372 protein-coding genes and 45 pseudogenes (2 of these 417 only partly in view) are annotated in these 461373 nt (G+C 60.6%); 200 read left to right on the top strand and 217 right to left on the bottom strand.

Annotated features, from left to right (window positions below):
* Both B0G74_RS33355 and B0G74_RS33350 read left to right on the top strand, forming a co-directional pair.
* Positions 1–152: the end of a glycosyltransferase family 4 protein gene (locus B0G74_RS33355; protein WP_132380360.1), read on the top strand. The gene continues 805 nt to the left of window position 1, outside the view; 152 of the gene's 957 nt are visible here — the last part of the coding sequence; its start codon lies off the left edge, out of view; its stop codon occupies positions 150–152.
* Positions 153–190: 38 nt separating this feature from the next.
* Entirely contained in the window at positions 191–1246 is a 1056-nt protein-coding gene (locus B0G74_RS33350) for a UDP-glucuronic acid decarboxylase family protein (protein ID WP_243658433.1), read from the top strand.
* A gap of 635 nt (positions 1247–1881) precedes the next feature.
* Here the strand turns inward: B0G74_RS33350 and B0G74_RS33345 are convergent.
* Positions 1882–2016: pseudogene (locus tag B0G74_RS33345) on the bottom strand (Hsp20 family protein); the annotation flags it as partial.
* 12 nt (positions 2017–2028) lie between these two features.
* Positions 2029–2241 (bottom strand): annotated as a pseudogene (locus B0G74_RS33340) (alcohol dehydrogenase catalytic domain-containing protein); the annotation flags it as partial.
* 313 nt (positions 2242–2554) lie between these two features.
* On the opposite strand from B0G74_RS33340, the gene B0G74_RS33335 reads away from it, so the two are divergent.
* The 6 genes and pseudogenes from B0G74_RS33335 to B0G74_RS46985 form a co-directional block, all read left to right on the top strand.
* On the top strand, positions 2555–3085 hold the full coding sequence (locus B0G74_RS33335; RefSeq protein WP_132380358.1) for a CinA family protein: 531 nt from the start codon (positions 2555–2557) through the stop codon (positions 3083–3085).
* Entirely contained in the window at positions 3082–3936 is an 855-nt protein-coding gene (gene nadE / locus B0G74_RS33330; RefSeq protein ID WP_132380356.1) for an ammonia-dependent NAD(+) synthetase, read from the top strand. Before B0G74_RS33335 ends, nadE begins: the two co-directional genes overlap by 4 nt.
* Positions 3937–4614: 678 nt before the next feature.
* Positions 4615–4783, top strand: a pseudogene (locus tag B0G74_RS46990) (hemerythrin domain-containing protein); the annotation flags it as partial.
* Between the two features lie 791 nt (positions 4784–5574).
* Positions 5575–6078, top strand: coding sequence for a flavin reductase family protein (locus B0G74_RS33320; RefSeq protein WP_132380354.1), 504 nt, complete (start codon positions 5575–5577; stop codon positions 6076–6078).
* A 210-nt stretch (positions 6079–6288) separates the two neighbouring features.
* Positions 6289–6555 (top strand): hypothetical protein, encoded by a 267-nt coding sequence (locus B0G74_RS33315; RefSeq protein WP_132380352.1) that lies wholly within the window; start codon positions 6289–6291, stop codon positions 6553–6555.
* Positions 6556–6618: 63 nt separating this feature from the next.
* A pseudogene (locus B0G74_RS46985) lies at positions 6619–6786 on the top strand (NAD(+) synthase); the annotation flags it as partial.
* Between the two features lie 185 nt (positions 6787–6971).
* Here B0G74_RS46985 and B0G74_RS33305 read toward each other — a convergent pair.
* Complete coding sequence (locus B0G74_RS33305; RefSeq protein WP_132380350.1) at positions 6972–7691, bottom strand: hypothetical protein; 720 nt, start codon at positions 7689–7691, stop codon at positions 6972–6974.
* A 346-nt stretch (positions 7692–8037) separates the two neighbouring features.
* Here B0G74_RS33305 and B0G74_RS33300 point away from each other — a divergent pair, with 346 nt between their 5' ends.
* Positions 8038–8532 carry a ferritin-like domain-containing protein gene (locus B0G74_RS33300; RefSeq protein ID WP_132380348.1) on the top strand — a complete coding sequence of 165 codons (495 nt, stop codon included), beginning with the start codon at positions 8038–8040 and terminating at the stop codon, positions 8530–8532.
* A 947-nt stretch (positions 8533–9479) separates the two neighbouring features.
* The gene (locus B0G74_RS33295) at positions 9480–10409 is read left to right on the top strand and encodes a glycosyltransferase (RefSeq protein WP_132381281.1); all 930 of its coding nucleotides are present in this window, start codon (positions 9480–9482) and stop codon (positions 10407–10409) included.
* A gap of 246 nt (positions 10410–10655) precedes the next feature.
* Here the strand turns inward: B0G74_RS33295 and B0G74_RS33290 are convergent, their stop codons facing one another.
* The gene (locus B0G74_RS33290) at positions 10656–10967 is read right to left on the bottom strand and encodes a helix-turn-helix domain-containing protein (protein WP_243658432.1); all 312 of its coding nucleotides are present in this window, start codon (positions 10965–10967) and stop codon (positions 10656–10658) included.
* Between the two features lie 172 nt (positions 10968–11139).
* Between B0G74_RS33290 and B0G74_RS33285 the strand changes: the two genes are divergently transcribed.
* Positions 11140–11718, top strand: a complete 579-nt coding sequence (locus B0G74_RS33285; protein WP_132380346.1) for a winged helix-turn-helix domain-containing protein — start codon at positions 11140–11142, stop codon at positions 11716–11718.
* 408 nt (positions 11719–12126) lie between these two features.
* Here B0G74_RS33285 and B0G74_RS33280 read toward each other — a convergent pair whose 3' ends face one another.
* Entirely contained in the window at positions 12127–12324 is a 198-nt protein-coding gene (locus tag B0G74_RS33280) for a hypothetical protein (protein ID WP_132380344.1), read from the bottom strand.
* 806 nt (positions 12325–13130) lie between these two features.
* Here B0G74_RS33280 and B0G74_RS33275 point away from each other — a divergent pair.
* From B0G74_RS33275 to B0G74_RS33235, 8 genes and pseudogenes are all read left to right on the top strand, one after another.
* Positions 13131–14300, top strand: coding sequence for a hypothetical protein (locus B0G74_RS33275; RefSeq protein ID WP_132380342.1), 1170 nt, complete (start codon positions 13131–13133; stop codon positions 14298–14300).
* Between the two features lie 427 nt (positions 14301–14727).
* Positions 14728–15813: a cytochrome c oxidase subunit II gene (locus B0G74_RS33270; RefSeq protein ID WP_132380340.1), complete on the top strand. Its 1086-nt coding sequence runs from the start codon at positions 14728–14730 to the stop codon at positions 15811–15813.
* Positions 15810–17756 (top strand): cytochrome c oxidase subunit I, encoded by a 1947-nt coding sequence (ctaD, locus tag B0G74_RS33265; protein WP_132380338.1) that lies wholly within the window; start codon positions 15810–15812, stop codon positions 17754–17756. The genes B0G74_RS33270 and ctaD overlap by 4 nt, the downstream gene beginning before the upstream one ends.
* Complete coding sequence (locus tag B0G74_RS33260; protein ID WP_132381279.1) at positions 17753–18403, top strand: cytochrome c oxidase subunit 3; 651 nt, start codon at positions 17753–17755, stop codon at positions 18401–18403. Before ctaD ends, B0G74_RS33260 begins: the two co-directional genes overlap by 4 nt.
* Positions 18404–18414: 11 nt before the next feature.
* A complete protein-coding gene (locus B0G74_RS33255) occupies positions 18415–18747 on the top strand; it encodes a hypothetical protein (RefSeq protein ID WP_132380335.1) in 333 nt (110 codons plus the stop codon).
* Positions 18720–19697, top strand: coding sequence for a cytochrome c oxidase assembly protein (locus B0G74_RS33250; protein ID WP_132380333.1), 978 nt, complete (start codon positions 18720–18722; stop codon positions 19695–19697). The genes B0G74_RS33255 and B0G74_RS33250 overlap by 28 nt, the downstream gene beginning before the upstream one ends.
* Positions 19697–20992, top strand: a complete 1296-nt coding sequence (locus B0G74_RS33245; protein ID WP_132380331.1) for a cytochrome c — start codon at positions 19697–19699, stop codon at positions 20990–20992. The genes B0G74_RS33250 and B0G74_RS33245 overlap by 1 nt, the downstream gene beginning before the upstream one ends.
* Positions 20993–22095: 1103 nt before the next feature.
* Positions 22096–22691: pseudogene (locus B0G74_RS33235) on the top strand (hemerythrin domain-containing protein).
* A gap of 40 nt (positions 22692–22731) precedes the next feature.
* Here B0G74_RS33235 and B0G74_RS33230 read toward each other — a convergent pair.
* Positions 22732–25038: an FdhF/YdeP family oxidoreductase gene (locus tag B0G74_RS33230; RefSeq protein WP_132380329.1), complete on the bottom strand. Its 2307-nt coding sequence runs from the start codon at positions 25036–25038 to the stop codon at positions 22732–22734.
* A gap of 597 nt (positions 25039–25635) precedes the next feature.
* Between B0G74_RS33230 and B0G74_RS33225 the strand changes: the two genes are divergently transcribed.
* The 4 genes and pseudogenes from B0G74_RS33225 to B0G74_RS45930 all read left to right on the top strand — a co-directional run bounded on the left by B0G74_RS33225 (position 25636) and on the right by B0G74_RS45930 (position 28621).
* Positions 25636–26805 (top strand): zinc-dependent alcohol dehydrogenase, encoded by a 1170-nt coding sequence (locus tag B0G74_RS33225; protein ID WP_132380327.1) that lies wholly within the window; start codon positions 25636–25638, stop codon positions 26803–26805.
* A gap of 646 nt (positions 26806–27451) precedes the next feature.
* Positions 27452–27964, top strand: a complete 513-nt coding sequence (locus B0G74_RS33220) for a nicotinamide-nucleotide amidohydrolase family protein (protein ID WP_132380325.1) — start codon at positions 27452–27454, stop codon at positions 27962–27964.
* 15 nt (positions 27965–27979) lie between these two features.
* Positions 27980–28111: pseudogene (locus tag B0G74_RS47540) on the top strand (NAD(+) synthase); the annotation flags it as partial.
* A gap of 372 nt (positions 28112–28483) precedes the next feature.
* A complete protein-coding gene (locus B0G74_RS45930) occupies positions 28484–28621 on the top strand; it encodes a hypothetical protein (RefSeq protein WP_165923971.1) in 138 nt (45 codons plus the stop codon).
* A 281-nt stretch (positions 28622–28902) separates the two neighbouring features.
* On the opposite strand, the gene B0G74_RS33210 is transcribed toward B0G74_RS45930, so the two are convergent.
* From B0G74_RS33210 to B0G74_RS33200, 4 genes and pseudogenes are all read right to left on the bottom strand, one after another.
* The gene (locus B0G74_RS33210; RefSeq protein ID WP_132380323.1) at positions 28903–29904 is read right to left on the bottom strand and encodes a glycosyltransferase family 2 protein; all 1002 of its coding nucleotides are present in this window, start codon (positions 29902–29904) and stop codon (positions 28903–28905) included.
* A gap of 10 nt (positions 29905–29914) precedes the next feature.
* Positions 29915–30193 (bottom strand): hypothetical protein, encoded by a 279-nt coding sequence (locus B0G74_RS46980; protein WP_243658431.1) that lies wholly within the window; start codon positions 30191–30193, stop codon positions 29915–29917.
* Positions 30194–30335: 142 nt separating this feature from the next.
* On the bottom strand, positions 30336–31184 hold the full coding sequence (locus tag B0G74_RS46975; RefSeq protein ID WP_243658430.1) for a hypothetical protein: 849 nt from the start codon (positions 31182–31184) through the stop codon (positions 30336–30338).
* A gap of 505 nt (positions 31185–31689) precedes the next feature.
* Positions 31690–31944 (bottom strand): annotated as a pseudogene (locus B0G74_RS33200) (glucose-1-phosphate thymidylyltransferase); the annotation flags it as partial.
* 1456 nt (positions 31945–33400) lie between these two features.
* Here B0G74_RS33200 and B0G74_RS33195 point away from each other — a divergent pair.
* The 3 genes from B0G74_RS33195 to B0G74_RS33185 all read left to right on the top strand — a co-directional run bounded on the left by B0G74_RS33195 (position 33401) and on the right by B0G74_RS33185 (position 34483).
* A complete protein-coding gene (locus tag B0G74_RS33195) occupies positions 33401–33697 on the top strand; it encodes a CsbD family protein (RefSeq protein WP_132380321.1) in 297 nt (98 codons plus the stop codon).
* 106 nt (positions 33698–33803) lie between these two features.
* On the top strand, positions 33804–34178 hold the full coding sequence (locus tag B0G74_RS33190) for a phage holin family protein (RefSeq protein ID WP_132380319.1): 375 nt from the start codon (positions 33804–33806) through the stop codon (positions 34176–34178).
* The gene (locus tag B0G74_RS33185; RefSeq protein WP_243658429.1) at positions 34175–34483 is read left to right on the top strand and encodes a hypothetical protein; all 309 of its coding nucleotides are present in this window, start codon (positions 34175–34177) and stop codon (positions 34481–34483) included. Before B0G74_RS33190 ends, B0G74_RS33185 begins: the two co-directional genes overlap by 4 nt.
* A gap of 401 nt (positions 34484–34884) precedes the next feature.
* Here the strand turns inward: B0G74_RS33185 and B0G74_RS46970 are convergent, their stop codons facing one another.
* The 4 genes and pseudogenes from B0G74_RS46970 to B0G74_RS33165 all read right to left on the bottom strand — a co-directional run.
* On the bottom strand, positions 34885–35028 hold the full coding sequence (locus B0G74_RS46970; RefSeq protein ID WP_243658428.1) for a hypothetical protein: 144 nt from the start codon (positions 35026–35028) through the stop codon (positions 34885–34887).
* A gap of 217 nt (positions 35029–35245) precedes the next feature.
* On the bottom strand, positions 35246–35710 hold the full coding sequence (locus B0G74_RS33175) for a PRC-barrel domain-containing protein (protein ID WP_132380315.1): 465 nt from the start codon (positions 35708–35710) through the stop codon (positions 35246–35248).
* 672 nt (positions 35711–36382) lie between these two features.
* On the bottom strand, positions 36383–36661 hold the full coding sequence (locus B0G74_RS33170) for a response regulator (protein ID WP_243658427.1): 279 nt from the start codon (positions 36659–36661) through the stop codon (positions 36383–36385).
* A 47-nt stretch (positions 36662–36708) separates the two neighbouring features.
* Positions 36709–36858: pseudogene (locus tag B0G74_RS33165) on the bottom strand (IS6 family transposase); the annotation flags it as partial.
* A 264-nt stretch (positions 36859–37122) separates the two neighbouring features.
* Between B0G74_RS33165 and B0G74_RS33160 the strand changes: the two are divergent.
* The 3 genes and pseudogenes from B0G74_RS33160 to B0G74_RS33150 all read left to right on the top strand — a co-directional run bounded on the left by B0G74_RS33160 (position 37123) and on the right by B0G74_RS33150 (position 39320).
* On the top strand, positions 37123–38703 hold the full coding sequence (locus tag B0G74_RS33160; RefSeq protein WP_279388630.1) for a methyl-accepting chemotaxis protein: 1581 nt from the start codon (positions 37123–37125) through the stop codon (positions 38701–38703).
* 6 nt (positions 38704–38709) lie between these two features.
* Positions 38710–38925: pseudogene (locus B0G74_RS33155) on the top strand (hypothetical protein); the annotation flags it as partial.
* Positions 38926–38939: 14 nt separating this feature from the next.
* Positions 38940–39320: pseudogene (locus B0G74_RS33150) on the top strand (copper resistance protein CopC).
* Positions 39321–39702: 382 nt separating this feature from the next.
* Here the strand turns inward: B0G74_RS33150 and B0G74_RS33145 are convergent.
* The 5 genes from B0G74_RS33145 to B0G74_RS33125 form a co-directional block, all read right to left on the bottom strand.
* A complete protein-coding gene (locus tag B0G74_RS33145) occupies positions 39703–41175 on the bottom strand; it encodes a cyclic diguanylate phosphodiesterase (protein ID WP_243658426.1) in 1473 nt (490 codons plus the stop codon).
* A 269-nt stretch (positions 41176–41444) separates the two neighbouring features.
* Positions 41445–42440, bottom strand: coding sequence for a flagellar motor switch protein FliG (fliG, locus tag B0G74_RS33140; protein ID WP_132380311.1), 996 nt, complete (start codon positions 42438–42440; stop codon positions 41445–41447).
* 100 nt (positions 42441–42540) lie between these two features.
* Positions 42541–42924: a hypothetical protein gene (locus B0G74_RS33135; RefSeq protein WP_132380309.1), complete on the bottom strand. Its 384-nt coding sequence runs from the start codon at positions 42922–42924 to the stop codon at positions 42541–42543.
* A 159-nt stretch (positions 42925–43083) separates the two neighbouring features.
* Positions 43084–43341, bottom strand: coding sequence for a hypothetical protein (locus B0G74_RS33130; RefSeq protein ID WP_132380307.1), 258 nt, complete (start codon positions 43339–43341; stop codon positions 43084–43086).
* A gap of 168 nt (positions 43342–43509) precedes the next feature.
* The gene (locus B0G74_RS33125; RefSeq protein WP_279388629.1) at positions 43510–45219 is read right to left on the bottom strand and encodes a methyl-accepting chemotaxis protein; all 1710 of its coding nucleotides are present in this window, start codon (positions 45217–45219) and stop codon (positions 43510–43512) included.
* A 162-nt stretch (positions 45220–45381) separates the two neighbouring features.
* Here B0G74_RS33125 and B0G74_RS33120 point away from each other — a divergent pair.
* The 3 pseudogenes from B0G74_RS33120 to B0G74_RS46265 all read left to right on the top strand — a co-directional run.
* Positions 45382–45756 (top strand): annotated as a pseudogene (locus B0G74_RS33120) (error-prone DNA polymerase); the annotation flags it as partial.
* A gap of 41 nt (positions 45757–45797) precedes the next feature.
* Positions 45798–46236, top strand: a pseudogene (locus B0G74_RS46965) (DDE-type integrase/transposase/recombinase); the annotation flags it as partial.
* Between the two features lie 32 nt (positions 46237–46268).
* Positions 46269–46418, top strand: a pseudogene (locus B0G74_RS46265) (IS6 family transposase); the annotation flags it as partial.
* A 262-nt stretch (positions 46419–46680) separates the two neighbouring features.
* Here B0G74_RS46265 and B0G74_RS33105 read toward each other — a convergent pair.
* A complete protein-coding gene (locus B0G74_RS33105) occupies positions 46681–47316 on the bottom strand; it encodes an NAD(P)H-binding protein (protein ID WP_132380305.1) in 636 nt (211 codons plus the stop codon).
* 194 nt (positions 47317–47510) lie between these two features.
* Between B0G74_RS33105 and B0G74_RS33100 the strand changes: the two are divergent.
* Positions 47511–47708 (top strand): annotated as a pseudogene (locus B0G74_RS33100) (PRC-barrel domain containing protein); the annotation flags it as partial.
* Positions 47709–48190: 482 nt separating this feature from the next.
* On the opposite strand, the pseudogene B0G74_RS46960 reads toward B0G74_RS33100, so the two are convergent.
* Together B0G74_RS46960 and B0G74_RS45925 are read right to left on the bottom strand one after the other, a co-directional pair.
* Positions 48191–48473 (bottom strand): annotated as a pseudogene (locus tag B0G74_RS46960) (iron-containing alcohol dehydrogenase); the annotation flags it as partial.
* Positions 48474–48535: 62 nt separating this feature from the next.
* Positions 48536–48700, bottom strand: coding sequence for a hypothetical protein (locus tag B0G74_RS45925; RefSeq protein WP_165923970.1), 165 nt, complete (start codon positions 48698–48700; stop codon positions 48536–48538).
* Positions 48701–48808: 108 nt separating this feature from the next.
* Between B0G74_RS45925 and B0G74_RS33090 the strand changes: the two genes are divergently transcribed.
* A complete protein-coding gene (locus B0G74_RS33090) occupies positions 48809–49636 on the top strand; it encodes an AraC family transcriptional regulator (protein WP_132380303.1) in 828 nt (275 codons plus the stop codon).
* Between the two features lie 172 nt (positions 49637–49808).
* On the opposite strand, the gene B0G74_RS33085 is transcribed toward B0G74_RS33090, so the two are convergent.
* Positions 49809–50171 (bottom strand): BON domain-containing protein, encoded by a 363-nt coding sequence (locus tag B0G74_RS33085; RefSeq protein ID WP_243658425.1) that lies wholly within the window; start codon positions 50169–50171, stop codon positions 49809–49811.
* Between the two features lie 377 nt (positions 50172–50548).
* Here B0G74_RS33085 and B0G74_RS33080 point away from each other — a divergent pair, with 377 nt between their 5' ends.
* Positions 50549–51079 carry a DUF1269 domain-containing protein gene (locus B0G74_RS33080; RefSeq protein ID WP_132380301.1) on the top strand — a complete coding sequence of 177 codons (531 nt, stop codon included), beginning with the start codon at positions 50549–50551 and terminating at the stop codon, positions 51077–51079.
* A 623-nt stretch (positions 51080–51702) separates the two neighbouring features.
* On the opposite strand, the gene B0G74_RS33070 is transcribed toward B0G74_RS33080, so the two are convergent.
* Positions 51703–52020, bottom strand: coding sequence for a hypothetical protein (locus B0G74_RS33070; protein ID WP_132380299.1), 318 nt, complete (start codon positions 52018–52020; stop codon positions 51703–51705).
* A gap of 55 nt (positions 52021–52075) precedes the next feature.
* Here B0G74_RS33070 and B0G74_RS45920 point away from each other — a divergent pair, with 55 nt between their 5' ends.
* The 4 genes and pseudogenes from B0G74_RS45920 to B0G74_RS33055 all read left to right on the top strand — a co-directional run bounded on the left by B0G74_RS45920 (position 52076) and on the right by B0G74_RS33055 (position 54669).
* Complete coding sequence (locus B0G74_RS45920) at positions 52076–52237, top strand: hypothetical protein (protein ID WP_165923969.1); 162 nt, start codon at positions 52076–52078, stop codon at positions 52235–52237.
* A gap of 328 nt (positions 52238–52565) precedes the next feature.
* Positions 52566–52790, top strand: a pseudogene (locus tag B0G74_RS33065) (Lrp/AsnC family transcriptional regulator); the annotation flags it as partial.
* Between the two features lie 217 nt (positions 52791–53007).
* Positions 53008–54223: pseudogene (locus B0G74_RS33060) on the top strand (alkene reductase).
* 89 nt (positions 54224–54312) lie between these two features.
* On the top strand, positions 54313–54669 hold the full coding sequence (locus tag B0G74_RS33055; protein ID WP_132380295.1) for a host attachment protein: 357 nt from the start codon (positions 54313–54315) through the stop codon (positions 54667–54669).
* Positions 54670–55723: 1054 nt separating this feature from the next.
* Here B0G74_RS33055 and B0G74_RS33045 read toward each other — a convergent pair.
* Positions 55724–56269: a glycosyltransferase gene (locus tag B0G74_RS33045; protein ID WP_347814525.1), complete on the bottom strand. Its 546-nt coding sequence runs from the start codon at positions 56267–56269 to the stop codon at positions 55724–55726.
* Positions 56270–56351: 82 nt separating this feature from the next.
* Here B0G74_RS33045 and B0G74_RS33040 point away from each other — a divergent pair, with 82 nt between their 5' ends.
* The 5 genes from B0G74_RS33040 to B0G74_RS33020 all read left to right on the top strand — a co-directional run bounded on the left by B0G74_RS33040 (position 56352) and on the right by B0G74_RS33020 (position 60222).
* Positions 56352–57374: an IS110 family transposase gene (locus B0G74_RS33040; RefSeq protein ID WP_132380291.1), complete on the top strand. Its 1023-nt coding sequence runs from the start codon at positions 56352–56354 to the stop codon at positions 57372–57374.
* 324 nt (positions 57375–57698) lie between these two features.
* Entirely contained in the window at positions 57699–57857 is a 159-nt protein-coding gene (locus tag B0G74_RS45915) for a hypothetical protein (protein WP_165923955.1), read from the top strand.
* A gap of 478 nt (positions 57858–58335) precedes the next feature.
* Positions 58336–58578 carry a hypothetical protein gene (locus tag B0G74_RS33030; protein ID WP_132380289.1) on the top strand — a complete coding sequence of 81 codons (243 nt, stop codon included), beginning with the start codon at positions 58336–58338 and terminating at the stop codon, positions 58576–58578.
* A 47-nt stretch (positions 58579–58625) separates the two neighbouring features.
* Positions 58626–59876 carry an FAD-dependent oxidoreductase gene (locus B0G74_RS33025; protein ID WP_207915745.1) on the top strand — a complete coding sequence of 417 codons (1251 nt, stop codon included), beginning with the start codon at positions 58626–58628 and terminating at the stop codon, positions 59874–59876.
* 73 nt (positions 59877–59949) lie between these two features.
* Complete coding sequence (locus B0G74_RS33020) at positions 59950–60222, top strand: UBP-type zinc finger domain-containing protein (protein ID WP_132380287.1); 273 nt, start codon at positions 59950–59952, stop codon at positions 60220–60222.
* Positions 60223–60276: 54 nt separating this feature from the next.
* Here the strand turns inward: B0G74_RS33020 and B0G74_RS33015 are convergent, their stop codons facing one another.
* Positions 60277–63105 (bottom strand): ATP-dependent Clp protease ATP-binding subunit, encoded by a 2829-nt coding sequence (locus tag B0G74_RS33015; protein WP_132380285.1) that lies wholly within the window; start codon positions 63103–63105, stop codon positions 60277–60279.
* 98 nt (positions 63106–63203) lie between these two features.
* Positions 63204–63530 carry a DUF308 domain-containing protein gene (locus tag B0G74_RS33010; RefSeq protein WP_132380283.1) on the bottom strand — a complete coding sequence of 109 codons (327 nt, stop codon included), beginning with the start codon at positions 63528–63530 and terminating at the stop codon, positions 63204–63206.
* A 466-nt stretch (positions 63531–63996) separates the two neighbouring features.
* Here B0G74_RS33010 and B0G74_RS33005 point away from each other — a divergent pair, with 466 nt between their 5' ends.
* Positions 63997–64563 carry a phosphate-starvation-inducible PsiE family protein gene (locus tag B0G74_RS33005; RefSeq protein ID WP_132380281.1) on the top strand — a complete coding sequence of 189 codons (567 nt, stop codon included), beginning with the start codon at positions 63997–63999 and terminating at the stop codon, positions 64561–64563.
* 117 nt (positions 64564–64680) lie between these two features.
* Here B0G74_RS33005 and B0G74_RS33000 read toward each other — a convergent pair whose 3' ends face one another.
* Entirely contained in the window at positions 64681–65508 is an 828-nt protein-coding gene (locus tag B0G74_RS33000; protein ID WP_132380279.1) for an AraC family transcriptional regulator, read from the bottom strand.
* Positions 65509–65832: 324 nt separating this feature from the next.
* On the opposite strand from B0G74_RS33000, the gene B0G74_RS32995 reads away from it, so the two are divergent.
* Positions 65833–66327, top strand: a complete 495-nt coding sequence (locus tag B0G74_RS32995; RefSeq protein ID WP_132381267.1) for an MgtC/SapB family protein — start codon at positions 65833–65835, stop codon at positions 66325–66327.
* A gap of 91 nt (positions 66328–66418) precedes the next feature.
* On the opposite strand, the gene B0G74_RS32990 is transcribed toward B0G74_RS32995, so the two are convergent.
* Positions 66419–66853 carry a PRC-barrel domain-containing protein gene (locus tag B0G74_RS32990; RefSeq protein ID WP_132381265.1) on the bottom strand — a complete coding sequence of 145 codons (435 nt, stop codon included), beginning with the start codon at positions 66851–66853 and terminating at the stop codon, positions 66419–66421.
* A 282-nt stretch (positions 66854–67135) separates the two neighbouring features.
* On the opposite strand from B0G74_RS32990, the gene B0G74_RS32985 reads away from it, so the two are divergent.
* Positions 67136–67711, top strand: a complete 576-nt coding sequence (locus tag B0G74_RS32985) for a DUF308 domain-containing protein (RefSeq protein WP_132380277.1) — start codon at positions 67136–67138, stop codon at positions 67709–67711.
* Between the two features lie 192 nt (positions 67712–67903).
* A complete protein-coding gene (locus B0G74_RS32980; RefSeq protein ID WP_132380275.1) occupies positions 67904–68536 on the top strand; it encodes an Hsp20/alpha crystallin family protein in 633 nt (210 codons plus the stop codon).
* Between the two features lie 108 nt (positions 68537–68644).
* On the opposite strand, the gene B0G74_RS46260 is transcribed toward B0G74_RS32980, so the two are convergent.
* The 5 genes from B0G74_RS46260 to B0G74_RS32955 form a co-directional block, all read right to left on the bottom strand.
* Entirely contained in the window at positions 68645–69451 is an 807-nt protein-coding gene (locus B0G74_RS46260) for a methyl-accepting chemotaxis protein (RefSeq protein ID WP_132380274.1), read from the bottom strand.
* The gene (locus B0G74_RS46255; protein WP_132380273.1) at positions 69402–70076 is read right to left on the bottom strand and encodes a Tar ligand binding domain-containing protein; all 675 of its coding nucleotides are present in this window, start codon (positions 70074–70076) and stop codon (positions 69402–69404) included. The genes B0G74_RS46260 and B0G74_RS46255 overlap by 50 nt, the downstream gene beginning before the upstream one ends.
* Positions 70077–70081: 5 nt before the next feature.
* Complete coding sequence (locus B0G74_RS32965; RefSeq protein WP_243658424.1) at positions 70082–70321, bottom strand: Ldh family oxidoreductase; 240 nt, start codon at positions 70319–70321, stop codon at positions 70082–70084.
* Positions 70322–70406: 85 nt separating this feature from the next.
* Positions 70407–71792, bottom strand: coding sequence for an MFS transporter (locus tag B0G74_RS32960; RefSeq protein ID WP_132380272.1), 1386 nt, complete (start codon positions 71790–71792; stop codon positions 70407–70409).
* 89 nt (positions 71793–71881) lie between these two features.
* Entirely contained in the window at positions 71882–73048 is a 1167-nt protein-coding gene (locus B0G74_RS32955) for a Xaa-Pro peptidase family protein (protein ID WP_132380271.1), read from the bottom strand.
* A gap of 186 nt (positions 73049–73234) precedes the next feature.
* Between B0G74_RS32955 and B0G74_RS32950 the strand changes: the two genes are divergently transcribed.
* Positions 73235–74230, top strand: a complete 996-nt coding sequence (locus B0G74_RS32950; RefSeq protein ID WP_132380270.1) for a LysR substrate-binding domain-containing protein — start codon at positions 73235–73237, stop codon at positions 74228–74230.
* Between the two features lie 16 nt (positions 74231–74246).
* Here the strand turns inward: B0G74_RS32950 and iolB are convergent, their stop codons facing one another.
* From iolB to B0G74_RS32900, 9 genes are all read right to left on the bottom strand, one after another.
* Positions 74247–75077, bottom strand: coding sequence for a 5-deoxy-glucuronate isomerase (gene iolB, locus B0G74_RS32945; RefSeq protein ID WP_132380269.1), 831 nt, complete (start codon positions 75075–75077; stop codon positions 74247–74249).
* 69 nt (positions 75078–75146) lie between these two features.
* Positions 75147–76625 carry a mannitol dehydrogenase family protein gene (locus tag B0G74_RS32940; protein WP_132380267.1) on the bottom strand — a complete coding sequence of 493 codons (1479 nt, stop codon included), beginning with the start codon at positions 76623–76625 and terminating at the stop codon, positions 75147–75149.
* On the bottom strand, positions 76612–77664 hold the full coding sequence (uxuA, locus tag B0G74_RS32935; RefSeq protein WP_132381263.1) for a mannonate dehydratase: 1053 nt from the start codon (positions 77662–77664) through the stop codon (positions 76612–76614). The genes B0G74_RS32940 and uxuA overlap by 14 nt, the downstream gene beginning before the upstream one ends.
* A 626-nt stretch (positions 77665–78290) precedes the next feature.
* A complete protein-coding gene (locus tag B0G74_RS32930) occupies positions 78291–79997 on the bottom strand; it encodes an EAL domain-containing protein (protein ID WP_243658423.1) in 1707 nt (568 codons plus the stop codon).
* Positions 79998–80088: 91 nt separating this feature from the next.
* Positions 80089–81063: a 4-hydroxythreonine-4-phosphate dehydrogenase PdxA gene (locus tag B0G74_RS32925; RefSeq protein ID WP_132380264.1), complete on the bottom strand. Its 975-nt coding sequence runs from the start codon at positions 81061–81063 to the stop codon at positions 80089–80091.
* A gap of 163 nt (positions 81064–81226) precedes the next feature.
* A complete protein-coding gene (locus B0G74_RS32915) occupies positions 81227–81949 on the bottom strand; it encodes an OmpA family protein (protein ID WP_132380261.1) in 723 nt (240 codons plus the stop codon).
* An 80-nt stretch (positions 81950–82029) separates the two neighbouring features.
* Positions 82030–88464: an ESPR-type extended signal peptide-containing protein gene (locus B0G74_RS32910; RefSeq protein ID WP_132380258.1), complete on the bottom strand. Its 6435-nt coding sequence runs from the start codon at positions 88462–88464 to the stop codon at positions 82030–82032.
* 870 nt (positions 88465–89334) lie between these two features.
* Entirely contained in the window at positions 89335–89541 is a 207-nt protein-coding gene (locus B0G74_RS46950) for a hypothetical protein (protein WP_243658422.1), read from the bottom strand.
* Between the two features lie 602 nt (positions 89542–90143).
* Positions 90144–91241, bottom strand: coding sequence for a sialidase family protein (locus B0G74_RS32900; RefSeq protein WP_165923968.1), 1098 nt, complete (start codon positions 91239–91241; stop codon positions 90144–90146).
* A 261-nt stretch (positions 91242–91502) separates the two neighbouring features.
* On the opposite strand from B0G74_RS32900, the gene B0G74_RS32895 reads away from it, so the two are divergent.
* The 5 genes and pseudogenes from B0G74_RS32895 to B0G74_RS32875 all read left to right on the top strand — a co-directional run bounded on the left by B0G74_RS32895 (position 91503) and on the right by B0G74_RS32875 (position 94518).
* Complete coding sequence (locus tag B0G74_RS32895) at positions 91503–91877, top strand: hypothetical protein (RefSeq protein WP_132380252.1); 375 nt, start codon at positions 91503–91505, stop codon at positions 91875–91877.
* Positions 91878–92176: 299 nt separating this feature from the next.
* On the top strand, positions 92177–92476 hold the full coding sequence (locus tag B0G74_RS32890; RefSeq protein ID WP_132380249.1) for a CsbD family protein: 300 nt from the start codon (positions 92177–92179) through the stop codon (positions 92474–92476).
* 13 nt (positions 92477–92489) lie between these two features.
* Positions 92490–92798, top strand: a complete 309-nt coding sequence (locus B0G74_RS32885) for a hypothetical protein (protein ID WP_243658421.1) — start codon at positions 92490–92492, stop codon at positions 92796–92798.
* A gap of 98 nt (positions 92799–92896) precedes the next feature.
* Positions 92897–93262, top strand: a pseudogene (locus B0G74_RS32880) (phosphohydrolase); the annotation flags it as partial.
* A gap of 485 nt (positions 93263–93747) precedes the next feature.
* A complete protein-coding gene (locus B0G74_RS32875) occupies positions 93748–94518 on the top strand; it encodes an MOSC domain-containing protein (RefSeq protein ID WP_132380247.1) in 771 nt (256 codons plus the stop codon).
* A gap of 95 nt (positions 94519–94613) precedes the next feature.
* Here the strand turns inward: B0G74_RS32875 and B0G74_RS32870 are convergent, their stop codons facing one another.
* The 9 genes from B0G74_RS32870 to B0G74_RS32830 all read right to left on the bottom strand — a co-directional run bounded on the left by B0G74_RS32870 (position 94614) and on the right by B0G74_RS32830 (position 102042).
* Positions 94614–94934 carry a non-heme iron oxygenase ferredoxin subunit gene (locus B0G74_RS32870; RefSeq protein WP_132380244.1) on the bottom strand — a complete coding sequence of 107 codons (321 nt, stop codon included), beginning with the start codon at positions 94932–94934 and terminating at the stop codon, positions 94614–94616.
* A gap of 1 nt (position 94935) precedes the next feature.
* Positions 94936–95304 carry an SUF system Fe-S cluster assembly protein gene (locus B0G74_RS32865; RefSeq protein WP_132380241.1) on the bottom strand — a complete coding sequence of 123 codons (369 nt, stop codon included), beginning with the start codon at positions 95302–95304 and terminating at the stop codon, positions 94936–94938.
* 8 nt (positions 95305–95312) lie between these two features.
* Positions 95313–95768: a Fe-S cluster assembly sulfur transfer protein SufU gene (gene sufU, locus B0G74_RS32860; RefSeq protein WP_132380238.1), complete on the bottom strand. Its 456-nt coding sequence runs from the start codon at positions 95766–95768 to the stop codon at positions 95313–95315.
* A complete protein-coding gene (locus B0G74_RS32855; RefSeq protein WP_132380235.1) occupies positions 95765–97018 on the bottom strand; it encodes a cysteine desulfurase in 1254 nt (417 codons plus the stop codon). Before B0G74_RS32855 ends, sufU begins: the two co-directional genes overlap by 4 nt.
* On the bottom strand, positions 97015–98349 hold the full coding sequence (sufD, locus tag B0G74_RS32850) for a Fe-S cluster assembly protein SufD (RefSeq protein ID WP_132380232.1): 1335 nt from the start codon (positions 98347–98349) through the stop codon (positions 97015–97017). The genes B0G74_RS32855 and sufD overlap by 4 nt, the downstream gene beginning before the upstream one ends.
* Complete coding sequence (gene sufC / locus B0G74_RS32845) at positions 98346–99128, bottom strand: Fe-S cluster assembly ATPase SufC (protein ID WP_132380229.1); 783 nt, start codon at positions 99126–99128, stop codon at positions 98346–98348. The genes sufD and sufC overlap by 4 nt, the downstream gene beginning before the upstream one ends.
* A gap of 43 nt (positions 99129–99171) precedes the next feature.
* On the bottom strand, positions 99172–100620 hold the full coding sequence (gene sufB / locus B0G74_RS32840; protein ID WP_132380226.1) for a Fe-S cluster assembly protein SufB: 1449 nt from the start codon (positions 100618–100620) through the stop codon (positions 99172–99174).
* Positions 100617–101123, bottom strand: coding sequence for an SUF system Fe-S cluster assembly regulator (locus B0G74_RS32835; RefSeq protein WP_132380223.1), 507 nt, complete (start codon positions 101121–101123; stop codon positions 100617–100619). The genes sufB and B0G74_RS32835 overlap by 4 nt, the downstream gene beginning before the upstream one ends.
* A 265-nt stretch (positions 101124–101388) precedes the next feature.
* On the bottom strand, positions 101389–102042 hold the full coding sequence (locus B0G74_RS32830) for a protein-L-isoaspartate(D-aspartate) O-methyltransferase (protein WP_132380220.1): 654 nt from the start codon (positions 102040–102042) through the stop codon (positions 101389–101391).
* A gap of 296 nt (positions 102043–102338) precedes the next feature.
* On the opposite strand from B0G74_RS32830, the pseudogene B0G74_RS32825 reads away from it, so the two are divergent.
* From B0G74_RS32825 to B0G74_RS32775, 10 genes and pseudogenes are all read left to right on the top strand, one after another.
* Positions 102339–102922, top strand: a pseudogene (locus B0G74_RS32825) (HoxN/HupN/NixA family nickel/cobalt transporter); the annotation flags it as partial.
* A 507-nt stretch (positions 102923–103429) separates the two neighbouring features.
* Positions 103430–104227: an alpha/beta fold hydrolase gene (locus B0G74_RS32820; protein WP_132380218.1), complete on the top strand. Its 798-nt coding sequence runs from the start codon at positions 103430–103432 to the stop codon at positions 104225–104227.
* Positions 104228–104230: 3 nt separating this feature from the next.
* Positions 104231–104572, top strand: coding sequence for a hypothetical protein (locus B0G74_RS32815; protein ID WP_132380215.1), 342 nt, complete (start codon positions 104231–104233; stop codon positions 104570–104572).
* A 638-nt stretch (positions 104573–105210) separates the two neighbouring features.
* Entirely contained in the window at positions 105211–105675 is a 465-nt protein-coding gene (locus B0G74_RS32810) for a hypothetical protein (RefSeq protein WP_132380212.1), read from the top strand.
* Positions 105676–105787: 112 nt separating this feature from the next.
* Positions 105788–106171 (top strand): VOC family protein, encoded by a 384-nt coding sequence (locus tag B0G74_RS32805; RefSeq protein WP_132380210.1) that lies wholly within the window; start codon positions 105788–105790, stop codon positions 106169–106171.
* A gap of 576 nt (positions 106172–106747) precedes the next feature.
* Positions 106748–107479: a protein-L-isoaspartate(D-aspartate) O-methyltransferase gene (locus tag B0G74_RS32800; protein ID WP_132380207.1), complete on the top strand. Its 732-nt coding sequence runs from the start codon at positions 106748–106750 to the stop codon at positions 107477–107479.
* Positions 107480–107587: 108 nt separating this feature from the next.
* On the top strand, positions 107588–110089 hold the full coding sequence (locus tag B0G74_RS32795; RefSeq protein WP_132381257.1) for an SAM-dependent methyltransferase: 2502 nt from the start codon (positions 107588–107590) through the stop codon (positions 110087–110089).
* A gap of 972 nt (positions 110090–111061) precedes the next feature.
* A complete protein-coding gene (htpX, locus tag B0G74_RS32785) occupies positions 111062–111931 on the top strand; it encodes a protease HtpX (protein WP_132380204.1) in 870 nt (289 codons plus the stop codon).
* Positions 111932–112096: 165 nt separating this feature from the next.
* Positions 112097–113173 (top strand): AI-2E family transporter, encoded by a 1077-nt coding sequence (locus B0G74_RS32780; RefSeq protein WP_132380202.1) that lies wholly within the window; start codon positions 112097–112099, stop codon positions 113171–113173.
* 350 nt (positions 113174–113523) lie between these two features.
* Entirely contained in the window at positions 113524–113904 is a 381-nt protein-coding gene (locus B0G74_RS32775) for a YkvA family protein (protein WP_132380199.1), read from the top strand.
* Positions 113905–114299: 395 nt separating this feature from the next.
* On the opposite strand, the gene B0G74_RS32770 is transcribed toward B0G74_RS32775, so the two are convergent.
* Entirely contained in the window at positions 114300–116642 is a 2343-nt protein-coding gene (locus B0G74_RS32770) for a S53 family peptidase (RefSeq protein WP_132380196.1), read from the bottom strand.
* A complete protein-coding gene (locus B0G74_RS32765) occupies positions 116639–117049 on the bottom strand; it encodes a hypothetical protein (protein ID WP_243658419.1) in 411 nt (136 codons plus the stop codon). The genes B0G74_RS32770 and B0G74_RS32765 overlap by 4 nt, the downstream gene beginning before the upstream one ends.
* Before the next feature lie 856 nt (positions 117050–117905).
* On the opposite strand from B0G74_RS32765, the gene B0G74_RS32760 reads away from it, so the two are divergent.
* Together B0G74_RS32760 and B0G74_RS32755 are read left to right on the top strand one after the other, a co-directional pair.
* Positions 117906–118928 (top strand): IS110 family transposase, encoded by a 1023-nt coding sequence (locus tag B0G74_RS32760; protein WP_132380194.1) that lies wholly within the window; start codon positions 117906–117908, stop codon positions 118926–118928.
* A gap of 749 nt (positions 118929–119677) precedes the next feature.
* Positions 119678–119917 (top strand): hypothetical protein, encoded by a 240-nt coding sequence (locus tag B0G74_RS32755; RefSeq protein ID WP_132380191.1) that lies wholly within the window; start codon positions 119678–119680, stop codon positions 119915–119917.
* Between the two features lie 378 nt (positions 119918–120295).
* Here B0G74_RS32755 and B0G74_RS32750 read toward each other — a convergent pair.
* A protein-coding gene (locus B0G74_RS32750) for an IS3 family transposase (protein WP_132373085.1) occupies positions 120296–121470 on the bottom strand; the annotation gives its coding sequence in 2 pieces (ribosomal slippage) (positions 120296–121200 and positions 121200–121470; 1176 coding nt in all).
* A gap of 241 nt (positions 121471–121711) precedes the next feature.
* Between B0G74_RS32750 and B0G74_RS32745 the strand changes: the two genes are divergently transcribed.
* Positions 121712–123082 carry an O-antigen ligase family protein gene (locus B0G74_RS32745; protein ID WP_132380188.1) on the top strand — a complete coding sequence of 457 codons (1371 nt, stop codon included), beginning with the start codon at positions 121712–121714 and terminating at the stop codon, positions 123080–123082.
* A gap of 8 nt (positions 123083–123090) precedes the next feature.
* Here the strand turns inward: B0G74_RS32745 and B0G74_RS32740 are convergent, their stop codons facing one another.
* A complete protein-coding gene (locus tag B0G74_RS32740) occupies positions 123091–123669 on the bottom strand; it encodes a hypothetical protein (protein ID WP_165923954.1) in 579 nt (192 codons plus the stop codon).
* A gap of 536 nt (positions 123670–124205) precedes the next feature.
* On the opposite strand from B0G74_RS32740, the gene B0G74_RS32735 reads away from it, so the two are divergent.
* Genes B0G74_RS32735 through B0G74_RS32725 form a run of 3 tightly spaced genes read left to right on the top strand, consistent with a single transcriptional unit; the run spans position 124206 to position 127886 of the window.
* Positions 124206–125495 carry an LssY C-terminal domain-containing protein gene (locus B0G74_RS32735; protein WP_132380183.1) on the top strand — a complete coding sequence of 430 codons (1290 nt, stop codon included), beginning with the start codon at positions 124206–124208 and terminating at the stop codon, positions 125493–125495.
* A complete protein-coding gene (locus B0G74_RS32730) occupies positions 125492–126745 on the top strand; it encodes an LssY C-terminal domain-containing protein (RefSeq protein WP_132380180.1) in 1254 nt (417 codons plus the stop codon). Before B0G74_RS32735 ends, B0G74_RS32730 begins: the two co-directional genes overlap by 4 nt.
* Positions 126732–127886, top strand: a complete 1155-nt coding sequence (locus B0G74_RS32725) for a hypothetical protein (protein ID WP_243658418.1) — start codon at positions 126732–126734, stop codon at positions 127884–127886. Before B0G74_RS32730 ends, B0G74_RS32725 begins: the two co-directional genes overlap by 14 nt.
* Positions 127887–127929: 43 nt before the next feature.
* Here B0G74_RS32725 and B0G74_RS32720 read toward each other — a convergent pair whose 3' ends face one another.
* Positions 127930–128277 carry a hypothetical protein gene (locus B0G74_RS32720; RefSeq protein WP_132381251.1) on the bottom strand — a complete coding sequence of 116 codons (348 nt, stop codon included), beginning with the start codon at positions 128275–128277 and terminating at the stop codon, positions 127930–127932.
* A 981-nt stretch (positions 128278–129258) separates the two neighbouring features.
* Between B0G74_RS32720 and B0G74_RS32715 the strand changes: the two genes are divergently transcribed.
* On the top strand, positions 129259–129780 hold the full coding sequence (locus B0G74_RS32715; RefSeq protein ID WP_132380177.1) for a zinc ribbon domain-containing protein: 522 nt from the start codon (positions 129259–129261) through the stop codon (positions 129778–129780).
* Positions 129781–130181: 401 nt separating this feature from the next.
* On the opposite strand, the gene B0G74_RS32710 is transcribed toward B0G74_RS32715, so the two are convergent.
* Positions 130182–131030: an SDR family NAD(P)-dependent oxidoreductase gene (locus B0G74_RS32710; RefSeq protein WP_132380174.1), complete on the bottom strand. Its 849-nt coding sequence runs from the start codon at positions 131028–131030 to the stop codon at positions 130182–130184.
* Positions 131031–131156: 126 nt separating this feature from the next.
* Between B0G74_RS32710 and B0G74_RS32705 the strand changes: the two genes are divergently transcribed.
* A complete protein-coding gene (locus B0G74_RS32705; protein WP_132380172.1) occupies positions 131157–132050 on the top strand; it encodes a LysR family transcriptional regulator in 894 nt (297 codons plus the stop codon).
* Between the two features lie 153 nt (positions 132051–132203).
* Here the strand turns inward: B0G74_RS32705 and B0G74_RS32700 are convergent, their stop codons facing one another.
* The 6 genes from B0G74_RS32700 to B0G74_RS32675 form a co-directional block, all read right to left on the bottom strand.
* A complete protein-coding gene (locus B0G74_RS32700) occupies positions 132204–133190 on the bottom strand; it encodes an ABC transporter permease (RefSeq protein WP_132380169.1) in 987 nt (328 codons plus the stop codon).
* Positions 133187–134167 (bottom strand): ABC transporter permease, encoded by a 981-nt coding sequence (locus tag B0G74_RS32695; RefSeq protein ID WP_132380166.1) that lies wholly within the window; start codon positions 134165–134167, stop codon positions 133187–133189. The genes B0G74_RS32700 and B0G74_RS32695 overlap by 4 nt, the downstream gene beginning before the upstream one ends.
* Entirely contained in the window at positions 134164–135750 is a 1587-nt protein-coding gene (locus B0G74_RS32690) for a sugar ABC transporter ATP-binding protein (protein ID WP_132380164.1), read from the bottom strand. Before B0G74_RS32690 ends, B0G74_RS32695 begins: the two co-directional genes overlap by 4 nt.
* A gap of 36 nt (positions 135751–135786) precedes the next feature.
* Entirely contained in the window at positions 135787–136914 is a 1128-nt protein-coding gene (locus tag B0G74_RS32685; RefSeq protein WP_132380161.1) for a sugar ABC transporter substrate-binding protein, read from the bottom strand.
* Between the two features lie 1667 nt (positions 136915–138581).
* A complete protein-coding gene (locus tag B0G74_RS32680; RefSeq protein WP_132380158.1) occupies positions 138582–138980 on the bottom strand; it encodes a hypothetical protein in 399 nt (132 codons plus the stop codon).
* Between the two features lie 413 nt (positions 138981–139393).
* Entirely contained in the window at positions 139394–139915 is a 522-nt protein-coding gene (locus B0G74_RS32675; protein WP_132380156.1) for a hypothetical protein, read from the bottom strand.
* 952 nt (positions 139916–140867) lie between these two features.
* On the opposite strand from B0G74_RS32675, the gene B0G74_RS32670 reads away from it, so the two are divergent.
* A complete protein-coding gene (locus B0G74_RS32670) occupies positions 140868–142667 on the top strand; it encodes a GGDEF domain-containing protein (RefSeq protein ID WP_165923967.1) in 1800 nt (599 codons plus the stop codon).
* On the opposite strand, the gene B0G74_RS32665 is transcribed toward B0G74_RS32670, so the two are convergent.
* Positions 142561–143094, bottom strand: a complete 534-nt coding sequence (locus B0G74_RS32665) for a dienelactone hydrolase family protein (protein ID WP_243658417.1) — start codon at positions 143092–143094, stop codon at positions 142561–142563. The two genes, B0G74_RS32670 and B0G74_RS32665, sit on opposite strands and share 107 nt — an antisense overlap.
* 434 nt (positions 143095–143528) lie before the next feature.
* On the opposite strand from B0G74_RS32665, the gene B0G74_RS32660 reads away from it, so the two are divergent.
* On the top strand, positions 143529–144293 hold the full coding sequence (locus tag B0G74_RS32660; RefSeq protein WP_132380151.1) for an ABC transporter ATP-binding protein: 765 nt from the start codon (positions 143529–143531) through the stop codon (positions 144291–144293).
* A gap of 100 nt (positions 144294–144393) precedes the next feature.
* On the opposite strand, the gene B0G74_RS32655 is transcribed toward B0G74_RS32660, so the two are convergent.
* The 3 genes and pseudogenes from B0G74_RS32655 to B0G74_RS46940 all read right to left on the bottom strand — a co-directional run.
* Positions 144394–144642, bottom strand: a complete 249-nt coding sequence (locus B0G74_RS32655; RefSeq protein WP_132380148.1) for a hypothetical protein — start codon at positions 144640–144642, stop codon at positions 144394–144396.
* Between the two features lie 70 nt (positions 144643–144712).
* Positions 144713–145297, bottom strand: coding sequence for a YSC84-related protein (locus tag B0G74_RS32650; protein WP_132380146.1), 585 nt, complete (start codon positions 145295–145297; stop codon positions 144713–144715).
* A gap of 237 nt (positions 145298–145534) precedes the next feature.
* Positions 145535–145750: pseudogene (locus B0G74_RS46940) on the bottom strand (transposase); the annotation flags it as partial.
* Between the two features lie 364 nt (positions 145751–146114).
* On the opposite strand from B0G74_RS46940, the gene B0G74_RS32640 reads away from it, so the two are divergent.
* Entirely contained in the window at positions 146115–147251 is a 1137-nt protein-coding gene (locus B0G74_RS32640; protein WP_132380142.1) for a porin, read from the top strand.
* 180 nt (positions 147252–147431) lie between these two features.
* The gene (locus B0G74_RS32635) at positions 147432–148736 is read left to right on the top strand and encodes a LysR family transcriptional regulator (RefSeq protein WP_132380140.1); all 1305 of its coding nucleotides are present in this window, start codon (positions 147432–147434) and stop codon (positions 148734–148736) included.
* A 230-nt stretch (positions 148737–148966) separates the two neighbouring features.
* On the opposite strand, the gene B0G74_RS32630 is transcribed toward B0G74_RS32635, so the two are convergent.
* The 7 genes and pseudogenes from B0G74_RS32630 to manD form a co-directional block, all read right to left on the bottom strand.
* Complete coding sequence (locus B0G74_RS32630) at positions 148967–150157, bottom strand: porin (RefSeq protein WP_132380137.1); 1191 nt, start codon at positions 150155–150157, stop codon at positions 148967–148969.
* A 1360-nt stretch (positions 150158–151517) separates the two neighbouring features.
* Complete coding sequence (locus tag B0G74_RS32625) at positions 151518–151841, bottom strand: DUF4148 domain-containing protein (RefSeq protein ID WP_132380135.1); 324 nt, start codon at positions 151839–151841, stop codon at positions 151518–151520.
* 121 nt (positions 151842–151962) lie between these two features.
* Positions 151963–152172, bottom strand: a pseudogene (locus B0G74_RS46935) (hypothetical protein).
* 319 nt (positions 152173–152491) lie between these two features.
* On the bottom strand, positions 152492–153337 hold the full coding sequence (locus B0G74_RS32615) for a GntR family transcriptional regulator (protein WP_132380132.1): 846 nt from the start codon (positions 153335–153337) through the stop codon (positions 152492–152494).
* 33 nt (positions 153338–153370) lie between these two features.
* Complete coding sequence (locus B0G74_RS32610) at positions 153371–154669, bottom strand: MFS transporter (protein WP_132380130.1); 1299 nt, start codon at positions 154667–154669, stop codon at positions 153371–153373.
* Between the two features lie 51 nt (positions 154670–154720).
* Positions 154721–155758 carry an L-idonate 5-dehydrogenase gene (locus tag B0G74_RS32605; protein ID WP_132380127.1) on the bottom strand — a complete coding sequence of 346 codons (1038 nt, stop codon included), beginning with the start codon at positions 155756–155758 and terminating at the stop codon, positions 154721–154723.
* A 54-nt stretch (positions 155759–155812) separates the two neighbouring features.
* On the bottom strand, positions 155813–157021 hold the full coding sequence (gene manD, locus B0G74_RS32600) for a D-mannonate dehydratase ManD (RefSeq protein ID WP_132380124.1): 1209 nt from the start codon (positions 157019–157021) through the stop codon (positions 155813–155815).
* A 93-nt stretch (positions 157022–157114) separates the two neighbouring features.
* On the opposite strand from manD, the gene B0G74_RS32595 reads away from it, so the two are divergent.
* Positions 157115–158584 (top strand): mannitol dehydrogenase family protein, encoded by a 1470-nt coding sequence (locus tag B0G74_RS32595; RefSeq protein WP_132380122.1) that lies wholly within the window; start codon positions 157115–157117, stop codon positions 158582–158584.
* 36 nt (positions 158585–158620) lie between these two features.
* Here B0G74_RS32595 and B0G74_RS32590 read toward each other — a convergent pair whose 3' ends face one another.
* The gene (locus B0G74_RS32590; protein ID WP_165923966.1) at positions 158621–159742 is read right to left on the bottom strand and encodes a lactonase family protein; all 1122 of its coding nucleotides are present in this window, start codon (positions 159740–159742) and stop codon (positions 158621–158623) included.
* 167 nt (positions 159743–159909) lie between these two features.
* Between B0G74_RS32590 and B0G74_RS32585 the strand changes: the two genes are divergently transcribed.
* From B0G74_RS32585 to B0G74_RS32570, 4 genes are read left to right on the top strand one after another with little or no spacing between them, the layout of a single operon-like run.
* Positions 159910–160947, top strand: coding sequence for an ABC transporter substrate-binding protein (locus tag B0G74_RS32585; protein WP_132380117.1), 1038 nt, complete (start codon positions 159910–159912; stop codon positions 160945–160947).
* Between the two features lie 60 nt (positions 160948–161007).
* On the top strand, positions 161008–162504 hold the full coding sequence (locus tag B0G74_RS32580; protein ID WP_132380114.1) for a sugar ABC transporter ATP-binding protein: 1497 nt from the start codon (positions 161008–161010) through the stop codon (positions 162502–162504).
* Positions 162501–163451 carry an ABC transporter permease gene (locus B0G74_RS32575; protein ID WP_132380112.1) on the top strand — a complete coding sequence of 317 codons (951 nt, stop codon included), beginning with the start codon at positions 162501–162503 and terminating at the stop codon, positions 163449–163451. Before B0G74_RS32580 ends, B0G74_RS32575 begins: the two co-directional genes overlap by 4 nt.
* Positions 163448–164395: an ABC transporter permease gene (locus tag B0G74_RS32570; RefSeq protein WP_132380109.1), complete on the top strand. Its 948-nt coding sequence runs from the start codon at positions 163448–163450 to the stop codon at positions 164393–164395. The genes B0G74_RS32575 and B0G74_RS32570 overlap by 4 nt, the downstream gene beginning before the upstream one ends.
* A gap of 565 nt (positions 164396–164960) precedes the next feature.
* Here B0G74_RS32570 and B0G74_RS32565 read toward each other — a convergent pair.
* Together B0G74_RS32565 and B0G74_RS32560 are read right to left on the bottom strand one after the other, a co-directional pair.
* A complete protein-coding gene (locus B0G74_RS32565) occupies positions 164961–166181 on the bottom strand; it encodes a hypothetical protein (RefSeq protein ID WP_132380107.1) in 1221 nt (406 codons plus the stop codon).
* Between the two features lie 377 nt (positions 166182–166558).
* The gene (locus tag B0G74_RS32560; protein WP_132380105.1) at positions 166559–167404 is read right to left on the bottom strand and encodes a transglutaminase family protein; all 846 of its coding nucleotides are present in this window, start codon (positions 167402–167404) and stop codon (positions 166559–166561) included.
* Between the two features lie 380 nt (positions 167405–167784).
* On the opposite strand from B0G74_RS32560, the gene B0G74_RS32555 reads away from it, so the two are divergent.
* The 3 genes and pseudogenes from B0G74_RS32555 to B0G74_RS32545 all read left to right on the top strand — a co-directional run bounded on the left by B0G74_RS32555 (position 167785) and on the right by B0G74_RS32545 (position 170016).
* Entirely contained in the window at positions 167785–168717 is a 933-nt protein-coding gene (locus tag B0G74_RS32555) for an MBL fold metallo-hydrolase (RefSeq protein WP_132380103.1), read from the top strand.
* A gap of 125 nt (positions 168718–168842) precedes the next feature.
* A pseudogene (locus tag B0G74_RS47695) lies at positions 168843–169060 on the top strand (hypothetical protein); the annotation flags it as partial.
* A 356-nt stretch (positions 169061–169416) separates the two neighbouring features.
* Positions 169417–170016, top strand: a complete 600-nt coding sequence (locus tag B0G74_RS32545) for an intradiol ring-cleavage dioxygenase (RefSeq protein WP_243658416.1) — start codon at positions 169417–169419, stop codon at positions 170014–170016.
* 374 nt (positions 170017–170390) lie between these two features.
* Here B0G74_RS32545 and B0G74_RS32540 read toward each other — a convergent pair whose 3' ends face one another.
* The gene (locus B0G74_RS32540; protein ID WP_132380101.1) at positions 170391–171338 is read right to left on the bottom strand and encodes a LysR substrate-binding domain-containing protein; all 948 of its coding nucleotides are present in this window, start codon (positions 171336–171338) and stop codon (positions 170391–170393) included.
* Between the two features lie 146 nt (positions 171339–171484).
* On the opposite strand from B0G74_RS32540, the gene B0G74_RS32535 reads away from it, so the two are divergent.
* From B0G74_RS32535 to B0G74_RS32500, 8 genes and pseudogenes are all read left to right on the top strand, one after another.
* Positions 171485–172993, top strand: coding sequence for an amidohydrolase family protein (locus B0G74_RS32535; RefSeq protein ID WP_165923965.1), 1509 nt, complete (start codon positions 171485–171487; stop codon positions 172991–172993).
* Positions 172990–173355: a Rieske 2Fe-2S domain-containing protein gene (locus tag B0G74_RS32530; RefSeq protein ID WP_132380096.1), complete on the top strand. Its 366-nt coding sequence runs from the start codon at positions 172990–172992 to the stop codon at positions 173353–173355. Before B0G74_RS32535 ends, B0G74_RS32530 begins: the two co-directional genes overlap by 4 nt.
* An 83-nt stretch (positions 173356–173438) precedes the next feature.
* A pseudogene (locus B0G74_RS32525) lies at positions 173439–173584 on the top strand (IS5/IS1182 family transposase); the annotation flags it as partial.
* A 31-nt stretch (positions 173585–173615) separates the two neighbouring features.
* Entirely contained in the window at positions 173616–174569 is a 954-nt protein-coding gene (locus B0G74_RS32520) for a PDR/VanB family oxidoreductase (protein WP_132380093.1), read from the top strand.
* A 304-nt stretch (positions 174570–174873) separates the two neighbouring features.
* Positions 174874–175971, top strand: a complete 1098-nt coding sequence (locus tag B0G74_RS32515) for a porin (protein ID WP_132380091.1) — start codon at positions 174874–174876, stop codon at positions 175969–175971.
* A 286-nt stretch (positions 175972–176257) separates the two neighbouring features.
* Entirely contained in the window at positions 176258–177352 is a 1095-nt protein-coding gene (locus B0G74_RS32510; protein WP_132380089.1) for a BMP family ABC transporter substrate-binding protein, read from the top strand.
* A 515-nt stretch (positions 177353–177867) separates the two neighbouring features.
* Positions 177868–178452: a DUF308 domain-containing protein gene (locus B0G74_RS32505; protein WP_132380087.1), complete on the top strand. Its 585-nt coding sequence runs from the start codon at positions 177868–177870 to the stop codon at positions 178450–178452.
* Positions 178453–178665: 213 nt separating this feature from the next.
* Positions 178666–180111 (top strand): DEAD/DEAH box helicase, encoded by a 1446-nt coding sequence (locus B0G74_RS32500; protein ID WP_132380084.1) that lies wholly within the window; start codon positions 178666–178668, stop codon positions 180109–180111.
* Positions 180112–180608: 497 nt separating this feature from the next.
* Here B0G74_RS32500 and B0G74_RS32495 read toward each other — a convergent pair whose 3' ends face one another.
* Entirely contained in the window at positions 180609–181682 is a 1074-nt protein-coding gene (locus tag B0G74_RS32495) for a type II asparaginase (RefSeq protein WP_132380082.1), read from the bottom strand.
* Between the two features lie 764 nt (positions 181683–182446).
* On the opposite strand from B0G74_RS32495, the gene B0G74_RS45905 reads away from it, so the two are divergent.
* Together B0G74_RS45905 and B0G74_RS32490 are read left to right on the top strand one after the other, a co-directional pair.
* On the top strand, positions 182447–182611 hold the full coding sequence (locus B0G74_RS45905) for a hypothetical protein (RefSeq protein WP_165923964.1): 165 nt from the start codon (positions 182447–182449) through the stop codon (positions 182609–182611).
* 34 nt (positions 182612–182645) lie between these two features.
* Positions 182646–182855, top strand: coding sequence for a hypothetical protein (locus B0G74_RS32490; protein ID WP_132380080.1), 210 nt, complete (start codon positions 182646–182648; stop codon positions 182853–182855).
* A 316-nt stretch (positions 182856–183171) separates the two neighbouring features.
* Here B0G74_RS32490 and B0G74_RS32480 read toward each other — a convergent pair whose 3' ends face one another.
* Positions 183172–184203, bottom strand: a complete 1032-nt coding sequence (locus B0G74_RS32480) for a histone deacetylase family protein (protein ID WP_132380077.1) — start codon at positions 184201–184203, stop codon at positions 183172–183174.
* 116 nt (positions 184204–184319) lie between these two features.
* Between B0G74_RS32480 and B0G74_RS32475 the strand changes: the two genes are divergently transcribed.
* Positions 184320–184808 carry an Lrp/AsnC family transcriptional regulator gene (locus B0G74_RS32475; protein WP_132380074.1) on the top strand — a complete coding sequence of 163 codons (489 nt, stop codon included), beginning with the start codon at positions 184320–184322 and terminating at the stop codon, positions 184806–184808.
* A 227-nt stretch (positions 184809–185035) separates the two neighbouring features.
* Here the strand turns inward: B0G74_RS32475 and B0G74_RS32470 are convergent, their stop codons facing one another.
* Positions 185036–185524 carry an NUDIX hydrolase gene (locus tag B0G74_RS32470; RefSeq protein ID WP_132380071.1) on the bottom strand — a complete coding sequence of 163 codons (489 nt, stop codon included), beginning with the start codon at positions 185522–185524 and terminating at the stop codon, positions 185036–185038.
* 64 nt (positions 185525–185588) lie between these two features.
* Between B0G74_RS32470 and B0G74_RS32465 the strand changes: the two genes are divergently transcribed.
* A complete protein-coding gene (locus B0G74_RS32465; protein ID WP_132380069.1) occupies positions 185589–186953 on the top strand; it encodes a hypothetical protein in 1365 nt (454 codons plus the stop codon).
* Positions 186954–187317: 364 nt separating this feature from the next.
* Here the strand turns inward: B0G74_RS32465 and B0G74_RS32460 are convergent, their stop codons facing one another.
* The 20 genes and pseudogenes from B0G74_RS32460 to B0G74_RS32365 form a co-directional block, all read right to left on the bottom strand.
* Positions 187318–187773: a DUF3788 domain-containing protein gene (locus tag B0G74_RS32460; protein WP_132380067.1), complete on the bottom strand. Its 456-nt coding sequence runs from the start codon at positions 187771–187773 to the stop codon at positions 187318–187320.
* A gap of 318 nt (positions 187774–188091) precedes the next feature.
* On the bottom strand, positions 188092–188550 hold the full coding sequence (locus B0G74_RS32455) for a Rid family hydrolase (protein ID WP_132380064.1): 459 nt from the start codon (positions 188548–188550) through the stop codon (positions 188092–188094).
* Between the two features lie 52 nt (positions 188551–188602).
* Positions 188603–189110 (bottom strand): annotated as a pseudogene (locus B0G74_RS32450) (DUF417 family protein).
* 383 nt (positions 189111–189493) lie between these two features.
* Positions 189494–189772 (bottom strand): annotated as a pseudogene (locus B0G74_RS32445) (helix-turn-helix transcriptional regulator); the annotation flags it as partial.
* Between the two features lie 43 nt (positions 189773–189815).
* Positions 189816–190265, bottom strand: a complete 450-nt coding sequence (locus B0G74_RS32440; RefSeq protein WP_132380059.1) for a GNAT family N-acetyltransferase — start codon at positions 190263–190265, stop codon at positions 189816–189818.
* Positions 190266–190539: 274 nt separating this feature from the next.
* Entirely contained in the window at positions 190540–191010 is a 471-nt protein-coding gene (locus B0G74_RS32435) for a pyridoxamine 5'-phosphate oxidase family protein (RefSeq protein ID WP_132380057.1), read from the bottom strand.
* 89 nt (positions 191011–191099) lie between these two features.
* A pseudogene (locus B0G74_RS46930) lies at positions 191100–191335 on the bottom strand (hypothetical protein).
* Positions 191336–191442: 107 nt separating this feature from the next.
* Positions 191443–192138, bottom strand: coding sequence for a glutathione S-transferase N-terminal domain-containing protein (locus tag B0G74_RS32425; protein ID WP_132380055.1), 696 nt, complete (start codon positions 192136–192138; stop codon positions 191443–191445).
* Positions 192139–192280: 142 nt separating this feature from the next.
* Complete coding sequence (locus B0G74_RS32420; RefSeq protein WP_132380053.1) at positions 192281–193198, bottom strand: NADP-dependent oxidoreductase; 918 nt, start codon at positions 193196–193198, stop codon at positions 192281–192283.
* Positions 193199–193263: 65 nt separating this feature from the next.
* Positions 193264–193809: a peroxidase-related enzyme gene (locus B0G74_RS32415; protein WP_132380051.1), complete on the bottom strand. Its 546-nt coding sequence runs from the start codon at positions 193807–193809 to the stop codon at positions 193264–193266.
* Positions 193810–193997: 188 nt separating this feature from the next.
* Entirely contained in the window at positions 193998–194633 is a 636-nt protein-coding gene (locus tag B0G74_RS32410) for a nitroreductase family protein (protein ID WP_132380049.1), read from the bottom strand.
* 51 nt (positions 194634–194684) lie between these two features.
* The gene (locus tag B0G74_RS32405) at positions 194685–195476 is read right to left on the bottom strand and encodes an alpha/beta fold hydrolase (RefSeq protein ID WP_243658415.1); all 792 of its coding nucleotides are present in this window, start codon (positions 195474–195476) and stop codon (positions 194685–194687) included.
* Between the two features lie 92 nt (positions 195477–195568).
* Entirely contained in the window at positions 195569–196108 is a 540-nt protein-coding gene (locus B0G74_RS32400) for a carboxymuconolactone decarboxylase family protein (RefSeq protein WP_132380047.1), read from the bottom strand.
* 295 nt (positions 196109–196403) lie between these two features.
* Positions 196404–197360: an AraC family transcriptional regulator gene (locus tag B0G74_RS32395; RefSeq protein WP_132380045.1), complete on the bottom strand. Its 957-nt coding sequence runs from the start codon at positions 197358–197360 to the stop codon at positions 196404–196406.
* A 127-nt stretch (positions 197361–197487) separates the two neighbouring features.
* Positions 197488–198198: an SDR family oxidoreductase gene (locus B0G74_RS32390; RefSeq protein WP_132380044.1), complete on the bottom strand. Its 711-nt coding sequence runs from the start codon at positions 198196–198198 to the stop codon at positions 197488–197490.
* A 13-nt stretch (positions 198199–198211) separates the two neighbouring features.
* Entirely contained in the window at positions 198212–198496 is a 285-nt protein-coding gene (locus tag B0G74_RS32385) for a DUF3331 domain-containing protein (protein WP_132380043.1), read from the bottom strand.
* Positions 198497–198642: 146 nt separating this feature from the next.
* The gene (locus B0G74_RS32380) at positions 198643–199188 is read right to left on the bottom strand and encodes a peroxidase-related enzyme (protein ID WP_132380042.1); all 546 of its coding nucleotides are present in this window, start codon (positions 199186–199188) and stop codon (positions 198643–198645) included.
* A 37-nt stretch (positions 199189–199225) separates the two neighbouring features.
* Positions 199226–199858 (bottom strand): NAD(P)H-dependent oxidoreductase, encoded by a 633-nt coding sequence (locus B0G74_RS32375; protein WP_132380040.1) that lies wholly within the window; start codon positions 199856–199858, stop codon positions 199226–199228.
* A 112-nt stretch (positions 199859–199970) separates the two neighbouring features.
* A complete protein-coding gene (locus tag B0G74_RS32370) occupies positions 199971–200588 on the bottom strand; it encodes a nitroreductase family protein (RefSeq protein WP_132380038.1) in 618 nt (205 codons plus the stop codon).
* A gap of 46 nt (positions 200589–200634) precedes the next feature.
* Positions 200635–200886 (bottom strand): annotated as a pseudogene (locus tag B0G74_RS32365) (cupin domain-containing protein); the annotation flags it as partial.
* 187 nt (positions 200887–201073) lie between these two features.
* Between B0G74_RS32365 and B0G74_RS32360 the strand changes: the two are divergent.
* Positions 201074–202483 (top strand): PLP-dependent aminotransferase family protein, encoded by a 1410-nt coding sequence (locus tag B0G74_RS32360; protein ID WP_132380036.1) that lies wholly within the window; start codon positions 201074–201076, stop codon positions 202481–202483.
* 355 nt (positions 202484–202838) lie between these two features.
* The gene (locus tag B0G74_RS32355) at positions 202839–203756 is read left to right on the top strand and encodes a sterol desaturase family protein (protein WP_132380034.1); all 918 of its coding nucleotides are present in this window, start codon (positions 202839–202841) and stop codon (positions 203754–203756) included.
* Between the two features lie 190 nt (positions 203757–203946).
* Here B0G74_RS32355 and B0G74_RS32350 read toward each other — a convergent pair whose 3' ends face one another.
* The 4 genes from B0G74_RS32350 to B0G74_RS32335 all read right to left on the bottom strand — a co-directional run bounded on the left by B0G74_RS32350 (position 203947) and on the right by B0G74_RS32335 (position 207986).
* Complete coding sequence (locus B0G74_RS32350; protein ID WP_132380031.1) at positions 203947–205389, bottom strand: aldehyde dehydrogenase family protein; 1443 nt, start codon at positions 205387–205389, stop codon at positions 203947–203949.
* Between the two features lie 95 nt (positions 205390–205484).
* Positions 205485–206363 carry a PhzF family phenazine biosynthesis protein gene (locus B0G74_RS32345; RefSeq protein ID WP_132380029.1) on the bottom strand — a complete coding sequence of 293 codons (879 nt, stop codon included), beginning with the start codon at positions 206361–206363 and terminating at the stop codon, positions 205485–205487.
* Positions 206364–206398: 35 nt separating this feature from the next.
* Positions 206399–207115, bottom strand: coding sequence for a transporter substrate-binding domain-containing protein (locus B0G74_RS32340; RefSeq protein WP_132380027.1), 717 nt, complete (start codon positions 207113–207115; stop codon positions 206399–206401).
* A 34-nt stretch (positions 207116–207149) separates the two neighbouring features.
* A complete protein-coding gene (locus B0G74_RS32335) occupies positions 207150–207986 on the bottom strand; it encodes a pyridoxal phosphate-dependent aminotransferase (RefSeq protein ID WP_243658413.1) in 837 nt (278 codons plus the stop codon).
* A gap of 224 nt (positions 207987–208210) precedes the next feature.
* Between B0G74_RS32335 and B0G74_RS32330 the strand changes: the two genes are divergently transcribed.
* The 6 genes from B0G74_RS32330 (at position 208211) to B0G74_RS32305 (ending at position 215855) form a co-directional block, all read left to right on the top strand.
* Entirely contained in the window at positions 208211–210085 is a 1875-nt protein-coding gene (locus tag B0G74_RS32330) for a PLP-dependent aminotransferase family protein (RefSeq protein WP_243658412.1), read from the top strand.
* 533 nt (positions 210086–210618) lie between these two features.
* On the top strand, positions 210619–211599 hold the full coding sequence (locus B0G74_RS32325; RefSeq protein ID WP_132380025.1) for a chromate resistance protein ChrB domain-containing protein: 981 nt from the start codon (positions 210619–210621) through the stop codon (positions 211597–211599).
* A complete protein-coding gene (locus B0G74_RS32320) occupies positions 211596–212768 on the top strand; it encodes a chromate transporter (protein ID WP_132380023.1) in 1173 nt (390 codons plus the stop codon). Before B0G74_RS32325 ends, B0G74_RS32320 begins: the two co-directional genes overlap by 4 nt.
* 104 nt (positions 212769–212872) lie before the next feature.
* Positions 212873–213553 carry a superoxide dismutase gene (locus B0G74_RS32315; RefSeq protein ID WP_132380021.1) on the top strand — a complete coding sequence of 227 codons (681 nt, stop codon included), beginning with the start codon at positions 212873–212875 and terminating at the stop codon, positions 213551–213553.
* A 211-nt stretch (positions 213554–213764) separates the two neighbouring features.
* A complete protein-coding gene (locus B0G74_RS32310; RefSeq protein ID WP_243658481.1) occupies positions 213765–214691 on the top strand; it encodes a hypothetical protein in 927 nt (308 codons plus the stop codon).
* A 105-nt stretch (positions 214692–214796) separates the two neighbouring features.
* The gene (locus tag B0G74_RS32305) at positions 214797–215855 is read left to right on the top strand and encodes a Cj0069 family protein (protein WP_132380019.1); all 1059 of its coding nucleotides are present in this window, start codon (positions 214797–214799) and stop codon (positions 215853–215855) included.
* A gap of 264 nt (positions 215856–216119) precedes the next feature.
* Here B0G74_RS32305 and B0G74_RS32300 read toward each other — a convergent pair whose 3' ends face one another.
* From B0G74_RS32300 to B0G74_RS32290, 3 genes are all read right to left on the bottom strand, one after another.
* Positions 216120–216743 carry an ABC transporter substrate-binding protein gene (locus B0G74_RS32300; RefSeq protein ID WP_132380017.1) on the bottom strand — a complete coding sequence of 208 codons (624 nt, stop codon included), beginning with the start codon at positions 216741–216743 and terminating at the stop codon, positions 216120–216122.
* Positions 216744–217003: 260 nt separating this feature from the next.
* Complete coding sequence (locus tag B0G74_RS32295; RefSeq protein ID WP_132380015.1) at positions 217004–217603, bottom strand: NADPH-dependent F420 reductase; 600 nt, start codon at positions 217601–217603, stop codon at positions 217004–217006.
* A 104-nt stretch (positions 217604–217707) separates the two neighbouring features.
* Entirely contained in the window at positions 217708–218442 is a 735-nt protein-coding gene (locus tag B0G74_RS32290; RefSeq protein WP_132381243.1) for an SDR family oxidoreductase, read from the bottom strand.
* Between the two features lie 129 nt (positions 218443–218571).
* Here B0G74_RS32290 and B0G74_RS32285 point away from each other — a divergent pair, with 129 nt between their 5' ends.
* Positions 218572–219147 carry a TetR/AcrR family transcriptional regulator gene (locus B0G74_RS32285; RefSeq protein ID WP_132380013.1) on the top strand — a complete coding sequence of 192 codons (576 nt, stop codon included), beginning with the start codon at positions 218572–218574 and terminating at the stop codon, positions 219145–219147.
* A gap of 197 nt (positions 219148–219344) precedes the next feature.
* Here B0G74_RS32285 and B0G74_RS32280 read toward each other — a convergent pair.
* Both B0G74_RS32280 and B0G74_RS32270 read right to left on the bottom strand, forming a co-directional pair.
* Positions 219345–219452: pseudogene (locus B0G74_RS32280) on the bottom strand (thiamine pyrophosphate-binding protein); the annotation flags it as partial.
* Between the two features lie 790 nt (positions 219453–220242).
* Positions 220243–222417, bottom strand: a complete 2175-nt coding sequence (locus tag B0G74_RS32270; RefSeq protein WP_243658411.1) for an alpha-galactosidase — start codon at positions 222415–222417, stop codon at positions 220243–220245.
* Positions 222418–222835: 418 nt separating this feature from the next.
* Between B0G74_RS32270 and B0G74_RS32265 the strand changes: the two genes are divergently transcribed.
* On the top strand, positions 222836–224017 hold the full coding sequence (locus tag B0G74_RS32265; RefSeq protein ID WP_207915744.1) for an MFS transporter: 1182 nt from the start codon (positions 222836–222838) through the stop codon (positions 224015–224017).
* 684 nt (positions 224018–224701) lie between these two features.
* On the opposite strand, the gene B0G74_RS32260 is transcribed toward B0G74_RS32265, so the two are convergent.
* Positions 224702–226459, bottom strand: a complete 1758-nt coding sequence (locus B0G74_RS32260) for an arabinofuranosidase catalytic domain-containing protein (protein WP_243658410.1) — start codon at positions 226457–226459, stop codon at positions 224702–224704.
* Between the two features lie 1457 nt (positions 226460–227916).
* Between B0G74_RS32260 and B0G74_RS32255 the strand changes: the two genes are divergently transcribed.
* The 8 genes from B0G74_RS32255 to B0G74_RS32220 all read left to right on the top strand — a co-directional run bounded on the left by B0G74_RS32255 (position 227917) and on the right by B0G74_RS32220 (position 239043).
* Positions 227917–230706 carry a bifunctional YncE family protein/alkaline phosphatase family protein gene (locus tag B0G74_RS32255; RefSeq protein WP_243658409.1) on the top strand — a complete coding sequence of 930 codons (2790 nt, stop codon included), beginning with the start codon at positions 227917–227919 and terminating at the stop codon, positions 230704–230706.
* Between the two features lie 217 nt (positions 230707–230923).
* Positions 230924–233113 carry a TonB-dependent receptor gene (locus B0G74_RS32250; RefSeq protein WP_243658408.1) on the top strand — a complete coding sequence of 730 codons (2190 nt, stop codon included), beginning with the start codon at positions 230924–230926 and terminating at the stop codon, positions 233111–233113.
* Positions 233114–233125: 12 nt separating this feature from the next.
* Positions 233126–233824, top strand: a complete 699-nt coding sequence (locus tag B0G74_RS32245) for a MotA/TolQ/ExbB proton channel family protein (RefSeq protein WP_132380007.1) — start codon at positions 233126–233128, stop codon at positions 233822–233824.
* 1 nt (position 233825) lies between these two features.
* Positions 233826–234227, top strand: a complete 402-nt coding sequence (locus tag B0G74_RS32240) for a biopolymer transporter ExbD (protein ID WP_132380005.1) — start codon at positions 233826–233828, stop codon at positions 234225–234227.
* 1 nt (position 234228) lies between these two features.
* Positions 234229–234975 (top strand): TonB family protein, encoded by a 747-nt coding sequence (locus B0G74_RS32235; RefSeq protein ID WP_132380003.1) that lies wholly within the window; start codon positions 234229–234231, stop codon positions 234973–234975.
* An 850-nt stretch (positions 234976–235825) separates the two neighbouring features.
* A complete protein-coding gene (locus tag B0G74_RS32230; protein WP_132380001.1) occupies positions 235826–236194 on the top strand; it encodes a BON domain-containing protein in 369 nt (122 codons plus the stop codon).
* Positions 236195–236429: 235 nt separating this feature from the next.
* Positions 236430–237842, top strand: a complete 1413-nt coding sequence (locus B0G74_RS32225; protein ID WP_207915743.1) for a DUF2252 domain-containing protein — start codon at positions 236430–236432, stop codon at positions 237840–237842.
* Between the two features lie 760 nt (positions 237843–238602).
* Positions 238603–239043 (top strand): hypothetical protein, encoded by a 441-nt coding sequence (locus B0G74_RS32220; protein ID WP_132379999.1) that lies wholly within the window; start codon positions 238603–238605, stop codon positions 239041–239043.
* 453 nt (positions 239044–239496) lie between these two features.
* Here B0G74_RS32220 and B0G74_RS32215 read toward each other — a convergent pair whose 3' ends face one another.
* The 3 genes and pseudogenes from B0G74_RS32215 to B0G74_RS45895 form a co-directional block, all read right to left on the bottom strand.
* Entirely contained in the window at positions 239497–240027 is a 531-nt protein-coding gene (locus tag B0G74_RS32215; RefSeq protein WP_132379997.1) for a hypothetical protein, read from the bottom strand.
* Positions 240028–240192: 165 nt separating this feature from the next.
* Positions 240193–240390 (bottom strand): annotated as a pseudogene (locus B0G74_RS32210) (site-specific integrase); the annotation flags it as partial.
* A gap of 411 nt (positions 240391–240801) precedes the next feature.
* Positions 240802–240948, bottom strand: coding sequence for a hypothetical protein (locus B0G74_RS45895; RefSeq protein WP_165923963.1), 147 nt, complete (start codon positions 240946–240948; stop codon positions 240802–240804).
* Positions 240949–241284: 336 nt separating this feature from the next.
* Between B0G74_RS45895 and B0G74_RS47535 the strand changes: the two genes are divergently transcribed.
* The 3 genes and pseudogenes from B0G74_RS47535 (at position 241285) to B0G74_RS32190 (ending at position 245478) form a co-directional block, all read left to right on the top strand.
* Entirely contained in the window at positions 241285–243012 is a 1728-nt protein-coding gene (locus tag B0G74_RS47535) for a methyl-accepting chemotaxis protein (RefSeq protein ID WP_132379995.1), read from the top strand.
* Positions 243013–243514: 502 nt separating this feature from the next.
* Positions 243515–244105: pseudogene (locus B0G74_RS46915) on the top strand (hypothetical protein); the annotation flags it as partial.
* A 557-nt stretch (positions 244106–244662) separates the two neighbouring features.
* Complete coding sequence (locus B0G74_RS32190; protein WP_132379991.1) at positions 244663–245478, top strand: alpha/beta fold hydrolase; 816 nt, start codon at positions 244663–244665, stop codon at positions 245476–245478.
* 554 nt (positions 245479–246032) lie between these two features.
* Here the strand turns inward: B0G74_RS32190 and B0G74_RS32185 are convergent.
* Together B0G74_RS32185 and B0G74_RS32180 are read right to left on the bottom strand one after the other, a co-directional pair.
* Positions 246033–247355: a TIGR00366 family protein gene (locus B0G74_RS32185; RefSeq protein WP_132379989.1), complete on the bottom strand. Its 1323-nt coding sequence runs from the start codon at positions 247353–247355 to the stop codon at positions 246033–246035.
* A 577-nt stretch (positions 247356–247932) separates the two neighbouring features.
* A pseudogene (locus B0G74_RS32180) lies at positions 247933–248554 on the bottom strand (alginate export family protein); the annotation flags it as partial.
* 195 nt (positions 248555–248749) lie between these two features.
* On the opposite strand from B0G74_RS32180, the gene B0G74_RS32175 reads away from it, so the two are divergent.
* From B0G74_RS32175 to B0G74_RS32165, 3 genes are all read left to right on the top strand, one after another.
* Positions 248750–249466, top strand: a complete 717-nt coding sequence (locus B0G74_RS32175) for a transposase (protein WP_132379987.1) — start codon at positions 248750–248752, stop codon at positions 249464–249466.
* A gap of 444 nt (positions 249467–249910) precedes the next feature.
* Entirely contained in the window at positions 249911–251479 is a 1569-nt protein-coding gene (locus tag B0G74_RS32170) for an FAD-dependent oxidoreductase (protein ID WP_243658407.1), read from the top strand.
* Positions 251472–251891, top strand: coding sequence for a cytochrome c (locus B0G74_RS32165; RefSeq protein ID WP_132379983.1), 420 nt, complete (start codon positions 251472–251474; stop codon positions 251889–251891). Before B0G74_RS32170 ends, B0G74_RS32165 begins: the two co-directional genes overlap by 8 nt.
* A 134-nt stretch (positions 251892–252025) precedes the next feature.
* Here the strand turns inward: B0G74_RS32165 and B0G74_RS32160 are convergent, their stop codons facing one another.
* The 4 genes from B0G74_RS32160 to B0G74_RS32145 form a co-directional block, all read right to left on the bottom strand.
* Positions 252026–253231: a hypothetical protein gene (locus B0G74_RS32160; protein WP_132379981.1), complete on the bottom strand. Its 1206-nt coding sequence runs from the start codon at positions 253229–253231 to the stop codon at positions 252026–252028.
* A 22-nt stretch (positions 253232–253253) separates the two neighbouring features.
* On the bottom strand, positions 253254–255383 hold the full coding sequence (locus tag B0G74_RS32155) for an alpha-galactosidase (protein ID WP_207915742.1): 2130 nt from the start codon (positions 255381–255383) through the stop codon (positions 253254–253256).
* Between the two features lie 88 nt (positions 255384–255471).
* Positions 255472–257892: a glycoside hydrolase family 95 protein gene (locus tag B0G74_RS32150; protein ID WP_165923962.1), complete on the bottom strand. Its 2421-nt coding sequence runs from the start codon at positions 257890–257892 to the stop codon at positions 255472–255474.
* 789 nt (positions 257893–258681) lie between these two features.
* Entirely contained in the window at positions 258682–259434 is a 753-nt protein-coding gene (locus B0G74_RS32145) for a hypothetical protein (RefSeq protein ID WP_132379977.1), read from the bottom strand.
* Between the two features lie 764 nt (positions 259435–260198).
* Between B0G74_RS32145 and B0G74_RS32140 the strand changes: the two are divergent.
* The 3 genes and pseudogenes from B0G74_RS32140 to B0G74_RS32130 all read left to right on the top strand — a co-directional run bounded on the left by B0G74_RS32140 (position 260199) and on the right by B0G74_RS32130 (position 263329).
* Positions 260199–260979, top strand: a pseudogene (locus tag B0G74_RS32140) (alpha/beta hydrolase).
* Between the two features lie 276 nt (positions 260980–261255).
* A complete protein-coding gene (locus B0G74_RS32135; RefSeq protein ID WP_132379975.1) occupies positions 261256–261879 on the top strand; it encodes an NAD(P)H-dependent oxidoreductase in 624 nt (207 codons plus the stop codon).
* Positions 261880–262288: 409 nt separating this feature from the next.
* A complete protein-coding gene (locus tag B0G74_RS32130) occupies positions 262289–263329 on the top strand; it encodes a LysR family transcriptional regulator (protein WP_132379973.1) in 1041 nt (346 codons plus the stop codon).
* A 220-nt stretch (positions 263330–263549) separates the two neighbouring features.
* On the opposite strand, the gene B0G74_RS32125 is transcribed toward B0G74_RS32130, so the two are convergent.
* Positions 263550–264053 (bottom strand): MarR family transcriptional regulator, encoded by a 504-nt coding sequence (locus tag B0G74_RS32125; protein WP_243658479.1) that lies wholly within the window; start codon positions 264051–264053, stop codon positions 263550–263552.
* Between the two features lie 366 nt (positions 264054–264419).
* On the opposite strand from B0G74_RS32125, the gene B0G74_RS32120 reads away from it, so the two are divergent.
* The 6 genes and pseudogenes from B0G74_RS32120 (at position 264420) to B0G74_RS32095 (ending at position 271396) form a co-directional block, all read left to right on the top strand.
* Complete coding sequence (locus B0G74_RS32120) at positions 264420–265682, top strand: amidohydrolase/deacetylase family metallohydrolase (RefSeq protein WP_132379969.1); 1263 nt, start codon at positions 264420–264422, stop codon at positions 265680–265682.
* A gap of 31 nt (positions 265683–265713) precedes the next feature.
* A pseudogene (locus tag B0G74_RS32115) lies at positions 265714–268145 on the top strand (xanthine dehydrogenase family protein molybdopterin-binding subunit).
* Positions 268142–268969 (top strand): FAD binding domain-containing protein, encoded by an 828-nt coding sequence (locus B0G74_RS32110; protein WP_132379967.1) that lies wholly within the window; start codon positions 268142–268144, stop codon positions 268967–268969. Before B0G74_RS32115 ends, B0G74_RS32110 begins: the two are co-directional and overlap by 4 nt.
* The gene (locus B0G74_RS32105) at positions 268966–269484 is read left to right on the top strand and encodes a (2Fe-2S)-binding protein (RefSeq protein WP_132379965.1); all 519 of its coding nucleotides are present in this window, start codon (positions 268966–268968) and stop codon (positions 269482–269484) included. Before B0G74_RS32110 ends, B0G74_RS32105 begins: the two co-directional genes overlap by 4 nt.
* 29 nt (positions 269485–269513) lie before the next feature.
* Positions 269514–270218, top strand: a complete 705-nt coding sequence (locus tag B0G74_RS32100) for an SRPBCC family protein (protein WP_132379963.1) — start codon at positions 269514–269516, stop codon at positions 270216–270218.
* Positions 270215–271396, top strand: a complete 1182-nt coding sequence (locus tag B0G74_RS32095; RefSeq protein ID WP_132379961.1) for a DUF1116 domain-containing protein — start codon at positions 270215–270217, stop codon at positions 271394–271396. The genes B0G74_RS32100 and B0G74_RS32095 overlap by 4 nt, the downstream gene beginning before the upstream one ends.
* A 146-nt stretch (positions 271397–271542) precedes the next feature.
* Here B0G74_RS32095 and B0G74_RS32090 read toward each other — a convergent pair whose 3' ends face one another.
* Together B0G74_RS32090 and B0G74_RS32085 are read right to left on the bottom strand one after the other, a co-directional pair.
* Positions 271543–272088, bottom strand: a complete 546-nt coding sequence (locus B0G74_RS32090) for a MarR family transcriptional regulator (protein ID WP_132379959.1) — start codon at positions 272086–272088, stop codon at positions 271543–271545.
* Positions 272089–272096: 8 nt separating this feature from the next.
* The gene (locus tag B0G74_RS32085) at positions 272097–272750 is read right to left on the bottom strand and encodes a DUF1989 domain-containing protein (RefSeq protein WP_132379957.1); all 654 of its coding nucleotides are present in this window, start codon (positions 272748–272750) and stop codon (positions 272097–272099) included.
* Between the two features lie 443 nt (positions 272751–273193).
* On the opposite strand from B0G74_RS32085, the gene B0G74_RS32080 reads away from it, so the two are divergent.
* Genes B0G74_RS32080 through B0G74_RS32065 form a run of 4 tightly spaced genes read left to right on the top strand, consistent with a single transcriptional unit; the run spans position 273194 to position 276239 of the window.
* Entirely contained in the window at positions 273194–274075 is an 882-nt protein-coding gene (locus B0G74_RS32080) for a transporter substrate-binding domain-containing protein (RefSeq protein ID WP_132379955.1), read from the top strand.
* 21 nt (positions 274076–274096) lie between these two features.
* Positions 274097–274741, top strand: coding sequence for an amino acid ABC transporter permease (locus B0G74_RS32075; RefSeq protein WP_132379953.1), 645 nt, complete (start codon positions 274097–274099; stop codon positions 274739–274741).
* Positions 274738–275397: an amino acid ABC transporter permease gene (locus B0G74_RS32070; protein ID WP_132379951.1), complete on the top strand. Its 660-nt coding sequence runs from the start codon at positions 274738–274740 to the stop codon at positions 275395–275397. The genes B0G74_RS32075 and B0G74_RS32070 overlap by 4 nt, the downstream gene beginning before the upstream one ends.
* A 20-nt stretch (positions 275398–275417) precedes the next feature.
* Complete coding sequence (locus B0G74_RS32065) at positions 275418–276239, top strand: amino acid ABC transporter ATP-binding protein (RefSeq protein ID WP_132381229.1); 822 nt, start codon at positions 275418–275420, stop codon at positions 276237–276239.
* Positions 276240–276805: 566 nt separating this feature from the next.
* On the opposite strand, the gene B0G74_RS32060 is transcribed toward B0G74_RS32065, so the two are convergent.
* Entirely contained in the window at positions 276806–277771 is a 966-nt protein-coding gene (locus tag B0G74_RS32060; protein ID WP_132379950.1) for a homocysteine S-methyltransferase family protein, read from the bottom strand.
* 229 nt (positions 277772–278000) lie between these two features.
* Between B0G74_RS32060 and B0G74_RS32055 the strand changes: the two genes are divergently transcribed.
* Complete coding sequence (locus tag B0G74_RS32055) at positions 278001–279041, top strand: helix-turn-helix domain-containing protein (protein WP_132379948.1); 1041 nt, start codon at positions 278001–278003, stop codon at positions 279039–279041.
* A gap of 103 nt (positions 279042–279144) precedes the next feature.
* Here B0G74_RS32055 and B0G74_RS32050 read toward each other — a convergent pair whose 3' ends face one another.
* From B0G74_RS32050 to leuB, 10 genes are all read right to left on the bottom strand, one after another.
* Positions 279145–280626, bottom strand: coding sequence for an NAD-dependent succinate-semialdehyde dehydrogenase (locus B0G74_RS32050; protein ID WP_132379946.1), 1482 nt, complete (start codon positions 280624–280626; stop codon positions 279145–279147).
* 90 nt (positions 280627–280716) lie between these two features.
* Complete coding sequence (locus B0G74_RS32045; RefSeq protein WP_132379944.1) at positions 280717–281769, bottom strand: ABC transporter substrate-binding protein; 1053 nt, start codon at positions 281767–281769, stop codon at positions 280717–280719.
* Complete coding sequence (locus B0G74_RS32040; RefSeq protein ID WP_132379942.1) at positions 281766–282848, bottom strand: amidohydrolase family protein; 1083 nt, start codon at positions 282846–282848, stop codon at positions 281766–281768. Before B0G74_RS32040 ends, B0G74_RS32045 begins: the two co-directional genes overlap by 4 nt.
* Before the next feature lie 14 nt (positions 282849–282862).
* Positions 282863–283636: an aldolase/citrate lyase family protein gene (locus B0G74_RS32035; protein WP_132379940.1), complete on the bottom strand. Its 774-nt coding sequence runs from the start codon at positions 283634–283636 to the stop codon at positions 282863–282865.
* 20 nt (positions 283637–283656) lie between these two features.
* Entirely contained in the window at positions 283657–284688 is a 1032-nt protein-coding gene (locus B0G74_RS32030) for an ABC transporter substrate-binding protein (protein ID WP_132379938.1), read from the bottom strand.
* 50 nt (positions 284689–284738) lie between these two features.
* On the bottom strand, positions 284739–285332 hold the full coding sequence (gene leuD, locus B0G74_RS32025; protein ID WP_132379936.1) for a 3-isopropylmalate dehydratase small subunit: 594 nt from the start codon (positions 285330–285332) through the stop codon (positions 284739–284741).
* 10 nt (positions 285333–285342) lie between these two features.
* On the bottom strand, positions 285343–286746 hold the full coding sequence (gene leuC / locus B0G74_RS32020) for a 3-isopropylmalate dehydratase large subunit (RefSeq protein WP_132381227.1): 1404 nt from the start codon (positions 286744–286746) through the stop codon (positions 285343–285345).
* A 21-nt stretch (positions 286747–286767) separates the two neighbouring features.
* A complete protein-coding gene (locus tag B0G74_RS32015; protein ID WP_132381225.1) occupies positions 286768–287583 on the bottom strand; it encodes an ABC transporter permease in 816 nt (271 codons plus the stop codon).
* 22 nt (positions 287584–287605) lie between these two features.
* Positions 287606–288508 (bottom strand): ABC transporter ATP-binding protein, encoded by a 903-nt coding sequence (locus tag B0G74_RS32010; protein ID WP_132379934.1) that lies wholly within the window; start codon positions 288506–288508, stop codon positions 287606–287608.
* Between the two features lie 5 nt (positions 288509–288513).
* Positions 288514–289584 (bottom strand): 3-isopropylmalate dehydrogenase, encoded by a 1071-nt coding sequence (gene leuB / locus B0G74_RS32005; RefSeq protein WP_132379932.1) that lies wholly within the window; start codon positions 289582–289584, stop codon positions 288514–288516.
* Positions 289585–289969: 385 nt separating this feature from the next.
* Here leuB and B0G74_RS32000 point away from each other — a divergent pair, with 385 nt between their 5' ends.
* The 4 genes from B0G74_RS32000 (at position 289970) to B0G74_RS31980 (ending at position 293759) form a co-directional block, all read left to right on the top strand.
* Complete coding sequence (locus tag B0G74_RS32000; RefSeq protein WP_132379930.1) at positions 289970–290860, top strand: LysR family transcriptional regulator; 891 nt, start codon at positions 289970–289972, stop codon at positions 290858–290860.
* Positions 290861–291240: 380 nt separating this feature from the next.
* Positions 291241–291990 (top strand): M91 family zinc metallopeptidase, encoded by a 750-nt coding sequence (locus tag B0G74_RS31990; RefSeq protein WP_132379928.1) that lies wholly within the window; start codon positions 291241–291243, stop codon positions 291988–291990.
* Between the two features lie 77 nt (positions 291991–292067).
* Positions 292068–292691 carry a TetR/AcrR family transcriptional regulator gene (locus B0G74_RS31985; RefSeq protein ID WP_132379926.1) on the top strand — a complete coding sequence of 208 codons (624 nt, stop codon included), beginning with the start codon at positions 292068–292070 and terminating at the stop codon, positions 292689–292691.
* A 129-nt stretch (positions 292692–292820) separates the two neighbouring features.
* Complete coding sequence (locus B0G74_RS31980; RefSeq protein WP_132379924.1) at positions 292821–293759, top strand: alpha/beta fold hydrolase; 939 nt, start codon at positions 292821–292823, stop codon at positions 293757–293759.
* Between the two features lie 83 nt (positions 293760–293842).
* On the opposite strand, the pseudogene B0G74_RS46910 reads toward B0G74_RS31980, so the two are convergent.
* Positions 293843–294079, bottom strand: a pseudogene (locus B0G74_RS46910) (IS6 family transposase); the annotation flags it as partial.
* Between the two features lie 327 nt (positions 294080–294406).
* Positions 294407–294657, bottom strand: a pseudogene (locus B0G74_RS31970) (NmrA family NAD(P)-binding protein); the annotation flags it as partial.
* Between the two features lie 102 nt (positions 294658–294759).
* Between B0G74_RS31970 and B0G74_RS31965 the strand changes: the two are divergent.
* The 4 genes from B0G74_RS31965 to B0G74_RS31950 all read left to right on the top strand — a co-directional run bounded on the left by B0G74_RS31965 (position 294760) and on the right by B0G74_RS31950 (position 299161).
* On the top strand, positions 294760–295713 hold the full coding sequence (locus B0G74_RS31965) for a LysR family transcriptional regulator (RefSeq protein WP_132379922.1): 954 nt from the start codon (positions 294760–294762) through the stop codon (positions 295711–295713).
* A 483-nt stretch (positions 295714–296196) separates the two neighbouring features.
* Positions 296197–296520: a DUF4148 domain-containing protein gene (locus B0G74_RS31960; RefSeq protein WP_132379920.1), complete on the top strand. Its 324-nt coding sequence runs from the start codon at positions 296197–296199 to the stop codon at positions 296518–296520.
* Positions 296521–296907: 387 nt separating this feature from the next.
* Positions 296908–297765, top strand: coding sequence for an NmrA family NAD(P)-binding protein (locus tag B0G74_RS31955; RefSeq protein ID WP_132379918.1), 858 nt, complete (start codon positions 296908–296910; stop codon positions 297763–297765).
* 208 nt (positions 297766–297973) lie between these two features.
* Positions 297974–299161: an MFS transporter gene (locus B0G74_RS31950; protein ID WP_207915741.1), complete on the top strand. Its 1188-nt coding sequence runs from the start codon at positions 297974–297976 to the stop codon at positions 299159–299161.
* A gap of 84 nt (positions 299162–299245) precedes the next feature.
* Here the strand turns inward: B0G74_RS31950 and B0G74_RS31945 are convergent, their stop codons facing one another.
* Genes B0G74_RS31945 through B0G74_RS31930 form a run of 4 tightly spaced genes read right to left on the bottom strand, consistent with a single transcriptional unit; the run spans position 299246 to position 303346 of the window.
* The gene (locus B0G74_RS31945) at positions 299246–300535 is read right to left on the bottom strand and encodes an amidase (protein WP_132381221.1); all 1290 of its coding nucleotides are present in this window, start codon (positions 300533–300535) and stop codon (positions 299246–299248) included.
* A gap of 42 nt (positions 300536–300577) precedes the next feature.
* Positions 300578–301504: a polysaccharide deacetylase family protein gene (locus tag B0G74_RS31940; RefSeq protein WP_132379916.1), complete on the bottom strand. Its 927-nt coding sequence runs from the start codon at positions 301502–301504 to the stop codon at positions 300578–300580.
* A 14-nt stretch (positions 301505–301518) separates the two neighbouring features.
* Positions 301519–302013 carry an ureidoglycolate lyase gene (locus B0G74_RS31935; protein ID WP_132379914.1) on the bottom strand — a complete coding sequence of 165 codons (495 nt, stop codon included), beginning with the start codon at positions 302011–302013 and terminating at the stop codon, positions 301519–301521.
* Between the two features lies 1 nt (position 302014).
* The gene (locus B0G74_RS31930; protein ID WP_165923961.1) at positions 302015–303346 is read right to left on the bottom strand and encodes an MFS transporter; all 1332 of its coding nucleotides are present in this window, start codon (positions 303344–303346) and stop codon (positions 302015–302017) included.
* Positions 303347–303484: 138 nt separating this feature from the next.
* Between B0G74_RS31930 and B0G74_RS31925 the strand changes: the two genes are divergently transcribed.
* On the top strand, positions 303485–304384 hold the full coding sequence (locus B0G74_RS31925; protein ID WP_132379910.1) for a LysR family transcriptional regulator: 900 nt from the start codon (positions 303485–303487) through the stop codon (positions 304382–304384).
* Between the two features lie 125 nt (positions 304385–304509).
* Here the strand turns inward: B0G74_RS31925 and B0G74_RS31920 are convergent, their stop codons facing one another.
* From B0G74_RS31920 to B0G74_RS31900, 5 genes are all read right to left on the bottom strand, one after another.
* The gene (locus B0G74_RS31920; RefSeq protein ID WP_132379908.1) at positions 304510–305826 is read right to left on the bottom strand and encodes an amidase; all 1317 of its coding nucleotides are present in this window, start codon (positions 305824–305826) and stop codon (positions 304510–304512) included.
* 267 nt (positions 305827–306093) lie between these two features.
* A complete protein-coding gene (locus B0G74_RS31915) occupies positions 306094–306507 on the bottom strand; it encodes a RidA family protein (protein ID WP_132379906.1) in 414 nt (137 codons plus the stop codon).
* A gap of 125 nt (positions 306508–306632) precedes the next feature.
* Positions 306633–307883 carry an acetamidase/formamidase family protein gene (locus B0G74_RS31910; protein ID WP_132379904.1) on the bottom strand — a complete coding sequence of 417 codons (1251 nt, stop codon included), beginning with the start codon at positions 307881–307883 and terminating at the stop codon, positions 306633–306635.
* A 64-nt stretch (positions 307884–307947) separates the two neighbouring features.
* Positions 307948–309582, bottom strand: coding sequence for an amino acid ABC transporter permease/ATP-binding protein (locus B0G74_RS47530; protein ID WP_132379902.1), 1635 nt, complete (start codon positions 309580–309582; stop codon positions 307948–307950).
* Entirely contained in the window at positions 309582–310508 is a 927-nt protein-coding gene (locus B0G74_RS31900; RefSeq protein ID WP_132379900.1) for an ABC transporter substrate-binding protein, read from the bottom strand. The genes B0G74_RS47530 and B0G74_RS31900 overlap by 1 nt, the downstream gene beginning before the upstream one ends.
* A gap of 342 nt (positions 310509–310850) precedes the next feature.
* On the opposite strand from B0G74_RS31900, the gene B0G74_RS31895 reads away from it, so the two are divergent.
* Entirely contained in the window at positions 310851–310970 is a 120-nt protein-coding gene (locus B0G74_RS31895; RefSeq protein WP_243658477.1) for a hypothetical protein, read from the top strand.
* 151 nt (positions 310971–311121) lie between these two features.
* Here the strand turns inward: B0G74_RS31895 and B0G74_RS31890 are convergent.
* The 4 genes and pseudogenes from B0G74_RS31890 to B0G74_RS46895 all read right to left on the bottom strand — a co-directional run.
* Positions 311122–311247, bottom strand: a pseudogene (locus B0G74_RS31890) (IS6 family transposase); the annotation flags it as partial.
* A gap of 137 nt (positions 311248–311384) precedes the next feature.
* Entirely contained in the window at positions 311385–312137 is a 753-nt protein-coding gene (locus B0G74_RS31885) for an SDR family oxidoreductase (protein ID WP_132379896.1), read from the bottom strand.
* 21 nt (positions 312138–312158) lie between these two features.
* Positions 312159–312902, bottom strand: a complete 744-nt coding sequence (locus B0G74_RS31880) for an SDR family oxidoreductase (RefSeq protein ID WP_132379894.1) — start codon at positions 312900–312902, stop codon at positions 312159–312161.
* 363 nt (positions 312903–313265) lie between these two features.
* A pseudogene (locus B0G74_RS46895) lies at positions 313266–313370 on the bottom strand (IS6 family transposase); the annotation flags it as partial.
* A gap of 171 nt (positions 313371–313541) precedes the next feature.
* Between B0G74_RS46895 and B0G74_RS31870 the strand changes: the two are divergent.
* The 3 genes and pseudogenes from B0G74_RS31870 to B0G74_RS31860 form a co-directional block, all read left to right on the top strand.
* Positions 313542–314187 (top strand): annotated as a pseudogene (locus B0G74_RS31870) (transposase); the annotation flags it as partial.
* A gap of 1140 nt (positions 314188–315327) precedes the next feature.
* Positions 315328–316665 carry an oxalate/formate MFS antiporter gene (gene oxlT, locus B0G74_RS31865; RefSeq protein ID WP_132379892.1) on the top strand — a complete coding sequence of 446 codons (1338 nt, stop codon included), beginning with the start codon at positions 315328–315330 and terminating at the stop codon, positions 316663–316665.
* A 111-nt stretch (positions 316666–316776) separates the two neighbouring features.
* A pseudogene (locus B0G74_RS31860) lies at positions 316777–316992 on the top strand (IS5/IS1182 family transposase); the annotation flags it as partial.
* Here the strand turns inward: B0G74_RS31860 and B0G74_RS31855 are convergent.
* Together B0G74_RS31855 and B0G74_RS31850 are read right to left on the bottom strand one after the other, a co-directional pair.
* Positions 316992–317594: an ABC transporter substrate-binding protein gene (locus tag B0G74_RS31855; protein WP_243658406.1), complete on the bottom strand. Its 603-nt coding sequence runs from the start codon at positions 317592–317594 to the stop codon at positions 316992–316994. The pseudogene B0G74_RS31860 and the gene B0G74_RS31855 overlap by 1 nt on opposite strands.
* A gap of 44 nt (positions 317595–317638) precedes the next feature.
* Positions 317639–318571, bottom strand: a complete 933-nt coding sequence (locus B0G74_RS31850; protein ID WP_132379890.1) for a TauD/TfdA family dioxygenase — start codon at positions 318569–318571, stop codon at positions 317639–317641.
* Between the two features lie 539 nt (positions 318572–319110).
* On the opposite strand from B0G74_RS31850, the gene B0G74_RS31845 reads away from it, so the two are divergent.
* Genes B0G74_RS31845 through B0G74_RS31830 form a run of 4 tightly spaced genes read left to right on the top strand, consistent with a single transcriptional unit; the run spans position 319111 to position 322990 of the window.
* On the top strand, positions 319111–319950 hold the full coding sequence (locus B0G74_RS31845; protein ID WP_132379888.1) for an ABC transporter permease subunit: 840 nt from the start codon (positions 319111–319113) through the stop codon (positions 319948–319950).
* Positions 319947–320693 (top strand): ABC transporter ATP-binding protein, encoded by a 747-nt coding sequence (locus B0G74_RS31840; RefSeq protein WP_132379886.1) that lies wholly within the window; start codon positions 319947–319949, stop codon positions 320691–320693. Before B0G74_RS31845 ends, B0G74_RS31840 begins: the two co-directional genes overlap by 4 nt.
* A gap of 35 nt (positions 320694–320728) precedes the next feature.
* A complete protein-coding gene (locus B0G74_RS31835; protein ID WP_132379884.1) occupies positions 320729–321733 on the top strand; it encodes an NrtA/SsuA/CpmA family ABC transporter substrate-binding protein in 1005 nt (334 codons plus the stop codon).
* A 9-nt stretch (positions 321734–321742) separates the two neighbouring features.
* Positions 321743–322990, top strand: a complete 1248-nt coding sequence (locus B0G74_RS31830; protein WP_132379882.1) for an acyl-CoA dehydrogenase family protein — start codon at positions 321743–321745, stop codon at positions 322988–322990.
* Positions 322991–323056: 66 nt separating this feature from the next.
* On the opposite strand, the gene B0G74_RS31825 is transcribed toward B0G74_RS31830, so the two are convergent.
* The gene (locus tag B0G74_RS31825) at positions 323057–324118 is read right to left on the bottom strand and encodes an LLM class flavin-dependent oxidoreductase (protein ID WP_132379880.1); all 1062 of its coding nucleotides are present in this window, start codon (positions 324116–324118) and stop codon (positions 323057–323059) included.
* Positions 324119–324411: 293 nt separating this feature from the next.
* Between B0G74_RS31825 and B0G74_RS31820 the strand changes: the two genes are divergently transcribed.
* Both B0G74_RS31820 and B0G74_RS31815 read left to right on the top strand, forming a co-directional pair.
* Positions 324412–324864, top strand: coding sequence for a helix-turn-helix transcriptional regulator (locus B0G74_RS31820; RefSeq protein WP_132379878.1), 453 nt, complete (start codon positions 324412–324414; stop codon positions 324862–324864).
* Between the two features lie 2 nt (positions 324865–324866).
* Positions 324867–326198: a type II toxin-antitoxin system HipA family toxin gene (locus tag B0G74_RS31815; RefSeq protein WP_132379876.1), complete on the top strand. Its 1332-nt coding sequence runs from the start codon at positions 324867–324869 to the stop codon at positions 326196–326198.
* Positions 326199–326408: 210 nt separating this feature from the next.
* On the opposite strand, the gene B0G74_RS31810 is transcribed toward B0G74_RS31815, so the two are convergent.
* Positions 326409–326981: a cupin domain-containing protein gene (locus tag B0G74_RS31810; protein WP_132379874.1), complete on the bottom strand. Its 573-nt coding sequence runs from the start codon at positions 326979–326981 to the stop codon at positions 326409–326411.
* A gap of 611 nt (positions 326982–327592) precedes the next feature.
* On the opposite strand from B0G74_RS31810, the gene B0G74_RS31805 reads away from it, so the two are divergent.
* Positions 327593–328543: an oxidoreductase gene (locus B0G74_RS31805; RefSeq protein ID WP_132379872.1), complete on the top strand. Its 951-nt coding sequence runs from the start codon at positions 327593–327595 to the stop codon at positions 328541–328543.
* Positions 328544–328853: 310 nt separating this feature from the next.
* Positions 328854–329276, top strand: coding sequence for a hypothetical protein (locus B0G74_RS31800; protein ID WP_132379870.1), 423 nt, complete (start codon positions 328854–328856; stop codon positions 329274–329276).
* A gap of 197 nt (positions 329277–329473) precedes the next feature.
* On the opposite strand, the gene B0G74_RS31795 is transcribed toward B0G74_RS31800, so the two are convergent.
* The 3 genes from B0G74_RS31795 to B0G74_RS31785 all read right to left on the bottom strand — a co-directional run bounded on the left by B0G74_RS31795 (position 329474) and on the right by B0G74_RS31785 (position 332372).
* Positions 329474–330409 (bottom strand): SMP-30/gluconolactonase/LRE family protein, encoded by a 936-nt coding sequence (locus B0G74_RS31795; protein WP_132379868.1) that lies wholly within the window; start codon positions 330407–330409, stop codon positions 329474–329476.
* A 16-nt stretch (positions 330410–330425) separates the two neighbouring features.
* Positions 330426–331280, bottom strand: coding sequence for an SDR family NAD(P)-dependent oxidoreductase (locus B0G74_RS31790; RefSeq protein WP_132379866.1), 855 nt, complete (start codon positions 331278–331280; stop codon positions 330426–330428).
* Between the two features lie 177 nt (positions 331281–331457).
* Positions 331458–332372, bottom strand: coding sequence for a LysR family transcriptional regulator (locus tag B0G74_RS31785; protein ID WP_132379864.1), 915 nt, complete (start codon positions 332370–332372; stop codon positions 331458–331460).
* Between the two features lie 202 nt (positions 332373–332574).
* On the opposite strand from B0G74_RS31785, the gene B0G74_RS31780 reads away from it, so the two are divergent.
* Positions 332575–333630: an aldo/keto reductase gene (locus B0G74_RS31780; RefSeq protein WP_132379862.1), complete on the top strand. Its 1056-nt coding sequence runs from the start codon at positions 332575–332577 to the stop codon at positions 333628–333630.
* A 22-nt stretch (positions 333631–333652) separates the two neighbouring features.
* The gene (locus B0G74_RS31775; protein ID WP_132379860.1) at positions 333653–333955 is read left to right on the top strand and encodes a hypothetical protein; all 303 of its coding nucleotides are present in this window, start codon (positions 333653–333655) and stop codon (positions 333953–333955) included.
* A gap of 80 nt (positions 333956–334035) precedes the next feature.
* Here the strand turns inward: B0G74_RS31775 and B0G74_RS31770 are convergent, their stop codons facing one another.
* From B0G74_RS31770 to B0G74_RS31760, 3 genes are all read right to left on the bottom strand, one after another.
* Positions 334036–335577 carry an altronate dehydratase family protein gene (locus tag B0G74_RS31770; RefSeq protein WP_132379858.1) on the bottom strand — a complete coding sequence of 514 codons (1542 nt, stop codon included), beginning with the start codon at positions 335575–335577 and terminating at the stop codon, positions 334036–334038.
* 194 nt (positions 335578–335771) lie between these two features.
* Positions 335772–337109 carry an MFS transporter gene (locus B0G74_RS31765; protein WP_132379856.1) on the bottom strand — a complete coding sequence of 446 codons (1338 nt, stop codon included), beginning with the start codon at positions 337107–337109 and terminating at the stop codon, positions 335772–335774.
* Positions 337110–337179: 70 nt separating this feature from the next.
* Positions 337180–338400, bottom strand: coding sequence for a fumarylacetoacetate hydrolase family protein (locus B0G74_RS31760; RefSeq protein ID WP_132379854.1), 1221 nt, complete (start codon positions 338398–338400; stop codon positions 337180–337182).
* A 171-nt stretch (positions 338401–338571) separates the two neighbouring features.
* Between B0G74_RS31760 and B0G74_RS31755 the strand changes: the two are divergent.
* Positions 338572–339523: pseudogene (locus tag B0G74_RS31755) on the top strand (LysR family transcriptional regulator).
* A 75-nt stretch (positions 339524–339598) separates the two neighbouring features.
* On the opposite strand, the gene bamA reads toward B0G74_RS31755, so the two are convergent.
* On the bottom strand, positions 339599–341839 hold the full coding sequence (gene bamA, locus B0G74_RS31750; protein ID WP_132379852.1) for an outer membrane protein assembly factor BamA: 2241 nt from the start codon (positions 341837–341839) through the stop codon (positions 339599–339601).
* Between the two features lie 168 nt (positions 341840–342007).
* The gene (locus B0G74_RS31745) at positions 342008–342412 is read right to left on the bottom strand and encodes a hypothetical protein (protein ID WP_132379850.1); all 405 of its coding nucleotides are present in this window, start codon (positions 342410–342412) and stop codon (positions 342008–342010) included.
* Positions 342413–343345: 933 nt separating this feature from the next.
* On the opposite strand from B0G74_RS31745, the gene B0G74_RS31740 reads away from it, so the two are divergent.
* Genes B0G74_RS31740 through B0G74_RS31730 form a run of 3 tightly spaced genes read left to right on the top strand, consistent with a single transcriptional unit; the run spans position 343346 to position 349194 of the window.
* A complete protein-coding gene (locus B0G74_RS31740) occupies positions 343346–346537 on the top strand; it encodes an efflux RND transporter permease subunit (protein ID WP_132379848.1) in 3192 nt (1063 codons plus the stop codon).
* Positions 346527–347714, top strand: a complete 1188-nt coding sequence (locus tag B0G74_RS31735) for an efflux RND transporter periplasmic adaptor subunit (RefSeq protein WP_132379846.1) — start codon at positions 346527–346529, stop codon at positions 347712–347714. Before B0G74_RS31740 ends, B0G74_RS31735 begins: the two co-directional genes overlap by 11 nt.
* Positions 347707–349194, top strand: a complete 1488-nt coding sequence (locus B0G74_RS31730; RefSeq protein ID WP_132379844.1) for an efflux transporter outer membrane subunit — start codon at positions 347707–347709, stop codon at positions 349192–349194. The genes B0G74_RS31735 and B0G74_RS31730 overlap by 8 nt, the downstream gene beginning before the upstream one ends.
* A 70-nt stretch (positions 349195–349264) precedes the next feature.
* Here the strand turns inward: B0G74_RS31730 and B0G74_RS31725 are convergent, their stop codons facing one another.
* From B0G74_RS31725 to B0G74_RS31690, 7 genes are all read right to left on the bottom strand, one after another.
* Positions 349265–349726, bottom strand: coding sequence for a hypothetical protein (locus tag B0G74_RS31725; protein WP_132379842.1), 462 nt, complete (start codon positions 349724–349726; stop codon positions 349265–349267).
* A gap of 709 nt (positions 349727–350435) precedes the next feature.
* Positions 350436–351338 (bottom strand): NAD(P)-dependent oxidoreductase, encoded by a 903-nt coding sequence (locus B0G74_RS31715; protein ID WP_132379840.1) that lies wholly within the window; start codon positions 351336–351338, stop codon positions 350436–350438.
* A gap of 41 nt (positions 351339–351379) precedes the next feature.
* Positions 351380–352534 carry an alcohol dehydrogenase gene (gene yqhD / locus B0G74_RS31710; protein WP_132379838.1) on the bottom strand — a complete coding sequence of 385 codons (1155 nt, stop codon included), beginning with the start codon at positions 352532–352534 and terminating at the stop codon, positions 351380–351382.
* A 99-nt stretch (positions 352535–352633) separates the two neighbouring features.
* The gene (locus B0G74_RS31705; protein ID WP_132379836.1) at positions 352634–353236 is read right to left on the bottom strand and encodes a TetR/AcrR family transcriptional regulator; all 603 of its coding nucleotides are present in this window, start codon (positions 353234–353236) and stop codon (positions 352634–352636) included.
* An 85-nt stretch (positions 353237–353321) separates the two neighbouring features.
* Positions 353322–354323, bottom strand: a complete 1002-nt coding sequence (gene pdxA, locus B0G74_RS31700; RefSeq protein ID WP_132379834.1) for a 4-hydroxythreonine-4-phosphate dehydrogenase PdxA — start codon at positions 354321–354323, stop codon at positions 353322–353324.
* Positions 354320–355663: a four-carbon acid sugar kinase family protein gene (locus B0G74_RS31695; RefSeq protein WP_243658405.1), complete on the bottom strand. Its 1344-nt coding sequence runs from the start codon at positions 355661–355663 to the stop codon at positions 354320–354322. Before B0G74_RS31695 ends, pdxA begins: the two co-directional genes overlap by 4 nt.
* Positions 355660–356655, bottom strand: coding sequence for a 2-keto-3-deoxygluconate permease (locus tag B0G74_RS31690; protein ID WP_132379830.1), 996 nt, complete (start codon positions 356653–356655; stop codon positions 355660–355662). Before B0G74_RS31690 ends, B0G74_RS31695 begins: the two co-directional genes overlap by 4 nt.
* A gap of 344 nt (positions 356656–356999) precedes the next feature.
* Between B0G74_RS31690 and B0G74_RS31685 the strand changes: the two genes are divergently transcribed.
* Positions 357000–357800: a DeoR/GlpR family DNA-binding transcription regulator gene (locus tag B0G74_RS31685; RefSeq protein WP_132379828.1), complete on the top strand. Its 801-nt coding sequence runs from the start codon at positions 357000–357002 to the stop codon at positions 357798–357800.
* A gap of 330 nt (positions 357801–358130) precedes the next feature.
* Here B0G74_RS31685 and B0G74_RS31675 read toward each other — a convergent pair whose 3' ends face one another.
* On the bottom strand, positions 358131–360437 hold the full coding sequence (locus tag B0G74_RS31675; protein ID WP_132379826.1) for an NADP-dependent malic enzyme: 2307 nt from the start codon (positions 360435–360437) through the stop codon (positions 358131–358133).
* A 559-nt stretch (positions 360438–360996) separates the two neighbouring features.
* Here B0G74_RS31675 and B0G74_RS31670 point away from each other — a divergent pair.
* The 7 genes from B0G74_RS31670 to B0G74_RS31640 all read left to right on the top strand — a co-directional run bounded on the left by B0G74_RS31670 (position 360997) and on the right by B0G74_RS31640 (position 366508).
* On the top strand, positions 360997–361986 hold the full coding sequence (locus B0G74_RS31670) for a GTP-binding protein (protein WP_132379824.1): 990 nt from the start codon (positions 360997–360999) through the stop codon (positions 361984–361986).
* Between the two features lie 24 nt (positions 361987–362010).
* A complete protein-coding gene (locus tag B0G74_RS31665) occupies positions 362011–362514 on the top strand; it encodes a DUF1097 domain-containing protein (protein WP_132379822.1) in 504 nt (167 codons plus the stop codon).
* Between the two features lie 25 nt (positions 362515–362539).
* Positions 362540–363283, top strand: coding sequence for a nitrile hydratase subunit beta (gene nthB, locus B0G74_RS31660; RefSeq protein ID WP_132379820.1), 744 nt, complete (start codon positions 362540–362542; stop codon positions 363281–363283).
* A 33-nt stretch (positions 363284–363316) separates the two neighbouring features.
* On the top strand, positions 363317–363958 hold the full coding sequence (gene nthA, locus B0G74_RS31655; RefSeq protein WP_132379818.1) for a nitrile hydratase subunit alpha: 642 nt from the start codon (positions 363317–363319) through the stop codon (positions 363956–363958).
* A gap of 68 nt (positions 363959–364026) precedes the next feature.
* Positions 364027–364308, top strand: coding sequence for a nitrile hydratase accessory protein (locus B0G74_RS31650; RefSeq protein ID WP_243658404.1), 282 nt, complete (start codon positions 364027–364029; stop codon positions 364306–364308).
* Between the two features lie 84 nt (positions 364309–364392).
* Positions 364393–365448: a HoxN/HupN/NixA family nickel/cobalt transporter gene (locus tag B0G74_RS31645; protein WP_132379814.1), complete on the top strand. Its 1056-nt coding sequence runs from the start codon at positions 364393–364395 to the stop codon at positions 365446–365448.
* 55 nt (positions 365449–365503) lie between these two features.
* Positions 365504–366508 carry a GlxA family transcriptional regulator gene (locus tag B0G74_RS31640; RefSeq protein WP_132379813.1) on the top strand — a complete coding sequence of 335 codons (1005 nt, stop codon included), beginning with the start codon at positions 365504–365506 and terminating at the stop codon, positions 366506–366508.
* 113 nt (positions 366509–366621) lie between these two features.
* On the opposite strand, the gene B0G74_RS31635 is transcribed toward B0G74_RS31640, so the two are convergent.
* Both B0G74_RS31635 and B0G74_RS31630 read right to left on the bottom strand, forming a co-directional pair.
* Positions 366622–366888 (bottom strand): DUF3331 domain-containing protein, encoded by a 267-nt coding sequence (locus tag B0G74_RS31635; protein WP_243658403.1) that lies wholly within the window; start codon positions 366886–366888, stop codon positions 366622–366624.
* Between the two features lie 670 nt (positions 366889–367558).
* The gene (locus B0G74_RS31630) at positions 367559–368239 is read right to left on the bottom strand and encodes a response regulator (RefSeq protein ID WP_132381217.1); all 681 of its coding nucleotides are present in this window, start codon (positions 368237–368239) and stop codon (positions 367559–367561) included.
* Between the two features lie 270 nt (positions 368240–368509).
* Here B0G74_RS31630 and B0G74_RS31625 point away from each other — a divergent pair, with 270 nt between their 5' ends.
* The 3 genes from B0G74_RS31625 (at position 368510) to B0G74_RS46890 (ending at position 375470) form a co-directional block, all read left to right on the top strand.
* Complete coding sequence (locus tag B0G74_RS31625) at positions 368510–374065, top strand: trifunctional serine/threonine-protein kinase/ATP-binding protein/sensor histidine kinase (protein ID WP_207915740.1); 5556 nt, start codon at positions 368510–368512, stop codon at positions 374063–374065.
* Positions 374066–374273: 208 nt separating this feature from the next.
* On the top strand, positions 374274–374642 hold the full coding sequence (locus B0G74_RS31620) for a response regulator (protein ID WP_132379811.1): 369 nt from the start codon (positions 374274–374276) through the stop codon (positions 374640–374642).
* A 252-nt stretch (positions 374643–374894) separates the two neighbouring features.
* Positions 374895–375470, top strand: coding sequence for a hypothetical protein (locus B0G74_RS46890; RefSeq protein WP_243658402.1), 576 nt, complete (start codon positions 374895–374897; stop codon positions 375468–375470).
* 150 nt (positions 375471–375620) lie between these two features.
* Here the strand turns inward: B0G74_RS46890 and B0G74_RS31610 are convergent, their stop codons facing one another.
* From B0G74_RS31610 to B0G74_RS31585, 6 genes are all read right to left on the bottom strand, one after another.
* Positions 375621–377258 (bottom strand): gamma-glutamyltransferase family protein, encoded by a 1638-nt coding sequence (locus B0G74_RS31610; protein WP_132379809.1) that lies wholly within the window; start codon positions 377256–377258, stop codon positions 375621–375623.
* A 63-nt stretch (positions 377259–377321) separates the two neighbouring features.
* Complete coding sequence (locus B0G74_RS31605) at positions 377322–378218, bottom strand: ABC transporter permease (protein WP_132379807.1); 897 nt, start codon at positions 378216–378218, stop codon at positions 377322–377324.
* On the bottom strand, positions 378218–379162 hold the full coding sequence (locus B0G74_RS31600; RefSeq protein WP_132379805.1) for an ABC transporter permease: 945 nt from the start codon (positions 379160–379162) through the stop codon (positions 378218–378220). The genes B0G74_RS31605 and B0G74_RS31600 overlap by 1 nt, the downstream gene beginning before the upstream one ends.
* A 6-nt stretch (positions 379163–379168) precedes the next feature.
* On the bottom strand, positions 379169–380671 hold the full coding sequence (locus B0G74_RS31595; protein ID WP_132379803.1) for an ABC transporter substrate-binding protein: 1503 nt from the start codon (positions 380669–380671) through the stop codon (positions 379169–379171).
* Positions 380672–380772: 101 nt separating this feature from the next.
* Positions 380773–381906 carry an oligopeptide/dipeptide ABC transporter ATP-binding protein gene (locus B0G74_RS31590; protein ID WP_132379801.1) on the bottom strand — a complete coding sequence of 378 codons (1134 nt, stop codon included), beginning with the start codon at positions 381904–381906 and terminating at the stop codon, positions 380773–380775.
* Positions 381903–382925: an ABC transporter ATP-binding protein gene (locus B0G74_RS31585; protein ID WP_132379799.1), complete on the bottom strand. Its 1023-nt coding sequence runs from the start codon at positions 382923–382925 to the stop codon at positions 381903–381905. Before B0G74_RS31585 ends, B0G74_RS31590 begins: the two co-directional genes overlap by 4 nt.
* 128 nt (positions 382926–383053) lie before the next feature.
* Between B0G74_RS31585 and B0G74_RS31580 the strand changes: the two genes are divergently transcribed.
* The 3 genes from B0G74_RS31580 (at position 383054) to B0G74_RS31570 (ending at position 385762) form a co-directional block, all read left to right on the top strand.
* The gene (locus B0G74_RS31580) at positions 383054–383920 is read left to right on the top strand and encodes a LysR substrate-binding domain-containing protein (protein WP_132379797.1); all 867 of its coding nucleotides are present in this window, start codon (positions 383054–383056) and stop codon (positions 383918–383920) included.
* 130 nt (positions 383921–384050) lie between these two features.
* Positions 384051–384971 carry a helix-turn-helix domain-containing protein gene (locus B0G74_RS31575; RefSeq protein WP_132379795.1) on the top strand — a complete coding sequence of 307 codons (921 nt, stop codon included), beginning with the start codon at positions 384051–384053 and terminating at the stop codon, positions 384969–384971.
* 89 nt (positions 384972–385060) lie between these two features.
* A complete protein-coding gene (locus B0G74_RS31570; protein ID WP_132379793.1) occupies positions 385061–385762 on the top strand; it encodes a fumarylacetoacetate hydrolase family protein in 702 nt (233 codons plus the stop codon).
* A 203-nt stretch (positions 385763–385965) separates the two neighbouring features.
* Here B0G74_RS31570 and B0G74_RS31565 read toward each other — a convergent pair whose 3' ends face one another.
* Genes B0G74_RS31565 through B0G74_RS31555 form a run of 3 tightly spaced genes read right to left on the bottom strand, consistent with a single transcriptional unit; the run spans position 385966 to position 389343 of the window.
* Positions 385966–386772 (bottom strand): NAD(P)-dependent oxidoreductase, encoded by an 807-nt coding sequence (locus B0G74_RS31565; RefSeq protein WP_132379791.1) that lies wholly within the window; start codon positions 386770–386772, stop codon positions 385966–385968.
* A gap of 34 nt (positions 386773–386806) precedes the next feature.
* Positions 386807–387550: a GntR family transcriptional regulator gene (locus tag B0G74_RS31560; protein ID WP_132379789.1), complete on the bottom strand. Its 744-nt coding sequence runs from the start codon at positions 387548–387550 to the stop codon at positions 386807–386809.
* A 53-nt stretch (positions 387551–387603) separates the two neighbouring features.
* Entirely contained in the window at positions 387604–389343 is a 1740-nt protein-coding gene (locus B0G74_RS31555) for an IlvD/Edd family dehydratase (protein WP_132379787.1), read from the bottom strand.
* A 142-nt stretch (positions 389344–389485) separates the two neighbouring features.
* Here B0G74_RS31555 and B0G74_RS31550 point away from each other — a divergent pair, with 142 nt between their 5' ends.
* Both B0G74_RS31550 and B0G74_RS31545 read left to right on the top strand, forming a co-directional pair.
* On the top strand, positions 389486–390484 hold the full coding sequence (locus tag B0G74_RS31550) for a D-glycerate dehydrogenase (RefSeq protein ID WP_132379785.1): 999 nt from the start codon (positions 389486–389488) through the stop codon (positions 390482–390484).
* A 41-nt stretch (positions 390485–390525) separates the two neighbouring features.
* The gene (locus B0G74_RS31545) at positions 390526–391455 is read left to right on the top strand and encodes a dihydrodipicolinate synthase family protein (protein ID WP_132379783.1); all 930 of its coding nucleotides are present in this window, start codon (positions 390526–390528) and stop codon (positions 391453–391455) included.
* 70 nt (positions 391456–391525) lie between these two features.
* Here B0G74_RS31545 and B0G74_RS31540 read toward each other — a convergent pair whose 3' ends face one another.
* The 4 genes and pseudogenes from B0G74_RS31540 to B0G74_RS31525 all read right to left on the bottom strand — a co-directional run bounded on the left by B0G74_RS31540 (position 391526) and on the right by B0G74_RS31525 (position 397124).
* Positions 391526–392692, bottom strand: a complete 1167-nt coding sequence (locus tag B0G74_RS31540; protein ID WP_132379781.1) for a mandelate racemase/muconate lactonizing enzyme family protein — start codon at positions 392690–392692, stop codon at positions 391526–391528.
* 110 nt (positions 392693–392802) lie between these two features.
* Entirely contained in the window at positions 392803–394095 is a 1293-nt protein-coding gene (locus B0G74_RS31535) for an MFS transporter (RefSeq protein ID WP_132379779.1), read from the bottom strand.
* 73 nt (positions 394096–394168) lie between these two features.
* Positions 394169–395396 (bottom strand): annotated as a pseudogene (locus B0G74_RS31530) (MFS transporter).
* A 180-nt stretch (positions 395397–395576) separates the two neighbouring features.
* Complete coding sequence (locus B0G74_RS31525; RefSeq protein ID WP_132379777.1) at positions 395577–397124, bottom strand: altronate dehydratase family protein; 1548 nt, start codon at positions 397122–397124, stop codon at positions 395577–395579.
* Between the two features lie 236 nt (positions 397125–397360).
* Between B0G74_RS31525 and B0G74_RS31520 the strand changes: the two genes are divergently transcribed.
* From B0G74_RS31520 to B0G74_RS31510, 3 genes and pseudogenes are all read left to right on the top strand, one after another.
* Positions 397361–398299, top strand: a complete 939-nt coding sequence (locus B0G74_RS31520) for an SMP-30/gluconolactonase/LRE family protein (protein ID WP_132379775.1) — start codon at positions 397361–397363, stop codon at positions 398297–398299.
* An 86-nt stretch (positions 398300–398385) separates the two neighbouring features.
* Positions 398386–398791, top strand: a pseudogene (locus tag B0G74_RS31515) (heme-binding protein).
* Positions 398792–398823: 32 nt separating this feature from the next.
* Entirely contained in the window at positions 398824–400992 is a 2169-nt protein-coding gene (locus tag B0G74_RS31510; RefSeq protein ID WP_132379773.1) for a malate synthase G, read from the top strand.
* 357 nt (positions 400993–401349) lie between these two features.
* Here B0G74_RS31510 and B0G74_RS31505 read toward each other — a convergent pair whose 3' ends face one another.
* Entirely contained in the window at positions 401350–401628 is a 279-nt protein-coding gene (locus tag B0G74_RS31505; RefSeq protein WP_132379771.1) for an HU family DNA-binding protein, read from the bottom strand.
* A 2897-nt stretch (positions 401629–404525) separates the two neighbouring features.
* On the opposite strand from B0G74_RS31505, the gene B0G74_RS45890 reads away from it, so the two are divergent.
* Positions 404526–404666, top strand: coding sequence for a hypothetical protein (locus B0G74_RS45890; protein ID WP_165923958.1), 141 nt, complete (start codon positions 404526–404528; stop codon positions 404664–404666).
* Positions 404667–405702: 1036 nt separating this feature from the next.
* On the opposite strand, the gene B0G74_RS31500 is transcribed toward B0G74_RS45890, so the two are convergent.
* Positions 405703–406677, bottom strand: a complete 975-nt coding sequence (locus tag B0G74_RS31500; RefSeq protein WP_132379769.1) for a ParB/RepB/Spo0J family partition protein — start codon at positions 406675–406677, stop codon at positions 405703–405705.
* Entirely contained in the window at positions 406674–407891 is a 1218-nt protein-coding gene (locus B0G74_RS31495; protein ID WP_132381211.1) for an AAA family ATPase, read from the bottom strand. The genes B0G74_RS31500 and B0G74_RS31495 overlap by 4 nt, the downstream gene beginning before the upstream one ends.
* Before the next feature lie 1239 nt (positions 407892–409130).
* Between B0G74_RS31495 and B0G74_RS31490 the strand changes: the two genes are divergently transcribed.
* Both B0G74_RS31490 and B0G74_RS31485 read left to right on the top strand, forming a co-directional pair.
* Positions 409131–410627: a replication initiation protein gene (locus B0G74_RS31490; protein ID WP_132379767.1), complete on the top strand. Its 1497-nt coding sequence runs from the start codon at positions 409131–409133 to the stop codon at positions 410625–410627.
* Between the two features lie 150 nt (positions 410628–410777).
* The gene (locus tag B0G74_RS31485; protein ID WP_132379765.1) at positions 410778–411086 is read left to right on the top strand and encodes a putative quinol monooxygenase; all 309 of its coding nucleotides are present in this window, start codon (positions 410778–410780) and stop codon (positions 411084–411086) included.
* Between the two features lie 608 nt (positions 411087–411694).
* Here the strand turns inward: B0G74_RS31485 and B0G74_RS46885 are convergent.
* Positions 411695–412462 (bottom strand): annotated as a pseudogene (locus B0G74_RS46885) (N-acyl homoserine lactonase family protein).
* 986 nt (positions 412463–413448) lie between these two features.
* Between B0G74_RS46885 and B0G74_RS31470 the strand changes: the two are divergent.
* Positions 413449–414495 (top strand): LacI family DNA-binding transcriptional regulator, encoded by a 1047-nt coding sequence (locus B0G74_RS31470; RefSeq protein ID WP_132379761.1) that lies wholly within the window; start codon positions 413449–413451, stop codon positions 414493–414495.
* Positions 414496–414892: 397 nt separating this feature from the next.
* On the opposite strand, the gene B0G74_RS31465 is transcribed toward B0G74_RS31470, so the two are convergent.
* Positions 414893–415792 (bottom strand): LysR family transcriptional regulator, encoded by a 900-nt coding sequence (locus B0G74_RS31465; RefSeq protein WP_132379760.1) that lies wholly within the window; start codon positions 415790–415792, stop codon positions 414893–414895.
* Between the two features lie 374 nt (positions 415793–416166).
* On the opposite strand from B0G74_RS31465, the gene B0G74_RS31460 reads away from it, so the two are divergent.
* The 3 genes from B0G74_RS31460 to B0G74_RS31450 are packed head-to-tail and all read left to right on the top strand — an operon-like array spanning position 416167 to position 419277.
* The gene (locus B0G74_RS31460; RefSeq protein ID WP_132379758.1) at positions 416167–417462 is read left to right on the top strand and encodes an MFS transporter; all 1296 of its coding nucleotides are present in this window, start codon (positions 416167–416169) and stop codon (positions 417460–417462) included.
* A 56-nt stretch (positions 417463–417518) separates the two neighbouring features.
* Entirely contained in the window at positions 417519–418427 is a 909-nt protein-coding gene (locus tag B0G74_RS31455) for a polysaccharide deacetylase (protein ID WP_132379756.1), read from the top strand.
* Positions 418411–419277 carry an amidohydrolase family protein gene (locus tag B0G74_RS31450; protein ID WP_132379754.1) on the top strand — a complete coding sequence of 289 codons (867 nt, stop codon included), beginning with the start codon at positions 418411–418413 and terminating at the stop codon, positions 419275–419277. Before B0G74_RS31455 ends, B0G74_RS31450 begins: the two co-directional genes overlap by 17 nt.
* Positions 419278–419306: 29 nt before the next feature.
* On the opposite strand, the gene B0G74_RS31445 is transcribed toward B0G74_RS31450, so the two are convergent.
* The 11 genes from B0G74_RS31445 to leuC (B0G74_RS31395) all read right to left on the bottom strand — a co-directional run bounded on the left by B0G74_RS31445 (position 419307) and on the right by leuC (B0G74_RS31395) (position 432899).
* Complete coding sequence (locus tag B0G74_RS31445) at positions 419307–419705, bottom strand: RidA family protein (RefSeq protein ID WP_132379752.1); 399 nt, start codon at positions 419703–419705, stop codon at positions 419307–419309.
* A gap of 106 nt (positions 419706–419811) precedes the next feature.
* Positions 419812–420912, bottom strand: a complete 1101-nt coding sequence (locus B0G74_RS31440; protein WP_132379750.1) for an alanine racemase — start codon at positions 420910–420912, stop codon at positions 419812–419814.
* Positions 420913–420947: 35 nt separating this feature from the next.
* On the bottom strand, positions 420948–421889 hold the full coding sequence (locus B0G74_RS31435; protein ID WP_132379748.1) for a glutamate cyclase domain-containing protein: 942 nt from the start codon (positions 421887–421889) through the stop codon (positions 420948–420950).
* A gap of 47 nt (positions 421890–421936) precedes the next feature.
* A complete protein-coding gene (locus tag B0G74_RS31430; protein ID WP_132379746.1) occupies positions 421937–423238 on the bottom strand; it encodes an MFS transporter in 1302 nt (433 codons plus the stop codon).
* 637 nt (positions 423239–423875) lie between these two features.
* A complete protein-coding gene (oxlT, locus tag B0G74_RS31425; RefSeq protein ID WP_243658476.1) occupies positions 423876–425138 on the bottom strand; it encodes an oxalate/formate MFS antiporter in 1263 nt (420 codons plus the stop codon).
* Positions 425139–425295: 157 nt separating this feature from the next.
* The gene (locus B0G74_RS31420; protein WP_243658400.1) at positions 425296–426915 is read right to left on the bottom strand and encodes a gamma-glutamyltransferase family protein; all 1620 of its coding nucleotides are present in this window, start codon (positions 426913–426915) and stop codon (positions 425296–425298) included.
* A gap of 63 nt (positions 426916–426978) precedes the next feature.
* Positions 426979–428343 carry an amidase gene (locus tag B0G74_RS31415; protein ID WP_132379742.1) on the bottom strand — a complete coding sequence of 455 codons (1365 nt, stop codon included), beginning with the start codon at positions 428341–428343 and terminating at the stop codon, positions 426979–426981.
* Positions 428340–428501: a hypothetical protein gene (locus B0G74_RS31410; RefSeq protein ID WP_243658399.1), complete on the bottom strand. Its 162-nt coding sequence runs from the start codon at positions 428499–428501 to the stop codon at positions 428340–428342. The genes B0G74_RS31415 and B0G74_RS31410 overlap by 4 nt, the downstream gene beginning before the upstream one ends.
* 912 nt (positions 428502–429413) lie before the next feature.
* Positions 429414–430745 carry an MFS transporter gene (locus tag B0G74_RS31405; protein WP_132379740.1) on the bottom strand — a complete coding sequence of 444 codons (1332 nt, stop codon included), beginning with the start codon at positions 430743–430745 and terminating at the stop codon, positions 429414–429416.
* A 104-nt stretch (positions 430746–430849) separates the two neighbouring features.
* Positions 430850–431491 (bottom strand): 3-isopropylmalate dehydratase small subunit, encoded by a 642-nt coding sequence (gene leuD / locus B0G74_RS31400; RefSeq protein WP_132379738.1) that lies wholly within the window; start codon positions 431489–431491, stop codon positions 430850–430852.
* Positions 431484–432899 carry a 3-isopropylmalate dehydratase large subunit gene (gene leuC / locus B0G74_RS31395; RefSeq protein WP_132379736.1) on the bottom strand — a complete coding sequence of 472 codons (1416 nt, stop codon included), beginning with the start codon at positions 432897–432899 and terminating at the stop codon, positions 431484–431486. Before leuC (B0G74_RS31395) ends, leuD (B0G74_RS31400) begins: the two co-directional genes overlap by 8 nt.
* 129 nt (positions 432900–433028) lie before the next feature.
* Between leuC (B0G74_RS31395) and B0G74_RS31390 the strand changes: the two genes are divergently transcribed.
* Together B0G74_RS31390 and B0G74_RS31385 are read left to right on the top strand one after the other, a co-directional pair.
* Positions 433029–433931: a LysR family transcriptional regulator gene (locus B0G74_RS31390; protein ID WP_132379734.1), complete on the top strand. Its 903-nt coding sequence runs from the start codon at positions 433029–433031 to the stop codon at positions 433929–433931.
* A 344-nt stretch (positions 433932–434275) separates the two neighbouring features.
* Positions 434276–434761: a MarR family transcriptional regulator gene (locus B0G74_RS31385; protein WP_132379732.1), complete on the top strand. Its 486-nt coding sequence runs from the start codon at positions 434276–434278 to the stop codon at positions 434759–434761.
* Between the two features lie 979 nt (positions 434762–435740).
* On the opposite strand, the gene B0G74_RS31380 is transcribed toward B0G74_RS31385, so the two are convergent.
* A complete protein-coding gene (locus B0G74_RS31380; RefSeq protein WP_132379730.1) occupies positions 435741–436988 on the bottom strand; it encodes an ABC transporter substrate-binding protein in 1248 nt (415 codons plus the stop codon).
* A 73-nt stretch (positions 436989–437061) separates the two neighbouring features.
* The gene (locus B0G74_RS31375) at positions 437062–438306 is read right to left on the bottom strand and encodes a DUF1479 domain-containing protein (protein ID WP_132379728.1); all 1245 of its coding nucleotides are present in this window, start codon (positions 438304–438306) and stop codon (positions 437062–437064) included.
* Between the two features lie 95 nt (positions 438307–438401).
* Between B0G74_RS31375 and B0G74_RS31370 the strand changes: the two genes are divergently transcribed.
* Complete coding sequence (locus B0G74_RS31370) at positions 438402–439358, top strand: AraC family transcriptional regulator (RefSeq protein WP_132379726.1); 957 nt, start codon at positions 438402–438404, stop codon at positions 439356–439358.
* On the opposite strand, the pseudogene B0G74_RS46880 reads toward B0G74_RS31370, so the two are convergent.
* From B0G74_RS46880 to B0G74_RS31355, 3 genes and pseudogenes are all read right to left on the bottom strand, one after another.
* Positions 439244–439562 (bottom strand): annotated as a pseudogene (locus B0G74_RS46880) (3-methyl-2-oxobutanoate hydroxymethyltransferase); the annotation flags it as partial. The gene B0G74_RS31370 and the pseudogene B0G74_RS46880 sit on opposite strands and share 115 nt — an antisense overlap.
* Positions 439563–439725: 163 nt before the next feature.
* Positions 439726–441036: a tryptophan leader peptide gene (locus B0G74_RS31360; protein WP_132379724.1), complete on the bottom strand. Its 1311-nt coding sequence runs from the start codon at positions 441034–441036 to the stop codon at positions 439726–439728.
* Positions 441037–441482: 446 nt separating this feature from the next.
* Positions 441483–441704, bottom strand: a complete 222-nt coding sequence (locus B0G74_RS31355) for a hypothetical protein (protein ID WP_243658398.1) — start codon at positions 441702–441704, stop codon at positions 441483–441485.
* Between the two features lie 379 nt (positions 441705–442083).
* Here B0G74_RS31355 and B0G74_RS31350 point away from each other — a divergent pair, with 379 nt between their 5' ends.
* From B0G74_RS31350 to B0G74_RS31335, 4 genes are all read left to right on the top strand, one after another.
* Entirely contained in the window at positions 442084–442677 is a 594-nt protein-coding gene (locus tag B0G74_RS31350; RefSeq protein ID WP_243658397.1) for a cytochrome b/b6 domain-containing protein, read from the top strand.
* A gap of 2 nt (positions 442678–442679) precedes the next feature.
* On the top strand, positions 442680–443471 hold the full coding sequence (locus B0G74_RS31345) for a molybdopterin-dependent oxidoreductase (RefSeq protein WP_132379720.1): 792 nt from the start codon (positions 442680–442682) through the stop codon (positions 443469–443471).
* 48 nt (positions 443472–443519) lie between these two features.
* Entirely contained in the window at positions 443520–444134 is a 615-nt protein-coding gene (locus B0G74_RS31340; protein WP_132379718.1) for a hypothetical protein, read from the top strand.
* Between the two features lie 122 nt (positions 444135–444256).
* Positions 444257–444718 (top strand): CHRD domain-containing protein, encoded by a 462-nt coding sequence (locus B0G74_RS31335; protein WP_132379716.1) that lies wholly within the window; start codon positions 444257–444259, stop codon positions 444716–444718.
* A gap of 31 nt (positions 444719–444749) precedes the next feature.
* Here B0G74_RS31335 and B0G74_RS31330 read toward each other — a convergent pair whose 3' ends face one another.
* From B0G74_RS31330 to B0G74_RS31315, 4 genes and pseudogenes are all read right to left on the bottom strand, one after another.
* Positions 444750–445442 (bottom strand): cytochrome b/b6 domain-containing protein, encoded by a 693-nt coding sequence (locus B0G74_RS31330; RefSeq protein ID WP_132379714.1) that lies wholly within the window; start codon positions 445440–445442, stop codon positions 444750–444752.
* A 28-nt stretch (positions 445443–445470) separates the two neighbouring features.
* Positions 445471–445677: pseudogene (locus B0G74_RS47525) on the bottom strand (TIGR00366 family protein); the annotation flags it as partial.
* 503 nt (positions 445678–446180) lie between these two features.
* Positions 446181–448568 carry a phospholipase C, phosphocholine-specific gene (locus B0G74_RS31320; RefSeq protein WP_132381208.1) on the bottom strand — a complete coding sequence of 796 codons (2388 nt, stop codon included), beginning with the start codon at positions 448566–448568 and terminating at the stop codon, positions 446181–446183.
* A 616-nt stretch (positions 448569–449184) separates the two neighbouring features.
* A complete protein-coding gene (locus B0G74_RS31315; protein ID WP_132379712.1) occupies positions 449185–449790 on the bottom strand; it encodes a TetR/AcrR family transcriptional regulator in 606 nt (201 codons plus the stop codon).
* A gap of 130 nt (positions 449791–449920) precedes the next feature.
* Between B0G74_RS31315 and B0G74_RS31310 the strand changes: the two genes are divergently transcribed.
* Positions 449921–450844 (top strand): NAD-dependent epimerase/dehydratase family protein, encoded by a 924-nt coding sequence (locus B0G74_RS31310; protein WP_132379710.1) that lies wholly within the window; start codon positions 449921–449923, stop codon positions 450842–450844.
* A 2-nt stretch (positions 450845–450846) separates the two neighbouring features.
* Complete coding sequence (locus tag B0G74_RS31305; protein WP_132379708.1) at positions 450847–451191, top strand: DoxX family protein; 345 nt, start codon at positions 450847–450849, stop codon at positions 451189–451191.
* 327 nt (positions 451192–451518) lie between these two features.
* Here the strand turns inward: B0G74_RS31305 and B0G74_RS31300 are convergent, their stop codons facing one another.
* Complete coding sequence (locus B0G74_RS31300) at positions 451519–452475, bottom strand: GlxA family transcriptional regulator (RefSeq protein ID WP_132379706.1); 957 nt, start codon at positions 452473–452475, stop codon at positions 451519–451521.
* A gap of 218 nt (positions 452476–452693) precedes the next feature.
* Here B0G74_RS31300 and B0G74_RS31295 point away from each other — a divergent pair, with 218 nt between their 5' ends.
* Positions 452694–453680: a nitrilase-related carbon-nitrogen hydrolase gene (locus B0G74_RS31295; protein WP_132379704.1), complete on the top strand. Its 987-nt coding sequence runs from the start codon at positions 452694–452696 to the stop codon at positions 453678–453680.
* A gap of 794 nt (positions 453681–454474) precedes the next feature.
* On the top strand, positions 454475–454660 hold the full coding sequence (locus B0G74_RS31285; protein ID WP_132379702.1) for a hypothetical protein: 186 nt from the start codon (positions 454475–454477) through the stop codon (positions 454658–454660).
* A 180-nt stretch (positions 454661–454840) separates the two neighbouring features.
* Here B0G74_RS31285 and B0G74_RS31280 read toward each other — a convergent pair whose 3' ends face one another.
* The 3 genes from B0G74_RS31280 to B0G74_RS31270 all read right to left on the bottom strand — a co-directional run bounded on the left by B0G74_RS31280 (position 454841) and on the right by B0G74_RS31270 (position 457936).
* Positions 454841–455140: a DUF4148 domain-containing protein gene (locus B0G74_RS31280; protein ID WP_132379700.1), complete on the bottom strand. Its 300-nt coding sequence runs from the start codon at positions 455138–455140 to the stop codon at positions 454841–454843.
* 321 nt (positions 455141–455461) lie between these two features.
* The gene (locus tag B0G74_RS31275; protein ID WP_132379698.1) at positions 455462–456649 is read right to left on the bottom strand and encodes an MFS transporter; all 1188 of its coding nucleotides are present in this window, start codon (positions 456647–456649) and stop codon (positions 455462–455464) included.
* A gap of 132 nt (positions 456650–456781) precedes the next feature.
* Positions 456782–457936, bottom strand: a complete 1155-nt coding sequence (locus tag B0G74_RS31270; RefSeq protein WP_132379696.1) for an alkene reductase — start codon at positions 457934–457936, stop codon at positions 456782–456784.
* 84 nt (positions 457937–458020) lie between these two features.
* On the opposite strand from B0G74_RS31270, the gene B0G74_RS31265 reads away from it, so the two are divergent.
* Positions 458021–458398, top strand: coding sequence for a helix-turn-helix domain-containing protein (locus B0G74_RS31265; protein ID WP_132379694.1), 378 nt, complete (start codon positions 458021–458023; stop codon positions 458396–458398).
* 167 nt (positions 458399–458565) lie between these two features.
* A complete protein-coding gene (locus tag B0G74_RS31260; protein WP_207915739.1) occupies positions 458566–458862 on the top strand; it encodes a methyltransferase in 297 nt (98 codons plus the stop codon).
* A 133-nt stretch (positions 458863–458995) separates the two neighbouring features.
* Here the strand turns inward: B0G74_RS31260 and B0G74_RS31255 are convergent, their stop codons facing one another.
* The 3 genes from B0G74_RS31255 to fahA all read right to left on the bottom strand — a co-directional run.
* Positions 458996–459817 (bottom strand): TetR/AcrR family transcriptional regulator, encoded by an 822-nt coding sequence (locus tag B0G74_RS31255; RefSeq protein WP_132379690.1) that lies wholly within the window; start codon positions 459815–459817, stop codon positions 458996–458998.
* 134 nt (positions 459818–459951) lie between these two features.
* Positions 459952–461316: an MFS transporter gene (locus B0G74_RS31250; protein ID WP_132379688.1), complete on the bottom strand. Its 1365-nt coding sequence runs from the start codon at positions 461314–461316 to the stop codon at positions 459952–459954.
* Positions 461317–461370: 54 nt separating this feature from the next.
* On the bottom strand, positions 461371–461373 hold the final stretch of the coding sequence (fahA, locus tag B0G74_RS31245; RefSeq protein ID WP_132379686.1) for a fumarylacetoacetase. 1305 nt of this gene lie beyond the right edge of the window; only the last 3 of its 1308 coding nucleotides appear in the window; the start codon falls outside the window, past its right edge; it ends in the stop codon at positions 461371–461373.

Genomic DNA, 461373 nt, shown 5'->3' with positions numbered 1-461373 from the left:
ACGCGCTGGTGGACGCAATGAGCGTACTGCTGCGCGATCCCGCTGAAGCGCGACGCCTCGGCGCGGGCGCACGGTGCACCGCGCTGAAGCGCTTCAATATCGACCGGTTTACGCGGGACTGGCACGAGACGTTACTGCATGTCACCGCATGAATCCAATCTGAGCCGCCACGATCCAAGGACGACGCATCATGAAAGAACTCACCCGCAAACGGATTCTGGTCACGGGCGGCGCAGGCTTCCTCGGCTCGCACCTGTGCGAACGCCTCGTCATGCAAGGGCACGACGTGCTGTGCGTCGACAACTTCTACACCGGTACCAAGGACAACATCGCACCGCTGCTGGACTGCGCGAACTTCGAATTGATGCGTCACGATGTGACCTTTCCGTTATACGTGGAAGTCGACGAAATCTATAACCTCGCGTGCCCCGCTTCGCCGATTCACTATCAGCACGATCCGGTGCAGACCACCAAGACCAGCGTGCACGGCGCGATCAACATGCTCGGGCTCGCCAAGCGCGTGAAGGCGAAAATCTTCCAGGCGTCGACGAGTGAAGTGTATGGCGACGCGCTGGTACATCCACAGACTGAAGACTACTGGGGTCATGTGAATCCCATCGGCCCGCGTTCCTGCTATGACGAAGGCAAGCGCTGCGCTGAGACTCTGTTCATGGATTACCGGCGTCAACACGGCCTGTCAATCCGGATTGCGCGCATTTTTAACACGTATGGCCCCCGCATGCATCCCGCGGACGGCCGCGTAGTGTCGAACTTCATGGTGCAGGCGCTGCGCGGCGAGCCGCTAACGCTCTATGGCGACGGTTCGCAAACCCGCTCATTCTGCTATGTGGACGATATGATCGACGCAGTTATCCGTTTGATGAATGTCGACGACGATCCGGGCGGCCCGGTCAATCTCGGCAATCCTCATGAGGTCACGATGGGCGAGATCGCGCGGCGCATCGTCACGATGACAGGCTCAGCGTCGCCGATTGAATTGCATCCGCTGCCGACTGACGATCCGTGGCATCGCCAGCCGGATATCTCCCGGGCGCGCGAGTTGCTCGACTGGCAGCCGCGAACTTCGCTCGGCGACGGCTTGCTCGAGACTGCACATTATTTTCGCGCACGGATGGAGGACTTGTTGTCAGGCGAGACACACCGCGAGGCTTTCAATGAAGATGAACGCTTATCACCGGGGCCGGTCACTCGCGCGTCGCATCTCGGTTGTGGTCCTCACGCGTAACCGCGCAACGGAAGTGCTGCACAGCCTGCCGCGCCTCCGTTGTGGCCGGAGCAGCCCGGCGTGATAGTTGCCGACAATGCATCCAGCGACGATACCGTCGCGCTGATCGAGGCGGGGTTGCCGGGAGTACGCGTCGTGCAATGCCAGTCGAATTTAGGCGCCGCAGGGCCGCAATCAGGCTGTCGCCTGCATATCGACGGACTATGCGGCCTTCCGCGACGACGATACGTGGTGGGAGGCCGGCTCCCGGGCGCTCGCGGTTCGTCTGCTCGGCGCCTCGCCGCGCGTCGCGGTGCTGAGCGCCCGGGTGCTGGTCGGCGAGTCGCTGGAACTGGATGAACAGGTGTTCGTATGCGCAACAGCCCGCTGGCGAGCCGTGATCTAGCTGGCCCACCGCTGACGGGCTACATCGCGGGCGCGTGCGTTTTCCGCACTGATGTGTTCCGCGCCGTCGGCGGATACGAGCCGCGCCTTTTCACGGGTAGAGAAGAAGAACTGGCCGCGCTCGACCTCCTCGCTGCCGGCCGTCTATATGCTCAACCAACTGAGCTAACGACCCGGGCTACTCCCATTCATTGGCGACCTCGCAGCCGCCACCGGTTTTTCTCCTGTCATCGTTGCCGGTCTTTGCGGGCTCAGTTCGTCTGCACCTCGATCCGTCGCGGCCGTGCTTCGTCGCGACGCGGAATCGTCAGCTTCAGCACGCCGTCCTGCAGATTCGCATCGATCTTCGATGTGTCGAAATCCGGGCTCAGCGAGAACGCGCGCGCAGACGCCTGTTATCTGCCGACCTCCATCACTTCGCCCATGAACTCATGTCCCAGGATGTCGCCCGATTTCATACCCGGCATGAATCCGTCAAACAGGTGCAGATCCGACCCACAGATCGCACAGCTCGATACCGTGAGGATGGCATCTCGCGGATGCTCGATAGTTGGGTCCGGGACATGATCGACGCGGACGTCCTTCTTGCCGTGCCAGCAAAGAGCTCTCATTTCGTGCTCCAAATGTGAGCCGACCCGTCGAACGGGCAAACGGGAATGACGGTCTCAAAGCGTCTGCGCCGGTACACCTGGGTGGCGCGCAAGGATCGGAAGTGCTGACACGGCGTGTTGCTAACCCGGTGACAGCGGTCGATATGGAGCAACGTGTGTGCCGCGGGCCAGCCCACTACGTAGGCAACCGGCCGCCGCACTTTCCCGGTGTTCCCAACGGAGGCGCAGCAGTGCAAACCGCAGCGTGCTGCTGTGCGGCGCACGCGGATCGGTCCTTGCTAATCCCATTACGTGTCACTGCTGGAGACAAGCCATGAATATTCCCATGCAAGCCGTGTCTTTCCTGACATCTCGAGGCCTGAAACTGGCGGCAGCCGAATCCTGCACGGGTGGCCAGATCGCCTCCAGCCTCGCGAGCGCTCCGGGCAGCGGCGCATGCCTCGATGTCGGCTTCGTGAGCTACTCGCCCTCGGGCAAAGCAGGCTTCCTCGGCGTCAGGAGAAAGACGATGGAACGGTCCGGCGTGACGAGCGAAGAAATCGCCCGCGAGATGGCGGAAGGCGCGCTTCGCCAGGAAGGCTGCTGTGCCGATGTGGCCGTGTCCAACACGGGTCTCGCGGACGCCGCGCCTGAGGGCGGTCCGCCGGCGGGTACGCAGTGCTTCGCATGGTCGTTCCGGACCCGCAACGGCGAGCTGCTCACGTTCACTGAAACACGGCTGTTTCCGGGCAACAGAAACGACGTGCGTTCGGCGGCCGCACTGTATGCGCTTTCACGCATCGAGTGTTACTTCGATCAACTCCCGCGCGCGCAACGGGAACAATCTCAGAGGACTTCGCCATGACCCTGCCACCTTCTACCGAGAGAAATGCCTGGCAACAGGCCGTCATTCGCGAACTCGGCGTTGCGCACGATTTCGACGTCGACATGGAGCGGGAACAGCGCATCACTTTCCTTTGCGACTATCTTATTTCGCAGGGGCTTCGCACGTACGTTCTCGGCATCAGCGGCGGCGTGGATTCGTCCACCGCGGGCCGTCTCGCGCAGCTTGCGGTCGAGCGCCTTCGCGCACGCGGCTATGAGGCGAAGTTCGCGGCTGTCCGCCTTCCCTACGGCAGCCAGCGCGACGAGGAAGACGCCGCGCTTGCGCTCGAGTTCGTCCGTCCGGACGAAACGTTCACGGTCAATATCAGGGATCCGTCGGATGCAATGCTAATCTCCCTCAAGCGCGGCAATGTTCAATACGTCGACGACTTTCAGGAAGACTTCGTGCTCGGCAACATCAAGGCCCGGCAACGAATGGTCGCGCAATACGCGATCGCCGGGGCGCGGGTGGGCGTCGTGATCGGCACCGATCATGCGGCAGAGTCGCTGATGGGCTTCTTCACGAAATACGGCGACGGCGGTGCGGACATCCTGCCTCTCGCCGGTCTCACAAAGCGGCGGGTGCGGGCATTAGCACAGGCACTGGGCGCCGCAACCCGCCTCGCCTATAAGGTGCCGACGGCAGACCTCGAATCTCTGACGCCGCAAAAGCCGGACGAGGACAGCTATGGCATCAGCTACGAAAACATCGACGACTTCCTCGAAGGGAAACCGGTGAGCGACGAAGTTTTCACCACGATTCATCGCTTTTACACGGCGACCCGTCACAAGCGCGCCCTTCCGGTCTCATTGATTTCCACAAGGCCGTGATCGATGGACCGGCGTGCCGACACCGCTCGCCGCCGGTGCCGCCCCGTTGAGCACGGTCGGGCGCGGCGCGGGCACCGTTGTGGGGACGCTTTGCCGGAGTCAGGCGCATCCGCAACAGCGCCGATGACATACGGCACCGCATTGATTCGCCTCGGCACTTATACAGATGACCCGGCGGGAGTTAGAGTTTCATAGCTCGAACGGCCCTCGCTCTCTCTCCGCGCCTGAAGGTCACGCGGCACTGCCCGTCTTATGGCAGGACGGAGGTTATTGTGCAGAGGTCGTCCCGGCGTTCCTAGTCCGCGGTGGTATTGCATTGCGCGGCTGGAGCTCTATCTCGAAGTCCCGCCGGCACCGACTGGCGGGTATCCGGCTTGCTGGGCTAACAACCTCCCCTCAGGCGAGGCGATTGCCCACGCAAGACTCTGGAAAATGACGATCGCTACGAGAGCTTGCGCCGGCGGCAAGCTTCCATTCTGCGATCGGACACGAAGCGTGGCATAGCCCGATAGGCTGCGCCACGACGAGTACATTGCGCGCTTTTCGCTGTACGCGCCATCACCAACGGGGCGTCACCTCGACTAGTGGCCCAGGTATTCGGCACAAGGCGCCTTTCCGCGTCCGCCTGCGGACTGATCTTTCGGTGTCTTCATTACACCGGCACTCTGGAGAACTCTAATCCCCGATACCGCTTCCTCGATGTCTCCGACATCGCCACGATATCCGGCTGGATCAAGTGCATGTGCTCGCGGCGTTCCATCGCTATCACGCCGACGGCCCTTGGTGGCGCAAGCGGGCAATCGTTCATTCGACCTGTGCCGCTCTCGAAATCCACGCGCAACTTGAGGCCGCAAGAAAGAACGTCGTGCCGAGCGAGCGGCCGTCGGCGAGCATTAAAGCCGCTCATCAGCTCGGTGGTGACAAGCATCGCTGGACCGCAGAGGCGCAGAGGCGACATCCACAGTCGGTCTCGCTCGGACACTCGCAGATGAATGCGGATCGCGAACAGCGATACGACGGGTCCGATCACCACGCCGACGACGAGATAGATCATCGCGCCGCTCCGCGCATGACCCAAAGCTGCCGCTGGAAAAATGACAACGATTGCCATAAACTTTGTCGCATCGTACACGGTCCCATAGTCGACCCCACAACGGAGTCGGCTCACCGCCTCTCCGGCGCTGTTTTCCCTACATCGGGATGCGAGGGCGTAAGCGAGAGATAGCATTCTCCGTACCGGCGCCGTCATTGCTAAGGCTTCGTCGCGATTACACTGGTCGATGTTGCACCCACGTTGGTCGCACGACCTGATGTTCGGCAGCGAGGAATAAGGCCATCGCAGCGATGTCATCGACCGCGAGCCGTGGGGAGGCGATATCTTCTTCAGGTGCTAGTCGCATATGGGGCCGCGCGGCACGGTAACTGCGCACTTCGCGGATGACCGGCACCACACATTGGCCCCGGTCCAAAAGCGGCGAGATGATAGGACGTCGTCGGCCATCCTGCCGGCGATCTCAGGCGAACAGCGAGATCGTCACCCGACCGCCGGTACGCCTCGATGCCGGCATTCCATCTTTCGTGGCAGCGGACTGACCGTTCGCGCCGCTCGCTTCGAACAACGAGAGAAGAGGACTCACCATGAGTGACGGCATTGCAAAGCTTTTCCGGCATTTGACAGCAGGCGTGTATGTCATCGGCGTGGCGGACAGTGATCGCCGAAATGCGTTTACTGCGAGTTCGATTATGCAGGTTTCGTTTTCGCCGTTGCTTCTCGCTATTAGCATCAATCCGGAGCACGAGTCCTATCGGCTCCTTTGCAGAGGCCGGGTATTCGCCATCAGCGTGCTGCGCGCGCAACAACGGGCGGTTGCCGTGCACTTCGGCACACAATCGGGGCGCACGGTCGACAAGCTCGCGTCGATACCGTGGCGGCCAGGCAAGACGGGCGCACCGCTGTTGGTCGACGCGCTGGCTTACTTCGACTGCGAGGTGGTCAGAGACATCGTGGCGGGAGACCATCGGCTGGTGATAGGCCGCGTGATCGATGGGGCAATAGTCAGCCCGGCCGGGGACCCGCTGCTATACGCTCAGACCGGTGACCTGGACATGAGCGCGGGTCTGTATCCGCAGGAGTTTTGCTAACCACGCTGCCGTTTATTCTTTCCGTGCGTTGCGGCAACCTCCTATAGTCGAACACGCGAGATGCGCGTCTACATTCGCGGCCGACCTCCCGGCTCAGGCCTTTGACATACTCGAACGCGCCGAACGGCGTGGAAGCACCCAAAGACATTCGGACGTCGAGGTACTTTACTCCACGAGACCTCTCAAAAGCACCAATTTCGACAAGACTGCATGGCGGAGGCCGGAATTGATGGACAGAAGCAGGCAATCGTCGCGTTCGATAAGAAAGCCTCCGAGGGAGTCGGCTCGCTATTGACCGCCTTGATGGGTGTCACGAGCCTCTTTCCAATAGTGGATTTTTCTCATAGGGGCCTGTGCGGCGGACAAGAAAAAGGTACGGTGGCCCGGATACGCTGCTCTATCGTTTCTGCACGCATCACTGTCTCCTTCGGCGCCAATCGCCGATCGCAAAAAGCTGAACCCCTCGCCGTCGAGTGAGGCATTCACTTCGCGCGACGCGCGACGCCAGGAGGTAGTGGCCGCCTACCGATTATCTGTAAACGCCACAAACCCGGTGAGGACAGTTACGGCATCAGCTACAAAAAGATCGACGATTTCCTGTGCGCCAGACCAGTCAGCGACGACGTGCTGACGACGATCCGTCGTTTTCACATGGCTACCCGGCATAAACGCGCCCTCCCCGTTTCACTGCCGCCCGCGCGCGCCTAAGCGCCGGACCGCTTGCGCGCACGCGGGGCACGTCATCAGCAGGAGCAAAGTGAGCCGCGCGCTTGCCACGAGTGCCGCGCGCGCCGCCCAACAATGCCAGGTCGACGGGGGCGCCGGACGGTCGACCGGCGACGCCCAACAGGAAGCATGTTCCTCGCGCAAACCCGAACGCCAGCCGTCAGGCGTCAACGGGCAGGACTGTTGGTACGTGTACCTCCACTTCCGCGTGCGGCGCGTACTGCGGCGTCGCTGGACGAGCCGCCTCCTTCCTCGTAAAGGGGTTGATGGCGAAAGCCGAGACTGCCGGACCCCAGAGCGATGATTGCGCCCACGACAAGCGCGGCGAACGAAAACCACGTCGCGCGAGCGACGGCACGGGCAGCGGTATCCGCCGCCTGGCGTGCGTTCTGCTCGGCTTGCGGGCTCGAAGCTACCGATGCTGCGGACGCGACCACGCTCTGAACCTGTTGTCTGACCGAGTCGACCACCGGGTTGCCGCCGGGCGCCTGGCCCTGCGCGGCCCCTACAGTCGCGCCCGCCGTGGCGACGTTGCCGGCAACGCTGACAGCACCCCCGACGAGGGACGCCATGCCGTACACGACGAAAAGAATCATGACTGCCCACGCGAGCACGCCGTGCAGCCATCCGAGGACAGGTGCGCATCGACCAGCGAGATACGAACCGGTGAAGACCGCAACGACCGTCGTGACAATCATCCAGACGCCTGAGCCAAAACCGAATGCGCGCATCGGGTCAGGCTGCGATAGCGGAGACAGGAGTGTTGCGCCAATCGCTGTCCCGAGCACGCTGAGGACGAGATAGACAATGAGTGACAGGATTACGCCGGCAAAAACGGCACCCCATGACACACGAGGCAGGCCGGTTTGAGTGGCAAGAATCTGCATGATGGCGTCTCCCAGGTTGAAGGCTGTTCAAACGCGGTCTCAACAACTAAGAAATCCGAAGCTTCGACCGCGCAATAGCGACGCAACAGGCGTTCCCGGGAGACGCGGATAGGCGCAAACGGCGACAGGTTCAAGCTCCGCGCAAACGGACAGAAGCAGAAGTAATTCTCCAAGCGTACTGAAGCTCGCGGCTACTGCTCCGTTACACAGAATTGCCGCCAAAGGATGCGGCGAATCGAGTGAGCGACGTATTGAGCGGCAAACACGGGCACGTAGTTTGCGGCCGGGACCATCACACCGCACTCGCCGGCAGGTGAGTCTCCCAAACTGACTCGAAGGAGTAGCCATGACTACGAAGACGCTGAAGGATTTGTTCATTCACTCGCTGTCCGATATTTACAGTGCCGAAAAACAGATGACGAAGTCGCTGCCCAAGATGGCGCGCGCGTCGACCAATCCGGGTCTCAGGTCAGCGTTCGAGATGCATCTGGAGGAAACGCGAGGTCAGATTGAGAGGATTGACCGTGTCGTCGAGGCTACCGGCATCAAGCTCAAGCGCATCAAGTGCGTTGCCATGGAGGGTCTCAACGAGGAAGGCCAGGAGCAGATTGACGAGATTGAAAAGGGCCCGCTGCTGGACACTGCGCTTATCGCAGCGGCGCAGAAGGTGGAACACTACGAAATTGCGGCATACGGCTCGCTGATTGCGCTGGCAAAACAGTTGGGCGAAACAGAGTCCGTCAAACTTCTGGCCGACACGTTGGAAGAAGAGAAAGCCACCGACCAGAAGCTGTCCCTGATTGCCGAGGAGAAATTGGCAGCAGAATCTCTCCGGCAGTAGTCCCGCTCTGCTTCCGCCAGCGGCGCACCGGCGCCGCGGCTACCTGTCAGGCTGAGATTACCTTCTGATCGCATAATGGGGCGGCACGGTCTTGCACCGGCGAGCCGGATGAGTGCGGGATCTCATTGGCGGGCTCTGGCTTGTCATCGTCGTGTGCTACGGCGCGCGTGTGTCACGATTCTGCTCGCCGGGCCTGCCGCCCCCGTTGGGACTGGACATTGATCGGCCGGCGTTGTCACCCCCGGCGCCTGGAAGTTCGATGCCTTGGAACGTGCAACGCGCATGCCACGCGAGACCCGTTCGACATGCCCATATGAGACTGGCTGACTTGCCACGCACGCGCCGATGCTAGCGCCCGATCAAGTCAGGTCGCTCTGAGCCCGCCTGGAGTCGCATCCGGCGGCATGCAAAGCAAGCCCGACAGCGATTTCGCGCGCTCGGTACGCCGCGATGTCCAGCGCATCTCCTTTCGCGACGTGACCGCAGTAGCCCCTTCTTTCGAACACGAGACGCTGGTCCGGGCTCCGCTCCGTAACGCGGGACGACCCATAGAAATTCGCCATCGCAATCTGCTACTACGTCCGACCTGACACACACGTCCGCCATCTCGATGATATGTACGCGCATGGCCCCCTCCCCTCGTTACCGCCGCGTCGTCCCCGCAATGCGCATCCGGCATGCCCGGGACGCGCATCCGCGCGGTCGCAGGCGAACGGACCGAAGAGCATAGATGGCTGTAGCCGGAATAAATTGGCCAGACCGTCTATCTGGCCGCGGTGGATCGCCGCATATCAGATCCTCGCGAGAAGGCTGCAAAGAAAACGGGCTGTCCGCGTTACAGGTCATCGACTGGACTGAACGGGTTCGGCCGGAACCTCGGATCGAAGCGCAATGGCATCGACGGGCGCGTCACTTGCTATCTGGGGGGGCAAGCCAGAGGTTTTGCAATGAGAATTGACGCTCATCATCCAGACCGGTCAGTCGCGCATCGCATCTCGGTAGTCGTGCTGACGCATAACCGCGCGCAGGAAGTCATGCGCACCCTCTCGCGCCTGCTTGCGTTGCCGGAGCAGCCACAGGTGATCGTCGCGGACAATGCATCCAGCGACGACACCGTGGGGCTGATCAAAGCCATTCTGCCGGATGTACGCATCGTGCAGTGCCCGTCAAATCTGGGCGCCGCGGGCCGCAATCAGGCCGTCGCCTGCGTATCGACTGACTATGTCGCCTTCTGCGACGACGACATGTGGTGGGAGGCCGGCTCCCTGGCACAGGCGGTTCGCGTGCTCGACGCCTCGCCGGGCGCTGCGGTGCTGAGCGCGCGCGTGCTGGTGGGCGAGTCGCTGGAACTGGACGAGACGTGCGTCCGAATGCGCAACAGCCCGCTGGAGAGCCGTGATCTGCCCGGCCCGCCCCTGACGGGATACATCGCGGGTGCCTGCGTTTTCCGCACTGATGTGTTCCGCGCGGTCGGCGGATACGAGCCGCGCCTTTTTTTGGGTGGAGAAGAAGAACTGGTCGCGCTCGACCTCCTCGCTTCCGGCCACGCCATCGTCTATATGGACTCACTGGTGGTGCATCATCATCCGTCGCGGGCGCGCGACAGCCGCTTGAGGCGCCGGCTGCTGGCACGCAACGCAGCGTGGATTTCCTGGCTGCGTCTCCCGTTGCAAGATGCCTGTTCCGCGACCGGGCGAGCCTTTGCGCTTCTGTGGCGTGAAGGCACTTTCGCGCGTGATGCGTTCATGATGATGGGAGCGCTCCCGTGGGCATTGGCTCGCCGCCGGGTGGTCCCGCCTTCGGTACGTGCAATGCGTCGGCACGTCGATGCTGCCGAACAACGTCAAAAGAAAGTCGCCAGGCGCGCGGCGAACTGATGACTGGAATTCTGGCCGTACTGACGGTCTCATCGGCGTTGACTCTCGTGCAAAGGTCTCGCCCTGCCCTGCTGGAAATCCACGTGGATCCTGCGGAGGCGATCTCGACGCCGAACCAGTTAAGAGTCTGATGTGACGTGAGCCTATTGAGCCCGTCTGCGAATCCAGCCGATTGGCGTCGCAGCGTTGCGTATACCCCTGCTTCCACGCGCAGCCACGGCAGGTCGTGGGTTGATGAAAACAGATCTATGCAAACAAAGGCCTTGATCGGCGCGACTCGCAGCCTAAACAGAATGTGAAAGGTCTGCGTGGTGCGACCAGCCCCGTGGCGCTGCACTTTACGGCGGCGGAGTCGGCCCAGCGCATGGCGATGTCGAGCAGTGAGTACGTCGATTCATGAAGCAGCTTCTGCGCGGTCTTCAGCCGTAGCTCGAGATAGAACTGCGACGGACTGACATTAAAATGCTTCAGCCACATCCGTTCGAACTGGCGCGGCGAAATGCCGACAAGCGAGGCGACCGTCTTCGTCGGAACCGGCCGCTTGATGTTCTGTTCCATCAGCGTAATGGCATTGACGATGCGCCGGTCTTCGACACCATATCGCCTATCCACAGTCACGGGATAACGTTCTTAAGCTTTCCTTCAGGATCCTGCGATAGATTGGTCGCACACTATCAAGCATCGCTGATTGCAATTCGGCCGAACGCTAAGCCCGGCAGTAGTTGTGCGCGTGCATAAAAAATCGCGCGAGCTGACGCGACTAAACGAATACGGCTCCAGGTCGCAGTTGAATGAAGAAGCCCTGAGCTGGCTCGTCAGCGCTGTCAAACATTCCCCAAAGCTGCATGGTATGGCAGCGAAGGCGTGGACTGTCGAGCAGGTGCGTAGCCTTATTTTGCAACGATTCGGAGTGAGCTATTCCGCATCGCACGTCGCCCATATAGTTCGGGAACGCGGACTCGCCAATCGCCTCACCTATCCGGTGGCCGACGCACACACCCAGCGACGACAAAGGCCCGTTAGCGACAGAGATGCGGCCCGAAGAAGAACCGCAGCAGAGATGCTCCTGACAGGCCAGAGCGCAGAGCAGGTCTCGGAAGCCATGAATGTTAGCCTGCGAACGGTCAAGGCGTATGGATCGATGGTGGCCGTGAAGGGGCTTGAGCCACTGGATCAGTCGACTGCCCGCGGCCATCGTTCGACGCTTGATCCGAAAGCGCTTAGATGGTTGAAAGCTGCGCTGGAAAAAGGACCGCGCACCTACGGTTTCGAATCGAACTGTGGCGAAATTGCGATGTGCAAGCGCTAATCAAACGCAGGTTTGACGTCGACCATTCGAACGGATACGTTCGACAGCTGGTTGTGAAGCTGGGACTTGCCGATCGCATGCGTCCGCCGAAACGGCTTCAACAGCGCCTGGGTGTGGAATACTCACGAGGCTATATCCGGGAGATTGCCCGACCGGCCGGGGTCGCCCATTTCGGTCTTCAATCTTCCGCGAGACGGTTATGCAACGCTCGGCCTCTTCGGCCATCTGGTGTCCGACGGCAGGCCAGGCCGCGCATTAACTTTATTCTTCAGTTGGTGAAATGCGTCGAACGGGACCAGGCCGGCAGCGGCCAAAAAACATAAGGGCCGGTAACCCAGCCCCTATGGCTGACTGTTATCCGGACTCGTGTCCTTGCTTTCTACGCCGCAGCCTGTCAACCGTCGACAATTATCCAGGCAACTTCATCGACACGTGGGCGGGGGCTGGGTCTGGTGTATTCAATAGACCGTCTATCCCGTTGATAACACGGTAGGCTTCAACGAGTGCTTTTTCCTTGTCTACATCGTGCCCGCCAACGACACGGGCCATATCGGTAGAGGAGAGATCCTTCTCCTGATGCAGGTCAGCGATAGTCACTGTGTTCATTTCGATTCACCTATTAAAAGTAGTTTGGCAACGAGAGCTGGTCTTAACTGAGCGACTGTGTTCTGCGCTCACCAAGTTACCAGTCACGATCTATGCCCAGCTCGCCTTCGGCACACAGTGAGGCGTAACTTCTTGTTTAAAAATAGTTTTTAACCCCGCCGCTTTTCCGAACCAGCGATTCGAGGCATCTCCATGTGGGCGCAATTCCAACACATGACAATCCTCTGTCGGCTATTTGTATACACAGGCAGGCGGCCCGTCCCCCGGCGGCATTTTCGACGGCGGTGGCAACGGCACTGCGTTGCCCGGAAAACGTCAGGAATGCTGAGTCGCAGACTCAGCCAGCATCATTGCCCCATAGTCGAACATGACAGTCACTTAATGGCGGCGACAATGACTACAGCGTGCGGGAAAGCGCATGCGGGAATTCCTGTGCTCATTTCATTTGACTGATCCGAAAGGACTCGCGGACGGGTTTGTCGGTGGTGCGGCGACAAAGCACGCGTCGTTGGCGTTTTCCGGCACAACCGCAATCTCAGAGAGATCCACACGAACGGCGGTGCTTGCAAGTACATAAAATCCTGCCTGCCGAAGGAGAATGCCAACGTTGTCGTGCTGCCTAACGATAAGTGGCAGGGGCTTATTTGGGCGTGGCCGCATCTTGCTGGCCGCCCACGGTTGGGGGCGCGCATGCGAGCCAAAACCACGAAAGCCAGCGACTTCGTCGCAGCCCTCGGGCACGCGTGTTGCGACGACTACCATCATGGCGGAGGGAATACCGAACTACGATTGCGGAGGACACAATCATGAGACAAACCGTATTAGGCGTGTTCGATAAATATGCCGACGCGCGCTCGGCACAACGGACACTGGGCGAGGCTGGCGTTGCTCAAGCCGATATTGCTATCTACGCGATGTCAAATGACACACCCGTTGAAAAGGGGCCGCGTGTTTATGCGCCGGGCAGCAGCGACGTACTCCATCACAACCCGGTCTTCGATCAACTCGAAAAATTGTTTGCACGACTCTTCAAAAGTGGCCAGTATCCAGCGGAAACGGAGGATTACAGAGAATTGATACGTCGCGGTGGAGCGATCGTCAGCGCAGACGTTTCCGAAATGCAAGTTGACCTTGCTCGCGATTTGATGCGCCGTGCCGGCGCAGCCGACATCGAGGAGCGCGCCAAAGTATGGCGAAATAATTCCGGGCTCTCGGAACAGGCGCTACGTGGGGATAGCTCAACGACCCGCGATTACTCCTGCCCCTACGAGCCGACTTCTGCGCAGCAACGCGAGACGATCACACACGGTGGACACGCGGCGGACACGGCGCCTTCGTCAACAACGGAATATCTCGCCAGTGCGCACGACGCGTCGGTCCTTCCAGTCGCACCGAGGTCACCCACGAGCGAAGAGCCGGCGGCAGGCCGGACAGTAATACAGGGCACTCCCACCGCTTCGGTAGGGGCGAAGATGGTTGTCGGTGGGATGCAGCAGGTCGCGACACGCACGGAGGGACTCGGATCAACTTCGTCCGTGGAAAACGGGGAGGAGTTATCGGGGGAACCCCGCGTCGGACACACGCGGACGCCCGAGGGCGCGCGCGCGAGTGGCAAATCAGCTGCGGCAGCATACTCATCAGATGACAGCACCGGTACAACAACAGAGCGCAAATCTGGGACAGGTCTTGTGGGCGAGCCCGACCCGGCTACTCCGCTGGACGACACCCCCTATGACGCTGAATTTCGCGCGGACTATGACGCCCACTACGCGAACACCGGTGCGTCATACGACGAATACCAGCGAGCCTACGCGCACGGAGCCACGCTCGGAAACGACGAGCGGTATCGCGGACATGACTGGCAACGGGTAGAAGCGAACGCTCGCGAGAATTGGGAGTCGCGCTACTTGGAAAGTGGATGGGAACGATTCAAGGCGGCCGTGCGGCACGGTTGGGACCGAGTTACAGGCGGCTAATATTTTTTATGCGACACCCCGGCGATGGTGGGATCGGTGCAGGCGTCGGGCGTCGGCGACACATCGGCTATGGGCGCAGTCGTTTCCTGCTGAATCTTGCATGGTGAACTGCCCGATAGTCGGTGCCGCTGCCGTATTGAGAGCAAATCCCATGTGACGATGGGAGGATTTTGCCACCGCCGCAGGCGGTGAGTGCCGGCTCCACATTCACTGCACCATCGATGTGGGATGTCGTCTCGCCGCCACGTTTAGAGGCTGCTACGCAGTCTGGGCTATTTCAAAAGGTGAGCGCGGCAGGGGTTCGCCATCCACGAATGCAGTGGCACCGTGAAAGCGAACGTTTTTTGGCGGGCGTTGTGCCGCGCTTTGGGTATGGCGATTGCTGCGGCAGCGCTGACCCCTGTCAGACTTCTACGTCGCCGAAGTGATGGAAAATCGCCCAGCCGATCAGGTACGGCCCGAAAAACTGGCTAGGACGGCAATCCTTCGTCCGGCTCAGTTCCGGCTTGCCATCGTCTTTTCCGGCAGCCTCGCGTTTCGCGCGAATGCCGAGCCTGCCCAAACCGCACTGCGCCCGGCGGGAGTGCAGGCCTCGCACATCCTCGCTCTGTGGAACGTCACGCTGACGGTGTGCTCGCTGGTCTTCGCGGCCGTTCTAATCGCGCTGCTGATCGCAGTGAGCCGCGCCCCGCGCTCCAGCCGCGATACTCGCCCTGACCTCGAGTCGCTCGAACGTCCGGAAAAACGGCTGCGTCGCGTGGTCAGCGGCGCGTCAATTGCGTCCGTGGCCGTGCTGTTTTGCCTGCTGCTCGCCGACGTACTGACCGACCGGGCGTTGTCGCGCCTGCCGGTGGCGGACGCCGTTCATCTCGAAATGACCGGGCATCAATGGTGGTGGGAAGCGCGCTACGACGACGATACGCCAGGCGGCAGCTTCGCGGTCGCAAACGAGCTGCACGTGCCAGTGGGACGGCCTGTCATCGTATCGCTCAAGGCAGACGATGTGATCCACACCTTCTGGGTGCCGAACCTGCATGGTAAGAAGGACATGATTCCGGGCCGCACGTCGACGATCGAATTTCGGGCCGACCAACCGGGTACCTATCGCGGACAATGCGCCGAATTCTGCGGCCTGGAGCACGCATTGATGGCTCTCGACGTCGTCGCCGAGTCGCCTGCCCGATACGACGCGTGGGTCGGGCATCAGCGGGCGGTCGCGCCGCAGCCTGTCAACGGCCTTCAGGCGCAAGGTGAGCGCCTCTTTACCGCCGGCGCCTGCGCCGGTTGTCATACGGTGCGAGGCACGTCCGCCCGCGGCGTCCTCGGGCCCGATCTCACGCACGTCATGAGCCGGCCGATGCTGGCGGCCGGAACATTTGAGAACACCCCTGCGAACATGGAGTCCTGGATCAAGGCACCGGGCAGCATGAAGCCCGGCACGACGATGCCCGCGAGCCAGTTTTCGGCGCAGGAACTTAAAGCCCTCGTCGCATGGCTCGGAACCCTCCAATGAGCGACCGTCATTCCTCGGACCGGCGTCCACAACATCTGGTGGACGGCCCCGCCGCCGGGGCGCGGGTCGTCGAAGCCCTGGCGCGCACATGGAGCGATCCGCCCGGTTGGTTCGGCTGGCTCTGCGCGATCAACCACAAGACCATCGCCCGAAGATTCGTGATCACGACATTCGTCTTTTTTCTGCTGGGCGGCACGCTAGCACTGGCGATGCGGTTGCAACTCGCGCAGCCCGGCAATCGCCTGGTCGGCCCGGAACTGTACAACCAGCTCTTCACAATTCATGGCACGACGATGATGTTCCTGTTCGCCGTGCCGATCATGCAGGCCGTTGCCACATGGCTCGTGCCGCTGATGATTGGCGCGCGCAGCGTCGCGTTTCCACGGATGAACGCGTACGCATACTGGGTTTTCGTGTTCGGCGGACTGACGCTGTATGTTGCGTTTTTGCTGGGCGCGGGTCCCGACGCGGGCTGGTTCAGCTATGTGCCACTGGCAGGCCCCGACTATTCGACCGGCAAGGGCGTCGACATCTGGGCGCAGATGATCACCTTCACCGAGCTCTCGGCCCTGCTTGAAGCGGTCGTGCTTATTACGACAATCTTCAAGCTGCGCGCACCGGGCATGTCGCTCAATCGGATGCCGCTATTCGTGTGGGCCACGCTTGTCACGCAATTCATGGTGCTGTTCGCGATGCCGGCGGTGATGCTCGGCAGCACCGCGCTGATTCTCGACAGGCTGGTCGGCACGCATTTCTACAACGCGGCGCGCGGCGGCGATGTGCTGTTGTGGCAGCACCTGTTCTGGTTCTTCGGCCATCCCGAGGTGTACCTGATTTTTATTCCACCGCTTGGAATTCTTTCGTCGATCATTCCTGTCTTTGCCCGCCGCCCCATTTTCGGCTACCCCGCGATGGTGCTCGCACTGATCATGACGGCGTTCCTCGCCTTCGGGCTATGGGTGCATCACATGTTCGCGACGAGCATTCCGGCACTCGGCAAGAGCTTCTTTACCGCCGCAAGTCTAATGATCGCGATCCCCTCAGGCGTGCAGATCTTCTGCTGGCTCGCGACCCTCTGGACCGGCCGCCTCAATCTGAAGACGCCGCTATGGTTCACGCTGGGGTTCTTCTTCATCCTCGTGCTCGGCGGCATGACCGGTGTGATGCTGAGTTCTGTCTCGCTCGATCTGCAGGTTCACGATACGTACTTCGTGGTTGCGCATCTGCATTATGTGCTGCTGGGCGGCGCAGTTTTTCCGCTATTCGGTGCGTTCTACTACTGGTTTCCCAAAGCGACCGGCCGCTTGATGAGTGAAATGCTGGGACGCATACAATTCTGGCTGTTCTTCATCGGCTTCAATGTCACTTTCTTTCCGATGCATCTGCTGGGTCTGCACGGCATGCCGCGCCGTGTATGGACTTACCCGCACGGTATGGGCTGGGACAGCATGAATATGACGGCCACCATCGGCGCATGGACGCTCGGCTTAAGCGTGCTGATTTTCGTCGTCAATGTGATACGCAGCTACCGGCATGGTGAGCTTGCGGGCTCCGATCCCTGGGGGGCGGGCACACTCGAGTGGAGCACGACAAGTCCACCGCCGCCACACAATTTCGATGCTCTCCCCGTCGTCCACGGGCGCGATCCGCTTTGGGAACCAGGGGCGCAACCGGCCTATGTCAGCGGGCTTGCAGCCGAGTCGCGGGAAGTGCTGTCGACGACCGCGCTCGATGCGCTGCCCGATCTGCGTTTGCTCTTTCCGTCACCATCCATCTGGCCGTTCATCAGTGCGGTGGCAACCACCGTATTATTCATCGGCTCGATCTTTTCGCCGTGGGCGGTCGTGTGGGGATCGGTGCCGGTCGCGGTCGCGTTGATCGGCTGGTTCTGGCCGACCCGCGCCCAGAACCGGCGAGCGGTCCAACTGGAGCAACGGCCGTGACGGAGCTTCGCAGAGTTCCTCAGCAAGCGGCATCCGACGGCAATGACGCGTCCCCCGCGTTGATGCTCGATGTGCGCCACTTGCCGAGCTTCGGCTTCGGACATCGCAGCCTGATGTGGTGGAGCACCGTGTGCCTGATGCTGATCGAGGGCACGGTGTTCGCCATCGCCGCAATGACGTATTTCTACCTACGCAGCCTGACCGTGCACTGGCCGCTCAACGCCGCGCCGCCGGCGCTCCTGTGGGGAAGCGCGAACACCGCGGTGCTGATGCTGAGCATGTGGCCAAATCAGCTTGCCAAACGCGCAGCCGACCGCCAGGATCGCGTCCGCTCGCGGCTATGGTTATCGGTGTGCCTGTTATTCGCCGTGGTGTTTCTGGTGCTGCGGGGCTTCGAATTCGCCGCACTGAACGTGACCTGGTACGCCAACGCGTACGGCTCTGTCGTATGGTTGCTGCTCGGCCTGCATACGACCCACCTCATCACGGACACGGTGGATACCGCCGTGCTCGCGGTATTGTTATTTACCGGACCCTTTGAAGGAAAACGGTTTGTCGATGTGAGCGAGAACGCGCTGTACTGGTATTTCGTCGTGCTCAGCTGGTTACCGATCTACGCAGTGCTTTATGTCGCCCCACGGTTGTGATGGAGGTCGCTATGCGAACCTGGCTCGCGCTGCTTGGTGCGCCCTCGGCTGTACTGGCTGCGCTGAGCGCCGACTATGCACTGGTCACGCCGGCGTGTGGATGGCGCACGCTCCTGCCACTCGGCAGCGTGACCGGCACCGCCCTGTTGTTTTCGGTGGTTGCAACACTGCTTGCCTGGCAGCGCTGGCGCGAAGCCGGCGTGACCGCACCGGCGAGCGCGCCCGCCTTGCCGGCACGGCCCGCGATGCTGGCGTGCGCGGCAACGTGGGTCGGCATGATCTCGACTCTTTCACTCGTGGCAATGTGGATTCCGCAATGGCTGCTCTCCCCCTGCGTGCAGTGAGCATCCCGACGAACTGTCAGCGAGCGTTCGCGCTCCTGCTCGCCGCGACCTTCGCTCCGATTTGCGTGCAAGCGCACGTGCTGAGCGCCACCGAAGGGAGCGCGCCCGCCGTGCTGCGCTGGACGTTCGAGCCGTGGATCGTCGCACTACTGGCCGTGAGTCTCGCCCTGTATGTAGCCGGCTACCTGCGTCTGCGCACACGCAGCAAACGTAGCCGCGGTATTCGCGCCCGTCAGCTTGCCGCCTTCGTACTCGGATGGCTCACGCTGGTAGCCGCGCTCGATTCGCCGCTCGATGCGCTGAGCGCCGCGCTCTTCTCGGCGCATATGATCCAGCACGAATTGATGATGCTCGTCGCCGCACCGCTTCTGGTACTCGGTCGGCCGCTCCCCGTCTGGCTCTGGGCATTTCCGCCGCCAGCACGGCGTGCGATAGCCGCCGCGGTATGCGCGCAACCGTTGCGCGGCCTCTGGAAGATGCTGCGCTTACCCGTCGTAGCGTGGCTGCTGCATGCGACCGCGCTGTGGGCGTGGCATATGCCGCGGCTCTTCGATGCGGCGCTGACCTCGCCGGGCATTCACACCCTTCAGCACGCCAGCTTTCTGCTGAGTGCGCTGCTGTTCTGGTGGGTCGTCTTTGGCGAAGGCGCCCGCCGCCATCAAAGCGGCTACGCGATGTTGTCACTGTTCACGACCATGGTGCACACCGGCGCCCTTGGCGCGTTGCTGACGCTCGCGCCCGGGCTATGGTATCCCGCGTATATGGAACCCACATCGGCGCTCGGTTTCGATCCGCTGCAAGATCAGCAACTTGGCGGCCTCGTCATGTGGGTGCCGGGCGGTCTCGCGTATCTGATTGCGGCGCTCGCAACCGGCGCTCGCTGGCTGCTGCATCGTGCGCCTGTCACACTCATGCCGGACGCACTCGCCGCGCCCCGGGACGGTACTTGATGATGCGGCGCTCCAAACTAACAACGATGGCGAGCGCGGCGGCCCGCTTCGTGGTGCTTGCGCCATGCGTTTGGTGTCAGCCGTCGGGCGCGGTGGATGCCGCGCTCGTCGCGCGCGGCGAATACCTCGCGAAAGCCGCCGATTGCGCGGGATGCCACACAGCCGTCGGCGGTCCTGCGTATGGAGGCGGCCTCGGCCTCACTTCACCGTTCGGCACCATCATGAGCAGCAACATCACGCCGGATCGCCACTATGGGATCGGCGCATACAGCTATCAGGATTTTGAGCGGGCCGTGCGCGAGGGTATATCACCTGGTAACAAGCGGCTCTACCCGGCCATGCCGTATGCTTCGTTTTCGAAAATGTCCGCCGATGACATGCGCGCGCTTTACGCATACTTCATGCACGGCGTGAAACCCGTCTCACACCCCGCGCCACCCACCAAGATTCCTTTTCCGTTCAATCAGCGCTGGGTGCTCTATTTCTGGCAACTCGCGTTCGCACCGAAAGAGCCCTACCAGCCGAAGCCAGGACGCGACGCCCACTGGAACCGTGGTGCCCTCCTCGTTCAAGGTCCCGGCCATTGCGGCGCATGCCATACGCCTCGCGGCCTCGGTTTCCAGGAGCGGGGCTACGACGAATCGTCGCCTACGTATCTGACTGGCGGCGTTAACGACAACTGGTTTGCGCCAAACCTTACGGGCGACCCGGGCTCGGGGCTCGGACGCATCGGCGAAAGCGATCTCGCTGCTTTTCTGAAGACGGGCCACGGCGCGGGGCTGGTGGCATTTGGCTCAATGGTCGAGCAGGTCGAAGACAGCACACAATATCTGACCGATGAAGATGCGCTGGCTATGGCGCATTATCTGAAGTCGTTGCCGGCGCAAAAACTGTCGGGACGCTACGATCCGGTCGCACAACCGGACTTACCTACGCGCAATGGCAATCGCGTCGACGCGCCGCAATCTGTTGGTGCGCGGGTCTATAGCTCGTTCTGCGCCCAGTGCCACGGCGTGGAAGGCGCGGGCGTGCCCAACGTGTTTCCGCGGCTCGCGGGCAATCCGGCAGTGATCACGGAGGACACGACCTCGCTGATCCGCCTGTTGGTGGAAGGCGGCAACAGCCCGGCGACCATCAGTGGACCTCCGCGCCAGTCGATGCCCGGCTTTTCTCAAACGCTAACGAACGCGCAGATGGCGTCTGCACTCTCGTGGATTCGTGCTTCATGGGGCAACGACGCCCGGCCAGTTACCGCAAATGACATCCAGTCGCTGCGTGAGAAACTGCACAAATGACGCGGCGGATGAAGGCGGTACGGGAAGTGCGCCAACCGGCGGGACCGACTTGCGTCAGGCGTCACGAATACTAGCCCTGCGCTGATACCTCGGGGACCGGCCATCGAGAGGTTTCTTGAAACAGTACGAATCCGTCTTTTTCAGCTACGGTCCATAGGCGGAATTTGACGGGACCCATGCTTCCCGTACAGTTCGACGGTGCGGCGACTGTTCACGTGTCTGCCGAGCCACAGCGCCAACCCAGGCTGTCCTGCGTGATTTTCCAGGTTGCGCGAGAATCGCGCTGCCCACGCCATCGACACCATCGGCGCCAGGCCAGCACAACAACACCTCAAGGCAATACCCTCGCCTCGCGGACCGAATGCGCCACATCCGAGCGGCATCCCGCAACCCGTTCTCACCGCGAGAAGGCGCGCGCTCCAGTGCCACGTTCAGAACTGAAGAGCGGCTCTGTCCGCCACTTCCGGTGAAAAATCCAAGCGTGGCGCTCAATCGGTCCAGCAGCGTCCGCGCGTCGGTCGAGCACGGGTCCTCGCGGTTGATAAGGATTGTCGAAAACATCATGGGGCCTCGCCTACTTTTCCATCGCATGCGAAGGAGAGTCAGCAAGCAGTTTCTTGCCACGCACTGGTGCCGCTGGCGACGCGGCGAAAAAAAAGGCTCGCCGACTGGCGAGCCAAACGAACAACAACCATGGCCTCCCCGGAGGCACAGCCATATCAGCATTCCCCGTGCCGGCGCACCCGCGAAAGCGCGGAAAGGAGCGCGTTTCCTCCAACGCAGTGGCGCTACTGCACTCGAGCCGCAGCGACAGCTACGACGCCCAGGCACCGGCCGCGATGCAAGAGCACCGTGCGGTCGCGAAATCATGCGGGCGGGCCAGGTTTAACGTGCCGCGCGGCAATTGCACGGCGAGCCACACCATGCACTATTTTCGCCAACTTCGCAGATCGCCTCTGCGCGCAGGCCGGTCCGGCGCTCATGCGTTAACGAGGCGATGGTCACGGACCGAGTCCGACGCGCAGGTATGGGAAATGCGCCATCTAGCGCAACCGCGCCTGCCGGCCGTCAGGCTCGCCGGCGCGTCATTCTGGAGAACTGTCATGCCCGATACAAATTCATCGATGTCGCCCACCATCACTTCGATGATCCGTCTGGACCATATGCATGTGCTCGCTGCGTTCCATCGTTATCACGCTGGCAGCCCCTGGTGGCGCAAACGCGCCATTGTCAATTCCGCCTGTGCCGCGCTGGAGATTCACGCGCAGCTGGAGGAAGAGGTCTTCTACCCAGCACTGGCCGGCGTACTCAATGAAGACGAAACGCTCGGTAAAAGCCGCCCTGAACATGACGAAATGCGCGCCACCATTAACAAACTGCGCGCGACGGGCCCTGAGGATGCTGCCTACGACGCCCTGTTTCACGAACTGATGCGCGAGGTCATGCATCACATAGCCGACGAAGAAACGGTTCTACTGCCCGCAGCCGAGCGCGCGTTGAAGAGCCAGTTGCGCCCCTGGGCGCGCGCATGACACGGCGCCGACTTCAACTTCTGGGCGAGCGTCCGCGCGAGATTGCCGTGAACACAGCTGGTACATTCCCGATCGCCACGCTTCTGCTCGGGTCATTGCTGGTGCTAGGCGTCACGCATTGCCTGCCGAAATCGAGAAAAACGCGCTACGGGAGTAAAAGCATTTGATAAGGCGAATTGGCCGGCCTATTCGGCCAGCCAATTTCTCTCAGACAGCCGGCTGCTTGCCTGGCTTGTCGACGATTTTCACTGGAATGGACTTCGCGGCGGGCACCTTGCTCTCCTCTGCGCAATGCCACAGCGGCAGTAAGGGGTTGCATTCCGGGTAATAGGCGGCAATGCATCCTCGGGGGATGTCGTAGGCCATCACAGTCAGGCCGCTGACGCGCCGGTCAACGCCATCATTCGCGATGGTCTCCAAGCCGATCATGTCGCCCTCCGAAAGACTGCTCGCGGCGATATCGTCTTTATTCATCAGCACGACCATCCGGTTTCCTTTCACGCCGCGAAAGCGATCGTCGAGGCTGTAAATAGTGGTATTGAACTGACTGTCCGAGCGCAATGTCATGAGCCGCAGCGCGTCTGTTCCCCGCTCGGGCATATCGGGATCCTCGCCGAGCTCTTTCGGCACAAGGAATTCGGCCCTGCCGCTCTTTGTTTGCCATTGTCGCTCGCGTGCGGGAAGAGGCTTTGGAAATCCGCCAGGCGTCCACATGCGCCGACTGAAATCATGAAATATCTCTGGGTACGTTTTTGCAATTTCATCGCGCACGACAGAGTAGTCGTCTCGCCAGGCGTTCCAATCGACCGCGAAGCGGTCTTCCAGCGTCGCCTTCGCAATGCCCGCGAGGATGAAGGGTTCGGAGCGGATATTCTCGCTGGGCGGCTCCGCCACGCCGTGAGAGCCGTGCACGCACGCCGTGCTGTCTTCCATTGAAACCGCCTGATCACCGCTTGCCTGCCGGTCGATCTCGATGCGGCTCAGGCACGGCAGGATGTAAGAGATCTCACCGTGTATGAGATGGCTGCGATTGAGCTTTGTCGCCACGTTCACGTTCAATCGCAGACTCCGCCATGCCGGCTCGATACGATTCCGGTCAGGCGCGGAACGTACGAGATTGCCTCCCAGATTGAAAACGGCCTTGACCTCTCCTTTGATCATCGCTTCGAACGCCTCGACGGTATTAAGGCCTTTTGTGCGCGGCGGCTCAAAGGAGAACTGACTGGCCAGCTTATCGAGAGGTGCCAGTTCGGGTTTCTCTGTAATGCCAACGGTACGCTGCCCCTGCACGTTGGAGTGCCCACGCACAGGCGAAGGCCCGGCACCCGGCTTGCCGATATTGCCTCGCAGAAAGAGCAGGTTGCACACCATACGGACATTCTGCACGCCGAGCCTGTGCTGGGTCAGTCCCATACCGTAATGGATCATGACTGCATCCGCCTTCATGTACTCGTCGGCCGCGGCTTCTATCGCCCCGCGCGTCAACCCACTGACTTTTTCGATGTCCGTCCACGACGCCTCGCGCGCGCAGTTCGCAAATGCATCGTAGCCGGCTGTGTGATCGCGGATGAAAGCAATGTCAATCGTGCGCGGCCGGCCTTGCTCGGCGGCCAGATCGTCGGCTGCAATCACGGCCTTGCAGATGCCGAGAATCGCCGCAGTGTCGCCGCCCGTCTTCACCTGGTGATATTGCGTGCTGATCTGCGTGTTCGCCGGCGTGAGCATCTGCGTGGGTGACTGCGGATTGGCGAATCGTATGAGTCCCGGCTCGCGAAGGGGATTGAACGTGATAATCGGCACGCCGCGTTTGCGCGCGTCCTGCAACTGGTGAAGCATGCGCGGACTATTGGTGCCGACGTTCTGGCCGAAAAAGAACATCAGATCCGTCTTTTCGAAGTCATCGAGCGTAATGGTTCCTACGCCCACCCCGATAGCTTCCTTCAGCCCGACGCTGGTGCTTTCGTGGCACATATTCGAACTGTCGGGGAGATTGTTCGTGCCGTACATGCGCGCGAACAGCTGATACATGTACGACGTTTCGAGCGACGCGCGGCCAGAAGCATAGAACACCACACTGTTGGGGGCCAGGCCATTCAATTCGCGGCCGATTTCATCGAACGCCTGCTGCCAGTCGACTTCGACGTATTTGTCGGTGATGTGATCGTAGCGCAACGGAGCAGTGAGCCGCCCCGCTTCTTCCAGGTCGTGGTCATGCCAGGACAATAGTTCCTTCACGGTATGCAGGCGGAAGAACTCCGGAGTCGTCCGCTTCGACGTCAGGTCCCACGCCGTTGCCTTGGCTCCGCTTTCGCAAAATTCGAAAACATGCGGGTCCGCTGGCTTGGCCCACGAACAGCTTACGCACATGAATCCGTCGGGCTTATTCTGCCTTGCGAGCACCGCGCTGCCTTTCGCGCCGACGTGCTCCCGCGCCAGAATCGTCGTCACCGCCTTCAGCGATCCCCACCCTCCGGATGCGTAAGGATAGGATCGTGTTGCGTCCTTTTCTTTCATCACTGTCTCCCAGCGAATACCGATGGAAGAGATCCGCACAAAGCATACCTGCGGGCAGAGCGCATCGTCGCCTGAGCTTAGAGAGCGAAAGACCTCGGTGTGCGAATTTGCCGGCTGTCGCGGCACCGCCTGTCCCTAACAGGTGCGTTTTTTCGAACAGGATGCACGTGGGCGTCGCCAACTCGGTCCGCAAATCTGAGCATCGGGCGCGGCCGGACGCGATGAGACCGCTCCGCGAACCAATGCAGACGTCGGGCGACCGCCGACCTCCGGTCTCCAGGCACGCGGTCAAAGATCAGCGAGCCGGACGCGAGGGGTAGCGGACGCACCATGGAGCCTCACAAATCCCGCCGATCCGGGGGCCAGCTCGTCAAACCCGTCTTCTGACTACTCACGAGGTCATTCGCGAAACGGCCGCGTATCCCCGTTCTTCCTGGCGCGGCCGGCGCCTGTTTTAATTGCTGATGGGACTGCGAATGGCCGAGGCCGCTGCTTCCGCCCGCTCGCGGAACGGACGTTGCTGATGGAGCAGACGGAACCCGATATCCGGCCGCACGCTTCGTACGCAAGTCGGCCACTACCCCTCTGGAGAGTCACATGAGAGCACTTCGCTGGCACGGCAAGCACGACATTCGCTGCGACACGGTTGCCGATCCTGTAATCGAGGAAGGACGCGACGCTATTGTCAAGGTGTCGACCTGCGCGATCTGCGGGTCGGACCTGCACCTGTTCGACGGTTTCATGCCGACCATGGAAAGCGGCGACATCATGGGACACGAATTCATGGGCGAGGTTGTCGAAGTCGGCAAGGACAACACGAAGCTCAAGGTTGGCGATCGTGTCGTCGTACCCTTCACCATCTTTTGCGGCGAATGCGAACAGTGCAAGCGAGGCAATTTTTCCGTTTGCGAGCGCAGCAATCGCAACAAGGAGAAGGCCGACAAGGTATTTGGCCATACGACCGCCGGCCTATTTGGATACTCGCATCTGACCGGCGGCTATCCGGGCGGCCAGGCGGAATACGTGCGCGTTCCGATGGCGGACACCACGCACGTAAAGATTCCGGACGGCCTGACCGACGAGCAGGTTCTCTTTCTCGGCGACATCTTTCCGACCGGGTGGCAAGCCGCTGTGAACTGCGACATCCAGCCCGAAGACACGGTCGCGATCTGGGGTGCAGGTCCGGTCGGTCAGATGGCAATTCGTAGCGCCATCCTGCTGGGCGCGAGGCTGGTTGTCGTGATCGACCGCGTGCCGGAACGACTCGCCATGGCGCGAGCCGGCGGCGCAATCACCGTCAATTTCGACGAGGAGAGTGTGCTCGAGCGCCTCAAGGATCTGACTAACGGCAAGGGCCCGGAAAAGTGCATCGATGCCGTGGGCATGGAGTCGCATGCAACCCGGTCGTTCGATGCCGTGTACGACCGCGTCAAGCAGGCGGTGATGCTTGAGACCGACCGTCCTCATGTGCTGCGCGAAATGATCTACGTTTGCCGCCCTGCGGGAACGCTTTCTGTGCCGGGTGTCTATGGCGGTCTGATCGACAAGATCCCGTTCGGCGCGTCGATGAATAAGGGCCTCACCTGGAAAATGGGTCAAACCCATGTCAATCGATGGACCGACGATTTGCTCAAGCGGATTCAGGAAGGCCAGATTGACCCCTCCTTTGTCATCACGCATACCGTATCGCTGGAAGACGGACCGGGCATGTACAAGACATTCCGCGACAAGGAAGACGGCTGCATCAAGGTCGTGCTGAAACCTTGATGACGCCCTCACGCCGCCGCAATGAGATCAGCGCCTCAGGCGGCGATGCGCAGCTTGCCAGACAAACGGGTGACCCCACATGAAGCTAGACTTAAATCAATCAATGGCGGCTGAGCTGTCGCCATAGCGGCCGCACCGCATGCATCAGTTCTTCGAGGCTCGACCCTTGCAGCGAGGCTGCCCCGGGCAGGCCCGGCTTCCACTTTTTTGCCAACTCTGGAGGGGTCATCGGGAGCTTTTTTTGGGAACCATCTGTCGGCACGCAACCGAACTGCACTCGGCGCGGCCCGCCATCGCCGCGAACTATGCTCATCTACCGGCCACCGGATTGCCGCGCGTCAGCGTGGAAAGTTGGCCTTCCCGCCATCGATCCGAACTATTTCCCATCATCGCGTGTCAAGTTTTGGCTGTTGGTGAGCGGGAGAAAGGCCTAACGACAGCGCGGCGCGTCGACTAACAGCGATTAACAATGGCTGATCCGGTTTAATCCGACGTCCGGATCGCCCCGCCGGGGTCGACCTGCCCGCCAGAAACAAGCACGGGCCCCGACTGGAAGGTGTAGCACCATGGTTTCGCCGGAGCCCGGACCGCGCCTTGCTACTCCGTAAGCAGCGCGAGATCTCTTTCGCTAAACCCGGGGATACCCATGAATGTTCCAATGCAGGTCGTGTCATTCCTGTCATCGCGTGGGCTGAAACTCGCCACTGCCGAGTCCTGTACCGCGGGTCAGATTGCATCGTATCTTGCCAGCGTACCGGGAAGCGGCGCGTGCCTCGATGTCGGCTTTGTGAGCTACTCCCCTTCTGGAAAGGTGGGCTTTCTAGGTGTGAAGCAATCGACAATGGAACAGTTCGGGCTCACCAGTGAAGAAGTCGCGCGTGAAATGGCTGAAGGCGCTCTTCGACAGGAAGGCTGCTGCGCGGACGTTGTTGTCTCTAATACCGGCCTGGCGGACGCCGGTCCGTCAGGAGGACCCCCGCCGGGCACCCAGTGCTTTGCATGGGCGTTCCGCACCCGGCAGGGCGAGATACTTACTTTCACCGAGACACGGCGGTTCGCGGGCCGCAGAAACGACATCCGCTCAGGGGCCGCACTTTACGCTCTTGCCCGCATCGAGCATTACTTCAACGAAGTCGCCGTCGCAGGGCGACGCATTTAGACGAGGTCCGCAACAGCCCGTCAACGCATGGTCGCCCAATATGCAATCGCCGGCGCCCGGGTCGGCGTGGTGATTGGCACTGGACACGCCGCCGAGTGCAGGGCCTTGGCGCTCACATTGGGTGCCGTAGATTATCTTGCTCACAAGAGCCTGACCGACATTCAATCGGGCGATCCCTCCGCTCGCGCGCCTTGTAGCGCTCGCTGGCCACATTCGCGGGGACAATGGACTCAAAACTCGGCATATCAGTTGCTGTTAAGCAGAGGTTACGATGTCTTCGGGCGAAGAGTTAGGGTTCGCTTTCCGCGGAACCAGTTTGAGCGGCGGACCGCGCCGCACGCGGCAGCTTTGCCAGAAAGACGTGATGCCGCTTCGAGAAGCCTTAGCGCGTGCCCACTCGCCCGAAGCCGCGCGGTTGGCCTTGCCGGGCGGCAGAATCTGATTTGTGGAATCTCTGACGACATACTGATTGTGGCATGATCCGGCTCGGGCTCCGGGCTCACCCAACGGTACGATTAAGTGCGTCGCTGGAATGCTCACATCGAGGCCGAACAGGGCGGTGCCGATCCCGAGCGTCGTGCCGACCAGGCAGCTGCACAAATGGCAACAGAGCGGCTGGAATCGAACGTGACGCAACTCTCGCGCGCCAAGGCGTGATCCGGAGGCACCTCCCCTGAATAGGACGAAGGACGTTCGCCGCCAACGACCGTACGTGCGACTGAGAATCCGCCGGCGCAGGATACGGCGGTCGGTGGTCTCCGCTTTTGCATGTCCAGCGACGAGCGGTTCGTGACCCGGCAAGCAATGGCAGACGACACATCCCATCGAAGTCGTTTCTCACTGTCCGGGACGCGTTTGCTCAGCAATTTTTCGGTTCATACGATTTGACGTTCTGCTCGAGACTCGGCTTCCGATCGTGAGCCGCAGCGGCGCAATGGTCATACGTTGATCCGCTGTCGTCCGGCGATCTGCTTGAGCCGTGTATAGACAGTGCGCAACGTCCGAGGCCAGCGGCGCAAGGCGTACAAAGCGAGCTGTTTCGAACCAATTCGCGCCGCACGCCAGCTCGACTCGATGCAGTCCTCGAAGGCATCGCCGTGCTCATGCTCCAGATAGAAGATGGCCGACGTCAGATAGAACTTTGCGCGCCCACGGTTGACTGCGTCGCTCGCCATGCCGAGATCGGCCGCGATCTGGCAGGTCTGGATCATGTCGGCCATGTATTCCCTATGACGCTCGGGATTGTTGATTCGTGTCGAGGTCATGCCGGTCCGGTTGACACGGTAAAGGCCCCACTCTTCGTCCAGGTAGCAGCCTTGCCAGCCGAACACCACCTGGAGCAGGTGGGCCACATCACAGACTGATTTCAGACCTACGTCAACGGGGCTGCGATGACGCAGATGGGCCCGATACATCTCCGAGCTATGAAAAAAGTACGGTCCGTTCATGACGAGAAATTCAGCGTCGAACGTTGCGGGCTTATTTCGGGGTAGTGGATACGGCACAGGCTCCAACGTATCCTGGTCCACCGTGCGCATCCTATGGACCACGAGACCGCATTCAGGATGTTCTCTTAAGAAATCGAGTTGGCGCTGCAGCTTGCCAGGAAGCATGACATCGTCGCCGTCGATGTTCGCGATGTATTCGCCCTTCGCCATCGCGACGGTATCGGCGAAGTTCGCCGCGAAGCCGACGTTGGCGTCGTGCGAAATGACCTTGATCACATCCGGATAGCGCGATCGAAACGACTCGATGACGTCGAGGGAGTTGTCTGGCGAATTATCATCGCCCACGATCACCTCGAATGGCACATCGAGCTTCTGGTCGAGTACGCTTTGGAGGCACGGACCGACATACTCGCCTTGCCGGTAGCAGAGCACGATGACCGACAGTACGGGCGTGGCTTGCTCCTGGACTGGAGGTTGAAGGTTAGTATCCATGCTGTTTCTCTCAGTTGAGGACCAGCCGCCCGGCCAGGTGGCGAGCCCTTCGTTGAATAATCGGCGAGACTGCGATGGTCAATGCGGCCATAGCGAGCCACGCTCCTGATAGAACAAAGAACAGACCAATACGCGAACAGCTTGTGAGATCCGCGAAACTCAACAACAGTCCGACGGGGGTGAGCGCAGCGATACGCGCAGCGAGGCCGCGATACCAACTGGCGTTGATACCGGGGATAAACTTTCGATGTACGATCGCAACCCAGCCGAACAGGAGCAGAAAGTTCATTCCCGCCCACGCATAGGCAGCGCCGACCGCACCGAGATGAATGCCGCCAAATAGGACCGCGGGCGCTAAGAGAATGAAAAAAAGCCCATATTGCCCTTCCAGTGCAGTAACAAATCCCCTTTTGCGTCCTGCACGAAGAACGCTAGCGAGGCAAGGGCGAACACACATTTCCGTCCGCGCCGGTAGTCAGCCGTGGGATGAACGCCTGTTGAATTGGATTGGCCAGCAACAAGATTCCGCTCGCCAACAGAGTCGCCAGGCTGAACACCGCAAAATCCGCCAGCGGCAACATCTTCGCAGGGGCGATCTTGTCGATCTGTGCGGTGCAGGTCCAGATCATCGTCGCCAATGCAATCGACAGTGACAGCTTCGCGCGCGATGACAGTACCCTCCATGAAAAACGTGCCGACACAAACGGTATGTCGAAGGTACGGCCGAGCAGTGTCCGCATCGCGGCTGCTTCTACGACAATCGCCAAAAGTTGCCAAACGAAAAAGAACTCGATACGCGGCCATATCATGATGATCGGCATAATGAGCACAACGCGTAGCACGGCAAAGGTGATGACAATTCCGGCGAGTGCAACCTGTCGATCGATGCCGACCACACCCCCACGGTATATCGCACCGAGCCACCGCGCTGTGGCAGTCAGCATCATCAGCACAAATGCCGGTCGAATCTCACTCGGAAGCAGCGTGGACGCATTCAACCATCGTTCGGCGAAATAAGGCGCGATGAAGATCGACAAGACGAACAGGATGGCGCTGGTAGCGAGAATCATCTTTTCCAACAGCAGTCCCACTTCTGCTTTCGAGCCGGTACCGGCGCGCGGGCTGCCTAGCTCGCGGCATAACGTTCGTGAAAGTCCGAAGTGAAGAACGAGGACCCATCCGAGAAGCACGGCGTTGATGGCAATCAGCCCATATGCTTCTACGCCGAGATGAAGCACGTATATCGACACCATGACGATACCCAGCGATACGGTCACCATCTGGCCAGCGAAATTCGTAGGAAGCCTTCGTCTCAACATCTCGATCTGCCAGTAAATAGAGTAAAGACTGCGGGTGCCGGCTCAGGCGCCACGAGCCTCAAACTGAATTTCTCGCTGGTGTCAATTCGTCCCGAACTTGTCTTACGGCGAGCGCGTGACCTGTCAAGCGACCGAACGATTCCACTATGATTCCGGCCGGCCGTTATCGGAATGACGATTAAGGTTGGCCACATACGTATCGGCGATTCGAAAAATCACCTTTTTGAAACACGACGTATTGCCGGGGTACTTGATGCGGTCTATATCGCGAGTATCGGAAAACGTTCCCTAACCCGGTGTACAGACCGCGCGGATGAACACTTGAACACGACTGGCAAGCCATAGCCCCCGTCGCGATCCATGCGTTGAAGCGTACCTGTCCAGCTTCACATGAAATGTGCGGCGGCGCACGTTCTGCAAGTTATGTGTCAGGTATCCATGGAAACCGCAAGCAACTTCATTTCGTTCAAACGCGAGCGGCCAACGGGTTAGCCATGCCATCATTCAGCACGTTGAGCAGATGCTGGCCATACGCGTTCCTGGCAAGCGGTTTCGCCGGTTGAAGCACCTCCTTGCCGATGAAATGTCGGCCGAACGCATCTCCTCCGGGCACGCCACCACCAAACCCTGACGCTTTTGCAGCCTTTCGTTGAAAGTAGCTGCCTTGGTCAGCGACGCGTGTGCCTGTGTCAAGCCAGGCGTAACCGCGGCCCATGATTTCAGCTTCGAACTGCGAGTGCTTGAGCAGCGCGGGCGCGCGGACCACCTTGGATTTGTGTTTCATACTTAATTCGACCTTCCAATGTCCGCCCTTAATGGAATCCGTCCTGGAGCGCAATGCCCGCAATCTCCGTTGAGGAAATGATGAACTGCGAACGATCGAGAAATCGATACTCTGGCGGATCAGGGCGAACGGGGCAGCCGCGGCATTGCCTTAGCTGTGTTCGCAGGTCAAAGGCTTCAGCTGCGTTTCCCTTCGCCTCCTGTCCATTTTCCTGAAAGGGCTGTGGTCCGTTGCTTCCTGTCGGGAAGCGTTCGACCTCAAGCCGCCCTCAGATGGATAACGGCCTATCGTCCAGCAGACGGGGTGCCCTCCAACGGCAAGCACGCGCGCATAGTTCGCGGCCGCCGACTGACCCGTGTCTGATCGGCTCCTGAACTGTTCGTCAATCGCCTCACGATCGGAGCCCAGACGTGTTCCTGAACACACTGGCGAGTCAATCGGGCTTCTTCAGGCCGCTCGGATTCTCAGGTCCGCCCCGCGTCACCCCCTGATCAGTCGGCGCGCTCGCCCCGCGGTTATCGGGCGCCGTCTCGCGTCGTCCGGAGGCCGCCGACCCAGAATGGGGCGCGCGAATTGCGCCAGGCACGCGCGGTCGATCGTCACCCTGAGGCGCCTCCCCGACGCTAGCGCCTCGCATCGCCGCCCCCGAGCGGGCCGCCCCTCCACCGCTCGCTCCCGCCTCGCGGGCCGCACCTGTATTCTGCGCAGTTCCAGTCGCCGCAAAGATCGACATCAGCGCTGCAGCTGCGAAGCTTTTAAAGAGGACTTCCATTTTCGTCTCCATCGCCAGGTGCACGCATCCGTCGGTGCGCGCGCGTTAACTCGACAAACCGCTGCTGACACGTCGAAGGCTTCTTCCGGGAAGGCGGACGGGGTCCGCCGAATCCTCACCGCTCTGATTTGATGATCGCCGCGACAGGGCTAAAGGGCAGGCATCATGATCAGAGCGAACGCCACCCCGTGTCTTACGCCCGTCGAGGGCTCGACGAAATCTGAAGTGCGGCACGCGGCCCCTGGGGCGTCACAAAGACACTCACTTGAGCACGTCTTCACCGGAAGGTCGCCTCCATCTAGAAGTTGCACCCTGATGCGGCCTGCACGAGGCAGGCCCTGCTACGCGCTTTGCAGTGGGGTGCTTTCATGTTAGGTCCGTTGAACGACGGGACCAGCATTTTCGTTACTTGCGACGAAATTGCAATGGCAGGTGACTTCGGAGAGCGCTGGCCGTCCCAATGGGTGCGTCAGCGAATTATCAGGTTGGGCCCGACTTTTTGCGCAGCATCTGGCACGCCGTCGCGCTGCCGAACCAGCGCTATACATAGAGGCGTGTTCTCGACTTTGATGCCGGCGCATTACCCGTGCGGCCTGATCGCACTCACTTGAGAGCAGACAAATGGAGACGACGAAAGCAGAAGGAACGCTACGGGAGGTTGCTGGCGACGTTCGGCAGACCGCCGGAGACCTGCTGGGCAGTGCCGGCGCACAGGTTAGCGGAACAGCGAAAGAGTTGAGCGGCAAAGCTCAGCAACTGTATGCCGATTTTGTGGATGTCGTACGCGAGTCTACGGTGGAGCGGCCGTTCGCGGCGCTGGCAATTGCCGCTGGCGTAGGCTTCATTCTTGGAGCGTTGCGCGCAGCGAATCGCTCAAGGCCCGATAACGGCCGAAGCGACTCGATAGACCGGGAGTAAGGCTACTCGCGTCTTGCCCTCGACGCGGCCTGAAAGGTGTAGAGGGCAAACACCTGGCGGGCCGCCCCGGCGTTTCCGCAACAAGCCAGTCCCGAGGAGTCCCGCAATGTCCATGCGTTCGAAAATCACGAAGTGGCGAAACGTCGGCAGATTCTGCGTCGAGCGAGCCACGGATTATGGTGAGCTCCTCGGCGTCGAACTTGAGGAGACCAGGAAATGTCTGGTCCGCGAGTTGAGCGCACTTGTTGCCCTGGCCGTCGCCGGCCTGTTCACACTTTCGTTTGTGTGCATTGCGATCATCGCGACGGCGTGGCGGACGCCTTACTTCCTTCCGGTGGTCTGGGGCGTTGCCGTGATGTGGCTGGTTGTTTCCGTTGTCTCTCTGCTCTTCGTCCGCGCCCAGAAACCCGGACGTTCGCTTCATCTTCTGCAGGGGGAGCTCCGGAGCGACCTCGACACGCTGAAGGAGGCGCTAAAATGAACCGCGTAGCGACCAAAAGTGAAGCCGAGACCGCCATCCTGCTGCGCATGGCGGAATCACGCACAGCGTTGCTGGCGACGAATAGCACTCCATCATCGGTCCCGGCCGTACACGGACAGACGCGGCCTCCTGCGGTCGGCCTGATCGCTTCGCTGGCCGACGCACCGCGCGTCACGCTGCTACTGGCGTTGTGCGTCGGCACCATCGTCCTCGGACCTCGCCGGACGATCGTTATAGCCAGCCGTTCGGGGATCACCGCGTGGCTGGGTGGCACCGTCCGGAAAGTCATTCTCAGATCTGTGTGAGTTGTACATGCAGGGGACCGCGCGGCCGGGACAGTCCAGATAGGTCAGACATTCGAACCGCTGCGACTCCTACCACGACCCCGGCGTTTTGTTGGCCCGTTCAGAACCCGTCGCGCTGCAAATTCGCCCGCGATCCGCCGTGGCGGTCACGACAGGACTGCTGCTGCACGTCCTTCGAACACGGGGTGTGTTTTGAAGTCCGCGCGCAACTGTTTATCGCGGATGAGTCGAGGCGCAGGCGCTCGCCCGATTTCTCGCTGGCCGCCGACGCGTCGCGCTGGCTGCTGCCAGAACGGCGCGCCGGGCGACCCCGGAAGATCACGACCCAGTCGCCGTCAAGTCTCCCGGATCCGGCCCGGCAGATTGCTCCGAAGGTTTCCGCACCCAGCGCTGCGTACAGTTCATTGCGCGCCTGATGCAGCCGTATCCGACGCGCCTTTGGCGTGCGGGTCACTCTGCGGCATGCGGGTGGGCGATTTCTTCGTGTTCGAACCTTTCGACGTGGAGGTCGTGCCGGTCGTCCCGCCGGTATCAGGAGTACTCATGCCAGTGCCGCCTTGTCCGGCAGTGCCGCCTCCCCCTCCACCGGCTCCGCCGCCTCCAGCCCCTCCTGCCCCCTGTGCGAACGCGGCACCGGCGGACGCGAACAGAATTGCCGAACAAACTACCGCTTTCCTTGCTGCTTTCATGATTGCCTCCGTCATTGCTTTAACACCAGTGCAGCATTAACGTGCCGCTCTGGCAGCGCTCCGGGCCCAGTTTCTAGATATCGCTCTGCCGTGGCTCGTCGACATCGCGCGCAGCCGACCAATAGGGATCCCGGTTGTAATACTGATGGACCGTAGTACCCCACGCGCCATCCGCCATTGACGGCCAGTGGTCCTTGTCAAAGCCCGGATCTTCCTTGATTCGCTGGGCAACGACGCTCACCCGAAAGCATTTCTCATCAGTATCGAGCGCCAGAGCGCTCCAGGGTATAGCGTGCAGGTTCGTACCCATCCCGAGAAAGCCTCCTTCAGACAGCACGGCATATGCGACTCTGCCGCCGCGTACGTCAAGCATGATGTCGGAAATCTTGCCGACGTCTTCGCCGTCCGACGAAATCACCTTCGTGCCCTTGAGCGTCGACGCGGCCATCACATCCGGGCCGGGCCCGTCACCCACGCCGCCACCGACAATCTGTGCGCCGCTGCCGGACGCGCCACCCTGCGGATCCAATGTGCTCATGATGTACTCCGAAATATCAGGTTGAGAATCTCTACGCGCAACGACTATGCCCGCCCGTTACTCTCGCAGGGCCAAGCTCCCAGCCGCTCCTTCGCAAGGTGTGTTTTCGAAACTACCGATGTACGCTTGGGGTCGGGCACAGTCCTGCTTTCGTCGTTTCACACTCTCCCGTCGTACGCGTGAGCGTGGAAAGTCAGGCTCGCACGTGCTCGAGCGGGAAGCACAGTGGCCGTCAGCAAGGATTCGGGTTTGTTTGCCATGGAGGACTGCCGTAGCAGTGCGCCTTCATAGGCTCTGCGATCCCGGTAGATCGATGACCTGGTTGTGGTCGTTGCACATAGTTGAATGCTCATTTTCGACGCTCACCGGCTCCCGGGTCCGGGTTAGGAGTCGTGCCTGCTGCAGGCGAATCGACGTCGCGTGGGACCTTTTTGCTCACGTCAATTGCCACATGCCAGCAAGAGAGCACACCGTGCCGCCTTCACATAGCTCAACAGTGCATGGATGAAACACGCCACACTGTAGACCATTCCAGGCGCCCCTCGGCTGGCCCCGCATTCCTCGGACGGACTTTCGCAATAGCGCTGTCACCCCAGGCCATCGCACACCTGAGGAGACCTTCCGACGGCACTACCGGTCAGCAGTGTGTGCGTCAGACGGTGCCCGCTCCGTTCAGTGCGGCCTCGACAACACGGCCGAGACAAGCGCCAGCAAGTGCTCAATGGCTATGGGTTTGCGAAGGTACGCATCATATAGCTGCGAACGGCGGTCGTTCGGCGGCTCGTCGGCTGAAAGCAGGATCACCGGCAGGCCAGACGACAGCTGGTTGTGGCGCAGCAGACGGCATAGCCCCAAGCCGTCGACGCGCGGCATCTTCCAGTCGGTGATGACGACGTCGGGCGCTTTGCCCGACACGAGTTCAAATGCTTCCCATCCATCGAGAGCTGTCATCGTGTGGTGCCCTTGCGATTCGAGGGTAATCCGCAGCGCCTCAATGGCATTTCTTCGAGGTTGCGCAGGCTCAGCGAGTACGCGACATACCAGCGCACGCACGGAACGATGACATCCAGCGGATAATGAAGCCGCTTGAGCACCTTGGCAATGCCAGCAGGCAGCGTCTTGCGCGGCGCATCATTCGTCTTGGGCATCTTGTTTGTCACTGATGATCGAATGCAAAGTCTAACCTAGGGCCTTAGCGCGACAAAACCTGCCAACCTGCTAGCCAACTGCATCTTCCCCAACAGGACCGGTACCGAGACGCGCCGAACCATGGATTGTCCGGCCGAACCGACGTAGCGGCTCACATCGACAGCTCCGATAGCCCTTCAGTTCCGGCTCAGGCGGCCGTAATACAGAGGTGGTGAATGAAGGCCCGGGGACTCGGGCCATTTAAACTGTTTGGAGACGCAGGCATGTATAAAGATACAACTCATACGCCCCAGTCGATGCTCACGATCAAGGCCAGGCTCGGCTTGGCCATGGCGTTCATGGCCCTTCTCATGATCATCATTGGAGCGCTCGGTCAGGTCGGCATGAATACGAGTAACGAGGCGGATCATCAGACGTACGCGGACCAGTTGCCCGGCGCGATCGCGGTGGGCAACATGGAAATCTTCGTGGCGCGCGAACGTATGGCGCTCGATCGTGCAGCGCTGTCGTCCGATGACCCCAGTTCAGCACAGACGATTGTCCGCGCGCAGGGTTTTCGTGCCGCTTCGAACGAGTGGTGGAATAAATACCTTGCGCTGCCGCGCGACGCCACCGAAGACCGTCTAGCGCAGGATACGGGGAAAAGGCGTCTTGAGATGCAACGAGCGGTCGATGATTTCATTGCCGCGATTAAGAGTGACGACCACGTCGCGATCGTCAATGCCGCCAATCGCCTAACACCAGCCTATGCCTTGATGACTACAAGCGACGACGCCTTGAAGAAGTACCAGGGCGAGCTGGCCGAGAGCGGCTACCAGCATGCACAGCGGATGTTTGCGACATTCAGGATTACATCCATCGTAATGATGCTATTAGGTCTACTCATGGCGGCCATGAGCTGGCTATCCCTGCGCCGTGCGATCGGTGAGCCGATCACCGACGCTCTCGCTCATTTCAAGCGAATCGCTGACGGTGACCTGAGAGCGAAGGTAGTCGTGAAGTCGCGCGACGAAATGGGCCTTTTGCTCGCGGGACTCTCGCGCATGCGCGAAAGCTTGATCGAAACGGTGATTGCAGTGCGAACCGGAACCGAATCGATCGGTGCGGCAACCCGGCAGATTGCAACGGGCAACGCCGACCTGTCCAGCAGAACCGAAGAGCAGGCGGCCTCGCTTGAAGAAACCGCAGCGAGCATGGAGGAGCTGACAGGCACCGTGCGGCAAAACGCGGACAACGCCCGACAGGCCAGCGGGCTTGCGGCCAACGCGTCGGAAATCGCCAATCGTGGGAATGACGTGGTGGGACGCGTCGTCGGCACGATGGGCGAGATCAACAACAGCTCGACCAAGATAGCGGACATCATCGGCATTATCGAAGGCATTGCCTTTCAGACCAACATCCTGGCGCTGAACGCCGCAGTAGAAGCGGCTCGAGCGGGCGAACAGGGACGCGGCTTTGCCGTGGTGGCGTCAGAGGTGCGCAGCCTGGCGCAACGGTCGTCGAGCGCGGCGAAGGAAATCAAGGAACTGATTTTGACTTCGGTAGAGCGTGTTAAAAGCGGCTCATTGCTCGCGCAGGAAGCTGGTCAGACCATGAACGAGATCATTGTCGCAGTCCGGCGGGTGACGGACATCATGGGCGAAATCTCCGCCGCCTCCGAGGAACAGAGCGGGGGCATCGACCAGGTGGCACGGGCGGTCACACAGATGGACCAAGTTACGCAGCAGAACGCCGGGCTGGTCGAGCAGGCCGCAGCTGCGGCCGCATCGCTGGAGAGTCAGGCGCATGCCCTCCGTGCCGCAGTGGCAATATTCAAGTTCGAGCCGGCCGGGTACGAGGCCTGACCGCATCCCATAGTCGAGGTTCCGTTGTCGAGAAGCCAGGGGCAGACAACTGGTACGGTCAACCCTGGCTTCATCTGGATCAACCGCTACGGGCAATTCGGCGTCGAAGCGCAGATCCCGGTGAACCGCGCGAGCGGCTCGCACGTGGGCATTCCCGTGCAGGCCCATAGTTTCTTCGATGACGGCGCGCCCACGACGCTCGGCAAACCGCTGGTCCAGTGACGAAGGAGTCCACCATGAACCAGAATCGACGCACTCTGAAACGGGCCATCGCGAGACTGGCCGGGCTCTTCGCCGGACTTGCTTTTGCCACATCGCGTTCGCACACGTATCTCCGCAGAAGCACGAACCAGCAGCGGGCGCGCGCGTTGCTGCTCCGTCTCAGGTGAAAATCACCTTCGACGGGCCGTTGGAGCCAGCATTTTCGTCACTCACGATCACCAATGCTGTCGCAAGGCAGGTCAACGCCGAGAAGTCCCTGGTCGACGCGCATCAGCCGGACGTGATGACCGTTGCGCTACCTCCCTTGCAGGCACGGGAGCTATACCGTGCACTGGGTGGCAGTCGCATCAGGCGGGCATCGCACCCATGGCGATTACGCGTTCGAAGTAAGGTAAGCGTCGGTGGCATCGCGGCATGACAAATTCTTCGTCGTACAGGCTGACAGGCCAAAGCTCAACGACTAAATCAAGCCAGCCAAATTTTGCGGCACACCTGAAGTCACAAAACGCTACCGGTTCCGGTACGACAGCGATCGGCTCAGTCATCAATATCAGCGCCTAACAGGCAGCCGCAAACGGATCGGGAAACGACGAGCCTCTATTTCTTTCGCTCAGGTTTTCCGAATAAACGGCCCGTCTGATCGCCGGGTCCAACCCGGCGCCAATCCGATTCGTACGTGTTCTTCGACGGCGCAGCGTAAAACCCTAGTCGCCGATGCTGCGAACGTATGCAACGGTGCTTCCGTTGCTGACTTCCAAGCTAAATCGCAGCAGCAGTTCACGGATTTACCACAGTCGCTATTGAAACCAACTCGCCAGCCCGTACGGGTCGCTGATAGAGGAACCCTTGGGCGAAGGGCACGCCACCTGAGAGTAACGCCTGATGTTGCGCCTCTGTCTCGACGCCTTCGGCGATGACCTGCAACCCAAAGTGCCTGGCGACTGAAACGATACCTTTGATCAGGTCGGCTCCGCCCGTATCGACCTGGTTCACGAATTGCCGGTCGATTTTCACGTAGTCAAACGGAAACCGATTGAGTACGTCCAGGTTACTGTGCTGCGTGCCGAAATCGTCGATCGCGAACTTGATGCCCTTCGCCTTGAGCGCCCGGAAAACGGCTGCGGTGCGCGCGCTTTCGCTCAGCAAAAAGCGTTCGGTCAATTCGAGAACGAGGCTGCTACCGGCTGGCAGCTTCTCATTCAAAGCCTCGACCTCGGCAACGAACCCCTTCCGTTCAAGGTCCCTGGGCGCGACGTTGACAGCTATGCGCAGCGGAGTGGCCGGCGGGCGAAGGCTCATTTCTGCGACTGAGGTGCGCAGCACGAACTGCGTTACCGCTGCCAGCATCTCGCTGGATTCCACTTCAGCCATAAAAACGGCGGGACTAATCGGCCCCCACCTGGGGTGATGCCAGCGTAATAGCGCCTCTACTCCAATGACGCTGCGGCTTGCGATCGCAACAATCGGTTGATATACGACATGAAACTCTCCGCGTCGCAGCCCGCGTTGAACTGCGCCCAGCAGAAGTCGGCGGGGTGCGAACGCGAGCAGGTACGCGGCTGCGATAAGCGCGGCAAGCAACAGTCCAACAGCACCATAGGCTAGCCGGTACTTCCAGCGCGTAGCAGAAACGAAGCCGTCAGACGAGGAAACCAGAATGGCGAACGGCCATGCGTGGGATGCCACGCGCGCTGCGTGAGCCGCCTGAGATGAAGAAGCGGACAGGAACTCGCCCTGATCATTCAGAATCCCAACCCCGGCCATTGATAGTGCTGCGGTTTCGGCGCCTAATCTGACGCCGTGCGCCAGTGCATCTGCCAGATAGTCACCTTCAACAAGGTACAACACGCCAGTACTGTTGCCGGTCGGACTATAGATGGTCAGTACCGGTACCCCTGGCTGGAACGGGGTCTGCGCGAGAAGTCCTATCCTGTCCTTATTAGCAGACGACGTGAGATAGGCCGACAGCGGGCGGTCGATCCGCCCCAGCGCGGACGAACAATAAAGGCGTCCGTTTGAGACAAGTGCCACTGCACGGACATAGCGAAGACGGGTTTCCAGTTCGGCCAGAGGACGCTCGACTTTCTCACACGGCTGGCCGGGAAGAGCAGCAAGCTCGGCTCGACGTCGGGAAATGACGCTCTCCAGAATGCGGTCAATCGATGCAACGAGATCATCGCCGATCAACTGCTCATGTCGCTTCACTGCCCAGCCTGCATGCCGTTCGCCAAGGAGGATGGCGACCACCATGACAAGTATGATGCAACCGGCCGCGAGGGCCAGCGACAACCGCGGTGCTATCCCGCGGAAAGTTCGCCCCGTGGGCGCGGCTTCAATTGGTCGGGGCTTGTTAGCGCCCCTGATCGAGTCGGACATGGCGCAACGCAGACAGAAAGACACAGCTTCGCACCTGCTCTAAACGAGGGCAAAGCGGTTTGTGTGTGATTATCGTATGTCGAATGTATTCGGCAGCACAATTGCCGGGCAACTGTCCAAGGCAATAAGCAGTAGTGGGGTTCTCAAACATAGGCATCGCCGGGCTTGTCTCCCAGCGCGATTTCACCGCTATCGGCAAGCCTGCGCGCGATCTGCAAAATCGTGCGCTGTTGCAGTTCAACCTCCGAGAGGCGCACCGGACCGCGTGCTTCCATGTCCTCAACAAACAGTTCCGCTGCACGCTGCGACATGTTAGCCGTGAACTTCTCCCGCAGTTCGGGCGGCCCGACCTTCAGTGCGACTATGAGCGTCTGCGCGTCAATCTCCTTGAGCAACAGGCGGATCGAACGGTCATCAAGTGCAACCAGCTTCTCAAAGTTGAACATCTCGTCGACAATTTTTTGCGCGAGGTCGTCGTTGTAGTCCCGGACATTGCCGATCACCGACTCTTCATGCTGGTTCGAAAGGTTATTGATGATTTCGGCGGCCGCGCGCGGCCCGCCCATCGCGCGGCGTTTCATATTGGCGCCGCCGGAAAGCAGTTCTGTCAGCGAGTCATCGAGGTCGCGCAATGCCGCCGGCTGGATGCCGTCAAGCGTCGCGATCCGCAAGAGCACGTCGTTGCGCGCGCGTTCGGCGAAGCATGCGAGTACAGCCGACGCCTGCTCGGGTTCGAGATGCACCAGCACGGTCGCGATAATCTGGGGATGTTCGTTCTTGATGAGTTCGGCAACAACCGGCGCATCCAGCCACTTCAGACCTTCAACACCGCTTATATCGCCGCCGACGAGAATGCGGTCAACAACGGCACCTGCCTTGTCTTCGCCCAGAGCCCGGTTCAGCACCGATCGTATGTACTGGTCCGTCTCAAGCGACAGCGTTGTATGCGTTTGTGCCTGCTCGATAAAGCCGCGCACCGCATCATCGACGGCGCTGCGCTCAACGTTTCTGAGCGCAGCCATTGCTGCGCTGAGTTTCTGCACTTCCCTCGGGCTGAGATGACGGAACGCCTCGGCCGCTGCTTCCTCGCCGAGCGCGGCCAGCAGCAACGCCGCCCTGGCGACACCCTCGGCGCTCACCGGATACACCTTCGCCCACAGAGGCACGTATGTATTTTCCGATCACCCGAACCGTGCGCCCTCATGCAGCGCCGGACCGGTCTCATTACCGGCGGAGCATTCATAAGTCTGGTCCCCGTTTCCCGTTGACACCCGGATCGATGTAAGCATAGGCATCGCGCCCCAGCTTGCCTGCCTCCCGCCAGACTGCGGGCGGGCACTTCCGTCCTGCGATGTAAAGCTCGATGATGTACTCGCAAATTGCCAAAAGGCGACGAAGTGCCGCGACGGCGTCCGTGTCGCGCACGGGCTCACGATGAAGGGCAGTCCTGGCCTTTTCGGTGCGCTCAGCCACTGCACGCCACTGCAGCTCAGAGACCTCAAACCCATAGCCGCCGAGCTGCGCAGCGGCGCTCGAAAGAATGTACAGCTCTCGAAACGCCCCTACGATTTCGGGCGCTGGCCGCACATATGTTCGTTCGCCGCCCGGGCGCACGGGGGTCATGCACATTCCTCGGGTAGGTATGAAAGGGGCGCAATCATCCCCGGCGTGGCTGCCCCGGAACATGTAGACGCCATCGACAATGCAAGTGAGAGCGACGCAGCGACGACGTGCGCGTGCAGTGCCTCCTCTTCATGAGCAAGTGTGTTCGAAGGATGTCGACTATTTGGAAGCATGGCAATCTCCGTTCCCGGACTCGTTTGGCTCAGCCGAAGCCTGGACCGAGCGCTCATTCGCGACCGTCGCGAGTAAATCCAGAAGCGCCCATAAGCGCTGCCGATCCCTTGCCGGGATGCCCGGACGTCCAAGCACATCTTCAATTTCGGACACCCAGTATTCGCGGCGGATAAGGCGCGGACGGCGGATCAGCGTATTCACCGTCTTTTCGAGTTGCCCGATCTCGTTCTCCACGATACCCATCTGCTTCTCCTACTAACTTCCGCAATTTCGAATGAGCGCTTGAATCACCTCGCCTGCATCAGGGCGGTTGGCGCTAAAGCTACACGGCAGGGTCCACCAATGCGTCACGACAATCCATATGAACAGGAAGAACCGGCTAGCACGGCGAGCCATCCCACCACCGGGCGTTCAGGCGACGCTGACATCAGCTGTCTTCGTCGACGCTACGGGCTCAACATCGATTTCCGAGCCATGATCTGCGTCTGGCAAACGGAAGGTCGCGACAACCCGCGCCAGTCCGTTGGCCTGCTCGCTGAGCGATTGCGCCGCGGCGGCTGCCTGCTCGACGAGCGCCGCGTTCTGCTGGGTGACCGCGTCCATCTGTGAAATCGCCTTGCCGACCTCCTGGATGCCGGTGCTTTGTTCACTGGATGCTGCGGCGATCTCATGGATGATCGAGTCAACGCGCTTCACAGCACCGACCATCTCGCGAATGGCCGCGCCAGCCTCGGACACCAGCGCGGAGCCCCCACTCACCCGGCTAACCGAATCCTGAACCAGCAGCTTCACGTCTTTGGCAGCTGCCGCTGCGCGCAGCGCGAGGCTGCGCACCTCGCTCGCGACGACGGCAAAGCCCCTGCCCTGTTCGCCCGCGCGAGCCGCTTCTACGGCGGCATTTAGCGCAAGGATGTTCGTCTGGAACGCGATGCCCTCGATGACGCCGACGATCTCGGCGATCTTCGCCGACGAGTCTGAGATATCCTGCATCGTTTCGACCACCTTCCCGACCACTTCGCCACCCCGATCGGCGATCTCCGATGCGGTGCCCGCCAGCTCGTTGGCGCGCAATGCGTTGTCCGCATTGCTGGTCACCATTGAAGTTATCTGCTCCATGCTTGAAGTCGTCTCCTGTAGGGATGCGGCCTGCTCCTCGGTGCGTTGCGAAAGATCACCATTGCCCACGGCGATCTCCTGGGAGGCGGACCTGATCGACTCTGTCGAGTTTCTTATAGCGCCCACCACATGTGCGAGCTGGTGGCGCATTTCTTCGATGGCGTACAACACACTGCGCTCGCCGGCGCCGCGCGTGTCCACCAGCATGCTCAGATCGCCGCCCGCGATGCGACGTGCTGCCTCAGCCGTCACGTCCGGGTCGCCGCCGAGCGAGCGTCGCAGCGCCCGATTGAGCAGAACGACAACTATCGAGAGCACCAGCGCGGCGATGACCAGGATGCAACCAGAGCGCAAGAGCGAACGGTAAAAGGCACGATCGATGTCGTCGATATACACGCCGTTAAGAAAAATCCAGCCCCACGGTTTGAACGTCGCGACGCGGGTGAGCTTTGCCGCCGGTTGCTCTTCGCCCGGGCGTGGCCACACGTACCGGATAAATCCACTGCCATTCGCCTTGGCAACATTGACCGCATCGCGGTACAACGCAGTGCCGTTAGCATCCCTGAAGTCGCCGAGTACCTTGCCGATCAGTTCGGGCTTGAACGGGTGCATCAGCATCCTGGGTTGGTCAGTCATGACGGTGTAGTAACCGTCATTGCCGAACCGCATGCCCTTGATGCGCTCCATTGCCTCGTTCTGCGCGGCGTCACGCGTGAGCACTCCGCGTCGCTCGAGTTCCGCATACTGTGTCACCAGGCTGACCACGTTGTCGGCGTTGTTCGCCAGGTCGTTTTTGCGCTCTTCAATGCGCACACCGTGCAGTGTCCACGCGTCGAAACCGGTGACCGCGATCAGGCAGGCGAGACTGACGTAAAGCGGCAGCCAGAGTTTCTGCGCAAACGTTAGCTTTTTCATGGCTTCTGCACCGTCCGAGATTAAAAAAAGGTCATCGGGGGTTACGGCAATATTTCGTAATAATTTATGGAGGGGTAAACCCCTAAGCATTTACTTCACGCGCCAGCTGCCAGAAATTCGTTGTTGTTTGGTTGCCGTAGCAGACGCCTAGAAGCCGGGCAGAACCATGGCCCGCCGGGACACCTCTCCGGCGCCCCGCGGCGGTCAAGCCTTCCGCAAGGGTAGGCAATTAATCTTATGAAAACCTTAAGGGTGGCGATCGTGCGTCCGGCCCCCGTGCAGGGCGGCATGGTGCATCCCTACCTGCGCCGGCGGCAGGGACTGGAGCCGTTCACCTATCCGAGTCCGCAAATGGAGCAGGCGCTCTCGCGCACGCTCGGTGTGCCGATCTTTCAGGAGCAGGTGATGCAGGTCGCAATGCTCGCGGCCGGATTCACCGCCGGCGAGGCCGACCAGCTGCGTCGCGCGATGGCTGCGAAGCGCCGCAAGGGCGTACTCGAAGCCTACTACGACCGCATCGTGAACCGGATGCTCGAGCGTGGCTTCGACCACGAGTTTGCCGAGGCCATCTTTGCGCAGATCCAGGGGTTCGGTGAATATGGTTTTCCGGAGAGTCACGCGGCGGCTCTGATGCAAATAAAGTCCGAGAATCGGTTAGATACCTGCAGGTTGATCGTGGCGTGTCGATGAACTTCATGCTCAGGGCGAGGCGCGACGTGGCCGCCGCCAAAGCCTTCTTCAGAAAGGTCCTCAGGCATCAGGGTCGGTCGCCAGAGACCATCACGCAAGATGGTTATGCTGCCTCACACCGCGCGGTGCCCGAGATGAAGACCGATGGTCTGCTGCCTGACGACACGAAAGGTCCGATCGTCAAAATATCTGAACAATGTGATCGAGCAGGACCATCGCTACATCAAATCCTGAACGAGCGTGATGCTAGGATTCAAACGGTTCAGGAGTGCCGCGACCACGATTTCAGGCGTCGAGTTGACGCATCGCATTCGCAAGGGGCCAATTCGATCTCGCGAAGCTCAGTCCTCGAGAATGCCGCTGCGCCTGCCGTATGGACTGCGGCGTTGTTCAATCGATAAGGTATCCTCCATATAAGAAACTTCTGGACCTGCTTTCCTATTTGCACCAGAACCCCGATGCTCGGCTTCAAGACCTTTCGGTGTGGCCGCATTTCAGTTGGCGGAACCGAACTCATGCACATGACTGCGAAAGGGCAGATGAAAGACAGCGGTAGCGGCCAAGCTTGTGCCGAGCAGTTCAATTCGTTGACGATATAAGCATTCCTCATCATGCCGGTCCCGTTTTCACTCTCATCCCTTATCGACAAAACCAGCATTTCTGGCTACCAACGAAGTTAGTCCGTTCCGCATGCTCAAATTGTTGACCGACGGACCGCTGGCTGCGCACTTCACTCTGGCCGTGGTCGAAGTAGCCGTGGCTTCGACAGGCAGACTCATCCGCAGACTTCGCCTGAAGAACGCTAAGGCACACGGTAGGCGTTCGAGAAAGCGGATTTGATGCCGTGATCAGGTCGCAGGGCTACACGCGGGCTAACGCATCTCCAATAGGCACGTCTCCTCCTACAAAACCAATTACCTTGTTCACGAGTCGCGCCTTGAGCGCATCGAGAACGACCTCGGCCACATCTTCCCGCGCCACCGTGTCGCGCGGAGAGTTGGCATCCGACACGATCTGGATGGTTCCAACTCCCGGCTCCATTGTCAGCGTGCCGGGGCGCAGCACAAGGTAATCGAGCCCGCTAGCAATCACGTAGTCGTCCGATTCGCGTTTCATTTGTGCGTAGTGTTGCAGTGCTTGTTGCGAGCGTTCCGGCGCGTACGCAAGCAATGTACTGATAACGACAAAAAGGTCCACGCTGCTTTGCTTTGCGTAATCGACCGACTTGATGATCGAGTCGCGGTCGATCAGGCGTTCCTGCTCCGAGCCCTCGGTTTCTGCCGAGCCGGCGGCATAAATGACAGTATGTATGCCGCTGAATACATGCGAGAAATCGCCAGACAGGTCGGCAATGAGCGGTCGGACGCCGAACCGCTCGAAAGCATCGCTTTTTGTCGCGTTGCGTATCAACGGGCAGAACGGGATGGCGGAGGCATGCAATTTTCCGGCCACTAGCCAACCCGTTCTCCCGCTTGCGCCAATTAACAGAATGCTCATGACTTTTCTCCTGGAAAGATGTGCTGCGCCGTAGCGTGTTTTCACAGTCTAGTATCAGAACGCGAAAGTTTTCTGCATGCATCGGGCTGGGGTAAATCGCAACGGCGGGCCCAACCGCTATTCCTCGTCACCGAGTTTCTCTGCGACCGTGAGCGCAGTCTTCCGTACAGTGTCAAACTTTGGAACCATGTCGTGCAATCGTCGCCGCAAACCAGTTTCTGGGGGTGTCGCATCACGATGTGGCCATTCCGATCGAGCAGCTCGATTTCGTCAATGGCAAACTGGTGCTTGCCGGTGCGACGAAAGATGCGATCAAGGCGCTGCCAGAGTTTCAATACGCAAAGGTACGCGCGGCACCTAAGGCGAGGTCCGACTACAGCGAGCATCATTGACATTTGTCTCGCACCGATCCCAATCGATGCATTTGACGCGCGGCACATTCGATCCATGGGCAGCGCGCCGATCAGTGCACCTCCGCGTGACTATTCGTCGTGCCGCATGATCGCCGCCTGCTCTTTCGGGGTTTCCTGGTAACGTCGTGCTCGGCGAGCACCTGGCTGCTTACCACAGTCTAGCGTCGAGGGGAGCAAGCTGCTTGAGCGTCAAATGTCGCTCAGGAGACCCGTTAGCCTGAAAACCGCAGCTATCCTCTTGCGATCGCAGCAATCGGTTGCCGTTGCAGCGGCGCAGACGCGGTGCCGCGCGCGCAGATTAGCGCAGCAACTCGCGCCGGCGCTCGAGCTTCGGGAACTGCTCCGCGAAACGTGCGACGTTGATACCGTGATGTGGCTTGATAGTAAGCCGATGCAGAAGCAATCGCTGGTCGCTAACAGGCTTCGAACTCGTTCTCGATGCCGCGCAGTGTGGTCGCCGACGCACGTATTCCGTCTTCGGCCATCAGCGGCATGACTGGATTGCCGTCATGGCGTACAACCCCTCCGCCGCATGCGCAATGGCATTGAGGCCGCTCATGAACGACAGGCCGGGCGGCAATTCACGTGACAGCCCGGGTCGTGGATAAGCGTCTTCGGCAACACACGCAGGTCGCGTCCCATACCTTTCCGGCCGTCCTCGGTCAGTCCATAGATCGGTGTCATCTTTGAGCCTGCATACCTGGTCGGGATCGCGATGATCTGCAGGCTCCATTCGAGCGCAACGCCTTACCCAGGCCAAGTCCGATCGATGTTCCCAGTTCGCGGACGCGCGTGCGGTGCGCATGTCATGCCGCTTCGCGAACCTGACCGCTTTCGAACACTCCGTAAGAACCGGCGTAAGCGTTAGCTGAGAAAGCCTTCAGGAACGATGGGTTGCTTTGAATCCCGGCTAATAGCGTGTCGAGCGTCGTTCCGAGGTGCCCAGCAATATAGCTCAGCAGCATGTCCATCAACGAAGTCGGGTTGCTTGCGCCCATATTACGAATCTGCCTTAAGCGGCCTTGAATTCGACCTAACCTTAGATGTGTAACCAGTCAAGGAGGAGACTTCTGCTTATCATGAAGCAAGAAATAGGGTCGACCTCGGATCGCGGGTTACGCTGCCAACCCATGAACGTCGCTTTCACCAATGGCGGGCTGAATTCAGTGCTGGGTCTTCGGCTCGTTATGCCGACAGGTACCACTGTTGTACAGGCCGCGGGCTGCGACGACCTCGGAGTGAATCACGCCATCCTGATAAGTGATCCATTTGTCGCAGTCATTCCGGCGGGCGCGCAGTTGGCCACGATCGCTGACAACGATCCCAAGGGATGGGTTATCGTACTTAAACCGGGCGTACTTGGGCAAGTCTCGCAAGAAGCGTTTGATGCGGTCCCGAAATGGTCTAAGTCTTGGGATCCGTTCCTGCGAGAGGCCGCGGACACATTGGGCGCTCTGCATCATGCGGAGATCATCGACCCTGTCTGCGCCGACGCTTTTGCCGATGTCATCTCGGTGCACATCGCGCTGCGCCACGGGCACTGTGCTGGTGCGGCGGAGCCGGATATACCTCTTACGCATCAAATGCTGACTCGCATTCAAGCCTTCGTTCATGAGCACATAGCCGAACCAATTTTGGTCGAGCAACTCGCATTGCTGGTGCACATGGGTGCATCAAACTTTGCGCGTGCTTTCAAAAGGGTAACAGGCAGGCCGCCCCATCGGTACGTGACACTCGAACGAGTGAAATTTGCGAGGACGATGTTGTGCGAGGAGACCATTCCCTTGGTTGACGTTGGCGCGCGCGCGGGGTTTCAGACTCAGCAGCATTTCACCGAAGTGTTTCATCGATACACCGGTGTGACGCCGCGCGCATACCGGCTTGCTCACCGTAACGTCGGTAGTTGATTCATTTGACGAAGTTGCGAGCAAAACGACGACCCCGACTCCCCCGCCGGCGATTAAACCAGAGCGACAAGAGTTTCTCGAACTGGATGCTGCCCTGGGTCACCATCTCGATCTCGTTCGTCAGGCCGGTTACGCCGCTCACCCGCAGCGCCGTGTCGGCCGCGCGGCGGCGCTAGTAGTCCCATTCGACTTCGCCCTTCAGCGTCACCTGTCCGTCCCTGACGATCGCCTTGATGGTGTCCGCCGCATAAGGCACCTCGGCCTTCAGTTGGGCAATGATCTCGCGCACGATCTCCGGATCGGGCCGCTTGTTGATCAGAGGCAACCGCACCTCCATATCGTTTGCGCCCCCCTTCACGCCGCGCACACGCGTCGCGTCCTCCTCGGCCTTTTGCCTTTGCCGGAAGCTGCGTGCGAAACCAGACAATGTGACCGCGCCGTCCTTGACCGCAACCCCGATATCTGATGGATCGATGTCCGGATCCCACTTCAGTTCGTACTTCAAATCTCGTTTGATGTCGTCGTCGGTTCTCATCGCTGCTCCTAGTCGGTTTGTTAATGGACTAACGCGCGCGGGGCAGATTTTCTTCCCTTCGCCTGCGCAGTTTTTGCTGAATGCTGCCGTACGTTCACGTCTGGAAGCCGCGCCGCTGGAACGCAGAGATCCGACACGTCTTTGCAGGAATGAGGAAGAAGTGCAACCGGCAAGAGCCTAGTCTTGATGTCATCATCATCGGGTCAATGGCCACGTCAACGTCCGAAGGTACACGCCGGACGGGACATGCAAGGCTGGCTGGCACCACCGCTGCTTCGCGGCGCGGTCCACCGGCTTGCGACCTGATCTGAGCATGGATTCAACCGTCTTGCCGCGGAAGGGTCTCGTTTTATTTCCCAGAGAAATGGAGCAAATCGATGAGCGATCTAGTCGTTGTAAGCTTCAAAGGCGAAGAGACGGCCGACCAGGTATTGACCAAACTCCAGCAGATGCAAAAGGAGCACCTGATCGACCTTGAGGATGCCTGCATCGTGGTCCGCAGCGCGAAGGGCAAGGTACACCTCAAGCAAGCCGTCGATCTAGTCAAGATCGGCGCGCTCAGCGGCGCGGCCTGGGGTGGTCTGTTTGGTGCGCTGGTTGGGCTGATGTTGCTCAATCCGCTCGTCGGACTGGCAACGGGCATGGCCATCGGTGCTGGCACGGGCGCGTTGTCGGGGGCGCTCTCGGACTATGGGATCGATGACGATTTCATGCGTTCGACGGGCCAGAACATTGAGCCGGGTTCGTCCGCGCTCTTCATCCTCGTGCGTCGCGTGAACTTCGACAAGGTCCTGCCGGAACTGAAACCTTTCGGCGGAAAGGTATTGAAGACGTCTCTGACGAACGACCAGGAGGAACGCCTGAGGAAGGCGCTAGAGAGCCTGAACAGCAGCGGCACGACAGCATGACCACCCCTGCGTTGCATCAGGGTTGTGATCTTGAATTCTGTTGAAGTTCGCATTTGGGTCGGATCGACACCCCGACAATTATGCGGACCATACGGTGAGGACGTCGATCAAATCGACGCGCAGTTCGACATTGGAGAGTACTCACGCTTAAACTTCCGAAGACTGATACGACCGCATCTGAAGGCCGGAGAATCGAAATTCAGCAGTTGCGCGAACTGAGCGTCGGCCGACCGTGCTGTAGCGGACGCTTCGTCACGGATGTGCTTCCCGCGGCAACAAGGTCGTTGAGAACACATGTTCACGTGGGACACGCGGCGGGCAAGGTGTTTTTCGGGTCGTGAGCTCCGAAGGTAGAGCAACGGACTTCTAGTCCGTTGGTCACCGGTTCGAATCCCGTACGGCGCGTCCGGTGGAGGACGGTATGCAAGCAGGAAGCAACACCATAGCGGCGCTCGCAGCGGTCGTCCTGTCAGGGCTCGTCTATATGAATTGCCCACATCGCTATGCGCCGAACGCAAGAGACTCGACCTAGCCATCTGTGCTGCGTCTAAGGTTCAGGTCGCTTGTAATACGGAAGCGCGCCGGAAGTACAGAATGTGTGTGAAATAAACGACATGTTACCTTTAGGTAATGCCGCCGTTAGCGTTCGGGTTCCACGGCGAGCACAAAAAGCGCCGCCAAATCGAGAAACCTGGAGAGTATCTGTATTCCAGATCGTGCGACGTCAGAAACGCGAGCCTTTCAGGCTTGTCCAACTCAGAGCCGCTCTTCGCGAGCAGCTCGTTAGGCGCGGTGCCCGGGTAGAGCATCTCCTGCTTCACGCACGCGGCGATCTCTCGCGCCACCCGGCAGATCGGTGACGTCGATTTGGATGTCGTCGATGCCACGATTTTCGATCTGCCGAAGGTGGCGATCTCCGCCTCCAATAACCGTGATTGCATGCACGCACCGCCGCTGCAATAGCGAAATTCCGCTGGTTCCCTTATGGAGCGCAACATGACAAAGGAAAGTCGCGTCGACATCCGGAAGTCGAATGTCGAGGCACAGGAAGCGCCGATGACCCTGGACGAGCAACTCGACGAAGCGCTCAAAGAAACCTTTCCTGCGAGCGATCCAATTGCCGTTCATCCGGAGCCCGAGCAACGCGCGAAGAACTAAACTCAATCGTCGTCGGTACTGGAAAGCAACTGAGCGAGCTTGTCGACGCGCAGCAAACAGCGTTTCCTATGTGTAGATTTTGTTTGAGGCGCCCCGAAAAGTTGGAAGGTCTTACGGTAGATGTGGGTGCGACACGTGTCGCCGTCAGCCGCGCGTTATGCAGCATGCTGTAGATGGTAAAGCTCTTATTTCCTTATCACAGAGCGTAAAAGCGGTACCGGTCTCTGCCCTCGTTTTCGCGTGCAACACCGCCTGCAGCTCGCCGAGGGACCTCCGGTGTTGCGTACGCTTTCCTTTTGTACATGCTGTCGCCGACACGTGCGCGGTCTATATCTGTGCCGAACCGTCGGTGACCCAGCGCTATCGTATGTCGCCTGGCCCCGACTTTGCCGTTATTGCAGATCTGCCTGACATGGCGGCCTGCAATGAATTTGCGAGTCGGCTTCTTGAGAGTTCGTCGAACGTCTGTAATGTGCGGATGCTCTTTTCGACGCATCGGGTGAAGTTCGAGGCGAACGCCCCGGTCGTGAATCTTTCGAAAGCGGCAGTGTAACTGGGAGCACGGCAGGGCCGCATCCGATCCCCGGTGGAGCGATCGAGCGGGCGACAGCAGGATCGCGACACATCCGAGCAGGAGTTGGAAAGAAACGCACGCCGGCCATGGCTAGACTCGGCGAAGAGCGGGACCCTGCGATGTGGTTGACGCCGACGCTTCGAAGCGTCTATGGCAGCGCTTTTCGGGCCAAGTCCAAAACGCAAGGAGCGAATTTATGTCTGATACGGAAATCGCGCCCAGGGAAGCCGGGCAGCACGACGAACAAGTCCAACTGCGCAAGCTCTTCGAACCCATAAGGGTGGGGCCGCACGACCTGCGTCATCGTGTCGTGATGGCGCCGCTGACGCGTTCGCGCGCGAGCCGACCAGGCAACATACCGTCGCAGCTCAACGCCTGCTATTACGCGCAGCGCGCAGCGGCCGCGCTCATCATCAGCGAGGCGACGCAGGTGTCGATGCAAGGACAGGGCTATGCATGGACGCCTGGGATCCATAGTCGCGAGCAGGTCGAAGGCTGGCGGCTCGTGGCGGACGCCGTGCACGAGGCGGGCGGGTTGATGTTCATGCAGCTCTGGCACGTCGGACGCATATCGCACCCCTCGTTGCAGCCCGATGAAATGCTGCCCGTTGCGCCCTCTGCGGTCCAGCCGAAAGCGGAGGCGTTCATCGAGAACGAGCGTGGCGAAGGTGTCGTCGCGCCCTGCGTCACGCCTCGCGCGCTGCAGGTCGAAGAGATGCCGTATCTCGTGCGCCAATACTTCAGGGGTGCGCGCAATGCAAAGGCTGCCGGTATGGACGGCGTCGAAGTGCACGGAGCGAACGGGTATCTGCTCGACCAGTTTCTGTTGTCCGGCACGAACCGCCGCACGGACGAATACGGTGGATCGAGCGAACGCCGGGCCAGGCTGCTGTTCGAGGTGATCGAAACGGTTTGCGAAGTGTGGGGGCCGGAAAAGGTTGGCGTACGGCTCTCTCCTCTCGGCACCTTCAACGACATGCATGACGACGATCCCGAGGCGACCTTTTCTTACGTCATCGATAAGCTCAATCGATACGGGCTGGCTTACTTGCACATCGTCAATCCCGCGCTGGCGGCGACCGGTGAGGATGTCGCTTTGACGGAGCGCGCGAAACGCATGAGCGAGATGATACGCCGCACATATCGTGGTGTGCTGATGGTCGCGGGCGGGTTCGACGGCGGCAGCGCAGAAAGATGGCTCGAGGACGGCAACGCGGACCTGATCGCGTTCGGACGATTGTTCATCGCCAATCCCGACCTGCCGGAACGCTTCCGGTCGCACGCTCGGCTCAATTCGCCGGATCCGTCCACGTTCTACGGAGGCGGCGAGCGCGGGTTATACCGACTATCCGTCGCTCGCGCAGGAGCGCGGGGAGGCCCCACGGTCCGTCATCGATGGGCGTTGGAGATAGACTGTCGTTGACCGGCGAGTTCGCTGGCGTCACGCGACGATTTACGATGGCCGCCGAGCTGGCGACCGATCACGCTGGGAGGGCGCACCATGGCTGTCACTACCTGGGTTGTCGTTGCCGACGGTAGTCGTGCTCGAATCTTCGAGACACCGGGACTTAAGCTGGACTTGCGGGAAATCGAAGACCTCGTCAATGTCGTCCCTGGTGGACCGGCGCTGAGCGAGAAGGATCGCGAAAAATTCGCGAAGACCGTGGCCGACTGCGTCGAACAGGGACGGCTTCATCACCGGTATCAGCGATTACGATTTGCCGCGGAGCCGAAGTTTCTCGGAATGCTGCGCGAGCGTCTGAGCGAGGAGACGCGTCAGATGATTTTCGAAGAGATCAACGAAGATCTCTCGGCCCTCGAAGCGCGCGATATCCAAGCGCACCTGCGAAGACATTGACGGCGACCTGCCGTAAGCCGCATTAAATGTATCATCCGTCGAAAGCCCAAGGTCAAGAGATAGATACTTCTCTCCCAAACTTTACCCTGCTCAGCTGAAACATTTCAGCCACCCCACATCGGTGCGCATGAGCATGCGTTCGATTATTCGCTCACCTAGTTGCAGCGCTGGTCTGCGCCAGTCATCCATCGGAATCAAGACGAGGGCAGGTGTTCTGGCTTCCGCCGTGGCTCATAGCGAGCCCCAGAAAACCATCGGTGCCAGACCGGTGTGCATGAGAGCATTCACCAATGATCGGCATGCTGCGTCAGTGCCAGGCTGGTTTCGGCTCACGGTCTGGGCATCCCAGAGCTCGCTAATAGGGGACGTCGGGAGCGCGTAGCCCAATCACTAGACTGGGTCTACGCCAACACATTTACCCCGCTTATGGCCCCGCCGAAAAACTAACCGCAGCATTTGGTGACCTCAAGAGAGATTTCTCATCTCGCAGCATGTAGACCGGGGCCCCGCGCGAGCTTGTGCGCAAGCGCCTCCGTGGCGACCACGGGCATGCGCCGGGCTTTCTTGCGCTCATAGAAGCGCCTCCCCTACAGACAACAGCGCATTGCAACGGCGGGATCCTCGATGAGGCCCACGCCCAGGAGAGATACTTGTCGCCATTCCTTGCGTTGCCTTCTCCTGGATAAGCAGACACTGCTTGAAACAGCTCGGTCAACGGCGCGGATGAAGACGTTGCGGCTGCGCTCGAGGCGCCCCCCCGATGGCGAATATGCGAGTCCGGCGGAAGTGTTGAAAAGCGTGGGTAACGAAGAATAACGCTTTCAGGCGCGTTGATCCCCGACGATCACCCGCCCCTTCCCGTGTGCTGCCAGCGCTGAACCATTCGCCCCGGATACGTAGGCCGCATGCGTCGGCAGACATCGAGCAGGTCGAGGCCTCGCCAACCAAGCAGAGCCGCCCTAGGTTACCTGGCGTTGGCCGTTTGTCATCACCGCTCCTGGCCAAAGCCAAAAAATGAGTACCGATTCTCGCCCGGACCCGACGTTGTTTTTGTTCATCTACGGTGGTCTGCCAGCACTTTCTCATAAGTCTCCAGATATGCGTGCGCCATCCGGGCGGCGGTGAAACGCTCTTCAAAGACCTGGCGGCAGCGCCGGCGGTTCAACTGGCCAGTGTGGCCAACGGCGACGACGGCCTCTTCGATGGTGTCCACGATGAAGCCGGTGACTCCGTCGTCGATGATTTCGGGAACCGATCCGTTCCGAAAGGCGATTACGGGTGTGCCACAGGCGAGGGCCTCGACCAATACCAGCCCGAATGGCTCAGGCCAGTCTATGGGAAAAAGCAGCGCGCGTGCATTGCCGAGAAACTCATCCTTCCTTAAGTCGGTGACCTCACCACAGAAACTAACCAGTGGATCGCGGAACAAGTCTTCTATGGAATGCTCGAAATATGATCGATCAGCATTGTCGACCTTGGCTGCAATGACGAGTGGCACGTCCGCGCGGCGCGCGATCTCGACAGCCGGATCCGGTCGTTTCTCCGGCGCAATCCGGCCGAGATGGAATGGACACCGCCCTCCCTCCGGGGAATTGGGCACGATTGAGGGCCCCCAGGACCGAACGGCATCAATGTGCCAGAGTGGAGTTGCGACACAACCACTTATGGAACGGAGGCCCCAGATGAATGCTACGACATACGGACTCGACATTGCAAAGCGGGTGTTCCAGATGTACTGGGTCGACGCCCAAACTGGCGAGATCGCGAATCGGAAGTTCGGACGTGACGATCTAATTGCATTTCTGGCGCAGCGCCCCGCCGGTCGCGTCGCCCTCGAGGCTTGCGGAAGTGCTCACTGGTGGGCGCGTAAGATCCGCGCGCTCGGACACGAGGTGGTGCTGTTACACGCTCAATTCATTCGACCTTTCGTGCAAACGAACAAGACCGACGCGGCGGACGCGCGGGCAATCTGGACTGCAGTGCAGCAACCCGGCATGCGCACGGTTGCCGCCAAGACAGAGGATCAGCAAGTGATGCTAAGCCTTCATCGTATGCGCTCGTTGCTCGTCAAGTTTCGAACGATGCAGATAAATCAGCTGCGTGGGTTGCTGTATGAGTTCGGCGTTACGTTTCGTGCAGGACGCGTAGCAGGACTCGACGAGATCAGAAAGCGCATGGCAGAACTCGAAGACACGCTGCCACGATCGATACTTCTTAACCTTCTCGAACAGTTGCGTCGCATCAACCTGTTTGAGGAGGACATCGATCAACTCGAGAAGCGGATTGGCGCCTGGCAGAAACAGGAAGCTGCATGTCGTGCGATCTCCGAAGTGCCGGGTATCGGTCGCCTAACTGCAACGGCCCTGGTAGCAACAATTGGAGATGCGAAGACATTCAGGTCGGGGCGCGAGTTCGCCGCGTTTCTGGGACTTGTTCCTCGTCAGAATGGTACCGGCGGAAAGATACGGCTGGGCTCGATCTCCAGACGTGGCGACCCATACCTGCGTACGTTGCTGATACATGGGGCGCGCTCTGTTCTGTGTCACGCCAAAGTACCAACCGGATGGCAAAAGGCAATACAGGAGCGACGTCCAGCAAATGTAGCAACAGTGGCCATGGCGAACAAAATGGCGAGAATCGCCTGGGCGATCCTCGCTCACGGAACTCCGTACGAAGCGCATCATGTGAGCAACAGACCTGCATAGCAGGATGAGCACTTTGAAGCGTTGAGAAACTGGTAGGTTGCTAGGGTTGATTTCAATGTGATGGCAAGACAGGTCGGACCGCAGGAACGCAAACCTGAGCACACTCTTGTGCCTCAAGCACGTGGCCGAGATGAGGACGTTCCTGGCGAATTCCATCAGGGCCCGCAGCTTCGGCTTGCAAAAGGCCGCATATAAGACCGCAGCCGATACCTTGTTCACGCATCACACAAGATCAACCTGGCAAACCGGGCGGTGTCCATATAAGGGTGTGTGAAAACGCATTGATCGCCTAAACTGAATCAACGCATTGAGACCGGGTGACTCATGAAGCGATTCGTTGAAGGCGTTGACCGCAAGCAGGTCGCACTGCTTCCCGAATACGTCGATGACTACATCGGACAGGACAATCCAGTCAGGGTCATCGATGCTTTTGTCGACGAACTGGATCTGAAGGGACCCAAGTTCGCGACGCAGTTTGCGTAGAAGCCGGTTGTAGTCCCCGTGCTCAAGATAGTCGGCAATTGCACATTGCACGGGCACAGACGCCGGGGTCATCGTCAGCCAACGCGCGTGCTCAATTCTCGCGGCGTACCGTCCGGCGCGGCAATTCGTTGAGGCAGGCCTGGCTGGCCCGGTTATCTCGCAAGGCTGTTGCAAGTTTGGACGCGATCGCAGAAATCCGACATGTCCTGGCAGGAACATGGAAGAAGCGTGGTCAGCGGAAGCCTAATCTTGATGATGAATATGCCCCCGGCAATAGCCCAACGGAATGCCCGCACCACGCGATTTTTCTGCACCAAGCGGCCCTTGTGGGCAGTACCGACCAACGGATGCTCATCGTATTGCTCCTTCCCTAGCCGGACAGGTACTAGACTTCAATCATCTGTAGCGTGATCTCCGCACGAGACTTTCGCGCGACGTGACTCCATGTCGACGTGCGCCACTCATGGAGGGCAAGCCCATGTCGAAGTCCATTCAAACGGCCGAACAGATTCGCGCCGAAACACAACGGCGCGTCGAGCAGCTTGCCGCCGACGTCCCCCACCATTTGCGAGTCCGCGTGCCGCTGCCGGAGCGGCATCCGCCCGACGCCTCCGGCCGGAACTGGGACATGCTCGCGCTCAACGAGAGCGGCACCGACTATCTTCGACAGGTCAGGCGTGTCATCGAGGACATGCGTACTGAGTTCGTTCTGCCGGATTGAGACGAACGTACGTGACGATTGACCACACACATGACCCGAACACAGACATGGGCGAGGCACACATGGTCAAGATCTATGGACGCATGCGGTCGGCGGAAGGCTATGCGATCCGCGATTTCCTGCATCGTTGCGACATTCCCTTCGAGTGGATCGAACTCAATAACGATGAAGAGGCGGTGAAGCTGGCACAGGTGCAGCACCTTCGCGACTCGCGCCTGCCGGTATGCGAGTTTCACGACGGCACGCGACTCGAATGTCCGACTGTCCGGCAGATCACCGAAAAGCTCGGCTGGTTTCGCAGCCCGTCACGTTCGGAATACGATCTCGCGATCTATGGCGCCGGGCCGGCCGGTCTGAGCGCCGCGGTCTACGGTGCATCCGAGGGATTGCGCACGGTGCTGGTGGAGCGCTGGGCCGTCGGTGGGCAGGCTGGCAGCACGTCGAAGATCGAGAACTACCTGGGGTTTCCGGACGGTGTCAGCGGAACGGAGCTCGCCGAACGGGCTCGCGATCAGGCAGTCCGCTTCGGGGCGGAAATCCTGCTGGCCCGTGCCGGCGTGCGCGCGGATTTCTCCACGGGCAACGGTATCGTCTATCTCGAAGACGGTACGCGAATCACGGCACGCACGTCGGTGTGCGCGACAGGTGTCGCGTACCGGCGGCTCGAATTGCCAGACGAAGCGCGCTTCAGCGGCGCGGGTGTTTACTACGGCGCGGGTGCGAGCGAGGCATCGCTGATCCGCGGCGAAGACGTGTACATCGTGGGCGGCGGCAATTCGGCGGGGCAGGCCGCGATGCATTTCTCCCAGTACTGCAATCAGGTCACGATGGTGGTGCGCGACACGTCGCTGAAAAGCACACTGTCGCAGTACCTGATCGACCGTATTTCCTCCGCGTCAAACATCGAGGTGCTGACCTGCACGACCGTTACCGCATTGCATGGCGACGACGTGCTGCGCGAAATCACGCTGACCGATCGCCGCGGCGGAGAAGCGCGACGCGTGAAGACAAACTGGCTCTTCATTTGCATTGGCGGCCTGCCGCAGACCGATTGGGCCAAAGAAGTCGGCGTGGCGCGCGATGAAGCCGGCTATCTCGTGACGGGCACCGACCTGCACGACACGGACCAGAAGCTGCAGTGGCCGCTGGATCGCGAGCCGCTGTATCTGGAAACCAGCATGCCGGGCGTGTTCGCCGCTGGCGATGTCCGCCACGGCTCGATCAAACGCGTAGCGGCCGCCGTCGGCGAAGGAGCCACGGCGGTAGCGCTCGTGCACCGCTATCTGAGCGGCGCATGATGTGCTTCATGTGCCTCACATGAGTGAGCACCGTCCGCTTTCCCTGTCGCAATCTGATCACCAGGAGCTGACCATGACTCCCACCTGCACGCATCTGGATGGAATCCGCGTATTGCAGACCACGAAGCACTATTGCGAAGACTGCGTGAAACTCGGCCACTCCTGGGTGCATCTGCGGCTCTGCATGTCGTGCGGTCATGTCGCTTGTTGCGACTCGTCGCCCGATCGCCATGCGAGCGCGCATTATCACGCGACCGGCCACCCGCTGGTGCGTTCCATTGAACCGGGCGAATCGTGGATCTGGTGCTATCGCGACGAGATGATCGCGGGAGAAGTGGCACTGTAAGCGGGTACAGCTGGCGGCGTTGACTCCGCCGGCCGTACCCGTCGTTTCCGAGCATCAGGCCGGGGCTTCGGCGGCTTTCCTGGCTTCTTCGCCGGTCGATTCCGGCGCTTCGAGCTTCTTCACACGTACAGCCTTTTCGCTGGCGTCCCAGTCGATTTCGACAGCATCGCCGCTGCGCACATCGCCTCGTAACAGCGAGTCGGCGAGTTCCGATTCCACTTCCATACGGATCTTGCGCTTCAACATCCGCGCGCCGAACTCCGGATCGTATCCAACCCTGGCCAGATGATCACGCAGTGCATCGTCGAACGACAGCTCGATATTCTGCGCGGCAGCCGTGCGCTGCACGCGCTGAAGCTGCAGGTCGACGATCCGGCGGATCTGCTCCCTGCCGAGCGCATGGAACACAACCACTTCATCGACCCGGTTCAGGAACTCCGGCTTGAAGTGATGCCGCAGGACTTCCATCAGCCGGTCGCGCAGCGCGGGATAGTCCAGCTGTTTCGAATCGGTCTTCATGTTGTCCTGAATCATCTGCGAGCCGATGTTGCTAGTGGCGATGATCACGGTGTTGGTGAAATCCACGAGCCGTCCCTTGCCGTCCGTCAGACGTCCTTCGTCGAACAGTTGCAGCAGGATGTTGTGCACTTCGGAATGCGCCTTTTCGATCTCGTCGAGCAGCACGACACTGTATGGGTGGCGCCGCACGCGCTCGGTCAGCTGGCCGCCTTCTTCGTAGCCGACATAGCCGGGAGGCGCGCCGACGAGACGGGCCACCGTATGGCGTTCCGAGTATTCGCTCATATCGATGCGCACGAGCGCGTTCTCGTCGCCGAATACCGCGGCGGCGAGCGCCTTCGCGAGTTCGGTCTTGCCAACGCCGGTCGGTCCGAGAAAGAGGAAGCTGGCGATCGGCTTGCCAGCTTCCGTCAACCCCGCGCGTGAAAGTCGCACGGCCTTTGATACGGCCGTGACGGCTTCGTCCTGGCCGACGACGCGTTCCCTCAAACGGTCTTCCAGACGCAGCAGCTTTTCGCGATCCTCGGCCGTGAGTTCGGACACCGGCACGCCGGTCAGCGAGGATACGATCTGCGCGATGTCTTCCGCCCCGACTTCCTGCGAACTGGTGCCGCGTTCCTTCTTCCAGGCCTCGGTCGACTCATTCAGACGCGCCTGCTCGCCCTTGATTTTCTCCTGCAGTTCCTTCGCCTTGTCGAACTGTTTGGCCGCGCTCGCCGAGTCCTGCTCCTGACGCAGACGACGGACAGTGGCCTCGATTCCCTGCAGCGCCTGCGGTCGCGAGTTCGACGAAATGCGCACGCGAGCCGCGGCCTGGTCGAGCAGGTCGATGGCCTTGTCGGGCAGGAAGCGGGCGGCGATATAGCGATCCGACAGCTTCGCCGCGGCCGTGATCGCTTCTTCGGTGATCTTCACCTTGTGATGTGCCTCAAGCCGGTCGCGCAGGCCGCGCAGGATATCAATCGTGTCCTCGACGCTCGGCTCGGGCACCATCACTGGTTGGAAGCGACGTTCGAGTGCCGAATCCTTTTCGATGTACTTCTGGTATTCATTGAGCGTGGTTGCGCCGATCAGATGCAGCTCGCCGCGCGCAAGCGCCGGCTTGAATACGTTGCCGATATCGAGCCCGCCTTCGCCGCCGCCCTGGCCCGCGCCGACGATCGTATGAAGCTCGTCGATGAAAATGATCAGCCGGTCCTGGTTCGCGACGATTTCGTCGAGCACCTGCTTGACGCGCTCTTCGAATTCGCCCCGATACTTCGCGCCTGCCACCACGCTATTGATATTCAGCTCGACCACGCGCTTGCCGCGTAGCACTTCAGGGATCTCGTCCTGCGCGATGCGTTGCGCCAGACCTTCGACGATCGCCGTCTTGCCGACGCCCGGCTCGCCGATCAGAACCGGGTTGTTCTTGCGGCGGCGCGCGAGCACTTCGATGGTGGTTTCGATCTCCTTGTCGCGGCCGATCACCGGATCGAGCTTGCCGAGCTTTGCCAGCTCGCTTAGATCGCGCGCGTATTTATCGAGCGTCGGGGTGGAGGAGCGGCCTTCGACGCTGCCGTCTTCCGCGCCCTGGCCCACCACCTTCACTGCTTTCTGACGCAGCGATTGCGAGGTCAACCCGAGTTTGCGCAGCAGCTCGCCGGCGAAGCCGTCTCCTTCCTCGACGAGACCGATCAGTATGTGTTCCGGGCCGACATAGCTATGGTCGAGCTCGCGCGACGCTACGAGTGCATTTTCAAGCGCGCTCTTTGCGCGCGGCGAAACGCCGATGCGTGCCTCCTCGCCATCGGCTTTGGCCGTACCGCGCGGCGCGTCCTGTTCGATGGTGCGCTTGATATCGTCGGCATCGAGCTTGAACTCGCGCAGGATTTCGTTGACGACGTTGTTATCGGCTAGCGCGAGCAGCAGATGTTCCGTGTCGACCTCTTTCTTGCCGAACTCGACAGCTTTCTGCGCGGCCGCCTGCAGCCGCTCGAGCCCGCTTTCGCTTAGAAAGCTTTGCAGGTCGACGCCCTCACGTGCACGCCTGCGTCGGCGAGGGCGGGCACCGCTGCTGTCCGGTCCGCCCGCTGCTTGAGACGGACCGGATGACCCGGCCGAACCCGACGCGCGGTCAGGCGCGGGACGCCCTGCCCGCTCCCAGTCCGTGCCGCCGTTTTCGAATGGCGACCATCCCTCGTCGAACAGGCGCTCGAACAGCCCACCGTGGAAAAGCGACTCGAGCGGCGACAGGCTGCGCTGATGGCGTGCCATGAACTGCATGTGATGTTCGTCGCAAAGCATCAACTGGCGGCGCTGGCCGTTCTCGGTGATCGTGATCTGTGTAGTCGCCGGTTTACCGCAAACACTGCACTTGGCCATGATGTTCCTCTTCAGGTTCTGCCCACGCGCTGTGCGTTGCGACGTGGACGGCTGGGCTGTCCATATCCTGGATATTTCTGCCTCGCCGACGCACTGCTCTACATCCCTCGTGGCGAGGCCTTGCGGGATTCGCGGGTCACCTGATCTCGATCTGCTTTGTCTCGCCCGCCTTGGGCACGCGTCGCCGTCGTCGACTGCGTCGAATGCGCGGCTGAAACCAGATGCGATTCAAATCGCCGAACCACAGTTCCGGCGGCCCAGGCCGCCGAACGGGTCCGGATCAGACCGGTGAGCATCTGTAGCAAAGCACCGCTGAAAATAGCGTGCGCACTGATCATCCAAACAAGTGCAAGCACGCCAGCGCCGGGCCACGCGATCACGAGCACGCCGAATACCAGCGAAATAGTGCCGGTTGCGTACAGCAACCGGGCGCGGCGCAAGCGGCCACGCGACCGGGTGACGGCAGATTCGACACTACGCGCCGACAGAAGCGACTTCTTTCTTATTCCTGCGAAGACTTGTCGGGATCCTGCGATCCTGGCGCGCGTCTCCCAATGCCCGCAATTCGCTTCGCGCGGCACTCGGCTAGAACACATCCATTGGTGGGCGTCAGGCGCTTCGTCGAACGAAGGCGATGCACGGTGCACTAACAATGACGCGGTTACATTTGCCGGTTACGTCAAGGCTGCTTCCTTCTACGGCTGTCCTGTCAGCCGTTGACAATGAGGTCCGCCGGTTGCGTTCAAGCAGCTATCTGTAAAAAAACAGCACGAACCCGAAAGACCGTGGCGCATGAACTGCCACATCGTCTGCTGACCTTCGCACGACGCACGTGCAATCCGCCCCCGCTGTGCGCGCACGGCGTATCCACGCCCGCCCGGAAGCCAGATCATGGACAGAAAGAAAAGCAGGCTGCGCCGGGATTTCGATGCACTGCGTCTGCAGTGGGACGTACTCACGTTTTATGAACGCTTCGAACAGCTTGTCGCGCATGTGCTGAGCCTGGTGATCTCCGTCATCATTCTCGTGTCGCTTTGGCAATTGATCCGCGCGGTGACTGCATTGCTAGTTTCGGACGCACTAAACCCGCTCGATCACGCAGTGTTCCAAACGGTCTTCGGCATGATCATGACGTTGTTGATCGCAATGGAATTCAAACATTCGATTACGCGCGTGATGGCGCGGCGCGATCATATCGTTCAGGTCAAGACGGTAGTTCTCGTTGCGCTGCTTGCCATCGCCCGCAAATTCATTATTCTCGATCCGGCCAGCGCACCCTCGCAGATCGCGGCGCTTGCGTTTGCGCTGGTGGCGCTGGGGATCGTCTACTGGCTGATGCGGCAACGCGACGACCCTATCGACGCGACCTCGGCACCGGACGCCGAAGTCGACCGGACCCTGTATGCACAGCGGCAGCAGGAAACACGATCCGGCGAAGGTGCGCGGCGGGGCGAGTGACTCGGGCTGCCGCACGACGAGAACAAAAGCGCCGGTTAGCGCACGTCGTCGACTACCAGACCCGGATCCCGCTTCCAGTTCGACCTTCGTCGCGATGCCCGCAACTTCGACAATGAATCAGCTACTGACGTTACGGCGGGCAAGCCGGTATGCGCGTGGCGTTACGCCGGTGTATCGATGAAACACTTCGGTGAAATGCTGTTGAGTCTGAAACCCCGCGAGCGCGCCAACGTCAACCAGAGAAGGGGTTTGTTGGCTCAACATCGTCCTGGCAAATTTCACTCGTTCGAGTGTCACGTACTGATGGGGCGGCCTGCCTGTCACCCTTTTGAAAGCGCGTGCAAAGTTTGATGTGCCCATGTGCACCAGCATCGCGAGTTGCCCGACCAAAATGGTTTCAGCTATATGCTCATGAACGAAGGCTTCAACGCGACTCAGCATTTGAAGCGTAAGAGGCGTATCTGGCGCTGCCGCACCAGCACAGTGCCCGTAGTAAAGAGCGATGTGCACCGAGATAACATCGGCGAATGCGTCGGCGCAAGCAGCGTCGATGAGCTCCGCACGATGCAAAGCACTCAACGTGCCCGCCACCTCACGCAGGAACGGATCCCAAGACTTAGACCATTTTGGGACCGCCGCAAACGCTTCTTGCGAGGCTTGTCCAAGTACGCTCCTTTCGAGTGCGATGACCCATCCCTTTGGATCGTTGTCAGCGATCGTGGCCAACTGCGCACCCGCCGGAATGACTGCGACAAATGGCGCACTTATCAACATGGAGTGATTCACCCCAAGGTCGTCACAGCCCGCAGCCTGCACAACAGTGGTACCTGTCGGCATAACGAGCCGAAGTCCCTGCACTGTATTCAACCCGCCATTGGTGAAAGCGACGGTCATCGGTTGGCAGCGTAACCTGTGATCCGGGGTCAATCCTGTCGTTTGTTTCATCGCAAGCAGAAGTCTCCTCGTTGCCTCGTCGCATACCTAAGCTTACGTCGAATTCAAGGCTTCCTAAGGCGGATTTGTTATATGGGCAGATGCGGCTGGCCGAATAATCGTGGCTAACCATCGCGGCAATCCGGAGCGGCTGTGTGCTGGGGCATGTGGGGCTGGATCTGCATCACAAGCTTTGTAATGCTCCTGACGAAAGCTTCAACCCTTCCGCGTGTGCGGCGTTTAACGCTCAAGCAGTTTGCTCCCTTCGCTAGACTGTAGTGAGCAGCCAGGTGCTCGCCGAACGCGACGTTACCTGGAAACCTTAGCGGGATGCCAATGATTTCACACCTGCAGTTGCTTCAGGCGATCTTGCGCATGGTCGCGGCAGTGCTGGTGGGCTGCATCGTCGGGCTCGATCGAAACCTGCACGGCAAACCAACCGGTGTGAAGACGCTAGGCCTCGTTGCGCTCGGCTCCTGTCTCGTCACAATGGCCGGCATGTCCTTCGAACTGCACGGTTTCAGCGACAGCAGTGACGCCGGCCGCGCGATCCAGGGCGTCATTACGGGCATCGGTTTTCTCGGCGCCGGGGTGATCCTGCAAGACCGCGCCACCGGCAGGATCAGCGGCTTGACGACGGCGGCTTCGATCTGGGTCACCGCCGCGCTCGGAGTTGTATGCGGCATCGGCGCCTGGCAGATTGCGGGTATTGCCACCGCCCTGCTCCTGCTGCTGCTCTCGGTGGGCGGCAGCATTGAACGTGCGTTGCACCGGCGCTGGTTAAGAAAGTCGCCCGAAGAGCAGGCGGCGGTCATGCGGCACGACGAATAGTCACGCGGCGGTGCACTAATCGGCGCACTGGCCATGGAATGGATGTGCAGTACGTCCAAATGCATCGATCGCTGACGATGCGCGACATATGTCAGTGATGCTCGCTGTAGTCGGACCTCGCCTTAGGTGTCGCGCGTACCTTTGCGTATTGAAACGCGGGCAGCGCCTTGATCGCATCTTTCGTCGCACCGGCAAGCACCAGTTTGCCATTGACAAAATCGAGCTGCTCAACCGGAATGGCCACGTCGTGATGCGACACCCCCAGAAACTGGTTTGCGGCGACGATTGCAAACGATACCGACCGGTCCGGTGCCACGATAATGTCATGAATGACACCGACACGCTCACCCTTCTCGTTGAAGACCGGCTTGTCCATGATCGACTTTCTCACGCTCCAGCCTGCCACGATCGCGGCCGACTCTTCCACGGTGACACCAAGCGGCTGGGCGCCGGCCACTTGGGCGTTCGCGTCTGGAGCGAGTCCTAGCGACGACGCGAGCAGCAATACAAGCAGATTCGTTTTCATGAGATTCCCTTCGTTCTGGGGTTGACGGTGCAACACCGGGTCAGCAATGAAAAGGTAAACGCCAGACCGTGCGCGGCGTAAGTTCATGTTAGAAGGTCGCACGGCAAGCCGCTATAAAAAAGCGGTGATGGATCGAGCTATTTTCGTACATGCGGATGCCATTCCGCACGCCTCATGAGCGAATGCAGAATTGCGAAACGCATGGCAGAAACGCGAAAGAATCGCAGCAGCGAGGAGCCTAGACTGCAGTTCATCGCATGACGGTAGAGCCTGAAGTTCCACATGGATGAACTGCTTGGACGCGCCTGGTGGATGCTCATTTTGCGTGGCACGGTAGCGCTACTGTTTGGCAGTCTGGCGCTGTTCTGGCCCGCTCTCACTCTGCTACTGCTGATTACTCTCTTCAGCGCCTACGCGATCGCCGGCGGCATTGTCGCGATTGTCGGGGCCATCCGCTACCGCGCGACGCACGCCGGCTGGTGGGTGCCCTTGCTGCTCGGCATCTGTAGCATCGGCGCCGGTTTGATAGCCGCGTTAGTGCCGGGCATTACCACGCTCGTGCTGGTCGCCATCATCGGCGCAAACGCGATTATCAGCGGCGTATTCGATCTGATCGCAGCAAGGCGGCTGCACAGGCGACTGCGCAATGCGTGGATGCTGGTGCTGACCGGCGTGCTGTCCTTGCTGTTCGGCATCTTCGTGCTGTTCTTTCCGGGTGCCGGCGCACTAGCGCTCGTCTGGCTGATCGGCGTGTATGCGTTGTTCACGGGCTCGCTGCTGTTCGTACTCGGCATCACTGCGCGTGCCTGGCAGCAGGATAGCCTGACTGGCGAGCCACACGCGCCATTGCATCCGTAAACGCACCGTTCAAGGGCAGTCGCGGGTCACAAGGTCAAACCCGCGGCCAACCCCGTACCGGACTCGTTGCGCTCTCGCGGACGATGCCGCGCCGGCCGGCCCCGCGCATTCGGAGGGCGAATGGACCGCCCGTCATCTCCAGTGGTCCAGCGTCGGGTCTGGCACTGGCTTATCTCACGTAAGGAGAATCACATGCCTCTTGATCTCGACAAATGGAATCCGTTCCGGTTTTTACGCTCACACTCCGCGCAAAAAAGCGCATCGGACCGCGCCGGTGCGCCGCGGACCAGTCCGCAAAGCGCCCGGCAAAACGGGCAACAGACGGGCGGCACGCAAACGGGTAACGCGGTTCCGATGGCAGCGGCTGCTGCGCCGGCACTCGCGCCTGCCAGCTGGCCGCTGCCTGATCCGATTCATCTGTTCGCCGAATTGATCCGCGATCCGTTCGGCGGCCGTGGACCGCTCGGAAGCTGGTTCGGCGACTTCAGCGCAAGCGAGTTTCAACCGCGGATCGACGTCACCGACGATGGCGACGCTCTGCGTATCGTCGCCGAATTGCCGGGCATGACCCGCGACGACGTCGAACTCGAAGTGATTGAAGACATGCTGATCATCAGCGGCGACAAGCGCTTCGAATCGACGAGCGAGGAACAGGGATGCTATCGGGTCGAGCGGTCGTTTGGACACTTTCAGCGCGCGGTCCCGCTGCCCGCGGGCATCGATCTCGATCGGGCAGAGGCCAGATTTGAAAACGGCGTGCTGACGCTGCGCGTGCCGAAGGCGACCGGAGAACCGGCAGCCAGGCGGCGCATCGAGATCAAATAACGCAATCCGCACTCCGCTGTCAGGCCTGTCGCGACACGTTTTGGTCATGCCGCGAGTCGCAATACGACGGAAGCACGCTGCGCGTCAGGAAGTGATTCCCGCTCTAGCCTAAATCCTGAACACCGCCACCGTCTCTTTCAACATTCGCGCCTGTTCCTCGAGCGACTGGGCCGCTGCTGCCGCCTCTTCGACCAACGCGGCGTTGTGCTGCGTGACCGAGTCCATTTCCGCGACGGCGCGAGTAACCTGTTCGATACCCGTGCTTTGCTCTGACGAAGCCGCCGATATCTCGTCCATAATGTCCGCCACGCGCCGCACGCCGGTGAGGATCGCCTGCATGCGGCCGCCCGCCTCGGTGACCAGCGTGCCCCCCGCCTGTACTTTTCCGCTCGACGTCTCGATCAGTTCTTTGATCTCTTTCGCGGCAGCCGACGAGCGCTGCGCCAGCATGCGCACCTCGGCCGCCACTACCGCGAAACCGCGTCCCTGTTCTCCGGCGCGCGCAGCTTCGACCGCTGCGTTGAGCGCCAGAATATTGGTCTGAAACGCGATGGCATCGATAATCGCGATGATGTCGCCGATACGGCCCGAGCTCTGATCGATTTCTTTCATCGTCGTCACCACCTCGCCCACCACGGAGTTGCCGTGATCGGCCATGTTGGCCGCATTAGCAGCGAGAGCCTGCGCCTGACGTGCATTCTCGGCGTTATGCCTCACCGTGCCGGTCAGCTCTTCCATGCTGGCAGCAGTTTCCTGTAACGACGCAGCCTGTTGTTCCGTACGGGCGGACAGATGGAGATTGCCTGAGGTGATCTGCTGGGCCGTGGCGATGGCCTCGCTTGCGTGACGCACTGTTGTGACGGTGCTAACGAGGCCGTCGCGCATTTGCGAAAGACCGTGCAGCAGCATGCCCATCGTGCGAACGCGTTTCGATCCGCTGCGACAGATCGCCCGTCGCGATTCGGTGGAAGTGTTCCAGCGCCTCAGCGAGCGGACGGCCGATCGCGCGGCGCAGCGACACGAAGGTGAAGACACCGGCGAGCAGCCCAAATACGATGGAGGCGGTTGTCATTGCACGAAAGCGTTGGAAACTCGCTTCCGAGTCATCGTACTGTGCTTTTGCCTGATCGCGTTGAAACTGCTTGAGATCTGCGCTCACCGTGACATAGTCCGTATTGGCCAGCGCGATTTTCTTCAACGCGACCTTGACTGCCGCGTCGTCCATGCCCTTGACCGAATCCGCAAAAGCATCCAGCTGGTTTTGTACCTGGCTTCGCTTGGCACTGACCGCGGCGGCAAGAAGGTTTTCATCCGACGTGGTAGGCAAGGCGTGATACTTCGTCCACGCATCCATACCCTGCCCTTTGAGCATGCGATAAGTGGCAATATCTTTCTCGACCGTCGGGGCGGCCGGGTCGAAAGCGATCCGGTCGACGGTCGTGCGCTCCCGGCTGATCGCGAGTTCCGCATCGCCGATCAGACGCGTGCTCGCGAGCCGGTTCGTGTAGGTCTCGCGGTTGGCGTCGTTGCTGCGCGCCATACCCGTTACGCCATCACGGCAAGGAAGAAATGGCCGATGTTGTCCGGCTCATCGCTTTTTTGCGTGCGGTTGCGCACGGGCGAGAACGAACCGCCGCCCAGCGTGCTCCCGAGAATCTGCGCGAACAAACCGAGACCGTAGCCTTTGTGACCGCCGAGAGTCTTGCCGTCGCCGCCCAACGGCGCGAGGCCGCCACCGAGGCGGGCACCCCTGCGACTGACCTGGCCGACGAGGCGCCCATTCAAACCCGCGTTAGCGACTCGACGGCCGCCGCTCCGGCGCCGCAATCGGCCAGGTCATACACGGCATGGTAACCGGATCGATTTGCGCTCAGCGCGTCAAAGGATGCGGCGAGTGCGCGGACGCACGCGCGCACAGCGCAGCGGCCGCCTCATCCTCCGGCTCTGCCGACAGATCCCGCCTGAAAGTCTCCGCGAGGAAAAACGCGCACACCAGGCTCAGCAACCCCGTCGCCGCGATATAGATCGAAATGGGCAGCGTCTGGCCATACGTAGCGAACAGATAGGTGGCGATCAATGGCGTCGGTCCTGACGTGATGATGCCGGCGACCTGATACGGCAGCGACGCCCCCGTATAGCGCACCCGCGTACCGAACAGTTCCGCAAACCACGTCGATTGCACGCCGTACACCGACGCCTGGCTCAACGCGATACCGCAGACGTACGCCACGAAAATCAAGGTCGGATTGCGTGTCTCGAGCAACGGAAAAAACGCGAATCCATAGATCGCGACGAACACCGCGCCGAGCATGAACACGGTCCGGCGTCCGATCACGTCCGACAGTTTGCCGAACAGCGGCAGCGTGATCAGCGCAAACGCGCAGCCCACAATGATGGCGTTCAGCGGTAGCCCACGCGACAAGCCGAGCCGCGTCGTTCCGTAGACCAGCACGAACACGTTGATCACGTTGAAGGTAATGTCGACCGCGAAGCGCGTGCCGATCGTCAGCACGAGGTCTTTCGGATGCCGGCGCAGCAATTCGACTAGCGGCGCCTTCACGACCTGCTTGCTCGCCTTGATCTGTTCGAATACCGGCGACTCCATGACGCGCAGGCGGATGAACAGGCCGATCGCGATCAGCGCGACGCTCAGCAGGAACGGCAGGCGCCATCCCCATGAATAGAACGCGTCCGACGGCATACTCGACACGGCTTTAAACACCGCGGTCGAGAGCATCAGCCCGAGCGGCACGCCCAATTGCGGGAACGCGCCGAAAAAGCCTCGCTTCCTGGCCGGCGCCGTTTCGACCACCATCAGCACCGCGCCGCCCCATTCGCCGCCGACGCCGAGGCCTTGCATGAAGCGCATCGCCACCAGCAGGATCGGCGCCCAGACGCCGATCGACGCATAAGTCGGCAGCAGGCCGATCACGAAGGTGCTCACGCCCATGATGGTCAGCGTCGCGACGAGCGTTGCCTTACGTCCGATGCGATCGCCAAAGTGCCCGAAAAACACGGCGCCGAAAGGCCGTGCGAGATAGCCGACCGCAAAACTGCCGAACGCCGCGATGGTGCCAACCACCGGATCGAACGAGGGGAAGAACAGCTTGGCGAAGACCAGCGCCGAAGCGGTGGCATAGAGAAAAAAGTCGTACCACTCGATGGCGGTCCCGACCACCGAAGCGACCAGCACACGGTTGACGGCCGACCGGCTGATAACCGGCGCGTTGCCGGATGAAACAGGCGATGTATTCATGTCTCCTCCCTTCTCTGGGAATCTATGTCTTGAACTGCTGCGTGCCGGCGGCGCGGATTCGCCGGCACGTTACGTTAAATTCGCTGCACTCACCAGTGCAGTTCCATCGGGAACTGGTCGAGCGTTTCGACGCCGCCCGAGGTCAACCGCACGATACGTTCCGTGCGCAAACCGCCGACGTTCGGCACCGTGATCGTCGCCTTCAAGGTGAAGACCATGTTTTCCTGCAGCACGGTCTTGTTGCCCGGCCCGATCCATGGCGCTTCTTCTTCCGGATCCATACCGGTGCCGTGACCGGTGCCATGGCCGCGCGCTTCGCTCGAGTATTGCTCGTAGTTCGACTTCACCAGCGCCTGCTGGATCACCGCGTTCAGTTCCATGGCCGCCATGCCGGGACGCGCGGCGGCCAGCCCCGCTTCGACCGCGCGCGCCGCTGCCGCGACGATCGCCATCTTCTCGGGATTCGCCGGACCGTAGGTGAAACCGCGTCCGCCATCGGCGACGTACCCACGATAACGCGCACCGATGTCCGTCATGATCAGGTCGCCCGGTTGCAGGATGCGGTCGGTGGGACGCGCCAGGTTATACGCCGAGCGCGGACCGGATTGCACCATCGAATCGAACGCGGTCCGGTCTGCTCCTCCCGCGAGCATCGCACGGTCAGCGATTAGAGCGAGTTCACGCTCGATGTAGGGACGGCCGTCGGCGAGCGCGTCGCGAATCGCGGCCATCGCCGAATCGGTCAAGGCGGCAGCTTTGCGCATCAGCGCCACTTCGGCGTCGCTCTTGATCGCCTTGATTTCGGCCAGCACCATCGTCGGTTCGAGCTTCAGTTCGCCGAGACCAGCGTTCAGGCGCTGCAGCAGGTCCGCGGGGATATAGGCGGCGCCGGCAAGGCCGACCGTGCCGCTGCGGTGCCGCGCCGAAAACGCCTGCACCTGTTGCGTGACTTCTCGCAGGCTGCGCACCTCGAAGGCGGTCACGCTCGTCGCGTAGTCGAAGCATTGATCCGACACGAACAGCACGGGGTCGCCGTCTACTGGCAGCAGCAGGATCGCGTTGGCAATGTCCGATACGCCGTCGAGCGGACGGAACTCGGTGAAGTAGCCGATGTTCGCGCCACGCCAGCAATCGCCGAAAGCGAGCAGGCCGACCAGGCCCGCCTCGTCGAGAGCGCTGCGGACCTTGGCGACGCGGCCGAGGAACTCGTCGGTAGTGATGCCTTCCGGCGGGATATCTGCGGTACGGATGTTCATTGCTTCTTCGTCTCCTGTGCGGCTGCATGCGCGGATGCTGGATGCAGCCGTTCTCGATGCCCATGATGGGAAACCGCCCGCCTTGGAATGCAGGGCGTCTGATGCATAGTAGAATCGATCGATATGCTTTTATAATGAAAAATAACGCAAAATCTATATCAATACGGAATACATGGAGACGACATCGTGACCTCGGCAATTCATCCGGACGGCGGCGCGGGGACGATCGCGACGGGCCGCTTCGACCCCACACGTCTGAAGACGCGCCAATTGGCCCTGATCGTTCAGCTCGACATCCATCGCTCGGTATTGCGCGCGGCGGACGCCGCGCACATGACGCAGCCCGGGGCGACCAAGTTGCTGCGAGAACTGGAAGAGACGATGGGTGTGCCATTGTTCGAACGGCATCCGCGCGGTGTCGAGCCCACCTGGTACGGCGAGGTGCTGATCCGCCATGCGCGCAGCGTGCTGGCGGAGTTGCGGCACGCGTACGACGAAGTGTCCGCGCTCAAAGCCGGCCTGACCGGGCAGGCGATGATCGGCACCGAGGTCACGGCGGCCACCAATCTCGTGCCGCAAGCCGTGGCGCTACTCAAGAAACGCTTTCCGCAGATTCGCATCAACATCGAGATGGAGTTCAGCGAGGTGCTGGTGCAGCGTCTGCAGGAAGGCAAGCTGGATATGATCGTGGCGCGAATCCGCAATCCGGACGATCTGGCGGAACTGCACTACGCCCCGCTCGCAGAAGCACAGCACGCGCTGTTCGCACGCGCTGGCCATCCGCTCGTCAAGCGCAAGGCTCTGAGCTGGGACGAACTGGCGCCGCAAACGTGGATCTTGCCGCCGAAAGGCAACGTGATGCGCAATCAGTTCACGCAACTTTTTCTCGAACTGCAGCTCGCGTTGCCGACGGATGTGGTCGAGAGTTCGTCGCTACCTGTCATCACGAGTCTGCTGCAAATGAGCGATATGATCGCGCCGCTTGCGCGCGAGCCGGTGCGGCCGTATTGCATTGCCGGCGCGCTCGAACCGCTACCGTTCGAACTCGATCTGAAGCTCGGACCGGCGGGCATCGTCACGCGGCGCGGCGACAGGCTCTCACCGGGTGCGCGGGCGATGCTGCAAGCGCTGCGCGAGGCCGCCGGATTCGATACCCAAGGCCCCGACGCCGAAAGCGACTGACTTACCGCGACGGGACTCAGCGCACGCCGTCCGCCGCGACCCCTGCGCCGGACTGTAGTAACCATTCATGCGCCGGCTCGTTGTGCACGTGCCAGGTGCGACGTGGACCGGCCATCACATTCAGGTAGTAGAGGTCGTAGCCGTGCGCGGCCGCAACCGGATGATAGCCGCGCGGCACCAGCACGACATGCTTGTCGTACGCCGCGAGCGTTTCGTCGAGACTGCGGTCGTCGGTATAGACGCGCTGAATCGCGAAGCCCTGCGGCGGCGAGACGCGGTGGTAATAGGTTTCCTCGAGATAGGTCTGCTGCTCGCCATCGTCGGTATCGTGGCGATGCGGCGGGTAGCTCGACCAGTTGCCCGCGGGCGTCACCGATTCCACCACCAGCAAGCTCTCCGCCGGCTCGGTTTCCGGAAGGATGTGCCGCACGTGACGCAGGTTGGCGCCAGCGCCGCGGGTTTCCTGCTTGACCTCGCGAGGTGCAATGAAGCGCGGCGGCAGACCGCCCTTCGCGGGCGCGGAGCAGATTCCGAGTTCGACGTCGTCCGTCGCCAGGATCGTGTAGCGCGTATGCGGCGGCACATACATGGACCACGGCGCGCCATCGAACGGTGACATCCGTGCGCCGATCTCGCGGCTCGCGAGTCCTTCGCAACCGACTATTGCGTGCCCCTTGACGAGCACGACCACGACTTCGCGATCGCCCGTCTCCCGAGTCACCGTCGCGCCGGGCATCAGGTCGAAAACATCGAAGCCGACGTATTGCCAGCCGGCGCTCGCCGGCGTGATATGGATGATCTGGCCGTCTTCGGCATGCTTTGACGGTTTGACGAGCAGGTCGCTCATGTGTTCCTCCAATTATTTAGGGCTACTAGCCGGCAGAACGCGGCGGTTGCTGCGGCCACGTGCATGGCCTCAAGCGGTAAAAGCGCCCATCGCTTTGACGACGCCTTGTGCACGAATCGCCGCCAGATGGCGTGCGACTTGCGCGACGAAACGCGGGTGCGCGCGCAGATCGCCTCCGAAAATCGACTCGATTTCGAACAGTGTTCGTACCGTATCGACGGCATCCGCGTGCAAGGTCGCGCGGACCGCTTCGGTCAGTGTGTCGGCGAGGGGATCCGCGATCGCGTAAGTGCGCCCTGTCTCGTCCTGACCGCTGAGGTACGCGATCCAGCCGGCCAGCACAAAGGCAAGACGTTCGGTCGGCGCGCCGCTTTTCAAGTTGGCGCGCACGCTTTCCAGCCAGCGCTGCGGCAGTTTCTGCGAGCCGTCGGTCGCGATCTGTTGCAAGCGGTGATCTAGCGCGGTGTTGCGAAAACGCGCGAACAGTTCAGCGCGATAGGTGGCCAAAGCGGGTCGCGACAGCGTCGGCTCTACCTCGTCGCGCAACATGCTTTCGACAAAGTTCAGCACCGCCGGTGCGCCGATCGCCTGATCGACGGTGTCATAGCCAACCAGCGACCCGAGGTACGCGAGCGCCGAATGCGCGCCGTTCAACATCCGCAATTTGGCCTGCTCGTAGGGGCGCGCGTCATCCACGAGTGTCGCGCCTGCGCGTTCCCACGCCGGCCGCGGTCCCACGAAGTGGTCCTCGATCACCCACTGCGAAAACGGCTCGGTCATCACCGGCCACGCATCGTCGGCACCGAGTTGCTTCGCTACGCGCATACGGTCGGCGTTGGTGGTGAGCGGCACGATCCGATCCACCATCGTGTTGGGAAATGCGCCCTCTTGCTCGATCCAGTCGGCCAGCACAGGATCCGTTTCGCGCGCGAACGCCAGCGTCAACGCGCGCATCGTATCGCCGTTGGACGGCAGGTTGTCGCACGACAGCACGGTGAACGGGCCCAGACCGGCCGCGCGGCGCAGCGCCAGCGCGCGCACGACGAAGCCGATCGCGCTTCGGGGCGCGGCGGCCTCGCGCAGATCATGGGCAATGTCGGGATGATCGAACTGCAATGCACCGCTGGCCGGATTGCGGCAATAGCCCTTCTCGGTGATCGTCAGGCTGACGATATGACAGCGCGGATCGGTCATCGCGTCGAGCACGGCGGCGGGAGACTGCGGCGCGACCAGCGAAGCAATCAGCGCACCGATGACCTGGAACGAATCCGCGGTGCCGTCGCCCACATCCACCGCATACAGATGATCTTGCGGAGCGAGCGCCTCCGACGTGTCTGCACGCCGCAACGACACGCCGACGATACCCCAGCGGTGATCGCCAGCACACAACGTGTGCTCGGTGTAGACCGCCTGGTGCGCACGATGAAACGCCCCGAGGCCCAGATGGACAATGCCCGGTGCAAGGCTCGCGCGATCGTAGGCGGGAACGACGACTTCGCCAGCAGCGCGCGCCGCGAGCGAAGCCAGGGCGGCATTACTCAGCCGCATGATCGGCCGGATGTTTGGCGAGACCTTCCCAGATGCCGTTCAGGTAGACCGCACCCAGCGCTCTGTCGAATAGCCCGTAGCCGGCGCGGCCCGTTTCGCCCCAGATCATTCGCCCATGGTCCGGCCTTGCATAGCCGTCAAAGCCGGTTTCGAAATAGGCTTTGACGATTTCCGCCATGTCGAGTGAGCCATCGGCCGAGCGATGCGAAGTCTCATGAAAGTCGCCCGCGGCATTGGTTTGCACGTTGCGCAGGTGGGCAAAATGAATCCGGCCACGTGCGCCGAACTCGCGCACCAGTGCCGGAATATCGTTCTGCAGGTCCGCGCCCAGCGACCCCGAACACAGCGTCAGGCCATTGGCGGGATCGTCGACGATAGCCAGCACGCGCTGCAGGTCAGCGCGATTCTTCACGATGCGCGGCAGGCCGAAAATCGGCCGCGGCGGATCGTCGGGGTGGATCGCCATCTTGATGCCGGCTTCTTTGGCCACCGGAATAATCGCGCGCAGAAAGTAGTCGAGATTGGCCCAGAGACCGGCTTCGTCAAGCGCTTCGTACTCGCACAGCAGGGCTTTCAATTGCTCGGGCCGATAGCTCGCGTCCCAGCCGGGCAACTGGATACCTTGGCTGACGTCGAGCTCGCGGATCGCTTGCGTGTCGAACGCGAGCGTCGTCGATCCGTCGGGCAGGCGCATTTCCAGCGAGGTGCGGGTCCAGTCGAAAACCGGCATGAAGTTGTAGCAGACCACCTTCACACCGCAGGCGCCGAGGTTACGCAGCGACTGGCCGTAGTTGGAAATGAGCGTGTCGCGCGTCGGTTTGCCGAGCTTGATGTCCTCGTGCACCGGCACGCTTTCTATCACTTCCAGTGTCAGACCGTGAGCCTCGATCTTCTCTTTCAGCGACAGGATCCTGTCGATCGGCCACACCTCGCCCACAGGCACGTCGTAGACCGCCGAGACGACCCCGACCATGCCCGGGATCTGGCGGATATACGCGAGCGGCACGGGGTCCGTGTCGCCATACCAGCGAAAGGTCATTTTCACGTTCGAGTCTCCTCCTCACACGCTCGCTGCGCCTTCAACGACGCTGCGTATCAGTGAATGGTTGGTTCGGCCTTTCCGCGTTGGTCCAGCGCGGCGAGGCGTCGGATCGACGCCGTGCGCCTGTTGGTTTCACGCAGGGGCACAGCAGGGACTTTGCATACTAGCGGCGATCGACATGCATTTATAATGAACATTAATACATTATCTATACGATTATGGAATACATGGAGATGCAAGCTTGCCGCCCGTCTGCTGTCAGATACAGCACGCGCGACTCGTTCAGTTCCCAGTCTTCCTCTCGCTCAGCCAACGGCTGCAGTGCTACATAAGTCGATGGCGCGCTCCTCGACATAAAACACGTTGCGCGACGCGGGCGAATCGATATCGCTAATTCGGACAGCAGCGATCGAAAAGTTCTTACAGTCGAGCTGGCTTGCCCGATAGATGATCGCGTCAGCCTTCGTGACGCGCGTGCGGGGATTGCTGAATTTGCGCCGATCACTGCGTAGTGCGTGTCCAGTAGGACAGCGATATTGACGTGGTTGACGAGGCCGGGCGGCCAATTCACTTGGTTGACGCTCACCGCGCCAGCAGCGCGCGAACATCAATTCCGTTTGGCGCTATCCCAAACGCAGCATGAATTCCACCAGGGCCTTCGAGTCAAGCGGGCGGCTGACCAGATAACCCTGAATGGAATCGCATCCGGCGTCCTTCAACTCTGCGACCTGATGTGGGTACTCCACGCCTTCCGCGACAGTTTTCATTCCCAGTGAACGAGCGAGACCGATAATGCCTCGGATGACCGCAGACGCTTTCTCTGAATCGACCAGCGCTCGAACAAACGACTTGTCGATCTTCAGCGTGTCGATAGGCAGCCGGAGCAGATAGCCGAGACTGGAGTATCCAGATCCGAAGTCGTCCAGCGATGTGGATATGCCGGCTTGCTTCAGCGCGGCAAGAACGGACGTTGCCTTTTCGATATCGCTCACTAGAGAGTCCTCCGTGACTTCAATATCGAGCATTGCGGGGGAGACGTCGTGTGCCCTCGCGATATGGAGAATCCTATCTGTAAGTCCCGCACCGAGAAGTTGCCGAGCCGACAGATTGAGACTGATCCGCGGTACGGATACACCCAGCCGTCTCCATGCACCGATATGCTGGCAAACTGCATTGAGCAGCCATTCGACGAGGGCGCCTTCATATGGGGACTCAAGTAACACATCCAGGAATGCGTACGGCGTGAGCAGGCCTCGTTCAGGATGACGCCAGCGAAGGAGCGCCTCGACGCCGATTGGGGAAGCGTCCGCGAGTGCTATCTGAGGCTGGAAATGAAGCTCGAACTGGTTCGCCGCAAATGCCTCACGAAGATCGATGCGCAAAGCAAGGCGGTCACGCATGCCCTGGTCGAGGGTCCCATCGTACGCGCATACCTGAAACCGGCCAGATGACTTCGCTGCGTACATGGCGGTATCGGCATGACTCAGCAACGCCTCGGCTGATTCCGGTGCATCTCTCAGTAGCGCGATGCCAATGCTGGCCGACAGGGAGACAGCCCTTCCACATGCTTCAAATGGCATTGCGAGCTCGCTGAGCACCGCGTGCGCGAACGCTTCTGCCGCGCTTTCAGTAGTATTGCGTAACAAGAGAACGAACTCGTCACCCCCGACGCGCGCGGCGAAAAAATCAGGGTCAAGAATTGCCAGAAGCCTTTTCGCAAAGCCGCGCAACAGATCATCGCCGACAGCATGACCGAACGCGTCGTTGACTTCCTTGAAATGGTCCAGGTCAACAAACAGCACCGCCAGGGAAGCACCATGCGTAAAGCCCGTTGAAGCAGCCTCAGCGACCGCGCGCGATAGCACCTCCATGCACTTGCGCCGGTTGGCCAGACCAGTCAGATAGTCGTAACTAGCTTCAAATTCCAGCTGCGCCGCGTGCTCGTGTTCGCGCGTGACGTCGCGGAAAAGCACCGTGATGCCATCGTCGTGGGCAAATGAACGAGCCTCAAACCACGCGCCGAGCGGTGCGTAATAGTCAGTGTGCCGGCCCGGCAGTCCCGTTGCCGCCGTCTGCTGATAGGCGCGATAGTAGCCAGAATCTACCAGGTCCGGGTAACACTGCCATATGTCACGTCCGAGCAGATTTTGCCGGTCCCGCTGCAAGTATCGTTCAGCGGTATGGTTCATGTAGCTGAAGCGCCACGATCTGTCTATCGACATGAATCCGTCGCTCAGGCTATCAAGCATGTCGGCCAGGTGGGGCGGTGCAGGCTGTCGGGCGTCGGCATCTGTCGGGCGGGGAGGACGAGAGTCAGTCTGTCGTTCCATTTTTTTGTGCCTTCTGTTCGCGTCGGAGCCAAAGGCATCGCTTGTGCGGATACCGTGGGCTCATCGCATTCTAACCGCCTTTGCCGCCACCTCAAACATCTGGACACCCTCGCAGCCTGCCCGCGATGTCGAAGCCGCTGCCGTGGCCGACGCTCGAGAACATCACGCCCGCGCCGATCGACAGCGCCGCGCTATGGCGGCCCGCGCGCAGCTTGACGGGAATGTGCCCCTGGTCGTGATACATCGCGACGAACACGTCGACATCGGGATTCGTCAGCAACAGATCCGCGCCGTCCGGTCCGATCACGGCAATGCCCTCGTCGCGCAACTGCCGCGCGGCGGGTTCGGTGATGTCGATGTCCTCGCGGCCAAACAGCCCGCCTTCGCCCGCGTGCGGATTGATGCCCATCAGGCCGACCACCGGGCGCTCGATGCCCATCAATTGCAGCGTTTGCGCGGCGGCTCGCGCGGCGCGTACGATGTGGCGCTGATCGAGCCGCGCGAGCGCCGAACCAATGCCTTCGTGCAAGGTCGCATGAACGATGCGCAGGCCGCCGCCGATCAGCAGCAGATACACGTCGTCAGCCGGCACGCCCATCTGCTGCGCGACGAAGCCCGGATAGCCGGCGAAACGCACGCCGCTCGCATTGATCGCCGTCTCCGAATGCGGACACGCGATCACGACGTCGACATTGCCCGCCCGCGCGGCAGCGAGTGCGACGCTGACATACGCGAGCGTCGCGGTTCCGGCCGCGGCCGCGACTTCACCCGGCACGAATGCTTCGGCAGCCAGCGACGCGACGTCGACCACGTCGATCGCGCCGGGTTCGGCCGCGGGCAAATCGTCGGCCCGCACTTGCCGAAGCGTCATCCCGGGACAGCAGCGCTGGACATACCAGCGAATGACGAACGCATCGCCGAACAGAACCAGACGCCGCGTCGGACCGGCATCGGCCATGTCGCGCGCGCTCTGCGCGGCGGCCTTCACGGCAATCTCGGGACCGATGCCGTTCGGGTCGCCGATCGCCAGCGCGATGGTTAGGGAGTGGCTCGTCGGCTGTTTCATAGCGGCAGTGCCAGCAGCGTGTCGATACGCGAGCTGTCGCACACGACGATCCGTTCGCGCAGCATCCAGCCTGCGCGGCTCGCCCGGCGCGCCGAAGGACATCCCGGCGCTCGGGGCCGAACGTTGGCTCGTTCATCTCGAACCGGTTCGGCACTGAGCCATCTCACTCCCCCCGAACTTCAATGGAGACCCGCCTGTCCGGTTGCAGGCAAGCGATGAGCGACTTGCTCCCGCCGTCCGGACATTGCGTTGTTGAATCGCCGGAGCCCACGCCCGTCGCATGAATCACCTCACCGTTCAGTCCATGATTGATCATGTACTCCCTCACCGTCTGTGCACGCGCCAGGGACAACGGCTGGTTGACCGTTTCAGGCCCAAGACGGTCGGTATGGCCTACGACCGAAATGGACTGAACGCCACTGCGCTGCCTGATACGCCTAATGACCTGATCGAGACTTGCCACCCCGCCCGGCAGCATTGAAGCGCGGCTTGATTTGCCGAAGGCAAACAACGCATCGCTTTGGATCACGAACTGATCAACCGTTTGCGCCGCAGGTGCGACCGGCTGCGAGGACACTGCAGCCGGCGTGACCGGCGCGTCGCCGCAGGCGAAGGTAAGCCGCCGCGTGACATCGGCCTGGTCATTGTCCGGCAGCAGGCGCCCGACTTTCTGCACCGGGCGAACCGGTTCTCCGTGACATATCTGCTGAGCCACCTTCATACAGGTAGCAGGTCCCTCGAAGATCCCATGACATTCGACCTGATGAAGCGTGGAACCGTCGGCGGCCGTAATCGTATAAGCGTTAAACGTCGGCCCGGAGGCACTCGAACATCCTGCAAGCAACACCAGGCTCAGCGACAAACCCCATCCAGAAAGCTGCTTCATTGTGTTCTCCATACTGTTTTGCGTACGTCAGGTTCTGAGCACGATCATGTTGTCCGCACTTGAGCGAAGGCGTCTGCGCCCTACCATTGCATGGCCGCACCCATGCCGAAGGTTGTGCCGCCGGGGCTCATGCCGACGCCTGCCTTCATCTTGATGTTTTCGGTGACACGAGCGGTCCCCCCCAGCGCGACGGCCTGATAGCCACGAAAGCCCGCCGTGCCGATGCCAAATGACAAGGTCTTGTCCTTGTCGACCTCCGGAATCATCGTCAATGCGGTCGCTGCGGCGATGCCGGAATAGGCATTGCGCGCGACGGAGTTGATGCCCGATTGCAGCTGATCCACCCGTTGATCGGTATAGGCATTGGCCTGCGCGAGCCCGGCATTGAGCTGGTCCACGTTGACTGCGTCCGTCCCCTGGGTTCCCGCAGCCACATTCGCCACCTGCCGCGTGTCGGCAAGCGAACCGACGGATACCACGTTGCTGCGGCCTCCGTCCGTGCTACCTGCCCCAAGCGCCACCGAGTTATTCCCGCTCGCGGCCGCGCCGACCCCCACTGCGGTCGCGCCCGTCGCGCTCGCTTGCGAACTGTTGCCGACCGCCGTGCTATTCGACCCGGATGCCGATGCGCCTTGCCCGCCCGCCGACGAATTCGATCCCGTGGACGCCGGTGGCGTCGGCGTGCCGGGCGAGGACGAGAAGCTGCCGCCGCTGTTCGTGGTCCGTTGGTTGATCAGCGTGGTCAACTGGGTTGACACCGCGTCCAGTTGCGAGACGTTCACCGCGTCGGTTCCGGCCTTGCCGGCTGCCACGCCGGTGATCTGCCGATTACCGATATTGACCTCACCTGCGGACGATTGCGGACTGCTCAACCCGTATGCGATGTAGTTGCTCAACGCGCCAACCGTGGTCACCGAACCCGCGCCTAGCGCAACGCTGTTTGCCATCGACGCGCTCGCGCCTGAGCCCATCGCGACCGCATCGATGGCGCTGCTTTGCGCCCCCGAACCGATAGCAATGCCGCCTGCATTCGCAGCCTTTGCGTTCGCCCCTTGTGCGATCGACTGGGCGCCGCTTGCGATGGCGCCGCTGCCGAGCGCAATCGCGTCGGCCTGTGCCGCATTCGAGCTTTCACCGATCGCGACGCCGCCTGGTGCCGTCGAATCGACGATGGCGCCGTTGCCGATCCCCACGCCGTTATCACCGTTGACCACTGTCGTCGGTCCGACCGCAATCGACTGCGCGCCGACCGCGAGCGAATCCGCCGCCGTCGAATTCGCGTGAAAATACATCTGTCCGGTAACGGCGAACGACGATAGCGCGCCCGCAAGCTGCCTGATGGTGACCGCATCCTGTGCCTGAGTGCCGTCCGCGACGTTGGTCAACTGGCGATAGGTGTTGCCGGCCGCGCTGCCGAAAGACACTGCGCCGAGCAACGTTTGATCCGACGTGTTGAAAGGAATCGCATGGGTGCCATTCGCAATTGAACCGATCCCGGACAGGACCGCGCGATTGGACACGGATCCCGAGCCGATCGCGACTCCGCCGGCCACCGTTGCGCTCGACAGGGCACCCAGCGCAAGCGCGTTGTCCGCCTGCGCGGCAGCGCCGTTGCCGCCGGCAAAGCTGCTCACGCCGGCGGCCGTTGCCCCCACGCCCGCCGCCAGCGCATTGACGCCGGTGGCGCCGTCGTTGTTGTAGTTGCCGCCCTGTGTGCCGCCATCGTTCACGCTGTAGTAGTGCGTCTTGCTGGCGGTCACTACGCTGGCGAGGCTGTCCACCGCCTGATCCGTCGCGTACAGCTGCGAACCGTTCACCGCGTCGGTGCTTGTCGCGCTGACCCGGCCTGCCGCCACGTTGGTCACCGTGCGCTCGTTACCCGCGCTGCCCACGCTGACCGTGCTCGTCGGGGCGGCACCGGCGTAGGTGTAGGCCGTGCCGTTGATCGTGTCGCCGGTCGTTGCCACTGCCGCAGCCGTGGTCGACCCGCTGCCCAGCGCAACGGCATCGGCGTTATTGGCCACCGCGCCCTGACCCAGGGCCGTGCTGTTGGCGCCGGCCGCGGTGGCGGCCACACCCGCCGCAAGCGCGTTGGTGCCGGTGGCGCCATCGTCGGCGTAGTTGGCACTCTGAGTACCGCCGTCGTTGACGCTGTAGTAGTGCGTCTTGTTGGCGGTTACCGTCGTGGACAGACTGCTGACTGCCTGATCGGTTGCATACAGCTGCGAGCCATTCACTGCGTCGGTGCTGGTCGCGCTCACCCGGCCTGCCGCCACGTTGGTCACCGTGCGCTCGTTGCCTGCGCTGCCCACGCTCACCGTGCTCGTCGGGGCAGTCCCGGCGTACGTGTAGGCTGTGCCGTTGATCGTGACACCCGGCGTCGCCACCGCCGCGGCGGTTGTCGATGCGCTGCCCAGTGCCACGCTATTGGCGAACGTCGAGCTGGCCCCGGCGCCGAGCGCTACGGCGTCCGTGGCGCTACTCTGCGCGCCTGAGCCCACAGCCACGCCGCCCTGGTTAGCGGCATTCGCGTTGGCGCCCTGCGCAATCGACTGCGCACCGCTCGCGACCGCGCCGCTGCCGAGCGCCATTGCGTCGGCCGCGGCCGAATGCGATTGCTGACCGATCGCGACACCGCCGGGCGCCGTTGCATCGACCACCGCCCCGTTGCCGACACCGACGCCGCTGTCGCCGTTGACAACGGTCGTCGGTCCGACCGCGATTGACTCCGCGCCCACGGCCAGCGAATCGGCCGCCGTCGAATTCGCGTGGAAATAGTTCGTGCCCGTCACCGAAAACGACGACAATGCGCCCGCCAGTTGCCTGACGGTGACTGCGTCTTGCGCCTGCGTGCCGTCGGCCACATTGGTCAACTGACGGTAGGCCGTGCTACTGCCGACGGATACCGCACCCAGCAAGGTCTCATCGGACGTATTGAACGGAATCGCGTGGGAGCCGTTGGCGATCGATCCCGCCGCGGGCAGAACCGTGCGATCTGAAACCGATCCCGACCCGATCGCCACGCCGCCGACGATCGAGGCACTCGCCTGCAGTCCGAATGCCAGTGCACTGTTCGCCAGCGCCTGGGCACCGTTGCCCAGCGCCATGCTGCTCACCCCCGAAGCCTGGGCGCCGACACCCGCAGCCAGCGCGTTCACACCGGTCGCGCCGTCGTCGGCGTAGTTGGCACCCTGTGTGCCGCCGTCGTTGACGCTGTAGTAGTGCGTCTTGTTGGCGGTTACCGTCGTGGACAGCGCGTCGACGGCCTGATCGGTCGCGTACAACTGCGAGCCGTTCACGGCGTCGGTACTGGTCGAGCTCAACCGGCCCGCGGCAACATTCGTCACGGTGCGTTCTGCGCCCACTTTGCCGACGCTGACCGTGCTCGCCGGCGTGGTGCCGGCAAACGCGTACGCGGTCCCATTGATCGTCGCGCCTGGCGTGCCCACCGCGGCGGCAGTCGTGCTTCCCGCACCCAAGGCCACCGCGCCGGCGTTGGTGACCGTGGCGCCGGAGCCGATCGCAACGCCTTGCGTCGCCGCGGCCGACACCGTTGCAGCGTCGCCGAACGCGACCGAACCGGCATTGTTCGCTTGCGATGCGTTGCCCAGCGCGACGGCGCCCTGGCCGGTCGCTGCATTCGCATTGCCGAGCGCCACCGCGCCCTGGCCGTTGGACGTATTGTTCGCGCCCATGGTTATCGCACCGGTCCCGATCGCTGAGTTCGGATCGCCGATGGCGACCGCGCCGTTACCGCTGGCCGTATTGCCCACGCCGATCGACACGGCCTTGCCGCCGGTGGCGGTTGCCGTCTGACCGATCGCTATGGCGCCGGCCGTGTTCGCGGTTGCTCCGGTACCCTGGGCGATCGAATCGCCACCCGTGGCTTGAGCCCCGTTGCCCAATGCAATGTCGTTGGCCGTCGTCGGTGCGCCGTTCACGCCGGCCACCGCATTCAGACCCTGGGCGATCGAATCGTTACCGAACGCGTTGGCGGCCGGTCCCACCGCGATCGCGTCGGTGCCGGTGGGCACACTGTCCGGCAGCACCGAATTGGTGTGAAAATATTTGATCCCGCCGCCATTGTTGATGTTGGAAATCGCTGTGGTATTGGTCGACACCTGCTGGTTGGTGGCGAACAGCTGGGACCCGTTCACCGCGTCCGTGCTCGTCGCGTTCAATGCGGCCGGCGCCATGTTGGTGATGGTCACCGGAGACCCGGCCCCCGCCCCGCCGGTCGCACCGAGCGTGATCCTGGTACCGCCCGCCGCGTCGTACTTGACCGCAATGTTGGCGGTGTTGTCGATATTCGTATTCAGCGCGGTCAAGGCACCGGCAACCGTCGTCTGCGCGGTGGGTCCGCTTACCGCCCCGGTAGTGCTAACGGTGTTGACCGGCTGGCTAAAGCCGGTGAGATTGCCGGTCGCCGCGCTATAGCTGGCGCCGCCGCCCAGGGTGCCCGCTGTCGACGCGCCGAGATTATTGATACCGGCGACAACCGTATTCAGCTGCGAGCCGTTGATGGCGTCGGTGCTGGCGGCCGAAATCACGCCGGCTGCCACGTTCTGCAGTTGCCGCTCCTTCCCAGCGGAGCCCACCGACACCACGCCATTGGCCGCGCTCGCGATGCCGGCCGCCGTGCCGCCGTATAGTGCAGTGGTGCCCGTATGTGGCGCTGCGGTTGTGCTGCCCGCACCCAGCGCGACATCATTCGCGTTGCTGGCGGACGCGCCGGCACCCAGCGCGATCGCATGGGTCTGGTTGGCCACCGCCGAATCGCCGAATGCCAGCGCGCTCGCGCCGTTCGCATTGCTCGCGTTGCCCAGTGCGACCGCGCCCTGGCCATTGGCGGTATTGCCGTTGCCCTGCGCTACCGCGCCATCGCCCGTGGCGGTGTTGTTCGCGCCCACGGCGACCGCACCATTGCCAGTCGCGGTATTGGGATCGCCAATCGCGACCGCGCCGTTGCCGCTGGCGGTCTGCGCTTGACCGAGCGCTACTGCGCCCGTCCCGCCGAGTACCTGGGAGTTATGGCCGCCGGCGAACGAACCCGCGCCGGCTGCTGCGGCGACGGTGCTGCCGTCGCCGATCGCAACCGTGGACGCAGCGAGCGCACTTGCGGCATTGCCGATGGCAGAAGCATTGGTCGCGTTTGCCGTCGCGGAGGTACCCATGGCGAGGGCATCGGTGTTGGCGCCCGTCAGAGCTGAATCGCCGATCGCGATGGACGAGGAGCCAGCCGAACTCGCGCCGGAGCCGATCGCAATCGCGCGAATGCCCGACGCCGCGGCGCCCGCCACCGTCGCCGGGGCAGACGCGCCGCCTTCCGCGACGGAATCGGACGAACCCAACGCTATTGCATTAGCACCGCTCGCTTTCGAGCCATTCATCATGCCGAGCGCGTTGAGCCCTGTAGCGGCGGCGCCTGCCCCCAAAGCCACGGCATTCTGTGCCGTGGCTTTAGACACTGTGCCGGCGGCCAGTGAAGAGGGACCGGACGCAGTCACGTCCGTGCCAACGCCAATCGCACCCGCCGCCGTTGCGCCCGTGCCTGCGACAGAACGCGGCCCAAGATAAACGGCGTTGAGGCCGCTTGCGATGGACTGAAAGCCGACGGCGACGGCATGCGTCCCGGAGGCTGCAGCGGTATAGCCCACTCCGACGGCTGCGGGTCCGCTTGCCACGGCCTGGAAGCCAATCGCTGCGGCATAATCGGCGTTAGAGGTAACGTCAGTGCCGATGGCGATGGAGGCCGTTCCGGTCGAACCGGTGCCCGCCGCGGTGCGCGCGCCCAGATAAAGGGCGTTCGCACCAGTGGCGCTGGCTCCCGAGCCAACGGCTACACCATTGGTCTGGGAGCCTGTGGCTCCGCTGCCCAATGCGACCACGCCCGACGCGGCAGCGTTGGCGCTCGAACCCAGTGCAACGCTGTTGTCTCCGGTTGCTTTCGCCGAGGGGCCGACGGCAGTCGATAGGTTGCCGCTCGAAACAGCGTCAACGCCAATCCCGATGGCCGCGGACCCGCTGGCGGCGACATCCGTACCGATGCCGATTGCCGACTCCGCGGTCGCGCCGGTACCCGGAGCCGTGCGCGCGCCCACGTAAATGGCGTTGATACCATTGGCAATGGCCTGAAAGCCGAAGGACAGGGCATTAATGCCGGTACTGCTGGCGAGAGAACCTACCGCAGTGGCTCCGCCTCCAGACGCGGTCGACTGAAAGCCCACGCAGGTGGTGCTGCCACTATAGAAGTTGAAGGGCGCCGCCGAGCAGCTCACCTGCGCCTGCGCCTGCGCGGCCCATCCCCCCAGACCCATTAACAGCAGTACGGTGACGACACGCGGGCTGGAACCGTGCAGCACCGAAGCACCGTGTTCACCAGGCTCGCCGCAGCGCCCGTCGCATACGGAGGCAGCCGCTCCTGACTTTCCCTTGCCGCGCGACGCGTCCAGCTCCGACGCGGCAACGAAGGCGCCTAGCGCCTTGTTCCAGATGGTCCGATATGCTTTGTTCATGTCGTTGCCTCACCAGGTAATTGAAATGCGAAGTTCATATGCACGGGCGTGTGCATTCATCCCATTTATTCAGGATACCTATCTATGGTGTTTAAAACGTCTCACTGCGACGCGCGTTGCTTTAGCGTTGGAACTGCGGCAAGTTGCTTCCGCCCTCGGTGAATCACGAATTCTGCGCGCGAGCGAATACCCATGCTCACGATCCGATTCGCATGCTAATTAAATAATGAGGGTCAGTCAGATAACCAGTTTTTGGGGCGCTGGCCGCTGAGACGTTTGACGAATGTCTGGGTTATGAAGGTCCAAAGGGCGGACGCACAGAAAAGGCGATCGCGTGGCGGAGCGCCACTTGCCGGCCAGACTGGTGCGTCTTCGCCGCGCCAGTGCGCGGCTCTGTCCCGACTGGGATACTCATCGTTACTGCCCCTCAGTAGCCTGTTGCAACGTTCTCTCGGCTCATGGCATGACAAATAGTCTTTCGCCAGCCGGCACGCGCCGTTTTTCTTTCTCGCAACACCTTGAGCAATGTGAGACGCAGGCCGCCGGGTTATTCGCATCGAATGCCGCTTCTCCCATTAGCAGATCCTGTAATGGAAAGAAAGTTAAGTGCTCGCGGGGAACTTTCTCATAGGTCTTTTAATTTGTCTACAAAAAATCTTTACGATATCTGGACATTGCAGAATTTAACAATTAGGTTCTGTTCATGCGTTTCCCACTCAAAAAAATGGTCGGGATTTCCTTACATATCTTTAAGGAAATCTGTACCTTTTTCTCCATTTTCAGTCAATTGTCGTATAGCAACGCGCATAAAAAAATGGCAGGCCAGCTAGTGAACAGAAACCGCTTCGTTGATCGTGTCGACGGACACTTCTATTTCTGCCACTGCGAAGCAATCGGGAAAAGCTGCGTGCCGTTCACTGCGTCCGTGCTGGTGGCGCTGATCTGACCGGCGGCGACATTTTGCAACTCATGTTCCTGACTGACCGCGCCGATACTCTCGACAACGTCGGCGTCGCGCCTTCTGTTGAAGTTCGTAAATTCCGCTAATGATGTCCTTGGCGCGCTAATCGTGTCCACCAACGCTGCTAGCGCGGCTTTTCTACAGCATCACGAACTCACTGCCCGACACGACTGACCAAGCGCAGGACGACGCCGCGCAGACCAACATCCACACAAGGGGATGCTGAAGGCCGCAGCAGTGACGCACAAAGCGCCATACTGCACAACCGCAGTAGCCCAATTAGCGGACACAACGAACGCGTTAGCAAAATCAACGGACATCCGAGCGTACGTGCTTTGCTGAAACGCAACCCATTGCGTCTGCAGATACGCCTCGAGTTGCTCGCGGCTCCCCCCACCGGCGGCACTTCACGCGTGGCCAGATTCAGCGCCGGATGACGCCGTCCGGCGAGAACGAGATCAGATCGCCGTGCGTCCAGACACCCGGATTGCTGGCGATGTAAGCGGCGTGAAAAGCCGTCCGGTCGATGTCGCCAAAGAAGCCGCGAGGACGCGACGGAAACGGATTGACGCAAACGAGCTGGCCGACGATCGATTCCGTGCGAAATCAAACACTTTCCCGACCTGTGATAGCAAATGCGAGGCAACGTTATTCTCGCAACGGTGTTGGCAGTAATGTAGAAACAACCCGACGACAGTTTGGTGATCGGGATTCACGATTAGTGACCGGTCGTAACTTGTACTGCGCGATGGGACATGCGAAGCCTTTTAGGATCAAGCACGACATGCTTTATGTGGGTCTTTTTCCACGTATACGTGACATGAATCATGCCGTCTGGTGACTGGATAATCGCGGGGTATGAGAACTCCTGATTCACGGTATTCTCAAGGTCCAATACGTTGCGATAGGTCTGATGGTCGACCGAAACAAAAATAGACAGCCTATGTCGGTCCCAACCGCCTTCGACGTAAGGTAGCGGATTCGTGACAACCAGGTCGCGTCCGTCAGACAGGGTCAACGCGTCCAGGCCGGAATTTGGATTCGGAATACTGATCGGTGAGAGAGCGCTCCATGTCTTCCCCCAATCGCTCGATCTGGTGCTGAATATAAAACCGCTTTTTGTCCGAACGAGCGCCTGCAACCGTCCGTGGCCGTGATCAAGGATTGCAGGCTGGATCGCCTGGACAGGCCGCGGCCCGACCGCCGGGGCCACAACTTCCCACGAATTGCCTCCATCATTGGAAAGCTCGAAGTGAACTTTCCAACCATCATTCTCGGTGCTGCTGCCAGATATCACGATTCCATTTGACAGTTCGACGGGCTTGTTTTTCGCCGGGCCTGATACGCCTAAGCCCAGTGCGACCGGCTTTGACCATGTCCTACCGCCGTCAAGTGAAGTCATGCGCAGAGGATGCCAATCTGCCGGCAATTTCCCCCGGCTGTAGAACAACATCATAGGGCCTTTTTGGGGAGAAAATAGCACCGGATTAATTGTCGTCAGCGCTCCACCGTCACGCGAGCGGTCACCCGCGACGCGAACAGGATCTGCCCAGTGATTGCCGGAGAAGATCGCTACCCAGACGCCAACATCGTTCGCTGCCTCTTTGCTGCCTGCTAGCCATGCGGCTACCAGATTTCCGTCTCTGTAGGCAATCGTCGAAGCATGGCAAAACGATACGTTTTGCGTAGGATTGACGATTTCGGTCGACAGAATCGCGCTGAATCCGCTTTCGCTTTTCGCAGGTATTTGCACCGAGTACAAATAAAGGATTACGAAAGATATATGCCGGAAGGCCGAGGAAGTTTGTCGCATCATACCGATTGATTCCGATGGCATTCGTTATGAGTGAGCGTCAGCGACGCTCAGTATTTTCTCTCGATGCAGAGCAAACGTACCCAAAGTTCCTGAAGGAAAACTTAAGAGCACATTCGGGCGCAAGCACATCCGGCCGACCGATTTTGAACTGATCACTTTGTGGGGGAAAGAAACCTGCGACTCCAATTGGCACACACGGACCTGGCAAAAGGTTCGTGGCCCGATTCATGCTGCGCTCATTGGAACCGGCGGAAGGCCATCATGAAAACCCGCATTTTCACTTATGTCGAATGCCCATGCGGACATCGCGGAGCCCTCATCGAAAGCCTGGACATCGGCGATTTTTCCGACCACCGGTACCGGACGTGGCTGCGTAACCTGACCCATGCCGGGACGTACGACGGAGGTGACGGACTCGTCGCAAAAATGAAGCCCGGCTGCCCGGCGTGCGGTCGAAGTCTGGGCCCGGACGATATCGTCGGCTACAGTGAGTTGCAGGGGTCGGGCGAAGTGCAGCGGCCAAGAGACGATTCAGGATCAGCGGAGACAACGCTCAGCATCGGTTCAGACAGGCCGGGCCGCGCGTCCGGTTGGTGGCTTCCGGCGGTGCCGTGTGACAGCCCGCTGTTGCGCTGAAACACAACTGGTAAAACCTTTCTACGGCATCATCGCCCTATCGACGCTAGTCGGTCTTGTGATCGGCTTTACCAGCATTTGTGTTACTTCCGACGAAATTGTAATGGCAGGTGACTTCGGAGAGCGCTGGCCGTCCCAATGGGTGCGTCAGCGAATTATCAGGTTGGGCCCGACTTTTTGCGCAGCATCTGGCACGCCGTCGCGCTGCCGAACCAGCGCTATACATAGAGGCGTGTTCTCGACTTTGATGCCGGCGCATTACCCGTGCGGCCTGATCGCACTCACTTGAGAGCAGACAAATGGAGACGACGAAAGCAGAAGGAACGCTACGGGAGGTTGCTGGCGACGTTCGGCAGACCGCCGGAGACCTGCTGGGCAGTGCCGGCGCACAGGTTAGCGGAACAGCGAAAGAGTTGAGCGGCAAAGCTCAGCAACTGTATGCCGATTTTGTGGATGTCGTACGCGAGTCTACGGTGGAGCGGCCGTTCGCGGCGCTGGCAATTGCCGCTGGCGTAGGCTTCTCTTCGTCCGCGCCCAGAAACCCGGACGTTCGCTTCATCTTCTGCAGGGGGAGCTCCGGAGCGATCTCGACACGCTGAAGGAGGCGCTAAAATGAACCGCGTAGCGACCAATAGTGAAGCCGAGACCGCGATCCTGCTGCGCATGGCGGAATCACGCACAGCACTGCTGGCGGCGAATAGCACTCCACCATTGGTCGCGACCGAAGGCGGGCTTACGTGGCCGCGCACGGCGAGCACGATCGCTTCGCTCGCAGACGCACCGCGCGTCACGCTGCTACTGGCGTTGTGCGTCGGCACCATCGTCCTCGGACCTCGCCGGACAGTCGGAATTGCCGGCCGCTCGGGGATCGCCGCGTGGCTGGGTGGCACCGTGCGGAAAGTCATTCTCAGATCTGTGTGAGTTGTACATGCAGGGGACCGCGCGGCCGGGACAGTCCAGATAGGTCAGACATTCGAACCGCTGCGACTCCTACCACGACCCCGGCTATTCGTTGGCCCGTGGTTTGCGCGCTGCTGCACGACATTGGCGATACGCTGGGAAGTTACAACCATGCCGACGTTGCAGCCGTGCTGCTGGAGCCGTTTGTCAGCGCGGAGAATCAGTGGATGGTCAAGCACCATGCGATCTTCCAAGGGTATTACTTCTTCCATCACATGGGCATGGACCGCAATCTGCGCGATCAGTACGGCGACGTGCCGGAATTGTTCAAACGTACTGCACATTTCTGCGAGAAATATGACGCGGCGGCGTTCGATCCGGATGCGGAAACACTGCCGTTAGAGTTCTTCGAACCGACGGTGCGGCGCGTGTTTGCTGAGCCGAAGCGAACCCTGTACAAAGCCGCTTTCGAAAAAATCGGCTGAGTGTCTGGTTCCGGGCGACCATCCGGGGAAACGGTTGTGGAGGATTGACGCGTGAGTGGTCCTAGAGTTGCACATCGAGTTGCACCGATCACAACGATACAGGCCCACGCATAACGTGGGTCAATCCGATGAGAAGCAGTAGGCGCCGCGGCGCCTACTGCCGCTCCTGCCTCACCTGGCATGTGCCGCATCTGTCACGTTGCCGAAATCGTGGATTTCGGTCCGAAACGGCCTGTTACGGCCGAAATACCCGCCTGATTTATGATTTGCCCGATAAGATGAGATTGCCGCAATCCATGACTGAGGATTTTCCCTAAGCTTTGGCCGCCTCGGCCGTGAGGCGGCACATCTGCCTACCCTTGCGGTCCGCCGCCCGCTCCGGCGTCCAACAACGCCCCTTCGCGCGGACACAGCCGCCAGCCAACGCGCTCAACGATTTACTTGTGCGCCGATGCGTACCCAAACCCACTGAGCCCGAGCCCGCCATGTTCGTAGATTGTCTAAAACGCTACCCAGTCAAAGGACTATCCCCAGAGTCTCTGCAATCTGTTCTTTTGCAAGAGGCACAAGGGTTTCCACTTGACCGCGCATATGCCATTACTGACGGTTCATTTGCGTTCGACCCGGGCAACCCCACCCCCGAGCCGAAGACGAAATTTTTGATGCTGGCAAAATACGAACGGCTGGCTCAGTTGAAAACCCGCCTGATTGCAGAGACCAGCGAACTCGAAGTCGAGCACCATGGGTCAACCGCCCGTTTTGATCTCGCCACCGACGCCGGGAAGGAGACGGCTGCGTCTTTTGTGAGTGATTTTCTTGGGGTGCCGCTTCCCGGAACTCCGAAGGTCGTTCACGCGCCTGGGCACCAGTTCACTGACGTCAGCGTTCACTCTGTTGCCTTGATGCGCAGCATCTCCTTCATCAATGTTGCGACCGTCCGCGATTTGGCTGAGCGAGTCGGTATGGAACTTGATCCCGTGCGTTTTCGCGCAAACGTCTATTTCGACGGGCTTCCTGCGTGGGCCGAGATGGAGTGGCTCGACCGCCACTTCTGCATCGGTGACGCACGTCTCAAAGTGGTGAGACGCACCAAGCGTTGCGCAGCAACGAGTGTGAACCCCGCGACTGGCGAGCGCGATATCAACCTTCCGCTCCAGATCAAGGACTACGTCAACCACGGAGATCTCGGAATCTACGCAGAGGTGTTGACAGGTGGGACCATCAAGCCGGGCGACAAAATAGTCCTGGAAAATTAGTGATGAAAAGCCAATCGAAACAGTCATCGGTTCTGTTGCAGTAAGGCGGTCCGCTAAGATGTGTGGAACGACATGAACGGCTGCAACAGCGCACCTCAATCCCACCGCACGTCACGCACCTGAACGATGCCCGCCTCGATCCGCACCGGAAACACAACCACATCCTCATAAGCCGGCGGCGCCAACACCTTCCCCGTCCTGATGCAAAACCGCGCGCCGTGGCGCGGACAGATAACCACGTCGCCTTCCACCACACCACCTGTCAGGATGCCGCCGTCGTGCGGGCAGATATCCTCGATTGCATAACAGGTGCCGTCGACATTGAACACGGCAACCTGCGCGCCATCGACCTCGACGCTGCGAACACCGCCGACCGGGAAATCCTCAACCGCGGCGACATCGACCCAGTCAGACATATCAAAGCATCCCCAATTGCAAGCGTGCCGCGTCCGACATTCGCTCTCTCGACCAAGGCGGATCCCACACCAGCTCGACGTGCACGTCGTTCACGCCGTTCACGGAAAACACCGCATCCTCAACCGTCGCCGGGAAGGTCTGCGCGACCGGACAGCCAGGTGCGGTCAACGTCATGCGGATTTCGACGCGGCCTTCAGCTTCGTCCACGTCAAGACCATAGACAAGCCCCAGGTCGTAGATGTTGACAGGAATCTCCGGGTCGAACACGGTGCGCAGCGCGTCCATCACGCGTTCTTCGAGACGTTCTGTTGTTGCGCCACTGCCAGGTTGTACGGCCTCGGCGCGCTTCAGCCAATCGAATGTACTCATCGTCTGCCTCACTCTGTCGAAACGGGGCGGTCCTCGTCGTGCAGCGCGGCATGTAGCGTATGCCACGCAAGCGTCGCACACTTTACGCGCTCGGGAAATTCGCGCACGCCGGACAGCACCGTCAGCTTGCCCAATGCCGACGCAGCTGGCGCCTGTCCTGCAGCGGGTGTTGTCACCATGTCGTGAAAACGTCCGAACAGCGCTTCGGCCTCCGCTTCCGTTTTGCCCTTCAGCGCCTCGGTCATCAGCGACGCGGACGCCGTCGCAATCGCACAGCCCGCGCCTTCGAAACTCGCCTCCCTGACGACGCCATCCTCGATTCGCAGATACAGCGTGATCCGGTCGCCGCACAACGGGTTGTAGCCCTCGGCCTTGTGATTGGCATCGGCCAGCCCATGACAGTTACGCGGCCGCCGGTAGTGGTCGAAGATGACTTCCTGATACAGATCGCGCAGATCGCTCATGAACCGAATATCTCCCTGACCCTGCCAAGCCCTTCGATCAGGGCGTCGATATCTTCGCGCGTGTTGTACAGGGCAAGCGACGCGCGCACTGTCGCCGGTACGCCGAACCGCTGCATCACCGGCATCGCGCAGTGGTGACCCGCACGCACCGCGACGCCGTGATGATCGAGAATTGTGCCGACATCATGCGCATGCACGTCGTCGAGCACGAATGACAGGATGCTCGCCTTGTCGCGTGCGGTACCGATGAGACGCAAGCCCGGTATCGCCTGCAGTGCGTCCGTTGCATAAGCGAGCAGGCCGGCCTCGTGCGCGGCGATCACTTCCATGCCGATGCTGTCAACATAGTCAAGCGCCGTGCCCAGCGCAATCGCGCCGGCAATGTTCGGCGTGCCCGCCTCGAACTTCCACGGAATCGCGTTGTATTCCGTTTTCTCGAACGTCACCGAACGGATCATGTCGCCGCCGCCCTGCCACGGCGGCATCGCTTCAAGCAGCGCGGCCTTGGCATACAGCACGCCGATGCCTGTCGGCCCGTACACCTTATGCCCAGAAAACGCGTAGCAATCACAATCGAACGCGCGGACGTCGACCGGCAGATGCGAGATCGCCTGTGCGCCATCCAGCAGCACCGGTACGCCCTTCGCGTGCGCCGCTGCAACAATGCGCTCCACCGGATTGATGCTGCCGAGCGCGTTAGCCAGATGCGTCATCGCGACCAGCCGCGTGCGGTCGTTCAACAAGCGCTCGTACGCGTCGGCGTCGAGTGCGCCCGTATCGTCAATCGGCACGACTTTCAGCACCGCCCCAGTTTGCTCGCAGACCATCTGCCACGGCACGATATTCGAATGGTGCTCCATCGCACTGATCAGGATTTCGTCGCCAGGCTTGAGCTGCGGGCGCGCAAAGCTCTGGGCGACGAGATTGATCGCTTCGGTCGTGCCACGTACAAACACGATCTCGTCCGGACGCTGCGCGTTGATGAAGCGTGCGATCTTCGCGCGTGCTGCTTCGAACGCTTCGGTCGCGCGCTGCGACAGCAGATGCACGCCGCGGTGCACGTTGGCGTTGCTATGCCGGTAGTAAGCGTTTTCCGCGTAGATGACCGAGGCCGGCTTTTGCGTAGTCGCGCCATTGTCGAGATAGACCAATGGCCGGCCATGTACACGCTCACCCAGAATCGGAAAATCGGCCCGCCAGTGCTCGACATTGCGCGGATCTGGCGCCTGCATCTGTCCAATCGGCTTCATAGCAACTCCCTGATGCGCTCGCCTTCCGGAGTGCGCGCGAGCAGCAGATTTTCAAGCCGACCGCGGAGCGATTCGATGCGCACACGTTCGACAATGTCGCGTGCAAATGCGTAGGTCAGGAGCGCTCGCGCCGTGCGTTCCTCGACGCCGCGCGCACGCAGATAGAACAACTGGTTCTCGTCCAGTTGACCGACCGTCGCGCCGTGTGTGCATTTCACATCGTCGGCGTAGATCTCGAGTTGTGGCTTCGTGTCGATTTCCGCGTCGCGCGACAGCAGCAGGTTGTAATTCGCCTGATGCGTGTCCGTTTGCTGCGCATCGCGATGCACGATGACGCGCCCGTTGAACACGCCGCGCGCGGCGCCGTCGAGCACGCCACGGTAGTATTCGCGACTCGAGCCATGTGGCCCTCCGTGATCGATGCGCGTGTGGTGATCGACGTGTTGCCGGCCACCAACGAAATAGAGACCGGTCAATGTGGCTTGCGCGTTCGCGGCGTTCAGGCCCGTGTCAATGCCCGTGCGCGACAACGCGCCGCCGAACGCGAACGCATGCGAGGTAAAACAGCTGGCGCGTTGCTGCGCAGCAGCGACCGACGCAATATGAAACGCCTTCGTGCCTTCCTGCTGCAACCGGTAGTGCTGCACCTCTGCCTGTTCGCCTGCGACGACGCGGGTAACCGCATTGGTCCAGTACTCGTCATCGCCAAACCCTACAAAGTGCTCGACGATCACGCAGCCTGAGCGTGCTCCCGCAAGCACGACATTGAACGGCTGCACCGCAAGTCCCGCTTCGTCGGTCAGGAACAGCATGTACAGCGGTTGATCGATGACCTCGCCAGGCGGTAGCACGACGGCAAATCCATCCCTCAGAAACGCCGTGTTGAGCGCGGTAAAGCCGTCGGCATACGTCTGCGAAGCGATCGCAGCCTGCAGTCGTTGCGGTATTTCTCTCAACGCCCGCGTGAGCGAGCCGACAAACACATCATGCGGCAAACCAATCAGTTTCGACAGCCGCGGCACATGGTGACCGTTAACGAATACCAGTCGATGGCCAGCCGGGTCCAGCACGAGTCCATCGACGATGCGTCGCACGTCGCTATCATCGGTGCGGCCGGTGCGTTGCGGCGCGAAATGCCAAGGACGCTTGCCAATCGCCGACACGTTCGTGTACTTCCAGTCCTCGTGCCGCGTGGTCGGAAGGCCCAGCGTGTCGAACTGTTCGAAGGCGCTTCGGCGCGCGGCACGCAGCCACGGCAGCTCAGCGCCGGGCAACGTCTTCGCGAGTTGTTCAAAAGCCTGGTGGAAGTGGTCGAGCGACTCGTTTTTCATGGATGCCCTGCACTTGCTGAACCGGCTGATTGCACGGCCTCATCCTCGATCCAGCCATAGCCCTTGCGTTCCAGCTCCAGGGCCAGTTCACGCGGCCCTGACTTCACGATCCGGCCGTTCGCCAGCACATGTACGCGATCCGGCACGACGTAATCCAGCAAGCGCTGATAGTGCGTGACCAGCACAATCGCCCGTTCGGGGCTGCGCATGCTGTTGACGCCCTGCGCGACGATCTGCAGCGCATCGATATCGAGTCCGGAATCCGTTTCGTCGAGAATGGCGAGCCGGGGCTCCAGCACCGCCATCTGCAGGATCTCGTTGCGCTTCTTTTCTCCGCCGGAAAAGCCTTCGTTGACTGCGCGGTACAACAGGGTCTCGTCCATCTGCATCAACGCCATTTTGTCCTTGACCAGTTGCAGAAATTCCATCGCGTCGAGTTCCGGCTCGCCACGATGCCTGCGCCGCGCGTTCAGCGCCGCCTTCAGGAGATAAACGTTGCTCACACCGGGTATCTCAACGGGATACTGAAACGCGAGAAACAGCCCTGCGTGCGCGCGCTCTTCGGGCGCGAGCACCAGCAGATCGCGGCCGAGATACGAGACCGCGCCGCCGGTGACGACAACGTCCTCACGCCCAGCCAGTACGTGGGCGAGCGTGCTCTTTCCCGAACCGTTCGGGCCCATGATCGCGTGCACCTCGCCGGCCTTCACCCTCAGATCGATGCCACGCAGAATTTTCTTGCCGTCGACTTCGGCTTGCAGATTGCTGATTTCAAGCATGGTTCGAATCCCTCGCGAATCGCCGTGGGCCAGGTGCTAACGGTTAGCCCACACTGCCTTCCAGGCTGATGCCGAGCAGCTTCTGCGCCTCGACGGCGAACTCCATCGGCAGCTCCTTGAAGACTTCCTTGCAGAAGCCGTTCACAATCATCGACACCGCATCCTCCGCAGACAGCCCGCGCTGCCGGCAATAGAACAACTGGTCTTCACCAATGCGTGATGTCGACGCTTCGTGTTCGACCTTCGCGGTCGGGTTCTTGACCTCGATATAGGGGAACGTGTGTGCGCTGCAACGGTCGCCGAGTAACAGCGAATCGCACTGCGTGTAATTGCGCGCACCTTCGGCCGCACGGCCGACCTTCACGAGGCCGCGATACGCATTCTTTCCTCCGCCCGCTGAAATGCCTTTCGACAGAATCGTGCTACGCGTATTGCGGCCGAGGTGAACCATCTTCGTCCCGGTATCGGCCTGTTGACAGTGGTTGGTCAGCGCCACCGAATAGAATTCACCGACCGAGTTATCGCCCTGCAGGATCACGCTCGGGTACTTCCACGTGATCGCCGAACCGGTTTCCACCTGAGTCCACGAAATCTTCGAATTCGCCTCGCGGCAATCGCCACGCTTGGTCACGAAGTTGTAGATGCCGCCCTTGCCTGACGCATCGCCCGGATACCAGTTCTGCACCGTCGAATAGCGGATCTGGGCCCCTTCCAGTGCAATCAGCTCGACCACCGCGGCATGCAGTTGATTTTCGTCGCGCATCGGTGCGGTGCAGCCTTCCAGATAGCTCACATACGCGCCTCTGTCCGCGACGATCAGCGTACGCTCGAACTGCCCGGTGTTCTGCGCGTTGATGCGGAAGTACGTCGATAGCTCCATCGGGCATCGCACGCCCGGCGGGATATAGCAGAACGAGCCGTCGCTGAACACGGCGGAATTCAGCGCGGCGAAGAAATTGTCGGTGTGCGGCACCACGGAGCCGAGATACTTCTGCACCAGTTCGGCATGTTGCTGCACGGCGTCCGAGAACGAACAGAACACAATGCCGAGTTCCGCGAGCTTTTCGCGGAACGTCGTGGCTACCGAGACGCTGTCGAACACCGCATCCACCGCAACGCCTGCCAGGAGTTCGCGTTCTTCCAACGGTACACCCAGCTTTTCATAAGTACGCAACAGTTCCGGATCGACTTCATCGAGACTCTTCGGACGATTTCTCTGTGCCGTCGGCGCGGAATAATAGACGATGCCCTGGTAGTCGATTGGCGGATGCCGGATTGTCGCCCAACGTGGCTCGGTCATCGTGAGCCAGTGCCGATAGGCCACGAGACGCCATTCGAGCATGAATGCCGGCTCGTCTTTCTTTGCGGAAATGAGCCGGATCACGTCCTCGCTTAACCCGCTCGGCAACGCGTCGGCCGCCAGGTCGGTCACGAAACCATGCGGGTACTCGCGACTGATCAGTTCGTCGAAACCGGTTGTAGATGCGCTCATGCATGGCCTCCGTCGGTCGTTTTGCGCGACAGTTGCGTCGCACCCGCGCGGCCGCTGGGAATGCTGCGCGCGCGGATCGCGCTGATATCAACCGCGCGCAAGGTCGGACCTGCCATGTCCGCCAGCGTGACCTGCTGTAACGCCTCGCAGATCACGCGATTGACCTTTTGCCAGTTGGCCCGCACCGCGCACGCCGCCTCCTGGACGCACAAGCCAGGCAACGTGCTGCATTCGGTCACCCCGATCGGCCCGTCGACCGCGGCGATCACCTCCGCCAGCGTGATCCGCTCGGGCGGCCGCGGCAGCAGGTAACCACCATTCGTGCCGCGCAGCGACTCCACCATACCGCCCCGCGTCAGGATTTTCAGCACCTTTGACACCGTAGGTATCGCGACTCCGGTCGCCGCCGCAATGCTGCTTGCGCTGTGGACTGCATCCGGATCGCGCGCCATCGCGGTCATGATCACTGTGCCGTAGTCGGCAAGTTTGCTCATGCGCAACATCCGAATATCTCCCGTTTTAATCAGGACCTGTTTAGTCCTGATTAGACCCAAATGGAATCGGCTCGGTTGCAGTGAAACCATCCTGCGTGGGGCCTGGCCGCGTCGCCAACCGCTTCCCGTGTGCCGGGAAACATTTCGATACACGACACGTACCTTGATTTCATTCTAGACCTGTCTGCAACACATTGTCAGGGCTATCGTCATCCGATGCCGGTAAGTGCTCGGGCCGGGCCCAGCACCAGATTGGAACCGGGCGGCCGAATACTTAATGATCAGGCCAGCCGTCTTCGCCGACTAGCGGTACGAAGCTCACTTCGCCGAGCGAGCGCTCGTGATAATCGTGTTCGCTGTAGCGGACCAGTTTGATCAATCGCTGATGGTAAGGCTCGCGTCCCACCGGCATGACGATCCGGCCACCGACCGAGAGTTGCAAACGCCACGCCCGCGGGATACGCGGACCGCCGGCTCCCGCGATAATTGCATCGTACGGCGCATAGGCGCCCAAGCCGACAGTGCCGTCTCCGAGATGAACGGTCACGTTTGAAATGCCCAACCGCGCCAGCGTCTTGCGAGCGGTGCTGGCGAGCACCGGATCGCGTTCAACGGAATCAACATGCGCCACGATTGCGGCCGCAATTGCGGCGGCGTACCCCGAGCCCGTGCCAATGTCGAGAACCCGGTCGCGGGGACCCAGTTCGGCCGCCTCGATCATCTGCGCGACGATGCTGGGCTGCGAGATCGTTTGGTGACTCGCGATGGGCAACGGACTATCGTCGTACGCGCTTTCACGGAGGTGCTCCGCTACGAATTCCTCGCGCGGCACATGACGCATCGCGGATAGCACGTTGGAATCGCAGATGCCGCGGGCCGCGATTTGCCATACAACCATCCATTCCCTGGCTTCACTGAAATCGATCATTGCTGCTCTCCTCTGATGGTCGTGCAGGTTTTACGGCAGGCTCCGCATACCTTCACCGAGAGAGCCAGACGGGGCGCGCCGGCGGCCGCACGCACGGCGTCGCGACATCCTGCATTCGGCAACGCACATACCGCACACGGGATTCTCACGCCGCCGACCGCGGCGGTCGCCGATGCAGGCAGCCGCAGCGCCGCTTCTTCGCAAAACGATACTCATACGGAGATACTCATACGGAAATTGTGCACTCCTGGCGCACTAACTTCACTACGTATCGGTGACCGGATCGTACAGCGACGCTTCGGCGTGGCGAACGTCTCGTCGAGGAAGACCTCGATATGCTGCTCAACAAGCGCGGTTTCCTGTCGCGCATTTTCCGTCCGCTATTCCACCTGGTTTCGCGCAACTGGCACATGTACCTGATCGGCTTTCTGTTCGGCCTGGGCTTCGATACGGCGCCGGAAGTGGTGCTGTTCGGTATTTCCGCCCCTCAGGCCGCTGATGACATGTCTCTCGCGACCATCCTGATCTTCCCCGCGCTGTTCACGGCTGGCATGTGCCTCGTCGATACCGCCAACGGCGTGCTGATGCTCGGCGCTTACGCGGGGCGTTCATGAAGCCGGTCCGCATGGTGTACTAAAACATCACGATCACGTTCGCTTCCCTGGTGGTGGCGGTGCTGATCGGCGGCATCGAGGCGCTGGCGCTCATCGCGGACAAGCTCGACCTCAAGGGCGGTTTCTGGGGTCTGATCGGCGCGGCGTCGGACAATTTCGGCCTGCTCGGCTGCGCGGTGATCGGCCTTTTTGTCGTCAGTTGGCTAGTGTCCTTGCTGTTCTACAAGCTCAAGCGTTACGACGACATGCCCGTCAACCTGGGGTGATCGGAGATCGGCTCAACTGTCCGGGCGCGCAATGGGTTCGGCTCAGACACGCGGATGATCGCGTGCCGATCGGACGCGTCGCCATGATGATGTCGCGCGTTCGATCGACACGGGAATTATGTGCGGAGAATACGCCGTGCCGGAGACATCGCACTCGTCCGTTTCATTATCAGCCGCCCAAAGCGGCCGCAATGGCGCCAAGATCGGTCATTCGGTAGCCCCAGATGATCGTCGCTTCATGGCCGGGTCCGGTCCAATATTGAAACGACAAGGCCGCTCGCCGTCGATGCTTTCGGTGGTGTGATCCACTGAAGTATGCAGCACAAGACTGGTCCACGGTCCGCTGTGCAAGCGGGGGCGTCGTTGCCATCTGCCCGTTGCCCTGGAGCCGTCCCTCCCGGCGCCGTCAGCGCGTGGCTCGCGACGACACGCAGGGATATAAGCGGTGGTCAATGCGCGCTAAACTGGGTTCGTTACTGAAACGATCGGTGGATCGGGCTCAAGGCGATGAAATTCACCGGGTTGATGTTGCGTCTCACCGTTGCGTTCCTGATTGTGTTCGCTGGAGTAGCCATCTTGCAGGATCGCTTTATCTACTTCCCTGAGAAGGCTGCAACCGGGGACGTCGTTTCCAGCGTACTTCGCGCCTGGCCGACACCTGAGGCGTTCCGGGGCCTCGTGGCCGAGCCCGTCGGATCCGTGCGCGCCACCGTCATCGTCTTTCATGGCAATGCCGGGCACGCCGGACACCGTTCGTTCTACGCCGCAGCGCTCACGCGGCTCGGGCTGCGCGTGATCCTCGCCGAATATCCAGGCTACGGGCCGCGCGACGGCACGCCGGGCGAAGAGAGTCTGGTCGGTGATGCCCAACAGACCATCGCGCTGGCGCATCGGCTCTATGGCGCGCCGCTGCTGCTCATCGGCGAATCGCTCGGGGCCGGCGTGGCGGCCGCCGCCGGCTCGCGTGAACGCGACAAGACCGCTGGCTTGCTGCTCATCACGCCATGGGATCGGCTTGAGCACGTCGCCGCTTATCACTATCCGTGGCTGCCCGTGAAATGGCTGCTGCGCGACCGATACGACAGCGTGACCCATATGGCGTCGTTCGGGCGCCCTGTTCTCGTCGTGGTTGCGGAGCGCGACAGCATCGTCCCCCCGCGCTTCGGCGAAGCGCTCTACAACTCGCTGGCCGAACCGAGACAACTGATAGTGGTGAAGGCGGCTGAACATAACGACTGGATCGGCCGCGTCGACGAAACCTGGTGGCGGGAGGTGATCGGCTTCCTGCTCACGCCTTCGCATTGAAATATGAAATCACGCTCCGTCCCGTCCGGCAGGGAACGCTTCTATGTCCTCGATGCGAAGAACAGACCTGTCGAGGTGTTCGACCGCGGCGAGTGGTCGCGCTGGATGACAGAGAACGAACTGATCTTCCGCCGCACGCTGCTGGACGAATCCGGTGTGACGGTCACCACCCGCTTCCGCGGTGTGTCCGAACCGAAAACCGGGGAGGGTTCGCTGTTCGTGGCGCGCGTCGCCGGAATGGAAGCGCGAGACAACAGGAGCTACGGAGCACGTACGCTCGATGAGGCGCTGGAGCAGCATGAGCTCATCGTGCAGAAAATCGCCCGCATGCTGACCAGGCGGTGATCGCCACAGCACAACGATTCTCCTCGACCATAACCATCCCCCCGCGCGGACGACATTGTCTGCCCGGGCGGCCCCCGAAGGTCGCCACGCCCAAAGTGACTATCTATCTGACTGACGGCCTGCAGCCTTTCGACCGTGAAATCGGATTTGACAATGGCGCGCCACTCTCGTCCGCACGGCTGCAGCCCGAATAACCATCCATGCGCAGGACGGGCGATTGAAGGAGATCGGCGGCGACCGGGTGCAATTGACCGTAGTCGGACCCTTTTCGGACGGCCGCCATCTGGGCATGTATGGTTGGATTAAGCCTTGAACCGGACATTCAGCACCACCTGGGCGAAGAGCTTTTTGGGGGTACGGGTAGCTCTAGCGCTTTTTCCACAGCCCCAATCAACGCGACGCCCGATGCAATATCCGCGGCACCATTCCACGTCGGCGCTCACCACTGCATGGTTTCCTGACGCGTCCCACTTCAGTTCATATTGCCGCCGTGTCGAGGGCCCGGAACATCGCAGCGGTCTGGACCACCGGCACGTGAAGTTGTATCGTTTAAAGAGGGGAGCGGAAACGTCTGCTGAAATTCCGCGCTGGAACGGCACGAGTTGTTTTCATTACATTTTGCGGGGCCAGGGGATTTGATGGCACGCACACTGACAGTCGGACGGCGGATTCTTTGGGTGCTCGTGCTCTGCATTGCCGCGACATGCCTGGCAACCGGTGCAGCGCTGCTGTTCGAGTTGTCGGTCGTCAGCCGCGCGGTGAGCGAATTCAGTCAGGACGAGACACGGGAACGGGCGCGCATCGCCCATGGTGGGCAGATTACGCTCGATGAGCGCCTTAATCCGGCCTACCTGAAACGCTACGATCTGGACCCGGGCCAGTACGTCGACAGTCAGGGCCATTTTTCACCAACGGGCGCCGACTGGCAGCGATGGAGGCTTCGAACCAAAGCGGCCGCGACGGTAATGTGGCTTGGCCACGATCCGCCAGGCACATGGTGGACGCTACTGCAGATCAAATGTGTCGATCGGTTTCCCGAAGCCCACGCCGATAGCGAGCCGATCGTCGACGTCGCCGATGCATGCCTCGGTCAGCCGCACTGATCGGCGCAACGTTCAGCGGTTGCGCGAGGGACGGCGTGGGCGCTGGGCGATGATGCTGGCCGGCACCGTGAACAGGCACTGTCACACAAGCGGCGAAAGGAGAGCAGCGAACATGAGCATCACGCTTAATCACACGATCGTGTACGCGCGGAACAGGAATGCATCGGCGGCATTTCTCGCAGAAATACTCGGACTTCCCGAGCCGAAGCCATTCGGGCCGTTCCTTGCCGTGCAACTGGATAACGGCGTCACGCTGGACTTCTCCAGCGATGATCATCAAACGCGGCCGGAACACTATGCGTTTCTGGTGAGCGAGACCGAGTTCGATTGCATTCTTGCGCGAATACAGAGCCGCGGATTTCCCTACTGGGCGGATCCCTCTCACCGCCGGCAGGGTGAGATCAATACGAACGATGGCGGTCGAGGCACGTATTTCGAAGATCCGAGCGGCCACAATCTCGAGATCATCACGCAGCCGTACGGCAGCGGCGCATAACGAATCCAGTCGGCGTCCAATCCGGACCGGGCAAGCGTGTTCGGCAGGATTGGCCTGCGGAGAAGTCGAGGGATTTCTCGGCATTCGCGCGCTGATCGCCGATCGCACGTGATCGAGCCCTGGTGTTCTCGCGACAGTCAGCACGCGAGACCCACTCCGGCCGGTCGCGCGAGACACCAATCGGCCGCTATTGGACCGACACACGACGTTTGCGACAAACGCATTGGTTATCCGCTGTTCGGCCCTTATAGCGGCCATTGGTCAAGGTGCACCCATGCTGCCCTGCAAAAGATGCAAGGCTCAAAGCGGAAGACCCGGATATTTTCCGCCGGATCCCGATCTGGTGTCGAGCTCAGTACTGCCGGCTGGGCAACGCGGGATGAGTTACACAGGACGTGCGGCTGCGCCATGGTACTTCAATCACTGAGCGCGGAGGATGCGGACGTTTGCTAGTTCGGAAATGGCGAGAGGCCGGCCTGATGCATGACAGGCCGCCGGAAGTGTTCGACGCGAAGCCAGCCCGCGCATGAGCGTAGAATTACAGTAGGTCAGGCGACAGGGACCATTGTGAAACCGATGACGCGCTGGCTGCACATCCTGATTCCAGCAATTGCATTGGTGTGGCTGTATTCCGGTGTTCACGCCGCCGACGATTTTGCGCTACGCCGGGCGAGAATGGTCAAGGAGATCGCAGCACTGACTGCTGACACCGGCACCGAAACCGGCAGGCATGCCATCGATGCGCGCGTCATGGCGGCCATGGAACAGGTGCCTCGCCACAAATTTGTTCCGCCCGAGCAGGAGCACAACGCATACGAGAACAGGCCGCTTCCCATCGGCTATGGCCAGACAATCTCGCAGCCTTACATTGTTGCCCTGATGACCGACCTGATGGTGATTAAGCCTACCGATATCGTGCTCGAGGTCGGCACCGGCTCCGGCTACCAGGCGGCGATCCTGGCAGGTCTGGCACGAGCGGTATATTCGATCGAGATCGTCGAACCCTTGGGCATGCAGGCGCAGGAGCGCCTGCAACGGCTCGCCTACAAGCAAGTGGAAACCAAGGTGGGCGACGGCTATTACGGGTGGGAAGCCCACGCGCCCTACGACGCCATCATCGTCACCGCCGCTGCCAGCCATGTCCCTCCCCCCCTCGTGCGGCAATTGAAGCCGGGCGGCAGAATGGTTATTCCGGTGGGCGCGCAGTTTCTGACCCAGTACCTGCTGCTGATCGAAAAATCGGACGACGGAACGATTTCCACCAAACAGATCTTGCCCGTCAGATTCGTGCCATTGGCCGGGCACTGATTCAGGGATGAGGTGTGAGAGAGCAAATGGACATGGCGATCCCCTGCACCTGCCTTGTCTCTGGTCGAGCGCATCCTTCATGCCGCATCCATTCCCATTCACGCGATCATGCCCACTGCGCCTTTGCTCGCCCTCTCCCTGCTCTCGGCCGCAGCGCTCGGCTACGAGATCCTGTTGATGCGCCTGTTTTCCATCATCCTTTGGCACCACTTCGCCTATATGATGATCAGTGTCGCCCTGCTGGGATACGGTGCAGCCGGTGCGATGGTGGCGTTAGCGCAGCGCTGGCTAGCGCCCAGGTTTACGGCCGTGTTCGCTGGCGGCGCCATTCTGTTCGGCGTTTCCGCGGTCGCCTCTTTCGCGCTTGCCCAGCGCGTCGCGTTCAACCCCCTGGAGATTCTGTGGGATCCGCAGCAGCCGCTGCGCCTGCTGCTGATTTATCTGCTCCTGTTCGTCCCTTTCTTCTGCGCCGCGACCAGTGTCTGTCTCACCTTCACACGGTTCAATGATCAGATTCCCCGCATTTACAGTTTTGATATTGTGGGAGCCGGATTAGGCAGCCTCGCCATCATCGTTGCGCTATTTGTCCTTGCTCCGCTGGATGCGCTTCGCCTCCTGGGCGGTGTGGGTCTGGCGGCAGCCGCGCTGGCATGCATCGAGTGTCGCTGGCATCGAAACTGGTTGCCGGTGCTGTTGGTGGGAGCCGCGGCCATTTCGCTGACCATCCTGCCACGCGACTGGGTCGCTCTACGGCCGTCCGACTACAAGGAATTGAGCCAGACACTGCGCATCAAAGACGCACACGTGATCGCTGAAAGCTCGAGCCCGCTGGGTCTCATCACGGTAGTGGAAAGCCCTTTGATTCCTTTCCGCCACGCACCGGGGCTCAGCCTCAACGCGACCATGGAGCCGCCGCCACAGTTGGGCGTGTTTACTGATGGTGACGGGCTCTCCGCGCTCAATCGCTATGACGGACAGCGCGAGTCACTCAGTTATCTGGACTACCTCACCTCCGCGCTTCCCTACCACTTGCTGGAGCGCCCCAGAGTCTTGGTACTTGGCAGCGGCGCCGGGGCCGATGTGTTGCAGGCGCTTTACCACCAGGCGAGCGCAATCGACGCGGTGGAACTGAATCCGCAGGTGATCGACGCGGTGGAAGGCCGCTTTGCCGACTTCTCCGGCAAGCCTTACAGCGCACCCAACGTTCACGTCTTTACCGGCGAAGCGCGAAGCTTCATCGCTGGGCACGGCGAGCGCTATGATCTCATCCAGGTCGCGCTGCTGGATTCGTTCAACGCCACGTCGGCCGGTCTTTACGCGCTTTCCGAGAGCTATTTGTACACGGTGCAGGCGTTCCAGGATTATCTTCGCCATCTCAACCCAGGCGGCATGCTGGCGATTACGCGCTGGGTCACGCTGCCGCCACGCGACATCCTGAAATTGTTTGCAACGGGGATGCTGGCCATGGAGGGCGTCGGCGTGGCGCAACCCTCCCGCCGGCTCGTGCTGATCCGCGGCTGGAAGACTACGACGCTGCTGGTCAAGAACGGAGAGTTCAGTGGCATGGAAATCGTCGCACTGCGGGGCTTCTGCCGTGCGCGCTCATTCGACGTCGGATACTACCCCGGGATGCACGCCGCGGAAGCGAATCGCTACAACGTGCTTGAAACGCCATACTTCTTCGAAGCCGCGCAAGCCTTGCTGAGCCCCGATCGCGACAAGTTCTGGGCACGCTACAAGTTCGATGTTCGACCCGCCACGGATGACAAACCGTACTTCTTTCACTTCTTCAAATGGCGTTCGCTGCCCGAACTCCTCGCCTTGAAGGAGCAAGGCGGGTTGCCTTTGCTGGAATGGGGCTACCCGGTGCTGATTGCGACCCTGCTTCAGGCCACATTGGCAGCTTTGATATTGATCCTCTTTCCCCTCTGGATGATAAGGCGCCGCCAACGCCTGGCTCACAGCTCGCCATCGTCAACGACAACCCTTGTCGACAACGCCACTGCATCAGCGGCCTTATCCGGGCGGCGAGTTGCTATCTATTTCCTCGCGATTGGTTTCGCCTTCATGTTCGTCGAAATCGCGTTTATCCAGAAGTTCATCCTGTTCTTGAGTCACCCGCTCTATGCTGTTGCGGTGGTGCTATGCGCGTTCCTCTCGTTTGCCGGACTGGGAAGCCGATATTCGCAGCGCCTGCAAGGGGGCGGAGCGCACTTACCCAGCACCGCGCCACGGTCGCACTGGAATAGAGGTCGCCCGTCCCTGCTGACAAGGGCCGTCTTCGCGATCTCCCTTATCTCCCTGCTCTACCTGGCCATCCTCCCCACCCTGTTCCGACTGCCGATTTCCCTGCCCGATCCAGCCAGGATCGCTATCTCCGCGCTGCTCGTCGCACCGCTCGCGTTTGCGATGGGAATACCCTTCCCACTGGGACTCGGGCGCGTTGGCGCGAGCGCCGAAGCGCTGGTGCCCTGGGCGTGGGGCATCAACGCCTGTGCTTCCGTGGTGGCTGCAGTTCTGGCAACGGTGCTGGCGATCCATCTTGGATTTACCGCAGTGGTAGTGATAGCGCTCTTGCTCTATGTCGCGGCGGCGGCCGTTTGTCCCTAATTCCGCTCTGAACGGGCCGCTGCCAAAGCCGCGCATGCGACCAAACTCCACAGCCGTCGGCGTAGCCAACGCCGGTCCGTCCCTGGCCAAAATTCAATCGACCCTCTGGGCCGCGCATCACGCGTCAGACCGTAGCCGACCGAGATGGAATGGACACCGCCCTACCTTGGAGGACGTGGGGTTCAGCTGGAACGCGGAGGCCCTCCAGAACCGAACGGCATCAATGTGCCAGAGTGGAGTTTCGACACGTCCACTTTAGAAACGGAGGTGGGCACTGCAAGGATCGCGCCCCCCCGGCCGGCCAGTCGCTTGGTTTTGCACGCGGAACGACGCTCTCGGCAACATCGCCGTCCTGCTGGCTGCTGTGGGGGTATTCGGAGCCGGGGCGGCCTGGCCCGATCTGATCGTCGCCGCATTGCTGGCGACGCTGGCCATGACGCGGCCGTCCACGTACTTCGTCAGGCACGCACGAAACTCGGAAAGATTGGTCCGAAGCGCAAGAGCATACCGACAGTGCCTGAAAATTGAACGTCGTCGTGGGTGAGCCCCGAGACCCGGCAAAAAACATCGCGGTTGCACGCTTCCGACAGGCCGAAGTTTTCCTTCCCACGTCTCCTTCCCCCTTAAACGCTACTTCCTGGGACTGGCTACCTCGTCTGTCGTCCGCAGCGCTGCGTTGGCTGTAACCAGCAACCTCGCATTGGGATCGCACAGTAATGCATCTACATCGCCGAAAGCTTTTTTAGCTTCGAACCTCCGACATCGTCGGAGGACGATTTCTTGCTCATCAGAATTCTCCCAAGTGGGCCCACCTGCACGGAGCAGGATTAAGCGTCTCGCGAAGAAAGATAGCAATCGTCTAATGTTGAAATAGCAATATTACATAAACCTTTCGGTTATCCGGTGTCAAAGGAGAGTTGAGGGTTCTCTGTCATCGCAGTCATTCAGCCGGTTTCCACAGGAGACTTGCCAGTGAAACGAATTTTGCTGTTCCTCGCCACCAACCTCGCGGTGATGTTGGTGCTTTCGATCGTATTGAACGTGTTGGGCGTCGGTGGCTTCTTGACCGGGAGCGGGCTTAACGTCAATGCGCTGCTCGTGTTCTCGCTGGTGATTGGCTTCGCCGGCTCGATCATTTCGCTTTTCATCTCCAAGCCGATGGCGAAATGGACAACCCGGGCGCGCGTCATCGACTCGCCGCGCGATGCGACTGAGCAATGGCTGGTCGACACTGTGCGGGAACTCGCGCAGCGTGCTCGCATTGGCATGCCGGAAGTCGCAATTTTTGAAGGCGCACCAAACGCGTTCGCCACAGGGGCTTTCAAGAATTCCGCGTTGGTGGCTGTCTCCACCGGTTTGCTGCAATCGATGAACCAGGAGGAAGTGGAGGCGGTTCTTGGCCATGAGATTTCGCACGTCAGCAACGGCGACATGGTGACCTTGACGCTCATTCAAGGCGTGGTGAATACCTTTGTGGTTTTCTTCGCCCGTGTGGTCGGGTACTTTGTGGACAAGACCTTGTTTCGTACCGAACGCGGTGTCGGTCCCGGGTTTTACATAACCGTTATTGTTTGCGAGATCGTTTTCGGCATTCTCGCTTCGGTGATCGTCGCGTACTTCTCGCGCCTGCGCGAGTTCCGCGCTGATGCGGGCTCTGCACAACTGCTGGCTTCTCCGCGACCGATGATCAATGCGCTGGCCCGCCTGGGTGGACTTGCACCCGGCGAACTTCCGCAATCCTTCAAGGCGTCCGGCATCACCGACAAGCCAGGCTGGCTCGGGCTGTTCTCCACGCATCCACCGATCGACAGGCGTATTGCCGTGCTGCAAGGCCGCGGGTAGTCAGTGAGGCAGAGTTGCGCGCGGCATTCCGGCATGCGACGTCGACGTTTGGCAGGGGGCTCAGGCGCGCGTCGGTAACGGGCTTCCTGTGGCGACCACGGGCCACGGCGCGCGGAAGCACCGGTGCGCCCACAAATTCTCAGCGGATCTAAAGGAAAGGCGTTCATGTGCGAGAGTTATCCGAAGCCCCTGGTCAAGCGCGTCATCCTCGCCTTTCTTCTTGGCGGGCTCGTCGTGCTGAGCTACGTAGTGCTGCGCCTGTTCCTGGTGCCTGTCGCCTGGGCCACTATCCTTGCCTACGTGACCTGGCCTGTCTATCGCCGCTTGCGCTCGCTTATGCGCGGGAACGCTACCGGCAGCGCGCTGCTGATGACGATCATTCTCTCAGCGGCGTTCATTCTGCCGTCAATCTGGCTGATCATGCTGCTGCGTGGCGAACTGGTCACGGCCTACCAGACCGTCGCCGGCTACCTCGCCAATGGCCCGCATACATTGCCGGAATTGATTGTGCGCATCCCGTGGCTTGGGCAGTGGCTGCAGGAGCTACTGAATCAGGTCTCGGCCGATCCGACAGCTTTTCGCGCGCAAGTCGCTGAATGGGGCCGGCAGTGGACCGGGGAGGTCGGCCAGTTAGTCGGCGGCGTGGGTCGCAATGCGACGAAGCTAGGCTTTGCCTTGCTGACGCTGTTTTTTATGTACCGGGACGGCGAAAGCGCGTTGGATCAGGTGCGCCGCGTACTACGGGGTTTTCTGGGCGATCGCATGGACGCCTATCTCGCTTCTATCGGCGGCACGACCAAGGCGGTCGTCTACGGGCTCGTGCTGACAGCATTGGCGCAGGGCGCGCTTGCCGGCCTGGGTTACTGGGTGGCCGGAATGCAGGCGCCGGTGTTGCTGGCTGCGTTCACGGTGATGATCGCGTTGATACCTTTTGGCACTCCGTTCGTATGGGGATCGATCGGGGTATGGCTCCTCGTCACAGGAAAAACGCTAGCAGGGGTCGGCCTTTTACTCTGGGGTGCACTGGTCGTTAGCTGGGTGGACAACCTGATTCGTCCGCTCGTGATCAGCAGTGCTACCCGGATACCGTTTCTTCTGGTGGTGTTCGGTGTGCTGGGCGGGCTTGCGGCCTTCGGCCTGGTAGGGCTCTTTGTGGGCCCTGTCATCCTGGCGGTCCTGATGGCAGTGTGGCGTGGGTGGCTGGAGGAACAGGCAACCGTGGGTACTGGAACACAATCCTAGCCCGATCTACTGCTGAAGCGATCAACTGCTGGTGCCGTCATGCGGATTGAGCAGGATGATTCGTTGGCCTTAGAGCCTAAAGAGCTTATGGACGTCGACCTGTGGTCACTCATCGAACTGTTCCTGCCCGCGAGGACACCGCGCAATCGCCGATACGAGGATGCAAAACCGGCCCGGACTGGGCGAACTGAGTTCCCACGCTGTCGATTGATGAACGCGGAGACCCCAGCCGCCGTTGTCGCAGGGATTACAAGTTATGCGCCACTGCCCAACGCAACAGCTGCGATAAAGTCCCGTGAGGAATCTCTCATGTGCCTGTCGGCGCACTCGCAAGTGGAGCTCGACGCTAGATGCTGCAATCACTCACAGCTTGGGCAACGCGGCTAAAGCGAGACGTAGTCACGCTTATGTTCGCCAGCCACGATCCGGCCACGCCGTTGCTTGCGAAATTTCTCGCATTGGCAACGGTGGCATATGCGCTTAGCCCGGTCGACCTTATTCCCGACTTCATACCCGTCCTCGGCTATCTGGATGATCTGGTCGTCGTGCCGCTTGGAGTCTGGCTCTGCTTGCGCCTCATCCCGAAGGCAGTCATCGAAGTCAATCGCAGAAAGGCCGAAGTCTGGCTAGCTGGCAAACCGGTGAAGCAAAGTAGCATGGTCGGTCTCGCCACGATTCTGGCTATCTGGGCACTCTGCGCCTGGTTGCTGTGGCGTTGGCTTGCTCGCTGAATTGGCCGCACGACTTGCAAGTTGTGCGACAGCTGACCTGGCAATCGGTTGAATGTCCGGTCAAGCCGACGCAGCGGCCGGTCGAACGTCGCCGAAAAACACTAGACTTCGACACACCAGCTGAACGATTTCAGCAAGCCGTTGCATCGACCGGTTGAATCCGCAGGCCATTGCGGACTTTCGGCTGTCGGCGGTGGTGAGGTGGCTCCAGGCTACTTCTCTGCCGTTCGGAGAATGATCAGGCGACTGTACGTCATCGGCCTGGTGTGGACCGATCGGCGCGGCCGCGATGCTGACCCACAGACTCGCTGCCTTCTCACTCCCAAGCCGCGCTTTCACCAACTGCGCGCCGCAACGTCGCCGGCAGCGATGTTGCGGCAGCGTGACGAGTCGGCTCAGCGCGTGCCGATCGTCACCACCAGATTTGCCTGCGAGCTAAGCCCCGCCGAATCGACCGCGGTCAGCGTTAGCGTGTAGGTTCCGGCGACCGGGTGCAGCCATTTGGCAACGAAGCCCGGCCCGCTCTCGATGAACACCATGCCGGACGGCGCGCCCTTGATGTCGACCTTCACGTTGTCCGCGCCTGGGTCCTCGATACCGATCACGCCGCTGACCGCGCTGCCTTCAACACCGCTGATCGGCGCAGCCGAGATCGCGGGGCCCGTTGCCACGGACGAGATCCGCACGCTCATCGTCGCCGAACCGGACTGGCCGTTGCTGGTGTCGGTCGCCTTGACGCTGACGCTATACGTGCCCTTCGCAGGCGTTCTCCAGCTGATCACGCCGGCGCTGCTGATGGACATGCCCGAAGGCGCGCCGCTGAGCGAGAACCTGACCGGATCGGCCGCACTGACGTCGACCTGATAGCTGAGCGGCTGTTTCGCCTGGCCCACGATCGTCGCTGCCTGCACGACCGGCTTCGATGCCGCGACGACAGTCACGTTCGCACTCGCGCTGCCCGTCGAGCCGGTGACCGTATCCTTCGCGGTCACGGTCACCTTGTAAGTGCCGGCGACCGGCTGCGCCCATGTCACCTGACCGGAGCTATCTATGCTCATGCCCTGCGGTGCATTCGCGAGCGACCAGCTGAGCGGGTCCGACGAGCTGGCCGCCACCGTGAACGACAGTGCGCTGCCCGCCGTACCCTTGACCGTCGCGGCCGACACGACCGGCGGCGGCGCCTTGGACACACCGAGCGTCGACAGCAGGCTGCCGACCACCGGTGTACCGAGACCCGACGGCTGATCGTAGCCGGTATGGGCCGAGCAGCTCGAGCAGTAACCGTCGTTGCCCGAAGTGACGTCGTAAAACGCATTCGCGTACAGACCCGCGTCGGTCGAGACGGTACCGTACAGCTGCGTCTGCGCGAGGCCGAGTGCGCCGAGACTGTTGCGCGCCCGCTGTGCATTGGCGACGGCGACGATGCCGGCCCATTGCGGGGTCGACAGACTGGTGCCGCCGACGCTGTACCAGCTCGGCGCGGCCGCGACGGGCGTGATGACCGCGACGTACTGACCGCTGAACGGATCCGCGTTGAACGACACGTCTCCAACCGATCGCTTCGTCAGCGTGCCGAGGCTAGGCACCGACGTGTTCTGATATGCCGGTACCGAGGTGTACTGACTGATGCCGCCGCCGGTACCTGACCACACCGTTTCGTTCTTGGTGGTGCCGTCGTAACTCAGACGGGTGCCGCCGACGGCCAGCACGTTCGGCGACACGGACGGCCATTCGACGCCGGTGCCGTTATCGCCGGTAGCGGCCACGTAGGTCATGTTCGCGTGCTTGAACGCCGAGTCGACGGAGCCGGTCCACGAGCCTTCGGGCGCGCCAAAGCTCATCGACACGACGCCGGGCCCCATCGCGTTCGCGAGGTTGACCGCCGCGGTCATGCTGCCGGTCGACGCATCCGGCGCCTGGATCAGCACGATGCGCGCGAGCGGCGCGGTAGCGTGGACCCACTGCACGTCGAGCGCGATTTCGGTGGCCCAGCCCGAGTCGTACGACGGCGCGTTCGACGTCATCGCGCCGCTGGTCGTCGAGTGCACGACCGAGAACTGGCACGCGTTGCTGTCAGGGGCCGCGAGCGGCAGCGACGCGTTCGGCGCGATGGTGGTCGTCGTGCAGCCCGGCAAGCCGAATTTCTGGTCGAACGCCGCGAGTTCCTTGACGATGTTCGGATCGCTCATCGCATCGATCACGTAAATCGTCTGGCCGGCGCCCATTCGCGCGGCCTCGCTCGCGCTCAGATTGCTCCACGACGACGGCAGCGGCGGTAGCTGATAGGCCGCGCGAATTTGCGCCGGCGTATACGTCGTCACCTGCGTTGAATTCGACGCCGCCCGCGCAGTTTTCGTGGCATACCGAGCAATCGTTTGCGGCGTCAGCTGCGCAAGCGACACGACCGCCATTGTCGACGTCGACGCTTGCGCGGCAGGAGGCTGATTGGCCGACGCGAAAGGCGCCACGCTGTCGATGTCGGAAGGCGCGTTCAACACCACCGGGGCCGTGTAGAACGCAGGCCTCACCAGCGTGCTCGCCACCGTGCTCGACAGTGGCGACATCGACACCGAACTCGTGGCTGACGAGGTGTCGGCGAGCTTCACGGAGCTCGTGCCGCTCGACGCTGTCGAGTCGTCACTGCCGCCGCCGCATCCCGCCAGCAGTAGCGGTGCGAGCGCTGCGGTCACAAGGGTGGCATGCGCGAGCGTGCACAGAACCGGTCGGATAGTTTTCATTTCGATCGTCCTTCTGCGGGAGGCTGGACCGGAATTACCAGCACGGGTGGAGAAACCGCGGAGGCGGGCAGATCGGGCGCGCGTCGCTGCCAGCCGCTCGAACAGGTCTGTACGGACGGGTAATAGCCGGGCGGTTCGGCGCACCAGAGTCTGACGCTTGCAGGTGGCTGGGCAGAAGGTGGAACGCGCGATGTCTGCGCTTGCGAGCTACATGCGCCTAATCCGGCCACCAGCGCGCAGGCGGCGCAGATTGCCGTGACGATGCTACGTAAGCGATTCAAGCCTGCCCACGCGTTACGTTTACCTAATGAAATAGAACGGGCTGCCGGCCTCGCGAAATAATCGGAGAATTGAGCGTGCTCGTCGGTTTCAACAAGGCCAATAGCAATCCGATTGAGCTGGATCATCGTTGTTCGCGTCAGATTGGATACAGGGCTTGGGCGCACAAAGCGATGATTGGCCTGTCGGCACCGCGCGAGCAAGCTTGATGGCCATTCGCGGGTTAGTTGCCGGACAGACGGTGAGAGGACCTTACCATTTTTTATGCGACGGGAATATCGCATACAACGCGCGAAAACGGGGCCACATTTTCGGCCCCTACGGCGCCCCGCTTCCACGTCTGGATAGTAGGGATTGTCCTTAAAAAAGAAGGGCCGTGCGGCGCATCGCTAAACACGATCGTTCGATCCCGCGCGGCGGATTGATGCCGCTGACTTCTCACGCGGCCTACCGCGCAGTGCTCATCCGGCGGCTTGCGTGTGCGCGGCAACCGCATCGAGCGTGCGCGCCGAGTACACGGGCGTCTCGCGCGGTACATGTCCTTTCGCGGAGGTCCGGGACCGATCGGAAAACGCCGATTGGTCCACACCAGACCGATGGCGCACAGTCGCCTGATCATTCTCCGAACGGCAGAGAAGTAGCGGCGGATTCAACCGGTGGTGGGCGACGGTACGTGGAACTACGGAGCCCAACCGGGCGGACGAAATGGCTACGGCAAAACCCGAGACGGCCAACCGTGCGTGGTGGGCCTGTCGTGCGATATCTATCAGGGTAGTTAACCTGGACGGCTGTGTCGCGATAAGCGGACTCGAAATCTGAAACGACAGATACGATCGATGAAACAGACGCTGAATGGGGTCGAGATGGAATGGACACCGCCCTCCCTCCGGGGAACTGGGCACGATTGAGGGCCCCCAGGACCGAACGGCATCAATGTGCCAGAGTGGAGTTGCGACACAACCACTTATGGAACGGAGGCCCCAGATGAATGCTACGACATACGGACTCGACATTGCAAAGCGGGTGTTCCAGATGTACTGGGTCGACGCCCAAACTGGCGAGATCGCGAATCGGAAGTTCGGACGTGACGATCTAATTGCATTTCTGGCGCAGCGCCCCGCCGGTCGCGTCGCCCTCGAGGCGTGCGGAAGTGCTCACTGGTGGGCGCGTAAGATCCGCGCGCTCGGACACGAGGTGGTGCTGTTACACGCTCAATTCATTCGACCTTTCGTGCAAACGAACAAGACCGACGCGGCGGACGCGCGGGCAATCTGGACTGCAGTGCAGCAACCCGGCATGCGCACGGTTGCCGCCAAGACAGAGGATCAGCAAGTGATGCTAAGCCTTCATCGTATGCGCTCGTTGCTCGTCAAGTTTCGAACGATGCAGATAAATCAGCTGCGTGGGTTGCTGTATGAGTTCGGCGTTACGTTTCGTGCAGGACGCGTAGCAGGACTCGACGAGATCAGAAAGCGCATGGCAGAACTCGAAGACACGCTGCCACGATCGATACTTCTTAACCTTCTCGAACAGTTGCGTCGGATCACCCTGTTTGAAGAGGACATCGATCAACTCGAGAAGCGGATTGGCGCCTGGCAGAAACAGGAAGCTGCATGTCGTGCGATCTCCGAAGTGCCGGGTATCGGTCGCCTAACTGCAACGGCCTTAGTAGCAACAATTGGAGATGCGAATACATTCAGGTCGGGGCGCGAGTTCGCCGCGTTTCTGGGACTTGTTCCTCGTCAGAATGGTACCGGCGGAAAGATACGGCTGGGCTCGATCTCCAGACGTGGCGACCCATACCTGCGTACGTTGCTGATACATGGGGCGCGCTCTGTTCTGTGTCACGCCAAAGTACCAACCGGATGGCAAAAGGCAATACAGGAGCGACGTCCAGCAAATGTAGCAACAGTGGCCATGGCGAACAAAATGGCGCGAATCGCCTGGGCGATCCTCGCTCACGGAACTCCGTACGAAGCGCATCATGTGAGCAACAGACCTGCATAGCAGGATGAGCACTTTGAAGCGTTGAGAAACTGGTAGGTTGCTAGGGTTGATTTCAATGTGATGGCGAGACAGGTCGGACCGCAGGAACGCAAACCTGAACACACTCTTGTGCCTCAAGCACGTGGCCGAGATGAGGACGTTCCTGGCGAATTCCATCAGGGCCCGCAGCTTCGGCTTGCAAAAGGCCGCATATAAGACCGCAGCCGATACCTTGTTCACGTATCACACAAGATCAACCTGGCAAACCGGGCGGTGTCCATATAAGAGTGTGCGGGCACTGATCGAGGAACCTGCCGTCCGGCTGCTCGACACCGCCGTGAGCGGCAATCCGCCACATAGCTGACGCAGAACCGAGCCCGCTCCGACGTCAGCTATCGCCGTAGGAAGGAGCGTTCGTTCTCGACAAGCGGTTGGCCGGTTACTGGGGCGGACGCTACCGCCGAACCCAGCAAGGGATCGTGCCACGCCCCTGCGTCGTGCAAATTGCTGGCGGCGGGTCAAACTCGCCTTTCAGCCATTTGTCGAGTCGGATCTCCATTTAATTTTTCATGGTTTCGATCAGTTGTGGTTCTGCTTTGCGCCTGCTGCGCTCCCTTTCAGCGAGGTGCGCACTTTTGCACAAGAGTCAGCCGTGTGTAATGGAATTCGGCACTTCAATGCAGAGGGTTGTTCCCCCATGCTAGCCTTCCCGCAGTCCTCGCCGTGTAGGTGTCGAGGAACTTGCGTTTCGTTCTGTGTCTGGAGGGTTTGTGGCTTTTGAACATCGTGGTTTTCGCGTGACCGCCGATGCTGCGGCGGATGAGCTTGGCGTTCAGTGGGTATGCCATGCCGTGATTGAACGTACCGACGGGGATAAGGCCAAAGGCACGCCCCCGGTAATCGAAATGGTCATTCCAAGAGCCAAAATCGACCCACTGATGGCACTCAGTGCGCTTGAGCATCGGGCTCGAACCGAGATAGATGATTGGCATGAAAGCGGGCATGCGTAGGTGTATTTCTTTCACCAGGCGAGCCACCTTTCCGCTTCTGAGCGAAGACTGCGGCCGCCACCGCCTATATCCACGAGTTAGCGTCCCGTCGGAACCAGCGCGAGGCATTGAGGGTGTTCCAGAGAGTCCGATCGCTATCAATGGGGCTGACTGACGCCCTTCCGAAGGATCGTTGCTGCCATTTTCGGAAAGCCGATAGGCGCGCATATCGACGGTCTCAACGTAGTCTGCGCGCCAACATTCGCTAAGCCAGTTCTTCCCGGTGGCGGAACGTGACTGGACCGGGTCCCACGACGAACTTCCGTGCGACCCACTTCTGCCATCGGATGCTTCACACGGGAACAGTGAGGTCGGTCGAGACGCGTGGACGCCAACGGGTTAAGCAGCGACCTGATTCAGATAGTATCGCTGCGTGAATGCTACAGGTGACAGGTAATTGAGACGAGCCTGCGTGCGCTGCCGGTTATAAAACATCTCGATGTATTCGCTGATGGATCGCTTGGCTTCATCGCGCGTGGCGAAGCGTCGATGATAGACCAGCTCGCTTTTTAGCGTGCCCCAAAACGATTCGATCGGCGCGTTGTCAAAGCAGTTTCCTCGTCGACTCATCGACGCCTGCATGCGGAACTGGCCGACGAGATCCTGATAGGCGTGAGCGCAGTATTGGGACCCACGGTCCGTGTGATGGATCAGGCCGGGCGCCGGGCGCTGCGATGCAACCGCACGGAACAGCGCCTGCATTACCAGATGCTTCGTCATGCGCTCGCTCATGGCGTAGCCGACGAGCTCCCCACTAAACAGATCCTTCAGGCCGGCGAGGTACAGCCAGCCCTCGTCAGTCGCGATATACGTGATGTCGCCGCACCAGGCCTGATTCGGCGAGGTTGCAGTGAAATCCTGGTTCAGCAGGTTCGGCGCCACCGGTAGGTCGTGCTTCGAATTGGTCGTCGCCTTGAACTTGCGTTTCTGCCTGCAGCGTAGTCCCAGCTTTTTGCGTAGCCTTTTTATGCGGTGAACACCGAGCCGCACGCCGTGCTCGTCGAGGTGCTTCTGCAAGCGTTCGGGCCCGAAGCTCTCACGCGTGCGCTGATGCGCCGCCAGCACTTCGGCCTCCAGTCTCGGCTCCTGCTGTGCCCGCAACGACGGCGAGCGCTTGCGCCACGCGTAATAGCCGCTCACGGAAACGCCCAGCAGCCGGCACATCGGCGGCACCGGATAGTCCTGTCGCATCTGTTCAATCACGCCGTACTTCACCGCGACTCCCTCGCAAAGTACGTCGCGAATTTTTTTAATAAATCGCGCTCCATTTTAACTTCCGCCAGCTCCCGCTTGACTCGCCCGAGTTCCGCTTCGATCTCCGTCAGCGGCTTTTGATGCTGACCTACACGTTCCAGCTTGCCTGCCTTCGCAGCACGCACCCAGTTTGCCACCGTCTTCATTGATATCGACAGCCGACGCGCAGCCTCCGATACGCCAACGCCCTCGGTCATTGCAAGCTTCACCGCCTCTTCACGGAATTCCTTCGTGTAGACGGCTTTGGGGATTCGACTCATGTATGCCTCCATTCCTCAATTTTACGGAATGTTGGCGTCCACTTTTTCCGGCGGACCTCACAGTAGCTTTTGAGGACCAACGGTCATCCGTGAGTACACGGGCTTAATTCCCTTCGATGCCCTTTCGCATCTGGCCCTTGACTAGCGTGCAATCTCGTGCACCGATCGCAGACCGGCCGAGGACGTTTGGCGTACAATCCGCCCGACTCTAATTTCTTACCAATCTTGAATAGAAAATGAGATGAATGACCTGAGATTTCAGTCTCGGATCGGGGAAACGCTGTCCGTGGGTTGCGCCATACTGATTTTCGTGGCGATGTTCGACCACGTGATGGCCATCAAATATGTAGATCTCGGGATGCTGGTCGTGCTTGGCGCGTGGTGTGCCGGCAGATCGTTGCTCAAGGACTCGCATACGCGCCCACTCCTGCTGCCGCTCGGCCTCTGGGCAATCTGGACACTCATGTCAGCAAGCTGGTCAGCCGACCCCGCCATTAGCGTACACGCGTGGTTCGACGAAGTCGGCTATCCGCTCACAGGTTTCTACGTGTTCTGGCTGACCGCACAGCAACCACGCCACGTGCGGCGCCTGCAGATTGCCCTATGGGCTGCGTGCCTGATTCTTGCGGGCATCAGCGTCGCGTATTTCCACTTGCTCGATCCGGCCCTGCCGAAATCTGGTCTGCTGCACTTTTATCCCCGCGTTGGACACACCAGCACCCTGGCGCTGATGGCGATACCCACACTCGGCGTCATGGCTGCAAATGCCGATACGCGGATCCGCGGACTTACCGGCATCCTTTTCTGCGTCATCATCGGTGGTGCCACACTGAACCGCTTCTTCTGGGTCGCGCTTGCCGCGGTCGTGGTGATATTGCAATGGCCGCATACGCCAAATGACCGCAAGCGTGCGGCGTGCATACTCAGTGCACTTTTTGTTTCCATCTTGATCGCTGCGGGCTTTAGTAACAAACTACGTCTCGCCACGGTTGCAAGCAACGCGACGCGATCGGAGACGGTGACTACGTCCGCGACGATGGCCAAGCCCTATATCGGTATGACGCTGGCATCCCTACATACTGAAGACCCCGCGGCGCGCCTGGCCGACGCCGATCCGCCCCATCACGTTGGACTAATGTCCAGGTTTCCGGCGTTACGCGCAGCGGACCGTGTCATCACCGCCGACACCCGGCCGCAAATCTGGAGCTTCTATAGCAGTCAGGTGCTGAAACACCCCTGGATAGGTATCGGCTTCGGCAAACCGCTGCCGTCAATTGCCTACGGGAGCCTGATCCCCTCCACCCTCGTCGAACTGGATGAGAACGTGCGGACTCACGCGCACAACCTGTTTTTGAATACGCTGCTGCAGGTTGGGGTTGTCGGCCTAGCGCTCGAAATCATTGTTTTTGCGTCACTCGCTTACCGTTTTTACGAGGCGCGCAAGACACACCCACTCCTCTATCGTGCAGGTCTGGCTCTCATCATCGGCATGATCACGAAGAACCTCACCGATGATTTCATGTGGGAATCGACCATGCTGATGTTCTGGTGCAGTTGTGGCTGGCTCATGGGCCTGTCGGGTGCGCAGACAAATGCGAACTGTGCCAGCTAACTAAAAAACTACTGACGCGGTTTGTGAAAAAGACGGGCGGTGTCCTTCCATCTCGACCCGTTGCCGTCATTCGAATCGCCGGCATGGCAACGACCGCTCTCGAAGTCCAACGGCAGTTCGGTCATGGTTGGTCGCCTGCGGCTTCTCCGCCTTTGCACGGTCTCCAACAGACTGTACTCGACATGCCCTTGTTCGAGATGTGCGGCGACGAGAGACTTCGCGATCAACGCGCAGATGGCCTCTGTTATGTCGTGAACTGAGAGGTCCTCCGATGCAGCGACAGCTTGAGCATCCTTGAGGGTAAAGGCACCTCGAAGGACACCAAGCCGGCTGAGCACCTTTCGTTCGGTTTCCGAAAGAAGGTTATAGCTCAAATCAAATGAAGCCTCGAGTGTTTGATGATGTGGCAGTGCCGTCCTATGCCCACCTCCCAATTTCCAAATAGACTCGTCGACTTTTTCGGCGAGGACTTCTATTCCAAGAATCGCCGCGCGGGCGGCCGCCAGCTCAATGGCGAGCGGAACGCCGTCAAGGCGCTTACACACGTCCAGCGAGCGGGGCATGACGCTCAAAATCGGCGCGGTCAAGAATGCGAACCGTGCCCTTGCGGCGTTCGCGCTCGCGAACGTTTACCTGTCGCGCAAGCGATTAATGATCGAGGTATGCCCATAATGGGCAAAAGCGGGCTATGCGCCCGCGCGTGGGGCCCGCAAGGGCCAAAAAATAGTGGCATAAGCACGAATTGCGAACTACCAATCGTCGGAACGTCGCGAATTCAGTGCCTTGTTCAGCGTTGCCTTAGACCGACGAGTGTCCGCTACATCCTTCGATGGTTCGGATACAAGCCTGGTAACGCACAGACCCTCGATCTCATGGCTCACGCGGTACGGGTACATCGGCAGGAAGAACTTCACGGTAAGTCATGCCGGACAGGACGTCGTTAATGCGCGAAGCGCCGCGCTTGTCGATTTTTAACGATGGCGCACTGTAACCTGCACACTATAATTCCACACGCATATCGGAGACAGTTACATGGAAAGCAGCCTGAAATTGCTGTAACGATCAGCTCAGACTAGCCTACTAACAGGAGCGCGGCCCGGGCTCCCGGCAAAGGGATGACGCAATGGACCGCATTGTGAATCGATTGCTGGCTGCGGTTGTCATCGCCGTCGTGTTGTGCAATTGCGTCATTACGCTACCGGATGCAGGCGGACTGACCTATAAGAGCCGCGCCGTGACTCGCACCGAAGGAGGGCTCCGGGTTTCCGCTTCAGTGCTTTCTGCTGACGAAAGCGCGGCGGTTTACGGCGTGCCGCTCGCGAAAAAGGGGATTCAGCCGGTATGGATCGAGATTCAGAACGACGAGACGGTCAGCTATTTCCTGATGTCGCCTGGCCTCGACCCAAATTTCTTTCCGTCTTCCGAAGCGGCCGAGGCGTTTGACGGCAACAAACCGCCCGGCGGGAAAGACGAAATCGACAGGCGCTTCCGCGGGCTCGCCTTCCGCAACCCTGTGCTGCCAGGGCAGACCGTATCGGGGTATGTGCTGACCAACCTCAGCGAGGGCGCGAAGCTCGTCCAATTGGACCTCGTTGCGAGCGCGCAGGCAAAGACATTCTCGTTCCTCATAGTGGTGCCCGGCTTCTACGCCGATTACCATGTCAGCGCAGTCTTTCGGCGTGAGGTCTATCCGCCTGAAACGATTGTCGACTACACGGACGATGAGGCTTTCCGCGTCGCACTCGAAGCGCTTCCCTGTTGCGCGACCAATGAGGACGGTTCGAAGAACGGCGATCCGCTCAATCTCGTCATAGTGGGAGGCCTCGACGACGCGTTTCCCGCACTGGTCCGACGAGGCTGGAGTCCAACCGAACAAAAATGGTCCGGTGCAATCATGAAGATGATTACCTCCGCGCTTTCCGGCGAGCGTTACGTCAACGCACCTGTCAGCGATCTTTATCTGTTTGGCCGGGCGCAGGACCTCGCTCTGCAGAAAGCGCGCGACACGATTCACCAGCGCAATCACTTACGCCTCTGGCTCAGCCCGATGCGCTATCGGGGCAAGCCCGTGTGGGTGGGCCAGATCAGCCGGGATATCGGCGTTCGCCTTACGTTCCACTCACCGACGTTGACGACGCACAAGATCGACCCGGACGTAGATGAGGCGCGGACATCACTTACCGAGGACATGGCCTATTCCCAGAACCTCCAGAAGATCGGATTCGTAAAGGGAGTCGGCGCCGCCCCGTCAGTCGCACCGAGCGAGAATCTCACCACTGACCCCTACTACACCGACGGCTATCGGCAGGTACTCGTATTCGACCGGCAACCCACCTCGCTCTCAGGGATCGAATTTCTCCCTTGGGAGGCGATGGCAAAGCTCAACGCCCTGCCCTCAGGAGCAAAGCAATGAGCGAATCGTCGTCGCTGCAACGTGCATTGAAGAATGCGGCTGGCGGCGTCGTCCTCTCGCTCATTTTCGCAGGCTGTGCGACGTGGACAGCCCCAACCAGCATCGACGACGCGCCGCTTCGTGAGCGTGCGGTGAGCGCGACGAAGCAGGACGCACGGGTAAGCGTGGCCGTGCTGGGGCCAGACGACAGCAAGCGCATGTTCGGCGCCGACATCAACAAGACCAACATCCAGCCGCTGTGGATCGAAGTCGAGAATCGGACTTCGCAGGCGTTATGGCTGCTGCATTCCGGCACCGATCCGGACTACTTCTCGCCACTCGAAGTCGCGTGGTCCATGCACACGCTTCTCGGAGGCGCGACGAATGCAAGCATCGACAGCCACCTGGACAAGCTCGGATTCAGGAATCCCATTCCCCCCGGGGAAACGCGCGCGGGGTTTCTGTTCACCAATCCCGACCGGCAGATCAAACTCGTCAATGTCGATCTGTTCGGAAGCAAAACGCTGATCCCCTTCTCCCTGTTTCTGCCGGTACCGGGCGATGCCGCGGACCCGCGTTTCGCGCTGGCCCCGTTCCAGTATCCCGAGATTGTATTCACGGACTACCACGACCTTGCGTCGTTGCGCGCAGCGCTCGAACGGATGCCGTGTTGTGCCACTGATGAGCACGGGACAACGGAAGCCGATCCGTTGAACGTGATTGTCGTCGGTACGCTTGGGGACATTGGTGCCGCAATGGTGCGGCGTAGCTATCGTCGCGACATGCGTGAAAACGACCTCTCGCAGTGGGTATTTGGACGCAGACCCGATGTCGTCCTGCGCAAGGAAGCGCAAGCGGGCGCGCCCTCCACTTCATTGCGCGCATGGCTCGCGCCCATTCGCTTCAACGGTGACGCAGTGTATCTGGGGCAGGTCGGTCGCCCGGTCGGCGGTCGCTTCGCGCACCGTCATACGGCAGGCGACGCGCTGCATGGGGACGTCGACGAGGCGCGGAACTTTCTGATCCAGGACCTGATGTATTCAGGCGGTTTGGATAAACTCGGCTTCGTGTACGGCGTGGGTCCATCATCGCAGGTACACCCGCGGACAACGCTGAATGGAACGCCTTATTACACTGACGGACTGCGTGCCGTGATGTTCTTCGCGACACGCCCGCTCAGTTTTACGAACGTGCAAATTCTTGACTGGGTGCCTTACCTCGAGCAGCGTGAGTCCGCCGCACGCAAGGAGAACGGCAATGCCGGCAAGTAACTCCATCACGGGAGCGCCAAATGGCGTTTCGATGCGACCGATTCCAGGTCGGCGCGCGTGGAAGAATGGTGGTGTCAGTTTCGCGCTCCTTACGACCTGCCTTGCACTCGTAGCGTGCGCAACGAAGCCGCTCGTTCCCTACACGACGGACACGCCGCCGCTCGCGCTCGTTCCCGCATCCGAAGCGGGCGTGCAGGACAAGCGGGCGCGGTTTCGCGAAATCTACTGTGCGGTGCTTGAAGCTCACGGCCCGGCACTTCCTGACTACCGTGCTTGCGAAGACGCACTGACGCGCGTCGGCACTGAACCTGCCGGCTCCGGCGCGAGCGTCGATCTCGGTCAATCGAGGCGCCACCTCATCGCGGCAGTGGTCCCTGGCATCGGGTACGACTGCTTCAAGCCGTGGCTGAATTCGCCGGGAACCGTCACCAAGCAGCTACAACAATTTGGCTACGACGGGGTCATGCTCGACGTCGACGGGCTGTCGAGTTCCACCCACAATGCACATCAGATCCGCGACGCCATCATGGCAATGCAACTGTCCGCTGGAGCAGCGCAGCTCGTGTTGGTCGGTTACTCGAAGGGTGCCGCGGACATCTTGGAGGCTGTCGTCGCGTATCCGGAGATCCGTAGCCGCGTGGCGGCTGTCGTCAGCGCAGCGGGAGCGGTTGGAGGCTCGCCGCTCGCCAACGATGCCGAGCAATATCAGGCTGACATGCTGCGGCATTTTCCGGGCGCGACCTGCACCTCGGGAGACGGCGGCGCCGTGCAAAGCCTGCGCCCCGCAACACGCAAGGCGTGGATGGCACAGAACCCACTTCCGAACGACCTACGCTACTACTCGCTCGTGACGTTCCCTCAGCCGGAACGCATATCGTCGATACTAAAATCGAGCTACGACAAACTCTCGCGGGTCGATGCCCGCAACGACAGCCAGGTGATCTTCTATGATCAGGTCGTGCCCGGAAGCGCTCTCCTGGGCTATGTTAATGCCGATCACTGGGCATTGGCCGTGCCTGTTGCTCGAACACACACCATGATCGGCTCCCTGTTCGTCACGCAGAACGCTTACCCCCGCGAGGCGCTGACGGAGGCGATTCTGCGCTTTGTGGAGGAAGATCTGGCGACATCCAGAAAGTAAAACGGCGCACGTGCGCAATGCCGAACGCAGACTGACCCGCTGCCTAGAGGCAGCCGCTAACATCACCGCCGGTGTTGCCGCCTGTCCCGCTGCCTGCGCGGAAACCGACCGACGTTTTGCTGTTACCCGTCCACGACGGCCGCACGAGAGCGGCTGCGCCATTCGGAGGCTGCTGCCCCGGGGCGTAGACGTCCATCGCCTGGTTGTTCGCCACAATCACCTGCGATATGACCGTCTGTTGAGACTGGTCTGCCCATTTCTGGGCGATGCATTGCGAGACTGCGGGGACGGGCTGCTGGCTTTCTCCAAGCGATTGTGCGCTCGGCGGCATCGGTTGGCTTGCACAGGCTGAAACAGCGATGGTCACGACGAGAAGCGGTAACGGTTTCATTTCTTCACCCTCCAGTTGGATTTCCCGCTTCCGGGCGCGCAGGCGCGTCAATCTGTACGTCATCGCGGCGGGAAGCTTTGCGGCTCTGCGAGTTCGTACGACCCGACTCAAGCTCGAACGGAGCGGCAAACCAGCCGACTTGACATTGCCGTCAACAGGCCTGTTGACGTTGTCATGGCAATCTCCGAACGAAAGTACGTCAGGGAAAGAATAGGACTGGCGTACGCCGGCAGGTATTGGACCTTGGTTCAATGTCGCGGGGAGCGGCAATCTGGACTTGCCCCTGCAAGACCGGCTCATCCATCTCATCGAGACCTTATCGAGCAATATGAGGTTTTGATGAAGGCTGATCAGCAATGGACGCTGGAAGCGAGTTTTTTTAGTCAACACTGGAGAGATACGAAATGAGAACGTAAGCAACGATGGAAACGTTTGGATTACATACAGAGATCCCACGAAAATCTGCGTAAGAGCTGACGCTTCTGTGACCGCTAGTAGCAAAGGTAGCGGGGCTTCGGGCATGATCTACGCCATTGAAACTGCGGCATCATCACCTAAATAAGACTACACACAGTCGACAAGGTGAGAATCTTGGCTCACGGCAACTATTGACCACTCCTGGCCGGAGCTGCCATGGTCGTCTGCGTTGAATGCATCGGTGGTCCCCTTTTCCACCTCTGCACCCTACGGCGCGATCATTCCATTGTGAGGAAAACGAACATATTGAGCGCTTGGAGTCAACTTTCTTAGTCGATCACTTGTCGGGCACCGCCCAAGGTCCATTGTCCGCTGGAACAATAATTTTCTTGCGGCCTGGCGCGTTACCTCTACTCTGGAAAGGTGTGTTATTTGCTCATGGCCGCCAAACCATTCGCAAAGACAGTTGTGACGAAATAAGGGGTGAGCATTTCAGAGTGCTCGGGATAAAATCTCATCCGTTGTTGGAGCAACTGCCCGATGAGATGTGGATCGGAGGAATTCATGGCGTTGGTCAAATGCAAGGAATTCGGGAGCGAGGCTCGCAGCAAGCCGACGAAGTGCGTCAAGTATGGCGCGCCCGGGGTAAAGCAGCAGACCGGCGCGAGACCGATAAGGGGTGGCTTCGGGATTCTTATAGTCGGATCGTTGATCAGCGGGTGTTGCGTTTCGACCTATGGCGCCAAAGATGGCCACGACCCGATGAATCAAGCCCAGTCGTGCTGCAAGGACGACCTCCAATGTCTCGCAGAGAAAGCGATCGTTGCGGCCGACACCTATTGCAAGGATCCGATCGAGCGACTTGCGACGCACGCTGTGAGATGGACTGAGGCACCCAACGAGATGAAATTCAGTTACTTTCTCTGGACCGATCAGCCGGGCGGCGCGATCACATACGTTGGCGATAAGGTCGAGTTCCAGAACGACGTCGGCACCTATACGCCGATCATTTACCAATGCGACCTTGCCAGTGATGGTCAGACAGTGCTTGGCGTCAATGCGACCGCTGGCAGGTTGCCGCGCTGACGACGTCCGGATCCAGCCAGCGAATCGAATCATCCCATTCGGTCGTACGTGCACGCTTAACATCGTTCACTGCTGCGGAAAGCGCTATCGGGAACCGGATCAAGTATTGACTTGAATCGGTCATCCCGCATTCCGTATTCCCGGACGACACCACTGGCATAGACAGAGCGCGAAGGCCCGCTTTCTGGTTCCGGATTGGTAATCATCTGAAAGGCCTCCTGGCCGCCCTGGAGAAAGTGGCCGCACTGAGTCGGATGACGACCGACCCAGATCGACCCACAGCCGCCCTGTAGGCTACGATCACGCGATCACGAATGGCCGTTGCCCGGACAAAAGCCAACCTCGCACGGTTTCATCCGACACGCTTCGCTAGTGTTCAGATTTGTATATGGCAGGACGGCTTAAATGGTAAGGGAACGATGTAACTCAGGCGGGCCACCCATCGCGTAGCGATCAGAGAGTGGCCGGCTACCGTCGATGTCGGTCACGCCGAGTGTTGCGCCGATCTCCGCGCCGATCAGCGCCCTGCCTGAAAGTGCCATCATGGACTCAAATTCATAGAGCGCGGCGATAGTGCGGCCTGTAAATTGTGGAGACTCGCGCTTTTGCTTGGGGCGCTTGTCTTCGAGGAGCGTAGCGAGATAGGCGCGAGCACGTTCGGTGTCTAAACCGCCCATCCAGATGGAAACCACCGCGACATTGTATGGCCGTAGCTCCTTCGCCATATCGGCCGCCATTTTGTCCGCACCTGCCTTTTGGGCGCCGTAGGCCGGGTTCTGATGGTAGCTGACGGCACCGTAGTGTCCGGTGTTGACAATCAACCCACGGCCATTGGCAATCAGAAGCGGCGCAGCATAGTAGCTAGCCACGTAGTGCGAGCGCAGGCCGACAGTAATCACATCGGCCGTATCCAACGGCTTCTGCCAGAAGCCGCCTTGAGCGGGTGCACCAACCTTTGCAGCATTGTTCACGAGGATATCGAGACGGCCGTGTTGACGACGGATGTCGGCGAAGAAATCTGCCACTGCCAGATCGTCTGCGTGATCGAGCACAACTCCTATTCCTGTCCCGCCTGCGCGAGACACGAGTTCGGCTGTTTCATCTACTGAACCGCCGAAGGGCGTTTCGCCCCCAGTGGCACTGCGCCCGGTGACGTAGACCGTGGCCCCGGCTTCTCCAAGCGAGATCGCGATGCCCTTTCCGGCGCCTCTGCTCGCACCCGTCACCACTGCGATCATGTTTGCTGTCATCGATCCTCCTGCGCACTGCACGACGCCTTATTGCGTCGGACTGTCATCAGTTCCAGCAGTCTAGTGCCTGTCGGCTTTGTTGATTAGTGACATAATTTTGTATGAAATCATGAGTGAGACTCAACAATGAACCGCGAGGATCTGGCCGATCTGCTAACTTTTGCAACCATCGCCGAGGAATCCAGCTTCACGCGTGCGGCCGCGCGGCTCGGTGTTTCCGCTTCTGCTCTCAGCCATTCCATTCGCTTGCTGGAGGCGCGCCTCGGCGTCAAGCTGCTCAATAGAACCACAAGAAACGTCGCGCCGACCGCTGCGGGAGAAAAGCTGTTGAGCCGGTTGCGGCCCGCTTTCAGCGAGATCGGGGCAGGCTTGACAACGCTTGCGGACAATCGAAGCCGGCCAGCAGGCCGTGTCCGTATCAGTGTTCATCGCACGGCAGCGCTTATGTTCGTCGTGCCGAAGCTCACACAACTTCGGCGCGACTATCCTGAAGTCGTAGTTGAATTGTCGGTAGATGATTCCTTGGCAAACATCGTCGCGGCTGGCTTCGACATGGGCATCCGAAATGGCGAACTATTGGCTAAGGACATGGTGGCGGTTCGCATCGGTGCTGACTACCGAACCGCGGTGGTTGCATCGCCCTCGTATCTGAAGAACAATGCCGCGCCGCTCACTCCGGACGATGTGGCCGGCCATGCATGTCTGGGATATCAACGGCCAAGTTCGAAGGCCCTCCATTTCTGGGACTTTGAGCGAGAGGGCCGATCCGTCCAGGTGCCAGTCGATCCGGTCTTTATCTCCAATGACAGCGATATCCTTATCCATGCGGCCCTGGCGGGAAACGGCCTCGCCTATGTTCTCAAAGAACAGGTGCAACCCCACCTGAAGTCAGGCACATTGACGCAAGTGTTAGAGGGATGGTCTGTCACGCTAGCGGGAAGCTTCCTCTATTATCCCGACCGACGCCAACTTCCGGTCGCTGTACGTGTCGTCATCGACTCGCTTCGTTATCGTTCTTGATTTGGTATGAGACATTAGCTCCCGGTCCGGATGTTGCGGAGTAAATGTCCATTGCCGACCCAGCTGCGGTCATTCGAATAACGCCGGTAACTGACCGCTCCTGGCCCGGTTGCACTCGTCGATTGAGCGCGACTGGCGGGCCAGCGGCTCGACCTACGCCTCTCGCTTGCTTCGCCCATACAGCAGGAGCATCGCCGCGATCACCACGCCGTAGATGATCTGACGCCCCGCCTCCGGCATCTGCGCGACCGAGAGGATCGATTGCAGCAGTGTGATGAGGATCGCGCCGGCCACCGTGCCCAAGTATGAACCCCGTCCACCCAGAATCGACGTGCCGCCGAGCACGACCGCCGCGATCGCCGGCAACAGGTAAGCATCGCCCATCGACTGTGCGGCCTTCGACGCATAGCCCGCGAGCAGCACGCCGCCGAACGCGGCGAACGCGCTGCACACGGCGAAGGCGGTCACCGTGACGAGCCGCGTATCGATACCAGAAAGATACGCTGCGCGCTCGGTGTTGCCGATCGCGTATAGCGTGCGGCCGAAGGTCGTGCGCGACAGCAGGAACATCGTGGCGCCGCCGATCACCACCCACAGCGCGACGGCATTCGGCACGCCCGGTACGAGCCAGCCCGCCGCGAGCCAGCGCATCACCTCCGGCGCGGAATCCTGCGGCGACGATCCGCCCGTATAGACAATCATGATGCCCTGCGCGACCGCATTGGTCGCAAGCGTCGCGATCATCGACGGAATGCGCAGCAGTGCGACGAGGATGCCGTTGACGATGCCGATCAGCACGCCGCAACCGATCCCGACCGGAATCGCGAGGACACGCCCGAGATCTCCGTGCCCCGCGACCGCGCACGCCATCATCGCGCCGACGGTGATCGTCCACGGCAGCGACAGGTCAATGTGGCCGAGCAGGATCACCATCATCAGGCCGGTCGCAATGATGCCGAGGAATGCGCCGACCTTCAGTTGCAGCAGGATGTATTCCGGCGACGTGAAGTTGCGCGAAAACATTCCGCCAACGAGCAGCAGCGCGACGATGCACGCGAATGCGATCACGATCGGTTTGTCGATTCTGCGGGTGAGCCTCGACACGAACGTGGTCCGGCCGGTCGCGGAAGCGTGGCTCATTGAAACCACTCCAGACGGTTGCGCACCCTGAACAATCCGCACGCGCCGATCGCGACAGCAAGCAGAAGAATCATGCCCTGAAATAGCGGCTGCCACAGCGCATCGACGTTGAACACGAACAGCAGATCGCCGATGCAACGGAACGCGAATGCGCCGAAGATCGCGCCGATCGCGCTGCCCTTGCCGCCGAGCAGCGACACGCCGCCGATCACTATCGCGGCGATCGAAAACAGCGTATATGAGTTCGCGCTGCCGAGGCTCGCGTCGCCGGTGTCCGTGAAGAACGTCAGAAACAGGCCGCCGACTGCCGCGAGCAGGCCTGCCAGCGTATAGCTCGCGAACTTCGCGCGGCGGATCGGCATGCCGGACAGGAAAGCCGCGGGTTCGGACGACCCGGTCGCGTATGCCGCTCGCCCGATCGCCGAGCGTTTGAAAGGAATCCAGACGATCACGATCGCGGCGAACAGAATCACCAAGCTCGCTGGCAAACCGCCGGCGACCTTGCCCGTCAGTGCGTCGGCGAGGTCCTCGTTGATCGATCCGCCGGGCACAGGGCGCAGCAGCAGCGCCAATCCGTAGTAGACGGCGCCCGTCGCAATCGTCGTCACGATCGGCTGCAGCCGGCCGAAAATGATGATCACGCCGTTCAGCGCGCCGCACAGCGCACCCGCCCCGAGCACGCCGGCGATGCCGAGCGCGCTGTGCAGCGAGTCGCCCGTGACGATCCACGACCCGATGCAATTCGTCAGCACCAGCGTCATGCCGATCGACAGGTCGATGCCGGCGGTCAGCACGACGAGCGCCTGCCCCATCGAGACGAGCGCGAGTAGTACCGCTTTGTTCGCTGCCGTCTGAAATACGTTGGCCGACAACACCGACGGATAGTTGACGAGATAGATCGCGAACATCAGCACGAACAGGCCGAACGCGAACACCGCTCCGCGATTCTCCGCATACCAGTAACGCAGCCCGCTCATAGCGCCACTCCCGTGGAAGGCACAATCTGTCCGACGGGCAGGTCGAGAGCACTGGCAATCAGGTTCTGCTCGGTGATCGCCGAGCCGACGAGTTCCTTCTTGATCCTGCCTTCGTACAGTACGAGCACGCGGTCGCAGCAGCCGATCAGCTCGTCATAGTCGGTCGAATAGAAGACGATCGCGGCGCCTTCGTCGGCAAGACGCCTGAGCAGCTGGTAGAGCTCCTGCTTGGTGCCGACGTCGATACCGCGCGTCGGGTCGCTGAGCAGCAGGATTCTCGGCTGCCGCATCAGCCACTTCGCGATGACGACCTTCTGCTGGTTGCCGCCCGACAGCGAGCCCACGGGCGCGTCGAGGCTGAATGACTTGATCGCAAGCAGCTCCATCATCTGCTCGACGAGCGACTGCTGGCGGTCGCGATCGATTATGCCCGCGGTGGACATGCGATCGAGTGCGGCAAACGACAGGTTCTCGCGTACCGACATCGGCAACATCAAGCCTTCGGTCTTGCGGTCCTCGGGTATCAGCGCCATACCGATTTCGTTGGCGCGCGCGGCCGTCGGGCTCCCGATCGACACGGCTTTGCCGTTGATCTCGATCTTGCCAGCGCAGCCGCGCAACACGCCAAACAGCGCGAGCAGCAGTTCGCGCTGGCCTTGTCCGTCGAGGCCGCCCAGTCCGAGGATTTCACCGGGCTGCAACGAAAAACTGATGCCCCGCAGCGTGTCGCTCCATGCGAGATCATGACAGGCGAGAACCGGCGCGGTGCTGTGGGCGTCCGTGGGCTGGTCCGCCGGTTTGGCAGCGGGTTTGGCTGCGGGTTTGGCAGGAAATGCATGCTGGTACTTCCGGCCGATCATCATTTCGACAACCTCATTGTCGGAGCGCGTGCCGGCTTCGAAGCTCATCACATGGCGACCGTTCCGGTAGACCGTGCATTCGTCCGCGAGCGCCTTCACCTCGTGCATGCGGTGCGAGATGAACAGCAGCGCGAGCCCCTCTTCGCGCAGGCGCTTGAGCACCTCGATCACGCGCGCGACGTCAGCCGCGGTCAGCGCCGAGGTGGCTTCGTCGAGGATCAGAATGCGCGGCGCGTGTGCCAGCCCCTTCGCGAGCTCGACCATCTGCTGGCGCGACAGCGGCAGGTCCCGGACTTTCGCAAGCGGATTGATGTCGGCGGCGCCCGCTCGCGCGAGCGCCTCCTCGGCCTGGCGGCGTTGGGCCTGCCGGTCGATCATCCCGAAACGTCGCGGCGGGTTCGCAGCGTAGATGTTATCCGCCACGCTCAAGTCGGGGATCAGCGACAGTTCCTGATACACGCAGACGATACCGGCCGCGTTCGCCTCGGCAGGCGACGCGAACGAGACCTCCCGGCCATCGAAATGCATCGTGCCCTCGTCCGGCTGCACGACGCCGGACATCACCTTCAGCAACGTGGACTTGCCCGCGCCGTTCTCGCCGAGGATCGCGTGAATGCGGCCTCTGCGCACCGTGAGTTCGGCGTGATCCAGCGCGACGGCGCCGCCGTAGCTTTTCGACACGCCAGACATCTGAAAGAACGGCTGCTCTGGATCCTGCAGCATGCTTCGTCTCCGATCACAGCGCGGGCCATCATCCGGTCACTGGTTGCCCTGGTTCTGCTTCATGATTTCCTGCGCAGAGAAATTGATGCCGCATGTCGGAAACGAGTTGCCGACGAAAAAGTTGTCGGAGTCGTTCGGAAAATAGTTGACGCCCGACTTCAGCATCGAATCGTCGGTGACGTCGAGCGGCAGCTTGATCGCCACGGGAATCGTCTGGCCATCCAGTGCAGCGAGTGCCGTCTTGATCGCCACGGCCACCTGCGCGGGCCCGGTGCCCGCCGACGTGCACTTCAGGCCCTGGCTCCCATACTGCGCGCAGAACTTGCGAAAGCCGTTCTCCGTCTCGCCGCCGAAAGGCACGAACGGGTGTTTCGCATCGATCATCGCGCGCACGACGCCCGTGTCGCCGCCTTGCGCCGATATGCCATCGAAATGACCCTGCACGGCAATCGCGTCGGCGGCGACCTTTTGCGCGACCCCGTCGTCCCACTTGCCGTAGACCTGGACGACGTTCCACTTCTTGCCGGTGTCGTCCAGCGTTTTCGTGAAACCATTGTGCCGGTCCGTGTCAACCGACGTGCCCGCCACCCCGCGAACTTCGAGCACCTTGCCTCCGTTCGGCAGGTGGCCCGCGAGCCATTTGGCCCACAGCGCGCCGAGCCCATACTGGTCGACGTTGACGTTGATCGCGTCTGCGCTGTCGAGCGTGTTGTCGAAAGCGACCAGCACCACACCGGCGTTCTTCGCGCGGCGGATCGCGGGGCCGAATGAGGAGGGATTCTGCGCGTTCACGATGACGGCGTCATAGCCGGCATCGATGAAGTTGTTGACGGCCGAGATCTGCGCCGGAACGTCCTCGCCGGTCGAGACGACCTTGAATTCCTTGAGCTTGGCGGCAACGGCCGGTTGCGCGGTATAGGCCTTGGCCGTCCTGATCATCTGGATACGCCAGGTGTTCGCGATATAGCCGTTCACGAGTGCGATCCGGTACGGCCCGTTCTTCTTCGGATACTTGATGAACTTCGTGTCGCTCTTCCAGGGGACCATGCAGGTGGGATCGCTGGGCGGCCCTGAAACGATCGAAGCCTGCGCGAAAGCCCCGCTTGCGCAGAGCGCCAATGCGGCGCTCGCCGCCGCTCGAAGCACGTGGATTCCTGAAAGCATGTTGCCTCCTTTTTGTTCGATTGGACGTACCGATTGCCTGCGCACATGGCTGGTCGTGGACTGCCGGCACGGTGTGCGTGAAGCACGGAACCTTGCGGAGTTGCTATAGCGGGACTGGATCGGACTTGCAGAAGGAGCTTTTCAACGGCGCCTCCTCGAAGCGAAAAGAAGGGCATGCGTATACGCGTTCCCGTCTGACAGTACTGGCATACCAATCCACGCGCGATAGTGGTTTACCAGTGAGTCCAACGCGCCGGGCGACCGGGCTGAAACCCTTGGTGGATAAGGACTGGGCTGCCGTGAATGGCGGCGGCGGCGCTGCACGGGGATGAGGGGTCATTTTGACGAAGTTCAGCGGTCGCCCGGTGGCTTCGACCATTTCGAGAGGCGCAGATGGGTGATCTTTCGCACACGTCAACTGACCCAGCCGCCGACGCGGTCGCGGCCCACCGGGCCCGGCTATCGACCCAAAGACCGCAATGGCCGACTTGCTCACTTTCGATCATCTGGTCGGCTTCGGAGCGAACCGGCCGTTGGAATGACGCCTTCGCATATTGCGTCAACGGCAGCTAGTGGTCGAATCCGGTCCGATGCTGAATGGATAATCGATCCGCCGCAGGTCGCTCGGCGTCCGGCTCAGGTCCCGCAGTATGGCGAATCGCTTTTCACACGCTCGCCGTCGCCATGGATCCTGGACAGTACTTCGCACATCCTCTTCGGCTCAAGGCTCACCACGCCGAATGATGGGACGCCGATCTGCAGGTTCCTTCCCATGAGTCGAATCATCGGTGCTACGTGGTGCTTTGCCGATTCGCCCGAAAAAGAGATGCCCCACTCAAGCTCATAGCGTCGAGCGCGAGTCGTCGACTGAAGTCCCCTGCGCCTGGCAAGACTGAGAAGATGGCCGGCGTGCTCGGCGTGCACCCGCTCATGCGGCGGGTTGCCGCCGATACGGACCGGTTGACGCTCGCTGAAGTGAAACGGCCCCGACTGGCACCAGCGGCAGGTCCGATACCCGAGGCGGCCTCCGGCGCACAGTGCGCCAATGGCCTTCGCCAGTTGGTGAGCGTCGACCGGGGTTTGCGGCGATAAGCGCAGTTATCGCCGCAACCGGTGCCATTCCCGGCCGGAAAACGGTTTTATGGCGTCAGGCGCGTAATCTGAAGTGGAATTTCCCGCCTGCGCTTCAGGTTTGCCCCCCCCCCGGACGAGCCGGCCCCGGCGGAGAGCGCAGAAGCGCCCACGCTCGCCATCGCGGTACCGGAAAACGACCAGCCCGTCGGCCGGCCCCAACGTCTGGCTGACCGCGCTTGCGCCAGGCGCGGATCCATCCGGCCGCGTTTGGCTGGCGCGCGCGGGACGCTTCGTCAACGAAATGGTTCAGCCGTCGGGAAGGAAGCGCTGGACTGAACGCCGCCTGAAGTGCCCGGCGGGTGAGAGTGCGCGCACCGGCTCCGCCGTGTAGTTGCTCACAGAACTTTCGTAGCCCAAAGGGCGAGCAATCCCGATAGCGCTCACTCCGTCTGGTTTGCGGTGTGTATCGTGGCGAAGCCGATAAACGGTCACCAAATGCGGCGAAAAACAACGCGCTTCGGCTCACACTTTTCTTCTGCCTGCTTGACTGCAGCTCTCGCGGTTACGCAGCGCGATTGCGGAACCTGGGCGGTTCAATGGCCATGCCCGCCTCCGTGCCCGCCATGACCGCCCCAGTGGCCATGTCCACCACCCCAGTAGCCGAAGTTGAACGACACCGACGGCCCCCACCAGCCGGGCCAGCCATACCACGGGTAAGGAGGATAGTACGCAGGGTAGTAGGCGGGCACGACGTACATGGGCGCCGGGAAGACATACGCGGGTTCACGCGGCGATGCGGGCGGGATGTTCTGGGCGTCCGCGCCGTTCGACAAGCCGTAGCTTTGAGCAGGGACTTCGTGCTGGGTAGCGACACCAGGAACGGCGGGATAGTATCCGTATGGATAATAGCCGGGGCCGACGTAGTAGCAGCCGGACAGCGCAAGCAGTGCAAGGGCGCTACCGCCGCGCGCCGTTGCCGGGAAGGGCTTCATGACATGCTCCTGTCTCGTCGCGACGCCACGATGTGATGCGGCGCGCACTTATGAGCATACTTCAGCGCTGGAACAGAGGAAATGGAGCGCGTACGGGCGGATGCCGGACTGACCCCCAACCACAATGCCTGAGGAGGAAGCAGTGTTCCAGGCGGCACTTGCGCGCTACGAAAAGCCCGCTGGCGGAGCTTACCCGGAGGGTGGTCTCGTTCCCACCTGAAACTGTCCTTCGCCTCTTTCTGCCAATTGAGTCCTTGCCGTTCTCTGCACCGGTAGGCGCTCGCTGCCGCCCTCCGTCTGTACCCTCACGGGGACGGTGAATTGAGCAGCGAACAAAGGAAACACAAACCTGAGTGCCCCGGACTAAAGCTTCCGTTTGTCTCTGGTTCTTTCCTGGTTCGAGCAGCAGTGCATCAGGACGTCGAGCCTGGCTGGGGCCAAGGCCAACCCTTCTTCTCGTCGGGCGCATCCCATTCAGTCGCTGGCGCTGCCCCGACAGACGCTTCGACCGGACTCGCATCCTCAGCGGCATCGAGCGTCAGTCCGGACGGGGCGTCCGCTTTTATTTCGGGAAGCCCAGATCCATACCACTTCACCTTCTTCTGCATGTGGGCGACATACGCCTTCCAGCCGTCGCGGTTGCCGTCAAAGAGGTCGTGCTGAACGGTTGACGCCAGCAGATTCCTGTTGAGCTCAGAGTCAAGCAGCTCTTTTGGCCACAGGAAGAATGCGCTGGCAACGCGTGCGCTGAACTCGGCTACCGTCATCTTCGAGGCAAGCGCCCGGAGGAACCCGAAGTCCTGCAACGAATCTTGCTCCTTCGCAAGTTGAGCCACCAGCGCATCCGGCCGACCTGCCCTGGTCAAACAGCTCAAAGCTTCGAGCATGTCCCCGAGGTGAAGCAGCAGTTCTCGTCTATCAAGTCGGTCATCCATTGCAGAATCTCCATTCATTGCGCCCCTATGAATGATACTAGCCGCTCTCACGGTGAGGGCCAGCAAGCGCGTTGCGCATCGTTCGAGGACGGGGATGGTCGACGGTCCACCGCGGCGGGATGTCGACGCTGCCTCCCTGGACCCTGCTTCAGTCTGGAGGGAAGCAGGCAAGCTGCGCATGCCTCCATCGACACGACCACGGCGCCGAAGGCATGAGAGTCGCGCAGTTTCCAGTGCCGAAGAACACTTATTTTTTCGTGGCAGGTCGTGCGGATGTCTGCAGACCCTGGTCATCCACTCCAAGCCTAATCAGAAACTGCTCAAGCTTGCTTGCATTGGCGGGCTTGGGCACATGGACATCGAAGCGCTTTTCGAGGGCTGCCTTCCTGCCTGCGTCATCGGCATGACCTGTAATCGCCACAAGGGTCGTTGCGGCAAGGCGCTGGAAACGCCGATTCACAGGTTGTGAAGGTTCTGTCCGAGTCAGCCTGGCGAATGTCTTGCACATCTGCAGCAACTGCCTACGCTGGTGAGCATGCTTGGGGTACTCCGCTCAGTATCCGGGTAAGCCGTTGGGTGTGAGGTTACGCGTGAGCATACGCTGTCAACGCGCAATTCCTGTGTTGAACCGAAAGCAGTGACTGCGGGTAAACGTGGAAGTTTCCCGAACAGGTTTGCGCCGATACGGAATCAATGGAAAGCACTGAATTGATGGAAACTTCGAATTAGTGGTGGCCGCGGACAACTTGAGGTCGACTTGTAGTTGCATGTCGGTGCTTCGTTCACAATAGCCTGAAAGACCGGCGCGATTCAAGGAGGCGTCCGCCCGAGTTCGCAATAACAAGAACCTGAGAGAAGACAATTGGGACAGCCATCCGAGAAGCCGCCTACCCGATCGAGCACACTCGTCGAAACAATGCTGTCACCCGGCTGGGACAACGCTGTCCGGGCCATGGTGCTCGCATTGGCGGTGACGACGGCGACGAGCCTGGTCAGCAGGGCGCTCAAGGCAACAGCTGGAGAAATCGGTCCAATCTGGTTGACCAATGCCGCCCTCCTTGCGCAAATTTTAGTGGCACCGCACAGACAGCGATGCTGGGCATTTGCCGGGGGCTTACTGGGCTATCTAAGCGCCGGCCTTCTGGTTGGTGAACGTCTATTCGTGTCCGTCTCATATTTGTGCGCCAACCTCCTCGAGGTGCTGGTGGCGTTGGCATTCGCCCCGCCTGTCTCAACGGTCGCCGAACTGTTTCGTCCAAAGCCTCTCGTGAAATTCATGGCCGGTGCAGTGTTGCTCGCGCCGGCTGTGTCCGGGCTGCTTGTGACGTCCATGCTGCACGAACAGCTGGTCGGCCATCTGCTGCAAAACTTTTGCAACTGGTTCCTCTCGGATGCCTTGAGCCTCGCCATATTGACGCCCGCCGCCATCGTCTTCTGGACCGGGGAGGCGACCCAACTGCTGCGTGTCGAGCGCCGGCGAAGGACGGGGTGCCTCCTGCTCCTGGTTTGCGTCATCACGACCGGCGTATTCGGGCAAAATCACTTTCCGCATTTGTACTGGGCGCTCCTGCCCATCGTGTTACTGGCGTTTCAGGCAGACATGGCAGGCTTGATGGTCGGGTTGCTCCTGTGCCTCGCGATTGCGATGTCGTTCACCGTTAGCGGGTCGGGACCGCTGTGGACGTTTCCCTATGGGGACATGCACAGCCGCGTCTTTGCGGTCCAACTTTTTCTCGTCGCGGCAATGGGCATTGCTTTACCTATCAGCGCCACGCAGACGGGGCGTAGCCGTCTCCTTGCAATGTTCCGTGACCTCGAGCAGCGATATCGGATACTGGCAGAGAACGCGACCGATATCGTCATGAGCATGGCGCCCGATGGCAGGCTCACGTACGTTTCACCACGCGCTACGGCGGTGATAGGAATTGCCCCTGAAAACCTTGTTGGTTTGCACCTCCCGGACCTGGTTCTGTCCGACGACCGCGATGCCCTCGCTGCGACAATTAGGAGCATGGCGATGGGTGCGGCCGAGGCTTCCCAGGTGATTCGCTTCCAGCGCATAGATGGCCAGGTCCTGTGGATGGAATGCACCTTCGCCATGTCATCGAAAGGTTTCGCGGCAAGCCCTCAGGAGCTCACGGCGACAGCGCACGACATTACGGAGCGCCGGGCGGCAGAGCAACGCCTCGCAGATGAGCGAAGTCAATTGCATGCGTTTGCCTTCCGGGACGGACTGACCGGCGTTTTTAACCGTCGGTACTTCGACCGCGAACTGGCACTTCAATCGCAGCCGGAGTTCTGGAAAGAAGGCCGCAGTTTTGTCGCGATTGTCATGGTCGATATCGACGGATACAAGAGCTACAACGACCGATACGGTCATCAGGCTGGCGATGAATGTGTGCGCGCAATAGCGCAATCTATTGCATCCTCGGCGAAACGTCCTGGAGACACCGTCGCGCGCTACGGTGGGGATGAGTTTGCATTGATTCTGAAGGAAACCGACCCGGACGGAGCGCGCGTAGTTTCGGAGCGCATCCGGCAGGCCGTTGAAAGTCTCCAGATTCCACATGTCGCTTCCGCCGCCGGTATTGTCACTGTCAGTTGCGGAGTGGCGGCGCAACAAGTGGACAGTGGCGGAGACAGCCTTAACCTGGTTGCAACCGCGGATAGAGCGCTATATACGGCAAAGCGGCGAGGACGCAACCAGACTTGTGTGGCCGGGGCCGACGACAAAGATGGCCCAGGATTGTGACGCGGACAGTGCAGGTGACGTCACAACCAGGGTAGAAGGCTATATACCCCGCGAATTCTGCATTCGTAGCCGGACCATGCATGCGCTGCCATCGCTTCAAACTAGCGAAAAGCGCGGCTTTGCCTCCGCGGGAGAAGCCCATGAACACGACTCTCGTCGAGTCGATTCTAGGGTGCTTTTGCAGTAGTGCGAGCGCGCGGTATGCGTCCTCGGACTGTGCGAGCAAGCCCAGCTCCCCGCGGTTATTGACCAAGTTCACAATGCCGCGACCGGAAAAGCTGTCCACGACAAAAGTGGCGATGCCCAGTCCCAGTAGGTCCTGCTCCCAATCGACGATGTTTGACCCTATGCCTCCTGCGGGGTGGAGAATGATAACGAGCGGGAGCCGGTCAGTGCCGGCGCGCGGCGGGCGCAATTCTCCCGCCACCTAACGGGCGTTCCGTCTTCTCGGCCACTCAGGAACTCCTGGTCAGTCAACGTGAGTGTCTGAAAAGGGATAACCTCCACGCGCGATACCGGCATTGTCGCCACTGGGGTGGGTATGGGCGCGGTCGACGTCGGAAGCGTCGACGTGCTGCCTCCACAGCCAGAAAGTACTAAGGCGATGACGAACGGTAGCGTATGGAAAGTCCGAGTGGCGAAGACGGGTCTCATGGTTGCTCCTTGGTCGGTAGCTCGGATGCCTGCCGTCGGCTCGCGACACCAGTGACGCCATACCGGAATCCAAGGATGGCTGGCTCGAATGCGTTGCACACGCAAACCTGGAAGTACGTTGCGTACTCCTACGGCAGTTGGACTCGAAGAGCGCGAGAGACCGCGAGGGTTCCCGGTTCTGAGAGGTCTTTTTGTAGCTGCCACGGCATGATCGACGTCAACGCCCTGACGGTCCGCTTCAGGACCAAGACCGGTTACTTTGACGCAGTACGCGAGGCGAGCTTTCATGTCGGCGCAGGCGAAGTATTCGGGCTGGTCGGCGAATCGGGTTCCGGCAAGTCGACGATCCTGCGTGCGTTGACCGGACTTGCGCCCATCGCCGGCGGTCATATGAAGGTCGGCTCGCATATGCCTCGCGAGAAGATCAACCGCTCCTTTCGACGCGACGTGCAGATGGTCTTTCAGGATCCATACGGCTCGCTGCATCCGCGCTTTACGGTTGATCAGACCTTGCGCGAGCCGCTGTCCATCAACGGCATCGAACGGCAGGACGAACGGATCGTGGATGCGCTTCGCGAAGTCGGCTTGAGTCCGGCGTATCGCTTCCGCTATCCTCATCAGTTGTCAGGAGGCCAGCGGCAGCGCGTCGCAATCGCACGGGCACTGATTCTCGAACCGCGCGTGCTTCTGCTCGATGAGCCGACGTCCGCGCTCGATGTTTCCGTGCAGGCCGAGATTCTCAATCTGCTGCGACGCCTTCATCGCGAACGCAATCTGACGATGATGCTCGTGAGCCACAACCTGGCCGTGGTCGGCTTTCTCTGCTCGCGCGTCGTGGTCATGCGCAATGGCGAGATCGTCGAGCAGTGCGATGTCGCTTCCATTCGCGCGCAACAGGTCGAGCATGAGTACACGCGCCGCCTGCTTTCCGCGACCGCGGGCTATCAGCGCAGGCCGGTTCAAGCATTATGACGCGCATCTGTCCACGCGGGTCTTCAGAACGACCCACCGCCGCCCACTACGATATGTTGCCCGGCAATCGACCCACCATCCGGTCCGAGCAGGAATGCGCTCATGTCATTGCGTTGGGACTGATACTCACGACTGCAACACGAGAGAGTTCAGGCATCTGCGATCCGTCACGCACAAACCCCATGCCCATAAGGGCCAGCGTAATAAAAGGCTTCCGAATCGCGGCATAGACCTTCACGTTTCTCTCCGCATCCTTACCCACCGGTCCGTCTTGAAAAAGCACGCGGCCTTCAAACTGCGCGGCGACGGCATGCGCCTCGCCTGCATCTTCAATAACGTGCGCGATCACGAAAGCGTGCTTGCTTGAGTTCCAAGCAAAGCCGTTACGCTACGCGAAACGAACGCGGCCATCGCCGCACTCAAATTTTGAGTCGCGAGACCTTGGTTCCCGAGAGCGACACATCTCCCATCAGACCGGCATTGGTCAGCACGATCGCATTGACTGGTGAAGTTGCCGTTGTCGTATCGATCGAACCGTTCGCACCGACCTTCAACACCGCGACCGACCCTTCTCCACCGACCGACCAGCCTTTGGAATGGCGAAAGCTGTTGAGCGCATCATGGGTCATGAACAGGAAGATGATGGCCTTCGATTGAGCACCCGCCTGCAGGCCAAATGACCCCGATACCGTGTTGTAGTAGCCAACGGACTTCCCACCTACGCGCAATGCGCCTTCGCCGTATTCGCCACCGGCGACGAAGCCGACCTTGATCACCGATGGGAACACGAGCACACCGTTCGCCTTGTCGACCAATTCCCTGGACCCCTTGACGTTCGCGTACAGCTTCGACAAGGTTCCATGGACCTTTGCATCGATCGCCCGCCGCTTCGAATCGTTGGACTCGTTAGCAATGGCGTCCGTTACCGCCCCTAGAGGCACCGTGAGCGCAAGACCCGCGCCAACTAGTGCTGCGCCTGTCCGTACAAACACTCTCCTGTTCATCGCTACCTCCGTCGTCGTTGTTGGTTCGGCTAACTAATGGCACTGTTCATCCATAGTAAGTGGCTCAGCAGCAGGTGAATAGCCCCTCGAGAAAAACCGCAGTTCGTGTTCAGCCCCTATGGTATCTGTACGGTAGCGAACAGCAGCCACGAGAACTTTGATGATACTGGCGTGCTTAATAGTGACCTCAAACGCAATTGCAGTAAGCGGTGCATTACGACCGTGGATTCCTCCCTGGCTGACGGTTCGTAGTGCGTCTTCCACGATGTTATCGTCGATCTGTACCACGCCGTCGTCGCAGTAATAGATGAGTGTCTGCCACCGGCGCAGGAAGTAATTAATTGCCTTCGCTGTTTCTGACTGCAGCGGGAGGATCAATAGGTGACCCCGCAGCCATCTCCCAAGGTCGTCGAGTAACGGCCTTGCCTGCTCATCACAGCACTGTTTGAACAGCTTAGTTTGATCCCGGCTCCACTCCGCTTTTCAACGGGCCGCTTGCTGAAAGTTGCCGACGATGCGTCTTCGTGCGCACCATTATGGGGCTGGGTCTGCATGACTTCTTTAGGCTCGTGAAAACCTGATCTGTCGGCTCACTACAACATGCAATCCATCCCGCTATCAATCGGATGGACAACGGTGAATAATAAATTTGCCAAAAAGAAAACTCTATATATGTAAAGGATTGCTGAGTTTATGCTGTCACGGCCCAGAGATGCGGTGAGATTGACAGCCCGAGGTTTTCGCGATTTTTGTGCTTCGAGATCTGCGTTCTCCATTTTGTGAAGCTATTTCACCGGTAATTTTCTGGAGTGATGCAATGAAAAGAAACCTTATGGCGGCAGCCCTTCTGGGCGTGCTTGCGAGTGCCGCACAGGCCCAAAGCAGCGTCACGCTATACGGCCTGATCGATGCCGGCATCACCTACACGAACAGCCAACTCACAAGCCAAGGCGGCCGCAGCAACGTGCAGATGACGAGCGGCTCGGTGGAGGGCAGCCGCTGGGGCCTGCGCGGAGCGGAGGATCTAGGGGGCGGTCTGAAGGCAATCTTTACGTTGGAAAGCGGCTTTAACGTGAACAACGGGACCTTTTCACAAAGCGGTCGGGTGTTTGGGCGTCAGGCCTTTGTCGGCCTGTCGAGCGTCGACTTTGGTGCTGTCACATTAGGTCGCCAGTACGACAGCATGATCGATTATGTGGGGCCGTTGGCGCTGACTGGCACGGAGTATGGCGGAACGCACTTCGCCCACCCGTTCAACAACGATAATCTGAACAACAATTCCTTCTCGATCAACAATTCGGTCAAGTACCAGAGTGCGAACTATGCGGGTTTCCAATTTGGTGGGCTGTACGGCTTTTCCAACGCAGCAGGCGCTTTTGCGAACAACCGTGCATACAGCGTGGGCGCGTCGTACAGTTGGGGCCCCTTGAACTTCGGTGCCGGGTACCTTCACCTGAATAACGGCGCGAGCTCGCAGGCGGCGGCCAACTTCAATGCCAACGGCGCCGTGACGGATGGCCAGGCGCTCACTGCCGCGCGCCAGCAGACGTGGGGAGCGGGGGTGAACTACGCGTTTGGACCGGCAGTCGTTGGTTTCGTATACACACAGACCAACCTGACTGAGATATTCCAGACTGGCTTGAGCACCCATATCCAGAACTTCGAGGGCAATATCCGCTATAACCTGACGCCAGCGATGAACGTGTCCGGAGCGTATACATACTCACGCGCGGGCGGTAACGCCGGAAGCGGTGCTCCGCACTGGAACCAGGTTGGCCTGCAGACGGGTTACAAGCTCTCCAAACGCACGGACGTGTATCTGCAGGGTGTCTACCAGTCAGTCAGCACGAGCCAGAACACCGCACTCGGGGTGGCGTTCATCAATGGACTGAGCGCGCCTTCATCGACCACCAACCAGGTCGAAGTGACGGCGGGCCTGCGTCATCGCTTCTAGAGCAAGCGCATGCACAAGCGCGACGTGCGAATTCGCGGGGTGGGCCGACATCGTGTATGCACTGCATTTGTGACACGCGGCGGGACACGTCAAGCACGGCCCGCCGTGAAGGCTAAACGTTGTCAGCCGACGGTGAACTTCCGTGAGTGAATACGTAGCAGTCACGTTGTCCTACATCAGATGAAAAGACAGTTCATAAGACGTGCGCAACGCAGCGGCCAGCCATCAAAATTCTCGCTTCAGGATTTCCTCAAGTTGCGCCAACCGGCCTGGAATCTCGTCGGCCGCGTGCATTTCAACCTCGCTGTCGCTTCGCAAACTCCGTCCCTTTCTGCTGAAGTACACTATGGCGACATTCCCCAAAGAAAGCCGCTCGCACAAGGGTGCGGACCCCTCCGGCACGGAGGTGTATTCATCGCAGTCCCGGTCGGCAAAAAATCGCCCCGTGGTACTGGTCAGTTTCCAGGCATTGACCGATTGTTTAACGCCCGAACGGAGCGAAATCGATCCATGGATATGTTACAGGCCATCCGTGCCTTTTCTCACGTAGCATCAGTTGCCAGCTTTACCACGGCAGCACAAGAACTCAACCTCGTTACATCTCAGGTATCACGCGCAATAGCAGACCTTGAGACGCACTTGAACATACGTCTGTTGCATAGGACGACTCGGCACGTCGCATTGACGGAGGCAGGGGAGCGATATCTTTCCCACTGCGAAGTGATTCTCAAACATTTGGAACAGGCGGAGGCTGAGGCGTTGGGAGTGAGCGCCGAGCCCTCTGGGACACTTCGGATCGGCGTCTCCGCGAGCTTTGACCGGCACCACCTACCGGGTCTGATATCAGGCTACCTGGAGCGATTTCCGCAGGTTTCGGTGAGCGTTACACTGGTGCAGCAGATACAGGAAGCGATGCTTGGCCATCACGACGTCGTACTTCTTTGCTCATCAGAACCGCCCGTACCCGGCATAAGCTCTGAGTGTCTTGGTGCGATGTCTTCGATCCTCTGTGCTTCACCTGTCTACCTGGCGCGTTACGGAGTACCAAAGACACCTTATGACCTAAAGCAACATCGGTGCATTGATCTCGCTGGCGATGTGTCATCTGGGGAATGGCAATTTGAGGGGCCATTGGGTCATGAGGCATGTTCGGTCGGCCACACAGTTCTTCTGAGCGACCTATGCGACGTACTCAAAGATTCCATTCTGGCTGGTCTGGGCGTAGGCCCATTGCCCCTTCGGGTTGGAATGCAAGAACTGCGTGCTGAGTCAGTGGTGCGCGTCCTGCCTGAGTACAGGGTGAACACGCGTAATGTCCACGTGGTTTACTCATCTCCCCTGCCTCTCGATAAAAAAATAAGGACATGGGTCGAGTATCTGCAGGAAGTGTTGCCCCAACGTCTTGCTAGTGATGAGGCCGCGTTCGCGCCTCTTGCGGCGGCGTCGGCTGGCAACGGTATGTCCGCAAACAACATACAAAACTGAGGTACTGACGATACTTCGAAATAAACGCGACTTTTCGATTAGAGGGCTAGACTGGAGAGCCAATACCGGTCTCACTTTGAGTTCTTTGAGTGAGCGGTTATCGCTCACGGAGACGCGCCCTCTTGCGGGTGCAAGGAACATGACAAAACAAAAAAGCCAACCCTTGGGCTTGCACCCGTGGTTGGCTTAAGAAGCGGCCCGACGTCTCGAGCCGTATGTCATGCGTTCTATTAGAACTTGTGACGGATACCCAGGCTGACGATTTCCTGACTGGACGAACCTGCTCCGAAGCCATACGAGCCAACCGATGCGCCTGCGTCGACGATGGCGCCCGTGCTTTGATCACGCTGATGGCCGGTTGCTTTCTGGTAAGCACCGATCAGGTACAGGTCGGTACGCTTCGACAGACTGTAGTCGCCGCCTAGCGAAACCTGGTTGTAGCTTGCCGACGCATCGCCAGAGCCGTGCGTGTAGGTGTAGCCCAGACCGAGCAGCATTGCCGGCGTGACCTGCCAGCCTGCGTAAGCGCCAGCAACCTGGTACTTCTGCTGCGACGCGAAGCCCGAGAATGCGTCCGGCTTGTACTGCGCGAAGCTGTAACGCACGTTGAACGTGAACGGGCCCGTGACAAATTGGCCAGCTGCCGACGTGATGTCGATCTGCTTGGCAGACTGGTACGCGCCGTTGATGTTCGAGCCGTCAAACGTACCGTCCGACGTCGCGCCCGAACCCCAGACGCCAGCCGGCGTTGCCGGAGTGAAACCGCGGCTTGCCAGCGTGTTGCCGTTTTCCATGCGGAAGTAACCAGCAGCAACGCTGAACGGACCGCCGCTCCACGTTGCTGCGCCTGCCCACGATTGGCCTGAACCCGTTGCGCCAGCGACGCCGCCGAGAGCGTACATGCCTTCGAACTGGAAGCCGCTCCACACCGGCGAGACGTACTTGATGGCGTTGTTCGTACGCGAGCTGTTGTCGTTGTTGTCAACGTCGCCCGGCGTCGCGAACGTGCTGCCGAAGTAGTTGTCAGCCGTCAGCGGCTGGACCATATCGACGAGCGGGTCGTATTGGCGACCCATCGTGAACGTACCGTAGGCGTCGTGCGCCAGACCGACATACGCCTGACGACCGAACAGGCGACTGCTTTGGAGGCTTTTGCCGTTATTCGGATCGAAGCCGCTTTCCAGCTGGAAGATCGCCTTCAGGCCACCGCCCAGGTCTTCCGTACCCTTCATGCCCCAGCGGCTACCCTGCAGGTTGCCGGCTGCCAGCTGCCACAGGTTGTCGTTGGCCGTGTTGGCGTTGTGAATGTACTGGATCGATTCGTCGATCAAGCCATAGAGAGTCACGCTGCTTTGTGCATGAGCTGCGCCTGCAGCGCCAAGCAATGCCAGCGAGAGGGTCGACAATGCAATTCGTTTCATCCGTTTCTCCGCGCAGAATGATTCGCTTTGTTGTTACGAACGGGAGGGTAACTCGATATCCTTGGATTAACGAAGCGAAACAAAATTGTGTATCAAAATACTGACACCTATGCGCCTCATATTTGACTCGGACTGTCTGCCGTTTATTTTTTCATGGCGACACGTAGGGATCCTAATAGGGTTTTCCCGGGGAATTTCTTCGCCCCCTTCTGAAAGGACCGGTACTGAAGCCTGTCAGTAACCCACTAAACCGAGAAGTTTGTATGGAGTATTTGCTGAATTTATATGTGCTGAAAGTATCTGCTTCGAGTCTATCGGGTCCCTAATTTCGCGACATAGGGAGCAACCTATAGGAACCAATGTCCACTGGGAAAGCGGAGCGCTTACTCATCGAGACGACGATCCGAATCTGGTCGAAGCCTACGCGCTGTTCTTCGAGGCGTACGGATACGCCATCCAGCCGGCAGCGGACGGCGTCGACGCGCTCGCCGCGTACTGCGTCTCGCACTGACGTCGTGACTCCCGACATCCAGATGCCAAGTATGGCCGGTTGGGCGGTGGCGAGAGAAATCCGGCGCAGACTCTGCACCAAAGCAACTTTGATCCGACCTATACCAACGCCCCTGATCGCTCCAGCCATATCCACTGCGACCCATTCGCCCGTGATGCAGCAGTACCTTCAGGGGTGACACTTCAATCCTCAGATGCGGTTTAACAGGTTCGTGTTCCTCAACCGTCCCACGCTCAGCCTGGAGGCTCATCTTGGCGTGCCCGCTTCGCCACAAGCCCCGTTTCCCACGGACTACGTCACCTTGCCAGTGTCGGCAAGTCACCGCCGCTTCGGCTCCCTTCCTCTCGCAGCAGAGAGAGGGCATGCCCCGGTACCGCAACGTCAATTTCTCCGGGTACTGCATTCCAGACATGCTCAAGCAGCTTCACCCCCATACGGGCGGGCTACGCTGGCTGGGCGTACCGTACGTGAAATCCCCCGCGGCAGCCGAGGCTGGACGGGCGAAGCTCGCGACAGGTGACGCACGAGCGAGGAGACACGGTGGTTGCTTGGCCCGGAATCGAGCCGCGCGCTACCATGGGATCAAGATAGACGGACGGCCCAAACGAAACCATTCTACGAACGGTCGCTGCAGTGTTCCGCATGTATCATGCGCTTCTACGTCTGGATAGGCAGGCTTCAGTCCTCAAGCCTTGCAGCCAGCGCAACTGGCCAATCAAAACTGTGCCGCACCGGATGGACTCGTTGAGCGCGGAACCCTTGGATGATTTCCACAGCACGCGCCAAGGGATCACGATCGCGATGCGACGTGCAGGTAGTACGCGCCGCTAAGCCTGCAGGGGTTGGCATTCACCTTGACTTCTCAACCGGGTTAGGCTGCTGGCACTCCGTTTGGAACCAGTAGTCGACCAGGCGCTGTGCCGCTTGTAGGTCATCCGGGTAGTATGGATCGTCATACCACGGTGAAGGGTTGTAGCCCGCTTTCCTCAGGGCAGCCAGTTCGCTATGGTGTTGCGCCATCGTAGGGGGCGCGTTGGTCCTGAGCGCGGCTAGGTCGCGGCACTCTGTTGGACTGAGGTGCGGCCCGGCATACGGCCTGCCGCCGACGGCACAACCGGCGAGCAAAAGCACCAGAGCTGAAAGTATTGACCGTATTCCAGGCGCCCTTCTCATAGTACGTGTCCTTCCCTACGATGGTGGCAGCCCGCCCAGTGGCATGCCGCCGCGCCCGGCGTCTCGTGGTCGAGTCGTTTCGTCCTTCGAGTGACGATGCCGTCTTGCTGCCGGCTAATACCTACTTGTCCCCGCTGCCAAGCTCGCTGCGCTTGTGCGAGTGCGTCGCGCCGTGAACCAACTCGTAGCGCACACCCTTGCCGCTGCGCGTTGGGGAAAATGCTCGCCTTCGACACACGTCACTTCGAAGCCGGAGCCGCCGTCACCTTCATTCACCCTTATAGATCCCAGACGTCTGAACCTTCTCGCCGGGTTTGTGCTGTTCGGCCATGTCAGGCTCCTTTTGACCTGCCTTGCGACACGCAAGCATTGTTCCCGCCCCGCTATTAGCAGCTAGGTCAGGAAAGCGCGCCGCGAATGCTCACGCGAGGCGCGCACCCGAGCCGGCGTCGCTCCCCGAAAATCTCTCTTCGACTCGACTGCGACATTCAGCCTTGGCTCGCAACCGTCCGGTTACGAGTAGACAAGCGACTGATCTCGACCGAAGGGTACTCCGGCGCAGTGGTGCTGGGACACCCGAGCACTTCGTTCGATTCTCCACGAGACCTACGATCGATCTGACGATGAAAATTTAGCCCTAAGGTGACACTTCAGGGCACCAGCGCGACGAGTTGCGTCTCCTCCGGTTCGAACCAGTCAGGATTTAGCTCAGCGACTGGCCCGAGAGACACCAGGATCTCACGCAGATGGGTCCGCATCGCCTCTTCAGCAGCGTCGGGGTCGTGCGCCTTTAACGCATTCACGATGTGCGCATGCTGCTTGATCAGCAAGTCGAGCGGCGAGACCTCGTGCAGGCTTAGGTAACGCACACGGTCCATTTGTGCCTTTATGTCCTGAATGGTGTCCCACGCCGCCACACAATCGATTGACTGCGCGATCAGGAAATGGAACTGTTCATCGCACGCGAGGAATGCGGCAGTATCGTTGGCCTTCGAGGCAGCTTTTTGCTCACGCAGATTTGCAGCGAGGTCCGCTAGCTGTGCATCGGTGATCGCGACCGCCGATTTGCGCACGACCGCCGCTTCGATCGCTTCACGAATAAATCGACCCTCGCGCACTTTGCGCGGCGATATCCGCTTAACAAACGTGCCGCGCTGCGGCAGCACCTGAAGCACACCTGCCTCCACCAGCTTGATAAACGCTTCACGGACTGGTTGCCGGGATACCTGAAACATTTGCGACACCTCCTTCTCCGAAAGTGGTGTGCCGGGTGCAAGCAAGCCGGTAAAAATAGCCTGACGTAGCGAGCGGAAAATCTGCTTGCCGATCGGCTCATGGGATTCCAGGGAGACGCCTGCGATTGCGCCGGGAAGCGACATATCTGGCAAATCACTTGATGCAGCACGCAGCCGCGGCAGGCCGGCGGCCGGACGGGCTGCCGCGGCACCCGCCACGCTGTTTCGCTGCCGGCTGGCGGACAAACTCACATTTTTCATTGTTCAAGACGCCGTTAAACTGATATTCCAACACTACCATACTAGTTTACGTTCCGCCGGATCTTTTTGCGCTCTTGGCTCGCGAATCCAGATTAGCGCGCACAAGGCTCCCAGCACGGCAATCGCTCCGGCGAGAACGAACGCGCTTCCGTAAGCGCCATGCGTCGCCTGCACGATAAACCCCGTCACCGCCGGCCCGATCACGCCCGCGAGATTGGCCAGGAGATGCACGAAGCCGCCGACGCCGCCGACATCCTCGCGCCGCACGGTGTCCTGGATCACCGCCCAATAGACAGAGCCGGTGACATACAGGAAAAAGATCGAGACGGACATCAGCGCGACCGCCCCCTCCATACTCCGCACGCGCCCGGCAAATGCCACACATACCGCCGCGACGCCGAGGCACACGGAAAGCACGATTCTTCGGGACATAAGCGGCTTGCCGGTCAGGCGCAGGATAAAGTCGGTGATGAAACCGCCCGCCGCGAGTCCAATACTGCCGAGCACCCACGGTATGACCGTCGCAATGCTCATATCATGCAGCGACATATGATGAGCTTCGGTCAGGTAGGTGGGAAACCACGACAGGAAGAAGAACAGCACATAGTTGTATGCGAAAAACGCAAACGCCGTGGCGAGAATGAGCGGCTGCTTGAGATAGAAACTCAGGCCTGTCTTCTTGCCCGCGGGCGCGTGTTCGAGCGACGATGCCTGCTGCTGACCCGCGACGATCAGCTCGAGTTCAGCGTCGTTTACACGCCTGTTCTGCTGCGGGTGTTCCGTCGTGGTAAACGACCAGAGCACAAGCCAGGCGAGCCCGAACACCATGATGGCGACAAACGCCCAGCGCCAGCCGAACTGGATCGCCATATAGCCGACAACCGGCCCTGCTAGCGCGCCGCCGAGCGGTGTGCCCGAACTGATCACGCCGATCGCGCTCGCGACCTCGCGGCGCGGAAACCAGTTGTTCACCATCTTGCTGTTCGACGAACTGAATGGACCCTCTCCCATTCCAAACAGCACGCGCAGGACGATCAGCGAGACAAGGCCGCTCGCGAGCGCGGTCGCGCCGCAAAAGATCGACCAGATACCCATCGCACCGCCAAAGACTTTCTTCGCGCCAAATTTGTCGGAAGCTACGCCGCCGACGAAGTTGAAGAGCGCATAGCCGACAAAAAAGCTGCTAAACACGATGCCCATCTGCGCATGCGAGAAGTTCAGGTCCTTCTGGATGAGCGGCGCGGCAATCGAAAGTGCCGCGCGGTCGAGATAATTGATGACGCCCGCCAGAAATAGCAGGCCGACGACGAACCATCGCTGGCTTTTGATCATGACATGTCTCCGGTACCGCCTCTTCTTTGCCGGGCGCAGTGGACTCTCAGGTTAGTCGAAGTGCAGATGCACTTTCATCGACAGCTTGCGGTCGTGCGCCACTTCAAATGCGCGGTTCGCTTCTTCCAGCGGAAACGCGTGCGTCATGAGCGGGCGCAAGTCGATCTTGTGCGCGCCGAGTTCTTCGGCGGCAACCGCGTATTCATCGGTAAAGCGGAACGACCCCTGGTAGCGAAGCTCCTTGGCCATCACCAGATTCGCCGGTACCGGCGAGTGTCCCGCCGGCAGATTGCCGACCTGGATCACCGTGCCGCCTGCGCGCGCTGCCCGCAATGCCGTATCGAGCCCGGCAGGACTACCCGAAGCTTCGAGTACGACGTCGAAGGTGCCGCGTTGCTGCGACCACTTGTCAATGCGAGTCTGGTCATTGGCGAGCACGGTTTCGTCCGCGCCGAGCGTCGCCGCCATCTGCAGTGCCTTGTCGGCAAGATCGACGGCGACGAGATGGTGCGCGCCTGCCCGGCGCGCCACCGCCAGCAGAATGCAGCCAATCGGCCCGCAGCCGACGAGCAGCACCTTCGCACCGACTAGCGAGCCGGCCAGACGCAGCGCATGCAGCGCGACGGCAAGCGGCTCGGCCATCGATGCCATCGCGAAGTCGAGTCCCTCAGGCACAGCTACACACTGGCGCGCGTCCACCGCGATGAACTGGCGGAACATGCCCTGCATATGCGGAAACGTTGAGGCACTGCCCATGAAGCGCATGTTCAGGCAATGATTCGGCATGCCCTTCACGCAATAGCGGCACGTCCCGCAGTTAAGGCCTGGATTGACCGCTACGCGCTGGCCGACGCGCAAGTCGCTCACGCCCTCACCCAATGCGGCGATTTCACCCGCGACCTCATGGCCTAGCACGAACGGTTCACGCACAGCGAAGTCGCCGCTCTTGCCCTTGAAGTAATACGACAGGTCAGATCCGCAAATGCCGCCCGCGCGCACCCGAATCTGCACCTGGCCCGGCTGCGGTTGAGGGGCATCGAGTTCATCGATGAGGAGTTTTTGGGGTTCGTGAAGAACGGCTGCCAACATAGTGCTGCTCCTTTGTGTCTTGATGCAGTGCGGCCGCGACGCAGCCGCATGAAATCACCAGTTCCAGAGCGTGCCGTCCTCAAGACGGGCGACGGGGAGATACGCGGGATCGTAGGGATACTTCGCGGCAAGCGTTTCATCGATATCGACGCCATGACCCGGCGCTTCGCCCGGATGCATCATGCCGCGATCGAACGTCCATGCATGCGGGAACATCTCGAGCGCTTCCTTCGGAAAGCCCATGTATTCCTGCACGCCGAAGTTGGGCACCCACAGGTCGAAATGCAACGCCGCGCCCATGCAGACCGGCGACAGATCCGACGGACCATGACAGCCCGTGCGCACCTGATAGAGCGAAGCGAAGTCGGCGATGCGCTTCAGGTGCGTGATCCCGCCCGCGTGTGTGAGCGTCGCGCGAATGTAGTCGATCAACTGCTCTTCGATCAGTTGCTTGCAGTCCCAGATGCTGTTGAACACCTCGCCCACCGCGATCGGCGTCACCGTGTGTTCGCGGATCAACCGGAAGCCGGCCTGGTTTTCGGCGGGCGTCGGATCTTCCATCCAGAAGAGCCGGTACGGCTCGACCGATTTTCCAAGCCTTGCCGCTTCAATCGGCGTGAGACGGTGGTGCACGTCATGCAGCAAATGCGACTCAAAGCCGAACTTGTCGCGCACGGCTTCAAAGAGCTTTGGCACGAAGTCGAGGTATTTTTCGCTGGACCAACTCTGCTCCTCCACGCCGCCTTTGGTCGCCGGTTCGTACATGCCGTTGCCCTTCGACACGCCGTACACCGAGCGCACGTTTGGCACACCGCACTGAATGCGGATCGCCTTGTAGCCCTCTTCGATGTGTTCGCCGTAGCGGTCCAGCGCTTCGGGAATGTCGCGGCCCGTGGCGTGTCCATAGACCATTACACCCTCACGTGACGCGCCGCCGAGCAACCGGTACAGCGGCAAGTTCGCCACCTTGCCGAGAATGTCCCAAAGCGCCATGTCGACGGCGGCGATCGCCGTCATCGTCACGGGACCACGCCGCCAGTACGCGCCCTTGTAGAGAAATTGCCAGATGTCTTCTATGCGGCCCGGATCGCGCCCGACCAGCAACGGGCAAACGTGATCCTTCAGATACGATGCGACGGCAAGCTCACGGCCATTGAGCGTGGCATCGCCAATGCCATATACGCCCTCGTCCGTCACCACCTTCAACGTGACGAAGTTGCGGCCGGGGCATGTGACGATCACATCGGCGCGGACGATTTTCATGGGGATTTCCTTGAGTGGCATTCGTTGGAATCGATGCTACCATACAAGTATAGTTAAACGTCAACCGCGGGTATTCCCGCCCCGGATCTCGAGATGACCGCCAACCCCACCCTGAGCCGCGCTGCCTTTCCTTCTTTGACCGAACACCTGATTTCGCCAACGTGGCGCGAACCGGCCATCGGTATCGTCCATCTCGGGATCGGCAACTTTCATCGGGCGCATGAAGCGGTCTATACCGAAGAAGCGATGCGCTCGGCGGGAGGCGATTGGGGCATCTGCGGGGTGACGCTGCAAGGCGATGTCAGCAAGCGCGACGCGCTGATGGCGCAGGATGGCCTTTACAGCGTGGTCGAGCGCGGCCCCGAAGGCGTACGCGTCACGGTGGTTCGCGCGCTGAAGGAAGTGCTTGCGATGCCGCACGACCGAACGCGGCTCTTCGCGCTTCTCGCGGATCGAAACGTGCGCATCGTTTCGTTGACGGTCACCGAAAAGGGCTACTGCCGCGACCCGCAAACCGGCGATGTGGATCTGAACCACGAAGGCGTGCGCCAGGACCTCGCGCGTCCGGACGAACCGTCGACCGTCCCTGGCATTCTGTGCGCCGCGCTCAGACTGCGGCGCGACGCCGGGACGCCGCCCTTCACCGTGCTCTCTTGCGACAACCTCTCGCACAATGGCGCAGCGCTAAAACGGGTCGTCTGTTCGTTCGCGCGTGCGCTAAGCACCGAACTCGGCACGTGGATCGAAACACAAGTCGCATTTCCGTCCACGATGGTGGATCGCATCGTGCCGGCCACCACCGATTCCGATCGCGACGCCGCTCGCAATATCCTCGGCATGGACGACGCCGCGCCGGTTCCTTGCGAGCCATTCCGCCAGTGGGTGATCGAAGATCACTTTCCGACCGGACGCCCCGACTGGGAGCAAGCCGGCGCGCAACTCGTCGACGACGTGATGCCGTTTGAACTCGCCAAGCTGCGCATGCTGAACGGCACGCATTCGACGCTCGCCTACCTCTCGATGCTCGCGGGCTTCGAGACGATCGACGAAGCCATCGCGCACCCTCAGTTGAAAGCCCTGATCCGGGCGATGATGACGCACGAGATCGCGCCGACGCTCGACGTACCAGCCTCCTTCGATTTGCTCGCCTATCGCGACGCGCTGCTGGCACGTTACGCGAATCCGGCCCTCAAGCACCGCACGGCGCAGATCGCCATGGATGGCAGCCAGAAGATTCCGCCGCGCCTACTGGCGACGATCGAAGCGCGTCTGAACGCCGGCCAGTCGATCGAGCGGCTCGCACTCGCGGTGGCCGCGTGGTTCGTGTTCTTGCGCGGTCACACTGACGACGGCACACGCTACGCGATCAGCGATCCGCTTGCCGCGCGCCTCACCGCCACCCTACCTGACGATCCCGAGCAGCTCGTCAATACGATGCTGGCCATCAAGGAAGTGTTCCCGCCCGAACTCGCATGCCGCCAGGATTTTCGCCGTCCGCTGACGAACGCCGCGATGCTATTGCAGCGCGGCGCACGCCAGGCCATCGACACCGAACGACACTGATCGAAGTTGTCGCGCCAATCATCACACTAGCGCGCTTTAAGCGATATCAAAGCGCTCGGCCTTCACACACATTGGCGTGCCCACAGCGACAAAATCGACCTGCTCGGCGGGCTCGCCGGTCGTGGGATCGATGCGGTAGACCGCCAGCCGGTCGCTGTCTTGCAGTGCGACAAGCAGGAAGCGTCCCGTGGGCGACAATGCAAAGCTGCGCGGCGTCTTGCCGCCGGCGCCGCATATCGACGCCGAGACAATCTTCCCCGTCCCTTCCTCCAACCGGTAGATGCCGATGACGTCCGCGCCTCGAATCGACGCATAAAGGAAACGGCCGTCCGCTGCGATCTGCAAATCCGCGGGCTGACCCGCGCCGGGGTTTTCGGGCAGCACATCCACCGTTTCGAGTAGTGAAAGCGTGCCGTTGCCGGGTTCATAAGCGAGACGGCAAACGGTCGAATCCAGCTCGTTGACAACGTAGGCTGCCACGCCGTTTGGATGAAAGACGAGATGGCGCGGACCCGCGCCCGCCTTCATGCGCATCGCGGGCACACCCGAAGATTCAAGCCGACGGCAGTCGACGTTGGTCCGATACGTGACAAGTTCGTCAGTGCCCAGATCCGTCGCGATGGCAAAGCGGTTATCGGGACTGGAGACGACGCAATGGGCATGCGGCACGCTCTGCCGGTCCATCCTCGGCCCGCTGCCAGTATGCGCGAACGCGCTCGACGGAACGCTCAAACCACCGTTATCCAGCATTGCAAAGCTCGCGATCTGTTGTCGCGGCGTCTCCGCTGCCGTCTCATGACCGTAATTGGCAACGAACACCATTTCCGCCTGCCGGTCGACGTTGCAAAAGGCCGTGAGACTGCCGCGCGTGGGTTGCCGGTTGATGAGCGCCAGCGCCCCCGACATCGGATCGATGCGGTACGCGCTGACGGCCCCCTCGGGCTCGCCGAATATCTCGCTGGTCGCATAAAGCAATCCGCGATGCGCAACCGCGGCGAGAAACGTTGGATTGGCGATGTCCGCGGTTTCAGCGAGGAACTCGAGCCTGCCGGTCGCTTCGTCGAAGCTGTACGTGACGATTCCCCGGCCGTTCGCCGCAGCGAAATGCGGCACGGCGCGATTCAGGCATCCGACGAAAACGAGCGTTCGTGTATTCATGGGACGAGCATACGGCGTGCATGAGAAGAAGACCATCTTCGGTTAAACCCTACTTGTATGGTAGTAGAGTTCAACACTAAGATGCAATCACTGCCTGATTCGCCAGCAAGCGCCCTGAGATCGCGATTGGCCCATAGCGGCGGTCCATTACTCGTTAGGAGACAAGCATGTTGCTCAAGAAAGTCATCCTCGCCACCGCGATTGGCTCGGCATTCATTGCCGCTGGCGCCTCGGCCGCAGTTGCGACCGGCGATACGTCGAAAGACAAGATCGCGCTATCCAATAGTTATGCAGGCAATACATTCCGCCAGCAGCAGTTGAAAAGCTGGGCGCAAGTGGCCACCGACGCGAAAAAGGTCGGCACGATTGCCGATGCGCCGGCGTTCACCACGGCGGAAAATCAGGCAACGGAGCAGGCGCAGCAGATCCAGAACCTGGTGTTGCAGGGATACAAGGCGATCGTGATCAACGCAGCCTCGCCTACCGCGCTGAACGGCGCAGTAAAACAAGCCTGCGCCGCCGGCGTGATCGTCGTATCGTTCGATGGAATCGTCACCGAACCCTGCGCATACCGCATCGCCGCGGATTTTCATCAGATGGGGGCAGTACAGGTGGACTTTCTCGCGAAGAAGCTCAACGGGAAAGGCAACATCCTTGAAGTTCGCGGGCTGGCCGGCGTCTCGGTCGACGATGAGATTCATCGCGGTATCGTTGACGAAGTAAAGAAGTACCCCGGTATGAAAATCGTTGGATCGGTCTATGGTGCGTGGACCCAGACCGTCGCGCAGAAAGAAGTGTCGGGTGTATTGCCATCGCTGCCGCAGATCGATGCGGTCGTGACCCAGGGCGGTGACGGCTATGGCGCGGCGCGCGCGTTCCAGGCCGCGGGCCGCAAGATCCCAACGATCATCCTCGGCAACCGCCAGGAAGAACTTGCATGGTGGAAAACACAGGGCGTCGACAGCTATCAGACGATGTCGATCGCGGCCGATCCCGGCTCGTCGACCTTCGCCTTCTGGGTTGCGCAACAGTTGCTTGCGGGTAATCCGTTACCGCATGACATGTCGCTGCCGACCCTCACCGTTACCTCTGCGTCGGTCGACAAGGTACTGTCTTCCACTGCACCGGGAACCGTCGCGAGCAACGTATTCACCCGCGACCAGGTGGTCAAGCTCATCGAGTCCCAGCCGAAGACGAAACCGTAAGCAGGCTTTGCGCATCGCCCTCTGTGCCATTCGAGTCCTTTCCCCGGTCCGGTGTCCGCCATGAATCGTAGCGACAGTATCGAAATTGAAGCACTACACGTTGAGCGGCAGGTCGAACCGCTCATCTCCGTGTGCAACATAGACGTGTCGTTCGGTCTTGTGCGAGCGCTGAAAGACGCGAACTTTCAGTTCATGCGCGGAGAATGTGTCGCGATCGCGGGGCACAATGGCGCAGGGAAGTCCACGCTCATGTCGGTCCTCTCCGGCGCCCGACGCGCTAATGCCGGTTGGATCGAACACGACGAAATCCGGCACGAGCGCGGATACGGTGCCGACGTCGCGCGCGGTCTCGGCGTGCGGTGTGTGTTTCAGGAACTGTCGCTCTGCCCCAACCTCACGATTGAAGAGAACATGCGCGCTATGCATCCGCAGCTAAAGGGCATTGGCTGGCGCAAGCGTGCGCGGCGCATCATCGAGGCGCAACTTGATGCGATCTTTCCAGGGCATGCGCTTTCAGGTACTGACGTCGTTGGCAATCTATCCCTGACCCAGCAGCAGATGGTCGAGATCGCCCGCGCGTTTTCCAGCGTCGACAGCCCGGTGAAGGTCGTGATACTCGACGAACCGACGTCCAGTCTCGACAAGTACACCTCCGAGCAACTGCTCGCCTTCGTACGCAAGGCTGCTGCGAGCGGGATCACAAGCATCCTGATCACCCATATGCTCGGCGAGATGCTGCGCTGCGCGGACCGGATCATGGTCATGCGCGATGGAAGCGTGGTGTCGACTCTGAGCGCACACGGGCTAACCAAAGACGCGATCATCCGTGCGATGGGACAGTTCGTGGAAGGCGATGCGACTTCCGGGCGCGAGCGGCGAGCAACGACGCATGCGGGTGAGGTGTACAGATGGACCCTTGGCCCGAAAGAGCGAACCGCGATGGAAGTCCCGCACGGAAGCATCGTCGGCCTCGCGGGGCTCGCAGGACAAGGGCAGACCGACGCGTTAAATGAGATCTATGCCAAAGCCCGCAGGCGAGGCTCGCATCAGCGCGTCGCCTATGTAGCCGGCGACCGGCGCGCAGATGGCGTCTTTCCGGACTGGACGATCGCCCAGAACTTCGATATCCGCTCGCTCTTCGACCGCGCACGCGGGTCATGGATCAATGTGCAGCATCTTCAGGCGTTGTTCGATGCGTGGGCGAAGAGGCTCGATATTCGCGGTGCCGCGGGCACCGCCAATATCCTTGCGCTGAGCGGCGGCAACCAGCAGAAGGTGCTGTTCGGGCGAGCGCTGGCATCGGATGCGGAACTGGTCCTCATGGACGATCCAATGCGCGGCGTCGACATTGGCACGAAGCTGGAGATCTACCGGCTACTTCTCGAGGAAGCCGCGAAAGGCCGCACTTTCGTCTGGTACACCACTGAAAACGATGAACTGGCGTACTGCGACAAAACCTATGTTTTCCGTTCAGGCCGGATCACGCGGGAACTGAGTGCGGCCGAATGTACCGAAGAGGCACTGCTCGCGGCCAGCTTCGAGGAGGCGACAGAATGAAAGCAGTCCTGAGACCGCTGCGTGGGCCGCGCGATCTGCGCTCGATCCTGCCGTTCGCATCGCTCGTCGCGATTCTCGTGCCGATGGCGATCATCCAACCTAACACACTCAGCTATTTCGGTGGCGTCATGCTGCTGAACCTTGGCGTTCCAATCGTGTTCGCCACCCTCGCGCAACTCGCCGTGATTACGGCGAACGAACTCGATCTGTCGATTGGCTCTTTCGTCAGCCTGGTTGCCTGTATCGGTGCGACCTTATTACAGAGTTCGCCGTGGCTCGGTGCGCTCGCGCTCGCCGGATGCGTTGTTCTCTACGCGCTGGTCGGTGCGCTGATCGAGTACCGTCGCATATCGTCTGTTGTCGTCACGCTCGGATTGTCGTTCGTCTGGAATGGCATCGCGGTCCTGCTCCTGCCGGCGCCTGGTGGGAAAAGTCCGGACTGGCTTGCCACGTTGATGGGCTTCCAGTCGCCCGTCATTCCGGCACCTCTACTGTGGACCGTCGCGATCGCCATCTGCATGCATTTGTTCCTGATGCGTTCGTCGCATGGCGTGGCCTTGCGCGGCGTCGGAGGAAATGCCCCTGCGATGCGCCGTTTCGGCTGGTCAGTGATACGAGCAAAGGCGACTCTCTTCGGATGCGCCGGCGTGTTCGGCGTCTGTTCCGGCCTGACATTGCTCGGGCTGACGACTTCCGCAGATGCCAATATTGCGCTGCGCTATACCTTGCTGTCGGTGGCGGGTGTGATTCTAGGCGGCGGCGAGTTCGTCGGCGGCCGGGTGTCTCCGATTGGCGCCGTGCTCGGGGCCATCACGCTGACGCTGGCATCGTCGTTCCTTTCCTTTTTGCAGGTCGCGCCTCAGTGGCAGATCGGCCTGCAAGGCGCCATTCTGATCGCAGTGCTGTCGCTGCGTCTTCTGGTTCGAATGAAGGAGCAACGCAAATGAGCAAGGTCTTTTCAATACGCCAGGCCCCCTGGTTCTGGTCATTCCTCGGCGCGGTTCTCGTCGGCATTGCGGCAAGCGTGATGTTCGGCCTCGGCACAGCGGGCAGCATGCTTTCTACGGCATCGGCGTTCGTCGTGTTTTCGGTCCTCGTCGGATTGGGACAGATGCTGGTAATAACAAGCGGCCCGGGCAATATCGACCTGTCGATACCCGCCACCATTGCACTGAGCGGCGGCGTCGGCATGCGCGTGATGGCGACGAGCGATCACTCTATCGTCATTGGCATTTTCGCGGTGGTCGTCACAGGCGCACTGATCGGCTTGTTCAACTATCTGTTGATCCGCTCGTTGCGCATCCCACCGATCATCGCCACCTTGTCGTCGAGCTTCGTGCTCCAGTCGTTTGCGATCAGCCTCGGGCGCGGCGGTGCCGCGCCGCCGCCGGCGCTCGAAGACTTTGCACTCGCTCGCGTGGGCGGGGTCTCGGCGCTGGCGCTCATCGCGTTGATCATTACCTCGCTCATTGCCGTCGTCCTGTTCAAGCTTGTACAGGGACGCAGCTTGTCGGCTCTTGGCCAGAACAGGCGTGCCGCTAATCTCGCCGGGGTCAGGGTGGGCGCTGTGCACTGCCTGACGTACGTGAGCTGCTCGGTGCTTGCCGCCATCGCAGCGCTTCTGCTCGCCGCATTTTCCGGCGGTGCGACGCTGGACATGGGCGCTGACTACATGTTGCTATCGGTCGCCGTCGTCGTGATCGGCGGCACGCTCGTGTCGGGTGGCCGGCCGAGCGTCACGGGAACCTGGAGCGCCGCGTGCTTCCTCTTTCTGATCAACGCTCTGCTCAATGCAAGTGGGGCCGGCGCTGGACTTCGCGCAATCGTTTATGGAGCGTTGATCATCGGGGTAACAGCCATCGCGACTGGCCCCGCAGACGCTCGCTCGTAGAGCGGCAACACGAAGCTCGAACAGGTGCAGCGGTCCCGCCGACCGCATTCAAATCGCGAGTCGTCGGGAGGCAAGCAACCCGGGTTGCGAGCATCTGCTGGTCGCGAGAGTTCGTGGCCGGAGCCTGCTGTACTAGCAGAACCCGGTACGAATCGGCACGTCGCGGTCAACCAATCAAGACTATCGGGATTCCCGGCCGCGCTTGTTGGCAACTCATCGCGACTCCTCTATTGCGTGTCTGCTCTGGGCAGTGCTGCGGCCACACCGACAAGATTCGCAACCGTCTCTTCCTGGCCCATCTGTCGGACGCCGGTATCCGATTCACGCCTGCACCTGTTCGTTTTTCCTATCTGCTGATGGGTGACACGGCTGTTACGCGACGACTTCGAGCGATGATTGCCGGATCGCCAAACTCGATGCCGCAGCTGATTACGTGCTGAGGACATCAACGATGAGGCGTGTCGCGTGGCACGCTTCGACCACCTACCGCGGTTGCCCAAAGGCCGGCGGGAGCCGCGCGGTCAGCGCGGCAGGAAAGGGCTTGCGGAAGTGTCTGCACTGCATTTCATTCGAGCGGTCCGAATGGACTCGCGAACGGATTTGTTCGGGGTGCGGCGACAAAGCCCGCGTCGTTGGCGTTTTCCGGCACAACCGCAATCTCAGAGATCCACACGAACGGCGGTCCTTGCTTCAGGTCCCTTGAATCACTAAGCAAAGTCCGTCGCCCGGTCTGCGGGTCAACCCGGAAGAGCAGGGTTGGTTCGGCGGCCCTATTCGCCGGGTTACCCGCGCCAACGATTATTCCTCCCGCCCTCGGCTGCTCCAGGGCGATGCCGGAAAGGCGCCACCCAAGCGGTCCTTGCGCAGCATTGTCGAAATCGCTGAGGACAGCACGGTTCCCGGTATTGGGATTAATTCGCAGAAGCAGATTTCTGGGGACGGGCGCAATTGACGACCCGTGCGAATTGACCAGGATCTGCCCGGAGGTTTCGACGGCAATGCCGGTTGAAGGTACCAGGTCGGTGGCACCCTGGGCCGGGCTGTTGAAATCGCTGAGCAGCGATCGTTGACCCGTAACCGGATCGACCCGGTACATGTCTCCTACGTCCCGGCTGGGGCCGACGGGGACGAACCACGTGACGCTTGCGAGCACCGCCCCGGTTTTCTCCAGCACGAGGTCGGTAAAGTACGCGACGCAACAATTGAACACGTCGCCCTGAGCCGGGTTCGCGAGATCGCTGACCACCACGCGGGTGCCCGTCAGTGTATCTATGCGAACAATTGACCTCGGAGCGCCACCGAATTGCGGTTGCGCCCAATTTGTCATGAGACGTCCGGGCGCATCAATTGTCGAGCCAAAGACGTCTCCACGAAATGGCTCGGTGGTGAAGTCGCTCACGAGGGTCCGGTTACCGGTGCGCGGATCGACCGCGTAAATGCCGGTAGTCGCAGCAGTGACGAATATCTGCCCCCGTCCTATGGAGACACCCGCGAGAAACGATCTGTCCACAGGCCCTTGTGTCGGATCCAGAAAGTCGCTGATGATAGTGCGGGCGCCGGTATTGGGATCCACAAGAAACAGCTTGCTCGCACGAGCGTCGACAACCAGGATATCGCCTCCATGGATAGTAGCAGCCTGGGCGAGGTTGCCTGCCAGCAGAAGGACGCAGAGCACGCCGAGCCAAGCGCGAAGGAAGCGCCGACAAGAGACGCGACATGGTGCTTTCCAACTTGAACCGGCGATGCTGTGGCCTAGCACCGTGATCCACTTTGTCGCGTTTGCCATCACTATTCTCCTTTTGAACCGTGGCGCGTGGAAGCCCAGGAGGTCGAGCACCGTAAGGCGTACTTCTAGCGTATGAAACTGGCGGTCAATTGCAAGGTTGTGAACTGCTCCAGCAATGTCGGCGCCGGAAGACGCGTTCGGGCGGCCTGCAGCGGAGACGCGCCCCCCCTCCGTCGCACACAGCGAGCAGGATCAAAGGACAACTCCAGCCAAACCGAATTTTCTCGTGATGGTTTGCGCCCCAATTCAGCGCGTGGTAGACGGCCGTGAAGATCCGTTTGATCATACGCGGCCCAGAACACAGCAATGGCTTGCAACCGAGCCGGGCATCACGGCGAAAACCTTGCATGACCGTGTCGTCGCGATGGCATGGCGATCTATGTCCGGAGGCTCGCTCGCCGCAGGTCGCTCGAGAGTCCATTGTCCGGCTCGCAGACGACCGCGAATTTGCTGAGCAGCGACGGGCCAAATGTATTGCTGATCGCGACATCGGCAGCATCGCGGCCGCGCGCCATCAGAATCCGTCCCGTGCGCGGCGCGTTGTTACGCGGATCGAACGTCTCCCAGCCGTTGCCTAAATACGCCTCGAACCATGCGCAGAAATCCATCGGCGCGTAGGGAGGTGGAAGCCCCACATCGCTGATATAACCCGTGCAGTAGCGCGCCGGAATGTTCATCGCTCGGCACATCGCGACGGCAAGGTGCGCGTAGTCGCGGCAGACGCCCGCACCGTCCTGCCACGTCTGCCACGCCGTTTTCGTCGGGCGGGCGCAGTTGTAGTCGAAGCGGACATGGTTGTGCACGAAGTCGCAAATCGCCTGCACGCGACTACGTCCGAGCGGCGTCTGGCCGAAGAGTTGCCACGCACTCTCGGAGAGCAGATCGGTTTCACAGTAGCGGCTGCCGAGCAGGAACATCATGCATTCGTCGGGGAGTTCTTCTATCGCATGTTGATAGTCGCTGGAGCCGGGTAGTTCGTGATTCGGCGGCACCTCGAATACGCCGCGTGCCGACAGCGTCAGGACGCCTGGCGGCGCAGTCAGACGCGTGCAAAGGTTGCCGAACGTGTCCTGATACTGCCGCAGCGGAACCGACGGTACGGTGTCTATGTGATCCGGAACGAGCATGTCCTGTGCACGGGAATAGTGCGTGTTAAGCATCAGAAGCATCGGCGTCGGTTGCGGACACTCGTACACCAATTCGTAACCCACGCGAAGTCTCATTCCATCACCTTTATCGGCGGCAGTGCCGGCGCCGGACTGACGCCTTGACGAAAGTGAGAGCAACGGCTGTTCCCGAGGCGGCGTTCTCTACCCCGATACCGGATGCGAGCGACGCCACAAAGCTGCCACTTGCCCCTCCGTATTCGTTTCGAGCTCCGTGCTGACATTCACGGGGCCCTCTCAAACTCGTCGATTGTTGCCGTGCGAACAACACGCTGAGCACATTCGCGGCCCTACTGGCGTTCGCCCCCGCTGACTAGAATCAGTCTTACGGTCGTGTCGAAACGCGAGCGATACGAAGCGCGCGAAACTCGTGCTCGTGTTCGTGTACTGCGCCGCCCAGTAAGGCTTACCCCAATCAATTAAGAGGACTATTGACCATGAGCGAAACAACCCGCAATGTGCAGCCGGTCACCGCCTGCCTTGGCAAAGAAGGTTCAGGCGAACTCGTGCCTTCCCGCTACGCCGTGCAAGTGGGTGACGTCGACGTCGTGCTGATCAGCGATGGCGTTCTGCCGCTGCCGACCTCCACCATGTCCACTAACGTGAGCGAAGCGGACCGCAACGAATGGTTCGATGGTCGTTTCCTGCAACGTGACATGTTCGACTGGGCGCTGAATATCGCGCTCGTGCGCAGCGGCGAACGCCTGATCCTGGTCGACTCGGGCGTGGGCGACGGTTTCGAATACTTCACGCGCGCCGGTCGGTCGGTGATGCGCCTGGAATCGGCTGGCATCGACCTGGCTGCGATCACCGATATCGTTATTACGCATATGCACATGGATCACGTCGGCGGGCTGAACGTTGATGGCGTCAAGGCCAAGCTGCGTCCGGACGTGCGCATTCACGTGTCGGCCGCGGAAGTGGAGTTCTGGAAAAATCCGGACTTCAGCAAGACGGTGATGCCGGAAACGGTTCCTCCCGCACTTCGCAAGGCTGCTGCAACGTTCGCGGAACTCTATCGCGAAAACATCGTGCGGTTCGATCAGACCGTGGAAGTCGCAGCGGGCGTGTCGGCGCGCGTGACGGGTGGACACACGCCGGGGCACTGCATCGTGGAGGTCGCATCAAACGGCGAGAAACTGACGTTCGTAGGCGACGCGATTTTCGAAGTCAATTTCGACAATCCCAGATGGCAAAATGGCTTCGAGCACGAACCTGAAGTGGCTGCGGACGTGCGTATCGCGCTGCTCAACGAAGCCGCCGAAACTGGCGCTCTGCTGGCCGCGGCGCATGTCGCGTTCCCGTCCATTGGTCACATTGCAAAGAACGGTGAAAGTTTCCGTTTCGTGCCGGTGCAGTGGGACTACTGATTGAAGCTCGACTATCAACCATCGTCGTATAGATCGCGCTGACGATTGTCAAAAACCCGCCATGAGTTCACAAGACTCGCGGCGGCTTTTTGCAACCGATCGCCCGCCCGCGCTGTGGCAGCGGCCACATTACCGGCTCGGGATTCCGGACGCGCCCCATCGGTCGACTGCCGATGTTTGAGCGTCAGACGCGCCGGCGCTACTTCAGCCGCACGGTCGACACGCCGCCGCGAAGCACCTTAAGAAACTCGATCTGTTCGTGCCCCGGCTGTCGCAGCTTTTTTCGTTCCTTGACGCCGCCGAACTATTTGGCAGCCTGTCGACAGGCATCGGGAAACGTGTGGCGCGCATCGCGACAGTCCGCTTAGTGCAACGCAATCGACGTCTGCACGTACAAGACTAAGTTCCGCTCAGGGCCGAGAGTGCCTACTCGAATTGCTCGGAAGCGGCCATTGTGGAGCGGCCGTGACGGCGATGGCATGAACGGCATGCAAAGCGCGCCGACGACCAGTCATTCGCCAGTTATGTCTCTTACGGCTCACCCGACCTGAAGTTTCGGCTTACCATGGTTGGCATAGGATGCCGGCTCCGGTTAGCCGCAACGGCGTCAGCACAGACGCTCGTCGGCTCGGCAGCGTGCGCGGCGCAGCGTGCCGATCGAGCGGGAAGCAAGGAGGGACCACGATGCGGACACGAAGTGTGAGCCAGGGACGGCGCGATTTTTTTCGCAGGTCGGGTGCGGTGCCGTCCACGTTGCTGCTGTTGGCCCTCGGAAAAGCAAACTATGGCCGGGCCGACGAAGTTTCAGCTACACCCGCCTGCACCGACGCACAAGAACCGACCCGGCAGCAAACGGCCGGTCCGTTCTTCCTGCCGCATTCGCCGCAACGGGGATCGCTGCTCGAATCGGGCATCAATGGAACGAAGATCGTCCTGACCGGACGGGTGTGGTCGACACGATGCAGGGCGGTGTCCGGGGCTTTGCTCGATTTCTGGCACGCCAATGCCGCCGGCGAGTACGACGTCGAGGGGTTCCGGCTGCGTGGCCATCAATTCGCCGACAGCGAGGGACGCTACCGCCTTGAGACCATCGTGCCGGGGCTGTATCCGGGACGCACACGACACTTCCATGTGACGGTGCAGCCGCCCAACGGCCCAATCCTCACCACCCAACTATATTTTCCTGGCGAGCGACGCAATGCTCGCGATTCCCTCTTCGACGGCCGGTTACTGATGACGATTCACGACGACGGCGAGCAAAAGACTGGCCGGTTCGATTTCGTGCTCGCGTTTACGTAGGGCAAGTCGTCGTGAAGCCGCGACTTGTTGAGAGTCGAGGTTGACTACGTAGCGACGATGACAAAGAGCGGGTAGCTCGGAGCTGCATGGAGAATCGTTCCATCGGCCAAAGATGCGCTGGTTACGATACAAACACCCGCCGACGATACGGATCGCGTATACGGCAGTAGTCGGGCCAATAGCCGCCCCTCGTCTTCGTCGTCAAGCAGACATTCGAACGGCTGCTTGGCTCGGCGGATTCAAACAGCGGTCTGTCGTACCGAGGTTCCTTGTGCTCATCTGGGTCAACACAGATATGCGGCACAGTGTCCGACGGCCGCGCGATCAGGAATCAGTTCTAATAAAGCAGTTCCCGATGCTGAGTTATGAGTTGCTCACTCTATCGTTCCCAATCTCTTCCGAGGATGAGCCACACGGTTACGCGACATTTCCATGGTCGCCAATGCGGCTATGAAGTATTCCTGAAGTTTTGATGCAATCGGTGGAAGTTTACGTCCGCTTTGTTCAATGAGTAATAAACGTTCAGTCAACTTTTCCACGAGTGGTCGAAAGATAAGCTCGTTATTCCGAATCTCTCGTTCGATTCCAAGCCGGCTTTTGAACATGAGGCCGGCCCCGTCCCGCACTAACGCTTTCAACGTCTCCACCGAGTTACACATGATAAACGGTTCGAGATCGATGTTCTGTTGCGACAGAGCGTCGTTGACGACGGACGTAACTGAGATAGAGGTTGTAGCAAAACAAATCGGATAGTGCGCGCAATCCACGACCCTGATCGATTTCTTTGAGGCCAATGGATGATCAGGGCGCATAACCACGCCTATCTCAAGTTCGGCCGATGCGATGCGACGCACCCCACGAGTTATCGGCGAATTAAACGAGACGCCAATATGGGCTTCGCCTGACGCAACGAGGGTTGGTATGGCAGCCGAGGGAGCAACGGTGATGGAAAAGGTGATGTGGGGATAACTCTTGCCGAATTCGGTGAGCACCGTTGAAAGTAGATCGATTGCCACTCCCTCAATGACCGCAATAGAGACCCGTCCTCGGCGCAGGCCTCGCAAATCCTCGATCTCGGATCTGGTGCGCTCCAGATCCTGCAGTGTCCGTCGGATATGTTGAGCCAGTATCTCGCCGGCGGCCGTCAAGCGTAAGCCAGATGCATGACGTTCATAGATCGCCGTGCCGAGTTGCTCCTCTAGCAACAGTATCCGCCGGTCGATTGCGGAAGGGGTGACATGCAAGGACATCGCCGCTTTGCGGATCGAACCAGTGCGCGTGACTTCGTCAAGATATTTCAAGGCTCGGCTATGCAGGTGCATGGGGGGCTCCTTTCATGCAATGTGGCGTCCAGTCGGGATGGGTGTATACAAAAAGTGGACACCCGAGACTAAAAATTGCGCTTTTAATCGACACCGAGTCCGCCCAATATTGCCCTACCGAAGCTCAGATATACAAGGATTTCAATATGAAATCGGATACCTCGATCCTGCGGGGGGCACACGTCATAGACCCCAAGCAAGGAATCGACGCCGTTGCTGATGTTGTCGTCGCGAATCAGCGTATCGAATTCGTTGGTGATGCATCGCACGTTGATGGCGAAGTGCTTGATTTGACCGGCCATTATCTATCGCCTGGCTGGATTGACATTCACGTTCATACATACGGCACGCTTGGTTTTTCGGATCCCGACGCAATTGGTGTCTACCAGGGGGTTACCACCTTTGTGGATGCGGGGGGCGCAGGTATCGGTGTGCTCGACGAGTTCGTCGCAACAATGGATGGTCTCCATACGAGCCTTTACGCTGGTCCGTTCGTGCGTCCACTCGGGTTGATCGCGTTAAACTTCCTTGAGGGTGAGATACGTAGTTTGGGAAATATTCCCCTGTCCGAATGGGTGGATTTCATGAAGCAGAAGCGAGGCATGCTCCGCTATCTCAAATGCAACGCGATGGGCAACTATGGGCCGGGGTCGCTCAAGATCTCGAAGGGGCTGGCGCAGGTTCTTGGCGTACCCCTCTACATGCACATTGGGGAGTTTCAGCAGCACAAGGTCGAAGAGACTCTGGCTATGGAGGCTTTCCGGATTGCAGAGCCGGGTGACATGATTACGCATGTCTATCACGGAAACATGGGGAAGGTAGTCGACGACCACGGCAAAGTCCTCGATCTTGTCCGTCGAGCGCAGGACCGGGGCGTGCTTTTCGATGTTGGTTACGGTGGCTACAACTTTGCCTGGAAAGTGGCTGAGCAGGCGTTCAGTCAGGGATTACTGCCGGACACCATCAGCTCCGATCTGCAGCAGTTCAACGTTGTCACCCCGGTCAAGTCTCTGGCGAACGTGATGACGGCAATGATGATCCTGGGAATGGGCTTGTACGACGTGATCTCAAGAGTGACCGACCGAGCCGCGCGGGCTATCTCCTTGCAGGATGAGGCAGGTACTCTCGCTCCAGGTATGCCCGCGGATATAACGGTGTTCGACCTGGTCAAAGAGCCCCTTGTGGTGACCGACTGCATTCTGCATAAACGCACAGCTTCCGCGTATCTGAAACCTCTGATGGCGTTCAAACACGGGCAGCGTTTCGACTGTGACATGGAACGAGCAAAGAAAGAGAGTAACTGGCTGGTCCAGTACTCTGACGAAAAGGTTCCACAAAGGGCGAAGTGGCTAACTGCTCCACAGAAACAATTTCTGAGTGATCTGGTCGATGCGCTTGCTCACGTGGAGTGGAGTATCACACCAGAGGAAGAATTCGATTACGACAAAGCATTGGAGCTACAGCGAATCTTCCATTTGGTTAGGAAACGCCACGTTTTGACGCTCAAGGCCTGTTTGGATTCACTCTATTCCAGTTTCACCGATCACCAATTCCCGATACAGGCTGGGCTGTTCATCATGTGTCAAGAGCGCGACTTCTTCTTCTCGCGTATTCGCGAGATCCTTGCCAACCAAGCTTCTGCTGAGATCCTGTGAACTGCGAGCAAGCACATAGTGCTGATGCTGAATGGGCTATAGCATCACCGGTACCAATTGGTGACCTCAAGTTTCCGCTGCGCGTGAAGATCGGTGATGAGACGATCGTGATTCACCGGACCAAGGCCGGTTTCCGGGCGGTGGATAGAGGTTGCCCACACCAGGGCGCTTCTTGGACGCAGGGGGACCTCATTATGAACGAATCTATGATCAAGTGTCCACTCCATGCCTTTACTTTCCGACTCTCCGATGGAAAAGGCGTGAACTGTCCTGGATTTCGGATCAAGGTTTTTGATGTGAGGGAAACCGACGGACTGCTCTATGTTCGAATCCCGAAAAAGGTTGTCGTGAAGGATGCTTAATCGATTTGATTGCATCTTGCTACGGGAAATTGGCCTCGTGATCGATCTTTTTCACTTATTCCGATAAGCGCGGAGCGAACCACGTCGAGCATCCACATGCCTGGTTGCATAACTTCCGCCGCCTGCGTATTCGCTTTGAACATCGTGGTGACATTCACGATGCGTTCCCCAAACTGGACTGTTGCTTGATCTGCGGAACATTCTTCAGCGAGTTCAACAGCGTTTATAAAAACCGTCTCTTACTACACGTTTCTTTTGCCATGAACGTTGTCGTCTCCCGTATTGAGGATGTCGCTGTCGACATCCGCGCGTTCGAATTCATGCCGCTCGACGGACAATCATTGCCCGGTTACGAAGCGGGCGCGCATATTGACATCCGTCTGCCGGGCGTAGTCCGTCAGTACTCGCTATGCGGCCGTCGAGAAGCCACTGGCGCTTATATGGTCGCGGTTCAGCGCGATGCCGCGTCGCGAGGCGGATCAATCGCGATGCATGCGCTAAGGGTTGGGGACGTGCTGCGCATTGAAGGTCCGCGCAATCACTTTCCGCTCGAGGCGGCCGCTACGGAGTCGATCCTGTTCGCCGGTGGTATCGGCATCACGCCGCTGCTCGCGATGGCCGAACATCTTGCCGCGCTGAACTCATCGTTCGAGCTTCACTATTGTGTGCGGGAGCGCTCGCGTGCCGCGTTTCGTGACCGGCTGGATTCGCCGGCATTGCGCGAGCGTTCATTTCTGCATGTCGACGCGGAGCGGGGAAGCCCGGCGCTCGATGCGGCGCTTGCGATGGGTGCGCCCGCGCCGGGAAAGCATCTGTATGTCTGCGGCCCGGGCGGGTTCATGACCCATGTGCTGACTACCGCGCAACAGGCGAGATGGGACGACGCGCATCTTCACCGCGAATATTTCAGTGCGCCGGCGCAAGCGTCCGACGCCGCTTCGCCGCACGACGCGTTCAACGTGCGGCTCGCGAAAAGTGGTCGTGTCATTCCGGTCAGCGCGTCCCAGACGGTCATCGAGGCACTTGCCGCGCATGGGGTCCGCGTCGAAACGTCGTGCGAGCAGGGAGTTTGCGGTACCTGCCTGACACGCGTGCTCGAGGGCGAGCCCGATCATCGCGACGTGTACCTCACGGAAGCGGAGCGGGCAGGAAACGAGCAGTTTCTGCCGTGTTGTTCGCGCTCGCGCACGCCGGAGTTGCTGCTCGATCTGTAAGCGGCTGCGCGCTCCAGCACGCGGGAGATGTCGTCTTGCTCGACCTTCGAGCGCCTCCTCTCGTCGGCCAACGGCTGATGAAGCGCCGTCTGCTGTCGCACGCCTAACGCCTGCTGCTCGCGCAGTTGTTTGGTCGCGTCACCCGCCTCGGCAACGAACCGCGCGTTGTCCTTGTTCAATTGACTGATCGATGATGGGCGCTCCTTCTGCGGCCCCCCGGAAGCTACTCAAAGAACAGCGCGGCGAGGCGAAGTCCCTTGCCGGCCACAGTTATATTTTTTTCGACAAAATTACTGGAGAATCCATGAAGCCTCTCGTCCAAAGTACGCTAAAAACCGCAGTCAAATTCACAGCCCTCGCTAGCATATTCGGGTTGTTGGTCACAAATTCAGCACATGCGCAATCAAGCGTGCGACTGTATGGTTTGGTCGACGAATGGGTTGGCGAGCAGAAATTCCCGGACGGCAAGGGTGCAGCGGTGGTGTCGGGCGGTGGTATGGCCACCTCTTACTGGGGTTTGGGTGGAGTGGAGGATCTGGGCAACGGCTACAAGGCGATCTTCGCTTTGGAAGGCTTCTTCCGGGCTCAGAACGGCGCGTACGGCAGCTTCACGGGCGACACGTTCTTTTCGCGTAACGCGTATGTCGGTATCGCATCGCCGTACGGTATCGTCACGGCCGGACGTCTGACGACACCGCTATACGTCTCGACGATCCAGTTCAACCCGTTCGTCAACTCGTACACGTTCTCGCCGATGGTCAAGCATACGTACCTCGGCCTCGGCTCCTTTCCGACGTACACCACCGACATGGGCGTGGTCGGCGGTTCGGACTGGAACAACGCGGTGGAATATTCGTCGCCGAACTTCAATGGCTTGAGCGCCAACGTGGTGTATGCCCTCGGCAATACGGCGGATGAGAACGGGGCGAAGAAGTGGAGCGCTCAGTTCCTCTACTTCCATGGTGCGTTCGCGGCAACCGGCGTGTATCAGTACGTGAACTTCAACGGCGCCCCGGGCGACCTGACCAGCCTCGCGCAGAGCGTTGGGCTCGCGGGCATGAAGAGCCAGAGCGTGGCTCAACTGGGTGCGACCTATGACCTGAAGTACGTCAGGTTCTTCGGTCAGTACATGTACACCGACAACGCGCAGGACACCGGCAGCTGGCACGTGAACACCGCACAGGGCGGCCTCACGGTTCCGGCGGGCCTGGGCTGGATCATGGCGTCGTTCGCGTACTCGCGCGACGGCGGCGGTCTGGACCAGACCCGTCAGACGACGTCTATCGGCTATGACTATCCGCTATCCAAGCGCACCGACGTCTACGCGGCTTACATGTACGACCACCTCAGCAACCAGACTTCGGGCGACACGTACGGCGTAGGTATCCGCACGAAGTTCTGAATCTCACAGAACGACTTCTGCAATCGGCTTCTCGAGTCCGTGCGTCGAATGTCCGTACCGACTGACAGCGAGGGGCCATCTTCGAACTAGGTACCGGATGAATCAAGTTTGCGAACATGGATGGTTGATCGGGCATATCCAGCGCCGTCGCCTCGATCAGCTGTCAAATCGCTGTGATGTGCGGCACAACGCCGGGCAGACGGCAGCTCAGATGCTTGTGGCCGACCGATTTCCCCCCCTTTTTTCACGACAACGTAGAAACACCGTACAGGACTGGAGAATCACGATGAAGATAACATGGCTGAATGCGCCACGAGTCACCCGTTTAGCACTTGTGCTGTCAGCAGCGATTGGTGCATCAGGCGCTTCGGCAACCGACGCCCCCGGCGTCGCGTTTGTCTACCTTGGCAACCCGGGAGACGCCGGCTGGACCTACGGGCATGACCAAGGTTCGAAGGAAGTCGAAGCGAAGTTCGGCCACAAGATCAAGATCACACGCGTGGAGAACGTGCCGGAATCGGCCGACTCCGAGCGCGTGTTCCGCGATCTGGCGAACAAGGGCAACAAGATCATCATCGGGTCGACCTTCGGCTTCCAGGATTTCGAACTGAAGGTTGCGAAGGATTTCCCGGACACGGTGTTCCTGCACGCAACCGGCTACAAGAAAGCGCCGAACTTCGGCACCTATGCCGTGCGGATGTATCAGGGAGCGTACCTCGCGGGCGTCGCCGCAGGCTACGTGACGAAGACCAATACGCTCGGCTTTGTCGCGTCGGTGCCGATTCCCGAAGTGGTCCGCAACATCAACGCGTACACGCTCGGCGCGCGCTCGGTGAATCCGAAGATCCATACCAAGGTCATCTGGATCAATAGCTGGTTCGATCCGGGCAAGGAAAAGCAGGCGGCGGAAACGCTGATCGGCCAGGGCGCCGACGTGCTGCTGCAGAACACTGATTCGAGCGCCACGCTCGCAACCGCTTCGGAAAAGCACGTGCATGCGTTCGGCTGGGATTCGGACATGAAGAAATTCGGGCCCGACGCGCACCTCGGTTCGGTGGTCGCGCATTGGGGCGTGTACTACACCGCGGCGATCCAGCAGGTGCTAGACGGCAAGTGGAAAAACGATCCGGTGTGGTGGGGCATTCCGCAGAAAGGGGTCAGCCTGGATAACCTGAACACGTCGGCGCTTCCGGCTAATGCGCTGAAGGACGTGGCGACAAAGCGCGACCAGATCGCGAGCGGCAAGTGGGATGTGTTCAGCGGTCCGATCAAGGATCAGGCGGACGAAGTGAAGGTGCCGGCCGGCAAGACGCTCAGTGATACAGACCTTCAGCGCATCAACTGGTACGTCGATGGCGTCGACGGCTCACTGCCGAAATAGACGCTGGAGGTTCGGGACTGCTTAGGCCATCCCGGCGCTTCCTGCTGAGTGTCTGAATCGTCGCGATGTCCGGTCGCGGGCCACCGTTGCATGGATCGTCGCATAGGCACTGGTCGATGAGCGCCGTCATTGCGGCATCGGATGATCGGCGCGTAGCCGCTGCATGACGCTGCTCTGACCGCAGGGGAAGTAGCGTGGTCGAGACGCTCATAAAGGCCCCCTTTCAACTGACCGGTGAAGGCTCGGGCGGCCGAACAACCAGGGCAAGCCACTGCGGACTCCGACGCGGCCGCCGAGCCTGGCGACGATTCGGAGCCGATGGAGCACGCCGAACTCGGCGCACGCCTATCGGTCGTTTGACCGATGCCATCAAGACAGGCCGAATGCCATGATCTCTACCAACACAGGATTCTTGTCGCGATGACGCTGGCGCGATCCTGCCGACAGCTCATCGCGACAAGAGCCTGGCGCGTCGTTCAAGGCGATGCGGTCAACAAAATTTTGAAGGAGTTCCAATGGCTGATCATCTTTCAGATACCACCCGCCTTCAGGGTGAGCGGTGGCTCAAACACTATTATTTTATCCGTGCCGCATTTTCTGTCGTGTGGGTCGCGCTCGCGTTCGCCATCGGGCAGCATGCCACGGCGATCGGAGCAGCACTGCTCATCGTCTATCCCGTATGGGATGCGCTGGCTAATTACGTCGACATGTCGCGTAGCGGTGGGATGCGCGAAAACCCTACTCAGGCTTTCAACGTCTTCGCTAGCGCGGTGATAGCAATTGCGGTGATTGTGGTATTGAGCGTCAACACAAGCCTGGTCCTTGATGTATTCGGAGTCTGGGCCATTCTGTCCGGATTGCTTCAGCTCGCCACCGCCGTTCGCCGCTGGAAGCGCTTTGGTGCGCAATGGGCAATGATTTTGAGCGGGGGCCAATCGGCGCTGGCGGGCGCGTTTTTTATCGCGCAGGCCCATGCATCAGTGCCTCCGGCGATTGTCAAAGTGGCCGGCTACGCAGGTGTCGGCGCGATCTATTTCCTTGTCTCCGCGTTGTGGCTATCGGCCGGCCAACTGCGGCGCAAGTTTGCATCGACGCATTAAATGACCGGGTTATCGTGGCCGTATTTTTGCAGGTGCTGCGATTTGGCGACCACTACAAGGTCAACGCTGGCATAAGTCGACTTCGGCCGGTGCAACCCCTGCACTTTCAGACTACCCGCCAAAGACAACACCCAGAAAATCCCAGGCGTTAGACTTTCAGCACAGGCTGTAACCGTAACCGCTAGAATTGCGGCTTTAGCCCGGAATACGCCAATGTCTTTTGCCTCGCTTGGCCTGATCGATCCCTTGCTGCGTAATGTGCAGGACCTCAATTACCAGACACCTACGCCGGTGCAGGTCAAGGCGATTCCTGCTGTGCTCAGTGGCAAGGACGTCATGGCTGCGGCACAGACCGGCACTGGCAAAACGGCGGGTTTCGCGCTGCCGCTGTTGCAACGGCTGGTGCAGCACGGCCCCGCGGTGTCCAGCAACCGCGCGCGTGTTCTGGTGCTGGTGCCCACGCGTGAACTGGCCGAACAGGTGCTGCAAAGCTTCATCGCTTACGGCAAAGGCCTCGACTTACGGTTTCTGGCCGCCTACGGCGGTGTGAGTATCAACCCGCAGATGATGAAGTTGCGCAAAGGCGTGGATGTGCTCGTTGCCACGCCGGGCCGTTTGCTAGATCTCAATCGCCAGAACGCAGTGCAGTTTGATCAAGTCCAAACGCTGGTGCTGGATGAAGCCGACCGCATGCTGGATCTGGGCTTTGCGCGCGAACTCAACGCCGTCTTTGCTGCGTTGCCCGCTCAGCGCCAGACCCTGCTGTTCTCTGCCACGTTTACGGATGATATCCGCGCCATGGCGGCCGGCATTCTGCGCGGCCCGGTCAATATCAGCGTCAGCCCGCCCAATGCCACGGCCGGCAAGATCAAGCAGTGGGTGGTGCCGGTGGATAAAAAGAACAAGCCTGACCTCTTCATGCACCTTGTAGCTGAGAACAACTGGGAGCACGCGCTGGTGTTCGTCAAAACCCGCAATGGCGTGGATTACCTGGCGGCCATGCTGGATGAAGCGGGCTATGCGGTCGACACCATCCACGGCGACAAACCGCAACCCGCGCGCCTGCGTGCGCTGGAGCGCTTCAAGACGGGCGAAGTACATATGCTGGTAGCCACCGATGTGGCTGCGCGCGGGCTGGATATCGACGACCTGCCGCTGGTGATCAACGTTGATCTGCCGATCGTGGCGCAAGACTATGTGCACCGTGTTGGCCGTACCGGCCGCGCGGGCGCCAGCGGCGCGGCGGTGTCCCTTGTGTGTGCCGATGAAGCGCCGCAACTGGCCGCGATTGAAGCGCTGATCCGGCAAACGCTACGCCGTGAAGAGGTGCCGGGTTTTGAAGCCGAACACCGCGTGCCGCAAACTAGCGCGACGGGCCAGATCATCAAGAAACCCAAAAAACCTAAGAAACCGAAAGTGCAGCAAGCTACGCCGGGTGCCGTGCAGGTGCTCAGCAAAAAACCGCGCCCGCAAAGTGGCGAATACAAACGCAAGCCTGCGGCGCAGCGCGCTGTGGCCGCGGGTAAAGGCACAAGCTTGTCCAGCGGCAACCCATTCAGCGTGCAAAAGCCACGCAGCAAACCCGCCAGCAAGCCAACTGCGGATTCACGCAAGCCGGCTGGCAAACCCGCTGGTGGCCGCGGCAAACGCCAACCCTGATCCGTGAGGACGAGTAACGCCAGGCCCTGGAACAGGCTGGCGGTTTGCGGCCCGCTGGCGGGCAGCGGCGCGGCTGCGGCGTGCATCAGGTCGGCGGGTAACGGCGCACTGAATCCCGGATCGATAACAACTTCGGGGCCGAACGGACGTTGAAATCGCGCGCAGCGAGCGTTCGATCGAGGTCGTCTCGGGTGAATGTGTCTGAACGCTCTCTCTTCACCAGCGAGATGGAACTCAACGGGTCAAGCACAATGGTCCAGAGGACGATGGCGCTTTGCCACGCCGCACTCTGAACACGTTTCGAGCTCAAGCTCGTAGCAACTGCTTTCAAGTCGCGGGCAACAGCGACTGCGCTTGCTCCGCGCTGAAATATCTACATATCACGTTGGGAAAAGCGGCCGCAGTTGGACATCTCCTTTGAGGGCCTTGGAGGCTACGCTTAATAGACGAAGCGCGCGGCGATGACTGGCGTCAGCGTCGCCGCGCTGGTCGCACGTTTAGAACTGTTGGAACATCTCCTGCACGCGAGCAGGGTCGTTCGTCACCGTCAGCGCGAGCATCAGGAGAACGCGAGCTTTTTGCGGGTTGAGGTTGTCGCCGAGAAGACCGATATAAGCCGAGTCTTCGGGGACATAGCCACTGCCGGTTCGCGAGGAGCGGACCACGATGACTCCTTTATCTACAGCCTTCCTGATAGACGGCAGCGTGAGAAGAGACTCACTACCCGCGCCGACGCCCGCTACGACGATGCCGCGAGCGCCGTGAGCCACCGCAGCGTCATACATGTACCCCCCGTCGTTCTGGTGCCCATAGACGATGTCGACTTCCGGCAGAGAATCCAACTTCGAGACGTCGAACGGAGTCTGCGTTGTTTGCAGCTTGGCTACAGCTGTTTCGAAGTGCGGCACCTGATCAATCAACGTGCCGATGAAGCCATCGTCCGAACTCTTGAACGTGTCGAGCGTGTTCGCGTTCGTCTTCGTCGTATATCGAGCCGAGCCGATGCGGTCGTTGAGGACAATTAGTACGCCACGTTCTCTCGCAGTTGGGGAGGCGGCAACCGTTACGGCTTGAAGGATATTGCTGGGACCGTCGGCGCTGATTGCTGTCGACGGGCGCATCGAGCCAGTGAGGACCACCGGCTTGTCACTTTTCACCACCAGGTTGAGGAAGTAGGCCGTTTCTTCGAGTGTATCCGTTCCATGAGTGATGACCACGCCAGCGATGTCAGGTTGAGCAAGAAGTGTATTTACCCGCTTGGCCAGCTTCAGCAAAATTTCATTAGTGATGTTCTCGCTGCCGACGTTCGACACCTGCTCGCCAGACACCCGCGCCACTTTTCCAAGCGACGGAACGGACTTCAATAGAACGTCCGCAGTGAGGACGCCGGACTTGTAGCCGGTGGTTTGCGTTTCGCTCGCGCCGGTTCCAGCGATAGTGCCACCCGTCGCCAGCACGACGACATGCGGCAGCGTCGTCTGTGTTTGATTTTGAACTTGCGCTAACGCCGTTCCTGACGAAATAAAGCCGAATACCAAGGCCGAACAGAAAAGATTCCTGTACTTGCTCATCTGAGCACTTATGTCTCGCACCATGGACTCCAGATTCAAAGTGTAAATGTTGCCTGCGCCTCCGCGGATGACGCGGGAGAGGATAATCGGACCCTGGCGACTGCCGGCGTTACCACGTCTGGGGACACCGGAACTCGATTAGTTATCGGTCCAATGGCAAGAGTTTAGTGACCAACAGAACAAAGCCAATCGGGGTTTCCTGATTATTAAAAAACTTGATACTGCGCTACGGATAAGCTGACAGTGGGCTTTTCATTGGGGAATTTCGGTTGCGAAAATTTTTTTGAGGAGACGTGCTGCGTAGAGGACAAACTCGATATGAACCGCGGTCTTCCAGGGCCGAAAACCATAACCCGCTACTGACTCCGTCTTCGACGGCGGTCGCCGCGTCCGCGCTCCTGCTGGCGCTTCGCCAAGAACAACTTTGCGTCTCTTGAGAGTACGCGCACGATGGCGTTGGAGTTTGGTCGTGAGTTGAATTGGACGTGACGCCACTGGCAGCGGCTTCGTACGGCGACAGTTTCCGTGGATTGGACAGCGACGTGTTACGTGGCCCTGGCAGAGAACATCCCAAGGATTTCAACGGCTTCCACCAACAGCAGTATCTGCTCGCCGTCTCTATTGTTGTCGTTTTGAAAACTGTGAATTCACCGTGGCTGCGTTGATGTCCAGTGCATAGTGCTTAAAATGGACTGTGTGGGCAAACGGCTCGCGCGCATCACAGTGGTAACAGAATCGCATGATTCAACGATGTGGAGCATCAGATGGACATCCTTGACCTGGCTCGGAAATCGGGCATGACAGTGGTTCTTGACGCGAAGATTGGACGTCAGGAGTACCGCACAGTGCACGGCTCAGTCGCGGCGCTTGAGCGCTTCGCCGAGCTTCTCGCCGCGTCCATGCACGATGAGCTGGCGGAGCAGGATTGATACGCGTTGACAGCAACCTCAAACAGGAATCGCAATGAACTACGACTCATCGAAATCCACAAATATCGGCCGCGCTGAGCGCACGAACGACAATTACGACGGAGCTTCGCCCTCCGAAGAGGTCGCACAGGCGGTCGGCAAAAAAAGTGAGACAGCAAGGAACTGGGCGTGGGCGCACAGCAACGAATCGTACGATTGGATGGACTCTCATAGTCTCTTCAACACCCGGGACTCGATTCATTGAGGGATTTACCAGGGGGCAACGATTTTGCGCGATCGCAGCGTTGAACTGTATCGATCTTTGAAGTTGGCTTAGCCCATCTCGAGCAGCAGACTGTCGGCGTTCATCTCGATCTGTCTGACGTAACAGTCTTTTCGAACGTATCCCAACGGCGATAGTCCTGTTCGATGTAAGACGCCATGGTCGTCAGGACTTGTGTCATGCCGACCTCGGCGACCAGCTTTGAAACATCGTTTACATCTATGTATCGCGTCATGCTTTTAGCTCCTTGTATGCGGGCGACGGTCGGATCGCAAAGCGACGAATCGGTAAAACGACATCAGGCTCTACCTTCAAAGCCCAACAGAACGTTGACCGCGTTGATTCCAATCTCGTCGACCATATATCCGCCCTCCATCACGAAAAGCGTGGGGACGTTGAAGCTTGCGATCGCCTCGCCGATGCGTAGATAGTCCGGCGTGCGCAGGCGGAAGTGGCTGATGGGGTCGTCTTCGAACGTGTCGACCCCGAGAGAAATGACCAGTGCGTCGGGCGCATGCTGCCCGATCGCCGTGCCGGCGTGGCGCAGCGCGTGGTCGAAGCCTTCCCAGGTCGTTCCCCTCGGAAGGGGCAGGTTCAGGTTGAAACCCTCTCCCGCGCCGACGCCACGTTCGTCGGCATGCCCCGAGAAGTATGGATAGGACACCGTGGGATCGCCATGAGTCGACACGAATAGAACATCAGGTCGATCGTAGAAAATGTCTTGCGTGCCGTTGCCGTGATGGAAGTCGATGTCGAGAACGGCTACGCGCTTTGCGCCGCCGTCGATGCAATGCTGGGCCGCAATCGCGGCGTTGTTCAAGTAACAATAGCCGCCCATGTATTCACGACCGGCATGGTGACCGGGCGGGCGGCAAAGCGCGAATGCGGCGCGCGCGCCACCCGACAACGCATCCATGCCGGTCAGTGCCGAGTTGGCACTGGAACTGATCGCGGCCCACGTACCCGCGTTGATGGGGGAACCGGCGTCCATCGAAAAGAAGCCAAGCTTGCCATCGATGAATTCGGGCAACTCGTGACCGGGCAGTCCCCTCACGGGCCAGACGAGTGGCAGAGCCTGACAGGCTCTGCCCGTTGCAAGCCACTCGTGCCACGCTCCTGCCAGAAAGTCGACGTACCGCTGGCTGTGCGCGGCTGCATAGTCCGCGCATTGGTAGGCCTTCGGGCTGATGACATCGCCGAGTCCGGTTGCCCTCACTTGCGCAAGCACCGTCTCGGCGCGGAGGGGCTTCTCGAAGGAATCGGAGATGGCGCCGTCCTTTAGTTCGACGCCATGGTGCAAGCGATGATCGCTACTGTAAATGGTGAGCATGGTTGACTGCCGCGTTGAAGACAGCCAACAGTTTATTGAGCGGCGGCCGCATTGATTTTGCTTTCGGATGCGGAAAAGCCTAACATTTTGGGAAATTTGTCTAACAGGAATGAAAGATGAGCACAAATCGCCCAAAAACAGAAATGGACGCGGTCGACCGCTCGATGTTGCGCCTGCTTCAGGACGATGGTGCCGTGTCGAATGCCGCACTCGGGGAGAAACTCTCGCTGAGCGTGACGCCATGCTGGAGGCGGCGCAAGCACCTGGAAGACGAAGGTGTGATTACCGGTTACCAGGCGAACATCGACCGGCGCGCGGTCGGCCTGAATCTTCTTGCGTTCGTGCATCTCCGGTTCAATGTGCACTCGGACAAAACCGCAGATAACTTCGAGGCCGTCATCCGCGGTCGACCGGAAGTCCTCTCGTGCCACAAGATCACAGGCGATGCGGACTATATTCTGCAGGTGGTCGCCGCTGATCTGGACGCATACGGTGAATTTGTCGAGCGGGTGCTACGACGGCAGCCGGGCATCGCGTCGATACAATCGAGTCTTGCGCTACGCGAGGTGAAGTTTTCGTCCCGGGTTCCGATTCCTGACGCCTGAACACATCACTCAAAAGTAGGCTGCCGATTCGCCACTCGTTGCGACTCAACTCGGAGCGGGCTGTCAACGCGCGCTCGACCGCCATGCGCTGCACCCCGTTGTGGACCCTCGCCCTGGCCGCGCGTGCGTCCGATATCCGTTCGGAAGAGCATTCTCTCGATGATTTCCGCCCTGCTTACTGACCGCATTGAACTACCGTCGAGATGTCCCGCAAGGAAAAGGGCCAACTAACGGCAGAGATCTCTGCCGAGATACGCAGCGACCGCCCCTGTCAGCGCGATGCCGTGCAATTCCTCTGGCGATACCAGATGCGCGGCGATAATCTCACGATTATCAAGCCGCAACTCGGGTATGCAATCGAGGTGCAGTTCAAAGAAGTGCACCCGGTCTCTTCGCCCGTCCCAAATGCCGCAGACACTGCCCGCGGGAAGTAATGGGTACGACGAGAGACCAATCTCCTCCTCCATCTCGCGCTGCGCCGCTGTATCAGGCGTCTCTCCGGGCCGGACACTGCCGCCGGGAAAATTCCACTCGGCCCGGTACGATGACTCCACCAGTAAAAGCGCCCGCCCGACGTAGATTGCTACTAGCGCTCCCTCATGGCGAGGCCGTCGAAGGTGCCACCAGGCGCGAGCGAACGGGAATCCAAGACGAAGCACCATGCGCCAGACAGAGTCGATAGGCATAGCTGGTCGCACTTGCTCAAGGCTCCGCATGAGGTCTCCCCTCCCTTATAATCCCTGCATTGATAGCGATTTCACCGGCGGAGAGCCCCACTTTATGAGTCAAGCACACGGGCGATACTCGGGATCTCGGGACAAGGGCCCGCGTCAGTCGCGCCAACCTTCAAAAACGTCATCTTACCGACAGAACAAATCATACGTAAAGGCGCCACCTGCCCGAGACCCGGCCCAGACCGCGTCTATTTTCAAAACGCGTTCCTTTAAATTTCTGGTCGATGCAGTGGGAGCGGAGAACATCGCACTAGGACTCGATTCGAACCTGACGCGCGTAACCGAATTGATGAATGGCGAGAGATTCACACCTGAGACGGCCTTCCACATCGAAACGACGCTCGGGCTACCGGATGGGTTTTTCGATCAACCTCATCCCACCCTCCCGTCCGAGACCATCAGTCGCTTGAGGGCGCCGCTCGACTTTATTCACCCGAATGCTGAACCGGAATCAGCGCACGGGCAGGTATTGGAGACGGCTCCCGCCACACAGGCGAATTCCCGCCCTACCCCCACAGATCGTTTGCCCAGGGAATCAGAAATGTCAAAGAGGACAGATGGCAGTTCGCCAAAGGCCGCCGCGAAGAGTAATCCCGCAGGGGCAAAGCCTGCCACGACTCCCCCGTCGAAATCCGCGTCAGCGAAAGCCAAAGCGTCTCCAAAGTCAGGGACTCAGCAATCGTTGCCACTGAACGACGTCGCAGCGTTGGAAAACATCCGTCGTGCCAATCTGCACGTGCTCACCCACCGTAAGGGATCGAAGGTGCGGCTGAGCGCGGTAGTGAGTATCAGCGCCTCCAACCTCGACAATCGTCTGTATGGACAGAAGCGCATGGACGACGCCGAAGCCAACCGCTTCACCGAACGTCTTGGTCTGCCAACCGCGTGGCTGGACGTTCCCCGTTCAGTCAGAGACATCCCTGAATCGGTCTCGGCTCTGCTTGATCCAGATCCACGGTCTGGTCGACATGCGACTGATCAGCAGGAACTGCCAGCTGCTTTAAAGCCGGAAGCTACGGTGGCAAGAAAGTCTGCGGTTAAGAAAGCGAAAACCGCGCGCCGTCGAAACAGCGACCCGTCGGAGGCAGATCACACGGGCGTCGCCGCCGAAACGAAGTCAGTTGTGGAGCAACAGGATGCGGTGCTCCCATCAGCCGCCGATCCGGACGTTCGGCAAGCTGTTGACCGCGATGTCCCGTCGTCCGCCTCTCACCCGCAGCCTGCGCTGGCCTCCGTCACAGAGGTTATCGCGGAGCCACGCCGTTATGCTTCCGTGACGAGCCTGGACGATCTGATAGGTATTGAACCGATAGCAGAGGCGCTGATCAAGACGCTCGCGGGTAAGGCACGCACCGGCCGCCTGGACGAGATGAAAGCGTTGGAACTCTTGCGGCAGATCGTGTCGCTCTGACCTGAATCGACAACTCACCGGCACTCCACGGCCGCCGGAGATTCCGCCGGAACGGAGTGCCTTTCCAGCAAAAGCCGCGTATCCGATCATTGAGATGCGAACTGCGCCTCGTCTCATGGCGGGTTTGCTGGAGTGTCGTGCGAGACGTTCGCGAACGTCACTTAACGGTCGCCTTGGGTATCTTCCGCCGGCCCATTACGCTGACAGAGCGTGGGGGTTCACGTCTGGTCACAGTAGTTCCTCTGGCCTTCTGACTTTCGCTGTAATAGATCCGGGGTTTCTGCTTCTGGGCAACACTCCCACCGCTACCGCAGCTTCCATTGTGATGTATCGACCGGTTGAATCCGCGGGACCTCCGCGACATTCAACCGCATGATAGCGGTGGGCGCTTCATGCTCACAAGCTCTGTCACCTCACGCCAATCATCTGCGGATGAGACCGCAACAGTCAGCCATTTGCCGTCAGGGTATGCTCGGGCTTCATCGTAAAGCTTGACCAACTGTGGTCGCCAGGAATAACGCCGCTCCTCAAACTTCTCTCGCTCTGCTCGCCCCAAGACCACCAGAACCGAAAACAGCCTGTATGCCGGCAGCAAGGTGCAGAACGCCTTGGTCTTCTTGTAGCGCAGTGACCAACCGCGTTTCTTGCCACCATAGAGCCACTCTGGCGCGAAAACACCGGGGTAGGAAGCCTCGATCCAGCTCTGCAGCTCGACCCAATGCTCGAACGCCTCTGGCCCGATCCAGCTGCGGACAGTGCGCTCATCGGGGGGTGCTGATTTGTCGGTGATCCTGTCGCCGATTTGGGGGGACTGTTTCATGTTGCTTTCCTCTTCCTCTTTATGGGTGGAATGCCTCTAGTGGTGAAGGAGCTCTCCTTGCCGACGATCTTTCATGAGCTTCTCGAAGGCAATTTAAATGCTTGGCGGTATCGAAAGTTCACCTATCCACGCTTGTGTCAGACCGATCGCTCTAATCGGATGCGGCAATGGCTGCGACCTTCACAAAGCAAATAAGCGGCACTCGTATCGATCTTGTCGAATTCGGGCGACTGCTAAGGATGCTCTGGACAATTCACTTCTGGAGCGGTGCCTATCTTTTCGATGAGATATCAAATCGGCTCGATCATCAGGGCCCGCCTATACCGTAGGCAGCACTGCTTTGAAGACGATTTCGATGAGCTGCTCAGGAAACGCCAGCCTCGAAACGCCGATCAGATTGCTGGCGCACTGAGGCCGCGCCGTAGCATAGGCTTCCTTGCGCACCTTGCCCGCTATCGCGAAAGCCTCATCGACATCGAGGACATAGATCGTCTCTTCCACCACATGGTCGAGGGTGGCTCCGAACTCTGCGAGGATCTTTGCAGCGTTTGCATAGGTCACCCGCATCTGCTCCGCCATCGTCGAGAAGTCGGCTGGCTTGCCGGTTTCATCGAGCGCGGCCGGTGCGATCATGACCCCCGTGTCGTCATGACTAAGCTGACCGGACACATAGATCATGTTTCCGACCTTGATCGCTTGTGCATAGCCGTAATCGTCTTCCGCCGGTACGCCGTGATAGGCGGCCTCTTTGCCATTCGCTGCGCTCGTGTGCGTCATATATCATCTCCTGTCGAATAAGCCGGTTCAGATGTCCGGCCATCTGTTCACGTCACGACTTCTGAGGGTTGGTCCGCGAGCCCTGGACTGACGCTAGAAAGAGAGAAAGCGATGCAGCCAGCAGAACAAGATCCTTAAGAAGAAACTGGCCAGGTACAGCTGAAATGGCCGGAAATCCGCCCGCCGTCGCTTCAGCTACTCCAGGGGTGCTCAAGAAGAAGGTGAGCGTGATCAGATAGGTCGCCGTCGACATCGCCGCGCCCAATGCGGAGAAAATGGGCAGGAAGGCTCCGAGAATCAGAGCAGCCGCGGTCGACAGGCTCAAGGACGCCTATAACGTTACTTGCCCCTTGAACTCCCAATAGCGCATGCAACCAGCTCATGATCGGGCTGTTGACGATGAACGGCGCGATGCCGTTGGCTTCGTAGGCGGTGAATTTCATTGCACCGAACCAAAGAAAGATGACCACCAGCGCCCATCTGAGCAGGGCCAGAATAGAGAGCGATCCAACGCTCTTTTCAGCGATTTGTAGACGATACTGATTTGCTCGAATGCTCATTTTGGATTTCCCGTTCAGGTTGTTCGTCGGTTCGTTAGGAGGCTCCACTTTAAGGCCTACCCGGTTCCCGTTTCGAGACTAAATATGCTCAATAAAATGCCCAAAAGGATCAAGGCAACGAGGCGATTCGTTCCCGCGGCCGCGTTGCGGGATGGCACGATACGAGTCGTTTCGTCGAGATCGAGGTTCAAAATACTTGAAGGTAGAGACGAGCGCGTCGTGGATCGCTTGCCCAAACGAAACGGAAGGAGAGTTCCGATCCTCCATGGATCCGGGATAGTTGCAACTGGGGTGTGCATGTCGGACTGCGCGTCATTGCTTGACCAGGACCGAACGAGGTCTTGTCGAAAGAAAGGCTCGCCCCGCGTGAGTGCGTCTCCGCCTCATTCGTGCGTTATTCCGCAAACGAAGCGTCGCCATTCGCGTTCGCGCGCGAGGCGACGCCATTGTCCCGGCGTCATGCCCATCCTGTCGGTGAACACACGCCGGAATACCGACACGGATCGATACCCTACCGACCCGGCCACGACCTTCACAGTCATCGCCGGCTCCTTCAGCCCGTTGACGACCAGGCTCATGCGGATATCGGTCAGCAGTTCGACGGCCGAGCGCCCCAGCCTGTCCTGAAACTGCCGCATGAAGGTGTCTCGTGACATGCCGCACGGTGCGCCGCACGAGTGCTGAGGACGGCCCCGCGCCGTCGTGTCAGGCGAATAGTTTCCGGTACTGAATGAAAGGCGAGCGATCACCGACGCGGTCGTAAAGCCGCATAGCGGTATGGTTGGTTTCGTGTGTGAGCCAGTGCACACGGCGCACCCCGCGACGTTTCGCATCCGCATAGACATGCTCGATCAGCGCGCGGCCGATGCCGCTGCCACGCGCATCGTGCGTAACGAACAGATCTTGCAGATAGCAGTAGTCGCCCGCTGTCCAGGTGGATCGATGGTAGATCGAATGCACCAGCCCCAACGCCTGTTCATCCACCATCGCAAGCGCGGCATGCATCGGCTCAACCGGGTCCAGAAAGCGTCCCCATGTCTCGAGTGTCACGGACTCGGGGATATCCACTTCGTAAAATCGCTGATAGGCTTTCCACAGCGGAAGCCAAATATCAAAATCGTTCTTTTCAATAGCTTTGATCTCGACTGATTGCATAGAATGCTCCTGAACTTGAGATATCCGCCCTTCTGCTGAATGCGGACGGGGCGCGCGGACGTGGCCGAACACCTCTAACGCCCAATCGAAGTGATCTGCGCCGACAATCCGCTGGACGCCGATTCGTCGACCGAAGAGAGGGGGCCACTCCGGCGGACGACTCGCCCTTTCCCCCTGACGCGACCAACCGATTCCAGGAGTCAGAGGGTGCATGGACAGTTCGGGCGCATCAACAGGATCGGCCTCGTGAGCCGCTCGCGAGCGTACCCCCCGCCTACTCCATGATGGGTTTCACGCCATACTTTTGATAGTAAGACATCCTGATCTCGTCCTGACTTCGAGGAGGGTCGGCGAAGACATGGGCCGGCGACAGCAATGGGGCAATCGAAGAGGTTTCGATTCTGGCGACGTGATCGACAGGATACTCGAGGCCGTTCGTCGCCCGAACCCAGTCCGCGATCTTCAGATACTCGTCATCGCCCGGCGTCAGTATCAACGCACGGCCCTTGAATCGATAACCGCGCCTCTGGAAGATGTCGATGACGTTAATCTCCACGGCGGGATTGCGCTTCAGGTTCCGTATCGTCCCGGGCGATGCGATATCGGCGAAGTAGAGAACACCGTTGTTGACCGTCAAAGACGCCTTCGGCGAAAGATTGGGCGTCCCGTCGTCGTTGACTGTCGCGACGAACGACAGTATCGCCTGTTTGATGATCGCCTCCATGTCGGCGTTGATTTCATTCATAGATATCCTCGCTTGAAAAGAATTTGGGTGACTCCCAATGCGTCGCTGAACAGAACTCGTCAAATGTTGATCTCAGGGTGAGCTTCTCGTTATTTGATGGGCGTGGTCAGCGCTTTGTCATCGGTGTCGAGGACGAATACCGCGAGCAACTTTGCCGGCTCGGTCTTGCTCGCGTTGCGGCTGATCGAATGGATCGCGCCCGGCGCATAATCGACTCCACGGCAATCAGTGACTTGCCCGGAATATTGGGAATGGCCGCCTCGTAGTTCTTCGTGACGGTTTCCGCTTCGCCGTCATGGGCCGAGACGGGGCCAACCACCGAGATGGCAAGGGTCGCGCAGGTGGCAGCGATGATGGTTCAGATCTTCATGGACTATCTCCTTCCGGGTATCGGTTAGTCTTTGTTCTTCCGTGTTTTCTGCCAGCGCTGCTTCAGGCCGCCGTCACTTTCAGCCCGCGCTGCACCGCCGTCCGCGCAAGACCCCGTTCGAGCCATCGTTGTACATGCCCGAAGCGGTCAAAACCGACGAGCTCGCGCGCTTCGTAAAAGCCGATCAGGTTGCGTACCCAGCCGAGCAGTGAAATATCGGCGATGCTGTAGTCAGCCCCCATCACCCAGTCGCGGCCCGCGAGCCGTTCGTCGAGGACACCAAGCAGCCGGGCTGATTCGGTTGCGTAGCGCTCGCGCGGGCGCTTGTCCTCATAGGCTTTGCCTGCGAATTTGTTGAAGAAGCCCACCTGGCCGAACATCGGCCCGACACCGCCCATCTGCCACATCAGCCACTGGATCGTTTCGTAGCGCGTGTTGGGATCGGTGGAGAGGAGCCGTCCCGTTTTGTCGGCGAGATAGATCAGGATCGCTCCCGATTCAAACAACGCAAGCGGCCGTCCGCCCGGACCATCGGGATCGAAGATCGCCGGAATCTTGCCATTGGGGTTGAGCGCGAGGAAGGCCGGATCGTGGTTCTCGTGCGCCATGATGTCGATGCGATGCGGCTCATAGGCAAGGCCCGTCTCCTCCAGCATAATGCCGACTTTCACACCGTTGGGTGTCGGTAAGGAAAAGAGCTGGAGCCGATCAGGGTACTGCGCCGGCCAGCGCGTGAAAATTGGATGAAGGAGTGTCATTTTCTTCCTGGGTGAGCGGGTCGAGTCGCGCCGGGGCATGGCCGATTCTTCCGACTGGATGCATGCCGGGACGATCGCCACGAGCCAAAAAAGCAACGATGATCCACGGGGTGGGCAGAGCCGTTCGCCCTCCCCCGCTTTCTCACGAACGGACGCGGATGATCGTCTTCCCCGCGATTCGTCCGGTCGGGTTGAAGGCGGCAACCGCATCATCGAGGCTCGCGACGGTGCCGATGTTCGTCCGCAGTCGCCCGTCCCGCACCCGCTGGACGATCTCACCCAACTGGGCACGATCGGACTCGACCACGAAGTCGACCACCAGGCCGTCCGTAGGCCGCGCCTCGGTCGGGCCGGCGATCGTCACCAGCGTTCCTCCGGCTCGAATCAGGCCCGCGGACCGCTTCGCGATGTCGCCGCCAAAGACATCGAAAACCAGATCGACGCCGCCGACGTCTTCCATGGCGTCGTTCTCGAGGTCGACGAACTCCTGCACGCCGAAGTCGAGCGCCGTCTGACGGTGCGCAGCGCGTCCGGTACCGATGACGTAGGCGCCGTACTCACGTGCAAGCTGGGTCACCATTGACCCGACCACGCCGGCCGCGCCGTGCACGAGGACGCTCTGCCCCGACCGGAGGCGGCCGTGCTGGAACAGTCCCTGCCATGCAGTCAGGCCCGGCATCGGCAGGCTCGCGCCTACCGTGAAGTCAACGTCGCCTGGCAGCGGCGCGAGGTTACGCGCCTCGACGGCCGCGTACTCGGCAAGCGTGCCATCGCGAGTCCAGTCCGTGAGACCGAACACCCGCTGTCCCACTGACAGCCCCGTCGTCCCATAGCCGAGAGCGGTCACCACTCCGGCCAGCTCGTGCCCAGGAATTGACGGTGTTCGGTCACGGTTCACGCGGTCGGTCCAGGTGGGGGGCCACGTCAGCTCATCCCAGGTGAATCCCGACGCGTGAACCTCCACGATGACGTCGTTTATCGCCGCCTGCGGCTCGGGTCGCTCCGTCAGCCGCATCCCGCCTGTTCCTGCAGCCTGGTCCGTCACAATGATTGCCTTCATCGTCCTTCTCCTTGTGCGTGGTACATCGCCATTTCCGAATTCCCTCGCAAACGAATGAATAGAGTTCAGATCGAGCCAGCCGGCGTAACGGCGGGAAAGTCCTTCTCGGGATCGAACACGTTGTTGAAAAAGTTCGTCAGCGAGTACATGGCTACCAGCGCGACGATCTCCATCACGTTTGCATCCGTGTAGCCGGCATCGCGGACCGCTTTCAGATCGGCGTCACCGACCTGCCCTCGGGTCTCGATGACCTTGCGCGCAAACTGGACGGCAGCGTCCCGCTTCGCGTCGGTGGCATGGCCCTTGCGCGCGAGAATGATTTCATCAGCCGGCAGCTTCGCCATGTGCTCGGCCGTAAAGCTGTGAACCGTCAGGCAGTAGTTGCAGCCGTTCACTTCGGACACAGCGAGGCCGATGCTGTCACGCGTCTTTACGTCGAGCGCCCTGCTCAGGGAACCGAGCAGGGTAGCCCATGCGTTGAATGCGATCGGGCTCTGCGCGAAGGCCGCCATCATATTCGGGGTGAACCCGATATTTTTGGTGAACGCATCGAGCGTCGGTTTCGATTCGGCCGGCACCTGGTCCGGCTTTAAAGTAGTAGTCCTTGTCATCGTGGTCTCTCTAAGTCACTGGTTTCACTAGTTTGGGAGAGTTCATCTGGGAACCATCCCTCGGCTTACTTCGTGCCCGATTCCGGGGTCGAAGGTGATCAGGCCCTCAGGTAGGAGGTACCTTGCGCTTGCCTCCCATTCTGTCGGCCCCGTGGTCGTTCGGCGCGATCACCGCCGCGGCGACGCATCTAAACGAGATCCAGCACATCGGTCAGGGGACGGCGCGGCTTCTGCGCCCAGTTTCCCGGACGCTCCGCCCCGACGGACAACAGCAGAACCGGCACTTCGTCCCCGGCCAGTCCGAACTCGCGGTGTACCGCTTCGGCATCGAAACCGATCATCGGCGTCGAACCCAAGCCCAGTGAGCGGGCCGCATAGATCATCGCCGACGCGCCGAACGTGGCGGTGCGTACAGCCTCGTCGCGCCGGCGCTGCGGGTACGCCATGTACAGATCGCGTGCGGGGTTTTCCCATTCCGGCACCATCGCGGCCGGCATGACGCCCGCCTCCACCAGCGGCGCCAGGCGCTCCGGTATGACGCTGGTATCGACCAGCTGACCGCAGACGATGAAGGTCACGGCCGCATCGGTGATCGCGGGCTGGTTCCAGGCAATCGGACTCAGCCTGGCCTTGGCTTCACGCGTGCGTACCGCAATGAAGCGCCAGTTCTGCAGGTGGAAGGATGTCGGCGCGGTGGTGCCGATTCGCACGAGCTCGCGAATCTGGTCGTCGCTCAGGGTGGCGGCAGGATCGTAATACTTGGCGGCGCTGCGGCTCAGGATACATTCGATGACTGCATTGGTCATGGTGGTTCCATTGTTCATGGTGATTCCTATGGGTGTGGGGATAGGTTGAGGGACACGAGTGCTTTCGCTCTATGCAGAGCTGCTGTCATTCACGGTTCTGGAACCTGATACCGGCTGGCCCAGGTCGCTATCATCGCGGCGGCATAGTCGGCGTCGGCCCGGCGCGTAAGCAGGTGATCGGCGTTGTCCAGGGAAATGAAGCTCTTGGGGTGCTTCGCGACCGCAAAAAATGCGCGCGGCATTCTCGATACCCACTGTCGCATCCAGCGGCGAATGCAGGACCAGCAATGGAATTCGCAACTGGGCGATTCGGAACGCCAGGTTGTGACGCGCCAGGTCGTCGACAAAACTCTTGCGCACGACGAACGGCCTGCCAGCCAGCAATACCTCTGCTTCCCCTCGCGTCTCAATGGTTTGAAGGCTTCGCGGGTCGAACTGATGCAGAACATGGCTGGTATCAAAGGGGGCGCCAAGCGTGGCCACGGCACGAATGCCCGGCATCTCGCCCGCCGCCATCAAGACGGCTGCACCACCAAGACTATGGCCGACGAGAATCGATGGGGATTTACCGTCTCTGGTCATGGCGTTGCCGGCCGCGACCAGATCGTCCACGTCCGCGGCGAAAGTGGTGTCGGCAAAACTCCCACCGCTATTGCCTAGTCCGGCAAAATCGAAGCGCAACACACCAATGCCATGAGCGGCCAGCGCACGCGCCACGCGACTGGCGGCCAGGCTGTCCTTGCCGCACGTAAAGCAGTGAGCGAGTATGGCCCAGCTCTGCGCATCCCCGTCCGGTAGTTCCAACCTGCCGGCGAGCCTGTAGCCACGTGGTCCGTCAAATTCAAAGGATTGTGCGGTCATAAGTCGATATCTCTGGTTTGGCGGGCATTACATCAGCGAGCTGCCGGGCGACACCCTGGATGTGTGCTGCCGAGCTTGTCCGGCGAGGCCCTTCACTCGACGGCCGGAAAGTCGACGTCGGTGCCGTTGATACGATTGAAGGTATTGGTGAAGATTCCGAGTGCGACGGTCAGCGAGATCTCCGCCAACTGGGTGTCGGTATAGCCAGCCGCACGGATGGCATTAAACTCGTCCTCGCTGATCGTGCCGCTCGTGGTCTGCAGGTGGGACACAAAGCGCACCAGGGCATCACGCTTGGCGTCACCCGTGACCTGCCCCACGCGAATGGCGCGCAAGACATCGACCGGCAGGCCCACCTTCTTGCCCACAAAACTGTGGGCGGCCACACAAACGTCGCAGCCCGTCTTCGCACTGACCAACAGCTTGATGGTTTCGAGCTCTTGCCGGCTCAGGCTGCCTGAGTCCAATGTGCCTTGGGCGTCGAGCACCGCGGCCAAAGACGCCGGTAGAAGGTAGCCCAACGCGGCGTACGTGTTCGGGACCCGGCCGCCAGCAATCTTCCTGACCCGCGCATAGATATCAGCGGTGGCGCCAGTTGCCGATTCGATGGCGGGAATAGCGATACGGCTCATGTGGTGAACCCTTCATCACGTGGTTGGGAGTCTCCACTTTAGGCCTCCCCCGTACCGATTTCGAGACCGGATTTACTCAATAAAATGTCCAAAAGGATCAAGTCGACCTGGACGATCCATCCCTCGGCACACAACGCGGACGGCGCATGTCGTCTCGTGGAGATCGAGGTTCACGTGCTGCAGGTATAGGCGAACGCGTCGAGGGTCGCTCGCGCGAATGGGCGGCCGCCCCGCGCCGACACCTCTAGCACCTGATCCAGCCTGCACACCGAAAGCGAAGCGATAATTTGTGCCACTACTGGCCCTGGCGCGCGAGACGGCGCCATTGCCCCGGCGTCATGCCCATCCTGTCGGCAAACAGACGCCGGAATGACGACACGGATTGATACCCTACCGATTCGGCGACGGCCTCGGTTGTCATCGTTGGCTTCTTCAGCTCGTTTGCGGCCAGGCTCATGCGGATATCGGTTAGCAGGTCGATGGCCGAGCGCCCCAGTGTGTCCTGGAAGTGCCGCATGAAGGTGGCGCGTGACATGCTGCACAAGGCGGCCAGATCAGGCAGACTCCAGGACCGCGCGGGATCGGCGAACATGGCTGAAATGGCTGGCGCCAGTCGTGGATGGCCTGCGAGCGCCAACAGGCCTGCCGGGGCCTGCTCGGATTCGCTCGCCTCGCGCAGTACTAGCATAAACAGCGCCGAACTAAGCGCGTTGAGGATGGCGTATCCGCCCACTTTGTCGCCCGTGGACTCGGAGCGCATCAGACCCACGAAACTGGCCAGGTGATTCGAAGCAGACCCGATATCCGTTTCACCATGGCCTTCCATGGTCCGTACCACCAGATTCGTGGGCAGGTAATTGCGAATCAGCCGGTCATGAGGCGGCCCGATGAGAAATCGCCCGCACAACATGTCCAGACGCTCGCCCTGGCCGTCATTCTCGCTGAGCGTCAATCCGGCGGAGCCCTGGCGTTCGTAAGTAGGCCCAGGCGCATGTCCACTGCCATCGTGCAGAACGTGCGCCGACCCGTGAGGCAGCAGCACGATATCGCCGCCCACCAGTTCCGTGGCCGTCTCTGTCTCCGGATCCTCGATGATGGCCCGGCCCTTGAGCACGACGTGGTAGGGAATCTCATGCGCCGCGGACTGATCCCAGGCCACACGCCAGGGCGCACCGTAGGCGCAGCGGACCTCCAGCCGGCCGGTGATGGTGATCATTTGCAGGAGATGGCTCAGCCAGTCGACTTGGGACATGGGACTCCGTTAGGCCTCGACATGGAAAAAGATGGGGCACCGGCCGGGCTACTGCGCCTGCCGGCGCGTGAAAATGGGATGCTTGAGTGTCATTTTCTTCCTCCTTCACGATCAGCGCCGGCGCATCTCAGCGGCCAGCACTTTGCCCGCCGTCGACGTGCAGGATCTCTCCGGTGATAAACGGTGCGGAATCGAGAAACAGGATGGCGTCGGCGATATCGCTCGTCTCGCCCAGACGTCCAATAGGGTTGAAAGCTCCCAGCGCTTCATAAATTTCAGGCGCGTGCATGGGCGTCTTTATGTTCCCCGGAGCGACGGCGTTTACACGAATGCCCTTCTTCGCGTACTCGATCGCCAGTGACTTCGTGGCGGCGTTGATGCCGCCCTTCGTCAGAGCCGCCAGGACCGAGTAGACCCCACTGATTGCAACCTGGTCTATGCTGGCCGTGACGCTCACCACGTGGCCACTCGAATGCTTTTCCATCTCGGCGATCGCGAGTTGCGTGATGTGATAGAAGCCCGCCATGTTCACGTTCATCACGGCGGCGTAGTCCTCAGCGGTGTGTTCGGTAAAAGGCTTTCCGATATAGATGCCCGCGTTGTTCACCAGCGTATCGATCCGGCCAAATCGCGCGACGCCTTCGGAAATGACACGTTGGGCGGTCGCTGGGTTGCCGCTGTCACCGGCTACCGTCAGGACGTTCGCGTCGTCCGACGGCTTGATCGAACGTGAGGTTGCAACGACGGCATAGTCGAGCTTGCGAAATGCCTGAACGATCGCGGCACCAATCCCTTGCGACCCGCCGGTAACGACGACAACCTTTCGTGATGTGCTCATGTTTTGGTACTTTTTAACGTGATGGTTTCTGGGAAAAGCCAGATACAGCGGAAGCTAGAATCATTCGATGGCGATTGATAGGCACATGCGATCGATGTACACGCGGACGAAATATCGAATCCCCGCGGCGTATTGGTTTACCGGACAGCACACAAATCGCATCCGCGTGCGCAAGACCGATGCCCCAGATCTGATTCGCATAATGACCCAGGCAAGGATCGCTCCAGCGTATGCTAATCGTCGTTGACGACAGCTTCTCCACAATGGAGACGTGCAACGGCGACCGTTCGTTTTGCATGGTGGGGATCGCTCATCATCAAAACCTTGTCGGTAAGCCCGGATGGGTTCGCAAGAATCTTTTGGCATCAGGAATCTTTTGCATCCGGGCTTTCGCGTTACGCTCGCATCAACCTCCTGGGACACCCGGAAATGGTCGATATATCGTCAAATCGAGCCGGCGGGCGTAACAGCGGGAAAGTCCTTCTCGGGATCGAACACGTTGTTGAAAAAGTTCGTCAGCGAGTACATGGCTACCAGCGCGACGATCTCCATCACGTTTGCATCCGTGTAGCCGGCATCGCGGACCGCTTTCAGATCGGCGTCACCGACCTGCCCTCGGGTCTCGATGACCTTGCGCGCAAACTGGACGGCGGCGTCCCGCTTCGCGTCGGTGGCATGGCCCTTCCGGGCGAGAATGATTTCATCAGCCGGCAGCTTCGCCATGTGCTCGGCCGTAAAGCTGTGAACCGTCAGACAGTAGTTGCAGCCGTTCACTTCGGAGACAGCGAGGCCGATGCTGTCACGCGTCTTCACGTCGAGCGCCCTGCTCAGGGAACCGAGCAGGGTGGCCCATGCGTTGAACGCGATCGGGCTCTGCGCGAAGGCCGCCATCATATTCGGGGTGAACCCGATATTTTTGGTGAACGCATCGAGCGTCGGTTTCGATTCGGCCGGCACCTGGTCCGGCGTTAGCGCTGAAGTTCTTGCCATCGTAGTCTTCCTTGTAAGTTACTGGTTTTACGAATACTCAAACGCGGCTCCGCACGAGGCTGACCATCGCCGGTTCGATCGTCGCGATGAGCGAGCGGCGAAGTTCGGTTGCGCGCGTCTCATCGATGAAGGCCGTAGCCTGCAAAGGCAGGTAATGGACGGTATTGAGACCAATGCAGCCGAGCACGGCGGTAAGATAGGGCGTAAGGAAATCCGGCTGATTGGCTCGATCACCAGCGAATACGCCACCCGAAGCGATCCCGACGAATACCGGGCGGTCCTGAAGCATTCCGACCTTGCCGGTTGGTGTCGACTTCATCGTGCGGCCGACACGGAGGATCTGATCGATCCACGCCTTCAGGACGGACGGGACCGTGAAGTTGTTCATCGGCGTACCGATGACAACGACATCGGCACACTCGACCTCCTGAATGAGTTGCTCGGCCGGAAGCACCGCGTCGGCGGACCGCCCTGCCGCGGCCAGCGACGCGGGCGTCGCGAGCGCGGCGGCATAGTCGGGTCCGGCATGAGGTATCGGTTCATATCCGAGGTCCCGACGAATTACATTCGCGCCGGGCAGAATTGTGAGAAGCTTTTCGACAAGCGCCGCCGACAGCTCTCGACTGTGCGACTTCGGTCGCGGACTGCTATCGATGTGCAGGATATTCATATGACTTTCTCCGGCCGCGTCACAAAGCCAATGGCGGCATCGAGCATCTGTTCAGGCTTGGTGCGGCGGTTCTTGCCACCTACCTTCCACAGGTCACCGGTTCTACTAATCATTAAACGAGCGCCAGCACATCGGTCAGGGGACGGCGCGGCTTCTGCGCCCAGTTTCCCGGACGCTCCGCCCCGACGGACAGCAGCAGAACCGGCACTTCGTCCCCGGCCAGTCCGAACTCGCGGTGCACCGCTTCGGCATCGAAACCGATCATCGGCGTCGAACCCAGCCCCAGTGAGCGGGCCGCATAGATCATCGCCGACGCGCCGAACGTGGCGGTGCGTACAGCCTCGTCGCGCCGGCGCTGCGGGTACGCCATGTACAGATCGCGTGCGGGGTTTTCCCATTCCGGCACCATCGCGGCCGGCATGACGCCCGCCTCCACCAGCGGCGCCAGCCGCTCCGGTATGACGCTGGTATCGACCAGCTGGCCGCAGACGATGAAGGTCACGGCCGCATCGGTGATCGCGGGCTGGTTCCAGGCAATCGGACTCAACCTAGCCTTGGCTTCACGCGTGCGTACCGCGATGAAGCGCCAGTTCTGCAGGTGGAAGGATGTCGGCGCGGTGGTGCCGATTCGCACGAGCTCGCGAATCTGGTCGTCGCTCAGGGTGACGGCAGGATCGTAATACTTGGCGGCGCTGCGGCTCAGGATACATTCGATGACTGCGTTGGTCATGGTTAATCCTACAGGTGAGGGGATAAGTCGAGGTACGAGGGGCTTTTTACCTGACCGGCGTGGTCAGTTCCTTGTCGTTGCTATCAACGACGAATACCGCTAACAGCTTTGCAGGTTCGGTTTTGCTCGCGTTCCGGCTGATGGGATGGCGCGCGCCAGGCGGTTCGGACCAGCTCTCGCCCGCGCGATACACGCGTACTTCACCATCGTTCACTTTTGATTCGATTGCACCTGATACCACGTACGCGTATATGAAAGCGGACTTGGCGTGCACGTGAGGTACCGAGGCAGCGCCCGGCCGCAGCGCCAGCGCTTATGAAGATCGCAACTATCGCGCAAAACGCAGACAGGATCGGGTGAATGGTCATGACCAGATATCTCCCCTATTGGCCTTACATTTGTACCAATGATGGTGTGAATATTCTGTACCATCGATGGTACGAATTAAAGAACCAAGATTCCCCGTTTTTGTGTGTACCAAGAACATGAATGCAGACCTGCAGATTCAGCTCGACCGGACAGCGAAGCTGTCCCTGGCAGAACAGATTCGTATGAGCATTAGCAGGGCTATAGAGTCAGGCCTGCTCGCACCTGGTACCCGACTGCCCTCGTGGCAGGACCTGGCCGCGCAGCTCGGCGTGGCGCGCGGTACAGTTCAAGCGGCATATGAACGGTTGTCCGACGCTCAAATGATCGAAACATTCCGGGCCGGGGGCACCCGCGTCGCCCCACGACCCCGCGTGGCGGCGACTCAATCCGAAGCGCCGCAGCTCGGAGCGTTTATGAGGGCTTATGAGGAAATGAACGCCGGGCCGGCGATCTTTCAGCTCGGCATTCCGGCGTTTGAAGGCCTACCGGAACAGCTTTTTGCACGCGCGCGCTCGTCCAATCTACTGAAGACCGGATGTCTATCGTCACTGCTCTATCCCGATCCCAGAGGGGAGTTCGAACTGCGAAGAGAGATCGCGGGCTATCTCGCCATCGCTAGAAACGTTCACTGCTACCCGGAGCAGGTGTTTATCACTTCGGGATACAGCTCCGGCTTAGGCCTTGCACTGCGGGTGTTAGGTTTGGAAGGCAAGAAGGTCTGGATGGAAGAGCCCGGTTTCATGCTCACCCGGAAAGGGTTGGAACTCGCTCGTTTGAATATCGTGCCGGTACCGGTGGATGCAGAAGGTCTCAACGTAGGCTATGGCATCGAGAACGCCGCGGACGCAGCGTTAGCCGTCGTGACGCCTGGCCAACAGGCTCCGCTGGGCTCGACCCTGTCGTTAAGGCGACGTCTTCAGCTGCTTGAATGGGCGGCCTCGAGCGACGCCTGGATTATCGAAGATGACTACCTCGGCGAGCTACAACTGCAAGGCAGGCCGGCACCTGCCCTGGCATCTCTGGACGAGGGAAAACGGGTCATTCACATCGGTTCCTTCAGCAAGACTGTTAGCCCGGGGCTCCGGCTTGGATTTGTCGTGGCGCCAAACGAATTGGCCAACGTATTCTCCGAAGTAGCCGCAACGCTTGCCCCGGCACCATCACCGGTAGTTCAACTCGCCACGGCTCAATTTATGCGTGATGGCCACTACATCCGACGCGTGCGTCGGCTCAAGCGTCTATATTCTGCCCAGCGTGACGCGCTATGCGAGCAGTTACGAATGCGCGACGCAGAGTGGGTTAATGCCGGCCTGGCAGTACTCCTCCGACTCCCCGACGGCGCGCCCGATGTGCGGATCGTTCGGGAAGCGATGACCATTGGCATGGCACCATCGCCTTTGTCCGCGTGGTTCGCGACTCCATCCTGGACCTTACCCGGCCTTTTGCTCGGGGTGGCCACGGCGCCTGAACAGCACCTCGCCACATCGTGCCGTCGACTGTTCGAGATCATCGACCGATATTGCTAGCGCGACGTGCGGGGCGTCACATGAGACCACGAAGGAAACTCCGGTGCAAGCCAGCAACTGAGGCGATACGCGCACGACCGGAGACAAAGCGAAGCGCGCCGACGGCACAGTTTGACCTGCCCTTGACACCGTGCGGTTCTGTGATTGTCATTACCGCGTCAAAGGACCAGGCTCCATGTGTCTGGGCCCGACTTTCATCGCGTGGCAAGGCTCCACCTTGCACGACATACGGTGAAATAACTTCCACATAGACTGTTATGGCACCTATGGCTAATGTGTCGGTATCGGATGCGACGCACTGACACACCCTTTCACCGCAGACGATAGCTTCCGCCACTACCGTTAGGGCATCGTCATGGAATCACTTGGAAAATTCACGCTTTACGTCACAGCTTTCGTCATCGCCGTGTCGCTGGTCGAAGCTGTCTGGCTTAGCCGGAAAAATCGCATAACCGACACGCCATTCGCATGGCACGAAGTGTGGCTTTCGCTCGCCGATGTTGTCGGGCGCAAGCTGCTCGCGCTGCTGCCGCTCTCGCTCGCAACCCCCATATTTGCCCTGGCATGGGAGCATCGCATCTTCACCGTAGAACTGAACAGCGCTCTGATGGTGCTCACGCTCTTCATCGGCCAGGAATTCTGCTACTACTGGTATCACCGGGCGTCGCATCGCATCCGGTTCTTCTGGGCGACGCACGCAGTGCACCACTCGCCTAACCAGTTGACCCTTTCCACTGCGTACCGGCTCGGCGTGACGGGCAAGCTGTCGGGCTCGGCGATCTTCTTCGCGCCGCTCGTATGGCTCGGCGTGCGTCCTGAAGTCGTCCTGCTGACGCTCTTCATCAACCTCATGTATCAATTCTGGCTGCATACCACGTGGATTCCGAAGCTCGGCTGGCTTGAGTATGTTTTCAATACGCCATCCTCGCACCGCGTGCACCATGCATCGAATGTCGATTATCTGGATGCGAACTACGGCGGCGTATTGATTATCTTCGACCGGCTGTTCGGCACCTACGTTGAGGAGCGCGCCGACGAACCTTGCCGTTACGGTCTCGTCACGCCGACCACCTCGCGCAATCCGTTCGTCGTCGAGTTCGAGCACTGGGCGACACTGGTGCGGGACGTAGTGAAGGCAAAGAACGTGTGGACGGCGATCAATCACATTCTCCAGCCGCCTGGCTGGCTGCCGGACGGCGGCGGCGAAACCACGGATGAACTGCGCCGCAGGAACAAGGCGCCTTGTGGCGAACGCAAAGTGGCCAATGGCTGACCATACGTCCACTGACGCTTAGTTCACCCAGAAGGAGCTGTCAGACCAGTCGGGTGACAACGGGTCATCCGGCATCCGGTACGAGTTCGCCATCACGATTGGCGTACGGATCGCGCCGCCCATCGTGGCATCGATGAGATTTCCAGCGTGCACTGCCTGATTGTGGAAAGCGAGACTTGCCGGCTGGTCCTTATCCGGCCGTCGCTACATGATCCTGGTTGCCATATGTCGTCTTCCTGATGCACACGACTTTCGGTTGAGTCATTTCCTCGTACGCAAACCTGACACCTTCGCGGCCCAGGCTTCTGTACTTGAATCCCCCGAACGGCATGGCATCGAATCCGTAATCCGATGAGTCGTTGATCATGGCCCCGCCGGCTTCCAGTTCGTCGGCGGCCCTGAGCGCTGCATGCAGATCGTTTGTGAAGATGCCGGCATGCAGGCTGTACTCGGGGCTGTTGGCAAGCGAAAGCGCCTCGTCCAGTGTCTCAATCCGCTGCAGAACGACAACCGGGCTGAACACCTCCTCCTTCCACAGGTCACAGTCGAAGCTGACGTCCTCGAGCACCGTCGGAGCGTAAAGCGAACCGTCTTGCGTATTCCCGCACAGCAGCCTGGCACCCTGACCGATCGCGGCATCCACCACGCGTTTCGTCTGGACGGCTGACTGAGCTGTAATCATCGGTCCGACGTCCGTGTCGGGCAAGGCGGGATTGCCCGACTTGAGTGCTCGAGTACGGGCAACAAAGCGCCTCCCGAACTCGTCGTAGATGGACGACTGGATCAGGATTCGTTGCGTGCCGATACAGTTCTGGCCCGCTGCCCAGAATGCTCCGGACACACACGACGAAACGGCGTCTTCGAGATTGCAGTCACTCAGGACGATGACGGGTGCGTTGCCTCCGAGATCCATCGCGAGCTTTTTCAGACCCGACGACCGGGCGATTTTCTCTCCGGTTATGAATCCACCGGTAAAGGAGACCATTCTGACGTCCCGCGATGAGACGAGCGCTTCGCCGAGCGCTGCGCCGCCCGTCGCGACCGACACGACGTTCGATGGCAATCCGGCCGCCACCAGATATCCGACGAGCTTGATCGCCGAGAGTGGCGTGAATTCAGACGGTTTGAGCACCACGGCATTGCCGCCGGCAATCGCTGGCCCGAGCTTATGCGCAACCAGGTTCAGCGGATCGTTGTACGGGGTGATGGCGACGATGATGCCGAGAGGCTCCCGAGTGAACCATCCCTGCCGGTTTTCCGATCCACCGTACGCGTCGAACGGCACGACCTCACCTACGTTTCGACGCGCTTCATCGGCGGACAGCTTGAGCGTGTTCACGCATCGCAGCACTTCCTTGCTGGCCTGCCGGATCGTCTTGCCCGCTTCCGCGACGATCAGATCGGCAAACGCGTCCTTGTCACGCTCCACAAGCGATGCGCAAATCTCTAGCACGCGAGCCCGTTCGTGACGGGACAGGTTGCGGCAGACGCGCGCCCCCTCCTTTGCGGTCTGGATCAGCGCCTGCGCGCCTCCCGGTGGAATGTTCACGACAGTGCCCACTTCAACGCCATCGAAGGGATTGGTGATCGAGATGAAGCCCGGCGATGCATCAATGGGAAATGCGTCATTCATTTCGAAACGCCTGTGGTCGTCTTTTCTTTCGAATGCGGGAAATGGCAAAATTCCTCGCGCAAACACTCTCAGCGCGTCTCGCGCCCGGTCTCCGTTTAGAGCGTAAGCGAGCCTTCCACGGACGTGACGCACGAACCGCCGACGCTTACCGCTCCGTTCGCATCCACGCTTACCTTGACTCGTCCATCTCGACCGACGCAACGCCCCTGAGCCGCCACGTAATCGGCTCCGCCAGGCGGTAACAGGCCGCGCTGCCACTGGAAGACGGCCACACTGCCGTTGCCGCTTCCGCAGACAGGATCCTCCTCCACCCCGCAGGACGGTGCGAAGGTACGCACTTCAATTGCCGCATCGTCGCCATGCTCGCGAGCGCCGAATACGGTCAGGCCCGTGACGCCCAGGCGGCGCTCAAGCTCAGCCAGTCTCGGGAGATCCGGCCGAAGATCCAGTACGGAAGCCGCATCGATCAGTTGAACCACGATCCAGATGGCGCCCACGTTCACGATACCTGGCGCAGTCTTGAGGTCCACTTTGCACCCGAGGATGCGCTCCAACTCCGCCATGTCCGTCGTGTGCAGCGGCTCCAGCTTCGCAGGCGGTAGCCGGAAGGTGAGCTCGCGGCCTTCGCTTCGCGCCTCGATCGTCAATTCGACGAGCCCGATGCCGCATTCCTGGATCAATCGACCGATTCGGAGGGGCGCGACGCGCCCGGCTTCCAGGTTTGCGTGCGCGCTACCCAGCGTCGGATGGCCGGCGAAAGGTAGCTCGCTACGCGGCGTGAAGATCCTCAAGCGATAGTCGGCGTCGGCTGTCGTGGGCGGAAGGACAAACGTCGTTTCCGAAAGATTGGTCCATCTCGCGACAGCCTGCATCGCGTCAGCGGTCAGGTTCTCCGCGTCCATGACCACGGCCACCGGGTTGCCCAGAAGCGGCCGGAATGAAAAGACGTCAACCACGCTATAGGATCGCTTCATGTTCCCTCCGTCTGAATCCCGCGGACTCGTACCGCTCAGGCTGCGCTCACGCTGTCGAGTTCCGTCCCTGTGAGACCGTACTTCGCCATGCGAGCACGGTGATCCGCCGAACCGAGGTACTTTCGAAGCTGCTCATTCACCGCTTGCAGAAGCGCGTGATTGCTCTGGCTGAACGAGAAGGCGCCGACAGGTGCTGCGCTTGCGTTGCTCGTTTCGACCGCAACCCCTTCCAGTTCCTTATTGGCACCCGCCAGGACACGGCTTCCCACTGCCGTGCTCGCGTAGGCGTCGATCTTTCCTGCAAGCAGCGCGTCGATCGCGTGGGGTTGGTCCTTGAACGCCACGATCTGGCTGTCGCTCACGCCCGCCGACATTGCAGCGTCGTACTGAATCGTCCCGGCAACGATCCCGAGCCGGGCGTCGTTCCGCGCCGCGACGGCCCGGTAGCTCGTCAGCGCTTTCGGATTGCCATGACGAAGCAGGAAGCCATCACCCAGCGACCAGACCGGCACACTGAATGCAACGCGCTCCGCTCGCTCGGCCGTCACGAAAATTGGCACGTTCATGTCCCAGCGTCCTTCCTGCACGCCCGGCAGAAGCTCTTCGAACGAGGTCAAATGATGTTCGATCGAGGACACACCGATCGCTCGAAGCACCACATCCGCCAGTTCGATGTCGGCGCCCGTCGCGCAATAATCTTCGCCCGTCCAGTAGAAGGGCGGTTCCTCGAGATACGCGATGCTTACTCTCATAGCAGTACTCCACAAATCCAGGGGTTACGACACGTCAGGCAGTCGCGGCGTCCAGAACCGACGAGAGCGCGGACAACGCGGGCCCGAGGCGCGCTGGCGGCAGATAGCCAAAGCCCAGCCGGAATACACGGTTGCTTTCCCCAAACCATGCTCCGGACGCCAGTTGCAAGTCATGACCCGGCAGCAGATCCCAGAAGCGCGAGACGGCAGCCTCGTCGAATGCCTCGGAGCGCAGGCGCACGCAGCACAGCGCACCTGCGTCGGGTCGGACCCACTCGACGCGTTCGCGCTCGCTCTCGCACCAGTGCGCCAGTTCCTGGAGAGCGCCGGCGAGCGACCGACGTCGCGACACGAGTACACCTTCCCTGTGGCGCAGAAGCACAGTGGCGAGCGTCTCGTCGAGCACCGAACCCGAGATCACGGTGTTCATCCTGGCGATGGTCAGACGCGCCCGAAGATCAGCGTCCGCCACCGTGAGCCAGCCTGTTCGCAAGCCCGGCGCGCCGAGCGCCTTCGATACCGACGCGCCGGTGACGATGCGTGCGTCGAGCGCCGCGAAACTGTCGGCCACCGCATCGTCACCATAGGCGGCTTCCCGATAGGTCTCGTCAACGAAAAGTATCGCTTTCGGAGACCGCCTTTCCATCACGACAAGGAGCTTCTCGATGTCGGCACGAGACATCTGAACGCCAGATGGATTTTGTGGCGAAGCGATGCTGACAAGCTTCGTCTTTGACGACAGGCTTGCGTCGATCCGATCCAGGTCCAGCCGATAGCCACTCTCGAACGACAGCTTGATCTCGCGTACGTCCATAGAAGCGTTCATAACGGAGTAATCCCTGATTATCGACGCGACGCCCTGGCTCGCCAAGGGAAATTGTGATGGTCCATTCTGCAGAAAACTGTGACTGTTCTGGTTGACCCAGGGACGCTACGATGCATACGTTGCGATCGCGTCCGAAGGAACGGGATGCCGTACCGCAGCAAGGCCCCGTGCACGGCTGTGACCTCCACGAAGGCCGTGCTGGACCGGCAGTTCGACGGCTTGCAGCGGATCGTCTGGCGAATGACTCACAGCAAATGCAAGGCACAAGCATGAACAGTTTTCAGCAGAATTTCGATGAAAGACAGCGGCCTGGCTTCAACGAAGCGAATTCCCTCGCCTGGCGCGGGAGATTTCCTCGCAACGAGATCATTTCGCTGCTCGACGTGAATCGGCCATTCAATCTGGCGGAGAGCACTTCGCAAGACTTGACGGTCGGCGAATTGCTGGGCCTGGCGGGTCTCGACCGTATCCGCGATCTGAAACTCGGCTATGGAACCTCCGCTGGGTCGTTAGCGCTGCGCGAAGCCATTTCAGAAGGCTGCGGCGTTCCAGCCGGGCAGATCATCACGACACAAGGTACCGCGCTCGGGCTCTTTCTTCTCGCTTTCGAGGTCTGCCGGTCCGGCGACGAGGCTGTCCTTGCGACACCATGCTTTCCGCCGAGCCGTGACTGCCTTCTCGGAGCCGGCGTCGACACGCCCACTCCGTACCGTTACGAGCAGTTGGCCGAACTCATCGTCGCCATGATCGACAAGGGCGCACTCGCAGCGGGCATGCGATTGCCATCCGTGCGCGCAGTCAGCGAGCAGCACGGCATCAGCATCTCCACGGCGTTACAGGCATATCGCCTGCTTGAAGATCGCGGCGTCCTCGTCGCGCGTCCGCAGTCGGGCTTCTACGTCGCGGCCGCACGCCGCGGCGCCCTCGCGTTGCCATCGGCCTCGCGGGCGCGCGCGAAGGCGTCGACTGTGTCGATCAGCGGAGCGGTCACAGCGCTTCTCGAGCACGCATCGAATTCGGCGCTCGTCCCCCTTGGCTGCGCCGTGCCCGACGCCGCGCTGCTGCAATCGAAGCGGCTCGATCTCGCGCTCGCGCGCGCCGCACGTCAACATGGCACGCGCTACAACACCTATTGCGCGCCACACGGCGAGCCGCGCCTGCGTCGCGAGATCGCAAAGCGCGCGATGCGCGTCGGGCACACGCTCTCCCCCGACGACGTGCTCGTGACGTGCGGCTGCACCGAGGCGCTGACACTCGCGCTTACGACTGTCGCTACGCGTGGCGATACGATCGCGATCGAATCGCCCACATACTTTGGGCTCCTTCACACCATTGAAATGCTCGGCCTGAAGGCGTTCGAGCTGCCAACTCACCCGACGCGCGGTATCGACGTCGGCGCGCTCACACGCCTGCTCGATACAGAACCCGTGGCGGCCTGTGTGCTGTCATCGAGCTTCAACAATCCACTCGGCTCGGCGATGACAGAAGCCGACAAACGTGCGCTCCTCGCGGTGCTTGCGCGGCATGCCGTACCGCTCATCGAAGACGACGTCTATGGCGACATCCACTTCGGTCGCGAGCGGCCGAAGCCCTTCATCGCGCTCGACGGCGGCGCGAATACGATCTACTGCAGTTCGTTTTCGAAATCCCTTGCGCCCGGATACCGGGTCGGGTGGATGGCGGCGGGCGCCTATACGCAGCAAGTGATGGAGCGCAAGCTCGCGTTCAGCCTCTGCAGCCCGGTCTTGCCGCAGGTTGCACTCGCAGACTTCCTGGAGAGCGGCAGCTACGATTCGCACCTGCGCGGCATCCGCCGAATCTTCGAAGAAAACCTCGCGCGCATGACTCAGACGATCGAGGCAAGCTTTCCCGCCGACACGAAAGTCAGCCGGCCAGCAGGCGGTTTTGTGCTCTGGCTCGAACTGCCAAGACGCTTCGATTCGCGTGCGCTCTTCGACGAGGCACTCGAGCAAGGCATTTGTTTCGCACCAGGCGACGTCTTTTCGGCGAGCCGGCGCTTTCGCAATTGCCTGCGCCTGAGCGCCGGGCATGCCTGGGACGACCGCATAGAGGACGGAGTCCGCCGCCTTGGCCGGCTCGCACGAGCGCAGCTCGCGCGCCAGGAGGCATTGGTGAATGGTTAGGCGGGTGACCAAAACCTCGATTGCTACAGCCAAAACTCAAAAGCCGGTCACATCGTCGGTTGCGGACGGTCCGCCTCTGGCCGGTCGCCGCCCGACGTTCCGCACGCGTGAACTCGCAGACCCCGCATCGCGCGTCGGACCGTAGCCGACCCATAAGCGCCAACCGCGTTTTACTTTCGAACGACCGTTATTCGGCCCAAGACGGCCGCTCAGGCCAGCGCTGCGAGACCAGCGGGCACTCTATTGAGTAGCCTTCGCCATCGGCAAGCGGAGAAGAGCGCGCACGCACCCGCAACAACACGCGCCGATTACCCACACCCGCGCGCATTTCCCCCGACATTCACCGTCACTCACTGAGCCGGCGAGATAGCTCTCGCTTCGTCCGGCTCATGGCCAGTTCGGTTTTGGGCCCTCAGTCGGATCCCAGCCACCGGCGTCCGTTCGCCCTTCAGTAATCATGGTCAGTGCTGCCCCACCGAAGTCAAAACAAAAATTGTTTGTAAAGTACGCTACATTTGTGTAGTTTACTTTACATGAATACTCTAACCAACTGGTGCGTCCTCGTTCTGACGTTCCCCACCGAGAACGCCACCGCGCGCATGCGAGCGTGGCGCGCGCTGAAGGCGAAGGGGTGCGCGGTCCTGCGTGACGGCATCTACCTGTTGCCTCACACCGCGGAGCGTGAGGACATGCTCCGCGAACTTGCCGGCAGCATCGACGAAGCCGGCGGCACCGCGCATCTGCTGCGGGCGCCAAGCTCGGACGCGTCGCAGGAAGCGGACTTTCGCGCACTGTTCGACCGGAACGACGACTACGCAACCTTTGTCGCGTCACTGGGCGCTACGCGCAAAACGCTGGGCGGCCTGCCGCCGGCAGACGTCACGCGCTTGCTGCGTCGCCTGCGCAAGGATTACGACGCGATCCGGATGATCGACTACTTTCCGGGTTCCGCATCGACCGACGCCGAAGTCGCCTGGGAAGATTTCCTGGCGCTTGCGGATACGGTCCTGTCGCCGGGCGAGCCGCATGCGGCTGAGCGAGTGATCCGGCCCCTCCGGCGTGACGAATACCAGGCTCGCACGTGGGCAACCCGGCAACGGCTCTGGGTCGATCGCGTCGCGAGCGCATGGCTGATCCGCCGCTTCATCGATCCGAAGGCACGCTTCCTCTGGCTGGCTTCGCCGGAGGCCTGCCCGCCGGACGCGCTCGGCTTCGACTTCGACGGCGCCGCCTTCACACACGTGGGCGAGCGAGTGACGTTTGAGGTGCTGGTCGTGACCTTCGGCCTCGACGATGACGCGGCGCTGCTTCGGCTCGGTGAAATGGTGCACGCGCTCGATGTTGGCGGAGCACCGGTGCCGGAAGCGATCGGCTTCGAAGCGGTGATGGCCGGCGCGCGGCAACGCGCATTGGACGACGACCAACTGCTCGACGAGATGGGGCGCGTGCTCGATTCGATCTACGCCCACTTTGCGACGAGCAAAAAAAATAACAACTCAGAGGGCCGTTCATGAACACCACGACGGCGATCACGCCCGGCTACACGCTCGGCCAGATCGTCCTCTACATGCTGCGGCTCGGCACCTTTGGATTTGGCGGCCCGGTGGCGCTGGTCGGCTACATGCACCGCGACCTCGTCGAGCGACGGGGCTGGATCAGCGAACAGGACTATAAGGAGGGCCTGGCGCTGGCTCAAATGATGCCGGGTCCTCTCGCCGCTCAACTCGGCATTTATCTCGGCTACGTCCATTACCGCGTCGTCGGTGCAACGGTGGCCGGTATCGCTTTCGTCCTGCCGTCGTTCCTGATGGTCGTGGCCCTCGGCTGGGCCTACGCGCAGTTTGGCGGCCTTTCCTGGATGCAGGCAGTCTTCTATGGCGTGGGCGCCGCGGTGGTCGGAATCATCGCGATGAGCGCGTATAAGCTGACCAGGAAGACCGTCGCCAAAGACAGATTGCTGTGGGCGATATTCCTGACGCTCGCGGTCGTTACCGTGGTCACTCAGTCCGAGATCGCGTGGCTCTTTATCGCGGGTGGTTTGATCAACTGGTTCTGGCGTGCCCCACCGAAGTGGCTTGGCAAGGGCGGACTGAATGCGCTTGCCGTGACGCAGGGACCGGGTGTAAGCGGTGTCCTGAGCGGTCTTGACCTGCCGTTGCTCGGCCAGATCGGTCTGTTCTTCGCCAAGGCCGGCGCGTTCGTGTTCGGTTCGGGACTGGCGATCGTGCCGTTCCTCTATGGTGGCGTCGTGACCGAACATCACTGGCTCAACGACAAGCAGTTCGTCGATGCGGTGGCCGTCGCGATGATCACGCCGGGGCCGGTCGTGATCACAGTCGGGTTTATCGGTTACCTGGTCGCGGGATTCCCGGGCGCCTGTGTCGCCGCGCTTGGGACCTTCCTGCCCTGCTACCTGTTCACCGTGCTGCCAGCGCCGTACTTCAAGAAATACGGCAGGTTACCTGCCGTCAAGGCGTTCGTTGATGGCATTACTGCGGCGGCCGTGGGTGCGATCACCGGCTCAGTCATTGTCATCGCGCGGCGCTCCATCGTCGACTGGCCGACTGTTGTGCTTGCGCTTGTGACGGTCGTATTGCTCTGGCGATTCAAGAAGCTGCAGGAGCCGGTGATTGTCGTTGCGGCTGCCCTGTTTGGTCTTGCTGTCTATCCGCTTATCCACTAGCACGCCATCTGACGGCACGCGCGTGCGCGCATTCTACGAGGAACGTAATCATGGCAACACGTCGTACCTTCCTGCACAACACCGCTGCGGTTGGCGCGGGAATCATGCTGGCCCAGGCGCAAACCGTGCGTGCCGCAGAAGAGCCCGGTTATACCGACAAGCTCACGGACGCGGACGGCAAGTATGCCGCTGGACCGCTGCCATTCGCCTATGACGCGCTAGAACCCGTCATCGATGCGCACACGGTCGAACTGCACTACAACTTTCACCACAAGCCTGCTGTCGCTGCCGCGAACAAGGCTGAAGACGGTCTCTCGAAAGCGCGGGACTCAAACGACTTCGCGCTGGTGAAGTTCTACGAGAAAGAACTCGCGTTCCAGCTGTCGAGCCACATCCTGCACAGCATTTACTGGACCAGCATCTCGGGTAAAGGCGGTGAACCGAAGGGCGAACTGGCCAAAGCGATCGACAGGAATTTCGGTTCGTATGCGAAGTTCAAGGCCCAACTGGTGGCGGCAACGATTGCAGTGGAAGCATCCGGCTGGGGTGTCGTTGGCTATCATCCCACGACGGGCAAGCTCATGATCCTGCAGTGCGAGAACCATCAGAAGCTGACCGCTTGGGGCATCCAGCCCATCCTCATCCTCGATGTTTTCGAGCACGCGTACTACCTAAAGTACCAGAACCGGCGCAACGAATACGTCAATCAGCTTTTTAGCCTCATCAACTGGGACAACGCCGCCATGCGGATGCAGGCAGCGTTGCCTGCTCGGAGGATGACGTGAACTGGATGATGCGTGAGCTGGCGAAGACGACGATTGGACGAGCGCCGCTCGCAAAGCATAGTTGCACGGTGAACACGCTGAGGAAACTCGCGTTATGAATGCACTTTGGACTCGGCCTGCTGCTCGTTGGCTGCTTTCTGTAGCGTGCGCTATTGTTGCCGCGCTGGGGGGCGTTGCGTTCTCAGCGTCGGGTGCGGACAACGGTCTTGAAATGGGTGGCCTGCCGTTGAGACAACTCGCCGACGTTCCGCTGGGCGGACGGCCGACCCGACTCGACTACGAAAGCTTCGATCCGGAACGCCACCTGCTGTACATCGCCCATCTGGGCGACGATGAGGTCATCGTGTTCGACACGCGCGCCGGTCGCGTCACCGGCCGGATTCCAGACGTGGCCTCTGTGCATGGCGTACTGACGGTTCCGGAATTGTCACGCGTGTATGCGTCGGCCACCGGCTCAAATGAGATCGTCGCGATTGACGAAGCCACACTAAAGATCACGGCGCGCATGCCGGGCGGCCGTTATCCCGATGGCATGGCCTACGCGCCCGACGCGCACAAACTCTACGTGTCCGACGAAACGGGCGAAACTGAGACGGTGATTGACGTTCGCTCCAACACGCGGGTTGCAACGATCCCGCTCGGCGGTGAAGTCGGCAACACCCAGTACGATGCGGTTTCCCGACACATCTTCGTGAACGTCCAGTCTCGGCGGCAACTGCTCGAAATCGACCCAGCCACGGACCGGATCATCACACGGATCGATCTGCCGGGCGCGCAGGGCAATCACGGACTGCTGATCGAACCGCAGCAACGGCTTGCTTTCATCGCTTGCGAAGGCAATGACAAGCTGCTGGTAGTCGACATGCCCACGATGCGGGTCACGTCATCGTTCGATGTCGGAGAGGATCCGGACGTCCTGGCCTTCGACCCGCAACTGCATCTGCTCTATGTCGCTGGCGAAGCCGGCATCGTCTCGATGTTCAAAGCCGAAGCGGGCAACGTGTCGAAGATCGGTGACGGTCGTGTCGGCCTCAATGCGCACGTTGTCGCAGTAGATGACTCAACGCATCGTGCCTACTTCCCGCTTAAAAATGTTCAGGGGCAAGCAATGTTGCGCATTATGGCCCCACAAGGCTGAGGCGATAAAGACAACGGAGTCGGAATGGGTAGTACCAACCGTGGCCGATCGCGAAGTTGTTCGCGCTCAAGTGCCCCCTGGATGCAGGCGCGTGTGGAGGATGAGATGAGTCAAACTAAAACTGCCGCCAGGGTGGCCATACTGTGGCGCGGTGATCATGAAGCGCGCAAACATGCGACACCGGCGAACAATCGCTTTTATCGCGTCTTCGAAGAACTGACGGCGATTGGTATTCAGGTGGAACCCGCTGTCTATTCCGACGAGATAGTGGATGAAGTGCGTGAGCAACTCCTGAAGGTCGACGGCGTACTGGTATGGGTTGATCCGATTCACGACGGGCAGACCCGTGTGGCTCTCGACGCCATGCTGCGGGAGGTGGCGTCGCGTGGACCCTGGGTCAGCGCCCACCCTGACGTCATCCTGAAAATGGGCGTCAAGGAAGTTCTGCATCGCACCCGGAATCTCAGCTGGGGAACGGATACCCATCTCTATCGCGACAGATCTGCGTTCCAGTCTGAGTTCCCGTCTCTCCTTGAATCGGCGGGGCCGCGCGTTCTCAAACAAAACAGGGGCAATGGTGGTCAGGGGATCTGGAAAGTCGAGCAGATCTCGCCGCCTGGCGGCGATGCGGTATTGGTTCGCGTGCTGCATGCACGCCGAGGGAGCGTGCCGGAAGAGATAACGCTGCACGATTTCATGGCTCGCTGCGAGGCATACCTCACGCCTGACGGCTGCATTGTTGACCAACCCTTTCAGTCACGCCTGCCCGACGGGATGATTCGCTGCTACATGGGAGCCGACAAGGTTGTCGGGTTCGGACACCAGTTGATCAAGGCGCTGATATCGCCACCACCCGAAGGCCATGACTCTGACGCTGCGCAGCCCGGGCCACGTATCATGCACTCCGCCTCGGCCGAGCCGTTCCAAGTCCTCAGAGCGAAAATGGAACTCGAATGGACGCCGCAAATGATGGATATCCTGAACATCGACAGCGCTTCGCTGCCGATTATCTGGGATGCTGACTTCCTTTACGGACCGCGCACCGAATCGGGCGAGGATACCTACGTACTCTGTGAGATCAACGTCAGTTCAGTTTTCGCCATACCGGACCAGGCGCCGGCAGCAATCGCCCGTCTGACGAAGGAACGTCTGCGGAAAAAATAGTCATCGAACTGGAGTTCCCACCGGATGGCGAGCAGTATGATTTGTGCAGCAAAAGGCGCCGTCGAAGCTCCGGGAAACGGGGAGTCGCTGCGGTTGGGCAGGATCGCCAAAGCCATGAAAGTCCGTTCGAGCGCAGACTTCGGTCATTCGCGAAGCCCTATTGATTGACCGTAGATGGCCGACCTCTGAATATCCAAACGATTTGCGGGCGAATGACGGGTCACGGCCCGGTAAGCGCCCGCCGCCATGATACCCAGCGGTCACTTACTGCTTGCCGGAAGCGAGCTGCTGGTTGCGCTCAGCAAGAAACTGGATCAGACCGTCAACACCGCTTTCCTTGATCTTGTCACTGAACTGCTGCCGATATGTCTGGATTAGCCAGACGCCGAGCACATTCAGGTCATACAACCGCCAGCCCTGCGGCGTGCTGTACAGCCGGTAGTCGATCTCCGCTGGTTCGCCGTTCCTGGTTGCAACCGTGCGCACCACCACGTCCGTATCGGTTGGAGCGATGTGGATCGGCGGGTAGTCGATCCGTTGGTCTGGACGGAGCTGACCGATAGCACCCGAATAGGTGTGGATCAGGAGCATCTTGAACTGTTCGACCAGTTGCTGCTGCTGCGCGGGCGTAGCCGTCCGCCAGTAACGGCCCATCGCCAGTGACGTGGTGCGGTGAAAATCGGTGTAGGGAAGAATGTCCCGGTTTACGATATCAATGATACGAGGAATATCGTCTGGCGCGATCGCTCGGGTCCGCACCTCGTCGAGTATCTGTTGCGTCGCGGTCTTGATCAGCAGCTGAGGCTCAGATTGGTCGACTTGCGCGTACGCCGCACCGCCGAACGACAACAGCGCTGCGCAAAGAGTCAGTAGAGAAAGTGTCTTCATGTGCAGAATCCTGGCTGGACGCGTTGGCTTGCTGCTACGAAGTATCCTCCATCTACGCCCGAATGCGTCGCCGCAGCACTCGTCGCTGTTTCAAGTCCGAATGGACACCTTCCGCGTCACTTCTGCCCTACGGGCGCTCGCAGCCGACGAGTCGCCAGCGGCCATCATGCACTCGCTCAGAGGCACTAACCGAATCTCGGTCAGATCACCAGCACGCGTTTAGCGATGCACGTGGCCGCTGTCTTCGTCGTGAGGCGCCGCTATTTGAACTTGACGAGATCCTTGAAGATCAGTTGCCCCCAGGTACTGCCCCTACCCTGGACAAGCAAGCCGCCATCCTTGAGCGGTCCTAGCGCAATCGGCGCGAAACCGAGTTGTTCGGCCAAAGCAGCGACCGGTGCCACCGCATTTTCGTCATCGCTCGACAAAAACACGACGCGGCTCCCGCCACTCACGTTTGGATCAGCGGCCAGAACGGCAGCGGGCAGATGGTTAAAGCCCTTTACGAACCTGGCGCCGGTAAACGCTTTGGCGACAACCGCGGCCGGCGGCTGGCCTTCCAGGTCTGCAACGGGAACACCGTAAGCATTGGTCGTATCGATGATTGTCTTGCCCTGCCAGGTTGGGATCTGCTTCGCGACTTCGCGATGTTCCCAGAACGGAACCGCCAGGAAGATCGTGTCGGACGCAATTGCATCCTGCAGCGTCCCGGGGACAACTGTGCGGCCAATCGCTTGTGCCTGCGGCATCAACGTCTCGGGAGAGCGCCGGCTGGCGACGGTCACATCGATGTTCTTTCTTGCAAACGCTCGGGCGAGTGCGTGACCTACCGCGCCAAACCCAATAATTGAATAGCTCATGCGAACTCTCCATTCCGTATTGACAAGGAATCCATATTTATCGACACCAATCGGATCATCTTCGTCGAGTTGACAGGTGCTTCTACACGCTTTTCGGCGCGATTTCAGATGGCCGAGAAGCCGCCGTCGACAGACAACTCCACCCCATTCACGAAGCTCGAATCGTCTGAAGCAAGAAACAGCGCAACCGTCGCAATTTCCTCAGGACGACCCATCTTTCCCCGCGGGATCAGGGATTCGAACATCCGCTTAGCCTCCTCGGTGAGAACCTGGTCCTGCATCGGTGTGGCGATCGGCCCCGGGCTCAGCACGTTCACCCGGATATTCCTACCCTTCAGTTCGTTAAGCCAGGTGCGTGCGAATGAGCGCAACGCCGCCTTGCTCGCCGAATACACGCCATAACCAGGAAAGCCTTTCACCGAAGCAACGGACCCGGTCATGAAGATCGATCCGCCATCGTTGAACAGCGGCAACGCTTTCTGAACCGTAAACAGCGTTCCGCGCGTATTCAGACCGAAGATCGCATCGAAGTGCTGCTCGGTAATCTCGCCCAGAGGGACAGCTTCGCCCGTGCCTGCGCTCGCGAACAGGATGTCGATCTTGCCCTTTTCCCGCTTGACTGTATCGAACAGGCGGTCGAGGTCGTCCAGATTGGCCGCGTCGCCGCGCACGCCGGTCACGTTCCGGCCAATCAGCTTGACGGCCTCGTCGAGCGCCTCCTGCCTGCGGCCCGTGATGAAAACATAGGCGCCTTCTTCAACGAACCGCTTGGCGCTCGCCAGCGCCATGCCGCTCGATCCACCCGTGACGACTGCAACCTTACCCTCAAGCTTTCCCATGACATCTCCTTTCGTGGTGTCGGACAGCGTCTCTGTTCCAATTTGCACAAATGCGCTGTATCTTATGGATCAGTGATCCATATCCTGATTTAAATATATGGATCACTGATCCATTTGTCAAGGAAAGTTATGCGGGCCGACGCCAGAAAAAATTACAACCACCTGCTTGCAGTCGCGCGTGACGTCGTCACTGAGAATGGCGCCGATGCGTCCATGCGTGACATCGCCCGCCGGGCCGAGGTCGGGTTGGCCACAGTGTTGCGTCATTTCCCGACGCGAGAAGCCTTGTTCGAAGCGTTGCTGCGTGCGAATCTGGACGCACTGACGCAAAAGGCAGGCGAACTCGAAACGTCGAATCCGCCGGGCGAAGCGCTCGTGTCCTGGTTTCGCGAAGGGGTCGCATTCGTTCATAGCTATAGCGGCGTTGTCGCCTTGATGGCGAGCGCCCACGCGGACCCGGACTCCGCGCTTTACGCTTCTTGCACAGCGGTGCATGAAGCGGGCGAGCGACTACTGCGCCGCGCTCAGGGCGACGGAACGGCGCGCGCCGATATGGATGGGGTAGATCTGTTCGCCCTGATGTCGGCGCTCGGCTGGCTCGTTGACCAACCCTCATTCGCGTCACGGGCCGATCATCTCCTTCACGTTATTACGAGCGCCATCCTGACAAATCGGCCTGGCAACGATATCAAGAAGGGAACGTAACAGAGCGCAACGAATCGTTGTCTGCATTGCGTCGGATGGCGTCCTCTATGACCGGCGCCGGAGACTCTATGCACAAACGTCCTGGCAAAGGTGACGAATGCACTGATCGTGTCGGGAGTTTTGAGCGGCTGTTATCCGCCGGGCTGGACAGCAGGACCACGGGGGACTCAACCAGGCACGGCGTGTATAGGGGCCGACACAGCGTTGGCGTGCCCGGGACCGCCCGTGATCGCGGCCACGCCTACTCTGCCGGTCATCCGCGCCAGTGAGTCGGCCATGTGAACGGTGGCGGCCTCGTCTCGTATGTATCAGCTTGATTCCTGTCTCGAAGGACGCGCCGAAGACCGGCATGATGTGATTGCGCTAGACCGTGAGGATCAGCCTGACTCCATTCCGATGCATAGTCTGCGGAGTCAGGTCTGCGCCACGAGTCTCTGTCATTGATTGCTCTCAAGTCACCCGGACCGGCGGCGTCGAAAAAGTAGCATCGTCCTCACGTGATACCTTTTTCACATCTCCTCATCAACCCTCGGATGGTGATGTCATGAAGCGATCTCCTGCGGCACTGCAACAGTCATATCGAAGCCCTGATCGCCATCGGTGATGGTGGATCGGTACATCGCGCTGCGCGCAGTCTCGGCGTTGCGCAACCGGTGCTCTCACGGTTGCTCGCCGATGCGGAAAGCCGGCTGGGAACACGACTCTTCGAACGGTCGAGCCAAGGAAGCCAGCCCACGTTGCTCGGCGAAACCGTGCTCGCGCAAGCGCGCTCCGTGATGCGCCGCGCGAAGAACCCGTGTTGAAGCGCTTTCGCAAGCTGCTGCAGGAAACGGCGGGCGAGTTGGCTTTGGGCTGAGTGGTGCTCGATTGCTTCTGTGATGGGACGTATCGTCCTTTGAAACAGCGAACAGCAATCTGATCGTCCCCGCGTTGCCGCCGGCGACGCATCTTGTATTCCGCATGCCTTGAAAATCGCTATCGTGAGAGGTAGTAGCGCGCTGCGGCCTCACACATAGCGCACCCAACGTTGCGCGTCTCCCTGGTTTGAGGTTTGCGCCGCCGCAGGACGCGGCGGCGCAGGTCTTTCAACTGAAGCTACTGCGCTGCCGGCGCGCCGACGCCATCGATGTCCGGTGCCCAACCCGCAGGGTTCGAGAAGATCAGCGCGTTCGCGTTGCCCGACTTGAATGTGCCCGTCACAGCGAGAGTCGAGATGGTGCTCCACCCACCGCTCGGCGGAAACGACACAGTGACAGGCGTTGAACCGTTAAAGCTGATGTCCGCGGAGCGCGGCGCCGAGTCGCCGTTCGCATAGCCCACCAACACGGTGTAGGTGCCGTCCGCGGGAACACTAATGTTGTTGATCGTCAACGTCCCGCCGTTGCCAACATAGCCGACGTCCGAGCCGCCCGAACAAACGCTGCATGCCGAAATGCGCGCGCCACCGGCGAGTACGCTGCTCGACGCTTCTGCCTCGTAGGCAGCCTTGAACGGCGGAAGCGTCACCGGGCCGGCGACGACAGAGACTGTGCCAATATCGGGCGCAGGCGCGGTGCTGTCCGCGCTCGACAGCGTCAGCGAGTTACCCCCGGGCTGCAGCGGCACATAGACCGTGACCGTGCCAACTAGCCCTTCGCCGCCGGTCGGCGGAAACACCACTGTGGTCGTCTGGCCGCCGTTCGTCGAAAGTTGTGCGGTCAACGTGTCGCGAGAGCGGTTCGCATATGCGATCTCAACGTAGCCGCCGGTGCCGGTCGATGCGACGTTGCCGAAGGTTACCGTGCCAAGTCCCCGAACGATCCTGCCGCCGTCGCAGTCCGGGCAGTGCGTATACGATGCACCACCGCCAAGTGAAGTCGGCTGGTAGTTCTTCGCGGCGACGTCCTGTCCGCTTACCGAGAGCATCACGGCGCCGCCCGCGGGCACCGTGGGTGCCGTATACGAAGTGACGAACGAGCCGAGTTGCTTGCCGGCCCACAGATCACGCACCATCGCGCGCGCGTTTGGCACCAAGCCGAGTTGCTGCCACGTGATCGTCATCGGCGCGTCCGTCGTGCCGTTGTTGAACAGCACGACAGCACGCTGCCCCTGGCCGGCGAGAAGCTTCGCCCACACCTGCTGTGCGCCAGATTGTGCGACCTTTACACCTTGTGTGCCAAGCGGGTCCTGGTCGACTGCAATGACGTCGGTGTTGGTCGTCAACTGCGTGGTATCTGCGGTCAGCGGCTTCGACAGGTCGGCGCCGAGAATCAGCGGTGCGCCGGCGATCGCCCACAGGCTCATGTGCGCCTGATCGTGAACCGCCGTCATGCCCATGCCGACCACCATCATGTCGGGGTCGTTGTAGAAGCCAGTGTGCTGGGCCTCGGGGTGATAGTTGCCAAGAAAGTTGCCGGTCACGCTGCCGAAGTTCGGCGCGCCGCTGTTCGGCCCATAGATGTCGCCCGTCGTTCTCCACATCCGGCCAACCCCGGCGGCCCACGCCCACGGTCCCTCGTTGAAGTCGGGGTACGTGCTGTTGCTGGCGATGGTTCCCCAGTCGCAGATGCTGAGCGTCACGCGGTGGCCGGTCTGCACGTATGCCTTGTCGATCGCATCAGCGATGGCTGTATAGGCTTGCTGCGGATCATAGCCGGCTGCGCCGCCCCCGCAGAAGTCGACCTTCACGAAGTCGAATCCCCACTGCGCGAATTGCAGGAAGTCGTGATCGTAGTGCGCGAAGTCGCTACCGACGAAATGCGTGCCGTTGGTTCGCGTGCCGCAACCCTGCGGGCCGGCGTCGATGTAGATGCCCGCTTTCAGTCCCTTGCTGTGGATGTATTGCGCGATGGCCTGCATGCCGCCCGGCCATTGGGTGTTGTCGATGACGAAGTTGCCGTTGGCATCCCTCGCCCCTGAGGTCCACCAGCCTTCATCGGTGTTCACGTACTCGTATTGCGCGCCGGCTTTTAGCTGCGCATTCAGTGCGGAAAGGCCATCGGCTTCGGCCTTGATCGTGTTGTAATTCACGTTCTCGGCAAGGCTATTCCATGACGACCATCCCATTGGCGGCGGCACCACGGCGATTTGACGCGAGGGGCGGCGGCTTTGCTGCGCCGCGGATTCGCTTTGCGCGGCAGAGGCCGCCGTGGCTTGTTGACTCTTCGCCGAGGCGACGGCCCCGCTACCGCCCGGCGCATCGCCGCCACAACCCGACAAGCCCAGCGACACACTCACGGTTAATGCGGTTAACAGCGAAACGGCACAACGTCTGTACACGAGCAGGTTCATGTCTCTCTCCTGGTTGAACGCTTGACTCTTGCGGCAGGGCTGTTTTCGGGAGTGACTATATTCAGGTCCGCTCAGGAACTCCAAAAACTTTTTTGTTGTCCCAGCACGTGGGAATATTTAGGGTTACAGAAATTTATGCGTAGAAGATAAAATCGAATGACCGCTATAAACGAGCACACGGACTGCTGAAGCGTTTGCAGTTTCAAGCCTCAGTCCGTTGTTTCGGCAATGCGGAAGTGACCAGTTCGACCTGGCTATAGCAATCGGGAAGCGGTCGCGATAGTCTCCAGTGTGCGGGCCGCACGGACCATCGCTGCCGAGCAAGTTCAGGAACATAACCGGGGGGCGTTTCACAATGTCTGACCAACGCGGTAGTCAATCTGTCACGATGTCTGACCGAACCGGTAGTTAATCTGCATTGCGTCAAGTTGCAGCTTCGAGGCTTTTTCTCGGCGCAACCATTGCGATGTTTTTGTCGGGTCTCGGCGCGTCGGCGGCTGCACCACAGATCGTTCTGTTCCTGGTGAAGGAACTCGGCGCCTCGCTGCCGTTGGCGGGATTCTATTACCTGACCAGCCTTGCAGCTCCAGTCGCGGGGTATTTCGTCGGCCGCTACTCTGATCACACAGGGAATCGCCTCGGTCTTTTTCGCATGTGTGCTGTGGCGGGCTTTGTGGGCTGGGCAGGGCTGGCCGTCTCTACTTCGGTCTGGATACCCTTCATCATTGCGGTCGCTTTGCTGGCCGTTTCCGGTGCTACCGCCTCGCAGATTTTTGCGGCTGTCCACGATGAACTCAGCGACAAGCCCGACGACGCAAATGAAAGTGTCGTTGCCATCATCCGTATGGCGCTTACCGGCGGATGGATCGTCGGGCCTGTCCTGGGAGCGTGGGTAGCGGCTGCCTATGGCCTGCGCCCCATGCTTTGGATGACCGCCATCTGCATGCTTTTACAGATCGCACCTCTCGGAACGCTGAACCCAACCGTCAAGATCAAGCCGGCGTCGGCGAGCGAGCCCGCGCGTCACTCCAGCCTACGTGCCATGCTTCCACTCCTGACGTTCACAGGACTCTTCGTCATGCTCTACGCGGGGGAGCCAGTGAAGTACGGATTCCTGCTGATCTACATGGAAGAACGCCTCAAGCTAGGCCCGGCCGTACGTGGAACGGTCATCGGGACACAGCCATTCATCGAGCTGATCATCATGCCTTTCAGCATCGGGCTGGGCCGCAAGCTTGGCAACATATGGTTGATGTGTATCGCGGCCGCCATGGGGGTGTTCGCCAATCTTTGCTTTGCGCTCTGGTCGTCTGCAGCGGGCATGTTCGCCGGACAGATCCTCATGGGTGGTGTTTGGGGCATATTTATGGTTCTGGGCATCATCGTCGCTCAACGCCTGCTTCCCAACGCGGTAGCGACGGCGTCGGCAATCTTCATGAGCTCGACGGCCCTCGCCTCGGCGTTGGGAGGCATCGCGAGCGGTTTCGGGGTCGCATTCCTGGGCCTTCCCCATGTCTTTCTGCTGCCAGCGCTCTTCGCGGGTATAGCAGTTATTGGACTGGCATTGATGGCAAGCACCGAAAGCTTCAAGGTGTATTGATCTCGGGTCGGTCCCTTCGCGCGCTTCACCGTGCCGTTAAGGCAGTCCTTCGACGGCGCGGGCTGCTCTGCGGATATATGACGCGGCACGCAGTATTTGCGCGTTTGGCTCCATTTGTGTCGCCAGCGCGTTGAGTCCCCAGGCGAGTTTGAAGGCGTTCCCCTTGTCGGGCAGTTCGCATACGCGCTCGAGCAAAGATGCAGCGTCCGATTCCGATCGCGAACCGGCCGTTGATTGCGAGGACAGGAACGTCTGAGTTGGATCGGGAGCGCTCAATCGCTGACGGTGGGACCTGACATTCGCGGCCATCGGTGTGCGAACGTCAACCGCTGTCCCCTACGTCGTCGACAAACGTGGTGGCGCCCATGCGCTGGACGCCACCGTCCGCACACTTCGAGCGCTACATTCCTGAAGCAGTCTGAATTGCCAGGCTTGGGCAATAATGCGTTGCGCTGAGAAATGCCGCTTGCTGCGACCGGTTTTCCAGCGGCGCTGGACGTGGGTGGATCGATAAAAACAGATGCGTTATTCGATCCCGCAGGCGCGGTGAAGGTCATCGTCACTTTCCACCAGTTGCCCGCTCGCACCGCGCTCAGCGAGGTCGCTTGTCCGGCGCCCCATGTTCCCCTCACGACCTGCCCCGTGTTCGTGTTGACCACCCACCCGAATTCCGTGCCGCTCGAGTCATCGGTCTGGATCGATCCGCCAGGAAAGACCGTCCGCGTTGGAGGTAGCCATAACGTAGTCCGTGAAACTGTAGGTTTGGCCGCCCTGAACCCGGATGATTTCGCGGATATTCGCAACCGACGAGCCATTCGTACCGATGACCGTCGCCGCATGCTTGCTGTTCCCGCTGATATCAGTCGCAGGCACAGCCGTGCCGCCATTTTGCTGGCTCCATGCATCTGGCATTGCAAGACTCAGCGGCGAATTCACCAGATTGTTCGCGTAGCAGGCGGCCGAAGTCTTATTGGCCGGCGGCCCGTAGAAGCTCGCAATGCTGGACTGGATCCCGTTGTCCGTCACGTCGGATGTCGCCTTGGTGATGATCGCGCCTTCGAAGAACTGAATTGGCGCAGCGCTGCCGTCGCCCCCTTCCCCAAGTGAAAGACCGCCTTGCCATTGTCCGTTGAAGGCATGGCCCGCATCACCGCCAAAGTTAAGGGCTTCTGGCGGAGCCTGATCAAAGAGCGGGGTGAGCACGCTCTGCGAAGCAGAACCGCCCTTGACGACGAAAATATTCGATGCGTTCACCGGCGAATACTTGGAAAGTACCGTGACAAACTTTTCATTCTTGGGCTGCTGTGGGCCGTACAGATAGACCCCCGCCTCGGCATCGACGCCCGGCCAGTTGGTATCCAGTCCGTTACATACCGGGTCCTTCGCATTCGGTGGCTGATTCGAATCACCATCGCAGTAACCGAACACCGCTGCGTTGCCGTTTGAGAACGCCAGCGCAAACATCTCGCCCTCGATTTCGCCATGAGCAAAGGTGCTGGGGTTAGCGCTGTTCTCCATGTTTCCGTACGTGCCGCAACACGTAGAGGACTGGCTGTAATGTGCGCCGGCCACCATATACTCGGCGATCTCGGTATCGCCGATCGACTGGTTCACTGTGCCGAACCGGTTCCGATAGGCTTGTCCCCCCAACGTATTCAGCGCTGGAATCTGTGCGCCTTCGAGCGGTACGAAACCCAGCTTCGCCGGTGTGCCGTGCGCCGGCAAATCGTTACCGATCGATACCTGCAGAGTGGGCGACTGCGCGGTCAGCGCGGTGGGCGGCTGCGACAACTGCACAGTCAGTGTCCCACCCGTTCCTGGGAGCGTGATCGTCGCAAAGCCGTTGATGATCGGTACGGTCGTCGTCTTCTTCGATCCTGAAGCGCTACTCGCAAGGGTCAGTGTTTCTGTGCCGTCCAGATTGAGTGTGAGCACGGCGGGCACGTTACCAAACGCGCCTCCCTTCAGGGCCGCAACCGAGTCGATCTGATCGTAAATGTATGAGACGGCGCAGGACGTATCGTTGCAGAACGCGTTTGCGCTTCTGACATTGGCCGAACCGATTTGCTGCCGATCGCCGCCGTTCGGCAAGGTGCTCGACGTATAAGGGTAGATGTCCTGCTTTGCATTGTCAGAGGCCCGTTGAAGCTGGAACAACGGGCCTCTGTAATTTCTTGTCAGTAAGCGTGTCACGCTGTGGGCCGCGGAACACGGTGTGTTGGCCGCTGCGGCGGTGTCGCAAGGTAACGGAAGTGCATTTGCCGCTTCCGTTACTGCACTGCTATCTGGCTGCGATGCAGTGTTCGCTGATGACGTCGGTGACGCACTCGTGTTCGCCACGCCTTGCGCCGCAGATGTGCCGGCGCTGTCTCCATTGCATGCAGCGAGTGCAACAGTCGCCGCCAGCAAAACAGAAATCAATCCAACTCCTCTGGACATCATGACCTCCTCCTATCGGACCACGCTTCGGGTTAGTTTTTGATAAAATTAGTTATGCAAACTGATTTGCACAGAATCATCACCGATCAAGCAGACAGTGTGCGGAACCGTCACTCGTTCCCGGCGATTTGGAGAATGTTCTGCTGCGTGACGCGACTCGCCAGGCAGAGGGAGCACGATGCCGGTCAGGCGCCAGCGATCTCAACTATTAATAATATTAGTCAACAATATCGCCTCACCATCTCAGGATAATCCCCTAGCTGCAGCGCCGCAATTCAGCTATCCGACCGTTGAATCCAGATCAGCAACGGGCATAACAGGGTCCTGTGTCAATATTATTGCTAATAAAGAACCTTTCATAATGAATGGTTTGGCGTCGTCCAACTCACTCGCGCCGCCTCCGTGTGGTGCCATCGTGTCCCACGCGCAGCGCTGGCTTTCCCGGCTTACACGTCAGCGGTACGTCGTGCGCGGCCGCGCTAGCGGATGCTGATGAAGCAGGGTCGGCTGTAAATGCAATTTACTATCAAGAGAAGCGATGCAGCACGCAATGCAATTATTCTTAAAGTTGTCGGTCAACAAAAAACGTTCGCTTTAATCAATTTGTAACGTTCAATAAAACATGACCACCGCGCGGCGCGTGTACTGTCACGTTGTTGATGGTCGAGCGGGCGAAGACTTTGAACATCAGCATTCCTGATTTGTGCGGCATGGCGATCCAACGTTGGGTTGCCGGTCACGGTTTCCCACACTTTAAAACCTGCGTGCGCGCCTGCCGCTTGTCTTGCGCGGATACTCACGTTGCCGGGATGTCGGCGGAAATGCAGCGACAATTGCGGGTATGAAACGAACTGCTCTCCAACACAGCGCACCTGCCAACGACGCTATGTCTATGCCGGCTACCGATTTCCGCCCGACGCGATCAGTGTACTGTGCCCGAAAAGACCCGCTCGATGACCCGGAAAAACTGGCAACCAGTTGTGAGAAAGAAAATCACTCTATTTACGCATAGTGCAGACTGCGAAGTATTTTCAATCTCCGGCAATTTTTTGCGTAAAGCGAATGAGTGGGTCTTTAGTTTTCGGAAAAAAGTGCTTACATCGAGAGGCTTTTTTATAAAGGCACAAATTTCGGAAATCCGAATAACAATTTGCTTATACAACCCGTCGATCCGCATTTTTTTTCGCCACGTCTTGATTCACGTCTCTGACATATGCAAACGATAGATTTTTCCGGCTGAGGCTCAGAAACGCTCAGCACAAGCAGCTCCAATTTTAGATCAGGGGTAACAGAACAGATCTGAGACGTTCAGTTCAGGAGCAGAGATTTCAATTCTGTTTGTTTTCTGGAGATATGAAATGAAAAAATGCAGACTGGTTCAGTCTAGCATTACATTAGGATTACTTACCGGCTCTATACTTTTCCCAACCCTTCAAGCAAGCGCAGCACCTCAAAGCAATATGGAACTGTTGCCGACCGGCCAGTTCATCTCCCCGAGAGCCATTCCGGGCGCCGTCCAGCAATTGCTGAATCCGCAGCTTTCGGCGAAGTCGACCCAAGTGGTCAGCGGTGCCATCAAGTCGCAGCTCAGTCCGGACGGCAACACGCTGGCCGTGATCACCGCTGGCTACAACACCGTCTACACGGGCGCCAACAACAGCACGCTGGACAAGGCTGACTCGACCCAGTACATCTTCATCTACGACGTGTCGGGCGCGAACAAGGCCCACCCGATGCTGGCGCAAGTCATTCACCAGAACAACGCGTTCGACGGTCTCGCCTGGAACGGCAACCAGACCCTGTACGGCACCGGCGGCGCCGACGACAAGGTCTATGTGTATAACCGCGCTTCGGCTGTCCCGTCGGCGCAATGGTCCCAGACCGCGGCCATCGCACTGAATCACACGACGGGTATCGGTTCGGGCGTCAAGCCGAACGCTGGCGGCCTCGCTGTCTCCGCTGACGGCCGGAACCTGGTCGTTGTCAACAACTACAACGACTCGATCTCCATCATCGATACGGGCTCGAACACGCTCGTTTCCGAATACGACCTGCGTCCGTTCAACACGTCGGGCCAGCAGGGTGTCGCCGGTGGCGAATACCCGTGGGCGGTTTCGCTGAAGGCCGACGGGACCGCGTTCATCTCGTCGGTGCGTGACCGTGAAGTCGTGGTGCTGAACCTGGCGAACCCGGCCGCGCCGCAGTTCATCACGCGCATCCCGGTGAAGGGCAATGCATACGGCATGGCCTTCTCGCCCGATCAGTCTAAGCTCTACGTCGCCGTATCGAACACCGACCAAGTCGCCGTCATCGATACCGCCAGCCACAGGGTTGAGAAAACGATCGACATCGCCAGCCAGAATGGCGACGGCAACGACCGGGGTAGCGGCAATAACAAGAAATACAGCGGCCGCGATACGGTCAACGTGACCGTTTCGAAGAACGGCAAGACCCTGTATGCGGTCAACAACGGCGACAACTCGATCGCTGTGATCTCGCTCACCGGCGAGAACGGCTACCACGTCAACGGTCTGATCCCGACCGCCTATGCGCCGAAGGACATCACGCTGAGCGCCGATGGCTCACAGATGTACCTCATCAACGGCAAGTCGGTCACGGGCCCGAACCCTCTCTATACCTCGGGTACCACGGCCCAGTACCAGTTCGGCCTGGAACAGAGCAGTCTCGTCAGTGCTCCGGTCCCGACCGGCGATGTGCTCGCCCAGCTGACCACCCAGGTGGACGAAAATAACCACTACTCGGAGAAGGAGTCGGATAGCGATCGCGAGACGATGCACTTCTTGCGCGCTCGTATCAGGCACGTGATCTACGTCGTGAAGGAAAACCGCACGTTCGACCAGATCCTCGGCGACCTCGGCAACGGCTCGAACGGTGATCCAACGCTGACGATGTACGGCAAGGCCACCACGCCGAACTTCCACAACATCGCCAGCAACTTCGTCACGCTCGACAACTTCACCGATCCCGGCGACGGTTCGATGGACGGCTGGTCGTGGGTGCAGCACGCACACGTCACGCCGACCGAGGAAGTTTCGCAGCAGGAGAACTACGCCGGCGTCAGCCGCGGCATGGCGTATGAATCCGAAGGCTCCAACCGCGGTCTGCCGGTTGGCCTCCCCACCACCGCCATGCGCGACTTCGCCACGAACGGCAGCTTCACAAGCGCCACGTCGTCGCTGCCGGGCGGCGCGGCCAACGCGCTGCCGGGTAGCGCCGACGTGTCGGTGCCGGATGCGCCGTTCGGCTATCAGAAAGCGAGCATCTACGACGCGGTTCTGCAAGCCGGCGGTGCGGTCCGCAACTACGGCGGCATGGTCAACAACGTTGGCTCGATCGGCACGATCGCCAACCCGCTGCTCAATCCGGCCGGTGCCAACATCGTCCAGGCTCATCCGCTCAAGCCTTCGCTCGTCAACCTGACGGACCAGTACTACCGCGGCTTCGACCAGGCCTATCCCGACACCTTCCGCGAACTCGAATGGAACCGCGAGTTCCAGCAGTACGTCGCGAATGGCCAGCTCCCGTCGTTTGAAGTCGTCCGCATGGGCTCCGACCACACCGGCAGCTTTGCCCAGAACGTCGGCCAGATGGGTTCGGCTGAGCAGGAAGAAGCCGATAATGACTTCGCAGTTGGCAAGCTGGTCGAAACCGTCGCGCACAGCCCGTATGCGCGGGACACGCTGATCGTGGTGGTCGAGGATGACTCGCAAGCCGGTTCCGATCACGTCGACTCGCACCGCTCGCCCGCTTACGTCGTCGGTGCGTACGTGAAGAAGCACGCCGTCGTCAGTACCGCCTACAGCCAGGTCAACGCGCTCCGTACCATGGAAGACCTGCTCGGTACCCAGCATATCGACCTGAACACGGCGTACGCGCGTCCGATGTCCGACCTCTTCGACACGAAGTCGGACGGTTCGTGGACCTACACGGCGGTCGCTTCGACGATTCTGAAAAACACGAACGTGGGCAACGTGGCGAGCGGCACCGACGGCAACCAGTTTGCCCAAGGTGAGGACATTCATCCGCTGCATGACGCGACGTACTGGGCGAACGCGACGAAGGACTTCGACTTCTCCAAAGAAGATCGTATTCCGCCGGATCTGTTCAATCGCGTGCAGTGGAAGGGCGTGATGGGTGACAAGCCGTATCCCGTCCCGCACTCGATCTACTCGAAGGCCGCAGCCGACGGTTCGAAGTCGGTCGCTGCTGTCGACGACGACGACGATTAAGCAGGTCGTCGCGTGGTCCGGTTCGAGTGCGTCGGGCGGGCTTGCATTGCCTGATGCGCGAGATCCGAAGTAGCCAGTCACGGCGGGTCGCTGTCCCAACGGACGGCCGCCCGCCGAGCTTCTCACTACCGTCTCCAACAATAGCCAGCACCGCGTGAAGCCAACGAACGTATCCAGGTCCCGAACCGCAATTGCCATATCGGCGCTATTTGCCGCTTTGTCATTCCCCAATTTGGCGAAGGCTCAACAAGCTCAACAGGAACAGCCTCAGCAAGCACAAGGTCAACAGACGCCAACCCGGCAGACGCAACCCGCGAGCACGCTCGGCGAGATTTCCGTCACCGCTGCGACGGCCGCGGCCGGGCGCGACCATAACGTCAACGACCCGTATCAGGTCACGGGCGTCAGCAAGACGGGTACCGCGCTCGGCGACCTGCCGATGAGCCTGCAGGTCATTCCGCGCGGAATTCTCGACGAACAAGGCGTCACGTCGTTGCAGGAAGCGATCCGGAACGGCAACGTGTCCGGCGTGAACTATGGCGGTACCGATTCGAAAGGCTTCACCGACCACTTCATGATCCGCGGCCTGCAGGCGCAGACCTATGACGACGGCTTCTCGGACGGCGACCAGGTCAACGGCCCGACGCATTCGCTGCTGGGCGTCGAGCGCATCGAAGTGCTCGAAGGACCGGGGTCGGCGCTGCTCGGCAGCGGCCCGCCGGGCGGCGCGATAAACCTGATCCACTACACGCCGTCGGCGCAGTTCCACTGGGGCGGCAATATCCAGGCCGGCTCGTTCGGTACCGTTAACGCCAGTGGCTACGTCACCGGTCCGACCGGCATCGAAGGACTGAACTATCGCGTGGACGCCGGCGCCGGCCGCTCCGACGGCTACCGCGACCTCGCATCGTGGAACAAGGAAATCCGTCCCGATCTGCAATGGAAAATCGGCGACCACAAGATCGAGTTCTCGATCGACGCGCAGGACTATATGGCAACGCCCGACTCATACGGGATGATCTATTACAAGGGGGCGCCGATCCGCAATGTCCCGTTCGACGCCAAATATTCGACGCCGTTCGCGAACGCACACGGCAACGATGTACGCGCCACGCTCACGGACGAGTGGCGCATCAGCGACTACCTGACGATCAACAATCGTTTGTCGTACATGCACCACACGCTGGACTTCTACAGCAACGGCGACAGCACGCACGCGAAGGTCAAGGGCAACACATTCACCGGCCGCCAGTTGCGCGATCAGGACGATTCGCTCAACACGCTCGACTACCAGTTGGAGCCGGTCTGGAAATTCTCGACGGGCAGCATCCACCATACGCTGCTGACGGGCTTCGAATACCTGAACCAGGATCTCAACACGGTGAAGGCGACGGCAGACCTTCCGGACATCGAGGACATCTTCGCGCCGGTTCCGACGGAAACCTCCATCGCAAGCCTGCATTTCCAGTGCGCGCCCTCTCACTCGTGCCAGAACGACCATGTGTACGCGAACTTCTACAGCATTTACGCGACCGATCAGGTGGACGTGACGGACAAGTTGAAGATTCGCGCGGGCGTGCGCAAGGACTGGTTCGATACGTCGCTGACCCTGAACCCGCTCCCCGGCGAGCCGAACCGTACCGCCAACGACGGCATCACGCTGGTTCAGGGCAATACGTATACGCGCAACGATGCGCCGACCAGCTGGAACGCCGGCGTGCTGTACAAGGTCACGCCCTGGATGACACCATATTTCGGCGTATCGCGCAGCTACCTCGCGAATTTCAACTCGGAGAACGATGCGTTTTCCATCGGCCCGCCGGAATCGGCGCTGCAATACGAGCTAGGCGTAAAGTGGTCGCTCGACGACGGGCGCTACGTGCTCAACACCGCGCTGTTCGACGTGAAGCGGGAACACGTGGCGACCCCGTTCGGCGACGACCAGATCGCGTTCGATTCGCAGCGCACACGCGGCGCCGAGGCCTCGCTCGACGCGGATCTCACACCGAACTGGCACGTGTACGCGAATTTCACCGCGCAGCACGCGCGTATCACTTATAGCCCAGACACTCCTGGCGCGGTCGGTACGGTCCCGCAGGGCGTGCCCGCCTATATGGCGAACCTGTGGACGACGTATCGCTTCAGTCTCTTCGGCAGGGCGGGCTTTCATGCGGGTGCCGGCATCAATTACATGAGCCGGATGTCGAACGGCTTCGCCAACGGCTACGACTGGGCGCCTGCCTCTTTGATCGAGAACCTGCAGTTCGGTTACGCGGAACCTCACTGGGGGGTCGATCTAAACATCGACAACGTCACCAACCAGCGCTACTACATCGCCACCAACGTGGTCGGCGCCTACCTCGGCGCGCCGTTGGCCGCCTACGTTTCCCTGCATGCGGATTTTTGAGGAGGATCGATCATGTCGATGGACATCCTGTTACGCGTCGCCGATCATTCCGGCGGCGTGCTGTATGTGATCGCCGCGCTGCTGTTCGTCTCACTGACCGTCGTCATCGAGCGGCTGTGGTTCCTGCATCGTGTCGCGCGCGATGCGCACGCGGCGCTTGCCGAACTGGACCACCAGAAGGCGCTGAACGCGAGCGCGCTCGCGGCCTGGGCCCAACGGCACGACGGGCTCCCGACGGGCAGCGTGATCGCAACCGCGGGCCGGCTCGCCGGACGCGCCGATCGCGACACGCTCGCCGCGAGCCTCGAGGAAGCAGTGATGCGCGAGGCTCCCCGCATCGACCGTTTCCTGTGGGTGCTCGATACCGCGGTCACGCTAGCGCCGCTGCTCGGCCTGTTCGGCACGATCGTCGGCATGTTCGACGCGTTTCAGGTGCTGTCGAATCCGGGCAACGCGCCGACCCAGGTGACGGGCGGCGTCGCCGAGGCGCTGATCGCGACTGCGTCGGGCCTGTTCGTCGCGATGATCGGACTCGTGTTCTTCAACGGCCTGCATAATCGCGTGCGACTGGTCGTGCATCAACTCGATACGCTGAAGACCGCGCTCGTCAATCGCCTGACGAGCGACATCCCGGATGTCCACGTCGCGCGGGAGGCGGAAACTGAAACCCCGCACGGGGTGATCGGGTCGCTCGCCCGGCGGGGAGCATGACGTGAAGTACTTTGAGGCTCGCAAGGCGCGCATCGAGATCATTCCGATGATCGACATCATGTTCTTCATGCTGGTGTTTTTCATCATGATCACGCTGCACATGATTCCGAACGCGGGCCTGCGCACGCGGCTGCCGTCGGCCGCGAGCGCACAGAGCCTGCCTCCGCCGAAGGTGACGGTGACGCTCGCGGCCGACGGCAGCGTGTCGGTCGACGGCCGCACGCTCAGCACGGCCGATCTGACCGCGCTGCTCACGAAGCGCCCCGATCCGGCGCATACGGTGGTCACCATCGCGGGCGCGAAGGACGTGCGGTTGCAGAAGCTCGTGAACGTGATGGACGCGTGCCGCGCGGCCGGCGTTACGCAGGTGTCGCTGGCCGCGCAACCGGAAAAGATGGACTGACATGTCGTCGATGCCGACCGTCGCGCAGCATGCGCCGCACCCCGGCGCGCGCAAGCCGCTCTATATGTCAGCCACGCTCGCGCTAGCCGTCGAGGCGCTCCTGCTCGCGGGCGTCGGCGCATGGCTGACTCATCCGCGCATCTCTGCGCCGAGGCGGCCCGAGCCGATGACGATCACCCTGGCGCCGCCGACGGCCCAGGCGCCGGAGCTCGCGCCCATCCCCGGGCGCGAAGTGTCGAAGCCGGTGCCGAAACCGGCCGTGCAGCCGCGTCGCGCTCCAGCGGTACATCAGGCGCGCGCCGCGCACGCGGCGCCGCCGAAGCCGCAGCCGGTCACGCCACCGCCCGCGCCGATTCCGGCGCCGAACACCGCGCCTGCTCAGAGCGCCGCGCCGGCCGAACCCGCGTCCCCTCCCGCAGCACGTCCCGCGCCTGCGCCCGTCCCCGCTCCGGCCCGCCCCGACGCGAGTTTTGACGCCGCGCTGCGCGCCGCGATCGAAGCGGCGCTGCGCTATCCAGAATCGGCTCGCATGGAAGGGACAACCGGGCGGACGCTCGTCGGGTTCGTCTATCGCGACGGCGCAGTGTCCGACACACACGTCGTGACGTCCAGCGGCATGGGCCTGCTCGACCATGCCGCGCTCGCGGCCGTGCGCGACGCCGTGTGCCCGCCTCCGCCGCATGGACTCGAGGGCAAGAGCCTGCCCGAGCAGCTATGGGTCGATTTCACGCTCGACAGTAAGGGGTGAAGACTATTGTTAGTCCGTTGAACCAATGAGATTGCACCGTTCGTCTACTGTGCATGACCGTATGCGGATTACAACGTCGGCCTCGAAAGCACATCGACGAGAAAGAAATCGCATGGCATTGCGCCGCAAGACGCGCTAACGCCGGCGGCCGGGTCCGGTCCATTTCGTCCTGCATCTTCTGGCGATCACTGGGCACAGCACCAAATTTGCTACCAATGTCACGGGAGCAGATGGCCTCCTTACGCCGACCAGGGAGAACCCGAATCTGGGTTGTGCCTCGGCGCGCCACATTTGTCAGTATGGTCTGGCGCGACAGGAACAACGCGCTGAGGCGACCGGGGGTGGTTGCGGCAGTCACCGGATTGGCTGACTCGAAAGTGGATTCGATCAGCGTAACGCGCTCCGATGCTCCAGGAATTGGACCAAAGTTGCATTGCCGCTTTTTGTTCCGCAGCCTACATTATGAAAGGAACTCCGGAAAGTACCTGAACCCGGGACTCGCGAAGACAGGAATGGCGAAGACAGAGGCGAAAAAAAGACCGATCCGTCATCGTGTTCATAGCGGCGGAAATGCCGGCCAGATTCGTTCGCGGCGCTTCGGTGACGCCGACTTTCAATTCGCTCGACCCGGGGACTCTGAGCGAATTGCAGCCGCCCATCCATGATTTCTTCTGAAGGAACCGGAGAGTCACCTCAAAGGTCTTGAGGACCGGCACTAGTGAGTCGAATCTGAACGTGATCGTCCGCAATGGTCGACGACTCGACTAGCATGATCGTCGGGTTAAGGTCCGTTGTCAGATGCAGACCGGCGATTCCCGCCGGATCTATCGTGCCTCAACAGGAGCGAGAAATGAAAGCAATCAGGACATTCAAGCTGATGGGTGGCGCATTGATCGTCGTGGTATCCGTCAATGCGTGGTCGCAGACTAGCGAATCCGCTGCGCCGTCGACTCAGTCCAGTATGGCGCCGTCAAGCGGAGGAAGCGCGAAAGCGACCAGACAGGCGAATCGCGCACTCAGCAAGAAAGTGCTTGTCGCGCTCTCGAAGGGCGGTGTCAGCACGTCCAGAATCAACGTAGTTGCGAAAGGCGGTGCAGTGACGCTCGTGGGAGCCGTCACTGACGCGACCCAGATCGACAAGGCGGGAGAACTAGCGAAGGGGGTGTCCGGCGTCACGTCGGTGAAGAATTCCCTGACACTGAAAGAAGCGGGTCAGTGATCCTTCCTGATCAGGTCGGCCGGCGGGGTTAATTTCGCAAAAGTAACGGCTGGACCGCCGTGCTCACCCATGCCGGGTTGATGGCTAACCGCGCACCGCAGGTGCACGAAGGTTAGCAAGCTCGATATCTGAAGTATTTTTGGACACGTGCCTGGGGCCGGCAGGATCAGAGGATGCCGGCCTCCGCCATGCCAGAGTGAACTCCGCATCGCGAGCCCGTCAGGAGGAGGTGAGCATGGAAACCATGGTGAAGGTGCCTGGGAAAGCCAAGGTCAGGGTCAATAACGTCGCGGAGGATGTCCCGGCTCCTCGCTCCCGGGAAGAGCGACTTGCCGCCGGTCGGGCGTTGCGCGATCGGGTGCCGCGCAACAGCCACGCCGACTGGACACCATCGGCACAGCGCCGGGACCCCATCGAGATACTGGAAGAATCGAACCTGGATCGCTTGCCGGAATTGGTCCCGATCCGCTATGGCCGTATGCTCCGCAGTCCCTTCACGTTCCTGCGCGGCTCGGCGGCGCTCATGGCCCACGATCTTGCGACTACCCCAAGTACAGGTCTTCGAGTGCAAGCCTGTGGAGACTGCCACCTGTTGAATTTTGGCCTGTTTGCCACCCCGGAGCGCAATCTGGTCTTCGATCTGAACGACTTTGACGAAACGCTGCCAGCGCCTTGGGAATGGGATCTGAAACGGCTGGCCGTCAGTTTCGCGATTGCTGGACGCGATAACGACTTGCCGGATGCGGATTCCCGGAAAGCCGTCCTCGAGTGCGTGCGCGCATATCGGGAACACCTGCGGGAGTATTCCCGGACGAATCCTCTGGAAGTCTGGTACACCCGCCTGGACATGGAAACCCTCATTGCGATGGCGCCCGATGAAAAGGTCAAAAAATACCGGGAGCGACTGGCAGAAAAAGCCCGCCAGCGTGTTGTCGAAAACCTCTTTCCCAAGATCACCGGCGAAGTGGCTGGACGACGCCGCCTGGTCGACCAACCGCCGCTGCTCTACCACGTCAGTGACCCGGGCTTCGAGGAACGGGTTCGTGAGGCACTCGCCGACTATCGCCGGTCGCTGTCCGACGAGCGCCGTGTCCTCATGGATCGCTACCACCTGGAGGACTTCGCCGTGAAGGTCGTGGGTATTGGCAGCGTCGGCACCCGGTGCTTCATCGGGTTGTTTTTCGACGAGGAAGACCATCCCCTGATGCTCCAGTTCAAGGAACAGCGCCGGTCGGTGCTCGAACCCTATGCGGGAAAGAGCCATTATGAAAATCAGGGGCAGCGCGTCGTCATGGGACAACGGCTGATGCAGTCCTCCAGCGACATCTTTTTAGGGTGGTTGCGGGGACAGCGAGGCTATGACTTTTTTGTTCGGCAGTTGCGGGACATGAAGATGTCGGTTGTCCTCGATGAAATGACCGCCGCGCAGCTCAACCGCTATGCCCAGTTCTGCGGCTGGACCCTGGCCCGCGCCCATGCCAAGTCCGGGGATGCCACGACCATTAGTGGCTATCTGGGCAAGGGTGACACCTTTGACGAGGCCATCGGCGCGTTCTCCCTCGCCTATGCAGATCAGACGGAGCGCGACCACGCAGCGCTGGTGAAGGCGGTACGTGCAGGCCGACTGGAGGCTCTCGTTGAGGAGTAGCCGTCCTACACCACTCACACGCGACAGAGCGTGGCGAAAGACTTGTCGTGGAAACTTGACCAGCCCGACGTGCCGCCGGCTCAATGCCTTTTCACAGTCCTTCAGGGGCAGCTTGCGGTTGCTTCTCCCGGATCGGTCCAATGGATGGGGTGCGTAAGCGGCCGGCGATCCCGTCTTGAGTAACGTTCAAGGTCTTGGGAGAATCGCGTGCACTTAAATAGGTGGACACGTGAACACTATCGAAGAAGACGTGCCGGTTGGGAGGCGTCAACGCCGGCGGGTCTCGCGATACCGCGATCGACGTTGGGTGCGTGGGTCGGTACTCGCACGAACGCGAACGTGCGACACGTCTTGCCTTGCGCAGACAGTCGCCCTGTTAGCACCTCAAATCGAACATTCCGGTTTACGCCGGCCCGGACGAATCTCCCGTCAATGGTCAGAGTCCATTCGGAGTCGCCGTCCATGCCGGTCTGCGTTACTGGTTACACGGCCTCTACACGAGTACCGATGCGAAGGCCGTGTTCAGAACAGCACCGGTCGCGCGCTCAGGAACATACTCTGTCATTGGACTATATCGCATATCCAACTGCCAGAAAGTCTCGCACAGGCACGATATGATCCGGCCACTTCGGAAAACGAACCGTGCCGAAGACGATAAGTTCGTCTATTGCGCGTAATTCACCTTCAGTGCGGGCAAAGTCGGCATAACCTCGAAATACAACTCTGCGCTAGAGCGGATAAGCAAAGCAAACGAATCCCTATGATAGTGTCCAAAGGTCATGTAGACAAAGCCAAAACGATAGTCGACGACAAATCGGCACTCCACGTACAGATCGTCCTGACACGTGTATTCCATAAACTACCCATTGGTAGTCGCGTTTGCTGCTGCCTGATTATGCAGGAGAGCACCAACCGTCTTCGCGGCGGTTCGAATGAAAGGAGCACTGACCGCGGACGGGGCATCATCCTTGTGCGGCAAATAACCGTGCTCATTCTGATGTACGGACCGCGTATCTTCGACAAAAGGGAGAAAGGCATTATGTTGGATGCGCATCGCTTTGCGAACCTTTTGGAGGAGAGCGTATGTTTCTGGTTTATTCTCCAGGCATTCATCATGGAAGATCGGTATTACCTTTTCGGCATGGTGGGCGTCAAGGACGCCTTAGTGATCCGTTGTAGTGCTTATTGCCACATTGATTGAATAAAGCCCTCAATCCAGATGGAAACTTGCCAGACGCGTTATCTTCCACTAAAGAAACCGACTGAAATGGCACGAAGCCCTCCTCTTTCAAATCGCTAAAGTTGATTGTGATCTTGCGAAGCGTCTTATAGGCATGGACCTTCGAGGCTGCCGCTGGTGCCGCGTACAACAGGTTTCCCTTGTGACCCGCACGAGCGCATTTCCGTTTGCCGTTTTAACGCCGTGATGGTGACTACTTCCGCTCGATGGGCCGAACAAGATGCCTACGACCACAACCACAAGGACAGCTGCCACGCCGATCCACAGGACAAGCCAAAGTCGTGGCACTTCCACAGGATCGTCAGTGCGGCCAACCGTCCAGGCACAGAAACCAGCAACGTCCATGCGGGCAGTTTGCGCGCGTCTGTGTTTTGGTTCATGTGTTCCCTGTTGCGCGGCGCCCCGCTTTTCCGATTACCCGGATTTCTTCATTGACTCCCGCTCCGGGGCGGGCTTGACTGCAACAGTGGATCTAAAGGGGACATCAAAGGAAAATTCGTAGCCCGTCGCCGCCTTCAACGACGCAGTGATGCCCGTTCCAGGCGCACCCTTCCGAAAAATTGCGACGCGCCATACAGATCCCGTGGATCGGCAACGGACCTCATGAATGTCCTGTTCAACCGTGGCATTGTCGTGCATTACGCCAGGGAGAATATGGCGAGTGTACGATGCGCAACCAGTGAGCTCGACATCCATGCGATTCCCATTCGAGTAGTCGTACAAAAGCGAGCCGGTTGTTCCGTCCGAGCTGAAAGAAGTGGTCAGGCGAGAAAATCCCGCTCTGCTATCGTTCATTTCCACCACATTGAACGCGCCGGTCATCTCGGGCGCAAAGTTCTGTCCCGATGGTGTCGGAGAGGAAGGGTCGATCGCGCAGCTCGCCGCGAGCATAGAGAGGGCAAGCATCGCCCCAACCCGGAGGAAACCCTTTTTAGCCTTCTGCATGTCCTAATTTCTCTTTAATGTGTCGTCGAGTAATTCAATCGATTTGATACAGCGAACTCGGCGCATTTCCGGCCCACGACCGTCTATTTGGCTAATCATGCGAATTGCATGAATCTGCTTCGAACGTGGAATCTGCATCCAACGATAGTTAACGGCATCCACGCATCAATCTTTATCAAAGACCCTGTCGAATGTCGCGATGGCTTCCCATCGCTCCCGCCGAGTCACCTCCAGATACGGGGCAACGTGGTCCAGATCGGAATGCCCAAGCAGGAACTGCACCGTGTCGAGCGAGTCGCCCTGCGCAACCAGGCGGCTTACAAATGTCCTTCGTCCACTGTGGCTGCCATGACCAGCACCGAGGCCAGCGGCACGATACCGTCTCTCGCAGAGCGTGGCGCACGCACCGCAATGCTCATCTCATGAGACATCATTCACTTATGCAAGGAATACGGTGGACCGGTGCGCCTCGGCTTCGTGCAGACGCCATCAGGCTTTGACCTCTTCGCCGGTCACCTTCTGCGTGAAAAATAACGGTGAAGCGGCGCACATCCAACAGCTTTACAGAGGAACTCATTGAATCTACGACACTCCCCCCGGCTGGCGGACACAACGAAGACCGAAGGCCGATTGCTACCTGACCTTGCACGCCAAAAGCGCGCTTGACAAACGGGTACTAGTCTTTCGGCCGCAAGTGTGTCGGCTCCCAGTCGGCCGAGTAATGAGCTGAATCAGGTACGTTGCAAGCTCCAAGTCCTGATAAATAGAGTCTCATTAAGTCGGCCGCAGAAAACCGAAAGGAGTTCGCAGTCGCTCCGGCAGCGTGCCGTGCAGGTCGCCCGAAAACAGGCCGATCTCCTCCAGCATCGTGCCGGCCCCTACCTCAATTCCGATCTCCTGCAGTCTTCCGCTCGTCGCCATGGAACGTGCGTCTGGATCGCAAGCGCACGATCTTGTCCTGCAGTCGGATTGCCTTTACTTTCAGCTCAGCGAGTTGCGTATGGTCAGCAGTCTCCAGCGCGTTCGGATACCGCTGGATGCTCTTCATGGACAGTCCGTGTCGCGGGAGCATCACAGCCAACCGGGTGACATTCAAGTGTTATGTAAAACATGACAAGCAATACGTAATAAATATGATGCCAACCGATTACTTTTTTTTGCGGTAATATTCGTCGCTTCGTTTTACACATAAAAATAATTGATGTGCTCTCCGAGGGAATATAACGATCCATTTATCTCGATCCTGGAGGGGGTGCCATGCAGTTTGGAAGAAACTTCAAGGTAGTAACGCAGTTGATCGCGGGATTTTCTCTCGTGATCTTTCTGATGGCTTGTCTTGGTGGGTTTTCCCTTTACAAGATGAATCAGGAGAACACGCACGTTGCCGCCCTGCGCGACAACGCATTGCCTAGCGTACGCACCAATCTGGAGATGCAGTTGGCTATTCGCGGCATCCGGGCAAGTCAGCTTCTTGCCGCCACCGCAACGACGCCTGATGAATCCCATACTGCAGAAGATCGCATCAATGCGGCGCTGGCCAACTACCAGAAGGCATCTTCGGAATACGCAACTCTGGTAGATAGTCCCGAGGAAAAAACCGCCTACGCCGACATTCAGATGCTGATGCCGAAGTTTCTCGATCTCAACAATCAGGTTCTGGAACTCGTCAGACAGGATCGGCAGGCCGATGCGATGAGCCTGCTGCGCAAGAAGTCGGACTCGATTCGAAATGCAATCGAGAAAGACATCCAGACCATCGTAGATGCCAATACGGCCAGCGCAAACGACGAAGGCAAACAGGCCGCTCAGGATTATGCGCAGGCGAAAACGCTAGTTTACAGCTTGATGCTGGCAGCGGCCGTGGTCGCCATCGTGGTTGCCCTCGTCATCGCCTTTGGTGTGGCAAGGCAACTTGGTGGTGAGCCTCGCGACGCAATGGCACTGGCCAGCGAGATCGCGGCAGGTAACCTGCGCGCCACCGTACAGCTTAAGCCGGGCGACCACTCAAGCCTCATGTACTCGCTGAGCACAATGAGAGACCAGCTTGCGGCACTCGTCCGGCGGATCAAGACCGCCAGCGAGTCGATTACGGTCTCCTCAGGCGAGATCGCGCAGGGCAATGCCGATCTCTCACAGCGGACCGAAGAGCAGGCCGCCTCTCTGGAGGAGACCGCATCGAGCATGGAACAGCTGACCAGCGCCGTGCGCCAGAACGCAGACAATGCGATTCAGGCGAGCCAGCTGGCCGGTACAGGCTCGGGCGTCGCGCGACGGGGAGGGGAAGAGATTAGCCGTGTTGTCACGACGATGCACGAGATCGCCGAAAGCTCCGGGCGGGTTGCCGAGATCATTAGCGTGATCGAGGGGATTGCGTTCCAGACCAACATTCTCGCGCTCAATGCGGCGGTCGAGGCCGCCCGTGCCGGCGAGCAGGGGCGAGGGTTTGCCGTCGTCGCGGGAGAAGTCCGCACGCTTGCACAGCGCAGTGCCACTGCCGCGAAGGAGATCAAGGATCTGATCACCGAATCGGTCAGACGCATTGATACCGGATCGAAGCTCGTTGAAGACGCGGGTCGGACCATGACTGAGATCGTGCGGGCAGCCGTGCGCACCACGGACATCATGAGTGAGATCGCGGCGGCCTCCGAGGAGCAGAGCACCGGTATCGGACAGGTCAATACGGCCATTACCCGGATGGATGAAGTGACCCAGCAAAACGCCGCACTCGTCGAGCAGGCCTCGGCCGCGGCCCAGTCTCTGGCGCAACAGGCAGAGGGTCTGCGTGACGCGGTGTCCGTCTTCAGCGTAGACGACCATGAAGCATCCCATGCGACTGTCCAGCCACTCGAACGGCCCCGAACGGTAGCCAGAAGCGCGTCATCCATCGCAAAGACTACGTCATCGCAAAAGCTCGTGCGAGCCGAACGTACCGGCGGCAACACGGCTCTGGCCGATAGCGCCGCCGATGACTGGCAAACGTTCTGAGCGAAGCCTGAAAATGGCAAGCGATACGGGCGTTCTAGGAGAAATGACCAGGGTCGTCACCTCCAACACAACAGCTATCAGCAGGCTGGGGGCACAGGCGATGGTTTTTGGAAAGTTTCTCGACTCTGCCTTGTCGCGACTCACCGGGTCGCTCCGTGTCGAAGTCACCCGGTCGTTCCGGCTGGAATTTTGAAGATGCCCTGTCGATGATCGACGACCTGCCCTTGCCTGCCGAATATCAGTCATGAGCGCTGGCCTGATGGCTGTCGTCCTCATCGCGATTGCATGCAGCGCATTCGTCATCCACCGAACCAAGAACGTTCGACACAATGGGGAGTCAATCTTCGTCAGCCAAAGACGCTCTTCCGGACTTAAGACCGGCAGTCGATGGGTTCACGCGGACACCTTACGCTTGCCCGCCATCCTGACGATTCGGAGCACTTTCTGCAATCAACGCGCGCCTGAATGCATCCCTTGCGCGCAGCCGTTCCAGATACGCGAATACTTCACAGTGCCCGGCCTCGTTGATGAAGCCGGTTTTCTGCAGGACGATCGAGCGGTCGCCGCCTCGCACCAGCGCATTCGAGTTGTGATAACTCTCTATTCTTCGTGCATAGCTCGCGGGAAACAGTCCGATCGCCGGGAGATGCAGATATCGCGCATATCAACTGTCGCACTAATCATGGTCGCAGTAGGCTTGGGCATTCCTTTTGAGCACGTGAATGTCGCGTTTATCGTCAGCATGGGAGCAGCGATTGCCGCCAGCGCCAATTGCCCCGTTCTTCTCTGTTCAATATTCTGGCGAGGCACAACCACGCTAGGCGCCGTGCTTGGCGGCCTACTCGGCCTTGTCTCGGCCGTGGTTTTGACAATCCTGTCCAAACCGGTATGGGTTGATGTCATGCAACACGCCACCGCGCCCGTCAGTCTCGACAATCCTTCTCTTTTTTCCGTGCCGCTCGCCTTCGCAGGCATATTTGTCTTCTCGAAGCTTGACCGCACTGCCCGCGCCAAAAAGGAAATTGCCGCCTTCGACGCGCAGGAGTTCATCTCACAGACAGGCATTTCACCTATGGAAGCCACCAGTCACTGATGTAGCGCAAGACGCTGTGCAGGCCAGCGCCTGTACGGCGCCTCGCTAACAGCGACCCATCTCAGCGTGCATTGGGGCCTATCCATGACGCCTCGCGGCCGAACTTAAACGTGGTTGCGGGCGTCGCCAGTCTCGCGAAGAACCCATCGGTTTGCCTGTCTGACTGCCGACTTGCTCTTGGCCGCTATATATGCCAGCGATGCTGGACATGACTGTTGCCCCGCGAGCGCGCCAAACACCAGCCGCTCCTTCAACCTCGCGAAGTGCCGCAGCCGCGTTGATGTCAAGTTTCAGTTGACGGCTCGTTGACTTTCACAAATGCGCTTCAAATGCGAATAGGTTTATACTTCGCATGCGAACGTTTAAGCGCGATGGCGTTCCAGGCGGAACTTTCCTCCCGTGCCCGCGGTCCAGCAGAACCGTGCCTCAACAAGGTTGCGCCCCAGGAACATAACGAACCGATGGAATGCTTTGATCGGTTCAAGCGTTATTACGCTGCACTCGTTGCGACGGAGCGAGTCTGCCGCACGGAACTCGAAACCTCTACCTGATCAAACATGCCATTCATCGAAATTGAAGGAAAGCCGCTGCACTATCAGACTCACGGCACGGGATTCCCGGTGCTGCTGGGGCACAGCTACTTGTGGGATTCGTCAATGTGGGCGCCGCAAATCGACGCGTTGTCTCGCCACTATCAGGTCATTGTTCCGGACCTTTGGGGCCACGGGCAATCCGGGCAGCTCCCGGAGAATACGCGTTCGCTTGGCGATTTGGCCACACATGCGGGCCGTCTTCTGGATGCCCTGGGTATCGGACAATGCGCGATAGTCGGCTTGTCGGTGGGCGGGATGTGGGCGTCCGAACTCGCGTTGCGAGAACCGAGCCGTGTCAAGTGCCTCGTCCTGATGGATACCGACAGGAGCGCCGAACCCGATGCGACGCTCAAGCAATATTCCCAGATGTTCAACGCGATCGAATCGCTTGGCAGCATTCCCGCTCCGATGATCGAGGTCATCGTGCCTTTGTTTTTCCGCCGGGGCGCAACGCTAGACGGTGAAGTGCACGCAAAGTTTCGAAAAGCGCTGGCGAGGTTCTCTGCGGACCAGTTGCGACAGTCGGTTGTACCGCTGGGCCGGTTAATTTTCGGGCGGTCCGACGCCCTTGCCCGTCTTGCCGGTCTTGACGCCGCCAGTACGCTGCTCATGTGCGGCGAACTCGACATTCCGCGGCCACCAACCGAAATGGCACGAATGGCTGCGGTGATTGGCTGCCGGCAAATGCTAATACCCGACGCGGGCCACATCTCGAACCTTGAAAATCAGTCCTTCGTCACGGACACATTGCTTGCGTGGCTTGGTCAGCATGTGGCGTAGCGGGCAGAGCAGCTGCCGATAAAAACGACGATATTCGGACCGACAACGAACGTGGCGCTGTCGACCACATTGCACTGCTTGCCCAAGGGTTCACACAGTTCCGCGCAAACTTCGAAAAGCTCGGCATGAGTGCGCGATAACAGAACCAGAACGGCAGTTCGAACTGGCAGACGTTCGTCCACGACCAGAATGGCGGCCTGGTCGGTATACGTTCGGCCAGGGCTGCCGAGCCGGAATTACCAGTGCCAATCGAAGCAAAACTCCGCTACAGGACAAGCACGCAGTTCGTCAATCCAGCGGAATATTTGGCGTTGCAGGCGAGGGTTGCGCAACTGAGCCGCGGCCCCGAACAGATCACAACAGATGGTGTTACGAAGCAAAAATCGCTGCGTAGGAAAATTTGACCCAATCGCCACGAAATCAATTCGGTCAAGGAATCTAGTGCCTAGCCGGCGAGCAGCAACGGCCCGATGTAGTTCATACGGAAGGACACGAAGCTTCGCAACATGCCTTCCTGGGCGCCCCACCTCGCTTGAGGCGGAACGCCGACCTTCTCAGAACAGGTACATACCAGCCACAAAAACCACGCCTGAAAACAGAAGTGCCGTCACGCAGTAGCCCATGATGTCTCGAACGCCCAAACCGGCGATAGCAAGTGCAGGCAGTGCCCAGAACGGCTGCGCCATATTCGTCCACGCTTCGCCGTAGGCAATTGCCATCGCGGACTTGCCGAGGTCGGCGCCAAGTGCTTGCGCTGCCGGCATAACAAAGGGACCTTGCACCACCCAATGACCGCCGCCAGACGGCACCGCGAAATTGATAAGCGCCGAACTCAGGAACGCCAGAAGCGGGAATGTGTGAACGTTCGCGATGTCGACGAACCACTTCGTAATTACACCAGCCAGCCCCGAATGGTCCGTAAGGGCCTGAATGCCAGCGTAGAACGGGAACTGAATCATGATGGCGGACGCGCCCCTGGCTGCACCGGCTACAGCGCGCGCATAGGCCATCGGCGTCTTGTGAAGCACGATACCTGCTGCGAGGAACACGAGGTTCACGGTATCGATGTCAAGAACGAAGCCGTTCTTGACGAATCGGATTACCAGAAACACGGCGCACAGTGCCGCCACCAGGAACGCCAGGATACGGCTTTCCTCCATCTTCTCCGCGAACGTCGCGTTAGGAGGAAGTTTGCGCTCGACACTCGGCGGGTCCTGCAAAAGGGCCGGGTCCACTGTGACGACGTCCTCCGGCTTCGGCATCATGAGTCTCGCCAGAATTGGCAAAAGAATAATGAGGCCGATGGTGATAAACGCGTTGTAGCCGGTGAATATGGTGTGCGATACCGGAATCAGACCTACTGTCTTCTCCATCGGATTGCCTTTGGTCGCGGCCACTAGCGGCACAGAGCCAGACAGGCCCCCATGCCACGTCAGGAAACCCATGTAGGCGCTTGCAACGAGGAGACGGTAGTCCGTTCCGGGGACACGTCTCGCGACCTCGCGCGCAAGCATCGCACCGAGGACCAGACCGAAGCCCCAGTTAATGGCGCAGGCCACTCCGCCCACAAACGCCACCAGCATCACGCCTTGGCCGGGTGTACGCGCGGAGCTTGCGAGGGCGACCAACATCCGTTTGACCGGGCCTGAGCTCGCCAATGCGTGGCCGGTCACAAGAATCATCGCCATCTGCATCGAGAATGCGAGCAGATTCCAGAAGCCAGAACCCCATAGCATCACGAGGTCCGCGGGTGCTTTCGGCGTCAAACCAAGCGCGAGCGCGAAGGTCACGATGGTTAGGAGGATGGCAAAAATCAGGGGGTCCGGCAAAAACCTGTGCACCACCTGAGTAAAGAAGGCGGAAATTCGCTGAATCAAGTGTCTACTCCTCGTCACCAATATGAAGTCGGCCTACTGTCGTTGTTATGGCCGGTAAGCCGCGCGCGGCGATTCTTGCACACAACGAAAAATCCTGCAGCGACGAAGACAAGCCGAGTTCGCACACGCGAGTACGCCACGAGAACGCGGCGGCGCCGTCCCAATCGCCACTATCAGCGGCGATTCAGTCCAAACTCATTGACTCACTTCTGACAAGAGTGCTGTGGATTGCAGCTTTTGGTTCGTCGAAGGTCGGGCGCATCGGGATGACGTCGTACACGAGCACGGACGTGAATTTCCGCTCTCGGCTATCGACATCCAAAAGCAACTGTATGAGCGCTGGCCACTCTCGCAGGGTCACGTCAGTGATACCGGCATCTTCGTAGTCGCGCGCGATGCGGATGTGATGGCGTCCCGCACAGTCTGCAACAGACTGTCTTTTGAAAGCCGGAGACTATTGTCGACTTTGTATTCAAGTCAGCCGCATTGATGCCGACACCTGGTGCCCCCGTGAGCAATCCGAAATGCCCGACTTTTTCTGTCGGCCACCTCCAGTATTCGCCTAAGTCAGCGTTCGCACCGCTTCCAGCGCGGGCGCAACCTTCGAACTGACAAGCCAGTCGGCGCGAACCTGCCTATACATCCCGGTCCAGCGCGTTCGCTGCCCTTCCGTGCCGGGCACCACAGCCATGCCCTGACTGTAGATTGCATCGGCTGCGATCGCATGCCACTGGAAACCGCGCGCGGTAATTAACGTGACCTTCGGCGACACCTTGAACGTAATCGACGGCTTCACGTGGATCAGGTTGTAGCCGGCCGAAGGGCCGCGCACCCTGGAGTTGAAAGAGCGCCTGCGCATGCTGACCGATGCGCGCGTCGGCATGCACTTCGGTGCGCTGGATCACGTAGCTGTCGGGCCTCGCGCTGCCGAGCCCGAAGAGCGGCGTATTGTTCAGTTCGAAGGCCTCGCGCAGGTTCGCGCCGAGCGACAGATACGTCGATGGATTGCTGCCGAGCGGGATGTACTTGGGCGCATCGGATGGCTTGCGCGGCACGCACGGATTCGCCAGCGCGGACCAGTCTTCCTGCCAGCGGTTCAACGACAGCGCCGACGGCCGCTCCGCAATGCATTGAGGCGCGGCGGCCGCGCCCGCATCCGCCGTCTCATTGGCGGCGAACGCGTTCGCGCCCTCCGTCAATCCGCCCACGGCGAACGCAGCGCACGCATAAAAAAGACGCTGGCTACGATGGGCAAATCAACGAAAAGAGGCCAGAAAAAAGGCCTGTTCGTGATGTAAACGCACGCACATGACCGATAGAATTTCGTTACGCACCGTCGCGCGTCCGATACCTGTCGGATCGCTTTCTCACATCGGATTTCCGGTTAATTCAGCATGACACGGCTTGCACGGCACTACGTCCCAGAACAACCTCAGCACGTTATCCTGCAGGGGCTCACGGGGCCCGCATTCCTGGACGAAGGAGACTACCTGTACTTCCTCGCCTGCCTGGCAGACGCAGCGCGCGTCGCCGATCTGGCAGTTCACGCGTGGGTCCTTATGCCTGACGCGGTACAGTTGCTCGTCACGCCTTCATACGAGTCGAGCGTGGCCATGGCGATGCAGGCGGTCGGCCGCCGCTATGTCGAGACCTTCAACCGCCGCCATGGACGCCGCGGTACGGTGTGGCGTGGCGCGTATTGGGCAACAGTGATTGAGCCCGACCGGTATTTCCTGCTCGCGAGCCAGGTCATCGATCAAGCGCCGGTGCGCAACCGCCTTGTGGCAGAGCCTGGGAACTACCAGTGGTCAAGCTACACACATCACATCGGAATGCGTGTCGATAGCTTCATCAAGGACCATCCACTCTACCGGGCGCTCGGCAATACGCCGTCCGAGCGCCATCAGACTTACCGCGATTTGGGCGCACGGCCCCTTGACGAACACGAGGTCGATAACCTGATGCAGTCGACGCTCAAGGGCTGGGTGCTCGGCAGCGCCGCGTATTGCGAGTGGGCGGCGCAGACCGCTAACCGGCGTTTGATGCCCCTGCTGCTGCGAGACCGGCCGTCCAAGGTTCGCACGACACGCGCTCTCGCAGACGTGGACTAATCAAAAGAAAAACAAGCAAGGAAACCTTGCTTGTTTGAGAGGTGCAGTCTCGCGCGTCCTGGCGAGCCCGACCCACAAGGCGCAGTCGGCCGTCCTGATAACGGACAGTCGAGCGTGGTGACGAGAAACGGTTCATACTTTTTAATTCGCGTCGAGCCCTATTTCAGTGGAAATAGGCGGCCTCCTGACGTTCGCGCCACAACGAGGGCGCGACGACCAACATCGCGCGCTCACCGCCGGTGTTTCTGGTGTTCGATTCACGACGCTCGACGGGTGATCGCATAAAATGAACTAGTCCGTTGCAGTACGCCCCAACGCAATCGCCAAACATGCGAATCCAGATGACTCGAGCCTTACGATCTGGGATGCCATCGGATTTCGTTCGCCATCGTTTCTCTCCAGTCGGGGCACCACGTCCTTATGTCGAGAATGACCACAAATGCGATGAGCCGCCGGCACCTGCTGACGCTGATCGGCAAGAACCTCGGCGCGGCCGCCATGATGCAAGGCATGGGCACGCTTGGGTTCGCCGCTACCTCGACCTACGCCGGCCCGATCAGACTCGACGGCGCACCCAAAGGAACGCGAATTCTCGTGCTTGGCGCGGGCATGGCTGGCCTCGTCGCGGCCTTTGAGCTGAGGAACGCGGGCTACCACGTACAGGTGCTCGAGTACAACGACCGCCCGGGTGGCCGGGCCTGGACTGTCAGGGGCGGTGATCGTTATACAGAACTCGGCGGTGCCACCCAGTACTGCGATTTCGCTGACGGGCTTTATCTGAACCCAGGGCCGTGGCGCATTCCGTATCACCACCAGGGCGTACTCGACTACGCAAGACGCCTGAAGGTGCCGCTCGAACCGTTCATCCAGGTCAATTACAACGCATACCTGCATTCGACCGAGGCTTTCGGTGGTAAGCCGCAACGATTCCGGGCGGTGCAGACCGACTATCAAGGCTATATCGCCGAGCTGCTTTCCAAAGCAATCCGCAAGGACGCACTCGACGATGCGGTGTCAGGCGAAGATGCGCATCTGCTACTCGAATCCCTGCGCGAATGGGGTGCGCTTGGTCGGGATGGCAGCTATCAGGCGGGCCGGCGAAGCAGTGAACGCCGCGGATTCGCGACCGCGCATGGCGGTGGCCTGATGCCCGAGGCCGTCCCGTCGGATCTGCTCCCGCGCGACCCCCTGCTTGCATCGCGTTTGTGGCAATGGCTCTCGTCTGGAAACGAGCAGGACTTCCAGAGCACCATTTTCCAGCCTGTCGGCGGCATGGACAGGATTGCCCATGCGCTTCATTCGCAGGTCGCGAGCGCCGTAGTGTTCAACGCCAAAGTCACGGCTATCTTGCAGGACGAGCAAGCCGTCACAGTGCGCTATACCGATACGACCACCCGGACCGAACGGAACGCGCACGCGGATTGGCTGGTGTGCACCATTCCGCTCTCGATTCTGAGTCAGATCGACATTGCGGTCGGTCCGGCCATGCGCGCCGCGATCGATGCGGTGCCCTACGAGACATCGGTGAAAATCGGCTTGCAATTCGGCCGGCGATTCTGGGAAGAAGACGAGCAGATCTACGGCGGCATCACGCAAACTGATCTGCCGATCTCGACGATCGGCTATCCGGCAACAGGTTACGGATCGACCGGTCCTGCGGTGCTGCTTGGCGCCTACATGTGGGGGCCCGCCAGCTATGAGATGGGTGCGCTGCCCCCTGCCGAACGGATCGCGGTGGCATTGAGCCAGGGCAGCCAGATTCATCCGCAGTACGCGCGCGAGTACCAGACCGGCTTCGCGATGAGCTGGAGCCGATCACCGTTCACGAATGGCTGCTTCGCCGCATGGACGGATGCGTTGAGAAAAGCGCATTACGCAAATCTCTGTCAGATCGACGGACGGATCGTCCTTGCCGGAGAGCACGCGTCCCATATCCCGGCATGGCAGGAAGGCGCCGTGCTGTCGTCGCTGGATGCGATCACCCGGTTGCATCGGAGAATCGTCAATGGATAAGCCGACGCTGATCCTCGGCGTGATGCTGATGGCGTTGCTGATGGGAGCCGCGACAATGTCGGTTCAGGCCGTGGCACAGGAAGCACCACGCACTTTCACGATTTCACCGGGCTATCACTTCACCGAAAAAAGCGGTGAAGCGCTTTACAACGCTACCTGCGCGGGATGCCATATGCCGGATGGAAAAGGCGCACAGGGCGCGGGTCACTACCCGGCGCTCGCTGACAACCCCGCAGTCGAAGCGGCACCCTACGTCATCGCCAATGTACTGCACGGCCGAAAGGCGATGCCATCGTTTGGCGACGCGATGAATGACGATCAGGTCGCTGCTGTCGTCAACTACACGAGAACCCATTTCGGCAATCGATTTGCCGGAACTGTCACGCCGAGCGAGGTTAGAGGTTTGCGCTGAGTTCACGTGGCATGGCTATCGCCCGGCCGCTTTCCCGCACCCTTCTCCACTCGCTTCACGAGACTTATGGCACGATGTACCCGGGTCTGTTTCGGCGTGGCGATGGCGCCGAGTGGTACGGAGTGATCCGTTCGTCAATTCGGCAGGCGCCGCGGAAGATCCGTGATGCGCGGCCCACAGAGTCGGGAGTGCCCGAGGCACGATGCGAGCGCCTGCTCGCCGAACCATTTCTGCGTGTCCAGGTTGTAGTGCACGCTGCCGTCCCCACCGCCTAACGCGCCGCCCTGGAAAATACCGAAGCCGGGCGGCTGCCCATTCCAGTCCGGCGACTGCGACGCATCGACGAAACTGAAGACGCGAGGATTCGCGTCGACGAAGCCGCCGAACACTTTCTGCATCGACGCAAGCGCGGCGGGATTATAAGGCGCGACCGCGTTGGTGACGTTGTCGTAAGCGGTCGACAACGGCTTCACGATCAGCACCGGAAAGGTCGAACCCACCGCAGCAAAAAAACTGCTGAAGAGGTCAGCGTAATTCTGCGGCGCGCGATGAATCGTCATTGCGTTGCCGGCCGAATTCAGCGGTGCAGCTTCTGCTTCCCACTGGTTCCACTCCAGGCCGAGGATGCGCGGTTTCTTGCCGGTCGCCAGAATCTGCTTCAGTCCCAGATACATCATGCGGCGCGCGAACGGTGCAAGCGCATACGTCGGCGTCTTGCTTGCATCGAGCATGGGTTGCCAGAGATTAACGCCATGCACCGTCCAGCCGCAGCAGCCGCTGAACGCGTCGTCTGCGACGTCCACGCCCTGACTGCCCCAGCCAATATGAATGATGTACAGATCGGGCAGCGGCTCGCCCGCATTGATCGCAGCCTGCCACGCATACGCGGCGAAATTGGCGGCATTTCCGCTGCCGCCGTAGTAGCCGAGATTCATGTCGGACGACGTGCTGTCCGACCAGTTCACCCAGGACACGTGATCGATCGTGGATATCGGCTGGGTAAATGGCGCACCCGTCCCGTCGGCGTTACCGGTGATGTTACCCCAGCCGTCGTTGCGGATGCCCCATACATTGGGTGCCGGCATCCCGCCGGTGCCCGCGCCTGCACCCGAGGCTCCCGTCAACGTCAAATCCGCGGGCAGGCCGTTAAGACCGGCACTGTTGCTCTGCCCCATCACGAACAGGACCGCCACTTCGTCGTGACGGAATCGCGACCCTTTCTCCCACGATTGCGCCGCGGCGGCATTCGGTTGGGCCGTCGCGTCGGCGGCAACGGACATCTGTACCCCACTCGCAGCCAATACGAACGGCAGCGCAATCCGCATCAAGAAGTTCTTCATGCCTGTCTCCATGGATCGTCGGTCACTGTTTGGCCGGCTGGCTGACTGCCTGGCCCAGGCCGTCGATATCGGGACCATAGTTGCCGGAAATCACCGAGAACTTGATCGTGTTGGCCGCACCGGCTTTTAACGGGACCATGACCTGAGCACTCGACAGGATCGGAAAGTCCCAGGTGCCTTCACCGGGAAACCGCACGGGGACCGGTGGGCCATTGTTGACGCTCACGCTCATTGCACGAGGCGAACCGCCACCGTCGTCCGCGCTGATATACACCACGGGGACCGCATACTCGCCATCGGCAGGCGCCACGATTCCGTTGAACTGGAGGCTCGAATCCGAGTTCACAAAATTGCCGACCTTTTCGTGGCCGTTGCATATGTTGCATGCCTGGACTGCCGCATCCTGAATGATGTTGGTGGCGCTTTCCGCTTCATAGGCGATGGGCGGCAATGCGGGTTGCGGAGCGGCGATCAGCGTCACCTTGCCGATCGACGGAGCGCGGCGCCCCTTGTCCGGAAGAACGAAAGTCAGCTTGTTGCTTCCCGGCACGAACGGCATGTACAGCGTGACGGTGCCTTGGGCCTGTCCGGTTGTAACGGGCAGCTGGATCGTCGTGAGTACGCTGTCGTTGAGAATCAGCGGCACCTTCAGCGAAGACTTTCCTTCGTTCCGGTACGTCACGTCGATGTACCCGCCCGTGGTTGCATTCACCGTGTAGCGTGCTACGCCGTCTTCATGTGTGACCGGTTTGGCCGGGTGGATTTTCGACGCATCGTCCACGCCGGCGATGGTCAGCATGACGGAGCCGCCGGCCGGAACAGCGGACACCGTATACCCGGATGTGTGCGAACCAAGATCCTGGTGCGCCCAGATATCCCGCACGCTGGCCGAAGCAGCGGGGTCCAGTCCGAGATCCTTCCAGTTCACCGTGATCGAAGCGGCAGACCCGGTCGTGTTGAGCAGAACTACCGCACGGCGACCTTGACCGGCGAGCAACTTGGCCCATACGCCCAGACCGTTCTGCGGCACCGCGACCCGGATCGCCTGAAGGCCGCGCGGGTCCTGATCGACGGCGAGCACCTCCGGATTGGTCAGCGTCGCCATCGTTGCCGGGCTGACGGGCGTCGTGAAATCGAGACCCAGGATAAGCGGCGCACCGGAAATGGCCCACAGGCTCATGTGCGTCTGATCCTGCGCGGCGCTCAGACCGAACCCGGCAAGCATCATGTCCGCATCGTTATAGACACCCGTATGTTGCGCTTCCGGAAACAGATTGCCGTAGAAATTCTGGTTCACGATTCTGGAAAAATCCGGCGTGCTTTGATGACCCGGTGTACCGGTGTCATAGGTGATGTCCTCGGTCGTTCTCCACAGATCCGCGACTTGCCCCCAGTCATACGATCTGCCCGTCTTGTCAGTGTGAAAACTGTTCGGATTGATGCTGTAGACGATCCGCCGATTCACCGCGGCACCCGCACTGTCCAGCGCATCGCGCATCTTCCGGAAACCGGCCACCTGATCGTCGACGGTGCCATCCGGCGAGCACCAGTCGTACTTCACGTAGTCGACGCCCCACGCCGCGAATGTATTGGCATCCTGAACTTCGTGCCCAAGACTGCCCATCGGGTTGGTGTGCCCAGGGTACAGATTGTTACGCTGAGCACAGGTTTCGGCTGCGGGCACTTCATACATGCCGAACTTCAGACCTCTGGCGTGAATGTAGTCGGCCAGCGCTTTGATGCCGCTCGGAAACTTCACGGGGTCGGCAACCAGATTGCCTTGCGCATCGCGGGATGGCGCGAACCAGCAGTCGTCGACGTTGATATAGCTGTAGCCCGCTTTCATCAACGGACCGTCTTTCTTCAGGCCGTCGGAGATAACGTCCGCGGCCGTTTTCACCAGATCCTCGGTGATATTGCAGCCGTACGCATTCCACGACGCCCAACCCATTGGCGGTAGTGCAATCGACCTTTGGGCCTGAGTTTGCGATGGCCCGCCTTGTGCGGAAACGTTTGCGGAGTTGGCCGCGGCCTGCATGACGCTCGCGCCGTCGGAGGAACCTTGCTGGTCGCCGCCGCAGCCGGACAAACCGAAAACCATCATGATGCTCGCGAAAAACAGATACACCTGTGTGCGACCCAGGATCTTCATGATTTTCCTTTGTTGAAAAATGAAACTGGGACTTCCGGGTAAACTGCTGTGCGGCGTCTGTTTCGGGCTGCCCGGCCGCTTCGGGAGCTCAGGAAACCGGCTGCAGGTTGCCGTCGAATCGTGCCGTTCCGTTTTCCCTTACCGACACGGCTCGCGCCACGTTGCCGTATTGCAGTGTCGTTCGCGTGCCGCCGACGCTGACGAGCTTCACGGACGACAACACGCCGCGGTTCCATTTGACGTCCACCGCAAATCCGCCCTTCGCCCGCACGCCCGTGACATGCCCCGTGCTCCATTGCGACGGCAGCGCGGGGAGCAGCGTGATGCGATCCATCCTGCTTTGCAGCAGCATTTCCAGTATTGCCGCCGGACCACCGAAGTTCGCATCGATCTGGAACGCCGATGAGTTGCTCGACAACGCATACGCGTCGAACATGTTGGCGAACGTGCCGCTCACGCCGTCATTGCCCACCGAATAGCGCAGCAGCTTCGGGATCATCGAATAGCAGTTGGCGGCGTCGTGGAAATGCGCCCAGCAGGCGATGCGCCATGCGAGCCCCCAACCGAACGAGTCGAAGCCGCGCGCAAGCAGCAGCGCCTTCACGCCGGCCACGAGCTTCGGATCGCTGTCGAGCGTGATGCGCTCGCCTTCGAACCAGCCGATCAGCGGCGACAGATGCCGATGCCCCGTCTCGCCGACGATGCTGTCGCTCATCCATTCCTGAAGCTGCCCTGTCGTGGGACTCACCTTCGGCAGATAGAGCTGCGCCTTCATGCTCCCGATCGAGCGAGCAAAATCCGCGTCCTTGCCGAGCAGCTGGCTCGCGGTCAGATAGTTCGTGAACAGATCCCACACGAGTTCCTGCGCGTAGGTGATCCCGAGCTGCTGATGCGGTCCCTGCTCCGGCGACCAGTCCTTGTCGTCGATGAGCAGACCCGTCACGGGGTCTCTGATCAAACGCGCCTGCCAGAACTCGCACGCGGACTTCATTACCGGATAGATGCGGGCGAGATATGCCTTGTCCAGCGTGTACTGGTAGTGATTCCACAGCGTGCGGCAATACCAGGCGCTCGCGGGCGGACTCCAGTCCCAGCCTATAGAGCCGTAGATGCCCGTCGAAATGGCAACCGTCCAGCCCGCGACGTTGCCGTTCGAATTGCTGTAGTTCACGTTGGCGGCATCGTTGAAGTGATTCTTCGTCGACTGAACCCACGACGGCAACTGCCCGGTGACGTAATCGGCGAACGGTTGCTGGCACTCCGGCAAACCGGCTCGATCGGCGAGCCAGTAGTTCATCTGGATGTTGATGTCGGTGTGGTAGTCGGCCATCCACGGCGGGTTGTTCGTGGTGCTCCACAAACCCTGCAGATTCGCCGGCATCGAACCGCGTGACGACGAGATCGTGAGATAGCGTCCAAACTGCACGTACATTGCTTCGAGCTCCGGGTCGGCCGCGTTGGGATTCACCTGACGCGCCAGCAACCGCTCCGGGATCGTCAGTGCCCGTTGCGCATCGCTCGACCTGCCGAGATCGAGGTCCATGCGCCCGAAGAGCGAACGATAGTCGCGCACGTGACGCTCGAGCAGTTCGCGGTAACGCAGGGACGAGGCGCCCTTCACGTCAGCGATCACCGCACCGCGCGGATTGACGCCCGTCAGATAGTTTTCGACGTAGCGCCCGTTGTAGTCGGTGCGCGCCGCGATGATGATCGTGAGCGCCGGACAACCCTGAAGAGTGATCTGTGCGTTGGCCGAGTCGAGCGAAGCGACGCCCGCATCTCGAACGACCAGCATGTAGGTCGTGTACAGCTCGCCACTGCCGCTGACCGCGCCCGAGAACGACAGCGCGTGGTTCGATTCACCGATGGTTTGCGTCCCCTGCCCGTCGACCAGCGACACCGCGCCGTTATAGGTGCCGCCGTCGGACGTGAGCCGCACGACGATCACGTTGTCGGGGAAGCTGCTGAAAATCTCGCGCCGATAGGTTTTGCCGCCAACGCGGTATTGCGTGCGTACGATCGAATTGCTGATGTCCAGCGAACGCTGGTAGTTCGTGGCCCCGGCGTGACCGGGCAGATCGATGTAGAGCTTGCCGAGCGACAGGTAGGTGCCCATCCCCGTCGTCGTGTAGGCCGGATCGACAACGTTCTTGCTGCCCGACCACAACGTGATTTCGTTCAGGTACAGCACCTCACGTTCGCTCGCGCCGCCGGCCATCGCACCGAGCCGCCCGTTCCCGACCGGCAGGCCTTGAAACTGGATGCTGGACTCGGCAGCAGGCGAGTCGTATCGGAACAGCAGTGCCTGATCGGCGGGAACGCGCGCCGAATCGGCCTGCGTCGAAGCGTTGGCTGAATCGAAAGTATCGGATGGAACTGAAGAGGGATCGCCGGTCGCGCCGGGCGAGGAAAGAGTTGCAGCGCCAGCACGTGCTGCAACCGGGAGGATGACAGCAGCACTGCCTAACTTCAGCAGCTTGCGGCGCTTTGGACTGGTGGGAATTTTCATCGTGTCTCCTGCTAGTAAATTATGCTGAATCCACCTATGAATATTTCGTTCAAATATGCACGCGTAAGGATTCATCAGACATTAGGTTTTTCCCCTGGTACCGCGTTGCAAATGGTGGGATGAAGATGCGGGCGAATTGATGGTGCTGTGGGATGTCTGCGGATCGGAATTTGGTGAAATTTAGGAAACCGTATTTTTTATGGCGTACGAGACCGCGTGCGGAGAAAGCGGTCATTTCAGTGGGTAACGATACGTTTCTACGCAGCCCAGTCCGGCTAGTTTCCGACACACATCCATAGTTCTCTTAAGCGAATTAACTGCTGCTCCGCCGACCTGTTTTTGGACGACTGGCGGCCCCGGACCCGTCAGAAATGGGACTGCGTTATCGGTATGACCGGTTGCCGCGCGTGTAGATCACGCATTGATATGCGAGCACGCAAAGGAGCCCCAAGCTCGCGAACAAACGAACGCGGCCGGCCACTTGCCCATGCCGACAATTCCGCTCTGTTCCCGCGAGAGCCGTCCGTCGTGTGGGGCATCTGACAGAAACCGTCACGCAGGATTAACAGCCAGTCTCGAGCATGAGAACTCTGGAATCAGGGAAACCTCATCGGGCTCCCATACGCAAAGCACTCGCGTCATCCACATCGCTCGCGAACAGCGGCATACGCGCAGACCGTATGAACCGGTCGTTTCGAATCTGTCAGGTTTAATGGGGCCTTCGGCAGGCTTCGGCCCGGACTGACCCCGCAGCCAAAGGTCTGCCGATCTCAAGCGGGCGCCCGTGGATTATCGGCTTAGGGCGGCCTGGGCCCGTTGCAGCCACTCGCTGTTATGTTCGCGGGCGTGGCGTGGCCAATGCCTGGCATCCTGCACAATCTCGGCGTAAAGTTCGCGCGCACGCTGGCGGTCGGCCCCGTCGGGCTGCACCGCTAGCCAATCGGCGTACAGACAACGCGGTGCAGCGTCTCTTGCGCTCGCGAGCGCAATCTCGAACGCGGCGCGTGTGCCTGGCGCGCCAATCACGCCCAAGGCTCGTGCATACAGCAAGGCAGGCTCCGGCTGCCGTCGGGTGACAGGATGGGCGGCGAACAGTTTTTCCAGGGCGTCCTGCGTGGCCGAAGCATTGCCGTTGGCAAACTGCGCACGCGCCAGCCCTTGGAGTAAAGCCGGATCGGATGAGAACGGCCCGCTGGCCGCCGCCTGGTAATGCTCCAGGGCTTCGGCGGCATTTCCTGCATCGAGCAGCGCTGCGGCCAACCGCATGCGATGCGCGACGGTCGGCGCGCGATCGAAATCAGTGCGCGCCTCGCGCACCGCTCGATTGGGATCGACAAACTGCGAGATGGCCCTCGTTGCCGCCCTCGCCCCACGCGACTGGCGCAGGGAGGGCAAGTAAATGACAAAGAAGTAGACCGCACTGCCGAGGCCAGGGAAAAGAAACAGGATCAGCAGCCAGTACATGTTCTGCTGGGTGCGCACGGCATGCACCGCAAAGAACAGGGCGATGATGACGTAAAGGCTGATTCCGAAGATGCGCATTTACGAAAAGGTCAATTGTGGGGCGTTGCCGACGGTACGTCAGCGAAACGGCTGAGCGCTATTGTGACAGAAACACGCTGCCATATCTGGTAGCTCAACGGCACCCTTCCCGCCAGCTGGCACTTGGCCCGGCCCGCGAGGCAGCGGATGCCCCGCATCATCGCTCCCCTCCGTCTTTATTGGGCCGGGAGCCCTGCGATGCGCGTCGTCCAGGCTCTCTATTGGCTCAACGATGCCTTGGAAGACAACAGGGACGGATTCGAAAGCGTCTAGGACCGGTTTTTTCCAACCCCGTTTACGGCTGTGAAATTAAGCGGGATTGAAAGATGGCTTTTCCCGTTTGACCATCTGGATGCAAAAGTTCTCGCAGCCCATACCGGACTTTCTCCACGGCGGCTGACTAGACGATGCAGCAGCGCCACACCGGCATGTAGCCGTGCAGCCGCAAACTAGCCCGTCCATGGACCCAGCCCGCAGTGGCATGCTTCACACGGCCTCGCGTCAAGCGTCTATCCGCAAATCGCAACGGGATCCTTTTTCGACGGCCTCGCGTCGCGGCACATTTGACGCCATAAAAAAAATTGCAGCGAATGGAATGTTTGCTCCGAGCCTGTGTTTGCCCCTTCGTACACCAGAATCCAGCGCCCGCTTGCAGTCGGAAGCATCGACCGGATGATTGACTGGGTATGGTTCGTCTATCGACTCGCCGCAGCGGCTGAGCGAAATCCGCGAATCTCATCCCTCACCTATCTCGGAGAAGTCTCATGAAGTTGAATTCGTTTGTCCTCGCCGGTTTCGCCTGCGCCACGCTGCTGAGCGCAACGACATCATTTGCGCAGGACAGCACCGCCGCCCCGTCCGCACCGATCAAGAACGTCGTGCTGGTTCACGGACTGTTTGCAGATGGTTCAAGCTGGGGGAAAGTGATTCCTCTGCTGCAGGCGAAGGGCCTGCACGTGACGGCGGTGCAGAATCCGACGACCTCGCTCGACGCGGACGTGGACGCGGTCAAGCGCGCGCTTGCGCAGCAGCAGGGCCCAACGCTGCTGGTCGCGCACTCGTACGGCGGGATGGTGATCAGCCAGGCTGGCGATGATCCGAAGGTGGCCGGTCTCGTGTACATTGCCGCGCGTGCGCCGGATGCCGGCGAGGACTATCCGGCGCTGACGAAAAAAATTCCCGGCCGCGCCCGCATCGGCGGGGCTTCAGTGGTCGGACGGCTACGGCGCGCTGTCTGAGCAGGCATTCTTGAAGGACTTTGCCGGCGATCTGCCGACGGCTGAAGCAGAAAAGTATTATGCGGTTCAGCAACCCATCGGCAAGGCGATCACGATGGCGAAGACGACCGTCGCCGCGTGGCACGACAAGCCGACGTGGTATGCGGTGTCGACTGAAGATCGGACCATCAACACCGATCTGGAGCGCTTCATGGCGAACCGGATGCACGCGCATACGATCGAGCTAAAGTCGAGCCATGTGTCGCTGCTGTCGCATCCGACTGAAGTGGCAAATCTGATCCTCGAAGCGACCGGTGAGCAGAAGTAAGGCGGTACTCGCGTCGGCTCGCAATGGCGTATAGAGCGCGGGCGGTCAATTGGGCGGTGGCGCGTGGTGGGTAACGTCTGCCCGCCCTGCGTTGTTGAACCGGTGTAGCGCATTCCGCAGACTGACTTCATGGCTTCGCAAGAACAATTGTGTCCAATCAGACGCAGGCCGACCGCTATGGCCCAGCATGCGTGGACCACTCAGCGCAAGACATAAAGAAACAAGGCATTCTGCACTCACCCTATTGTTCACACTTTCGCATCAGGGTCACGCATCATGCGTCTATTAAACATCGTGTCTTCTCCTCGTGGCGCCAAGTCAGTCTCAATCTCTGTCGCTAATGCGTTTCTCGATGCGTATGGTAAGGCTACTCCTTCGATTGAGATCGACACCTTGAACGTCTGGGACGAAAACTTGCCTGACTTTGACAGTCATGCGATTGGCGCAAAGTACAAAGGAGTATCAAAAGAGCCGATGGATAGCGCCGAATTGTCGACCTGGATTCGGATACAGTCTCTTGTGAAGCGTTTTCAACAAGCCGATCGGATAGTCGTCGGTGTCCCGATGTGGAATTTTGGATATCCCTATAAGCTCAAACAACTGATTGATCTTGTCAGTCAGCGGAACATGCTGTTCACCTTCGATGGCGAAAGATACGGCCCAATACTGAAGGTCCCGAGGGCCCTCGTCATCTACGTTCGCGGACAGAGCCACGATAGAGGTGCGGGTATCAGTAGCCCCGGGTTTAAACATCAAGCCGATTACATCGATTTCTGGCTGAAGTTCATCGGTGTGGATGAAGTTAGAAGCCTGATGGTGGAACACACTTGGGATGGTAAGGGACCGGAAACTATCGAGCAGGGGAAAGCTCGAGCGATTGCGATGGCCGCAGATTTCTAATCGTGCTAACACAGCGTACTCGCAAGCGCCTGTTTGTTTAGCGACTGCAGCACCTTGAAAATGTTCTGGCGGGACGGTCGACGCTATCTACCGGATCGTCCTGTTCGCCGCCCTATTCTTCGTGCTGCTTGTGTTGCGCCTCTGGAATTTGGTCGCCTAATCACCGGTCTCGGTCGCTTGGTAAAGCTGCACTTTTCCTGGCACGGCGGTGGTCCGCTATCGACACCACCTGTCTGGTCTCGGGCCGACAGTGCTCGCCTCGGTATGGCATCGATCGTGGTTGCGACAGTTTGCCAACGAGACATTTATAGTCGGGGAGGCCGGTCGAGTTTCCGGACAAATCCGCGACCGTGGCAAGCGCAGCAGCAACGAGTAGTGCGTTGACCGTCCACTTAAATCTGAGGGTTTTATGGACACATTGCAAAAAATGCGCGCGTTCACGCGAATCGCGGTGACCGGCAGCTTCACCTCCGCTGCCAGGTCGCTCGATACGACGACCGGAGTCATGTCTCGAGCGGTATCAGAACTCGAAGCCCATCTGCGAACCCGCCTGCTGAACCGTTCGACGCGACGGCTTGCCCTCACACCGGCCGGCGAGCGATATCTGCAAAACTGTCAACAGATCCTAGCTGACCTCGACATTGCAGAAGAGGAGGCTCGCAGTGCGCACGAACGCCCTGCCGGCACTTTACGGATGTTCAGCCTGGCGAGCATTGGACAACACTATGTGCTGCCGGCGATCTCGAAATATCGTGCCCAGTACCCGGAAGTTTCCGTCGAACTAACCTTGTCGCAGAGTACTCCGGATCTGTTCGGTGGCGGCAGCGATGTTGCCGTCGTCGTAGCGCCGTCTCTTTCTGACTCGGAGATGGTGTCGCACCTGCTCGGCTCGACGTGTAGCATCCTGTGCGCATCGCCAGACTATTTGCGCTCGCGTGGCACTCCGCGGCAACCGGGCGATCTGGCGCAGCATGAATGCCTGACGCTGAACACGCCTGGCTTTCCGGAGCGCGAGTGGTTACTCGAAGGACCTGACGACAGCGAATTGCTACAAGTCAGGGGCCCGCTGCAAGTGAATATCGCCGAATCGCTTGTTGTCGCAATCCGCGAAGGCATGGGCATCGGGATGCTGCCGTTGTATGCCGCAGTCGACGGTCTGCGCAACGGCACGCTAGTTCGCGTGCTACCCGATCGCACGCTGCAGAAGATGAACATTTACGCACTTTACGCTTCACGCAAGTTCACCGATGCGAAAGTACGCACATGGGTCGATCTCCTGCGCGCCCACTTACCAGGGGTCATTGCGCGCGACAAAGCGCTGCTTGCCAGTTCGAGGGCGATGAAAGACCGAGATGGACACCAAAGCTCTTTATGCTTGCCGCAAGCGCCCACTTCGCGCGGCTACCTGCGATCAGAACAGCAACGTGAGGTCCAGCAGCTTCCACCTTAGATCGCATGAAGACAGTCTGAACGAACGGAACCACCTCTAAGGGAGTCGACGGGCACTACGCTGTGTATACATTTCCAGCTGGAATTTTCCAGGTCATGCTGCCCGCAGTCGCTCTATAACGTGCGCTCTTCACTCTCCCTCAAAAACTGCGGATGTATTGACAAAGGAATCCGACCTCGACCAAGACAAGTAGCAAGCGAATTTCCCACGTTGTCCATCGCTAACCCTCCGGCAACCTCAACGGCACGACGGTCCGCTCATTATTGGCCTCCACGAGCCGGATCATTTGCAACATGAAGAAATCGCGCTCTACAGATGACAGATGCTCGATCGTTCTGTCGTGCGCGCGTTGCACGGCCGGCGCCATTTTTGCCACGAGACGCTTGCCCTGGGCAGAAAGGCGTACGAGCCTAAGGCGTTTGTCGTGCGCAGCCTGCTTTCGGTTGACGAGGCCGCGCGCATGCAACCTCGGAATCACTTCGGCGACGCTCGAACGTTCAAGGCCGATCTCGATGGCCAGCGTGTTCTGGTCAATTTCGCCCAGCGCTTCAAGCGTGGTCAGCAAGCTGTATTGCACGGGCGTGATATTGAACTCGCTAGTCTCTTCGGCGAACAACGACCCGTGAATCTGATGCAGGCGCCTGATCAGAAAACCAGGCCGCCCAAACAATGGGGATCTTGCCTGCAGCCGCTCAAGCTCAGCACGGGTTGTTTCGAGGTCCATTTCCGGAATGATCAAGGTCGACATGGTGCGGTCTCTGGCGTAACTGGTGAACTGACGTAGACGCGCGAACCGCGCGCTCAATGGCAGCATTCTATGCGAACGACGTGCCCCATTTCAAATGCGCGGCACACCACACAATTCACCAAAAAATAGCACTGGGCAAGAATCCGGTGCACACCCGCCTCAGAGTCTTCATTTTGGTGCGAAGTCGCTCGGGAAAATCCGTGGTATGGCACACACCTGTTGGCCGTATCGACGGTTTCTCATTGATGCAAAAGGCTTTTCCGAATCATTGAAGCAACGGATTCAAACCGGCACACTATTTGCGGTACACCACGCATCTCGTCCCGGAAACGCACACAAAACATGTCCCAGCTTCTACTTCAAGGTGGCCGCGTGATCGATCCGGCCGCCGGCATCGACGCCACGCTCGACGTTCTCGTCAACGGCAAGTCGATCGCCGCGATCGGTGCCGGGCTCGTCGCCCAGGCGCCGTCAGCCGAAATCATCGATTGCCGCGGCAGGCTGGTGCTGCCCGGCCTGATCGACACACACGGCCACGTTTATCAATACGTGACCGGCCGCTTTGGCCTGAATGCCGATCAATGCGGCGTGCACTCCGGCGTGACGACCATCGTCGATCAAGGCGGAGCGAGCTGCATCACGATTCCGGGCTTTCGCAACTTCGTCGCCGAGCGCGCCGCAACCCGCGTGTTCGCCTTTATTTCGGCCTATCTCGTCGGTGGCCTCGAAGGTCATTACTATCCCGACCTGTACCGTCCCGACTGTCTCGATGCGGCAGCAACCGTCAAGTCAGCGCTCGCCAACGCCGATCTGGTCAAGGGTATCAAGGCGCATGCCGAGATCGGCGGCTTCGCGCGCTGGGGACTCGACGTGATGAAGATCGCATCGAAAATTGGCCGCGACGCTGCCTTGCCAGTCTACATTCACTTCGGACAGCTCTGGCCCAAGCCGGAGCTAGGTGGCATGCCGGTCAATCCCGACTCGATTTTCAACCAGGTCGTCGAGACCCTGAAGCCCGGCGATATTCTCGCGCATCCGTTCAGCCGGCATCCGGGCGGGTTTGTCGAGGAGAACGGCCAATTGCATCCGCTCGTTCATGAAGCGGTCGCACGCGGCCTCAAGATCGACGTCGGTCACGGCTCGCACTTCAGCTTCAAGACCGCTCGCGTCGTGCTCGACAGCGGCGTGATCCCCGACACGCTGGGCGCGGACATGCATGGATACAACACGCATGTGCCCTCGCCTGCGGGCACGCCTGACAGCCATCCCGACGAAGAGCACTCATTCCTCGGCCGCACGCAGTTCAGTCTCGTCAGTGCGATGACCAGCATGCTGGCGCTCGGTCTTCCTCTCGATCATGTCGTTGCGATGACGACCAGCCATGCCGCGAAGATGATCGGCATGGACGGTGAATTGGGCACGCTCAAGGTGGGCGGTGTCGCTGATATCAGCGTGCTGGACGACCGCCGTGGCCGTTGGGTGCTCGAAGACAACGAAGGCACCCAGGTGATCACCGACCGCATGCTTGCCCCGCTTTTCTGTGTACGCGATGGCGTCCGCTATGACGCCAATGCGTCCCAGTTGCCGCTCGCGCGAGCGGCGTAAATCCGACCCGGCTCTCTTCACGAGGCAAACGATGAAACGTGCAGTCGCAGTCAAGTCGCCGGACCGGCCGCAGGGCATCGGCGTGTCGCTGCCGCGCAAGGAAGACGACCGCTTCCTGCATGGCCGCGGCGAATATGTCAGCAATATTCGCATGGTCGGAATGGTCGACGTCGCGTTCGTGCGCAGCCCGATCGCACATGGCCATATCGTTGGAATAGAGAAGCCGGCCGGTCTGGAAAAATCGGTCTACACGCTGATCGATCTCGACAATGTGAAACCGATCGTAGCGAATTCGGGGCTGCCGGGTTTCAAACCGTCCGAACAGCCCGTACTCGCCAGCGGCAAGGTGCGCCAGGTGGGCGAAACCATTGCTATCTGCGTCGCGGCGACGCGCGCTGCCGCGGAGGACATCGCGGCGCAGGTGTTCGTGGACTTCGAAGAACTGCCCGCTGTCGTCGACATGCTCGACGCTCGCCGCGAAGGCTCCGCACTCGTGCACGAGCATTGGGGGGACAACGTCTTCCTCGAAACCTTTGTCGATGCCAAGCCCGACGTCGACCTCGACGCGATCCGCCGCGATGCGCCGATCAAGGTCCGCCGCAAGCTACGCACCTCGCGCCAAAGCATGGCGCCGATGGAAGGTCGCGGCGTCGTCGCGCACTGGGATAGACGCCTCTCTCAGCTGATCATCCACACGTCGGCGCAGATGCCGCACATCACTCGTACGGGCCTCGCGCATTGTCTCGGTCTCGATGAAGGCCAGGTCCGCGTGATCGCGCCCGACGTCGGCGGGGGGTTCGGCTACAAGGGCATCCTGTTGCCCGAAGAAGTCTGCTGTGGCTGGCTTGCGATGCATCTGGAGAAGCCGGTCCGCTGGATCGAGGATCGCCGCGAACAGTTGACGGCCAACGCCAACTGCCGCGAGCACGACTACGACATCACCGCGTATGCCGAACTCGACGGCCGGCTTATCGCCGTCGAGTGCGAGGCTAGCGTCGACTCAGGCGCTTACTCGTCGTATCCATTCTCCGCCTGCCTCGAGGCCGCGCAAGTGGGCAGCATTCTGCCCGGCCCGTACAAGATGGATCGCTATCGCTGCCGCACCTGGTCGGTCGCGACGAACAAGCCGCCCATCCTGCCGTACCGTGGCGTGGCTCGTACCGGCGTGTGCTACGCGATCGAATCGGTCATGGACGCGATCGCCGTGGAAGCCGGCATCGAACCCTACGAAGTGCGCCTGCGCAATCTCGTCGAACCGCACGAAATGCCGTACGACAACATCACCAACAAGCACTTCGACAGCGGCGACTATCCAGAGGCCGTACGGCGGGCCATCGCCGCCATCGATCTTCCCGCGATACGCGCGCGTCAACGGCGCGGCGAACCCGATGGTCGCCGGATCGGTTTCGGTCTCGCGATCTTCTGCGAGCAAGGCGCACACGGCACTTCCGTCTATCATGGCAAGGCGCACACGGCACTTCCGTCTATCATGGCTGGGGTATTCCGATGGTGCCGGGCCGCGAGCCGGCCGTCATTCGCCTCACGCCCGACGGCATTCTCGAAGTGCGGGCCGGCGTGCATTCGCACGGTCAGAGCATGGAGACGACGCTTGCGCAGATCGCGCACGAGGTGCTCGGCATCGATACGGAACGCGTACGCATCGTACTTGGCGACACCGGTGTGACGCCGTATTCGACCGGCACATGGGGCTCGCGCTCGATCGTGATGGCTGGCGGCGCACTAGGGCAAGCCTCGAAGGAACTCAGACAGCGGATGATGAAAATCGGCGCATGGCTGCTGAAGGAGCCACTCGACGCCGTGCGTTGGGAACACGGCGCAGTTGTCGGTGCGCAAGGCCGCTGCACCATCGCCGACATTGCGCGAACGTGGTATCTCGCGCCACAACTGCTGCCGCCCGACGTCGATCCGCGCGGCCTGGAAGTGTCGACGTCGTATCAGGCGAAACGCGATACCGGCACGTTCAGCTACGCGTGCCATGCGGTCGTCGTTGCCGTCGACACACAACTCGGCAAGACCGAGATTCTCGATTACGTGATCGTCGAGGACGGCGGCGTGCTGATCAATCCGATGGTCGTCGATGGGCAGGTATTCGGCGGTGCAGCGCAAGGAATCGGCACGGCCCTTTACGAAGCCATGCCGTACAGCGAGGACGGCCAGCCGCTTGCCTCTACCCTCGCCGACTACCTGCTGCCCGGCGCCACGGAAGTCCCCGCTATCCGTATCGAACACATGGAAACGCCCGCTCCGTACACCGAATTCGGACAGAAAGGCATCGGCGAAAGCGGCGCGATCGGCTCAGCGGCCGCGATCGCGAATGCCGTCAACGATGCACTGCGGCCGCTCGGCGTTCAGGTCGACCAGTTGCCGATCTCGCCGCGTGTCATTGTCGAAGCTATGCGATCGGCAACGCCGGCTCGCGCCGCCAAGGGGATGCCAGCATGAAAGCCGCGATCTACGACTATGCAAAGCCCGTTACCGAAGATAGCGCGATCGCGCTGGTTGGCGCCAGCGATGGAATGGCGAAGTTCGTGTCCGGCGGCCAGTCGCTTGGCCCAATGATGAATCTGCGGCTCACGCAACCCGAGACGCTGGTCGATCTGCGCGGTATCGCGGCGTTGCGTGAATGCGGCAACGAAGGTAACAGGACGCTGATCGGTGCATGCGTGACGCACGCGGAGATCGAAGATCGCAAGATCGACGACGGTACACAGGGATTGATGCCCTATGTGGCGCGCGGCATCGCGTATCGCGCGGTGCGCAATCGCGGCACACTCGGCGGCAGTCTCGCTCATGCCGATCCGGCTGCCGACTGGATTAACACGATGTATGCCCTCGACGCGGAATTTCTCGTCGCGGGCCCGCATGGGACCCGCTCGTTGACGGCGGCCGGCTGGATGAGCGGCGCGTTCACGACCGCGCTGGAGGCCGACGAGATTCTCACCGGCGTGCGCTTTCGGCGCCTGTCGCCTGCCGCGCGCTGGAGCTACTACAAGTTCAATCGCAAGCCCGGCGAGTTCGCGGAAGCGATTGCGGTCTTCATCGACGATGCGCCGGCCGGCATTTGCCGCGCCGTGATCGGTGCAATCGACGGGCCGCCGCATTTGATCGAAAACGCGCGAGCGTTGCTCGACAGCCCCAATGCAGCGCTGGTCGATTCGCACCTTGACGCAGCGGGTCTCGAAACCGGGAGCTACGAATACCAGGTGCATCGCGTGGCGCTTGAACGGGCTGCGGCGATCGTCCGCGAAAACAGGAAGCAGCAATGACCGATATCCTCACTCAACGGATCGAACTCCGGATCAATTGCGAGCAGGTGTCGGCCGCTGTCGAACCGCGCACGAGTCTCGCGGATTTTCTGCGCGAGCATCAGATGCTGTGCGGCACGAACCTCGGTTGCGAACAGGGCGTGTGCGGCGCGTGCACGCTGATGGTCGACGGCATGCCGACCCGCTCGTGCATCACGTCGGCGGTCTCGTGCTCGGGTTCCGACGTGCAGAGCATAGAAGGCTTCGACGGCGACGACGTGATGAACGAACTGCGCACCGCCTTCACGGCAGAGCACGCGTTGCAATGCGGCTACTGCACGCCGGGAATGCTGGTGACGGCGCGCGATATCGTCACCCGCCTGCCCGACGCAGACGACGACCGCGTGCGCCTCGAACTCTCGGGCAACCTGTGCCGGTGCACCGGCTATGTCGGTATCGTGCGAGCGATCCGGCGCGTACTGGATGCGCACCGGGCGAGTCAGCGTGCACCGCTCACCGCGACTGCCGCAACCTGATCCCCTAGTCTCAAGAGACCGGACCACGAATGGAAATTGAGCAAAACTTTACAGTGCCCTACCCACGCGATGTCGTATGGGCCTGTTTTCGCGACACACCTGGGATCGTAGCGTGTCTGCCCGGCGCGTCGCTGACCGCGCCACCAGACGACGGCCGTCTGAAGCTCGCGATGACCGTCAAACTCGGGCCAATCGTGGCAAGCTTTGCCGGCGACGGCGAGATGAAGCTGGACGATACAGCCTGGCGTGGCAGCGTTATTGGCGGCGGGGTGGATCGCAAGAGCGCGTCGCGCGTGAAGGGGGAAGCGTCGTTCTCACTCGACGACCCGACGCCTCGCGAGACGCGCGTCGACGTGAAGGTGGACTACGCGATCGCCGGCAGTCTTGCGCAGTTCTCGCGTGGCGGCATCGTGAAGGAACTCGCCACACGGATGACCGAAGCCTTCGCTGCGAACCTCAAGGCCCGGCTGGATCTTTCGGCTTCGCAAGTCGCAGCTACGACCACCGCGCCTGTTGCCGAGCCGGAACTGGCAACCGTTTCAGCCCCCGACCCGGTGACGACGCCAGCCACAACAGTTCCACCCGTTTTGCAGCCTACGGATGTCCTACCAGCCCATACGGCTAACCCGGCTACGCAGCCGTCCGCTAATGCCCCGCTCAACCTCGGCAACATGTTCTGGAAAATCCTGTGGTCGCGTGTTTGCGGTCTGTTCGGCTTCGGAGCCCGCAGATGACATCCCCGGTCCAGGATGCCGCGCTTCAGCGCCTGCAAGCGGTTCGTCCTCAATGGCGCGCTGTGCGCTTCGCACGCAATGCCGTTGGGCTGCCCGAGTTCACGCTGATGCATGCAGGCCCTCCGTATGAAGACCCATGCAGGCCACCCCCGCCGGTGCTGTCGTCGGCGGTGTTGTGCTGTCTGTATGAAGGCTGGGCGGCAAGCGAGCAGGATGCCGAACGCCTGATCGCCACCGGCCGCGTGAAACTTGTCAGCGCCCAATCCTATGGCGTGGTTACGCCGCTCGCAGCCGTGATTTCGGGCAGCACGGCGCTTGTCGAAGCCGGCGATCCGACTGGCGCCGCCTGGTCGCTGCTGGGCAGCGGCGCGGGGCCGCAACTGCGCTTCGGCTCACGCGACCCCGCGATTCTCGACCGCATGAAATGGCGCGACTCGATTCTCGCGCCGGCACTCGACACAGCGCTGCGCGGCGAACCCGTCGATCTCTTAGCGCTCGCCCGGCACGGCCTCGACAACGGCGACGATCTGCACGCCCGCACAACCGCCGCAAGCGCAGCGCTCTACGACGTGTTGTCCGCACGACTCACCGATTCGTCGATCCACGCGATGTTGCAGCAGACGCCGCTGTTCTTCCTCACGCTGTGGATGGCCGCGTGTCGCCTGATGACCTCGGCTGCCGCGCAGAATGCGGATCCGGCATCGACGCTCGTCGTCTCGCTCGCGGGAAACGGCATCGACGTCGGCATTCAACTGGCGGGCCGCCCGTCGCTCTGGCACACCGCCGCTGCTGCCGCGCCGGCAGGGCCGGCCATCAATCCCGCGCTCAAGGTCGGTGCTGCTCCTTTGACCGGAGACAGCGGCGTAATTGATGTAGCCGGTTTCGGAGCGCAGGCGCTCGCGCTCGCGCCTGAACCGGCGGGTGCCTTCGCCGCGTGGCTGCCGCCCGAATGGCAACGCGAGCAAGCCCAACTGTATGCGGGTTCCCACCCCTGCTTTACTGATCTCCACTGCGGACTCGATGCCGCGCGAGTCGCCTCACACCGCGTCGCGCCGCTCGCTGCAATCGCAATGATCGGCGCCGATGGTCGTGCCGGTCTGCTAGGCCGCGGTCTCTTCGCTGTTCCGCAGAGTCTGTTTGCGTCGGCCGTTCAATCTCTCGAAACGCGATGCTCGTGAGCTGTTCCGAGACCACCTTTGGCAACGACTTCGCGACCAGAATCGCCTCTGAGCTGTCAGTCGCAGAGCCGAGGCCCGGATCGATGGCGCCTGGCGAATCCTCACTGTCGCACGCACGATCCACGCTTCGCCAAAAGGCAGCAACGTCAGTCGTCGTCGCTTTTCTTCGCGGCGCCACCGACCGGTGTTCGGCTCAGATCGTTATTGGTCTCGACGAGCAAGGTCAGATAAGTCATGAAGCGCTTGCGATCCTCGGGCGGCAGCGCGGCGAGCGTCCGCTCGTGAGCCCGCGCGACACCCGTCTCGAGCCGCGCCAGCAGCGCCCGTCCAATCTCCGTCAGCTCCGCCACCTTCTTGCGTTTATCCGTCTTCGACACGCGCCGCTGAATGAAACGCCGCTCGACCAGCCGCCCAATCACGTCGGCGGTATTGGCGCGATCGAGACCGACGGCCCGCGACAAAGCAATCTGTTCGGACGGCCCTATCTGCTCCAGCGCAGTGAGAATGCTGTATTGCACTGGCGTAATACCCTCTGGCGCGCACTCTTCGACAAATAACGCGACATGGATCTGATGCAGCCGGCGGATCAGGAAGCCTGGGCGTGCATCCAGCGCGGTATGACGCCAGTCCTTGGACGCGCTGTCGCTCGCGCCTGCCCTGTCGGGTTTTACTTTATTCGGACTCGCCACCATGACCTGCCTTATTTTTCCTGCGAAGGGTTATCTGACGTGGCGCGCGACACCGTGACCTCGACAGGCGTGGGTCGGAAGCCCGACGAGGGATTGTTCTGTTGTGGGCAGTTCGACAACACAGCAATAACGGGCATCTCCGCGCGCAGCACCACGTAGTCGCCTGCTTTCGACGGACTTGGCGCAATCTCGACCTCGCCCTGCTGGCCGAACGTCACACGCATGAAGAAGTTGATGTTCGAGACGATTTCCGACGGCCCCAGAGACCACTTCGCCAGTTCCTGCGCGAAGTTGCTGCGGCAACTCAGCTTGTTATGCACGCCGTAGCGGAGGAAGTCCATCTCGTGGCTGCAACATCCCGCGAGCGTGTCGTGAAAACCGCAGGTGTCGTCGAGCACCGAAAACATCTTGCGCGCGCGATCGGAATAGATCGTGGTGCCCTTGGTCACATACAACGAGCGATTGAGTTTTACCGTGTTCGGAACGTTGAGCCGGTCGAGCGGCAATTCGCCGGAGTAGCAGAGAAAGTCGACCGCCTGCTGCCCCTCCAGATCGACGATACGCAACTGATCGCCCGTCTCCAGCCGCATCGACCAGCGGCCGCCCGGTTCGATGATTTCACGATAAGCCGGTTCTTGGAACGTAAGATCGCCGCCGTCTTTCATTTGGTCCAGCCTCCATGCTTCTTGTCAAATTGGTCAACGGTGAGTTGATTCGTCAGTATGCATCGTATCAGTACAAAAACAGAAATTCTCTTCTTTCTCGTCTCTGTCCGTAACGCACCTTCTTTGTGCGTCGTCTCCTTTATCGCGCAACAGCGCCAAAGCCTTTGCATTGACTCAAATGAGTGCATTTCGTCCATTCTGTGAGGGCTTAAGTCTTTTGTTGGTGCGCAGATTGCCCTCTATCGACGCATGCATACGCTCGCCTCGACGCTCACATCGGCACGGCGCGGTGCTCGTCGAACTGGCATGTGAATTGCATCGGAGACGCGCAACTTGTCAGTGTGCATACGAATTTTCGAATGCGTACGAACGAGACGGCCTTTCGGCCACCAAAGCGCACGCTTCGCGCGCCATCCGAGTCATTACAGCCAAGAGGGGTATTCATGTCGTCTCTCACCATCCAAAGTGCCGCAACGGACAAGACTTTCCGCACCGGCTTCAGGCGGCTCGCGCTGTCGTCTCTGCGTTCGCTGTTCGCTATTGCCGCCTTTGCGGGCGCCGCGCACATCGCATCGGCTGCCAGCGTCGACGAGATCAAATCGCGTGGCTATATCTCGGTCGCGACCGAAGACGATTTCAAGCCATTCGAATTCGTCGATAACGGTGCCCCCACCGGCTATGACAACGAGATGCTCGCGCTAGTGAAGAAGAAGCTTCCGGTCCAGGTGAAGCAACAGATCATGCCGTGGTCGGGCATCCTGCCGGGCGTAACGACAGGCAAGTACGACATGGCTGTCACTGCGGTTCTAGTCACGCCGGAGCGCAAAGGCACCTTTGATTTCACCGCGCCGCTGGCGGAATCGACGACGTTTTTTGCGACCAAGAAGGGATCGCCCATTAAGTCCGCCGACGACCTGATCGGCAAGGTGATCGGCGTGCAGACCGGCAGCGCAATGCTGGCCGACGTGAAAGCATTTGACGAGCAACTGAAGAAAACCCACGGCGGCAACGGCCTCAAGCAGATTGTCGAATATCAGTCGTATCCCGAGACCTATCAGGATCTCGCGCTCGGACGGCTCGACGCCGTCGCCAATACGCAGATCAATCTCAACTCGCTAATCAGGACGCGGCCGGACACATTCGTAATCGGTCAAAAGATCGGCAGCCCAGTGTATATCGCATGGGCGGTCAAGAAGGGCGACACGGCTGCGCTGCAGATGGTCAACAGCGTGCTCCTCGACCTGCGCAAGAGTGGTGAGATGTACCAGGTTCAGAAGAAGTGGTTCGGCGCCAGCTTCGAATCGATGCCGCAGTCCATCAACTGACCTCGCAGGCGAGCCCGCTTAATGACCGCTTACGATTACTGGAGCATCACGCAAGGTGCACTCGCGACCATTTCGCTGTCGCTCATCAGCATCGTGCTCGGCGTTCCGCTCGGGCTCGCACTGGCGCTGATTCGCTGGGCGAAAGTGCCGGTACTCGACCGCTTCGTGTACTCCTACGTCAGCGTCATCCGCTCGTGTCCGACCGTGACGTTGACCTTGCTGGTGTTCTTCGCGTTGCCCCAGCTCGGACTATCGCTCGATCCGCTGCCCGCCGCGATTGTCGCGTTGACTATCAGCACGTCGGCCTTCAACTGCGAGATATGGCGCAGCGCGCTCGTCGAATTTCCGCGAGATCAATACGATGCAGCGCTGTCGTTCGCGATGCCGCGTTTCACCCGCATACGGCGCATCGTGATGCCACAGGTTTGCCGCGCGAGTCTGCCCGGCCTCGTGAACGAAATGACGCTGCAGATCAAGTCGACGCCCGCGGTGGCAGTGATCGGCATTGTCGAGATTACGCGCGCTGCGTTGCGTGTCGGCTCGAACACGTATGAGCCGCTGCCTCCGTTCATCTTCGCGCTCGCGCTCTATGGCCTGATCGTGTTCGCGCTCATCAGGCTGCAACGTGCGGTCGAGAAACGTCTTCGCTCCGGAGGCATGATTTGATCAACAACTTCCTGATCATCTGGCAGCAGCGCGACATCGTGCTGGCTGGCCTGCTCAACACGGTGATCCTTCTAGTCATATCCGGCGTGGCGTCGCTCGTACTGGGCGCGCTACTTACGCCGTTGCTCATGTCGGAGAACAAGGCGGTCAGCCGCGCGGCCGCCGCCTACGTCGATGCCATGCGTTGCGCGCCATTTCTGCTGTTTGTCTACCTGATCTACTTCGGCTTGCCGACGCTCGGCATCAGAATGTCGAACTGGTCGGCTGGCGCAGTTGCGCTGATTCTCTACAACACGGCTTACATGGGCGAGTTGCTTCGCGGCGCCTGGCTCGAACTTCCGGCATCGTTGATCGAGTCGGGCAAGGCGTTCGGATTTCGCGGTCTCACCCTGTTACGACGGATCATTCTGCCGCCGGTCATGCTGCGCGCGATGCCCCTGGTCGGCAACCAGTTGATCCAGATCGTCAAGGACAGTGCGTTTCTGACCGTCATCGCCGTCGGCGAACTGACCCATGAAATGACGGGCATTCAGGCCACCTATTTCATTCCGTTCGCTGCCTTCGTCGCGGCGGTCCTCCTTTACTGGTGTCTCTGCCTTGCAATCGAAGCCGGCACCGGGATGCTGAACAAATTCGCCGAGGAGCGTCGAGCGTGACCCCGACCTTGCCTTTGACAATGCCTGCAACAGAAACGGAAAATTTGCCCCCCGTCGATACGTCGCCGAACGTCCTTAGGCTCGTCGGCATCTCCAAATCGTTTGGCGATAACCACGTTCTGCGAGACGTGTCTTTGCAGGTCGCGCAGGGCGAGACCGTTTGCCTGCTAGGACCGTCCGGATGCGGCAAGTCGACGCTGCTGCGCTGTATCAACTGGCTCGAAGTGCCCGACGCAGGCAGCGTGCATGTATCCGGCCAACGGATGGGCGTGCGCGACAACACCCGTATCAGGATGAGCGATGCCGATCTGGCGAAAATGCGTGCCAAAATCGGCATGGTCTTCCAGCATTTTGCTTTGTGGCCGCACCTGAGCGTCATCGAAAACGTGATGGAGGCACCGCTGCACGTGCTCAAACGCGACCGCGCGACCGTGCGCGAGGAAGCGATCGAACTGCTTACCCGCGTCGGCCTTGCCGACAAGCACGACCAGTTTCCCTCACGCCTTTCCGGGGGGCAAAAGCAACGGGTCGGCATTGCCCGCGCTCTCGCGATGAAACCGGACGTACTGCTGTTCGACGAACCGACCAGCGCGCTCGATCCGATGCTGGTTGGGGAAGTGCTGAGCGTGATGAGGTCGCTTGCCAACGAAGGTGCGACGATGGTGATCGTCACCCACGAAATGGAATTCGCGCGACAGGTAGCCGATCGTATCGTGTTCATGGACGGCGGCCAGGTTGTCGAAACGGCGACGCCGGCCAAATTTTTCGGCTCGCCGGACTCGCTGCGCGCAAGACAGTTTCTCGCCCGATTTCATGGACATGGCGGCAACGCTTCGGTTTGAGGTCGAGATGGACTTTTAATCTCGAGCTTGCGCGCGACGGGAATGGCGTGCGCCGGTTATACCAGGTAGGAAGAGTTGGGCCACGATGAGCCACGGTCACGATCGAACCAGGCATGGGCACCGCGACATGCAGCGGATTCGAGGGATCGGCTACTGAGCGGCTAAGACGCGGCGGTCCCGCATGTGCGGTAGTGCCCTGCTCGATCAATCTCATGCCGGACATTCCTTTAGGATTACCTGGACTCGCTTTGAAGGCGCCTTTTGAGCGGTAAAACCGCGACTAAAGGTTTCGGCAGGATCGACTGTTAGTTGCATTTTTACCATGCCCAAACAGTCATCCAACCCGGACTGTTCCCGATTGCGAATGCCATCGATAAGCTCGCAGGGCCAATTGTTAGCGACGTGCGACAGACCTGTCGCTCCGACAGCCCACGAGGCTCGTGTCGCAATCGCCGACTGGCGCTCGTGGGCGCCCTCCTCTCACACTGCACACTCGTCAAGGACGACGAGCTCGTGCGCGGCCTTGGCGTGTCGTGCGTGCCTTATACCGATGCGCTATAACACCATCACGCGCCCGCATACTGTCCTCTCACGCCCTTCATCGCGCTACAAATCGCGCTGACATGGCGGTGATCCGTGCCACAGCATCCGCCCACCACGTTCATGCGCGGCAACAATGCGTTCAGCGCCCGATACTGTGCGCCGAGCTCCTCCGGGTTGCCGTCGTCGAGGTCGGCGGATTCGTCGAGTTCGGCGTGACTGCGCCGTGACGCGTTCGCCCGGATGCCGTGAATGCGCTCGAGCCACGCGCCTCCATCGCCCAGCACGCTTTCGAAATGCGATGGGTGCGCGCAATTGATCATGTAATACGCGGCATAGGCGCCGGTTTCCGCGTCGGCGCGCTCGATAACATCGCGCAGCGCATCGCCCGACGGCAAGCGTCCGTCCATTTCGAGCGTGAACGAAATCGCCACGGGCATGCGGGCTTGCCTAGCGGCATCGATCACGCCGATGCCTTCTTCCGGATAGGTGATCGTGAAGGCCGCGATCATGTCCGCCTCGGTCGCCGCCAGCGTGTCGACCTGCGGCTGGTGATAGGCTCGCGCCTCGTCGCGGGTCATGCGTGTATCGATCCGGTAAGCATCGCCGCGCGGGCCTAGACAACCGCTGATGACAATCGGCGTCTCCGGCGTTTCGAACTCGGCGCGCACGTGCACGAGCAGTTCGATCGCCTTGCGGTTCGCCTGCGCGAGCGCGGCCTCGGAATAGCCCAACTTGCGCCCCCAGTCCGCATTCGCGCGCCAGGTCGGCGCTTCGAGCACGAGACCGATACCCTCCCTGCTCGCAAGACTCGCATAGCGCCGGAAATAAGCGTCGAGGCGCGCGGTGCCCGCGGCGTCCTTCAGCAGATCGAACGCGGCGAAGCAAGGCAACTCCATGCCATCGTGAAAGATCAGCGTCGTCTCGATGCCGCCGTCGGTCATGAAAAGCGCGTCATCGAGTTGCGGAAGGTGAGTGCGGTACTGGCTCATGGTCATGCTCCGTCAATGAAGTCCACGTCAGGGAAGTCGTCGGCAAGGCATCGGCGGGGCATCCGCCGAGTGAAAGAAGGAGATAAAACATGAGCGTCCGGGCCCCCGCTCCTGCGGGCAGTGCTGGCGCCAGCGCCTTACACTTTAATAACATTGCGACGGAGCCACGATACGGCGAGCGTGCGCCCGACGCCAAAGCCATTTCGGCAACTTACCGGACAAAACGGCCATGAACGACCGCTCACCCGTGCGCATCTGCATCCTCGCGCTGCCCGAGACGTCGGCATCCGTCGTGTACGGCATGTACGACATGTTCATGTCGGCGGGGCGCGACTGGGGTCTCATCGTCGAGGGCACGCCGGGGCGCGCGCCCATCGCGCCCTGCGTCGTGTCGCGCCACGGAGCCTCGTTCGTCGCCGCCAATAACGTGCGCATCACGGCGGACGCGCCGCTCGATGCCTGCGCGGATGCCGACGTCATCTGCGTGCCCGAGCTGCTGGTCCCGCCCGGCGAGCCGCTCGCGGGTCGCTTCGACCACGAAATCGCCTGCCTCAAAGGCTGTTACGCGCAGGGCAAGATTCTCGCAACGGCCTGCTCGGGCGCGATCCTGCTCGCAGAAGCCGGCCTGCTCGACGGCCTCGACGCGACGACGCACTGGGCGTACTGCGATTTCATGGCACGGCGCTATCCGTCGATCAAGGTACGCGCGCATCGGGCGCTAGTCGCATCGGGCGATGGCGAGCGGCTCATCATGGCCGGCGGCGGCACGTCGTGGCTGGATCTGGCGTTGTATCTGATCGCGCGGCTGGCGGGCATCGAAACCGCAATGCAGACGGCGCGCATCAATCTCGTCGACTGGCACGATGTCGGCCAGCAGCCGTTCGCGCGGCTCGCGCGCACGCGGCAGGCGGAAGATGCCGTCATCGCGCGCTGTCAGTCGTGGATCTCCGATCACTACGCCCAGCCCTCGCCCGTCAGCAAGATGATGCAAATGAGCGGCTTGCCCGAGCGCTCGTTCAAGCGCCGCTTTCAGCAGGCGACCGGCATGTCGCCGCTCGCTTACGTGCATACGCTGCGGCTGGAAGAAGCCAAGCAGATGCTCGAAACCGACACTCAGCCGATTGAAGCCATTGCCAATGAAGTCGGCTACGAAGACGCGGGATTCTTCAGCCGCCTGTTCAGACGCAAGGTGAGCCTCACACCGGCGCAATACCGCCGACGTTTCGGCGCCATGCGTAACGCAATCACCTACGTCAAGGAGAATCGATGACGATCGCGACGAGCCGGCGGTGGGCTTGCGATTCTCCGTTTACGGCTTCTCATCGGCGTTGACCTGACGCACCTCGCGGCCGCCTCGCGTCCTGCCGACGTGCTTACGCCAGTCCGCCCTGGCAGACATATTTCAGCGTGGTGTAGTCGTCAAGACCGTAGCGCGAGCCCTCGCGTCCGTAGCCCGATTCCTTGACCCCGCCGAATGGCGCCGCTTCGCTCGAAATGGCGCCCTCATTCACGCCGACAATGCCCGCCTCCAGCAATCGCGAAACGCGATCGATACGCCGTACGTCCTGGCTATAAAAATACGCGGCGAGGCCGAATGGCGTCTCGTTGGCAGCCTTGAGCGCGTCGGCTTCGGTGTCGAAGCGGAACAACGGCACGACCGGCCCGAACGTTTCCTCGCGAAACAGCAGCATGTCCGCGGTCGCATCGGCCAGCACGGTAGGCGCGAAATAGTTGGGCCCCACGTCGGTCAGGCGCTTGCCGCCGGTCAACGCGCGCGCGCCCTGAGCAAGCGCATCCTCGACATGGCGCACGATCTTGTCGATCGCGCGGGCGTTGATCATCGGGCCGATCTGCGCGGCCTCGTCCGTGGCGGGCGCGACCTTGAGGGCGGCCACGCGCGTGCTCAACACGTCGGCGAAACGATCATAGATGGCCGACTGCACGTAGACCCGGTTCGGACACACGCAGGTCTGTCCGCCGTTACGAAATTTCGATGCGATCAGGCCCGCCACCGCGGCCTCGATATCCGCATCGTCGAACACGATGAAGGGCGCATTGCCGCCCAGTTCCATGGAAAGCTTCTTGAGCGTGCCCGCCGATTCGCGAGCGAGGTATTTGCCCACCGCCGTCGAGCCGGTGAACGATATCTTGCGCACCCGTTCGTCGGCGAGCCAGTCGCCCACCGCCGGGGCTGCATGCTCGCGCGATGCGGTGACGATGTTGATCACGCCGGCCGGCACGCCCGCCTCCTGCGCCAGCTTCAGCAGCGCCAGCGCGGTGAGCGGCGTATCCTCCGCCGGCTTCGCGACGACGGTGCAGCCCGCCGCCAGCGCCGGCGCAATCTTGCGGGCGATCATTGCGAGCGGAAAATTCCACGGCGTGATTGCGGCGACCACCCCTACCGGCTCCTTCAGCGCGGTCATCCGTTTGCCGCGCTGCTGCTGCGGAATGATGTCGCCGTAGATGCGCGACGCTTCCTCGGCGAACCACGCGACGTAAGACGCACCATACGCCACCTCGCCGCGCCCTTCGGCCAGCGGCTTGCCCTGCTCGAGCGAAATCAGCCGCGCCAGGTCCTCACCGTTCGCAACGATCGCGTCGTACCAGTTGCGCAGGATCGCGGCGCGCTCCTTGGGCAGCTTTTCGCGCCAGCCGGGAAATGCGCGGCTCGCGGCATCGGTGGCCGCGCGGGCATCCGCGGGTTGGCTGTCGGGCACATTGGCGATCACCTCGCCCGTTGCCGGGTTGTGAACCGCGAATGTTTCGCCGGACAGCGCGCTTTGCCATTCGCCGTCGATGAAATTGAGCGGGCTGAGCAGCGCCGGACGATCGAGGCTTGACTGTAGATCCTTCATGGCGGATTCCTGAAGTGGATGAGGGAGAGGCATTGCTGCGACCGGCAACTGAAGTGCGCCAGATGTTTCGCTGCGCGGCGGCAGGCGTGATCAGTGACGCACGGCGTCGACGAAACGGTTCGTGTAGGTGGACGGTATGTCGATCCGTCCTTTCGCATCGGCTAGTTCCTTGTCGAACTTCGACAGGATATTGAACACCGCTACCGGGCCGGCTGGATCGAAACGGCCGTCGGCGGAGAAGATCGGTTGCGAGTTTTTGTAGGCCGCGACGAAGGTCTGGCGATTGCCGAGTTGATAGGCGGTGGGCAGCGCGTCAGTCACTTCGTCGGGTGTCGCCGTTTGCAGGAATTTCTCGGCGCGCACGATCGCGTTGACGACAGCCTGCACGGTATGCGGATTCTTTGCGATGAAATCCGCCGTGGTCAGGATCGCGGCTTCCGGATATTGCGCGCTGCCGAACGCGGCCTGCACGCCACTGGCGGTGCGCATGTCGGCGACGACGTTGAGGTCGTGGCTGTCGGTCAGCATCGTAATGACCGGATCGACGCTGATCAGTCCATCGATCTGGCCTTGCCGAACCGCGGCCGCGGCGCCGGCCTCGGCACCCACGCCGATTACCGAAAAACTCTTCAGATCGACGCCGGCCTTCGACGCCAGATAATCGAGCACCAGATTATTGCTGGAGCCGGGCGAGGTCACGCCGAGCTTCATGCCGCTCAGGTCCTTCATCGACTTGAACTTCGCCGCGCTTTTGCTCGAGATGCCGAACACGTAGCCCGGATAGCGCGCCATCAGTGCAACCGCGACGACCTTCTGGTTTTTCGCGGCCATGGTCAAGGTGTTCGAATACGCGCTGGAGCCGAAATCGGCCGTGCCGCCGAGCATCGACTGCAGCACTTTCGGGCCGCCCGGAAACATGCTGCGCTCGACGTCGAGCCCCTCGTCCTTGAAGTAGCCTTTGCTGATCGCGATGTCGACCGGCAGATAACCCATCACCGCGCCCACCGTGGCGATGTCGATATGCGTCTTCTCCAGGGGCGGCGCGGCTTCGCCGGCGGCCGATGCCAATAGCGCGGTCAGCAGCAGCGTCATCCGCGCGGCCGACACTGCGGCCGCCGGAATGGCAAAGCGGCCCCGGCTCATGATGCGCTCTCCTGCCCGGCCAGATCGAGCTTATAGGTCGCGGCCGCCGTCTCGCTGAAGAGTGCGCGTTTTTCGTCCTCGGACGCGCTGCTGGCGATTCGCTTGAACGCATTCCACAGCACGTGGTAGCTGAACATCCCTTTGTCGACGGGGAAATTGCTCTCGAACATACAGCGTGTCACGCCGAACAGCTCGATACAGGTTTCCACGTAGGGCCGCAACGTATCGGCGAGCAGCGCGGAGGTGGGCGGCAGGTCATCCTGATCCAGGTGAAAGCCCAGCACCGGCATGCCGCCGCCACCAAGCTTCACGCGGGTATTCGGCAGCGCGGCGAGCCGCCGCATCGACTCACGCCACTCGCTCAGCATGGCATTGCGCGCCTGCGGGCTCGACGCGTGGCGCCCCACGCCCACCGGTCCGCCGAAATGATCGATGACCACGATCACATCGGGAATCGCGCGCGCGAGCGCGTAGCATTCGTCCAGTTGCGTGTGATAGATCCACATGTCCAGCGCGAGCCCGTAATCGCCCAGCCGCGCGGCGCCCTGCTGAAACTTCGGATCGAGCATCATGTGGGCGGTCGTCCGCGCGGTGGTCGAGGTCACTGCGGGATCGTCGTGCCAGACCAGCGAATTGCGGATCCCCCGCAGCCGTCCGCCGGAGACCGCAAGCATCGCTTCGAGCACCGGCGCCACGCTATCGCCGAGCGCGAGGCTGGCCGCGCCCACGATTCCCGCACACAGTTGCGTGCTGCCGTAGGTGCCCGACGCTCCCATCGCCGCCACGCCGTTCGCGAACTCGACTTCGCCGAGCGTGGCGAAGGCCGGGTCGCCCTGCGCACGCAGCATCGAGCGGCTCTGGATAAAAACCGTTGCGGCGATCCGGTGGCCACTCGTCACATCGTCGAGCAGATCGTGCGCCAGGTAGCGCGCGCCTGGCCGGTCCCACAAATGATGATGCGGGTCCACGATCAACCGCTCCGGCTCGATGATCGTTTCGTTGCGCAGCGCGAGCCACGCAGGACGAACCGGCGCGTGCGGATCCGTGGGTAAGCGGGAAGAAGGTTTGCTGGCATTCATGACAGGCACCCCGCTCATTGCAATGGCTTCTTGAAGCGGTTTATCAGCGCGCGGGTTCCATCGGCCAGAATCGCCGCGTCGGCGCCCACCGCAACGAACATCGTGTCCAGATCGATGAACCGCTGCGTGTCGTCGGCGTTGAAAGAGACGATGCCCGCCGGCTTGCCGGCCGCGGCGATTCTGCGCAACGCGTCTTCGACTGCGGCGCGTACTTCGGGGTGGGCGGGATTGCCGGGATGCCCCATCGACGCCGCCAGATCGGATGGTCCGACGAAAATGCCATCGACACCCTCAACTGCGGCAATCGCTTCGATCTGCCCGAGCGCGCCGGCTGTTTCGACCTGCACCAGCAGGCACATCTCGTCTTTGGCCTTCGCGATGTAGTCGCTGCGCGCGCCGAATCGGGAAGCGCGCGCCATGCGTGCGCCGACGCCGCGAATGCCATGCGGCGGATAGCGCGTCATTGAAACCAGTTCGCGCGCCTGCTCCGCCGTGTCGACCATCGGCACGAGCAACGAGCGTGCGCCCGCATCGAGCAACTGCTTGATGATCCACGCCTCGCCAACCGGCGGACGCACCACCGGCTCGACCGGAAACGCCGCGAGCGTCTGCAACTGCGCGAGGATCGTGCGTAGATCGTTCGGCGCGTGCTCGCCGTCGATCAGGAACCAGTCGAAGCCGGCGGTCGCGCAGATTTCAGCGGCCACGCTGTCGGCCATGCTGAGCCATAAGCCGATCTGCCGCTGGCGCGCCGCGATGGCAGTCTTGAATGCGTTGGGATGCTGCATGTCGAATGGTCTCCAATGAGTTACGGTTTCTTGACGGTGGCGGCTTCCACAAAACTATTCGTATAGGTCGACGGCAAATCGATCCGGCTACGCGCCCCGGCGATCAGCGGGTCCGATCCGGCCAGCACGTCGAGTACCGCCGCGGCGCCCTTCGGGTCGTAGCGGCCGTCCGTGGAATAGACGGAACGGGTATGCTCGATGGCCTTCAAATACATGACGCGGTCGCCCACCTGATACGACTTGGGCAACGCATCGGCAATCTGCGCGGGGGTCGCGGTCTGCAGGAATTTCTCCGCACGCAGCATGGCGTTGACCACCGCCTGAACGGTATGCGGATTCTTCTTGATGAAATCGGTGGTGGATATCACCGAGCCTTCCGGATAGGTGCTGCTGCCGATCGAGGCCATCACGCCCTCGCCGGTGCGCAGATCGGCGACCACCTTCAGTTCATTGCTCTCGGTCAACATCGTGATGGTCGGATCGATGCCCACCAGCGCGTCGAGTTGTCCTTGCTTCACCGCCGCCGCCGCGCTGGCTTGCGCGCCGACGCCGATCACCGCATACGATTTGCGGTCGACGCCGTTACGGGCCGCAATGGCATCGAGAATCATGTTCGTGCTCGAACCCGGCGAGGTCACGCCGATCTTCATGTTGGCGAGACTTTTCAGCGACGTATATTTCGCCTGCCCCTGCCTGGTGATGCCCAGCACGAACGCGGGATATTTGATCATCAGCACGAACGCCTGCAGGTGCTGGCCGTGCGCGGCCATGGTGAGCGTGTTCGAATAGGCGCTCACCACCATGTCAGCACTGCCGCCGAGAAGCGCCTGCAAAGTTTGCGGACCGCCCGCATACATGCTGCGTTCGACGTCGAGTCCTTCATCCTTGAAATAGCCCTTGGCGAGCGCGATTTCGAAGGGATAGTAGGAAATCACGGAACTGGTGGTCGCGATGTCCAGATGGGTTTGCTCCAGACCGCCCTGCGCGTGGCTGAGCGTGGCCATGCCGAGCGTCAATAGCGCGCAGCACAGCGTACGGAAAGTGTTTTTCATGTCGGTGTCTCCTTGTATTTGATATCGGCCTGTCTACCGCTTTGCATATGTCAGGGCGGTGCGCTTGTGCGTGCCTCGAACGCGGCGATCCGGTCGGCGAACTGCAAGGTGTAGTCCACACCATCGATCCCCAGCAGCAGGCATTTGCGATTGAACGGATCGACTTCGAACCGGTAGTCGGCATCCCGCGTGCCGACGATCTGACGCTCCAGATCGATCGACAGCGTCGTACCCGGCGCGTCTTCCAGCATCGCGAGCAGGCCGGCGACCACCTCCGGCGGCAGCACCACGCACAGAACACCGTTTCTGACGCAGTTGTTGAAGAAGATATCGCCAAAGCTCGCGGCAATCACCGCGCGAATGCCGTAGTCCGCAATCGCCCAGACCGCCATTTCGCGCGACGACCCGCAACCGAAGTTCGGTCCGGCAACCACGATTTGCGCGTCGCGATAAGCGGCCTGGTTCAGCGCAAAATCGGCCCGCTCGTTGTCGTGGTCGTCAAAACGCAAGTCGTGGAAAAGATACTGGCCGAAGCCCTCCGCGCGTTGCTTGCGTAAAAAGCGCGCGGGAATGATCTGATCCGTGTTCACGTTCGAACCGGCAATAGGCAGCGCGACGGCTTCGACGCGCAAGAACGGTTGCATGCACGGCTCCCTAAAGAAATTGACGCACGTCGGTCAGATGCCCGGCGATCGCAGCCGCCGCGGCCATGGCCGGGCTCATCAGATGCGTACGCGATTCCGGCCCCTGGCGGCCGACGAAATTACGGTTCGAGGTTGAGGCGCAACGTGCCCCCGGCGGCACGGTGTCGCCATTGGTCGCGAGGCACATCGAGCAGCCCGGCTCGCGCCACTGGAATCCGGCCGCCACGAAGATGCGATCGAGGCCTTCGGCTTGCGCTGCGAGCTTTACCTGCGCCGAGCCCGGCACGACCAGCGCCGTGACGTGGGCGGCGATGGTTTTGCCCTTCACGATCGCCGCCGCCGAGCGCAGGTCCTCGATGCGGCCATTGGTGCACGAACCGATGAACGCATAGTCGATCTTCACGCCGTCGAGCGGCTCGCCTGCGCGGAGGCCCATATAGTCGAGCGTGCGCTCGATCACCGCGCGACGTTCCGGCTCACCAGCGCTTGCCGGGTCCGGCACCGCGCCGCTGATCGGTAACGCATCCTCGACGCTGTTGCCCCAGGTGACCATGGGCGCGATGCGGGTGGCGTCGAGCGAAACCTCGGTATCGAAGGCGGCGTCCGGGTCGCTGAAAAGCATGCGCCATTGCGCCAGCCGATCGTTCCAGTCTTCCCCCGCTGGCGCGAACGGCCGGCCTTTTATGTAGGCGAAGGTGGTCTCGTCGGGTGCGATGATGCCCGCCCTCGCCCCTGCTTCGATCGACAGATTGCACAACGTCAACCGCCCTTCCATCGACATCGCCGCAATCGTGCTGCCGGTGTACTCGATCACATGCCCCGTCGCGCCGGAGGCGCCGATCTTCGCGATCAGCGCGAGCGCCACGTCTTTCGCGCTGACGCCGCGTCCGAGTTCGCCGTCGATCGTCACACGCAGGGTGAGCGGCATGCGTTGCCATACGCTTTGCGTCGCCAGCACGAGCGCGACGTCCGACGCGCCGACACCGAACGCTAGCGCGCCGAGCGCACCGTGCGTCGAGGTATGGCTGTCGCCGCACACAATGGTCATGCCCGGCAGACTCAAACCTTGCTCGGGCCCGACGACATGCGTAATGCCATGCCGCGGATCGTCCATGCCGAATAGCGTGATGCCTTCGCGCTGCGCGTTGCGGGTCAGCGAGGCGACCATATCACGCCGTTCGGGGCCGTCGACGTCGTCGAGCGTGCGTCCCGTGGTCGGCGCGTAATGATCGGGCGTCGCGAACGTACGGTCGGGACGGCGCACGGTGAGGTTCTTCGCAGCGAGCACCTGAAACGGGTTGCGCGAGCCTTCGTGAATCAGATTCCTGTCGATATAAAGGAGACTCTGGCCGGTATCGTCGCGCACGACTTCATGGCTGCTCCAGATCTTTTCGAACAAGGTCTTGCCTTGCATGATGGACACAATCCGTCTCCGTTAGTTGTCGGCGCGCGCTTTGGCCGATGCGCCCGAGGCCGGTTGCCAGATCAGCAGGCGCCGCTCGATACGAGTCACCAGTGTGTCGATCAGCAACGCGAAAACGGTCAGCACCACGATGCCGGCGATCACCGCATTGATGTTGAAGGACCCTTCGGCCTCCAGAATCAGATAGCCGATGCCGCGCGCCGAACCGAGGTATTCCCCCACCACCGCGCCGACGAACGCCATGCCGACCGCATTGTGCAGGCTCGAAAAAACCCAGCTGGCCGCCGACGGCAGATACAGATAGCGCAGCATCTGGCTGCGGCTCGCGCCCAGCATCCGCACATTCGAATGCACCACCGGACTGACTTCGCGCACGCCCTGAAAGACGTTGAAGAACACGATAAAGAACACCAGCGTCGTACCCAGCGCGACCTTCGACCAGATGCCGAGGCCGAACCACAGCGCGAAAATCGGTGCGAAGATCACCCGTGGCATCGCGTTGGCGGCCTTGATGAACGGATCGAGCAGACGCGCCAGAAAATCATTCAGCGACAGCAGTAAACCCACTACCACCGCCGCGCCGGTCCCGACCAGAAACGACAGCACGGTCTCCACCAGCGTCACCCACAGATGCGGCAGGATTTCGCCGCTCTGGAACCATCGCCAGACCTGTACGAACACCGGCCCCGGATCGCCGAAGAAGAACACCGGCATCACGCCGAGGCTCACCAGCAGTTGCCACAGGCCGAGCGTTGCAGCGAGCAGCAACAGACGCCACAGCAGCATCAGATCGCGCGGCGCACGCGTGTTTGTCGGGCGCTTCGTCATGCGCACGGCGCCTTCGATCGGTTCAGCGTTTGCTCTGTTCATAGCCTTTCAGCACCTCATCACGAAGAACGTCCCAGATCTGGGTATGCAGCGCCACGAAACGCTCGGAATTACGGATTTCGGACACCTCGCGCGGACGCGGCAAATCGATCGGAAACTCTGCGATCGGCCGCGTGCCCGGCCCCGCCGACAAGACGACGACGCGGTCCGACAGCGCGATGGCTTCATCCAGATCATGGGTGATGAACAGCACCGACTTGCGGTCCGCCTGCCATAGCGCGAGCAGTTCGGATTCCATCAACTGGCGCGTCTGGATGTCGAGCGCGCTGAACGGTTCGTCCATCAGGATGAGCGGCGGATCGAGAATCAGCGCCTGGGCAAGTGCGACGCGTTTGCGCATGCCACCCGACATCTGATACGGAAACTTGTGGCCGTGCCCCGCGAGGCCGACGCGCGCCAGCCACAGTTCGGCGCGCTGTCCGGCTTCGGCGCGGCTGACGTTGGCGAACTGCAGGCCCGCGGAGATGTTGTCGATCGCGCGCCGCCACGGCATCAGCGCTTCGCCTTGAAACAGATAGGTCGCGTGACGGTTGATGTCCGTCACCTCGCGGCCGAAACTGAGCACCCTTCCCGACGATGGAAACAGCAGACCCGCCGCCATGTTAAGCAAGGTCGACTTGCCGCAGCCGGTCGGACCGACCACAGACACGAACTCGCCGGGCGCGACGCTCAAGCTCGCGTTGTCGACTGCCGTATAGCATTGCTTGCCGGACGCATGCGAAAACGTGCACGTGACGTTTTCGAACGCGAGCGCGGCACCGGCCTGCGCGGCCACCGGTGTCGGCAACGCATCTGCGCGTCGCGTGCCGGATGCGCCTGGTTGGACACCCGGCAGCGCGGATTGGATCAACGCGGAACGAATCATGGCCGTCAACCCGCGAGTGCCGCGACCACCGCATCGCCCATGGCGCGCGTGCCGACCTGGGTGCAACCCGTTTCCATGATGTCGCCGGTACGCGTGCCCGCCGCGACGACCCGGCGCACCGCCTCCTCGACGAGCACCGCTTCCGTCTCGCGTTTGAGCGTGTAACGCAGCAGCATTGCCGCGGAAAGAATCGTGGCGAGCGGATTGGCGATGTCGCGCCCGGCAATGTCGGGCGCCGAGCCGTGGATGGGCTCGTACAGCCCCTTGCCGCCGGGCGCCAGCGAAGCCGACGGCATCATGCCGAGCGAACCCGCGAGCATCGCCGCTTCGTCGGAGAGAATGTCGCCGAACATGTTGCCCGTGACAATCACGTCGAAGCGCGTCGGTGTGCGCAATAGCGCCATCGCGGCAGCGTCGATATAAAGATGCGTGAGTTCCACATCCGGATACTCGCGGCCCACTTCCGTCATGACGTCGCGCCATAGCTGCATGGTCTCGAGCACATTGGCTTTGTCGACCGAACACACCCGCCTGTTGCGCTGCTGCGCTGCTTTGAATGCGACGTGGGCAATCGCCCGCACTTCAGATTCGCGGTAACGCATGGTATTGATCGATTCGCGCTCGCCGTTCGCGCTTTCCACCGGACCGCGCGGTTCGCCGAAGTAGATATCGCTCGACAGTTCGCGCACGATAAGCATGTCGAGTCCGTCGATCACTTCGGGCTTGAGCGTCGACACGGACGCGAGTTCCCGGATCGGCCGGACCGGCCGTAAATTCGCGTTCAGGCCGAGTGTCCTGCGCAGTTGCAGCAACCCTGAGCGAACCTTGTTCTTGCGCAGCCACTGTTCATACTCGGGGCCGCCTACCGAACCGAACAGGATGGCGTCGCAGCGTTGCGCCATCGCCAGCGTTTCGTCGGGCAGCGGCTTGCCGGTCGCCTCCACACCGCTCATGCCGATGGCCCCATACTCGAGTTCGAGTTCGAAGCGCCCGTTCGAGACCGCTTTCAGAACCTTGACGGCCTCGGGAACGATCTCCCGGCCCACTCCATCGCCCGGCAATACGGCAACCTTCATTGCGTGTCTCCATGATTAGTTGGGTACAGCGGCGCAATGCATCGAGCACGCCGCTGTTCTGGCCTCGATATTAGGAACAGCGGCACGGGCTCGCTATTTCTGTTTGACGAAGGGGGCTTGTCGATTCGCGAGGCTCACAGCCGGCGTCAGCGAGCCGGCGGCTGCCGCGAGGACCGGCGAAAGGACGCCAACGCCTTACGTCATCGGAGCGCGGCGTAAAATGACACGGGCTGTACGCGCGAGCCGCGCAGAGGATGCGCGGCGACCATGGCGCTCCTTCAACGCGATATTCCTGGGGAAAGCACTAACGCCGGCTGTGCTTTGATGTGTCGAAACAAACCGGACGCGATCACCTCGGCGGTCAACGTTCGGGCAGGGAACCTGTATGAGAATCGATCTTTACACGCTGCAACTGTTTGTCGCCGTCATGGAGACCAAGAGTCTCACGCAGGCCGCCGCGCGCGAGCACATAGCGGTGTCGGCCATCAGCAAGCGCATGTCGGACCTGGAAGCGATGCTCAATCAGCGTTTGTTCGAGCGGCGTCCCACCCGGCTCGAGCCCACGCGGGCTGCCCATGTCCTGCTCCGTCACGCCAACACGATTCGCCGCAACATCCAGCAGCTTGAAGTGGAGATGACGGATCTGTCGGAAGAAGTACGCGGTACCGTCCGGATTGCCGCGAGCATCGCGGTGGTCACGCAATATCTGCCGCAGCAATTGCGTACATTCTCCGGATTGCATCCCGGCGTCAGTGTCGAACTCACTGACAGTCTGAGTCCGCACGCGATCAAGCTCGTTGCCGACGGGCAGGCGGACATCGGCATATTCGGCGATCCGTTCGCGGCAAACGGCCTGAGCACGCTGCCTTATAACGAAGAGAGGCTAGTTGCGGTGCTGCCCGTGGGACATGAACTGCTGGCGCGGCCGAGCCTGAGCTTCGCCGAGATGCTGCCGTTCGAGTTTGTTTGCCTGCGCAGCGAAAGCTCGTTGAGCACTCTGCTTTTCGCAGCGGCGGCCCGGCTTGATCGGCAGATCAGCCGGCGCGTCCAGGTAAGCGGCAACGAAGCGGTCTGCTGCATGGTGGAGATGGGCATGGGCATTTCGGTGTTGCCTGCGCCGTGGCTCGAGCGCCACCCGAGTTTCGCCGGTGTTGAAACCCGGCCGCTCGATGAGCCTTGGGCGCAACGTCACCTTCACCTATGTTTCAATGGCGACCGGCATACGTTGAATGTTCCCACGCAACTGCTGGTCGAACATCTTCGTAAGGCAGACTAACCGGCGCTTGCTGCAGCACATCTTGCTCGAAGCACGCGAATCATGTGCAGGCCAGTGCCAGATTGATGGACCGGCGTCGTGAAGCGGTGAGCAAGACGAGATCGCTTTGTCACGGCCACCGCTTTGCTGCCGTCGTTATCAGCTTTCCGCTTCGCTGATATTTCCGGTTGAGCCTGAGCCTGCGCGACGTTGAGGCGTTATTGCTCAAGCGTGGTGTCGTGGTCACGCACGACACGGTCCGCTGCTGGGCGAGCTTGTCGCCCAGACGGCCAGCAAACTCCCCAACTGCGCCCCTCGCCAACCGGGCATGATCATCAAGGGAATAAATCTGCGGCACTGGCTGTTCTACCAAGACTCTCTTAGTCTAACGAGCTAACTACATGCCATCCATCAGGATCCCGCGGTTTCTTCACCATCCGTCGCAAGCGAACGCGCAGCCAGGTTTCCAGTGGACGTCGACCCAATACCATGGCGTTATGGTCGGACGTCGGCCGCTGCATCCCGCATCGTTTGTCGGTGCGACGCTCGAAGCCCTCGGCAAGATCGCTAGCGGTGCGGCCGGCCGCAGGCTGATGGATGAAATTGAACTGGCCGCGGCCCTGATCCACACTACTCTGCCGTACAAAGTGGCGATCATTCCGTCCGGCGACGGTCAGCGCGTCTCCATAGCTCCTGGTTCATTCGGAGCGCGGGTGTACGCTGGCACGAACGGCGCAAGTGCGTCGAACCTCGTGCGCGCGCAGGGCGCCCAACAGGTTGGAAGGACAAGCGCACCCGTTCCATTGACAGGCAACGTGTCCAACTTCAATGCGGCCGCGTGGGCAACCGCCCAGATGCGGTTTCTCGATGGCGATATCGGTTCGCCGTCCATGATTCGATGGAATCCGGGCAAGTACGACTCTCCGGACGGACATCGCCCTCCCTTCATTGGACTAGCCCATGAACTGATTCACGCACTGCGCAGCCTGAAGGGCGCGACCGCCGTCTATGCTGAAGCCGACGAGCGCGCGGTGACCGGCCTTCATCCGTATCCGGCAGGCCCGATCACGGAGAACGCGATCCGCGCCGACCACGGCATCGCGCCACGAACCCGGTATTCAGGCCTCCAACCGGGCGCACTGACCACGTGAACACGGTCAAAGCCGAACTGCCCGTGCCAGGTTTTCATGGCTTGATTAGGAAGCGATCTCTTCCTATTATACAACCCATGGACAAAAAATCAGTCACACCTTCTCCGGGACCTCGCAGTCCCGGACGCCCACGGGAGTTCGATCTCGATCACGCTCTGGACAAGGCCATCGGCACGTTCAGCGAGAACGGCTATTACGCCACCTCGCTCGGCAAGCTCACGGCTGCGATGGAGATCGCCGAGGGCAGCCTCTACAAGGCCTTCCGCGACAAGCGCGGCGTCTTCCTGGCCGCATTCGAGCGCTACGTCATGCTGCGCAGCGAGCGGCTGGCGCAGGAGTTGGCAAACACACGAACCGCACGCGACAAGGTCAGGGCCATACTCGCCGTCTATGCCGAAGGCAGCCACGGCAAGACCGGCCGGCGCGGCTGCCTCGTCGTGAGCAGCGCTGTCGATCTCGCAAGCTCCGATCCCGAAATGGCGAAGCGCGTCGCCGCCGTGCTCGCGAACCAGGAAAGGCGTCTCGTCGAGTTCATTCGAGAGGGACAGGAAGATGGCTCCGTTTCCTCGCTGGTCGATGCTGCCGTCACCGCCCGCCTGCTGCTGTGCGTGGTGCAGGGAATGCGCGTCCTGGGCAAGACCGGCCGCTCCCGTGAGGAGATGGCAAGTCTTGTCGATAGCGCATTGAAGCTGCTCGACTGAGCATTTGCCTAATTTGGAAGGGGTCTCTTTCTATATGAAACCGGCCACGCCAACCGACCCCCGCGAAACCAGTCCCACCAGGCGATTGGACGCGACCGCTGATCACCCAGACTCGACCAGGAGTACCCCATGACGCATGACGTCGTTCAAACCTCCGCCGCGGACACGTTACCGCCCTTCGACCCTGCGACGTTCTGGACGCAGTTCCACCACGATACCGTCGTGATCAAGGGCGTGCGGCTGCATTTCGTCGAAGGCGGCAGCGGCGCGCCGATCCTGCTGCTGCCCGGCTGGCCGCAGAGCTGGTACGCATGGCGTTATGTGATGCCGCTGCTGGCCAAGGCCGGCCGACGCGTGATCGCGCTCGACCCGCGCGGCATGGGAGACTCCGATCGGCCCGCCTCTGGCTACGAGATGCGTACCGTGGCCGCCGAGCTTCATGGTTTCGTCGAGGCGCTGAAACTGACCGCCAACGGGCCTGTCGACATCGTCGGTCACGATCTCGGCACCTGGATCGGCTATGCCTATGCGGCCGAATGGCCGGGCGACGTGAAGCGGCTCGCCGTGTTCGACGCGGCGCTGCCCGGCATCACCCCGCCGCCGCCGGCCGGCATTCCCTCGGCGGAGGCGAATGTGAAGACCTGGCACCTGGCCTTCAACCGGCTCGATGATCTGCCGGAGATCCTGCTGCAGGGACGCGAGCGGGAGTTCCTGACTTGGCTGTTCAGGGCGAAGTCCACTCGTCCCTGGACGATCACACCGGCGGATATCGGTGAATATGTGCGCGTCAACGCCGCCCCTGGCGCGACGCGGGCGGCGCTTTCCTACCAACGACACAATCTCGGGCCCGAAGGAATCGCGCACACTCGGGCCCGCGCCGAGCGCAAGCTCGCCATGCCGGTACTCGCTGTCGGCGCGGAGAGCGGAGTCGGAGCAATGCTGCTCGACACGATGCGCTTAGTCGCAGTGGATGTGCGGGGTGCCGTGTTTGCTGGCTGTGGGCACTATATGCCCGAAGAAGCCCCTCGCGCAGTCGCCGAGCAAATCATCAGGTTCATGGGTAAATGAATGCGGCCGCAAGCCCACTCGCGACGGCACTGTCAAGTTGACGAGCGTAGGCTACATGTCTGAATCAAGAGTAGTTATCCTTATCAGATAACCAGGTTGGCTGCGGTTGGGACCGGCCTGTCTTGCCATGTGGCGATGCGTTCTTTTAGTATGGCGCGATGACAATCCGCGTTCATCTGATGTCTGGGCAGCGCGAAGTGCTGCCGGAACGGGCCGGAGCATGAGAGAAACGCCTGCGTGGGACGCGCGTCGCGAAAGTCGCACATCTGGCGCTCGCGCCTGCGGGTTGGTTGGTGGCTATTCTCGGCGCGGTTTGTCACGCGAGCAGCCGCTTTGATAAAGACGTGCTTTACCTGAGCGACTTCAGGAATATCAGCCTCGAGCGAGGCAGCGCTGTAGCAACTATCTCGAAGCGGAAAATCTCAGGAGCGGGGAGCCTCGGCCATGAACCGACCGATCGCGTGCGGAGCCGCGTTGATGAAGGCGTCAATTGTTACATCGAGAACAGTTTGGCTTAGCTCGTGGTCCGTTGACGTGCCAAAGGCGCAACGCCGAATTCCATGATAGAAAATCCCACCGTGAAAGGACCATACGTAGTCAAGTTCGTCTTCCGTAATGGGAATGTCGACCCCAGACGCCATCCCGTACTCTGGAAACCCGTGTGCCGGATCGAAATTCGGAGGTAGCAAAATGAACACTGCTTCCGCCCCGTCAAAGGCACGCGCCAAGGCGACTGCGTGGTTCATTTGAGCTACTGCCACCTCGCATCCCTGGTTTGCCCAGTCCTCTCCTTTTTGCTGGATCACGAACGACTCCACGCACTTCCAGTGCCTGCAGCAAGCAGAACACGTGCAACGACACCTACTACTTGCCCGGTAATTCCAGTAACCGCAAACATCTGCCCCTCCTGATTCGCATCGTTCGATGGGGCAATTTTGCGCGCCGACACGTCTTTTCGCGATAACATCAGTGTCATTTCATATATGCTGCGAGGGCATTGATGGCCGGCTTCGACGAACGAATTCTGAACGGGATGGGTGTTCTGTCCGCGATAGTCGACACCGGCAGTTTCGCTGCTGCGGGTGACATGCTCGACATGTCTCAGTCGGGTGTCAGCCGCTGCATAGCACGGCTTGAAACGCGCCTAGGGGTCCGTCTCCTGGACCGCACGACGCGTTCTGTCACGCTGACGGATGAGGGCCGCCGCCTTTACGAGCAAGTGATGCCACTGCTTGCGGCGCTTGAAGAGGCCGCGACGTCCGCTACCGAGGGAGCGACAGCGGTACGCGGTCGCCTGAGGGTCAATGTCGATCCATTTTTTTCCCGCCTGCTCCTTGCCCCGAAGCTAGGGTCATTTATCGATCAGTATCCGGAGCTCCGACTGGAATTGGTCACAAGAGATCAGCTCGGCGATATGATCGCCGACGGCTTTGACCTAGCGGTCCGATTTGGTGAACCGCGACCTTCCAGTCTTGTGGCACGAAAGCTTCTCGATACGCGCATCCTGACCGTTGCAGCGCCCGCCTATCTCAAGCGCAAGGGCCGCCCCGAGCAACCCTCCGAGCTCGAAAATGACGCTCACCAATGCATAAGGTTCCGGGACCCCGAAACAGGGCGACCCTTCGACTGGGAATTTCACCGCGGGCGCAAGAAAATTTCCATTGAGGTGGCTGGGCGACTCACTGTCAACGATGTCGGCACAATGCATAGCGTCTGCGTGGCCGGGCACGCCATTGCTCAGGTGATGGAGCTCGGTGTAGAACAACTACTCGCGGATGGCCGGCTCGTGGAGTTGTTCCCCGACTGGCCCGACGATAGATTCCCACTTTACGCACTCTATCCGTCCCGCCATCATGTTCCGGCAAAGGTGCGCATGTTTCTCGATTTCATTGTGTCGCTCAGCGCAGCCCCAGAAAAGATGCCCGATAGGCGAACCAAGGCTAGCCGTCCCTAACGGCCAAGTCGCTCACTATCTTTTGGCTCAAAAGGTTGTCGCGTATAGATGAGCGGTTCACCCGTCCTCCCATGACCCTGCACTGACGAGTCTAGATCTCCCGGCTGTTAAAAAAAACCGGCGCATTTCCGAGACTTTAACGACACACGTCCCCTATCGCGGTAGACAGTAGCGTCCGGCTCCCCGCTAACCCGTCGTCCGTCGCGACCTCAAGACGTAGCGGGGAGGTCATAACCCCAGCCCGTCTCCCAACGACGCGGATACCTGCCGAACATTTTGCCAGCCGCACTGGCCGCAGAATTTTGCTGCGCCGCGTTTCGGTAGCGCGATTCACTTCAGCCTGTCAGTTTCCCGGCGATTCATTTCATGACAATACGGCATCGATTAGATGACTGCAATGCTATTTCAGTTTCATCTCCTTTTGTCCAGAATCCATCCCACACCATACGTTCTTCTTTTAACCCAAACCGAAGGAGATTTGCCATGAACTTCCGCCAACTCACCCTGGTCGTCGCAACTGCCCTCGTCTTTCCAATCGCGAGCCATGCCCAGGAAACGGCTTCCACTGTAACCCGTGCCCAGGTCCGCGCCGAACTCGTTCAGCTTGAAAAGGCCGGCTACACGCCTGGCCGCGCCAACGATCCCCACTACCCGGACGACATTCAAGCCGCTGAGACCAAGATTAGCGCACAGCGCAACACCGATGCCAACGTCGAAACCAGTTTCGGCGGCGTACAGGACAGCCGTACGGAATCGGGCAGCCGCACTGTCGTTAATGGGCTCGGTTCAATTTATGCGCATCGCTGAACCATATGCCGTCCGGCGCGAAAGTATCTACACTCTGCCTCGCCGGACGGGCGGCTTTCAGGCTGGACTCTCGTCCGCCCGAACTACCTGTAGTAAATCGCCCGCGCGCTTTACTACGTACCAAATGCCAGCATGCGCAGCCCTGCTACTGTCACAAGTCTTGAATCCACTCGTGATCTTTGATGACATTGTGTCATATCACTTCTGACGTGACGGATATTCATTTACCAAGTCGTTCAACATAAGCTCCAAGAAACTTCATCGGAAGGCAGCGATGCGTCGAATCAACGCTCTGCCAAGTTATTCGCCATCAACCAATTGCTTGGATACCAGACTGGGCGGTCTATTCGCCTGACAGGTTTAATACCGTTTAAAGGACTAGGTCAAATGTACGCGATTACAGGAATTACAGGAAAAGTCGGCGGTGTCGTCGCCCGAACGCTTTTGAAGGCAGGACTGCCTGTTCGTGCCGTTGTCCGAGACATCGCAAAGGGTCAGCCATGGGCGGAGCTCGGTTGCGAAATCGCTCTTGCGGAAATCGGCGACGCCGAGGCGCTTACGAAGGCTTTTGAGGGTGCAGACGGCGTGTTCTTGATGACACCTCCAAACTACGATCCCCAACCTGGCTTCCCGGAAACGCAGGCGAACGCTGTTGCAGTCAAGAAAGCGCTGGAGACTGCGCGGCCAAAACAGGTAGTATTCCTTTCGACAGTTGGTGCGCACATCGCCGAACCGAACCTGCTCAATAACTCCAAGATGACCGAGGAGATGCTTCGCACCCTGGACCTCCCGGTGTGCATGCTCCGTGCGGCCTGGTTCATGGAAAACGCAGCGTGGGATGTAGATGCGGCGCGCACCGGGGCAATTCATTGCTTCCTGCAACCGCAAGACCATCCAATACCGATGGTGGCCGCTGATGAGATAGGAAGCAACGCCGCAGAAATCCTTCGTGACGAATGGACCGGCGTGCGAATTGTCGAACTGGAGGGGCCTGCGCGCTATAGCGCAAACGACATCGCGTCCGGGTTCAGCGCCGCCCTCGGCCGTCCTGTGCGCATGGTCCCGGTGCCGCGCGATACATGGGAAACACTGTTCCGGTCCCAAGGCATGCAATATCCAATGCCCCGTATTCGGATGATCGATGGATTCAACGAGGGTTGGATTGACTTCCAGGGCGGTATTGGTATTGAGCACCGCAAAGGCCAAATTCCTCTCGATGATGTCCTGAAGGCGCTTGTCGCGTAACTGGGCAAAGATACGTCGACAGAAAATCGGTTTCTGTCTCCCGCTACCTATCCGCCCGAACAAATGACAAGATGGCATTGATGAGATGAGAGTCGCGATATTGTTGGCTCGGAGGAGTTCTCGGAAAATCGACCCGTTGATTAGTTAATCGGACGGCTGGGGGTTGAGCAAAACGTAGTCAACGCTCAGCCGCAAATCAGGGGTTACAGTGGCGACAGATCTATCAATTGAGGAATCGCACGGTTCCTCAACTCACCGCATCGGCTTTGCGATGACTGCGCTTATGGCGCTCGCATGCGGACTTATCGCAGCCAGCAGTTACCTCGCACAACCTCTTATCGTCTTCATCGGGCCCAAGGTCGGACTGCCGCTTTGGGGCGCAAGTCTGGTCATGACACTCAGCCAGGCCGGCTACTGCGTCGGACTAGTCCTTCTCGCCCCACTCGGCGATCTCCTGGAAAATCGACGACTCGTTTTGTTGACACTTACCGGACTCTGCGTCGCGTTGACTGTGATGGCGGGCGCTACCAATGTTGTTTTGCTCCTGGCGGCCGCGTTTTCTCTTGGTGTCGGAACCACCGCCGTACAGATGCTTATCCCTTTGGCGGCGCACATGACTGACGATGCGTCCCGAGGTCGAGTAGTTGGCAAGATCACTGGCGGATTACTCGCAGGCATCATGCTTGCGCGACCTGTCGCGAGCGTCGCTGAAAACGTCGTGGGGTGGCGTGGTCTATATATTCTCGACGCCGTCATTCTTGTCGCGCTCTCGTTTCTTCTCAGTCGCCAGCTTCCAGTTAGGCAACCGGACGCAAAGCACGACTACAAGGCGTTGATCGGATCTTTACGTTCGCTAACGCGAACGCACCGAGCCCTACGGCAACTCTCGGCGGCCCAGGCATGCCTATTCGCGGCATTTAGCCTCTTTTGGGGTACTGCGCCAATCATCCTCATGCACCGATTCGGGTTCAACTCGACGGCAGTGGCATTGTTCGCGCTCGTCGGCGCGGCCGGCGCATTGTCGGCACCTGTCGCTGGCTATGCCGCCGACCATGGGTTCGGACGGATTGGTCGCATGGGTGCGATTTCGCTTGTCGTCTGCGGGTTCGCGGTGGCGGGGACCCTGGATTCGGTGGCAGGATGGGTCATAGGAGCGCTGATGATCGACGCAGGTGTGCAGGCATCCCACGTCATTTCACAGCGAACCATTCTAGCGCTGGACCGATCAGCCAGCAGTCGCCTGAACAGTCTGTACATTGCCATCTTCTTCCTTGGCGGTGCCTTGGGCTCTGCTCTGGTCTCGCCCCTGCTGCTGATCAATTGGCGATGCACCGCAACGGCAGGTGCGCTGATTGCCTCATTGGCCGCGGTATTTTTTCCAGGCAAGATGCAATGATCAGCGCGGCTAGCAGTCGGGCCAAGGGGCGCGTCGAGCGCGCGAACCACTACCACACGCGCTTTCCACGATCCGGACGAACGCCTATCGATCGGCGTGGTTTCGCCGATCGACAAACTTGTGCAGAGCGAGTGCCCAGCCAATTAACTCCCTGTCCGTACCCGGCTTCCCAACCAGTTGCACACCGACCGGCAGGCCGTCCTCGCTCAACGCAGTGGGCAAATGGATGCACGGCCAGCCCAGCAGGGACCACGCTTTATTGAAGGCCGCGGTTCCAGTCGATTCGAGTCCTCTTGGAGCCGGACCCAAAGCGCTCGACGTCAGGACAACGTCCGCATCGCCGAAGTAATCCGCCCAACACAAACGCTGGGTGTCTTGCCACGCCTTCATCTCGCGATAAGTCTGCGCCGGCATCTCCAGTCCTTGGTCGATAGCCTCACGCAACGGCCGGCTCAGTTGCGCTGCGTGCTCCAAGGCCACCGGTAAGAGGCTGCGCGCCAGTTCGTAACGCATGATCACCGAATGCGCTTCGAGAAATCTGGCTGGGTCGGTTAATTCAGGGACCGGTTCGATCGTCGACAGATCGCGAAGCGCACTCCTCGCATCTTCGAGAGCGGCCTGTGCAGCGTGTTCCAGCACATGTCCGGGATTGCCCGGCAAAAAACCGATCTTTACCGTCCGCATATGTTCGGTTGAGTACAACTGAGGTGGAACATCGGGGAGCATGACTTCCGCGACCCGCGCCACGTCAGCCACATCGGCGCAGTACCAGCCGATCACATCCAGCGACTCGCACATTATCTTCGTACCGTCGCGACCGAGCGCCCCGAAACTCGGCTTGAAACCGACGACACCGCAAAACGCCGCCGGCCGGATCATCGATCCGCCGGTTTGCGTGCCCAATGCCATTGGCACCATGCCTGCGGCTACGGCAGCGGCCGAGCCGCTCGATGAGCCTCCCGGCGTATGTTGGCGGTTTGCCGGATTGCGCGTGGGTCCCGGCGTCATATAAGCGAATTCGGCCGTCACCGTCTTGCCGATCGGCACCGCTCCGGCTCGCCGTAACAAGGCGACGCAGGATGCATCGAATTGGGAGGGCGAAGTGTTGCAGGCCTCGGAACCGCATCGCGTCGGCATGCCGGCCACGTCGATGATGTCCTTCACGCCGAATGGAACCCCCGCCAGCGGACCGGATGCGCTCCGCGCGGACGCGTCAATGAGGTCGCTCGCAGACGCGACATGCGACCAAGCGTTCAACTCCCGTTCTCGCCGTGCAATGACCGAAAGCGCACGGCGCGCTGCATCGAGTGAGTCGTCCACGCCCGTTTGCACTCGACGGGAAATCTCGACGACGGAATAGGCACCGGTTGCCATTTTCATTCCGGGATCATCAATAGTGGCAGCGCTGCACTTTCTTCAACTCCGCCCTGCCGCGCTGAAAGGATGTTCCTGCAACCAGTGATTCGCGATATCGATGCGGCGGCACATCCACACATCCTCCCGCCCCGCGAGGCTGTCGAGCAAACGCTCGAGTCCCGCGGCACGGCCAGGATGACCGATCAAACGCATGTGCAGCCCGATAGACATCATCTTCGGCGCTTGAGCGCCTTCGCGGCACAGCATCTCGACCGCGTCGTTGACGAACATGTAGAAGTCCTCCCCGGTCGCCATCGCGCCGCGCGCGAACTTGACATCGTTATTTGTCAGGCTATACGGAATCACCAGATGCGGCTGCTGTTGCACCGTCGTCCAGTACGGGAGCTCGTCGTTGTACGCGTCAGAATCGTAGATGAATCCACCATGCTCAACCAGCAGCTTGCGAGTATGAACGGTCGGCGCATAACGGCAATACCAACCCGCTGGTGGCCGTCCCGTGGAGCGGGTAATAGATTCGAAGGCACGCCTGATTTCCTCCGCTTCCTGCTCTTCAGTGAGATCTTGCGCCCTCACCCAGCGCCGACCGTGACTGCACACGTCCATGTCGCCATCGCGGATTACTTGCGCGAATTCCGGATTGCGCTCCAGCGCCTGCGCACAGGCGAACGCGGTGGCGGGCAAACTGCGCTCCTCCAGCAGGCGCAGCACGCGCCAGATACCCACCCGGCTCCCGTACTCGAACATCGACTCGGCAGCGAGATCGCGGCCTTCGAAGCCGCCCGCCCCTCCTTCGCCCAGGCCACTTTCAGAGTGGCCGTCGCCATCAGGGAAGGACGCTTCCGCGCCTTCCTCATAGTTGATGACGATATTGACTGCGAGTCGGGCGTCGTTGGGCCACCGGGGGTGGGGCGGCCGGCGTCCATAGCCGGTGAAGTTCCGTTCCAGGTGATCGTATTTGCCGTCCATTGCGTGCTCCTGCTCTATAGCGCGACCATAACAGGCTCGGCCAGTCTCGTTACGACGGTGTCATCGCTGCGGCCACTGTCCGCCATGATCACCGCTACCTCATTGACGTCGTCGAGCGACGTAAACGCGAAGTGCCAGACCGAGCGTCGATAGCACACGCCCTGGCCGCCGTCACTGGTAAAAGCGGAGAGCGTGGCGAGGTCGGGAAGGCCGTCTTCGCCGGGTAGTGCAACCGCGATCAGGTATGGAACCTCGCGCATCGGAATGAAGGTCTGATGCGAGTGCGGATGGCATTCCATCGTATCGATGGTGATTGACCGAGTCCGGCTCGGCTGCAAGCGGTTAATCCATAGACGCGGCGTAGTGCCGGCGTCGAGTCCGGCAAACGGCATTGAAAAATCGCGCCGTCGCTGTTCGGTCTTGTTTTCGAGAACTTCGCCATAAACCTCGAACGCGTTCGCGCTTAATGGCTTTACATCGATGTACGGTGCTGCGCCTGCCGTCGTCATATCAAACTGCCTTCCCTAAAGCACGTCGCGATGTAGTGAACATCGGTGTGCGACTAAAGAGTACCGTTAGCACGGTTCCCAAGACCAAAAAGCCCGCAAAAATCCACGCCGGGAGAGCGAATCCACCGCTGACCTGACGACTCCATCCCAGCAGACTGGGTGCGATCACACCAGACAGGTTAGCCAATGAATTAATGACGCCAATTGCCACGGCGGCCGCTGTGCCGGTCATCAATTCGGAAGGCAGTGTCCATAGCAGCGCGTTGGAAGCATAGACGCCCATCGCCGCGAAGCAGAGAGCGATCATGGCGGCCCAGTGCACGGGCAACAGGAACGCGAGAGCAATGAAACCGAGCGCACCGAACAGCGTCGCCGTGGCCAGATGCGCGACGCGTTCGCGATGGGTATCGGAATGGCGCGCCCATGACACCATTGCAATCACGCCAGCAAGATATGGTACGGCGCTCAGAAAACCGACCGTCGTATTGCTATAGCCAAAACTCTTGATGATCTGCGGCAAAAAGAACGCGATGCCGGTCGTACCAAATACGATGCAAAACAGCGTGCCGGCCAGCAGCAAGACAGCGCGGTTCGCGAACGCTGCTGACAACGGATAGCGTGCCTCTGAGTCGAGTGCGCGACGCTCGCTCTCGAGCATGCGTTCCAACCTGTCCTTGTCGTCAGAGCTCAGCCACGTCACGTCCGCGGGATGATCGGCCAGCCACCATAGACAACCGATGCCGAGTACAACCGCGGGGATGGCTTCCAGTAGAAACATCCATTGCCACCCGCGCAGGCCAGATACGCCGTTCATGCCGTCGAGGATCAGTCCGGAAATCGGACCGCCGATCAGGCCCGACAGTGGGATTGCAACGATGAAAATGCCTGTGACCCGTCCCCGGTAACTCGCGGTGAACCATCGGCTCAAGTAAACCACAATGCCCGGGAAGAAGCCTGCTTCTGCCATGCCAAGCAGGAAGCGCAGTACATAGAAACTCTTCTCGCCCGATACGAACATCATGGCGCCGGAGACCAGCCCCCAGGTCACCAGGATGCGTGCGATCCATCTTCTTGGCCCGACCTTCGAGAGTATGAAGTTGCTTGGCACCTCGAACAGAAAATAGCTGACGAAAAACGCACTCGCCCCGATTCCGTATGCAACGCTCGACAGCCCGACGTCCGCGTTCATCTGCAGCGACGCGAAGGCAATATTGACCCGGTCGACGAACGCGACGAAATAAAGCAGCATCAGGAAAGGCAGAATTCTCCACGCCACCTTTGTCATGACCGTTTGTTCGACACCGGAAAAGTTGACGCTTGCGACTTTATTCATTGGGGTGTCTCGGTCTGAGGGGGTTGGGCCGTTACGGCGCGCATCCGGTCTTCGGGATGCGATAACTGGCATTATCAAAAGCGGCCTTACAATAATCAACTATTGAAAATTATTCACACCGTATAAGAAAAGGTTATTGTGAACACGAGACTGCTGGGTATCTTCAGGACCGTCATGACGTCGCAGACCACGGTCGGTGCTAGCCGTGTGCTGGGGATCTCGCAGCCGGCTGTCAGCACTGCGCTCGGCCAACTTGAATCGGAACTTGGATTCCCGCTCTTCAATCGCGTGGGAAACCGGCTGGTCCCGCGCGAGGAGGCTAAGCTGCTGTTCAGCGCATCAGAAGCCATGTTCATGTATTCCGAGGCTCTCGACCAGACCGTCGAGGACATCAAGGAGAACCGCCTCGGACATGTGCGTGTGAGCGCCACGCCGCAGCTCGGGCACTCAATACTTCCGCAGGCAATTCAGCGTTTCATGATCGGCAAACCCGACGTAAAGGTGTTCTGCGACGTCGTCGATTCATTCAAGGTGATCGAAAGCGTTGAAGCGCTGGCGGCCGATTTCGGCCTGGCGATGGCGCTCGAACCCGAGCTTGACCAGTCGCTGAAGATGGTGAAGATCGCGTCGATCGAGATGGTTTGCGTCGTGCCCCATGGACATCCGCTTGCGCGGCGCAAACGCGTCGTGCCGGCCGATCTCGAGCCGTATCCGCTGATCGGTCTGTCGAGTCTGGCGCGCGTCAGCACGCAAATTGCTGCGGCATTCCGCGACGCCGGCGTCCCGTACCGCGTGGCGGTCGAGACACGCTATTCGGAGACCGCGTGCAGGCTGGTAGGCGCCGGCGCCGGTGTCGCGGTGGTCGACGCACTGTCGGCCGTCGCACATACCGGTCAGCAGCCGATTGTCGCGCTGCCGTTTCGGCCGAAGAACACGATCGACGCGTGGGCGATTTCCTCGAAAGACCGCCCTCTGACGCGACTCGCGGAAGCGTTGCTGGTTGAAGCACGTGATGCGATAAAAGCTCTTCGGCCATAGGGCCCGTTAAACCTCAGATCCCAACCCGATCGGATTCGGGCGCGCGGGCGTGGTCGTGCGACTTTTCGGAAGTCGCGCTCCGTCTGTTCGCGCCCGTGATTAACGGGTCATGCAGGTCACGCTGCTCATTGCCCGATCGCGGGCGGTATGCGCTCATGCCAATCAGTCACCTGCTGATAAGCCTGACCGATACGCAGCGCCAGCGATTCATCATATCCACGGCAAACGATTTGCAGCGAGCTCGGCAAGCGCTCGGCGGTAAAGCCGTTTGGCAGCGACAGCGCGCACATATCGAGAAGGTTGACGAAGCGCGTGAGGCGGGTTGGTTGGTCGTTTTGATTCACCTCGCTGAGCGGTATGGCCACCGTCTCCGTTGTCGGTGTCAAGAACGCGTCCACCCCTGCCAACGCGGTTTTCATCCCCTGCTTCATCTGGTCCCGGCGGTGCAGCGTTGCCAGATAATCCTGAGCCGAGATGCGGGATGCAGCAAGGATGCGAGAGCGGACCACTTCGTCGAGCGGCAGGCGCGGATCCTCGACGAGATGACCGTGAGTGAAATACGCCTCCGCCATCGTGACGTTGGTCATTGAAATGAATTCAACGAGGCTAAACGGCAGAGCGATATCGACGATCTCCGCGCCGAGCCCGCTCAGCACTGCAAGTGAGCGGTCGTAAGCGTCCAGCACATCGGCCGCGACACCCAATCTTTCCTCGGACGGAAGGCGCGCGAGCCGCAGACCGCGGACGCCATGCTCCAGCGTCGAGATGGGATCGGCCGGCAGGTGGCCGCTCGTGCGATGATCGCGCGGGTCGGGGCCCTGCAGGAGATCGAAAAGCAGTGCCACGTCCCGAACTGTATGAGCCATCGGACCGGGCGTATCAAGAGTGGGGCTGAGCGGCAGGATGCCATACGTGCTGATTCGACCGATCGACGTTTTCAGCCCGGTAATGCCGCACCACGCAGCGGGCTGGCGGATCGAGCAACCGGTGTCGGTACCCAGCGCCCAAGGCGCGAGGCGGGCCGCGACGGCGACGGCGGAGCCGCTGCTCGAGCCTCCAGGCGTGCGCGGCACGTCAGCGTCCCACGGATTCCACGGTGTGCCTCGATGCTGGTTCATCCCCCACGCGCCACAAGCGAATTCCACCGTGTGCGTTTTGCCAAGCGCGATCATCCCTTGGCTCACCAGGCGACGCACGACCGTTGCCGTTACGGTCGCGCGATGATCAAGCCGGCTCGCGGAGCCGCCTGTCGTGATCCGCCCTTCGATGTCGATGATGTCTTTGATGGCCACCGGGATACCATGCCAAGGTCCCACCGCATGGCCCGAACGAATCGCCTTATCCGCTGCCTCAGCGGCGAGTCTCGCCTCTGGCGCATAAACCTCCACGAATGCGTGGAGCTTCGGGTCGTGCGTTGCGATACGCGCGAGCAGCGCATCCATCAAGTCCACAGGCGACAGACGCCGTGCCGCGATTTCCCGCGACAGGACATACGCGGGTGCGAGAGTAATATTGTCAGTCAAGTCAGGATCTCCACTTCATGCCGAGTACAGGCCCTCGACAGGTTCGTATAGGCAGCGCGGAACGGTGTGCACTTCGGTCTTACTGCATATTGACCAGACTCGCATATTATTCGCAACTTCAGGCGTTGCGCACAGCCGCGTGGCTCGAACAAAAAAGTCTACGGGATTCCCGGGGCGATTCAAGTATCAAGCGGCAGCTGAATTCGGCCTGCGAGCAATAAAGTCAATTTCGACGAGCGCGTCGCGCGCCAATCCAGTCACGCCTATACAGGTCCGCGCCGGCAATTTCCCAGGCGGGAAACAGGCAGCATAGACCGCGTTCATCGTCGCGTAATCTCGTTTGAACTCGGTCAGAAAGATCCGCACGGAGAGGACATGTTCGAGGCCAAGCCCGATCCCCTTTAACACGAGGACCAGATTGTTCATGACCTGGGTCGTCTGTGCGGCTACGCCTTCTGGAAGCGGTGCGCTGTCATCGTCCGGTGATGTCGGCATCTGGCCAGTGAGAAACACCCAGCCGTTTTGTTCGGTTGCATGCGAGAAGGGACCGACGGGGGTAGGCGCGCCCTCCACCATCCAGAACTTCGTTGATGAATCCATCTGCTGTCACTCCATGAACAAAGAAAAGCGTCGTATGAGTCCGCACCAGCAGCGCTCCCATACCTCGCGCTGGCACATCCGGCACGCCAGCCCATGTGCAACGCCCGCGGCCCGGACGAGAACGCTTAGCCGCCCGCGCCGCCAATGAAAACGTTCTTGCGGATCGAGCCATGCACGCCCCAGTTGCCGTCGACGACTTGCGTGACGCCGAAATCCGCGGCGACCGACATCAGCGCGATGGCCTCATCCTCGCTCAGCCTGTGTACGGTCATCAGGAAGCGGCGCAGCTTGCGGAACGCATCACGCATCGCCTTGTCGAGGCTCGCGTGCTGTGCCACCTCGATCTGTCCGGCCGGGCCGAGTTCCGCCAGGTAATTCGCGAAGGTGAAGCCGTACACCGACCATTGGTCTTCGGTTTCCAGCATCGGGTGCGTGAGGCCTTCGAGGATAGTACCGCCCAGATCGTTCTTCTTGTGCAGCACGAATTCGAAGTCTCCGGTCAGCGAGGTCTCGATCGCGGTACCGCCGAGCTCGCTGTCACCCTGTGCCGCATGCGGATCGCCGACGGAAAAAAAAGCGCCTTCGACGGCGACCGGGTAATACATCCGCGCCCCCTTGCCGACACGCCAGTCGTCGATATTGCCGCCGGTGTAGCTGGGTGGATTGGAGCTGACGTAGTCGACCTCCGTCGGCGCAAGTCCCATGGTGCCGAAATGCAGCCGGGCGCGTACCTTCACGTTCGACAGGATGCTCTCCCGCTTCTTGACCAGCGAATGATCGACCTTCACGCCGGGGTAGTCGATCGTCGTGTGCACGATGCCGTCCGGATCCGTCTGCGGCGTCCACACGTAGTTGTAGACCGCACGTGCGAACGGCTCGCCCGAGGAATCGAGCTCGAAGATCGTCACGACTTCACGCGGCTTCGGTTCCTCGATCAAATCGCGATATTGGAAGCCCCAGGATGCGGCGACGTTCGAACCGAAACAGCGGCCGCGATAACACGCATTGCAGCTCGGCCGCGGCCGTACGTCGAGTATCCGCACTTCGAGCACGTCGCCGGGCTCGGCCCCTTCGATCGCGACCGGCCCGGTCAGCAGATGCACGCCGACACCTTCGCCGGAACCGACTGTAAACGGTCCATCGGTTGGCCCCGCGCCACGGCGCGGCATGGCCTTGTGCTCGCGGGTCCAGTTAAAGATACTTTCGGCGCCGGGGTCGCCCGCTACCATCCGTTCGTGATCGTCGTTCGCATGGTGAGTCAGCGTCTCGATCGTGATCCGGTCGCCGGAGCGAACCGTTAACGCGGGCGCGACTTTCTTGCTGAAGTAACCCCAATGAACCGTTTCAGGCGACACAGGCAAAGTATGGTGCTTCATGGTTGTTCGATTCTCGCAAAGCGCCCGGCGCAAAGGGCCGGGCAAAGCTGAACGGCGCGTGCCGTCACGACGCGACTTCGAGCCGATTGTCGGCGCCCATCACGCTCAGGAATCGCGCCGTCAACGGATCGCGCGGGTGTGTGAGCACTTCGTGCGCAGGCCCCTGTTCGACCACCGCGCCGCCGCTCATAAACACGACGCGATCGGCGACCTGATCCGCGAAGCGCAACTGATGCGTTGAGATGATCATCGTCAGACCGCCTTCGTCCACGAGGCGCTGGATCACGTCGAGTACTTCGCCGACGAGTTCGGGATCGAGCGCGGACGTCGGTTCGTCGAGCAGGAGCACGCGAGGATTGGGCGCAAGCGCGCGGGCGATCGCGACGCGCTGCTGTTGCCCGCCGGATAGATGGCGCGGCAACGCGTCGGCGCGATGACTGAGGCCAACGCGTTCGAGCAGTTCACGCGCCCGGCGCTCGGCATCGGCGGGCGCCATGCCGTGCACCCAGCGCAGCGGCCCCGCGATGTTCTCGCACGCCGTCAGATGGCTGAACAGATTGAAATGCTGGAACACCATGCCGACGCCAGCACTCGCACGCTCATTGGCGATATCGGCCTGCGTCATCGGCTGACCATCGACTCGAAAACCGAGGCGCTTACCGCCGATGCGGATTTCCCCCGAATCCCACTGCTCCAGGTGATTGATACAGCGCAGCAGCGTGCTTTTGCCCGATCCGCTCGGCCCGAGCAGCGCGATAACCTCGCCGTAGCGGACGGTGAGGTCGAAGCCGTCGAGTACCGTCTGCTCACCGTAACGCTTGCTCAGCCCCTTCACCTGGACGGTCGCGCTCTGCTTCTGGAGCGTCGCGTAGCGCTGCGCGCGCTCTGCGTGTACATCACGCCGAACGTCACGCGCGTTAGGCATTGGCACGGGCGACGGCGCCGGTTCGAGCAGCGCATCGGCGGGAAGTGTCGCGCCCGCGCCGGGTGGGTTCGCCGCAATTCGGGCACGGCGCCACGGCAGCAGCCGTGCAAAGCGTCCAGACGGGCTGCGATCGAGATCGAGCGACGTTTCGGCGAACAACTGGATCGCGGCGATCACGCCGGTCAGCACGAGATACATCAGCCCGGACGCGAAGAAGATCGAAAAGAAATCGAACGTCGACGACGCGAGCTGGGTGCTGCGCAAGGTCAGTTCGTCGACTGCGATCACGGATGCCAGCGACGAGTTCTTCAACGCGCTGACCGATTCGTTCCCGAACGCCGGTATCATCGTGCGGATCGCCTGCGGCGCGATCACGCGGCGCAGCAGCACGGTCGGCGTCATGCCGAGCGCCTGCCCCGCGAGCAGTTGCCCACGGTCGACACCGAGCACGCCCGCGCGCAGGATCTCCGCGATGAACGGCCCCTCGTTCGCCGCGAGCGCGAGACCCGCTGCGCCCATCGCGCTCAACTTCAGGCCGATGTGCGGCAACGCGTCGTACGCGAACACTAGTTGCAGGATAAGCGGCGTCCCGCGAAAAATCACCGTGTAGCCTCGCGCGATCGCGGCGAGCGGCCCCACCTTGCTCAGTTGCATGCTCGCGAGCACCAGTCCCACGATCAGACCGCCCGCCAGCCCGAGGGCCGTGACCGCGATCGTAAAACCGATGCCGCTTAGCAGATACGGCAGGCCGAGATAGTGCAGAAACAAATTCATCAGTTCAAGGCAACCAGCTTGGGGGTTTCGAGGTTTTCAACGCCGAGCGACCACTTCTTTAGCAAGTCGGTCTGGATGCCGGCCTTCTGGATCGCGACAAGCGCTGCCATTACGGCTGCGCGCATTGCCGGGTTGGTTTTCGGCACGCCGATACCGATTGAATACGGCAGCGTCACCGCACTGGCCTTTTCGAGTTGGTTCGGATACGCCTTGACCGCCTGGTCTACCGTGTTCACGTCGTTGATATACGTGTCGGCGCGGCCCGCGAGAATCGCCTGGATCGCGTTCGCGTTGTTGTCATACAGCTGCACGGCGGCTTCCGGCTTGTTCGCCGCCTTGCAGGCCGGCGCAAGATTCTGGATCAACGGCACTTCTACGTAGCCGGTGTTCTCGGCGGCAGTCGTGCCGCACATCGTCGGGTTGATGCCGCTGATCTTCTTCGGATTGCCCTTCGCGACGAGCACGCCGTCGAACACCTTCGAATAGGTGATGAAGTCCGCCGCCTTCGCGCGCTCTTCGGTCGCATACATGTCGGAGATCACGATGTCCGCCTGGCCGCTTTGCAGCGTCGGCAGCAGCGCCGCAAACGAGACTGGCTTGTACGCAATCTTGAAGCCGAGGCAGTTGCCAATCGCGTCGCCGAGGTCGATGTCGAAGCCGATATATTTACTCGGGTCATTCGGGTCCAGCGCTTCATAGCCCGGCGTGTGCGGATTGATCGCGTTGATCAGCGTCTTGCCCTTGAATTGCGGGTATTTCGCCTGTAGCGCCGCGCATTCGGCAGGCGCCGGCGCGGCAGCCTGTGCGTGACCCGACAGCAGTAGCGCCAGCATACTGACGGCGCCAAGAACCAGCTCGCGCCAATGGCGGGCAAAACCGCCTGCGCGCCGCACTCGATGCCCATGATCGACAAGATTGGTATACATCCCTGAACCCCCTGAAGCGGCAGATGCCAATGGCCCACACCATGTACGCCTTGTTGCATCGCACCAGCGCGAGAGTATGTGAACGAAATTCCACGGACTTGTCCCAGCGCGCACAAATGCTTGTACGGGGATGAAGGAGTTGGCATACAGCGAATCGCAGACGAGGAGCGGGCCTGAATTTCGCGGCGAGAGAGGCAGGGGTAGAGTCAAGATGAAGCAAACCCGTTGCCTTGGCGGAGGCCGACATGAAGTTCTGCGGAATATCAAGCGCGACGCGCCGGCTATCGGCTACCGACTGCTGAAGACGTGCCCGGCATTGGTGAAGTACTTGCGACGGTGATCATGCTGGAGACCGGAACGGTGGCACGGTTTGCCAGCGTGGGGCAGTTCAGTTCGTACTGTCGCTGCGTCGATAGCGTAGGGCAAAGCAACGGCGGCGACGGCAATGCATGCCTCGCGTGAGCGTCCATCGAGGCGACGAACTTTGCATTGAGGCAATGCGCGCCGGCACCGCGTTTCTATGAACGCATGTAGCGCGCGACCAACCGGATCGTCGCGCTCAAGGCCGTGGCCCACAAACTTGCGCAAACCTCTGCCCGGCGCCGTCCAGCCCGAACTTCACCGACCAGCGCAGCACCGTCTCGTATGTAAGCTGAATGCCGCGTGCGACCAGCAGTTGCTCGACCATGCGCAGGCTGAGCGGGAAACGGTAGTACAACCACGCCGCACAGCTAATCACATCGGGCGGGAAGCGATAGCCCGCAAGTTCGCAGTACCCGCCCGGCTATGCCGTCATGTCGATCGCTTGTGTTGACCGCAGCACGGATGTTGCATTGCGCGGCGAACCCGTGCTTATCCCCGTGTGCGTATTGGTGCTTACATCAACACCTGGCCGCCATCGACCACCAAGGTCTGCCCGGTGATCCAACCCGCGTGCGAGCTGGCGAGAAACAGCACCGCATTCGCAACCTCCGCTGGCGTCCCGAGCCGGCCGAACGGAACCGAACGCAGTATCCGCTCATACAGCTCGGGATCGGAAGTCTTGCGCTGTTCCCACGCTCCACCGGGAAACTCGATCGAGCCGGGCGCAACCGAGTTGACACGGATCCGGTCCGGCGCGAGCGTCAATGCATGGGAGGCCGTGTAGTGCACGACCGCTGCCTTGATCGCCGCGTAAGACTGGGTGCGTGTCGACGGACGCAGCGCTGAGATGGACGTCACATTGACGATGGCGGCGTTCGCCGACTGCCGCAGGAATGGAAGCGCGGCATGACCCGCTCGCACCGTTGCCATGAGGTCGACCTGGATGCCGGCCTCCCAGCCGGCTTCGGTATCCCCACCTCCGAAACCGGACGCGTTGTTAATCAAAATGTCGATACCGCCGAGCGCGTTGCCGGCCATCGCAATGTAAGCGGTGATCGCCTCGCCGTCAGCGAGATCGCAAGGTGCGGTATGGACCGGACGGTCATAGACGGCCAGCTCGGCCTCGACCGCTTTCAATCCTTCCAGGTTGCGTGCACAGACGGACACGGCGGCGCCTGCCTGCGCGAACCCGAGCGCGATGCTGCGGCCGATACCGCGCGAGCCCCCCGCGACGACGACACGTTTACCGTTGAAATCGAAACCCATGTTTTTTGCCCTCCAGGACAGCTAAACCAGCACGTGACCGCCGTCGACAACAATGACTTGCCCTGTGCTGAAGCCCTGCTGCATCAGGTAAAGATAAGTTTGCGCGACGTCGCTCGCCTCCCCAACCCGCCGTACCGGCATCTTCCCCGAGATATGGTCGTAGAGACTCTCGCGATCGGCTTTGCTCATGTTGTCCCACAGCGCGGTACGCAAGACGCCAGGTGCCACGGCATTCACACGGAGCGGCGCAAGCTCGACGGCTAGTGTCCGTGTGAGTGATTCGATCGCCCCCAGGATACTGGCCGGGATTGCCCACGTAGGCAGTGGACGCGACGAGGCCACTCCGCTCGTAAGGGTGATGGAGCCGTTCGCGCGAATGAGCGGGGCTGCATGTTTGACGGCCTTGAGCGCCCCCCAATAGCGCACCTCGAAGGCCCGCTGCGCGGCTTCGATGTCGAGTTCAGCAAGGGTTTGCAGGAACAACGACTCCCCGGCGGTGTAGACGAGGTGGTCTAGCTCACCGATGCGTGCAAAAAACGCGCGCACTTGCCCCTCGTCGGTGAAGTCGAGTGACTCGCCGCGCGTACCCCGAGGTAGGCGTTCAAGTGCGGCAGCGACGCGCTCCGGCCTGCTCGAGGCGATGATGACTTCGGCTCCGGAACGTGCCGCAGCTTCGGCTACGGCAAAGCCAATTCCTGACGTGCCCCCGGCCACAACGACCCGGCTTTGTTGAAGAGTAATGCTGGTAGATTGGCTGTTTCCCATGCTTGAAGTTTCCGTGAGAGAGCGGTCCGCGCGGTGGCGTCCAGCGTAACGCAGCATGTACTGCTGAACCACAGATCGACGTGCTACCGCGGCCGCGTCCGAGTGTACGGGATTTGTGGAAATCGCGTTGAAGGCGCCGCGCGGAGAGTACATTTGAGTACATTTCTCGGGAGCTTCGCATTCGGTGGACCAAGGTGACGTGAGCCTTGTCACCGCGACGGCACGCATTGGCTCAGAAGGCTGTAGACGGATCTTGGGTGAGTTCGGTAAAGCGATGCCACGTAGCAAATCGCAAGGCCAACTGTTTGCGAAAAGTAAAGTAGCGGATGTCGCCTGATGGCGAATGCTGCGGATCGGGCCTTAGCTCGCGAGAAAAGTCTGAGTGCGTTCAGGCTTTCGAAATCCATGCATGCGACGCTCGCGTTCGCGCGTCGGCTGATGGCTATTTTTCGCGCGATTATTCATTCGTGCGGAGGCTTTCAAAAACACATGATTAACGTGCGTCAACTCGCGGACCTCCGCCAATCGCGGCGCGATAGCTGCGAAGCTGGTCTATCACGGTCTTGCGCGGTACTTCGCGGCACGAGGCGAGTACGCGTTCGAACAGCAGTTCTTCGATATCGCGTAGGCGAATGTGAATCAACCATGACGATAATTGACCCCGTAGAGCGGCAGCATGATCTCAAACCTCGACGTCTTGCAGACGACACCGCGTATAGCTCAGCAGCGATGCTCGCTTGGATGATCGACGAGAAGGAGATTGCACCGCATATTCGGGTCTGGGAGAAAACGACGCGCAAGGACAATACATTGTCTAGCAGCAAGTTTCAGTGGGATGAACAGGCCGATGAATATCGCTGCCCCACCGGGCACGCACTACGCAGTGATCGTCGTAAATTCAGAAATCCGCGCTCGCCAGTCACGATGGCTGACACGATCATCTATCGGGCAAGCCAGCTCGACTGCGAGAGCTGTTGGATGAAAGATCGCTGCTGTCCGAACACACCCATTCCGCAAGATCGCCCGCTGCATCCATGAAGCTGCGCGTGACGAAACGAGGTGTATTGCGAAGACGTCTGAATACAACCGCTCTTGCCGTGAGCGAGAGAACGTGGAAATGATCTTCGCTCATCTCAAACGCATTCTGAAGCTCGACCGTCTCCGATTGCGAGGTCCAAGCGGTGCCCATGATGAGTTCCCGATGGTAGCGACTGCGCAAAATTTGCGAAGATCGACCAGGTGGTACATGGCAGGAAGCAAGCAGATGAACCAGGCAGTTGCATGACGAGCAACGGGAACCGTTGCTTCGTTCAAGTCGCCGCTTCGCCGATCACCACAACTCGAAAACGTTCTGCCAACCCCTGCATCTCCGACCACAATTCGACATTTTCAAATGTGAGGGACTTCCCCATCCTGAGACGACGTTCAGGTCGCACGGCATCGAGTGCCAGGATTGAGGTGTCAGCCATCAATCTGAACAGGAGGGGAAGTCATGGACCGGCTTGCTGCGGTCGGCATCGACCTCGCAAAGATGTGTTTGTGCACCCTGCAAGTCACGTGAGTTTCTGTTTTCACAAAAGCAGGTATGAGCTGCCACCCAACAGCCATTCAGCATCCTCGATTGCGGCCGTTCGTAGTCGTTCAACATCACTGCATGTTGCCCGTAATTCCACGTCGCCGAGCCACTCACACTGCACGCCGCACGGTGGCCAACGTTACTGCTGTGCCAAGCGTCAGGAGCTGGGCGCCGCGCTCGTCGCGTTCATCGCGGTTGGCAAATGCGACGACCGAGCGCGTGCCGTCATGAGCGATGAAGCGAAGGACGTAAGGGCGAATTGCAGATATAGGTGAGGACTGTGAAGCGCGTGAGATACGAACCCGCGCGAGCGCGGCTAACGACATGATGACTTCCAATCGGACAGCGAGATAACCGGGCGCCCTGCTTCTGAAGATCCAGCTGCGGCAGCGCCGCAACCACTTGCTGCGCCGTTCTCCGCAGAAACCTTAGCTTCGGCGACCAACGGTTGTTGCACGGTTGCCCCGTTTCCCGCGCCAACCTCGCTCACTCTCTCGACGCATCGACGTCGAGGAGCATCCAAATTTCTTTCAAATAAAAAACTCACATTACTTTTAGCTTTCATATATAAAGGCAAGGCATGTTGCGAACAGCCTTGTCTCGCTTCATGTCCTCGGCCCGCCGGCATTGCCAGCGGGCCTTTTTTTCGCAGCGAAATAATGTCGGCGCTTACATACAGCCAGCTTTCATATTAAGAATTACGTGGTGATAACCCCAATAATTCTTTCACTTGACTTACTTGATATATCACATACTGTATGGGGTGGATCACCGGTTATCGTGCCGGTGGCGGGCGGAGAAGCCACCTTGGCCCCGCAAACATCAGGCAGCAAGACCTAGGAGACAGTTATGAGCGCGGATCTACAGGGAGGGGCGTCGTCGTGGAGGGCGTCGCCGTGGGTGCAACTGGTATTTGGTGTGATTTGCATGGCAATGATCGCGAACATGCAGTACGGCTGGACGTTGTTCGTGAATCCAATCAATGAGAAATACCAATGGGGTCGCACGGCGATTCAGGTTGCATTCACCATCTTCGTGGTGACGGAAACGTGGCTCGTGCCGATCGAAGGTTATCTCGTTGACAAGTACGGTCCGCGTCCCGTCGTGGTCGTCGGCGGCCTGCTCTGCGCAGCGGCATGGGCGCTCAACTCGGTGGCGTCGTCGTTGCCGTTGCTGTATATCGCGGCCGCCATTGGCGGCGTCGGCGCGGGCGCAGTGTACGGCACCTGTGTGGGCAACGCGTTGAAGTGGTTTCCCAATCGCCGCGGGCTCGCTGCGGGCATAACCGCGGCCGGCTTCGGCGCAGGCTCGGCGGCCACCGTCGTGCCGATTGCCAGCATGATCAAGAGCAGCGGCTATGAAGCCACGTTCCTCTGGTTCGGTCTTGGCCAGGGCATCATCGTTTTCATACTCGGTCTCGCGCTGCTCGCGCCACCGGCCACTCTGCTCGCGTCGGCGAAGAGCGCGGTGCAACGCGTGGTCTACAACGCGACGCCCCGCGAAGTGATTAGTTCACCGGTGTTCTGGGTCATGTACCTGATGTTCGTGATGATGGCTGCGGGCGGCCTGATGGCGACCGCGCAGCTCGGACCGATCGCAAAAGACTTCGGTCTGCACGATTCGCCGGTTTCACTGCTCGGATTGACCTTGCCCGCACTGACCTTCGCGCTGACTATCGACCGCGTGTTGAACGGTCTGACCCGGCCGTTCTTCGGCTGGATCTCGGACCGCATCGGCCGGGAAAATACGATGTTCATCGCGTTCGCCATCGAGGCGGTCGGTATTCTGGCGCTGTCGAAGTACGGTCAAAGCCCGGTTGCGTTTGTCCTGCTCACCGGCATCGTGTTCTTTGCATGGGGCGAAATCTACAGCCTGTTCCCCGCCACTTGCGGCGACACGTACGGACCGAAATTCGCCGCCACTAACGCGGGGCTGTTGTACACGGCGAAGGGAACGGCCGCGCTGCTGGTGCCATTTACCAGCGTCGTCACGGCGATGACGGGCAGCTGGCACGCGGTGTTCATGCTCGCGTCCGGAATGGCCGCAGTGGCGGCACTGCTCGCCCTATTCGTGCTGAAGCCGATGCGTCGCGCCTATGCGGAACAGCACGCTACGCCGGCTCTGGAGATGCCGTACGGTCCAACGTTCGTCAGTGACTCGGCTCGAGTTTCGGCCGACGGTGGATAATTGACGAGACAGTTGAGCGGTTCCCGGTCGACTGTGAGCGCGAGGTTCCGGGCAGTCCCTTGCTGGTCCAGAACCACGATGATTTCCGTATCCGGTCTCGGAGGGAGAGAGATGACGCGGTTCGTTCACGGCGGCAGCCGTCCGCGAAGTTTTCTCCTTCCTGATGCACTCGACGACTACGTAACGGATACGAATCGCGTGCGTGTCGTCGATGTATTTGTAGATGAGCTGGATTTTCCGCAGCTAGGGACAGAGGGCAACGAGCCTGCGCTCACATACCGTCCTTCGTACCACCCCGAGGTGCCGCTCAAGATCTATATCTACGGTTAGCTCAACCGCCTTCGATCCAATCGCCGGCTCGAACTATTCAAACCCAAAAAGTTCCACGGCGCCGCGACGAACACCACCTTCTGGATCTCTTCTTTGGACAGACCTGCCTTCTCGAGATACGCGGTCACCAGATACTGCTCGTAAGCGCCCGGCGCGTTCACGCCGACCTTGCGGCCGATCAGGTCACGCGCACTATGGATCGGACTGCCTTGAAGCACGAACAGTCCACCATTGGTCTCCTTGTCGGTACCAACGTAGGAAATCACCGCCTTGACCGGCGCATGCGCCGCCACCAGTTTGACGATCGATCCGTTGAACGCACCGCCGAAGTCGACGTCGCCGGTGACCGCCGCCTGGATATCCTGCGGTCCGCTGATCGTATTGCCCGCCCATTTGAGTTTGATCGGCGCAAGGTAGCCAAGGTCTTCGGCGAGTTCGGGATACAACACCTTGCTGGCCCACCCCTGATAGCGCAGTTCGAGCTTCTCAGGGGTTTGCGCCAACGCCGGGCTTGCTGAAGCCGCGACGCCCGCGGCGAGCGCCGACAGATAAAACAGGCGCGCAACACGATGCCGCAAGTCACGTGCGGTTTGCTTCATGCTTCGATCTCCGTGATCCGATGTGGAAGGCGTGCGTGCGCGGTTCAGAACACGCCGTCGTGTTCCAGCGTGATGCGATGAATACGCCGGCGCGCCGAGCCGTAGTCTCGCGCCGCGTAATGTTGGACCTGACGGTTATCCCAGATCGCGACATCGCCGGCACGCCATTCGAAGCGGGCTTGTACTTCCGGCGTCTTGATGAGGTCGTAGAGATAGTTCAGCAGACTCTGGCTTGCCGTTTTCGATACGCCGAGCAGATGGCTGGTATGTCCTTCATTGACGAACACCAGCTTGCGGCCGTTCTCCGGATGCGTCTTGATGACCGGCACTTCAATGGGCGGATACTTTTGCGCGGCATCGCACACGCGTGCCAACCCGGCCTCGACACTCTGCTCGCTCGTGCCTTCGAGAATGTCGTAGCCGCTCAACAGATCCGACAGCGCGTTCTTCTTGGGCGACGCAAAGAACGTGTTCACCGCTTTCAGCTTCTCGAAGTAGCGGGCCAGATCGGGATCCAGCAAGTCGTAGACTGCCGCCGACGAGGTCCAGATCGTGTCGCCGCCGCCACCCTCAGGAATCTCCTGCGCGTGGAGGACGGTGGCCTTCGGCGGCTGCGGTTGCCATGAAACATCCACGTGCCAGTTGTCGGTGCCGCCGGACTGGGTTTTATCGCTGTGGGCGATGACTTCGATCTCCGGGAATCCCGCGACGGCCGGCAGATAGATATTCTTGCGAATGGGCGTGCCGAAGATGCGCGCAAGCGTGACGTGCGGTTCTGGCGTAAGCGTCTGCTCGCGAAAAAAGATCACACCGTGATCGACGAGTGCCTGCCTCACCGTTTGCTGGTTCTCATCGCTGAGCGGCTGCGACAGGTCGGCGTTCTCGATCACTGCACCGATCAGCGGCTTGTAGCGGCGTACGCGAAGTTCCTGGTGAACGGTGGATGGCGATTGCTGGCGGTCGAGCACTGTACTCATGACGTCCTCCTTGGGGTCGATGGCGTAATCCATGAAAGCAGCATCGATGCGGCATCGACAACCAACGATTCAACTCATGCTTACGCGTTGCCGGGCGATTCGATTAGTCGCCGTCGCGGCAAAAAGAGTCCCCCAGAGAAGCGCTTTGGTTCGAATAAAAGCTTATTTCGAAGCCCGCTTGCGTTTGCCTATAGTCGAAGGTTGGGTCGTTGCTCCGCAAGACGTCAATTCTGGACGGGCGATCCGTCATTCGCCCCATCGCTGTCAATACACGCCGATTGCATTCGGGCGACGCTGCCGTGAAGCAACGCGCTGAAACTGCAAAGCAAAGCATAAAAAACTGTTTGTCATTGCGATGTCAAACGGCCTTTAATAACAGGCTTGCCTTCGTGACATGCCGAAGTTGACCAATGTCTGCCCCCGCATCGGGGTATCGCTGAAGTAGCAATCGTATGTCAGGACTCGTCTCCGCATGGCGGGTTGATTTGTACCGGCTCCATATCGGGGCACTCTTTTTTCATGGCTGATATGGAACCGACATGGCTGACTTAACTTCCTCTCGCAACAGCTATGTCTCTTCGAAACGAATGCGTGCAGGTGTTTCGAGAGGTGCGCTTTATAGTTGGCTCTCCTGGATTGTTCCAGTTCTGGTCCTGGTGCTTTGGGAGGCTGCGGCGCGTATTGGACTGATTGCGCCTCAGGTGCTCCCGGCTCCAAGCAGTGTCGCGGAAACCGCGTTGGATCTGGCCAGAAACGGCGATCTTTTCGTTCACCTCGGCGTCTCGCTTCTGCGTGCAATGGCGGGCTTCCTCATTGGGGGAATCATCGGCCTCGCGCTTGGCATCATGGTCGGCTTCTCACCGCTGGCACAGGCGCTTTTCGACCGTTCGATCCAGATGGTGCGCGCGGTCCCTTTCCTTGCGATGCTGCCGCTCGTCATCGTCTGGTTCGGTGTGGGCGAGGTTGCGAAAATTTTCCTTGTCGCGCTCGCGGTCCTGTTTCCCATCTATATCAACACCATGCTTGGCATCCGCCAGATCGATCCGAAGCTGATGGAGCTCGCCAAGGTTATCGGGCTGAACTGGACCGCGATCGTGCGACGGATCATTCTGCCCGGAGCGATGCCGTCGATCCTCACGGGCGTACGTTATGCGCTCGCTCATGCCTGGCTCGCGCTGGTCATCGCCGAAACACTCGCGACGACAAAGGGCATCGGCTTCCTGGCCATGGATGCCCGCGAATTCCTCCAAACCAATGTCATTTTGCTGACCATGATCATCTACGCGATCATCGGCGTCGTAGCGGACGCGCTGGTGCGCTCGCTTGAAACCCATTTCCTCTCATGGCACGCGAATTACGCCAAAGGAGAGCAAAAGTGAGCCAAAGCATCGCACTGCCCCGTGGTTCCGAAGTATCGGCACTCGTCAACGAAGATCGCGTCAGTCAGTCCGCGCTGGGCGTATCGGTACGTGGCCTGCGGCGCTGCTATGGCACGCGTGTCGTCATCGATGCACTGGATCTTGATATCCACCAAGGCGAATTCGTCGCGCTGCTGGGTGAAAGCGGGTGCGGGAAGACCACCCTGCTGCGCGCGCTGGCAGGCCTCGATCTGCCCGACGCTGGACAGATCCGCGCGCCCGAGCGTCCTTCCGTCGTGTTCCAGGAGCCTCGTCTACTACCTTGGGCTACGCTGTGGGAGAACGTCGCTCTAGGTCATGAAACCACTGTCGGCCGAGCCGGCGCGGCTCGTGCCCTGGCCGAAGTCGGGCTTTCCAGCCGGGAGAACGACTGGCCCCGCAATCTCTCAGGCGGTCAGGCGCAACGCGTCGCGTTGGCGCGGGGCCTCGTTCGCGATCCCGCCCTTCTGCTGCTGGACGAACCGTTTGCGGCGCTCGACGCGCTCACGCGGATCAAGATGCACGGTCTCGTCAAGGAACTCGTTGCCCGCCATCACCCGGGCGTGCTGCTCGTGACGCATGACGTCGACGAAGCGCTCACGCTTGCCGACAGGATTCTCGTCATGCGCACGGGACGCATCGCTGCTTCTTTCCGACCCAAGAACCACACGCCACAGGAACTGCGGTCCACGCTGCTCGCAGAACTGGGCGTTCTGTCTCACTGATCGATTTCCTGCCCGACTCCAAGGACCTGACAAGGATGAATGATTCTTCACTGAGCCGCCGCCAACTATTGCGCGCGGCGGGTGGCCTGCTGGCCGGTGCCGCCGCCAGCAGCCTGTTCCCAGCGCGGGCAGCCGAGCCGCGCAAGCTGACACGCAACACCGATACGGTTCGCATTGGCTGGGGGTACGGCAGCCTGCCGGACATTGCCAAGCAACGCGGCGTGTTCGAAAAGACGCTCGCCGCAAAAGGCATCAAGGTCGAATGGATCGGTCCGTTCCCGAACCACGCGCCGTCAATTCAGGCAGTGGTCGGCGGCAGTGCGGATTTCGGCTTCTGGGGATCGACTACGCCTGCATTGGCCGCCATGCTGGCCGGCTCACCTATCGTCTTCAATGCGTTCGACGTCTATTCCCCACGCTCGACTGCCATCATCGTGAAGAAATCGAGCGGCATCAATTCGGTCGCCGATCTGGCGGGCCGCAAAGTTGCCATCAACCGTTCGGGGCTTGGCGAATTCCTGCTCATTGCGGCCCTGGAAAAGAACCACATTGACCGCGACAAGGTCGAGTTCGTTTATCTGAATCCGCCCGATGCCGCGCCCGCGTTCGCGCAAGGCAAGGTCGACGCCTGGTCGATGTGGTCGCCTGCGGTGGATATCGCGCGTAATTCGAACGACGCCAAGGACATCTTCAACGAGGGACGCGACCTCGATTTCCTGATTGACTACAGTTCGCTGGTAACGCGTCGCAAATTCACCGAAGAGAACTCCGAACTGATTCGCGCGGTAATCGACGCGTACTACGTCGAAGGCGCCTGGCAGTCGACGCATTCCACCGAAGCCGAGCAGCTCGCACAGGGAGAAGCCAAATACCCGAACCAGGTGCGCGACTATCTGGCGAGCCTGAAGCGTGTGAATCAATTCCACGAACCCGACGACGCCGCTTTCATCGCGCAGCTTCAACGGGCAGCCGACTGGCTCGCGGAACGCAAGATCATCCGCTCGCGGATCAAGGTCGCGGATTACAGCATCAAGGTTTGATGGAGCACCATGACCACTCCTGAAACCACGATCGTCGACAGCGGCCGGCCCCAGCTTGTCTCGCCGCTGTCCGCACGCCTCGGCTTTTCGGAGGCCATCGCCGATATCGCATCGACTGCGGCAGAGCGGGAACTGACACATCGTCTGCCGTACGATGAGATCGCGAAGCTCAAGGCGCTAGGGTTCGGTGCGCTACGCCTGCCGACCGATGCGGGAGGGCAAGGTTTGTCGTTGACCGAGCTCTTCTTCGTAGCTCGCGATCTTGCTGCGGCCGATTCCAATATAGCCCATGCTTTTCGTAACCATCTGTGGCAAGTCGAAGCCTCGCTTAGACAACGAGACCACCCTTTCCATGCGCATGTCCTCGACCTGACCAGGCAGAACAAGACCGTCGGGCTCAGTTTTACCGACAGCGACGCGGCGGCGGCGGGCGCTTGTCCGAGCCGGGTCCTGAGCAGGCTCGAATGGGACGAAACACGGCATGCCTACATCGGCTCGGGCGAGAAAGTTTATGCGACGGGCAACCTCTACAACGACGCATTCATCGGCGCTGCTGTGGAAAGCCGTGCGGGCCGGACTGTGCAATACGTGCTCGACCGAGGCGAAGGGGTCAGCGATCACGACGACTGGCAGGGATTCGGCCAGCGCCTGACAGGCTCAGGCACGGCGGCCTTTCGCGCCGTGATCGTGCCCGCCGCCCATGTTTACCCGCCGGATCCGCCGAAGCCTGAAGAAGCCGCGCCGTGGGGATACACCTTTCATCAGGTCTATCTGACCAACTGCATCGCTGGCGTCGTGCGACGCATCGTACTGGACGCTGTAGAGGTTCTGCGCGCGCGGGGGCGCAACTTCTATCATGGCGAAGCCGCGCATCCTACCGAAGAGCCCGTACTGCAGACATTGCTCGGTCGTATCCGCGCGTATGCGGCCAGCACCGAGGCGACTGTAGACCGCGCTGTCGGAGCGCTGCAACGAGCCTGGGACAGCTATGGCACGAGCGACGAATATGAGACTACGCTTGCCGCCACGCTCTCGGCGGCAGAGGCCAAGGTGGTGACCGACGATCTCGCCCCGCAGATCGCCAGTTGGCTGATCGACCTCGGGTCAGGCTCGGTCGTCTCGCGCGTGGGCGCTCTGGACCGGCACTGGCGCAACATCAAGGTCATTGCCTCGCACAATCCGCGGCTTTACAAGGAACGCCTGCTCGGGCAGAACTTGCTGACCGGGCGTCTTCCGCCCACAGGCGCGTTCTTCTGATCACGAACCACGTCGTACCTGGCTTCAGGTGCGACCCTTGATTGACTCCAACCCGATATTCCGCGTTCAGGCGGAAAGGAGACGCCGAACGCGCGGCGCCACCTCTTCCGCAAAGCGCTGCATATCGGCCTCGAAAGGCTGGAACTGCAGCATGAAGAGTTCAATCCCCGCTCGGTGAAAATCGGCGATACGGCGCGCGACCGTATCGTAATCGCCAACGAGCCTTGCGGCCGTGCCCCCGTTCGAACCGACGCGCGGCGACTGTGCGAACGTCTGGATCATCACCACGTTCGGATCGATATTGGCTTTCTGCCGCTCCCGCAGCGGCTTGTCCAATTCGGCCAGCGCGAAGAGATGCTCGAGGTGAGCCTCTGCCTGCGCCTGTGTTTCGCGTGCGATCACGAACGCCGACAGGCCGAAACGCAAATCGTCCTGCCCGACGGGGCGCGCGCGAGCGGATACGTCGGCGATCAGGCGTGCAACGTCGTCGTGCGGTTGACCATTGATGAACCACACGTCGCCGTGCGCCGCCACCAGTGCGCGCGCCGGCTCCGACTCACCACCGACGTAGATCCGCGGACGTGCGCGAAACGGATCAGCGGGACGCAACTGATACCCGTCGATGTGGAAGTTATCGCCGCGGTGATTCACCACTTCGCCGCGCAGCAGCGCATCGACGACCGAGATCCATTCGCGGCCGTACACGTAGCGTTCATCGTGTTCCGGAAAACCGATGCCGGCGCGTTCGAGCTCCGGACGATTCCACGCGTTCACCAGATTGATTGCAAAACGCCCGCCGCTAATGTGCTCGATTTGCTGCGCCATCTTTGCGAGCACGACCGGGTGATAGAGATAGGGCTTGATGGCCGTAATGATCTCGATGCGCGACGTGAGCGCCGCCAATGCAGCCGATGCCGTCCATGCCTCGAGCTGGTCGAGCGAGGCGTCATGCGGATTGACCGTATGCTGGGCGACGAGCACCGAGTCGTAGCCGAGGCGCTCGGCCTCGAGCACGAGCGTCTTGTTGCGTCCCCAGGAGGCGTCATACGGTTCTGCGGGATCCTGCAGCGCCGCGCGGCTACCATGCACGAGCGCCCAGATGCCGAAGCGCGGAGGTTTGGCTGACATCGCTTTGATCAACGGGAAGATACAGGTGAAGGGACGCCCATGCTACCGCTACCTGTACGCCTCGCCATCCAATTTCTATCGATATGCAATTGCCGGAAAGGCATTAAGACCCTCGTCGCGCAATGCGCGCATACGACAATGCGGACTACCCCGCGCCCCACGGGTCGACTTAACAGTCTATTTTCTGTATCTGCCATTTACAGCATATTTTCTGTATTCGTCGAATACATAATATATACTGTTTCTGTCATTCACAGACTGGTTGATGTTTTCACGACTTTCCGAGGTCGCCCGTGGACTATCCCGTTAAAACCCCTCGTCAGTTGCGGCCACTTCTTGTCGGCTTCCGCAAGGCCGCCGGACTCACGCAGTCCCAGGTGGCGAGCCATTTGGGGGTCGCCCAGCAAACCTACGCCCAACTCGAGGCAAAGCCCGAATCCGCGAGCATGGATCGGCTATTCCACGTTTTGAAGTTGCTCAAGGTCGATATCGTTCTGACCCAAGTGTTCAGCTCGGCCCTTCCCGAAGGCCACCAATCCGGGCGTCTGCGTACAGCGGCGCCGCCGGTCGCGGCAAAGCAGAGCGTGGCAAAAAAGCGTGCGACTACTACGGCCGCGAAGACAGCGGGCACCCGCAAGGCGGCCGCCACCCCAGCGCGCGGTAGCGGTCAAGGCGCGCCGAAGCCGCCCACCCGGAAGCGAGTGGCACCAGTGACTACTGCCCCCAAGAAGCGGGAGGACTGGTAACAATGGGCCGCCGCTCGCACGCCAAAAGCCTCAACCTCTGGATGAACGGGTTGCCAGTCGGTACCTGGGAGACCACGCGGGACGGAGAGAAGCTGACCTACTTCGAAGCCTGGATAGAAGACGAACAGGGACGTCCTCTATCGCTCTCGCTGCCATTTACGGCCGGCAATCAGCCCTATCGGGGCAAGGTGGTCTCGGACTATTTCGATAACCTGCTGCCTGATAGCAGGGCTATCCGCGAGCGCATCGCAGGGCGCTACAAAACTGGCGGCACGTCGCCGTTCGAGTTGCTGGCCAAGCTTGGACGAGACTGCGTAGGCGCTACCCAGATGCTGCCTCCAGACGAAACCCCGGTGAATCTTGAGCAGATCAATGGGCGCCCCCTCAACGAGGCGGAAATCGCGCGGCTACTGCGGGAAACAACGGCCCCACCCGTATTGGGCCAGCATGAACCCATCGATGACCTGCGCCTGTCCATCGCCGGCGCGCAGGAAAAGACTGCGCTTCTGTGGCACGACGACCAGTGGGCCATCCCGGAAGGCAGTACCCCGACCACGCATATCCTGAAGCTACCTCTTGGACTGGTCGGAAACATGCGCGCCGACATGCGCACGTCGGTGGAAAACGAGTGGCTGTGCTCGAAAATCGTCGCAGCGTATGGTTTGCCGATCGCCAATTGCGACATCGCCGCCTTCGAGGACCAGAAAGTGCTCGTCGTCGAGCGATTCGATCGCAGGTACGCGAGCGACGGTTCATGGATCCTGCGGCTTCCCCAAGAAGATATGTGCCAGGCGACAGGGACGTCCGCCGCCGACAAATATGAGTCAGATGGCGGGCCCGGAATCCAGAAGATCATGGAAGTCCTGGCCGGTTCAGAACGGTCCGCCATCGATAAGCGCCATTTCTTCATGACGCAGATCGTGTTCTGGATGCTCGCCGCCACCGACGGGCACGCGAAGAATTTCAGCATCGCACACCTGAAGTCCAACCGCTATGAGGCCACGCCGATCTATGACGTTCTCTCCGCGCACCCGATCATTGGCAATGGACCGAACCTGCTTTCTGCGCGTCGGGTGAAACTGGCAATGGCGGTGCGTGGCAACAACGCCCACTATCTGATCAACGATATCCGTCGACGCCACTGGATTGCGCAGGGGCAACGAGTCACGCTGGCTCCGGCCGACGTCGAGGAGATGATCACCACCCTAACGGACATGACGGAGGATGTCGTCGCGGAGGTTGAGGCGCTGTTACCGGCCGCGTTTCCAACCGATGTGTCGGACAGGATCTTCGAGGGCCTGCGACAACAAAGCGCGAAGCTCGCCGCCCAGTAGACCGGTTGAAGGCAGCGGATCCGTCGCCGCTATTGCAATCAAGCGGGACAAACTGACGACGTCTTCCACCGCCGCGACAAAGGTAGCGCGTATCGGCGCTAGCCAGTCTGCAACGTCGGCGGATTCTTCTCGAACAGGTACCCCGGGTGGCTCGTCCTCACCGAAATCATGAGCCGACAGCAGCGTATCGCCACTGGTCTGGTCGGCGATCTAAAACAGTCTGGGTGTACCGGCCCAGACAACGACCGACTCGATGTGGGCGGTATTTACCCAGCTATGCGGCACCGTCGATTCGTAATGCGCGCTATCTCCCGCGCGCAATTCAAATGTCTTGCCCTCCAGCGTCAGCGATACCTGACCGGCGATCACGTACATGAACTCCTCGCCAGCATGCGTTGTCACTTCGGAACGCTCTTGCCCGGGCGGCATCCTCACGAGAATGGCCTCGAGATGACGGCCTCCGGTCAGGTTCGTGAGTCTGGCAAACAGGTTCGCCGAATCCGCAAAGCCAAAAAACGTCAACTGCTCCGCGCGGCACACCGAACGTTCTTCACTGGGCGTGTCGAGGAAATACTGCACCGCCACTCCGAGTGATCTAGCGATACCCGCCAGCGATGTAAGGGAGGGGCTTGCCAGACCTCGTTCGACTTGCGACAGGAACGGCTTCGAAATGCCAGCCGCAGTGGCCGTATCATCGAGCGTGCGCTTTAGCCGCTGCCGCAGCCCGCGTATCTTGCTACCCAGCGCAAGAGGTGAATCGCTATTGTCAGTTTTAGTGAGCATGGCACGCCAGAATTAGCCGCTCTTGGCGGGTGTAACAACTTAACAGTGCTACCGATGCGCTCGGCAAGACGAGCGATGTCGCACCCTCGCGTCTGTCGCGGGTGCCTGCGAGCGACGATGTCCGGGCGCTGACCGACTACATCAGCGGCGAACAACAACTCAACCGTGGGCCGCCCATGGAATAACGCGCCGCCCTCTCTCCAGCTGTTGCTCGGTCCTCGGAATGGCCAACATCGTTTAGCCGACTGTAATCCGCTCGGCCTTTTTCATTTGAGTCGGTTTCTTCAGCGGAGCCCCGCATCGGCTCAGTCAGTCAGCGGCTATTCTGATCAATTGTTATTGTCAGGCTTGACGTTGCGTCGCACTTTGCAAAAAATTTTTGCGCCAAATCCCTGATTCAACTTCCGACCGGCATGCTGTAGGAAAACGAAAGGTTGTTCACATCCAATCACATTGACCTCCACGCCTTCTCATGCGCGAACTGGAATCCCCGAACGCAGCACGCAACACGGATGATCAGCATCGCGGGGAACTGCCTACCCGATAGCGACGTCCCAGACTCACTAATGGTAGTCTCGAAGTCGACTACCATCATGCCGAGCCGGAGCAATATGAATAAACAGTGGACCGTGACAGATATTCCGCCGCAGATCGGCAAGCGAGTTCTCATCACCGGTGCGAACAGCGGTATTGGCTACCATGCTGCATTGGCTCTGGCGCGCAAAGGCGCGCAAGTCATACTTGCGTGCCGCGATAAACAACGCGGAGAAGAGGCCTTAGCCCGTCTGAACGCCGCCGCACCCGACGCTCGTGCTGAACTGGCGATTCTCGATCTCGCATCCCTCGCGTCCGTAGGACAGTTCGCACAGAGGCAGCTCGCCGGGCAACGCCCCATTCACATTCTGGTCAACAACGCTGGCGTCATGGCGCCACCGAAACGGCGCGAAACTGCCGACGGCTTCGAACTGCAATTTGGCACCAACGTACTCGGCCATTTCGTGTTGACTGCGCTCCTTATGCCCGCTCTCGAACTAGCGGCCACTGGATCGCCTGAGCGACCACGCATCGTTACGATTGCTTCCATCGCGCACAAGCTAGGACAGATCGATTTCAACGACCTCCAATCCACAAAGACGTATTCGCCGATGCAGTCCTATCGGCAGTCAAAGCTCGCGGATCTGATGTTTGCGTTCGAGCTCGACCGGCGTTTGCGCGCTGCCAACTCCCGTGTCATGTCGGTTGCCGCTCACCCCGGCGTCGCAAACACCAATCTGTTTCGGGGCGGTGACCGCTCGGCGATTTCAAGAGCTGCCCGCGAGCTCCTTAGTCATTTCATCGGTGCCGCGCTGAACACCGATTACGCAGGCGCGCTGCCGACCCTTTACGCCGCTACTTCGCGTGACGTCGGTGACGGTGGCTACTATGGTCCACAAGGCTTTCTGGAGGCACGTGGAAGCAGGATCGGCGAGGCGAGTATCGCCAGACAGGCAAAGGACACTTCGAACGCCGGCCGTTTGTGGCAGGTTTGCGAGGAGCTCACCCAGGTACGCTTGCGCCCATAGGGCGGGCCGGCCAAAACCTGAAGCGAGGATCAGGAACGGACGCCTCACGCGGATGGTCGCGGATCGGGCGAACATCAACACGGGTTAGGCAGGTGCGCGGACCGATAACGGATAGACGCGCTGCGGCAGCCCTGGTCGCGAGTTTTCGTGGCGCTGGTTACCCCGCCTATACCTCTGTATAGGTAAGTTACGCTAACGCGGCATCGGCATATCCCACCGTAGAGTAGATTCGTGCTCCGGTAAAACCTACTCTTCTCTCATTCCGACAGGACCGGCGAGCGCGCAAGCTCGCGTGCGGCAGGAGAACCGAATGACTCTCGAATTTTTAAGCCATCAAGTCATTTTCGACCAGGCGGTCCAGCATCTGTTCCAGCAGCGCGAAGCAGCGCTCTTGCCGCGCGGCGGCGGCGCATATCGCGGTTACTGCGGCGGCTGTCCAATCGGCAACTTCATCAAGCCACGCGACTACCTGTCAGTGATGGAAGGTGTTCCCATTCACTATGTCAGCAGGAAAAAGCATGAAGTGCCCGCTTATATGGACGTGGGTGTCGCTGCGCTGAGAAGAGCGCTACTGCGTTCGAAGATCAACGTATACGACCCGCAGACGGTCAGCCTGCTGAGCTGCCTGCAAAACGTACATGACGTCTTCGGCGTCTGGGAATGGGGCGACAGGCTGCAATCGATCGCGCATCAATTCGGCCTTAACGCAGACCAACTGACGAACGCTGCGTAAGGACGGCCCGGGCTCGAGCACACGGCGTGCCGTGCCGCTACGATTGCGACTGCAGTTCCTCGCCAACCCGCTGGAGTACGTTATGCCGGGAGTTCAGCGAGCGCCAGCGCACTTCCTGAACCCGCATAATCCGCATCATGACCGGCCGGTGTGCGGTGACGCCGCCGACCGGGCGCGGACGTAATCCACCGACGAGCTCAGGTTGCAACCGCCGCAGTCGTATCCACGTATAGCGCGTACAGTGACTGCCCGGCTGCCATGAACAGCCGGTTGTGCGCCGCGCCGCCGAAGCAGACGTTCGCGCAGCGTTCGGGCAGAGCAATGCGCCCAATCGCGTTGCCGTCCGGCGCGAATACCATCACACCGTTCAGTCCCGGTCCGGTGCCCCAACCGGCCCACAGGTTACCGTCCATGTCGCAACGGAAACCGTCTGGCGCGCCGTTCTCGCCCGCATCGACGAATACGCGTCCGCGCACGAGGCGCCGACCGTCCTCGACATCGTACACACGGATACGCCGCGGCTTCGAGCCCGATTCGACGATGTAGAGGCGGCGTTCGTCGGGCGAGAAGCAGATGCCGTTCGGATTGACGATGTCGTCGGCGACCACCTCCGCCCGGCCGGTGGCCGGGTCGAGGCGATAGACGTTGGTCGGCAGCTCGGGCTCACCTTTGACACCCTCGTAGTTGTTGGAGATGCCGAACGGCGGATCCGTGAACCAGATGCTGTCGTCGCTCTTCACGACCACATCGTTCGGAGAGTTCAACCGCTTGCCGTCGAAGCGATCGAGCAACACGGTCAGCGTGCCGTTGTACTCGGTGCGCGTCACGCGCCGGTTGCCGTGCTCGCAGGTGATGAGCCGCCCCTGGCGGTCCCGTGTATTGCCGTTCGCGTACCCCGAAGCCCTGCGAAATACCGACGTCGCGCCAGATTCCTCGTCCCACCGCATGATGCGGTTGTTCGGAATATCGCTCCACAGCAGGAAGCGGCCGTCGCCGAACCACACCGGTCCTTCGCCGAAGCGCATGCCAGTCGCAAGCCGCTCGACCGCCGCGTTCGTGATCCGGTATTTCAGGAAGCGCGGATCGAGCACTTCCACTGCGGGATCGGGATAGGTTTCACTTTGTTGCCACATAGTGCTGGCTCTTGAGTCAACGGGGCTGCTTGATGAACGCTTCGAATGCCGTAGCGTAGTCCGGATGCCAGCGCGACAACGCGGGCCGGTTCTCGACGATATCGCCTGCGGCCCATAGGATGCGCAGTTCATCGAGTGAACGCGGCACGTCGTTGTCGGGACACAGTATGTAGAAGTCGCCGGCGTCTAGACGCTCCAACATGAAATCGACGGTCTGCTCAGGCGTCCATGCGGCGGCGGGCTTTTCCACGCGGCCGTTGCGTGTCAGTTCCGTGAACACGAAGCCAGGAATCAGCAGATGAGCGCTAATCCGGCAGTCGGCGGTGTTGCGCAGTTCGTGCTGCAGCGCTTCGGTGAACGCTTTCAGACCGGCCTTCGCAACGTTGTACGCGGGGTCGCCCGGCGGCGTCGTGATGCCTTGCTTCGAACCAGTGTTGATCACAAGTCCCGGACGACCGCGCTTGATCATGTCCGGCACGAAGACTTGCGTACCGCGGATCACGCCCCACAGGTTGACACCCAGCACGCGCTCCCAGTTCCCAGTCGGACCGAACATCCCGCTACCGGGCTGAATGCCGGCATTGTTCATCAACACATCTGTTCCGCCGAAGCGTTCGACGACGGTTGCGTGCAGGCGGCGAACATCGTCGGCGACGCTGACGTCGGTCTCGACCGCAAAGACGTCTTGTGTGCCGCTTGGGGTCAGCGCGGCGATTTCCTCCACCGCCTGCGCGATGCGGTCGGCGCCGAGGTCGGCGATGCAGACGCGCAACCCAAGCTGCGCAAAGCGTTTGGCAGCAGCCAGGCCGATGCCGGCGGCGCCACCGGTGATCACGGCAACGGCGCCGGGGGTCAGGGCAGAATGAGTCATGAGAATCCTCGTTGATGCCGGAATCGCGGCGCCTACAAGCGACTTACGATCCCGATCCGTTGGAACAGTGAGTCGGCGATCCTAGCATGACCATTTCTTTCGTGACCGGCCGGGCTCCCAATGACGAGCGGTCCTAAGCATGTTGCGCTATTGCCGCGCGAAGCGGTCAGTCGAGCGTCAGGTCGCCATCGCGGGCAATTTGAGCAAGTCCAGGAAAGCACGGGCGACGGGTATGAGCGGTTCTCCCGCGCTTCCCTTAAAAACGGCCGCGAGTTCCCAGCAGGGCTCCTCGGCCTCGCGCAGACGCGCCGTTGCGACCGGTGCGCCGTGCGTATTGCTGCCCCTCGCGGCGGCCACGGATTCGGGCACCATGCTGATTGCAAGCCCCTGTGCGGCCAGTTCAAGCAGCATCGGCATGTCGTTGACCTCGAAGCTGGTCCGGCGCTGCAGCCCTGCCGCCGCAAAGCTTCGATCGACGAGCCGCCGCACACTCCACTCCGGGCGCAGATCGGCGAATGTTTCGTCGACGAGATCGGCCAGCTCCAGCCCGCTGGCGCCCGCAAGTCGATGATACGTCGCGCAGACGACAACCATTCCTTCGCATGCGAACATGTGCGACCCGAGATCGTCGAGCGGCGTATCCGGCGGCTGCGTGAACGCGAGGTCGAGGCGCCCTTCCCTCACATCGTCGATCAACGCACGCGAGCCGTCCAGTGTCAATTCGATATCGATCCCACCGAACGCGGCCCGAAACCGTCCTAGAGAAGCCGGCAAGTCGACGAAAGGCGCGAGACCATGAATCGCACCGATACTCAGCCGCCCGCGTGCGAGCCCATGAACCTGCGTGACGGCGTGCCGCGCGTCGCGGGCGGCAGCCAGTACCCGCTGCGCCTCTGCGAACAGCACCTCGCCGGCAGGCGTCAAGGCGACTCGCCTCGTGCTGCGATTGAATAACGGTCCGCCCAGGTCTTCTTCCAGCGAGCGGATCGACGCAGACAATCCGGACTGCACAAGGTTGAGGCGCCGCGCCGCGCGCGTGAAATGTCGCTCTTCCGCGACCGCCACGAAATGTTCGAGTTGCTTCAAATCCACGTTGGCACTCTTTCTGCAGAGACGATTAATCACGGAAACCGCTTAATTGGATCACATCTTTCTATTGGAATGGTAATTCAATCTCCGTTATCGTCGCATGTCTGGACACGTGAAACGCCGCGCACGAAATGCGGGCGCAATGGGACTTAACGACCGCACGCCATTTGCGAATCCTCACAGCATATAGGGAGATTGCTTCATCATGGACTACCGTCAACTTGGCCGTTCGGGCCTCAAGGTGTCGACCGTCACGCTGGGCACTATGACGATGGGCGGCAAAGGCAAATTCGCCAGCGTCGGCGAGGTCGGCCTCGACGATGCGCGCCGGCAGATCGACATGTGCATCGACGCGGGCGTCAACCTGATCGATACCGCGGACGTCTATTCGAACGGTGCGTCGGAGGAAATCGTCGGCCAGGCGCTCGGCGGCAAGCGCAAAGGCGGCGTGCTGATTGCGACGAAAGCCCGCTTTCCCATGGGTGACGGCCCGAACGACCGGGGTCTGTCGCGGCATCATTTGATAGAAGCCTGCGAGGCGAGCCTGCGCCGTCTCAAGACCGATGTAATCGACCTCTACCAGGTGCACGAATGGGACGGACTCACGCCGCTCGAAGAAACGCTTGAAGCGCTCGACCTGCTTGTCCGGCATGGCAAGGTCCGGTATGTCGGCTGCTCGAACTACTCGGGCTGGCACCTGATGAAGGCGTTGCATGTGAGCGAACGCGATCGCCTGCCGCGCTTCGTGAGCCAGCAGATTCATTACACGCTCGAAGCACGCGAGGCGGAATACGAACTCGCGCCGATCGCACTCGATCAAGGCCTGGGCATTCTCGTCTGGAGCCCGCTCGCAGGCGGCCTGCTGTCGGGTAAGCACCGCCGCGACGCGACGCCCGAGGGCACGCGTCAGCTCGCAGGCTGGACGGAGCCGCCGATCCGCGACGCCGAACGACTGTGGTCGATCGTCGATACGCTTGTTGAAATCGCCGGCGAGCAAAATGTCTCGGCTGCGCAGGTCGCGCTCGCATGGACGCTCGGGCGCCCCGCCGTCACGTCGGTCATCATCGGCGGACGCAACGAGAAGCAGTTGCTCGACAACCTCGGCGCGGCGAACCTCAGACTGAGCGCCGAACAGCGCGAGCGGCTCGACAAGGTGAGCGCGCCGCCCCTGCTCTATCCGTACTGGCATCAGGTGCAGACCGCGCACGATCGTCTTTCAGTTGCGGACCTGTCGCTGTTGGAGCCCCATCTCAAGGCGTAGACGCGCATCCATTCCCCATCTCATGGCGATGGTCGGCATGCTGGCGGGAGGCTGCCTCGGTGACAGCCTCCTGAAAAAGGGTAAATCGGTAACGGTCGCGCGCAAGTTGCCGGTGATCGTCGGCCTCGTGTTGACCGCCACGATCGTTCGGCAATCTGTCCGGTATTACTACGCCCGTCGTTTTCGGCATGATCCTGCAGCGCACGCACAACTTCCACTATGCGATGTGATACGTCTCGATCGTCGCCGTTCTGGGCATCCTTTCGTAAATCTTCCTCGTCGGCAAAATCGAAATGATCGTGCCGCCGAAGAAGCGGAAACCTAACGCGTACGGGGTTGCGCAGTCGAGCTAGGCTCAAACAGGCTGGCTTACGCTAGCCGCGCCAAAGAAACGCAAACGCCGCCTTATGTGATGGCGCCAATCTGCCAGGGCACGAATTCATTCTGGCCGTATCCGTGAAGCTCGCTTTTCGACGCCTGGCCCGACGCGGTCGCAAGCATGAGTTGGAAGATCTCCTCACCGAGTTCGTCGACCGTTCGTTCGCCGTCGAGGATCGACCCGCAATTCAGGTCGATGTCCTCTTCCTGGCGTTGCCACAAAGCGGTATTGGTTCCCAGTTTCAACGAGGGCGACGGCGCGCAACCATAGGCGGAGCCGCGACCGGTCGTAAAGCAGATCAGGTTTGCGCCGCCCGCGACCTGCCCGGTCGCCGAAACCGGATCGTAGCCCGGTGTATCCATGAAAACGAGACCGCGGGCACACACCAGTTCGGCGTACCGGTACACGTCGACGAGATTGGTCGTGCCGCCTTTCGCTACGGCGCCAAGCGACTTTTCGAGAATCGTTGTCAGCCCACCGGCCTTGTTCCCGGCCGATGGATTGTTGTTCAGATCGGCATTCATGCGCGCGCAGTATGCTTCCCACCAGTGGATCCGTTCGATGAGCTTTTCGCCGACTTCACGTGACACGGCCCGGCGCGTCAATAGATGTTCGGCGCCGTAGACCTCGGGGGTTTCGGAGAGAATCGCCGTTCCACCGTGCGAGACCAGGCGATCGACTGCCGCGCCGAGTGCCGGATTTGCGGTAATGCCGGAGTAGCCGTCTGAGCCGCCGCATTGCAAGCCGATTACGAGGTGCTTGGCATCCACGGGCTCGCGCCGTACCTTGTTCGCTTCCGCGAGCATTGCCTTGACCTGTTCGATGCCCGCCGCCACCGTGCGCGCCGTGCCACCGGTCGCCTGAATGGTCATCGTCTTCAGCGCCGCGCCGGACGTAAGACCCTGGCTTTGCATAAGCCCATCGATCTGATTGGTTTCGCAGCCCAACCCGACTATCAGCACGCCGGCGAAATTAGGATGCCGTGCATAACCACCGAGAGTGCGCCGGATCATTTCCAGCGCTTCGCCTTCGGAATCGATCGCGCAGCCCTGAGCGTGCGTCAGCGCGATCACGCCATCAACGTTTGGATAGTCCGCAAGCGCTTGCGGATGAATATCGCGACGAAAGTAATCTGCGATGGCGCGCGCCGCCGTTGCGGAGCAATTGACCGATGTCAGAATGCCGATGTAGTTACGCGTTGCGACACGTCCGTCGGCGCGTACGATGCCCATGAATCGCGCCGCTGCTGCGACCGTCGACGCCGGCTTCGCATCTGCGCCGAACGCGTAGTCCCGATCGAAATCGCCCATCGCAAGGTTGTGCGTATGGACGTGCTCCCCGGCATCGATGGCACGTGTCGCAAAGCCGATGATCTGGCCGTAGCGCCGCACTGGCGCGCCCGTTTCGATAGCGTGGACGGCAAGCTTATGACCCGCCGGGATCAACCCACGTACAGCAAGACTACCGCGGATGCGCATGCCCGCGACAAGCTGGTGCCGCGCGATGACGACATCGTCATCTGGATGCAGTTGCACGATTGGCTCTACGGTTGCCGAAGGATCGGCCATTGTGTTTCCCGCATTGAATATCATGACGTGGCCTCCTCGCTCTGCGCTGCGCGCACTGCCTCGCCTGTTACGGCATCAAGGCCGACGAGCGTATTGATCGATGCGCAAGCGCCGCATCGTCCGCCGATGAAATGATGTCCGAGAATGCTCATGTGAATATCCGGTTAAATCGCGTGCAGCGTGCCTGCATGTGCCTAGCGAAGCGTCGCTTCGGCCGAGCCAATCGGCGCTTCGGCTACGCGGCGTGACTGCAAGCCGATGCTCATAAGCAGGAACACGCCCACGACGCCTGCAAACGCCAGGGTGAACATGCCTGCACGAGGGCTATGAAAGAGCGTCTCCACTGCCGTCTTTAATGTGGGCGCGATGAAGCCGCCGAGATTGCCGAGCGCGCCGATCATTGCAATACCGCTCGCTGCCGCGGTACCGCTCAGGTAGGCCGTCGGCAAGGTCCAGAAGAGCGGCTGGACGACTACGAAGCCGACCGTCGCGATACAGAATGCGACGAGCACGGGTCCGATGTGATTGCCGAGGGTAGACAGTGCTATTCCTGCCGCGGCCGCTGCCAGCATGGCGATGGCGAGTTGCCGGTGCTTCCCGCTCGCGTCCGCGTAGCCGGTGATAAAGCGCAGTGCGATGAGTGCGCACAGCCAGGGAATGGCGGTCAGCAAGCCGACCTTCGAGCCGATGGCGGTACCGGTCAGCTCCGAAATCCGCGTCGGCAGATAGAAGATGACGCCATACACGCTGACCTGAATGGCGAAATAAATCGATACAAAGCGAAGCACGTTCCAGTTGCGCAGCGCGGTCAGCGCAGTAGCCGGCCCATGCGCAACCTTGTGCCGGTCTTCCGCTGCAATGGCGTTTTCCAAAGCGTCTTTTTCGGCCGACGTCAGCCACTTCGCGTGGCGCGGTTTGCTCACCAGATAGAAGAACGCGACGATGCCAACAGCCGACGCAGCGAGACCTTCGATGAGAAACATCCATTGCCAGTTGTGCAGCCCGAGGCGGCCACCCATGACCTCCATCAGATAACCTGACAGCGGGCTGCCCAGCACGAGCGCCACTGGCAAGCCAAAGTAGTAGATGCCTAGCGCCTTGCCGCGTTCACGTGCGGGGAACCAGTATGTGGAATAGAGAATGACGCCGGGCGAAAAACCTGCTTCGGCCACGCCCAGAATGAAGCGCAGCGCATAGAACGAGGCCTCGTTGTGCGCAAACATCATGGCCGCCGACGCAAGCCCCCAAGTGACCATGATCCGGCTCAACCAGAGCTTCGCACCCACCCGATGCAGCATCAGATTGCTCGGGATCTCGAACACCGCATAGCCGATGAAAAAGATCCCCGCCCCGAGCGCAAACGCCGCGTTGCCGATGTTCGAATCGACTTGAAGGGCCTGTTTGACAAACCCGACGTTCGAACGGTCAAGCATCGATAGCGCGAACATCAGCGCGAGGAAGGGCGCGAGCCGCAGGCGCGCCTTGCGCACCGCGCTTTCCAACGGGTCTTGCGTAACGTGTTGAGTCTGCATCTCGTCTATCTCCTTGAGGAAGCCGGGTATGCCGGTCTGTTATGGGGGGCTAGAGCCGGGTCATACGTGATCAGAGAGAGGCTGTGTCCAGTAGTCCTCGTGCAGCAAGGTTCGCCATCAGCGCGCGCACGCCGAAAGTCCACGGCTCGATGCGGTCGCTGTGGTTGACCCGGTTGACCAGCGTGCCGAGCTGCCGGCTCGAAATCTTCACGATATCGCCCAGCTTGTGTGTGAAGCCCGCGCCAGCGGCGTCGCGGTCTTCGATTGGTGCAAAAAGCGTCCCGAGGAACAGCAGCGCGCCATCGGGGTATTGATGGGTCGAACTGATCGTCTGCGAAACGAGATCGAGCGGGTCGCGCGTGATCTGGTCCATCGAACTCGTGCCTCGCAAGACAAAACCGTCGCCGCCTTCAACGCGCAAATCGACTGTCGCCCGGCGCACATCGTCGATCGAGAAAGTCTCGTCGAAAAGCCGCAGGAAAGGGCCAATCGCACACGAGCCATTGTTGTCCTTCGCCTTGCCAAGCAGGAGCGCGCTGCGTCCTTCGAAGTCGCGCAGATTGACGTCGTTGCCCAGCGTCGCGCCGAGCGCGCGGCCGCGGCTGTCGATCGACAGCACGATTTCCGGCTCCGGATTGTTCCAGACCGAATTCGGATGCAGCCCGATCTCCGTGCCTGTACCCAAAGCCGCCAGCACCGGTGCTTTTGTGAAGACTTCCGCGTCAGGGCCGATTCCAACTTCAAGGTATTGGGACCATAGTCCCTGCTCGATCAGCAGCGCCTTCAATTCGCGCGCCTCGGCGGAGTCCGGTCGGATGCTGGTGAGACTATCTCCGACCAGAGACCTGATCTGCTCTCGCACGCGCACCGCGCCTTGCGGGTCGCCCTTTGCCTGCTCCTCGATCACTCGTTCAATCAGGCTCGCCGCAAAGGTCACCCCTGCTGCTTTGATGACCTGCAGATCGCAAGGCGCGAGCAGATGGACGCGCTCCCGGTTGCGCGCGGTGCCGCCCGTTGCATCGGCCGTATTGCCGATGATCGTCTCCAGCTTGCCGATCCAGCGGCCGCTCGCGGCTCGCACCGTCGCGACCGGATCTTCCCGCTCCAGCAAGCTGCTGATGGTCGGTGCTGCGTCGGAAATGTCGAACACTCCGTCGGCGCGCAAGACGACTACGGCGGGACCTGCGGGCATTGAATTCGCGGCAGGTACCCAGGCGCGGCCGACAAGCGTGCCGGACAATCCGTCCGACGGAAGCGTGTCCGTTACGCTGAGTGAAAGCGGGGATGTCATGTCTGTCTCCACTGAAGTTTGTCTGGCGCGCGCGGCTTGCCGCCAGTTCGCGCGTTGATTCCGCGCGTTGATTCGCCCAGCAGCAACTTTAGGCAGCCGACCGATAAACATCCAATCTCTTATTCAGTACAATCGATTCCATCCGGTTATGAGTTCGTGCGTGTTTACCCCATGTCCAGACAATTTGCGGTGCGTACGTCGAGCGTCCTGGCAAGGCTGCGCTTCAGACATCTTCAACTGCTCGATGCCCTCGGACGCACGCACAACTTGCGCATCGCAGCCGAACAGATGCTTATCACCCAGCCCGCGGCGACAAAAATCCTGAGTGACATCGAATCGATGTTCGGGGCCCAGTTGTTCGAACGGCTACCACGGGAGATGCGCCCAACCGATCTCGGCGTATTGTCCGTGCGCTATGCGACCGCGGCGGTAGCCGATCTGGGCAAGTTCGTGAACGAGTTCAGCACCTTGAGCGATGGCGGCTACGGTCATCTCACCGTCGGCGCTATCTCGGCTTCGGCCGCTCAGGTGGTGACGACCGGCATCAGGGAGATTCGCCGGCAGCGGCCGCAACTGGTCATCAAACTGGTCGAGCAAAGCAGTGACCAACTGGCGGTCTGGCTCGAAGAAAGGAAGCTGGACGTGATGGTCGGCCGTCTGACGGAGCCGCGCCATCAAGTACTGTTCGACTTCGAGGTGCTGTCCGGGGAACCGGTCTGGGTGGTCGTCGGACAGCATCATCCGTTGCTGCAGCGGCGGCGGCTGGAGTTGGCCGATCTTGGCGCGTGGCCATGGATTCTCTATCCGCAAGCAACGGCTATCAGGCAGCTGTTCGACGAAACGTTCGCCGGCGCGGGCATTCCTGCGCCGGTGGGCATGGTGGAAACGCCTTCAATCTTTTCGACACTGGAACTGTTGCAGGCAACCGACATGATTTCGCTGCAGCCACGTGCCGCTGTCGAAAAAATATGTAAGCAAGGGTCTGCTCGGACACCTGCCCATTCCCATCACCCGGACCATGACGAGCTACGGTATCGTCACGCGCAAGCACGAATTGCCGTCACAGCCCATGCAGGAATTCATCGCCATTCTACGTTCCGTGGCGGGACGTGTCGGCGAATGAGCGCTGCCAACGCGGGACGGATCGAGTGAGGCAACGGTGACGATAGGGATCGGCGAGAGCGGTCCGACGATAGCCTTAGAACGATGTGCCTATCTGGAACTGGAATTTCTGATACTGATCGCCTGCGTGCTTGACGAGCGGAAAGCCGAGGCTCAACTTGAGCGGACCGATCGGCGAGATCCAGGCGAGCCCCAGCCCATAGCCGTAGCGCAATCCGTTCGCTCCGATGCTACTGCCTTCGCTGCCCCATACATTGCCGCCGTCGAGGAAGGTAAAGACGCGCAACGTGCGGTCGTAGCCGGATCCCGGCAGTGGAACGGTCAGCTCGATATTGCCGACGACCATCTTCGAGCCACCGATGGGATCGTTGGTGGTCGCGTCGCGCGGGCCGAGCGAACTTGGTTCATATCCACGCACTGAACCGATACCGCCCGCATAGTAGTTCTTGAAGATCGGATAGGGCTTGCCGTTCAATCCATTGCCATAGCCGCCCTGAAAGTTCAGGCCAAGCACGAAGCCACGCGCGAACGAATAATAGTATTGCGCCTGGAGGTCTGCCTTGTAGTACGGCGTATCACCCAGCGGCGTGCCGTATTCGGCATTGGCTTGCGTATAGTAGCCCCGGCTTGGGACAAGCGCGCTATCACGGTCGTCACGTGACCATCCCGCCGTCAACGGAACATTGTTGGAGACACGGCCGAATTGCGTGACGTAATCCTTATAGCTCTGAGGCGTATTGGCGTCGATATCCAGACGGTTCTGCTCGAACCCCAGCCCGAAGTACACCATGTCGGCCTCGGAGAAAGGCACGCCGAATTTGAGGTCTGCTCCTGCCGTGATAATTCGGAAGCTCGAGTCGGTCGAATAATACAAGGGCTCCGTCGTGCGGTAATAAACGTCGGTGATGCGCTTGATGCCGTCAATCGTGAAGTATGGATCGACCTGTGTGACCGTCAACGTACGGTTGGTAGTGGAGGTGTTCACATTCAGTGCGAGGCTCGTGCCCGAGCCGAACACGTTGTCCTGCGATACGCCCGCGGAGATAATGGGCCCCTCGCCCGAGCCATAGCCCAGGCCCAGCGAAATCGAGCCCGTGGGTTTTTCCGTCACCTTGACGTCGATATCGACCTGGTCCTGCGTGCTTTCGACCGGCACCGTGGTCACGTCCACATCCGTGAAGTAGCCGAGACGGTTGATCCGGTCTTTCGACAGCGCGAGGCGGTTCGAGTCGAACCACGAGCTCTCCATCTGACGCATTTCGCGGCGCACCACTTCGTCACGCGTACGCGTGTTGCCGACCACGTTGATGCGGCGCACGTAGACGCGGCGGCTCGGGTCGACTTGCAGCGTCAGGTCGACCTTGTGGTTGGCCTGATCGATCTGCGGCTGCGCATTGACGGTGGCAAACGCGTAGCCGTATTCGCCGAGCTTGTCGACGATCGACTTGGTGGTGGCTTGCAGCTTTTCAGCCGAGAAGCGGTCACCCGGTTTGATCTTGATGAGCTTGGCCAGCTCCGGCTCGCGGTCGAGCAGATTGCCCGCCAGCTTGATATTCGAAATCGTGTACGGCTCGCCTTCGTGCAGCGTGACCGTCAGATACATGTCCTTCTTGTCCGGCGAGATCGACACCTGCGTCGAGTCGATGTTGAACTCGAGGTAGCCGCGATTCAGGTAATACGAGCGGACGTTTTCGAGGTCGCCGGTAAGCTTGTCTTTCGCGTACAGGTCATTCTTCGTGTACCACGAGAACCAGTTCGGCGTGGACAACTGCATTTCGTCGCGCAGCGTGCCCGTGCTGAATGCCTTGTTGCCGATGAAGTTGATCTGGCGGATCTTCGCGCTCGGACCTTCGGCCACCGAGAACAGCACCGACACGCGATTGCGGTCGATCGGCGTGATCGTGGTGGTGACTTCAGCGGCGTAGTAGCCGCGCGTCAGATACTGACGCTTCAGTTCCTGCTCGGCCTTGTCGACCAGCGCCTTGTCGTAGTAACGGCCTTGCGACAAACCCACGGCGCGCAGCGCCTTGGTCAGGTTTTCCTTGTCGAACTCATGAATGCCGGCGAAGTCGATCGTGCCGATGGCCGGACGTTCCAGCATCTGCACGATGACGACGTTGCCTTCGGTCGTGATCTTGACGTCGTTGAAGAAGCCCGTGGCATACAGGGCGCGAATCGCCTCCGATGCCTTGTCGTCGCTGAAGGTGTCGCCTTGCTTGATGGGCAGATAGGCGAACACGGTACCAGGTTCGACGCGTTGCAATCCCTCAAGACGGATATCGCGAATCACGAACGAGTCGCTCGCGTGGGCGGACATTGCAGTCACACTTAGGCCGACGAGAGTCACCGCCCTGCTACGGCGTGCAGTTGAAGTTTGAACAAGCATGCAAAGGGAAGCCAAATGATAGAGACACAACGTGGAGAGCCGACTTCAATACGCTGTGTCGCGTATCGATCGAGGGCGCGGGTGATTCAGGTGCGAGCTCTATTGCACCGTGATGGCGGACAGATCACCAATCTTTGCGATGCCGCTCACAAGCGCCAGAACTTCCGTCATGTGTGCGGCCTCAGTGCGTTGCATGCGAAACGACAGTTCCGCGCCGCCGGGCAGACGGAATGTAAGAATCAGATGGGCTGCCGCACCGGCGTCCTTGCCGATCTCCCAGGCCTCACACGGCATCGCGAATTTCACACTCTTTTTCTTGCTGCGAATCCGCTCCGACACGCCAATCGCGTTCGACAACGCTGCCAGCAGCTCGTGCATGACTGAGCAATGCAACGCAATGCTGGAAGTCTGATTGGCTTTCAACATCAAATACTGACCGTCGCCCGTCAATTCGAAGCCACGTACGGAGTCGATCGCAAGAGAGGTCGCGGTGCCATGGAGCACTCCAGAATCAAGCAAGGACTGAAGTGTAGGACGCGCTCCCAAGCCTTGAGTTACGCGACGGTTAGCTAAACTTTCCTTCGGCCCTTATCCATTACTGAATCTTCAATCCAGCAAATTTATGCGGCCCGCGGGCAACATTGACCCTGAACATTTCAGAAGAGAAAGGGAGATCGGCATGCGATTGAAAGCATCGTTCTCCGCCAATTAACGACCGACTCGGGGGCGTGAAAACCGCTTTCTAGTCCACATGTTTTCCGCACAACTGTTTTGTGCAAAACATCGCTTTTACCGTGACGTTCATCTTGAATGATGTGGCGGTGGCGTGAAGACCTCATCTCCAGAATCGAAGTCGACTCTTTGAATGCCACTTAGCAAATGGTGTCAAGAGCACATGTGGACCTCTCGAACAATCGGTAATAAAAAACGCTGACGGTTTAGCCTTCGCAGGAAACGGCGCTCGCACGCCTGTGTCCGGTTCTTGACACACATCGCTCTGCCCAACAATGACAAGGTATTCCCGGCATTTGCGGGTAAAGAGAAATGGACTCACCCCGCATTCATACGTACCTGACTTCTTATTTGTCCTTCAGCAGGAATGCCGAGCTTTGTGTACATTCGCGCTTGAGTTGCGTTGCAGCACATCGGCACGTGGCCCAAGGCGACCCTCTTCGTTGCGCATGTCTTTCTCTTCCAAACGCCAGGCAATTGAAAGATGCACGCAAGCTTTTCGACTGATCGTAAGCAGCAGAGCAATTCTCAAGAAATGCAGATTATGCGTAGCCCTATCCAGTATTCCGTCACGGTCGAATATGCCCTCAGCTCAAGTGCGTCTTGTGCTTGTGGCAGGTGCAAGCACGCGGCTGCGCGCCACCGCACGCCGCGCTAGCCTCCGCCAGGACACTCTTACGTTTTACCCCAAGCTCTGGAATTCTCATGCTCGGCCTAGTCCGTATCGCCCTTCGGCGACCCTACACCTTCGTAGTCCTGGCGATATTCATTCTCATCATCGGTCCTTTGTCCGCGATGAGGACGCCAACCGATATCTTTCCGGATATCAGGATTCCCGTGATCAGCGTCGTGTGGCAGTACACGGGTCTGCCCCCGGACCAGATGGTCGGCCGCATCACCTCGCCATTCGAACGCACGCTGACGACCACGGTGAACGACGTCGAGCATATCGAGGCGGAATCGGTCGCCGGCTTCGGGATCATCAAGATCTTCTTCCAGCCGGGCGTGAATATCAGCACGGCGAACGCGCAGGTGACCTCGGTTGCGCAAACTCAATTGCGGCAGTTGCCTGCAGGTACGACGCCTCCTCTGATCCTGAACTACAACGCGTCGACCGTGCCGATCATCCAGTTGGCGCTGTCTGGCAAGGGACTCTCCGAACAGAATCTCGGTGACCTTGGCCTGAATGCAGTGCGCCCGGTTCTCACGACGGTAGCAGGCGCAGCGATTCCTTACCCGTTCGGCGGCAAGACACGTCAGGTGCAAATCGACGTCGACCCGGCGGCACTCCAGGCGCGGGGCTTGTCCGCACAGGATGTCGCCAATGCGCTCGCCGGCCAGAACCTGATTACGCCGGTCGGCACGGAAAAGATCGGTGACTACGAGTACACGTTGCAACTGAACAACGCACCGTCGCAAATCAAAGCGTTGGGCGATCTGCCGGTCAAGGCGGCCAACGGCACCACGGTCTATATTCGTGACATTGCGAACGTGCGCGACGGCAGCCCGCCGCAGACCAATATCGTGCACGTGGACGGCCGGCGTTCGGTACTGATGTCGGTGCTCAAGAACGGTTCGGTGTCGACGCTCGGCATCATTTCCGGCATCAAGCAGCGGATTGCTGCAGGTAAGGCGTCATGGCCCGATAACCTGCAGATCGAGCCCATCGGCGACCAGTCGCTGTTCGTGCGGGCGGCGATCACCGGCGTGGCGCGCGAGGGCGTGATCGCGGCTGTGTTGACGAGCCTGATGATCCTGCTGTTCCTTGGCAGTTGGCGCTCGACGATCATCATCGCAACCTCGATCCCGCTCGCCATCCTTGGCTCCATCGCCACGCTGTCCGCGCTCGGCGAGACGTTGAACATCATGACGCTCGGCGGTCTCGCGTTAGCGGTAGGGATTCTGGTCGACGACGCCACGGTGACCATCGAAAACATCAACTGGCACCTCGAGCATGGCAAGGAGGTGGAGACGGCTATTCTCGACGGCGCCGCGCAGATCGTCACGCCGGCGTTCGTCTCGCTGCTCTGTATCTGCATCGTGTTCGTGCCGATGTTCTTCCTGAACGGCGTCGCGCGCTTCCTGTTCGTGCCGATGGCTGAAGCGGTGATCTTCGCGATGATCTCGTCGTTCATCCTGTCGAGAACCCTTGTGCCGACGATGGCGAAATACCTGCTGAAACAGCATGTGCACGACGAGCACGCCGAGGACACGAAGCGCCCCGGTCCGCTCGGGCGTTTCCAGCGCGGCTTCGAAGCGCGCTTTGAAAAGGTGCGCAGCGCCTACCGCAGGTTGCTCGAACTCGCGCTGACCCACCGGCGTCCGTTCGTCAGCGGCTTCCTCGGCTTTGTCGCCCTCTCCTTCGCGCTGGTGCCGTTCCTCGGCCGCAACTTCTTCCCTTCGGTCGATTCCGGACAAATCCTGATGCATGTGCGCGCACCGGTCGGCGTTCGGGTTGAAAAGACCGCGCAGATCTTTGCGAATGTCGAAGGCGCGATCCGCCAGATCATTCCGCCCGCGGATCTCGGCACCGTGGTCGACAACATGGGTCTGCCGGTCAGCGGCATCAATACCGCGTACAACAACACCGGTACGGTCGGCTCGCAGGACGGTGACATCCAGATCGCGCTGAACGAAGGCCATCGTCCAACCGACGAGTATGTTCGCGTCATGCGTGAGAGATTGCCGCGAGAATTCCCGGGCGTCACGTTTTCTTTCCCGCCAGCGGACATCATCAGTCAGATCCTGAACTTCGGCTCGCCGGCGCCGATCGACCTGCAGATTCGCGGCAATAACCTGAACGCCAACTACGCGTATGCGGACCGTCTGCTGCGCCAGGTCCGCGATGTGCCGGGCGTGGTCGATGCGCGGATCGAGCAGTCGCACGGCAACCCGACCTTCAACGTCGATGTCGACCGTACGCGCGCGCAATTGCTCGGCATCACCGAGCGTGACGTGACGAACAGTATGGTGGTGAACCTCGCGGGTTCCAGCCAGGTCGCGCCCACGTTCTGGCTGAACAACGCGAACGGCGTGTCTTATCCGATCGTGATGCAGACGCCGCAATACAGCCTCGATTCGCTCGCCGCGCTGCAAAATCTGCCGATCACGGCCAGCGGCGGAAGCACCGCCCAGATCCTCGGTGGTCTGGCGACAGTCGAGCGCACCAGCAGCAATGAGGTTGTCAGCCAGTACAACATCCAGCCCATGGTCGAGATCTTCGCGACCACCCAGGACCGCGACCTCGGCGCGGTGGCGTCCGATATCCAGCGCATCGTGCACGACAACGCCGGCACCTTGCCCAAGGGCTCCTCCGTTGCGCTGCTGGGCCAGGTCCAGACGATGAACAGCGCCTTTGCCGGCATGTTGTTCGGCCTGCTTGGTGCGGTGGTGTTGATCTATCTGCTGATCGTGGTCAACTTCCAGTCGTGGGCCGACCCGTTCGTGATCGTGACCGCGTTGCCTGCCGCGTTGGCGGGTATCGTCTGGATGCTGTTCGCGACCCACACGACGCTCTCGGTACCTGCATTGACCGGTGCGATCATGTGCATGGGGGTGGCGACGGCCAACTCGATTCTGGTCGTCAGTTTCTGCCGCGAACGTTTTGCCGTCCACGGCGACCCATTCAAGGCCGCGCTCGAAGCGGGCTTTACGCGTTTTCGTCCCGTGCTCATGACCGCGCTTTCCATGATCATCGGCATGATGCCGATGGCGCTTGCATTAGGCGAAGGCGGCGAGCAAAACGCGCCACTTGGCCGCGCGGTGATCGGCGGTCTGCTGTTTGCCACCACCGCTTCGCTGTTCCTCGTCCCCGTCATTTTCTGTATCGTTCACGCGCGCCCCGGGCGCGCGGCTACCCCGGCATCCGTCTCGGGAGGTCCTGCTCATGTCGTCTGAATCTACTTTTCCCACTGATACACCGTCGCGCCGCCCGCTTCTGGTAGCAGGCGTGGTCGGCCTGCTGGTCGTCTTAGGCATTGTCGTCGCCGGTCTCACGCTGCGAGCCGCCGATGCCCGCAAATTGAAAACCTGGACTGACGCCCAGGCCGTGCCGACCGTCAACGTGATCCAGCCCTTGCGCGACGCCAACGGCCCCTCGCTGCAACTGCCCGGCCGCCTCGAAGCGTTTACGCGGGCGCCGATTTTCGCGCAGGTCAGCGGCTATCTGAAATCATGGAATGTCGATATCGGCGCGCCGGTCAAAGCGGGCCAGGTACTCGCCGAAATCGAAACGCCCGAGCTCGACCAGCAACTATTGCAAGCGCGCGCGGATCTCCAGAGTGCACAGGCGAATGCTTTGGTTGCGGGTACGACTGCGAAGCGCTGGGAAGCGCTAAGCGGCACCGATTCCGTCGCCCAGCAGGATGTCGATCAGCGTACGGCTGATTACGCCGCCAAGGAAGCGATCGTCGCGGCCGCGAAGGCCAACGTGGACCGCCTCGTCGCCACCAAGGCTTTCGCGCGCATCGTCGCGCCATTCGACGGCGTGGTGACCGCCCGCGACACCGACGTCGGCGCGTTGGTCAACGCCGGCAGCGGCGGGGTCGGACAGGAGCTGTTCGCGGTCTCCGACGTCAAGCAGTTACGCGTGTATGTCCAGGTGCCGCAGAACTACGCACCGGCGATACACGACGGCACGACCGCCAACCTGACCGTCCCGGAGTATCCCGACCAGCAGTTCACCGCGCGCGTGGTGGCGGCGGCAGACTCGGTCAATTCGAGTTCGGGAACGACGCTGGTTCAACTACTGGTCGACAACGCCAACGGCAAGCTACTGCCGGGTGGATTCGCCAGCCTGAAATTCTCGTTGCCCGCTTCCGCCGATTCGGTCCGTGTACCGGCCAGCGCGCTCGTCTTCGATAGTCGCGGCGTCGTAGTCGCCACGCTTGGCGCGAACGGTCACGTGCTGTTCAAACAGGTGAAGATCAATCGCGACCTGGGCGATTCGGTGGAGATCGGCTCAGGGCTCGCCGCAACCGATCGCGTGATCGATACACCGCCCGACGGACTCGCCGACGGCGACAGCGTGGAGGTGGCGACGGCGACCGACAAGAAGGCAGCTGCACATGGTTAAGTATGGACTTCCGGCGCTTCTCGCGAGCGTCGTCGCGCTCTGCGCCTGCTCGTTCGCGCCGCAATATCACGTCCCGCCGACGCCGATCGCGGCGCAATACAAGACGGTCGGCCCGTGGACCACGGCACAGCCCGCCGACCGGATAGACCGCAACGGCTGGTGGAAGATGTATGGCGACGCGCAGCTCAACGATCTCGAAGCGCGTCTGCTGGCCAACAACACCGACTTGCGCGCGGCGTACGCACACTATGAGCAAGCGCAGGCTTTCGTGGCGCAGGTCGAGTCGGGGCTGTACCCGTCGGTCAGTGTGAGCGCCGTGCCGCTGCGTGAGCGCCAGTCCGACAACCGGCCGTTGCGCGTGGGCGGCCCGAACGACTACAACTCCGTCACGCTTGGCGGCGAAATCAACTATGACCTCGACCTTTGGGGGCGCGTGCGCGACTCCGTGGTGGCCGGCAAGGACGAGGCGCAGGCGACCCAGGCCGATCTGGCCTCGGTCAGGCTGAGCCTGCAGGTCGAACTCGCGGACAGTTGCCTCCGCTTGCGCGGCCTCGACCAGCAAACCGAGCTGTTGAACGAAACTGTCGTGGCGTATACGAAGGCCCTGCAACTCACGCAAACTTTGCATAACAGTGGAATCGTGTCGGGCCTCGACGTTTCCCGAGCGCAAACGCAACTTTCGTCAGCGAAGTCGCAGCTGTCGCAGAACCTGGCGCAACGGGCTCTGCTTGAACATGCGATCGCGGTCCTGGTCGGAACCTCTGCGTCCGAATTCAGCCTGCCGCCCCAGACCGCCGCGATCGCGTTGCCGGCGATTCCCACCGGCCTGCCGTCGACGCTGCTGCAACGCCGGCCCGACGTCGCTGCGGCGGAACGCCGGGTGGCCGAGGCCAACGCAAAGATTGGCGTCGCGCGGGCGGCCTACTTCCCGGACATCATGCTGAGCTTGCAGGGCGGTGTGCAAAGCGCAGCCTACGCCGGCCTCGTTAGCGCGCCCAATCTGTTCTGGGCGGTCGGCCCGCAGCTCGTGCAGTACGTGTTCGACGGCGGGTACCGTCGTGCGCAACTCGATTCCGCCAAGGCGGCAACTCAAGAAGCGGGAGAACGCTACCGCGGCGTAGTACTGTCTGCATTCCAGCAGGTTGAAGACAACCTTGCCCTGCTGTCGTATCTCGGTACTGCGTTGGGTGAGCAACGGGACGCAGCCAACGCCGCGCAGTACTCGGTCGACCTCGCGTTGCGTCAATATCGCCAGGGCGTGGTGGGCTACCTCGATGTCGTGCAGGCACAGACGGTCGCACTCGAAGCGCAACGCAGCGTGCTCGATATCCAGACGCGCCAGTTGAGTGCGAACGTGCAACTCCTGCATGCGCTCGGCGGTGGATGGTCAAGCGACGAACTGGCTCAAGCCGCTGCGGCGCCGGCACTCGTCGCAACAGCAACGGCAACGGCAACGGCAACGGCACCCAGCGCGAATTGACCGCCGCTGCATGGCGCGGGAACGGCAGCCCCGAATTGCTGGCTACTTCGGAGCGCGTTCCCTGTCCGGACTATTGCAACCTGTTGGCGGTCGCGGAAACGTTGAACCCGGAGTCGTCGTGGCGATCAGTCGGCCGTGCGTCTTCCGAAACCGGCGAACGGTGGTTGCTTCTGTTCAACCTGGCAAACCGCGCTTTGGCCTCGATCACGTGTCTGGTCGCAGCCGCCGTCAGTTGCTGATCGTGAATGGCGAGAATTTCCTCAAGCATACTCGCGACCTCCGCACTGACTTGCCACACGCCGTCACACTGTGCCCTGCCAGCAGCTTGATCCAATGCGGCCTCGGCACGCCGATACAAATCGACAGATGCATTACCGAATCCGGCCTCTTGTAAGTAGTACGTCAGATAGACGGCTCTGTTCAGCTCACTGATCAGATGAGCGTTTCCTTGCCCTTTGCGGCAGACCGCAAGCGCAAGGTGATTTGCGAGCGAGATATCAGAGGCAGCTCGCCTCGTCATTGGGAGCAGCATCTCCTTGCTCAGGTGACGCCGACCAAAAGAAGCGCGGCCCGTGGGCCGGCGAGTGCTATGGGACATTGAAAGTGTATCGACTAGAGAGTTGCGAAACGGCCCTGCTGACTCGCGAATCATCGACATTCACGGTTGGGTCGCGTCAATTCTATAGCGATATCGGCAAGGTTGCATTTACGATAAATTTGCAACGGCACTGTGCCGCTTAGCCACAATCGAATTCCGAGGCCACTTGCAAGAAAGCCTGGATCAACCGGAGTCGCACCGAGCCCGTCGAGCTCGCAGCGTTGATGCGGCGTAATGCAATGTTGCCGAAGGTAGCTCTCGGCGAGTTGCCCACCGACAACATTGCGGTCGTAACGGAGAAACGGTTCCGTCTGCAATGTGACGTGCGGATCCGTCACCTTCATCGCGGCAAGCTCAGGAGTACGAGCGGCTCTTCCCTGAACGTGTGCCAGTCGCAACTTTTCGGCAGATTGAATGGTGGCCGTGCGACGACCGCGGCATCGAGATCGCCACTGACCACTCTCTGATACAGGTCGTGCGAGGTGTCAGGCTCGAAACGAGCGACCACGACGGCGGAGCTGAATATGGACCGTAGCTGAACCTGGGATAGCACGTTGGATCCGCTCATGCTCGACATCCCCATTCGCGCGCTGGTCGGCATGTGAAATGCCGCTCCTGGCGAGCGGCATTGTGCCCATTGCGCTCAGCCGCCGTGAAGCGCGTTGCTCAAGCCGGCATCGGACAGCGCACAAAGTGCCACCGCCGACCAGTCATGTTCAGCGCCGATTCCTTGCGAGCGCAACGTCAGGAACCGGTCGTGGACGAGGCTTGCCAGCGGCAACGGAACGCCCAGTGCCTCAGCGGCTGCCAGCATCAGGCGGTTGTCCTTCTGGCCGAGCGGCAACGAGAAGCCAGGCGGCTGGAATTGCTGCGACGCAATCAGCGGGCCGTAGATCTTGTATGGCGGCGCATTGAAGTTTGCACTCGTCAGCAGCTCGACCAGACGCATCGGATCGATGCCGGCCTTGCCCGCTACGGCACAGGCTTCGCCCAGCGTTTCGATGATCACGGACAGCATGAAATTGCCGATCAGCTTCACCAGGTTCGCCTGCGAAGGATCCTCGCCGACAATGCCGACCGACTGCCCAAGCGTTTCGAGAAGCGGCACGGCAACCTTGAGGTGCTCGTCGGCGCCGGCCGCCATGATGAACAGCTTGCGCGCCGCCGCGGCATCGGGCCGGCCGAACACCGGCGCGGACACGAAGGCAAGACCCGCTTCACGGTACTTCGCAGCGTGATCCTGCGCGGCGGCGACACTGATCGTGCTCATCGAAATGTGCAGCGCACCCGGCTTCAGTGCGGTGGCGATGCCCGCCTCGCCGAACGTGACCGCTGCGTGCGCGGAATCGTCGGCCACCATCGTGAAGACTACGTCGGCCCCCAGCGCCGCCTGCGCGGGACTCGACGCGACACTCGCCCCCGCTTCGCGCAATGGTTCGGCGCGGGCTGGACTACGATTGAAAACCTGCACGTCGTGCCCGGCGTCGATCAGGTTCTTCGCGATCGCTGCGCCCATCGAGCCAAGTCCTACAAATCCAATTTTCATAATGCCATTCCAAATGATCGGCCGCGCGAATGCGGGCCCGTTCAGACTGCGAATTGATAGACCTGACGGCTCACGTCGAGTGTCACGTCGCCGTGTTCGCCCAGTGCCGTCATCCCGTGCTCTTCGAGTTTCGTGATCAGCGTGCCGATCGACTGGCCGCTGATCTGATAGTCGCGCAAGCGGGTTCCCACCGACATGCGTTCGAAGAACACACGCGTCGCCGTAATCGCCGCACTGATACGCTCGTCCTCGCTGCCCTCGGTGATGTTCCAGACTCGTTCGGCGTACTGCAGCAACTTCCCGCGTTTCGACTCGCGGCGCACGCTCAGCATGGCAGGCAGCACGATGGCGAGCGTCTGTGCGTGATCGAGTCCGTGCAGCGCCGTGATCTCGTGGCCGAGCATGTGGGTCGCCCAGTCCTGCGGCACGCCGGCGCCGATCAGACCGTTCAAAGCCAGCGTTGCCGTCCACATCAGGTTGGCTCGCACCGCATAGTTGTGCGGCTCGGCGAGCGCTTGCGGGCCGACTTCAGTCAGCGTAATCAGCAGGCCTTCGGCGAAACGGTCCTGTACCCTGGCGTCCACCGGGTAGGTCAGATACTGCTCGACGATATGAACGAACGCATCGACGACACCGTTGGCAATCTGCCGCGGCGGCAATGAATAGGTCGTGGTTGGATCGAGCACCGAGAAGACCGGATAGGTCGCCTCGCTACGGAACGGCAGCTTGTCGCCCTTCGCGCGGTGGCTGATAACGCCGCCATTGTTCATCTCCGAACCGGTGGCGGGCAGCGTCAACACGCTGCCGAACGGCACCGCGTCGCGTATCTCGGCCTGCTTCGCGAGAATGTCCCACGGTTCGCCGTCGAACTTCACCGCGGCAGCGATGAACTTGGTGCCGTCGATCACCGAACCGCCGCCCACCGCCAGCAGAAAATCGAAGTTCCCCTCACGGGCGAGCGTGACCGCTTCCATCAGCGTTTCGTACGTGGGATTCGGCTCGATGCCGCCGAACAGGTGCCACGCGCGCTCACCGAGCGCCGCCTGCACTTGCGCGAGCACACCGTTGTTCTTGATGCTGCCGCCGCCGCAGGTAATCAGCACTCGCGCGTTGGGCGGGACGTGCGCATCGAGTGCGGCGATCTGGCCTTCGCCGAAAATGATTCGTGTGGGGTTATGAAACGTAAAGTTCTGCATTGAATCTCTCTTCCTTACATTGAAATGACCGGTCGTCTCAAAACGGAATAAACGGCTACCCGGATCGACACCAGACACCGTTCAAATTAGCCACGACCGTTACTGCGGGGATTTGAAAAACAGATCGAACATGGAATGCACGCAAGCCTTCAGCGGCTCGACGGAGTCATCCAGCTTCATGCGCAACAAGCTGCCTTCCCACGCATTCCAGAACAGGTCAGCCATTGCATCAGCCGAAAGATCGCGCCGCACGGAGCCGTATTCCTGGCCGCGCCGCAGATAATCGGCACAGCCGACACGCCATTCATTGACCGTCCTGCGCGCGGCGAGCCGGCACAGATCGCTCGACTGCGCGATCTCGCCTGCAAAGTTGCCGACCAGACAACCGTAACGGTCGTCACAAGCTTCATAGTCGGCAACGATGCATGCGTAGATGCCGCGAAGCGCGAGCAGCGGATCGGACGATGCCGCTTCGCGCGAATACCGCTTCCATTCAGCGGCCTGCTCCTGCGCGTAGTGGTGCAGGATTGCCGCGCCGAATGCCTCTTTGCTCTCGAAGTAGTTGTAGAACGAGCCCTTCGGCACGCCGGCACGCTCGACGATGTCTTTTACGCCGGTGCCGTGATAACCCGTTTCGGCGAACAGCGCGACACCCGCTTCGAGTAGCCTTTCGCGAAAGTCTTCAGTGCGTCGTGTTTGCATAACCCTGACAACTACAGCCCTAAGGGCACGGTGCCGCTCAGCGCGAGCGGGCGGCACCGCGCACGTACATCGATTTCAAACCGCGTCAGGCGCGGCGCGTCGCAAGTTCGGCGCCTTGCCGCAGTGCTTCGAGCAGGCTGCGTTCGTCAGCGATGCCTTTGCCTGCGATATCGAACGCCGTGCCGTGATCGACCGAGGTACGGATCACATCGAGTCCGACCGTCACGTTGACGCCGGCTTCGAGGCCGAGCACCTTGACCGGACCATGGCCCTGATCGTGGTACATCGCCACCACCAGATCGAAGTCGCCGCGTCCCGCACGGAAGAACAGCGTGTCGGCCGGAAGCGGGCCCTCGATGTCCCAGCCGCGTTCACGCAAGACCTGCACGGCCGGAACGATCTTTTCCTCTTCCTCGCCATAACCGAACAGGCCGTTTTCGCCGGCATGCGGGTTGATGCCGCACACGGCGATGCGCGGATTGGCAATGCCCGCCTTCACCAGCGTCGCATGCCCTCGCTCTAACGTGCGCTGCACGAGGCCCGGTTCGATCTTGCGGATCGCATCGATAATGCCGATGTGAGTCGTCACGTGAATCACGCGCAGTTTCGGCGCGACCAGCATCATCGACACCTCCTCGATGCCCGTGAGATGCGCGAGCATTTCAGTGTGGCCGGGATACTTGTGACCGCCGGCGTGCAACGCTTCCTTGTTCAGCGGCGCCGTGCAGATCGCATCGATCTCGTCGGCCTTCGCGAGTTCGACGGCGCGCGCGATGTACTGATACGCGGCGTCGCCTGCGAGCGCCGACAGCGCGCCGAAAGGCAGGTCGGCGGGAATCAGCCCGAGGTCGATGCAGTCGATGGTGCCCTGCTCATATTGCGCATCCGCCGGCTTCGCGATGCGACGCACTTTCGTGCTGCCGCCGACAATCCGGTTGGCCTGCTCGAGGCGCGCGGCATCGCCGATAACGAGCGGGCGGCACTGCCGGTAGACGGACTCGTGCGTCAAGCTCTTGACGACGATTTCCGGACCCACGCCCGCTGCGTCGCCCATCGTGATGCCGATGACTGGAAGATAGTTGCTCATGATGTTTTGCCTGAATGACGTTGGTTCGTTTCGCGAGCCGGCGAAGATGTTGTGTTGCCGCTCGGGTGAGCCGAGCCGGACTCGTTATCAGCGAACTCCGGTGTGCCCCGCAGATGAAGGTAGGCGCCGTACAGCGCATGCTCGCTGCCAAATGCGCCGGCTTTGGTGACGACGGTGAGGCGCGGGTTGCCGTGCGGGCGGCCCACTGCCACGCCCGGCTCGATTTCCGAAAGCAATTGCAGGCTGTCGATGCCGGCTGTACCGAGCATCGCGCGCGCGGTTTCGCCGCCCGTCGCGATCAAACCGCTCAGATGCGTGAAAAACGGTGCGACGAGCGAAGCGAGCGACGCAGACAATTGCGCGCCTTCGGCGGGATCGAACAGATCGTCGCGACCAATTCGCACCAGCAAGTCGGTGTGTGCGCTCAGATGCGCGCCAACGCGTGCTTGCCAGGCCGCCCACTCGTGATGAGACTCGCCCGCACGCAGCACGACCGGCGGCACGATCAACTCGCCCACGCCCGCACGCTCGCGCAGCATCGCGCATTGCTGTTCCGAGACGGCCGACAGGCTGCCCACCAGGATCAGGATCGCGCTTCTGTGCTGGTCCGGCTTCGGCGGCGCGTCTTGCGCGGCTTCCGTGGCAACCTCGAACAGGTCACTCAACGACGCCAGTTCGCGAGCCAGACCGCCTGAGCCGACCCAGAACAGGGCTTCGTCCATCGACGCCGTCGCCTGCGCGAGTGCTCTCAAATCCGCATCCGTTTCCGCATCGACGATGAGCGCCTGCGCGCCACTGCTCGCCACGGCGGCAATGGCAGCGCGCAACGCTGTGGGATCGCCACGCAGCGCGTCGACACCCAGGGCCGCGGTGCGCAAGCCGACCGCCTTGACCATGGCGTTGAGGTCGGCGGAGTGCGCGGCGTGTTCGAGCTGCCACGTTTCCGTATTTTCGAGCGGCACGCCGCGCACGAATACGCGGCCCTCACGGACGGTGCGCCCAGTGGCAGGAAAGGCCGTGGCGACGATGGCGAGGCCCGCGAGCGGCTGCAACGCGGCTACTTCCGCGGCCCAGTTACCGCGCAAGGTCGAATCGATTTTCTTGTACAGACGCCGACCCGGCCCGCGCTGCGCCAGCCACGCGGCGCTGGTACAGTGTGCAGCTTCGGCCGGCGGCATGCGGCGCGTGTCGGTATCCACCGCGATCACCTCCGCCGCGTCCATCGCGCGTGACGCGTTCAGCGTCACCGCCGTACTGCGCCCCGCTCCCGCAAATGCAATCGCGCAGTCGGCGGCGCCGGACAGGTCGTCGGCGATGATCAGAATGCTCGTGCTGCTCACCGGGTCGCCTCCAATGCAGCCGCGCGGCTGGCGTCGGCCTGCTTGCCAATTCGCTTTGCGACGGCCGCAGTGAGAATCGGCGACACGATTGCGGTCACGACGACGCATGAGGCGACCAGCAAAGTCGCGCTCTTCGCGGCCTCGGCATAGACCGGGTTGGCCGCTGCAATCAGCGCCGGCACAGCCGCTCCGTTGCCAGCCGTGTTGGCTGCCGCCACGCCTGCGACACCCGTGCCGCCAGTCAGCCGATCGGTCAAATACAGGGGGATGCCCGTCACGATCACCACCGCGACGCCGAGGCCGATGCCGAGCAAGCCGGCTTGCCATACTTTGTGCAGGTCGAGGCTCGCGCCCAGCGCCAGGGCGAAGAATGGAATCATCACAGGTACGGCGCGGCCGAGAAAGTTGCGCATCTCACGGTCCAGATTGCCGAGCAGCATGCCGGCCGCGAGCGGGAGGATGCTGCCGACCAGCGTCTGCCACGGAAACGCCGACAGCCCGGCTACGCCGAGCGTGACCATCGTCAGGAACGGGCCGGATTCGAGCGACATGATCGTATAGGCACCGACGTCCTCAGACTTGCCATATTGACCCATCAACGCCATGTACAGGCCGCCGTTCGTGTCGTTCATCGCGGCAACCACCGCCAGCGTCGACATTCCCGCGAACAGGCCGGACGAAACCGGCTGCTCACCCAAAAAGTGGCCTAGCACGACACCCACCACAATCGCGGACCCGACTTTCGCCGCGAATAGCGCCCCGCCCTTCTTGAGCAGATAAGGCGTTGCCTTCACATCGATCGACGCGCCCATGCACACATAAAACACGGCGAGAATCGGCAACGCGCCGGTAAACAACGCATTCGTGAACGAGCCGAAGAACTTCGGCATGCCCGGCAAGAAGGTGGCGATCATTGCGCCGAACAGTAGCGGGACGATCATCATCCCGCCCGGAACGCGTTCGATCGCGCGCTTGATAGGAACTTGGGCCATCTTTGTCTCCTGTATGGAAATGATCGAAACAATCATTTATAAATGACTGATTCAGTCATTCGGAGTGTACGCCACGAGACGCCCCTGCGCAATCCGCTCATTAACAAGCTGTCGAGGCTGGTAAATTCGCCAGAAAGGAGCACGTCCAGGCGTAATGGGGCCGAATTTGATTGAATCGATCACACTGAGCCAAAAATACTTGTATGCCGTAACGACGTCGCGGGCGCAGCGCGCCCCGCTCCGCAGGCGTTGCTCCAGCAGCCGGTTTGATTACACTTACGCCCGTTGGCGCCTCTCCTCTCTATTGCGCGCAGCATTCGGATGACCCGCTACCCTCTATCACCATGAAAGTTACGAACCGCCGCGAGGCGATGCTGAAGGCCGTCCTGTCCGGCATGAACGACGTGGGCGCCCTGTGCGAGCATTTCGGCATGTCCGAAGCAACCGTGCGTCGCGACCTGCGCGCGCTCGCCGACGAACGGCTCATCGTGCGCACGTATGGAGGCGCGGCCGCCTCGGTTGGGATTCACGAACCCGAGGAGTCGCTCGATCTGCGGCGCGAAAGCTTCCGCGAGCAAAAGGACGCGATCGCGCAGGTGGCGGTGAGCCACGTCCAGGACGGCGACACCATCTTTCTCGACGGCGGCACCACCACCGCTGCAATGGCCCGGCTGCTGGCCGGCCGCCGCGACATTCGCGTGGTCACCAACAACCTGCTGGCAATTGGCCTGCTTGCGTCGAGCGACGTGCCGGTCACGCTGATCGGCGGCGACCTGCGGCCCTCAAGCATGAGCACGCTTGGGCCGCTCGCGCAGATCGCGCTGAACCGCCTGTCCGTCGACAAGGCTTTTCTTGGCGCGGACGGCGTGGTCGCCGGCCGTGGGCTCTGCGAGGCGACCGCCGAGCAGGCCTATCTGAAGGAATGCATCATCAGGCAGGCGGCCAACGTCTTCGTGCTGGTGACGTCGCACAAACTGGATCGCGCGAGCCAGCAGCACTGGACCCCACTCGAACGCGACTGGACCCTGGTGACCGATGCTCAACCGGGCACGCCGGAATTGGCAACGTTCCTGCTGCACAGCGAAGTGACGATCGAAACCGCCTCGCAGCAGGCGCGCCAGCCTCTGCCTCACGGAAAGTCATAGTGTCTTCAGGCGTCGGCGTCGCGCGGCCCTTACGGATCACACAGTCGCACACGACAGCGGCGAAGCTCCACACATGCGCAGCGCCAAACGCCTTCACGACGTTCACCCAATATGAGGCACCGGTAGCCGATGCGTCGTCGTTGAAGTCGTAGTGCGGGTTGTGAAACGGAGCGCCTGGCTTGGGCCCGTCGACGCCCATCCGGACATACGCGCAGGTTTCGTTCGAAGTAAGGCCGGCTCGCGATGTCGAGTCGAGAGTCCCCTCGTGGGCATCATGCAACGCGAGATTGCTTTGCTGCATCCCCGCGTGACCAAGCCGAGGCGCAAGAATCAACCGTTCATGCGGCCGCCCACAACATCCGCCACCAGCAGCGCCGTCATGTTGACGATCCGGCGCACCGTCGCCGACGCCGTCAGCACGTGCACCGGCTTGGCCGCGCCCAGCAGCATCGGACCAATCGCGATGTTGTTGCCCGCGGCCGTCTTCAGCAGGTTGTACGAGATGTTGGCCGCGTCGATGTTCGGCAGCACCAGCAGGTTCGCGTCGCCTTCGAGCGTCGAGTCGGGCAGCACCTCGCGGCGCAGATTCGCGTCGAGCGCGATGTCGCCGTGCATTTCGCCGTCCACGTGCAGGTCCGGTGCGCGTTCGCGCAGGATCGCCAGCGTGTCGCGCATCTTCTGCGCGGTCGGCGCGTTGCTCGTGCCGAAGTTCGAATGCGACAGCAGCGCGATCTTCGGCTCGATACCGAAACGGCGCACTTCCTCAGCCGCCATGATCGTGATTTCCGCCAGTTGCTCCGGCGTCGGATCGACGTTCACGTGCGTATCGACCAGGAAAATCTGCCGGTTCGGCAGCACCAGCGCGTTCATCGCCGCGTAGACCTTCGCGCCTTCCTTCTTGCCGATCACCTGATCGATGAAGTGCAGGTGACGATGCGTGGTCGACACCGTGCCGCAGATCATGCCGTCCGCTTCGCCCTTTTCCACCAGCATCGCGCCGATCAGCGTGGTGCGGCGGCGCATTTCGAGCTTCGCCATCTGCGCGCTGATGCCCTTGCGCGACATCATCTTGTGATATTCCTGCCAGAAGTCGCGATAGCGCTCGTCGTGGTCCGTGTTCACGACCGTGTAGTCCTGCCCCGCGACCAGACGCAGGCCGTAGCGCGCAATGCGCTGCTCGATCACCGCCGGCCGGCCGATCAGGATCGGCCTGGCGAGCTTCTCGTCGACGATGATCTGCATCGCGCGCAGCACGCGCTCCTCTTCGCCTTCCGCGAACACGATGCGCTTCTTCTCCGGCTCGACGCCACGCGCGAGCTGGAAAATCGGCTTCATGGTCGTGCCGCTGTGATACACGAACTGCTGCAGATGCTGTTCGTAGGCTTCCATGTCCTCGATCGGACGCTCGGCGACGCCCGAATCCATCGCGGCCTTCGCCACGGCCGGCGCGACCTTGACGATCAGACGCGGATCGAACGGCTTCGGAATCAGGTATTCCGGGCCGAACGAGAGGTCCTGAATACCATACGCCGTCGCAACGATATCGCTCTGCTCCTGGCGCGCGAGTTCGGCGATCGCGTTGACCGCGGCAATTTCCATTTCCCGCGTGACCGTCGTCGCGCCCGCATCCAGCGCGCCGCGGAACAGGAACGGGAACACCAGCACGTTGTTCACCTGGTTCGGGTAGTCGGTACGGCCCGTGCACAGCACGGCGTCCGGACGCACTTCCAGCGCCAGTTCCGGCAGGATTTCCGGCGTCGGGTTGGCCAGCGCCAGAATCAGCGGCTTGTCCGCCATCTGCCTGACCATGTCCTGCTTGAGCACGCCGCCGGCCGAGAGCCCCAGGAAAACGTCCGCGCCGCCGATGGCTTCGGCCAGCGTGCGGGCATCAGTTTCACGCGCGAAGCGCTCCTTGTCCGGGTCCATCAGTTCGACGCGGCCCTTGTAGACCACGCCGGCCAGATCGGTGACGGTGATGTTCTCGAGCGGCAGACCGATGTCGACCAGCAGGTCCAGACAGGCCAGCGCCGCGGCGCCCGCGCCCGAGGACACCAGCTTGACCTCCCTGATGTCCTTGCCGACCACCTTCAGACCGTTGGTGATGGCCGCCGCGACGACGATGGCCGTACCGTGCTGGTCGTCGTGGAAAACCGGAATCTTCATGCGCTTGCGGCACTCGCGTTCAACGATGAAGCAGTCCGGCGCCTTGATGTCCTCGAGGTTGATGCCGCCGAAGGTCGGCTCCAGCGCCGCGATCACGTCGACCAGCTTGTGCGGGTCGGACTCGTTCAGCTCGATATCGAACACGTCGATGCCGGCGAACTTCTTGAACAGCACGGCCTTGCCTTCCATGACCGGCTTCGAGGCGAGCGGGCCGATGTTGCCCAGACCCAGCACCGCGGTGCCGTTCGTGACGACGCCGACCAGGTTGCTGCGCGCGGTGAAGCGCGCGGCGTTCAACGGGTTCTCGACGATTTCCTCGCACGCGAACGCGACGCCAGGCGAGTACGCCAGCGCGAGGTCGCGCTGGTTGATCATCTGCTTGGTCGGGGCGATCGCGATCTTCCCCGGGGTGGGGAACTCGTGGTAATCGAGGGCGGCTTCGCGAATGTTCTGTGCGGCAGTCTTGTTTGTCATTCTGGCGTTACTCGCAAACTATGGTCGGTACCGTTGTATATCGAAGGCATCAGCAGTCGCCATTGAACGTATAGCTGGTGGGCAATGCATTAAGGTGCCGCCTGAGACATCGCACGTGGGTCAATGTACGGGAAACTCGGAAGTGGGAAGTAATAGCTTATCCGCGGGATGCGCGTTATGGCTTCACCGAAAATCACTTGTTTATTTACTTTCAGTGAAAACTGACATCGCCTTCTGAGAGCGGAACAGCCGTAGGCACTGCCCGTTATTGCTGAATCCGCGCTCATTAGCGTTTTCCAGAGTCGTCATCGCCACCGCAGCGCATAGCTACGGAACATTGCGCACCGTCGCAGGGCATCGAATCTCACACCTGCACCAGCGCTTGGCATCGGATTCATGCCGCCTGTTCGCATCATGTTGTCCTCAATGTCCGCCTCGGACAAAAACAGCCACATTTCCCGTGCATTCGGGACAAGCTGATTTCCTGCACAGACGGATGACGGCGACAGGCCTGGTACTCGCTCTATTGAGTCAGTCTCGATCAGCAACGGACTCTGTCATGACTCGCACACCCACACCGCTCAAGCTTCCCGTCACTGTCATCTCCGGGTTTCTCGGCTCGGGTAAAACCACTCTCGTCAATCAGTTGCTACAGCAACGGGCGCCGGGATCAATCGGCGTGGTCGTCAACGAATTCGGCGAAGTCGGTATCGACGGACAATTGATCGTCGCCGAAGAACAGGCGCTGGTCGAAATCAATAACGGCTGCGTGTGCTGCACGGTGCGCGCGGACCTCGTCGATAGTGTGAAAGCGCTGCTGGCGCGTTCGCAGACCGGCGCGGCACCCATGCAGCGCCTGATCGTCGAGACATCCGGACTCGCCGATCCGGCACCGGTCCTGCAAACGTTCCTCGCCGATCCCGACCTGCGCGAAGCCGTGGATCTCGAATCGGTCGTCACTGTGGTCGACGCACTGCATCTGCGCCGGCAACTCGATGACGACATTGCGCGCGAGCAGGTGGCGTTCGCCGACGTCATTCTGATCAACAAGCTCGACCTGATCACGGAAGACGAGCTAGTCGCCGTCCAACGAACGATCCGTTCTTTGAATCCAACCGCCGCCATCATCACCTCGACCCGCTCGCAAATCCGCGCGGACGCTCTGCTGGGTGTGCGCCGCTTTTCGCTCCCCACGCTGCTCGCGATCGAGCCCGATCTGCTCGACGAAGGCGCTCACGACCACGAACACGACGTGTCAATCCAATCGTGCGCGCTGGTCGAAAAGGGCGACCTCGATGCCACGCGCTTTAACCGTTGGATTAACGAACTCGTACAAAAGCAAGGCCAGCAACTGATGCGCATGAAAGGCGTCCTCAACTTTCACGCCGAAGCGCGACAGTTCCATTTCCATAGCGTGCATATGTTGCTGGAAGCCAAACCCGGACGCGCATGGCAGAAGGACGAGCCGCGCGAGAACAAGTTCGTGTTCATCGGCCGCAATCTGGATTTTCCACGACTGCGCGAATCGTTTCTCAGCTGTATCCACTAGCCAACTTATCTCGAGGAGTCTGCAATGAAAAAGACTGATGCGCTTACCGTCAGTATCGGCGTGCTCGCCGTCGTCGACACCTACGTCACGGCAACGGTGTTTCCAGTCCCCGTCTGGGTCACGTTTATCGCGTGGGCATCGTTCTTCGTGGTCGGCGGCGGTCCGCGCGGCTTCGTGCAAAGCGTCGCGTCGAATCTCACCGGCCTCGTCATCGCGTCGCTCTCGTTGATGGCGATCGCCAGTAGCGGCACGGCCCCCCTCGCCGCAGCGATCTGCGTCGGCGTCGGAAGTGCGGCGATGGTGCAGGTGTCGAAACTGAAGTTGCTGAATGTGCTGCCCGCCGTCGTGTGGGGCTTCGCTTCGACGGTCGGCACCACAGTCGCCACCGGTAAGGCGATTACCGCGGTCGGTATCCAGAACCCCGCGTTGGTGGCTGCCGCCGCGCTCGTCACCGGCGCCGTCTTCGGGATCGTCTCCGAAGCGTTCGGCGAAGCACTAAGCCACAAGGCTCAGCCTCAACTCAACTGACCACCCACTTCAGGAATCGCACGTCATGAAACTACAGCACAGCCTTGGCGGGCTCGAAAACCTCGGACCCGTCAATGTCGAGACACGGGTTTTCGTCGAGCCGTGGGAGAAGCGTATTTTCGGCATTCATACGGTGATGATGGCGGAAAGCACGCATCTGTCGGACGCATTGCCAAAGTACCCGGTGGCGACGCTGCCTACCACGTTCAGGAATACGTGGACCTGGGCGTCGCTGCGCACCGGCGCCGAAGGCATGCAGCCGTTCGAATACTTCAAATACCGGTACTACGAAAAGTGGCTGATGGGGATTTCGCAATTCTTCATCGATCAGGGTTATGTATCGGCCGACGAGCTCGCGCAGAAGACCGCGCATTACCGCGCCCAGCCCGATGCGCCGTTGCCCGCGCAGCCGAATCCGGCCATTGCCTCGCAGATCAACGACTACCTTGCAAAAGGCGATTCGGGGCTGAACGCACTGACGCAGACGCCGCGCTTCGAACCCGGTGCCCAGGTCTGCATCGCCGATCCGGCCGCCGTCGATCACACGCGTTTGCCCGGCTACCTGCGCAACAAGCGCGGTGTGATCGACTCCGTCTATCCGGGTGCCTACTCCTACTTCGTTTCGACAGGGCCCGACGGCATCGGCGAGCCGATGCCCGTCTATCGCGTTGCATTCAAGGCCGAGGACATCTGGGGCAAGGAAAAGAGCGAGCCAAACACGACGATATACGCCGACCTATACGAAGCGTATCTCGATGCATCGAACTGAATCTCTACACCCATCACCTGGTATGGAACCAACATGAGCGAACTTTTCAAATACGACGACGAGCGCGAGGCCGCGAGCGCGGCCAAGGTACGGGCGCTCGAAGCGCTTCTGATCGAGAAAGGAGTGCTGGGCAGCGACTCGGTCGATACCGTGCTGGCTCATTTCGAAGCGATGGCTGGCCCGTTCAACGGCGCGAAAATTGTGGCGCGCGCGTGGATCGACCCAGCGTTCAGAGAACGCCTTGTCGAAGACACACCGAAGGCGATTGCGGAAATGGACTTCCCGGCCGGGATGGAAGGCGCGGAAGGCGAACACATGGCCGCAGTCGCCAACGGCGACGGCGTTCACAACCTCATCATCTGCACGCTCTGCTCCTGCTATCCCTGGCCCGTGCTGGGTCTGCCGCCCTATTGGTACAAGGACCCGGTGTTTCGCGCGCGCGGCGTGCGCGAACCGCGCGCCGTGCTGAAGGAGTTCGGCGTGCCGGTTTCGGACGAGACGGAAGTCAAGGTATGGGACAGCAGCGCGCAAATCCGCTGGTTCGTCATCCCGGAGCGGCCCGCGGGTACTGAAGGCATGAGCGAGGCGGAACTGGCCGCGCTCGTCACACCCGAAGCGATGATGGGTGTGGCGCTGGTGCCCTCGCCTGACGCATCGCAGCGGCCTGCGGTCTGATCATGTTTACCCGGTTCGAGGAATATGCCGCCTCCAGCATGCTTGGACATCCGGACTCTCCGCCGCGCATGCAAGGCAAACTTCTGTTCGACAAGCCATGGGAACGGCAGGTATTCGGGCTCGCGCTTTCGCTGTCGAAGGCGGGGCACTTCGAGTGGGAAGACTTCCGCCAGAATCTCATCGAGTCGATCGCCGAATGGGAAGACGGATACTGCGCGGGGCAGCCACCGTGGGATTACTACGAGCGCTTTCTGCTCGCCCTCGAAAAGACCGTGACGCAGGCTGGGGTGCTGTCGGCCACAGACATGGCGTCGCTGAATCTGCGCGCATTGCGTCCGTCCAGCGATTGAGCCGTGCCCTTGCCACCGGCGTTCAGACAAGGGCACGAGAACGCTCGCCATATCGCGTAACGAAGTTTCATCAGGATATCTATCATGCTCAAGCAACTGTCCAATGTACTTACCGGATCCGATCCTCAGGTCCAGCGCAAGCTCTTCGGCATTTACGGCCTGCTGCTGGTGACTAATGCGGCTGCCTGGATCTGGGCGTTCGTGTCGTTCTGGGACCACCCAGTCCTGCTGGGCACCGCGTTGATCGCCTACGGATTGGGCTTGCGCCATGCCGTCGATGCCGATCACATTGCAGCGATCGACAACGTGACCCGCAAGCTGATGCAGGAAAAAAGGCGCCCTGTCGCCGTGGGCTTTTTCTTCTCGCTCGGTCACTCGACCATCATCGTCATCGCCTCGCTCGCGGTCGTGGCGGTCGCAAGCGTGTTGAGCACGCGCTTTGCCCAATACAAGGAATTGGGCGGCCTGATCAGCACGTCGGTGTCGACAGTCTTTCTGTTCGCAATAGCGTTCCTGAACCTGCTGATTCTGAAAGCGATCTTCCAGGCATGGCGCCACGTTCGCGCAGGCGGCGCCTACGTCGACGACGACTTCGACATGTTGCTAGCCGATCGCGGCTTTCTCGCGCGGATTTTTCGCCCGATGTTTCGGCTCGTCACGCGCAGTTGGCACATGTTCCCGCTTGGCTTTCTGTTCGGACTGGGTTTCGACACCGCGACTGAGGTGAGCTTGCTCGGCATGTCCGCGTCGCAGGCTTCCCACGGCATTTCGCCATGGGCGGTCATGGTGTTCCCGGCGCTCTTCAGCGCGGGAATGTCGCTGGTGGATACGCTCGATGGTCACCTGATGCTCGGGGCCTACGGCTGGGCCTATCTCAAGCCGATTCGTAAGATCTACTACAACATGACGATCACACTGGTGTCGGTCGCGGTCGCGCTGCTGGTCGGCACGATCGAGGCCTTGGGCCTGATTTCTGACCACTTGAAGCTCGAAGGCAAGCTGTGGGATGCTATCGGGACGCTGAACGACAACTTCGGCACGCTGGGCTACATCATCATCGGCATCTTCGCCGCGAGCTGGCTCGTATCGATGGTGCTTTACCGAACCCGGCGCTTCGACGAACTCGAGGCGAGCCGCTAGGCGAGCGCATGCGGCATGCGTCGCGCCAGCCTCGGCTCCATTTTGACTGACCCCTATGCGCAAGATCACCGTCGGAATGGTGCTTTTCCCCGGATTCCAACTGCTCGATATCGCGGGCCCCAAGGACGCCTTTGCGGAGGTCCGCATCCTCAGTCAGGGAGCCTGCGAATACGAAATGCTGACGATCGGCACGACGCGCGGTAGCGTGCTGTCTTCCAGCGGGCTCACGGTAATGCCGGACCGGACCATCTTCGATCCGTGTCCGCATTTCGACACGGTGATCGTGCCCGGCGGCCTCGGCGTATTCGAAGTACTCGAAGACTCGACGCTCAGCGAATGGCTCGCGAAGCAGCACAAGAGCACGAGGCGGATCGCCGCCATCTGCAACGGCGTTTTTGCTTTCGGCGCCGCCGGCATGATCGACAACCGTACGGTCACGACCCACTGGATGGACGCCACGCGTCTTTCGTCAATGTTTCCGAAGGCGAAGGTCGAACCCGACCAGATCTACGTAAAAGACAGCGGCCTCTACACGACCGCAGGCGTGACCGCCGGCATCGATCTCGCGCTGGTCATGATCGAAGAAGACTTCGGCAAGCAAATGGCGCTCGACGTCGCAAAGTATCTGATCGTATATGTGCGCCGCGCGGGCGGCCAATCGCAATTCAGCCCCCTGTTGGAAACCCAGGCCGGCAGCGATTCCCAGATCCAGTCAATTCAGCAGTACCTGCTCGACAACCTTCATCTGAATCACACGACCACGTCGCTTGCGCGCCGGCTCAAAATGAGTCCGCGCAACCTGTCCCGCATCTTCACCAAGGAATGCGGCGTCAGTCTCATTGCATTCCTGAACGACGCGCGCATCGATGCCGCGCGCCGCTACCTCGAAAGCACTCGCCACCCGATCGGCGAAATCGCGAAGCGTTGCGGCTTTGAGAGCGCGGATACGCTTCGGCGTACGTTTAGCCGCCGGCTTCAGATTAGTCCCGCCGAATATCGGCAACGCTTTCGCTCCGGCGATCCGGTGAACGACGGGGCCGCTGCTCTGCGTCACCGATGACGAAAGCGATAGCTAACCGTGCGAATTGCGCGTGATCGTCGAGACGCGTCCGGTTTCTAGTTGAACTGTTTGTCGCCAAACCCTGGCGCGCACTCTGCGATGGCCAGCGCGTCTCAGCCACGTGTGCTGGCCTTGCGCAGCTCGCTGGCCAGAATCACTGCTTCGCTGTTGAGTGGTTTGAACGATCCGCGGATTCGGGGACGGTAGACCGGGTCGCCCTTGCGGATGCGCTCGCCAGACAGGGCGCAACGCGCCGCCGCGGGAGCGAAGCATAGTGCCCAGATTTGCTCCTCGTAGTTGCAACGCGTCGGGTCGTGCCAGCGCAATGCGAAGAGCGAATTGGACAGTTCCTCCACGATCGTCACAGTATAGGTACGCACGTCGCCGCCCTCCGATTTACGCGAATTGAGCGGCTCACCCCCCAAGCGGGAGCGACCGCACAGGTCCGAGGACTCCGCATCGGGTCTGGCGGAGAAAAAGATTGGCCGATGGCTGCGAGCGTCGTCGTCCACGGGTTCCGAACCTCGGGCGCTGAAGTAACCCGGTCCGGCCGAGGCGATGAGGGATGTTCACGATCGTTTGCGCTCCTTAGCAAAGAGTGAGGCAGCGGCCGAGCAACTCCCGACTTTGCGGCTACTGGATGCATATGGCGGAGAAGTCGACGGTACGGCGATATATGGTCCTCCCTAGCCACGGCACGAACGTGTACTCGCCGTAGGAGTTGCTCCCGATATGGATCCAGCTACGTAGAACATATGACACGATGATTCCTTGGGGACGTTAAGAAGCGAACCGGTCGGGCGGCCATCCGAAAGCGCCATGGGGTCGTCGGGCCGAACTGCGAGCTTTGCGCTGCAAGGAGAGCAAGCGTGCCGCGATAAGAGAAGGGTAGATTTAGCCGGAGGGCGAGTCTACTCTACGGTTGGATATACCGATGCCGCATTAGCGTAACCGGCTTATACGGACGTATAAGTGCGGTAAGGAGATTTCACCGAGCTTGCCGCGTCAAGCGAATCTCCTGTTGAGCGGCAAACGCGGGCAGATCCGCGCTCAGCACTGACGGCCGTCGGGCAGACAGGGCTTGATACCAAGCGATTCGGCCTTGCGCACGAGGTCCGGCATAGAGCGCGCGTTCATTTTTCGCATGACCTGTCCACGGTGCACCTTGACCGTGATTTCGCTCAAGTTCATCTCAGAGGCAATCTGCTTGTTCAGCAGGCCGGACAAGACAAAGCCCATCACCTCTTTCTCGCGCGGCGAAAGAGACTGGTACGCAGCGCGTAGACCGGCTAACGCGGCTTCCGCAGCGAGCCGTTCGCTGTCTCGCGCCAAGGCGTGGGCAACTGCGTCGAGCATGTCCTGGTCTTTGAATGGCTTCGCAAAAAAATCAAGCGCGCCAGCCTTCATTGCCTTCACTCCCATCTCGATGTCTCCATGACCGGTCATGAATACGACGGGAATACGCATGCCGCTATTGACGATTTCCTGGTGAAAAGCCATGCCGCTTTTCCCGCGTAGTCGCACGTCGAGGATGAGGCAGCTCGGTCCCGCGGAATGAGGAAACTGGAGAAACTCGTCCGGCGACTCGAACGTTTCGACGCGCAAGCCTACCGAGCGCAAAAGCAGGTCAAGGGCCAGACGGATTCCTTTGTCGTCATCGACGACGTAGATGACGGACGCGTCGGTTGTTTCGGATTTGTCCGTCGTTCGGCGGGTCGGTCTAGTAGTCATCTTGACACCTTGGGAAGCCGGAATGCGGTCGCACCCCACTGGCATGGACCCATTTTCAACTTGCCAATGCTTCTGCGTCTCATTGGCAACCGAGTAAACTAATTGTAAATCGTTGCAGTCGTCACGTGATTATTTTGGATGGGGCCAACGTCCGTGCAGGCTGGGCCCTCATTCAACAGCGGAATGCAACGTGCAGGTGTCGGGCCGGGTCGCGGCAGACAAGGGGGGACAATGATAGTCGCGAATTGTCAGACCATTGATCGGGTCTACGTGACGGCGGGCTCGGACCTCTACCGTGCCCGACGCTTGACAGATGGGCGGCCGGTGCTCCTGAAACTCCTTCCCGAACATGCCGGCGCAGTCCAGTCCGCTCGTTTCAAGCGCGAATATCTGCTCCTTCAAAGGTTGAACATCGCTGGCGTTGCCAAACCGCTTGCCCTGATCGATGACCGCGGACGCCTGGTGTCGGTTATGGAAGACTTCTCGGGCGAATCGCTCGAGACTATTTTGTGGCACGGCCCGCGCCCGGACCTGCCTCGCTGCCTCGCTATCGCCCGTCACCTGGCCGATGCATTGGCGGGCGTCGATACCGCCCACGTCATCCATCGAGATCTGCGGCCGGCCAATATTCTGGTCGCGCCAGACACTGGCCATGTTCTGCTGGTGGATTTCAGCCTCGCGACGACCCAGGAACACACCGTCTCGCCAGAGGACATTGTCGTATCCGTGGGCGAGTGGGCGTATATGTCCCCCGAACAAACCGGCCGCATGAATCGGCCAGTTGATTACCGGACCGATTGCTATTCGATGGGCGTGTTGCTCTATCGCATGCTGACCGGTCAGTTGCCGTTCCAGGCGAGCGATCCGCTGGAATGGACGCATTGCCACATCGCCCGTATGCCACCGCCGCCGTGTGATATCGCGCCCGCGGTGCCGCAACCGGTGTCCGACATCGTGATGAAGCTGTTGGCCAAACTACCGGAGGATCGTTATCAAAGCATGCGTGGCGTGCAAGCCGATCTTGACCGCTGTCTGGCGCAATGGCGCGCCTCCGGCCGGATCGAGCCGTTCCGGCTCGGCACGGACGATCTATCGGATCGCTTCCAGATTCCACACAGGCTGTACGGGCGCGATCAGGAATTGAATGCGCTCCTCGGTGTATTCGAACTCATGGCGGCCACCGGCCGGGCGGCGCTTGCCACCGTATCCGGGTACTCGGGCATCGGCAAGTCGTCGCTCGTCGACAGCTTGCGCAAGCCGATTGTCACGAAGCATGGCTACTTCATTTCAGGCAAGTTCGATCAGTACCAGCGAGACATTCCGTATGCCACCCTTACGCAAGCGTTTGGCGAGTTGGTGCAGCAACTGCTGGCCGAAAGTGCAGCACGCATCGCGGGCTGGCGACAACAACTGCAGGCTGCGGTCGGGGTCAATGGCCAGCTTATTCTCGATGTGCTGCCCAAAGTCGAGTTGATCATCGGCACCCAAGCTCCGGTACCGGCGCTGCCGCCGGCGGAGGCGCAAACCCGGTTCCGCCTGGTCTTCCGGCAATTCGTGACCGTGTTCACGAGCAAGGCACATCCGCTAGTCCTCTTTCTGGACGATCTGCAGTGGATCGACGCCGCCAGCCTGGCGCTCGTCGAACACCTGCTCACTCACCCAGACACCTGTTATCTGATGCTAATCGGCGCGTATCGCGACAACGAAGTGAGCCGAGCGCATCCGCTTATGAAGAGCCTCGATGCGATCCATCACAGCGGCACGCCGGTGATCGACATCCAGCTCGCGCCATTGTCCGCCGCGCATCTGAATCAGTTGGTCGCCGATACGCTGCATGCGCCACACGCGTCCTGCGGGCCGCTCACACAGCTCATTTGCGAACGCACCGAGAGCAACCCGTTCTTCTTTATCCAGTTCCTGGATGCGCTACACAAGGAGGGGTTGCTGCGGCGCGATGCACAGATTCAGGCATGGCAGTGGGACCTGGAACAGATCAAAGCGAAAGACTTCGCCGACAACGTCGTCGATCTGATGTTGCGCAAGTTGCGGCAACTGCCGATCCCGGCACAGGAAGCGCTGCAGCTGGCCGCTTGCCTCGGCAACAAGTTCGACCTGCGGATTCTCGCGCTGGTCAGCGGCCAGGCCGAACTCGAGCAGCAACTTGCGCCTGCCGTGCGCGAAAGTTTGATTCTGCGCACCCATGGCAGCGGTAAGTTCCTGCACGACCGGATCCAGCAAGCGGCTTACTCACTGGTTCCCGAAGAGCGCCGCAGTGAAGTACACCTGCGCATTGGTCGCGTGCTCCTCTCGAACATGACGGCCGACGAGCTCGCCGATCATCTGTTCGATGTGGCAAACCAGTTCAATCGGGGCGCCGCGCTGATCAAGGCGCCTGAAGAACGCGAGCGTGTCGCTGAACTCAATCTCAGCGCCGGCACGCGTGCCAAGGCAGCGACGGCCTACGCATCGGCACTGGCCTATTTCACAGCCGGAGACGCACTGGTGACAGAGGATGGTACGAACCGGCACGATGCGCTCACGTTCTCGCTCGGCTTTCAGCGTGCCGAATGCGAATTCCTCAACAGCTACCTGACGACGGCGGAACAACGGCTGTCGATGCTTTCAAACCGCGCCGCAAACCTTATCGATAAGGCCGCCGTCGCGTGCCTGCGCATGGCCCTTTATATGAACGCGGGACAAGCCGACCGCGCCGTTGAAGTGAGCCTCGAATATCTCCGTGCCGTCGGCGTTACGTGGTCGGCGCACCCGCGGAAGGAGGAGGTGCAGCAGGAGTACAAACAACTGTGGCAACGGATGGGCAGCCGCTCGATCGAGCAGCTTCTCGAATTGCCTCTGATGACCGATCCCGTGTGCCGTGCCACCCTGGACGTACTAACAGCCGTCCAGCCGCCCGCCCATGCCACGGACATGAACCTGTATTGCCTCGTCGCCGGTCGCATGGCGAATCTGAGCCTCGAGCATGGCAATAGCGATGGATCGGGATTCGCCTACGTCATGCTCGGCATGACCCTCGGGCCGCAATTCGGTGATTACGAGTCTGGATTCCGGTTCGGCAAGCTCGGCGTCGATCTCGTCGAGAAGCACAGGATGGATCGCTTCAAAGCTCGCGTCTACGCCGGCTTTGGCGCCTTCATCGTGCCCTGGACGGCGCACATACGTTCGGGTCGTGCCATTCTGCGACTCGCCTTCGACACGGCCAACCAAACTGGCGACCTTACGTTTTCAGGCTATTGCGGCAACAACCTGATCACCAATCTTCTGGCTGCTGGAGACCCACTCGGCGATGTGCAGCGAGAAGCCGAAAGTGGCCTCGAGTTCGCACGCAAAATGCGGTTCGAATTCGTCGCCGATGTCATGACTGCGCAACTCAGGCTGATCAATGGACTCCGCGGTCTGACGCCCGAATTCGGCTCCTTCAACGATGCCGCGTTCGACGAAGACCGGTTCGAGCAGCATTTGGCCGCAGATCCAGGGCTGGCACTTGTCGCTTGCTGGTATTGGATTCGCAAGTTGCAAGCGCGTTTCCATGCAGCTGACTACGCTTGCGCCATCGCGGCGGCATCGAATGCTGAGCCGTTGCTGTGGGCGTCGCCATTCTGCTTCGAGGTGGCGGAATATCATTTCTATGGCGCGCTGGCGCGCGCAGCACACTGCGATTCGGTATCGGCTGACGAACGACCCAGGCATCTGGAGGCGCTGTCCGCTCACCAGAGGCAGCTCGAGACGTGGGCGAACAATTGCCCCGAGAATTTCACGAACCGCGCCGCGCTGATAGCCGCGGAGATTGCTCGACTCGAGACGCACGACCCCGACGCCATGCGGCTTTACGAACAGGCCATTCGTTCGGCACGCGAGCACCACTTCGTCCATAACGAGGCAATCGCTTATGAGCGCGCATCGGCGTTCTACCGGACGCGTGGATTCGAGACAATTGCCGACACATACATGCGAAAGGCGCGCGACTGCTTTGCGCGCTGGGGCGCCGACGGTAAGGTCAGACAGATCGACGCGCGCGCGCCGCAACTGCGCGAAGAGCCGGCTTCATCGGCGGTCACTGCATTCGGTAATGTCGAGCAACTGGATCTGCTATCGGTCACCAAGGCCTCCCAGGCCATCTCTGGCCAGATCGTGCTCGAGGATCTCGTCGACACGCTGATGCACATCCTGCTTGAAAATGCCGGGGCTCAGACCTGCCATTTGCTGCTCGCACGCAACGAGAGTCTGGTCCTCGCGGCGGAAGCGAGCGTCGAGCAGCAGACGATCCAGGTACGGCGGCATCTGGGCCGGGCGCGGCCCGCACAGGCGTTGCCGGAATCGTCCGCACGCGAATCGGTGCTGCCCGCGTCCATCATCAATTACGTGCGCCGCTGCCAGGAGCGGGTATTGCTAACGGATGCGATGCAATCGAATCCCTTTGCGGCAGACGACTACTTTGCCCGCCGGCGACCGAAGTCGGTATTGTGCCTGCCGATCATGCGGCGCTCTGCGTTGATCGGCCTGTTGTATCTGGAGAACAACCTGGCCACGCATGCTTTCCCTCCCGAACGCGTGACCGTGCTGGAACTGCTGGCCTCGCAGGCTGCGATCTCGCTGGAGAACGCGCTGCTCTACGCCGACCTGCAACGCGAGAACAGCGAGCGCAAGCTGGCCGAGGAGGAGCTACGCCTGCGCGAAGCACGCATCCGGCGGCTGGTCGAATCGAACATCATCGGAGTGTTCTTCTGGAACGTGGCCGGTATCGCAACCGACGCGAACGACGCGTTTCTCCGGATCGTAGGTTATTCGCGACAAGATCTGCTGTCCGGCCATGTCCAATGGGCCACCATGACACCTCCGGAATATCGCGCCGCCGATGCGCGGGCGATTGACGACCTACGGCAGCGCGGGAGTTCCCCGCCCTATGAGAAGGAATATATCCGCAAGGACGGCAGTCGCATCCCGGTTCTGGTCGGCGGCGCGCTAATCGAGGGCTCGGAGGAAAACGGCGTGGCGTTCGTGCTCGACCTGACCGAACAGAAGGAGGCTGAGGCGGAACTCGCAGCGCGGCGGACCGCGGCCAAACAGGCAGAAGAGCAGTTGCAAGCGTTGCAGGTGGAACTGGCTCATGCAACTCGCGTAACAACGCTTGGGGAACTGAGTGCATCCATTGCACACGAAGTCGGCCAGCCGCTAGGCGCGATCGTGACCAGTGGCGAAGCCTGTCTGCGATGGCTCGGCCGCGGGGAGTCGCAGCCGGAAGAGGTGCGGGCCTGTGTGCAGCATATGATCGGCGAAGGTAGGCGCGCGAGCGAAATTGTCCGGCGTATCCGCACGCTCACCAGGAAGGCTGCCCCGCGGAAGACGCCGCTGCAACTCAACGATGTGATCAATGATGTCGTAGCCCTGGTTCAGCGCGAAGTCCTGAATCATCGCGTTTCGTTGCGCCTCGAGCTTGACTCCGGGCTGCCTGCGTTGCTCGGCGATCGGGTCCAGCTTCAGCAGGTGCTCATCAATCTGGTCATAAACGGTATCCAGGCGATGGCTGACATCGGCGGCGACTCACGTGAACTACGGGTCGAGTCCCATCGGGATAGCGATGGCCACGTCGTGGTCGCCGTACAGGATTCTGGCCCGGGGATCGATCCGGAAAGCGCAAACCAGCTGTTCGACGCTTTCTTCACCACGAAGGCCGAAGGAATGGGCATGGGGTTGTCGATCTGCCGTTCGATCATCGAGGCCCACGGTGGACAAGTGTGGGCGTCCAACAATGCCGGGCACGGGGCCAATTTCCAGTTCAGCCTGCCTTCGATTAGCGAAGCGTCCTGAAGGGCAATCCGGCGTGATAAACAGGACAATAATTGGTAATGGTCGCGAGCACGATCGAGACGCATCCGGATCGACGCTACGCTTATGACCCGTTTATACATTCGTATCATTTCCGTGCTGCGCCTTCCGAGCTACGATTGATTTGAGTCGCGTGCCAGACGATTTCGTCTGGCACGCTCCGCTTTCAGTGTGTCGAGGCCCGTCGCTTGTGTCTTCTCAAATTGTTTCCATCGTCGACGACGATGAGGGTGCCCGGGTGGCGACCGCGAGTCTGGTTCGTTCGCTAGGGTGGCAGGCGCGAGTGTTTGCATCGGCGGAAGAATTTCTGGATTCGGGGTCAATCGGCGAAACGTCATTCCTGATTTCGGATATACGGATGCCGGGCTTGTCCGGAATCGAACTGCACGACCATCTTCTGGCCCTCGGGTACGCCATTCCGATCATTTTCACCTCGGGATTCCCGACTGACGCCGTTGAGGCCAAAATCCAGGCCAGAGGTGCGCCCCCTTTCCTCGAGAAGCCCGTTGACGCCATCACTGTCGAGCGATTGCTCAATCTTGCGCTGGGTCGGCCATAGCGCGTTCGCAGTTCGTCAGGAGATTGCCGTCGCGCCGGGCCACGCAATCCGGTCGCTCATAGCTTCAGTTCCCCTGCTTCGTCAGGGCGATTTTCTTCGCCTTCAGCCATCACGCGAGTTATACGCGGGTATGAGATTCCTATCTACATGCACCGGCGTTCGAACCGTTCGTAGAATGGTTTCGTGTGGCTCGCACCTGTACATTGTTTTCAAGGCCAGTGTGCAAGCACGATACACCTGGCATGGTCAGTCTTGTTTATCACCAGTTCGTTCGATCAATACGCGAACTTAAATCCGGTTTCTCGACGATTGACGCTCACGGTTTGTCTCGCGGCCTTTGCCGTGGATCTGCTGCGCGCATCGCGGCCCATGCTGTCAGCCGGTGGTGGCCGCCGCACTTGCGGCATATCTGAAGGAGGAGCAACCGATGATGACCGTCGTGCTTATCTACATGTCCGGCTTCCTCGTCGTCGTGGCCGCTTTGCTTGTCGCAATGATCAAGACCACCGCGCGTCCAAATCGTTGAAACGAGGAAATGTCGTATCTATCCACCGCCGTTCTTCGCATCTGCGTGATTTGACCACGCACATGTTCGATGTTGTGGAGGTTGTCATGTTCATCCAGTCCAACCAGATAGCACTGCCTTTTTCGTTCGAACTCGACCTGTGCGCATGGGCAAACGCCGTGTACGAAGAAGCCGTCGGAGAAGGCTTCATTCGCGTGCCCTGGGAGCCGGACGATGCTATCGTGCGGCGATTGCAGGCTTACTTCCACAGTGGCCTGTCGCCTGCCGAAGCCGCGAGCGCGTGTTTCTGTCTGAACCACTGATGATCGCGCCTGACGCTGAGCCTGAGATCGCCCGACTGTCCGGCCCATTCACATCGTACACAGGTGCGTGGCATCGTTGAGCCCGAGCCTCGCAAGGGGCGGGTCGCCACCTGCGAGGCTCAGGCATCTTGTACGGCACGGCTGCCAGGATCAGAACCCGGCGGCCAGCCCGTCGCGCCGGGTGTCGCTCGCGGCGACATAACCGCGCTCCGGGTCGTTGCGATCGAGCTTCCAGATGTACTGGCCCGAGCCGAAGTCCATATACGGATCCTCGATCGACTTGATCGTATGGCCGAGACCCTCGAGGGCTCGCACCGTGTCCTCATCGAGCGTCGCTTCGACGTCAACCGTGAAGTCGCGATTAACCTTCCAGCGCGGCGCGTCGCATGCGGCCTGCGGCTGCTGGCCGTAGTCGAGCATGCGCACGATCGATTGCAGATGTCCTTGCGGCTGCATGTCGCCGCCCATCACGCCGAAGCTCATCACCGCTTCCTGGCGGCCGTCGACCTGCTGGGTCAGGAAAGCAGGGATGATCGTATGGAACGGTCGCTTGCCGCCCTCGACCACGTTCGCCGACTTCGGATCCATCGAGAACCCGTAGCCGCGGTTCTGCAGCGAAATACCGGCGTCCGGCACGACGATGCCCGAGCCGAAGCCCATGTAGTTCGACTGAATGAAGCTCACCATCATGCCGCGCTCGTCAGCCACCGACATGTAGATCGTGCCGCCCGCCTTCGGCATGCCGAAATCGAACTGCGTGGCACGCTTCGGGTCGATCAGCTTCGCGCGCGACTTCAGGTATGCGTCGTCGAGCATCTGTTCGGGCGTGACCTCCATCGAGCGCGGATCGGCGACGTACTGGTAGACGTCGGCGAACGCGAGCTTCATCGCTTCGATCTGCAGGTGCTGCGATTCGATGCCGTCAACCCGCAGCGCGCCCACGTCGAACTGTTCGAGAATGCCGAGCGCGATCAGTGCGGCAATGCCCTGGCCGTTCGGCGGAATTTCGTGCACCGTGTGGCCGCGATAGTCCTTGCTGATCGGCTCGACCCAATCCGCGCGGTAGTTACGCAGATCGTCCATCGTGAGCGCGCCGCCGCCCTGGCGCGAAAACGCGGCGATCTGTTCGGCGATCTCGCCTTCGTAGTACGCGCGGGGGCCCTGTTCGGCCAGCTTGCGCAGCGTCTTCGCGTGCCCGGGGAAGCGCACCAGTTCACTCACTTCCGGCGCGCGGCCACGCGGCATGAACGTCTCGGCGAAGCCCGGCTGGTCCTTCAGTTCCGGCACAGCGGCCGCCCACTTGTACGCAACGACGCTCGCCACCGCATGGCCGCGCTCGGCGATTTCGATCGCCGGCTCCATCAGGTCGGCAAACGGCAGCGTGCCGAACTTCTGATGCAGCGCCTCCCAGCCGGCGATTACACCCGGCACCGTCACCGCATCCCAGCCGCGCTTGGGCTGCTTCGCGAGACCGTTTTCCTCACCGTACTTACGCTTGAAGTAATCGACATTCCACGCGGCGGGCGACACGCCCGACGCGTTCAGCCCATGCAGCTTCGCGCCGTCCCAGACGAGCGCGAACGCGTCACTGCCGAGGCCGCACGAAACCGGCTCGACGACCGTGATCGCCGCCGCCGCGGCAATCGCCGCATCGACGGCGTTGCCGCCTTTCCACAACATCCGCAAGCCGGCTTGTGCGGCAAGCGGGTGGGACGTCGAAACGATGTTGCGCGCGAACACCGGCAAACGGGGTGTTGGATACGGGTTTTGCCAATTGAAACGTGTCATTGAAAAACTCAAACGAGAGTAATGAGGGGGCCGTCGGCCCATTGAGGCGGTGACGGACTCGGGTTACGACTCGCGCGGATCGAGCGCATCGCGCAGGCCGTCGCCGAGCAGGTTGAAACCGAGCACGGCCAGAAAGATCGCGATGCCCGGGAAAATCGACATCCACGGCGCCTGACTGACAAAATCCTTCGCGGTGTTGAGCATCGAACCCCACGACGGCGCCGGCGGCAGCTGGCCGAGCCCGAGAAACGACAGGCTCGCTTCGGCGATGATCGCGGTCGCGATCGTCAGGCTTGCCTGCACGATGATCGGCGGTAGCACGTTCGGCAGGATGTACCGCACGATGATCCGCGCGTGGCCGAGGCCGATTGCCCGCGCGCCTTCGACGTATTCCTCGGCCTTCACGGTGATCGCCTGGCCGCGCGTCAGCCGGACGAAGCGCGGCATCGCGGAGATGCCGATCGCGGCCATTGCGTTGGTCAGGCTCGGTCCGAGAAACGCGGCGAGCGCGATGGCGAGGATCAGGAACGGAATCGACAGCAACGCATCGGCGATTCGCGAGATCACTCCGTCGACGAGCTTGCCGAAATAGCCGGCCAGCAAGCCGAGCGGCACGCCGATCACGACCGCAATGCCGACCGACACGACGCCCGCCAGCAGCGACGCGCGCGCGCCCCACAGCAGACGGCTCAGCACGTCGCGGCCGAGTTCGTCGGTGCCGAACCAGTGCACGGCAGAAGGCGCCTGCCGCACGGTCATGAAGCTCGCCTGCACCGGGTCGTAATGCGACAGCCACGGCGCGAATACCGCCATCAGGACGATGAGCAGCACGAGCGCCGCGCCGAACACGGCGGCGCGATTGCGCATGAACTTGGCGATTCCACGACGCTTGCGGCGCGGCAGTGCGGTCGTCTGCGACGCAGCGGCCGACGCGTGAACGGGGTTGGCGGAAGTAGCCATCAGCTGCGTCTCAGTCGGGGATTGAGGAGGACGTACAGCACGTCGGCGCACAGGTTCACGACGATGAAGCACAGCGCGGTGACGAGCACGACACCCTGCACGACCGCGTAGTCGCGATTGAACACGGCATCGACAATGAGCTTGCCGAAGCCGGGGATCGTGAAAACCTGCTCGGTCAGCACCGCACCCGCGAGCAGTTCGCCGAACAGCAGCGCGAGCACCGTGACAATAGGAACCAGCGCGTTGCGAAAAGCGTGCTTGACGACGACGGTGCCGCGCAGCAGCCCCTTGGCACGCGCGGTCCGAATATAGTCGGTGCGCAGCACGCTCAGCATCGCGCTGCGCGTGTGGCGCATCAATTGCGCGCCGAGCGAGGCGCCGAGCACGAACGCGGGCATCAACATGGTCTTGATGCTGAGCCAGAAGTCTTCGGCCGGCGACACGTAGCCGGACGACGGCAGCAGGTGCCAGCGCACCGAGACGATGAAGATCAGCATGATCCCGAGCCAGAAGTTCGGGATCGACATGCCGGACAGCGCGAAGATGTTCGCACCGTAATCGAGCGCGCCGCCGCGGCTTGCGGCGGAGATGACGCCGGCCGGAATGCCGATACCGATCGCGAAGATCATCGCCATCGCCGCGAGCTGCAGTGTGACCGGCAGCTTCTGCGCGATCAGCGACGTCACCGGCACGTCGGTGCGCAGCGACGCGCCGAGATCGCCATGCACGACGTCACGAACCCACAGTGCGTATTGCGTCGGCACCGGTTCGTCGAGGTGGTACTTGACGCGCAACGACGCGATCAACTGTGGATCCTGATCTTCCCCGGCCATGGCCATCACCGGATCGCCGGGCAGCAGCTTCTGCAGGCCAAAGATCAGCATCGACACGAGAATCAGCGTCGGAATGGCGACCAGCACGCGATTCGCAATGATCTGCAGCATGATCGCTCAGCCCTTGACACTGACGCCGCGTAGGCGGATCAGGCCGTCGGGATAGGGCGTGAAGCCTTGCACCTTCTTCGACAGTTCGAACGGCCACGGCTGGCTGTAGACGTAGATGATCGGATCGTCGTCGGCGAGCAGCCTGGACGCCGCGTCGTACTGTGTTTTGCGGTCCGCGGCGGTCAGCTTCACGCGCGCCGCGTCGAGCAGCTGGTCGACTTCGGGGTTGCAGTAATGCGCGTAATTGAGGTTGCCGGCGCACGTGTTGAACTGATGCAGGTTGCCGTCCGGATCAACACGGCCCGACCAGCCGAGGTACATCGCCTCGAAGTCGCCACTGTGCGCGGCATTGAGCTCGGTCGCATAGTCGGTCGGCCGCAGCTTCAGGTTAAAGCCGGCTTCGCCGACCATCGCCTGCATCATCTGCACGATCTGGCTCGACACCGTGTTGTTGGGGTAAGTGAACTCCATGTCGACGTGCTCGTGGCCCGCCGCCTTCAGCAACGCCTTCGCCTTCGCGACGTCGCGATGCGTCATCGGCAGCGACGCGTTGTAGTAGGGGCTCGACTTCGGCACCGCCTGATTCGCCGGCGCGAAGATGCCCGCGCCGATCACCTGGTTGATCGCGTCACGGTCGATCGCGAGTTCGAACGCCTGCCGCACGCGCTTGTCTTTCAGCAGCGCGTTGCTGCGCTTGCCGTTGCCGATGTTGAACGTCACGTAGTAATAGCCGAAGCCGCTGACCGGCGCGAACTTGTAGCTCGCGTCGCTCTTGACCGACGCGACATCGGACGGCGCGAGGCGCTCAAGCATGTCGAGCGAACCCGAACGCAGGTTTGCGAGGCGCACGGTGCTGTCCGGAATCGGCAGGAAGATCACGCGCTGGACCGGGTATTTGTCCGCGTCCCAGTAGCCCGGGAATTTCTCTAGCACGACGCGATCGTTCTGCACGCGCTGAACGAACTTGTACGGGCCCGAACACACAGGATGCGCGGCGACGCCCGCCGGATCGGCCAGCGTCTTAGGCGCGAGCATCATGCCGGCGCGGTCGGTCAGCGTCGCGAGCAGCGCGGCGTCTGGCTGCTTCAGCACGATTGCGACCGTGTAGTCGTCGATCACGTCGACGTGATCGACCGACGCAAGTTCGCTCTTGCGGTTGCTCGTCGGCAACGTACGGTCGCGGTCCAGGTTCGCCTTGACGGCGGCCGCATTGAACGGCTCGTCGTCCTGGAACTTCACCCCTTGCCGCAGCTTGAACGTGAGCGTCTTGCCGTCGGCGCTCGTCGTCCACGACGTCGCGAGCATCGGCACGATCTTCAGGTCGGGCGTGATATCGACCAGCGCGTTGCACAGCGACGCAAATACGATCCGGTCGACGAGCTGCACGCTGCGTGCGGGGTCGAGCGAACCGATGTCGTCCTGCAAGCCGATCCGTATCGTCTGGCTGGTCTGGGCCATCGCGCCGGTAGCGCTGAGTGCGAGCGCCGCGGCAATCAATATTCTTCGCATGAGGACTTCCCTTTGTTTTCCAATTCACAAACGGTTTGGTGAGCGGGCAGCACAGCGGCGGCAGCTCGATTCTTCACCCGATTTTCATCTCGACCACCGGCTCAATCGCCGCCGCCAGCGGCGAGCGTCGCCTGGCGGTCGCGGTAGATCGCGAGCCGCTCGATCAATTTCGGGCTGACGCTCGTGGCCAGCGGTGCGCCGCCGCCGGCGTTCTGGATCTCGCGCCAGAAGTGGCATGCGACCTGCCGTCCGTCATCGAGCCGTTCGCTGATCGGCCGCGCTTGCGCGCAGTGCGGCTTCGCATGCGGACAGCGCGTATGGAAACGGCAACCGGAAGGCGGCGCGGTCGGACTCGGCAGATCGCCGGACAACGCAGGCTTTGCACGCCGCTCGTGCGGGCTGCTCACCGGAATCGCGCGCAGCAGCGCTTGCGTGTACGGATGCAAGGGCGCGTCGAACAGTGCATCGACTTCAGCCAGTTCGACGATCTCGCCGAGGTACATCACGGCGACGCGGTCGCTCATGTGGCGGATCACCGCGAGGTCGTGCGCGACCATGATCAGCGTGAGGCCGAGATCCTGTTTCAGTGTTTCGAGAAGATTGATCACCTGCGCCTGCACCGAGACGTCGAGCGCCGATACCGGCTCGTCGCCGACGATCAGCTTCGGCTCGCCGGCCAATGCGCGCGCAATCCCGATTCGTTGTCGCTGGCCGCCGGAGAATTCGTGCGGGAAACGGTCCGCGTAGGCGGGTTGCAGGCCAACCGTGCGCAGCAGTTGCGCGACGCGCTCGCGATGCTCGGCGCCGTTGCGCGCGAGCCCGTGCAGCGCGATCGGCTCGCCGACGATCTGGCCGATCGTCATGCCCGGATTCAGCGACGCGAATGGATCCTGAAAGATGATCTGCATTTCGCGGCGCAGCCGCCGCAGCGGCGCGCCTTGCTGATGCGTGATGTCGTTGCCTTGATAGAAGACGCGGCCGTCCGTCGAGTCGATCAAACGGAGCAGCAGGCGGCCCAGTGTGGACTTACCACAGCCCGATTCGCCGACGATCGCGAACGTCTCGCCGGGGTCGACCGCAAACGACACGTCGTTGACTGCATAGACGGTTGGCGAGCGTGTGAAGAGATGCCGCGTACCGCCAAAATGCTTCGTCAGCGCGCGCGCCTCGATGATCGGCGTCTGCGAATTCGAGGCCGGGTGTGCGAGCGGCGTCGGTGTATTGGGCGTCGTCATGCAATTTCCTTGCGCAACAGCGGCGCGGCAACCTGTTCGACCGGAGCGAGCCAGCACGCGACGCGATGCACACCGGCTATCATCTTGTCGGGCGGCGCGGCGTCGATGCAGCGTTGCTCGGCGAAGGGGCAGCGCGGCGCGAAGCGACAGCCGTTCGGCATCAACTCGGGCGACGGCACCGAACCGCGGATCGTCGCGAGCGCGCCTTCGCGCTTACCGACCGACGGAATCGCGCCCATCAGGCCGATCGTGTAGGGATGCTGCGGGTCGTCGAACAGATCGGCAACGGTGCCGTATTCAACGATGCGGCCCGCGTACATCACCGCGACGTGGTCGGCGACTTCAGCGACGACGCCAAGATCGTGCGTGATCAACACCATCGCGGTGCCGGTCTCGGCTTGCAGATTTTTCACGAGCGCCAGCACCTGCGCCTGGATCGTCACGTCGAGTGCGGTCGTCGGCTCGTCGGCGATCAACAGGCGCGGGCGGTTCGCGAGCGCCATCGCAATCATCACGCGTTGGCGCATACCGCCGGAGAGCTGATGCGGGTACGCATCGAGCCGGGTTTCCGGCGCCGGGATCCGCACGAGCCGCAGCATTTCGAGCGCCTGCTCGCGCGCCTGCCCGCGCTCGACATCGCGATGTCGCCGGATGCTTTCGGCGATCTGGTCGCCGACCGTGAACGCCGGGTTCAGCGACGTCATCGGCTCCTGAAAGATCATCGACAGCCGGTTGCCGCGAATATCAGCCAGTTCGCGCTCGGTTAGCGAGAACAGGTCCTTGCCTTCGAAATGCGCGGTGCCGGCGACGCGTTGTGCAGGCGGGCTCGCGAGCAGACCCATCAGCGCGAGCGACGTCACGCTCTTGCCACAACCCGATTCACCGACGATGCATAGTGTCTCGCCAGTGCCGACTGAGAACGACACGTCGTGGACGAGGTTCGGTACCTCGGCAGCGCGCGAGAACTTCAACGAAAAGCCGCGCACCTCCAGAACCGGTCGGCGGGCGGCATCGGTCATGCTGGGAAACTCCATATCGAGCTGGTAGTCCTGTTCAAGGCTGTCCTCGCGGCGATTATGTGGTGCGCTTCACGACAGAAAATATTAATATTTCTTACTGATACTTAACTTTTTCTTGGGGATGAGCGATGCCGACCCTGCGCATGTTGAGAACCTTTCGGGCCATCGCGCGCACCGGATCATTCGCGGCAGCGGCCAGGAGCGTCGCGCTGACCCAGGCGGCGGTCAGCTTGCAGATGCGCGGGCTCGAACAGGCGCTCGGCCGCCAGTTGTTCGACCGCAGCGGTCGGCAGATCGCGCTGAGCCGCCACGGACAAGATATCTGGCCGAAGGTCGAGCAGATTTTCGACCTCCTGGACGAACTCGAAGCGACGCCGGCGGACTCGATGGTCGGGCCGGTGACCATCGGCGCGGTGGTGTCGGTGATCGGCGCGCTCTCGCTGGTCATCGCGCGATTGAAGGCCGCGCATCCGCAACTGGATGTGCGGCTGCTGTCGTCGCGCTCCGACGAACTGGCGCGGATGGTCGAGGCGGGTGAGGTCGATATCGCGGCGGTCGTCGCGCGTGCCGACATGACGCTGCCTGACACGCTGAAGTGGACGACGCTATACACGGAGCCACTGATGCTGGTGGTCAGCCGCGAAATCGGTGACAACGACCCGCGGCGAATTCTGCGCAGCCACCCCTTTCTGCGCTTCGACCGGCGGGTGCGCACCGGGCGCGTCGTCGAGCATGCACTGCAGACAGTCGGCCTGACGGTCAACGAATACCTCGAACTCAACTCGATCGAGACAATCGTCGCGCTGGTGCGCGAAAATGTCGGCGTCGCGGTGCTGCCGCTTCTGCATCGCGGCAACTGGCAAAACGATCCCTTACTACGCGTGCTGCCGATTTCGAATTCGCCGGTGCTGCGCACGGTCGGCATGATCCAGCGCGCGTCGTATGACCGGCGCGGCATCACGCAGGCGATTATCGACACGCTGCACAACGACTGAGCGGCCTGCGCCCACCGCTTCACAGCGGTGCGTCTGCACACGACGACATATGGTCTGATACAGTACCCTGAATCAATTGGAGCATGCAGCCATGAAGGCTTCACGGGCGGCGGCATCACGCACTTACGCGATGCCTGAGCGAAGCGATCGCCTCGATTTCTACATACGCGACCAAGCCTCACGCCCCGCAATTGAAGAGCCGCACAAGCACGAATATTTTCAGATTCAGATCAACCTCGGCGGCGATACCGAACAGCACATCGGCGGAGTACGCCGACCTTTTCCTGCGGGTGCGGTCGCCTTTATCCTGCCGCATCGCTTGCATCTGATACCGCACCCCGCGCATTCGCGCTTCATTGTCATCAACTTTACGCAAGCGTTTCTACGCGCCAATACGGACGGAGTCGCGGGTCCCCTGGACCTCGAGGATGTGTCGATTACGCAGGCACCCGAACTCGCGCCGTTCAGGCTTCAGGAGTACATCGACTTCATTCTGGCGGACGCCGATCTCGCCGAAATCGAGCCGGTTCTGTCACGTATGCTGGAGGTCAATGAGACACGGCGCTTTGGTGCGAGCGCCCTCCTGCGCGGATACCTTCTCCAGTTGATTGGGATCGTATGCCAGCGACACGCGGATCAGCTACTTCGGCTTTCCTCGCGTAACGTCCAGAGACTCGGCCGACGAGATGCTCTGGTCCGTGTGGACCGTCATGTCGATGCCCATCTTGCGAGCAACGCGCTGTCTCTGACCTCTGCCGCCGCCGCTGCGTTTCTATCGCCGAACTATCTTGCGCATCTGATCAAGAAAGAGACGGGCCGGACGTTTGTCGAGTGGGTGACCGAGCGACGCATCGCACGCGCAAAGGAACTGCTGGCAAACGACAACCGGCGCATCAAGGACATCGCGTTTCTGGTCGGCTATCGAGACGAGGCCTATTTTTCGAGGCGGTTTCGTCAGTCGGTCGGTCAGTCTCCGAGCGACTTTCGCGACATGCACCGGAGTGCGGGTCAACGAAACGGCGGGGCAACCGCGCGCAAGGAAGCACCGTAAGATCGTCCTGGTGTTCAGCGGATTTGTCCTGCTCGGCAGGTTCGCAGGGCGATATCGTAGGTAGGCTAATACTACTTGCGAGGCTTACCATGACCGAATACTCGGTGACACCACCCACGATCACCTCCGTTGCTGTCAGCGGTTCGACGAGCCGATTTCCCGTGCGCCGCGTGTTCTGTGTCGGACGCAACTACGCAGAGCATGCGCGTGAAATGGGCGCCAACCCGGACCGGGACCCGCCGTTCTTTTTTTCCAAGCCTGCCGATGCAGTCGTGCCAGCGACCGGCGTCCTTCCGTATCCGCCCCTGACCTCCGACTTGCACCACGAGATTGAACTCGTCATTGCGATCGGCAAGGAAGGAAAGATCATCGCCCGCGAAGACGCACTCGATTTTGTCTGGGGCTATGGAGTCGGTGTCGATCTGACACGCCGGGATCTTCAGGCGACGGCGAAGAAACTGAGCCGCCCGTGGGACTGGGCGAAAGGCTTCGACGCGTCTGCGCCAGTGAGCGAGATCAAACCGACGTCCGAGGCGGGGCATCCATCCAGTGGCCGCATATGGTTGTCCGTGAACGGAGAAGTCCGTCAGCAAGGCGATCTCAGCGAAATGATCTGGCCTGTCGCGGACATCATCAGTTACGTGTCTCAGGCCGTGACCGTGAAGCCGGGAGACCTGATCTTCAGCGGAACACCCGCCGGCGTCGGCGCACTACGCCCAGGCGACAAGGTCGCAGGTGGAGTGGATGGCGTTGCAAACTTCAGTTTCGAGGTGGGCCCGCTGGTCGGATGAACGGGGCGCGGGAAGTCGCCTGAAGATCTCCCCTGCGAACAAGTGCGACCGGTGCGAACCGAGGCGCACTTTCGCAGCGGGACTCGAGTGTGGACGCACAGGCTCAACGTCCAACTGCTTCCTGTCGCAGGCTCATGAAGGAAGCTGATCCACGAGTACCTGCTTTAACGCGGTGCAATCGTTCCGACGATAGACCGCCGCCCTCAATCGATCAGGAGCGGATCGCCGTCGAATTCGACGAGACAGCCGGGGCCGCCATGAAACAGCGCTTCACGCGCATCTTCCGTCTTTCCCGTTGCCGCGATCTCAGCCGCGTAGAGTTCGGCATCATCTTCCGGCACGTACCCGAGATAGCGCACGTTGGCATTGTCCCAGCGATTGCGCGCGTTATTGGAGACGCCGTACACGACCGCGAAGTGGAAGTCCGGATAGTCGATACAGCGGCGCGTCACCTGCACCATGTCGCGATGGCTGATCCATGTGAAGAGGTGGCGCGGTACGGTCGGCCTGTTGTCCGGGCGAAACGAGCCGATACGGATGCACGCAACCGACATGCCGTGCTTGTCGGCGTACATCCGGCCAAGCGCCTCGCCGAACACCTTCGAGATGCCGTAACGGCTATCAGGACGCGGCTCGACGCTGTTGTCGATCATCCGGTCGCGACGATGAAAACCCACTGCATGGTTTGAACTCGCGAACACCACGCGCTTGACGCCTGCTTGCCGCGCCGCTTCGAACACGTTATAGCAACCCTCGATGTTCATATCGCGGATGCGCTCCCAGCGATCCTCGTCGGGGATGCCGGCGAGATGCACGACGACGTCGACGCCCTCCATGGCTGGCAGAAGATCCTCCAGGCGCGTGATGTTCGCCGTCACGATTTCCTCGCCTGCCTGTGCCTCGGCCTGCGGCGCAATATCGGCGAGGCGCAGCGCATAGTGGCCCTGGAAACCGGCGCGGAGCACGCGCCCAATGTGACCGGCCGCGCCGGTGATCAGTACTCGAGTCATTGATACCCTCTCCGTGATTCAGGTAAAAAAACAGCTAATCGGTTTCGCCTTTCTGTACGGCGTAGCCAGCCGAGCGGCGATGATGCGCTTCGAGATACGCATCGCGCGATGGCACCAGGTGGTCCCGGCATAACTTGATCAACGATTCCCGGTCGCCGCTCCGGAGCGCCTCGATCATCTGGTGATGCTCGGCACGAGCCTTCTCCAGATACTGGGGAAACACGATGGATACTGAACGGATCGCATGCGTGCGGCGTTCATACTCGCGAATCGCCTCGGTTAGAACCTGGCTTTCCGACAACGCAAAGAACGCATGGTGAAACGCCATGTTCGCGCGGAAGACGCGTCGCAGGTCGCCGGCGAGGGCCGCTTCGTCGTGCTCTGCCTGAATTGCCGTCAGCGCATCGAGCGCCTCGCTGCTGACCGGAAAAACGATGCGTCGCGCCGCGTCTGCTTCCAGCAATTCGCGTAGCGCATACAGTTCAATGACCTCGCGCGGTGTAAACGACTTGACCAGCGCACCTACATTCTTGCGGCGCTCCACCAGGCCGCGCCGCTCCACCTCCGCCAGCACCAGACGGGCGACGTGGCGCTTCAGGCTGAAGCGCTCGCACAGATCGTCTTCGACGAGCCGTTCGCGCGGATGCAGAACGCCAAGGACGATCTGCTCTTCGAGCTCGTCTGAGACGCTGCGCAGCGTCTCGTCGATGTTGCGGTCACGTTCGACCGTCTTCGCAGTGGGTGCAGCGGAGCGTTTGGGCTTGGCAGCGTTGCTCATAGAAAGGATCCGCAAAATGATCTAAGCCGCGAGCCTATACGAAAATATGATCTTTAACCCTTGTTTCCGTTGCCGGGAACGGTCGCGGTAATCCGGGTAGCTTGCAGAAAGTCAAAGTCGCAGCCCTCGTCGGCCTGAGTGATCGTGGTCAGAAAGAGTTTGCGATAACCACGCTCATCGGGGTCGGCCTGGCGCGCCGGCAACGCGGCGAGACGAGCCGCGATTTCCTCGTCACTGAGGGCAAGTTCGATAGACCGTTCTGCCACGCTCAGGCGAATGCGGTCGCCAGTTCGTACGACCGCGAGAGGACCGCCGATGGCCGCTTCAGGTGTGACGTGCAGCACCACTGTGCCGGACGCCGTGCCGCTCATGCGGCCATCCGAAATACGCACCATGTCTTTGACACCCTGGCGGCCGAGCTTGCGCGGGATCGGAATGTAGCCGGCTTCCGGCATCCCGGGTGCACCGACCGGACCGATCCGCTTGAGCACGAGTACGTCATGTGCTTCCACGTCCAGTTCCGGGTCGTCGATACGGCGAGCCAGATCCTCCGCGTCTTCGAAGACGACGGCCCGCCCTTCATGCTCCATCAGGCTGGCGCTTGCCGCTGACTGCTTGATGATCGCGCCGCCCGGCGCCAGGTTGCCACGCAGCACCGCAATTCCGCCTTGCGGAAAGATGGGGCGGCCAAACGGACGGACGACTTCCTGCGGGAAGCTCGCCGGGGCGGCATCCAGCTCCTCGCCGAGCGTACGGCCGGTCACAGTGAGCGCGTCGAGATGCAGCAGGCCCTTCATCTCGCGCATCACCGTGGTCAGCCCGCCGGCACGATGCAGGTCTTCCATGTAGTGCTGTCCGGACGGTTTCAAATCGACGAGGACGGGCGTCTCGCGCGCCATCCGGTCGAGTTGCTCAAGGTCGATGCGAATCCCGAGCCGGCCCGCAATGGCCGTGAGGTGAATGATGCCGTTGGTCGAGCCGCCGATTGCGAGCAACACCCGCAATGCGTTTTCGATCGCCTTGGGCGTCAGGATGGCCGCCGGACTCAGGTCTCGCCCGATCATCGCCACCGCCTGCGCGCCGGTGCGCTCCGCAATGCGGATGCGATCGGCGGTCACGGCAGGCGCGGACGCGCCACCCGGCAGCATCATGCCCAAGGCTTCCGCGATGCAGGCCATGGTGCTTGCCGTTCCCATCACCGAACAGGTCCCCACCGTTGCGACGAGTTGGTTGTTGACGGCTTCGATCTCGGCTTCGTCGATCTGGTCGCCGCGAAAACTCGCCCAGAAGCGACGGCAGTCCGTACATGCCCCCACCCGTTCGCCGCGATGCGAGCCCGTGAGCATGGCGCCCGTCACCAGCTGAATGGCGGGAACGCCCGCCGCCGCCGCGCCCATCAACTGGGCCGGTACGGTTTTGTCGCAGCCGCCGATCAGCACCACCGCGTCCATCGGCTGGGCCCGGATCATCTCCTCCGTGTCCATCGACATCAGATTGCGAAGGTACATGCTGGTCGGATGCGAAAAGCTCTCGGCGATCGAAATCGTCGGGAATTCGACAGGCAGGCCGCCAGCCAGCATCACGCCGCGTTTTACCGCCTCGATCAACTGCGGCGCGTTGCCATGGCACGGGTTGTAGGCACTGCCGGTGTTCGCGATGGCCACGATGGGACGCGACAGCGCGTCGTCCGTATAGCCCGCCCCCTTGATGAACGCCTTGCGCAGAAATAGCGAGAAACCTTCATCGCCGTAGTTCGTCAGCCCCTGCCGCAAGCCGCTTTTCTTTTCGCTCATTGTCGCTCCTGAATCGTCGATGAGATTATCAATAATCTTGACGGGAATGTTACCGATACTTATAGTCTCTCCGCAAGCGATTCTTTTCTGTTGCGGTCGGTGCCGCATATCCACTCTTCAACAGCCTTCCGCCGAGGTCTTCATGAAGCATGTCGTGGCCTATCGTTCGTTGCCTCCTGCCGTGCTGGGGCTCCTTCGTGAGCACTGCTCCGTCGAGCTGGTCGACGTTTCATCCGGCGACCTCGCGCCGTTCAGGCATGCCTTGAGCGCGGCTCACGCAATGGTCGGCAACAATCTCAAGATAACGCCGGAGATCCTCGATGCGGCGCCTCTACTCGAGGTCGCGTCCACGATTTCGGCCGGCTTCGATGCGTTCGATGTCCCCGAACTCTCACGCCGCGGCATCGTACTGACGAATACACCGGAAGAAGTCACCGAAACCACCGCCGATCTCGTATTCAGCCTGATCCTCGCAACCGCCCGGCGCATTTCGGAACTTGCCGATTGGACACGGCGCGGCCAATGGACGCGTACTGTCGGCGAGGCGCAATTCGGTGTCGACGTGCACCACAAAACGCTGGGAATCGTCGGGCTTGGGCGCATTGGCAGCGCGGTCGCCAAGCGCGCCGCCCTCGGCTTCGGCATGGACGTGATCTATTCCAATCGCTCCCGCAACCCGGAAGCGGAGGAGCGCTACGGCGCGCAATGGCGGCCGCTTCCCGAATTGCTCGCGACTGCGGACTTCGTTTGCGTGCTTGTGCCGCTATCGCCCGCCACCGAGCGGCTGATCGGCAGCGCCGAGCTCGGGACCATGAAGCCGTCGGCGATCCTCATCAACTGCGCTCGCGGCCAGGTCGTCGACGAAGTCGCCCTCATCGAACATCTTCGTGAAGGCCGCATTCGCGGCGCCGGTCTCGATGTGTTCGAACGCGAACCGGTGTCGCCGGACTCGCCGCTGCTCCAGTTGCCGAACGTGGTAGCGGTGCCGCATATCGGTTCCGCTACGCAACAGACGCGCGAAAACATGGCCATGCGCGCGGTACGCAATCTCATCGACGCACTCGACGGCCAACTCTCGTCGACCTGTGTCAATCCCGAAGCGCTCCACGCCCGCTCGTCTGCGCAACAGATCCCGGGCTGAATGGCGCGAAACACGCTCACTTCAATCAAAAGGAACACGCGATGACTTCAGTCAACCGACCCCGCGGCGTTTACTCGCCCGTGGTCACGCCGTTCACAAGAGACCTTCTTCCGGATCACGACCGCTATGTCCGTCATTGCCGATGGCTGATCGAGCAGGACGTCGGACTCGCTGTTTTCGGGACCAACTCGGAAGCGAATTCGCTCGCCGTCAGCGAGAAAATGAAGCTGCTCGAAACGTTGGTTGGCGCAGATATTCCGCTCGATCGTCTGATGCCGGGCACAGGCTGCTCGGCCCTCACCGACACGGTCGAACTAACACGCCATGCGCTTTCGCTAGGGGTGAATCATGTGCTGACGCTGCCGCCGTTCTTCTACAAGGGCGTCACCGACGAAGGCCTGTTCCGCAGCTATGCGCAGATCATCGAACGCGTGGGTTCCGACGCACTGCGCATTTATCTGTATCACATCCCGCCCGTCTCCCAGGTGCCCCTCAGCCTCGCGCTCATCGAGCGGCTGCTCGCTGCTTTCCCGGGCGTGATCGCCGGCGTGAAGGACAGTTCGGGCGACTGGGGCAACACGCAGGCCATGCTCGAGCGCTTCCAGCCGCATGGCTTCGATGTGTTCGCCGGCAGCGAGACCTTCCTGCTGGCCACCATGCGGGCGGGCGGCGTTGGCTGCATCACGGCAACCGGAAACGTCAATCCGGCGGCTATCGTGCAGTTGTATCGTCATTGGCAATCGGCCGACGCCGATGCCCGTCAGGCAGCACTGGATGCCACGCGTGCGGTGTTCGCCAAATTCCCGATGATTCCCGCACTCAAGGCAGCGATCGGCGTGTATTCCAACGATGCCGACTGGGGCGTCGTCCGCCCGCCTCTCGTCGATCTGACACCAGTGCAATGCGATGCGCTCGCCGCCGCACTCCGCGAAATCGGCTTCTCGATGCCAGGGGTCGAAGTCACCGCCTGATGCCCTGAAGAAACACCCGCCGGTTGCATGCGCAACCGGTGGTGTTTTCCAGCTATCCATGGCTTCCGCTTCAGGCCCAATCGTCTAGCGCGTATTCGTTCAGCGCGGCTTCATCGAAGTCGAATCCGAGGCCTGGACGAGTCGGCACGGTCAGGTTGCCGTCTGCGAACGACAGCTGCGTGTCCACCAGCCGACGGAAATTCAGCACCTGATCGTCAGGAAAAAATTCGACATAGCGCGCATTGGGCGTCGACGCCACCAGATGCACGTGCAGATCGTGGAACCAGTGCGGACACATCGTCACACCCACGGCCGCGGCCGACGCCGCAATCCGCCGCCATTCGCTGATCCCGCCGCATACCGCCGCGTCCGACTGAAGGATCATGGCCGCCCGCTTGTCGAGCAGCTCCTGATGCCGCCAACGCCCCGCTTCTATCTCGCCGGTCGCAACGGTCACCGGCGTGCGTCGGCTCAGTTGCGCATGACTCTCGATGTCGTCGGGACTGAACGGCTCTTCGATCCAGTACGGGTTGAACGGCTCGTACCGGCGCATGTATTCGAGCGCGGTCGGAACGTCGGACCATGCGTTGTTGGCATCGAGCATCAGCAGCACGTCGCCGCCGATCGCTTCGCGGGCGGCCCTGATCCGCGCTTCTTCGCTGCGCGGATCAAGCCGCCCTACCTTCATCTTCACCGCGCGAAACCCCAGCGCCACATAGCCGGCCATTTCCTCGCCGAGATGCTCCGGCGTCTTGCCTTCCAGATAGTAACCACCGCTGGCATAGGCCGGCACGGTGGCGCTGGATGTGCCGCCGAGATAGCGGCTCAACGGCAGGCCGGCAGCGCGTGCATTGCGGTCCCACAAGGCGATGTCGATGATGGACAGCGCACGCATGACTGAGCCCGCACGCCCTTGCAGCAGCGACTCGTCGTACATGGCGCACCACGAGCCTTCGACGTCGAGCGCGGAGCGCCCACGTAACAGCGGCGCAAACAGTTCGCGCACGGCATACGTGACCAGCATGCCGGCGCGGGTGCCGCTGTAACAAAAGCCGATGCCGTGATGGTCATCGGCTGTCGTGACGCGTACTACGGTGTAGTCGCGGGCAGTGACGAGGCGGGTCGAGAATGCAGTGTGGCGGTCAAGCGGCACGCGGATGGTGCGCGCCTCCACCGAAACGATCCGCGAACGTGTCTGATAATCGGTTTGCTCGGATTCAACAATGACATGTTTCATGGCAGTAGATCGACTCGAAAAAAACGAGATACTCGCGCGGCCACGCGTACGGCCGCGGGCGGGTGGCTCCGCCTGCGCCTCCCGGCTCCTTGCGTGGCGGGACGGACCGTTTATGCGGCGGTGGTATGCGGCCCGGCTGTCTCGCCTGCCGCGCGCCGGCCGATGACCAGCAGCATTGCCAGCACGCCGACCAGATCGACCGCCGCGCCGAGCATGAAGCCGCTGCTGTAACCACCCAGGTACTGGACCGCCAAACCCATCATGGTCGGACCGACGATGCCCGAGATGTTGCTCATCAGGTGAACAAAGCCGCTTACGCCCCCAAGATGCCTGCCGGGCACAAGCTCGTGCATGGTGGCCCAGCACGCTTGCGACGAAGCCGTCAGAAACAGTACGGCGAACGCGACAAGCAGTACTGCGGGCGTCACGGAATCGACCATACTGACGCCCACCAGGGCGAGACCCGACAGCGCGAGCGGCACGATCGCCGAGACCTTGCGCGCCAGCAGCTTGTTGCTCATGCGCTTGAAGCACGCGTCGGCAAGCAGGCCGCCACCGAAGTATCCAATCCCGCCGCATGCCCATGGCACTGCGCTCAGAAAGCTCATCTGCTTCATGTCGAGATGCAGCGCGTTGGTGAAATAGCTCGGCATCCAAGAGATGAACACGAACAGCGTGTAGTTCACCGCAAACAGGCCGACGCCAAGCGCGAGCGTGCTCGGACGAAACAGGTAGCTGCGCAGCGGCGTGCTTTCTTCGCCGCCTTCCGCAGGATGTGCCGCACTGCGGCTCGCTTCGACCATCTCGCGTTCGGCCTCGCCGACCCGCGTGCTTTGCGCCGGCTTGTCGGTAGCGAACATGCGCCAGGCGACGATCCACACCAGCCCGAACGCCGCGATGATCACAAACGACGTGCGCCAGCCGTAGGCGATGGCAATCAGTCCCACCACCGGCCCGGCGATCGCACTGCCTACCGTCTGGCCTGAAAACGTAAAGCCGACCATGGTCGCGGTTTCATGCCGGGGAAACCAGTTGGTGATGGTCCGGTTGGTCGTCGAATTCATCGGACCTTCGCCGAAGCCGAACAGCGCCCGGGAGATCAGCAACGTGCCGAATCCAGTCGCGGCCGCGGTCAACCCGCAGAGAATGGACCACGCCCCCATCGACCAGGAGAAGACCCGGCGCGGCCCATACTTGTCGGCGAGTTGTCCGCCGACGAATGCGAAGATGGAATAGCCGAAGAAGAAACTGCTGAACACTACGCCGAGTTGCGACGGCGAAAGATTCAGCTCCTTGTTCAGGACAGGCGCGACCACGCCAAGCGCCGCGCGGTCCATGTAATTGATCGCGCCCGCGATAAACAGCAGCAAGGCGACAACGTAGCGATACTTCCCAGTCTTCATGTTGTCTCTATTCCATGTAATTGAGGATACCGAATGTTGCTATCTGGCACTTCTCTCGAGTGCCATGGAGGTACTACTTGTTGACAAGCCTGGCGGGAAGCTGCGTCAAGATGAGACCTGCGGAGACAATCAGCGACCCCGCAATCAGGAACAGGCTCGAATCAAGAGAATGCGTGACCGTCTTCAGCCACCCCACCAGCGCAGGGCTTACGAAGCCTGCGAGATTGCCCGTCGAATTGATCAAGGCAATGCCGGCCGCCGCACCGGTGCCGCCGAGGAAGGAAGTGGGCAAGGCCCAGAACATGGGTAAGGCCGTAATCACGCCCGAAGCGGCAAGCGTCAGGCCAAGCAACGCAATATACGTATTGTTGCCCGCGTAGGCGCACATCACGAACCCCGCGGCCGCCATGCATTGCGGCAACACGACGTGCCAGCGGCGTTCACGCGTGCGGTCCGCGTGGCGGCCGACCACAATCATCAGAATCAGGGCGGCAAGATAAGGCACGACCGTGAGCAGGCCGATGGTGAAGGCGTCCGTAATTCCGGAACTCTTTATGATGGTTGGCTGCCAGAAGCCAACTGCATAGGAGCCCATCACGATACCGAAGAGAATCGTGCACAAGGTCCAGACTTTGAGCGACGTGAAGACCTCGCGCACGGAGCCGTGGCTTTTGGTGCGTGCTTCCGCATCGATTTCCGACGCTATGAAGTCGCGGTCCTGAGCCGGTAGCCACTTTGCGTCCTTCACCCGATCATCGAGGAACCAGAAAATGACGGCTGCGAGAATCAGCGCGGGGGCGGCCTCCAGAATGAACAGCCACTGCCAGCCGGCAAGGCCCGCGTGCCCCGCGAGGCGCTGCATGATGAAGCCGGAAATCGGGGCCGCCGACAATGCCCGCCACCGGATTGCCCGCCATCAGGAAAGCAATCATCTTGCCGCGCCGGTGCGATGGAAACCAGTAGGTGAGATATAGCACCAGCCCCGGGAAAAAGCCCGCTTCGGCCACACCCAGAAAGAAACGCAATACGTAGAACATCGTGGGCGTGGTGACCCACGCGGTCGCGGCCGAGAGCACGGCCCACGTGAGCATGATCCGGGCGATCCAGCGGCGCGCGCCGAGCCGGTGCAGCAGCAAGTTGCTCGGCACCTCGAAGAAGAAATACCCGATGAAAAAGATGCCCGCGCCGAAGCCATACATCGCCTCGCTGAAGTTCAGATCGCTGAGCATCTGGAGCTTGGCGAAGCCCACGTTGACCCGATCCAGATACGCCACCACGTAACAGACGAACAGCAAGGGCATGAAGCGCCAGGTCACTCGCGTGTAGATCGAGTTGCTTGTCGCGCTGTCAGGTATTTGTATTGCCGGGGTTTGAGTACTCACAGGCTGTCTCCGCCATTTGTTCGACTGCCTACGGGCGACGGTTTTACTTATAGGTGTAAATGGCCGTTCGCCCTCGCAATGCGCTGAGCCACGGCGCACTCAACTCATGATGCCTATCTGCCACGGCACGAATTCGTGGTCACCCAGTCCGAGCACTTCGCTTTTTGTGCGCTCGCCCGACGCGGCGGCAAGAATAGCGTCGAAGATTTTCTGGCCCGTGCTGTGGATCGACGCGATGCCATCCAGAATCCCTCCGCAGTTAAGATCCATGTCTTCGGTCAGACGCGTGTACATCGGCGTATTGGTGGCGAGTTTCAGCGATGGCACGGGCTTGGCGCCGAACATCGAACCGCGCCCTGTCGTGAAGGCAATAAGATTTGCGCCGCCCGCAATCTGACCCGTCGCGGAGACGGGGTCGAAGCCGGGAGTGTCCATGAATACGAGTCCAGATTGCTTCACCAGCTCGGCGTATCGATACACTTGCATGAGGGGGCCGGTGCCGCCTTTCATCGCTGATCCGATCGACTTTTCGAAGATGTTCGCCAGTCCGCCCACCTGATTGCCGGGGCTGACCTGGCCGTTGATCTGAACGTCTCGACCGACCGAATACTCGTCTTTCCACCAGCGGATGCGCTCAACCAGTTTCTCGCCGACTTCGCGGCTGACCGCACGCCGCGTGAGCGTATGCTCCACGCCGTAGATTTCGGGTGTTTCGGAAAGGATGGCGGTGCCGCCATGACGGACCAGCAAGTCCATCGCCGCACCGAGCGAAGGATTGGCGGTGATCGAGGAAAAGCCGTCCGAGCCGCCGCATTGCAGACCGATTTTCAGATGACTTGCAGGAACCGTCGTGCGCTTCACGCGATTGGCATCGGGCAACAGCGCCCGGACCGCAGCTACGCCGGCCTCGATGGTCCGACGGGTGCCGCCGTTCTCCTGCATGATGAATGTGTGCAGCCGCGAATCAGCTTTCAGACCTTCCTGATCCATCAGTCCGGCCAGTTGGTTGCGCTCGCATCCCAGCCCGACAATCAGCGCCGCGGCAAGATTGGGGTGCCGCGCGTAACCCGCAATCGTCCGGCGCAGCAGCGCCATCGGCTCACCGCTCATTTCCATGCCGCAGCCGATCGAGTGCGTGAACGCGACCACACCATCTACGTTGGGGTAGTCCGCCAGGCGTTCCGGCGTGAACCATTCGGCGATTCTGTGCGCGACCGTGGCGGAACAATTGACTGTCGACAACACGCCGATGTAATTGCGCGTGGCAACCTCGCCGTTATCCCGCACGATGCCCTGGAACGTGGCGCGCCCGGCTTCGGGCACCATCTCGACGGGCCGGTAGTCCGCGCCAAATGCATAGTCCCGGTCGAACTCACGGAACTCGACGTTATGGCTATGGACCATCGTGCCTGGCGCAATATCCGTCGCGGCGAAACCGATCACCACGTTGTATTTGCGAACCGGTTCGCCCTTTTTGATGGACGTCGCCGCGATCTTATAACCTGCGGCCACCTGGCTGCGGCAAACAAAATCTTCTGCTGGAACCGGCGTACCGATTGCGACGTCGATGCGCGCAATGACCACATTGTCAGCGGGATGCAACCGAATCACCGGCCCGGTTACGTTCTTGCTCGTCGTCTCAGTCATCAGGCATTGCCCTTCTAGAAATTTGCGCCAGGCGGTCACAAAAGGCACGAAACGAGTAATCGCTTTCTTACATAACCGCTACGGCCCATGCGTCACTGCTCTAGACTCAAGAATTTCAGGCATCTTATGGCACTTCATGGACTAATTCAAGAGAAAGCGCTTACTCATTTCCCTTTATACTAGCGGTCGTGCCGCCGCAATAGGCGGAAATGCCGGGGCCTGAACAGGAGAGTGAGATGTGGCAACAAGCTGAGCGATACCCCGACCCGCGGGTGATTTCGCTAGACCCTTCCTTCGATAAATACCGCGTGGCCTTTTCGGCCGTCGAACGGCTGGCTACCGGTTACCGGTGGACCGAAGGCCCGGTATGGTTCGGCGATGGACGTTACCTGCTCTGGAGCGACATTCCGAACAACCAGATGCTGAAATGGGAGGAGGAAACGGGCGTAGTCAGCGTGTTCCGGAAACCTTCCAACTACGCGAATGGCAACACCCGCGACAGACAGGGGCGGCTCGTTACGTGCGAGCACGGCCGCCGCGTCACACGCACTGAGTACGACGGCAGCATCACCGTCCTTCTCGATTCCTTTGAAGGCAAGCCGCTTAATTCCCCCAACGACCTGGTCGTGAAGTCGGACGGTTCTATCTGGTTCACGGATCCGCCGATGGGCATCTCCGGACACTACGAAGGAATCAAGGCGGAGCAGGAACTCCCCCACTCCGTATATCGAATTGATGGCGCGACGGGCGAAGCGTCCGTAGTCACTCGCGACTTGAAAGGACCGAACGGCCTGTGCTTTTCACCCGACGAGAAACTGCTCTACATCATCGAATCGCGCGGTGTGCCCAACCGGATGATCCACGTCTACGAAGTGGACGCGGATGGCCGCGGAATCGGTAAAGGCCGAATGTTCTATGACGCGGGCGCCGGCACGATCGACGGCATGCGCGCGGACATCGACGGCAATCTGTGGTGCGGCTGGGGCATGGGCAATGACGAACTCGATGGCGTCATGGTTATTTCGCCACAGGGAAAGATGATTGGCCGGATCGCCCTGCCCGAGCGCTGCGCGAATTTGTGCTTTGGTGGACGCGCGCGTAACCGGCTGTTCATGGCGTCGTCGCAGTCGATTTATGCGGTGCACGTCAACACGCAGGGCGCGCTAGGTGGATAGCCCTGTTCGCCACGAAACGTATCACGGCCTCCGGCATGCGCCGGTGGCGACACTTCACTTCGAAACACTGACTTGATAACCCTTACATGCAAAGCAAACCCGTGTTGACCGTTGTAGAAGCTACGCGAATCCTGGAAGCCGCGCGCGTGGAAGCAGAGAAAAAACCAGTGGGCAGTCACCATCGCGGTCGTGGATGACGGGGGTCATCTGCTGGCCCTGCTCCGCCTCGACGGCTGTGCGCCGATAGGCGCTTACATCGCAACCGAAAAGGCGCGTACCTCCGCGCTCGGTCGACGCGAATCGAAGCAGTACGAAGACATGATCAACGGCGGCCGCACCGCGTTCCTGAGCGCGCCGCTAGCCGGCACGCTCGAGGGCGGCGTCCCGGTCGTGGTCGACGGAAAAGTTGTGGGTGCAGTCGGCGTGTCCGGTGTCAAACCGGATCAGGATTCGCAAGTGGCCAGAACCGCGGCAAACAGCCTCAATGGCTGATTGATTGATATTTGAAACTGTTGGAGCAAACGATGGGTGAAATGATCGACAGAAACGGGCTGCGTGTCGCGGCTGTTCTCAGCAAATTTGTCGACGATGAGGCGTTGAGTGGGACTGGCATCGATAGCGAAGCTTTCTGGAAAGGCTTCGATGCTCTCGTCCACGACCTCGCCCCCAAGAACCGCGCACTGCTCGCAGAACGCGATCGCCTGCAGACGGAACTGGACCAGTGGCACCGCGCGCATCCGGGGCCCGTGCGCGATCTGAAGGCATACCGCGCATTTCTCGAAGCCATCGGCTATATCGTACCGGTGAGCGCAGCTGTTAAGGCGACGACCCACAATGTCGACACCGAAATCGCCGGGCAAGCCGGCCCGCAACTCGTCGTGCCACTGTCGAACCAGCGCTACGCACTCAACGCCGCGAATGCGCGCTGGGGCAGCCTCTACGATGCACTCTACGGCACCGACGCGATCCCCGAAACCGACGGTGCCGAGCGCACCGCCTACTTCAATCCGGTGCGCGGTGCACGCGTGATCGCGCGCGCCCGCGCATTCCTCGATGAAGCCGCGCCGCTCGTCAACGGCTCGCACGTCGACGCCATCGCGTACCGCGTGGAATGCGGCAAGCTCGCTGTCACGCTCAAGAACGGCTCGTCGGCGTTGAAGGTCCCCGCGCAGTTCATCGGCTATCAGGGCGATGCAGGCTCCCCTTCCGCCGTACTGCTCAAACATCACGGCCTGCACTTCGAGATCCAGATCGACGCAACGGACTCCATCGGCAAGACCGACGCTGCGCGCGTGAAGGACGTGCTGATGGAAGCGGCCGTCTCGACGATTATCGATTGCGAAGACTCAGTTGCCGCTGTCGATGCCGCCGAAAAGGTCCAGCTTTACCGCAACTGGACCGGCCTCGCGAAAGGCGAGCTGACCGAGCAAGTCACGAAGAACGGCAAGACCTTCACGCGTCGCCTGAACGCCGACCGCACATACACCGCGCCCGATGGCTCGACCGTGAAACTGCATGGCCGCTCGTTGCTGTTTATCCGCAACGTCGGGCATTTGATGACGAATCCGGCGATCGTCGATCGCGACGGTCGCGAGATACCCGAAGGCATTCTGGATGCCGTGATGACGTCGCTGGGCGCGATGCACGACCTGCAAAATAAGCTCAATTCGCGGACCGGATCGATTTACATCGTCAAGCCGAAGATGCACGGCCCGGCCGAAGTCGCGTTTTCCAATGAACTGTTCGACCGTGTCGAAGATCTGCTCGGGCTGCCGCGCCATACCATCAAGATGGGCATCATGGACGAGGAGCGCCGCACGAGCGTCAACCTGCAGGCGTGCATTGCGGCGGCATCGGCGCGCGTGGCGTTCATCAATACGGGCTTCCTGGATCGCACCGGCGACGAGATGCACAGCGCAATGGAAGCCGGTCCGATGATGCGCAAGGGGGATATGAAATCGTCGGCATGGATCGCGGCTTACGAGCGCAATAACGTGCTGGCCGGCTTGAGCTCGGGATTGCGCGGACGCGCGCAGATCGGCAAAGGCATGTGGGCGATGCCCGACCTGATGCATGCGATGCTCGAACAGAAAATCGCGCATCCGAAAGCGGGCGCAAACACGGCTTGGGTGCCGTCGCCGACTGCCGCGACGCTGCACGCGCTGCACTACCATCAAGTTGACGTTCAGGCCGTGCAGCAAGAGTTGGAAAAGACCGCCTACGACAGCGTACGCGATGAGTTGCTCGATGGCTTGCTGACGATTCCTGTCGTCGAAGAGGCGCAGTGGTCAGATGAGGAAATCCGCAAGGAAATCGAGAACAACGCGCAAGGGATTCTGGGTTACGTGGTGCGCTGGATCGATCAGGGCGTCGGCTGTTCGAAGGTGCCGGATATACACGATATCGGCCTGATGGAAGACCGCGCGACGCTGCGCATTTCGAGCCAGCACATTGCGAACTGGCTGCATCACGGGGTGGTGTCGGAAGCGCTGGTGAACGAAACGTTCAAGCGCATGGCGAAGGTGGTGGATGCGCAGAACGCCAACGACCCGCAGTACCAGCCAATGGCCGGTCATCTGGACACATCACTCGCGTTCAAGGCGGCGAAGGCGCTGGTTTTTGAAGGGCGGTCGCAGCCTAGCGGGTATACGGAGCCATTGCTGCATAAGTTCCGACTTGGTGCGAAGTGGTAGGCGCGGCATAGCGCAGTCGAAAGCGTGGTCGACTCAGCATGCGTCGCGGGCGGCTGGTGGCATCCCGCGCACGCATGTGCTTGGCAACTTGCGGCCGGGGTGTAAATAGCCGCGTTGACAATATGTTCCTTTTAGTGAGGATACCCAGGCGTGTGGACGCGAGGCATGCCGGAGTGCGAACGCTTCCGTATTCGAGTTCGGCGTCGTGCTGATAAGCCGCGCCAAAACAGGTAGGTTCACCAGGAGTGGTGGTGACGCCGGCGCGAACCCGCGTGGTCCGCGGAACATGTCGGCCACCTGCGACGTGTTCGCAACGGACAGCCGCCGGCATATCACCGACCGGCGGCTGTCGCACGCTCAGGATCCGTTCACTGCATCCTTGAACGCCTTGCCGGCCGTAAACTTAACCGTCTTCGCTGCGGGGATCTGGATTTCGGCGCCGGTCGCCGGATTGCGGCCCACGCGTGCGGCGCGGGCTCCCGTCGAAAACGACCCGAAGCCGATGAGTTGAACCGTGTCGCCCTTCCTGACGGCGCTCGTGATTGCGCTGATGAACGCGTCGATCGCTTCACCTGTTGCCGCCTTGCTCGCGCCAGTCGCCGCAGCGACCGCATCCACCAGTTCCTGTTTGTTCATTGTCGATCCGTTGTTTTCTTTGTGGAAACCGTCACCCTACCCGATCGCCGCGCGTTCGCGCAATGACAAACAGCGCGTGATCCTCTTCGCGACTCGGTAGCCATCGGTAGCGTTGGCGTACGAGACTAGAACTACAGAATACGTAATATTTGATACATGGCGGTTTGCGAAGGTATTGGCCGGTGATTTTTATTGGCGCTTGTCGATTTCGCAGCCTTAGAATGCGCCTCGTCGTGAAACATGAGGACAGCCGCGCTTGGAAATTCCTCCAAGTTATTGTTTGTGCATCGTTTTTTCGCTTCCGTATTGATCGTTTAATTGTTTCACGAAAATCCGTTTAGTCGATGTCTTGGGTCCGCATCGTGAATACCGCCCCTGCAAGCTCCAACCGTAGCTAAGCATTCGGCGGGTCGTGGAGGTGCTCGTAAAGCTCCGCGCTGCTTGCGTCCTCCCGGCAACAGCACGAAAACTGCTCCGTGCATGCGCGGCGTCGGCACCTTGCACGTGACCGATGCACGCACTGTCACGCGCTTTACGGTGACGACTAAATCGAACGACTTACTGCTGATCTATGGTGTCGCTCTCAATGTCGGCGTCGCTAAGGATGGGCTCACGGGGCTGTGACTTCGGCGTCCGGCCAACTTTGGCATAGATCGAGGGTCGAAACTTTCGAAGGTTTTGCAGCGGATCAGTGGACAGTATTCACTCGGGGCGCAACAGTTTTTGCACGTATCGTGAAAGCGATGTCAGGGCTTCGCCTGTGCGTCGAACTGAGACGCGTATAGCGTGTTCTTGCTCGGGACGCGCATTCGGGACTTCCGATCAGGCGTGGACACGCGATGTGATGCAGGGATCATCGACTATTGATTTATTATTTCGATAGATAATACATATGAAGGCAATCATTTCTTGCCGGCGCTCAGCTGTCTAGCGGTTCCGTCTGAGGGCACGCGACCGTGATAAGCATCCACCGTGAATAGCGGCGCGACGACTGCACGCGCCGGCATGTCGCAGTCGTGATGTTCAAAGGTAATCCGACATCGCGGGAGGCCGGGGAGCCCTCCACTGCGAACCGCAACGTTTGCACAACCGGCCGGACGAGTCCGCGATTTCAGTCAAAAAAATCGAGCCTAACTAGGGTGGCTTCCTCTAATTTGCGGCTTGGTAGTCGTACGGCGTGCCGGAAGATCCGGATGAAGCGGCTGCCGCAACTCATGGAATGTATCCAGCGTATTGATGAACATGAGCCGTCATGGCCACCGCGGCAAATTGATGCCGGCACCTGCCTGCTTCGCCATTTTTTTGATGTAGCTGTCTCGTTCGAGGGAGACACCCGGCGGTCTCTCTTTGCGGTGTTGTGCGTTGGTTTTACTACCAGCTGGCAGGGGTCCGAATGCTCACCTGGGCCCTATTGATGGCCCAGCACAATAAGGTCGCAACCGGGCGGCGCCACGCGCCGGTGGACTTGACCGCTCATTGTCTCCGTATCGACACTGCTCCAACGGCGGATCGTTGGACCACGTCCAATCCAGACGACGCCCCCATGATGAACCGCATCGAGAGGACGACGCGGCTGGAAGCATCGCTCGCTGAGATGCGCAACCATCCACGCAAGCACTATGTCTGAGTAACCGCTACCTGTCTGAGAACCGAGTGGGCGTGCAGAGCTTCAGTCGCCGGCCGACGTCGACGGCCGTTCTTTTTGGGTGAAGGGCACCACTGGAAGGACTGAGTTCCGGAGAGGAAGGCTCGACTTCAGCATGGCTTCGCGAAGTGGTCTATCGGTCAGTGCATCACCAACAAGCAAAGACGCTAACCATACTGCAGACCTGCATCGAACTGTGCGGCCGAATGCTGACGCAGCGACGCCGGAACGGCAATTCGCGTCCGAGCAACAGTGCACGAACCTCGGTCGTTCCCTCCGGGCGCAAATCGTGATGACGCCAGTTGGGCGGATCGCTGAGTCGAGCGACGGCAGCCGGGCCCGGAGTCGCGCGCCCGGCTTTTAACTCGTCCCTAATCTCTCCCGTACAACAACGTCGAAGCGATGCTGATACACCTGCCCTGTTCCGCGACGTCCCGCCCCCCGAGGCCAGAAGGGGCTTGAATGATTCGCCTTGCCGGCGTCTGGAGGTTGGCAGACTGAGATCTCGGCGGCTCGATGGACATTGTGCACGCGCGGAGGAATTTCTCACGCAGTCGTATCTAGGGTCAAGCGGCACGAAGGCTCTCAGGATAGCTGTGCGCTGCGCCCGTTTGCCGGGCATTCGTCGTCGATTTGCAATGGTACAACGTGTTTGTACTGCGGGAATGTTCGCGTGGCGATTGGCGTACGCTACCTTTGCGGCAACCCGTGTCGGGACATCGCGGAGGCGGTGACAGAAACGAAAACCGGCCGTTCCGTCGACGAGGGCTGCCGAACAGGCATTGGAAGTCATTTACGCGCGGCGGCGGCATCCTTTCCCCTAAATGCGCGAAGTTCATCCACTCACGGCGTACCGTGTCGCTCGAAGTGAATGGCCCCCGCGGTATTTGGCGCACAGTATCGCCTCGCGCGCGCAACTGTCCTTCTGATCGGTTTCACCAGCGTGCAGCGGAATGATACTTTCCACCTCGTCCGCGTCCCGCCCTAGCCCGGGCCCGAGTAGCACGAAGACTCAGACATCCTCGGAAGGTGTCGATTCTGTAGAACCGAAGGTGACGGACGGGGTCCGTTCGCATCTGGTGATCGAAGTCCTGCACACTCACCGCCTATCGCGAGACTGATTCTGAGGATGCGAAAAAGCGAGAAGTTTCGTCTCTCTCGCGGGGTGATCCCAACCACGCAGACCCCAGCCAAAGCATCTGCTCATTCTGTGGACTGGTAGTGGATCTTGCGCCACGGGTTAGACTGGCCCGTGACGCGGACACCGCTGCGCCTCGCGGAGAACGAAATTCTCGCGCTGGACGTGCGGGAACCACGCCCTTCGCTTGAAGCGGCGCCGCACGCGCTGCACCACACGTTCGTCAACCTGCTCGCGCGGACCACCTGCGCGTAGATGTGCTGCAGCGTGTGCTGAGTTACGCATTCCTGCAGAATGCAACGATCTACATATCGGTAGAGCAGGCTCGCAGCCTTTGGGCAACGGGATAGGTCTAACACGACTCCGCCTGAGAGCGAGGTAGAGGAAGGCACCGCCACTGGAGGCACTTTCCACCCTCGCTATCAGCGGCGAGCAATTGGACAGTCGAGTCGTTGCGCTGTCGTCATATATTTGCCCGCCTATGGGTCGAAAGGTGGGGATTGAACGCGTGTCAGCGATGCTGGCACCTCTACACGAGGAAAGTCGGACAGATCGAAGCAAATCGACTATCGGCGGTGAGGTGTCAGTAATACCGACACTCCGAACAGGGCGCGTCGAAGAGTCGCTGTCGCAACCTGTCAGTACACTTCGTGGCTCCTCGTGTAGCGGTTGCGCAGATTCCAGTGCATATAAACCTCGGCCACGCGGTCATGCCAACCAAGCCGGTCCCTCACATTCGCAAGAGGAAATACCGTGACCATAGGCAACGCCGACGGGATGGCGGTCCGCAACTACAGCAGACGCCACACTGGAAAGCACATCAAGGAGCGGTGTGGCATACGTTGAGACCCACGTGATGACCGCGATCCGGTTCATCTTCTGGGCGTCGCTGTGGGCAAGCCTCGGTCCTCTATGGAATGCACAAGCTCGCTGCTGACTCGTGCGTGGAAGACGACCTCAAAAGAGCTAAGGTTTTCTGCTTACAGTCCTTCTTGTTCAAAACTCAGTGTGTCAGTAATACCGACACTGCTCCCACAGGGCCGGGCCGGCCAACCGTCCACGTCGGGACGCGTCGTCCACCGTATGCGGTTCAGAATCGGTCGGTACAAGTATCGCTGACACATGTGCGCCCAATGTCGCGCCTCGCCCGAGCGAACGCGAATCGCAGACACAGCCTGCCATCGACCTCCGCCCCGTCGGCGACAGAGTCCGGTGTCAGTATTACTGACGCCCGCGTCGGCACAAAAAAAGCCCGCTCGACGCGGGCTCCTTTGTCGCAAGAAATGCTAGCTCACCGCGGCTCGCCCTTGTACAGCTCACTGATAAGCTGCCGAATTCGCGCCTCTTGTGCCTCGGTCAAAGCCGTAGCCTTGATTTTCACGGTAAAGCTATTGACGTCCTTGGTAATGCTTCCCGCCTGGTCTTTTCCGGCGAAGAATTTCTCGATAAGCCTCTCCCGAGCCGTCGTCCCCGACGCACGACGGGTCACCATCGCGATAATCGCCGGCGCAAGTTTGCCTTGGGCCATATCCCCCTTGACCACATCTGGCCAGAGTTCGCGTGCAGCCAACTCAGCTTCGCCGCCGTGCTTCTTAAGGGCCGAGACAATTTCCTCTGCAGCGTTACAGCCGAGTAGGGCAGGCTGCAAATCGAGGTCCTTCTTCATGAAGTCCGGCAGATTTTCGAACGCAAGAAATTGATATAGCCCGGTACGTGAGAGGCCCACTGCCTCCGCCAGCCTTTTGCGGCTAGGAAACTCACTCTCAGACCGACGAAGCGAGATGGCCACTTCATAATCGGTGAGGTCGTCCCGGTCCATATTCTCGACCAGCGCCAACACAATCATGTCCTGGTCGGAGCACTCGATGACCACCGTCTTGATGTACTCCGCCCCGAGTATCTTGTGTGCTCGCCAGCGCCGCTCCCCTGCCACAATCTGGTAGGCCGATTCAACCCGACGAACCACGATGGGCTGCATGAGCCCGACTTCGCGAATCGACTCTGCCAGCTCGGACAGCTTGGCTTCATTGAATACGCGCCGCGGCTGCCAGGGATTAGGAATAATTTCTGTCACTGGCAACTGCGACGTCGTTCCGGACGACTCAAGCTCCTGTACCCTCAACTGCGCGGCCGCCAATGCTCCGGCCATCCCCGGTGCCGTCTCTGTCCGACTTGCGCGACGGCTGGCATCGGGGGTTCGTTCCGCTGTCGACCGAAGATTTGCGGTCTTGGCCAACATCTGATCACGGATATTGTTGGCGCTCATTGTGCTGGCCTCCATTGCTTGACGAACATGTCATCGACCCATCGGCAATAGTCAATTAACGGCTGCTTGACGCGCGCTAAGGATTTCGCCTGGCTATGCGAGCTGCTGATGTCAAAAACGGTCGTAAATGCGAGAGCACCTGAGCTCATTACGGAACTGGCAGGAACCTCAAACGGGTCCAGCCAGTGACGATACGCGCCTTGTGCCCACGTGCGGACAACCGGTGCCGCGGAAGTGCTGTTGTAATTCACGCGGGTCAGCAGCACAGAAACGAAATCGTACTTTTTGTTAGCTTCGTATTTGATGAACGACTTGGCGACGTCCGAGAAAAGTCGCCAGAAAGAAAGCGAGCTGAAGAAGTCGAGATTCTCCGGGACCATCGGCATTACCATTGCGTCCGCTGCCATCAATGCGTTCAGGTTGAGATAGGACAGAGAGGGCGATGTATCCAGAATGATGTAGTCGTAGTGCTTGCGCAATGGCGCTAGTCCATCCCGGAGCACCTGCCAGAATTTGAATCCTGCAAGCTTCATCTGCATTGCGGGAAGGTGATACTCAGCCCCGACCAGTTCTGTATGCGCCGGAATGATATCCAACCCATCCCAGTACGTTGGCTGCACCCGGGAGAGCAGACCTCCTTCGACCTTTTGATCATAGACAAAAGGAAGCACTGTATCGTCCGGAGATACCTCTTTTTCGGCATACAGCCCACATAGCTCGGAAAGCGAAGCCTGGGGGTCTAGGTCGACAACGAGAACCTTTCGCCCGCGCAGGCTCAACCCTTGGGCAAGGCACATCGACGTTGTGGTTTTAGCCGAGCCCCCCTTCAACTGCGACGTGATGAGTACTTTGCCTTCGAAATCGCTCGGTCCAGCTACCAAGGGCGTCTGGTAGATGTCCGACACCTGCTGTACCCAATTTCGGGCTTCACCTAGTGTAAATAGCCGACTTCGGCTTCGTCCTGTCCCGGTGGACTGCCCTTCCGGCAACACACCATCCCCCTTGGTTGCGAGGTATTGCACCTGCTGACGCGTCAGGCCGCATAGCTCTGCGACTTCTCCAGTCGTAAACACCGGCGCTTCCTTGCGCGGGCGCGGCGCGAGAATTTGGTCCCGTAGTTCAGTTGCATAATCGGTGACGACGTCCGCGAAATCTGAGATTTCCTCAAGCGTCACGGTTCGGTCTATCGGCATCGGTTGGCTGACATTGGCCATTTCGGAGTTTTCCCTGGAAATTGAAGCTAAACGGAGAATACAGGAAAAACGCAAAAACAGCGTTATATTGTCGTCCAGTTTCTCAAATATCGTTCGTAAGCCACTGTTTTTTATGCCTTCAACGATATCTGTGGCAGCCAACGTGAACGAAATCGCCCGCACAAAATCTCTCACCTTTAGTGCAGGTGACGCCGCCGGGGGATGCAGTTAGGGACAAAAGGTGAGAGTTTTTGTCCACTAACCCGCCAGACCGAGCCGACGAAACGGGCTGAGAGGCTGGAGCTCAAGACATCCGATAGCGAATAGAGCACATACATTGGACGATTACATTACATCTTTATTTCGTTTGACTGAAGCAGAGGGCAAAGGTGAGAGATAGTGTGCATCGACACAAATGCCAGTATCGGACGCGCATCCGCATGCACAAAATCCCTCACCCTGCGACTATCGACATTCTCCGCTGAAGCTTGTACGTAGGACGATAGTCGCGGCGTAAGTGAATGCGACCGACGGCGTGGACGAAAGACCTCGCGTGTATTGGCCAGCAGAAAATGCTGCACACAATCTCTCACCTTTGAAGCAGGCGCGAAGAACATCACCGAGACCGACGTTCCTATTGCATGTGAGGCCGCACTGCTTCCCTCATTCGAAAAGCACCATCGTTCTCGCCATACACTCTTAAACGCCGCGGGAGACTTGTTGTCTCACTCATTTGAGCGCGGAGAGTTGACAGCCCTATTAGGTCTCACGGCATATCGGACCTTTACGCCCGACTCTGATGTCTATCGCCGGCCGTGAGCTAGCCACGTTGCCGAGCGGTTTGTTGGTTGTTTTAAATAAAAAAACGAACTAACAAACGTACAGGGGAAATACCATTCCTTTGTTATCAAACAGTTAGTGCCGGATAGGTGAGATTCAATGTGCCGAAGGTGAGAGAAAATGTGCACCTCAGGTGAGACATCCGGGTGCAGAAGGGGAGATTTATAGTGGGCCGAGGTGAGAGACAAAAGCGCGTTTTACCGAAGGTGAGAGATTTTCCTGCGTCACCTGTGGATAACTGGCTGAAACCCTCTACCATCATGCGCTGCGGCACCGACGCTTTCACTAGTGGTGAGAGATGGTGTGCCGAAGGTGAGAGATGATGTGCATGCTGTTCGTCTCAGTGCCAAAGGTGAGACTTTCTTATTGACATCTCACCTCTGTATGCCTAGAGTCTGCTGAAATTTCCAGGGAACAGGCATGTCCAGCAGCGTCGACCGGCGAGTCACTCCTCTTCAATTTGCACTGGACCTATTCGTCGAGATGGCGCCGGCGCAAAGGTCCATCGATGAGACCAGTCCGGATAAAGATATCGGGTATCAAAAGAACCGGGTCTTCGCGCGCATTATCGGATTAGGACTGTCCGCCAGGCGCTTTGTGGATGCCGCTTACTTCATCGTCGCGCAGGACCCTGAAATTCAGGAAACCTATGACGTGACGCTGAGCTTTTTCAAATGGCTCATGCGCTATGACAGCAGGAATAAGAAACATTTTTCCAGCGTCATTCGCAGCGTCAAATCTTCGATGCTCGAAGTGATGAGTGCACCGGTAGTGTCCGTAGATTCGAAAGGACGCATGCTGGAGGAACCTCTCGAACCCGGCGAAGAGGGCAGTGCCGGTGATGACGATGCGGATGAGGACTTGGCCGTCCAGAATGAAGACGGGGACTGGCTTGAGTTGATCGGCCGGGTCAGTGTCAGAAATGGCCGGATTCGCTTCCGCGTGCCTATCGAACTGCAACGCCTCATCAAGGACCCTGAGAACTCGTACTGGACCAGCCTGCTAGTCACCTCGAGATTTACGCTCATCTACGCTCGAGGCATTTACGACCATGTCTTGCCATCCGTACCCAGCGGGCTAACAGACTGGCTGTCACTCGACCTTGTTCGAAACTTGCCCGGCAAGTCATGGGCAAACAACGCCGAGTTCAAATACTTCAAGCGCGATTATCTCGAGCCAGCCGTCAACCAAATCAACGAACTGTCCGATATCGAGTTGTCGTATGAGACCCGTGCCGGAACTCCCGGCTCGCGAAAGAAGGACCAGATACGTTTCCGGCTTAAACGCAAGGAAGGGGCATTGGCATCCAAAGCGGCCATGCTGAACTCGGTGGTACTTTTCAAAATGCTTCAAGATGAATTCGGACTGTCTGAAAAACAGTTTGAAAAAATCGCTGAGAACAGGTTTGTCTGGACGGACGAGCGCATTCAACAAGCCATCGACTACACCCGCTGGACAATCAGGCAGGGTATCAAGGTGAAAAGAGCATCCGCCTACCTCATGAGGGCTCTTTCGGACAACTACCGGGTATCCGACGCCGACAGGCAGGTCGAGTTGATTCAGGCTCAGCTTGCAGAGGCTACGACGGGGGAACAGGGGGCGAGGTCTGACAGGCAAAAGGAAGTCGAGGCCAGCCTGGCGGCAGCTAACGCGGCCGCCGATAAACGTCGACAGGAGGAGATTCGTCTGGCGCGCGAATTCTTCGACACAGCGGACAAGAAGACACGGGAGGACCTCGTCCGCAAGTTTGTCGCGTCGAGCACGATGGGGCTGCGCGCTATTGAGCGTCAAATGCTCAAACCGGCTAATGTCACTGAAGCCAACATTCTGAATCTGCCAGACGTTGCCAATACGTTCAGTTCGTACGTCGCCGGCGAAATTAGAAAAGCTGCGCGTGTACGCGCGCGGAACCCATAACGTTCTGTACGGTTATCAGCAATCCGGCGCTTCGCTGCGGAAGTTGTCCGACCAGAACCGCACGGTGAGGCCCTGTCAGCAAGCATATCCAAATGCGGCTATCATTTTCGCGCGGCGATCGGCGCCGAAACAGGAAAGGAAGAAATCCGGATGATCCATGTCATTGCAACGATCACTACCCAGCCCGGTCAACGCGAAGCCGTGCTGGCGCTTTTCAACAAAAACCGTCCGGCGGTGCTGGCGGAAGAGGGGTGCATTAGCTACGAGGCTGTAGTCGACGTACCGGACTTCGGGACGATTCAGACATCGCTCGGCACTGATACCTTTGCTGTAATCGAACGCTGGGAAAGCGCGGAAGCGTTAAAGGCGCATGCGGCCTCCGCGCATATGGCCGAATACGGACGCAATACTCGTCCGTTGCTCGTGAGCCGCGTCATTAACGTGCTCCAGGCTTGCTGAAGGGCCGGACTCGTGCAGCCCTGCGTTTGATGAGCAGGGAATGTCTGAAGCGGTCAGGCACCTAAACGATCAATGATGCGGTGAATGCGTTCGCAGCATATTGGCTGTGACGGTGCGATGGGATCAGCGTGCTCTTGGCCACTCCTGCGCAGCGGAAGCCGAATCAATTGCGCGCGGATCTGGGAACGGAACGACGCTAGTACTTGTGGCCCGCCTACAGGGCGCGAACCCGTTCTTCACGAACAGCAGGAAGATCGGAAGACCCTCCTTCGAACAGACCTGATCGCAAAACGTACGGCCACCCGTTGCGACGCGTTATGGACCATGGTCTGCGATAGTTCTGCGATGCTCCACAGCAGCCGCGTCATGGCGATGAGCGCCTTGCCGTATCTCTGGTCGGTGAGCCAGCCCAGATCGGCTGCGCGATGCCATAGCCGGGAAACAGCGCGCCGGAGGCGAAGTCGAATACCGCGGAGGTCGACGCCAGCTCGCTGCGATGGCCGGTATCGCGAAGCCAAGGTTGATGCGATCCATGAAGTTGATCATCGTCGCCCTGCAGCCGGAACCATCTTTGCCTCATCGCCTGTTTCCGTTGCAATACCGACCGCTTACCGGACCTGCGGCGGGGGATACACCTTGCAATCGAAAACCTGTGGCTCATGAGCCGGCAGCACTGTTGCTCCAAGCGCCGCAATGCGGCGGAGGCTTTCGTCGTAAGCGCGCAGGTCCGTGTGGTTGCCGTTCGGGATCGGCTCGCTGCCGTCCTCCGGCCAGTTCTCGTAGAGTGGAATCAGGTCGCCCGCGATGAGATACGGTCCTGCCTGCGTGTCGACCAACACACCCTGTGAGCCTGCCGTATGTCCCGGCAGGCGCAATACACGGATATCCGGCACCACGTCGGCGTCACCGAACGCCACGTCCATCCGGTCGAGAATGTCCACCCACGGTGGAGTGCGGCCGCGCTGGTTGGTTTCGTAGATCGGACGCTGGAACGGCACCGGCCAGACTGCCTCTTTCAACTCGGCTTCCTAGACATGAAAGCGTGCGTTCGTGAACAACCGCGCGCCGCCGACGTGGTCGTTATGCAGATGAGTGAGAATGACCAGTTCGACGGAAGCCGGGTCGACGCCTTCGCGCGCCAGACCGTACTGCAGCAGGTCGTCGATTCCGGCATCCGTCTCGGTGTAGCACTGCGGTGCGCGCGAGCGGGGACCCGGTCCGGCATCGACGACGATCGTTTGGCGAGCGCTGCGCAGCAAGCACGCAATGCAAGGCGCATGCAGGCGCGCGGAACCGCAGTTCTTGCGGTACAAAAAACACGAGCACTCATGGTTGACGATATCGCCGCAGCGGATCGGTACGATGGTGAATGCCATGTCTGAGGCTCGCTTCAACTGTTTTGTGGTGCTGACGCAAAGTGCCTACATGACGGGCTGGGCTCTGGCCGAATCTGGGCCGGTGATCAGATGAACGGTCGTGGGGCGAGTTCGGTCGTTTCCCTTCCCACCCATTCACGAGCAAGGTGATGCTGCGATCTTATCGGTACACATGACTCCGCCGCGCGCATTGCCGGGCGATAAGGTGCGCGGTCGCGGGTATGGCCGTTCGGAAGCCACAGTATAGGTGAAGTGAGTAAGCGCTTTCTCTTCAATTTATTGGGGTTTACCCGTGAAAAGCCCTGAGGTTTTGCGTGATTTGATTGAATTTCGAAGGAAATCTCAAACGCTAGAGAAACGATTACTTAAATTGTGTATTTGGCGAATGCCACTTTGGGTGCCGCTGAGCCAGGTCTTCGCACGCCGACGTCAAACGCGTGGTGCCCGCGAGTTCGAATCACCCGATGGGATTGCAGCGATGCCACCGGGTAATCGCCAATGCGCTCGGCTGGATGGAAGCGGAACAGGCACGGCATATCGGTCGCATGCATGCGGATCAACTGGTTTCGTCCCGGCAGTACGCCGACGGCGCTGCGCCATCCTTTCGTTTTGCTCAGCCATCACTACGTGATGCAACTGACAAAGCGCTGCATCGATTACCCCGACTAGCAGTTCGTGATCGCCCCCAGTGTGTAGAGCAATGCGCGCAACCGCAGGGGCAAAACGCACGGCAACTGGGCTACGCGCCGGGAGAATAGCGCACGATGGTATGCCGTGCAGATCGCGGCCACGCGGCGGGTGAAGGATCGGCACGAGGCGCTCTTTCCGGCAGCTTCGACTGACTCGTACAGTCCTGACGCGAACGCTGAACGGAGCGAGCATGCGAAGGCCCGCGCCCAGCGGTGGCCATTTCTCAAGGTGCCGCGTTATAGTATGCCGCACAGGGAAGGCGCGATGGTGCGCCTCGACATCGGGCAGGGTGGAAGTTGACCAACGAGGCAAAGAAAAGAGCACCGCGTCGCAAATCGAATGCGATTTCCGTAATCGATGTTGCACGCGCGGCAGGGGTATCGACTGCGACCGTTTCGCGCGTGTTGAACGGCAACGCAAAGGTAGCGGCTGAACTGCAGAACCGCGTGCGCGACATCGCGCAGGAACTCGGCTATACACCGCACGCCGCGGCGCGTGCGCTGGCATTGCAGCGCTCGAAAACGATTGGCGCGGTGATCCCATCGCTGGAAAACCAGAACTTCGCGATCGGCGTGTTCGCGCTGCAAAAGCGCATCGGGGAAGCCGGCTATACATTGCTGCTCGGATGCTCGTACTACGACCAGGAAGACGAACTGAAGCAGGTCCGTGCCCTGATCGCGGACGGTATCGCCGGGTTGATGCTCGTGGGCCGCAGCCACTCGCCTGCGCTCTACGAACTGATCAAGAAGGAACAGATTCCGCTCGTCAATGGCTGGACAGTCGATCACGACCACCCGTATGTCGGCTTCGACAACGTGGCGGTCGGCCGTCGCCTTGCCGAGTATCTGCTCGATCTCGGGCACACGCGCTTCGGCATGATTACGCAAATGACGCAGCACAGCGATCGTGCGGCTGATCGCATCATCGGCGTGCGCGCGGCGCTGCAATCGCGCGGGCTGCAGTTGCGCCACGAGCATCTGATCGAGATGCCGCACAAGATCATTGAAGGGCAGATGGCGATGAAGGCGTTGATGAACGGCCCTGAGCGACCGACGGCCGTCATCTGCGGCACCGATCTGCTTGCAATCGGCGCGCTGGCCGAGGCGCGCGAGTCGGGTATCGACGTACCGGGCGACCTGTCGATCGCGGGCATCAACGACATCGAATTTTCCAGCTTCACGTCGCCGCCGCTAACGACCATGCGGCTCGCCGCTGATGAAATCGGCGCGCGCAGCGCCGAGTATCTGCTCGCACGGATCGAAGGACGACCGGTGAGTTCGCAGTATATCGTTCCGACCGACCTGATCGTGCGCGGCACGACGGCACGTCCTCGCAACACCTAAGTCGCCGACGCGCGGTGTGGCGCGTCATGGAAAGACGCAAAGCCGGGCGAGCACGGACTGCGGCGCGCAGCGACGACGCGTCGGCGACTCGTGTGTCCGGACAAACGACACAGATTCTCGCTGACCCCGACAATCTTTGCATGGCTGACGCCTACTCCGCACCATGCGCGGACTCAGCACGCAACAAGTGCGGCCGCATTCGCTTCGGCGGCAGCGCGCGCCTCAGATTTGCCGGACAGCAACGGCAAGAATGCACATTCAGCGACCTGCGTCGGCAAGTTCCATGCACGACGGTCGACGTCTGCCGGAGCTCGACCGTTCCCTGTCCAGATGAACACGCCGTACGCCGGTCTCGCGCTGTACGGCGCGCAATAAATAGTCCACTCCCGCTCGCCGACTACCCCGGAATAAGCACGCGACTGCGTGTGAGCACCTCTTTGGCCAGCTCCACGATGGTATCCGCACCGCTAAGACACTCTTCCTGATAGGCGACAAAGAACCCTTGCTGAGTGATTGGCCGCTCAGTGTTCAGCACATGAATCAGCCCGGCATCGATCTCTGCGCGCATTATCGCGGGCGACAACACGGCCGCCGCGTGTCCGGCCGCGACGAGCCGCGACATCATCGACAGGGAATTGCATGAGCTGATGTTGTCCGGATTGCAACCTGCGCTGCGAAACCAGTTCATCACCAGCGAATGGTTCGATGACGGTTGCGAGACGGTGATGATCGGCACCGACGCAAGATCGTGAGGCGCGATTTTGTTATTGGGCACGAGTTGCGGCGACGCAACCCAGTGCAGATCGGTGTGGCCGATGGCGGTCTCGACCACGTGGGGCGCATCGGTGGAATCGTTCAGTATCGCTATGTCAAGTTCGTGCGCGCCAAGCTTGCGTCCGAGCGCGACGCCCACATCGATCGTGAGTTCGATCTTCATGTGCGGATAGCGCGTCTTGAGTTGCGTCAGTAGATCCGCAAGCCCAGCGTGGGCGATGGACTCGATCGCGCCGAGACGCAGAAGCCCGTACATGGGGTCGGTACGTTTCGCGATCTGTTCGAGTTTCTCGGCGAGCTTCAGCACCTGTTCCGCATCGGCGAGCGCGTCGCGGCCTGCGAGCGTGAGTTCGGAGCGCGTCCGGCTGCGCGTGAACAGCTGCACGCCGAGATGTTCTTCGAACTCCTGGATACGCGCCGAAATGGTCGGCTGCGTGAGATGTTGATGACGCGCCGCCGCATGAAACCCTCCCAACCGCGCCACCCAGTAAAAGGTTTCAATTTGCTGAAGAGAAATACGCATGATCGAAGGTTTCTATCAGATGGTCTCGCTAACTTTGATTATCTCCCGGAAAAATTGCATTCGTATACTCGGTGCACTCCTTGGTTGCCTCTCTATCGACGCCGAAGCGCTCTGACGATGAATTGGGAATCCTTATGATAAGGAAGTCGCTGCTCGATCTCGCACTTTCGAACGCGTTCGCCATTCCAGCGTTTGTGCAAAGCAGCGTCATGTTGTACGGGATGATCGATGAGGGGCTGACCTACGTCAGCAACGCGGCCGGCCATAGTCAATGGGCCGCTGCAAAGCGGCGTCGAGGGCGGCGTGCGGCCCTGCGCGTGAGATTTTGATAGCGCCGCCCGAGCGGCAACCACTACTGAAGCAGGGGAGTGAACATGAACACGAGAATGGCAGCGCTGGCGCACGGCCGTAAATCATCGGTTCGATGGAGAATCTTCTGGTTCCTGCTCGTGCTGATCACGATCAACTACGTGGACCGCGCTTCGCTATCGGTCGCGATGCCCCTGATCTCGAAGGAGTTCTCGCTCTCGCCGATGGTGCAAGGCTTGATTCTGAGCTCGTTCTTCTGGTCGTATACGGTGATGCAGATTCCAGCGGGCCTGCTGGTCGACCGTTTCAAGCCGCGCATCGTGATCACGGTGGCGACGCTCGTCTGGGGAGGCTTTCAGGCCGGCGCGGGATTCTGCACGAACGCTGCTTCACTGCTGCTCATGCGTCTCGGTCTTGGGTTCGCCGAGGCGTCGATCGCGCCCGCCGGCGGTAAGCTCAATGCGCTATGGCTGACGCGCAACGAACGCACAAGGGGCGCGTCGCTAATGGACGGCGGCGCGCCGCTCGGCGCAGCGGTGGGATCGCTGTTGATCTCGGCGTTGATTGGAGTATTGGGTTCGTGGCGCCTCGCGTTTGTGGTTGCGGGTGTCGCCACGACGCTGGCCGGCGCCCTGGCCTGGGTCTATATCCGCAATCATCCGCGCGAGCATCCGGCGGTCAACGAAGACGAAGCATCGTTTATCGAGCGTTCGCACGAGGAAGAACTGGAGCGCGAGCCGGCCAACGCATCCGGGCGTGCAATCGACTTTCTGAAGTATCGCTCCTTCCTGTTCATGTTCTTCGGCTTCATGTGCTGCAACACGTTGTTCAATGGATTGCTTACGTGGATGCCGAGCTATCTGATCAAGGAGCACGGCCTCGATATCCGTCAAATGGGTGGGTCGAGTTTCATCATCTATTTTTCGGGCTTCGCCGGCGAACTCGTCGGCGCGTGGCTTGCCGATAAGTGGCTGGCGGTGGGCGGCAGGCCGAACACGGTGTTGCGGACGATTTTCGGCGCGGCTGGCGTGATTGCCACCGTCTCGGTGTTTTCGGTGGCTTACTTGTCCAGCGCGACGCTGGTCGTCGTGTTGCTCTCATGCACGGTTTTCTTTCAGCGCTGGGGCAACCTGTACTGGTGCATTCCACCTTTGCTTGCCACGCGCAACAAGGTCGGCACACTAGGTGGCTTTCTCAACCTGGGAGCGGCGGTCGGCGGCATTGGTGCGCCGATTCTGGTCGGCGGGATTGTCCAGGCGACCGGTTCGTATTTTCTCGCCATGATGTTCTTTGCGGCGACCGGCGTTGGCTTGCTGCTCTGCTCACTCGGCATCGACTACGAGAAGAAGTTGCCTGTATGAGACCCGCGCTGCCGCTTTCCGGTCTTCAATTATCCACCGTCAGTAAGGACGCTTTGATGAACCCAGATGACTCGCATAGCCAGCCTTGGCAATGGCCTGAAGCCCATTGGCGGAAGTTGGTCGACCAGGTACGCGCGGGACGCGCGCTTCGCCCCAATGGCTGGCCTGCTGGAGCGCGCTGCGCGGTGGCGCTCTCATTCGATTGCGACCACGAAACCAGTGAATTGCGCGAGGGCGGAAAGTCGATCGGCCGGCTCAGTTGGGGGCAGTACGGTAGCCGGGCGGGTATGCCGCGCATTCTCGACGTGCTGCGCAAATATGCCGTGCCGGCCTCGTTCTTCGTACCCGCGGTCACTGCGCTTTTGCATCCGGAAGAAGCGCGCAGCATCGTCGGCGACGGCCACGAAATCGGCCTTCACGGCTGGATTCATGAATTGAACTCGGTGCTCCCGCATGAGGCGGAGCGCGATCTGTTGCTACGCTCGGCGGACACGATCGAGACCATCACCGGGCAGCGTCCTGTGGGCATGCGTACGCCGTCATGGGATTTCAGCCCGCATACGCTGTCCATCGCGCGCGAAATGGGATTGCGCTACGATTCGTCGCTGATGGCCGACGTGGACTGCTATGAACTGCTCGAGGCCGGCGTGCCGAGCGGTCTCGTCGAACTGCCCGTCGAGTGGATTCGCGACGACGGCGCGTATCTGATCATGAATCGCTTCGAGGCGGTGCGGCCTTATACGTCGCCAGCCGACGTCTACGATATCTTTCGCCGCGAGTTCGATGCGGCCTATGCGGAGGGTGGCGTCTTCCAGTTGACGATGCATCCGCACGTCACTGGTTACCGGTCGAGGATATGGATTCTCGAAGAAATCATCCGGCACGCGCAGTCGTTGCCGGGAGTGTGGTTCGCGACACATCGCGATGTCGCCGAATGGGCACTTGAACATGCACAACCGACCTGAATCCAGTGTGCGATCCGGCGACGCCGGGCAGCCGCGCTTTCCGGTTCCGCCGAAGGCAACCGATAGTCACCACCACATCTACGATGCGCGCTATCCAGTCGATGCGTCAGCGCAGTTGCAGCCGCCCGACGCGACGGTCGCCGACTATCGCGCGCTGCAGCGGAGGCTGGGTGTCGAGCGACATGTCGTCGTTCAACCGTCTACGTATGGAACGGACAACCGATGTCTGCTCGATGCCTTATCGCAATTCGGAAAGACCGCGCGCGGTATCGCGACCGTGCCCGTCACCGTGACGGATGGTGAGCTGGCCGGTCTTCACGATATGGGCGTACGCGGACTGCGCTTTAACCTCGAATACCTGGTCGACGTCACTGTATCGATGATGTCGCCGCTCTCGAAACGGATCGAACCGCTCGGCTGGCACATTCAGGTCAATGCCACCGCCGCGCAGCTACTCGCGCATCGGCAGTTGCTTGCGAATCTGTCGTCGCCGCTCGTGATCGATCATATGGGGCAGATCCCGCAACCGGACGGCACGGAGCATGCCGCGTTCCGGATGGTCGAGGCACTGCTGGCCGGCGGCCGTACCTGGGTCAAATTGAGCGGCCCCTATCTCGCGTCGAAAACCGGAGCGCCGGTCTACGCCGACGCCGGCACTGTCGCGCTCAGGTTGGCCCGGCTTGCCCCGGACAGGATGCTGTGGGGAACGGACTGGCCTCATCCGACGCAAGCGGCCGACAACAAGCCGGACGCTGCCCATTTGCTGGATGACCTGGCGCTGTGGATACCGGATGAATCGACGCGGCACCGAATCCTCGTTGAAAATCCTGCGAGGCTTTACGGCTTTTAGCATGCGTGCGGCACGCCGCGCCGCCTGGTTCAATGCTTGCCGATGTAGGCAACCACGTCGATCTCTACGAGCACACCTTGCAGACCGGCTTCGACGGTCGTTCGCGCCGGCTTGTGCTGGGCAAACCAGTTCGCGTAGAGCGCGTTGAAGCGGCTAAAGAGCGTTAAGTCGGTCAGATAGACCGTGACCTTGACGACATCCTGCAGTCTCGCGCCGGCGGCCGCCAGCACCCGCTCGACATTCGCGAGCGTTGCACGGGTCTGCTCTTCGATCGAGTCGCCGATCAGCTTCCGGTCGGCGTCGCGCGGCGTCTGGCCGGACAGGAAGACGAAGTCGCCCGCGATCATCGCGGAAGAATAGTGACCGCCTGGTTTGAAGTCGGTTGGATTGACGCTACGCAATGCGCGGGACGTGCCGCTATCGTTCATGTTTTTTCCCTTCGCCTTGATCTGGTGTTTTTCCAACTTGCCGTATGACGCGCGTGGCTGCGTGGCGTCGCTTCAATCGACTTCTGCCCGCCGCGAGCCTTATGGCTTATCGACGGTTCCCGAGTTGTTCACGCACTTCCCACGACCCTTCCGCGGTGAGCACCATTGCGCAGGGGTAGAGATAAGCAGTCGTGCAAGCGTGGCGCGGCAATAGCATCACCCGGTCGCCGACTGCCAGATCGGTGTTTTCGACCACCACGTGCTCTTCGCTCATCATGACGATCTTGCCGTCCCAGCGAAAGCGCTCGGCCAGCGGCTTGTCCGGCGAGATCGCCTTCGAGCCCGCATCGAGCGTGGCAGTCGTGCTATTGCGTGAAATCACGGTGGCCAGCACATAGGCGCTCGGCGTCCAGCCGAGTGCAGGCAACTCCAGGTCGTGTTGAGCGCTCGAATAGGCCCAACTGCCGGGGGACACGAAATCGGCGAGTGTGAGCGGCCACAGATCGAACGTATAGCTGCCCCCGGCGATGAGCCTTCTCGACAATCCTTCTGCCTCGGCGGCGCGCGTCAGCGCCGTGACTTCTCCTACGATGGCGGCCACCCGCTTGCGGCGTGTGGCATGGTCGAGATCATGGATGTGGCCGTCGTAGACATGCCATCCTCCAAAGCAGCCGAGCGTGGCCAACTCACGGGCCAGTTGCAGCGTCGCCGTTGCTATCGGCGCTCCGGTTCTGCCCATGCCGGCATCCAGATCGATAAGCAGCGAGAGATTGGGCAACTGCGCCCCATTCGTCGCGAGTCGCCACGCGGCTACGCCTGCCGCCGAGTCGACGAGCGCCTCGACCCGTGCGTCCGGATGAGCATGCGCCAGCGCGAGCACGGTACGGATATGAGCAGGGTTCACAGTCGGATACGCCCAGACGACGTGTTTCGCGCCGGCCTCGAGCACCATCGCCACTTCCGCCACGGTAGCGGTCTTGAATGCGGTTACGCCCTCGCGAATCAGTCTCTTGACGATCCACCCTGCGCGATGCGTCTTCACATGCGGCATGAGGCGTTCCACCCCTCCACACGCGCGGGCGGTCGCATGCAGGTTATCGACGATGCCACGCTCGGATACGATGAAACACGGTGTCTGCAATTCTTCTGGCAAGCTGGCGGCCCATGACGGCGCACGTTTGAGAGCGGTACTCGAAAGGTCGAACATGGTTGGTGCGTTAAGAGAGGAAAAGGGTGTCGCGCTCACGAGTGCGACGGCACTGCGAGATATCCGTCAACGTGAGCTCTGAGCTGACTCAGCACTTGTGCGTGCTGTTCCCACGACAGCCGGTCGACGCTCATCTTCGGCGTAGCGGGGCGGTCGATGCGGCTATCGTCAACCGCCTGCCCGACGTCGACGGCCGCGGCTAGATACGCCCGGTCGCGCTCCGGCGTGAAATCGGTGAGCAACCGCGCGGCCGCATCTCGCGGCGCGACCATCGCCATCGCGGATACCAGGCCCCAGCCGCCCCAGTTCGAGACGCTGGAAACGATCAGGTAGTCGGCGGGAATGGCTGCGCTGATCAATGGGCCGTTGGGAATGTCGTCGTGGACGATTTCTTCGGGCAGCACGCCCATGCCGATTTCATTGCCGCCGTCGCCGATGCCGATCGTGACCCACGGACGCGGCCACTCGGGATCCTCGAACAGGAGATGCAGCGGAGCGGTATCGTCGGACATGTCGGCGCCGTACTCGCGGTGCGGCTTGCCGTCGCTCGCGGGCGACACCCGCTCGATCGCGATCATATGCGTGATCGGACGTTCAGCCTCGCTGAGCCGGGCTCTTAGCGACTTGACCGATGCCGCGCTCACCGAGGTGATCTCGAACGCGACGTCTTTCGGCAATTCCGTTGTAACAGCCCAGACCGCCTTGCAGCATGGCGCGTCCGAGATCACCGTCACCGGTATGCCGAGGTTCGAAAGTGCGGCGGCCAAGTGGGCCATGCCGCCCAGTCCATCCGTCTCGGGCGAGGGCGGAACGGCATTACGTATGAAGAAGCCGGTCACGATACCGACGTGGGCGTTCGGCGTGCTCATGATCGAGCGCGCGGCTGCTTCCAGCTGACCTTCAACGAACCGTTTCATGCGGCCAATATCGCGCCGGACGGTTTGGCCAATGATGTCTTCGACTTTTGCTATTCCCATTTTCCAATCTCAGTAGCAACGTTGTTCATGCGAGGCGCGGCGATGGCTTAGACCGGAATCTTCGTTTCATAATCGATTCCGATCGAACAGAGCATCAGGCCGACGCCCATTGCGGCGAAACACATCAGCGCGAGGAAATAGGAGCCAGTGAATTGAACGATCGCGCCGATCGCGATCGGGATCACCATGCCGCCGATATTCCCACCGAAGTTGAGCAGACCGCCGAGCACGCCCACCTTGTTGCGCGAGGCGAGCATCGCGGGGATCGACCAGTACAGACCACCCCAGCGCAGAAAGAAGAGCGTGATGGACAGCAGGATCACGACCATCGTGGGGCTCGTCGCATGTGCGACTGAAAACACCGCAATCGTGGCGACCACGCCGGCGATACCGAAGATCGTGCGCATGACGCGGTTCGGCGCGGCGCCGCTCGCGAGCCACTTGTCGGCGACGTAGGCACCGCATAGTTCACCAATGAAGCCGCAGAAGAAGATCACGAAGCTGGCGCCGCCCATCTGCTGAATGTTGAAGCCCTGCACTTTCTGCAGATAGGTGGGCATCCACGTCAACAGGCCGTAGTAAAGCGTCGTGCAACACATGAAGCCGACGAACATCAGCAACACTGAGCGATACCTGAAGAAATCGAGCGAGTTGCCTGACAGGTTTTTCGCTTCCTTTTCATCTTCCTTGCGGCGGGCCTGTTCGATATGTTCCGCTTCGGCTTCGTTGACTCCGGCGTGATCGCGCGGTTGATTCTTGATGTAGTACCAGGCGCCTACGCCGCATAGGACCGTGCCGACGCCGGCGATCGCGAACGCAGTGCGCCATGAGTGCGCCACTACGATCAGCCAGGTGATCAGTACTGATCCGAGCGCCGCGCCGAGCGGTGAACCGCCGTCCATCAACGATGCGCCACGAACCCGCTCATGCTGCGTGAGCCACATCGCATTGAGCGCACCTCCCGCCGAGGCCACGGGCGCTTCCGCCACACCGAGTCCGAGCCTCGTCGCGAGCAAGGACATCGCATTGGTCGTCAACGCGCCAAGACCCTGGAAGGCACCCCAGAGCAAAGTGCACAGCGCGAGGACCAGCCGCGGCTTGAAGCGGTCGACTGCCATGCCGCCCGGAATCTGCATCAGCGTGTACGACCAGAAAAACGAACTCATGATGAGGCCTTGCATGACCGGCGTAAGCGTGAACTCGCTTGCGATCATCGGCATTGCGACGGACAGGGATGCACGATCGATGTAGTTGACCGTGACCAGCAGCAACATGATGAGAAAAATCTTCCAGCGAACCGATGTCTTCGGCTGCGCGTACGCGACGACCGCGGCGGGTGCTCTGCTCATGCCTGCTTCTCCTGACTCGCTATTTGAATGTCACGTGCATGCGCGGGGCGTTGCGCATCGGCGATGTATGAACTGGTCATCTGCCACGCCGCAGGCGCCTGTTCCGTGCTGGTTAAAAATTGAGTATAGGTGCGCGGCTCTGAGTGGAGATAATCGAAAGTGACGCGGGCAAGCGATAGAAATCGCCGATCATGCGCTGGGTCAAAGGTGACCCGGTGAGGAAAAGGCCGGCGTATCAATTGGTTGTAGGTTCGCTCCTTTGCACGAGCTTGATGGTGGGTACAAGCAACAGGGAGACGACCGCGCCGATCGATATCACCAGGACGGACGAGAACGTGAGATGGAGGGACTGGTGGAGCGCAACTCTCACTGCAGCAGTGACGATAGCGTCGCCCGGTGCCGAGCCAAGAAGCTGTCGCAACTGATCGGAAGTCAACTCCGCGGTGCCGGTGGAATGAGTCAGCCGCACTGGTGGTTGTGGCTCGTTCTTATACTCTTCGCCTGAAGACATAATGATGCCGCCGAGCTATACCAATGGCATCGCCAGACATGCGCTCGAGACGAGACTGCCCCGCCAGCAGGGTCGGAGCGTGCCGACCCTGCTGCGCAGGGCCGCCATTAGGCGCAAAAAGACAGGCTATCCAAGCACTCGCACAAAACGCGCGCGAGTCGGCTTCAACACGAACATTGCAAGGACGGCAGTACTCAGATCGAGCACGATCGCGCATCCGAACACCGGCACCCAACTGCCGGTATGCTGATGCAGCAACGCGGCCAGCGGGCCGCCGAAGATCGAGCCAATCCCGAACGAGATGTAAAGCCAGCCGTAATTCGTGGTGGCATAACGGGCGCCAAACGTGTCGGTCAGAGTCGAAGGGAACAGCGAGAAAATCTCACCCCAGCCGAAGAACACCACGCCGGACAGCAGTACGAACAGGACCGCGTTTTCGCGCGTCAGCAGCCAGAGCGCCATCGCCACACCTTCCAGCGCGAACGCGAAACACATCGTGTTTTCCCGCCCCAGGCGATCCGATATCCAACCGAACAGCGGACGGGTCAGACCGTTCGTGAAGCGGTCGATCGTCAGTGCCAGCGGCAACGCGGCGAGCCCGAAGACCAGCACCTTGCTGACGCCGAAGTCGGCGGCGAAGCTTGCCATCTGCGACGTAACCATGAGGCCCGAAGTAGACATCATCGTCATCATCACGAACATCAGCCAGAACAGAGGCGTCTTGAGCATCTCGGACGGGCGGTAGTCGAGCGTCGAGACCTCTGACTGGGATACTGCCGAGCCGATACTGTGGGCCGCAGGCGGTACTCGCAGGCCCTGCGAGGCGAGGAGGCCGACCGCCGCGAAGATGATGCCGTAGAGCCACAACGTGGATTCGACGCCGTGCGTTGCCAGCGATGCAGAGATCGGAAAAGTGGTGACAATGGCGCCCATGCCGTAACCCGCGGCAGCGACACCGGCGGCGAAGCCGCGTCGATCGGGGAACCAGCGAACCACGAATCCCACCACGCCGACATAGACGATGCCGGTTCCGAGACCGCCAATGCAGCCATACGTGAGGTACAGCATCGATGTGCTGTGCGCATACGAAGCCAACACCCAGCTCACGCCTGCCAGCAGCGTACCGATCGAGATCAGCATGCGCGGCCCGAAACGATCAATCAGCGCGCCCTGGAACGGTGAAAAAAATGCCTGCAGCAGCACCAGCAGTGAGAATGTCACTTGCAGTTCCGGCAGTGCGATGCCGAGCTTGGCCATGAGCGGCTTCGTCATCAGAGTCCATACATATTGCGGACTCGAAATCGTCATCATGCAAACAAGGCCGAGTCCGAGCTGGATCCAGCGAGTATGCGCGGCTGTTTGCGCGGCGGGCGGGGCGGCGCCTTTCAGTGCTTGCGTGGGGGTGTTCAACGTGTTTCTCCGTTTGGGATTGATGTATCGACAGATGGACAGACGTGCGCCGTCCTTGACGTCAGCGCAAACGCTCGCGGGCCGTCGGTTCAAAAAGGTGCGGGCGGCGCGGCCGCCCGCTGTCTAGCAGGCGCGCTTACCAGCCAGCCGCGGCGCCGTCGCTGCGCGGGTCGAAGCCTGCTTCCAGACACCCGTTGCCGTGCCGGACAATCGCGCCCGCGTGGCCCATTGCTTCGTCGTACGGCCGCATCTGCTCGACGTCATGGCCGAGACGACGCAGCCCATTGAATGTGTCGACCGGAAACCGCGCCTCCAGCTTGAGCGATTCATTGGTTTGCCCCCAGGTCCGGCCTAGCAGCCAGCGAGGCGCATCGATAGCGGCTTGCGGATTCCAGCCGAAGTGCGCGATCCGCGAAAAGACGGCGCTTTGCGATTGCGGCTGGCCGTCGCCGCCCATGTTTCCGTACACCATCGTGCGTCCATCGGCGAAGCGCGCGAGCGCAGGGTTCAGCGTGTGAAATGGCCGCCGCCCAGGCGTAAGCGGGTTGCGCGCAGAGGGATCGAGCGAGAAGCTGCAACCGCGGTTTTGCCAGTTGATGCCCGAATCCGCGAGCACGAGGCCGCTGCCGAACTCGTGATAGATGCTCTGGATGAAGCTGACCGCCACGCCATCGGCATCGATCACGCCGAGCCACACTGTGTCGGCCGGTCCGAGACCGCGCCCCCACGGTGCTGCCGTGGACATCGAAATCCGCTCGGCCATCGCGTCGAGTACACTCGGCGCAAGCAGCGCCTGTGGATCGATGTCCATGTAATCCGGGTCGGTGATGTGCTTGTCGCGTATGGCGAACGCGAGCTTGGTTGCCTCCACGCACGCGTGGACGTACTCGGGCCCGAGCGGATCCATATCGTCGCGCAAGACACGGTCAAGCACACCGAGAATCTGCAACGATACAAGCCCCTGTGTGGGCGGCGGCATGTTGTAGATCGTGCCGAGCGAATGCGTGAGCGCCAGTGGCGTGCGCAGCCTTGCGCGATGCTGTTCAAGATCCGCTAGCGACAGAGGACTTTCGAGGGCGCGCAGGTCGGCCGCGATGCTGCGCGCGAGATCGCCCCGGTAGAAATCGTCGAGACCCGCGTGGGCGAGACGCTCGAGCGTCGCGGCGAGGCGCGGCTGCACGAAGCGCTCGCCGACGGCCGGCACGCCCAGCGGGTGGTCGCTCGTCAGAAACGTCTCGGCGAACCCCGCGACTGATTTGAGTTCGTGCCGCTTGAGCGCGATGCAATCGGACTGGCTGCGCGTGACCGGGATGCCACCCCCTGCGTAGGCGATTGCGTCTTCCAGCAAGCGCGCGACCGGCAGCTTGCCGCCGAGTGTGTCAGTGGACCAGCGATGCGCCAGCGACCAGCCCGACACTGTTCCGGCCACCGTGTTCGCCGCCAGCGGGCCGCGAAACGGAATGGATTGCAGGCCGCGTGCGCGGTAGGCGTCGATCGTCGCCGCCGATGCCGCCGCGCCACACGCCTCGATGCCGACGGGCTCTTCGCCCGGCCGCGAAATCAACCAGAAGCCGTCGCCACCGATACTGTTCATATGCGGATACACCGCTGCGATGGTCGCCGCGGCGGCAATCATCGCCTCGACGGCATTGCCTCCGTCGCGCAGGATCGCGAGCGCGCTTTGCGACGCCAGCGCATGGGGTGTGACCGCCATCCCGCGGATGCCGCGCACGGGATTCAAAAAATCTGCTCTCATGTTTCCTCAAAAATCAATCGATCATCGCTATCCGCTCAGCCGCCGCGGGTTTGCACGATCACGTCATACTTGCTGCACACAACGAAGCTGGCCACAGCGAGAAGCAACTGCGATGTTCCAGCCGGTTCTACCTTCCGCCCACTCGGCAAGCGATAGCAAAGCGGCATCGTGCTGACTTGCACCGACCAGTTGCACGCCAAGCGGCAGTCCGCCCGGACCGAAGCCAACCGGTAACGTCACCGCCGGAACGCCGAGGAAGGTCCAGGGCGTGCAGAACGCCGCATCGCCCGTATAGTCGAGCCCAAGGGGCGCCTCGCCCGATGCGGGCGCTACCAGCAGCGCGTCGAGTCGCGCCGCTTCGGTCAGCCAGCGGTCGAAGCGAAGCGCCATCTTTATCTGCAATGCCTTGGCTTTCGCATACTCGGTCGCGGGTAAAGCCCGGCCTTCTTCGACCAGAGCCGTGATCGATGCGCTGACAAGAGCTGGCGAACGGTCTACCAATTCGCCGTGTGTCAATGCGGCTTCAACTGCGAGCAGGATCGAAGCATGCCGCGCAGCGTCGGCCAGTTCAGCAGGCAAGTCGGCAGCGACGATTTCCGCGCCATCGGCACGCAAACGTAGGGCTAGTTGATTCAGCACATGCTGCTGCGCTTTGTCGATCGGTCCACCGATCTGCTCGCGCAACACGCCGATGCGCGGCGGCCGTTTTGCCGCGTCGCCAGGGACTTTCCCTTGGCGGCTGTTATGCGACGCGTGTGGATCGTCCGCGTCGCTGCCTGCCAGAATGGCTAGCGCATGAACTGCGTCAGCGACATTGGCGGTGAAAACGCCAAGATGATCGAGCGACGCTGACAACGGCAACACGCCAGTCCGCGCAATCGTGCCGTAGCTCGGCTTTACCCCGACCACGCCGCAATACGCGGCGGGACGGATGACGGAGCCGAACGTCTGCGTGCCGAGCGCGAGTGGCACGATGCCTGCCGCAACGGCGGCAGCGGAGCCGCTCGACGAGCCGCCAGGTGTGTGATCGCTATTCCACGGGTTGGTCGTTGCGCCGGGCTGACGCCAGGCGAACTCGGTGGTGGTTGTCTTACCGAGTATCGTGGCACCGGCTTCGCGCAAACGGGCGACCACCCATGCATCCTTTTCGGGCCTGCGCCCTTCGTAGGCCGGCGATCCATACGCGGTGGGCATATCAGCCGTATCGATCAGATCCTTTATGCCGACTGGGACGCCCGCGAGCGGCGCGTCGCGATCGGCACGATTGACGATCGGCGACGTCGGCAGATGGATGAACGCTTGCAACTCTGGTTGCAGCCGTTGCGCGGCATCGAACGCCTGTTGCACGGTCTGCTCGACGGTGCGGGTTCCCGTGCGGATCGCGTCACGGATTTCGCGGATGCCGGGGGAGGGGGAAGAATGGTTCATTTCGTGGCGAGTGCCTGATGAATGAAGTTCTGCGCGATGAAGGTGTCGTATTTCGGCTGCTGCTTCGGGTTGCCGAGCGCGATCCGCATACCCATCGCAGCCGTCGGCGATTTCGGGGTGATGTCGACATTCATCGGATAGACGCCTTCGTCAAGCATGCGTTTTACCGCGGCGCTCACGATCTGGATCAACGCCCGAGCGCTGTTTACTGGAAAAGGATTTTCGAATGTTTCGCAACGCTAGTTGTACTGGCATGCCGGACCTCGTGCTGAACTTCAATCACTTCGCGCTTCGCTCACGTGCCCGCTACGCGCAGCGTCGGTACACGGTTGGTTGACGCCTGTGAAGCGTCTGTTCCTCAGGACACTCAGTTGCTGGTTTCGCCGGTTGTCGGCGAAATATAGATGCAAATCGCAACAATTGAAATGTACGCATTGATTCGATTTGCACGAAGCGTGCCATGGTGCGAAAACACCAAATTCAACGGCGAATCGAGCATTTCCATGTGGAAGTGAACACGCTGCCATGTTCGGGAAGTGTGCAGATAGGCGCAACGAAGGTGCATCAGGCGCGGCAAAATTGGTGACGCACCGTCTTTGGGCGAAACGCAAACGTTCGGCGGCGAAAGCGGCTGCAAGACGTTCAGGATTGGGAATCGTTGCGAAAACTGCCTTCAGAATTGAGGCGCGGTACCAACGGTTGCATCAGAACGTTTATGGTGGCGGCTCGGGTTGCGCTGGATACAGCGTCTTGCCAGTTCAATTCAGGCGTGGTTTTGGCCAAAGGGCATGCGGTATGAAGTGTCGCTTCGACCGCCGCATAAATGCCGCGGCGTCGGTGGGCGGCCGAAAAACACGGCCTCCCACCGACGCCAGCGAGTGCTTTCCGGATAGCGGCCCTTCTGCATAATGATTTGTCACAAGGGCCGTTACGTCTACGCGTGTCAGGAGCGTAGACGCATTAGCGATTAGGCAACCGCGTCTGCGTTGTTATCACCTTGGTCAGGTTTTGTATGGCTTTTGCAAACTGATCCTATTTGCGAAAATCGGGCGCTGCTTCGCACAACAGGATCAGGAGACTGTGGGTGTAACGGACGACTCAGTTTGTCGACGGCCGAACATCCAGCAAATGACCGCCGACACGATCAGCGTGCCGCTGACGAAGTAGAGTCCGAACGAGTAGTCGCCGCTGATTTCGCGTAGCTTGCCGATGACCATCGGGCCGATCGTGCCGCCTATCAAACTGCCCATCGCATTGATCAATGCGATGCCCGCAGCTGCTGCGGAACCGGAGAGGAACTGCGTGGGCATGCTCCAGAGCGGCGGCTTCGCAGCGTTGATGCCAAAATTCGCGACCGACAGTCCGACGATCAGGAGCAGTGCGGAGGGTGCATACCCGGCAAGCAGCATCCCTGCGCCCGCGGCCAGACATGCGATCGATACGTGCAATCTGCGTTCGCCGGTGCGGTCGGAGTTTTTCGCCCAGAGCACCATGCCCACGACGGCGACGACATTGGGAATTGCGTTGACGAGGCCCAGTTCGAAATAGCTGAAGCCGAAGTGGCTAATGATCATCGGTGCCCAAATGCCAATCGCGTACAGGCCAGTCGACGTGCCCGCATAAACGAGGGCGAGGGCGAGCACTCGCGGATCCTTCGTGGCCGCCAATACGCTGGATGCCGCGCCGGTCGCCTTGGCGGCGCGCTCCCGGTCCATCTCGAGCGTGAGCCACTCACGCTCCTCGGTTTCGAGCCAGCGCGCGTCTTCAGGCTTGTCGGTCAGGAAGAAGAACGCGATCACGCCGAGCGCGATGGTCGGCGCCGCTTCGAGAATGAAGAGCCATTGCCAGCCATGAATCTGTGCGATGCCGTCCATGCCCATGATGGCGCCGGAGATCGGCGAGCCGATCATGTTCGATAACGGCGCGGCGGTCATGAAGATCGCCGTCACGAGCGCCCGGTGCCGGGCCGGGAACCAATAGCTCAAATACAGGATGATGCCGGGGAAGAATCCGGCCTCCGCCAGCCCCAGCAAGAAGCGCAGCACATAGAAGCTATAGGGACCGCTGACGCTCGCAGTCCCAGCGGAGAGACCTCCCCACACGACCATGAGCAACGCGATCCACCGCCGCGCGCCGACGCGCTGCAGCGCAAGATTCGACGGCATGCCGAACACGATGTAGCCGACGAAGAAGATTCCCGCGCCGAAGCCGAACATCGCCGGCGTGAACCCGATGTCGTGATTCATCGTCAGGCCGGCGAAACCGACGTTGACGCGGTTCAGGAAGCTCACGAAGTACAGCGCGATGATGAATGGCACGATGCGCCATGTGATCTTCTTGACGGTGCGCGTCTCTAGCGCGCGGGCGTCCGGCACGGTAGCGTGTCTGGAAGGTTGGGCCATGGTTGTCTCCCGCCGGCGCGTTCCACGCGCCGGTCTCGTTATCAGGTTGAAGTTCGCGTCGCTCGATGCCGACACGCACGCATGGAGAGCATGCTTGCGTCTGGTTACGACATGCTGCGTTGCTGGGCGGGAAGATCAATGCGTGCCCACGGATTGGCTGCCCAATGCCGCTGTTCAAACGCGTCGATCTGGTCGGATTGCTGGAGTGTCATCTGGACCATGTCGAGACCGTCCATGAACATGCGTTTTTGCCGCGGCGGGATCGAGAACGAATGACGCTCGCCCGAGGCAGTCACGACAACTTCATTCTCGACATCGATCGACAACTGTTTAGTGTCCGTATTGGCAAGTTCGGCAACGAGTGCATCGACTATTTCCGGCGCGAGCGTCACGAGCAACAGGCGATTGTTGCCGGCGTTGAAGTAGAAGATCTCGCCGTAGCTCGGAGCGATGACCGCTTCGATGCCGGCTTGTTGCAGCCCCCACACGGCGTGTTCGCGGCTCGAGCCACAGCCGAAATTCGAACCGGCGATGAGAATACGTGCGTCGCGATATTCCGGGCGATTCAGCACGAACGTCTCGCGCTGCTGACCGCGGTCGTCGTAGCGCAGGTCGTAAAGCAGTCCACGCGCGAGCCCCGACTTGTCGATGCCGAACAGAAACTGCTTCGGCATGATCTGGTCGGTATCTAGATTGTTGATCGGCAACGGTGCTGCGGTGCCCTGAATGAGACGGCGATCAGCCATGTACAAGCTCCTTGCGAATGTCGACGATATGACCCGCGATCGCGGCGGCAGCGGCCATTGCGGGACTCATCAGGTGTGTCTTGCTGCCACGGCCCTGGCGGCCTTCGAAGTTGCGATTGGTCGTCGAAGCGCAGCGCTCGCCCGGCGCCAGGACGTCGTCGTTCATCGCGAGGCACATCGAACAGCCGGGCTGGCGCCACTCGAAGCCCGCGTCGATCAGGACCTGCGCAACGCCTTCGCGCTCCGCCTGGTCGCGGACCATGCCGGAACCAGGAACGACCATGGCGCGAACCGATGCCGCGACCTTGCGTCCCCGCACCATAGCCGCAGCCGCTCGCAGGTCTTCAATGCGCGCGTTCGTGCACGAGCCAATGAACACACGATCGATTGGCGTGCCCTCGATGCTTGCGCCGGACGGCAGCGCGATGTAGTCGAGTGCCTTGCGCGCGGTTGCTGCGTCGATGCCGGTTGCCGTGTCGACCTCGGGAATGTGCCCGTCGACGGGAATCGCCTGGTCTGGACTTGTGCCCCACGTAACATAGGGCGCGATTTGCGATGCATCGACGCGATGTTCGACATCGAAGAGAGCATCGGGGTCCGAGCGCAGCGAGCGCCATGCGGCCGCCGCGCTATCGAGCGTAGCCGTATCCAGATCGCGCACGCGGGCCCGCACGTAGTCGATCGTCGTGTCGTCCGGTGCAATCAACGCAGCGCGCGCGCCGGCTTCGACCGTCATGTTGCACAGGGTCATTCTCGCCTCGGCGGAAAGCGAAGCGATCGTCGATCCCGCATATTCGAGCGCGAAGCCACGGGCGCCTTGTGCGCCGATACGGGCAATGATGTGCAGTACCAGGTCCTTCGACGTGGTGCCAGGCGGCAGTTCGCCGTCGACGGTGATCCGCATGTCGTTCGCCACGCGATAGACGAGCGTTTGCGTCGCGAGTACGTGTTCGACTTCTGAGGTGCCGATTCCAAAACCGAGTGCGCCGAGTGCGCCGTAAGTCGTCGTGTGGCTATCGCCGCACAGTACGACCATGCCAGGCCGGATCAGTCCGATTTCCGGTGCGACGACGTGCTCGATCCCCTGCGCCGGATCGTTCACGTCGAACAGGTGGATGCCTTGCGTGACACAGTTGCGTGTGAAATTCGCGGCTTGCTTTGATGCGTCGACGATGTCGATCGTGCGGGCGGCAACCGGCACCGCACGCGTCGGGATGACGTGGTCGACAATCCCCATCTGCTGCCGTGGCCGGCGCACGAGGAGGTCTTTCTCAGCGAGTCCGGCGAACGCCTGCGGACTCGTGTACTCGTTCATGATATGCAGGTCCGCATACAGCAGCACATGCTGTTCGTCGAGGCGGTCAACCGTATGTGATGCGACGAGCTTTTGATAGAAAGTGTTCGGCATGGACTCCTCTGGCCGGTTGAATCTGAAGCGTGGGGCGCGGTCATGATCGACCGATAAGCGGGAGTCTAATTCGCCAATTCCGTTATAGAATTCAGTAGAATCTAAACTACTATTAAATTGAATTTATCAATGGATGCGGTTTCGGATCTCGAGTTTTTCGTCAAACTCGTCAAACATGGCAGCCTGTCGGCGCTCGCGCGGGACATTGGGGTCACGCCGCCCGCGGTGAGCGCGCGTCTTGCGCAGATGGAGCGGCGCCTCGGTGTGCGGCTACTGAACCGGACTACCCGGCGGCTCAGCATGACGCACGAGGGCGAGCAATACCTGACTACGGGGTCGAAGCTGCTGTCTGCGTTACAAGAACTCGACCGGACCATTTCGAGCAGCAGAGCGACGCCAAAGGGGCTGTTGCGCGTGAATGCGACGTTCGGCTTTGGCCGCCGTCACATCGCGCCGGCCATCGCAGCGTTTCATCGCCAGTATCCCGACGTCGAGGTACAACTCGAGTTGACGGATCGCCCGTTGAATCTCGCCGAAACGGCGTTTGACGTCGGCGTGCGGTTCGGCGAGATTCCTGATTCGAGGTTGATCGCACGCAAGGTCGCGACGAACCGCCGGATGGTCTGTGCGTCGCCGATCTACGTGCGCGCGAAAGGCGAACCGGATACGCCGCGCGATCTGCAGCGGCATCAATGCATCGTACTCAGGGAAAACGACACGGCCTACGGCACCTGGCATTTCAGCAAGGGGAAGCGCCACGAGACAGTCAAGGTGCACGGTGTGCTGAGCAGCAATGATGGCGAAGCGACGCTCGTCTGGGCGCTTGACGGACAGGGCATCCTGATGCGCTCGGAGTGGGATGCGACCACCTATCTGCAGTCTGGCCGTCTCAAGCAGTTGCTGCCCGATTGGTCGTTGCCGCCAGCAGATATCTATGCTGTGTATCCAGAGCGGCTCAATCTGACGGCGAAGGTGACGGCGTTCGTCGAGTTTCTCGAAGGCTTTCTCGGGAAGGGGCCGGGAGCGGGCTGAGATGGCGGAAATCCGGTGGTTTTCCGCTCCCTGCGATTTGCACCACAACCCGGAACACGTCGGTCGAGCCGGCTCGTAATGGACATTGTGCCGTGCGTCTAGTCGGCGTCGTCGATGCGCTTCCAGAATTCGAACGCAGCGGCGCATACATTGAGCGGCGCGCCCGTCGCGACCCAGCAGCAGCGCATGTTGGCACCGTGTGCGATCGCACCGTGTTTGGTAAGCGCAGGGCTCGTCCGCACTTATGCGAGTTTCCGCACGGTGGTATGTTTCGTGCACGAAACGCGTAATATTTAAAAGTTGCAGTGTGCAACTGAATTAAAGTAGCCGAATGGGAGAACAGCATGTCGAAGGCACCGTATCCAAGACTGGAGCATTTGAACTTCCGCCTGGATGTACTGAGCGAGTTGGCCAAGGGCGTGGCGTCTGGCCTTTACGAAGCCGAATGTGACGTAACGCTTCGCGACCTGCGCGTGCTGCGTTTCGTCGATATGCAGCCGGGCATTTCCCTCGGCCCGCTGATTGAGCTGACATACCTTGAAAAGACGCTGGTTTCGAAGCTGGTCACCACATTAGCTAATCGCGGCTTGCTGACGCGCTCTACCGGCACGACGGATGCACGTGTCATCAACCTGAACTTGACCAGGAAAGGCAAGGCGATCGTCCGCAAGTGCGATCGGATCGGCAAGATCTTCGACGAACAGCTCATGTCCGTTTTGTCAGCCGAGGAAAAGCGAGTGCTTTTTGACTGCATCAACAAGCTGACGGAACACGTTGAGGAGGGCGGCGAATGGACGCGCCCGCCGACACGCCGCAAACGCACAGCCTGAATCGAAGCGCCGGGGTGAGAATAGCCTGCACCAGGGCGGGCAGACGATCGGCGGGTGGCGGATGCCGGTTGCTGCGCGATCCGCAACTGCCCGCGTTCAGATTGCCCGTACTGAAAGCCGATAGCGAATGGTGCGCGACTCTTCAACAAGAACCTTAGTCCAGAACGGGCCGCGAGTGGGTGGCTAGCAGGCGGGACCACGACGCGCCCGAGATCAAAGAAACTATTAGCTGGCTCGACGCCAAGTGCAAAGTTCCTCCCGCACCACGGTGCGTTTGTCCGGCCGCCGTTGCTAATCCAAAGCAAAGCATCTGGAAGCTCTTCGACATTCCAGTCAAGCAGAACGTCGGCGCCGCTGGCTGCGTACCTCAAAACGAAGGGCGGTTGGCAACCTGCAATCTGCAAGATTTCTTCAGTTGCCACCGTGAGGGGCAGCAGAGTCACATCTAGAGGTCCGGTTCCGGTTGGAAGTGCACTGAACGGCGGCAGGCCACTGGGGCAATGGACGGTTCCAAACGGAAGGCATGGCCACTCTCCGCGCATCGCTCGCATAAGTCCAGGCCGCCGCGCATCGTCGCCCCACGGTGCGACATGTAGCGGCGATATGCATTGACCTCCACCAAGTTCAAACCGGACGGGCCAAGCATTCCGCCCAGCGCCTGGATCGTTGCTTCACCATGCGCCCACTTCAATGTCCAACGGGTCATTGCATTTGGCTTTTCCTCCGGCAGTTCCTACCAGACTGGCTACAGACCGTCGATATGGGGCGTCGTCGGATTCCGTTGCGTCGAGTCGCATGGCCGACGGATCCGCAGGGGCTTCATTGGAAGGCTATCTGCAACGAAAAGAAAGCCCGCGCTAACAGCGGGCTAAATCCACATCTTGCAGACGTGGAGGAGACGTTCATAAAGGCGACCTCATATCCCACGAATGACGCTGCATAACCGGCTGATTTTTGCCAGGCGGTTGCGAACTCGTACCTATTTGGTCTTCGCTGCAGCGGCGACCTTGCGCATCCCCTCTTGCGGGTCATCATTCGAGTTCATGAAGTTCGTCACGACATCGGTAATCGCACCCTGGGTGGCCGACGACTGAACATCACCAAAAGCGAATGACGGAAGGAACGTATTGGATTTGATTGTGGACTGTTCATCTGCGAATGATTTCTTGGCGCAGGCGTCGAACTTGCCCATGGGAACATCCTGCCGGACAGGAATGGAACCCTTGTAGAGACTGAACTGTTCCTGGAAATCGACGGACATGATCGTTTTGGCAAGCGCAAGCTGACCAGGCGTCGCTTCTTTTTTGCCGTTTTGCTGGAAAAACACGAACGAGTCCACTGTGTAGGTGAAGGCATTCGACGTACCAGGCGCAGCCGCGCAGATATAGTCAACGTCAGCCTTCTTGTTCGCATTCGCGAACTCGCCCTTCGCCCAGTCCCCCATGAACTGCATACCACCCGATCCGTTGATGACCATGGCAGTCGCGAGATTCCAGTCGCGACCGGTGGAGCCTTTGTCGAAGTAACCCTGAATCTTTCGGACAATCTGGAACACCTGCAACATCTGCGGCGAAGTCAGTGCTTTCTGGTCGAGATCAATCAGGGCCTTGCGATAAAAATCCGCGCCCTGAGAAAGTACAACCGTCTCCCAGATGGTCATGTCTTGCCAAGGCTGGCCACCACGCGCGACTGGCGTAATGCCCGCCGCCCGGAACTTGTCGGCTAGCGCGAAGAACTCGGGCCATGTCGTCGGCGGCTTACCGCCCACTTTATCGAGGTCGGCTTTGTTGATCCACAACCAGTTGATTCGGTGCACCGAGAATGGTGCGGCCACATAGTGGCCTTTTGACATCATGGTCTTGTTGATCTGGGCTGGAAGTTGGGCTTTCCAATCGGTGGCGGACTTGTCTATATCGACCAACACGCCTTGATCAGCCCAGTCCTGTATCAACGGCCCCTTGATCTGCGCAGCCGACGGTGCGTTACCGGACATGATCTGTGTCTTCAACGCCGTCATGGCAGCCGCACCCGCGCCTCCGGCTACGGCGAAGTCTTTCCACTCGTAACCCTGCTTATTCATGTCGTCCTTCAGCACTCTGATCGCCTTCGATTCGCCACCCGAGGTCCACCAGTGCAACACAGAAAGTGACTCGGCAGCACTGGCGACCTGTGCGCCCGTGGCGAGCGCCGCTGCGACAATCGCGCCCGACATGAGTGTTCTTTTCATTGCTGTCTCCGTTAGTTTTGTTTATGAATCACCAGGCAGGCGCACGCCACGATGGCGTGCGTCAGGGTAGCGCTTACAGATCGAAACCGAGTTGAGCTTTACCGAGAGGCGTCAGATCTTCGGCCGTAGCCCGTCCGACAAAGTCGACTTCGAAGTGGTCAGTAGGGAAGTCGGGCGGACTCTTGCCTTCAAGGAAGCTGGGCAATTGGCGCCTGAGGTATTCATCGTTTTTGGCACAAGCGGGCGCCGACGGGATATACATCACGTTGCTGTAGCCTGCACCGTGGTGCGCGTCTTCCACTGCGTGGATCACGTCGCTGTGCCAGAACACAGTGTCGCCCGCCTGCATGTGGGGAATCGATGACAGCGCGTCGAACAACGGCGCATGAAATTCCGGCTTGATGGAGAGCGCGCGACCAGGCATCGCCCCGCACAGGTCATCATCGGCGACGTCGTCCTGAAGGGCGCGCAGCAGAATGTAAGCCATCGCATTCGCAATGGGCACGAGCTGCAGGGTGCCGTCGCCGGGGCCTTGCGGCGTCAACGCGGTCCACCCCTGAAATGTGCGGAACATCGAACACACTGCGGGCGACGCGATCTCTTCGACGTCGGGCCGGAATGCAGCGTCGAACGGATCGTATTGACGCCAGTTGCCATCGAACACATGCCGGTACACCTTGCGGAAGTTACCTTCGATCCACCGCTCGACCGAGCCGCCGTCGCAATGCGCGGACAAGCCCAATGACTCGGAACCAGGCGGCCGTCGACGCATCCGGTCCGCGTAAACCGGCACCCGCTCTGGATCGAAATGGACCCGGCCTTCACTCTCATTGCGCCACAACTGGTTCAGAAAGACACGGGCCGCCGTCAGCGATGGCGCCTGCCGCGCGAGGACCTGCGGCTTTGACCAGTACACGCCGTAAATCTGTGGCTTGCTCGACGCGAGCTGGCCAAAGTATTTGTCCTCGGCGCGGTTCTGCAGGCGCGTATCCAGATCGTTGCGTTCGACGTAGTCCGCGATGTCGCGGTCCCACCCTTCCACCAGAGTGCGGTCGAACACATTGCGGATCACACATGCACCACGCGTTTTGACGAGGTCGATCTGCTCTGCGCTCACCCGCTGCTCCGCGATGTCCGAGAACTGGATTTCGGGGATCACGTTTTCGCCGCGACTGCGTTGCGCGGCAATTCTGCTGGCTTCGGCGCGGATCGTTTCATCCACCTCGGCGAAAACATCACGATAGTTCGGAAGTCGTGCGCGAAGCTCCTGTTTGGCCTGCCGGATGGCTGCCGGCAGATCGTCGATGATGAGTGCCATGGTCGTCTCCTTGTGGGTTCTGCTATGTCCGAAGCATAGGCTGACCGCACCCACAAAAGTGATACCATCCAGACAAATTCTTTGCGCTTTCTGCCATGAAACCAGCATACGAACATGTCGAATTTGGCGATGACTGCTCGGTTAGGGTTTACCACCGGCGTTTGCCGCGCATTCCGTTTGAATGGCACCATCATCCCGAATACGAACTGACCCTGACGCTGAACAGTAACGGCAAGCGCTATATCGGGGATTCGATTGCAGACTATCTAGACGAGGACCTGGTTCTCGTGCCGCCGAATCTTCCTCATACCTGGGCGTCGAACCGCTCGATTGACTCGGCATCTCCTCAGGTTGCAATCGTGATCTGGTTCGGCGGCGACTGGGCGCGTCGGCTTGCGGATGTCTGCCCGGAATATGCGCCTTTGCGTAATCTGTTACGCCGGGCGGCCTGCGGGCTGGCGTTCAGTCCGGAGGTCGGCGCCGCGATGCACACCCAGGTCGACGAGCTCCTGTCCAGCGCCCCCCGAGAACGCCTTGCCGTAGCGCTAAACGTTTTGTGCACGCTTGCGGAAGCGCCTGGTGAGCCGCTCGCTTCGCCTACTGCGTTTAGCGACCGGACGGAGGGTCCTTCAGGCCACGAACCGGAACGTATCAATCGCGTGCTCTCGATGATCGATTTACGCTTCGCTGAACCGCTGCGTCTATCCGAACTTTGCGAGGCTGCAAATGTGTCGGAGCGTTCTCTGGCCCGCTACTTCGAGCAGCACATTGGAGAGAGCGTTGGGCGATATATCGCGCGGGTCAGGATTGGACATGCCTGCCGGATGCTCGCGCACACTTCCATCCCGGTTTCCGTCGTTGCAGCCCGCTCTGGATTTCCGAACGTCGCTAACTTCAACCGACAGTTCAAGGCGTTGAAGGAACTCACGCCCGCCGCTTATCGCAAACAGTTCACGGCCGGCGATATTGCCGAAACAGACGCCAGTCCGCAGATCAACGAACGCTCACCTTCATTGCAACGAAACCCGCGACTACCGAAATCAATCGCGTAACGCAGGCAAGCGGCCATAGGCGCGGGATTGAAGCTGGCCGTATTGGAATGCCTTCTCGTCGGGTAAGCGGTCTTGCCGGGGAAGACGCCCGACATGTCGTGCATCACAAGCACTTGCCCCGAACAGTCCGGACCAGCCCCGATACCGAATTGTTGGGATCGCTAGCAACTCCGTCAACTCGCTCCCGACAGAAGTCGGATTGGACCATGTCGATCTCGAAGAAGCCCAAGTAGGTCCGACTCCCCGAATTTGCCGTGCCGGACCGCCTCATCGACAGATTCGCCGCCGAAGGCTGTACGCAGATCTGCCCTGGACGCTGCAAGCCCCGGCATTGAACGGCCGGACGTTTGACTTCGAACGGGCGACGTCAGGCCGGCACCTGCCCGGGTGGACCGTCAAGGATACGGAGCTTGTCGCCAATGTCAGGAATATTGCGGCCGCCCGAGCGGGATTCGTTGTCAAGTCGATGCGCGGTTGCGCGACATTGCATAAGCGTCTCATGCAGTCGGGGTTCGGCCTGAAGGGCGGTCACCACCCTTTCCAGCTCAGACGGGGACTCACTCAGAAGGGCAGGAACGACCTCTTCTGGCGGTATCAGAGAGCCGTTACTTAGAATCTGTGCGGTCCAGTCGCATCCGTACAGAAGCGCGCGTCGCTCGGCCCTTTGCGCTTCGTCCTGGTCCAGTGTGGCAAGGCTGTGCCGGTTCCTGTGAAGGGAAGTGCGCCAGGTTGTGAGGATGTCAGTGCGCAGTCTTTCAATTGCGTCACCGAGCGGCGCGTTCTGCCCACCCGCCGCGAGGCGGCGTTCATCGAGTCGGTCGACGTAGTCCCGATATCCTTCCAGGAACGATTGCCAGTTCAGCGGTAGTTCGGTCGTCTGCGAGAACGAGAGGCTAAGCTCACCAAGCTCGTTGCTGATTTCGTGAAGGGACTGGGCGTCGGCAAGACGTGCTTCATAGACCTCATGAGCCGTCACCATCTGGCGGTGCAGGGGAAACAGGGGATTGCTGTAGCGTCGTTGCAGATGTCGCTCGGCAGCGCCAGGATGGGCGCTCCATTTCCAGTTCGATAGCGATTTCGCATCAAAGTCGACCTTGTCTATCATCGCTCGGAATACCGCCAGCGCCTCCTCGGTTGCATGACCAAAGCAGTCAGCGAGCTTGTAATCATTGCCTTGCAGACTGGCGCTCTCATTCGCTCCGGCATAAGGGGATTCGGGAGCAAGTCGGAGGAAGCCTGTGGCCAGAAAGAATTCCATCGGTAGCTCTACCGACAGGCTCTCCAGCCGAAACGTGCGCGCCTCGGAGGAAATCGCCTCGATAGAATGCGCGAGGCGGCTTTCGAAGTCGAGGAGCGCATCAATCCTGTCACCGGACGACGGTTGCGCCTCCTCAGCGAACAGGCAGAAGGATTCGCGTACCATTCGTGCCGCGATCGGGCCATGCTTCTCGGCAAAGAGCCAGAACCAGAGGGCAAGCTGATATCCGCGAACTCCGTTTCGCAGGACCGGTTCGACATCTGGCGCGAATATGATTCCTGGTGCGGCCCACCCTGAAAACGGTGCTGCATCGCTGGCGAGGTACATGTCCAGAAGCTGCTTTATCGACTGATTCGCATCGCTGGGCCAGCTTTGCGTCCCATCTTGCCGCTTCCCGGTCTTCCAGAGTCTCCAAGCCATCCTGAACCTCGCAAAGGGATGTGGTATACGCCTCGGCACCGATACTTGCACACTCGGGCGGGGCCGTAAACCGACGGCTGCTCCTTGTTCTTCCGGGACAGTTCGAAGCAGTCCTGGCGGCGCGTGTGACGCCTGTAGGGGCAAGGGCAATATCCGCAAATGCGACACCGATCACTGATCTGATGCCGCCAAAAGCAAGGCTTTCTCCGCCCGCTCCCTGGGCGAAAGGACAAGGCGCGCGAGTTAAGGAGCAGCAAGGAGGGTTGCCTGGAGAGTACGAATCGGGTCGCGCAGTTGCGAAGCACGGCGCCGCTCGTGTGTACGGTCCGTACTATCGGCTGGCTCTGGCGCAGCGATACAGTGGCCGGAGGGAATGACCGTTTCCGGTTGTTCGATCCAGCCGCACAAATCTCGTTGCGACCGATTGGAACCGTGCCACGACGGCCCTACGGCCGGCTAGGCACGCGCTGCACCATCGCGTAAAGCACCGACATCTGCAAGCCCTTCTTGAGCGCGTAGTTCGGGCCGTATTGATTGGAGTAACCCCACCAGTCAAAGCATGCATGCGGGTTCGTCGGCCCTAGCGCAGACGACGCAATCGTGTCGGGATACACGACGACCAGTTTGTTCGTATCGGCCCATTCGTTGATGCCGGACTCGGCGACCATCTCAAGCGGATTGACGACCTGGTCTTGCGTGCCGGACCAGAGGTAGACGGGCTGTCCACGCAGGCTCGTCGCCGGGTCGTTCGAACGTCGGCTCCGCCCCTATGTAACGGACCTTCCCCGACGATCGCACTCGTTGCGTCTTAGGCCGGTTCAGCGGGCTGTGACCTGATTCTTGCCTGGTGCGAGTCACTTGCCTTCGAAACATGGACCAATTGGCGCTCTCGGCCGCAATGCCACGCATGCGGCCGCTTGTAAGAAAAATTATTTGTCGCGCAATGGAATAGTTGCGCGCTGGCCATGTTTACGTATGGCGACGCACCCTGGTCGCGGCCGGCCAGCAGTGCCGACCGTGTGCTACCTCATCAATCACGAGATCGCCTTGATTCACACAACGATTCAACCTGCCTGGGTCCGCATCACACACTGGATTAATGCGCTCGCTGTCGTATTGATGGTGACAAGCGGGTGGCAGATCTATGACGCCTCGCCGATCTTTCCAGCTTTACAGTTTCCTTCCGCCATCACATTGGGCGGCTGGCTCGGCGGGGCCTTGCAATGGCATTTTGCGATCATGTGGATGCTGGTCGCGAATTTCCTCATCTACGTCGGGCTGAATATCGCTTCGGGACGTCTGCGCCGGAAACTGCTGCCGGTCAGCTTCAAGTCGCTTGCAACCGATCTCGTCGCCGCGCTGCGCGGCACGCTCGCGCATGAGGACCTCACACGCTACAACGCGGTACAGAAATTCGCCTATCTGGTCGCCATCGTCGATATCGCGCTCGTGATCCTGTCGGGGCTGGCGATATGGAAGTCGGTGCAGTTCCCGCTGCTGCGCATGCTGATGGGCGGGTACGACAATGCGCGTGTCGTGCATTTCGTTGCAATGAGCGTGCTGGTTGCGTTCTTCGTCGTGCATGTCGTCATGGTCGCACTGGTGCCGCGCTCGCTGCTTCTGATGATTCGCGGACGGTGACCATGAGTTTTCGAAAAAAGGCTGTGGAGCCTGATACGTTTCTTCGGTCTCACGCTGAATCCATCATCAAGGATGCGCGCAACGAACTGAAAAATCCGGCCCGCCGGCTGCTTGGCAAGCGAGTTCTCACGCTCGGCGGCTTAGCTTTGCTGTCCGGCTGCGATCTGACCAATGACAAGTCGGTGAACACCATGCTGCGCAGAATGTCGTTCTTCAACGACGAGGTGCAAGCCCTGTTGTTCAATCCGAACGAGATGGCCCCGACCTATCCTGAGTCGATGATCACGCGACCGTTTCCGTTCAACGCGTTCTACGAGGTCGACGATGTGCCCGAAGTCGACGCCGCTACCTACCGGCTCCAGGTGGGTGGTCTTGCGACTGGCAAACGCGTCTGGACGCTCGATGAACTGCGCGCAATGCCGCAGGAAAGCCAGATTACGCGTCATATCTGCATTGAAGGATGGAGTGCGATCGGCCGATGGGGCGGCGTGCGCTTCTCCAGTTTCCTGAAGCGTTCGGGCGCGGACCTCACGGCGAAGTACGTGTCACTGCACTGTGCGGACAACTACTGGACCAGCATCGACATGCCAACCGCGTTGCATGCCCAGACGCTGCTCACACTCACATACGACGGCGAGGTGCTGCCGCCGAAATACGGCTTCCCGATGAAGTTGCGTATGCCGACCAAGCTCGGCTACAAGAATCCGAAGCATATCGTCGCAATCAGTGTGACGAACGAATATCCCGGTGGTTACTGGGAGAACCAGGGCTATAACTGGTTCGGCGGTTCCTGATGTGCACTAGTCCACTCTCGAAACTCAACAGTCCTTTATGGAGCATCCATGTCTATCCGCTTGAAACTTGGCGTCACCCTCGCCACGCTGGCTTTTGCCAGTGTCGTGCTCGCTCAGACGCCCGCCGCCAAACCGTCGCGTATCCGCGGCGATATTGTCTCGCTCGACGGCGACGTCCTGAAGGTGCATCGTCGTAGCGGCGACACTGTGTCGATCGAGCTCAAACCGACCGTTACCGTATCGGCGGTCAAGGCCATGCAGCTTTCGGACATCAAGCCGGGCACCTTCGTCGGCACGGCCGCAACGACGGGCACCGACGGAAAGTTGACGGCCACCGAATTGGTCGTCTTCCCCGAATCCGCGCGCGGCTCGGGTGAAGGTCACTACGCATGGGACCTCGGTCCGAACAGCACGATGACAAATGCGAACGTCGACACGGTGGTTCAGGGTACCAGCGGCCGGAATCTGAAGCTGTCGTACAAAGGCGGGAACAATGAGGTAACCGTACCGCCTAACGTACCCATCGTGACTTTCACGCCGGCCGCACGCACCGACCTGACCGCGGGCAAGAAGGTGTTTGTGGTCGCGACGGCCGCGTCGCAGGGTGCATTTGTCGCGCAGCGCGTGGTGGTCGAAAAGGATGGAGTCGCTCCGCCGATGTAGTCGATCGTCGGTCGGACGAATGACCTGCCCGCTGCGGTAGCACGTGGTTCAACCTCCGCAGCGGGTCGATTTATACTATCTGCAGCATCGCGCGTTCGCTGGTTCCTAAAGGAGAAAACAAAATGTCACGATCCATCTCGCAGTGCGCTTTCATGGTGTTGGGTGGCCTGGCCGTGGCAGGTACGCTGACCTTGGCGCAAGCGGCGCCGGTCTCATTTGAAGTGCCGTTGACGGGCGCTCAACAGGTTCCGCCGGTGCAGACTCCGGGCAGCGGCACCGCCAACCTCACGTACGACTCAGGCACGCGGGTCGTAACCTGGAACATCAGCTTCGGCGGATTGTCGAGTCAGGCCACCATGGCACATTTCCACGGGCCCGCCCCCGCCGGCAAAAACGCTGGCGTGAAGGTGTGGCTCTCCCAGAAAGGCAACATGGAGATGACGAGCCCGATCAGCGGTCAGGCCACGCTATCCCCGGACGATGCCAAGATGTTCGAAGCGGGTGACATGTACATCAACGTTCACACCAAAACCAATCCGAACGGCGAGATCCGCGGCCAGGTGGTGCCGCCGAAGAGCAACTGACGCGACCACTGAAGCGGCATCCTGAGATCGCTCAGAGATAAGCCGCGAGCAGCATCACCACGGCAGCGCCGACGCCGAGCGGCAGCAGCGCCAGCAGCGCTGGCGTCTGCCGCGGCGCATCGATAGACGAGGGCAACAGCTTGTATCCCGTTAGCATCGGGCGCAGCAGGTTGTGTCCCTTCGCTACCGCGTAGAGAGCGATCACGAGCACGTGCAGCGCCACCGCGGCGAGCAGCACGTCCCAAACAAGCCCGTGCAGCGTCGAGATCGCGTTGGCGAGCCAAGCGGGCACGACTTCGCTCAACGGCCCTTCGTCGGCGATGTCGTTGTTGACATAGAGCCCGCTCAGCGTCTCGACCAGCAGCAACGCGAGCAGCAGCAGGACCATCCAGCCGCCGGCCGCATTGTGGCCCACCTGCACATCCGGATCGCGGCGAAACAGGTGGTGCAAATGACGAACTGCTGCTGCGGGCGACGCCACGAAACTGCGAAAGCGCGCGGTCTCACTGCCAAAGCAGCCCCACAGCAGCCGGGAAATAACCAACGCGAGCAGCGTCTCGCCGACCCGGACGTGCCAGTCGATCCAGTTTAGTTTCAAGGTGACATAGGCCGCCGTGACCAGCACGACCACCAGCCAGTGAAACAGTCGCACCGGCGCGTCCCAGACCAGCACCGGGCGGCGGACAGGCTGTGTCGGCCGGGTGACAAGTTCGTGAGTATCCATGTGTTGCGCCTCCGTCCGCAAGCGATTGGAAGAGATACAGGCCCGAGGTGAACACCACTCCGGAAAATAGCAACGCGGTGACGCAATAGTCCATGATATCCCGTACGGCAGGCTTCTCAATCGCCAGCGCCGGCAGCGCCCAGAAAGGTTGCGCCTTAATGGTCCGAGCCTCGCCGAAAGCGATTGCCATCGCCGCCTTGCCCAAGTCCGCGTGCAGCGCGCACGCGGCTGGTATCGCGATTACGAATCTACCAGCTCATCCAACCGTGCGGCTGTTGTGGGTGGCGAAACGACCGATGTACTTCGCAGGCGGCCGTTGAATTCCCGCCCGGTCGAAGGGCCCAATTGGGGCGCATCGCGCCGATCGCCAGCTTGCGAGTTTCAGGCATGATGCACCATCCGCCGTTTGCGTTCAGTGTGGGGCTCCCTGTGGCACCGCATGCCGCCGCTGGCGATACGGAGTTCGTCCCTGAGCCATCGTGCGTGCGGTCCAAACGCTCGATGCATCCGGGTATCGATCAATGTGAGACTTACGGATTGGACCTGGTTAGTGGCGCATTAAAAGAATTCGAATCGCCGAGCCGATATTCACCGTATCCCAGAGATCAAGCACCATGGAAAGTGCGGGAGCGCCTGATCCAAACCGTTCGGGCGAGGAGCGGTAGCCGTGAGCATATGCACTGAGACCTTCATTGCACGAGAGGCACTGAGCTAATGCCCGGTGCCTCTCGTCTTCGATCAGAAGCTGTCGATCATCCCCATCGCAGGGTCGGTCACCGAGTGACGGCCGGTTTCGATACGCCCGGCGATGCGACGCAAGAAGCTGCGGTCTGTGCTGCTGGTGATCTCGAAGTCATACCAGAAGCCGGTCTGGGCGAGGTTCCAGAAGAGCGCGACCGGGAACGCGCCGCTGGTGCTTACCGCCCAGGTGTGACCAGGGTCGAGGCGATCATTCCGGGAGAACGGGGCAGGCTCCGGCCATGCGCCGAAGCCCGGCACCGGGAAACCAGCGAAGCCCAAAGGACCTTGGCCAAAAACCGGACTCGGCAGACCTGGGAAAGCCTGCAGCGCACCGTAGACCTTGTTGGACTTCACTGTGAACTGTGCGAGACCGGCACCTTCGTTGCGCAGTTGCAGGTGCAGGTTGCCGGTTAGGGAGCCGTAACCCACACGAACTTCCAGATTGGCGGTTCTGTGCCCCTTCAGCGCGGTGAGGTCGCCCCTGAATTCGCGATGGTAGCCGTTCGGGCCGAGTACCCACAGGTCGTACTTGCCGAAGTCCGTGGAGCCCGGCGCCCACATGTCGTCCAGCGTCTTGCCCGGCTCGACTGCGTAACGCTTCGGCAGGCGGTCCAGGTGCAACTTGTCATAGACGTGGAACACAGCACCTTGGCGACCGGTATTGGCGAACAGCAGTTTTACGGTACCGGTGCTCGCGTCCACATGAGCGCTGGCATGCAGTTCGTACGGCAGCGCACGCGACGGACGGAAGCCGTTAGCCTGCTTCGGCATACCCCGGCTGGCGTCCGGCACGATCTGGCCCAGCGCCTGCTGCGTGGCGCGCAACGCATCGGCGTCGGCCTTGCTCTTCTCGCCCGCGATGGTCGGCAGCGGCTCGTTGTTCGGCGTCGCGAAGTTGAAGGCCGAAGTCAGGTCGCCGTTGATCAGCCGGCGGTACGTCGAGATGTTGCTTTCCTTGATGCCGAAGCGGGCTTCGAGGAAGCGCAGCACCGAAGTGTGATCGAACGTCTGCGAATTGACCCAGCCGCCGCGGCTCCACGGCGAAATCACCCACAGCGGCACGCGCGGACCCGGGCCGTACGGCTTGCCGTCCGGCCCGCTCGGCTGGCTGTTAGGCGTCGCGCCTGTGTCGGCGCGGGTCACGTACGGATGTGTGAAGTATTCGACGCCCAGGTCGGCGCTGCCCAGCGTGGTCTTTCCGGCGTAGGTGCCGTCACCGTTCGGCGACGGGACAGCGGCCGGGGGCACGTGGTCGAAGAAGCCGTCGTTCTCGTCAAAGTTGACGAGCAGGACGGTCTTGCTCCATACCTCGGGCACGGCGGTCAACGCATCGAGAAATTGCTGCACGAACCACGCGCCCTGCACCGGGCTCGAAGGCCCCGGGTGCTCGGAGTAGACGTCGGTCGGAACGACCCACGAGACTTCCGGCAGACGGCCGTTTCTCACATCATCGGCGAAAGCCTCGACGAAGGTGCCGTTGGTGTTCGGGTCGGTGTCCGTGGTCGGCAGTGTGTTCGCGTAGCCCTTGATCAGCGGCTGGGCCACGGCATCGGTCGGATTGTAGACCGGCTCGGCGGCCTGGCTCAGCGACGTGCTGACCTGACGCGCCGACGGCAGCGCCTCGTTGGCCCGGCGGTACTGCTTGAAGCCGAGCAGCGGGTTGCAGCCGAAGGTGTTCTTGATGTTCTGATACACCTTCCAGGTCACACCGGCCTCTTCCAGGCGCTCGGCGGTGGTCTTCCAGTCGAAGTAGGCGGATGCCGATGTGGTGACGTCAAAGTCGCCGCTGAAGTTGTTCACGAAGGTTTTGCCATACGCAGGACCATTCGTGCCGGTGGAATGGATGATGCGATTCGGGTGCGTGCCGCCAAGGAACGCGCAGTGGTAGTCGTCACAGATGGTGAACGCTTCGGCCAGCGCTCGCTGGAACGGGATTTCAGCCGTGTCGAAGTAGCCCATTGTCTGGTCCTGCTTGGACACCGGCCATGCAGCCATGCGGCCGCCATCCCATGCGTTTTGCGTGTCGACCCAGCTATGCGGCGTGCCGGTCACGCGCTGCGCATTGCCTTTGGTCTCATCCAGATGGTATGGCAGGTCCACGTTGCCGTTGGCATCGATCTGCTGCCACACGTTGCGGCCGTTCGGTAGCGGAATCGTGAAGCGATCGCCGTATCCGCGCACACCCTTATAGGTGCCGAAGTAGTGGTCGAACGCGCGGTTTTCCATCATCAGGATCACGACGTGCTTGACGTCCTTGATCGTGCCGCTCTCATGATGCGCGGGAATCGCGAGCGCACGACGGATGCTGGGTGGAAATACGCTGAGCGCGGCAGCCGACAGGCCGGCCGTGGCGGTACTCTGGAGAAATTTGCGGCGGGAATTCACGTGCAGGTGCTCCTTCTTGTTTGGCTGATCGTCGAAACCTTCGATAGCGTTCACTGCAGCCGATCGCTCGGCGAACCCGCATGGCTTGTCACGATCGACCGCATGCATCGTTCGCGCTCCATGCTCGATATCGCCCGTTAAGACGGCTGCCTGCCGAGACCCCGCTCGTGGAAGCTCAAGGATGTCTTGTTGCATGCCCGTAACCTGTCGTTCGGTAATTGTCAGGATCGGGCGACTGACGAATATAGGGAGCAACAATGACGGTATGGTGTCGGTGCTCTAATAGTTTTCGTAGGCGAGAGACGGCGATGATCAGCGTGTCGGCATCCGTGGGCAGGCTCCGACAGGTTGTTCGATGTGGTTTCGATGTCCGGCCTTCTCCGATAGCAGCCTTTGACTAGCGGAGCGTGTGACAGGCAGGAGTGGGTCGCGTGTCGTCGATCGGCGGCAGGCAGTGACCGGCCACAAAACGACACTCACAATTTTGGAAACGCGCCCGGATCGTACGGAAACCGGTGCGCGACTGGGTTCGGAATCGGACACCCGCTGTCTTGCTTCCCGCGCTACACGCTGTTGCGTTCCGCATGCAGCGGCTCGACATCTTATGCGCCGGTGCTTAGCGAAGTGCAGCCGCTACCGCCTCGTCAATCTGCAGCGCAAAGCGTGCTTCGACATCGGGCACCGTGTAGCCAATTGACAACTCCAGATACGCGTCGCCAAGCACCAACTGAACGAATGTCGCTGCCCGCATTGCAGCAGTCGATTCGTCAAATCGCTCTCGCAGAATATTGGCGGCGAAGGCACGCACGACCTTTGCACCATTCTCGAAAAACACCTGGCCGAGTGCCGGAAGACGCTCGGCCTCAGCAACGATGGCCCGGTAAAGCCGCAGATTATCCGGCGTAATAAGGCTTCGTGCCAACACCCATCCCAACTCGCGCAACTCGACTTCGGGTGATCCATCGGATTGCTCGTCCCGAGCGCTGGCAAGAAGTCCACCCACCTGAGCGCACATCGAACTCACCAGACCAACGAAGAGCGCCTCCTTCGACTTGAAGTGGCGGTAGACCGTCTGTTTGCCGACGCCAGCGGCCGCGGCGACATCGTCCATCGTTGCCAGGCCGAAACCCTCGCGTAAGAAAACGGTTTTCGCGCCGTCGAGGATTGCAGACCGCTTGCGGCTTTGCAGCGGGCTCAGGCCGGGGATAGAAGAAGTGTCCATGCGAGATAAATAACAGATCGCCGAGTAGTTGACAAGACTGGGTAGTCTCGTTTAGATTTGTCAAAACGAGACTGATGAGTCTCGTTTGTATGACTTTTCAACTTCGCAGGCAATCATCGAGGAGAACGCTATGGAACTATTCATCACAGGTGGTACGGGCTTCATCGGGCAAGCGGTCGCGCGCAAGGCAATCAGCCTCGGCCATCAGGTGACGGCGCTGGTGCGCGAGGACGGCTCGGCGGCCGCCAGCGCGCTGACACGTCTCGGCGTGAAACTGCATGGCGGCGACTTGCGCGAGCCACAGTCTTTCGCTGCGACTGCCGGTGCCGCTGATGGCGTGGTGCACATGGCGTCGACCAACGATGCTTCCGCCGCTGCTGCTGACGAGGCCGCGGCTGTAGCGATGCTTTCGCATCTGCATCCGGGCGCGGCGTTTGTCTATACGTCGGGCACCTGGGTCTACGGCAATACAGAGGGGGAGCCCGCGACTGAAGCATCGGCGCTGAATCCGACACCACTCATCGCGTGGCGGCCCGCAGTGGAGCAACAGGTGCTGGCGCTAGCGGCACGCCGCTCGATTGCTGCAGTGATCCTCAGGCCGGCCATGGTGCACGGCCACGGCGGCGGCATCTTCGGCATGCTTGCCGGCATGGTCCGTCAGACCGGCAGTGTGAGGTTCGTCGGCGATGGTCGCAACCACTGGCCTGCCGTTCACGTCGATGATCTCGCCACGGCCTACCTGAGCGCGGTGGAGCGGGCGGCAAGCGGGGACGGTCGAGTCGCGGGACAGATCTTCAACGTGGTCGCGGAAGATGCCGTTGCCATTGCCGAAATGGGCGAAGCGATTCGTGCCTCGGTCGGCGCCGACCGCGTCGAATTTTGGCCGCTCGACGATGCTCGCAAATCGCTTGGGCCATTTGCTGACGCACTGGCGCTCGACCAGACGGTAAGCGGCCAGCATGCCCGGCGAGTTCTTGCGTGGGAACCCCACGGCCGCGGCTTGATTGCGGACCTCTCTTTACAGAAGCACTTTCAGCAAAGCAACGGAGCATGACCATGGCGTTAAACACTGCATCTTTCGAATCGATTCTCGCGGTGATCGTAGCGGTTCTGTTCGCCGTTGCTGGGGTCGTCAATCTCGCACGACGCGGCGCGGTGAAGCGCGACTTCGCACGCTGGGGTTACCCGGCTTGGTTTCAGTTGCTCTGTGGCGCGCTCGAGTTGCTCAGTGCAGCACTTCTTCTTGGACAACAAACCAGAGTTTTGGGCCTAACGCTCGCCGGCGCGATCATGCTTGGCGCGCTCTTCACGTTGCTAAGAAATCGGGAGCCGTTCCGGCATCTCGCCCCGGCGCTGATCTTCTCGGCTCTCGTTGTGGCTACTGTGGCGCTCCGCGGTTGAGGTCCTCGCCACTAGGCGGCGCGGGCAAATCTGTGCTGCAGGTACTTGAAATGCGCACATGGATAGCGGCAATGGAGCAACTCCGAACTGATCAAGTGCGTCACGTGTCTGCTTTTTGTAGCGATGGCTGGGCGCTCCGGGTCGTCTGCCGCAGATCACCGCTTTACGTGCCACGGGAAACTGCCCCTCACGCATGGGGCAGCGGGCGGAGAGTTTGCGCCGTTCGCCATCGCTGCGACGCTGACATCCGACCGTCTGCTTCGCTCGTCCACCGGCCGCCTTTGGGTGAGCCGTGCGCGTGGGCCAGGGTCGCTGCGCCAGGCGACGTCAGTTGCCGGCGGCCGGTGCCGCGCGGGCGCTCCTACGCAGGACATCGGCAGGTACACCAAACGTTCGGAGGAACGCACGCCGCATACGTTCCCGATCCGAGAAACCCGTTTCCTGCGCCACCACGTTAATCGTGTGGCGGCCGTGCTCAATCATGAATCTGGCTGCTTCCAGGCGAAGCTGTTCCACAGCTTTGGCCGGCGACTGACCGGTCTCGGCGACGAAGGCGCGGCTGAACTGGCGAGGGCTGAGGTTTGCGACGTCCGCGAGCTCCTCAATGGTGAGCGGATTGCGCAGGTTACGGCGAATATGCGCGAGGACCAATTCGATCCGATCGGATTTCGGCGTCATGTCCAGTAACGCGGAATGCTGCATCTGACCACCAAGCCGACGCTGATTCATGACGAGAATTCGGGCAACCATTTTTGCGGCGTCGGGGCCGAGGTCGTTATCGAGCAACGCCAGGCCGAGGTCGATGCCGGCCGTCATTCCCGCCGAAGTCCAGACTGGACCGTCGTTGACAAATATCCGGTCTTCTTCTGTGCGGACTTTCGGGAATCGCGCTCTGAATTCGGATGCGTGTGCCCAATGCATGGTTGCGCGTCTGCCATCCAGGAGTCCCGCCTCGGCAAGGACAAATGCGCCACTGCAGATCGAGGCTATCCGTCTGGATGCCTTGGCAGCCTCTTTCACGAATGCAACTACGGGAGCATCGGAAGCGGGCATTTTCATTTCAGTGATTGAGCCGACGATGACCGTGTCGAATGCCGGGTCGCCAAACGCCTCGGTTTCCAGTGTCATTCCACCCGAAGATACAACAGGACCACCGTGTTCAGACAGGAGATGGACGTCGTAGCACTGGCCTCTCGGCGGCATGTTCGCGATCTCGAATACCGTAAGGGCCGCGAGGCTCATCATCTGAAATCTTCTCGGCACTATGAAGCCAATCCGGTGCATGTCTGATCCTGCCGTTCGCAACATGAACGTGCTGTGAATGAGCGCCGTATGGGTCGAATTCCCAAATAGCAACTAATGATTCCGAGCTGCGAGCTTTCTGCGCGCGAGCGACGGATGTCATGAATGGTGGCAACAACGACATACATCGTAGCGGCCTGCGACGTTAAGGTACAAGCACTTCTCTCATCCGCCTCGCAGCCAGCGAAAGGAACACCATCATGTCGAAAATCATCCGCGCCGCAGCCGTTCAGATCGCGCCTGTCCTCTATAGCCGGGACGGCACCGTCGATAAAGTCGTCAGAAAAATTCTGGAGCTCGGCAAGCAGGGCGTCCAGTTCGCGACGTTCCCTGAGACCGTAGTTCCCTATTATCCGTACTTCTCGTTCATCGAATCGCCATTTGCAATGGGTGCCGAGCATTACAAGCTGCTCGAGCAGGCGGTGACTGTCCCCTCGGACGCGACTCGCGCAATCGGCGAGGCCGCACGCCAGGCCGGAATGGTGGTGTCGATTGGCGTCAATGAACGCGATGGCGGCACGATCTACAACACGCAACTGCTGTTCGATGCCGACGGCACGCTCGTGCAGCGGCGCCGGAAGCTGTCGCCGACTTATCACGAGCGAATGGTCTGGGGAATGGGCGACGGCTCAGGCCTGCGAGCAATCGATACCGCCGTGGGCCGCGTCGGCCAGTTGGCCTGCTGGGAGCACTACAACCCGCTCGCACGTTACGCGCTGATGGCAGATGGTGAGGAAATCCATTCGGCCATGTATCCGGGTTCGTTCGCCGGTGATCTTTTCTCGGAGCAAATCTCCGTGAACATCCGCCAGCATGCGCTGGAGGCGGGTGCCTTTGTGGTCAACGCGACCGCCTGGCTGACGCCCGAACAGCAACAGCAGATTCTGCAGGATACCAATACAACCCAGATTGGCCCGATCTCCAGCGGCTGTTTCACCGCCATTGTTTCGCCGGACGGCGAGTACATGGGTGGCGCGCCGCTGCGTCAAGGAGAGGGAGAGATCATCGCAGATCTGGATTTCTGGCAGATCGACAAGCGCAAACGCATGATGGACTCGCGTGGTCACTACAGCCGTCCCGACGTGCTCGGACTGGTGATCGACCGTACACCGAAGCTTCACGTCATCGAGCGATCGGTGCACGCAGTGGGTGAAGAGTCAGCCAGCGATCTGGAAGAGCTCGCCTGAGCCGCGTGTGAAATCGCGGGATACCGGCGTCGAGTGCGCATCGCGCGAGTGCGATGCGACAGACGCGCGAAATTCAATCAGGCCCAAGAGGCTTGCCGTTGAACCTCCGACTATGGGTTGTGTGCGCTTCCGTCGACAACAGTTGGTCTAGGCGGCTTGGCGAGTATTCGCATCGCTGCGGCAGCGAGCGTGTTCGATGACCTGCATGAGTGGCTCGCAGGAGAACGGCTTCTGCAAATAGACAAAGCGTCTGTCGTCATTGAAACGAGGAAAGCCGCGGAGCGAATCGGCGTTTCCCTCAGCGACCATGCGACAGCACTGCCTTTTATGTCGGGCAGGTTCTCGTCAAGGAAAGTGATTTCAAAAGCCCGGTACGAAGGAGTCTGGGCGCAGTTTCGCCATCGTAGGCCACAGCACTATGGTGGTCATAGCAGTCCAGCAGGAAAGCGAGACTGTCCGCGACAGACCCATTGTCGTCAGGCTTCGATCGGATTCCAAGTCTTGAGGACATCGTACAAACACGGAATACGTAGGCGGACCGCATGTGTTGCGATCTAACCCACAGCGCCAGACGGAGAGTTGGATCCGACCCACCAGCCGCAGCGCGCACGTCTCTCTATCAATTTGCACTGATCGTCATTAAAATTCCAATATTTTCAACTAGTTGTGTGATCGCTTACCGCGACGCCACCGTTTTGGCACGCACTTTGCGTTGAACCTCATCGAGGAGTGGCGACACCCTCAAAACAGGCTCTGACATTCCTGACTGACTAATTTCCCCTTGGAGAATCGAAATGAACACGCTGGCAATCAAAGACCTCCCCGTAGCCGTTGAGATGGATCGTACTGCAATGACCGCCGTCAGCGGCGGCAGGTTGCCGCAACAGATCGTGAACATCATCCAGGCCGTTTCAGACTATGCAAATGACGCTCCTACCCAGCACAGTTTTACTGGCAGTGGGGCTTCTGTGACGTACTAACAGAAACACGGTGTTTCGTAGCTCAAGGCCCCGCCAACGAGGGGCCCCTTTGAATTCGCTTCCGGTTCCTCACCAAGCGTGCTCAACTTTTCTCCTCGCAAAACAACGTGCAGCCCACGCTGCAAGAGATCAGCGCTGCGCGCTAAGTCCGAGGAGGTCCGTAGTGGCTCCGGGGGCCTCTCACTTGGGATGTGACTGCTTGCATTCCGCTTCGAACCAATGGTCGACCTGGCGCTGCGCCGCGTGTAGATTCGCTGGGTAGTGTGGGTCGTTGTGCCAAGGTGATGGGTTGTAGCCCGCTTTCCTCAGGGCCGAAAGCTCGCTTTGGTGTTGCGACTTCGTCCGAGGCGCGTTGCTTCTAATCGCGGCCAGGTCACGGCACTCCGTTGGGCTCAGATGTGGCACGCCGGCGGCGGCATATCCAGTCAGCAGGAGCGTCAACGCGGCAAGCGTCGAGCAGTTTCTCAAGAGGTTTTCCATAGCGCATCTCCACGCGTCCGATTGGCGCAACGCGAGCGGTGCGATACCGCCGGTCGCGCGTGACTTCCGCGTTTATTTTGCCTTAGTCCAGTCACCGGAAGAAGGCCACTGTACAAAGAGAAGAAAGTCAGGCGCCAGCGCCTCGAATGAGCATCGCACCTCCGAAAAGAGAAATACGCCCACTGGTTGTCGAGCGTTCGGGAAGGGTTGGCTACGGCCGATCGCTCGTAGGGCGGAAGTCGGCCACATTGGGACGTTAATCCATGCCTTCATGCAGACGTTCGAACGTTTGCGCCACCCCAGATAGCGTTTCCAGGTTCGTCACTTTGCCGGAAAGGCGTGGCGGCGACCGAACCAGACCACCAGAAATGTCGGCACGAGCAGAAGAGCAATCACGCCAGGCAGGTAACGAGCGCCAAGCGTCGTAAGCATCGCGCCACCGACCAGGCCGCCGCCTGCAATTGCTATATTCCAGCAAGTGACGAATATCGACTGTGCGACATCAGCCGCCTCGCCAGCAGCATTTGCGGATGCATTCTGATACAGCGTTCCGGCACCGCCGAAGCTAAGCCCCCACGCTGCGATGCTCGCATAGATTACGAAAGGAGACTCTTGCCAGATGAACATTGCTGCGGAGGCGAAGCAGAACATAGCGACGCTAGCAAGGACGAGTTCTCGCAGCCACTGGTCAACGAGGACGCCGATAATCCAGATGCCGACGAGAGCACTCACGCCGAAGACGAACAATGCTGTTTGCACGTTGCCCGACATGCCTGACGAGGCGAGGAACGGCGAGATGTAGGTATAGATGACGTTGTGGGACATCGCATACGCGAGCGTGACGATCAGCACAGGCTTCACACCCGGAATGCCAAACACTTTGCTGATGGACAGGTGGCGACTTGCGGCGAGGCCCGGAAAGTCGGGTACGCCAAAGCGTACCCACGCCAGCAACAGAACTGTCAGGGCGCTCATGACGCCAAAGGCGGAGCGCCAGCCAACAGCCTGTCCGAGGACGGTGCTGAGCGGGATACCAAGCGACAGTGCGATTGGTGCGCCTACCATCGCTATCGCGATGGCGCGGCCGCGCAGATGTTCGGGGGCCATGCGACTGGCGTGACCCGCAACAAGAGCCCAAAGCAGGCCAGCGAAGACCCCAGCGAAGAACCGTGCTGCGAGCGTAATCGCGTAGTTCGTCGACAGGGCCGTCACAGTATTCAGCACGAAGAAGCCACCGATGGCCAGCAGCAGCACTGACCTTCTACGCCATCCGCGTGTCATGGCCGTCAAGGGGATAGCTGCGATTATCGAGCCAATCGCATAGGCAGTGACGAGCTGCCCAGTCAGCGCTTCCGAAACATTCAAATCCGCGCCAATCTGCGGCAACAATCCGGCCGGCATTGCCTCGGTCATCATTCCAATGAAGCAGGCTGTGGCCAATGCAAGTAATCCCAATACTGGGAGTTTTGTTGATACGTCTATTTCAGTTGACGCTGCGGGTGTAGCCATTCTGTTCTCTCATGTGCGTGGGTTACGAAGCTGTTCCAAACCCAGAGACTCGATTGAATTCGTTTGTTGCGATCACGACTCCTGCATCGAAGCCCACGCCGGGCTCCTCTGCCAAGGCTGGGACCCCGCACTTCAACGACTTTCCGCGCGCTCGACCGAATAGGCGGGGAAGTCCGTGTAGCCCACTTCACCGCGGCGGGTATAGAAGGTCGATGGGTCGGCTTCGGCTAGCGGCCAGCCATGCTTGAGCCGCTCCGCCAGGTCCGGGTTTGCGATGTAGGGTCTGCCGAAGGCGATCAGGTCCACTAGCCCGGTGTCGAGCGCAGCCTGAGCGCTCTCGCGGTTCGTGAAGCCGCCGCACCAGATGATCGCGCCGGGAAAAGCGGCGCGAACCTTGGCGAGCAAAACGTGGTCGATGTGCCGTTCCTTGAACTCGCTGCTCTCCATGTTTCCCGCAGGCATGAGCTGGTAGACCAGATGCATGTAGGCGACCCCGCGGCGACCCAATTGCTCTGCCACGTACAGCAGGGTTTCCTCGGCAAGAGGGTCCGCCGGCATGGAGTTGTACTTGCCGAACGGAGACAACCGAACACCGACGCGCCCCGGACCCAATTCACGCACCGCCGCTTCAACGACTTCCATCAGAAATCGCGTGCGATCCTCGACATTGCTGCCTCCGTAGCGGTCGTCACGGGTGTTGAGCGCCGAGTTCATGAACTGGTCGAACAGATAACCGTTGGCTCCGTGGATTTCGACACCATCGAAACCGGCCTGCCGGGCGTTGGCGAAGGCCTGGGAAAAGGTGCCGACCAAAGCCGACACTTCATCGGTGCTGAGGCGCCTTGGCGTGCCTGCACGAATGAAGCCCAACTTGCCATCGGCGTCGTGGGCAAACACATCGGAATGCTCAGCCCGTTCCCCGGTTACCCCCCAAGGGGGCTCGCCATTCGGCATGATCGACGGATGCGCCATCCTGCCGACATGCCATATCTGCAAAAATATCGTACCGTCATGCCGGTGAACTTCATCGGTCACCCAACGCCAGCCCTGCCGCTGGGCTTCTGTGTAGATGCCGGGCGTCAAGGCGTAGCCTTTGCTGGATGGTGCAACGTCGGTGGCCTCGGTCACGATCAGGCCGGCACCGGCCCGCTGCCCATAATAGGTACCCATCAGTTCATTGGGGACATCGCGATCGGACGTCCGCGTGCGAGTCATGGGCGCCAGGACAATGCGATTCTTCAGCGGAACGATGCCGGCAAGGACTTGAGATTCGAACAGGTTGGCCATATGTCTTCCTTCGATTGGTTACAATCGAAAGCTTACTTTTCGGTAGTCGCCCCCTCTACACACCGTTTGGTCAGTGGTTAGCAAATGAAGATCATCAACAAGCTACCGGGCTTGCCGGGCGAGCGAGCGCTAGCCGTCCTTTCAGGGCGCTGGAAGGCGGTCATCCTCTATGTGCTGCTGGATGGCCCACAACGCACGTGCGAGCTGGAGAAGCGCATTGCCGGCATCTCGCAGAAGGTGTTGATCGAGCAGCTGCGAGCGCTAGAGGAACACGGAGTGGTGAGCCGGCAGCCCAGCGCTGGGGACAGTCAAGGGATCGAATACCTGCTCACCCCGCTTGGCGCAAGCCTGCGGCCCATCCTGGATTCTCTGATCGAATGGGGAGCTCATCACGCGAAAGAGCTCGACGAGGTCCATAGGCTTCTGCCATGCGATGCTGTCGTTCGAGATCGTATTGGCTGACGCCTAGTTGCTGTCGCTGTCCGAGACGTAGTTTCAGACGGTTAAGGTGTGAACGATCGCGTGATGGAGTCGAGTCGGATCATCGCCATCAGCGGGGTTGGTACGCCCGCCCTTTGATGACGGCGGGATGCCAGTAGCCGAAAATATCGATTCCTATCGGACTTCTAGTGGCAGCTTATGAGACCTGGTCCGACGAAGATTGCATTCGAATTCTTCGCAACTGCCGTGCCGCAATGACCCGAAGCGCGCGCTTACTGATCGTGGAGCAGATCCTCGAGCCCGACCCGGCGATCGGACGGCCGAGCGGTTATCTGATCGACACGCAGATGATGGCCATGTTCGGTACCGCGCGGGAGCGTACAGGAGCTGAATTCGAAAAACTGCTCCAGGGTTCAGGTTTGGGACTTGAGCGCGTGATTGAAACCACATCGCCGGTGTTGGTCATGGAAGTTGTCCCGATATGAGCTGCGGTGCGCTCGCGGTGTGTGCTTCGGAGAAAACGGAAAGAACGTTGCGGGTCGATTGTCGGCCTAAGGCGCGTTCAAAACGATATTCCAGAGCGCGTCACCGGTGCCGCGTTCTCGATAGCGACGACAACTACGCTTTGGCGCGCTTTCGAGCCGTGCGTGTAACCGCTGGCTTCTGAAGGGGCGCGCATTGCTGAATCACGCTCTGGAGATGATCCGGACCCGCCGTGATGGCGCCAAGTAGTGTCATCACGACGAAGTCGATCAACTTGGGTATCGCCACTTTCGTGTCCGCGCGCGGCGCGCGGTTGGCCAGGAGCAGTGTGGCGAGACCATGCTCCGTACTCCACGCGGTATGGGTCACGAGTTTGAGATCGGAGTGGGCCCAACCACTCTCGATAGCCAGCGCCTCGATCGTCTCGGAAAACAACCCGAACGACCTGTTACTTTCCTCGGCGAGTTCTGGATACGCTTGATGCGCCACGATGCGAGGCCCGATCATCAGACCGAACAGCCCATTGTGGCGCTGCGCGAACTCAACATACACCCGCATCATCCGGTACGCTTTGGCAAGCGCCGTATCCTCGCTATCACGGATCGCAACGCGCAGCGCAGCGAGGTCACGATAGCCGCTTGCCGCGATCGTGGCCAGCAGTTCGTCGATACCCGCAAAATGTCGCGAGGGCGCGGCTTCTGATACGCCCACCATGCGCGCGAGGTAACGCAGGCTCAAGTCTTGTGCCGATACCTCCATGAGCGCGCTGCGCCCCGCTTCGATGAGCGCGTTGCGCAGATTGCCATGGTGGTAATCCGCATTCTTCGGGATAGATGACTTGGGGCTCACGTGACCTTCGTTCGAGGAGCAAAACAAGGAAATGATTATAAATTCTGCGCAAAGAGGCACGCAATATCGCGGATCGCATGTTAAACAAGCATGCGTCGCTACAAGCATTCTAGCGGCTCAGTTGCGGGGCCGGGCGTCGGAATACATCGCAGGCCTGGCCGCTCAGAGGTGCGCAGTGCCCGGAACGGCTTTTCGGTGCAAAACGCGGGTACTTGCCGCGGCCCCACGTCGGCATCGACTAATCACGTTGCACTTTTAACCGATATATCGCCAACCGGCGATCGCCTCCTGACAATGCGCTGCACGCCGAACAGAAGAACAACGACGCCAAGTGCCTGGACACAGGCCACCATGATGAATCCACTCGCATAAGTTCCCGTTGCGTCGCGAACATACCCGATCACAAAGGGCGTAACGAAGCCAGCGACATTGGCGACGGAACTGATTAACGGCACGCCAACGATCAGCGACTTACCGCTGAGCAGGCCGACAGACATCTGCCAGAAGAGCGTTATGCCAGCTCCCGTTCCCGCGAAGCCAAGAACAAGCAGGAAGAAAGTCGCGGTGGTACTGCTGTGCCAAACAAACACGAGCGCCGAGAGGCTTACCGCAGTGAAGACCGACGCCAGCGCACAGAAGAGCCGGCGGCGATGCGGGGCGCCCCCGATGCTGCAGATGAGCACATTGCCCAATGCCCCCAGAATGCAGGCACCGGCAACGGCACGGCCAATCTCATTGTACCCGCCGAATCCCGCCTCACGCAGTATCGTCGGGGAGAAGAAAAACAGTGCCGCGGTGGCGGCAAGGAGGCAGAAGTAAGCGGCGCTCAGGATCCAGACAGCGGGGTTGAGTAACAGGGGACGCTCGTCTACGCCGATGTCGTCCATCGTTTCGGCATTCTTCCTGAGATCGTCCTCGATGAGTTCACGCTGTCGCGCCGAAAGCCACTTCGCGCCGCCGGGCAGATCCGGAAGTATCGCGAACGCGACGCACGCCAACACGATCGTTGGGATAGCTTGAGTGAAGAACATCCATCGCCAGCCCTGAAAGCCGGCCAGTCCGTTTAAGTGCTCGAGCACGAATCCCCCCGTCAAGCCAATCATGACGGTCGAGAAGAGCGACCCGGAGTGGAAAATACTGAAATTGCGGGTACGCCTTGTCCCCGGGAACCACGCATTGAAGTACAACACTACACCTGGGTAGAACCCGGCCTCGAATACACCGAGCAGGAACCTCAACGCGTAGAACGTCGGTGCGCTATTGACGAACGTCATCGCAACACTCGTCATGCCCCAGCCGCCGGCGACACCGGCAAGCACAGCGCGTGCACCGAACTTTTTTTGCAGCATGGTCGTAGGCACGCCGAACAGCACATAGCCGACGAAGAAAAGCCCGGCGCCCAATCCATATACCGTTTCGCTGAATCGCAGATCCACGACCATCTGCAACTTCGCAAAAGCAACGTTCGAACGACCGACCCACGCCAGCATCCATAGGCCAAACAATATCGGCAGTATTCTCCATTGGGCCGAAGCGTAGGCTTTCCGCAGGAGGGCGTTGTCATCTGATGATGACCCGTCTACACAGGCTTGCTTCACCACTTCCATTCGGTCCTCCGACGTGTTGTGTTGATACCGGTAATACGAGGCGCACTGCGGTTATCA

The organism is Paraburkholderia sp. BL9I2N2, assembly GCF_004339745.1.
Taxonomy (GTDB): domain Bacteria; phylum Pseudomonadota; class Gammaproteobacteria; order Burkholderiales; family Burkholderiaceae; genus Paraburkholderia.
The sequence above is the reverse complement of the archived record's forward strand: the minus strand, read 5'-3'. Positions and strand labels throughout refer to the sequence as shown.

Coding starts and splice junctions, on each gene's coding strand:
- B0G74_RS33350 (WP_243658433.1), top strand. CDS start 191: ATGAAAGAACTCACCCGCAAACGGATTCTGGTCACGGGCGGCGCAGGC.
- B0G74_RS33335 (WP_132380358.1), top strand. CDS start 2,555: ATGAATATTCCCATGCAAGCCGTGTCTTTCCTGACATCTCGAGGCCTG.
- nadE (WP_132380356.1), top strand. CDS start 3,082: ATGACCCTGCCACCTTCTACCGAGAGAAATGCCTGGCAACAGGCCGTC.
- B0G74_RS33320 (WP_132380354.1), top strand. CDS start 5,575: ATGAGTGACGGCATTGCAAAGCTTTTCCGGCATTTGACAGCAGGCGTG.
- B0G74_RS33315 (WP_132380352.1), top strand. CDS start 6,289: ATGGCGGAGGCCGGAATTGATGGACAGAAGCAGGCAATCGTCGCGTTC.
- B0G74_RS33305 (WP_132380350.1), bottom strand. CDS start 7,691: ATGCAGATTCTTGCCACTCAAACCGGCCTGCCTCGTGTGTCATGGGGT.
- B0G74_RS33300 (WP_132380348.1), top strand. CDS start 8,038: ATGACTACGAAGACGCTGAAGGATTTGTTCATTCACTCGCTGTCCGAT.
- B0G74_RS33295 (WP_132381281.1), top strand. CDS start 9,480: ATGAGAATTGACGCTCATCATCCAGACCGGTCAGTCGCGCATCGCATC.
- B0G74_RS33290 (WP_243658432.1), bottom strand. CDS start 10,967: ATGGAACAGAACATCAAGCGGCCGGTTCCGACGAAGACGGTCGCCTCG.
- B0G74_RS33280 (WP_132380344.1), bottom strand. CDS start 12,324: ATGAACACAGTGACTATCGCTGACCTGCATCAGGAGAAGGATCTCTCC.
- B0G74_RS33275 (WP_132380342.1), top strand. CDS start 13,131: ATGAGACAAACCGTATTAGGCGTGTTCGATAAATATGCCGACGCGCGC.
- B0G74_RS33270 (WP_132380340.1), top strand. CDS start 14,728: ATGGAAAATCGCCCAGCCGATCAGGTACGGCCCGAAAAACTGGCTAGG.
- ctaD (WP_132380338.1), top strand. CDS start 15,810: ATGAGCGACCGTCATTCCTCGGACCGGCGTCCACAACATCTGGTGGAC.
- B0G74_RS33255 (WP_132380335.1), top strand. CDS start 18,415: ATGCGAACCTGGCTCGCGCTGCTTGGTGCGCCCTCGGCTGTACTGGCT.
- B0G74_RS33250 (WP_132380333.1), top strand. CDS start 18,720: ATGGCTGCTCTCCCCCTGCGTGCAGTGAGCATCCCGACGAACTGTCAG.
- B0G74_RS33245 (WP_132380331.1), top strand. CDS start 19,697: ATGATGCGGCGCTCCAAACTAACAACGATGGCGAGCGCGGCGGCCCGC.
- B0G74_RS33230 (WP_132380329.1), bottom strand. CDS start 25,038: ATGAAAGAAAAGGACGCAACACGATCCTATCCTTACGCATCCGGAGGG.
- B0G74_RS33225 (WP_132380327.1), top strand. CDS start 25,636: ATGAGAGCACTTCGCTGGCACGGCAAGCACGACATTCGCTGCGACACG.
- B0G74_RS33220 (WP_132380325.1), top strand. CDS start 27,452: ATGAATGTTCCAATGCAGGTCGTGTCATTCCTGTCATCGCGTGGGCTG.
- B0G74_RS33210 (WP_132380323.1), bottom strand. CDS start 29,904: ATGGATACTAACCTTCAACCTCCAGTCCAGGAGCAAGCCACGCCCGTA.
- B0G74_RS46980 (WP_243658431.1), bottom strand. CDS start 30,193: ATGAACTTTCTGCTCCTGTTCGGCTGGGTTGCGATCGTACATCGAAAG.
- B0G74_RS46975 (WP_243658430.1), bottom strand. CDS start 31,184: ATGGTGACCGTATCGCTGGGTATCGTCATGGTGTCGATATACGTGCTT.
- B0G74_RS33195 (WP_132380321.1), top strand. CDS start 33,401: ATGGAGACGACGAAAGCAGAAGGAACGCTACGGGAGGTTGCTGGCGAC.
- B0G74_RS33190 (WP_132380319.1), top strand. CDS start 33,804: ATGTCCATGCGTTCGAAAATCACGAAGTGGCGAAACGTCGGCAGATTC.
- B0G74_RS33185 (WP_243658429.1), top strand. CDS start 34,175: ATGAACCGCGTAGCGACCAAAAGTGAAGCCGAGACCGCCATCCTGCTG.
- B0G74_RS46970 (WP_243658428.1), bottom strand. CDS start 35,028: ATGAGTACTCCTGATACCGGCGGGACGACCGGCACGACCTCCACGTCG.
- B0G74_RS33175 (WP_132380315.1), bottom strand. CDS start 35,710: ATGAGCACATTGGATCCGCAGGGTGGCGCGTCCGGCAGCGGCGCACAG.
- B0G74_RS33170 (WP_243658427.1), bottom strand. CDS start 36,661: ATGACAGCTCTCGATGGATGGGAAGCATTTGAACTCGTGTCGGGCAAA.
- B0G74_RS33160 (WP_279388630.1), top strand. CDS start 37,123: ATGTATAAAGATACAACTCATACGCCCCAGTCGATGCTCACGATCAAG.
- B0G74_RS33145 (WP_243658426.1), bottom strand. CDS start 41,175: ATGGTGGTCGCCATCCTCCTTGGCGAACGGCATGCAGGCTGGGCAGTG.
- B0G74_RS33135 (WP_132380309.1), bottom strand. CDS start 42,924: ATGACCCCCGTGCGCCCGGGCGGCGAACGAACATATGTGCGGCCAGCG.
- B0G74_RS33130 (WP_132380307.1), bottom strand. CDS start 43,341: ATGGGTATCGTGGAGAACGAGATCGGGCAACTCGAAAAGACGGTGAAT.
- B0G74_RS33125 (WP_279388629.1), bottom strand. CDS start 45,219: ATGCTTAGGGGTTTACCCCTCCATAAATTATTACGAAATATTGCCGTA.
- B0G74_RS33105 (WP_132380305.1), bottom strand. CDS start 47,316: ATGAGCATTCTGTTAATTGGCGCAAGCGGGAGAACGGGTTGGCTAGTG.
- B0G74_RS45925 (WP_165923970.1), bottom strand. CDS start 48,700: ATGGACATGCTGCTGAGCTATATTGCTGGGCACCTCGGAACGACGCTC.
- B0G74_RS33090 (WP_132380303.1), top strand. CDS start 48,809: ATGAAGCAAGAAATAGGGTCGACCTCGGATCGCGGGTTACGCTGCCAA.
- B0G74_RS33085 (WP_243658425.1), bottom strand. CDS start 50,171: ATGAGAACCGACGACGACATCAAACGAGATTTGAAGTACGAACTGAAG.
- B0G74_RS33080 (WP_132380301.1), top strand. CDS start 50,549: ATGAGCGATCTAGTCGTTGTAAGCTTCAAAGGCGAAGAGACGGCCGAC.
- B0G74_RS33070 (WP_132380299.1), bottom strand. CDS start 52,020: ATGCAATCACGGTTATTGGAGGCGGAGATCGCCACCTTCGGCAGATCG.
- B0G74_RS45920 (WP_165923969.1), top strand. CDS start 52,076: ATGACAAAGGAAAGTCGCGTCGACATCCGGAAGTCGAATGTCGAGGCA.
- B0G74_RS33055 (WP_132380295.1), top strand. CDS start 54,313: ATGGCTGTCACTACCTGGGTTGTCGTTGCCGACGGTAGTCGTGCTCGA.
- B0G74_RS33040 (WP_132380291.1), top strand. CDS start 56,352: ATGAATGCTACGACATACGGACTCGACATTGCAAAGCGGGTGTTCCAG.
- B0G74_RS45915 (WP_165923955.1), top strand. CDS start 57,699: ATGAAGCGATTCGTTGAAGGCGTTGACCGCAAGCAGGTCGCACTGCTT.
- B0G74_RS33030 (WP_132380289.1), top strand. CDS start 58,336: ATGTCGAAGTCCATTCAAACGGCCGAACAGATTCGCGCCGAAACACAA.
- B0G74_RS33025 (WP_207915745.1), top strand. CDS start 58,626: ATGGGCGAGGCACACATGGTCAAGATCTATGGACGCATGCGGTCGGCG.
- B0G74_RS33020 (WP_132380287.1), top strand. CDS start 59,950: ATGACTCCCACCTGCACGCATCTGGATGGAATCCGCGTATTGCAGACC.
- B0G74_RS33015 (WP_132380285.1), bottom strand. CDS start 63,105: ATGGCCAAGTGCAGTGTTTGCGGTAAACCGGCGACTACACAGATCACG.
- B0G74_RS33005 (WP_132380281.1), top strand. CDS start 63,997: ATGGACAGAAAGAAAAGCAGGCTGCGCCGGGATTTCGATGCACTGCGT.
- B0G74_RS33000 (WP_132380279.1), bottom strand. CDS start 65,508: ATGAAACAAACGACAGGATTGACCCCGGATCACAGGTTACGCTGCCAA.
- B0G74_RS32995 (WP_132381267.1), top strand. CDS start 65,833: ATGATTTCACACCTGCAGTTGCTTCAGGCGATCTTGCGCATGGTCGCG.
- B0G74_RS32990 (WP_132381265.1), bottom strand. CDS start 66,853: ATGAAAACGAATCTGCTTGTATTGCTGCTCGCGTCGTCGCTAGGACTC.
- B0G74_RS32985 (WP_132380277.1), top strand. CDS start 67,136: ATGGATGAACTGCTTGGACGCGCCTGGTGGATGCTCATTTTGCGTGGC.
- B0G74_RS32980 (WP_132380275.1), top strand. CDS start 67,904: ATGCCTCTTGATCTCGACAAATGGAATCCGTTCCGGTTTTTACGCTCA.
- B0G74_RS46260 (WP_132380274.1), bottom strand. CDS start 69,451: ATGGGCATGCTGCTGCACGGTCTTTCGCAAATGCGCGACGGCCTCGTT.
- B0G74_RS46255 (WP_132380273.1), bottom strand. CDS start 70,076: ATGGCGCGCAGCAACGACGCCAACCGCGAGACCTACACGAACCGGCTC.
- B0G74_RS32960 (WP_132380272.1), bottom strand. CDS start 71,792: ATGAATACATCGCCTGTTTCATCCGGCAACGCGCCGGTTATCAGCCGG.
- B0G74_RS32955 (WP_132380271.1), bottom strand. CDS start 73,048: ATGAACATCCGTACCGCAGATATCCCGCCGGAAGGCATCACTACCGAC.
- iolB (WP_132380269.1), bottom strand. CDS start 75,077: ATGAGCGACCTGCTCGTCAAACCGTCAAAGCATGCCGAAGACGGCCAG.
- B0G74_RS32940 (WP_132380267.1), bottom strand. CDS start 76,625: ATGCGGCTGAGTAATGCCGCCCTGGCTTCGCTCGCGGCGCGCGCTGCT.
- uxuA (WP_132381263.1), bottom strand. CDS start 77,664: ATGACCTTTCGCTGGTATGGCGACACGGACCCCGTGCCGCTCGCGTAT.
- B0G74_RS32930 (WP_243658423.1), bottom strand. CDS start 79,997: ATGGAACGACAGACTGACTCTCGTCCTCCCCGCCCGACAGATGCCGAC.
- B0G74_RS32925 (WP_132380264.1), bottom strand. CDS start 81,063: ATGAAACAGCCGACGAGCCACTCCCTAACCATCGCGCTGGCGATCGGC.
- B0G74_RS32915 (WP_132380261.1), bottom strand. CDS start 81,949: ATGAAGCAGCTTTCTGGATGGGGTTTGTCGCTGAGCCTGGTGTTGCTT.
- B0G74_RS32910 (WP_132380258.1), bottom strand. CDS start 88,464: ATGAACAAAGCATATCGGACCATCTGGAACAAGGCGCTAGGCGCCTTC.
- B0G74_RS32900 (WP_165923968.1), bottom strand. CDS start 91,241: ATGATGCGACAAACTTCCTCGGCCTTCCGGCATATATCTTTCGTAATC.
- B0G74_RS32895 (WP_132380252.1), top strand. CDS start 91,503: ATGAAAACCCGCATTTTCACTTATGTCGAATGCCCATGCGGACATCGC.
- B0G74_RS32890 (WP_132380249.1), top strand. CDS start 92,177: ATGGAGACGACGAAAGCAGAAGGAACGCTACGGGAGGTTGCTGGCGAC.
- B0G74_RS32885 (WP_243658421.1), top strand. CDS start 92,490: ATGAACCGCGTAGCGACCAATAGTGAAGCCGAGACCGCGATCCTGCTG.
- B0G74_RS32875 (WP_132380247.1), top strand. CDS start 93,748: ATGTTCGTAGATTGTCTAAAACGCTACCCAGTCAAAGGACTATCCCCA.
- B0G74_RS32870 (WP_132380244.1), bottom strand. CDS start 94,934: ATGTCTGACTGGGTCGATGTCGCCGCGGTTGAGGATTTCCCGGTCGGC.
- B0G74_RS32865 (WP_132380241.1), bottom strand. CDS start 95,304: ATGAGTACATTCGATTGGCTGAAGCGCGCCGAGGCCGTACAACCTGGC.
- sufU (WP_132380238.1), bottom strand. CDS start 95,768: ATGAGCGATCTGCGCGATCTGTATCAGGAAGTCATCTTCGACCACTAC.
- B0G74_RS32855 (WP_132380235.1), bottom strand. CDS start 97,018: ATGAAGCCGATTGGACAGATGCAGGCGCCAGATCCGCGCAATGTCGAG.
- sufD (WP_132380232.1), bottom strand. CDS start 98,349: ATGAAAAACGAGTCGCTCGACCACTTCCACCAGGCTTTTGAACAACTC.
- sufC (WP_132380229.1), bottom strand. CDS start 99,128: ATGCTTGAAATCAGCAATCTGCAAGCCGAAGTCGACGGCAAGAAAATT.
- sufB (WP_132380226.1), bottom strand. CDS start 100,620: ATGAGCGCATCTACAACCGGTTTCGACGAACTGATCAGTCGCGAGTAC.
- B0G74_RS32835 (WP_132380223.1), bottom strand. CDS start 101,123: ATGTTGCGCATGAGCAAACTTGCCGACTACGGCACAGTGATCATGACC.
- B0G74_RS32830 (WP_132380220.1), bottom strand. CDS start 102,042: ATGATCGATTTCAGTGAAGCCAGGGAATGGATGGTTGTATGGCAAATC.
- B0G74_RS32820 (WP_132380218.1), top strand. CDS start 103,430: ATGAAATTCACCGGGTTGATGTTGCGTCTCACCGTTGCGTTCCTGATT.
- B0G74_RS32815 (WP_132380215.1), top strand. CDS start 104,231: ATGAAATCACGCTCCGTCCCGTCCGGCAGGGAACGCTTCTATGTCCTC.
- B0G74_RS32810 (WP_132380212.1), top strand. CDS start 105,211: ATGGCACGCACACTGACAGTCGGACGGCGGATTCTTTGGGTGCTCGTG.
- B0G74_RS32805 (WP_132380210.1), top strand. CDS start 105,788: ATGAGCATCACGCTTAATCACACGATCGTGTACGCGCGGAACAGGAAT.
- B0G74_RS32800 (WP_132380207.1), top strand. CDS start 106,748: ATGACGCGCTGGCTGCACATCCTGATTCCAGCAATTGCATTGGTGTGG.
- B0G74_RS32795 (WP_132381257.1), top strand. CDS start 107,588: ATGCCCACTGCGCCTTTGCTCGCCCTCTCCCTGCTCTCGGCCGCAGCG.
- B0G74_RS32780 (WP_132380202.1), top strand. CDS start 112,097: ATGTGCGAGAGTTATCCGAAGCCCCTGGTCAAGCGCGTCATCCTCGCC.
- B0G74_RS32775 (WP_132380199.1), top strand. CDS start 113,524: ATGCTGCAATCACTCACAGCTTGGGCAACGCGGCTAAAGCGAGACGTA.
- B0G74_RS32770 (WP_132380196.1), bottom strand. CDS start 116,642: ATGAAAACTATCCGACCGGTTCTGTGCACGCTCGCGCATGCCACCCTT.
- B0G74_RS32765 (WP_243658419.1), bottom strand. CDS start 117,049: ATGATCCAGCTCAATCGGATTGCTATTGGCCTTGTTGAAACCGACGAG.
- B0G74_RS32760 (WP_132380194.1), top strand. CDS start 117,906: ATGAATGCTACGACATACGGACTCGACATTGCAAAGCGGGTGTTCCAG.
- B0G74_RS32745 (WP_132380188.1), top strand. CDS start 121,712: ATGAATGACCTGAGATTTCAGTCTCGGATCGGGGAAACGCTGTCCGTG.
- B0G74_RS32735 (WP_132380183.1), top strand. CDS start 124,206: ATGGACCGCATTGTGAATCGATTGCTGGCTGCGGTTGTCATCGCCGTC.
- B0G74_RS32730 (WP_132380180.1), top strand. CDS start 125,492: ATGAGCGAATCGTCGTCGCTGCAACGTGCATTGAAGAATGCGGCTGGC.
- B0G74_RS32725 (WP_243658418.1), top strand. CDS start 126,732: ATGCCGGCAAGTAACTCCATCACGGGAGCGCCAAATGGCGTTTCGATG.
- B0G74_RS32720 (WP_132381251.1), bottom strand. CDS start 128,277: ATGAAACCGTTACCGCTTCTCGTCGTGACCATCGCTGTTTCAGCCTGT.
- B0G74_RS32715 (WP_132380177.1), top strand. CDS start 129,259: ATGGCGTTGGTCAAATGCAAGGAATTCGGGAGCGAGGCTCGCAGCAAG.
- B0G74_RS32710 (WP_132380174.1), bottom strand. CDS start 131,030: ATGACAGCAAACATGATCGCAGTGGTGACGGGTGCGAGCAGAGGCGCC.
- B0G74_RS32705 (WP_132380172.1), top strand. CDS start 131,157: ATGAACCGCGAGGATCTGGCCGATCTGCTAACTTTTGCAACCATCGCC.
- B0G74_RS32700 (WP_132380169.1), bottom strand. CDS start 133,190: ATGAGCCACGCTTCCGCGACCGGCCGGACCACGTTCGTGTCGAGGCTC.
- B0G74_RS32695 (WP_132380166.1), bottom strand. CDS start 134,167: ATGAGCGGGCTGCGTTACTGGTATGCGGAGAATCGCGGAGCGGTGTTC.
- B0G74_RS32690 (WP_132380164.1), bottom strand. CDS start 135,750: ATGCTGCAGGATCCAGAGCAGCCGTTCTTTCAGATGTCTGGCGTGTCG.
- B0G74_RS32685 (WP_132380161.1), bottom strand. CDS start 136,914: ATGCTTTCAGGAATCCACGTGCTTCGAGCGGCGGCGAGCGCCGCATTG.
- B0G74_RS32680 (WP_132380158.1), bottom strand. CDS start 138,980: ATGAAGCCCTTCCCGGCAACGGCGCGCGGCGGTAGCGCCCTTGCACTG.
- B0G74_RS32675 (WP_132380156.1), bottom strand. CDS start 139,915: ATGGATGACCGACTTGATAGACGAGAACTGCTGCTTCACCTCGGGGAC.
- B0G74_RS32670 (WP_165923967.1), top strand. CDS start 140,868: ATGGTGCTCGCATTGGCGGTGACGACGGCGACGAGCCTGGTCAGCAGG.
- B0G74_RS32660 (WP_132380151.1), top strand. CDS start 143,529: ATGATCGACGTCAACGCCCTGACGGTCCGCTTCAGGACCAAGACCGGT.
- B0G74_RS32650 (WP_132380146.1), bottom strand. CDS start 145,297: ATGAACAGGAGAGTGTTTGTACGGACAGGCGCAGCACTAGTTGGCGCG.
- B0G74_RS32640 (WP_132380142.1), top strand. CDS start 146,115: ATGAAAAGAAACCTTATGGCGGCAGCCCTTCTGGGCGTGCTTGCGAGT.
- B0G74_RS32635 (WP_132380140.1), top strand. CDS start 147,432: ATGAAAAGACAGTTCATAAGACGTGCGCAACGCAGCGGCCAGCCATCA.
- B0G74_RS32630 (WP_132380137.1), bottom strand. CDS start 150,157: ATGAAACGAATTGCATTGTCGACCCTCTCGCTGGCATTGCTTGGCGCT.
- B0G74_RS32625 (WP_132380135.1), bottom strand. CDS start 151,841: ATGAGAAGGGCGCCTGGAATACGGTCAATACTTTCAGCTCTGGTGCTT.
- B0G74_RS32615 (WP_132380132.1), bottom strand. CDS start 153,337: ATGAAAAATGTGAGTTTGTCCGCCAGCCGGCAGCGAAACAGCGTGGCG.
- B0G74_RS32610 (WP_132380130.1), bottom strand. CDS start 154,669: ATGATCAAAAGCCAGCGATGGTTCGTCGTCGGCCTGCTATTTCTGGCG.
- B0G74_RS32605 (WP_132380127.1), bottom strand. CDS start 155,758: ATGTTGGCAGCCGTTCTTCACGAACCCCAAAAACTCCTCATCGATGAA.
- manD (WP_132380124.1), bottom strand. CDS start 157,021: ATGAAAATCGTCCGCGCCGATGTGATCGTCACATGCCCCGGCCGCAAC.
- B0G74_RS32595 (WP_132380122.1), top strand. CDS start 157,115: ATGACCGCCAACCCCACCCTGAGCCGCGCTGCCTTTCCTTCTTTGACC.
- B0G74_RS32590 (WP_165923966.1), bottom strand. CDS start 159,742: ATGAATACACGAACGCTCGTTTTCGTCGGATGCCTGAATCGCGCCGTG.
- B0G74_RS32585 (WP_132380117.1), top strand. CDS start 159,910: ATGTTGCTCAAGAAAGTCATCCTCGCCACCGCGATTGGCTCGGCATTC.
- B0G74_RS32580 (WP_132380114.1), top strand. CDS start 161,008: ATGAATCGTAGCGACAGTATCGAAATTGAAGCACTACACGTTGAGCGG.
- B0G74_RS32575 (WP_132380112.1), top strand. CDS start 162,501: ATGAAAGCAGTCCTGAGACCGCTGCGTGGGCCGCGCGATCTGCGCTCG.
- B0G74_RS32570 (WP_132380109.1), top strand. CDS start 163,448: ATGAGCAAGGTCTTTTCAATACGCCAGGCCCCCTGGTTCTGGTCATTC.
- B0G74_RS32565 (WP_132380107.1), bottom strand. CDS start 166,181: ATGGCAAACGCGACAAAGTGGATCACGGTGCTAGGCCACAGCATCGCC.
- B0G74_RS32560 (WP_132380105.1), bottom strand. CDS start 167,404: ATGAGACTTCGCGTGGGTTACGAATTGGTGTACGAGTGTCCGCAACCG.
- B0G74_RS32555 (WP_132380103.1), top strand. CDS start 167,785: ATGAGCGAAACAACCCGCAATGTGCAGCCGGTCACCGCCTGCCTTGGC.
- B0G74_RS32540 (WP_132380101.1), bottom strand. CDS start 171,338: ATGCACCTGCATAGCCGAGCCTTGAAATATCTTGACGAAGTCACGCGC.
- B0G74_RS32535 (WP_165923965.1), top strand. CDS start 171,485: ATGAAATCGGATACCTCGATCCTGCGGGGGGCACACGTCATAGACCCC.
- B0G74_RS32520 (WP_132380093.1), top strand. CDS start 173,616: ATGAACGTTGTCGTCTCCCGTATTGAGGATGTCGCTGTCGACATCCGC.
- B0G74_RS32515 (WP_132380091.1), top strand. CDS start 174,874: ATGAAGCCTCTCGTCCAAAGTACGCTAAAAACCGCAGTCAAATTCACA.
- B0G74_RS32510 (WP_132380089.1), top strand. CDS start 176,258: ATGAAGATAACATGGCTGAATGCGCCACGAGTCACCCGTTTAGCACTT.
- B0G74_RS32505 (WP_132380087.1), top strand. CDS start 177,868: ATGGCTGATCATCTTTCAGATACCACCCGCCTTCAGGGTGAGCGGTGG.
- B0G74_RS32500 (WP_132380084.1), top strand. CDS start 178,666: ATGTCTTTTGCCTCGCTTGGCCTGATCGATCCCTTGCTGCGTAATGTG.
- B0G74_RS32495 (WP_132380082.1), bottom strand. CDS start 181,682: ATGAGCAAGTACAGGAATCTTTTCTGTTCGGCCTTGGTATTCGGCTTT.
- B0G74_RS45905 (WP_165923964.1), top strand. CDS start 182,447: ATGGACATCCTTGACCTGGCTCGGAAATCGGGCATGACAGTGGTTCTT.
- B0G74_RS32490 (WP_132380080.1), top strand. CDS start 182,646: ATGAACTACGACTCATCGAAATCCACAAATATCGGCCGCGCTGAGCGC.
- B0G74_RS32480 (WP_132380077.1), bottom strand. CDS start 184,203: ATGCTCACCATTTACAGTAGCGATCATCGCTTGCACCATGGCGTCGAA.
- B0G74_RS32475 (WP_132380074.1), top strand. CDS start 184,320: ATGAGCACAAATCGCCCAAAAACAGAAATGGACGCGGTCGACCGCTCG.
- B0G74_RS32470 (WP_132380071.1), bottom strand. CDS start 185,524: ATGCGGAGCCTTGAGCAAGTGCGACCAGCTATGCCTATCGACTCTGTC.
- B0G74_RS32465 (WP_132380069.1), top strand. CDS start 185,589: ATGAGTCAAGCACACGGGCGATACTCGGGATCTCGGGACAAGGGCCCG.
- B0G74_RS32460 (WP_132380067.1), bottom strand. CDS start 187,773: ATGAAACAGTCCCCCCAAATCGGCGACAGGATCACCGACAAATCAGCA.
- B0G74_RS32455 (WP_132380064.1), bottom strand. CDS start 188,550: ATGACGCACACGAGCGCAGCGAATGGCAAAGAGGCCGCCTATCACGGC.
- B0G74_RS32440 (WP_132380059.1), bottom strand. CDS start 190,265: ATGCAATCAGTCGAGATCAAAGCTATTGAAAAGAACGATTTTGATATT.
- B0G74_RS32435 (WP_132380057.1), bottom strand. CDS start 191,010: ATGAATGAAATCAACGCCGACATGGAGGCGATCATCAAACAGGCGATA.
- B0G74_RS32425 (WP_132380055.1), bottom strand. CDS start 192,138: ATGACACTCCTTCATCCAATTTTCACGCGCTGGCCGGCGCAGTACCCT.
- B0G74_RS32420 (WP_132380053.1), bottom strand. CDS start 193,198: ATGAAGGCAATCATTGTGACGGACCAGGCTGCAGGAACAGGCGGGATG.
- B0G74_RS32415 (WP_132380051.1), bottom strand. CDS start 193,809: ATGACAAGGACTACTACTTTAAAGCCGGACCAGGTGCCGGCCGAATCG.
- B0G74_RS32410 (WP_132380049.1), bottom strand. CDS start 194,633: ATGAACAATGGAACCACCATGACCAATGCAGTCATCGAATGTATCCTG.
- B0G74_RS32405 (WP_243658415.1), bottom strand. CDS start 195,476: ATGACCGCACAATCCTTTGAATTTGACGGACCACGTGGCTACAGGCTC.
- B0G74_RS32400 (WP_132380047.1), bottom strand. CDS start 196,108: ATGAGCCGTATCGCTATTCCCGCCATCGAATCGGCAACTGGCGCCACC.
- B0G74_RS32395 (WP_132380045.1), bottom strand. CDS start 197,360: ATGTCCCAAGTCGACTGGCTGAGCCATCTCCTGCAAATGATCACCATC.
- B0G74_RS32390 (WP_132380044.1), bottom strand. CDS start 198,198: ATGAGCACATCACGAAAGGTTGTCGTCGTTACCGGCGGGTCGCAAGGG.
- B0G74_RS32385 (WP_132380043.1), bottom strand. CDS start 198,496: ATGCAAAACGAACGGTCGCCGTTGCACGTCTCCATTGTGGAGAAGCTG.
- B0G74_RS32380 (WP_132380042.1), bottom strand. CDS start 199,188: ATGGCAAGAACTTCAGCGCTAACGCCGGACCAGGTGCCGGCCGAATCG.
- B0G74_RS32375 (WP_132380040.1), bottom strand. CDS start 199,858: ATGAATATCCTGCACATCGATAGCAGTCCGCGACCGAAGTCGCACAGT.
- B0G74_RS32370 (WP_132380038.1), bottom strand. CDS start 200,588: ATGACCAACGCAGTCATCGAATGTATCCTGAGCCGCAGCGCCGCCAAG.
- B0G74_RS32360 (WP_132380036.1), top strand. CDS start 201,074: ATGAATGCAGACCTGCAGATTCAGCTCGACCGGACAGCGAAGCTGTCC.
- B0G74_RS32355 (WP_132380034.1), top strand. CDS start 202,839: ATGGAATCACTTGGAAAATTCACGCTTTACGTCACAGCTTTCGTCATC.
- B0G74_RS32350 (WP_132380031.1), bottom strand. CDS start 205,389: ATGAATGACGCATTTCCCATTGATGCATCGCCGGGCTTCATCTCGATC.
- B0G74_RS32345 (WP_132380029.1), bottom strand. CDS start 206,363: ATGAAGCGATCCTATAGCGTGGTTGACGTCTTTTCATTCCGGCCGCTT.
- B0G74_RS32340 (WP_132380027.1), bottom strand. CDS start 207,115: ATGAGAGTAAGCATCGCGTATCTCGAGGAACCGCCCTTCTACTGGACG.
- B0G74_RS32330 (WP_243658412.1), top strand. CDS start 208,211: ATGAACAGTTTTCAGCAGAATTTCGATGAAAGACAGCGGCCTGGCTTC.
- B0G74_RS32325 (WP_132380025.1), top strand. CDS start 210,619: ATGAATACTCTAACCAACTGGTGCGTCCTCGTTCTGACGTTCCCCACC.
- B0G74_RS32320 (WP_132380023.1), top strand. CDS start 211,596: ATGAACACCACGACGGCGATCACGCCCGGCTACACGCTCGGCCAGATC.
- B0G74_RS32315 (WP_132380021.1), top strand. CDS start 212,873: ATGCTGGCCCAGGCGCAAACCGTGCGTGCCGCAGAAGAGCCCGGTTAT.
- B0G74_RS32310 (WP_243658481.1), top strand. CDS start 213,765: ATGGGTGGCCTGCCGTTGAGACAACTCGCCGACGTTCCGCTGGGCGGA.
- B0G74_RS32305 (WP_132380019.1), top strand. CDS start 214,797: ATGAGTCAAACTAAAACTGCCGCCAGGGTGGCCATACTGTGGCGCGGT.
- B0G74_RS32300 (WP_132380017.1), bottom strand. CDS start 216,743: ATGAAGACACTTTCTCTACTGACTCTTTGCGCAGCGCTGTTGTCGTTC.
- B0G74_RS32295 (WP_132380015.1), bottom strand. CDS start 217,603: ATGAGCTATTCAATTATTGGGTTTGGCGCGGTAGGTCACGCACTCGCC.
- B0G74_RS32290 (WP_132381243.1), bottom strand. CDS start 218,442: ATGGGAAAGCTTGAGGGTAAGGTTGCAGTCGTCACGGGTGGATCGAGC.
- B0G74_RS32285 (WP_132380013.1), top strand. CDS start 218,572: ATGCGGGCCGACGCCAGAAAAAATTACAACCACCTGCTTGCAGTCGCG.
- B0G74_RS32270 (WP_243658411.1), bottom strand. CDS start 222,417: ATGAACCTGCTCGTGTACAGACGTTGTGCCGTTTCGCTGTTAACCGCA.
- B0G74_RS32260 (WP_243658410.1), bottom strand. CDS start 226,459: ATGATGTCCAGAGGAGTTGGATTGATTTCTGTTTTGCTGGCGGCGACT.
- B0G74_RS32255 (WP_243658409.1), top strand. CDS start 227,917: ATGGAACTGTTGCCGACCGGCCAGTTCATCTCCCCGAGAGCCATTCCG.
- B0G74_RS32245 (WP_132380007.1), top strand. CDS start 233,126: ATGTCGATGGACATCCTGTTACGCGTCGCCGATCATTCCGGCGGCGTG.
- B0G74_RS32235 (WP_132380003.1), top strand. CDS start 234,229: ATGTCGTCGATGCCGACCGTCGCGCAGCATGCGCCGCACCCCGGCGCG.
- B0G74_RS32230 (WP_132380001.1), top strand. CDS start 235,826: ATGAAAGCAATCAGGACATTCAAGCTGATGGGTGGCGCATTGATCGTC.
- B0G74_RS32225 (WP_207915743.1), top strand. CDS start 236,430: ATGGAAACCATGGTGAAGGTGCCTGGGAAAGCCAAGGTCAGGGTCAAT.
- B0G74_RS32220 (WP_132379999.1), top strand. CDS start 238,603: ATGATAGTGTCCAAAGGTCATGTAGACAAAGCCAAAACGATAGTCGAC.
- B0G74_RS32215 (WP_132379997.1), bottom strand. CDS start 240,027: ATGCAGAAGGCTAAAAAGGGTTTCCTCCGGGTTGGGGCGATGCTTGCC.
- B0G74_RS45895 (WP_165923963.1), bottom strand. CDS start 240,948: ATGGCGACGAGCGGAAGACTGCAGGAGATCGGAATTGAGGTAGGGGCC.
- B0G74_RS47535 (WP_132379995.1), top strand. CDS start 241,285: ATGCAGTTTGGAAGAAACTTCAAGGTAGTAACGCAGTTGATCGCGGGA.
- B0G74_RS32190 (WP_132379991.1), top strand. CDS start 244,663: ATGCCATTCATCGAAATTGAAGGAAAGCCGCTGCACTATCAGACTCAC.
- B0G74_RS32175 (WP_132379987.1), top strand. CDS start 248,750: ATGACACGGCTTGCACGGCACTACGTCCCAGAACAACCTCAGCACGTT.
- B0G74_RS32170 (WP_243658407.1), top strand. CDS start 249,911: ATGAGCCGCCGGCACCTGCTGACGCTGATCGGCAAGAACCTCGGCGCG.
- B0G74_RS32165 (WP_132379983.1), top strand. CDS start 251,472: ATGGATAAGCCGACGCTGATCCTCGGCGTGATGCTGATGGCGTTGCTG.
- B0G74_RS32160 (WP_132379981.1), bottom strand. CDS start 253,231: ATGAAGAACTTCTTGATGCGGATTGCGCTGCCGTTCGTATTGGCTGCG.
- B0G74_RS32155 (WP_207915742.1), bottom strand. CDS start 255,383: ATGAAGATCCTGGGTCGCACACAGGTGTATCTGTTTTTCGCGAGCATC.
- B0G74_RS32150 (WP_165923962.1), bottom strand. CDS start 257,892: ATGAAAATTCCCACCAGTCCAAAGCGCCGCAAGCTGCTGAAGTTAGGC.
- B0G74_RS32145 (WP_132379977.1), bottom strand. CDS start 259,434: ATGCGCATCTTCGGAATCAGCCTTTACGTCATCATCGCCCTGTTCTTT.
- B0G74_RS32135 (WP_132379975.1), top strand. CDS start 261,256: ATGCGTCTATTAAACATCGTGTCTTCTCCTCGTGGCGCCAAGTCAGTC.
- B0G74_RS32130 (WP_132379973.1), top strand. CDS start 262,289: ATGGACACATTGCAAAAAATGCGCGCGTTCACGCGAATCGCGGTGACC.
- B0G74_RS32125 (WP_243658479.1), bottom strand. CDS start 264,053: ATGGACCTCGAAACAACCCGTGCTGAGCTTGAGCGGCTGCAGGCAAGA.
- B0G74_RS32120 (WP_132379969.1), top strand. CDS start 264,420: ATGTCCCAGCTTCTACTTCAAGGTGGCCGCGTGATCGATCCGGCCGCC.
- B0G74_RS32110 (WP_132379967.1), top strand. CDS start 268,142: ATGAAAGCCGCGATCTACGACTATGCAAAGCCCGTTACCGAAGATAGC.
- B0G74_RS32105 (WP_132379965.1), top strand. CDS start 268,966: ATGACCGATATCCTCACTCAACGGATCGAACTCCGGATCAATTGCGAG.
- B0G74_RS32100 (WP_132379963.1), top strand. CDS start 269,514: ATGGAAATTGAGCAAAACTTTACAGTGCCCTACCCACGCGATGTCGTA.
- B0G74_RS32095 (WP_132379961.1), top strand. CDS start 270,215: ATGACATCCCCGGTCCAGGATGCCGCGCTTCAGCGCCTGCAAGCGGTT.
- B0G74_RS32090 (WP_132379959.1), bottom strand. CDS start 272,088: ATGGTGGCGAGTCCGAATAAAGTAAAACCCGACAGGGCAGGCGCGAGC.
- B0G74_RS32085 (WP_132379957.1), bottom strand. CDS start 272,750: ATGAAAGACGGCGGCGATCTTACGTTCCAAGAACCGGCTTATCGTGAA.
- B0G74_RS32080 (WP_132379955.1), top strand. CDS start 273,194: ATGTCGTCTCTCACCATCCAAAGTGCCGCAACGGACAAGACTTTCCGC.
- B0G74_RS32075 (WP_132379953.1), top strand. CDS start 274,097: ATGACCGCTTACGATTACTGGAGCATCACGCAAGGTGCACTCGCGACC.
- B0G74_RS32065 (WP_132381229.1), top strand. CDS start 275,418: ATGCCTGCAACAGAAACGGAAAATTTGCCCCCCGTCGATACGTCGCCG.
- B0G74_RS32060 (WP_132379950.1), bottom strand. CDS start 277,771: ATGAGCCAGTACCGCACTCACCTTCCGCAACTCGATGACGCGCTTTTC.
- B0G74_RS32055 (WP_132379948.1), top strand. CDS start 278,001: ATGAACGACCGCTCACCCGTGCGCATCTGCATCCTCGCGCTGCCCGAG.
- B0G74_RS32050 (WP_132379946.1), bottom strand. CDS start 280,626: ATGAAGGATCTACAGTCAAGCCTCGATCGTCCGGCGCTGCTCAGCCCG.
- B0G74_RS32045 (WP_132379944.1), bottom strand. CDS start 281,769: ATGAGCCGGGGCCGCTTTGCCATTCCGGCGGCCGCAGTGTCGGCCGCG.
- B0G74_RS32040 (WP_132379942.1), bottom strand. CDS start 282,848: ATGAATGCCAGCAAACCTTCTTCCCGCTTACCCACGGATCCGCACGCG.
- B0G74_RS32035 (WP_132379940.1), bottom strand. CDS start 283,636: ATGCAGCATCCCAACGCATTCAAGACTGCCATCGCGGCGCGCCAGCGG.
- B0G74_RS32030 (WP_132379938.1), bottom strand. CDS start 284,688: ATGAAAAACACTTTCCGTACGCTGTGCTGCGCGCTATTGACGCTCGGC.
- leuD (WP_132379936.1), bottom strand. CDS start 285,332: ATGCAACCGTTCTTGCGCGTCGAAGCCGTCGCGCTGCCTATTGCCGGT.
- leuC (WP_132381227.1), bottom strand. CDS start 286,746: ATGCAAGGCAAGACCTTGTTCGAAAAGATCTGGAGCAGCCATGAAGTC.
- B0G74_RS32015 (WP_132381225.1), bottom strand. CDS start 287,583: ATGACGAAGCGCCCGACAAACACGCGTGCGCCGCGCGATCTGATGCTG.
- B0G74_RS32010 (WP_132379934.1), bottom strand. CDS start 288,508: ATGATTCGTTCCGCGTTGATCCAATCCGCGCTGCCGGGTGTCCAACCA.
- leuB (WP_132379932.1), bottom strand. CDS start 289,584: ATGAAGGTTGCCGTATTGCCGGGCGATGGAGTGGGCCGGGAGATCGTT.
- B0G74_RS32000 (WP_132379930.1), top strand. CDS start 289,970: ATGAGAATCGATCTTTACACGCTGCAACTGTTTGTCGCCGTCATGGAG.
- B0G74_RS31990 (WP_132379928.1), top strand. CDS start 291,241: ATGCCATCCATCAGGATCCCGCGGTTTCTTCACCATCCGTCGCAAGCG.
- B0G74_RS31985 (WP_132379926.1), top strand. CDS start 292,068: ATGGACAAAAAATCAGTCACACCTTCTCCGGGACCTCGCAGTCCCGGA.
- B0G74_RS31980 (WP_132379924.1), top strand. CDS start 292,821: ATGACGCATGACGTCGTTCAAACCTCCGCCGCGGACACGTTACCGCCC.
- B0G74_RS31965 (WP_132379922.1), top strand. CDS start 294,760: ATGGCCGGCTTCGACGAACGAATTCTGAACGGGATGGGTGTTCTGTCC.
- B0G74_RS31960 (WP_132379920.1), top strand. CDS start 296,197: ATGAACTTCCGCCAACTCACCCTGGTCGTCGCAACTGCCCTCGTCTTT.
- B0G74_RS31955 (WP_132379918.1), top strand. CDS start 296,908: ATGTACGCGATTACAGGAATTACAGGAAAAGTCGGCGGTGTCGTCGCC.
- B0G74_RS31945 (WP_132381221.1), bottom strand. CDS start 300,535: ATGGCAACCGGTGCCTATTCCGTCGTCGAGATTTCCCGTCGAGTGCAA.
- B0G74_RS31940 (WP_132379916.1), bottom strand. CDS start 301,504: ATGGACGGCAAATACGATCACCTGGAACGGAACTTCACCGGCTATGGA.
- B0G74_RS31935 (WP_132379914.1), bottom strand. CDS start 302,013: ATGACGACGGCAGGCGCAGCACCGTACATCGATGTAAAGCCATTAAGC.
- B0G74_RS31930 (WP_165923961.1), bottom strand. CDS start 303,346: ATGAATAAAGTCGCAAGCGTCAACTTTTCCGGTGTCGAACAAACGGTC.
- B0G74_RS31920 (WP_132379908.1), bottom strand. CDS start 305,826: ATGGATGCGCTGCTCGCGCGTATCGCAACGCACGACCCGAAGCTCCAC.
- B0G74_RS31915 (WP_132379906.1), bottom strand. CDS start 306,507: ATGGATTCATCAACGAAGTTCTGGATGGTGGAGGGCGCGCCTACCCCC.
- B0G74_RS31910 (WP_132379904.1), bottom strand. CDS start 307,883: ATGAAGCACCATACTTTGCCTGTGTCGCCTGAAACGGTTCATTGGGGT.
- B0G74_RS47530 (WP_132379902.1), bottom strand. CDS start 309,582: ATGAATTTGTTTCTGCACTATCTCGGCCTGCCGTATCTGCTAAGCGGC.
- B0G74_RS31900 (WP_132379900.1), bottom strand. CDS start 310,508: ATGTATACCAATCTTGTCGATCATGGGCATCGAGTGCGGCGCGCAGGC.
- B0G74_RS31895 (WP_243658477.1), top strand. CDS start 310,851: ATGCTGGAGACCGGAACGGTGGCACGGTTTGCCAGCGTGGGGCAGTTC.
- B0G74_RS31885 (WP_132379896.1), bottom strand. CDS start 312,137: ATGGGTTTCGATTTCAACGGTAAACGTGTCGTCGTCGCGGGGGGCTCG.
- B0G74_RS31880 (WP_132379894.1), bottom strand. CDS start 312,902: ATGGGAAACAGCCAATCTACCAGCATTACTCTTCAACAAAGCCGGGTC.
- oxlT (WP_132379892.1), top strand. CDS start 315,328: ATGAGCGCGGATCTACAGGGAGGGGCGTCGTCGTGGAGGGCGTCGCCG.
- B0G74_RS31855 (WP_243658406.1), bottom strand. CDS start 317,594: ATGAAGCAAACCGCACGTGACTTGCGGCATCGTGTTGCGCGCCTGTTT.
- B0G74_RS31850 (WP_132379890.1), bottom strand. CDS start 318,571: ATGAGTACAGTGCTCGACCGCCAGCAATCGCCATCCACCGTTCACCAG.
- B0G74_RS31845 (WP_132379888.1), top strand. CDS start 319,111: ATGGCTGACTTAACTTCCTCTCGCAACAGCTATGTCTCTTCGAAACGA.
- B0G74_RS31835 (WP_132379884.1), top strand. CDS start 320,729: ATGAATGATTCTTCACTGAGCCGCCGCCAACTATTGCGCGCGGCGGGT.
- B0G74_RS31830 (WP_132379882.1), top strand. CDS start 321,743: ATGACCACTCCTGAAACCACGATCGTCGACAGCGGCCGGCCCCAGCTT.
- B0G74_RS31825 (WP_132379880.1), bottom strand. CDS start 324,118: ATGTCAGCCAAACCTCCGCGCTTCGGCATCTGGGCGCTCGTGCATGGT.
- B0G74_RS31815 (WP_132379876.1), top strand. CDS start 324,867: ATGGGCCGCCGCTCGCACGCCAAAAGCCTCAACCTCTGGATGAACGGG.
- B0G74_RS31810 (WP_132379874.1), bottom strand. CDS start 326,981: ATGCTCACTAAAACTGACAATAGCGATTCACCTCTTGCGCTGGGTAGC.
- B0G74_RS31805 (WP_132379872.1), top strand. CDS start 327,593: ATGAATAAACAGTGGACCGTGACAGATATTCCGCCGCAGATCGGCAAG.
- B0G74_RS31800 (WP_132379870.1), top strand. CDS start 328,854: ATGACTCTCGAATTTTTAAGCCATCAAGTCATTTTCGACCAGGCGGTC.
- B0G74_RS31795 (WP_132379868.1), bottom strand. CDS start 330,409: ATGTGGCAACAAAGTGAAACCTATCCCGATCCCGCAGTGGAAGTGCTC.
- B0G74_RS31790 (WP_132379866.1), bottom strand. CDS start 331,280: ATGACTCATTCTGCCCTGACCCCCGGCGCCGTTGCCGTGATCACCGGT.
- B0G74_RS31780 (WP_132379862.1), top strand. CDS start 332,575: ATGGACTACCGTCAACTTGGCCGTTCGGGCCTCAAGGTGTCGACCGTC.
- B0G74_RS31775 (WP_132379860.1), top strand. CDS start 333,653: ATGGCGATGGTCGGCATGCTGGCGGGAGGCTGCCTCGGTGACAGCCTC.
- B0G74_RS31770 (WP_132379858.1), bottom strand. CDS start 335,577: ATGGCCGATCCTTCGGCAACCGTAGAGCCAATCGTGCAACTGCATCCA.
- B0G74_RS31765 (WP_132379856.1), bottom strand. CDS start 337,109: ATGCAGACTCAACACGTTACGCAAGACCCGTTGGAAAGCGCGGTGCGC.
- B0G74_RS31760 (WP_132379854.1), bottom strand. CDS start 338,400: ATGACATCCCCGCTTTCACTCAGCGTAACGGACACGCTTCCGTCGGAC.
- bamA (WP_132379852.1), bottom strand. CDS start 341,839: ATGTCCGCCCACGCGAGCGACTCGTTCGTGATTCGCGATATCCGTCTT.
- B0G74_RS31740 (WP_132379848.1), top strand. CDS start 343,346: ATGCTCGGCCTAGTCCGTATCGCCCTTCGGCGACCCTACACCTTCGTA.
- B0G74_RS31735 (WP_132379846.1), top strand. CDS start 346,527: ATGTCGTCTGAATCTACTTTTCCCACTGATACACCGTCGCGCCGCCCG.
- B0G74_RS31730 (WP_132379844.1), top strand. CDS start 347,707: ATGGTTAAGTATGGACTTCCGGCGCTTCTCGCGAGCGTCGTCGCGCTC.
- B0G74_RS31725 (WP_132379842.1), bottom strand. CDS start 349,726: ATGCTGCTCCCAATGACGAGGCGAGCTGCCTCTGATATCTCGCTCGCA.
- B0G74_RS31715 (WP_132379840.1), bottom strand. CDS start 351,338: ATGAAAATTGGATTTGTAGGACTTGGCTCGATGGGCGCAGCGATCGCG.
- yqhD (WP_132379838.1), bottom strand. CDS start 352,534: ATGCAGAACTTTACGTTTCATAACCCCACACGAATCATTTTCGGCGAA.
- B0G74_RS31705 (WP_132379836.1), bottom strand. CDS start 353,236: ATGCAAACACGACGCACTGAAGACTTTCGCGAAAGGCTACTCGAAGCG.
- pdxA (WP_132379834.1), bottom strand. CDS start 354,323: ATGAGCAACTATCTTCCAGTCATCGGCATCACGATGGGCGACGCAGCG.
- B0G74_RS31690 (WP_132379830.1), bottom strand. CDS start 356,655: ATGGCCCAAGTTCCTATCAAGCGCGCGATCGAACGCGTTCCGGGCGGG.
- B0G74_RS31685 (WP_132379828.1), top strand. CDS start 357,000: ATGAAAGTTACGAACCGCCGCGAGGCGATGCTGAAGGCCGTCCTGTCC.
- B0G74_RS31675 (WP_132379826.1), bottom strand. CDS start 360,437: ATGACAAACAAGACTGCCGCACAGAACATTCGCGAAGCCGCCCTCGAT.
- B0G74_RS31670 (WP_132379824.1), top strand. CDS start 360,997: ATGACTCGCACACCCACACCGCTCAAGCTTCCCGTCACTGTCATCTCC.
- B0G74_RS31665 (WP_132379822.1), top strand. CDS start 362,011: ATGAAAAAGACTGATGCGCTTACCGTCAGTATCGGCGTGCTCGCCGTC.
- nthB (WP_132379820.1), top strand. CDS start 362,540: ATGAAACTACAGCACAGCCTTGGCGGGCTCGAAAACCTCGGACCCGTC.
- nthA (WP_132379818.1), top strand. CDS start 363,317: ATGAGCGAACTTTTCAAATACGACGACGAGCGCGAGGCCGCGAGCGCG.
- B0G74_RS31650 (WP_243658404.1), top strand. CDS start 364,027: ATGCAAGGCAAACTTCTGTTCGACAAGCCATGGGAACGGCAGGTATTC.
- B0G74_RS31645 (WP_132379814.1), top strand. CDS start 364,393: ATGCTCAAGCAACTGTCCAATGTACTTACCGGATCCGATCCTCAGGTC.
- B0G74_RS31640 (WP_132379813.1), top strand. CDS start 365,504: ATGCGCAAGATCACCGTCGGAATGGTGCTTTTCCCCGGATTCCAACTG.
- B0G74_RS31630 (WP_132381217.1), bottom strand. CDS start 368,239: ATGACTACTAGACCGACCCGCCGAACGACGGACAAATCCGAAACAACC.
- B0G74_RS31610 (WP_132379809.1), bottom strand. CDS start 377,258: ATGACACGTTTCAATTGGCAAAACCCGTATCCAACACCCCGTTTGCCG.
- B0G74_RS31605 (WP_132379807.1), bottom strand. CDS start 378,218: ATGGCTACTTCCGCCAACCCCGTTCACGCGTCGGCCGCTGCGTCGCAG.
- B0G74_RS31600 (WP_132379805.1), bottom strand. CDS start 379,162: ATGCTGCAGATCATTGCGAATCGCGTGCTGGTCGCCATTCCGACGCTG.
- B0G74_RS31595 (WP_132379803.1), bottom strand. CDS start 380,671: ATGCGAAGAATATTGATTGCCGCGGCGCTCGCACTCAGCGCTACCGGC.
- B0G74_RS31590 (WP_132379801.1), bottom strand. CDS start 381,906: ATGACGACGCCCAATACACCGACGCCGCTCGCACACCCGGCCTCGAAT.
- B0G74_RS31585 (WP_132379799.1), bottom strand. CDS start 382,925: ATGACCGATGCCGCCCGCCGACCGGTTCTGGAGGTGCGCGGCTTTTCG.
- B0G74_RS31580 (WP_132379797.1), top strand. CDS start 383,054: ATGCCGACCCTGCGCATGTTGAGAACCTTTCGGGCCATCGCGCGCACC.
- B0G74_RS31575 (WP_132379795.1), top strand. CDS start 384,051: ATGCCTGAGCGAAGCGATCGCCTCGATTTCTACATACGCGACCAAGCC.
- B0G74_RS31570 (WP_132379793.1), top strand. CDS start 385,061: ATGACCGAATACTCGGTGACACCACCCACGATCACCTCCGTTGCTGTC.
- B0G74_RS31565 (WP_132379791.1), bottom strand. CDS start 386,772: ATGACTCGAGTACTGATCACCGGCGCGGCCGGTCACATTGGGCGCGTG.
- B0G74_RS31560 (WP_132379789.1), bottom strand. CDS start 387,550: ATGAGCAACGCTGCCAAGCCCAAACGCTCCGCTGCACCCACTGCGAAG.
- B0G74_RS31555 (WP_132379787.1), bottom strand. CDS start 389,343: ATGAGCGAAAAGAAAAGCGGCTTGCGGCAGGGGCTGACGAACTACGGC.
- B0G74_RS31550 (WP_132379785.1), top strand. CDS start 389,486: ATGAAGCATGTCGTGGCCTATCGTTCGTTGCCTCCTGCCGTGCTGGGG.
- B0G74_RS31545 (WP_132379783.1), top strand. CDS start 390,526: ATGACTTCAGTCAACCGACCCCGCGGCGTTTACTCGCCCGTGGTCACG.
- B0G74_RS31540 (WP_132379781.1), bottom strand. CDS start 392,692: ATGAAACATGTCATTGTTGAATCCGAGCAAACCGATTATCAGACACGT.
- B0G74_RS31535 (WP_132379779.1), bottom strand. CDS start 394,095: ATGAAGACTGGGAAGTATCGCTACGTTGTCGCCTTGCTGCTGTTTATC.
- B0G74_RS31525 (WP_132379777.1), bottom strand. CDS start 397,124: ATGACTGAGACGACGAGCAAGAACGTAACCGGGCCGGTGATTCGGTTG.
- B0G74_RS31520 (WP_132379775.1), top strand. CDS start 397,361: ATGTGGCAACAAGCTGAGCGATACCCCGACCCGCGGGTGATTTCGCTA.
- B0G74_RS31510 (WP_132379773.1), top strand. CDS start 398,824: ATGGGTGAAATGATCGACAGAAACGGGCTGCGTGTCGCGGCTGTTCTC.
- B0G74_RS31505 (WP_132379771.1), bottom strand. CDS start 401,628: ATGAACAAACAGGAACTGGTGGATGCGGTCGCTGCGGCGACTGGCGCG.
- B0G74_RS31500 (WP_132379769.1), bottom strand. CDS start 406,677: ATGAGCGCCAACAATATCCGTGATCAGATGTTGGCCAAGACCGCAAAT.
- B0G74_RS31495 (WP_132381211.1), bottom strand. CDS start 407,891: ATGGCCAATGTCAGCCAACCGATGCCGATAGACCGAACCGTGACGCTT.
- B0G74_RS31490 (WP_132379767.1), top strand. CDS start 409,131: ATGTCCAGCAGCGTCGACCGGCGAGTCACTCCTCTTCAATTTGCACTG.
- B0G74_RS31485 (WP_132379765.1), top strand. CDS start 410,778: ATGATCCATGTCATTGCAACGATCACTACCCAGCCCGGTCAACGCGAA.
- B0G74_RS31465 (WP_132379760.1), bottom strand. CDS start 415,792: ATGCGTATTTCTCTTCAGCAAATTGAAACCTTTTACTGGGTGGCGCGG.
- B0G74_RS31460 (WP_132379758.1), top strand. CDS start 416,167: ATGAACACGAGAATGGCAGCGCTGGCGCACGGCCGTAAATCATCGGTT.
- B0G74_RS31455 (WP_132379756.1), top strand. CDS start 417,519: ATGAACCCAGATGACTCGCATAGCCAGCCTTGGCAATGGCCTGAAGCC.
- B0G74_RS31450 (WP_132379754.1), top strand. CDS start 418,411: ATGCACAACCGACCTGAATCCAGTGTGCGATCCGGCGACGCCGGGCAG.
- B0G74_RS31445 (WP_132379752.1), bottom strand. CDS start 419,705: ATGAACGATAGCGGCACGTCCCGCGCATTGCGTAGCGTCAATCCAACC.
- B0G74_RS31440 (WP_132379750.1), bottom strand. CDS start 420,912: ATGTTCGACCTTTCGAGTACCGCTCTCAAACGTGCGCCGTCATGGGCC.
- B0G74_RS31435 (WP_132379748.1), bottom strand. CDS start 421,889: ATGGGAATAGCAAAAGTCGAAGACATCATTGGCCAAACCGTCCGGCGC.
- B0G74_RS31430 (WP_132379746.1), bottom strand. CDS start 423,238: ATGAGCAGAGCACCCGCCGCGGTCGTCGCGTACGCGCAGCCGAAGACA.
- B0G74_RS31420 (WP_243658400.1), bottom strand. CDS start 426,915: ATGAGAGCAGATTTTTTGAATCCCGTGCGCGGCATCCGCGGGATGGCG.
- B0G74_RS31415 (WP_132379742.1), bottom strand. CDS start 428,343: ATGAACCATTCTTCCCCCTCCCCCGGCATCCGCGAAATCCGTGACGCG.
- B0G74_RS31410 (WP_243658399.1), bottom strand. CDS start 428,501: ATGCTTGACGAAGGCGTCTATCCGATGAATGTCGACATCACCCCGAAA.
- B0G74_RS31405 (WP_132379740.1), bottom strand. CDS start 430,745: ATGGCCCAACCTTCCAGACACGCTACCGTGCCGGACGCCCGCGCGCTA.
- leuD (WP_132379738.1), bottom strand. CDS start 431,491: ATGGCTGATCGCCGTCTCATTCAGGGCACCGCAGCACCGTTGCCGATC.
- leuC (WP_132379736.1), bottom strand. CDS start 432,899: ATGCCGAACACTTTCTATCAAAAGCTCGTCGCATCACATACGGTTGAC.
- B0G74_RS31390 (WP_132379734.1), top strand. CDS start 433,029: ATGGATGCGGTTTCGGATCTCGAGTTTTTCGTCAAACTCGTCAAACAT.
- B0G74_RS31385 (WP_132379732.1), top strand. CDS start 434,276: ATGTCGAAGGCACCGTATCCAAGACTGGAGCATTTGAACTTCCGCCTG.
- B0G74_RS31380 (WP_132379730.1), bottom strand. CDS start 436,988: ATGAAAAGAACACTCATGTCGGGCGCGATTGTCGCAGCGGCGCTCGCC.
- B0G74_RS31375 (WP_132379728.1), bottom strand. CDS start 438,306: ATGGCACTCATCATCGACGATCTGCCGGCAGCCATCCGGCAGGCCAAA.
- B0G74_RS31370 (WP_132379726.1), top strand. CDS start 438,402: ATGAAACCAGCATACGAACATGTCGAATTTGGCGATGACTGCTCGGTT.
- B0G74_RS31360 (WP_132379724.1), bottom strand. CDS start 441,036: ATGGCTTGGAGACTCTGGAAGACCGGGAAGCGGCAAGATGGGACGCAA.
- B0G74_RS31355 (WP_243658398.1), bottom strand. CDS start 441,704: ATGGTCGCCGAGTCCGGCATCAACGAATGGGCCGATACGAACAAACTG.
- B0G74_RS31345 (WP_132379720.1), top strand. CDS start 442,680: ATGAGTTTTCGAAAAAAGGCTGTGGAGCCTGATACGTTTCTTCGGTCT.
- B0G74_RS31340 (WP_132379718.1), top strand. CDS start 443,520: ATGTCTATCCGCTTGAAACTTGGCGTCACCCTCGCCACGCTGGCTTTT.
- B0G74_RS31335 (WP_132379716.1), top strand. CDS start 444,257: ATGTCACGATCCATCTCGCAGTGCGCTTTCATGGTGTTGGGTGGCCTG.
- B0G74_RS31330 (WP_132379714.1), bottom strand. CDS start 445,442: ATGGATACTCACGAACTTGTCACCCGGCCGACACAGCCTGTCCGCCGC.
- B0G74_RS31315 (WP_132379712.1), bottom strand. CDS start 449,790: ATGGACACTTCTTCTATCCCCGGCCTGAGCCCGCTGCAAAGCCGCAAG.
- B0G74_RS31310 (WP_132379710.1), top strand. CDS start 449,921: ATGGAACTATTCATCACAGGTGGTACGGGCTTCATCGGGCAAGCGGTC.
- B0G74_RS31305 (WP_132379708.1), top strand. CDS start 450,847: ATGGCGTTAAACACTGCATCTTTCGAATCGATTCTCGCGGTGATCGTA.
- B0G74_RS31300 (WP_132379706.1), bottom strand. CDS start 452,475: ATGCACCGGATTGGCTTCATAGTGCCGAGAAGATTTCAGATGATGAGC.
- B0G74_RS31295 (WP_132379704.1), top strand. CDS start 452,694: ATGTCGAAAATCATCCGCGCCGCAGCCGTTCAGATCGCGCCTGTCCTC.
- B0G74_RS31285 (WP_132379702.1), top strand. CDS start 454,475: ATGAACACGCTGGCAATCAAAGACCTCCCCGTAGCCGTTGAGATGGAT.
- B0G74_RS31280 (WP_132379700.1), bottom strand. CDS start 455,140: ATGGAAAACCTCTTGAGAAACTGCTCGACGCTTGCCGCGTTGACGCTC.
- B0G74_RS31275 (WP_132379698.1), bottom strand. CDS start 456,649: ATGGCTACACCCGCAGCGTCAACTGAAATAGACGTATCAACAAAACTC.
- B0G74_RS31270 (WP_132379696.1), bottom strand. CDS start 457,936: ATGGCCAACCTGTTCGAATCTCAAGTCCTTGCCGGCATCGTTCCGCTG.
- B0G74_RS31265 (WP_132379694.1), top strand. CDS start 458,021: ATGAAGATCATCAACAAGCTACCGGGCTTGCCGGGCGAGCGAGCGCTA.
- B0G74_RS31255 (WP_132379690.1), bottom strand. CDS start 459,817: ATGCTTGTAGCGACGCATGCTTGTTTAACATGCGATCCGCGATATTGC.
- B0G74_RS31250 (WP_132379688.1), bottom strand. CDS start 461,316: ATGGAAGTGGTGAAGCAAGCCTGTGTAGACGGGTCATCATCAGATGAC.